This is a genomic window from Lysinibacillus sphaericus (genome assembly GCF_015844675.1).
Lineage (GTDB): Bacteria > Bacillota > Bacilli > Bacillales_A > Planococcaceae > Lysinibacillus > Lysinibacillus sphaericus_E.
On the sequence record NZ_LDGC01000002.1, the window covers coordinates 1 to 368,607 of the forward strand.

The following is a 368,607-nucleotide window of genomic DNA, read 5'->3' on the forward strand; positions in this document are numbered from 1 at the left end:
ACGAATACTAATCGATCGAGGACTTAACCAAAATGTTTGAAACATTCAATGCACCGTTTATCCAGTTTTGAAAGAATAATTAATTCTTTCATATGTCTAGTGATGATGGCAAAGAGGTCACACCCGTTCCCATACCGAACACGGAAGTTAAGCTCTTTAGCGCCGATGGTAGTTGGGGGCTTCCCCCTGTGAGAGTAGGACGTCGCTAGGCACCTTAAAAAAGTCGAGGATTTATGCCTCGGCTTTTTTTATTTGCAATTTTTTAGAAGGCTGTTTAATAGATTGTTGCTCTCAGAAACAGGATCAATTGTTGTACAAGCTCGTATGTTTAATGAAATTGTACGTAAGTTACCAACAAATGAAGTTGAAATTCAAGTAACAGCTGGTTTCCAAACTCATATCCGTTCAGGTAAATCTGCCTTTTGTTTTGCTATTTAGTAAAAGTAACTAAAAATCTTTTTTCCATTCATCATCTAAGATGACACCTTTTTCATCGATATAACTCATAGCAATTGAGCCGTGTTGTAATTTATCTTCACTTTTTAGAAAAGCTATGAATTCATTTAGGATTCTTTCATCATCTTCACTCTTTTTACGCGTAACAGTAATACGAATAATCGGTGCAACATCAAACTCTTTATAACTTTTAGGGTTAAGAGGGTCGATACCTAATTCTTGCCCGATGTTATCATTGGTAAAGGAAACGAAGAAATCAGTTGTTTCCCCTAAATTCTTTGTAACAAAAGGACGCATTTCACTTTTTAAGTCATTTGCCCATTTATCCGCAATATAAGTGTCCACCATTTGCTTTGTTTCATCATCATAATAAACTAAAAACGCTGTATTCGTTTTCTTATCCATGGCCTTAGCAGCATATTCAAATTCAAAGTTCCCCATATTATCATACAGAGTGTCATATATCTCGAAGTTATCATTAAAATGATCTTCTAAATATTGTTCAGCTTGAATTCTTGCTTTTTCTTCTTTCTCTTTATCAGGTTTCATTTCTAATATAAAGGTAACTACTAGTATTCCAATTCCTAATAATATGACACCTAAAATGCTAAGTGTGATTTTAAGATATTTATTCAAAACATCCACTCCCTTCATTTAGGATCTGTGAATCTCATCTTGAAGGAAAATTCCTGTTAGTTTAGCATCCGACTTGACGAATCCTATTTTTTTAATTGTTTAGTATTTATAAAAAATGCTGTCCCCAATATAAATATGCCTAAACAAACGAACATAGCAATATCTGAATATTCATCATCAAATATTGTTGTGCTAACCAAAACAACAAACATCATTAGTGCAAGGGATGCATATAAGCCTTTAATGTATTTCATAATTTATGCCTCCTCATAAAAGCCATAATAGCAGTCCTGCTCTTTTGCTATTCAAACTGTTGGCGATATTTTACTTCAATATTAACACTATTTTCCTTTGTTTGAAATCAAAATACAAGTGTGCCCGAGCTTTAATGTTGCAGAGTAATCATTCTTATTAAAGAAAAATGGAGATGGAAAAGAAAAGATTGAATATATAAACAGAAATTTCAGAAAATATATTGAATTGCGAAAAAAACTATGCTAGGCTATGTAACATGCAGAATGAAGTTGAAACTTCAAAAATATAATAAAAAAGGATGTACTTCTTTGATAGATAATCAAACAATTCAACAAGTCATTCAACATAAATACAAGGAGCTTTCAAAGAGTCAGCAGAAGGTAGCTGTCTTTATTCTCAAAAATATGCAGACTGCAGGTATTCATTCAGCTGCATATGTGGGGGAGCGGGCAGGGGTAAGTGAAACGACAGTTATCCGCTTTTGCTACGCTATAGGATTATCAGGTTATGCTGAGTTGCAACGTGAGATAACGATGCATTTATTCAATGAAGGAAATACTAGTAGCTTGCAAAATTATTTACAATCAAAGCAGGCACTTTTTGAAACGCCGCAGTTTTATGAAAAAATGATGGAAAAGGATGCATCTAGCATTTTAAACGTTGCAAAGAACATTAACGAAGAAGATTTTAATCGTGCTTCCATCTTGCTGCATACGAAGAAAAAAATTTATATTGTTGGGAATGGTTCGTCTCATTTAGCGGCACAATGGTTGTATTTTACGTTAAATATGCTACGTCCTAACGTCGTGATTTTAGATTTTGATACTAGCGAAATTATAAGAGCTTTACAAGAAATTGATGAGGATAGTGTGGTCATTATTTTATCGTTCCATCGCTATTTTAAAGAGCCAATTCAATTTGCAGCTGAAATTCAAGAAAAAAATTGTGAGATCATTGGCATTACAGATTCTAAAATTGCACCTATTACACAATATGCGACGATTACTTTTATAAATGAACAACAAGAAATGTCTACGATTGATGCAATGCCAGCACTGATTTCATTTTTAAATACATTAAGTGCGGGTATGACTGCACAGGATCACGACTATTATGAAAATCAACGCGTAAAATATGATGATTTCCAAAATAGCTTTTTAGCAAATCGATGGAGTTGAATGATATGAATCAAGTATTACAGAACTTGCAGCCGAGATTGGCGGAGATTTTTACACATTTACATGAGCATCCGGAAATTAGCTGGCAGGAAAAGCAGACAACGCAATACATCGCCAATTTATTGAAGGAGGCACAGATGGAGCCTCAGTTATTCGAAGATATGACCGGACTGTATGTAGATATTGGGAAAGGAACACCGAGGGTCGGATTTCGTACGGATATCGATGCACTTTGGCAGGAAGTAGATGGTGAATTTAAGGCGAATCATTCTTGTGGTCATGATGGTCATATGACGATGGCTATTGGGACAGCATTAGCGTTGAAGGATATGGAGCATTTGCTTCCCGGTGCAGTACGTATTCTTTTTCAACCTGCTGAAGAAAAAGCACAGGGTGCTCGAGCAATCGTTGATAAGGGGCTTATTGATCCTCTAGAATACTTATTTGGTGTCCATGTTCGTCCGTTGAAAGAATTACGGGACGGAACGTACGCCCCGGCCTTGTACCACGGTGCGGCAAAGCTTTTCACGGGGACTATTATTGGAGAAGAGGCTCATGGTGCACGCCCTGAACTTGGCATTAATGCCATTGAGGTAGGGTCCGCAATTATTGAAGGTTTACAAAAAATCTGGACAGACCCTAATGTCTCTTCGTCAGTCAAAATGACGCAATTTAATGCAGGAGGAACCTCTACAAATATTATTCCTGGGAAAGCAACATTTAGCATTGATGCACGGGCACAAACAAATGAAGTAATGGAGGCTCTCACGGATGGTGTTGAACGTGTAAAAGCATCGGTTGAAGCGATGTATGGCGCCAAAATTTCTTTAACTGTAGATGCACATATCGTTGCAGCATTAGTGAATGATGAGGCCTTACAGCATATGAATTCCGCTATTGTTGACGTAGTTGGGGAAAGCGCATGTGCTCCACCAGTCGTTACCCCTGGAGGAGAGGATTTTCATTTTTATACGTATGAGCGTCCGAACCTTAAAGCAACAATGCTTGGCTTAGGTTGTGGTGTAACACCAGGCTTGCATCATCCGAAAATGACCTTTAATCGAGAGCGGCTTATTACAGGAGTGAACATTATTACGAGAGCGATTTTACGAGCTTTATAGAACGAGCCGTTCATATAGGATAAAGATATATAGAAAGAAGTGATAGGATGATTGACATAAGGGAAATAAAGACAATCGAACAGCTGGAACAAGTTCAGCAATTGGAATATAACATTTGGGGGATGCCTTCTATTCCCATTCATCAAACGTTAACCGCTGTGAAAAACGGTGGAATCGTTGTAGGTGCCTATGATGGTGACCGATTAGTTGGCTTTAGCTATGGCTTTTCAGGGTTTCGAGAGGGCAAAAGTTATTTATGTTCCCATATGTTGGGGATAGACGAAAATTACCGCTCTCAAGGAATAGGTGAAAAATTAAAATATGCCCAGCAAGCCATTGCTATAGAGCGGGGCTATGATTTAATGGTATGGACCTTTGATCCGCTGGAAACACGTAATGGTTATCTTAATCTCTCCAAATTAAATGGTATTTGTTATACGTATATAGAAAATTGCTATGGAGAAATGCTGGATGGTTTAAATAAGGGGTTACCTTCCGATCGTTTTGAGGTGAGCTGGTATATAGCCTCTGATTACGTCAATAAAAGCGTTTCAATAGATGCAAAGAATGCCATACCAGTGGCTAGCTGTGTACAAAATGAACAAGGATTCTTACGCTTGAAAATAACTGAAAATTTAAAATATAACAGCGATTTATATACGCTGCCTGTACCAAAGGATTTTCAAGCATTGAAGTTGCAAGACCCGATTTTAGCATTGGACTGGCGCTTCAAAACGAGACGCTTATTACAACAATTATTTGCACAGGGTTATGCAGCTGTTCAATTGCAACAGCAAGAAAATTACAACGAGTATGTTCTTGTTAAATTAGAAACTTTAGGACTGGAAGGGGCAAAGCAATATGAAAATAACGGAATTTACCATTAGACATTTAAAGATGAAATTAAAAGAGCCATTTACAACAAGCTTTGGCACATTTGATGATAAGGATTTTTTAGTTTTAGAGGCTAAAGATGAATCAGGAACAATCGGTTGGGGAGAATCTGTTGCCTTCCATTCTCCTTGGTACAATGAGGAAACATTACAAACGAACTGGCACATGCTAGAAGATTTTTTAATTCCTCTTATTTTAAATAAAGAGCTTCAGCATCCAGATGAGGTCAATGAGCTATTTAAACCGATTCGTAAAAATAATATGGCGAAATCAACGATAGAAGGTGCTATTTGGGATATTTACGCTCAACAGACGAATCAATCTCTCGCGGCTGCACTTGGTGGCAAAAAGGACAATATTGAAGTAGGAATCAGTATCGGTATTCAAAAATCAATCGAGGACTTAGTAGCGTTAGTAGATGGCTTTGTTAAAGAAGGCTATAAACGAATGAAAATCAAAATCAAACCGGGTTGGGATGTAGAAGTAATGAGAACATTACATGAAGCGTTCCCTGATGTGGCGTTTATGGCGGATGCGAACTCAGCTTATCGTCTCGCAGATGCTGAAACGCTCAAACAGCTAGATGCATTTAATTTAACGATGATTGAGCAGCCATTGGCGTCAGATGACATTATTGACCACGCAGCATTACAAAAATTAATCGATACGCCTATCTGCTTGGATGAAAGTATCCATTCATTAGAGGATGCACGTAAAGCTGTTGAGTTGGGCAGTACTAAAATTATTAACATTAAAATTGGACGTGTCGGTGGCTTAACTGAAGCTAAGAAAATACATGATTATTGTGAGGCGAATGACATTCCGGTTTGGTGTGGCGGCATGCTGGAGTCGGGTATTGGTCGTGCACATAATGTGGCGTTAACTACATTATCGAATTTTATTTTACCTGGAGATACTGCAGGCTCAAGCCGTTATTGGGAAAAAGATATCATAGAACCTGAAGTTGTAGTGAAGGACGGTTATATTGAAGTTCCCCAAAAAGCAGGGATCGGTTATGAAGTGAATAGGGAGACGATCAATTTATTCACAGTTGCGCAGAAAACATATAAATAAAGTGACGTGAGTAATACAAAAAGGATTAGGAAGCTTATGAAAATAATTGATTAGATAAGCAGGTGTTCTATGAAAAAAAGTTGGCAGATAGGTGGCGCATTTGTAGGTTTAATCGTTGGTGCTGGCTTCGCATCAGGACAAGAAATTATGCAATACTTTACGAGTTTTGGTCTTTACGGTATAGCAGGAGGAATAGTCGCAACAATCGCTTTTGCGTTTTTAGGGATGAGTCTAGCGCAATTAGGGGCAGATTCACAAACGACATCTCATAAAGAAGTAATCTATCAAATCGGTGGGCGCTATGTTGGCGTACTATTAGATATAGTCATAACGTTCTTCTTATTTGGTGTAGCGGTTGTTATGTTTGCGGGATCAGGGTCAACGTTTGAGCAAATGTTTGGTATGAACCCGATGATCGGCAGCATTTTCATGGTAATCATTACGATTTTAACGCTGCTATTAAATGTGAAAAATATTATTAATATAATAGCTTTAGTGACGCCGTATTTAATGGGGATCGTTTTTATCATATTAATTTACTCTATTTTCACAATGGACTTAACAATTGCAGAACAGAATGTGCTAGCGAAAGAGCAATCATCTGCGGCTTCCAATTGGCTAGTAGGGGCACTCCTCTATGTATCGTATAACATAGCTGCTGGTACAGCGATGCTAATTGTTATGGGGGGAACGGTTAAAGAGCGCAAGGTTGCTGGTTTAGGCGGTTTTCTTGGTGGTATTATGCTTGGTATTTTAATCATACTTATTAATATTGCTTTATTCGTTAAAATGGATGTAGTTGGTGGGACCGCAATGCCAACATTAGAGCTAGCCAAACAAATTCATCCTGTAGTGGGGATCTTAATGTCTATTGCTTTATTAGGCATGATGTACAATACGGCAGTAGGAATGCTTTACGCATTTACAGTACGTTTTATAGCGCCTGACCATAAATATTTTAAAATAGGAATTGTGGTAATTGGTTTAATAGGCTTCGTTGCGAGTTTAGTAGGATTCACGACTCTAGTTGGAAAGGTTTATTCAACAATGGGCTATTTAGGCTTTGCATTAATTATTGCAATCATCATCTCGTGGTTACGTAGAATACCAAAAGCTTCATAACTATGTTTTGTAGATTCTCTAGTGTTATTGTACAGCACTAGGGAATTTTTTTGAGATTTTAGTAATAAAAACTAGATGGAAAGCATACAGTAAATTGTATGTTTTGTTTATGTATGATGATTTGTGAAATTCTGCTTTATGTAAAATAAATTCTCGTAATTTTAAATAAAATCTATCTTGGTGCTAGACACTAATTTTTGAGAATGCTATATTAATGATGTCATAGTTTTTTAATAATTAGGAAAATTAAGGGGTTGTCATCAGTATTATAGGGTGGCATTGCATAATATTAAAACGTATGTCATTGAGACTGAACGCCCTTAGGAAAGCGCTCAGTCGGAACGGAAATCAACCATATATTATGGCGATGACCTAAAATCTTTTCTAAATTATAAAGAGTGATTGAGTAAAGAGTTATAAGAAGGATGATAGATGCCTATGGTAAAAAAAACATTAAAACAACGCATTGTTGACGCTTCTGTAGTGCTATTCCAGCAAGATGGCTATCACAATGTCACTGTTGATCGCATTGTTGAATACATTGGTGCATCAAAGGGTGGATTTTATCATAATTTTAAATCGAAAGATGAACTGTTGTATGAAATTCACGATGTATTTATTTCTTATGTGATTAAACAGTCACAGGAGGCATATGACAAATACGATACACCGATTACACGTTTATGTGCAATGCTGCAAACACTGACACAAGTGTTTGATATGTATCAAGCACATATTACGGTTTTTTACGAGGAAAGCCGTTCATTGCCAGAGGAATATAGTGAAATTATTCATAAAAAACGAGATCAATATCGGGATATTTTACAAAAAGTCATAGAGGAAGGCCAGCAAACAAAGGATTTTCGTACAGAACTACCTTGTACTATTGTAACGATGGCTATTGTTGGGATGATTAACTGGACATACAAATGGTTTAAACAATCAGGTCCACTAACAATGGAGGAAATTACAGAAGTATTTACGGATATGGTATTGCGTGCGATTGTCACTGAACAAGCAATGGATGAAGCAGTTCAATTTATGGTCAAGGGGAAGCCATGAGTAGAGACTGGTTTTATCTTCATTCAGTAGAAGACTCTCACCTCAAAAGGTGGGAAGAAGAATGAAGATGTAGATCCTTTTTTCAGTGGATATCGAGACACCTACTGAATGAAGATAAGCCTCCGGCGGATGTCACAAATTTTGAAAGGAATGAATTGTGTTGGCACAATTCAAAATCTGGACGCAATTACGCCAAGGCGAAATTGATTAATATTTAATACAAACCGACTAGTCGGTATTTATTTATTTGTTGCAGCTGTCATCTGAACGAAATCTGCTATGGCAAATTAAATATTAGGGGGACTGGGGATGAACTTTGAACTAACGAAAGAGCAAGAGATGATTCGAGATATGGTGCGTGACTTTGCTGAAAAAGAAATTAAACCGTATGCTCGTGAGGTTGACGAGACATCGACGATGAGAATAGAGAGCTTTAAAAAGATGGCAGAGCTAGGTTTATTAGGGATCCCGTTTCCTGAAGAGTACGGCGGTTCAGGCGGAGATACTGTTTCCTATGCACTTGCTGTTGAAGAAATCGGCCGTGCGTGTGGCGGCACAGGATTAAGCTATGCTGCCGCAGTTAGCTTAGGTGCTTCGCCTATTTACAATTTCGGCACAGAGGAGCAAAAGCAAGAATGGCTTGTTCCGTTAGCGAAGGGAGAAACATTAGGTTCGTTTGGTTTAACTGAGCCGAATGCAGGTTCAGATGCGGGTGGGACACTTACAACTGCAGTAATTGATGGTGATGATTACATCATTAACGGTGAAAAATGCTGGATCACAAACGCTGGCTTTGCACGCCAAATTATTGTGACAGCAGTGACAGGTAAACGTGAAGATGGTAAAAAAATTATCTCATCTATCATTGTACCGACTAACACTCCTGGCGTAACGATCAACTGCAATTACGACAAAATGGGCGTACGTGGCTCCAATACGTGTGAGATTATTTTGCAAAATGTTCGTGTACCAAGGGCTAATCTTTTAGGGGATGAAAAACGTGGATTTAGCCAATTTTTAAATACGTTAGACGGTGGGCGTATTTCCATTGCTGCATTATCAGTAGGAATTGCACAGGCAGCTTATGAAAAAGCATTAAAATACGCTAAAGAACGTGAACAATTTGGTGCACCTATATCAAAACTTCAGGCAATACAATTTAAATTAGCCGATATGGCAATGGAGATAGAGCTTGCACGTACGTTAGTACATAAGGCGGCATGGCTTAAAGATCAAAAGAAACCATTCGGGAAGGAAGCGGCAATGGCAAAATTATTTGCCTCTGAAATGGGCTTCCGCACTTGTAATCAAGCAATTCAAATTCACGGTGGTTCAGGGTATATGAAAGAATACGACGTAGAGCGTCATTTACGTGACATTAAGTTAATGGAAATCGGTGAGGGAACGTCTGAAATTCAACGTCTCGTTATTTCTCGTCTAATTGGTTGCTAATCATCTTAACTAGGGGGATTTTCATGGCAGAACTTGTGTATCAAACTATTGGTCAATTGCTAGATGAACAATCTAAACAATATCCACAACGCGAAGCATTAGTGTATGCAGATAGGGATTTACGTATGACCTATGAGGAGCTCAATCGGCAAAGTCGTTTAGTCGCTAGAGGGTTGATGGCTCTTGGAATAGAGAAGGGTGAGCATATTGCAGTATGGACGACTAATGTTCCAGAATGGGTGCAGCTGCAATTTGGTACAGGTAAAATGGGAGCCCCAATCGTCACTGTAAACACTAATTATCGTTCAAGCGAGTTGGAATATTTATTGAAGCAATCCGATGCAAAAACAATTATTTTAATTGAAAATTATCGAGACCATTCTTTTATAAATACACTGCAAGAGTTATGTCCAGAGCTTGAACATTGTGAACCAGGTAATTTGCAATCAAAGCGACTACCTTTATTGAAAAATGTTATTTTAATTGGCGAGACGAAATACCCTGGAGTGCTAAACTGGTCGGATGTGTTATCTGCTGCAGAGCAAATAACAGAGGAGCAATTAGATCAAAGACAGCAAACACTTCATTATGATGATGTTATTAATATTCAATATACTTCAGGAACAACAGGTTTTCCGAAAGGTGTTATGTTAACGCATTATAACTTAGTTAATAATGCGGTTAATATTGCAGAATGTATGCGTTTAACTTACGAAGATCGCTTGTGCATCCCTGTCCCATTCTTCCATTGCTTTGGCTGTGTAATTGGAACATTAGCGATTACTACAAGTGGTGGGACGATGGTACCAGTACAAGAATTTTCGCCTACTGAGGTGTTACAAACGGTTGAAAAAGAAAAGTGTACCGCGTTACATGGCGTACCAACGATGTTCATTAGTGAGCTTAATTTACCGAATTTTGCGTCTTTTGATCTATCGACGTTGCGTACTGGAGTAATGGCTGGCTCTAACTGTCCAATCGAGGTTATGAAAGCTGTTATCGACAAAATGGGCATGAAGGATATTACGATTTGTTACGGGCAAACAGAAGCCTCACCTGTTATAACACAAACGAGAGCTGATGACCCGCTACTGTTAAAGGTTGAAACAGTTGGCCGCGCATTGCCAAATCTAGAAGTTAAAATTGTCATTCCTGGTACGAACGAAGAAGCTGCGCCGAATGAGCAAGGGGAACTATGTACGCGAGGCTACCATGTCATGAAAGGTTACTATAATAACCAAGAAGAAACGCTTCTTGCAATAGATGAGGATGACTGGCTGCATACTGGGGATTTGGCAACGATGGATGAGGCGGGCTATGTACGTGTAACAGGGCGTTTAAAAGATATGATTATTCGTGGCGGTGAAAATATATCTCCTCGAGAAATTGAAGAATTCCTTTATACACACCCAAAAATTGCGGATGTACAGGTTGCGGGCGTTCCTGATCCTGTTTATGGAGAGGAAGCGGCAGCGTGGATTATTTTGCGAGAAGGAGAGCAGGCAACAGAGGAAGAGATTCGAGATTATTGTCGGGATAAAATCTCTAGACATAAAATACCACGACATATTTTCTTTATCGAGGACTATCCGATGACTGCATCTGGAAAAGTACAAAAGTTTAAATTACGAGAAAATTTTATTCCTACAGTGAAGTAAGAAGGGGGTCAGTCTTATGTTCAAGAAGGTGTTAATTGCCAATCGTGGAGAGATAGCTAGACGTGTTATAAGAACATGCAAACGACTAAATGTTCAAACAGTTGCAGTGTATTCTGAGGCAGACGCTGAAAGCTTACATGTGAAAGATGCTGATGAGGCGTTCTGCCTTGGAAAGCCACCTGTTGCTCAAAGCTATTTAAATATGGATCGTATTCTTGAAGTAGCAAAAGAAAGCGGTGCGGATGCAATTCATCCTGGCTATGGCTTATTATCAGAAAACGCTGAGTTTGCTAAACGTTGTACAGAAGCGGGCCTCGTTTTTATTGGGCCAAGCGCGGATGTTATTGCTTCGATGGGTAGTAAATTAGAAGCTCGGAAAACAATGAAAGCTGCAGGTGTACCAATTGTTGAAGGTGTAGAGACACCGGTGAAAGATGTCGCAGAAGCAATTGAAATTGCTTCCTATCTAGGTTATCCGATTATGTTAAAAGCCTCTGCTGGCGGTGGGGGGATCGGTATGCAGCTCGTTGAAAATGCCGAGGAACTAGCAAAAGCTTTTGAGGGGAATCAAAAGCGTGCACAGTCATTCTTTGGTGATGGCACGATGTATATGGAACGTTTTATTGCGAATCCTCATCACGTCGAGGTACAAATTATGGCTGACCATGAGGGCAATGTCGTTCCACTATTTGAACGTGAGTGCTCGATCCAACGTAGAAATCAAAAAGTAGTGGAGGAAGCACCATCTCCATTCATTTCTGAGGAAACAAGAAAAAAAATGCTAGATGCATCAGTTAAGGCAGTTCAGCATATTGGCTATGTCAATGCTGGAACGATTGAGTATTTAGTAGACGCGGAGCAAAACTTTTATTTTTTAGAGATGAATACGCGCCTACAAGTGGAACATCCAGTGACGGAGGAAATTACAAAGCTGGATCTTGTAGAGGAGCAATTAAAAATTGCGGCAAAACAACCGCTAGCATTTACTCGCGATAGTATCCAAAGAAAAGGCCATGCGATTGAAGTACGTATTTACGCCGAAAATCCGTCAACCTTTTTCCCTTCTCCAGGCACCATTACGGCATTCGAATTGCCTGCAGGTGAAGGCATTCGCCATGAATGCGGCGTAGAGGCCGGCACTGCGGTAACACCTTTTTACGACCCAATGATTAGCAAATTAGTCGTGTGGGGAGAAACACGAGCAATTGCGTGTGAGAGACTTATTGAGGCACTTAAAGCGTATAAAGTAGAAGGAATTCAAACAAATATTCCGATGCTGTTGAAAACAGTGACACATGAACAATTTTTAAAGGGCTATACAACAACTAAATTTGTGGATGAATATTATTTACCTCAATTAGCAGAGACGAAGTAAGAACATTTATCTTCATTCAGCAGATTCCTGCTAAATGAAGATAATGGCCTCCGGCGGATGTCACGGAATGAATTGTGTGTGCACAATTCAAAATCCGGACGCTATTACGCCAAGGCGAAATTGATAAAAGCATTCGCACTTAAACAATGAGTGCGGATGCGTTATTCATACATTTGGAGGGATTTACAATGGCAACAGTTAAAGCGAGCATGGCAGGAACAGTATGGAAAATCGTTGTAACAGAGGGCGAAAAAGTAACTGCAGGACAAGATGTGGCAATTTTAGAATCGATGAAAATGGAGATTCCTATTGCAGCAGAAGAAGATGGCGTAGTTACAAAAATCATTGCGAATGAAGGGGATTTCATTAACGTAGATGACGATATTTTAGAAATCGAATAAGGAGGCTTCTGTATGCAGTTCCCAAAGCATGTAACGTTAAAGGAAGTTGGTCCTCGTGACGGCTTGCAAAATGAGAAAACGCATATTGCAACTGCCGATAAAGTACAGCTAGTAAATTTACTTAGTCAAACTGGATTGAATTATATCGAGGTAACGTCTTTTGTGCATCCGAAGTGGATTCCACAGCTGGCTGATGCAGTGGAGGTTCTTCAAGCTATTAAACGCCGAAAAGATATCACGTATGCAGCACTAGTACCGAACATGCGTGGCTTAGAACGTGCATTGGAGGCTGAAGTAGACGAAGTGAGCGTTTTTATGTCGGCAAGTGAAAGCCATAACCAAAGTAATATTAATAAATCAATCGATGAAACATTTCCGATATTACAGGAAGTTGTGGACGGGGCAAAGGCAGCACATAAAAACGTACGGGGCTATATCTCAACGGTGATTGGGTGCCCGTATGAAGGTTACATACAACCAGATAAAGTTTTGCGAGTAACAGAAAAATTACTGGAAATGGGCGTCGATGAAATTTCTCTTGGTGACACGATTGGTGTTGGCGTACCGACACAGGTGGAAAGTCTTTTAGAAGAATTATTAAAAAGATACCCTGTAGAAAATTTTGCGATGCATTTTCATGATACACGTGGCACAGCGCTAGCAAATATCGTTAAATCTTTAGAAATAGGCATTACGAAGTTTGATAGTGCGCTTGGTGGACTTGGAGGCTGTCCATATGCCAAAGGAGCATCAGGTAATGTGGCTACGGAAGATTTATTGTATTTATTAGATGGAATGGGTATTAAAACGGGTGTAGAACTGAATAAAGTGCTAGAGGCTGCACTGTTTATTGAACAGAAACTAGGGAAGGCTGTTGCCTCTAAACAAATGGCGATTGCCCGTAATGAAAGGAGTGCGAGTCAAATATGACGCAACTCGTTCGTTTTGAGGTATTAGATAATTGTATTGGACTTATTACCCTTTCAAGACCGGAAGCGGCAAATGCGATGTCTGTACAATTGCTCCGAGAACTTAGCACGACACTCGACACCATAAATGGTGATCCGGCAGTACGAGTCGTCTTACTAACAGGAGCGGGGGAAAAAGCCTTTTGCGCAGGAGCAGATTTAAAAGAGCGTAAAGGGATGCCAGACCGACAAGTAAAGCAGATAGTGCAATTAATCGGAGCAACAGTGGCAAAAGTAGAAGCACTCGCTCAACCAGTTATTGCCGTATTAAATGGCGTTGCTTTTGGTGGCGGACTCGAGCTAGCGTTAGCCTGTGATTTACGCCTGGCAGCTGCCCATGCCAAGATAGGCCTTACGGAAACATCTCTCGGCATCATCCCGGGGGCAGGAGGTACACAACGACTTCCAAGACTAATTGGCATTGGAAAAGCGAAGGAATTAATTTATACAGCACGTCGATTAAATGCAGAGGAAGCAAGAAGCTACGGCATTGTAGAGTATGTTCATGAGGGACATGAAGTACTTGAAAAGGCACAGCAGCTTGCACTTGAAATGGCAAAAAATGCTCCACTTTCTTTAGTACAGGCGAAAATCGCCATCAATCAAGGTATTGAAGTCGATTTAGCTACTGGTTTAAAAATCGAATCACTTGCATATAATGCTCTGATTCCTACAGAAGATCGATTAGAGGGCTTGCTCGCTTTCCAGGAAAAGCGAACACCGCAATACGTAGGGAAATAAATGGAGGTATTTAAGCAAAAGGCAAAGGCATGGCTAAATCAAAAGTTGAAGATAATCTATGCCACGACTAAAAGTTGATTGGAGTGGAGGGTGGGCGACTCCTCAGACGCCTCCAGGAAAGTGTCCAGCAGGAGCGGAAATCAACCCCACGCTGGTGATGAACCATACAAATGATTTCAATAAATTTTGGTCCATCATCGGAAATTAAGGAAGAGATTTTGTTAAAGCGTCTGTCATGTGAATAGTTGATTGGAGTGGAGACTGGGCGACTCCTCGGGGATCAGCGTTACAGATGAGACCCTACAGCGAAGCGAAGCGGCTCATCGAACGCCCCCAGGAAAGCGCCCAGTCGGAGCGGAAATCAACCTCACACTTTGCTGATAATCAGAAATCTAGATAAATTTATTAATTATGGAACGTAAGAGAGAAGAAATACGAAGTGTTAAAGCAATTATGCTAAAGCGTAACCGTTTGGGCAAAAGGAGGAATTAACTATGAGCAATGTACCGACAGAAAATACGACGAAAACAATGAAGGAACAAATTTTAGCAGGAGGCCTGCCAAAATATCACGATAAAAATGCACAACAAGGAAAGCTATTTGTACGTGAACGACTCGAATTATTGTTAGATGATGGGCTTCAATCAGAAGATGGCTTGTACGCGAACTGCTTAGCAGGGGATCTACCAGCAGATGGCGTTATCACAGGAATCGGTAAAATCCATGGTCGGACTGTTTGTGTTTTAGCAAACGATTCGACGATTAAAGCTGGCTCTTGGGGTAAACGTACAGTAGAAAAAATGATTCGCATTCAAGAAACAGCTGAAAAGCTAAATTGCCCATTACTGTATCTAGTCGATTCAGCAGGTGCACGTATTACTGACCAATTAGAAATGTTTCCTGGTCGTAGAGGAGCAGGACGCATCTTCTATAATCAGGTAAAGCTTTCAGGTAAAATTCCTCAAATATGCTTACTGTTTGGCCCTTCTGCGGCAGGTGGTGCCTATATCCCTGCATTCTGCGATATTGTCGTTATGGTAGAGGGCAATGCATCGATGTATTTAGGATCTCCTCGTATGGCGGAAATGGTTATAGGCGAGAAGGTAGATTTGGAAACAATGGGTGGGGCGAAAATGCACTGTTCTGTTTCTGGTTGCGGAGATGTGCTTGCTAAATCAGAACAGGAAGCTATTTCCTATGCTCGTAAATACTTGAGCTATTTCCCGAATAACTATGCAGAGCGTAGTAAGGTAGAGGCTCCAAAACCACCAGCTTCATTTGAAAAATCGATTGATGAGCTAATACCGAAAAATCAAAACGTTCCTTTTGATATGTATAAGCTAATTGAACGTATTATTGATGAAGATTCGTTCTGTGAAGTGAAAAAATTATTCGCTCCAGAATTAATTACAGGGCTAGGGCGCATTAATGGGCAACCTGTTGGAATTATCGCCAACCAACCGCGCGTAAAGGGAGGCGTTTTGTTCCACGATTCAGCTGATAAAGCTGCAAAATTCATTTCACTTTGTGATGCGTTTAATATTCCACTTCTTTTCCTTGCCGATGTACCAGGCTTTATGATTGGTACGCAGGTTGAAAAAGCTGGGATTATACGCCATGGTGCGAAAATGATTTTTGCAATGAGCGAGGCAACCGTTCCTAAATTAACGGTCATTGTTCGGAAGGCATACGGTGCAGGGCTGTATGCAATGGCAGGTCCAGCTTTTGAGCCAGACTGCTGTATTGCATTATCCAACGCACAAATTGCTGTAATGGGGCCTGAAGCTGCAGTTAACGCAGTCTATGCTAATAAAATTGCTGAACTTCCAAAAGAGGAACAGGCAAGCTTTATTGCAGAGAAACGCAAAGAATATCAAGAGGAAATCGATGTCTATCGTCTAGCTTCAGAGCTGATCATTGACGATGTTATTGAGCCAAATGATTTAAGAAAAGCACTTGAATCACGCTTAGAGCTTTATATGTCAAAGTACTTATTATTCTCAGAACGTAAGCATGGAGTAAATCCAGTATAAAGGCTTGGAATAACGCTGTCTCAGTTTATTGAGGCAGCTTTTTTATTTTGGGTTGGGTCTGCATGTTGTTTTGTCATTTCATTTCTAATCAAACCCAAACAGACGTGAAGGTTACACAATTTGCGTTGTTATAACTCTTTATCCATCTTATTATTACCACTTGCTTAGGAAAGCAGGGAATATTAAAATTATGTGAGGATATAGGGAAGTAGGTGGTATAGGCATGACAAAAAATAGTATACATAGTGGAGCCAAGCTACCGTTACCTTATCGTACATTAATAGATACATATTATTTACCAATAAAGATAACAGGGTGGATCTTTTTTTGTATCTATTCTGTAATAGCTTTTTATAAACTAGTCATTGATCGTCTAGTGAATGTAGTCGTTATGTTATTCAATGGCGAATATTCTCTTGGCGAATTAGGGCTGTTTGATTATAGTAACTGGCGAGTAACGACAAATTTTATTCCCTTTGATACAATTCTTCGCTATATAAATTACGCGCAGTATTTTAATGTTGATATCATTATTATTAATTTACTCGGCAATTTATTAATATTTACCCCAATGGGCTTTTTATTACCACTATTATCAAAAAAGTGCCGCAAAGCGTGGATCGTTATTTGTATAGGCTTTATCTCTAGCCTAGCGGTAGAAACTATCCAGTTTATTTTTACGGTTGGCTCAGCAGATATTGATGATTTAATTTTAAATACACTAGGAGCATGGCTTGGCTACCTAGCCTATAAAAGTATACTTATTAAACCTAAAAAAATAGATAGAAACAGTCCTTGCTAAAGGGCTGTTTTTTTGTGGTGAAATAACACTATTTATAAAATGATAACAAATTTATGATTCATCACCAAAAGTTGTGGATGACTTTTGTATAAGTCTACTATGTAAATAAGTTGATTGGAGTGGAGGCTGGGCGACTCCTTGGGGATCAGCAATAGAGGAACGAAGGCTAAGAGCATCACATCCTGTGATAACGCCTTCGTGACCAACATCGTGCTGCTGCCGCTACGTTGCACTCACGCTTTCGCGCAAAAGACATCTGTTGGCCCGAGACCCTGGAGCGAGCATTGCGAGTGAAGCGGCTCATCGGACGCCCCCAGGAAGCTTTGCTCTGTGCGAAAGCGGTAGTGTTAACGTAGCGGCAGCAACAAATGTTTTATCTGTGCGAAAGCGAAGCGGCAGCAACAACAAATGTTTTATCTGCGCGAAAGCGAAGCGTCAGCGGCAAAGCGTCCAGTCGGAACGGAAATCAACCACTCGTTTTGGTGATGATCCAAATTTATTGAAATACTAAATGAGCATAATATTGTGGGCTGGAAGAGGTCTTTGTACCTGTTTTATCGAAAGTGAATTATTTCTTTAGGAGCTTAGTATTAATTAACTCTTGAATTTAATAAAGAAAATTCCGATAATTAATGTAAGAAACTGTTTAGAGTGTAAGGGTATAGCAAATAAAAGATAGAATCATATCTTTTATTGAACTCGCATATTAAATAAGAAAGCCGAGGTGAATCATATGAAACTATCAAGTTTAATAGAACAAGAAAGACTGTCATCACACTATAATCGTAAAAAGATTTTACAGCGAAAACAAGCAGGGGATGCCTATCGGAAAAATGCACTGTATTTTCCGCCAAAGAAAAATCCATTATTGCTTGAGCTAGAAAATTTACTTTTAGGGCATACAGATCAAGAACTCTATGAGCAACAAAAAGAGGAAGCGAAAGAGATCACACCTCAACAGCAAGCAATCATTCAAGATTTGCAACAAACGAAAAATGTGTTCGCACATGAGCAAACGCAAATGCATTATTCCCAGTTAGAGCGTGTAGATGGGGAAGCGTCTATAGTAGAGGATGTAAATGCCGAGGACACGTTACAAATTTTAGAGCAAGTGAGGAATTCGGCGTTAGCACCCCCGCAGCCATCACCACAGGATTTACGTGTAGCGGCAAGTGCAAATGCTCAAATGCAGTACATGTAAGCGCAATTAAATGGTCAAGAGATAGATGACAGTGAGCCTGCTTTTGTACGTGAAAGTATTGACGTCAAAGTACCAGAACGTTTTTCAAAGGAATTGAAATTGGATCCATTTGTAGATACAATTTTCGGTAAGAGTTATGCGGAGGCATACAAGGCGCGAACATTTAAATACGCTTCTGAAAAATATGCCACTCATATTCAAATGGCGAAAGATGGCTATCAACCAGGAAATGACCCTATGTTCTCCATGATAGCCTAATGCTGCAGATAGGAGATTTTTAACATGGCGAAGGCAAAGCATGCGAAAACAAATGCGATAAGATTATTGGAGCAACAAAAAATACAGTTCGAAGTAATTGAATATGAGACTGGTGACGGCCAAGTTGACGGAATATCGGTTGCAGAAAAAATTGGTCACCCAGTTTCTCGTGTTTTCAAAACATTAGTAGCAAAGGCAAGTGCACAAAAGCTTTTTGTATTTGTTATCCCTGTAGCAGATGAGCTTGATTTAAAAGCTGCTGCGAAGGTTATCGGAGAGAAAAAAATCGATATGCTCCCGGTCAAGGATTTACTTGGTTATACAGGCTATGTACGAGGCGGATGCTCACCAGTCGGCATGAAGAAGCTTTATCCGACTGTGATCGATGCGTCGGCTCAAGAGCAAGGAAGTATTATTGTAAGTGCCGGAAAAATTGGCATGCAAATCCACGTACAGCTAGATGATTTAGTCGCTGTGACAAAAGCAAAGATTGCATCAATAACCACTACCCAAAAATGATATGCTGGGTAGTTTTTTTATTGTCAATTTGCGGAAGTATCACTTAGATGAGCGATAAACGGCTCGGCTAGTCGGGCACTATCCATTAATTCGAAAACATTACTTTTTATTTTGTTTTTTTGTACATGCAGGGATAAATATAATCGTTACTAATAGTCCTAAATATAAAGGATACTTTAAAAATTCATTTGTTGAATAGCTCAATAAATAAGGGATACCTATTAACATCATTGCTATACCAATTGCAAACAAAACAGTCCAAATTTTTTTTTCATACATCGCCCTCCAAACTTAAAGTTCTTGGATATCCCATTTTTATCCTATTCGTAAAAAATTAAAAGTAGCTTTTCATTTTTTAAAAGGTTCCTTCATATAATGCAAGGCATAAGAAAGGGGGATCGAAATTGAACGGAAATGTGACCTATTACTATGGACACGCACTGACTGGGCAAGGAGTTAAACATTTATATAAAGAAATGATGGATGAGGCAGAACTAGTTTATATTTTGCAGGGTGCACCGACGTTTAAAGGATCTGAGCTTCTTAAAGAGCTTGGGTATTTTTATGTGAAGCAGGGCTTTGGGGTGGAGTGGTTTAAGCATGCTTTGCTGGAGGATGTTGTAGAGGCAGTATACGTTCAAGGCTGTAATCGATTATTTGTATGGTCATCGGAGTGGGGGATTGAACCGACTTTTCTTGGCACAAAGCATCGGGTGATGTCATTTTATGATTGCTTAGAAGAAATCCAGCTTGAAAAGGTTGGCGAACAGCTTGCTAATACGATGACGGAAAGAGAGTCATGGCGTGAGAAGTGTATTTCGGCGCTTACTAAAGCTATAAAGATTCATGATGATTGGGAAGTAGTGACACAGAGCTGTATGAACTGGGAGGCTTTAAATGACCAGGTTGAAAATTTAAAGGCAGATGTTTTCCAATCGATGGTCTTAAATAAAACAGGTATGCGCACGCATCGCTTACTCGGCACATTAACACCGAGGGGGGCCGAAAATACAGTAGATAGTATAACGAAAAATGTATCTCGGAGATTGATGATCAAAGGGAAGCCGGGTACAGGTAAATCTTCGTTAATGAAAGGTCTGGCAGACGAAGCGAATGCGAGAGGGCTCGATGCGCAAATTATTTGGTGTGGCTTGGATGCAAACTCTGTTGATATGGTTCTTATCCCAGAATTAAATTTCTGCATCTTTGATAGTACGGATCCTCATATCTTTGATCCTGAGGACGGCAGACTAGGGGATGAAATTTTCGATATAGGGAAACATTGCGCAATTTCACAGGAAGCAGAAGCAAAAATTGAAGATATTCGAGCAAAGTATAAAGAAGCAATTCAGGATGCAATGGGTTATTCGAAGCGTTATGCGGAAGCGGAGTATACAGTCCGTCGCTTAATAGATAATTGTCTATCGTCATCTCTTTGGCGAGAAAAAACTGCCCCACTATTCGAAAGAGTAACAAAGTAATTTTTCTACTAACAGGCTTGTGCTAAACTAGGAGCTAGAAACAGTTTTCCTAGGAAAGGATGATACGCTTGTCAAAAGTATTGAATGCATTTTTAGATGAAAACCTACAAGACTTACATGAACAAGGCTTATACAATGAAATTGATCCAGTAGAGGGAGCAAACGGACCCGTTATTCAGGTACGTGGCAAACATCTAATTAATCTATCCTCAAACAACTATCTTGGCTTAGCAACGAATGAAGAATTAAAGCGTATTGCCAAAGAAACAATTGAGACTTACGGTGTGGGGGCTGGAGCAGTCCGTACGATTAACGGTACACTTGATTTACATGTAAAATTAGAGGAAAAGCTTGCTGAATTTAAAGGAACAGAGGCAGCGATCTCTTACCAATCTGGTTTTAACTGTAATATGGCAGCTATTTCAGCTGTTATGGATAAAAATGATGCGATTCTTTCAGACCAATTAAACCATGCATCGATTATCGATGGCTGTCGTTTATCACGTGCGAAAATTATTGCCTATAATCACTCCGATATGGATGATTTACGTGCAAAGGCAAAGGCAGCAACAGAATCAGGCTTATACAATAAAGTCATGGTTATTACGGATGGCGTATTCTCAATGGACGGTGATATTGCAAAATTACCAGAAATCGTTGAGATTGCGAAAGAGTTTGATTTAATAACATATGTAGATGATGCGCACGGATCAGGGGTAACAGGTAAAGGAAAGGGTACTGTGAAGCATTTCGGTTTAGAAAAAGAAATCGACTTCCAAATTGGTACACTTTCTAAAGCAATTGGTGTTGTTGGCGGATATGTAGCAGGTAAGAAAAATTTAATTGACTGGCTAAAAGTGCGTTCTCGTCCATTTTTATTCTCAACAGCATTACCACCAGGTGATGTTGCTGCGATTACAGCGGCAGTGCAAATGCTGATTGACTCAACAGAGCTGCACGATAAGCTTTGGGAAAATGGCGATTATTTAAAAGTGGGTCTTGCTAAATTAGGCTTTAATATCGGCGAATCTGAAACGCCAATTACACCATGTATTATTGGTGATGAAAAGCTTACACAGGAATTTTCACGTCGCCTATTTGAAGAAGGCGTCTACGCTAAATCAATCGTATTCCCAACGGTTCCAAAAGGCACAGGACGTGTTCGGAACATGCCTACAGCGGCACATACAAAAGAAATGCTGGACGGCGCTCTAGCAATCTATGAAAAAGTCGGCCGTGAACTAGGCGTTATTCAATAAAAAATTGGGCTGCCTCAATAGTGAGGTAGCCCTTTTTAATTAGCATTAAAGTAAATTTTAAATTGTTCCGATAAAACACAATTTGATTCAGATAAATCTCTCATCCCCACTAAAAAGCCCTTAAAAACATAAGTTTAAGCATTACTTTTAAACCCTTTAAATAAAAAAAATATTTTTTTAATAATTACTGTAACTTTTATTAAACTTAATCGTACTAATTAATAGAATCTAAAACTAAGAGCAAAAATGATTAGTAAGATTCACTTTCGCGAAAAGACCAGGGCTCACTTTATTGCTGAGATCCTGGTCTTTTTGTTTTTGTTTCTAAGAAATATAGTACTCAAACAACTCAAACAACATCGATATCATTTTTAACTTCTTTTAGCAATGTGATATCACGTAGTCCCTTTATTGATGTTGCCCCCGCTAATGCGATAGAAACTTTTAATTCGTCATATAGATTCGTCATTACTTTTTCGACTCCTTGTTGTCCTTCTAATGCAAGTCCGTAGATGAAGGGACGACCAATGGCAACAGCATCTGCTCCTAACGCAAGTGCCTTAAGAGCATCCATACCGCGATACACACCGCTATCTAAAATAACAGGAATTCGTCCGTTTACAGCTTTCACAATGTTGGGAAGAGCATCAAGTGAGCCAATTACGCCATCCAATTGGCGACCACCATGGTTTGATACGATAATACCGTCAATGCCGTTTTCTATAGCTAATTTTGCATCTTCAGGATGTAAGATTCCCTTCAATAAAATGGGGAGATTTGAACGGCGTTTTAATTCACGTACATTGTCCCAATTTAATGTTGGATGGAACACATTTTGCAACACGCCCTGTACATAGGACTCAAATGAATCATCTGGTAAGGAAGCAGTAAAAACAGGGTCATTCATATAGTTTCCTCGTGCATATCCAAGCTTTAATGGTGAAAATTGATTGCGAACATCTTCTTCACGCCAGCCAAGCATGACTGTATCTACAGTTAAAACAATAGCCTCAAAACCAGCAGCCTCAGCTCGAGCGGCCATACTATAAGCAATTTCCTCATTTGTTGACCAATATAATTGAAACCATTTAGTAGCGGAGGGAGCTGTATGTGCCACATCCTCAAGTGCATAGCTTGAAACAGTACTTTGAATATAAGGGATTTTTAATTGATCAGCTGCACGTGCAACGGCAAGCTCTCCTTCGTCATGCGCCATTTTATTCATGCCAACAGGAGCAAATAAGAACGGCGTTGGATGTACTTTTCCGAACAGCTCAATCGATGTATCAATACTTGAAACATCATGTAAAAAGCGCGGAATAATAGAGTATTTTTCAAAGGCTGCTCGGTTATTTCGTAATGTTTGCTCACCCCCAGCACCTGAACGGATGTAGCCAAACGGACCAGCTTCCATTTTTTCTGCAACTGCCTTTTCTAAATCGGTAAAGCAAATAGGGAAGGGGGCTTGTGCTATAGTTTTTAACAGTAGATCGCTATGTGTTGTCTTTGTCATCGTAATCCTCCTACTAATCTTTCTTTAGTTTCGCAGCAAAGCGGTTACCTATTGATTGAATAATCTGAACAAGGATGATTAAGATAAACACTGTCGCATACATTACATCGACCTCATAGCGTAAATGACCGTAACGGTATGCGAGATCACCTAAACCACCAGCACCAACCATTCCTGCCATTGCTGTTGCTCCTATCAGTCCGATTGTGGCAATTGTTAAGCCTAAAATAATGGATGGGCGAGCCTCACGTAGTAAGACATTCCAAATGATGTAACGACGTTTAATACCCATTGCTGTATAAGCTTCCACAACACCTGGATCAACTTCCAAAAGTGCTGTTTCCATAAGTCGCGCAATATAAGGCGCTGTATAAACGACAAGCGGCACAATAACACCTTTTACACCAATAGTTGTGCCAACGATTATCTTCGTGAACGGTAAAATGAAAAATAGTAAAATAATGAACGGAACAGAGCGAATAATATTAATAAATAAATTAAAAAATTGATAGAGAAATTTATTTTCAAACGATTGCCCTGGGCGAGTTAAAACGATTAAAAGCCCTAAAGGGATACCGATTAAAATAGAAAAGAATAATGAAATCCCGACCATTTGGAACGTTTCGATAATAGATTTTCCAATAACATCTGACCAGTCTGCAAAGAAACTTTGAATGCTATTCATTTAATTCGCCTCCTAATTCCTCAACGCATACCCCGTTTTCTATAAAATACGTAAGTGCCTTTTCAACGATATGCGCCTCACCGTGTAGATGCACGACAATATTACCGACGATACCGTTTTTTAATTCAATGATATTGGCTGTTAAAATATTTGGTTGTACATCATACACTTTGCTCACTTCTGCAAGTAATGGTTTCCCGGTACTTTCACCAAGGAATGTTAAACGAATCACACTTCCTGAAACATTTAATTGCTTGATAAGGGAAGGCGATAAATTACGTTGAGAAATGGTATTTAAAAACTTACGTGTCGTTAAATGTTGAGGTTTCGAAAATAGTTCTATAGCAGAGCCGTATTCCACAACCGTCCCTGATTCAAGAACGGATACATCGTCGCAAATTTTTTGAATAACGTTCATTTCATGTGTAATGAGTAAAATAGTAATGCCCAGCTCACGATTAATTTTCAAGAGAAGCTCAAGAATAGCATCCGTTGTTTCAGGATCAAGTGCACTTGTTGCTTCATCACTAAGTAAAATCTCAGGCTCTTGGGCAAGGGCACGTGCAATAGCAACACGTTGCTTTTGCCCACCGGAAAGCTGACTAGGGTAGCTATCTAATTTCTCTGTTAGGCCAACAATTTCTGCATATTTTGCAACGCGGTTTTTCACTTCAGAATCATTATAGCCTAGAAGCTTTAATGGTATCGCGATATTGTTGTAAACAGTCGCTGTTTTTAAGAGATTAAAATGCTGGAAGATCATCCCGATTTTTTGACGTGTTTTGCGAAGGTCGTTTAAAGAAAGAGAAGTAATATCTATATTGTCGATCAATACTTTTCCTGTTGTTGGTCGCTCTAATAAATTAACACAGCGAATAAGAGTACTTTTTCCTGCACCGCTATAGCCAATAACTCCATGGATTTCACCTTTTTTAACATGCAAGTTAATACCATCTACTGCTTTGACGATACCTTTTTTAGTTTTAAATTCTTTTGTTATATTTTCTAATTGAATCATACGGTGATATCTCCTTTCTAAGCCCTTCTATAAAGCGAGAATCTGCTAGTTTTCGCAGATTCTCGATTGTATGAAAGGTCCTTGATCATCACTTACCAGCCTGGAATAACAGAACCTTTGAATTCTTCTTCAATAAATTTGCGTACTTCATCAGATTGATAAGCTTCAACGAATTTTTTGATTGTTGGGTCGTCTTCGTTTTCAGCCCGGACTGCAATGTAATTCACATAAGGAGAGTCAGTAGATTCTAAAAGGATTGAATCTTTTTTAGGATTAATACCAGCATCAAGAGCGAAGTTCGTATTAATAGCTGCTACATCTACTTCACTAAGCTGCTTAGGGATTTGTGCAGCCTCTAATTCAATGAATTTAAAATTCTTTTTATTTTCTTCGACATCGCGAATCGATGCTGTTAAGTCTGCACCGTCTTTTAATTTAATATAGCCTGCATCTTGAAGGACAAAGAGAGCACGAGCCCCGTTCGTTGGATCATTCGGTAATCCGAAAGTTGCACCATCAGGAACGTCATCGAATGATTTATATTTCTCAGAGTATATGCCTAGAGGATTTAAAATTGTTTTTCCGACTGGCACTAAATCTGTATTGTGATCTTTGTTAAATGTCTCGAGAAATGGCTTGTGTTGATAACTGTTTACGTCAAGATCACCCTCGGCTAACGATGTATTTGGTAAAACATAATCAGAGAAAGTTTTTAGTTCAACTTCTAAGCCATTTTCTTTGGCAACTTTTGCAACAACCTCTGCAATTTGTTCGTGTGGACCAGAAGTTACACCTACTACAATCTTATCTTCGTTAATAGCCTTACCTTGACTACCTTTATCTTCTTTAGTACCGCAGCCTACTAATGCTGCTACTAATGTGAGACTCGCTAAACCTAATAAAAATTTGTTTTTCTTTTTCATGAAACATACCTCCAAAGTTGTTTTATCGGTTTGTAAAAATAAAAAAAACCTTCTTATAAACTAAGAGAGGCTCATGAAAAAACGTCCTCTCTTATCTTTCAAACGATGATCGTTTGCAGGATTTAGCACCTTCCTTAAAAAAGGAGGTTGCCGAGCTTCATAGGGCCAGTCCCTCAGCTACTCGTGATAAGAGATTTATAATATTTTTTTGTAAATCCGATAGAACTAATATAAATTATAGGATATAGTAAGTCAATTGAATTTTTAAAATTTTTCATTTTATAATAATATTTAGTCGCAAAAGAATCCGCTAAAAGAAGGGGTGGAGCAACTAAAAAAATAGTGAAATAAAAAACTGTTCCCATAGCAAGATTAAGCCAATGGAACAGTTTTTCGGGTAGAGGGATTGAAATGTTCATGAGCTAAATAAGTTTAATTTTTCAATTCTGGTAATCGCTTCACGTAAGCGGTCTTCGCTAACAAGTAAACCAACCCGTACATAGCCTTCACCATATTGACCGAATCCATTTCCTGCAGCTACTGCGATATCAGCCTTGTCGAGCAATAAATCGGCAAATTGTTCACTCGTAAAACCTAATGGAACAGGGAGCCATGCAAAGAAAGAGCCTCTCGGTGCCGTTACTTGCCAACCAATTCGCTGAGCTTCTTCGATTAGGACATTTCGTCGACGCTCATAAGTCGCTCTTAGCTTGTCAGCGCAACTCTGAGAAGCGGTAAGTGCAACTGCCGCCGCTTGTTGCACTGCAGGGAATTGACTACAAAATAGATGATCTTGAATAAGGTTAATGGCTGCAATAATATTAGCGTTACCAACTGCAAAACCAATGCGCCAGCCTGCCATGTTATATGTTTTGGATAATGTATACATTTCGATGCCAACATCTTTTGCACCGTCAGCTTGCAAGAAGCTAATAGGTTTATTGCCGTCAAATCCAATCGCCCCGTAGGCAAAATCATGTGAGACGATCATGTTGTGCTCTTTAGCAAAGCATACTGTTTCCTCGAAAAATTCAAGTGTTGCAGTACCACCAGTTGGGTTATTCGGGTAATTCAAGTAAAGCAGCTTCGCCTTTTCTTTTACTTCATCGGACAAAGCATTATAATCAGGCAGGAAATGATTTTCTGCAAAAAGTGGCATGACTTCAAAATTTACATTCCCTAATACGGCACCTGATAAGTAATCTGGATAGCCAGGATCGGGTAACAGCATTGTATCACCGGGGTTTAAAACTGCTAACGGTAGCTCAACAAGACCAATTTTTGTACCACCGAGAATAGCTACCTCTGTTTCAGGATTAATGTCAACATTGTATTCACGTTTGTAGAAGTCTGCTGCTGCTTGGCGTAATTCTGCTATGCCACGAAATGGAGAGTATTTATGATTTTGAGGATTTTCTGCTGCCTCCTGTAATGCTTTAATAATGTGAGGAGGAGTGGGTTGATCTGGATTACCTTGACCAAGATTAATAACATCACGCCCTTCAGCTAGAGCAGTGTTTACCTTTTGCACAAGTGCTGCAAAAAATTGAGTTGGGAGTTGCTGTAGTTTTTTTGAGAATTCCATGCACGTCCACCTTTTTCAGAATATAATAATTATTAAAGATATGATGCACATCATATTACTTTTTTTAGTAATTGTCTAGAGCCCAATAGTATATGAGGTGAGGAAAATTGAACAAAGTTTCATATTTTATCGTCAACGCTTTTACTACAGAGCTTTACAAGGGAAATCCCGCGGCAGTATGTTTACTTAATTCAACAATACCTGAGTCGACTATGCAAAAAATTGCTCAGGAGATTCCTGTACCAACAACAGCTTTTGTCCAAAAGAAGGAGAATGATTTTTTTCTTAGATGGTTTACGCCAGCAAAGGAAATTCCGATTTGTGGACATGGAACAATCGCTAGCGCTTTTTTACTCTGGAAACAAGGGATTGTACCCGTCAACTCTTCGATTACATTCCAAACTTTAAGCGGTCCTTTGCAAGCGATTTGGGTGAATGAACTAGTTGAAATAACAATTCAAAAGTACCGGATAGAAGAGATTGAATGTCCTGTGGAGCTTGAAGATTGGCTTGGGTTGAAACCCATATATGTCGGGAAAACAAAATTGGATTATATAGTGGAGCTAAGTCACGAAGAGTATATTGAAGATTTCAAAGCTGATTTTCATGCGATGAATCAGTTCCCTGTACGTGGTGTTTGTATTACAAGTCGTTCTAAGGATGAGGGGATTGATATTGTCTCAAGATTCTTTTCTCCAGCACAAGGCATTGATGAAGACCATGTAAATGGTTCCACTCATGGTGTGTTAGGACCTTACTGGTGTGCAAAATTATCAAAAGAAAGCATTGTGAGCAAACAGCTTTCAAAACGTGGTGGTTTATTGTACGTTACACCTAAAATAAAAGATGTTGCTATTGCGGGTTCTGCAGTTCAAGTATTAAGTGGTGAAATAGTAATCTAAATATTGAGCTAAAACCATGGAAGTAAGGTTGTTTTAATGTAGTATAAAATATAGAAATGTACTGTCTAGAGGAGGAATAGCAATGAAAATCGGTTGTATTCAATTAAACGTAGGCTTTGGCAAAGTAGAAGAAAATTTTGCTCGCGCAGAGGACAAAATTCGTGAAGCGTCAAAACAAGGTGCAGAAATTATTGTACTACCGGAGATGTGGAATACAGGCTATGCACTTGAAAAATTACCGGAGCTTGCAGATGTGGGTGGAGAGCGTTCGAAAGCATTTTTATCAAACTTAGCGAAAGAGCTTGGCGTACATATTGTTGGAGGCTCTGTTTCAACGAAGAAGGGCGATAAATTTTACAACACGATGTATACGTTTGATAACAATGGTGAGTTAGTAGGTGAATATAACAAGGCACATCTTTTCCGTTTGATGGACGAGCATTTATATTTAGAAGCAGGGGATGAAATGGATCGCTTTGCTCTTGGTGATATCGAGGCTGCAGGGGTGATTTGCTATGATATTCGCTTCCCAGAATGGCTACGTGCTCACGCTTTAGAGGGCGCAAAAGTATTGTTCGTACCGGCACAATGGCCGACGCCACGTATCGATCATTGGAACACGTTGCTGCAAGCACGTGCCATTGAAAATCAATGCTTCGTGATCGCTGTTAATCGTATATCAAGAAAAGTAGAAAACTTTAATGGTCAATCAATGATTATTCAACCGTGGGGCGAAGTGCTTTGGGTTGGTGCAGAGGACGAGGAAGTAGCTGTCATTGACGTAGACTTTTCGATTGTCGATGAAGTACGAGGCAGAATTCCAGTTTATGACGATCGCAGACCAGCATTATATAGTGGAGTAGTTACCGAAAATTAAAATCTGATAGCACGCTCATAGTGACTTTGAGCGTGCTATTCATGCAACACCGCTTATCAATGCTGTTAGTTTTTATCCTCAATTAAAGAATTAGCGAGCAACATAAATTCAAGCGTAATCCGATTATGCCCCTTCATGAAATTTTTCCCTAAAAGACTTTCAAGCTTTTTTAAACGATGGTAGAGCGTTTGGCGTACGATGAACAGTTGGTTGGCAGTTTGTTGTTTGGAGCCGTTCGTTTGCAAGTATACTTGCAGCGTTTCTAATAGCTTACTATTATATTTTTTGTCGTATTCTATAACGGGCTGTAAATAATCATGAATCACTTCCTGCAAATTTACTTGCATCTGTAGTTTATAGATGAGGTGATACAAATGTAAATCATCATAAAAATAAGATGTAGTTTGTACTTTACTGCAAATATACAATGTCTCGAGTGCGGTTTGATAACTCTTCGGTATTTCCTCTACGTCTGCAACGACTTTGCCAATGGCTACTTGATAACCTTGAACTAGTTGTTTTTTATAAAAATCGGTTTTCTGCAAGGAAGAAACTAATGTATTTAATAATTCGCGACTCGATTTACTATCTTTCTTATGAAGTAAAATAAAAATGACATAGCTTTTTCTTTCATATAGAAAGGGTATAAATCCATTTTGCTCAAAAAGGTTTCGATAGTAGAGCTTACTGTAGACAACATCCTCTTGTACTTTAGAGACTGCATTAGGCATTGCTAACATAAAAACAGCTCCGCTAGAAAGCTTATAGTTAGAATGATAGGTAACGATAAATTTATAAATTTCCTCTTTCGATAGTTTTTGATCGATCCAATCCCCTAAAATAGAGGCATCTTCAATGTCCCTTTTCTCTTCAATATAAAACTCTCTCATTAACAGCTGCGCCAAGGCAGTAGCTGTACGATCTAAAATAAGTAATTCGAACTCTGAGAAAAGACCATCCTCTCTATAGAGCGTTAAATCTGCATAATGCTGGTCAAAAATAAAGATAGGCTCATTTTTAAATACGGGTGCTGATTTCTTCAGCGTAACTAGTTGCTGGCGCTTAGTATGCGGCATATTTGGAAAAAAGATAGCCTCTCGACCTTTAATAGAAAAGATAATTTGTGTCTTCAATTCATGATACATATTTTGTAAAATTTCTTCAGCGTTTTGCCCTAATAGAGCATTTTTATTTAATGTTTGAGAATAGGATTCTAAAGTAGAAATCATTAAATATTGTTGATTCATAATTTGACTATGTAAATCTTGTGTAATACGGACGAAAGGAACCGTGTCATGAAAAACGATGATAGGGAAGCTGTGCCGGTTAGCAAGAGCTACAATCACTTCCGGGATGGTCTGTATGGAAGTCCCGTATTCAATGCATAATGCTGCACAATTTTTCTCGATTAAGGATTCTACGAAAAAGATAAAGTTTTCGATGCTGTGCTGAAGGCTAATCCCTGTTGTTAAAACTAATTCATCACCAGCTAGAAAATTATCTACTTGTATAATTTCAATGACATGAGCCCACTTTACAATTCGTAATAAACCGTCCTCACCAGCTACGACCTCCGCACTTTGGAAGTATGTGTTTTCTAATACATCCTTCACTTGAAGCTTAAATTGACTCATGTTACCCTCCATCCTTTTAACGTAGAAATTTTTATAGTTTTCTCATTGGTGTATTACTTTTGCTGAAATTAACTTAAAAATTATATTTTTAGAATGTTTAGTCTATTTTACATTATGTTTAAAACAAATGCATAGAATTTTACAGTTTGTCTATACCTTCGTTTCTATGTAACATGTAAAATTTTTGTAAGCGGTAATCCAATCTAATAAAAGAGGTGAGCTGAATATGGAGCAACAAACGCATTTACAGAGAGGGTTAAAGAAAAGGCATATGACGATGATCGCGATTGCGGGGGTTATCGGAGCGGGTCTATTTATGGGAAGTGGCTCAGTAATTAACCTTGCCGGCCCTGGCGCAATTTTATCTTATATATTTGCGGGCATTATCGTTATTCTTGTCATGCGAATGCTTGGAGAAATGGCAGCTGTCAATCCAACAAGTGGGTCTTTTGCGCATTATGCACATGAAGCCATTGGTCCGTGGGCTGGTTTTATGATTGGTTGGCTATATTGGTTTTTCTGGGTTGTTGCCATTGCTTTAGAGGCAACTGCAGCAGCTGCAATCATTCAATATTGGTATGATGGGATTCCTTTATGGTTACTAAGTCTTTTATTAACTGTCGCACTTACTTTAACAAATGTCATTTCCGTAAAAGCTTTTGGTGAATTTGAATATTGGTTCTCTCTTATTAAGGTTGCGAGTATTATAGCTTTTCTTGGACTTGGGGCATTTATTATCTTTGGTATCGCACCTAATTTTAATGCAGTAGGTACTGCTAATTTGATTGGTGAGGGTGGCTTTTTACCGAATGGGTTTGGAGCTGTCTTGATGGGGGTAGTTATTGTTATTTTCTCCTTTATGGGAACAGAAATTGTGGCCATTGCGGCAGGGGAATCGGACGAACCGTTTGCAGCAGTGACAAAAGCTACGAATTCAATTACTTGGCGTATTTTGATTTTCTACGTGGGGTCGATAACGGTAGTTGTCACATTATTACCTTGGCATTCCTCGGATATTTTAACAAGTCCCTATGTAGCAGTGTTGGATTACATCGGTATCCCCGCAGCTGCACAAATCATGAATTTTGTTGTTTTAACAGCGGTTTTATCGTGCTTAAACTCTGCGCTTTACGCTACATCTCGAATGGTATTTTCTTTAGCGGAGAAGGGGGAGGCCCCGAAGGCATTTTTGAAATTAAATAAAAAGGGTGCCCCTGTTAATGCCATTTTAACAGCGACATTCTTCTCTTATATTGCTGTTATTATGAACTATGTTTCACCAGATAAAGTGTTTATGTTTTTACTTAGTTCATGTAGTGCAATTACATTGATTCTTTACTTAATCATTGCATTTTCACAATTAAACATGCGCCGGAAAATAGAGAAAGAGAGCCCCGAGTTATTAAAAGTGAAAATGTGGTTATTTCCATATTTAACGTATTTCACAATTTTGGTTATAACAGCATTACTGATCGCTATGTTCTTTATTGAATCGATGCGTTCGCAAATTTTATTTACATGCATTGTAGTGGCAGTAGTGATGATTTTCTACTTAGTTACACAAAAGAAAAAGTCGCCTAAGCCGGTAGATGAAGCTAGCTCTATTTTCCAAAAGGAAGAGTTGGATTTTGAATAACTATAAACGAGGAGTGGGGAAATTATGACAGTTCAGCAAAAAATGAAAACATTATCACATTTTATTAATGGTGTTGAAACAGCAGGTACTAGTGGTCGTTACGCAGACGTGTATAATCCAACAACAGGAGAGATCATTGCGCAAGTTCCGTTAGCAACTAAAGATGAGGTGAAGCAGGCTATCCAGCTAGCGAAGGCAGCATTTCCTGCATGGAAAAAGACATCGGTTGGCAAACGGGTAGAGGTTTTACATCGTTTCCGTCAGTTATTAGTAGAAAAACAGGATGAGCTCATTGAAGTCATTTGTGAGGAAAGTGGGAAAACGAGAGAAGATGCAAAGGGCGAAATTGTTCGTGGTATTGAATCCGTAGATATGGCAATAAGTGCCCCGCAAATGCTAAAGGGAGAATACTCGGTGAATGTAGGCGGCAATATTAATGCCTTCTCTGCAAAAGCCCCACTTGGAGTTGTTGCTACAATTGCTCCATTTAATTTCCCTGTTATGGTGCCACTGGCAATTACAAGTATGGCGGTTGCAGTAGGAAATGCAGTGATTTTAAAGCCATCTGAACGTGTGCCAATCTCGGCATTATATTTAAGTAAGTTATGGAAAGAGGCAGGACTGCCAGATGGAATTTGGACAGTCGTGAATGGTGATAAAGAAGCGGTTAATGAACTGCTTGAAAGTAAAGAGATACAAGCAATTTCATTTGTTGGATCCACACCTGTTGCAGAATATATTTATCAAACAGGGACGAAGCACAATAAACGTGTCGCTGCATTTGGTGGCGGGAAGAACTTTATGATTGTCATGCCGGATGCAAACCTAGAGCAAACAGCTAATGCCTTTTTAGGTGCAGCATTTGGAGCGGCGTCTCAGCGTTGTATGGCCATTTCAGGAGCAATCGTCGTTGGGAAAGATACGGAGCAGCGCTTTACAGAAATATTAAAGGACAAAATCTTGAAATTAAAGGTTGGTCCATATACAGATGGCGAGGTAGATTTTGGCCCAGTTATTACGCAACAATCAAAAGATACCATTCTTCGATATATCGATGGTGCTGTTGAAGAAGGGGCTAATCTTGTAACGGACGGCCGAAATCCGAAAATATGCGAAACGTCTAAAGGCTTTTTCCTTGGACCGACATTGTTAAATAACGTAACTCCACAAATGACTATTTTTAAAGAGGAAGTTTTTGGCCCTGCGCGTATTGTTGTAGGCGTCGAATCCTTACAAGAAGCTATTGATTTAATTAATGACCACGAACTTGGGAATGGTGTCACGATGTTTACGAGCAGCGGTTCGGCGGCGCGTAAATTCCAGGAAGAAATTGAAGTAGGAATGGTAGGTGTTAATGTTCCGATTCCGATTCCAGTTGGCTATCACAATTTTGGAGGATGGAAGCGCTCTAAGTTTGGTGAAGGGCATATGTTTGGACCAGACCAAGCACGATTCTTTACGAAAGCGAAAACGATTTCTGAACGCTGGCCTGATGAAACAGAGGATACGACAAGTTCATTTGCGTTTCCAAGCAATAACGATGGGACTAAGTGAAAATAACATAAAGGGGTGTATAGATATGGTTCAAGTAAATCTTAAAAGTGATATTTTAAAGAAAGATGAACAATATGTATGGCATTCAATGAAACCTTATAATCCACAAGCAACCTATGTTGTGGAAAAATCAAATGGTGCGAGGATCGTTGATACAGATGGCGTTGAATACATCGATGCAATGGCAGGTTTATGGTGTGTAAATGTAGGCTATGGACGCAAGGAATTAGCAGATGTTGCCCATGAGCAAATGATGAAAAACGCCTATGCTCCTTTATCGCAGGGGCATTTACCGGCAGTTGAACTGGCAGAGAAAATCAATGAAATGCTTGGTGGAGATTATGTTATTTTCTTCTCTAATAGTGGGTCAGAGGCTAATGAAACTGCATTTAAAATTGCACGTCAGTATCATCAACAAAAAGGAGAAAGCTCTCGCTATAAAATCGTTTCTCGCTACCGTGCCTATCACGGGAATTCTTTCGGAGCATTGGCTGCGACAGGGCAAGCGGAACGCAAATATAAATATGAACCATTATCTCCTGGGTTTATTCATGTAGCACCACCAGATCAATATCGAGAACACGAAAGTGATACACTTGCTCCAAAGGATTTAGCAAGCGTAAAGGCTGTCGATAAGACGATGACATGGGAGCTAAGTGAAACAATAGCCGCGATGATTTTAGAGCCGATTATTACAGGTGGGGGCGTCATTATGCCTCCAGAGAACTACTTAAAGGGCATTGAGGAAATATGTAAAAAACATGGAGCATTAATGATTGTAGATGAAGTAATTTGTGGCTTCGGTCGAACAGGTAAGCCATTTGGATTCATGAACTACGACGTTAAGCCAGATATTATTACGATGGCCAAAGGGATTACAAGTGCTTATTTACCATTATCAGCTACAGCGGTAAAACGAGAAATTTATGAGGCATTCACTGGCTCAGATGCATACGGCTATTTCCGCCACGTCAATACATTTGGTGGATCACCAGTCGCATGTGCAGTCGCATTAAAAAATATTGAGATTCTTCAGCAAGAAGCATTATTTGAAAGATCTACTGAGGTTGGAGCTACTACCCTTCAAACACTTCAGCAAGCATTAGGTAATCATCCGAACGTTGGGGATGTTCGAGGCAAAGGCTTATTAATGGGCATCGAGTTGGTGTCAGATAAAACGTCGAAGGAACCTTTACCAGTAGATAAAGTAAATGCTATTATTGCTGCATGTAAGGAGCAGGGAGTTATTATAGGTAAAAATGGTGCAACTGTTGCAGGCTTTAATAACGTAATAACATTATCTCCACCACTTAATATTGTACAAGAAGATCTCGATACGATCATAAAAGTCGTGATTGATAGTATTCATAAAGTGCAGGCATAATATAAAATTTAAAAGTAAAGCTGTCTCTAAAGTCGTAAAAACTTTTGAGACAGCTTTTTGAATGTCTTATAGCATAAGAAAAGCAAGGCGCAGTAGGAGTATGAACAAAGCTCCCCCCGTTAGGAATAACAATAATAAGATTCTCTTTTTTAAAGTATCGTTCATACACACCGTCACCTTACTCTTTTGTTGTTTTAAACATGTAGCCGCTATATGAATTATAGATAATCATCACAATACCCATTAACATGAAATTGGAGATGAGCGAACTGCCGCCATAGCTTAAAAACGGCAATGTCATACCTGTTACAGGTAAAAGTCCAATGGTCATACCGATATTTTGTGTAATTTGGAAAGCTAATAAACTGGCAATACCCGCTCCCATCAGCGTCATAAATGGGTCCTTTGCTTCTACAGTAATAAGAACAATACGGTAAATAACAAAGAATAAAAGAACAATAACAAATGCCCCTCCGACGAACCCAAGCTCTTCAGCGATGTTTGCAAAAATGAAATCTGTATGCTTTTCCACGACATAGACATCATTGTTCATGTAACCTTTTCCGGTAAACTGTCCTGAACCAATTGCCGAAAATCCCTGTCTTGTTTGAAAAGATGAGTCCGGATATTCATTAGGCTGCAACCATCCATAAATGCGAGAAATTTGATGCCCTGATAATTTATTTAAAATTTTATCTGTAAAAAAATTATTGAATTTTACATAAAGAATAACCATAACGCTGAGAATTGATACTGGGATAGCTGTGAAAATGATTAGCAATTTTCTTTGTATACCTGAAAAGAAAAGCATCGGTACAATCATCGACATATAAAGCATGACCATGCCCGTATCAGGTTGCTTGTAAACAGCAAGCGTAGGTGGAAGAGTGATAACAGCGATGATTAAGAGTAGCCACATATCCGTTAAAAAGGTAGGGCGCACATATTTCTCTCGATGTGCAACAATAACCTTACTGACGACGATTAAAAATGCTAACTTTAAAAACTCTGATGGCTGAATGGATCCTAACACAGGAATATGGTACCAACGTTTCGCTTCGTTGATAGTGCGGGCTATACTTTCGGGGGCAATGAATAAACCAAAGGTTAACAAGACCATCGCCCAATAAAATGGCCAGCCTATTTTTTTTAGCTGCTCAATATCAAGCGTTGCTACTCCATACATAATGAAAAATCCGATTAGGTAATAAAAAAGCTGCTTTATAATGAACGAGCTTGTATACTGCTCAAACACCGTGCTACTGGAATGGACAAAGAGACAACTAATAATACCGAGCAATGACAAACTAATGACTAAATTTTTATCTAACTTATTGAACTGTAACATTCAAACACCCCCTTTTTTGATCAACTTCGCCTTGTTGTAATTGTTGCTGTCGCTACGTTATCACTGCGCTTTCGTACAGAAAATAATTGTTGCTGTCGCTACGTTGCACTGCGCTTTCGCACAGAAAACATTGTTGCTGTCGCTACGTTATCACTGCGCTTTCGCACAGAAAACATTGTTGCTGTCGCTACGTTATCACTGCGCTTTCGCACAGAAAACATTATTGCTGTCGCTCCGTTATCACTGCGCTTTCGCACAGAAAACATTGTTGCTGTCGCTACGTTGCACTGCGCTTTCGCACAGAAAACATTGTGGTGTAACGTATCTGCATTCAACTCACTACCTTTCGAAAGAAGAGTTTTCTACTGAATGAAGATAAACCAACTATTAATAGGCGACGATTGGTAGGAATGGAAGGTTGCAGGGGAGTGAGGCCCTTCACCGTAATGTGGAGGTAATTTTCGAATCGAATGGGCGTGTTCCTAAAGGTATTTGATGAGGACTAAATTCACGTTAACTCGAGGAAGATTTGCGCCTATTATAGTAGGAGTAATGGGATAAATTTCACAACTATTCGCGAAATCTTTACAAAAACAAAACACTAGCTTTATATCTTCATACTATTATTATTGGTAAGAGTTGGAGAAGGAGAATAGATGATGCGTTTTTTTCGATACATAATGTTGAAGGACAAGCTACTTGTACTGATGATTGTTTGTGTACTATCGAATGTATTGCTAGGTATTTTTAGTGTTGATTATTTACGGAAAATGTCTTGGCATGCAAGTGAAAGCTATACAGAGGGACTTGTGCCGATTGGATGGTTAAATGAACTAGAGGAGTCACAACGACAATTAGATTTTATAGTGGGTTCAGCTGGGGCTTATCGAGAAATGTCTAGCATTTTAAAAAATGCTGAGCAGCCTTTAAATCATTTAGAAAGTGTAGAAATCGATAAAAAGATGAACCATCAGATGAAGAAATTGAAGACCTCGCTAGCACAGCAAGTAGACTTGATTGATCGCTATAAGCAATTGGGTCACAATGAACAACAATCATTTTATGCGCAGTCGTATTTGCCTGTAAGCCAGCAAAGTCATTCATTATTAGAAGAAATTCAAAACTATTTGGTTCAGAGGGCTACGGAACAGCAACAGACATATCAGAAAGATGTGCAATTTGGTTATTGGCTATTAGGCGGAGTATGTTTATTTGTTGTTTTGCTAGTCATCTGTATAGGATTTATAGCAACAAAAGCTGTGAATATACCAACGCGTCAATTGAAGTCATTATTAAAGCGTGCAGAGCAGGGTGACTTCACCGCGAATGCTAGTTATGTGGCACAGGATGAGCTTGGTGAAGTCGTATTGTCTTACAATCAAATGACCACAGAGGTGAAAAGACTACTTCACACAGTATCAAATAGTGCGCATGAGGTTGAAGAAATGACTGGGAAACTGCAGCAATCCTCCGAGCAATCGTCTAACACGACACATAAAATCGCAAAGGATGTGCAGTCCATTTCAAATTCAACAGCTGCTTCTACTGAAAAATTAGCTTCCAATACAGCATCGCTAGAGGAAGTGCTAAATGGTGTACAAGTGATTTTAGAAAAAGTACAGGTTGTTGAAAACTTTGCTCATAAAACTGCACGGGATGCAGAAAGTGGTACGGAAATTGTACAAGCAAATTTAACACAAATACAAGCTATTAAACGTGCTGTTGAAAAATCGAATACTGCTATTTTTAATCTTGTAGAAAGAGCAGCTACAATCGATCAAATGGTTGAGGTGATTGAAAAAATTACAGCGCAAACAAACCTCTTAGCCTTAAATGCATCTATTGAGGCTGCTAGAGCAGGAGAGCACGGTAAAGGATTTGCGGTTGTGGCCAATGAAGTACGAAAGCTTGCGGAGCAGACAGTCCACTCAACAAAAACGATTACGTCCATCGTACAAAATATTCATTTAGATTCTAGCTATGCTGTGCAAATGATGGATGGAGTGTTAGTTGCAACTGAAAAGGGCGTACAGGTTACCGGGGATACAGCAACAAGCTTTGATCAAATTTTAGAAAAAATACATACAATGAAGCCGTATATAGTGGAAGTATCTGCAACCGTTCAAGAAATTGCTAACCATACGAAAAAAGTGAGTGATGATGCGGCAATGTTAACAGCATTTTCGAATACAAATGCAGCATCAACTAAACATGTAGCTACTTTAACAGCTGATCAGTTAACCGCGCAGCAGCAATTCCATGATTATATTAAAGAGCTGCATAAGGTATCGAAAGTTTTACAAATAGCCGTGAAGCGTTTCTCGATTTAATAAGAACAAAAGGACCTTCTTTGGATACGAGGGAGGTTCTTTTTTTGGCAAGTAAGGGCAAGGATTATTTCAATGTACAATGCTATTATAAGAAATGAACAAATGTACTTTGTGAGTGTACATATGTATTTTGTTTGTTTGTCTAGCACAATATTTTGTAGGGCTCATATACTGATAGAAAAGGGTTTTTACTGTCTATCTTTCAAAATTCTAAATATTATGGTTGTATTTTTAATATGAACAAATTATAATGATAATCATCAGAAATGTTGTTAAATCAGTGTTTGTTTATATACAGGTGTACTCTAGAAAAGTACAATTGTTCACAGGTGGAGGTTTGGAGAAATGGAAAAGATAATGGTTACAGGTGCACTAGGTCAAATAGGTTCTGAGCTTGTAGAAAAACTTCGTAGTATTTATGGAGAGGACAATATATTAGCGACAGATATCCGGAAGCTTGAGCATTCTAAAGGTCCGTTCGAAGTATTGGACGTGACAGATGGACAAAGAATGCATGATTTAGCGAAGGATTTTGGTGCAGATACAATGATGCATTTAGCGGCGTTATTATCAGCAACAGCGGAAAAAAATCCGTTGCTCGCGTGGAATTTAAATATGGGTGGTTTAATGAATGCGTTAGAAGTTTCGCGTGAGTTAAACTTGCAATTTTTCACGCCGAGCTCAATAGGCGCGTTCGGTCCGTCGACACCGAAGGATAATACGCCACAGGATACATTACAGCGTCCAACAACAATGTATGGGGTAAATAAAGTTGCTGGTGAGCTATTATGTGATTATTATTTCGATCGTTTTGGTGTAGATACCCGTGGTGTCCGCTTCCCAGGGTTAATTTCATACGTAACTCCTCCAGGAGGTGGAACGACAGACTATGCAGTAGAAATCTTCTATGAGGCGATCGAGCAAGGAAAGTATACGTCTTATATTCAAGAAGGTACGTACATGGACATGATGTACATGCCAGATGCATTGCAAGCTATTGTAGATTTGATGGAAGCCGATAGTAGCAAACTAATCCATCGCAATGCCTTTAATATCACTGCAATGAGCTTCGAGCCATCTGAAATTGCGGCGGAAATTAAAAAGCATTTGCCACATTTCCGTATGGATTATCATGTAGATCCAGTACGCCAAGCGATAGCGGATAGCTGGCCAAATTCTATAAATGTAGAAGCAGCACAAAAAGAATGGGGCTTTAAAGCACAGTATGACTTAGCAAAAATGACAGTTGATATGCTAGAAAAATTAAAAATAAAACTACAAACAAAAGCTTGTTCATAAAATAAATAATCCTAAAAATCGGACGAAGAATTTAATTTCTTCGTCTTTTTTATTTTGACGGGTAAATTATTAAAGTTTGGGATGACATTTAGTAAACGTATCTATACGTTTTCGCGCAAAAAACATCTGTTGGCCCGAGACCCTGCAGCGCAGCGAATGTTTTCTGTGCGAAAGCGTAGTGCTAACGTAGCGACAGCAAATGTTTTATCTGTGCGAAAGCGAACCGTCAGCCAAAGCGCCAAGCCGGAACGGAAATCAACCCACGTTATGCTGATGAGTTATTTTAGAAAAACTTAACAATAAAAAGAAAATTATTGGAATATATAGCGTAATTTATAATTTTCCAATATAATCATATTCAGAATATTAATAGTATTCAATTAAATAAACTATTAATTTTTCACAAAGGTAAAAAAGGGAGTTCACAAGAAGAGGGGATGGATGGTTTTTATGATGCAGACGCCGTTAGTATTAACAAACTTTATTAAACGAGCAGAAAGCTATTTTGCTAGAAAGACTATTGTTTCACGTACGAGTCCACAGAAGATTCACCGTTTAACATATGGAGAATGGGCGAAAAGAACGCGTCGCTTAGCGGATGCGCTCACAAAGCTGGGGATGATAAGAGGAATGAAGGTTGGCTCCTTTGCTTGGAATCAGCATCGCCATTTAGAGGCATATTTTGCGGTGCCATGTTCCGGCGCTATTTTGCACATGGTGAATATTCGTTTATCAGAAGAGCATTTAATTTATATTATTAATCATGCAGAAGATGAAATTTTAATGATTGATGTGGACTTGCTACCAATCATCGAAAACATTGCGCCTGAGCTTAAGACAGTGAAACATTATATTATTATGACGGACGAAGATACTTTGCCAGAAACGACATTACCGAATGCCTTATCCTATGAGGATTTATTAGCAGCAGCAGATGAAAACTATCAATTCCCAGAGGATATAGGAGAAGAGGAGCCTGCTGGAATGTGCTATACAAGTGCTACAACAGGAAATCCAAAGGGGGTTGTATATTCACATCGAGGTCTAGTGCTACATAGTATGATGCTGAGTATGTCTGATTCAATGGGCATTTCTGAGCGTGATGTCGTGATGCCGATTGTACCGATGTTTCATGCAAATGCATGGGGCCTACCATTTGCTAGTGTCAATGTAGGCGCTACACAAGTATTGCCTGGTCCACAATTCACATCAGCAATCATATTGGATTTAGTAGAGCAGGAGAAGGTTACATTAACAGCTGGGGTACCGACAATTTGGATTGGTGCGTTACAGGAACAAGAGAAGCATGAGCGAGATATTAGTTCGTTACGTGCTATTTGTTGTGGCGGGTCAGCTTCACCAACTCGACTTATTCGTACATTTGAAGAGCAGTATGGCATTCCGTATATTGTCGTGTATGGAATGACTGAAACTACTCCAATTGTAGCGTTATCAAATTATATGTCTTGGATGGATGAATGGCCTATTGAAAAGCGTATTGAATCGCGAGCAATGCAAGGAATGACGATGGCTGGTATTGAATCGAGTATTATCAATGACAATGGGGAAGTACCGTGGAATGGAGAGACGATGGGTGAGTTACGTTTACGAGGTCCGTGGATTTCACACGAGTATTATCGGGATGAGCGTACGAATGATGCCTATCGAGACGGTTGGTTATATACAGGGGACATTGCGGTACGAACAGAGGATGGCTTTATCAAAATAACAGATCGTACGAAGGATTTAATTAAGTCGGGTGGGGAGTGGATATCCTCGGTTGATTTAGAAAATGCATTGATGACTCATGACGCTGTGCTGGAAGCAGCAGTTATCGCAATTCCGCATGTCAAATGGCAAGAACGCCCGTTAGCTTGTGTAGTATTGAAGGAAGGGATGTCAGCAAGTGAAGGGGAGCTTCTTGCATTTTTAGAAAGCCAGTTTGCAAAATGGTGGGTACCAGACGATGTGGTATTTTTAGACGAAATTCCAAAAACATCAGTTGGAAAGTTTCTGAAAGCTAAGCTTCGAGATAATGTAGCAGAAATTTATCCGAAATTGGGTACACTCGTATAGTTAAAAGAGCGATTTCCATTTGCGGAAATCGCTCTTTTACTTATCTATTTAGCATTTGAAATACTTGTTCAACGTCTTTGTCTCCACGACCAGAGATATTGATAATAATGCTCTCTTCCGGAGATAATGTTGGCGCAAGCTTAAGTGCATGAGCCACGGCGTGGGAGCTTTCAAGTGCAGGAATAATGCCTTCAATCTTTGATAGCACTTGGAATGCTTCGAGCACCTCTTCATTCGTTACCGTTACATATTCTCCACGACCAATTGTTTTTAAATAGCTATGCTCTGGACCAGCTCCAGGATAATCTAGTCCAGCGGCAATCGAATAGGTTGGTAATGGATTGCCTTCTGCATCTTGCAGTACTAAACATTTGAAGCCGTGTAATTCACCAGGTGTTCCTTCATTTAATGTGGCAGCCTTATCTGGCTCAATACCAATAAGGCGAACGTTTTCATCTGCAATATACTCAGCAAACGCACCGATCGCATTACTACCACCGCCGACACAAGCAAGTACTGCTGCTGGTAGCTTGCCTTCTTTTTCTAAAATTTGTTCGCGACTTTCACGGCTAATAACGGATTGGAAATGCTTCACCATTGAAGGGAATGGGTGAGGCCCAACAGCAGACCCTAGTAAATAGAAAGTCGTCTCATAGTTTTCTACTAAATCAGCAAATGCTTCATCCACTGCATCCTTTAGTCGCCCTTGACCTTTATCAACAGCTACTACCTTTGCACCAAGAAGCTCCATACGGAAGACGTTTAATGCTTGGCGCTTAGTATCCTCTAAGCCCATATAAATTGTGCAATCCATCCCGAACATTGCACAAGCAGTTGCTGTTGCCACACCATGCTGACCTGCACCTGTTTCGGCGATAACACGATTAGCACCCATGCGCTTGGCCAATAAAATCTGTCCAAGAACATTATTAATTTTATGTGAACCAGTATGGTTAAGATCTTCACGTTTTAAATAAATTTTTGCGCCACTTAATTGTTTTGTTAAATTTTCAGCAAAATAAAGTGGAGATTTGCGCCCAACATATTCACGGAAATAATAATCTAGCTCTTCATTAAAGTCTTCATCGTCTTTATATTTTTGAAAGTTTTCATCTAAAATACTTAAAACATTTTGAAGCTCATCGGGAACAAAGCTACCGCCAAATTCACCAAAATATCCTTTTTTCTCTGCTACTGTACTCATCTTCTCTCGACTCCTCTATCTAATTTTTCCATAAAAAAAGCCACTACAATCCTTCTATAAAAAGGACGAGTAACCGTGGTGCCACCTTCATTCGCAATAATTGCGCGCTTTCGTACTCCGATAACGGGGAGTAAATTCGTCCTCACATTTGATGAGGCTGCTCCAAAGCCCATTCACAAGTAGGTACTACTGATTTGCACCAACCATCAGCTCTCTTTAAGTACTAGCACTTGCTACTATTCTTTTTCCTAGCATTTATTGAAATGAATTGTAGAATATTTTCAGAATATTGTCAAGGTGTCTTCCAAGAAATAAAAAAAGACGAATCCAAAAGATCCGTCAATTAAAATAAATAAATTAAATTAAATTTTTGAAATTTAAGCGTTTGTTCAATACATACATAATCGGTGCACCAACCGCTAAGACAACAAATTCACCTGCAGCAACAGTTAACCATGTCCAGAAGAATGGTAATTCTAATGCTAAGTTTAATTCAAAAGCAATGATGAACATCGTGCAAGTAAATAACAATGTATTGATGATTAAACGTGCCCAAATATTTTTGACAAATTTACAAATAAGAATGAACAACCCAATGGTAATCATCGAATGGCCTACACCGAAAACTAAATCGTAGATGCCAAGTGGTGAAAAGAGGTTAGAGATGAATACACCAATAATGATTCCAACGGCAAAGCGTGGATTAAATGCAACTAAATGGTTAAATGTTTCCGATATTCGAAACTGCACCTCTGTAAAGCCAAATGGCGCGACTAATAATGTAATAGCGATGTAGAGTGCTGCAATAATGCCACTCGTTGCTAAAAATTTTATTTTCATATTTATTTCTCCTTAGTTTTTTTACGTGGGATGGTTACGAACCACGTGAAGCAAATGCAATCATATCAATGTTCATGCTTATTTGTAAATAGCTACGTGTGAAAAATTATAGTACTAACGATAATAATTTGATCTTGTTCAAAGTTTTTTAATGACAATGCCTATGAAAAGGGGCTTGTGCACTTACTAGAAAATTATGCAGAAATAGCAGATGAAAAGTAAATTCGAAAGTTAGAAAGCGTGGAATCTGTCCGGTCACTTGTTAAAACAGTACTTTTAACAAGTGACCATTTCAGTAATTTAAAACACTGGGGCAATGGTGAATGGAGGCTCTATTGATTGAAAATGGACGCACAAAATAGTGGGGAATGAATATATCCAATGACTACGAACTGCACTTTTAGAAATTACTCCTCTAACGTATTTTTTATTTCTTCTATTTCAACAATTAAATCGTTAACTTGTTTCTTGAATTCATCTGTATATTCTAATTCTTCTTCCATTTCTTTTGTATACTCTAAGGCATTTAGGGTGAAATCCAAAGCAAATACAAATAGACTGTCACATAGATTAGAAATGATTGTATCAATATTTCCTGTAGTTGCATTTTGATGTTCTTGTGAATAAGAAGGTTGATTTAAATCGATTTTATCATTATTCATGGTATCCTCCTTTTTAGGAACGGCACTACTCTCATATGCATCATATGCATTAAATGTAAAAAGGGGGACTAAAATAAACGTTTTCTGTAGATCACCAGGGGGAAGTAATACGAGAGGGGGATTCTAAAGCAATCGCGGGTTGTTTTTATTTAGCATTTCAAGACGTTACTCAAAGAAGTTGGCTAGTAGTAAACTTGAAAAAGTAAGAGCGAATTAAACCTGTTTTGAAGTCCTGACATTTTCATTGTCAGGTTTTTCAGTTTTTACATATATTACTTAAAAATTATCTGTCAGAAAAATAACTTCGCTAAATTGTAAAAAAAATTTTTGTTATGTTAGAAAAAGAAATCAAATTGGAGAAACGGCGTAGTTTAGCGGTTTAAAGCGACAAATTGATTGGAAAGAAAAAATATTTTGCTGGGATTAATAGTCAGAAGATTCATAATGTTGTTGACGAACCTTGCTAATAGCGATAATATAGCGATACGTTCACACTTCGCTTGGATAAAGTGTGATAAATATCAGAGATCAAAATCGGGGGGATTATTTGTGAAAAGCAATTTAAAAAAGCTTTCGTTCCTGTTATTTGGATTAGTTTTAATGCTTGCTGCTTGTGGTAGCGGTGGTTCTAGTTCGTCGGATTCGAAAGGGAACGAAACGAATAATGCAAGTGAGAGCGGCACGACAGATGATAAAACATATAAGATCGGGATTACTCAAATTGTGGAGCATCCATCTTTAAATGCTGCAACTGAAGGTTTCAAAAAAGCGATTGAAGAATCTGGCTTAAAAGTAGATTATGATCCACAAATAGCACAAGGGGATAACAGTCTTAACACGACGATTGCAAACAATCTAGTAAGTGCAAACGTAGATTTAATCTTTGCGAATTCTACGCCGTCTGCACAAGCGGCAGCAACAGCAACTAGCGATATTCCAATTATCTTTACTTCTGTAACAGATGCTGTTGGTGCGCAGCTCATTGATTCTATAGAGAAGCCAGGGAAAAATGTAACAGGAACAATCGATTTACATCCTGATACTATTTCGAAAACAGTGGCGTTCTTAAAGGATTTGGGTGCGAAAAAAGTAGGGATGGTTTACAACGCTGGTGAACAAAATTCAGTAGCGCAAGTAAAAGAAGTGAAAAAAGTGATGGATGAGCAAGGCTTAACAGTGGCTGAGGCATCTGCGGCTACGTCTGCAGAAGTAAAACAAGCTGCTGAATCGTTAATCGGAAAAGCTGATGCATTTTATATTATTACTGATAATACAGTAGTTTCGGCACTTGAGTCTGTCATTGATGTAGCGAATGCTAATAAATTACCATTAGTTGTAGGAGAGCTTGACTCTGTGGCACGTGGCGGCTTAGGTGCATATGGTTTTGAATATTTTGACATCGGATATGAAGCAGGGCAAATGGCTGTGAAGATCCTAAAAGGTGAAGCAACTCCTGCTGATATTCCAGCTCAATATCCACAAAAGCTAAAACTATTAATCAATAAAAAAGTAGCAGATGATTTAGGAATCAACATTAAAGATTCTTGGGGTGCGGAGCTTTTAGAAAAGTAATGACCTGACATGATCATCTTATAGAGCGAAGCGGGGGAGAACTAAAACTGCCCCCGCTTTATCTACTTTTTAGAATGAAAATTGCTTTTATTTATTAGGAAGAATCACCGCTCTGTCTGTGGATAGAATAAATTTAAGGATGATGTATTGACCTAATTAAGGTGGGGTAATCCTTTCTAGTTTCATCTTATTAGAATACTAAAGATTATGGTTCATTTTGAACGTTGAATGTCATGTGGATAAGTTGATTGGAGTAGTGGCTGGGCGACTCCTTGGGGATTAGCGATAGAGGAACGAAGGCTAAGAGCATCACATCCTGTGATAACGCCTTCGTGACCAACATCGTGCTGCCGCCGCTACGTTGCACTCACGCTTTCGCGCAAAAGACATCTGTTGGCGACCGAGCAACGCGAGTGAAACGGCTCATCGGACGCCCCCAGGAAATCAACCCACGTTATGTGGATGAGCTAATTTATATATTAAGAAATTATTAGGAGATGATTCAACTATGTTTATAGCAATATTTGGCGCAACGGAGCAAGGAATCATCTATGCGATTATGGCACTTGGTGTGTATTTAACATTCCGCGTGTTAGATTTTCCGGATTTAACGGTTGATGGAAGCTTTGTAACAGGGGCGGCTACAGCGGCGACGATGATTCTGCTTGGCTACCACCCGATCTTAGCGACTTTAGTGGCAATTGTTGCTGGATTTATTGCTGGATGTATGACAGGAATTCTTCACACAAAGGGGAAAATTAATCCTCTATTATCGGGGATTTTAATGATGATTGCTTTGTATTCTATTAACCTACGTATTATGGGGTCCACTGCAGAAAATACGATAGGTCGCCCGAACATTCCACTATTAAATTCAGAGACTTTATTTTCAAAGTTTCAATTATTTTGGAGTAATTTAGGAATCGATACGGCATTAAATAACTTACTAAAGGGATTCGGCCTTCAGCAACTACCTTCAACATGGAGCACGATTATTGTAGTAGTAATCATCACAATTTTAATTAAGTTCATTGCAGACTGGTTCTTGAAAACAGAAATCGGCCTGGCTATTCGAGCAACTGGTGATAATAAACGTATGATTCGTAGTTTTTCGGCTAATACAGATACTCTTATAATTCTTGGGCTAGGACTTTCTAATGCACTTGTCGCATTTTCGGGAGCTTTAATCGCGCAATATTCGAAGTTCTCGGATGTAAGTATGGGAATCGGGATGATTGTTATTGGTCTGGCATCTGTTATTATCGGCGAAGCAATCTTTGGTACAAAAACGATTATGCGCACAACTTTCGCTGTCATTGCCGGAGCTATTATTTACCGTATTATTTTAGCGCTAGCATTACGAGTAGACTTCCTTGATTCAGGGGATATGAAATTAATAACAGCTATTATTGTTATTATCGCATTGATTTTACCGCAATTTATCAATAAGAGTAAGGAGCGTAAACGTAGGGTGAAGCGTGCAGCGGAGAAAACACGAGTAAAGACGGTTGAGCAGGGAGGGAAGGGCCTTGCTTAAATTACACGGTATTAATAAGGTTTTCAATGAAGGTACGCCTGATGAAAAAATTGCACTTGCAGAAATAAATTTGCACTTAAAGCCAGGGGATTTCGTCACAATTATCGGCAGTAATGGTGCTGGTAAATCGACTATGATGAATATGATCTCTGGGGCACTAACACCAGACTTCGGCACGGTTTCTATTGATGGAAATGAGGTTACGTCTTTAGCGGAATATAAGCGCTCCCACTACATCGGTCGCGTATTCCAGGATCCAATGGCTGGTACAGCGCCAACGATGACGATTGAGGAAAATTTAGCATTAGCTTACTCACGTAATAAGAGTAGAGGCGTGCGCTTCGGTGTTGATAAAAAGCGTCGAGAATTTTTCAAGGAATCGTTGGAGATGTTGGGCTTAAATTTGGAAAATCGTCTATCTGCAAAAGTTGGCTTACTGTCAGGAGGTGAGCGTCAGGCGCTGTCTCTTTTAATGGCGACCTTCACGAAGCCTTCAATTTTATTGCTAGATGAGCATACTGCGGCACTTGACCCATCTCGTGCCGAGTTAATCACACGTATTACGAAATATTTAGTTGAAAAAGATAACTTAACGACATTAATGGTCACGCACAATATGCAACAAGCTTTAGACTTAGGAAATCGACTGATTATGATGGATAAAGGTCAAATCATTTTAGAGGTTGGCGAGGATCGCAAGCATGAATTAACCATCCCAGATTTAATGGCAGAGTTCGAACGTATCCGCGGTGAGAAAATGAACTCAGACCGTGCGTTACTAGGATAATAAATGATAAAACGCTCATACATAGGTGTGGGCGTTTTTTCGTTGGATGTCGATATTTTTTAAAAGTTGGGTGATAAATTAAAAAAGTAGGTCGATAAATCGATAAAGTTGGTCGATAAACAATCAAAAGTTTTCGATAAATAAGCAAACTCTTTCGATAAAGTGCATTATAATCGAGTTAAAGGAGGTGAACATATGTTACTGAAAAAGCGGGGAGTTTCATCGAAGCAACGCGTGTTAGAAATGGTTGAGAGGCGGTTACCGAAATCTCACGCTAAGTATGATTATTTTCAAGAAATGCTAGGGAAAACGAAGGCTGGCATCGCTGGTGAGCAAAGGGTAGATCGAGAATGGCAGGAAATCTTTTTGGAGCATGCTTATTATTTATTGCATGATATAGAGCTTAAGGATGAGAGTGCTGGCGGATCGACACATCAAATGGATACGTTATTTATGTCCCAACATTTTGTGCTAATCGTTGAAATCAAAAATATCGTTGGTCGTGTAGAATATATGGAAGATAACCATCAATTTATTCGAATTACTTCTGATGGCAGAGTAGATGGCTTTAGAAATCCCTTTGATCAAGTGAAGCGACATGCTAGGTTTTTGCGTCGACTATTTCAAATGAGCGGGCATCATATACCTATTGAATATATAGTCGTTTCTGCAAATCCGAATATGATTATGACGCCCATTTTCTTGTCCCAGCCAATTATTCATGTAAGTGGTTTGGCAGAAAGGATAGATCAACTGTTCAAGCAGCATCAACAAGTCTGTCTAGGTGAAAAAGATTTGAGAGAATTATCAGCGCATATTTTAACGAGGCACAAACCAATTCAATGGACCCTAGATATTAAAGTGGATGAATTGAAGAAAGGTGCACTATGCTCGCACTGTCATTTTGACCATATCCTACGTTACACCCATGGGAAATGGCGTTGTAGCAATTGCCAAACGACTGATAATCAATCGATGTTAGTCGCATTACATGATTTTCGATTAATGATGAGCAACGATATTACAAATGCTCAGTTTCGTAATTTTTTTGATATTGACTCAGAGAAGGCGGTTTATTATTTATTGAAAAAGTTAAAATTTGAAGCGATAGGTGAAAATAAAAATAGAAAATATATAATTCCTGCCAAATTGTTAGATTAAATGTAAGCGACGTAAACTATCGGTGCGGTCAGATAGTGTCGCTTGTAAGGTAGATGTCGATAAACAAGTGAAAAGTTTCGATAAACCTCAAAAAAGTCTCGATAAACCTTAAAAAAGTCTCGATAAATAATCAAAAGTTATCGATAAATCTCAAAAGCTCCCCGATAAACTTCTCATCCACACAAAAAAGCCACACTCACTTAGCAAGTGTGACTCTTTATTTTAGACTAGTAAGCCGAATAGTTGAATGTCGTTGTTTACTTCTTTGTATTTGAAGCCGAATTCATTCATGCGTACTAGTAATCCTTCGTAATCTTCGCGATTGCCGAGTTCGATGCCGACTAAGGCAGGACCGCTTTCTTTGTTATTTTTCTTTGTATATTCGAAAGTTGTAATGTCGTCATTGGGTCCTACAACGCTTGTTAAGAACTGGCGAAGGGCGCCGGCACGTTGTGGGAAGCTTACGATGAAGTAGTATAGTAAGCCTTCGTGAATTAAAGATTTTTCTTTAATCTCCTGCATACGACCGATATCATTATTACCACCACTAATGATGATAACGACTGATTTTCCTTTAATTTCCTCTTCATAAGAATCGAGGGCTGCTACTGATAATGCTCCAGCAGGCTCTGCGATAATGGCGTGTTTATTGTAAAGATCTAAGATTGTTGTACATACTTTTCCTTCTGGTACTAGTACGATGTCGTCTAAGTAGCGACGACAAACATCGTATGTGTGATGACCGACGCATTTTACCGCGGCACCATCTACGAATTTGTCAATCCAATCAAGTGCCACTGCACCGCCTTCTGCAAATGCAGCCTTCATACTGCCTGCTCCAGCAGGTTCTACACCGATAATTTTGCTATGAGGAGAAAGGTTTTTCACATAGGCAGAAACACCGGACATTAAGCCACCGCCACCAATACTACCAAATACGTAGTCAATTGGCTCCTCCATATCATTCATAATTTCAACAGCGACCGTTCCTTGACCAGCAATGACATCAAAATCATCAAATGGGTGGATAAAGATTTTATCGTGTTCTTCACAGTAAGCAAATGCACTTTCTGCAGAATCATCAAAAGTATCACCTGCTAAAATAATTTCTACATAATTACGACCAAACATACGAACTTGGTCGATTTTTTGTTTAGGTGTTGTTTGAGGCATAAAAATACTTGCTTGAATGTTCAATTGTGCACAGGCGTAGGCAACACCTTGAGCATGATTGCCCGCACTTGCGCAAACAACGCCAGTTTTACGAGCTTCTTCTTCAATTTTTTTAATCTTATAATAGGCGCCACGAAGTTTAAACGAGCGTACATGCTGTAAATCTTCGCGTTTAAAATAAATATTAGCTCCGTATTTCTCGGATAAATAGTCATTTTTTTGTAGCGGCGTGTGCACCACTACGTCTTTTAAGAAATGATGTGCAATCAAGATATTTTCTACTTGCACGGTTCTAGTGTCAGCAGCTTCCATAATATTCATCCTCCGTATACGTATAAAACATTTATCTATGATAGCACACTTCATAAGCTTTTTGTCATTAATTTTTAGTAAATTCTAAATTTTCGGTGTCTATTTAATGCAAAATAGATTTATTCGAGAATTTTTTGAAGAAATAAAGGATGCACACTTTTCCTCATAACGGAAATGGTCCAGCATATACTAGAGTACCTTAGGACAAGTAGGAGGGTATGTAATTGGAAATCATTCAAGGAATTCTATCTACATACATTCAATTTTTCGATTGGGAAATGTGGAAAGAAATTTTGACTGACCCTGTATCTTGGGGGTTAATATCAACACTTATTATAATAGAAGGTTTGCTTTCGGCTGATAACGCACTTGTATTAGCAGTGTTAGTGAAGCATTTGCCAACTAAGCAACGCAAACGAGCATTAATGTACGGAATGTTGGGAGCCTATTTTTTCCGATTTTTATTTATTGGGATAGGCGTTTATTTGGTAGAATTCTGGTTTATTAAATTGCTAGGAGCCCTGTATTTAGGTTGGTTATGTGTCGCTCATTTCTTACAGATTGGGGAAGCTGATAGTGCTAAGGAAATGAAAAAAACAGGGTTGATGGTTCGCATTTTTGGAACGTTTTGGGCAACCGTTATTTCTGTAGAACTGATGGATATTGCCTTTTCAATTGATGCGATTTTTGCGGCCTTTGCGATATCCAATCAAATTTGGATATTACTCATCGGGGGAGTACTAGGTATTTTAATGATGCGAACGATTGCAGGCTTATTTTTAGTCATTATTGAAAAAATACCAGAATTAGAGGCAACAGCATTTATTATAATTGGCATTATTGCACTGAAAATGCTAGCTAGCGTCATCGGAATTCACGTTCCGCATTATATGTTTTTCGTTGTGCTAATTATTATATTTGCTATAACCTTCATGATTCATTTCTTAAAAAAAACGAGGACCGCTTAACATAAAAGCGGATCTGTTCTCCATTTAGAAAGAGGACGGATCCGCTTTATTGTCAACTAAAGCTTTTATTTTACATAATGATCAGGATTCACAATATAGAACTTTTCAATATTAAGCCAGCTTTCGCTCATTGGCTCACCGTCATCAATACGTTTTTCTGTTTCTTGCATCATCCAAGCAGTTTGGGATGCGTGTGCTTTTAAGGCATCAATTTTATCCGCCTTCATTTCACTTATATTGACGACAACATGTGGCTCCCCATTCTTGTCAATCGTATCATTTGCAAAGGCACAGCCCAATATTTGTGGACGGGCGGCTTTCGGCATACGACGAACAGCTTCTACTACGGCACGAGCAGTTGCCTCATGGTCAGGATGCACTGCAAAACCAGGTAAGAATGTAAAGATAAGAGAAGGCATTAACTCTTCTATTAAACCTTCAACAAGCTTTACCATTTTTTCATCGTCTTCAAATTCAATCGTCTTATCACGGAAACCAAGCATACGTAAATCTTGTATGCCCATAGCATCTGCTGCTGCAATAAGCTCCTTGCGTCGAATTTCTGGTAAGGATTCACGTGTTGCAAAAGGTGGATTTCCTAAATTACGCCCCATTTCGCCTAGAGTTAAACAGGCATATGTAACAGGTGTATTCATTTTCTTTGTATAGTAGGCAATTGTTCCAGCAATTGAAAAAGCCTCATCATCTGGGTGAGGGTAAACAATTAAAATATGACGTTGTGGTTGTAAATTCAAACAGTCGTCCCCCTTAATAAGCAAACGGCGTTTCGCTAATTTCAAGTGCAATCGCCAATTTACCTGAGTAATCTAGTCCAGCCATTAATAAACGGCCCAAATCATCTAGTTCAAAATGTGTGATGCCTTGTGCATAAACCCAGCCATGTGCCATTTTCAAGCCAACACGATGGGGTGAATCATCTACCACTTTAGCAAGTTCATAGTTGATTTTAGCATTACGAATAAAAGCACCTGCATTAAAAAATTTTTCATCAAAGTGTGCTGCATAAGAACCGTTCGTCGTCTCAAGATGGATATAAACGTCTTTGTTGGCGAAAGAATTCAATAATTCCTGTAACGTCTTTACTTGTACCTCTTGCATCTTAACACTCCTCTCGATTATTTCTCCTTTAAGTATAGTAAAAATAATTCACAAAGGGAAATTGAATGCCTCTATAGCATAACATCATCAAGAAACTTTCCCTCAAAGGCGTCTAGAAGGCTTGGTCATTTTCAGAGAATATTCAAAAATGAGGCTCAGCCTAAGACGCCATGTCCTATGCAACGACTGAGTGACCTGCCGCTACGCTTGCGCTAAAAGACATTTATCGCCCCAAAGCATCCGACACAATTATTCCGATGTATAATTGATGGCATCTTTTAATATATGAAGATTTATCAAGCAATATTCTTGAAAAAATTATTGAAATATATCAATATAATAAAGGTGAAAGCAATTTTGTACAAAATGTGTCGTTTTGTATTGTATGTGGTTTCACAAGCGAAAAGATACTGCGACCACGCTCTCTTCCTTAATTGACGGATAAGCAGTGCATAATGTTGAAGGGAATTTTAAACTAGGTAATAACGAATTCTATCTTGGTACAATAGATGACGTTCCTTTAACATTGTATGCATGGCTATGGCAAGGGAAGAAGACGAAAAGTTCATTATCATAGTATAGTAAAAAGCCGCGATTCTCTTTTATGACGGAGAATCGCGGCTTTTTATAATGTTTGGTTTTTGGGAGTATGTATTTGTTAATATCGGTTGAGTTTTCGTTCAATGGAATCTAGACGATTGTTGAGATGTTGTAGATGCTTATGCATGTTTCTAAACTGTAAATTTTGATTTTGTGCGTTGGAGGTTCTTGCTTGTTCCTGTTGCTCTTCCTCCTGCAATGCTAAAATGGTGGAGAGGGTTGCTAATGAATATCCTATTGTTAAAATCATTGAAGAAATCACTTCTACTTTGGTAGAGGTTATATCTCCAGCTAGAATGCCTGTGCCTTCACCTAGGAGACCTGCTTCTTGACCACCCAGATTAGTTGGATCAACATTTATGTTTTGTTGTTTACGTCTTTTCATTTTTCTCCCTCCCATATACAGCTAATATATGGCATAAAAAGAAGTAGCGTATCTTGTCCTGAGCTTTTTACGTTTGAGTAATAAATCCCTGAGTTCTAAACATTAATTTCTTAATTTTCCGTCAATTCATTTGATTTTTATGGAAAAGTAGAGCAATATAGTAAAAATAAACAATTGCTTTTAGGGGGGGATAGATGTGAATAAAGACTTTAAATATTGTAAAGAATCAAGAGTCATGCGTACAAGTCGGGTTTTTCCGAATGATATTAACAATCACAATACACTGTTTGGTGGTCGATTAATGAGTGATATCGATCAAGTAGCTTCAATTTCTGCTGCGAAGCATAGTCGTAGAGATTGTGTAACAGCCTCAACGGATTCAGTAGATTTCTTGCATCCAATACGCCAATCTGATTCTGTATATTTCGAATCATATGTATCGTGGACAGGAACATCTTCAATGGAGGTTTTCGTAAAGGTTATTTCTGAGAATTTGAAAACGGGTGAACGAAAGGTAGCGGCGACAGCGTTGTTAACCTTTGTTGCATTAGATGAAAATAATAAACCAACACCAGTTCCATCGGTCATTCCGGAAACAGTAGAGGAGACAAAGCTACATGAAACCGCATCTATACGAGCAAAAGCGCGTGCAGAGCGTAAAAAGGAAAGTAAGGCTTTGGCCAAATTCATTACTATGAACAATCCATGGGATTAACGGCTTGAAATAATGGAGAACTACTATATGTAAAAGAGGCATCTGATATTCAGATGCCTCTTTCGTCATTAAATTTCAGTCACCGTCACTTGTGGTGCGCCAAAACGAGATTTAGCACCGTGCATAACAGGTCCTACATAGTCATTTAATGCCCAACCGTGAGCGATTGCAGCTGAAACAAATTCTTTTGCTTCAATTACAGCCTCTTTTACTGAAAGGCCATTTGCTAGGTTTGCTGTTACTGAAGCAGCAAATGTACAGCCAGCCCCGTGGTTATAAGTAGAAGCAACTTTTTCAGATTCTAATAAGTAGAATTTTTCACCGTCGAAAAATAAGTCAGTTGCTTTTTCAGTAGCTAACGCTTTTCCACCTTTAATGACAACAGCTTTAGCACCAAGCTCGTGGATTTTACGAGCAGTTGTTTTCATTGCCTCGATTGTTTTTGGTGTTCCAGTCCCAGCTAATTGTCCAGCCTCAAACAGGTTAGGTGTTGTAACTGCAGCTAATGGTAAAAGATGTTGAATCATTGCATCTGTGTTGCCAGGGTTCAATACTTCATCTTCTCCCTTACATACCATTACAGGGTCAATAACAACATTTGTCGTACCAGATTTCGCAATAGCATCACCTGCAATGCGAATAATCTCTTCCGTTGACAGCATCCCAGTTTTTATTGCGTCAATACCTGTTGACAGAGCCGTATCGATTTGTTTTTGCAAAAGCTCTGTCGGTAATGGCGTTACGTTATGATTCCAACCGTTTGGATCCATTGTTACGACAACCGTTAATGCCACCATGCCATATGTGCCGTGCTCTTGAAATGTTTTAAGGTCGGCTTGCATACCTGCGCCACCTGATGTATCTGAACCAGCAATCGTTAAAGTTTTTTTAAGAACCATGTGGAAGATCTCCTTTATAGATCGAATTTTTAAAATTATCATCTAGTATAGTCTTATTCTGGTTGTATAAAAATAGTCAGAATTATATATTTTTATAAGGTCAGTTTAACTTCTATCAGTAGAAGTCTCCCACCTTTATATAGGAAGGGAGATCATATAGGGTGTTAGCCTAACATCATCGCATGCATCCATAACTGACCTGCATGAAGCAATACGGCCCTTATGAAGGTCTAAACTAAAAGCTTATTTTGGACTTAATGATACCAAGGTATAATTGAATAGAAGCTTGAATTCGACATTGTTTTTTTGTACCGTTGTAAGAAGAGAAAGGGGCTTATATTAAGATGAAACAAGTATTCCCGAATGATTGGCAAGCAATACTTGCAGAAGAAATAGAAAAAAAATACTATACAAAGCTATGTCAATTTGTAGAACATGAGTATTCAACACAAGCAATTTATCCACCGATGAATGATATAATGAATGCATTTTATACAACAGCTTATCAAGATGTGAAGGTCGTAATTTTAGGTCAGGATCCTTATCATGGACCAAACCAAGCACATGGCTTAAGCTTTTCGGTCATGCCAGGAATCCCACATCCACCAAGCTTACGAAATATGCTAAAAGAGTTACAGGATGATCTTGGTTGTCCAATCCCTGCAGACGGAACATTAACAAAATGGGCACAGCAAGGTGTAATGTTATTAAATACTGTATTAACTGTTCGAGCAGGCCAGGCGAATTCCCATAAAGAACAAGGCTGGGAGCAATTCACGGATGCGGTCATCGATAAATTAGCATCTAGAGATAAACCCGTTATTTTTGTACTTTGGGGTAGACCAGCACAACGAAAAAAACAATTAATTCGTCAATACTCAACGCAACATATTATTTTAGAAGCGCCTCATCCAAGTCCACTAAGTGCTTACCGAGGGTTTTTTGGCAGTAAACCATACTCGAAAATCAATGCACAGTTAGAGGAGTGGGGAGAGCAACCGATTGATTGGTGCCTAGCTTAGTGATCTTTATCTTCATTCAGTAATTACTTTTGTAGCGATAGCTATAAATGTTTTCTGTACGAAAGCGAAGTAGCTCGTCAAAGTGAAATTGAAGCACTTACCGTTTCGTGTTACAGTTAATAATAGAAGAAAGTGGGGGACAACGATGAAGGTGAATTGTTTCAAATGTCAATATTTTAAAGTAACATGGGACCCGCAAACTCCACGGGCTTGTGTAGCGTATGGCTTTAAAACAAAGCAAATACCATCCGTTGTCGTTAAACAATCCTCTGGCACGGACTGTTTGAAATTTGTGCCAAAAGCAGAAAGTGGGGGAATGCAATGATTCCTTATCAAGCCGTTATTCAACAACTTGAAAAACAATTATCCGGTGTCAAAAATACTGGAGACGAACAACAAATTCGTGAAGCCTTAACAGCAATCCGAGCATTATGCGATGTGGTATTAGACACATCTGACGGCATTTCTAAAGCGCAGTCAAAACAATTGCCACAAATGCTAGTGTCAGAGCCGATGCCACCAAGTTTATATACAGCAAAAATTGAAGAAGAAGACGGAGCGAATGGTGATTCAATTTTTGACTTTTAATCATGATTAAAGGTAGGGAAATGGTATGAAAAAATTTATCGTGACAGGTGCACTTCATGGCTTTTTAGCAGTGGCACTAGGTGCATTCGGTGCGCATGCTTTAAAAGAAGTTCTAGATGATTATAGTCGTGGGATTTGGGAAACAGCTGTGCAGTACCAGATGTTTCAAGCTACGGCTATCCTTATCATTGGACTATTGATGAGCTCTAAAATACTAGGTGAGGTCAAGCAGTTAAATTTAGCGGGAATCTTATTCAACCTAGGGATTGTCTTCTTTTCGGGAAGCTTATATGTACTGGCAATCAGCGGCGTTAAAGTTCTAGGCGCCATCACACCAATTGGTGGTGTTCTCTTTTTAACTGGCTGGGTTCTAATTATAGTAGCTGCACTTAAACATGCTCGTTAAAAATCAGACTACAAACTTACTCCTTCATACTAAGTGTGAGGGAGTTTTTGTTTTTTACGGATAACTACTAGTAATAATCAAGAGAATTTTCCTTCCGGATCAACAATATAATTACTATAGAATAGTAGTTTTAATTCCTATTGTTTTTGTAAGGATTTATAGTACACTATAATTATCAAATAAGTTCGACAAATAAGAAATGAGGTTTTGTGATATGGAGAAGCTTTTTACTTTACTAGATAATAACTATGATGAAATGGTAGCGATTCGTCGTCATCTACATGCATATCCGGAATTATCCTTTGAGGAAGTGGAAACACCAGCTTATGTAGCGGCTTTTCATCGAGCGTTAGGACATGAGGTTCGTGAGCATGTAGGTGGACGGGGTGTTGTTGCAACTTTACGTGGAGGGAAGCCAGGGAAAACAGTAGCATTACGTGCTGATTTTGATGCATTAGCCATTCAGGAGGAAAATGATGTTCCTTATAAGTCAAAAGTAGATGATAAAATGCATGCATGTGGACATGATGGTCATACTGCGACATTACTAGTGCTTGCTAAAGTGCTTCATACAATGAAAGATGACATTGCGGGCAATGTAGTTTTCATTCATCAGCATGCAGAAGAAATGGCGCCAGGTGGAGCAAAACCTATGATTGAAGATGGCTGCCTAGAAGGAGTAGACGTTATTTTTGGAACACATTTATGGGCACCAACGCCATTGGGCGATATATTGGTGAGAGATGGGGCAATTATGGCTGCCGCGGATAAAGTGGAAATTACGATTCAAGGTAAAGGTGGCCACGGTGCGGAGCCTCATCATTCTATTGATGCAGTTACTCTTGCGTCACAGTTTGTAGTCAATGCACAGCAGATTATATCTCGACGTATCGATCCATTAAAATCAGCCGTCTTAACAATTGGTCATTTTGAGGCCATTAATCCTTTTAATGTGATTGCAGAGCGAGTAGTGTTAGCTGGAACAGTCCGAACTTTTGAGGAGCCGGTACGCAAACAAATGGAGCAAGAGCTTGAGGCCGTTTTAAATGCCACTTGTTTAGCCTTTGGTGCAAGCTATAATTATCGTTATACGAGGGGCTATCTACCTGTTTACAACCATGTGAAAGAAACAGAATTTGTTGCACAACTTGCGGTAGATATACCAGGAGTAGAAAATGTTATAACGTGCCCACCATTTATGATTGGTGAGGATTTTGGATATTATTTAGAGAATGTACCAGGTACATTTTTCTTCACAGGTGCTAAAAAGCCCGAATGGGAAGTGGCATATCCTCATCATCATGCACGCTTTGACTTTGATGAGCGTGCGATGTTGATTGCTGCAAAAACTTTAGGAAAAGCAACATTGCAATTTTTACAAGAAAATCAATAGTTAGCTCCATTAAATAAAAATTGGCATGCTAGGAAGTATCCTACCATGCCGATTTTTTTATTTAATGGTAAATGCCCACGTAGATTCCTCATTCGATACGAAAAACATTTGCGGGCAATCAAAAACATGAGACCTAATTGGGAGTCACAACGAAACTGTATTGCAACGAAGTATGAGCAAGAAGTAGCGAAGGAGCACCCTTTGCTACTTCTTGCTATTGAGGAGTGGAATTTAGAAAATACGAACTTATGAATAGCTCATTTCAATTATGGAGTTTGGTCAAAGTATGCCATTTCCTCATCATATTCAGCAAAATCAAAGTAAATCATTGGGAATAGGAAACGATGATTCGATTTGAGTTCACGTAAAATAACATGATCTCGACCAGCAGCTTCTACAACGCCTCGCACTACTTTCGTGTTTTTCCCTGGCTCAATCGCATGCTCGAAGGAAAAATGGAAAGTACCAGGTTTTCCACGATTCAAACGAAAAATATTTTCAATATACGATTGCTCCCGTCCAGGTGGGCGTGCTCCAGGAAGTACCTGTGGAGGCACTTGAGGCATTTGTTGTTGTTGCGTTGTCGGTGTCCAATAATAAGGCATCATAAGTTATCAACCTTCTTTCTTTTAGATTTGAGGACAATCTTCTTCGGTTGGCGAGAAGAAGCAATGCGCTTTGAATCTTCCCGTGTTCCACTGACCATACCATTGTGCTGGACAATCTCCCTCAGGTCTGAAAAACCATAGTGAACGAGTTGCTGGATGGAATCTTTCGCCTTGAATAACTCTCCTTGCTAATCGAAGGTCTTGATCACGTGCTCGCTGATAAAAGTAGCCTTTTAGTGTTGCTTCAAAGCCCCCTGGACGCTGATATACCATTTGTTCAATTGTACGAACATCCGTAAAATCTAAACAATCTGCTCGTACACGATTGACGCCAACATTGCCGACCATCAGCATACCTAAGTTCCCTTCACCCTCTGCCTCGGCACGCATAAGCCTTGCTAGCATTGCTGTTTGTGCATCATTCGTTTTGATAACAGCGATATTCACTCCTCCTCGCTGACAGTATATGCATGATGGTATCGTAGACATGTTCAATTTCGATGAAAGAAATTCACAATTAAAAATGGCAAAGCATATATTAATAATGGCGAGTCGTATGTAGAGGCGAAAAAAATTTTTTGATTCATGACTATAACGGGGAGTTGAATCGCACAGGCCGTGTATGTTTATCCTTCATTTCTTTACTACGTTAGTTCCAGAAATCTGTGAAGCTAACTCCCAAGGAATCTCCCGGCTATAAAATTGTATGCTTTTCAACTTTGGTGTTACGCTTATAAAAATGGATAAAAAGAGATTAGAAAATTTATCGGGGGACGTGAGATGAGCATTGCATGTGTATTGAATACATGTGAGGTGACAGGGGATGGAGATTGGTGTGTGGGTAGGTATTTTGTTGAGTGCTGTGCTGGCATTTTTAGTGGGGAGTTTTTACGGACAGCCACTCCATTGGTATCTCTTTATACTAATAATCGTAGTCGGATTTTTCATCAATACGATTATATTAATTTTGAAGGTTAAAGATGAAAGGTCTTGAAGTACAGCACAGGCATATGAAAATAAGAAAGTGTCATCCATTACGATGACACTTTCTTATTTTTTTAATTGAGTAGATGGAATCTGATGTTTTGCAAGTATATTAAAAATAAACGGTGACATACTAAAGTTGGAAATATTTTTTGCTTTCATGAAGGAGTGTTATAATGCATACTTTTGGTACGTTTGTAGCAATTATCATAAGTGCATTCATCGCCGTTGGGATAGCAGAGTACTATCAGCAACCGTATAATTGGTATTTAGTTTTCCTAATGATTCTAGCTGGTTTTTTTATTCATACAATTATTTTAATATTGGAATCAGAGAACAGCGAAGAAAGCGAATATTAAAAAATGCGAGTCCGATTGGTGGACTCGCATTTTTATATTTAATTAAACAGTTAAGAATTTCACAAGTTTTTCTTGATCAAGAAGGTTACCAACGAAGAATGCGCCAAACTCACCGTAGCGAGCTGAAACTTCATCAAAACGCATTTCATATACTAATTTTTTGAATTGTAGTACGTCATCTGCGAATAGAGTTACGCCCCATTCGTGATCGTCGAAGCCAACAGAACCAGTAATGATTTGTTTTACTTTACCAGCATAGCCACGACCAATCATACCGTGAGAACGCATTAGCGATTTGCGTTCATCCATTGAAAGCATGTACCAGTTGTCATTGCCTTGACGACGCTTATCCATTGGATAGAAGCATACATGCTTAGCGCGTGGAAGTTCAGGATATAGACGAGCACGCACATGTGGATTTTGATAAGGATCTTCGTCTGAATCACCTGCTAAATAGTTAGAAAGCTCTACAACAGATACATATGAATATGTAGGAATTGTAAAATCAGCAATCGCTAATTTATTGAATTCAGCTTCAAGCTCTTGTAGTTCTTCCATTGTTTCACGTAAAGTCATAATCATAAAGTCAGCTTTTTGACCAACGATTGCGTAAAATGCATGGGCACCTGTTTTAGCGATATCAGCTTCGTTTAATTTTTCTAAATAGGCAATGAATTCTTCTACTGCTGCTTGGCGTTCTTCAGCAGAAACTAGTTTCCATGAAGCCCAATCAATTGAGCGGAAATCATGTAAAGCGTACCAACCATCTAAAGTAATAGCTGCTTCATTCATTATTAAAAACACTCCTTTATAAGTGAATATCATTCGAAATTTAGTTTATCATAGTTTGTACAAAATCCCTAAGTTCATGATTGCATTTCACGAATTTGACACCTTCCATAGATAATGTATTCTAAAGAGAAGAGATGTAAATAGAGGAGCTCCAATCATGAAAAGTATTTTACAACAGCCGATTTGGCGTTTTTACGATCAATCCATTAGCGCGAAGCAAAGATCGCCACTTGAATCCTTTGCAACAGACGATACTTTATGTCAGCTAGTTGGGCAATTAGCCTCTCCGCCAACTATTCGTACATGGGTACATGATGCATCTGTTGTGCTTGGTATTCAGGATCACCGTTTACCATATGTGCAGCAGGGCATGGACTTGCTTAAAGCACAAGGCTATCAACCTATTGTACGCAATTCAGGCGGATTAGCAGTTGTGCTGGATGAAGGTGTACTGAATATTTCAATTGTATTATCTGAACAAACAGAAGCGCTAAGTATTAATGATGGCTATGATGTAATGGTAGCTTTAGTAAAAAGCTTGTTCCCTGAAGTAGCAGATCAAATTGAAGCCTATGAAATTGTAGGTTCCTATTGTCCAGGTTCCTATGATTTAAGTATTAAAGGAAAGAAGTTTGCGGGGATTTCTCAGAGACGTTTACGTCAAGGTGTAGCAGTGCAAATTTATTTATGTGTTGAAGGAAGCGGTTCAGATCGAGCTGCACTCATTCGTGACTTTTATGAGGAAAGTTTAAAAGGAGAGGAAACGAAATTTACGTATCCTAATATTGTCCCTGATGTGATGGCGTCATTATCTGAACTAATGGACGTATCATTAACAGTTGAAGCTGTTGTTATTCGTTTACAGCAACTTCTTAACAATATGGCAGAAGAAATTCGAGTTGAATCTTTTCATGATGAAGAAATAACGCTATATGCGTTTTATTTACACCGTATTTTAGAACGAAATACGAAAATGCTTGAACCGAAGCAATGAAGCGAAAGCCTCGAGCGGATGTCAATGAGAGATCGTTGCAAAGAAAAAAAGCGATGCTGCTAATTAAGCGCATCGCCATTTTCTTGTGTATAAGGGCTACTTACAACAAGATTTCCGTTTTTCTCCATTTTGAAAACAGGTGCAATTCGTTCTTCCTCTTCATCTAGTGTAACTAGTCGTCTAGCACGGTTCATAATTTGTACAAATTGCTCGTAATCTTTTCGAATAGCTCTATTTTCTTCCTCTAGCTGTGTAATGGTTTTCTCTAGTTTTTTATTTTTCTCAGATGTTACGTGTACTAGTTGTCTCCATTTTGTAGACTCATTACCTATTTCACCAGAGTGTTGTAAACGTAATAAATAGGCTATGACAATATCAAGATTTAATGCAGATAGAGGAATTGATTTACCCTCTGCTGCGCTACTATTAACTGTAAACATACTAGAAGCACGGCGTCTTGCTGGAGCTCCTAACACTCGCATTCTTTCTTTTCTTTCTTTTTTTGCTTCTGCTAATTGTTCCTCGTATTCTTTACGAACAACAGCATTCCAACGAAAACCACATGCAGCAGCAGTACGATTTAAAGCATCACCAGCTTCTTCAAAGGCATTTAATTGTGTACTACCTTCTGTCACATGGCGAATAACCGCCTCTGCTAACAATTCATCGTTTTCTTCTAACCAAGCATCTTGTCTTACTTTACTCATATTAAAATCCTCCCACCTTTATTTGGAACTTTTTATTTACAACTAGCATGACCAATCTTTTAACCTTTTATTCATCCATGTGTAAGGAATTATTATGCTTGAATACAAGGGGAAAAATGCGATACAATACCCGATGTAGGTTTGTACGTATGCTACATACTTAACTATGTGAAAGTCATACGTTCAATAGAGACGAATTTTTGATTTTTTGATTAAAAAAATACTATATAGAAAGGGTTGTTGACAAAATGGCAAACGAATTTAAAGTTTGCGATGAATGTCAGGCCGTTAACTTAAAAACGTTAATTCCAAAATTAAAGGAAATCGATCCTGATGCAACCATCGAAATTGGCTGTCATTCTTATTGTGGCCCAGGACGTAAAAAAACATTTACCTTTGTAAATAGCCGTCCTGTTGCTGCATTAACGGAAGAAGAACTAATGGAAAAGGTTTTAGCAAAGTTAAAAAAATAAGTAAAACAAAACGCTATCTTCACTAGTCTAGTTGGAGGTAGTTTTTGTTTGGATTTTTATTGTTGATGGATAGAATCGATGAAGCGACGGAAGGAAGAGTTAGGGCGACGGATAGAATCGCCAGAGCGACGGAAGGGAGAGCCGAAGCGACGGATAAAACCGCCGAAACGATGGAAGGTTCACGTTACGTCACCTCATCACTTGAAAATTAGGTCGATAGAAACCTAAAATAAGACGAGAATACAGTGAGTTAGGTTGATAGTCTCTATAATTAAAAGGCAATATGTATGCTAGTCCTGTATTTATCGCATATAATAGAACAAATAGGAAACGGGGGTGCTGTACAATTGACACATTATGCAAAAGCTAAATTACAAGAGGAAAAAGTATTCAAGGATCCAGTGCATCGTTATGTGCATGTACGGGATCAAGTGATTTGGGATCTAGTTGGTACGAAAGAATTTCAGCGACTACGTCGAATTCGCCAGCTCGGTACAACATTTTTAGTATTCCATGGAGCAGAGCATAGTCGCTTTAGTCACTCACTTGGCGTTTACGAAATTGTACGCCGCATAGTAGATGATATATTTGCAGGTCGTCCGGAATGGGATGAGGATGAACGCCTGCTTGTGCTTTGTGCAGCCCTTTTACACGATTTAGGGCATGGGCCATTTTCACATGCCTTTGAAAATGTTTTTGAGCTTGATCATGAATATTATACAAGACAAATTTTGCTCGGTGATACAGAAGTGAATGCCGTATTAAAAAAAGTATCGTCTGACTTCCCGGAGAAAGTATCTCAGGTCATTGAAAAAACATATCCGAATAAGCAGGTCGTTAGTTTAATATCAAGTCAAATTGACGCTGATCGTATGGATTACCTACAGCGTGATGCTTATTTCACAGGCGTAAGCTACGGTCATTTTGATATGGAGCGTATCTTAAGAGTAATGCGTCCACGGAAAAATCAGGTCGTTATCAAGGCAACGGGCATGCATGCGGTAGAGGATTATATAATGAGCCGCTATCAAATGTACTTACAAATTTACTTCCACCCAGTATCTCGCAGTGCAGAGGTTGTATTAAATAATATTTTAAAACGAGCTAAGCAACTAAGCTTAGCTGGCTATAAATTTAAGCACGAGCCTACACACTTTATCGCATTTTTCCGCAACTCCATTACGTTAGATGACTATCTTGCATTAGATGAGAGTATTCTTTTTACATATTTTCAACTTTGGATGCAAGAAGAAGATGCTATATTAAGTGACTTAAGCCGCCGCTTTGTTAACAGAAAGCTATTTCAATACATCGATTTAGATCCAGGTGTAGAGCTAGATAAATATCAAAAACTACAAGAGCTCTTCAAGCAAGCTGATTTAAATCCAGAATATTATCTTGTCCATGATACAACAGCAGATTTACCGTATGACTTTTATCGACCAGGAGAAGAAGAAGTCCGTGTTCCTATTTTCTTAGAAATGAAAAATGGAGAGCTACGAGAGCTATCACGTGAATCTATTATTGTTGATTCTATTTCTGGTCGCATGAAACGAGATCATAAAGTATACTTCCCGCTAGATTTCCTAGAGGACAATAGTACCCATCCTGCTGTGAAGAAACAAATATTAGCCTTGCTGCAAGGTAAGGGGAAAAATTAATAAAAAAATTTTTTTGTATAAAAATGTGTATATTAAATAAAGTGGAATATATAGTATTCCAACATACTAATAGTGAAAAACAGCGAAAGTACTCTGATTGAGTTATTTTCGCTGTTTTTTTGTCATTGTATAAAGATGAAAAAAGTGGAAACTATATAGAAATTTTTAGAATTTTATAAATAGAAAGTCTGAGATTGTTTAGAATTTGTTTAGTATAATCGTTTAGAATGAGTCGAAAACCCTAAAATGGGTGTTACCTATTATTAAGGGTGTCACGAAAGTACCATGGATATATTCTAATTGTACATCGCAGATACATAAGTCATCGTAAGTGCCTATTCGTGAGTACTTATTCGAGTGTATTCATATAGACGACCATTGAATAGAAGGAAAGAGGGACCAACCTATTGTTTGCGGCATGCTTTTCGACATGAAGAAAGGATGCAATGTCGTCAGCAAATACCAACAGGTAACTCTCTGAACTTAGAAAAAGGAGAGAAACATGCAAAAATTTAAAAAACTAAACATAGCAGTAATCTTAATGCTACTAGTATTCCAAACAGTCCTTTCACCGATTTCGGTGTTTGCGATTGATGGAGCACAATCTTTAGCACAGTCAGTTGAATCTGGAGATGTGGGTAGTAATGATAACACGAGCGTAGGTGAATCGCCTGAAACTTCAACTGAACCAGAAAAGGGTACTGGTACCACGGGAGTAGTTGAACTACCAGAAACCTCAACTGAACCTGAAAAAGGTGATGGTTCTATTACTGGTTCTGAGGGCGTAGTTGAACTACCAGAAACCTCAACTGGACCTGAAAAAGGTGATGGTCCTATTACTGGTTCTACGGATGTAGGTGCACAACCTGAAACACAAACTGAACCTGGAAAAGGTGATGTTAGTGGTGAAGGAGAAAATCCAAAAGAAGATAAGGATGATGAAACTACACCACCATCGTATGAGCCAATTATGTCTGTTGATGTAATTAAAAATGTTGAGTTTACTGTGGATGGAAAAAAGGTAAATTCAAATGAAAGTATTAATGTTACTAACGGACAATCTGCAGAGTTTAAATTTCATTTAGAACTAGCAGCAGGACATAATTATGGTCCGGGTACAACATTAACGTATACTTTACCAGCTATTTTTAAAAATATCACATTCCCGAAAGGAACAGCTTACGGTGAGGTAGGTACAATTTCAAAAAATGGAAATGATATTGTCATTACATTTAACGACGAATTAAGAGATGATTTAGGAGCTGGTGTAGCCCTTGAACCGGGTGCATACTTTAGCGTACAAGCAAACTTTGCAAGCGATAATACGAAATGGGAAGAAACAATTAGTTTACCAGGCACTGAAAACATCAAGTTGAACTTCCAACCTAAAACGAGCAATAAACCTGTTACCAAATCAGGTGTAGCAGATAATGGTGGGGAAAATAGTAAGTTTATTGACTGGAAAGTTGAAGTTAATACAGATTTAGGCGTTAATAAAGAATCTGGCACTACAGATTTTATTGATACATTAGAAGGCGCGCATACTTTTAAACAAGATTCTGTAAAAATTACAAAGTTAAATATATCACCTAATGGCACAAAAACAGACTCTAATGACCCTGTCATTGTGACTCCAATCTTCGATAACAACAAAATGACAATTGCGTTGCCGAATGAAAAATATACTGCTTACCGCATTACGTATCAAACAGAAGTTGGTGACCCAGGTAACGTTAAAAATGCTATCTTTAAAAATGAGGCAACTTATAATGGGAAATCCACTACTGCACCAATAAACGTGAACTTTGGTGATCCATTAGCAAAAACGCATACAGGTCCTACTGCTAGTGACTTAGCAACATATTGGACGATTAATTACAACTTCAATAACCGCAATATTTCACAGGAAAACGCCGTACTAACGGACATCTGGACTGATACTCAAGAATTAGTTGGAGAGGTACAAGTATTTGAGGCAGATGGTAATACTCCTGCCACTATTTCTTACAAAGCGGAGAAAGATGGAAACGGCTTTAAATTAATATTTAATGCTCCTGTAACAAAACCATATGTTATCAAATATGTAACAAAGCCAAAAGATAACGTGTATCCAACAGATAGTTTTGCGGTAAAAAATGAAGTAACACGCCCGGATATGTCAGAATCGGTAGAAGATACTTCTTCTTATTATAAAGAATATTTATTACTAAACAAATCTGCAAATGGCATTGACTATCAAAATAAAACGATGTCATGGAAGATTGTGGCGAACCAAGCAGGCTATGATTTAGCTGCTGGTACGAAGTTTGTTGATACTTTTACAGATGAAAATCTAAAGTTATTAGAAAATACTTTAGAAGTAAAAGTAGGTAATAAATTAGTTAATAAAGCAGATTACACGTTAAGCATTAATGAGGATAAAAAAACCGGATTTACAATTACTTTAAACAAAGCGATAAATGAGCCTATCGAAATTACGTATGATACAGAATACGATATTCGACATGCTGGAACAAATGCAATTGAATATCATAATAAAGTAACAATGACAAATAATAATTTACCGAATTCTCCATCTGATTCAGCAGAACAAGAGATTCGAAATGAACAAAAAACAAATGGTAAAAAAGAAGGTCATTATAATTACGAAACAAAAACTTTCTATTGGGATGTTGAATTTAACTTTAACTACAATTCTTTAAAAAATGCTGTATTTGAGGATAAATTACCAGATACACAAATAGTTCGAAATATTGTAGTTCAAAAAGGTGAACTAAATGCAAGTGGTGTTTTCACAGGAACAGAAACAATAGAGATTCAAAATACTTCAGATAAAAAGAACGAAATTAAGCTTGAACTAGGGAATATTGATAGTCCTTATAAAGTGACATATGAATCAGTAGATAAAGATGGCATATTCCCACATGGGAACCCAGTACGTATTACGAATACAGCTACATTAACAAGCGATGAAGGTGAGAATGCATCGTGGTCAAAAACAGTTGATGTAAAGCATACAGATAAAATTTTAAACAAAATGGGTCATCAAGCTGATCGTGGCTCTGCAGTAGCTAAGTGGAATTTTGAGTTTAACTACGCACAATCCATATTAGACAATGTAGTCATTACCGACACAGTAGGTAAAGATGCTGAAGGTAACCCAGAACAATTGATTTTAGAAGATACATTTAAAGTATATAAAGTTGCATTATCTGGAACAACTCCAAGTAATCCAGCTGAACAGAAGACACTTGTAGATCCAAGTGCGTATACATTAAATGTAGATATGAAAAATGGTACATTCACTCTTAATTTAGGGAATGTGACTGCAGCATACTATATAGAATACGAAACAGTATTTACAGGTGAATCAGGCTCTGATGCTGAAAATGAAGTAGAAGTAAGCTATCAAGGTGGCAGTCAAACAAGTGGAAAAGATAGCTGGTCAATTGCTGATTTTAATTATGGTAACCAAGCATCAACAGTTAAAGTGCCATTTGTCATTTTAAAAACGAATGCTGCTACAGGCGAAGTAATGAAAGATGTTGAGTTTACTTTATACAGCCAATACACAGGAAATAAACCATTAATTAGTGCTAAAACAGATGAAAACGGTGTATTAGACTTCGGATTAAAATTAGCTGAGGGTAAATATACGTTAAAAGAAACAAAAGTTGATGGCTTTGAAAATCCGGATGTAATCTTTACATTAAATCGAGATAAAAAAGCAACATCAGGTCCTTTTGAAGGTAAACAAATTGTTGAAATCGCCAACATACCAGAAAGCCCATTGAAATGTTCACTGTTTGAATTAACGGTATACGATATTGACGGTAAATTAGTGGATGGAACAGTAACATTAGTAAGTAAAGCGACGGGATTATCAGAAAATCATACTGTTGAAAACGGTAAAGTTACTTTTACTCCAGAACAAGTTAAATCAGGTCAGTATGATGTTATTTATAATGGCGAGACGTTAAAAACAATTACTGTAGAGTACAGTGAAAACTGTAACGCGAGTATTCAACCCGCACCTAAGTGCGAAAACTTCACAATCGTGGTTAAAGATACAGACGGAAGCATCCGTACAAATATTAAAGAGTTAACATTAAAATCAGGTACTACAGCAGTAAAGGCATCAACTGACGCTTCAGGTAAGTTTATTTTTGAATCAAACAAAATTAATGCTGATAATGGCGTGAAGCCAGGTGAGTATATGGTGTACGAAGGTAACCAATTCTTGGGGACAGTAACTTTAACGTATACAAAAGACTGTGGGCATGAATTTATTGTTGAACAGGCACCAAAATGCGAAGAGTTTAAATTAACTGTAAAAGATGTTGATGGTAATAATATTACGGACGGTACTTCAAAAATCGTTGTTAAAGATGCTGACGGTAATGTAATTATTAATACAACAACTACGACAGGTGTTATTGAATTAACTGATTTAGAACCAGGTGTTTACACAGTTGAAGTAAATGGTGAAGAAATTGGTACTTTCGAAACAAATATCGAATGTGAAAAAACAGTTCAACCAGCACCAAAATGTGAGCTATTCACATTAACGGTGCTGGTTGAAAATGGCAATCCACGCCCTAATGTTAGCAATATCACAATCAAAGATAAAGCAACAGGAGCAATTATTGCTACTAACCAAACGACAAATGAATTAGGTCAAATTACGATTCAATCTAAAGACATTCCTTCAGGTGAATATAGTGTATATCAAGGTCAACTATTCATTGGTTATATAACAGTTAAATATTCAGTTAAATGTAATGCAGAAGTATCTGAAGCACCTGCTTGTCCTTCATTTACATTAACAGTGCTAACTATACTTGGAACGCCTAATGCGAATGCAAAGATAACAATAAAAGATACTGAAGGTAATATCGTTAAAGGTGCAGACGACAATGAAGTTCTTACAACTAGTATTGCAGGAACGATTGTATTACCAGAAAAAGCTATTAAACAAGGTACGTATAATGTATATGAGGGAAGTAGTTTAATTGGCTCATTTACTGTAAAAGATACATGCGCTGCAACAGTGCAACCTAAATCAACAGGTGGTGACGGAGGCGGCGGAGGCTGGACGCCTGACCCAGATCCAGGGAAACCAGTTGATCCAAAACCGGATCCGGAAAAACCGGTTGATCCAGAAAAACCGACTCCAGAACCAGAAAAACCAGTTGATCCAGAAAAACCGACTCCAGAACCAGAAAAGCCGGTTGATCCAGAAAAACCAACAAAACCAACACCAGAGACAGAGAAGCCAGTTGATCCAACAAATCCAGATGGTTCAGGTAACGAAATAGATCCAAAAGATCCAACAAACCCAGCAAAACCTGAAAAACCAACTGTAGAAGAAATCATTGATCAAGGAAAAGAATTAAAGCCATACAATCCTTCTACAGCGGATAAAGATACATTAGATGAATATAAGGATTTCCTCGATAAATACAACGAGTTATCTAAAGAGGAACAGGCAGAAGTAGATAAATATCTGGATATTGATAAAATCAAAGCAGATGCAAAAGAAATGGAAGCGCAGTTAAACGCGCAAGGCAAACTGCCACAAACAAATGGAGCAAACCAAACAGCTCTTACACTAATTGGTGTAGCGCTTGTTCTAGGTGCATTATTCTTATTGCGTCGTCGCAATACAGAAGTGAAATAATTTTCGATAAGAAAACCCCAAGATCGTAAAAATCTTGGGGTTTTTCTTATGCTAGAAGTGCTAGAAGGTATCTGATAGTTTTGCAGGTGCTTTGTCGAATGGATATTGCTCGACAAATTCTGCTTGAACGGCAAGTCGTTTCGTACCCTCATCAGCACATGTAACGAGGGTTAGAAGAGTTTTATCAGGAATATCATCAATAACATAAACATCTGTTGCAGAGATGATTTCCTTATTTGTGATCTTGTACTCATAAATATTCGTTAAATCCGTTAAATAAAGTGTATCTCCTATGCTAGCTTTATATAAGGGGCCAAATAAAATATCTTTTTCCTCAAAATAATGACCTGCTAATGCGTAGTTTCCTTGTCCAAGTTTTTGAGTAGGCTTCATCGTGCCTGCTCCAACGGCAAGAGCGGCGTTACCAACTCCTTTGACGATAGGTAGTTTCATATCCACACTAGGGACTGCGATACTACCGATGACAGGCATTTTACTGGCGGTTGTCTGCGCTTTTAAAACTTCTGCAATGGAAAGGGATTGCACGGCTTCAAATTCAAAATCGGCATCTGCATTTTTGTTTTTGGCCATCTCCTTAGCGCTGTAATCAGTTGTATTTAATTGTTTACTCAAATGGGCGATAATTGCATGTTGAATGGGGTTAATGAAAATAAGTAAGAAGCCAACGATAAGCATACAAATGAGTAGTGGCAGTTTAAATTTATTCATGTCATAAAACACTTCCTAGTATTGAAATTACGAGTTACGGGTCCTGTTTTGTATCTAGAACCGAAAAATGTCTGTAACAAGCTTCTAAACGTTACAAAGCACTAGAAGGCTACCATACGTTAAAAATGGGTAGAGCTTTATGTGCTCTACCCGTTCTGATCTTTATTTATCGCTGAAGCGTACGCCTGCAACACCGTAATGGTTTTTAGACATTTCTTCGATGAAGACTGTTACATTTTCTGGTGGCGCATTCACTGTACGAGAAACGGCTTCTGTTACTTCTTTTACGAGTGCACGTTTTTGTTCTTCTGTACGACCTTCAAGCATTTTCACTGTTACGTATGGCATAATATTGCCTCCTTTATTGAATAATGTTGTATAGTTAGTTTATAAGAAAGTATTATATAAACTTCTTACTTATATGTAGGCATTTGCGCAATGCTAGTAGCGTTCATTACGATGCTAATGCGCATAACGATGCTTTACTTTTATAATAGCAGAATGGAGGTAGTTAAAGTATGGCAAATGAAGAAAAACCAAAACAAAAAATGGGCTTTACTATTATTAAAAATGATCCAACAGACGGACATAAGGGATTTGGTATCGGTTCGCTTTCGCTTGAAAACGTATCGCCAGTCATTATCGATATAGAAGAGGGGACGGCATCAGTTGAAATCGGTGCTATGCATGCTCGCAGTGACGTGGAACGAGGTATTAAATTTACGACAGACCGCGCAGATTCAGAAGGTGGGAAAGCGTATTGGCTAGTATGGGTGACAATTGACCATAAAGCGGATGGACCTTACTATGCGGGTGTAACTGCGTGTGAAATGGTAGTTAATCGAGAAAAGCGTCGTGGCTATAAAGTTTTAGCTGATCATGTGAATAAAATGGATAAATCTATGAAGCGTCACATTATTGTAGAACATATGGATGCGCCGTCTAAAAAGGTGTTAGCTTCTTTCCTAGCCGAGCTCAATCCGGATTTATGGGCACGTAGTGAGGAGCAATTGCGTCAAGGTTTATTTGTTTAATAGACCTACAATGATTGAACAATCTGTGACATTTCATAATCGCTTTCATATAAGGTTGAAAGTGGGTTTGAAACCAAGTAAACTTGATAAAGAACTTACATTTTAGTAAGCTAGGACACTTGGTTCTGCGAATGTGATGAGCGCTATGCGGCATTTGAACAACCCAAACCCAAGCCAAATGCCCCATGATTCTCATCTACTTCGCGAACCATAAATAAGAAAAGCTTTCTGTTCCCACGGACACAGCTCCGGGGAAGAGAAAGCTTTTCTTTTTCGTATATGTCTGTTACTTTGTCGAGAGCCTTCGCTAATAAAACGCTTATTGCTAATAAAGGTTCCGCATGATTCGTTAATTTTTAAAAATGTTGAATGGGAGCATATTCCAGAATTCTCCCCACGTATCAGTATCGAGAATATCAAAGTTTGAAGAGCATTTTTCAGTTGGTACATCTTTAGCATCCATATAGATGAGACGTTGTTGAGGGCAGGCATTTGTCGCTAATTTACCTGATTCAATATCGATGACCGCACCTTTAACGCCTTTCGGTTTTTTGAAATCCTCGTTCTTTGTTCCTTTATTGACAGTCTCCATAAAGTCGATCCAAATTTGCTTAGTAGCAGCAGTATCTTCTTTTTCCGTTAGATTTTTTCCTTGATCATAGCCGTTCCATACGCCAGCGGTTAAGCTAGGTGTAAATCCAATCAGCCACTGATCACTATTAGTAGAGCCAGATTTTGCTGCATACGTATGCGTCATACGAGAGCGAATGCTAATCCCTGTAGCGGGAGAATAATCACTAAAGACTGGATCGAAAATACCTGTCATCATCTCTGTTAAAATATACGTATTTTCTTTTGAGAGAACTGTTTCAGCTTCTTTATTAACTTCTTTATTTTCGTAGATAGTATCGCCGTTAGCATTTTTAATAGAAACAATAGTAGTAGGCGTAGTTTTTTTACCTTGCGATGCTAAAATATTATAAGCATTCGTCATTTCATATAATGTTGTTTCAGTCGTTCCAAGCGCCATGGATAAATTGTCCTTCTTACCAATAGTCACGTTGAAGCGATCAGCCATTTCGTGAAATGGTTTAAAGCCAATCTCCTCTAAAGTTTTAACAGCGTAAATATTATCAGAAATAGCGATAGCTTGTGCCATCGACATATCATGGTTTGCAAATTGACCGTTAACATTTTTAGGTGAATATGTGGCCCGTCCATGGTCATAAGTGAAAGTTGTCTCACCTACATCTAAAAATGTTAATGGTGTATAACCATTCTCTAAAGCTGCCGCATATAAAATAGGTTTAATGGTCGAGCCTGGCTGACGTTTTGCCTGTGTAACTCTGTTAAAAGAACTTGCAGCATAGTCACGACCTCCAACTAATGCTGTAACGGAGCCTGTATTGGATTTCATACTAACAAAAGCAGTTTGAAGATCATCAGCAGGCATATGTTTAGCTACAGCTTCTTCAGCTGCCTTTTGATGTTCTAGATTAATCGTTGTTTGGATAGTCCAGCCACCCTCACTAATGTCGAGATTTTTTGATTTTAAAATTTCACTAGCCTCTTGCCATGCTACGTCAAGGAAAAATGGTGCTACAGATTTTGTGGCTACCCAGCTATCATTCTTTAAGACAAGCTTTTCACTTTCTGCACGCGTTCTTTCATCTTGCGTAATAGCACCTTGATCGGTCATCAATTTTAAAATAACGTGTTGGCGATTAGTTGCCTTCTCTAAATTAGCAATAGGTGAGTAAATACTTGGTCCTTTTGGAACCCCGGTTAACATTGCTGCTTCCGCAAGTGTTAAATCTTTTGCAGATTTTCCATAATAAAATCGGCTTGCAGCTTCTACGCCGTACATACCGTGGCCGTAGTAAACAGTATTTAAGTAACCTTCTAGTATTTCATCTTTATCATAAAAAACTTCTAATCTATAAGCATACAGTGCTTCATTTAATTTTCGCGTCCACGATTTCTCATGTGAAAGATATAGATTCCGAGCATATTGTTGTGTAATTGTACTTGCTCCTTGAACTTTACTTCCAGCCTTAATATCAACTAATATTGCACCAGCGATACGAGAAAAATCCAAACCGCCATGCTTATAAAAATCTTTATCCTCAACAGCTACCACTGCTTGCTTTAAATAGGGAGACATCTCATCAAGACTAACCCAGTAACGTCGTTCATTCGCAAAGTGATCCCCAATTTGGTTCTCATTTTCATCTAAGAAAATAGAGGCTTTCGGTACGGTTAAAGGCGGGGCACCAGCCACTTGAACATAGACGCGTAAAGCTATAAATGCTACTACAATTGCGGATGTAAAGGCAACAAAATAAGTAAGTGCTTTACGTGTACGCTTTGAACGTTTTTGCTTACGTTGATAGCTTTTTCTCTTCATCCGACTTCACCTCGTTTTCTCACACTTGCGTATAGTATGTGTTTGAACATTCATATTTAATCGAAATTATTGGTAAAAACTATTGCACTTTATTCAAAAACATCTATACTTTTTTTGTACTGTTTGAAATGCTAGCATTCGACAAAAGAATAGCACATTGTAGATTTTAATCGAATTCTGCTAGACGTTCCAATAATGTATACGAGGATACAGGGATAGAGGTTTCATTACATTCCTGTAAGCCCTTAATAGAGGTTCCTTATCAAAAGTTATAAAACAGATTTCATGTGGAAAAATGATTGGAGGGAGATTAGACACCCCCAATCGAAACGGAAATCAATTCAGTAATGAACTGATGAAAATGAATGTAATAGGATTAATTTCTAAAGGTGGAGGTCTATTAATGAGATTTGATGAGGCTTATTCAGGAAATGTTTTTATAAAAAGTCATCCTACATATGAGGATGCTCAGGCGGTCATTTATGGTATGCCAATGGACTGGACAGTTAGTTACCGTCCGGGCTCACGTTTTGGCCCACAACGTATTCGTGAAGTATCGATTGGTCTAGAAGAATACAGCCCGTATTTAGACCGTGAGTTAGAAGAAGTGAAATATTTTGATGCGGGTGATATTCCGTTACCATTTGGCAACGCACAGCGCTCGTTAGATGAAATTGAAAAATATATCGAGACGCTTTTAGCGGATGGTAAAATCCCTGTTGGTATGGGTGGCGAACATTTAGTATCGTGGCCTGTTATGAAAGCTGTATCAGCAAAGTATGATGATCTAGCAATTATTCACTTCGATGCACATACAGACTTACGTGTAGAATATGAAGGGGAGCCACTTTCACACTCAACACCTATTCGCAAAATTGCTGAACATATCGGACCGAAAAATGTATATTCATTTGGTATTCGTTCAGGTATGAAAGAAGAATTCGAATGGGCGAAAGAAAATGGCATGCACATTTCAAAATTCGAAGTGCTAGAGCCATTAAAAGAGGTATTACCGTCTTTAGCAGGTCGCAATGTTTACGTTACGATTGATATAGATGTACTTGATCCAGCACATGCACCAGGTACAGGAACAGTAGATTGCGGAGGCATTACATCAAAAGAATTACTAGCGTCAATCCATGCAATTGCAGCAAGTAACGTCAATGTAGTGGGCTTTGACCTAGTTGAAGTAGCACCAATCTACGATACATCAGAAATGACAGCGAATACAGCTTCGAAGTTATTGAGAGAAATGATTTTGGGCTGGGTAAAATAAGTATAAATTGGAATGGGGTTAGCTTTAAGCTAGCTCCATTTTTCTTAGAGAACGTAGCCCATGTATGAATCATTTCAGAAGTATTTCCTAATGGTTCGGAAATAGCTTTTACAGGGATATCATTTGTTGCAAGTGTATGCCGTAACCCATTTTTTCTTAGTGCAAAGTTGTCACCAACTCTTGATAAGGGCAATTTGGGACTCGGCAAAATTGCAGACTGTTAATGGCCACTGAATTATGGCGAGAGAATACTGACATTAAGCGTTAGGACGGTTCTATAAGGAGACAAAAAAGGGGTAATCCCTAAATCATTGTTTAATGACTTTTGGGATAACCCCGAAATATATTTATTAATGCTTTGGTTTATAAACTTTACCGTTTATCGTTACTTTAGAAGCTGAGATTAGTATTTCTTTATTTGCTTCATAATATGGATTTAAAATTTTATCGATAGCATCCCATTTTTCATTTGATTTTTCATAGTCACTTTTTTTAGCAAGAGCTGTTGCTTCTTCATAAAGCTTTTTTAACTCTTTTTGATCATTTGGCTTGATTTCAAAATCAAAGTTAGAAAAGTAATCTTCAAAGCTAATTGGCTTAAAATAAGGATTAATCATTTCATCGAATTCACTCCATAGCTTGTCAGATAATTGTTCATTTGTATCTTTATCAGCTTTTTTAGCATCATTGTATAAAGTTTTTAGTTTTGGCATGGCTTCAACCGGGATATCCAATTCCAAATCTGAGATGTATTCTTCAAATGTTAACGGTGGATTTAGAGCATCTAAGTAAGGCTGAAGAACCTTTTGGAATTCATCAAATTTTTCTTGTGCATCCTCTTCTTTATTGGATTTTTCTAGTTTTATCCACTGTTGATAAATATCTTTCAGTTGTTTTTGATCTTTTTCTTTAATAACTATATTTTTTTCACTAAATCCATACTCTTCAATGAACTCTTCAAAAGATATAGGTACCCAGCTAGTTAAAATATACGGCTTTGTGATTTTATCCATTTCAAGATTAACTTTTTCTACTTCATCATATTTCTCTTCTTTTTCTAACTTCTTCGTTTGATTAAATAACTTTTCTAATTTTGCTAGGTCTTCTTTTGTTATTTCTTTAGGTAAGCTTTTTTTATATGCGTCAAACGTATAGAAGTCTGAATAATCTTGTACTAAGCTACCTTCTACAGAGATTTCCTGACCGTCTACTAAGTTCATTTTTTCTAATTGCTTATCTGAAAATTTCTGAATGCTGATATAGTAGTTTTTGCCGTCGTTCCCTTTAATTGAAATGCTATCCCCGTAAACACTTTTAATAGTTCCTTTAATTTGTTGTTCAGCTTTAACAGTTATTTCGTTTGTTGTTGCTGTTGTTGCCTCAGCTTGATGTGGCGTGAAGACAGCCATCCCTATTGTTAATGCTGATACAATCATCCAAGATTTTTTAGTTGTTTTTTTCATAATTATTTCTCCTTTTGTTTAAATGGTTTAATTACTAATTATTGGACGTCTTTCCAACTACAAAAAGTTAGTTATAGTTGAAAAATTTTTTAAATAGTTGGAAGGTATAGATCGATAAATAAATCGAAGGCGAAAAAAGAGGCTATACATTTAATGAATGATGAGTTAGAACTTGAGGAAATAAATCTCTTTAAGTGGTGTGCTAGAAGAAGGTGCTTGAAATGAACTTGTATAAAAGAGCAGAATGGTAAAATAAATAGGGTATTTGAAATGAAGCGGGTGAGTGGGGTTAACTTAAACTGTATGGATCCCATAGAGCATATTGTTAAGAAAAGAAAGACGCCATCCAACATACATCGGATAGCGTCTTCAAATAGTTCTATTAAGGATTCGTTGACCAAAGTCCAGCATGTTTTAAGACAACACGTGGGTGAAGTTTTAGTTGTGCAACCATTAAATCTGCTAAATCTTCTGCTTGCATCACTTTTTCTGGATTGCCGTCTGTTAAGTTTAGTTCAACAGCCATATCTGTAGCAACTGTACTTGGCGTTAATGTTGTAACGCGAATATTTTTCTTACGCACTTCAAGCATTAATGACTCACTTAGTCCGATAACTGCAGCTTTTGAAGCCGAGTATGCGCTTGTAATTGGTGCACCTTTTTGACCAGCTGTTGAGGAAATATTAATGATATCGCCTGTATTGCGCTCGATCATCTCTGGTAATACTGCGCGTGTTGTGTAATACACACCTTTTACGTTAACATCGATAATATTTGTCCATTCTTCAGGCGTTAAGTCCATGAAGCCACCGAATTTTGAAATACCAGCATTGTTTACTAAAATATCGATCGCGCCAAGCTCACCGCGAATAGATTCAACGGCTGTAGTAATAGAGTCTAAATCAGCTACGTTTGCCGCAGCGATGGCTACCTTCACATCATATTGTTTAAGTTCCTCTGCTACTTGTTGTAAATTTTCAAGCGTACGTCCAACAAGACCTACGTGAATACCTTCTTGCGCAAATGCTACTGCTGTTGCGCGTCCAATTCCACGTCCAGCTCCTGTAATTAACGCCACTTTACCTGCGATTGCTTGCATATTTTTCTCTCCTTTAGATAAGATCGTTTTATTTAGACGAAAAAATAGATTAAGATTTGTCTTTAAGACTAACCTCATTTTACTACGGTTTTCAACATTGTGAAGAGTGCACTTTTTTGTGCGGAGGTTACTAAAAGTTACTTATAGGAAAAGGGAGTTAGCTTTATGTCAGATAAATTAAGAGAAGAGATAAAAGAGAGAATAATAAATAACGATTACCATTGTGAAAAAGAACTTACCTTATCGATCATAAGTGGTAAATGGAAGGTTGTTATTCTGTGGCATTTAGGCGTCGAAGGACCACATCGCTTCAGTGAGCTTCAAAGACTTTTTCCGAAAATATCTCATAAGATATTATCAAACCAATTACGTGAATTGATGGAAGATGGGATTGTTCATCGAGAAGTGTTTCCAGAAGTTCCTCCGAAAGTCGAGTATTCAATGACTGAACTAGGGATGACGTTATTACCAATCGTTGAAATGATGTATGAATGGGGGAAAAATAGAATCAATCAAATTAAACAAGAAAGCAATAACGAGGTCATTTCGGATTAGTTAAATTGAAGTTGCTGTTTGTAACTTTAATGCAATTTATTAATATGGGGCTAAAAGTGGGGAGGCGGAATGAGATCACTTTTAGCCCCACTTGCTTTTAAAATTTGGCTGACACGATCACTGTTGTTCATCACAATTGCATTTACAAAGTGGATTTTATCATTTCTTCGGAAACTTTTTGATTAGTTTCACATACATTGTTGACATAGCTAGGAAAAAAATTTGCATTATAGGTAACGGATGTTACCTGTTGGATGGAGACAAATTTTTTTGATCAAAAGAGCGATTTACAAGGAGATTTTATTGGATTGTGCATTTGAAATGGTTAGGAAGAATAACGTTGATAGTGTGAATACAAGGGATTTAGCAAAAGAGTTAGATTGCTCGACAAAGCTTAAGTTTGGAAATTGAAAGTATTTAAAAAGACGTTTTTGAAGGCGTTAAACAAAAATTATTGAATGGAGAAAATAAATGAAAATGAAAAATTCACCTATTCTTTTATCAATATTATTTACTGTGCTTGCACTTGTTTTTCCTGCTATAGCTGGGGCAATTATAACAATCAAAAATATAAATAGCGTAGGCTCAATATTTTTGATTCAATTTATCTCCACTGCAGCTGGTGTTCTAGTTATTCTTTGGATCATGAAAAAAAGTAAATTCTCTTTCCGAGATTTCGGATTCAGAAAGTTTAAAGTAGAGGCGTGGTTGGCTGTTATCGTTGTTTTTGAGCTGGTTCCATTCTTAAATGGTATTACAGATAATGATGGTTTTTCTGCGCAGTATGTATTTATTTTACTTCTATTTGTTATTGCAGTTGGTTTTTGTGAAGAGCTTATTTTCCGAGGTCTAATTTTCAAATATTTATCAGCAAAAGGGCTTAAAGTGGCTATTATAGGTTCCTCAATTTTGTTTGGTATTGGACATCTTGCAAATTTAGCTTTCGGTCAGGATTTTTTTATGACATTACTACAAATTATTTTTGCATTCCTCTTTGGGCTAGTTTGTGCAGAAATTGTAGCAAAAACGAAAAATATTATTTTCCCGATTGTCTGGCACGCTATGCACGATTTTATAGCTTTCTTGACTGATAAAAGTGAGCCGAATGTCCTTGCGGTTTCTATTTATGTCTTTCAGTGTATAGTGTTAATAGGGCTCGCGATTTATTTCTGGAGAGCTTTATTTACTAACAAAGATAAGGCGGGAGCGATAATTATAAACAATGGGTAGCCTTAGAGTTACGTTTAATGGAATCCGCTAAGTGAAATGGTACTAAGCTATATAAAACAATTTATTTAACTTCTTTCAGCTGGTGTCCAAACACCTGCTGAAAGAAGTTAAAGCCTCTGGACGATATGCCGAGGCATAATTGATTAATGTGGGGCTAAAAGTGAGGAAGCGTAATGAGCTCACTTTTAGCCCCGCTTGCTTATACGAGTTGGTTAACATAATCACTGTTGTTCAACACAATATATTTGGAAAGATAACTATTTCGTTATTTTGGAATTTTTGGAACGCCTTATTGACATGAACAGGAAAATATTGTTACATTATAGGTAACGGATGTTACCTATTGAGGGAGGCGAATTTTTTGGCACCAAAAGAACGATTTACAGAGGAAATTTTATTGGATTGTGCCTTTGAAATGGCAAGAAAAAGTGGCATTGATAGTATTAATGCAAGGGATCTCGCCAAAGAGTTAGGGTGTTCGACAAAGCCTATTTTTCGATTGTTCTCAAGCATGGATGATTTAAAGTATGCAATATATGAAAGAGCCGGCAATCTTTATAACGAAAGAATGTTTCAAGGCTTGCAAGAAAGTTCTTTTTTAGGGATGGGTTTGGCTTATATTAACTTTGCTCGCGAAGAAAAAAAGCTATTTGAGCTATTATTTCTATCCAATAAATATAAAATCTCCAGTTTTTCGGATTTAATAAATGACGTAGAAAATCAAGGAATCATAGCGCTGATTTCTAAACTTACAGGATTAACTCAAACCTCTGCTAAATCTTTATTTATAGATATATGGTTAACTACGCATGGTATTGCGACAATGTGTGCGACAAATACTTGCGATTTAGTTAGCTCGGAAATTGAGGGTATTTTAATAGATGTTTTTGAAGGCGTTAAACTAAAATTATTGAATGGAGAGAATAAATGAAAAATTCACCTATTCTTTTATCGATACTATTTACTTTACTTGCACTTGTTTTTCCTTTCATAGCTGGTGTAATTATAGCTGTCAAAAATATAAGTAGCTTAAGCTCTGTAACTTTGATTCAATTTATTGCCTTTGCAGTTGGTGTACTAGTTACTCTTTGGATCATGAAAAAAAGTAAATTCTCTTTCCAAGATTTCGGATTTAGAAGGTTTAAAGTAGAGGTGTGGATGGCTGTTATCGTTATTTCTGAGTTGACTGCATTCTTTAGTGGTATTACAGATCGAGATGGTTTTTTTGCGCAATATGTATTTATTTTGCTTCTATTTGTTATTGCTGTTGGTCTTTATGAAGAGTTTATTTTCCGTGGCCTAATTTTTAAATACTTATCAGCAAAAGGGCTTAAAACGGCTATTATAGGCTCTTCAATTTTGTTTGGAATTGGACATCTTGTACATTTAGCTGACGGTCAGGATTTTTTATTGACATTAATGCAAGTAGCTTTTGCATGCCTCTTTGGGTTAGTTTGTGCAGAAATTGTTGCAAAGACAAAAAGTATTATGTTCCCAATTATCTGGCACGCTACGCATGATTTTATTGCGTTCATGACCGATAAAAGTGATCCGGATGTTCTTGCTACTTCTCTTTATATCCTTCATTGTCTAGTGTTAATTGGTCTCGCAATTTATTTCTGGAGAGCTTTATTTCCTAAAAAGGATGTTATGAAATTGAAAAGTACTGAGAGTTACGTTTAAATACGATAAGCAAAAAAGCATCTACTCGTTAAATTTGAGCGGATGCTTTTTTTGTCTATTTTTCTAAAGTTTCTAATCCTACATTACCTCCTGAAATGAGGAAACATACTTTTTCATTTTTACGAATAGGTAAAGCTCCTTGCAGGGCAGCGCCAATTCCGATAGAAGAGGAGGGTTCTGCGATAATTTTACCCTCGGAGAGTAAGGTTTTCACACCACATTGGATCAAAGCCTCATCTACACTTACAACCTCATCGACAAGCTCTTGGACAATTGGAAAATTCCGTTCACCGGGCTGTAAAGTTAGTAGGGCATCTGCCAAAGATTTGTGTTCGGCTAAAAGCAATCTTTCACCAGCTTCTAAGCTTTTTGTATAACGCGAAACAACGGCAGGCTCCACACCAATTATTTTGATATGAGGGGCTATGGATTTGACAGCAGTTGCAATGCCACTTAATAATCCACCACCACCAATAGGAACAACTATAGTATCGACATCTGGGAGCTGTGCTACTATTTCCAAGCCTATTGTTCCTTGGCCTGCCATAATATCGTAATCATCATAAGGGTGTATGTTGCAATAGCCATAATCACGACTAAGTTTTTCAGTTAGAATATGTCTTTCTGAAAGCTTACACTGTACAACCTCCGCACCTAAGGCATGTATGCCATCAACCTTAACGGTAGGAGCTGAATCCGGTAGAACAATTGTTGCCTTACTATTTAATAGATTGGCAGCATAGGCCACACCTTTGCCATGATTACCTGAGGATGAGGCTACTACACCTTTTTGTAATTGTTCTAACGACATGGAGAGCATTTTATTGAGAGCCCCTCGAAGCTTAAAAGAGTTTGTTTTTTGCATATTCTCGGCTTTTATGTAGACGTGACATCCTAAAAGATGATCGAGCCCGTTTAATCGAATAATAGGCGTTTCGAATATATAAGGAGAAATTCTTTGTTTAGCAGCATGAATTTGTTCGATTGTTAACATAAAGCAACCCCCATCCCAATGAAATGATTAAAAATTCAGACTTTATAACATAACTGTAGATTTACTGGGTATTTGTGTCAATACTTAAATGGTAAGTAATTCTGAACAAACATCGGATAGAATACTTACTTCTATCTTGAAAAAATATGAGTATTCATCCTATAATAAAAAGGTTATAGTAAAAACATTAAAAGGGAGCGTCCATAATGGCGAACGAAGCAAGATCGCAGGTGAACATTAAGCTCATTTCTAAGATTCGACCGATTGAAGGGGAATCTGAAGGTTATGAAATGTTGCTGACAGGGCAGCTACTTGAAAAAGCAGGAAGTATATATTTGAAATATGAAGAGGTGCAGGAGGATAAAACCATCCGCACAACTATGAAGCTAGGCAATGAACAGGCATTAATTATGCGTAATGGAGCAGTAAAAATGCGATTACCACTTAACATAATTGAACAACAAATGGGTCATTATGAAAGTGAATTAGGTTCAATGCCACTCGTCGTAGACACGAAGGAAATGACGTTTACAAAGCAGGCAGTAAGTGGAGATTTCCATGTACAGTACGATTTACTAATGGGTGGGCAATCCGTTGGCAATTATACATTAGACATTACATTTACGGAGGTACAATGATGAACGCAGTAGAACAAGTACAACAAGCCATTAAAGTAGCAATTGCGCAGGCTGTTGAAAAAGCTGGTTTAGTCGAAGCTGGCACAGAGTTAAATATTCACCTAGAAACACCGAAGGATAAGGCGAATGGGGACTATGCAACAAACATTGCAATGCAATTAACGAAGTTAGCAAAAAAACCACCTCGTGCGATTGCAGAAGCAATTTTAGAAAACCTAGACACAGCAGGAACAGATATCGAAAAAATCGATATTGCTGGCCCTGGCTTTATGAATATTACTGTACGTAAAGATTTCCTAACAGGTGTAGTAAAAGCAGTGCTTGAACAAGGTGCTGATTATGGCCGTTCAAATGCTGGCGCAGGAGAAAAAATTCAAGTTGAATTCGTATCTGCAAATCCAACAGGAGATCTTCATTTAGGTCATGCACGTGGAGCTTCTGTAGGGGATTCATTATGTAATGTGTTAGATATGGCAGGTTACGCAGTATCTCGTGAGTACTACATTAACGATGCAGGTAACCAAATTAATAACTTAGCGTATTCACTTGAAGCGCGTTATAAGCAAGCTTTAGGATTGGATGCTGAGATGCCAGAGGATGGCTACCACGGTCAAGATATTATTGAAATCGCTGGTAAACTAGTAGGAGAGCATGGCGATGCAATTTTATCAAAATCTGAAGAAGAACGTTTTGCATTCTTCCGTCAACATGGTTTAGCGTTAGAATTAGCCAAGTTAAAAACAGACCTTGCAAACTTCCGTGTAAACTTTGATGAGTGGTATTCAGAAACTTCACTATACGAGAACGGCAAAATCGAAGTAGCTTTAGATAAACTGAAAGCGAATGGCCATGTATTTGAAGAAGACGGTGCTACTTGGTTCCGTTCGACAACATTTGGCGACGATAAAGACCGCGTGTTAATTAAAAATGATGGCTCTTTCACATATCTGACTCCAGATATCGCATATCATGAAGATAAAATTGTACGCGGCTTCGATAAATTAATTAATATTTGGGGCGCTGATCACCACGGCTATATCCCACGTATGAAAGCTGCTATTCAGGCGCTTGGTTACGACCGTGATACACTTGAAGTAGAAATCATCCAAATGGTTCAACTTTATAAAAACGGTGAGAAATTCAAAATGTCTAAACGTACAGGGAACGCTGTTACAATGCGTGAGCTTGTAGAAGAAGTTGGCTTAGATGCAGTTCGTTACTTCTTCGTGAAAACTGCAGGCGATTCTCACATGGACTTTGACCTTGACCTTGCCGTATCTCAATCAAACGAAAACCCAGTGTATTACGCACAATATGCGCATGCACGTATTTCTTCAATTTTACGCTCAGCAAATGAGCAAGGCTTTGCTGCAACAACAGATCATTTAAGCCTGCTAACTGCTGAAAAAGAAATCGATTTACTGAAAAAAGTGGGCGACTTCCCGAAAATGGTTGCAGATGCTGCGAAGCACCGTACACCACACCGAATCGCCAACTATATTCAAGAAACAGCAGCTGCATTCCACAGCTTCTATAACGCTGAAAAAGTGTTAGATGCTTCAAATAAAGAGCTAACAGAAGCTCGCTTAGCCCTAATTACTGCTGTGCGTACAACAATCGCCAACGCACTACGCTTAATCGGCGTTTCAGCACCAGAAAAAATGTAATAATCGTCTTTCCAGCCCCCGGCACGATCATGTGCCGGGGTTTTTTGTTTTAGGTAGCAAGAGCGGTTGAGGCGACGGAAAGAATGGCGGGGCGACAGTAAGAGTGGCCGGGGTGAGGGAAAGATTCCGGGGAGGTGGAAAGAATAGCCGAAGTGACGGAAAGAATCGCCGAAGCGACGGAAGGAGTAACCGTGGCGACGGAAAGAATAGGCGAAGTGACGGAAAGAACCTGCAGGGCGACGGAAAGAATCCGAAGCGACGGAAAGAATCGCCGAAGCGACGGAAGGAGTAACCGGGGTGACGGAAAGAATAGGCGAAGTGACGGAAAGAACCTGTAGGGCGACGGAAAGAATAGGCGAAGTGACGGAAAGAACCTGCAGGGCGACGGAAAGAATCCGAAGCGACGGAAAGAATCCGAAGCGACGGAAAGAATCCGAAGCGACGGAAAGAATCGCCGAAGAGACGGAAAGAATCGCCGTGGCGACGGAAAGAATCCAAAGCGACGGAAAGAACAGCCGAGGCGACGGAAAGAACCGGCAGAGTGACGGATAGAATCCCAAAAAATGTGGATAGAACCATCAAAAACGTGGATGGAACCCCCAATATCGTGGATAGAACCATCAAAATGCCAGATAATATCTCCGAAATAATCAGATTCATCTCTCTAAAACTATAATTTTCTGTAAAATTCATATATCTTGTTGAAGTTTACGTTAGCGTCAATGATATACTGATGAAAAATGGAAAGGGGAGATGGTGTTGAAGACGATTCAAGAAGTGGCTAAGCAGTTTAAGGTTTCAACACGGACAATTCGCTATTATGAGGAGCTGGGGCTGCTTCATCCTAATCGATCATCTACTAATCAACGAACCTTTTCAAAAAAAGAATTAGCGAAGCTTAAGCTTATTTTCCGAGGGAAGCGGTACGGTTTTTCACTTGAGGAGATTAAGGAGATGGTGTTGCTGTTTGATTATGATCGCACAGGTATTCAGCAGTTGGAGCGTACGGTCGAATATGGGGATCAAAAAATTGAAGAGATTGATGGCAAAATTGCAGAGCTTGTACAGATGAAAAAAGAGATACAGCAATTACAAGGCATATTTACAGAAAAATTAGCGACTTTAAAGGGAGAGATGCTTGATGAATAGTTCGAATTTGTTAGCACGTAATGCGCGAAAGTACCCTATGAGTGAAGCGGTTGTTTGTCAGGGCAGACGAGTAACTTATCGTGATTTAGATGAGCAAGTGACACGTTTTAGTCATGCTTTAGTAGAGCAGGGTGTGCGGCAAGGCGATAAAGTAATCATTTTTATGCCTAATGTTGTAGAGTTTGTTGTTAGCTATTTTGCTATTCAGCGCATCGGGGCTATTGTCGTTCCAGTAAATGCGAAATTTACGTTGCAGGAGGTCGAGTATGTAGCGCAGCATGCTGATGCTAAAGCTATTCTAGTACATGAAGCAATTTTTGCAGCGGTCGAAAATATCACGGTAATTCCTTTGAAAATCAAAACAGGCCAAGAGAAGGCTGGTTGGTTAAACTATGAAACACTTATTCAACAAGCGAGCATTCAAACAATTGATTGCCAGTTGAATGAAGATGATGTTTCAACGATTTTATATACGTCGGGTACAACGGGAAAACCAAAAGGTGTGTTGTTTAGCTATCGCAATATTTTATCTGTAGCGCAAATGATTGCAGTGGAAATGGAAGTAAAGCCAGAAAGCCGGATTCTTCTTATGATGCCGTTAACGCATTCAGCTCCATTACATTTATTTTTAATGGCAGGGGTACTTGTAGGATCAACAAACGTGTTAACACCAACGTTTACACCTGATTTATTTATTGATTCAATTGAGCAGGAGCGGACAACGCATTTCTTTGGAGCACCTGTTGCATATTTGTTAACTGCCCAACTGCCAAGATTGCAAACAGCTGATTTATCATCTATGAAATGGTGGGCATATGGTGGCGCACCGTTATCACAAAGTGAAGTCCGTCATTTACAAAAAGCTTTCAGAACAGAAAATTTAACTTGTGTCTATGGCTTAACAGAGGCTGGGCCAAACGGTTCAATATTGCTTGGTGAAGAGCATGCAACGAAGGCGGGGAGCGTTGGGCGACGTGCACCTCTTGGAGCAGAGCTGCGTATTATCAACGACAATGGAGAAGATGTCAGTGTTGGTGAAGTAGGAGAAATTGTGTTATTCGGTGAGAGCAATATGCTGGGCTATTACAAGGATGATATCGCAACAAAGGCTGCATTTATAGATGGCTGGTTAAAAACAGGGGACTTAGCTCGCTTAGATGAGGACGGCTATATTTGGATTGTCGATCGTAAAAAGGATGTCATTTTTTCAGGCGGTGTGAATATTTATCCGAAAGAAATTGAAGATCGTATGTTGAGCTATGAGGGAATATTTGAAGTTGCTGTAATAGGTGTACCGCATCCGGAATGGGGAGAAACGGTGAAGGCTGTTTATGCTGCTAAAACAGAAATTGACGAGAACGAACTTAAAGCTTATTTGGAGGAGCATCTTGCTAAATATAAAATTCCACGCATGTTTGAACGTGTGGAAGCGCTACCACGGAATGCGTCGGGCAAAATACTAAAACAAACTTTGAAGGGACAAGAGGTGAGATAGCATGAAGGTTTTACAGCAGGAAGAAATGAAAACAACAAACTTTTTTACAGAGAATGATACACTTCAAAACGTTTTAGAAATGATGCTAGATAAAGAGTTTGCGGAATATGCAACACGTGAGCTAACAGATTTCGGTGAGCTTTGTGCCGGAGATATTGATGTGAGAGCCAAACATACGGATAGAGAGGGTGAACCTCGATTACAAAGGTATAATGCCTATGGTGAAGAAGTGTCAGAGGTTTGGGTCAATGACGGCTATAAAAAAACAATTGAGGAGACGTACAATACAGGCATTGTTGGTTACGTGCATAAGGATATTCCGCAATTAGGTAGAAAGGGCAACTATGTGTATAGCTTTGCTCAAGGCTATATACTATCACATGCTGAGCCAGGCTTTTACTGTCCAGTTACGTTAACGATGGCAACTGCTTATCTGCTTGATCATTATGCGAGTGATGAAGTGAAGCAGCGCTTTTTACCACATGTTTGTGCAACGGGAGATACAGAGCTTTATGAGGGGGCTACATTTTTAACGGAGCGTCAAGGTGGCTCTGATGTCGGAGCGAATGTTTTAGAGGCAAAGCAGGACGGCAAGCAGTATCGTTTATATGGCGAGAAATATTTTGCGTCTAACGCAGGAATGTGTGGAGTAGCCATGGTATTGGCACGCATAGAAGGGGCTCAGGCAGGTTCAAAAGGTTTAACATTATTTGCAGTTCCATGGCGCAATGAGGATGGTACAGTTAATAATCTGCGCATTCGACGCTTAAAGGATAAACTTGGCGTTAGAGCCGTACCTTCCGGTGAGGTAGAATTTGATGGAGCATTAGCTTATGTTGTCGGTGACCTAAATAAAGGAATCTACTATATGTTGGAGGCGCTAAATTTATCAAGAATTTGCAATGCGGTTGCTTCTATCGGCATTATGCGCCGCGGCTATTTAGAGGCGAAGCACTATGTGACGAATCGCCATGCATTTGGTAAACCTTTAACGCAATACCCTATGATTCAGGATACACTAGGGAAATTCGCTGCCAAGCTTCATGTAGAAGTTGCAACGGTTTTTGATCTTATTCAGCTGTACGATAAAGTAACTAGTGGGCAGGGGAATAAAGAGGACATTATTTTGAACCGCTTGTATATTGCGATCATGAAAAAAGAAACGGCAGAGCAAGCTGTTCATTATGCGAGTGAAGCAATTGAATTACATGGCGGAAACGGCTATATTGAAGATTTTGTTACACCACGGTTATTAAGAGATGCACAGGTCCTTACTGTGTGGGAGGGGACTGCGAATATTTTAGCATTAGAGCTCATTCGCTTAGTTGATAAGTTTCATGTGCATGAAATGTTTGTTCGTGTCATGGAAGAACGTCTTGAAAAACTAGCTGACAATTCATTAGTGGAAATTGTAGTAGGGCAATTAGCAAAACTAAATTCAACTTTGCAAACATTTAGCCATTTAGATGATGCAACAAAAACGTTTGAGGCAAAAAAGGTCGCGGAGCAAATGGCACATTTATATGAAAGTGTTGTAGCAGTTGAATGGGCACAAAGATTCGGCGGCAAATATGAGAAGCTAGCAGATATTTATTTAGAGAGCACATGGGCATTACGAGAAATGGGTGCACCAATGAAAACGGTACAGTATTTTTCAGACATAGTTTAACTTTTTTCAGCGGGTGTCCAAACAAAATAGAGGAACCCAGTCTAAAAATGCCACGTCCTGTCGCAGCAATTTATCTGTGCGATCAGGCATAATTGATTTGATGAAGAGTCGTCTCGAATGGAGGCGACTTCTTTGATTTTCATGTATAATACAATCAACTGAATATTATAAAGGTTCTTTACTTAAGTAAAGTGAAAAGGGAAATCGGTGTAATTCCGATGCGGTCCCGCCACTGTAAGTGTGAGTTTTTTCAATCTGCGCCACTGAAAATTTCGGGAAGGCTTGAAAAAGTGTATGAAGCATGAGCCAGGAGACCTGCCTTTATAGAAAACACGTTGTAGCCTACGAGGATAGGATGGTGGATTTTGTATATGTATATTGTGCAAATTTGACCCCCTCATTTTTTTATGATGAGGGGTATTTGTTTTGTAAGCTGAATATCGATAAATTTGAAAAAGTGGGCGATAAATCCACAATGTTAGGTGATAAACTCAAAAAGTTGGTCGATAACCCATAACGTTGAGAGATAAACCTAATGTTGCGCGACAATTCCACACCTTAAACGATAAAAACCTAAAATGTATCGATCAATCAGAAAAACAAGTCGTTAAATACTTTATGCACAGATAGACTAAGGGGGATTCACATGAAGAAATTTTGGAAAATAGGATTATCAGCATTTTTAGCTGTTGGCTTGCTTGCAGCATGCAACACAAAAGAGGAGACAAATGACAAGCCGTCATCTGTTGAGCAGCAAGAGACATCTAAAGTAGATCAAGCAACATTTCCAATGACGATAACGGATGCTATTGGCAAAGATATTACGCTAGAAGCACCTCCTGAAAAAATAGTTTCTCTTATTCCAAGTAACACTGAAATTTTATTTGATCTTGGCTTAAATGATGAAATAGTGGGTGTATCAGATAATGACGATTATCCAGCAGAGGCTACTAAAAAAGATAAGGTTGGCGGTACAGATTATAATATTGAACAAATTATTGCGTTAACGCCAGATATCGTTTTTGCACATGCATCGGGTATGAGTTATTCAAAAGGAGCAATTGAGCAGCTTGAGGCTGTAGGTGTGAAAGTATTTGTTGTAGCGGATGCCAAAAACTTTAATGAAACTTACACAACGATTGAACAGCTTGGTCGTGCAACGGGAAAGCTAGAAGAGGCTAAAAAAATAGTCGCAAAAATGAAGGCAAAAGTTGAAGAAGTTGAAACAAAACTTGAGGGTGTTGAGCCAAAGAAAGTTTTTGTAGAATCGTCTGATGAGCCACAGATTTATACAGCTGGTAAAGGTACATTTATGAATGAAATGCTAGAAATGATTCATGCCGAAAATGTGGCAGCAGATGTAAATGGCTGGTATCCGATTGATGCTGAGCAAATTATCGCGAAAAATCCAGATGTCATTGTTGTGGCATATAATTATGTACCGAATATTTTAACGAAAATTCCACAACGTCCAGGCTTTGAGACAATTACTGCCGTAAAAAATAAAGCTATTGTACAAGTGGATGAAAGTACGACAAGTCGTCAAGGTCCGCGATTAGCAGATGGTCTTGAGGAGATAGCAAAGGCTGTTTATCCAGAGGCGTTTAAATGAGTAAAACAATTGTAGCCTATGTAACAGCAATTACGCTTTTAATCATTAGCATCTGGTGTGGTGTAGCGATAGGCTCAGTTCATATTCCGTTAGAAGTATTGTGGAATAAGGCGGCCGATGAAACGGCTGCCAATATTTTATGGAAGATTCGTTTACCACGAGTGATGCTAGCAGGTCTTGTTGGGGCATCACTTGCTATTGCAGGGGCGGCTTTTCAAGGCCTATTAAAAAATCCTTTAGCTGATCCTTATACGTTAGGTGTTTCCTCTGGTGCATCAGTGGGCGCAGTGATGACGATTTTCTTCAGTGTCTCACTACCAGTGATTGGTAATTTCACATTGCCAACCTTTAGTATGATAGGTGCCATATTAACAATGTTTGCTGTTATGGGCTTTGCTAGAATAGTAGACCGTTCACTAAAAATGGAAACTCTTATTTTAACAGGGGTTATATTTAGTTCATTTTTAGGTTCCTTGATTTCATTAATGATTGCATTATCTGGTGAGGAGCTAAGACAAGTGATCGGATGGTTGCTCGGTTCAGTATCGATGCGTGGTTGGCCTTACGTTCAGATGATCATTCCGTTTGTCATTATTGGCTCCATTATGCTTTGGACACAAAGACGTGAGTTAAATGTTCTGTTATATGGTGAAGAACGTGCGAAGCATTTAGGTGTCAATGTTAAGCGTAGTAAATATATTATTTTAGTAGGTGGATCCATGTTGACAGGAGCGGCGGTAGCTGTTTCTGGAACGATTGGCTTTGTTGGTTTAGTTGTTCCTCATATGACGAGAATGGTTTGGGGTTCAGATCATCGTCATTTATTGCCATTATCATTTTTAAATGGGGCAACTTTGCTAATTATTTGTGATTTAATAGCAAGAACAATTATTATGCCAAGAGAGCTGCCGATTGGTGTCATTACTGCATTTATTGGGGCGCCCGTTTTTTCCTATATTTTTTATAAACAACGTAGAGGCAAGGGGGTACGGGCATGATTGTTGTTGAACATCTTTCCGGTGGTTATGAAGACGTACCGATCGTCCACGATATAAGTTTTTCCGTTGAAAAAGGTAAAATACTAGGAATTTTAGGGCCGAATGGTAGTGGGAAATCCACACTGTTAAAAGTAATAAGTGGCATACTACCAGCAACTGCAGGCACTGTATTAGTAGATGGTAAAAACAGTAGCTCTTACACTGCTCGTGCATTAGCAAAGAAGATGGCAGTACTGCCACAATTACATGCTAATGCCTTCTCAAACAGTGTAAGGGAGGCTGTATCGCTTGGACGTTATCCACATCAAACAGGCTTCTTTTCAAGTTGGTCTGATCGTGATGAACAAGCAGTGCAACATGCAATGCTGCAAACAGGTGTAAAACGCTATGAACAGACACCGATGGAATTTTTGTCGGGCGGTGAACAGCAAAGGGTTTTTGTCGCCCAAGCTCTTGCACAAACAGCGGAAATATTGCTGCTAGATGAGCCGACCAACCACCTAGATATTGCGCATCAACGTCAAATTTTAGATATGGTACGAAAGGAAGCAATAGAATGTGGTTTGACCGTTATTATGGTACTGCATGATATGAATTTAGCTTCTCTTTACTGTGATGAATTATTACTAATGGAGGAGGGACGGATGCGGGCATTTGGGGCGCCACATGAAGTATTAGTCGCTTCGCAGATCGAAGATGTTTATCATGCTCGAGTGGCAACTTATGCACATCCAGAAATTCCAAAGCCTCAAATTACAATGATGCCAGCCTCTGTTGAACATCAGCAACGTGCTGTCATTAAAAAAGAAAATTTCACTGTTACAGATCATTACATTCAGCTTCAATCAGAGTTTCCTTTAAAAACGGTATCCTCAGCTGTCCATAATCCGGGTATCGGTTGGTATGATTGTCTGTTAAACCGCTCTGTACCAATGGATTATGTGATTAATGATGTAAAGAGAGAGGTCGCAGAATTTTTACAAAAGGAGCACTTTTCATCTACAAGTACAGTTGTCATGTTAACAGCTGTCCCAACAAATCTTGTAGCTATTAATGAATTTCAGGCAGCCTTTGGTAGCGTTCTTGTAGCTGTAACGGCTGGAGTTGGTAATGCTGTTGATGTATCTCGTGCGCATGAAAGACAAGATGAACCATATATTGGTACTATAAATACGTGGGTCATCGTGAATGGCTGTTTATCAGAAGAAGCGTTTTTCCAAGCAATGATGACAGCTAATGAGGCGAAAACAAAGGCATTGCAATCAGAAAATATTCGTGATGAGCTTAGTGGTACGATAGCGACAGGTACTGCTACAGATAGTTTATTGATTGCAGCGACACAAAAAGGGGAAGAAATGCTGTACGGCGGTCCTATTACTAATGTAGGTAAGATCATCGGTAAAGGTGTTTTTGAAACGACTGTACAGGCAATAAAAAATTATCTTCATTCAGCAGATACACCTGCTGAATGAAGATAATGCCGCCGGCGGATGTCACGGATTTTCAAGGGAATGAATTGTGCGGACACAATTCAAAATCCGGACGCGCTGTTTATCTGTGCGAAAGCGTAGTGCTAACGTAGCGACAGCAACATGGTTTTATCTGTGCGAAAGCGTAGTGCTAACGTAGCGACAGCAACAACAATTACGCCAAGGCGAAATTAATAAAAAACAATTCTAGGAGATGAGAGAAATGAAGCTTTACACGAAAACAGGCGATACAGGAAAAACAAGTCTTATCGGTGGACGCGTTGACAAAGATAGCTTACGAGTAGAGACATATGGGGCCATCGATGAATTAAATTCTTTTATTGGCAAGGCTATTAGTGAACTTGATCGTGAGCTATTCAAGGATATTCTAATTGATTTAGAAACGATCCAGCATGAGCTTTTTGATGCAGGCGGTGACCTTGCTAATGTTATGAAGGAGCGTCATTATAAGCTTACAGAGCAGCCGATTGAAGTGTTGGAAACGCGTATTGATGCATTGTCAGATGAAGCACCAGAGTTACAACGTTTTATTCTACCAGGCGGTGCACCAGCTGCTGCAACTTTACACATTGCTCGCACAGTAGCACGTCGAGCAGAGCGTCAAATGGTAACGCTTATGAAGGAAATCGAAGATGTACCGACAATTGTACAAAAATATTTAAACCGTCTATCTGACTATTTATTTGCGGTTGCACGTGTTGTGAATTTCCGATTAAATGTTGCAGATATTGAATATATTCGAAGCGGGAATGTCTTTAAAAAATAGTCTGTAATTTTTCGTCAATTAGTAAATGTTCATTTTTAGCTAAAGAAATGTAGCAGCAACAAATGTTTTTTATAGAGAATTAATTTATGGACAGATGGCGCATTGTTGTTTCAAAAATTACGGATGATATTTGATATAGGTTGATTGGAGTGGAGGTTGGGCGACTCCTAGGGGATCAGCGTCACAGATGCGACCCTGGCGCGAGCAGCGCGAGTGAAGCGGCTCATCGGACGCCCCCAGGAAAGCGCCCAACCGGAACGGAAATCAATCCCACATTATTGTGAGAATCAGTATAATAAAGAATGAAAAAAATGGTCACTTTGAAAAATTCAGGGTGGCTTTTTTTCTTGTAAAATGTAAGAATATAAAATTATCAGAAATATTTCTGTTTTATGTTGACTGAATGCTCACTCATTTATTAGAATAGGAATATAATGATTGAACTAGAAAATTTACTACAAAGAGAGAAACTTACGACAAACTAAAGGGGGGACCAACCATGAGTCCATTAGTAATTGCAAACATTGTTCTAACAGTCGTGGTTGTGCTTTATGCAGTAGGGTTATTTTTCTATCTGTTAAAAACACGCTATAAGTTTGTGCAATTGGGGAAAAAGGTTGAGTTTGATGAAAGTGTTCAAGAACGAATTCGTTATCTTATGGTTAATGTACTTGGCCAAAATAAGCTTTTAAAAGATCCGAAGAGTGGTTTAATTCACGTTATGTTCTTCTATGGTTTTTTGATGGTGCAGCTAGGTGCCATTGATTTAATTTGGAAGGGGTTAGCACCTGGATCACATTTGCCGCTTGGCATTTTCTATAGTGTGTTTACATTTTTCCAAGAGCTTGTAGTATTAATGATTTTAGTGGCGGTTGTGTGGGCATTTTACCGTCGTTATGTAGAAAAGCTAGTACGTCTAAAACGAGGCTGGAAAAATGGGCTTGTTTTAATATTCATTGGCGGGTTAATGGTATCCACTTTGCTTGCAAATGGTATGGGACTAATTTGGCATGATGAAGGATTAACTTATACAGAGCCAGTTGCTTCTGGCATTGCTGCTATTTTTAGCTTCTTACCAGCATCAGCAGCGGTAGTTGTTTTCTATGTAATGTGGTGGGCGCATTTATTAATTCTATTAACATTCTTAGTGTATGTACCACAATCGAAGCACTTCCACTTAATTGTGAGTCCAATCAATGTGTACATGAACCGTTTAGATCGTACAGGTACTTTAACACCAATCGATTTCGAAGCATTAGAAAATGCTGAAGATGAAGAGGATATTCCGGCAATTGGTGTTGGACGTATTCAGGACTTCACACAGAAACAAATGCTAGATTTATATTCTTGTGTAGAGTGCGGACGCTGTACAAATATGTGTCCAGCGTCAGGGACAGGGAAAATGCTATCACCGATGGATTTAATCGTGAAGCTACGTGATCATTTAACATTTACAGGTGCTGTTGAGACAAAGCAAAAGCCTTGGGTACCTTATCAATTCTTTGCTAAAACAAAGGGGAATCAGTTAGCGATGGCAGCTGGTGCTGAGGGGGCAGTTATTGAAGATATCTATAGCCCTTCTTTAATCGGCGAAGTCATTACAGAAGAAGAGATTTGGGCATGTACAACTTGCCGTAACTGTGAAGATCAATGTCCTGTTATGAATGAGCATGTCGATAAAATTATTGATTTACGTCGTTACTTAACAATGACTGAAGGAAAAGTAAACCCTGATGCACAACGCGCGATGACAAATATCGAACGTCAAGGCAATCCTTGGGGCTTAAACCGTAAAGAAAAAGAAAATTGGCGTGACCTAGATCCAACAATTCATATTCCAACAGTGAAAGAGCTGAAAAAATCAGGCGAAGAAATGGAATATTTATTCTGGGTAGGTTCAATGGGGGCGTTTGATAACCGCTCACAAAAAATTGCCTTAGCATTCTGTCGTCTATTAAACGAGGCGGGCGTGAAGTTTGCGATTTTAGGAAATAAAGAGAAAAACTCTGGGGACACTCCTCGTCGTTTAGGAAATGAGTTTTTATTCCAAGAGCTGGCGACAGCGAATATTGATGAATTTGAGAAAAATGACGTGAAGAAAATCGTTACGATTGACCCTCATGCTTACAATATCTTTAAAAATGAATACCAAGACTTTGGCTGGAAGGGTGAGGTCTACCACCATACTGAACTATTGAATCAATTGATTGATGAAAATCGTCTAGCGTTAAATTACGAAGTTCATGAAACGATTGTGTTCCACGATTCTTGTTATTTAGGTCGTTATAACGATGTTTATGATGCACCACGTGAAATTTTACGAGGTATTCCAGGTATTAAGCTTGTGGAAATGGAGCGTAATCGTGAGGAAGCAATGTGCTGTGGCGCAGGCGGCGGCTTAATGTGGATGGAAGAGCATGTCGGCAACCGAATTAACGTAGCAAGAACTGAGCAAGCTTTAGCAACGAATGCTTCAGTTATTTCTTCTGGATGTCCTTACTGCTTAACGATGCTTGAAGATGGTACAAAAGCAAAAGAGGTTGAGGATACAATCGGTACATTCGATGTTGCAGAACTATTGGAGCGTTCAGTATTTGGTGAAAAAGTGAAAGCTGTCGAAGAGTCTGTTGAAGAAGCAGCGGATGTAATGGTTGAAGAAGTAGTAGCTTCTGTGGACAGTGTCGAACGAAACGAGAAAGCAGAGGCTAGCGCAGAAAAATGATGGTTATTGCAGAAATATTTTAGTTATCTGAAAAATATAAATTGCACAATAAATAATTGTTTTGTAGAATAAGATTAAATGGGAATGGGAGTTATCCTTAAAACTCCCATTTTTCATCGATAGAGGTCGAGCGAGCGTTCAGTCAACGTTGGTGCTCTTATACTTCTTCTAGAACGTAAAACAAAAGGGGTGTTTTACTTGAATAGAGCAGTAATTTTAGCAGGAGCAAGAACTGCATTTGGTAAGTTTGGAGGTTCACTAGCAGCATTAAGCGCCAGTGATTTAGGCGCGATCGCCATAAAAGGGGCACTTGAGAAAGCGAATATTTCGCCTGATGAAGTGAATGAAGTAATTTTAGGCTCCGTTTTACAAGGGGGACAGGGCCAAATTCCTTCAAGGCAGGCTGCGATCAAAGCAAGCTTACCAATAGCAGTGAAAACAGAAACGATTAACAAAGTTTGTGCGTCAGGGATGCGTGCTGTAACACTAGCGAATCAGCTAATTCGATTAGGGGACGAAGAAGTAATAATTGCTGGTGGTATGGAATCTATGTCCAATGCACCGTATTATTTACAAAATGGTCGAACAGGCTTACGCATGGGCGATTCAACAATGGTAGATGGCATGCTATATGATGGCTTAACATGTGCTTTCGATAAGACAAGGCCGCATATGGGAAGCTACGGCAATGTAACGGCTAAAGAATATTCTTTAAGCCGTGAGGAACAGGATGCTTGGTCTGTTCGCAGTCATGAACGTGCACTTGCAGCAATTGAGAAAGGTTACTTTGCTGAAGAAATCGTACCTGTGGAAATTCCACAACGTAAGGGAGAGCCGCTTCATGTCGATACGGACGAGGCACCAAGAGCTGGTACATCAATAGAAGTACTTGCAAAACTCAAGCCAGCCTTTGACAAGGATGGAACGATTACAGCAGGTAATGCACCTGGCGTTAACGATGGTGCATGTGCCTTAGTAGTAATGAGTGAGGAACGTGCAGCGCGTGAAGGAAGAGAGCCGCTTGCGGTTATTATCGGCCATGAAGAGCTTGCGATTGAACCAGAGAACTTCCCGCAAACACCAGGGCTTGTCATTAACAAATTACTTAAAAAGACGGGGAAATCATTAGCTGACATTGATTTGATTGAAATCAATGAGGCATTTGCAGCAGTAGCTCTTGTCAGCAAGCAGCTGGCAGATTTAGATGCTGAAAAGGTCAATGTTAACGGTGGTGCAGTTGCGTTAGGTCATCCAATCGGAGCATCTGGAGCACGCATTATTTTAACACTTGCTCATGAATTAAAACGTCGTGGCGGTGGTATCGGAATTGCTGCTATCTGCTCAGGTGGAGGGCAAGGCGATGCGATTATGATTGAAGTACCGAAAACAGGGGGACACGAATGATGGGAATTCAAAAAGTAATGGTTATTGGTGCAGGGCAAATGGGCTCTGGCATTGCACAAGTTTGTGCACAAGCTGGCTATGATGTAAAACTGAACGACATGAAACAAGAATTTTTCGAACGCGGTTTAGGAGTTATTACGAAAAACCTGACACGTGATGTCGAAAAGGGGCGTAAAACTGAGGATGAGAAGACAGCCATTTTAGGTCGTATTAATATGTCACTAGATTTACAGGATGCTAGTGATGTAGATATTATCATCGAGGCAGCCGTGGAAAATATGGAAGTGAAGCAATCCATATTTAAACAAATTGATCAGATTGCACCGGCACATGCCATTTTAGCTACGAATACATCATCTTTACCAATTACGGAAATTGCAGCTGTCACAAATCGTCCAGAGCAAGTGATTGGTATGCACTTTATGAATCCTGTACCTGTTATGAAGCTTGTAGAAATTATTCGAGGGTTAGCTACTAGTGATGAAGTCTACAAAGCAGTTGAAGACATGACAGTAAAACTATCGAAAACACCAGTGGAAGTAAATGACTTCCCAGGTTTTATTTCGAATCGTATTTTATTACCAATGATTAATGAAGCGATCTACGCATTGTATGAAGGTGTAGCATCGAAAGAAGCTATTGACGATGTGATGAAGCTCGGTATGAATCATCCGATGGGTCCGTTAACATTGGCAGACTTTATTGGCCTTGATACATGTCTATCCATCATGGAGATTTTACATGAGGGCTTAGGTGATAGTAAATATAGACCTTGTCCATTGCTTCGTAAATATGTGGCAGCAGGATGGCTAGGTAAAAAATCTGGAAGAGGCTTTTACGTTTATGAATAATCCTATGGGGATGGGACGATTCAAATGAAATAAAATGCTACGGGACAACGTACAGGGGTGACATTATAGATGCATTTACAATTTACAGATGAACAAATAATGATGCGAGATATGGTTCGTAATTTTGCTCAGGATAAAATTGAACCGTGGGTAGAACGTATGGAAGCAGGAGAGTTTCCACGTAAACTCCTTGCGCAAATGGGAGAATTAGGTTTAATGGGGATTACAACGCCTGAGGAATTAGGCGGCTCAGCGATGGATTTCACATCGTACATAATTGCAATCAATGAACTATCAAAGGTTAGCGCAGTAATGGGTGTTATTTTATCCGTGCATACTTCGGTTGGAACAAACCCTATCATTTATTTCGGTAACGATGAACAGAAGAAACGCTATGTTCCAAAGCTTGCCGCGGGTGAATATTTAGGGGCATTTTGTTTAACAGAGCCTAGCGCTGGTTCTGACGCTGGCTCTTTACAATCCAAAGCGGTGCGAGATGGAGATGAATATGTCATCAACGGCTCCAAGGTGTTTATTACAAACGGTGGAGAAGCGGATGTTTATATTGTTTTTGCCTCAACGAATCCTGCTGAAAAAACACGTGGTATTTCAGCATTTATTGTTGAGAAAGGAACACCAGGCTTAATCATAGGTAAAGATGAACATAAAATGGGCCTACACGGCTCACGTACAGTTCAACTAACATTCGACAACTGTCGCATTCCAGCCGCAAACCTTCTTGGGGAGGAAGGGGAAGGCTTTAAAATTGCAATGGCTAATTTAGACGTTGGACGTATTGGAATCGCAGCTCAATCTCTAGGCATTGCCGAAGCGGCGCTAGAGGCAGCTACTGCGTATGCAAAAGAACGTGTCCAATTTGGAAAGCCTATTGCAGCGCAACAAGGAGTAGGCTTCAAGCTTGCTGATATGGCAACTGCCGTAGAGTCAGCAAAATTACTAGTCTTTCGAGCAGCAGATTTACGCACAAAAGGGTTGCCATGCGGAGCCGAGGCCTCGATGGCGAAGCTTTTTGCCTCCCGTACAGCCGTGCAAACAGCGATAGACGCTATACAAATTTTTGGTGGCTATGGCTATACAAAAGACTATCCTGTAGAACGCTATTTCCGAGATGCAAAGGTGACAGAAATATACGAAGGTACAAGCGAAATTCAAAAGCTAGTCATTAGTAAACATTTACTTAAATAAAGTCTGATGTTATGTTGCAAAGCTTGATTTTTCAAGGATGATATCGCTTGCTAAAAGAAAACCTCTATAGAAGTCAGCGATATCAGGCGTATTGATTAGGAAAATATAGGTTTATTATTGGTTGGCTGATAAAAGGGTTTTTTTGTTGATATTTTGCTAATGTACGTCCATTTTTACTGATTGTAGCGTAGGGATACTCGACTCCCGCGGGAAAGCGAGACAGACGAGACCCTGAGGCCAACACGATGTTGGTCACGAAGGCGTTGTCACAGGACGTGACGCACTTAGCCTTCGTTCCGTTAGCGGAGGAAGCGGCTCGACGCTCGCCCGCAGCGGAAATCATAGCCTTTTAAATAATTAGAGGGATAAAAATGGTTAATCAACACACTTGCAACAATATAGTACTAATTAGTCTAACGAAAAAGGGGAAATGGACAATGAACTTTCAATTAACAGAAGAGCATGAGCAATTACGTGAAATGATTCGTGATTTCGCTATTAATGAAGTAGCACCAACGGCAGCTGAACGTGACGAGAACGAAGAGTTTGACCGTGCAATTTTCGATAAAATGGCGGAGTTAGGCTTAACAGGTATTCCGTGGCCTGAAGAATACGGCGGTGCAGGCTTTGATTATCTTGCATATGTCATTGCTGTAGAAGAATTATCACGTGTATGTGCTTCAACAGGGGTAACTTTATCAGCACATACTTCACTTGCGGGTTGGCCGATTTTTAAATTCGGTAATGAAGAACAAAAACAAAAATACCTTCGTCCAATGGCAGAAGGTAAACATATCGGTGCATATGGCTTAACAGAGCCTGGATCAGGTTCGGATGCTGGTGGCATGAAAACATATGCAAAACGTGATGGCGATGATTATATTTTAAACGGCTCGAAAATCTTCATTACGAACGGTGGAGTAGCAGATACATATGTTGTATTTGCAGTAACAGATCCAGAAGCTAAACATGGCACATCTGCTTTTATCGTTGAAGCAGGCTTTGAAGGCTTCTCGGTAGGGAAAAAGGAGAAAAAATTAGGAATTCGTTCATCTCCTACAACTGAAATTATTTTTGATAACTGTCGCGTTCCGAAAGAAAACCTGCTTGGAGCTGAGGGAGAAGGCTTCAAAATTGCGATGACAACACTTGATGGAGGACGTAATGGTATTGCTGCACAAGCTCTAGGGATTGCTCAAGGTGCATTGGATGCAGCTGTTGAATACGGTAAAGAGCGTGTGCAATTTGGTAAGCCGATTACTGCCAACCAAGGTGTATCCTTTAAGCTTGCAGATATGGCTACTCAAATTGAAGCATCTCGACTGCTTACATACCAAGCAGCTTGGTTAGAATCAAATGGTCTACCTTATGGTAAGGCGTCTGCAATGGCAAAATTAATGGCGGGGGATACGGCGATGAGTGTAACGACTGAGGCGGTTCAAGTCTTTGGTGGATATGGCTATACGAAGGATTATCCAGTTGAGCGCTTCATGCGTGATGCAAAAATCACACAAATTTACGAAGGTACACAAGAGATTCAACGACTTGTTATCTCTCGTATGTTGACAAAGTAACGTATGACAGAAAAAGATAAAAGACCCCAAGTACAGTCAACAGTAAAAGATGAAAATCTCATCGCCATTCGTCGAGAACAGATGATTGAGGGAGCCATTAAATTATTTAAAGAAAAAGGGTTTCACCGTGCCACAACGAGAGAAATCGCAAAAGCTGCAGGCTTTAGTATCGGAACATTATATGAATATATTCGTACGAAGGAAGATGTCCTTTACCTTGTATGTGATAGTATTTATCACCATGCGATGGGGCGACTTTCAAGTTTTGAGATTAAGGCAGGAACGATTGAAGAGCTAAAGGAAATGATTCGAGAGTATTTCTTGCAAATTGATAGTTTGGTTGATGAGCTGACAATCATGTACCAGGAAACTAAATCGCTGTCAAAAGAAGCACAACGCTATGTATTTAGTAAAGAGTTTGAAATGGTTGCTACTTTTGAGCGATTACTAAAACGCTGTGTGCAGTCAGGTGAAATAACAATGACAGATAAACAAATTCACTTAGCAGCAAATAATTTAGTCGTTTCTGGACAAAGCTGGGCATTCCGTAAATGGGCGCTCCATCGTCAGCACTCGATTGACGAATTTATTGAAATGCAAATAACATTGTTCATTTCAGGCATAAAGGGGTTCTAATAAGTTCTGTAAAGGGGTTGTCGGTAATTGCATAGAGCGACATTGCAATTACCGATTTTTTATGAGGCTCATCACCAAAGTTGGGGATGATATTTGTTAAAAATGTATGTCATGTAAATTAGTTGATTGAGGTGGAGACTGGACGCCCCCAGGAAGCTCTGCGCGAAAGCGAAGCGTCAGCGGCAAATGTTTTAACTGCGCGAAAACGTAGCGACAGCAACAAAGCGCCCAGTCGGAACGGAAATCAACCACGCTTTATGATGATGAGTCGATAAAGAACAATAAGGGGAGAAAGTGGGGATTTCATATGACAAAGGTAGAAGTATATCGTCCAAAAAATCACGTGCGTTTTGTTACAGCATCAAGTCTATTTGATGGACATGATGCTTCGGTTAACATTATACGACGTATTTTACAATCAAGCGGTGTAGAGGTAATCCATTTAGGACATAACCGCTCCGTGGAAGAAGTCGTAAATGCTGCGATTCAAGAGGATGCGCAAGGTATTGCGGTATCATCTTATCAAGGCGGACATATGGAATACTTTAAATATATGTATGATTTGCTGCGTGAAAAAGGGGCGCCACATATTAAAATTTATGGTGGTGGCGGTGGGGTTATTTTACCGCGTGAAATTAAAGAGCTACATGCTTACGGGATTGCTGGGATTTTCTCACCAGAGGATGGGCGTGTTTTAGGTTTACAAGGAATGATTAATGAGAAAATTAAAGGAACTGATTTCCCGACTGCTATAGGTAGCTATCAAGAAAAGCTGGATGCTCTATCAACAGAAACACCTGAAATTTTAGCAAATTTATTAACTGCGGCAGAGTCGAATGATGATGAAGAAACGACAATGATGCTAGCGGAAGCTCGCAAACGCTCAAAAGGGACGCCTGTATTAGGTATTACGGGAACAGGTGGTGCAGGTAAATCTTCCTTAACAGATGAATTAATTCGTCGTTTCTTGAAAGAGTTTCCGGATAAGCGCGTAGCTATTCTGTCAGTCGATCCGACAAAGCAAAAGACAGGCGGGGCTTTACTTGGTGACCGAATTCGTATGAATGCGATTTTCAATAATCGCGTATATATGCGTAGTTTAGCAACTCGTGGATCTCGTACAGAGCTTACTGCTTCCATTGGAGACGTGCTAGATGTAACGCGTGTAGCGGGCTATGATTTAATTATTGTTGAAACAAGTGGTATTGGTCAGGGTGACGCGGAAATTACGAAATACACTGATCTATCTATGTATGTAATGACAAGTGAATTTGGTGCGCCTACACAGCTTGAGAAAATTGACATGATTGATTTTGCGGATGTGATTGCCATCAATAAATTTGAACGCAAAGGCTCTGAGGATGCACTACGTCAAGTGCAGAAGCAATATCAGCGTTCACGAGAGCTTTGGGATGAATCACTTGATAATATGCCTGTGTACGGTACGATTGCCAGTCAATTTAATGATAAAGGAACGAATGCTTTATTTGCTGCATTAGTAAATATCATTAATACGAAGACAGGTAGTCATTGGGAGACGGGCTATGAGCAATTTGCGAAAACGCAAAAGCAAGATGTGATTATTCCAAACGACCGTCGCTATTATTTACGAGAACTCACGGACACTGTGCGTGGCTATCATAAAAAATCAGAGCAACAGGTGGAATTTGCTCGCCGTCTATTCCAATTAGAGGGATCTATTGAAACGATTAAGGAAAAGGCGCCAAATGATGCACTAATCGCATCTCTTACTTCTTTAGCGGAAGGTGTTAGAGATGAATTAATGGCTGAATCTAAACGTATTTTAGATAATTGGCATGCTTTAAAAGAAGCGTATGCTGGAGATGAATTAGTAACGAAAGTTCGAGATAAGGAAATTCGAACAATTTTAAAAACAACGAGTTTATCTGGTACGAAAATTCCTAAAGTAGCCTTACCGAAATTCGTAGACTATGGTGAAATTTTACGCTGGGTTTATAAAGAAAATGTACCTGGTGAATTCCCATATACAGCGGGAGTATTCCAATTTAAACGTGAAGGGGAAGATCCGAAGCGACAATTTGCTGGTGAAGGAACGCCTGAGCGTACAAATAAACGATTCCATTATTTATCGAAAGATGATGATGCAAAACGTTTATCAACTGCATTCGATTCTGTAACGTTATATGGTGAAGACCCAGATTACCGTCCTGATATTTATGGGAAGGTTGGAGAGTCGGGCGTTTCCATTTGTACGTTAGAAGATATGAAAAAACTGTATGCAGGCTTTGATTTATGTGCACCATCAACTTCTGTATCGATGACAATTAACGGTCCAGCACCGGTTATTTTGGCAATGTTCATGAATACGGCTATTGATCAGCAAGTGAAACTACGTGAGAAAGAACTGGATCGACCTTTAACAGTTGAAGAATTTACGGAGACACGCGAGAAAACATTACAGGTTGTACGCGGAACCGTGCAAGCAGATATTTTAAAGGAAGATCAAGGGCAAAATACATGTATATTCTCAACAGAGTTTGCGTTACGTATGATGGGAGATATTCAGCAATACTTTATCGATCATAAAGTTCGAAATTATTACTCCGTATCAATTTCTGGTTACCATATTGCCGAAGCTGGTGCGAACCCAATTTCACAGTTGGCCTTTACATTAGCAAATGGCTTTACGTATGTAGAATATTATTTAAGTCGAGGAATGAATATTGACGACTTTGCGCCAAATCTATCATTCTTCTTCTCTAATGGACTTGATCCAGAGTACACAGTTATTGGACGCGTAGCTCGCCGTATTTGGGCAATTGTTATGCGTGATAAGTACGGTGCCAATGAAAGAGCGCAAAAATTAAAATATCATATTCAAACATCTGGACGTAGTTTGCATGCACAGGAAATTGACTTTAATGATATCCGCACAACGTTACAAGCGTTAATGGCATTACAGGATAACTGTAATTCATTGCATACGAATGCATATGATGAGGCTATTACAACCCCTACGGAAGAATCTGTACGTCGTGCGATGGCCATTCAAATGATTATTACGAAGGAACATGGCTTAGCGAAAAACGAAAATCCATTACAAGGAGCATTTATCGTAGAAGAGTTAACAGATCTTGTAGAAGAAGCGGTACTAGAAGAGTTTGATCGTATCAATGATCGTGGTGGCGTACTAGGTGCAATGGAAACACAATATCAACGTGGTAAGATTCAAGAGGAATCTATGCACTACGAGATGCTTAAGCATTCAGGTGAGTTACCAATCATTGGTGTAAACACATACTTAAATCCGAATCCGCCTTCTGAAGATGAAATTAACAATATGGAAATTGCGCGTGCATCGACGGAAGAAAAAGAGACGCAAATTCGTAATTTACAAGCCTTCTGGAAGCAACATGAAGGCGAGAACGCAGCGGCACTTGATCGATTACAACAAGTAGCTGTAAACAACGGTAATATTTTCGCGGAGCTTATGGAAACCGTAAAAGTCGCTAGCTTAGGGCAAATCACGAATGCTTTATACGAGGTAGGCGGACAATATCGCCGTAATATGTAATGATCGTTAACCTTTATTCTATTTTCTACAAAATGTGTGTATAGTTTTAAGTGCCTAGTCTTAGGATTAGGCACTTCTTTTTATTTCCGTTATAATAGAAATGTAAAAAAAAGGGGAGACGCAATAGATGATGAAATCGGCTATTAACTACATCATTATTTTAGCTTTGGTGGTAGGAGTTATTTTCCTGTATGATAAGCAAATTGGCGCTGTTCCTTTACTATTATTATCTGTCTATTTGTTTTACTTGGGGATAAAAAAGATGCGTGATATAAAAAACAGTAATTGAAGCTAGCAATGAGGATAATACTTTGTATATAATGGGTATTATGCTTATGATGGGAAGTTACTTTTGTGCGGCCTTTTTTTGCTGCGCTCCGAAAATAAAGCTATATAAATTTTAAAACGTCCAATGTGATGAGAGAAAGGAAGTGCACGAATGAATTTTCGTGAAATGACAAAAGAACAATTAGCGGAAGAATCGTTAATTAACTTAGCTTATGCAATTTTAAATGAAAAACGTGCCTCAGTGTCTTATAATGACTTATTAACAATTATGCAAGAGCTTGTTGGCTATAGTGATGAGGAAATAAAAGCTCGCCTACTACAATTTTACACAGATTTAAATGTAGATGGCCGCTTCTTATTTAATCAAGAAACAGGCTGGGGCTTACGTGAATGGTATAAAGTTGAACAGATTGAAGAAGAAACAGCTCCATCTGTTAAAACACATAAGAAAAAATCTAAAGCAGCCCTTGATGATGAAGAAGATTTAGAAGAAGATTTAGAAGAAGATATTGACTTTGATGAAGATTATGAAGAATTCGTTGAAGAAGATCTAGATGAAGAAGAAGAAGAAGAAGCTGATGATAAAGAAGATATCGATTTTGATGAAGAAGATTTAGAAGAGATTGATGAAGAAATCGATGAGGACTTTATCGATGAAGATGAAGATGAATTTGAAGAAGAGGAAGAAGTCTAAGATAATTACTCTTTGAAATTTTCTTTCTTTTATCCTTGTAGTAAAAAATCTTGACTTCTATCACGGTTACGTTTAATCTTTTACTTGGGCTCCTTATTAAAGGAGAAAGACCGTGTATGTAATACGCTTCCCCTGCAAACCTATGCAGGAGGAGCGTTTTTTTATTTTTTTAACTGTATTCAATCAAGTTCTCCCATGTTTATAACTACGGAATGAATAGTAAGGCACTAAATTATTCATGATGTATAGTAAGCGGTGATTGAATATATGTTAAAACTTTTTAAAAGGAAAGTAGAAAAGAGATAGAAACAAGTGACGGCTTCGAATCGCCTACAATGTTGTAGGCATTCTCGGCTTTTCTTATTTTAGGGATGAGAAATATTTATTTTCTTAACCTGTCGAAACATTTGCTTCAATGCTTAGCACCAGCATGTGGCGTGAATGCACTTTTCTTACTAGCAATTTCTAGAACAACATAAGGAGGAATTTTTTCATGACAAAGTATATTTTTGTAACAGGTGGGGTTGTGTCTTCACTTGGAAAAGGGATTGTAGCGGCATCTCTAGGTCGTTTATTAAAAAATCGCGGATTAGAAGTGACGATTCAAAAATTTGACCCATATATCAATATTGACCCAGGTACAATGAGTCCTTATCAACATGGTGAGGTTTTCGTAACAGATGATGGCGCAGAAGCTGACTTAGACTTAGGTCACTACGAACGTTTCATTGATATTAACCTAGGAAAACATTCTACAGTAACATCAGGTCGTGTTTATCAGTCTGTATTACAAAAAGAACGTCGTGGCGATTACAACGGTGGAACAGTACAAGTAATTCCTCACATTACAAATGAAATCAAAGATCGTATTCAACGAGCTGGTCGCGAAACTAACGCAGACGTAGTTATTACAGAAGTAGGCGGAACAGTTGGGGATATTGAATCACTACCATTCCTTGAAGCAATTCGCCAAATGAAAACGAACTTAGGCCATAACAACGTAATGTACGTTCATTGTACGCTTATTCCTTACATTAAAGCTGCAGGTGAGCTTAAAACAAAACCAACTCAGCATTCTGTAAAAGAATTACGTTCTTTAGGTATTCAACCAAATATTATCGTTGTACGCACAGAGCAAGAAGTGCCACAAGATATGAAAGAAAAACTAGCTTTATTCTGTGATGTTCAGCCACACGAAATTATTGAATCTCGTGATGCAGAGCATTTATATGAAGTACCTTTAAACCTTCATGCACAAGATATTGATGATATCGTACTTGACCATTTTGGCATTGAAGCACCAGAAGCGGATATGGAAGAATGGCGCGAGCTTGTAGCAAAAGTGAAGAGCTTACCAAATAAACGAAAAGTAGCATTAGTAGGTAAATATGTAGAACTACAAGATGCTTACATTTCTGTTGTAGAGGCATTAAAACATGCAGGCTATGCATTTAATTCTGATATTGAGATTGACTGGATTAACGCAGAGCATGTAGAGGCTGACAATGTTGCAACGCTATTAAAAGGTGCTGACGCTATTTTAGTTCCAGGTGGTTTCGGCGATCGCGGAGTTGAAGGTAAAATTTTAGCGACACAATATGCTCGCGAAAATAATGTACCATTCTTAGGTATTTGCCTAGGTATGCAACTAGCAACAGTAGAATTTGCTCGTAACGTGCTTGGTTTACAAGGAGCGCATTCTACAGAGCTAGATTCACAAACACAATACCCAATTATTGACTTCTTACCAGATCAAAACGACAGTGTAGATATCGGTGGTACATTGCGTTTAGGTTTATATCCATGTAAGTTAAAAGAAGGTTCAAAGGCAAGCCAAGCATATGGTCAAGAGCTTGTTTATGAGCGTCACCGTCATCGTTATGAATTTAACAATGAATATCGTGAAGCGATGGAAGCAGAAGGTCTTGTCTTCTCAGGTACAAGTCCTGACGGTAAATTAGTGGAAATTATCGAGTTACCAGAAAATAATTTCTTCGTAGCATGCCAATTCCACCCAGAATTAGTATCACGTCCAAACCGTCCACAGCCATTGTTCCGTGATTTTATCGGAGCAACATTTAAATAATACAAAAAAAGAGTTGTCTCACGTGCTGAGACAACTCTTTTTTGATAGAAAGAACTTGTTTCTCGATAAAAGTCCAAAATGTTTCGATAAAATGGGATTTTGTTTCGATAAAAGCTCAAATAGTTTCGATAAAGAGCGATTTTGTTTCGATAAATCTTCAAAGTTCATCATCAAGATCAAGCATTTCATCATACGCAATTTTTACAGCTTCATAAACAAAAAGGGCAGCAATAGCATGTGGCACAACTATGCGATTTCCTAAATCATTTGGTAATAAACCACCTCGCATGCGTGTTGAAATATACGTATACGCTAAATCTGCTAGTGGATTTTCGGCATTAGCTACTTCGCTAGAAACGGCTGCAAATGGAATAAACTGATTATTTAATTGCTGTGCTAATGCTAATGCATCCTCATCGTGTGCGCTACGTGTAAAAATGCATACACGATCCGCTTCTGTGATTACGGTATCTTTTGTCCAAGGGACTAACTTCGTAAAACGTTCCACAGCTTGAAATGCATTTAATTCGACAACTTGCATTTCGCCAAAGCATGCGAAATATACATTACCTTCACTAATACCCGCTTGCGCAAGCAATCGCGCTGTTTCTTCAATTGATTCCTCTTCATATTGTGTTATTCTTTGTAATAATCCACTTAGTTGTGTTGTTAATATTTTTGACATGGTCCCACCTCAATCAATATTATAGGTTTGAAAAGAGCATAAAGCAAAAGTAGATAATTTATAATAATAGAAGGTATTAATAGGTTAAAGGAGAATATTACATAATAGAGAGAATTTTACGTAAAAATAATAACTAAAAAAGGGCGGAATGAAATGTGAAACGAGTACTAATTGTCGATGATCAACCAGGAATTCGTTTACTTTTAAATGAAGTGTTGAAAAAAGAAGGTTACAGTACATATTTAGCTGCAAATGGTATGGAAGCACTGAAGTATGCTGAGGAGGAGGAAATAGATTGTGTCCTGCTAGACATGAAAATCCCAGGAATGGATGGCATAGAAATTTTAAGGCACTTAAAAGAGCGATGGCCACAACTTCCGGTTTTCATGATGACAGCATATGGTGAATTGGACGTTGTACAGGAGGCATTAGATTTAGGAGCTATTCGATATTTTACTAAGCCTTTTGATATTTTTGAAGTGCGTGACGAGGTTAATAAAATAGTAAACGTTTAGATGAACAGGCAGTGGTCAACACCGCCTGTTTTTCTTGGTTATTATAGAGGTTTTCTACCATTTTACTATCATTTCGCTTCCGCAATAAATGACTCTCATCATAACGTAGGGTTGATTTCCGTTCCGACTGGGCGCTTTCCATTTCTGCAGTGCAATCGTAGCGACAAAAATCTCTAATGAGTTGCAGTTTTGAGATTTATCGAAAACTTTTGATTATTAATCGACCAATTTTATCGATTTATCACCCAACTTTTTTAATTTATCGATCAATTTTCTAAAAATACCGACATCTACCTTCATGCAACACTATCTAATCGCACTGGAGCTTTGGACCTTCGTCGCGTTGCACTGCACTACGGTTGGCACTGCCGCTCCGTTGCACTCCGCTTTCGTGCAGAAAAAAACAGCCCCCGCTTTTCAGGGGCTGTTATTTTTGCTATGATTAAATAGCATATTTATGTAGAAATAATAGTCCTAAGAGGAGGATTTTTAGTATGGCATTAGTATCTATGAAAGAGATGTTAATTAAAGCAAAAGCAGAAGGTTATGCGGTTGGTCAGTTCAACATCAACAACCTTGAGTGGACTCAAGCAATTTTACAAGCAGCTGAAGAGGAAAAATCTCCAGTTATTCTAGGCGTTTCTGAAGGTGCAGGAAAATATATGGGCGGATTTATTTCCGTTGTACACATGGTAAAAGGTTTAATGGAATCTTATGGAACTACGGTACCTGTAGCTATTCACCTTGACCATGGTTCAAGCTTTGAAAAATGTAAAGAAGCTATTGATGCAGGCTTTACTTCTGTAATGATTGATGCTTCTCATCATCCATTTGAGGAAAACGTTGCGACTACTTCAAAAGTAGTTGAGTACGCTCATTCGAAAGGTGTTTCTGTTGAAGCTGAGCTTGGCACAGTAGGTGGGGACGAGGATGGCGTAATCGGTGGTATTATGTACGCTGATCCAGAAGAATGCCGTAAAATGGTTGAGATGACAGATATAGACTGTTTAGCGCCAGCACTTGGCTCTGTACATGGTCCTTATAAAGGAGAACCAAACTTAGGCTTTAAAGAAATGGAAGAAATCTCAAACTTAGCAGACCTTCCATTAGTATTACATGGTGGTACAGGTATCCCAACAAAAGATATTCAACGCTCAATTTCATTAGGTACAGCAAAAATTAACGTCAATACTGAAAATCAAATTGCTGCTACAAAAGTAATTCGTGAAGTTCTTGATAACGATAAAGTTGTTTATGATCCTCGTAAATTCCTTGCACCAGCACGTGAAGCGATTAAATCGACAGTTATTGGGAAAATCCGTGAATTTGGTAGTGCACAAAAAGCATAATTTTAGTATCTAATACGCAAAAAAAACAGAGATGAATACACATAATAAGAGAAGTGTTGATGTTGTTATCGACCTTCTCTTGTTTTTGAAATAAAAAATTTTTGGCGAAAATTTAAATAATAGGCTTATCACCATAAGTGGGTATAGTAAATTGTTTGCCGTTCCAACTGAATGGTCCTAAGAAAGCACCCAGTCAGAACGGAAATCAACTTCAAGTAGGATGATGAGTCAAAACAGTGATTAGGAGGAAAAATAATGAAATTTTTTATAGATACAGCAAACTTTGAAGAGATTAAAGAAGCACACGCATGGGGTATTTTATCAGGTGTTACAACAAACCCATCGTTAGTTGCAAAAGAAGAGAATGTTTCTTTCCATGATCGACTTCGTGAAATCTCAGAGCTTGTAGATGGCTCAGTGAGTGGGGAAGTAATTGCTCTAGATGCAGCAGGTATGATTAAAGAAGGCTTAGAATTGGCTGAAATTGCTCCGAATATTACAGTTAAACTGCCAATGACTCCAGCTGGCTTAGAGGCATGTCGCTTCTTTGCAGACAAAGGTATTAAAACGAACGTAACATTAATCTTTAGTGCCAACCAAGCATTAATGGCTGCTCGTGCAGGTGCTACATATGTATCACCATTTATCGGTCGTTTAGATGATATGGGTCAAAACGGTGTAGAACTAATTGAAACGATTGCAGATATTTTCACAATCCATAATATCGATACGCAAATTATTGCTGCATCAGTTCGTCATCCGCAACATGTAACAGCTGCAGCACTTGCAGGTGCACATATTTCGACTACTCCTTTTAAAGTGTTAAAGCAACTTTTCAATCATCCACTAACGGAAAAAGGAATTGAAGGATTTTTAGCGGATTGGAATAAGAGAAAAGGCGAATAATAAGATTATATAGTGAGCCAATTGCAGAAAAAATTACTTTCCAATCATGAGGGAGAACGCGAAATGGATGTTTATAAAATTACAGGCGAAAATCGCCTACAGGGTACAATAAAAGTAAGTGGTGCAAAAAATAGTGCAGTCGCCTTAATTCCAGCATCAATTTTGGCGAACTCTCCAGTGACAATTGGAGGGTTACCAGAAATTTCTGATGCGTGGACGTTAAAGGCATTATTAGAGGAAATCGGTGGGGAAGTGTCATTTGAGGATGGCATAATGACAATTGATCCAACGGAAATGATTGCTTTACCATTACCGAACGGCAACGTGAAAAAACTTCGTGCTTCCTATTACTTAATGGGAGCCATGCTTGGTCGCTTTAAAAAAGCTGTGATTGGTTTACCGGGAGGCTGCTTCTTAGGGCCGCGTCCTATTGACCAACATATAAAAGGCTTTGAGGCATTGGGTGCGAAAGTTACGAATGAGCATGGAGCGATTTATTTACGTGCTGATGAATTAATTGGTGCCAAAATATTTTTAGACGTTGCCAGTGTGGGAGCAACGATTAATATTATGTTAGCTGCTGTTCTTGCAAAAGGACGTACGGTTATTGAAAATGCAGCAAAAGAACCAGAGATTATTGATGTAGCAACTCTTCTTACTAACATGGGAGCTAATATTAAAGGTGCGGGTACTAGTGTTATCCGTATTGAAGGCGTAGAGGAGCTTCATGGTACGGAGCATACGATTATTCCAGATCGTATTGAAGCTGCTACGTTTATGATAATGGCTGCCGCTTTAGGTGAAGGCATTACTATTGATAATGTTATTCCATTGCATTTAGAGGCGATTATTGCAAAGCTTCGTGAAATGGGTGTGAAAATCGAAATTGATGAAGAAAGTATTTTTGTGCCCAAAACGGACCTATCCACATTGCAGGCCATTGATGTGAAAACATTAGTGTATCCAGGGTTCCCGACTGATATTCAGCAACCACTTTCTGTATTAATGTCTCAAGCATTTGGTTCCTCAAAGATAACAGATACGATTTATACAGCTCGATTTAAGCATATTGATGAACTTCGTCGTATGAATGCCATTGCACGCGTTGAAGGAAATACAGCTATTATTACAGGCCCTAATAAACTACAAGGTTCAACTGTAACAGCTACAGACCTTCGTGCTGGTGCCGCATTAGTATTAGCAGGACTTTTAGCTGAAGGTGAAACAGAAATTCACGATATCTATCATATTGAACGTGGATATAGCTCACTTATTGAGAAATTACGTGATTTAGGCGCTGATATTCGACGTGAAACAATAATGGCACGCGTAGCAGAGACAAAGGAATAATGAGAGCTAAAAGTTTTGAACTAACTATGTTACAATAGAGGTAATTTGAATGTTTCGGCGAAGAAACATGCCGATAACGGGAGGCAAATAAGACAATGGAACGTAGTTTATCGATGGAAGTAGTACGAGTAACAGAGGCAGCAGCAATCGCATCCGGGAAATGGATGGGACGCGGTTTAAAAATTGAGGCAGATGATGCAGCAACGACAGCGATGCGCGTAATGTTCGATACAATTCCAATGCATGCTACAGTAGTGATTGGTGAAGGCGAGATGGATGAAGCACCAATGCTTTATATTGGTGAAGAGCTTGGCTTACGCAATGGTGGTCCTAAAGTAGATATTGCAGTTGACCCATTAGAAGGTACAAATATTGTAGCGAAGGGTACAAATGGTGCAATGACAGTTCTTGCTATTGCAGATAAAGGGAATCTGTTAAACGCGCCTGATATGTACATGGAGAAAATTGCAGTAGGACCAGAAGCGGCTGGTAAGGTAGATATTAACGCTTCTGTTACGTATAATTTATTACAAGTAGCGAAAGCTAAAAATAAAGATATTTCGGACGTAGTAGCTACACTTTTAGATCGACCACGTCACCAAGCAATTGTTGATGAAATCCGAGAAGCTGGAGCACGTATTAAATTTATTCAAGACGGTGACGTTGGAGCAGCTATCAATACTGCTTTTGATGAAACTGGCATTGATATTATGTTTGGTACAGGTGGTGCACCAGAGGGTGTTATTTCAGCTGTTGCTTTAAAGTGTCTAGGTGGAGACTTCCAAGCGAAGCTAGTTCCAGAAGATGCTGAACAGTTAGAACGCTGCGAAAAAATGGGTGTAGACGTAGAAAAAGTTCTTTATTTAGATGACCTAGTTAAAGGTGACGATGCTATTTTTGCAGCGACTGCTGTAACAGATTGTGAGCTATTAAAAGGTGTTCAGTATAAAGGAGCCTACGCATTAACACATTCAGTAGTTATGCGAGCTAAATCTGGAACTGTACGATTTGTAGAAGGTCGTCACGCTCTTGATAAAAAACCTAGCTATAAATAAAATTTTCTTCTAAAATATACCTAGTGCATCTTTTTTGCACTAGGTACCTTCTTCTAAATTTTCAACCATCCCATAGTTTTATAAGGCTAAGTTATGCTTCAATGTTTTGCCTAGTTAATTGAAGTATCTATCGCCCTGCTTAATTTCTAACGAACAACTGAAAAAGCTGACAGATACGAAAAGATTATCTTTATCTTCATGTAGCAAAATGCTATTGTATTGAAAGTAAAGTGTAACAATTACGCCAAGGTGATATAGGCCTATCGCAAAAAACTTCTATGATAACCCCAAAAATGAAAATTATATTTTGAAAAAGACTGGAGTTGTGCACATGTCTGCATTGACAATCGCTCAATTAGAAAACATGACGTTAAAGGAGCTTTATGCCCTAGCACGCCAATATAAAATTTCATATTATAGCAAGCTAACGAAAAAAGAATTAATATTTGCTATTTTGAAAACTCGTTCTGAGCAAGAAGGCTATTTCTTTATGGAAGGCGTACTAGAAATTGTTTCGCAAGAAGGCTTTGGCTTCCTTCGACCAATTAACTACTCTCCAAGTAAAGAGGATATTTATATTTCTGCTTCTCAGATTCGTCGTTTTGACCTACGAAATGGGGACAAGGTATCTGGTAAAGTACGTCCTCCTAAAGAAAATGAGCGCTATTATGGACTACTACAAGTAGACGCTGTTAACGGTGAAGACCCAGAAGTAGCTAAAGAACGTGTGCATTTCCCTGCACTAACGCCTTTATATCCTGATCGACAAATTAAGCTTGAAACTACACAGCGCAATTTATCGACGCGTATTATGGATTTAGTGGCACCTGTAGGCTTTGGGCAGCGTGGATTAATCGTTGCACCACCAAAAGCGGGGAAAACATCATTATTAAAAGAAATCGCGAATGCGATTACAACTAATTATCCAGATGCAGAGTTAATTGTATTACTAATTGACGAACGCCCTGAGGAAGTAACTGATATTGAACGTTCAGTGAATGCTGATGTAGTGAGCTCAACTTTCGATGAGGTTCCAGAAAATCATGTGAAAGTTGCAGAAATTGTGTTAGAACGTGCACGCCGCTTAGTTGAGCATAAGCGTGATGTAATTATTTTAATGGATTCTATTACACGTTTAGCACGAGCGTATAACTTAGTTATTCCTCCGAGCGGTCGTACGCTTTCAGGTGGTATTGACCCTGCTGCGTTCCATCGACCAAAACGATTCTTCGGTTCTGCACGTAATATTGAAGAAGGCGGTAGTTTAACAATTTTAGCGACTGCTTTAGTGGATACAGGATCTCGTATGGATGAGGTCATTTATGAAGAATTTAAAGGAACAGGTAACCTAGAGCTTCATCTTGATCGCCAATTAGCAGAGCGTCGTATTTTCCCTGCGCTAGATATCCGCCGCTCAGGTACACGTAAGGAAGAGCTTTTGCTTGAGCCTGAGCAACTTGAAAAGCTATGGGCAATTCGTAAAACATTCTCGGACGCACCTGATTTCGCGGAGCGCTTCATGAAAAAATTACGTACAACAAAATCGAATGAAGAATTCTTTGAAAAGCTAAATGAAGATATGAAAAAAGCTACTAAAGGCAAAGGCCTACTATAATCATGAATCACCATTGACTAGTAATAGTCGATGGTGATTTTTTTACCATTACGCGCTTTTCTAGTCTAAAAACTGAAGTTATTTCTATAAATCTGCAAAGTATTCATCTAAGGTTGAATAAATAATAGTAACCAAATCTATTATTTTACAATTTTTAGTTGTATAATTTTGTTATAATATATGGGTAATGGGTATTGTTAGTGGAATTTTGCACAAATTGCGGGGAGCAAAATAGTGAGGAAGTATTGTTTTGTGCATACTGTAGTAAAGTTGCAATCGAGCTATAAAGAAGGTTCCACTAGTTATGAACATAAAAAAGAAAGAAGTCTTTTCGTCTTACAAACGAAAAAGACAAAATGTTAATGAGGTGTACATATGAAAAACTGTTTAGCATGTGGTCATGCACAGGATGACGGAAGATTTTGTGGGAAATGTGGAGCTCCGATTGAAAATGCTGCACAAGAACGAGCAGCAACAACGCATAGCATGAGTGATGAACAATCAAACTCACAATATACGCAGACTGCTCAGAGAACTACGCAAAGTAATGAGCAAATTGAATTAATTAAAAAGCAATCTAAATTATACGTTAATTATTTTGTAGAACAATTAAAAATGCCATCTGCAAATTTTAATGTAGAAGCTACTTGGAAAAATAGTATTATTAGTATGATTATCTATGTTGTATTAACAGCATTATCAGTATTCACATTAATAAACCAAATCTTTTCCGGAGGGTTTGGTTTCTTTGAAAGTATTGGTCCATCCTTCATTCAAGTATTTTTTTACATGTCATTATTCATTTCTTTACTAATAGCAATAAGTATCTTTGCTATATTTTTAACGGCAAAATTATTTTCGGAAAGTCTAAGTTTTACAAATGTTATTAGTAAAATAGGAAACTATTATACTCTACCTATAGCTATTATGATTTTAAGTATTTTATTAGGATTGTTGAAATCATTCTCGTATTCAACAACGATGATATACATTGGATTTGCGTTAGCTATTGGTATTATCCCTATGTTTGTCATGATTAAGTTGTTAAGTAATAAATCTAAAAACATTGATAGTTTTTACGGTTTCGTTTTCTATTTAGTAGTAACAGTTATTTTATCTTCGATTGTTCTCTCATTTATGATAGACTCTGCAATCGGAGAAGTGTTTAAATTTTTTAAATAGGTGATCGTTAATCCATTCAAAACTATTGTCAAATGTATATTTTATATGGTAATATTGCAAGGTATGCAACGTGTACATATGTAGCCGACATATTCGGGCTATGTAAGGTACAGTTCGATAATACTCTGTTCCAGATGGTTCAGGGCGAGAGGAGAAAACGAATATGAAACAAGGAATTCATCCAGATTACAAAGAAGCAACAGTAACTTGCTCTTGTGGTAATACTTTCAAGACTGGTTCAGTAAAAGAAAACATCGTTGTCGAGTTCTGCAACGACTGTCACCCATTCTATACTGGCCGTCAAAAATTCGCGTCTGCTGATGGTCGCGTGGATCGTTTCAACAAAAAATACGGTCTTAAAAACTAATGTTAGTTTAATACCTGCCAAGCATGTGCTTGGCAGGTATTTTTTTCAGTATAATCACATATGCCTCAGCATAATTGCGTCTGGAAGCGGCATTGTGCATGCACAAAGAACGCCTTTAAATCCGCATTCATCTCGCCGTCAATAGAGGTGGGAAACAACTACTGAAAGAAGTTAAAGAAATACGTTGATGCGAGTCTTTTCAGTATCCAGCTCGACATGAAGAAAGGGAGAAGACAAAATGGCACAGCTATATTTTAAACATGGTGCAATGAACAGTGGTAAATCCATAGAAATTTTAAAAGTTGCGCATAACTATGAAGAACAACAAAAACCTGTAATGATGTTTACACCAGGCATAGATACGCGAGATGAAGTAGGCTTTATCTCAAGTCGAGTAGGCTTACGTCAACAAGCCATTCCTGTTAATGATGATACAAATATTTTTGAGCTAGTAAAAAACAATGCTGTAAAACCATACTGTGTACTTGTTGATGAAGTACAATTTCTTAAAAAAGAACATGTTTTGCAGTTAGCATATATCGTAGATGAGTTAGATATTCCAGTTATGGGCTTCGGTCTAAAAAACGATTTCCAAAATGAGCTCTTTGAAGGCAGTCAGTACATGCTTACATATGCAGATAAAATTGAGGAAATGAAAACGATTTGCTGGTTCTGTCATAAAAAGGCGACAATGAATTTACGTGTTGATGAAAGTCGAAAGCCTGTTTATACAGGGGATCAAATTCAAATTGGTGGGAATGATTCCTACTATCCGGTGTGTCGTAAATGTCACGCACATCCGCCGCTATAAGGCAAAATGCTCCAGTTGATAGAACGAGGAAAAAGTAGCATACATGCGAAGATTTCCTTATACTAAGTAGTGGAAACAGGCGTGTTGATTAAGAAAAAAAGGTTTATTATGCTCGCAGGATAGCGAGTAGCCCGTAGCGGAAATCAGAGCCTTCTAATTAATTAGGGTGGATAAAAATGCTTAATCGACACACTTGTAGTGGAAATAAAGAGTGTTCATACTTTAAGAGGAAATTTATAAAAAACTAAATAGAGGTGAAATCCATGTTCGATCGATTACAAGCAGTAGAGGATCGTTACGAAAGGTTAACAGAGCTTTTAAGTGATCCCGATATTGTAAATGATAATAAAAAATTACGTGAATATTCTAAAGAACAATCAGATATCCAGGAAACTGTAGATGCATATCGTGAATATAAAAGTGTAAAAGAGCAATTAGCGGATACACGTGAGATGCTAGATAACGAAAAAGATCCTGATATGCATGAAATGGTGAAAGAAGAATTCAATCTTCTAAAAGAACAGCAAGAAGAGTTAGAAGAACGTTTACGTATTCTATTAATTCCAAAAGATCCTAATGATAATAAAAACGTTATTATGGAGATTCGCGGGGCAGCTGGTGGAGACGAAGCGAATATTTTCGCGGGTGATTTATTCCGTATGTACTCTCGTTATGCAGAGACACAAGGCTGGAAAATTGACATAATGGAAGCGACGCCAAACCCAATGGGCGGCTATAAAGAAGTTATTTTTATGATTAACGGTCAAGGCGCATATTCAAAATTCAAATTTGAAAATGGCGCACACCGTGTACAACGTGTACCTGCAACAGAATCTCAAGGGCGTATTCATACATCGACAGCGACAGTAGCTTGCTTACCTGAAGTTGAAGAAGTAGATGTGGATATTCATGAGAAAGATATCCGAGTGGATACATTCGCATCTTCTGGTGCTGGTGGTCAATCGGTAAATACAACGATGTCAGCTGTGCGTATGACCCACCTACCGACAGGTGTTGTTGTTTCGATGCAGGACGAACGATCACAAATTAAAAACCGTGAAAAGGCAATGAAAATTCTACGTGCTCGTGTTGCTGATATGTATTTGCAAGAAGCACAAAAGGAAATCGATGCTACACGTAAATCAGCTGTAGGTTCAGGCGATCGCTCTGAGCGTATTCGCACATACAATTATCCACAAAACCGTGTAACAGACCATCGTATTGGTTTAACGATTCAAAAACTAGACCAAATCGTCGAAGGTAGACTAGACGAAATCATTGATACGCTCATTTTAGAAGAGCAAGCATCGAAGTTAGAGCGATTAAATGATGACCTATAATAATGTAATGGAGGCCCTTCAATGGGCTTCTTCTTTTTTAGTGGATAATGGTCGTGAGGAAACAGCGGCACGTATTGTCATGCAGCATATACTTGGCACTAGCTATTCAGAAGTAATGTTACACCTTCAAGACGCATTAACAGCTGAACAGCAAGAGAAATTTAAAGAACTTATCGAAGAGCATGCGAGTGGACGACCTGTACAGTATTGCATCGGTAGTGAAGAATTTTATGGCCGTTCATTTATTGTCGATGAGTCAGTACTTATTCCTAGACCGGAGACCGAAGAATTAGTACTTGGAACGATTAATCGTATGAACAAAATTTTTAAAAATCAAAACTTGAAGCTTGCAGATATCGGTACCGGTAGTGGTGCAATCGCTCTTTCTATGAAGCTAGAATGTCCAGAGCTAACAGTCGTAGCCACTGATTTATCTGAGGCTGCTTTATTTACAGCACAAAAAAATGCACAAAGATTATCGGCGGATATTGATTTTCGACTAGGGGATTTAACGAAACCTCTGTCAGGTGAGAAGTTTGATATCGTTTTATCGAATCCACCGTATATTGCTTTTGATGAAGCAAAAGAGATGTCAAATACTGTGCTAGAGCATGAACCACATAGTGCTCTTTTTGCAGAAGAAGACGGACTCATTTTATATAGAAAATTGGCTGAACAGCTTCCACCTCTTATGAATAAACCAGCCCTCATTGGTCTTGAAATTGGATATACACAAGGGGAGCAGGTCGCTCAATTCTTTAAAAATAGTTTTCCGCAGGCTACAGTTTCTATAGAAAAAGATATAAACGGTAAGCCCCGAATGATTTTTTGTGAAATTCATGTATAAAGTATCTACTTCTTGCCCACAATGTGGAGCAAGGAGGGATTTTTATGTTAAACGAATACAAGATTATTAGATTACCAAAACAAAATATCTTTTTAGCTTTTGCAAGATTAGTAGTAATTGCGATTTCTTTACAATTATGTATTTTATATATTCCAACATTAGTAGGGTTTGCGAAAGAAGCTAGCAATCAAGAGCAAGAAAATGATTTTCGTATACGCGTGATTGCTAATAGCAATACGACACAGGATCAGCTTGAAAAGGAACAGCTTGTCCAAAATTTAAAGCCGTATTTTAAGCAAGTAGTTGCTAGTGCTGGAGCTAAAACTGTGGATAACGAGCAAATACTTTCATTAAAAAAAGAAATTGAAGCAGAAATTAAAAATAATTATCCACAGCTGCATACACAAGTTGTAATTGGGGATAACTTATTTCCACCGAAGAGACATAACGCAGTACTTTATCCACAAAATTTATATCAATCGATTGTCGTGAAAATCGGTGATGCACGTGGTGATAACTGGTGGTGTAGCATATTCCCATCGATTTGTGAGCCCGATAAAGATGAACAGAAAGAAGAAATAAAAGAAGAAATAAAAGAAGAAAAGGAACCAGTTACATTTTTTATATGGGAATGGATTAAAGGTTTTTTTGAATGAATTGTTCGCGAATTCAGATAACTTATGCACAATTTTTAATAAGTTATAAACATTATGTGGATAATTCAGTAAAAACGAATAATTGAAGGAAGGTTTTAATTATGGAAACCGTTTGCAAAATTGTGGATAGAAATGCGAAAAGTCAGACAAATTATGCACAGGCTGTGGATATCTTAAATGCAGGTGAGGTTGTGGCATTTCCAACAGAAACGGTTTATGGGCTTGGAGCTGTTGCAACAATTGATACAGCAGTCAAAAAGATATTTGAAGCAAAAGGTCGTCCTTCAGACAATCCGCTAATTGTCCACATTGGCACGAAAGAGGAAGTTGAACTCTATATCGAGCATATTTCAGAAGTAGCAAAAAAATGCATGGATTTATTTTGGCCAGGTCCACTGACACTTGTCATGCCTGTAAAGCCAAATGTGCTGGCAAACAGTGTGACAGCTGGTCTTACGACTGTCGGCATCCGCATGCCAGATCATCCAGTTGCACTCGACTTACTGCATCAATTAAAAAAGCCACTTGCTGCGCCGAGTGCTAATCGTAGTGGGAAGCCGAGTCCTACAGAAGCTATACATGTTCAGGATGATTTGGAAGGGTACATACCTTATATTTTAGATGGAGGTACTACTGGGATCGGGCTCGAATCCACGGTGTTAGACGTTACACACGAACCTCCAGTAATTTTGCGTCCAGGTGGAATTACAAAAGAAATGTTAGAGGCTAAAATCGGTCCAGTACTTCAACCTTCAAAAACAGAGCAGAAATTAGAGACTACTCCGAAAGCCCCTGGTATGAAATATACACACTATGCACCTAACGCCCCTGTGCTATTAATTGATTGTGAATTGGAGAAAGTTCATAAGGCTGTACTTCAATTACAAACACAAGGACATAAAGTAGCGTTACTTGCACCAGCTAGTTTTGTTGACAGCAAGGCTGATTATTATTTCTCAGTAGGAGAAGCTGGTAGTAAAGAAGAGATGGGTGCGGCATTGTATCATGCCCTAAGAGCTTGCGATAAAACAGCAGCTACAATAATCCTAGCGACTACTACATCGACTGAAGGAGTAGGGGCTGCAATTATGAATCGACTTGAGAAAGCAGCTGGCGGGAAATGGTATACTCCGTAAATAAACTACCTGTAAAATAGTATGTTAGAGGTAACTCTGGCATACTATTTTTTTGTATTAATCAGTGGGGTTACTACTTAGATTTTTGTACTTGAGCTATGTTTGTAGAAAGTATAGAGAGTTTTTACTATAGTGGTAGCCGATTGTTTTTTTTGTTAGAGTGACTTTTAGCACCATGTTGTAAGGAAATTGTATTATGATAATACTGTATTTTCGAGCATAAAATGATAAAATATTAGAGAGCGAAGGAGTGCCTTCTTGCAGGGAATTCTTGCGGGTATAATAACGTCTGTAGATGTGATTGGCTTATATGTATTACTGCCAAATGTTAAGTATCGATTTTTTTTATCAGTATGGACAGCTGCTTTGCATATGCTTTTCCCACTATTAGGCTTCGAATTAGGAAGCTATTTAATGCGTTTCCTCTTAGAATGGGGACAATGGATATCAAGTATTTTATTATTTTGTATGGGCTTACACTTGCTATTATTTTCGCGGAAAGATGAAAAAGTTACAATTTCACCAATACTTTTAGCCGTGACCGCAAGCCTAGATACCTTTTCAGTAAGTGTTTCATTTGGTATGCTAAACTTAGAGAAAATGGTATTTATTATAAGTGCGGGTGTCAGCGCACTTATTTGCTCTTATGGGTCATTAGTCATTGCGCGTAAAAGTCAGACGTTACTTGGCAATAAATTTCAAATCATAACAGGAATTTTTTTCATTATTATGGGTTTCCTAGCTATCCGGCAATAGAAAAATCAGTGGAGGGTGATAAGTATGAAAATACTATTTGTTTGCACCGGGAATACTTGTCGCAGTCCTATGGCAGAGGTTATTTTAAAACATAAACAATTGGACAATGTAGAAGTTCGTTCGGCGGGGATTTATGCGATGCCAAATGCAGAAATGTCTGCACATGCACAACAAGTATTATATGAAGAAAATATGATGCATCAGCATTTAGCAACACAATTATCAATAACTGAAATGGAGTGGGCTGATCTAATTTTAACGATGACAACAGCTCATAAAGATACAATTATTGCTAATTTTCCGAATGCCGAACAAAAAGTTTTTACTTTAAAAGAATATACAAGCGAAGTTAGTGGCGGAAATGTTGTAGATCCTTACGGTGGTAGTATAGGAATTTATAAAGAAACATTTGCAGAATTAACAAAATTAGTAGAACGATTAGCAAAAAAAATTGAAGAGAATTGAGGGTCGCTATGAAAAAGCAGTTTGGTTTACGATTTAAACTGGTATTATTTGTTAGTTTCCTTGCACTAATCACTTACAGTATTAGTTTTATATTTATCGAATATTTACAACCTACCTTTTTCCCAGAAATCAATCGTAAACTGTTTGAAATTTTTACTTATGTGTCAGGGATAGTATGGTCAGGCATTTTGGCTGCAGTTTTCAGTGTAATCTTAATTAAACCTTTACAGCAGCTCGAAAATTCAGCTTCCCGAGTAGCGGAAGGAAAAATTGGACAGGATGTAGAAATGCCGAAAACAAGTGATGAAATTCGTTCTGTCGCAGAGGCATTCCAACAAATGGTGTTAAACTTAAGAGGAATGGTGGAAAGTATAGATAGTAACTTCCAGCAAACCAATCAATCAATTATCCAACTATCTGATGAAGCAGCTATTGCAACAAAAAAAGCAGAGAATATTGCTTCTACAGTAAAGCACATTTCTTCAGGTGCAGAGACATCTGCAACGGCAGTCCAAGATACAGCCGAAGCAATTGAAGATGTACGAGCCCTTGCTACGGAAGTCAATAGTAGAGCAGAAGCATCGGCAACACAATCCAAAGAGATTCTACATAATTTAACGACAACAACAAATGCGATTGAAACGTTAGTAAATAGTATTCAACAAATTGCAGCTGGCAATAATGAGGCGTTAGAAAGCATTCATCTTCTAGAGGAAAACGCCGGACAGGTAGAACGCATCATTAGCCTAGTTGGCGATATTGCAGCACAAACAAATTTACTAGCTTTAAATGCTTCTATTGAGGCAGCGCGTGCTGGAGAACATGGAAAAGGTTTTGCGGTTGTAGCAGAAGAAGTTCGTAGCTTAGCGGATGAAAGTGCGAAAGCAGTACAAGGCATTACAACCCTTATTCAATCAATGCAACAAAACGTTGAGGTTGTAGTCAAACAAATGAATCAGCAAGTGGCATTTGCGACAAAAGAAGCTGCCCGCGTATCAGAAACGACAACAGCCGTAGAAGGGATGTCTTCAAGCGTACACGAAATGGCAACAGCCATTGTGGGAATTTCTTCCTTGATCGAACAACAAATGCACAATATCGAAACAACTGCCCGTCAATCCCGAGAAGTGGCAGCCATCGCAGAAGAAACGTCAGCTGGCGCACAAGAAGTACGCAGCGCAGCAGAAGAACAAGCATACGCCATTGAGCAAGTAGAAAAACTAGCAGAAGGCCTAAAGAAACAATCAGAAGAACTCCACAAAATGATTCAACAATTCGATAGACAAGCCTAAATGCGAAAATAATAGACTGTAGATAAACTCAGATGAAGTTTGAGTTTACTACAGTTTTTTTGTTGGGGTGAGGGGTTTGTGTATGGTGGCTTTGGAGTGAGTGGGGAGTGATGGAATGGTGTTGACGGATAGAAAAGCGGAAGCGACGGATAAAGATAGGAGAGCGACGGAAAGAAAAGCGAGAGCGAAGGATAGTCGGCTGAGCGACGGAAAGAAAAGCGGAAGCGAAGGATAGTTGGCTGAGCGACTGATAGAAAAGCGGAAGCGACGGATAAAGATAGGAGAGCGACGGAAAGAAAAGCGGAAGCGAAGGATAGTCGGCTGAGCGACGGATAGAAAAGCGGAAGCGCCGGATAAAGATAGGAGAGCGACGGAAAGAAAAGCGAGAGCGAAGGATAGTCGGCTGAGCGACGGATAGAAAAGCGGAAGCGCCGGATAAAGATAGGAGAGCGGCGGAAAGAAGAGCGAGAGCGAAGGATAGTTGGCTGAGCGACGGATAGAAAAGCGGAAGCGACAGATAAAGATAGGAGAGCGACGGAAAGAAAAGCGAGAGCGAAGGATAGTTGGCCAAGCGACGGAGGGAAGAGCTGCACTGTCGGATAGAACCGCCAAAATGCTGGATAGAAAGCCAAAAGTGACGGATAAAACCGTCAAAACGCCAGATCGAGCTTCAACCTAAAAAGAATTCACACCACGTCACGCCCCGCCGCACCCCACACCCCCGCCCACATCTACCCACAGAACCGTACCACATCATCAAATCCTGGTAATACATAGAAAAAATACTGATATAGTATGTCCACTGTAATTGAAAAAGGAAACAAACTTTAGAAGATAGAATATTACAACAAAATGCCGTTATCCGAATTTATCAACATGATATTCACAGTATCCACAGGAAAACAGTCTTGAAAGTGAATGATTTTATGTTGATTTACAAGAAATGTTCGTCTTTTAGGAGAAATCAGCATAAAAATGCAAGAAAAATCATGTTATTCTTGGGAGAGAAGTGGTACACTAGTGTTGACTATAATTTCGAAAAGAGGGAACCCAGTGAGAATAGCAATTTCTTCTGATCACGGAGGCAATAACTTACGTCGTGAGATTATGCAGCTGTTAGATGAGCTAAATATCAGCTACGAAGATTTTGGTCCACAATCTGCGGATTCAGTAGACTATCCTGATTATGCAAAACCAGTTACTGAAGGTGTTGCTAGCGGGGAATTTGATAAAGGTATTTTAATTTGTGGTACAGGCATTGGTATGTCTATTGCTGCAAATAAAATTAAGGGGATTCGTTGTGCTTTAGTACATGATTTATTTAGTGCAAAAGCAACGCGTTGCCACAACGATTCAAATGTTTTAGCAATGGGTGAGCGTGTTATTGGGCCAGGCCTTGCACGTGAAATCGCTAAAGTATGGCTTGAGACAGATTTTGAAGGTGGTCGTCATACGCGACGCGTTGAAAAAATCGCTGAACTTGAGCAATAAAAAGCAATTAAGTTTGCTTACATTTGTCCTATGCTAGAAAGTTCTTCAAAGAGCTTTTTAGTTGTGGGACATAAATAATTTAGAATTAAGGGGCTGAGCATAGTGGTTGTACAACAAATACGAACACATTTGACTCAGTTACTCAGTGAATTTGAAGAGCAAGTAACCCTACGACCGAATACTATTTTTGTCGTAGGTTGCTCGACATCTGAAGTGATTGGTCAGAAAATTGGCACAGCAGGCGCGCTTGAAATTGGAGAGGCGATTTTTGAGCCGTTGCAGGCATTTGCCGAGAAACATCAACTACATCTAGCGTTCCAAGGGTGTGAGCATATTAATCGTGCTATTACTATGGAAGCAACAACGGCAGAACGTTTTGGTTATGAACCGGTAACAGTTGTACCAGTTCGTACTGCAGGTGGCTCGATGTCCGCTTATGCGTTTACGCAATTTGCAAATCCAGTTGTAGTGGAAGCTGTGCAAGCAAATGCAGGTATTGATATTGGTCAAACTCTTATTGGTATGCATTTAAAGGCAGTAGCTGTTCCGGTTCGTACTTCTGTGCGAATGGTAGGGGAAGCGGTTGTAACAATTGCAACAACACGTCCAAAGCTAATTGGCGGAGAGCGTGCAGTGTATAAATAAAATTACCTTTGAAAACAGTGGTATACAAATAACGATTATACTTAGGAGGCTTTTTCAAACATGGCATACGAAAAATTAGCAGTACAAGACAAAGCAGTATTAGACGGAATTCTTGCGGAAAAAAAACGTCAACAAGCAAATATTGAGTTAATCGCATCAGAAAACTTTGTATCAGAAGCAGTAATGGAAGCACAAGGTTCTGTTCTAACAAATAAATATGCTGAAGGTTATCCAGGTAAACGCTACTATGGCGGTTGTGAACACGTAGATGTTGTGGAAGATATCGCACGTGATCGTGTGAAAGAAATTTTTGGTGCAGAATATGCAAACGTACAACCACACTCTGGTGCACAAGCAAACATGGCTGTATACCACACAATTTTAGAACCAGGAGATACAGTACTTGGGATGAACCTATCTCATGGCGGCCACTTAACACACGGATCTCCTGTAAACTTCTCAGGTATTCTATATAATTTCGTTGAATATGGCGTAACAAAAGATACTCAAGTAATCGATTATGAAGATGTACGCCAAAAAGCGCTAGAACACAAGCCAAAACTTATTGTAGCGGGTGCATCTGCATACCCACGTGAAATCGATTTCTCTAAATTCCGTGAAATTGCTGATGAAGTGGGAGCATATTTCATGGTGGATATGGCACATATCGCTGGTCTTGTAGCTACTGGTGAGCACCAATCACCAGTGCCATACGCTGATTTTGTGACATCTACAACACATAAAACATTACGTGGCCCACGTGGTGGATTAATCCTTGCTTCGAAAGAATGGGAGCAAAAGCTTAACAAATCTGTATTCCCAGGTATCCAAGGTGGACCATTAATGCACGTAATCGCTGCAAAAGCAGTTGCATTCGGTGAAGCATTACAACCAGAATTCAAAGAGTATGCAAAACAACTTAAAGCGAATGCTAAAGCTTTAGCAGAAGTATTAATGGCAGAAGGCGTTGAAATTGTATCTGGCGGTACGGACAACCACTTATTACTTCTTAATGTGAAATCGCTTGGCTTAACAGGTAAAGTAGCAGAGCACGCACTTGATGAAGTAGGGATTACAACAAATAAAAATACAATTCCTTACGATACAGAATCTCCATTCGTAACTTCTGGTATCCGTATTGGTACACCGGCAGTAACATCTCGTGGCTTCAATGAGGAAGACATGAAAGAAGTTGGGGCAATTATTGCTACAGTTCTTAAAAATCCAGAGGATGAAGCAGTTAAAACTGAAGCGAAAGCTCGGGTAAAAGCTTTAACGGACAAACATCCATTATACGTATAATTTAATAGAAGATAAGGCTGTGGTTAAAGTGGTACTTTGCACTTTAATCACAGCTTTTTTTATTGGCTCTGCTGCCAGCCGCTCTCACGGACGCCCGCGCCCGCGGAATGGAACTCAATCACATGTTTCGATGATCAGTTATTTTTCGCAAATGGAAATAAAATACTTTTATTTTTGAATTTATTTACATAAACTTAGTATAAAAGGATATAGTATAGAAGAGTGAGACAGATAATGTCCTTGTGAAAAAAGGATTTTTTATAAAAGTGACAATTTATTGAATTTTTATGTACAATGTAAGAGGGAGGAGGGGCTGTATGGTTACTAAAACGATGTCCATAGAAAATGAAATACTATTAAATACAATTCGTAGGTTAGGAGATCATTCTAAAGAAAGCTACGTTATTTTTGATGCGACAAATAATCATTGCGTATTGGAATGTAATGATTCTTTTTGTACGCTGACAAATACTACACGTTCGGAAATAATAAATAGCGATTATTTTGCATGGTTGTCAAACGAAGAACAGACAACTGTTGAAAAGATTAAACAAAAAATACATAGTGGAGTTTTGGTACAAGCAAAATTGCACCATAGTTGCTTCGATAAACCTCTTTTTTGGGCAGAGGTACAAGCACTCCCATTTCAAAATAATAAAGATGAAACATTATTTGTTTTAGTACTAGTGAAGGATGTTACGTACTATCACAATGTGGAGTTTTTAATGCGCCTTGAGAATGCTATGTACGAAGCGATTGAGAAGGACAATTCCTTTGATAAAAAGATGAGCATTGTTTGCAGTGGTTTAGATGAATTTTTTATGCCGAATATATCAAGTATGGTACTTGTCAAAACGGAGGCAAATCAGTTACAGATTTTTAGAGGGAACGACAAAACAAAAAGTTTACCCGATTGTTGTGAAAACAATGAATTTTTTAAGAGTGTTATGCAAGGGGAGAAGTCCATTCTAGTGAAAAATTTGGATGATATTGATATTCCAATAGAATATAAAAGATTTGCCAAATCATCTAAAAAGTCATTTGGGTGGTTTATGCCAATATACAATCAACAACAGCAAGCAATTGGATTGTTTGCAATATTGTTAGAACAACATGGTAGTGACCGGAAGTTCCTTGAATATATGTTTCGAAAAATTGGTGCTCTTGTTGCGTTGGCATATTCGTATGCAAAAACACAAAAAAAGATATGGGATTTAGCCTATGTCGATATTACAACGGGGCTACCTAATCGACACGGTTTTTTAAATAAGGTAGAAAAAGAGTGTAGTCAAAATGGGAACATCAAAATCTTAAAGCCAAGCGAATTCCATCATATTGTTGAGTTATATGGACGTGAAGCGGGAGATGAGCTGTTAAGACAAATTGCCAAACGTTTAAATGAAGAGAAGTATGAGCGTAACGAATACATTGCTAGATTTACAAGCTCTAGTTTAATCATGTCCAATGCAACAGCTGATGAAGATTTCTTCTATTATGAAAGGCGCATTAAAGAGATTATTCGTCAGCCTTTTATTATAGGTGGTAAGAACATTTATATTACGCTAAAAACGGGTATTGCCTTATATAACGATGAGATCAAAATGGCTGATGCGATTCGCTTTGCGGATAATGCTGTATCCTTTGCTGCCAATAAACCGGGTACTCATACGGAAATATTTACACAAGAAAGAAACGATGTACTTGAGCGGCAGATGACCGTGTTAAACCATTTGGCACAGGCATTAAAAAATAAAGAAATCTCGGTGAATTTGCAGCCAAAGGTAGATTTGCGGACAGGAGAAATTCATAGTATTGAAGCGCTTGCTCGCTGGATTTCTCCAAAACTAGGATTCGTGTCACCGGCAATCTTTATTCCAGTGGCAGAAAGTGCAGGAAAGGTACGCGAAATAGATGTTCAAATATTAGACTTGGTTCTTTCGTGGTTAGCAGAGCGTAAGAGTTTAGGGAAAAAATTAGTGAAGGTGGCAGTCAATATTTCGCCTGATCATTTTTACTATGCTAATTTTGTACAGGATACATTGGGGCTCGTTCGGAAATATGATATTGATCCGAAATACATCATTTTAGAGGTGACAGAAAATATTGGCCTAGTTGATTTTCAGACTGCTTTTTCTATTATCCAGGAATTAAAGGGCTACGGCTTTAAAACTTCGGTGGACGACTTTGGTACAGGCTTTTCATCTTTAAGTTATTTACAAAGACTGCCATTTACTGAATTAAAAATAGATCGTACCTTTATTAATGCTATTGATGATGGTGCGACACTCGCTATTGTCCGATCCATTATTCAATTAGCATTAAACCTAGGAATGACTTCGGTCGCAGAAGGTATTGAAAACAAAGAGCAAGTTGAGATTTTACGTGCACTCGGCTGTACAGTAGGACAAGGATATTACTATTACAAACCAATGACAATAGAACAAGTAGATGCAATACTTGATGAATAATTGCTAGTATATGTAGAAAACATTCTTGAAAAGGAGTTGTCCCAAATTTATTTTTGAGACGACTCCTTTTTTCTGTTATACTAGTTGAGATAAAAATGAATCCGAACGGTTAGGAGAGAATCCCTTTGAGCAAAGTATACGTATTTGATCATCCACTAATCCAACACAAGTTAACTTATATTCGTGATAAGAATACAGGAACTAAAGAATTTCGTGAGCTAGTAGACGAAGTGGCAACATTAATGGCATTCGAAATTACACGTGATATGCCAGTAGAAGAAATTGAAATTGAGACACCAGTTACTGTTGCTAAGACAAAAGTACTTTCTGGTAAGAAACTTGCGATTGTCCCAATTTTACGTGCAGGTATTGGCATGGTAGATGGTGTATTAAATCTAATCCCAGCTGCTAAAGTTGGTCATATCGGTCTTTATCGTGATCCAGAAACGTTAAAACCAGTAGAATACTATGCAAAACTTCCAGCAGATGTAGAAGAACGTGATTTCATCATTGTAGACCCAATGCTTGCAACTGGTGGATCAGCAGTGGAAGCGATCAACTCACTGAAAAAACGTGGTGCGAAAAGCATTAAATTCATGTGCTTAATCGCTGCGCCAGAGGGTGTAAAAGAAATTCAAGAACATCATCCAGATGTAGATATTTATATTGCTGCACTTGATGAAAAATTAAATGACCATGGCTACATTGTCCCTGGTCTAGGTGATGCAGGCGACCGTCTATTCGGTACAAAATAATACTGAACACTTTTTTGTTAATTTCGTTTAGTATGTAATTTTTAGGAAACTTATAACTATAGAGAGCGTCCTTCATTATTGAAGGACGTTTCATAGTATGTTAGGCGAATTACTTCTATTAAAGTTCGACACTTGCCTCATATGACGCAGATCAATGGAAGTAAAGCACTTTTCATACAAATATAACAAAGGACGGTGCGAATCGTTTTGACGAAAAAATGGAAAGTAATGACGATTTTCGGTACGAGACCAGAGGCTATTAAAATGGCCCCACTAGTATTGGAATTACAAAAACATCCTGAGCAAATAGAATCGATTGTGACGGTAACAGCCCAACATCGCCAAATGCTCGATCAAGTTTTAGAAACATTTAAAATTACACCTGATTACGATTTGAATATTATGAAGGATCGTCAAACATTAATTGACGTGACGACGAATGCTTTACAAGGCTTAGACAAAGTCATGAAAGAAGCAAAACCGGATATTGTTTTAGTACATGGTGATACAGCAACGACTTTCATTGCAAGTCTAGCTGCATTTTATAACCAAATTGCTATCGGTCATGTGGAAGCGGGTCTTAGAACTTGGAATAAGTATTCACCATACCCAGAAGAAATGAATCGCCAGTTAACAGGTGTTATGGCTGACCTTCATTTCGCACCGACAGAAGTATCAAAGAAAAATCTTTTAGATGAAAATAAAAATCCTGATACTATCTTTGTCACTGGTAACACAGCGATCGACGCATTAGCTACAACAGTAAGTGAACATTACACACATCCTGTCTTAGACAAAATAGGCACAGACCGTATGATTTTATTAACAGCGCATCGTCGTGAAAATCTAGGTGAACCTATGCGTCATATGTTCAGAGCAATTACTAGAATTTTAGAAGAGCATGAGGATGTACAAGTTGTTTACCCAGTTCATATGAATCCAGCTGTACGAGAAATAGCGAATGAAATTTTAGGAGATCATAAGCGTGTTCATTTAATTGAACCTCTTGAAGTGTTTGATTTCCATAACTTTGCGGCTAATTCTTATATGATTTTAACGGATTCTGGTGGTGTCCAAGAGGAAGCACCTTCATTAGGTAAACCAGTTTTAGTACTAAGAGATACAACAGAGCGCCCAGAAGGTATTGCAGCAGGGACTCTAAAGCTAGCAGGAACGGAAGAAGAAACTATCTATTCTCTAGCTAAACAATTAATAGAAGATACAAATGCTTATGAAGCAATGTCAAAAGCGTCAAATCCTTATGGTGATGGACATGCTTCTGAGTATATTGTGAAGGCTCTTTTAGGATTTTTACAAAAAAGCAAGTAATATCCCTTTTCAGAAATGAAAAATGAGTCTATTGTACTAATCTTGGTAGGCGGGCTAATTTGCGAGCATATATGTGTCGCAAATTAGCTTTTTTTTGCATAAACGTTAACTATGATTTTGAAACTATGAATTTTCATACACAAATTTGTCAACAATTTGACAAGAGTATAGTGGCTGTGAAGTTTTTCTACTTTACTAATTGACTTCAAATATCTCCTATTGTATGCTTACAAAGGGTAAGAATGATAAGGGTTTCTATTCGTAAATAGAGGTTGAAACACTTGTTACATCAAGTTTCTACTAAATTGACAGTTCAAACCAAAAGCTGTCGATTTGCAACGTTTTGTGCGTTTCGGGGTGTAAGATTTTTTGGGATTTACACCTGTGATTTCAAAATGACGCTCTCCCGTTACTATTCCGCTGTGAGTAGTGTTTTTCACTGCTCTTTTCTGATTTCACATAGTGGTCAGCAAATGTTTCTTTACTCGAAAAAATGATTCAGGAGATTATAAACCAATGCTAGATTTGCATCACATTTTTGCTGTGCAGAAGAGAGCGTTATTTTTTTTGCTCGCACTCTGTGCATTAGGCTGGGGATTTACGCCCTATCAGACGGTTTTTGCGGGCATCGCAATCGGTGCATTCTTTGGTACGTATAATTTTTGGATTCTTGTTCGCCGTATGGAGAAGTTTGATCGATCCATTAGTGAAGGGAAGAAAATAGGCTCACTTGGTACAATGCTTCGCTTTGGGTCGGGTGTGGCGGCAGTCGCTCTAGCCATTTCGTTGCCAAACTATTTTCACTTAATTAGCACGGTCATAGGGCTAATGATTCCGTACGTTTTTCTCTTTGTCGAGAGAATTGTGTCACATGTAAGGAACCGCTAATGTGCTTTAAATTAGAAAGAGAGGTGAAAAATAACAATGAATCATGAAGCTCCATTGCAAGTGGTTGATTTTGGTCTTTTTAAACTAACATTCAACCTTTCAACTGTAATGATGTTACTAGTTGCAGCTGTAATCGTTTTCTTAATCGCATTTATCTCAACTAGAAGCCTTAAGTTAAAACCTACAGGTATGCAAAACTTTATGGAATGGATTATGGATTTCGTAAAGAACATCATCAAAAGCAACATGGACTGGAAAACTGGTGGCCGATTCCATATTTTAGGTATCACGTTAATTATGTTTATCGCTGTATCTAACTTATTAGGTCTTCCGTTCTCTATCGCCTATAACGGCGAACTTTGGTGGAAATCTCCTACAGCTGACCCAACTGTTACAATGACGCTTGCAGCAATGATTTTAGCCTTAACGCATTTCTATGGTATTAAAATGAAGGGGACAGGCCATTATGTTGGTACATTCTTCAAACCAATGTCATTTATGTTCCCGCTAAAAATTGTTGAAGAGTTTGCGAACACTTTAACATTAGGTCTTCGTCTTTACGGTAACATTTATGCGGGTGAGATTCTACTTGGCTTAATCGCAAGTTTAGCTGTTACGGGTCCAATGGGATTCGTCGGAGCAATTGTTCCAATGATGGCATGGCAAGGTTTCTCTATTTTCATCGGCTTTATCCAAGCCTTTATCTTCACAATGTTAACAATGGTTTACATTGCTCATAAAGTGAGCGATGACCATTAATATAAAGCATAAATTTTATGCTTAAACCAAAAAAAACAAACAATTCCAAGGAGGAAATTTTCAAATGACAGGTTCATTAGGTTTATTAGCAGCAGCAATCGCAATCGGTTTAGGTGCACTTGGTGCAGGTATCGGTAACGGTCTTATCGTTTCAAAAACAGTAGAAGGTATCGCTCGCCAACCAGAAGCTCGTGGCGTTCTTCAAACTACAATGTTCATCGGGGTTGCATTAGTTGAAGCCCTACCAATCATCGCAGTAGTAATCGCATTCATCGTAATGAACAAATAATTCAGTTGTATACTGAATTCTAGTGGCGAAGCAGAAATCTCTAGATGAAACTTCGCCCTTCATTTTGGAACTGATAAAAGCTATGTGTAAATATAGCTTTTTAAAATAGGTAGTTTTTCAAGTAATTAATTAATTTATTATGTTGAAGTCAAAGCTCTTGAAGGGAGTGAAACAATCGTGTTTTTAGATAATCTTGTACTAGGCAGCGCTAGTGCCGGTTTCAACGGTGGTGACATCGCAGCAACATTAATCATTTTCTTAGCATTAATGTTTTTACTTAAAAAGTTCGCTTGGGGTCCACTTATGGGCATCATGCAACAACGTGAAGAATTAGTAGCTAGTGAAATCGAAGCAGCTGAAAAAGCTCGCAAAGATTCTCACCAATATTTAGAAGAACAAAAGAGCCTTCTTAAAGAAGCTCGTACGGAAGCACAATCGATTGTTGAGGGCGCTAAGAAGCAAGGCGAAATGCAAAAAGAAGAAATTCTTACTGCAGCTCGCAATGAAGCAAACCGCTTAAAAGAATCGGCTTTACGTGAAATTGAGTCTGAAAAAGAAAAAGCTATTGCAGCTGTACGTGATGAAGTCGTTTCATTATCTGTACTTGCAGCATCTAAAGTCCTTAGCAAAGAGATTTCTGAGGCAGACAACCGTGCTCTAATTGAAGAGACGATTGCGAAGGCAGGGGAAGCTCGATGAGTAATTCAACTGTAGCAAAACGTTACGCACAAGCGCTTTTTGAATTAGCGCAACAAAAAAACATTCTTGCTGAAGTTGGAGCAGACTTAAACGAGCTAACAAAAGTAGTCAAAGAATCTCCTGATTTTTTAACACTTTTAAATGCTCCTAAGTTCTCTATCGAACGTAAGAAACAAATGGTAGCTGAAATCTTTGCAAGTGCAACGCCAGAGGTTTTACACACAGTTCAACTACTTGTTGAGAAAAAACGTGTAAACGATGTGAAGCTTATTGCGAACGCATATGCTGAGCTTGCTGCACAGGCACAAGGTTCTGCAGATGCAACAGTATTCTCTACTCGTGCACTTTCTGCTGAAGAAAGCGCTAATATTTCTACAACATTTGCGAAACTTGTAGGGAAACAAACATTAAACATTACAAACGAAATTGATCCATCACTTCTTGGTGGTATTCGTGTTCAAATCGGTAATCATATTTATGATAGCTCAGTAGCGAACAAGCTAGAGCGCCTAAAACGTGAATTAATCGGTTAATAATTTAGAAATGTGAGAGGTGACATACATGGGCATCAAGGCTGAAGAAATCAGCAGTCTGATTAAACAACAGATTGAGAATTATGAATCTGAACTTAAAGTAAGCGAAGTTGGTACAGTTATCCGTATTGGTGACGGTATCGCACTTGCTCATGGCCTCGACAACGCCATGGCTGGAGAGCTTTTAGAGTTCTCTAACGGTGTTATGGGTATGGCTCAAAACCTAGAAGAAGGTAACGTTGGTATCGTAATCTTAGGTCCATACACAGACATCAAAGAAGGCGATGAAGTTCGTCGTACAGGTCGTATCATGGAAGTACCAGTTGGTGAAGAACTAATTGGCCGTGTTGTAAACCCACTTGGTCAACCAGTGGATGGACAAGGTCCAATCAACACAACAAAATCTCGTCCAATCGAAAGCCCAGCTTTCGGTGTAATGGCTCGTAAATCAGTACACGAACCACTACAAACTGGTATCAAAGCGATTGACGCTTTAGTACCAATCGGTCGTGGTCAACGTGAGCTAATCATCGGTGACCGTCAAGTAGGTAAAACATCTGTAGCAATCGATACAATCTTAAACCAAGATGGCGAAAATATGATTTGTATCTACGTTGCTATCGGTCAAAAAGAATCAACTGTACGTGGTGTAGTTGAAACGTTACGTAAGCACGGCGCATTAGATTATACAATCGTTGTAACTGCTGCTGCTTCTCAACCAGCTCCATTACTTTACTTAGCACCATTTGCTGGTGTTTCTATGGCAGAAGAATTCATGTTACAAGGTAAGCACGTATTAATCGTGTATGATGATCTTTCTAAACAAGCATCAGCTTACCGTGAACTTTCACTTCTTCTACGCCGTCCTCCAGGTCGTGAAGCATACCCTGGTGATGTTTTCTACTTACACAGCCGCTTACTTGAACGTGCTGCGAAGTTAAATGAAACATATCAAAATGGTTCTATTACAGCTCTTCCATTTGTTGAGACACAAGCTGGGGATATCTCTGCATACATCCCAACTAACGTAATCTCAATTACTGATGGACAAATTTTCTTACAATCTGACTTATTCAACTCAGGTGTACGTCCAGCGATTAACGCCGGTCTTTCTGTATCACGTGTAGGTGGATCTGCTCAAATTAAAGCGATGAAAAAAGTTGCGGGTACACTACGTCTTGACTTAGCTGCATTCCGTGAACTTGAATCATTTGCTCAATTCGGTTCAGATTTAGATAAAATCACACTTGCTAAACTTGAGCGTGGTAAACGTACGGTTGAAGTTCTTAAACAAGACCTAAACAAACCACTTAAAGTTGAAAAACAAGTTGCTATCCTTTATGCATTAACTAAAGGTCACTTAGATGATATTCCAGTACAAGATATCGTTCGCTTTGAAGGTGAATTCTTAAGCTGGTTAGATACAAACCACACAAACGTTTTAGATCACGTTCGTACTACAAAAGAACTTGCTCCTGATGCGGATTACGTAGCAGCTTTAACTGAGTTCAAAAAGACTTTCGCTAAATCAGAATAAGTTCGAGATAGTCACTTGATTAAAAAACAAAAGGTGGTGAAATACCAGTGGTAAACTTACGCGAAATAAAAGGTCGTATTAATTCTACAAAGAGTACGAAACAAATTACGAAAGCGATGCAGATGGTTTCTTCTTCAAAGTTACGTCGTGCAGAGCAAAACGCTAAAGCGTACGTTCCTTACATGGAAAAAATCCAGGATGTAGTAGGCGCAATTGCTTCAGGGACAAAAGACAGTGGACATCCAATGTTAACTGCTCGTCCTGTTAAGAAAACAGCTTACTTAGTCATTGGTTCTGACCGTGGTCTTGCAGGTGCTTACAACTCAAGTATCCTACGTCAAGTACAACGTACAATTGACGAGCGTCATAAATCAAAAGACGAATACGTTATTTTAGCGGTAGGTCGTGTTGTTCGTGATTACTTTGTGAAACGTGATCATAATGTCATCAGCGATGTTGTCGGTCTTCCGGACCAACCAACATTTGCTGATATTAAAGAAATCGCTCGTAAAGCTGTTGGTATGTTCACTGATGGTACGTATGATGAACTTTATATGTACTACAATCACTTTGTCAGCGCAATTGCTAACGAAGTGACAGAGAAAAAACTTCTTCCATTAACGGATCTTGCACCTGCTAGCAGTAATGCTTCTTACGAATTTGAACCATCTGGTGAAGCAATTCTAGAAGTATTACTTCCACAATACGCGGAAAGCTTAGTTTACGGCGCATTATTAGATGGAAAAGCAAGTGAACATGCTTCTCGTATGACTGCTATGAAAAATGCAACTGATAATGCATCTGATCTTATTTCAGACCTTTCATTGCAATATAACCGTGCACGTCAAGCAGCTATTACACAAGAAATTACAGAAATCGTTGGTGGAGCTGCAGCCTTAGAATAGGCCCAGCTTCCCAATGTCGTATAAGAATACGATAGGAGGGTACACAGTAATGAATAAAGGACATGTTATTCAAGTAATGGGTCCAGTTGTTGACGTAAAATTTAACAACGGCCAATTACCAGCAATCTATAACTCATTAACAGTTAAGATTGAACGTCCTAATGAAGAACCAACAATTCTTGCATTAGAAGTTGCTCTTCATTTAGGTGATGATTCTGTTCGTACAATTGCAATGTCATCTACTGATGGCTTACAACGTGGAGCAGAAGTAACAGACTCAGGAAAAGCTATCTCAGTACCAGTTGGTGAAGTTACTCTAGGACGTGTATTCAACGTACTAGGAGAAGTAATCGACTTAGGTGAAGAGATTCCAGCTGACGTTCGTCGTGATTCAATTCACCGCGAAGCACCAGCTTTCGATGAACTTTCAACTACAGTTGAAATTCTTGAAACAGGTATCAAAGTAGTAGACTTATTAGCACCATATATCAAAGGTGGTAAAATCGGTCTATTCGGTGGTGCCGGTGTAGGTAAAACAGTATTAATCCAAGAATTAATCAACAACATCGCACAAGAGCACTCAGGTATCTCTGTATTCGCTGGTGTAGGTGAGCGTACTCGTGAAGGGAACGACTTATTCTTCGAGATGAGCGATTCAGGCGTTATCAAGCAAACAGCGATGGTATTCGGTCAAATGAACGAGCCACCAGGCGCACGTATGCGTGTAGCTTTAACTGGTCTTACAATGGCAGAATACTTCCGTGATGAGCAAGGTGCTGACGTACTTTTATTCATCGACAATATCTTCCGTTTCACACAAGCAGGTTCTGAGGTTTCTGCCCTATTAGGTCGTATGCCTTCTGCGGTAGGTTACCAACCAACACTTGCAACTGAAATGGGTAAATTACAAGAGCGTATCACATCTACTAACAAAGGTTCTGTAACTTCTATCCAAGCGATTTATGTACCAGCCGATGACTATACTGACCCGGCTCCAGCTACAACTTTCGCCCATTTAGATGCAACTACTAACCTTGAGCGTAAATTATCAGAAATGGGTATCTACCCTGCGGTTGACCCATTAGCTTCGACTTCTCGTGCTTTATCACCTGAAATCGTGGGCGCTGAGCACTACGCTATTGCTACTGGTGTACAACGTACAATCCAACGTTACCGTGAATTACAAGATATCATTGCTATCTTAGGTATGGATGAATTATCTGATGAAGATAAACAAACAGTAGAACGTGCTCGTCGTATTCAATTCTTCTTATCTCAAAACTTCCACGTTGCGGAACAATTTACTGGTCAAAAAGGTTCTTATGTACCTGTTAAAGAAACTGTTCGCTCATTCAAGGAAATCCTTGATGGCAAATGGGATCACCTACCAGAAGATGCTTTCCGTCTAGTTGGTTCTATTGATGAAGTAGTTGAAAAAGCGAAAAGCATGGGCGTAGAGGTTTAATACTAGGGACGAGGAGGAAAAAATATGAAGACAGTTCAAGTCAATATTGTCACTCCCGACGGCCCAGTATACGATTCTGAAGTATCAATGGTAATCGCAAAGACAACATCAGGAGAAATCGGTGTTCTTGCAGGCCATATTCCTATGGTCGCTCCACTTGCAATTGGTGCAGTGAAGCTTAAAAAAGAAGACGGTTCAACTGAACTTGTAGCTTTAAGCGGTGGTTTCATTGAAGTTCGCCCTGAAAAAATCTCAATTTTAGCACCTTCTGCTGAAATTGCTGAAAGCATCGATGTTAAACGTGCTAAAGAAGCCGTTAAACGTGCTGAAGGACGTCTTCAAGATAAACAAGATAACATTGATTTCAAACGTGCTGACCTAGCATTAAAACGTGCGTTGAATCGTATCAACGTTCATGAGGGTAATATCTAATTCAAATTTTAACGGGCAGATTCAACATCTGTCCGTTTTTTAACATTATTCCTCAGTGGGTAGAGGAAGGAATATGGAGGAGCAATATGGAATTATATAGGGCAGTAGGGCAGGAAGCTTTAATAGGTATTTTATCGCACATATTTTTTATTGGTATTACCTTTTATGCGCTACAAGCGTTTATGTTAGAAAAGCTATTTAAGAAGAATAAAGTGTTTCAAGTCCAATTAATTTATATTTTATTAAGTGTGGCAATAGGATCTGCCGTTTCAAATTTCTTTCTCCAATTTTCAAATTGGTCTGGGAAGCTTCCGTATTTATTTTAAGAGCCCCTTAATACTTTCTATATGTTAGATGTTGAATCTACATATTTCACAGGGCTTTATAACATAATTTATGTGGTCCTTTGAAATATGTAATAAAAGAAATTTGTGAGATTTCAGTTTTTGTTCACAAATCTTTGGGTATATATTAAAAATTTACGCTTATCTTCCATGTTATTGGTCATTCACAAAAAAAAAAATCATGCGTACAATAAATAAATAGCAAAATATTAAAAAATGACGTAAAATAGTGATTTGGACGCTTGAACGAGCGTAAGAAAAGTTGTACTATAGAGTTGTTTGTTTACTGATTATGACATTATACTTCTTTTTAAAATAAAATTTTGATAGGTTAATAGATTGAATTCGGAGGGACATAGGGTGGAAAAAATAATAGTGACTGGCGGCCAACAGCTACAGGGGAAAGTACGCGTAGAGGGCGCAAAAAATGCGGTGTTACCAATCCTAGCAGCAGCTTTACTTGCTTCTAAAGGAGAAAATGTAATTAAGGAAGTCCCTAACTTAGCAGACGTCTTTACTATAAATGAAGTACTAAAAAGTCTAAATGCGGCTGTTACATATATACCTGAGGATAATACAGTATATATCGACACAACAAAAGAACTTTCTAGTGAAGCTCAATTTGAATATGTAAGTAAAATGCGTGCATCGATTTTAGTGATGGGTTCTTTACTTGCTCGAAATGGCTATGCTCGTGTTGCATTACCTGGGGGCTGTGCTATCGGTTCCCGTCCAATTGAGTTACATTTAAAGGGCTTTGAGGCTATGGGGGCAAAAATCTCGTTTGGTCATGGTTTTGTAGAGGCAAAGGCAGATGGACGTTTAAAAGGCGCAAATGTGTATTTGGACTTCCCTAGCGTTGGGGCAACAGAAAATATCATGACAGCTGCAGCGTTAGCGCAAGGAACGACTGTAATTGAAAATGCAGCAAAAGAGCCTGAAATTGTAGATCTTGCAAACTTTATTAATAATATGGGTGGTCGTGTTATCGGAGCAGGTACGAATACAATTCGTATCGAAGGAGTCGATACATTATATGGAACAGAGCATCATATTATTCCTGACCGTATTGAAGCTGGCACATTTATGGTTGCAGCAGCAATTACAAAAGGTGATGTAACGATTGAAAATGCAGTTCCAGAGCATATGACAGCATTAATTGCAAAGATGCGTGAAATGGGTGTAGAGATCACTGAGCTAGAGGAAGGAATCCGCGTACGCGCTCCTAAACCATTAAAAGCTGTTGATATTAAAACTATGCCACATCCAGGCTTCCCGACAGATATGCAATCTCAAATGATGGCCTTAATGTTAACTGCTGAAGGTACGAGTATTATTACGGAAACGGTTTTTGAAAATCGTTTTATGCATGTTGAGGAGTTCCGTCGCATGAATGCTAGTGCTAAAATAGAAGGACGTTCTGTGTTTATCGAAGGGCCAATAGATCTTCAGGGTGCTGAAGTAATGGCGACTGATTTACGAGCTGCGGCTGCACTAATTTTAGCAGGTCTTGTATCTGAAGGTGTGACTAGAGTTACAAAACTTCATCACTTAGATCGTGGTTATGTTGATTTCCACGGCAAATTGGCTTTACTTGGCGCACAGATTGAACGTGTACCAGTAGAGGATGTTATCGTTGAAGAAAAAACAACTGTAAAATTACCAACAAACTAAATAGATTTCCAAACCCTTTGCTTAAGCGCAAAGGGTTTTTTCTTTATAGTTTAATCCACGCTGGCGATAGTGAAGCAGCAATAGGAAGATTTTTTAGTAATCATTAAATGGAAAGAGGACTAAAACTGTCTCATCAATGACAATGTATCTGCGGAAAGAAGTGTATTTCCACGATTTAAGAGGATGTAGGTTCCTATCTAGCACTTTTTAAACGGATGCCATGCAATTAGTTGATCTTCGTTCCGACTGGGCGACTCCTTGGGGATTAGCAATAGAGGAACGAAGGCTAAAAGCATCACGTACTGTGATCACGCCTTCGTGACCAACATCAGGTTGGCCCGAGACCCTGCAGCGAAGCGGCACATCGAACGCGCCCAGCCGGAACGGAAATCAACTTCACGTTATGGTGATTAGAGATTTTTAAGAGAGCCCTCAATCGTATATTTTGAAAAGTTTCAGCATATTATTCCTTATGAAAAAATGGATAATGAGTATAGGCATAATTTGTTTGACTGGAGCATTATATATGCTTCCTGTGGCATTTGGTGAGAGACGTACGGTTGAGGATGCGCCTGCAACAACAGAACAAGCTTGTGAAATCTTCATAGAAGTGGAGGGACAACCGGAGAAAATCCCTTTAGAAACGTATGTGACTGGTGTGGTAGCTGCAGAAATGCCTGTTTCATTTAAAAAAGAAGCTTTAAAGGCACAGGCTATTGCTGCAAGAACTTACGCGTTGAAATCGACAAATTACGGTAAAATAGCTATCGCTCCTACTGTTGCTAGACAAGTTTTTTACAATAAGGAACAAAGAAAAGAGAATTGGACTAGCAATTTCCCGGGGAATGAAAAGAAAATTGTCGAGGCTATTAACGAAACGAAAGGACAAGTTCTTCTATATAATAATGAATTAATTACGGCAATGTTTCATTCTACTAGTAATGGGAAAACAGAAAGTGCTTACGGTTTTAGTGGCAATGATGTACCGTATTTACAAAGCGTCGCGAGTAATACGGATCAATCATCACCAAAGTTTGCAGCGATAAAAGAATGGACATTGGCTGAGTGGAATGCGTTGTGGCCTGTTAAATGGCAGGCAAATGATTTCAACCGTGTACAGTTCTTTTTAAATGATTCAGGACGTGTTGAGCGCATGCAGTTAGGGAAGAATATATGGTCAGGGCGAGAGGTTCGAACACTTTTGGGAATAGCATCAACAGACTTTAAAATCTCATATAATTCCACTGCTGGAAAAGTACTGGTGAGCACGAAAGGATACGGGCATGGAGTAGGGATGAGTCAATATGGAGCAGATGCTATGGCAAGTGATGGGAAAACTGCTGCCGAAATTTTACACTACTATTATCAAGATATTGAGATAAAAAAGATAGATGCATGTTTAAAATAACTTCTAGTTGTTCACACTGCAACTAGAGGTGATGAAAATGAGAGAGGATAAAAATAGTAAAACTTCTCAAAATCAAGATGAAAAAGTTCAATTACAGAAGAAACCATGGTTTTGGCCAGCTGTTTACGCTGGTGGAGCTCTAATGCTAGCAGGTTTACTACTTGGTTACAATAGTCTTGTATCAAAAGTAGAAGAGGCTCCATTACCAGAAGTAGCAGAAGTAGATTCAGGTCCTGTAGTTGAAACCAATGCACGAACAGAAAATATGAAGTACCCGTTCAAGGAAGCAAATCTTAATAAAATTCAAGTTTCACAAGAGTTTTATGATGTAGAGGCAAATGCTGAGTCACGTGAAAAAGCACTAATGGTATTTAATCAAACATTTACGACATCTTCCGGTATTTCTCTTTCTATGAATGGTGAAGAATTCGAAGTACTTGCTGCTTTAAGCGGTAAAGTAAAACAAGTAAAGCTTGACGCATTTACAGGCAATAAAATTGTGATCGAGCACGCAAATGGTAAGGAAACACATTATAGCTCTGTAAAAGACATTGCTGTCAAAGAAGGCGATGAGGTAACACAAGGTCAAGCACTAGGAAAAGCGACTGACAATGAGTGGAACCAAGCAGCTGGCATTCACTTGCATTTTGAAGTACTTGAAAACGGAAAATATATTAATCCGAAAAAATTACTAGGCTTTTAACCTATTTCAGCGGTTGCTGAAATAGAGGAACTTATGCCCAACAACGTGCCTATTATCAATTATGCCGAAGTATAATTGATAATAGGCCATTTTGTTTTCTCCTAAACAATGAAAATAAACATTTTCTATGTGAGAAACGAATACTAAAAAGTGCATAAAAAATCAGTATTTTATCGTGAAAATGTAAAATGTGTTCTGAACAGCTTTGTCCTCACATAATGTGAAGAAATGCGCAGACGTGCATCTGATGCCAACGCCATTTGTGAATTTGTGTGGAAAGGACGAAGAACGTGCACGAGCACATTCGGAAGCGCTGTATACGCCTCGGTGAATTATTGATTGAGACGCGTGAGACTGTGCGTGTCCTCGCGAAAATGACAGGTTATTCAAAAAGTACGGTGCATAAAGATTTAACAGAGCGACTGCCAACAATTCATGAAGGATTAGCTGAGCAAGTAAAGGAAATACTCGCCTACCATAAGGCCGTACGTCATATTCGCGGAGGAGAGGCAACGAAAAACAAGTGGAAAGAAAGAGCGAGTCATGAGTGATTCGTTCTTTTTTAAAATTCAAAGGACAAGCAAGATACATATTTCCTCATAAAAGACTACTCACAATAATGTGGGGTTGATTTCCGTTCCGGATGGGCGCTTTGTTGTTGTTGCTACGCTTTCGCACAGAGCAAAGCTTCCTGGGGGCATCCGATGAGCTGCTTTGTTGCTGCCGCTACGTTAGCACTACGCTTTCGCACAGAAACCATCCGCTTCGCTGCAGGGTCTCGGGCCAACAGATGTCTTTTGCGCGAAAGCGTGAGTGTAACGTAGCGGCAGCATAGGGTTTTGGTTTTGTTTGTGCGAAAGCAACAGTACGATGTTGGTCACGAAGGCGTTATCACAGGTTGCGATGCTTTTAGCCTTCGTTCCTACACCCCTAATCCCCGAGGAGTCGCCCATCCTCCACTTCAATCAACCTATTCACATAATGTGTGTTAAAAAATGCTATTTCAAACTATTTGATGATGGAGCATGAAAAAATTGTTTAAGCAATTTCTTCTTTTCATGAAGTGTTCATATAATTGAAAGGAATGGAGTTCTATTCACTAAAATTAGGTGAAATTACCAATAGGTTGTGATAGAATATTCTAGATAAACAGATAAAAATGAACGTTTTTTGTAGTTGGAAATGGCGGGAAGGAGAAATTATATAATGTTTTCGAAAGATATTGGCATTGACTTAGGAACTGCGAACGTATTAATACACGTTAAAGGTAAAGGAATCGTCTTAAATGAACCATCTGTTGTGGCGATTGATAAAAAAACAAATAAAGTATTAGCTGTGGGGGAAGAGGCTCGCCAAATGGTAGGACGTACGCCTGGTAACATTACTGCAATTCGCCCACTACGAGATGGGGTCATTGCGGATTTTGACGTTACAGAAGCCATGCTAAGACATTTCATCAATAAGTTAAATGTAAAAGGATTTTTAGCTAAGCCACGTATTTTAATTTGCTGTCCAACGAACATTACTAGTGTTGAGCAAAAGGCTATCCGTGAAGCCGCAGAAAAATCAGGTGGAAAAAAAGTATACTTAGAAGAAGAACCAAAAGTGGCTGCTATTGGTGCAGGCATGGATATATTCCAACCTAGCGGCAATATGGTAGTTGATATTGGCGGCGGAACAACAGACGTTGCAGTCTTATCAATGGGTGATATTGTAACGAGTGAGTCCATTAAGGTAGCCGGAGACATTTTTGATAATGATATTTTGCAATATATTAAAAAAGAATACAAATTACTAATTGGTGAACGTACTGCAGAAGCCATTAAAATTACAATCGGTACAGTCTTTAAAGGTAGCCGAAACGATTCAATGGATATTCGTGGTCGAGACATGGTAACAGGTTTACCACGTACAATAACAATTCATTCTGAAGAGATTGAACGTGCCTTACATGAATCGGTAGCTATGATTGTTCAATCTGCAAAAAATGTTTTAGAAAAAACGCCACCAGAGTTATCAGCTGATATTATTGATCGTGGGGTCATTATTACTGGCGGTGGTGCTTTACTACACGGTATGGACCAACTATTAATCGAAGAATTAAAGGTACCTGTGTTCATTGCTGAACAACCTATGGATTGTGTAGCAATTGGGACAGGAATTATGCTTGAAAATATTGATCGAGTTCCCGCATCCTTATAAAAAGATAATGAGGTGAGTCCTTTGTTTAAAGGGTTTTATACAGTTGCAACTGGTATGATTGCACAACAAAGACGAACAGAATTACTAACTAATAATTTATCAAATGCGAATACACCAGGATTTAAAGCAGACCAATCAACAATTCGGTCATTTCCTGACATGCTCATGTCAAGTGTAGGAAAGACGAATGCACCTGCTAATCAACAAGCAGGTTCTCAATATATGAGCCAAGTTGGCGCATTAAATACAGGGATTTATATGCAAGAAACATTGCCAAATTACATACAAGGCCAAATTTATAGCACTGATTTCACGACAGATATGGCTTTGATTGATGGAAACTTACCGCAAAATGAAGATGGAACTTCCGGATCTATTTTCTTCCGTTTAGCACATCCAGAAGGCGGAGAAGCATATACACGCAACGGGAATTTCACATTAGATGGTCAAGGCTATTTAGTAAATCCACAAGGACTGTATGTGTTATCAGATAGAGGCCAACGCATTCAGCTACCGAATGATGATTTCCGCCTAGATGAGAACGGAGCAATTTACGTTAATGATCAGCAAGTAGCTCGTGTTGGCGTATCATATGCAACGAATCCGAACATGCTACGTAAACAGGATAATGGTTTAATTCGAACAGAAAACGGTGAGAACCTACCGACAGCTTACGGTGCCAATGGCGTATCCTTTACACTGCGTCAAAATTATCTAGAGGGCTCAAACGTTGATTCTAGTCGCACAATGACCGATTTAATGACAGCATATCGCGCTTTCGAGGCTAACCAAAAAGTGCTACAAGCTTATGATCGCAGCATGGAAAAAGCTGCTAATGAAATCGGGAAAGTTTAATAGGCGAACAGGAGGCGTTTGAACATGCTACGTACAATGATGACTGCAACAAACACAATGGGGCAATTACAAAATAGACTAGATACAATTAGTAATAACATTGCCAATAGCGATACACAGGGCTATAAATCAAAAGAAGCTACATTTAATGAATTGCTTTATCAGCAGTTTAACAATGACAAGCAAGATCGTGCTGATCGACAATCACCTGTTGGTATCCGTTACGGTTCAGGTGCAATGCTTGGGCAAATCCAATCTAATCAAAAACAAGGTTCTTTACAAACAACAAGTCGAGATCTTGATTTAGCTTTTACAAAACCAAAACAATATTTCAATATTTTAATGCCAGATGGTGAAAATGGCACAAAAACAGTGTATACTCGTCAAGGTGACTTTTATTTATCACCATTAAATAATGGAACAGTAATGGTTGTAACTGCAGATGGATATCCATTGGCAAACGAAAACGGACAAGCTATTACATTACCGGATAATGTAAAAAGTTTCGCGATTCGTGATGGGGGCGTATTAGAGGCATCATATCCAAATGGAGATTTTATTCGTACAAATGTAGGGGTGACAGAGTTCCAAAAGCCACAGCTTATGGAGGACATTTCTGGATCCTATGTTGGATTGCCGAATAACCTAGCTCAGTTAGGATATACGCAAGCTGAAGTTGTCACTAATTTACAAGGTGCAAATCGTCAGCAAATTGGTATGCAGAACGGTGTGCTAGAAATGTCGAATGTAAATCTTTCAAAGGAAATGACGGATTTAATTCAAACACAGCGTTCTTATCAATTCAATGCAAGAGCTGTCACTTTAGCAGATCAAATGCTTGGGCTCATTAATGGTATTCGATAGTAAATCCATAATTACTGTTTAGTAAGGAATGAAGAGGAGTACAATTTATGACAAACGATTCAAGTCGAGGTTCTATGCAAACAAAAGAAACCGATACGCCACCAGAAGAGAAGGAACACGGCTCAAATGGAGAGCAACGAGAGGTTCGATGGGTGCAAATACGGCTGATTCCGATTTGGCTACGCGTTGTACTTATTATCATCTTAGTTGTTGTTGCCGCAATTTTAGGTACAATAATTGGCTATAGTGTAATTGGACAAGGTAAAGCCATGGACGTTTTCAAACCAGAAACATGGCAACATATATTTGATATTATGAATGGTAAAGAATAATAATATTCTTTACCATACTTTGTTTTACATAATTATTTATGTAATGGTTTATAACATTTATTGAATGAAGATTATAGTCTCCGGTGGATGTCACAGAATTTTTTGTAGGCACCATTCAAAATCCGGACACTTTGTTTATCTGTAGCGAAAGCAAAGCGACAGCGGCAATTACGCCAAGGCGAAATTAATATTAAGCATTCAAGGGGGAAAAGAAATGTTAACAGCAGAACAAATTCAAGCAATTTTACCACATCGTTATCCTTTTTTATTCGTTGATCGTATCGTTGAATTAGAAGAAGGTAAGCGTGCAGTCGGTTTAAAAAATGTCTCTATGAACGAGGACTTTTTTAATGGGCATTTCCCTGGCTATCCAGTAATGCCTGGGGTTTTAATTGTAGAGGCACTAGCACAAGTTGGTGGCGTAGCATTATTAAACGCAGAGGAATTCAAAGGTCGTCTAGCTTTCTTGACGGGTATTGATAACTGTCGTTTCAAGCGACAAGTAGTACCGGGAGATCAACTTCGATTAGAAGTAGAGTTCGTGAAACTACGTGGAGTTATGGGTAAAGGTCACGGTGTGGCGACAGTTGATGGGGAACTAGTATGTGAAGTGGATATTCTATTCGCTATTGGACCTGCACAACCAAAACAGGTGTAATTTGCAATTATAGGATAAAAGATTTAAAATAATTATATCGAAAATTGTCTTTTAATAGTTTACTATAGTGAGTACAGTTATAGAAATCACGGTATTTTATAAAAATGCAATGGCGCTATATGTGATTGTGAATAATACATGTAGTTTTGTTTTTAAAACGTAGGAGGATTATATAGATGTATAAGGAATTGTCTTCAGGTGTTAAAATTAGCATTACGCGTTCTATTTCAACATCTTTCGAATCATACTTAGCAAGTATTGATTGGAAAGAGGAGCGTTTTTCTATGGAAGACTTCATTGCTAGCTGGCAAACTTATTTTCAAGAAAATGCCGCATGGATCGAAAAAATCCCAGCAGATGTTTTGATGAATACTGAATTCCATGAAGAGATGGCGCAGAAAATCGACGAAGTAATTGCAAAAATTTTAAATGAAGAACCAACAGCTAAACAAATTGAAACAATTGAGGCCTTGCAAAAAGAGCTAGGTACAAATTATAGCTACAACTGTAAAGCAGAAGCAGCATACATTGAACAATTGTTAAAAGAAAAACAAAAATAGTTTGTAAAAAAATCGGATAGTTCCCTCCTTTCCCGGGCAATCTATGTAGGATCACAAATACACACATTGTATTTGATGACATAGCATCGGAGGAAGGAGGTTTTTTCATATGTGGAGAATGTCATTTTTGGCAATTATTCTTGCTGCATTATTCCTTGGAGGTTGTAACTGGGGAAATAGAGCTGTAGAAACAAGACCAGCGGAGAACGTTAAAGAAGACGTTCGTCGTGGTGTTGACAGAGTAGAAGACACTGTAAATCCGAATCGACGAAATGACGTTTACGACCGTAACGTTAATGACGTTAACCGTAACACTACTCTTCCAGAAGCTACAACACCAGGTACAACGACAGTACCAGGAACTACAACACCAGGAACTACAACACCTGGAACTGTAACACCAGGAACAACAACGACACCAGGAACACATACTACTGGTGAAGTTAAAGAAAAGATCGTTGAAGAGAAAGTTACGCGATAATTTGAAAAGGAGTGTTTCCAATCAAATGGAACACTCTTTTTTTTATTGAGGGGTGTGTGGAAGGGTAGTGAATACCCGCGGAAGAGGGGTGAATACTCGCGGAAGGGAAGCGGATACCCGCGGAAGGAGTGAATACCCGCGGAAGAGGAGTGAATACTCGCGGAAGAGAAGCGAATACCCGCGGAAGGGAAGCGAATACTCGCGGAAGGGAAGCAAATACCCGCGGAAGGAAAATACCCGCGGAAGGAAGTGAATACTCGCGGAAGAGGAGTGAATACCCGCGGAAGAGAAGAGAATACCCGCGGAAGGAAAGCGAATACCCGCGGAAGGAGGAATATCCGCGGAAGGAGTGAATACCCGCGGAAGAGGGGTGAATACTCGCGGAAGGAGGAATACCCGCGGAAGAGAAGCGAATATCCAAGGAAGGGACGCGAATACTGCGGAAGGAAAATACCCGCGGAAGAGAAGCAAATACCCGCGAAAGGAGTAAATACCAGCAAAAGGTAAGAAACCACCCACGAAGCCAATCTCCACCCCCTCAAGAAGAACTGAAAAACGGCTTCATATAGTCCACTAAATTCTCAGGTAATTGGTAAACGCGATTTTTATAAGAACCTGTATAGGCAAATTGAAATTTTCTAAGTAAACGATTGGCAGCATCACGGGAATGAATATTGAAAAATTCACGTAACTGTTTGTTGGTAATGGTCGGTCTAACTAAGTATCGATAATCTTGTAAGGCTTCAGCAAAAATTTCTTCGCTTGCATAGTGGCAGTATGAACATTTCCAAATCCCACGAGCAAAATGCATTTGGGATTTGTATTGGCATTTTGGGCAAAGCACGCCTTGGCGGAATCGTGAAGAATCAAGAGATGCCGGAATTTTCGATGGCTGATGTCGACTGAGAAGTTGTTGAGCAATTTGCGTTAGTTGTTCTTCGCTTAAAATAGTTTGTGTATATTTTTGAAACAGGGAATGAAGGTGTTTTTGAAGTCCTGAAACATGGAAAATAGGGATTGTGTTTGGATGACTTGCAATAATAGCGGAGGGGTTAGAAATAACAACTGCGCCCTCAATAGGGAGAGAATAGTTTTGGCAAATAACTTTAAGAAAATGCATATGTCGTTGGGTCTGAGTAAGAGCATTTGGAAATCCTTCAACAGTACCATCTGGCTTTGTTCGAATACATTGATGAGTAGTATCGTCAAAATCAAGACGTCCGTTAATATTTTTTATTTCAATCACTAGCAAAAAATTACGGCAAATAAAAAGTGTATCAAGTTGATGCGAATGCTGTGCAGAATTCATCAAAATTAAATTATGTAATACTAAAAAAGTATGGGGACATATTAATTCAAGCCATTCACGGTCAACTCTTCTTTCACCAGCAAAACCGGCATCAAATCGTCGAAATTGCTCATTATAATAATCAAAATCAGGGTCCTCATCGAACAACCGCCGCTTTAAAGCCTCAAGCCACAGTAATTTTACGGGCTTTTTCCTAATTGCAATAGTCAAGTATAGTTACCTCCTCTAATTTTTACATCGTATTGTACCTTAAAATTTATACCTGTCCAATAAAAAATAACGATGCAAATGTTTGCATCGTTAAATGAAGTTCAATCATTTTTTAGTTTTGGTCGTTCTTTCATATCGTGTGAGAAGCGGTCCAATAACTTATCTAAAGTAACACCCTCAGCTAGCAACTCGGCAAGCAATTGTTCGGCATATTTCGAGCGTTTTATCTTGAGCTTCCCTTTTAATAGGACAGAGACGTGTTCGCCAATTTCTTGAACTGTATGTACGGCAACCTGGAAAGGAGCAGGCTCATTATCTGGAAATGAAATAACTGCACGTACATTAAAGACAGTAGCATTCGCTAAAAGTTCATCAAAAGTTGAACGATATTGCCGGTCCATAAACAGTTCAAGAATCCAAGATTGATGGCTATTTTCCTGGTTAATAATAATACCATCGACTAAAGGGAAAGGTTGCATGCCCTCTTTTGTGACAAGGTCAAAGGAAAGCATTTTAAACGTTTTCATTATGTAATATCCTCCTAAGTCGGTCATCCTTTTTAGTATAACATATTCAATTAGCCCTGTTTATGGAAGGGATCCATGCAGTTTTTTGCGCATTCAATAAAACTGCGAAATTGCATATTTCAACAATTAGCATTTGCAACTACAGGGAAAAGCATTCAGCTTGAAAAATCATTTGAAACTTGAAAAGTAAAACCCTTAATTTACCCAATTTATGATTGAAAACTGAAGGAAATGATAAAAATCGACTTTTGCCAATGCTGAATTAATTTTTGTATGATGAGAGCAATCAACAGCGAAGGAGGTGAATCAATGAACCAAGTCGGACTGGTCGGAAGGTTAACTAAGGATCCAGTGTTACGACACTTATCTGAAAATCGCGTGCAAACCCATTTTTCACTAGCCATTAATCGCAATTACAAAAACAGTCGTGGGGAAGTGGATGCTGACTTTATTCTTTGTTCAGTTTGGGGAAGGCTGGCAGAGCATATCGTCAAATATTGCGGAAAAGGCTCATTAATTGGGGCAAATGGTCGTATTCAATCGAGATCATTTTTAAATGAAAACAGCACAAAGGTTTATATAACAGAAGTAGTCGTAGAAGATGTCCGATTTTATCAGCTTAAGCCAAGGGATCGTGATGGGGCTATTGTGTTGCCAAAGCCACCTGATGAGCAGGACGGCTTAACCGATTTTGTACTACCTGATGTAGAAGTACAATTACCAGTAGTATCGCAGTCCTGAATGGTACATACGGGGCAAGTACAAGCTGTCTGATCCGCCATTTTCCTTCTATACTTGCACCGTAATCAATCAATCTAGAGAGGAATGATGTATACCTTTCATAACGTAGTTCATTGCTGAAGACCGCTCAGCAATGAGCCTTAAACACAACTAAATATTAATATGAAGTAAGTAGGGAAGAAGTAACAAGCAATGTCCGCTGAAAAAAAGAGCGCCAAGAACGTTTTGCTCTTGGCGCACATATATAAATCTTTAGAAATCGAGCGTCATTAAATCACGAAGTTCATCATCTTCTAACTCGGTTAACCACTTGCTTGATTGAATTAGTTCTTCTGATAATGCAGATTTCTGAGCTAGCATTTTATCGATTTTCTCTTCGATCGTACCAATAGTCACAAACTTATGCACTTGCACGAATTGTGTTTGACCAATTCGATATGCACGGTCTGTTGCTTGATTTTCAACAGCTGGATTCCACCAGCGATCTGCGTGTAAAACATGATTTGCAGCTGTTAAATTTAGGCCTGTTCCACCTGCTTTTAAGGAAAGGATAAATATTGGGAAATCTCCTGCCTGAAAAGCCTCAACTAAGCGGTCACGCTGCTGCTTAGGCATGGCACCTGTTAAGAACGGTGCATCAATATTATATAGTTCGCTAAAACAATGCTGTAGTAATTGTCCCATTCCAATATATTGAGTGAAAATGAGGCATTGCTCGCCGTTGTCCACAATTTCTGTAGCCATTTGCACGATACGTTCTAATTTCGTAGAACGAGTCAGCATTGATTCTGCATCCTCGAAAGGTTCTTTTAAATACAAGGCAGGATGATTACATAATTGCTTTAGCTTACTGAGCATCTTTAAGACGCGTCCCTTTTTTTGAAAGCCTGTTAATTGCTCGAGCTGATCGAGCGTCTCTAATATATATCCTTCATATAAAGAGGCTTGCTCAGTTGTTAATGGGCAATAATCATGAGATTCTTGTTTATCCGGTAAGTTAAGCTGTAAGTGTGGGTCACGTTTAGTACGACGAAGTAAAAACGGTTGAATTTTTGTACGTAACTTCTGTTTATGTGACTCAGACTCATCTCGTTCTACTGGTAAAATAAATTCTTCGTTAAAGCGACCGAAGCTACCTAAATAGCCTTTATGGATAAAATCAAAAATTGCCCATAGCTCAGATAAACGGTTTTCCACCGGTGTACCTGTTAATGCAATATGATGCTTACCATTTAACTTACGAATAGCTCTTGATTGGAGCGTTTGCATATTTTTAATATTTTGAGCTTCATCCAGTACAACCGTTGCCCATTCTACTTCCTGTAAAAACTCAGCATCCTGAGATACAGTGCCGTAGGTAGATAAAATTACATGTGGTTTTTCTCTTTCTACTAGCTGTTTAAAAGCATCCTCCTTTGCTCGATTCGCCTGATAATGCGTATGCACAATCAACGAAGGAGCAAAACGGGCAAGTTCCTTTTGCCAGTTGCCTAACACTGAAGTAGGACAAATAATGATGGCTGGCTTTGTATCCTCATTCGTTTCATAAAGATACAGCAAATATGAAATAAGCTGAACCGTTTTACCAAGACCCATATCATCCGCTAGACATGCACCGAAGCCTTGTTCGCGCATGAAGACAAGCCATTCGAAGCCTTCATGCTGATAAGGGCGTAATTCAGCATGTAAAGGTGTAGGAACGGGTACTGTAGGAAGTCCTTTTTTCTCTTGAAGCTGCTCCATATAGGATTTAAGCGATTGTTGCAATTCAAATGCAAATATCGGGTCATCCCGCATTTCATCATCGGCATCCTCTTCTTCAAGAGGTAAGGATAAATCCTCTGGCAGCTCACGAAATAGCAATTCGCGAACAGTCCAGCTTTCATCTTCTGCTTGCTGCATCAATGTACGCATCTCTTGCATCCAGTTTGCATCGACTCTAAACCATTCAGTACCTATACGAATGAATTCGCGTTTCTCTTCCACAAGCTTTTTAAATTGCTCAGGTGAAATGGACTGTCCGTTCATAGAAAACTGCCATTTGAATGTTAAAATATCATCTAGTCCAGCAACCTTCTTTGTCGATACATTGCCAGTACTTACACGAACACGCATTTTTGATTGTTTTAAATCTTTAAGCCAAGCTGGTAATACAACATCAAAGCCGAGTGCCTGTAATCTTGCTAAATCTTCACGTAAAAATGTTCGAACTTGTAGATCCTCAAGCATAATACGGATGAAAATATCGTTCCTTACAACTTCATTAGAAAGGAGATCTACAATTTGACCTTGTTGTTGTTCAATAGCTTCAGCATACATTTCCCATTTTGCTGGTAGAGCATCAGCGATTGGTAGCGACTGCTTTCGCATAGCAGGCGTCCAGTAGTTTTTAGCTGTAGCCGTGCTCAGTACTGTTTCTAAAAGCCAAACATCTGAATCTTCCTCAGGCTCACTTAAGCGTAGGGAGACTTTAACTGCACCTGCTTGTCGTTCCTGGTCTAATGGCCAGCCACCACGCAAGAAAAATGGCACTAGCTTTGGTAAATCTGACAGTATAAGACCTGCTTGTGCCAGTTTTTGCTGCACGGCTGTTTCTAATAAAGCTGTTTCAACACCGTCCAGAGGGAATGTTAGCGAGGAGAAATCATCTGCAATAACTGCATGTGACCAGAGCGATGGTTCCTGCCAATACGTTTGTAAAGCAGACGCTTTTTCTAGCAACACCTGACTTTCTGTGTTTACACCTTGCCATTCAATAAAAGGATGTAGATAACGCTGCGAAAAAATATCAAGGAGCTCAGAAGTTGAAACCTCAATAGTAAGCTCTGAACGATTGGTTAATATCCCATAGACATTCGCTTCATAGTTGAAAAATAATGAAGAAATGAGTGAGTCTGTGTCCATTGCTGCACCATCAGCAGTAAATCCCTGTAACGTAAAATATCCTTCCTGTGCAGCATGAATACGAAGCTGTAATTTTTTCGAAAACGGGGAAGGAGCATTTATAGTCATCATACTAAGTTTCCTTTCTCAATTTCTTCTTGTAATGCACGGAGTCGTTTATACTCTGCACGAATAGTTTGCATATATGTTTCAAAATAAGCTGTTTTACCAGCACGCTTTGATGCACTGCGCATACTTTTCCAAATTCGTACAGCCTGCTTATAGTTCATACGCGATTTTTGTTTAATTTCAGCCATGGCATATAGGTGATATAAGGGTAATACTGTTTCAGGAGCAACTTGAAGTACATCCTTTAATCCACACATTTCTAAATAGGAAAGGGAGGAGAGGTTTAGCTGATGAAGGGCTGCCCAATCACGATAGCGTCCTTTTTTAATAAGAAAGAACGAAAAAGGCTGAAGCCCGTAAACACCAAATGCACTATATAATACAGCTTCCTCTTCCTCTGTAAGCTGTATGTCCTCGTATAAAAGCTGGAATTGACGTACGTATTGAGCACGCTTTACAACTGGCACAGTTTGCTGTAAAAAGACTTCGGTAAATGGTAGCATCGCACGTAAAATAATGGTCTGTGCAAGTGATTCACCAGCACGTTTTGCAAAGATAGCCAGTTCAAAAAGGTCCTGCATTTGTTGTACATCAATATGAGCAATTCTTTCTTGTAATAAACTTTCTTTTTGTAGCAGTACATAAAATAGCAGTTGTAAGGACTGCAAAGAAATCTCAGATGAAGGATTTTCAAGGTTATTTATAAGTTCTAATTCCTGTTCGCGTCGTGGCTTTTCATAAAAAAGCACTGCCCAAAGCAGCATATAAATTTGTAGTCGCTCCGCAAACAATCCTTGTCGTTCCAATAAAAACTTCCTAACTAATTCCTGAATCGCATCATAGAATGGGTCAGTGGCAAAAAGTCGTGATCGCCCGGTTAGCTCGGTTAAAATACTTTCGAATGATTGGACACTTTGATCAATAAAATATTTCATATAAGGAGAATCCAACGAATGTCCTTTTGTCTCATTTAAATGACGCCATATTGTATTAAAGATCGATAGCTCCATAAAAAGCTTATAAAGTGGCTGCCACTCGCGCTCAAAGGGCATATGCCGTTGAAGTCGCTCCAGTGCATCGGTCCGTATAGCAGAAAGGCCATAGCCTTCTAAAATACGTCCAGGTGGTAATAAACGTTTCATAACTTCATTGACCATCAATTTCCAGCTTTCTGGGCTTCGTTCTTCTGCTAATGATTTTAATTGCACTGATTTTTGCGCACGCCAAGCGCTTGACCAGTTTTGCACAGAATCAAAATACTGATAGAGGGCAAGCAATGCGCCAACTTGATGTCTGCACCATTTTAGCTGAGGACAGTTACAGCTCAGCTCCTCTTTGGCAAAATCAATTTCTACAGAAGCAGGTCTGACATCCTGTACGCTTGCATATAATATAGAACTCGCTCCATTAAAACGTTCAAAGACAACTGATTTGTTCCGCACTGAAAAAACAGCACGACGCACTAGCTCTTCGTCTTCAGTAGAGGAAGGATGTAACGCCTGTTCAGCTTCCTGTAATTTGGCAAGGATAAATTCTTGGTGTTCCTTAGCTAATTGGGCAATAGACAATGCCATAACCTCACTCCTTTCAAAATGTATAGCTAGTGGGCATGTAAGTATAAAGAAAAAAAGACTGTCCTTCCATTATACGATTAAAATGCTTCCATGATAAGCCGAATGATTTGAAAGAAAAAAATCAAGGAGAAGATAGTTAACAAGATAATTTATTTATGTTAAAATCTGAATAATCAGATAAATAGGGAGGGATGAAGGATGATGCAAGTTCAATATATGAAGCCATTTTACACGAAGATTACTGGAGATAAACTTCGTCTAGTATTTGCTTATCAATATTTCTCTATATTAAAAGAGAATGAGATTTTCCATTTCATTCCCATTGAAGGTAAAGAGATGATTATCAACTTGAATACACAGCAAATTGAAAATATATCTGAGGTGTTTGTTTTCCAGAAAGGGAATCGTTTTATCCGACTGCCATTATATCAATTACTATTAATTACAAATGTTCATGATCATCTAGCACCGATTCTTGAAAGCGCTACGCCAAAGCCTCAGTTACCACTTGTATCTTCAGTGACTGTTGGCGAAGTAGATCAGCTCATTACAGAATTGGAGCAGAAAAACATTGATTATTTAATCGACCAGGCATTACTAGATCATAATAAAGATCTCTTTTTTGAACTACTACAACAAAAGAACCATCAACTCGGAGGTTTCGAAAATTGAATACACGGTATTTTATGTAAGCACCCTTTCTATTTAAGAGAAGTGGGTGCTTTTATCACCTCTGAAGGTGATGAGGTGAATGAGGATGTGGTTCCTGTCGCTGCGCTTTCGCACAAAAACCACTGTTTCCTTAAAGCACACATGGATGTTAAATGGCATGAATGGTGCGGGCACAATTACGCCCAGGGCAAAATCGATATGGGTCTAAAGTCGAAATCATAAAAGTGGATGAGAAGCTATTACTATATAGGGCTTACTAAATTAGAAACGATTACCAAAATGAGTTAAAGAGAATGACATAAAGACCGATATACTTAACAACAGGGGGTGGTGAAATGATGATTGGGAAGTGGTCGGCAACGGGGATGTCTATATTAAATAATATGAATAGACATTACGGGGCAATGAGTAAGGCAATGCTTCGAATTTCTACTGGATACCGTATTAATAGTGCTGCTGATGATCCAGCGGGACTTGCGATTTCTGAAAAAATGCGTGCGCAAATTCGTGGTTTGAACATGGGTGCGAAGAATATCCAGGATGGTATTTCACTTGTTCAAACAGCAGAGGGAGCATTGAATGAAACACATGATATGATTCAGCGCATGCGGGAGCTTGCAGTCGAGGCGGCTAATGATACATTAACGGATAGTGATCGGGAGAAACTCGATTTGGAATATCAGGAATTAAAAAAAGAAATTCAGCGCATTTCGAAGGATACGGAGTTTAATACTAAGACATTGCAAAATGGGGATTATGCTACGAATGGTATTAAAATTCAGGCAGGTGCTAACTCGGGTCAAAGCATCGAGCTGTTTATTAACGACATGGGTGCTGGAGCACTGGGCTTGGATGATACGTCATCTATTGCAACTCGTGAGGATGCCGATAAAGCTATTTCCTCAATGGACGAGGCTTTAAAGCGTGTATCAAGCGAGCGCTCAAGATTAGGTGCCTATCAAAATCGTCTAGAGCATGCTTATAATGCGAACGTAAACACGGCAGAAAATTTACAAGATGCGGAGTCTCGAATTCGTGATGCAGATATTGCCAAAGAAATGATGAATATGGTCAAGGCACAAATTCTAATGCAGGCAAGTCAATATGTACTAGCGATGCATATGCAGCAGGCTCAATCCATTTTAAAATTGTTAGAGTTCCAAAAAAAATGATGAATTTCAATGTTTATTGAAATTCATCATTTTTATTTACTTTCCTTTTGTAAAAGCCTCTAATGCTAATTTCGCTGTCGTCTCTGCGGCAGCTTGGAACGCTTGGACTTTTTGATGCATGTTTTCTTGGATGGTCGGTAATTGTTCAATTACTTTTACAGTTTGTTCGAACAATAACGTCCCGTCCCAATTATCTACTTCAACATGTCCAACAATGGGTTGATCCATTATGTCAGCAAATGCATCGATTTTCGGATCGTAAGAAAGCGCAATAAATGGGGTTGCGTAGATGGATGAGAAAATTAGTGAATGCAATCTCATCCCAATTAACAATTTAGATTGACCAATGACTGCAATTTTTTCTTCGATCGATAAATCAGCAGGGGCAATGATGCTCTTTTCTTGCATAAGTGCTGCTACTTCTTGTGAAGACTTTGCATCGTGCTCACCGTGCATTGGCAAGAAGACAATCTGTTCACCATGACGTACTAATTGATCGAGGCTGTTTGCTATTTTTTGTTTGTAATCTACTGTTGATGGCCAGTCCCGAACACTTATAGCAATATAAGTGTTCGCTGATAGTGACGCATCTGCTAACCAATCAGTATGGAAGGTGCTACCGTTAAGGCCAATTACCGGATCGGGCACTATTAAAGACTCGTTTTTGACACCAATCTCTGTTAAAAGAGATTGTGAGGCTTTATCTCGTACTGTTATTTTTACCTTATTAAAGGCTTTGCGGACAATAAATTTACTTACAGGATGATTGATTGGACCCATACCTTGAGCGTAAACAAATACAGGCTTTTTTAACCATTTTGCTATTTGAATAACGCCCGCATAGTAAGGAATCGTCTTCATTCCTGTTTGATCTTGCATGAGGCTACCGCCACCACTGATGAGTCCATCTGCTGTTTTTAGCACTTGTTTGATTTCGTTCATTTTCCAACGATTCACGGCCTTTACACCATATGTTTTTTCAGTGGCCGCTGGATTATTCGATAATACCGTAATGTCTATATCAGGTTGACATTTTCTTAAAGCTTGGATAATGGAAAGTAGGATCGCATCATCGCCAACATTATCGAATCCGTAGTAGCCAGATAATACAACATGCATTATGACCACCTCGCGACTGCTTTAGAAATAAAACGGTAACCGATCTTGAAGATAAAGATAAATACTAGTCCTACGACAAAACCAAGTATAACGCTATAAAGTGTACGTAATGCCGACACTTCAACAGGAATGTGTAAATGTGTAAAAGTATTAACGATAGACAAGAATCCGATAACGCCTGGTACTAGAAGGATACTGCCCCATTTTCGATTAATGCCCATCACATAAAGTGATAAAACAAAGAATGGGAAACCAATTAAAAATTCTTTCGTTCTTGGTCGAACATATAGGATATTCTCAAGCCATTGTCTAAATGCCAATTCAGCATTACTAACGGAACCAGAGTTACCAGTTCGACTAATATAGAATAAACCAATAACTGCAACGACCATTACCAGTAAAACATGCCAATATTTTAAATCTTTATTTAATAAAGTAACGGTATTCGAAAGTGTTTTCTTTAAATCTTGATCAACTAGACGGTTAAGTTCTAGTAGCACAAATACTAATACACCTGCGAGTGGAACAACATAAACAAGCTTAACGCCTTTAAATGCTTCGAAGCCTGTCATAAATGCATTGCCATTTAATAATCCAATGACAATAACGATACCGATGATGCTAATACCTACTGCTTTTAAATATTGTAGGAAGATCGAAGCAATATTTTTAGAGCCCTTAGCTGCTTTAATGACTGCATACGTTGGAGCCATAACTGCAATAATTAATGCGAATGCTTGTAAGAAAAGTGTACTTTTCAGAAGGAAGTACGCGATGGCTAAAGCACTCATAAATAAAACTGATGCTATACGAAGTGGCATCCATTTCACTAGTTCTGAGATAAGGAAAGTAAATACAATACCTGCTAATAAGACAAGTGCTGTTACCCATGTTGGGACTGCAACAACATCAAATAGCTTTGGTGTGCCAGACTTGAAATGATTTGGCATTTGTTCTTGAACACCTGTTAAATATTTAATTGTTTCCTCTAAATTTTTCTCAGCATTACCTTTTGTTTTAATATGATAGAAGATAGATCGAATATTTCGTTCTTTCACTGCGCGTGTTGTACGATCAATGCTTGCATTAAGCTTTAACTTTGTCTCTCTGTTGACATTGATGCTGTGCAAGCGAATCATATTATAATCTGTCTTTTTGGCAATTTTGTCTTCACCCTTAAGGGGATTGCTTTCAATTGTGTAGAAATAATAGCCTGCATTACTTAGCTGTTCAATGTATGCATCACTTGATTTTTGACCAAATCCGATGGCCTCATCTCCTGAACCAAGTAAACGGCCTGCTGATGAATCTTTTAATTCAAGTAATTGCTTAACGGTCTTATCGTTGGCTGTTTTATTGTCTGCATTTTCTACTTTAAAAATAAGTGACAGATCATGCTTGTTGATCATCTCAACGGCCAGCTTATCGTAACCAATTGGTGTTTTTAAACCATAACGATGATTTGAGCTCGGAAGATAATAGAAAGACTCATCTCCTATTTGTACTTCTTCTGGCTTAATGCTGTCTTTAATAAGCTGTTGATAGTTTGCGTTTTCTGGAACGCTAATATAGTATCCACTCTTATTGACATCTATAGCATCTTTATAAGGTGTGAAACGTAGTTGTGAAGCTAAATCATTTTCATCGTAAATGGAAATCAAACCTTGATGTTCCATTTCCTTTAATGTTAAAGGCTCAAGGCTAACTGTTGTAAGCCCTGCATTTTTTAAAGAGGAAAGGATTTTATCCATTGTTAAATCGCTTTCCTTGTTTACTACTTGAATTTCATCATAAGGAATCACTATTTCATAGGCATCATTTGCTTGCTCAGCATTCCACCTCATCATGATTCCAGGTGAAGACACGACGAGCAATAGGATGACAATTCCCCAAAGCCATTTCTGTTTCGACATAGATTTTCTACCTCTCTTATTTATGACAACCTTTTTCCCGATAACCGGAATTTTCTTTAAATCTTCTTCATGAATGGCATTCATTAGCCATAATAATAGGAAATAAATAACACATCCAATTGCAATTGCAACAGCTAGATAACTCATTGCCCACAGTCTTGACCAGTTTTCAATATCCAACCAAAGTGTAGGTAAACCAACTGCAGCTCCCATTAGAATAGAAGATAGGATGATTTTGATCGTATCTTTTCCCAATACAGTGAAGCGAATTGCACGATAAATAAAAATAGAATTTACAATAAATAAAACAAAGTAAACAAATAATGTTGCATAGGCAGCCCCATCTAATCCAAATGCTTGGATAAAGAAGATGTTTGAAAATACCTTTAGTACAACGCCACTAATAATGATGATGGCTCCTGTTTTGGCAGCATTCATCCCTTGTAAAATACCTGTACCAAGTAGTGTCAGAGATGTAAATACAGAGCTAAGGTTAATAATCGCTAACATTAAGCTTCCCTTTAAGTCTGTGAAAAGAGCAAGGTTTAAAGGTAAGGTTAATGCTAACAACCCTAAAGCAGCTGGCCAGGAAATAAGATGGGTAATACGGTGTGTTCGCTCAATAATCCCTCGTGTCTCATCTAATTTACGTTCGGCTAGCTTTGTCGTAATTAGTGGAACAAGCGGTAATATGATAGAGGACGCAAAAACAGTTGTAATTTGAACAAGCGTTAAGCCTCGACCATAAATCCCGTAAAGGAAACTAATTTCACTTGAGTCAGCACCAGCACTTCTTAAGCCGTACGTTACTGTAAAGGAGTCAACAAAGTTAAAGAGTGCCATTGTGACAGAACCGATGGCAATCGGAATCGATATTTTTAAAATTGTCTTACCCCAAAGTGAGAAATCGTTAAATTTATATTTCTCCTTGCTCGTTACTTTTACAGATGAACGGAAATATTTAAAGCGTAAATAGAAGAGTGATGCAGCAGCCCCAATGACAGAGCCTGCCATAATACCCCCAGCGACAATGTCATTGGAATAATCCATTGCAACTAGGAAATAGGCAACAATTAAAATTAGAGCAACACGCACTAACTGTTCAATTACCTGAGAAATCGCAGTCGGACGCATATCCCCATAGCCTTGGAAAAATCCTCGATAGACGGCCATATAAGGAGCAACGAGCAATGTAAGAGCAACAACAATTAACGCAATTTTCGTTGACGGGCCCCCTAAAGCATTTGCGATTTCAGTTGAAAAGCCATAAATGATAGCAAAACTTAAGACGCCAAAGCATAGTGCTAGGATGCTTGCTGTAACATAAATTTTCTTCACTTGATCTGTTTCTTTTTTTGCATTGGCTTCCGCAATAAGCTTGGAAATGGCAATAGGGATTCCAGCTACCGATAAATAGAGTGCTACCATATAAACTGGATACACTAAGCTGAATATACCAAGTACCTCATCGCCCGCTATATTTTGTAGCGGAATTCTGAAAATACTACCGATGACTTTAGAAAGTAGCATAGCAACTGTTAGGACAAGAGTACTTTTGACAAATGTGGAATGACTCATTTTGGTGCACCCTGACCTTTAAATTTCATTGCGAAAACCTTTAAAGCAAATCGAGGAAGGACAAGCATTCTTCCAAAACGGCTTGGCTGACGAAGCAGTCGGTAGAGCCATTCGAGATTTAATTTTTGCCAAATCATAGGAGCACGTTTGACTGTTCCTGCAATAACATCGAAGGAACCACCAACACCCATAAATACACCTTTGCTAAATTGACCTAAATTTTCAGTGATCCATTTTTCTTGTCTTGGCACACCTAATGCAACAAATACAAGATCAGGCTGTAATTCAGCAATTTCAGTTGCAATATCATTTTTGTTCCAATCAAAAAATCCATCATGATAGCCTACTACGTCAACATTTGGATATGTTTGATTAATATTTTTTACAGTCTTTTGGAGCGTTTCATTTTGCGCGCCTAACAAATAAATCTTAAAGCGCTTTGTATTGCCGACTTCTAAAAGACGTACCATCGTGTCGTAACCAGTAACACGCTCTGGAAGCGGGTCACCAAGTATTTGTGCAGCTTTCACAACGCCAATACCATCTGCACAAATGTAAGTTGCTTGCTTCAGATAATTCATGACGGTAGGATTTTCATTTGCCTGCATCACGACTTCGGGATTTGCTGTAATAACGAATGTCTTTTCTTCATGTTCAATACGATTAACGAGTAAATCAACAAACTCTTGCTGTTTACTATGTAAAAAGGGTACGCCCATAATCGTTACATGCTTCATATAGTGTTCAAACCTTTCTTTTACCTTTTTCACTGCAATCTATCATACCACAAAAGCAATATTGACAGGAAATTTTCGGTGGAATGAAATGGGGCGAATTCTGAAGAAGAAGGGGGAAGAAAGCGCACTAAAATAGCTTCAGTGCGTTTTCCTTATATTAGGTTTAACGATATAATGGAGGGTTGATTTCCGTTCCGGCTGGGTGCTTTGTTGTTGCTGTCGCTACGCTTTCGCACAGATAAAACATTTGCTGCCGCTACGTTAGCACTTCGCTTTCGCACAGAGCAAAGCTTCCTGGGGGCGTTCGATGAGCCGCTTCGCTTCGCTGCAGGGTCTCGGGCCAACACGATGTTGGTCACGAAGGCGTTATCAAAGGATGTGATGTTTTTAGCCTTCGTTCCTTTATTGCTAATCCCCGAGGAGTCACCCAGCCTCCACTCCAATCAATTTTTTTGCACAATCTAATAAATTACCAATATGCAGTTTCAATTTTACAGTGATGAATCTAATAAAGTACCTTTCAAAAGGCGGTAAAAGACATAAGATAAAATGGTAAAATAATCCTCTGATTTTGAGTTTCTTCTATTATATATAGCATATAAATATTATAGAGAAATAAGCGTATGATCATGGGGGAATTTAAATTCTTCCTAGATGTAAATAATTAGGTGTACATAAAGAAAGAGTGCGAATCATTTTGATTCGCACTCTCCTGTTTTGTAAACCTATTTAGAATCAAGTGACTTATTATTTACAATATAATCACCAAAAACCCATCCAGTTTTGCCATTATAAATCACCTTATACCAGTTACCGTTTTTTACAAAATCACCATTAGCATCTACAACACCTATGATAAAGCTCTTTGGTTTTATAGTACCTAAAATGGTAGACGTGGTAGATGGTTCGCTTCTTACATTGAGCGTGATGTTCATATCGACAATCTGCAATCCATTTTTCAAACTTACATAATCTTTAAATAGCCATCCTTCTTGTCCATTCACTTTGACTTTGTACCAACCGCCATTTTCACCGAGTACAGTGAATGATGTATCTTTTGGTAATTTCGTGATGATGGAAGAAGCATCTGCTGTACTTGGATAAGTTCTCATATTTAGGTCGTCAACCGTAGCTTGTCCAGTGGCACCGGCTAAAGCTGTATCTACCGCATACTGCTTGGCAGGAGTAGGTAACGAAGTAGGGGAAGACTGGTTTTGATAAACAGGAACGTCAAATACTAAGTTAGTCGTAGTATTGGCACCTGTTAATTCATACATGTCATAAATCTTCTGTGCTTGGAGCACTGCCCACATAACATGTGTGGCATACTGATGGACCGTTGGGTTTTCAGGATTCCAACGCATTTTATACAATGTGTCCTGCCCTTTACTAATATATTGATCTTTCACAAATTGTGCCCCGCCAATAATCGCATCCTTAATCGTGAACCATCCATCTGTATAAGCTCGTTCAGCCCCAAATTTATTGGCGTTTGCATCAATAGCGCCAATGCCATATACATTGTATGTTTTCTTAATAGCAGTTAGGCTATTTCGATTTTCAGTTGTGACCATTACTGCTTTACCTTCTTTATCAAGACCAACTTCAATACCTTTTGCTAGTGCTGAAGCACCATTGCCTGTTTCATGCAATGCATGTGATAACAAGTAGATGGCATTGACATTATGATCAATACCGGCCTGAATAAAGGCGTCGGCTGAATCGACTAAACTTCCTTTATTAGAAAGAACTTTTTCGTTAATCGTTTTTGCATTTAGATTCGTAACAGCCGTCGATAATTTTAAGAATTGATAAAAGGACGGACTATCTTGAATAAAACTTTTAGGGTGTACATAGTATGACACTAGTGCCTCGCTAGCTGTGAAAACGCCAGCACCATCTACTTTTGGATTATTTTTTGCCTGTTTACTCACCACAGCCTTGTAGTCCTGTGAGTAGTTGGTAGTAGTATATTGCTTGCCACCAACTTCAGGTGCCTTTAAATGTATCAATCGGTAGAGTACAGTAGCTGACTCAGCACGTGTTGCTTGGGCAAGTGGCGCAAATGAATTGTTCGGTTTACCGACAATCAGCCCTAATGACACTACTTCTTGTACATCGGCATAGGCCCATTTAGCGATACTAGCATTGTCATTAAACTTAAGCGGGGAGGAAGTTGTCTTGATGTTTTTGTAATCGAGAGCTCTTTTTAGCATGGCAGCCATTTGCTGACGATCAATTTTATCATTTGGATTAAACGTTCCATTTGCATTACCTTTGACTAATTCATAGTGACTCGCTTGCTTAATGACACCATAATACCAATCTCCTTCACGTACGTCTGAGAAGTTTGGTTTCGTAGATACTTCTGGTAAGTCAAGTGCTCTTACAAGAAATGCGGCGAATTCAGCACGAGTGACAGAATCATTCGGGCGATAATTTCCTGAATCATCACCTTTCATTAAATCGTGTGTAATAAGATAGTTCATTTCATAGTAGGCCCAGTGCTTAGAAATATCTTCTGCTGATGCATTTGTAGGTGCAAAGTAGAACATCGCAATAAGCATGGCCCCGAAAATCGAGAGTTTACCTTTCATTCTTTAAGCCCCTTTCAATAGTTGATAAAATCCTATCAATCTATTAAAAGTGTAGCATAAAAATAGGTAATCTATTGTTACAACATGGGAACAGGTCCATTTTTGCAGTAATAAAATTGAAGGAAAAGACATTCCTCCTTTGGAAATCACATTATATATTACTGTTTCTTTACAATTATGACTAATTATTTACGGAAGTCTTTAATATTTGACAATTTCGTATCTATTCCAGAAAATGCTTGGATAATGTTGAGAGTCAGGTATAATAGGAAATGGTTCTATATGTTACCAACCTGAATAAGGTAAAAATATTGGGTTATAGTGGATACCATAATATAACCGGTAAAAAAATCTTCTATATCTAAATTTATGTCATAATGCTTGAATTTAGAGAAAGATAGTGTTATATTATTGTGGAAAGTGAATAAATTTACTAGAATGGCATTCTAATACTGTTTTTCTGGTGAATTTTACTAAAAAAATTTGCTTGTAGGTTTTATTATTATTCAAGGAAGCTATAATACATACATTTAGGTAAAGCAGTACTATAGTCTTCGTTAGGATAATACCAATTTAAAGGAAATGTTAGGGAGGAATACAATAATGGCAAAGCAAAACAAAGGCCGTAAGTTTTTCGCGGCATCAGCAACAGCAGCACTTGTTGCAGCAGCAATCGTTCCTGCAGCATCAGCAGCAGAATCAACTACAACAATCAAGGACTTCGATAAAGTTTCAGATTGGGCAAAAGAAGATGTTAAAGCTTTAGTTGAAGCAGGAATTATCTCAGGGGATGAAAAAGGAAACTTCAACCCAACTAAATCAATTACTCGTGCAGAAACAGCTAAAATCTTCAAAGAAGCTTTCGAATTAGAAGCTGAAGGCGATGTAGATTTCAAAGACGTTAAAAAAGACATCTGGTACTATGATGCAGTCGCAGCTGTTGTAGAAAACGGAATTTTTGAAGGTCTAAGTGCAACTGAATTCGGACCAGCTAAAAACTTAACTCGTTCAGAAGCAGCTAAAATTCTTGTAGAAGCTTTCGAATTAGAAGGTGAAGCAGATCTTAAAGATTTCGCTGACGCTTCAACTGTTAAAGAATGGGCTAAATCTTCCCTAGAAGTTGCTGTTGCAAACGGCATTATCAAAGGTGTTGAAGTTAATGGTAAAACAAACCTAAACCCAAATGCTTCAATCACTCGTCAAGAATTTGCAGCAGTATTCAATCGTGCTCTTGAAAATGAAGTAGACAACGCTGTAAAAGTTGATAAAGTTGAAGTAGTTGACGCTAAAACTTTAAACGTAACTTTAACTGATGGTACTAAAGAAACTATCACTTTAGAAAAAGCTTTAGAGCCTAACAAAGAAACTGAAGTTACTTTCAAAATCAAAGATGTAGAATACAAAGCAAAAGTTACTTACGTAGTAACAACAGCTACAGCTGTTAAATCTGTATCTGCAACTAACCTTAAACAAGTAGTAGTAGAATTTGATGGTAAAGTTGATCCTGCTACAGCTGGCGAAAAAGGTAACTATACTCTTACAGGTAATGGCTCTCCTGAAGTTGATTCAGTAATCGTTGCAGAAGATGGTCGTACTGTAACTTTAAACATTAAAGACCAACTTGAGAACCAAGTTGAATACAAATTAGCTGTAAACAACATTAAAGCTGGCGATAAAGTTATCAATGCTAAAGATGTAAAATTCAAGCCTCTTGACAACACAGTGCCAACAGTAGCTAAAGTTGAAGCTTTAGGTAACAAAACTATTCGCGTACACTTCAGCGAACCAGTAAAATCTGCTACAACTTCACAATTCAAAATTGATGGTAAAGTAGTTGTAGGTAATATCTCAACGAACTTAAACACTGTAATCATTAAATTATCTTCTGCTTTACCAGATGGAGAACACACTCTAACTGCTGAAGGTACTCAAGATTACAACAACTTCAAAACAGTTCAAGCTGATACTAAATTCAACGTTGTTGAAGATAAAACTGCTCCAACTGTAACTTCAGTTGTAAGTGCTTCATTTGAGAAAGTAGTTCTTAAATTCTCTGAGCCTGTAGAGCAAGTATTTGCTTCTAACATCTACTGGATGCAAGGTGGAGCTAAAAAACAAGCTGCATCTGTAAAACCACTTACTGATGATACTTATGAATTCACATTTACTGGTGACAATAAACTTGTTTACACAACAGATTTATATGTTACTAATGTAAAAGACTACTCTGGTAACGTTATTGATAAAGATACAAAAGTTCAAGTAACTCCTGTAGTCGATCTAACTCGTCCAGAAGTAATTAGTGCAGGTATTAATAAAGATAACAACAAGCAAGTTGTTATTAAATTTACAAAATCACTAGATCAAGATACAGCTAAGAAAGCTGCTAACTATGTGATTAAAGATAAAGATGGTAAAGTACAACCAATTTCAACAACTGTTGATGTATCAAAAGATAAAGAAGTAACACTTACTTTATTAGGTAATATCAAAGATAACGCTGATTACACATTAACTATAACTGGTGTAGCTGATAACACTACAATGAAAAATGTAATGCTTCCATACACTACAACTTTATCAGTTAAAGATGTAACACCACCGAAATTAGAAGGTGTTACTCTTCTAAACAAAAACCAAATTTATGTTTCATTTAATGAAGTAATGGCTACAAGTGGAGACGGTTCAATCGTTGAGTCTGATAAATATGAGATAACTGATCTAGACGGTAAAAAATTAAAAATTACTGGATACGATGTAACTCAAGATGCAAAAGGTGTTATTCTTACATTAAATGAAAATATCGCATTGGATTATAATGTAAAAGTATCTCTAGTTAAAGATTTAGCTGGAAATCACTTAGAAGGATACACTCAAAGTAAAAAGGTAGCACCACAAGACGTTACTAAGATTGAAACTGTTAAAGCAACTGCTAAAGATAAAGTTGAAGTAGAATTCAATAACGCAATTCAATCATTAAATCAAGGTGATTTCAAAATTGCAGGTTATGATATTGCTCATCATGAAATCTCTTCTAATGGTAAAACAGTAACTTTCACATTAAAAACAAATTTACCTGAAAATGTAAAAAATTCAGATAATGTAAAACTAACTTTAAAAGTTGAAAATCCATCAACTGTTGATGTATTAGGTAAAAAAATCGATACTCAAACAAAAGATATCGATGACAAAATCAAAGCGACTGTAAAAGAAATCACAAAAGTTGAAGGATCAGACACTCAAATTAAAATTACTTTCAACGAAGCAGTACAAATTACAAATCAATTGGCAAAAGATGATTTCGTAGTACTTAATAATTTAGATGATGAAAAACAAGTTGCTGTAGAAAACGTAACTCAAGATTCAGATAATAAATCTGTTATCTTAACTTTAGCAAAACCAGTAGTTTCTGCTACAGTTTATTCTGCAAAAGAAGTTCGTTTCGTTAAAGACTTTGCAACACCAGATGCAAATGCGATTGCTGAAATCGAAAAAACTACTGTAGAATTAGGTAAAGTGGATAAAGCTCCAGTTGATGCTGTAGTTAAAAAAATTACTGATGCAGCTACACAAGCACAAATTGAAGAAGCTAGAGCAGCGTATACTGCTTTAACAGCTGATCAAAAAAAATTAGTTACTAACGAAACAGATCTTCAAACTAAAGAGCAAAAATTAGTAAATGATGTTACTTTAACAGTTGGAACAGCTTATACTGCAGCTAATGCAGGAACAAAAGTTGCTGTAGATACTAAAACAGGATTTACTTTTGCTATTAAATCATCAAGTGATGAATTAATTATTAAAAACGATGGTGAAATTGTTACTGATGGTACAGCAACTTTAACTTATACAGTTACTCATACTGCTTCAGGCAAAACAGCTGAAAAAACAGTAGCTGTTACAGTTAACCCTTAATAAAATTAAACGAATAGTTACTCTATAAGCTGATATATTCAGTGACATGAGTAGAATTGAAAACCCCGACTTGCATAAAGCAATGAGGGGTTTTCTTTCTAACTAAAACTACCAAATAAAGATTAATTTATGCAAATAGTCAACTGCAAGTACCTGATCTCTCTGCAACTAATGCTGTGCTGGCAACGGGTTAGCAACAGTGTGGATGACTAGCCGTAGGGATTTATATGTATACATACGAGAAGGTAAAACTAGCATGAGCGATTGAACCCGTCAGTAATAGTTTTAAAAGAAACTTTTATCCCCAAAATTTGATTCTTTCCAAAGTTAACTTCAGAGGCAATCATATAATTTGATTGCCTCTTTTTTGTGGTTTGTTAATACTTTTCTTCTCTTTAATATAAATTCAATAGATACTCAATTTGAACTCTAAGTAATTTAGTTCTATGAAAATTATAGATGAATTTAAGAAAAGTACTGATATATGTATTTCATTAAAAATTATAAGTGTAGATAGCTAGCCTTTTGGACTTGTGTGATAACATACGAGAAGAATAAAACTAGCAAGAGCGAAGGAATCCAGTCAGTAGTAATTCAATAAGAAATTTATTTCTTTCTAAAGCTAAATCCTGAGGCAATCAAATATATAATAGCCTCTTTTTTTATAACTGTAAATTCCGCCTTATTTAATTAGTTCTATTTAAATGATTGTTGTTTTATCAAATTAAAAAACGCATTTGAATTAAAAAAATCCTAAAATTTAATAACTTATTTTAAAAAGATAGAATACAAAAATAGCCCCTATCAGTCCATATAAGAACTAATAGAGGTGCTAACTAAGAAATAAAGCCGATACTACAACCTGAATACCGATTAAGCTAAATCATCATCGGTTTCTTGAAAATCTTGAAGTTCAAAAATAAAAAGCGTAAGGAACTGCCTCACCTTCAGCAAGGAACAAGGCAAAGATTAGCGATATCATGAGTACAGTAAATTTTATAAGGAACGATTCCATAGCCCCAAAATATCGTGTTTTGCAACCAACGTTGTTAGAGTATTTTACTTGTATTATTGAAACTCAGAAAAAATCAAATCATAAGCCAATTACATTCATTTTAAGAATTTATGGTTTAAGTTTATTTTCGTGGTTATTATTTCAAATGATTTTTATTAATCATTTCCTGTACTGTAGTTTTAATATTGCGATCATATTTTATATCTTTAAAAGTACCAGTATATGTCTTTTTATGAGATCCGGTTTTTATATCGAATAGTGCGATAGTATATTCACCTGAAGCCTTACCATTAGCAACAGTTCCATCCAAAGTCATATAGGCATCGTGCTCAGTAGCAAATCCTGTACCACCGTTTGATACTCGAACGGTATGCTCAGAAAAGAAGTCTCGAGTATTATCTAGGTATGAATTAAAGACTAAATCACTTACAAGTTCCTTTGAGGAATTGGGTTGATAGACTTCTTGATAATAACGGTCTTCCCGAAATAACTTCTAAATTTAGAGTTTGTAGATTCACAAAATAGTATCTTTCAGCAGCATCATATGTTGTAATAGAAACTGTTTTTGTTTGATTATTCCAATCAACCTTTGCACCAAGTGCTTCACTAATAAAACGAAGAGGTACTAGGGTTCTACCATTAATAATCTGAGGAGGAACGTCTAAAGCAATCTTTTGCCCGTTAACAGTGGCAGTCTTGCTACCAATTACTAAACCAATTTTTTTTGTACCTCGGACAGCTGTATTAGATTTTGTTTTTGCATCCCATTGTACTGTTGATTCTAGTTCTTCAAAAATCGTTCGCATTGGTACTAAAGTTCGTCCATTAATAGATACTGCACCTTGGTCAAATCGTACAACCTCACCATCAATTTCTACTTTTATAGCAGGTGCGGCCTCTGCAGAAGGGGCAAATGAGAAACTAATTAAACATAAAATAAGTGCTAGAGTAAAAAAACGAACTCTATTATTCCAGTTATGCTATTTCATATTATGAATAATATGTCGGCTTTTTTATTTTAAAACGAAGCTGTTTCAAAATTCGGTGAAACGCTGCTTTTTGACAGTCTCGTTTCTTTTATTTGCGTTTTAAGCTATTGAGACTATTTAAAATAAAAAGATTAGTAGTTTTATAGTGGTAAATATCGGCGCAAGGATAATTAATAAGAAAAAAGCTAAACCTGTATCATCCATCTCCGAGGTGTTACGTTTGCAAAAAGTATAAATGTCTCCTATTAAAGTAACCATTGTCGGCTTTCTCTTCATAGGCTACTATTTCTTTCTTGTAATTTCGCATGTGGAAATATTCTTTTTAAGAACCGGAAAAATAATGAACTTTGATCTAGGCATGATAATCCTTTTAATACTTTCTTTCCTTGGCCTCCAATAATTTCGCGAGTAATATCCCCAGTAAACTAAATCCATGCATACAATTAATAAAAGAAAATCGTATTATTCTCATTAATATGTAATCTCTCTATAACCCTCTTATTTAGTTATTAAGATTTTATTAAGGAGCCCATTAATTTACTATAAGGTTATCTTAATATACTTATACTATATCGAATGAAAACTTTTCTATCATTCATTCGTAGTGGCGATAGGTTCTTTCATGGCGCACTTATAACTATCTTTACTTAAGCTATCAATTCTAACAAAATGATAAACACAGAAGGATGATGATAATCATGATATTTAGTGAACGATTAAAACAGGAACGAGAGAAAAGAGGATGGTCACAAACGGATCTTGCTGAAAAAATTCATGTAAGTCATCAGTTAGTTTCAAAATGGGAAACTGGCGAGAACTATCCTAGTATCGAAACACTTATTAATTTAAGTGATCTATTTGGTATCACGATAGATGAATTGTTGAGGAGTGATGAAGAGTTAGAAGAGAAAGTTATTAGAGATAGAAAGAAGGAGGAATATACAAAATCTAAGGTGTTTTTTTATGGTGTTGCTTTATTAGGAATTTTATTATTAATGGCGAGAATAATTATTGAGAGAATTATTGGTTTAGACATAGAGGTTTTAACGGGCATACCAAAAGTCATCTCTAATCACTTACCAGGGGCATTAATAGTAGTTGGGGCAATTGTTGGGGCGATAGGTTCGTCAGTAAAAAAATAGATGTGATTCACATTAAAACACTCAAGGAGGTAAAACAGTTGAAGAACTGGGTTAAAAAATCAATTGCTATAGTAGCAACTGCTGCACTAATGGTTCCTACTACTTCTGCCTTTGCTGAAGCACCACAAAAAACAGCGAAGAACCAAGAATTAGTGAAACTAGCTAGCAATAAGGAACAAACATCGAAAAATCAAAAGGACTGGATTAGTAAGGATACCATTATAGTCAAACATTCAGGTCTTGATAAGAATGTACATAAAAACATTGGCTCAAAAGTGATCCGATCGATTCCTTCATTAGGATACGATGTTATCAAACTAAACAAAGGAACAACTTTAGAAAAAGCGGTTCCTTATTATGCCAAGCAAAAAGGAGTTAAAAGTGTATCCCCAAGCTACGTGTATCATTCCTTTGGCACAGGAGAAGATCCAAAGAAAAAGGATATGTATCATTTGAATCTACTTCAAATTGATAAAGCACTAGAATTAGCGGGCAACAATGAAGTAAAAGTAGCCGTTATCGATTCCGGTGTGGATTTTAAACATCCGGATCTAAAATCTCAAGTGCTTCCACCGTATAATGCTGCAGCACCTGCCAATACATCTTATCCTGCTGGCCATGGAACACATGTAGCAGGAATTATTAGTGCGGCAAAAGATAATGGTATTGGAGGACATGGGATTAATCCAAATGCTAAAATTCTTCCAATTGATGTATTCAATGGAGGAAAAGGGGCCGATGATTTCGTCATTGCACAAGGAATCCTTTACGCTATTGAGCAAGGTGCTGATGTTATTAACATGAGCCTTGGCGGCTATGGAGAAAATTCACTACTGAAAGATGCCGTTCAGAAAGCGATTGATAAAGGAATTACTATTGTTGCAGCTGCTGGAAATGAATCGACAGATGATTACTCCTTTCCTGCTTCTTACGAAGGAGTAATTAGCGTAGGTTCTACGAATGATAGAAATGAATTATCAGGCTATTCAAACTACGGGCCATCAGTTGACGTAGTAGCTCCAGGGGAAGGTGTATACAGTACATTTTATGATGAGAAAAAAGAATCATCCTTTAAAGTAGATAGTGGGACATCTATGGCATCTCCTATAGTTGCAGGTATAGCGTCTCTACTAAAATCAAAATATCCAAATTTAAAGCCTCATGAAATAGAAGCAATTCTTGAAATGACCGCAAAGGATTTAGGTAAGAAGGGTTATGATCTTACATTTGGACATGGACTTGTCGATCCTGTAAAAGCATTACAATTCGATTTAAAAAATTTACCTAAACAGTATTCTGAAACAAAAGGAGAGCGTATGAAAAACGCAAAAGTCCTTAAAAAGAATACATTGAATACGGAAAAAGGTGAATTTAAGCAACCAGATGAAAAGAAATGGTACAAGGTTGATCTAGAAGCAAATGAATATGCTCAACTGACATTAAAAGGTGCAAATAAATACGATTATGCATTTGATTTGTACTTCTACCCTGAAGGTCACAACGGAGAAGTAGAACCTATCAACGTCAATGATGTCCGCGTAGGAAAGCAAGAAGGATATCTATATAAAGCAGATCAAAAGGGAACCCTTCTTATTGGAGTTAAAGATTATAATGGTAGCTATAGCACAAAGGGCGATTCTAACTACGTCTTCACAGCTCAAACGATTAAAAAATTGCCAATTGATTCATTAGATATGGAACACAAGGAGAAGATTCAAAAATTCCCATTCAGTACAGCGGGAAAAAACTATACCTTACTTTCTGAGGATCATCAAGGAGACCAAGATTATTTTACATTTACAGTAAATAAACCAACGACACTGAAATTTGATTTATCTGATATTCCAGGTGTTACAATAGCATCTTTGGAACTTTATCTAAAAGAGGACTTAGGCAAAGCCAAACCAATCCAAGCATCCTACGGAACTGATAAAGGCAACGGAGTAAGCCTTGTTGTTGATGCTATTCCTAATAAAGAGTATGTAATAAGCGTAACTAATAGAAATCCTTTCGATACTCAACTTAAGATGTTCCTTAGCGGCGGCACTGAAGAAATTATATATGAATCCATCATTCCTTACACATTAAAAGGTGAAATCGTTACCATTCCTAAAGATGAAGATGGGCTTCCATTAAATAAAGAACAAAAGGCTCAATTACCTATAATAACTGATTTAATGAATAAGTACTCGCCTCAAGATGGCTCTGGAATTCCAGAAGACATGGATGTAATTGACGTTGATTTAATTATGGAAAAAGCGATTCGTTTTGATATTGGTAAAAATCCAAAAGCATACTTCCAAACAGAAGATGATGAAGATTACTTCTTATTTACAGCGAAAGAAGATGCCTTATACGGTTTCCAATTTAAAATAGGTATGAACCAATCACCAGCTAGTACTATATATGAATATAATGAGGAAACAAATGAATTAAGCCCAGTTACTTCATTAACTAATGGTTTGGGGCGCATCGATCAACTTCTTACATTAACAAATAATGAAAATGATACAAAGCCAGTTGCATTGAAAAAGGGCAAAACCTATGTTGTAAAAGTAATAAATCTTGGTGAGCGTTCTTCTGAACCATATACGCTTAAAACAAGTAAAATAGCAGCTATTCCAGAAGCCTATAATAGAGATAATAAGACGCTAGAAGCACCTCAAATGACTCAACCGGGTATCACTTATAAAAATCATCTCATTTATCAAGAGGATACTGATTACTATTATTATAAACACCAGGGGAAAGATGAAGTCATGAGTCTTCATGTTTCTTCCGTACCATTCACAAATGAACAGCTAGATCAATTACCTAAAGAACTTCAAAAGGACTTGGAACTTTCAGGCCTCCTTGTAGGCGCCCTTATTGAAGATACAAATGGCGATATGGAAATTTACGGAAAAGAATGGGAAACAGCAATTCAATTTGGACAAGGAAACAACTTAGATACCTCTTTTAAAGCTAAAAAAGATCACGGTTATTTTATTGCTGTTCGGAAAGCGTTTGAACAAGTATCGATTCAACCATATACTTTAACTTTGTTTGATCATAAAAGAGTAGATGAAGATGCAGATTCTAAGTTAGTTAACGGTATACCGACAAAGCCGACTGTACTTACGAAAAAAGACGATAAATGGGTAGCTACCCAATATCTAAATGCAGGTGTTCCATTTGGTGATAAGGACTATTTTGAATTTACCAATGACCGCAAACGTGATGTGTTCTTCTCTCTCCAAACAGAAAAAGCACTAGATGGCGTCATTCGTATTATTGACGCAAAAGGAAAAACAGTAGAGACTTTAGATCTTCACGGAGATGGTGATGCTGAAGTAGGTACAGTCCAATTGGATGAAGGAACATACTATATTGAAGTAAGTGATTTTTATGGTAGAGCTAGTACACAACCATATACACTTGAAATAATATAAGATTCAAGATAGTGTAGTAAAGGCACTATTTTAGTTCTCGGTAAAATAAAGATAGTCCCCTAGATGATGAAAAATCTAGGGGATTTTCTTTTATATTCTAAATCGGAAATTTTTTGTGCAAGAATAATAAAAATTATAAATTGTTAAATTGAATCGGAGATGTTAAGTATCAATAAAGTTAGGTTCTTGATAATTCCCTCTTTAGAAGTCAATAGTATTATTTTAATGAAAATAAACCACCTATAATTTAAAACGTACGGCTCATTAAATCTATCTTTATCCCATACCTACTTGATAACTCTGTGAAGGGAGAAGGTGGCATATTTTCAAACTCTTGATCCAGTTCTTCCACACAAGTATCAGCTAGCTTTTGTTTCAAATCCTCAAGATCTAAACAGTCTTTAATCATCCCTTGTACTTTCGAAACCTCAACTGGTTTACTATATAATTGTTTAACTTTTTTAGACAATTGAATAAACGTTTTATCCAAAGCAATTTTATATTTTTCTGATTTTATTGACAATTCTTTCGCAACATCCCGTTAACCTATGGCTTCTATCCATTCATTCTTCGTATGTATGTTCTGTATTCATACCGTAAATAAGGCTAAATTATACGGTGCTATCTAGCTCTCCTTCCTCATTGACTAACTTAGTTACTCTTTTAATTATATGCATTGTTTGCGGTGCCCTGTAACTCCAATCTCTATTATACAATGAAAAAGGCACCTTAACCAATTTTGGCTAAGATGCTGTATAAACCTTGATATAACAATATTTAGAGTAAAGCTATCGTATGCCGTAGTAGTAAGTCTTAAGGCACCATCCCTCAAAATTAATGATCAATGTATGTTTATTAAGGTAATATGAGTAAAAGTGACAATTCTTAGGGTTTATATCTAACTAAAAACTTATTGAACTTGCTCTTTTTGCTTTATATGGTCAGGGTATGACCAATGTGTCCACATATGTAAATTCTGTTCAAATGGACCTCGTTTATTTTTTTTCAAGTAGAAAAAACTAATTATACATTGTAAACTATATATAATGAGACCGAACAATATCCCATTAAAGACACCTAGTTTACCAAACAACCCTAAGCCATAGCCATAAAAGACAGTCGTACAGATAATTGATTGCACTAAATAATTTGTTAGCGATAGTTTACCAACACATTCAAAGACCTTTGAAATAATAGAGTCATGCCAAACTTTATATAGTAAGGCAGCTAAACATACATAACCTAATGATAATAAAGTTTTTCCGACCGTCGAAAACATAAGAGAAAGATTATTCTCTATTAGCCCTAGAGACTTGCAAAATAGTCCAATTGGTACGAGCAGAACCCCTAGAAGATACCACTTTTTCTCGTTGTCCATATTTTCAAATGCACGTATTTTGGCAAGACCCATCCCTACTAAAAATAATGGTAAAAGGGAAACTATCATAAATATCATCATTTCACCAACTTCATCAACTTCATCAACTTCTATTCCTGGATATTCAGCATTGGCACGGAAATTACGTATTTCTGCAAACGTACCATTCGCAAACGTTTGACTTTCTTTTTCAATATAAGTATTAATTTCTTGCTGTTCCTTCACTGAAACCTCATTTGATTCAGATAAGAGTACAGTAGGAAAAATAAAAAGAAATAGTATCCCTGCCCAAATAAATGTAGTTTTTGCTTTACGATTGATGAAAAAAATTAGTGCAGGAATTGTTAAACCATAAATTGTTAAAATATCACCCTCCCAAATTACAGAATGTAGCCAACCTAATGCAATAAGCCCAATACTCCGACGAAGAATTATCCATCTGCTTTTTCTTCCTTTTCGGCGTACAGATTCTACTAGTTTCATAAGTGAAAAGCCGAAAAGTAATGTAAAGATCGGCATAAATGAGCCTTCAACAAAAACTTTCAAGAAATACAGGGCACCTTGATCGAGCTGTGATAAACCCTTAATTTCTTCCTTTCCTATAAATCCAAATTGAAAAATAAGTAGATTCGCGAGTAATATCCCAAGTAAACAAAACCCGCGCATACAATCAATAAAAGAAACTCGTTTTATTCCCATTAATGTATAACCTCACTATTTAATAATATAGTGTAAGTATATTGGAATAATCTTATAGTAAAATAATGGGCTCCTTAATGAAATCTTAAGAATAAGGGAATTTAAGGTTTTAAAAAAAGGTATATGAAAATTGATATGGAATCTTTGACAAAAACATAAGCAAGACCTTAAGAGCAACTATTTGTAAGTAATCATATAGCTTGCTTACATTCATCTTATTAAAATGCATTCATTACTATATTAGACTTGGTCATTTCCATCTTTACCTTATTTTCATTAATAGAGATAGTCCAATATTGAACAGACTATAAAGGGGAGCCTTCTTTTTGGTAAGCTACCTCGAAAAGAGTCCACATATTTGAGGAGGCCTACTCAAACTAAGCTTATGTAATTGGCAGCAGAAAATTCAACTTCGGATAAATTGTCGCTACAGAAATCGTCGAGTGAGATTTTGGGCGGGAAAGACTGTAGTGTATTATTTTTGAAAAAAAGAAGAGGAGAAAAATTATTATGAATATTGGAGGCGGAAAGAAAAAGGGGTGTTACAAAAATCGTTTTTAATGACTTTTGTTAACAACCCCGAATTTTTTACCGGCTAATTTTGTGGAAGGGAGACTTGGTCATTAATCGTTAGTTTAGAAGCTGAGATAAGGATTTCTTCATTTGCTGTAAGATATGGGGTTAATAAATTATAAAATGCTTTCCATTTCTCTTTCTCTTCATCTGTTTCAACTAGCGCTAATGCTTCTTCATAAAGCTGTTTTAACTGCTGCTTATCTGCTTTACTAACTTCAAGTTCTAAGTCAGCCATGAATTCTTCAAATGGTTGGGGCTTTATAAACTGATTAAGGAGTCGCCAGAATTCTTTGTTTAGCTTTTCATACGACTCATCATTTTTATCTTTTAGTGTTTTTTGTAAATCCTCATGAATAGTTTTTAGTTTGAATAAAATCCCAGAGGGGATATTTAATAATTCCACAACTTCGGTATAGTTATCCATAAATTCTTCAAATGTTTCCGGTGCATTTAGCCCATCTAAATAGGGTTTAAAGAATTTATAAAATTCTTCATATTTTTCGTTAGCCTTTTCTTCATCGCCACTTTTTTTAAGTTTTACCCATTCATTGTAAATAGCTTTAAGATGAGCGTTATCGTTCTTTTTTATTACTACATTTTGCTCATTAAATCTGAAATCAGCTATATACTCTTCAAATAATTGAGGTTGCCAATTAGCTAATGCATATGGCTTTGTAATTCTTCTCATTTCTTCATAAATTTTTTTCAATTCCTCATATTTCTTTTCATTTTCTTTATTTGAAGCTTCTTTTTCATTATTAATTTTTTTTTGCAGCTTCTTCATTTCATTAAACAAGTTTTCTAATTTTGTTAACTCTTCTTTTGTTAACCCTTTAGCTATTTCTTTTTTATACACTTCAAACGTGAAGAAGTCTGAATAACCATCTACAACACTACCTTTAATAGAAATTTCCTGTTCTTCTACTAATTTCATTTTTTGAATTTGTTCAGTGGAAAATTTATTGAAACTGATGAAATATTTTTTACCATCTTTTCCTTTAAGATTTATGCCATCGAGGGAGATATATTTAATTGTTCCTTTAATTTGTTCTTCGTTTTGAATTGATGAATCAATTGTTTTTTCTACAGATGTAGCTCCTACTTGAAGTGGCGTAAGAACAGTTATTCCTATTGGTGGCGCTGGAAAAAATGTCTTTTTCATATTTATTCTCCTTTCCATTAATAAAACAATTTTAAAAATAAATGTGTATGATACTTACTATCTAAAAAGTTTTGTTGTATATTCATGTACGGACAAACACTAGCTATTAAGATGCCAAAACCACGTATTGTTTCAATGAAGCTAACACGTTTTTTTATTGCGTTTTATCTCCTTAATTGGTTATCTTAAACATAGTGTAGTTGGTAAAGATTATCATGATATAATGACTACCTTATATTAATCTTAAAAGAAGGTGATAGTATGCAATATGCGTCAATTTTAGTGTTAGAGGACGAACGTGCAATTGCGGATATGATTGAAATTATACTAAGAAAAGAGGGGTTTTTAGACATTACACTTTGCTGCACTGTTCAAGAAGCAAAAATGAAAATTAAAACAAAGGTTTTTGATTTCTATCTATTAGATATTATGCTTCCAGATGGTAGTGGTCTGGATATGGCGAATACGATTCGTGAGCAAAGTGAAGCACCAATATTCTTTTTAACAGCAAAAAGTAGTGATGCAGATAAGCTTCGCGGTTTTATGAATGGTGCAGATGATTATATTACGAAGCCATTTAATCCACTTGAGCTCGTTGCGAGGGTGAAGGTACAGCTTACAAGATATATGAAGAAAAAGGTTGTGCCAGAAAGCCATTTATTTACATGTGAAGGATTTACATTTGATATTGATGCAGCAGAGATAACCGTAAAAGGTACAAAGGAAATTATTAGTGGGCGATTATTTCACTTACTAAAGTATTTATGTGAAAACGTAGGACAAGTATTATCTAAGGAGCAAATTTATGAGCGTGTATGGGGTGATTGTTTGTTTGATGATAATACAGTGATGGTACATATTCGAAAACTACGAGAAAAAATTGAAAAAAATCCAAGTAAACCAGCGTACATAATAACTGTGAGGGGTATTGGTTATAAACTTGTTGGAGATATTCTTTTATGAAGCCAGCTAGAAGGTTAACGCTTCGTTTTGTGTCTTATTTCATCATATTTTATTTACTAATCATTTTAGGCTTTATTATTAGTTTGGTGTTTTTCTTTACAACTATCATTGGTCATGTCAGTGAAAATATTCATACAATGACTTCTTATGAAATAAATGAAGACGCCGTTGTAAAAAAAGGAAAATCCGTTAAAATTGCTGATTATTTAGTAGAGCTGGCTGAAGAGAACGCAGGGCAATTATATTTGTTCAATCAATCGATGGATATTGTTGATTTCACAGGAGATTCATGTGAACTATGTGAAATGACAGATAACGAAATAATGGCTCTTCAACGCCCGGGAATGCATAGATGGGAGATTCCTAAATATTATTTGTTATTTCTCCCGATATCACCTGTCCAACAAATTTTTGAGGAAGTACTACAAAATTGGAAGTCTACAGGAGATATCTCAAATGTGTTGCTCCAGCGTTTACAAGACTATAAGGCGTCTGTTGAAATTTATAATGAGCAATGGGACCGGGTAGAGGTCATTGGTGAGCGTTATAAAAAGCTACATAAACCTCAACTGCTTGAAGAAAAATACGAAATTTTCGATCAAACGGAACTTACACAAAGTGTTGCTTTAGAGGATGGCACGACACTAGTTGTACGTATGCCAAATCCGTCACACACGCCATTTGAAGATCATTTTGATAAAGCGGTAGTTTTATTTGCTTTCAGCTTCTTTGGTGGAAGTATTATAGTGTTAATAGTGGTATTCTTTTTATCAATTAGCATTTCTCGTCAATTTGTTCGTCCGCTTGTGTATGTACTATCTCGAATCGAGCGTCTTGCACAGTTTGATTACAGTGAAGTAAGAGATAAGAAAGTACATCACCGAAAGACAGGAAAATTAAAAAGGAAATTTAAGTTATTTAAGCCAGTTGATGAATCTCTCAACCACTTATCGGAACGTCTTGACTCTAATGAACGGCAAATTAAGCATGCAGAGCAATTACGTGAGGAATGGATAACGGGCTTATCGCATGATTTAAAGACACCGTTAAGCTCTATTTATGGGTATTCTACAATGCTTGCTTCTGAGGACTATGAGTGGACGAAGGAAGAGATGCGCGTCTTTGCAACTACAATGCAGGAGAAGGCGACCTACATGGATGCTCTTATACAAGATTTAACATATACGTACCAATTAAAAAATAAAGCAATCCAGCTTGAAAAAGTGTTATTACCACTCAACATATGGTTACCTCAATATGCAGATGAGCAGGTGTCTGTAATGGTTTATGGGGATGTCATGCTAGAAGCAGACGAGCTTTTATTAAAGCGAATTTTAGACAATTTAATTACTAATGCTAAAAAATATACACCTGAAGGTACAAAGGTAAGTGTAGAAGCGCAAAATATCGGCAATGAAATTATGCTGACCATCGCTGATAAAGGTCCCGGAATCCCTCAAGAGGAGCTTGATAACCTCTTTGAGCGATATTATCGAGGTACTAATACTACAGACGATACAACGGGTACAGGTCTAGGGTTGGCTATTACTAAACAGCTAATCGATTTGCACGATGGATTCATTAATGTCCAATCAGGAGCAGAAGGTACAGTTTTTGTGTTGAAATTTAAACAGTGAACTACTTGCCACTTAGACAAAGCTTGAAGTGGGAGTCCTTTGGGCAGTATAGGTGAAGAATCATTCACTGGAGTCTGGAAGAAGAATCATTTGTGGAAAGTAATCCACATGCAATAGATTTAATTATTTCTTAAAGGATACAAAAAGCGTATAGGCTTATGCCCTTACGCTTTTTGTATGAATAATTATTTACTTTCTTTTGTTGATGTATCTGCATCTTTAGTCGTTGTATTTGTTTCAGTTGGTGTTTCAGCAGCAGCAAAAAACTCATCTAACGCTGTTTTTAGATCTTCATCTTTAATCTTGATATCAGCATCTTTCATCATTTTCGCTACTTTTGTTAATAGCGTTGAAGGTTCCGCTTTTGCTAGCTTTAATTGCTTTTCAAGCTCGGCTTTTTTATCTTCGTATGATTCTTTAATCTCACGCTTGTCCGTCACTTCGATAATATGATAGCCAAAGCTAGATTTAATTGGATCGCTGATAACATTTTTTTTCAATGCGAAAGCACCTTCTAAAAACTGTTGATCCATATTAGTTGCTTTGTTAAACCAACCTAAATCCCCACCAGTTGTTTGTGCTGCTTGTTCAATAGAATACTCTTTTGCAACTTCTGCAAAATCTTTTCCAGATACAAGTGCTGCTTTCACCTTTTTTGCAGTCTCTTCATTTTCTACTACTATATGACGTGCTTGGATTTCATTTTTAATATTTTCGTATTTAGCTTTAATATCATCTTCTGTTACTTCCACATCTTCAACTAACGCCTTTTCTTTTAATAAGTTAAGTTCTAGGAGTTTTTTGTACGAAGATTCTGTATATCCTTGTTGTGCAAGGGTGTTTTCGAAGTTATCGCCTAATTGCTTTTTGTCAGCCTCTAATTGAGCGTTTACTTCATCTTCTGTCACTTCATATTTCGCTGATAGTACTTTTTTAATCATTAGAAATTGAAATGCTTGATTTCCCGAAGATGCTTTCATTTCTTCATATAAATCATTTTGAGTGATATCTCCAACTTTAGAAGTAGCGATTACTTTGTCATTAGTTGCTGAATCATTACTACAAGCGCCTAATGCAAGAACTGATGCTGCAAGTGTGAATGTTAATACTGTTTTTTTCATGGAATTCTCTCCTAACTTCTTAACCTAACTAATTATACTTCCGGACAACCATTAGATCATTTATTAATTTCCAGTAATGAAAAGCGCGATTTGTATATACAGTGTGAGCAATAAGAATAGTTTTTTGATTAAAGGTATATAAAACTAGAACAACAAATTAAATAGATTAATCTCTAATAAGTGCTATCATTAAATGGTGTTACGGAATTACCAATCATTATACGATTTTTCATCCAAAATGGTATCTTATAATAGATATTTTAAGGTTATTATAAGATTACGGGCTTAGGCATACATCCATCTATATACATTTTTAGTTTACATATCATTACTGTCTTTTTGATTCAATAACCAGTTTTTTGTGTATACAAGATTTTATACATTGTTGGTTTAACAGCTTTTTTGAGGCTGCCTTACTAGTTGCAACGTGTATATAATCTTGCAAAAGAAACTTGATTTCACAGCGGAACCGAGATGAAACAGAAAACAGTGAACATTCAATTATTTTTACAAACCCTTCCCGTAAAACTGTAATAATGTTATCTTACCAATAGTAAATTCGGTAGGTAAATTCCAATTATGTATTCGATTTCATATAATAGATTTTTAACGGAAGAGGAGAAGAAAATTAATGATTTATACTAGTTTATTCAAAAAAACATTCACAACATTTTGCTGCTCTGCATTATTAATTAGTGGGGTACCTTGTCTGCCACTTCTATTCAAGCAAGTAAACTAACAAATGAAGAAGAAATATATTTAAATGAATTAGGATTTAATAAGGAAAGTGAGGTATAAAATCAAAAGAAAAGAATAAAAAGTAAAAAAGGCTCTAGTGCTCAGCCTTCAACTAGGAACTGAGCGCTGGAGCTTAAATAATACTAAGAGTACTGCATTTGCAACACACTTATAAAACCCGTTCCATCATCTGTTGGATAAGAAAGGACTTTAGTTTACCTAAACTGGAAGCATTGCTACGCTCAAACGATTCCGAGCATTGGGTTTTAATGTGATGCCCCTTAAATAATTTAAATCCTCAGCTCAGATCGAAAAGGATAGAATACGTAGAATAGAAAACAAAAATTAAAGCCCCTATCAGTCTGTATAAGAACTAATAGAGGCACTAATTTAGAAATAAAGCCGATACTACAACCTGAATACCAAATAAGATTCATCATTGGTTTCTGGGAAATCTCCTGAAGTTCAAAAATAAAAAGAGCGTAAGGAACTGCTTCATGTTCAACGTGGAACTAAGTGACTTCATTGGTATCATTTTACATGATTTTTATTGATCATTTCCTGTACTGTAGTTTTAATATTGCGATCATATTTTATATCTTTAAAAGTACCAGTGTATGTCTTTTTATGAGTTCCAGTTTTTATATCGAATAGTTCGATAGTATATTCACCAGAAGCTTTACCATTAACAATAGTTCCATCTAAATCCATATAAGCATCGTGCGCAGTAGCAAGTCCTGTACCACCGTTTGATACTCGAACGATATGCTGAGAATAGAAGTCTCGAGTATTATCTAGGTATGAATTAAAGACAAAATCACTTACTAGTTCCTTTGAGGAATTGGGTTGATCGACTTCTTGATAAAAACGGTCTTCTGAAATAACTTCTAAATTTAGAGTTTGTAGATTCACAAAATAGTATCTTTCAGCAGCATCATATGTTGTAATAGAAACTGTTTTCGTTTGATTATTCCAATCAACCTTTGCACCAAGTGCTTCACTAATAAAACGAAGAGGGACAAGAGTTCTACCATTAATAATCTGAGGAGCAACGTCTAAAGCAATCTTTTGTCCATTAATAGTGGCAGTTTTGCTACCAATTACTAAACCAATTTTTTTTGTACCTCGGACAGCTGTAATCGACTTTGTTTTTGCATTCCATTGTACTGTTGATTCTAATTCCTCGAAAATTGTTCGCATTGGTACTAAAGTTCGTCCATTAACAGATACTGCGCCTTGGTCAAATTGTATAATATCACCATCAATTTCTACTTTAATAGCAGTTGCAGCCTCAGCAGAAGGGGCAAATGAGAAACTAATTAAACATAAAATAAGTGCTAGAGTAAGTCTAGATGTAATTTTTTTGATCACTTTAAATCTCCTTTAATCCTAATTAAATTGGGTAAATAATAGATTGATTGTCAGCTAATAACGCTGATTTAAACCGACCGAGCCTATCCCTTCAATCTTTGTAGGGTGTGAGCTTGTTTGAAAGGGGTGGTTTAATGAAGGGTTTTGATAGTCAGTTTTGAGGTGACTTGAAGCCTAATTCTACTGTTGGTTGTTAGTCGCTCTTATTTGTCTTTGACAAGTGAGTGGGTTCTTTGCGGTTCCTTAACGCCTTGCAATTATTTCTTCTAATTCTTCATTTATGTATCTAACCTTCCTCTAACGTTTATTGTATTTATTATATAAGTGTTCCAGAAGTATGAGTATTTTCCTCTGTTATCATTATTTACCTATACAGTGCTGTAAGAAGTACGTTTACCAGAGCAATATGCCAAATGGTTTACTGAACATGAAGTGGATGTTAATGACCCCAAGTATTATTATGATTTAACAGTAGGTGTCCATAATCGAAAAGACGAAAATGGTATTCATACAAATAATTGTGCATTAGGTAATAATCGGAATGCTGTATGGAAAAAATTTATCCAAGATCACCCTACTGCTACACCTGAACGAAATGAATCAGCAAATGATAGGAATGATATTTATTAAAACGTATGCTATGTAAATAAGTTGATTGGAGTGGAGACCGGGCGACTCCTCGGGGATCAGCGTCACAAATGAGACCCTGCAGCGAAGCGAAGCGGCTCATAGGACGCCCCCAGGAAGCTCTGCTCTGCGCGAAAGCGAAGCGTCAGCGGCAAAGCGCCCAGTCGGAACGGAAATCAACCACACATTGCGGCTTAGGCTAACAGTACCTATTTCTACTTTTTTCGATATTAATGCCACATATTGGGCTTTTTTCGTGTTAATATGGTAAATAGTAGTTAGTAAATTTATGTAGAAAAAAAGGAGATAGGGATGTTTAACAAATTAAAGGCTTTATGTATGGTGGCAGCTCTTGTTTTTGCTTTCGTATTGTCTGGACAAACTTCTGCGTCAGCTGCTACTGACAAAGGAATTCAGATACGAAATAATGTTACGATTAATATCGATGGAGAAACGATTCAAATCAATGATCCTATTTTAGATAAAGGGGATCACCTTCTTTTACCTATGAGAGCTTTGTATGAGGCGATTGGTGCAAGTGTTGAATGGAACAAGGAAACACTTACTGCATCAGCTAATCGAAATGGCAAAGTTATTGATTTAACAATTGATGCTATGACAGCCTTAGTAGATGGACAAGAGGTTGCAATGGATGTTGCGCCAATCATGTATAAGGATAGAATATATATGCCATTACGCTTTGTTACTGAAAACTTAGATGGAAATGTCGGCTGGGATCCTTCTACACAAACTGTTGATATTCTATTAGATGGTTCTTCAGAGAAACCTCAAGAAGATCCATATATCTTACATGTAAATAATAAGCGTATTGTAATGGATGATCCAATTGTTACGAAAGGATCTAGAACCTATATTCCAGCGGATTATTTATCCGATTATTTAGATGATTCAGCAGGTAATTGGCTACCAGATAAATCATTTGAATTACAAATTTCTGGTATGAGTCTTGTCTTCAAGGAAGGTAGTAATAACGTTTTAATCAACAATGAATCTGTAACAATAGAAGAGCAGCCATTTATTCAAAAAGGTAAAATGTACGTTCCTATTACTTTTGTTGTCAATACATTGGGAGGAAACCTACGTTATATTAGCGAAAAAAGAGAAATGTATATTTATGTTTATCGCTATATGTATACAAGTGAGTTTCTAGAAAAATCTTTTGGTACTACATCATATCCTCAACCTGTTCCTTCTGCTCGTTTCGAAGGAGATCGTGATTTGATGGTCAGTGATAATCCAGAAAATTTAACCCACGCTTTATTACCTAAATCAAATTCTACGCTTGCACAATATCAAGTTAAATCCACTTCAGCTACAAACAAGCATCGAGTGTTTGGCTGGCATTTAAATAAGCTTGGAGCGGCAGTAAAGATTGGTATTACGATTGAAAATACTTCAAGCTCTGAAAGTATTAAGGTCAGCAGTTCTAAAGGGATTACTCAAATGACTGGGAATGACTGGTTTGGTCATGATATTGGTTTAACGCTTGCTGATGCGACGTTAAACGGAAAGCTTAAAAAATCTGATAGTACAGGTATTGTTATCGCACCAGGAGAAACAAAGGTGATTGAAACATACGAGTTGTTCAGTGATTATGTCATTGGATTTTTACAGGACATAGATATTCAAGCTGTTAATGGTGGAAGTACGGATTATATGATTCGAACAGTATTAACGAAGAGTAGTAGTGATTTAACAAAGATCAAAACGGACGCGGTGGCAATTGATGAATACGCGATGCATCCACGAGGTGCTTGGCCAAGTGCTACTATTCAAGCAGATCTTCCAGCATATACAGTAGATTCGCCAGAAGTAGGTTATAACGTTTCAAATGGACGAACAGATCATTTGCAAACGGCAGAAAATTCACTGTCACAAATCAATGGTGCAGTGGGGAATCCTGGTCACTTCGGTATGAACTATAAGGTAATGATTCCACTTGTAAATGATTCAGGAAAGACAAAAACGATCAAGGTTAAGTTAACTGGTCGAGGTGGCTTATACAGTGGTGCAGTGAAGTTCAATGGCAAAGTGTACTTAGTGCCTTCGTTGCGATCTAGCTCAGAATATGTTGAATTTGAATACAAGATGAAGGGTTCATCAGATAAGCTTGAGTTAGAACTTATTCATGCAGGCGGAGCAAATCTTCCAGTAGCCATTTATGTAGAAACAAAATAATAAAGTCCCTGGCACGAATATTTTTCACAACATGACTTCGTGCCATACTTTTTAATTCGAAATGAAGAATTTAAGAAAACTAGTAACAACTGCTGTCATATAAAAAGTCTTTTCTAACATCTCCGAAACAAGCGAATATATATTGGGAACCAATCTTGACGTAATGATTTCACCAATAAAGCTTTTCTCCAAATAATTTAAACTCCGTAATGTTCGTATTCCATTTTTCTTTTGGTGCATTTGCTTTAATTGGGCGATCTAAATGATTCGGTGCGATTTTATCAACTGTTCCTTTACAAGATGATTGATTGTTAATATTATGTTTCTTTCCCTATATATAGTTATACCTGTAAGAAAAGAATTAATAGACATTTAAGAGATTGAAAGAAGAAGTTCATAGGTGTTGGAAAATCCTAAGATTTCCATGCATCTTTTGCATGAATAGGGTTTAGGTTCCAGTGCCCAATTCGACTTTTTTCGATTTAAGTACCACTTTTTGGACTTTTTTCATGTTAAGATACCCTATAGATTAATTATGGAAAAAGGTGTTTAAGATGTTTAGTAAATTTAAGGCTTCATGTATGATTACCGCAGTTGCTTTGGTTACGATATTACCTGGACAAGCCTCTGCATCAGCAGCTAGGGACAAGATTCACATAAAGAATAATGTTTCTATTCAGATCAATGGTGAGACGCTCAAAGTGAATGATCCGGTTTTAAATAAATCCGATTATATATTTTTACCTATGAGAGCTTTGTATGAGGCGGTTGGTGCCAGTGTGGACTGGAAGAAAGAAACACTTACTGCGTCAGCTATTCGAGATGGCAAGTCGGTTAATTTAACAGTAAATTCAAAGACTGCCTTAGTGGATGGACAAAAGGTGCCAATGGTTGTTGCACCATTTATGTATAAGGATCGCACGTACATGCCATTGCGTTTCGTTAGTGAAAATTTTGGTGGTAACGTGAACTGGAATCCTACTACACAAACTGTTGATATTTCCTTATCAGATGAGACTCAAGGAGACCCATATATTTTACATATTAATAACGAACGCATTGTGATGGATGATCCAATTATCGTAAAGCAATCGAGATCCTATATTCCGGCTAATTATATATATGATAACTTAGAAGATTCTTCTGGCACGTTGTTACCAGATAAATCGTTTGAATTGCAAATTGCGGGAATGAGCTTTCTTTTCAAGGAAAATAGTAACCAAGTTCTAGTAAATGATGAAGTTGTGACAATAGAAGAAAAACCATTTATGCAAAATGGAAAAATGTATGTTCCCGTTAGTTTTATTGTCAACACATTAGGTGGGAATTTACGTTATATAGAAAATAAAAGAGAGTTATACCTTTATGTCTATCAATATATGTATACAAGCTCCTTCCTTGAAAAATCTTATGGTGCTACAGCAAAGCCTATAAATGTGCCTTCTGCTCGTTTAGAAGGAGATCGTGATTTATTGATAAGTGATAATCCAGAAACGTTAACGAGCAAGCTGATTCCTAACTCTAATGCTACACTTTCCCAATATCAAGTGAAAGCAACAGCAGCTACAAATAAACATCGAGTATTTGGCTGGCATTACAATACGTTAGGGACAGATGTACAAATCGGTATTACAGTTCAAAATACTTCTAGTACTGAAAGCATCGAAGTAATTGACTCCAAAGGGACTAGCCAACAATCCGGGAATAGCTGGGTTGGCCATGATATTGGGTTAACTATTGCTGATGCAACGTTTAACAATAAGTTTAAAAAATCTAGCAGTAAAGGGATTGTCATCGCACCAGGAGAAACAAAGGTAATCGAATCATATGGTTTGCACCGCGATTATATCATTGGATTTTTACATGAGCTAGATATTCAAGCTGTCAATGGTGGGACTCCAGAGTATACGATTCGCACAGTATTAACAAAGAATAATAGCAATTTAACAAGCATTTTATCAGACCCTGTTCCGATTGATGTATCTGCGATGCACCCACGTGGTGCCTGGACGAGCTCTACTATTCAAGCAGCTCTTCCTACTTATACAGTAGATTCACCAGAAGTAGGCTATAGCATTTCCAATGGCAGTACAGACAATTTCCTAACAGCGGAAAATTCGCTTTCAAAAATCAATGGAGCAATAGGGAATCCTGGTCATTTCGGAATGAACTATAAGGTATCGATTCCACTAGTTAATCAAACTGGAACGACAAAAACGATCAAGCTTAAATTAGCTGGTCGAGGTGGCATATACAGTGGTGCAGTAAAGGTCAATGGCAAAGTGCATCTAGTGCCTTCATTGAGAGTAGGTACAGAATATGTTGAATTACCGGATTACCAGATGACGGGTTCATCAGAAACGATTGAGTTAGAATTCATGCATGCCGGCGGAGTAAATCTTCCAGTAGCTATTTATGTAGAAACAAAATAAATGAAGTCCCTGGCACGAATGAGTTTCACAATATGACTTCGTGCTATACTTTTTGATTCGGAGTTGAGAAAATTGGCAAAAAAATTAGTAACAATTGTTGTAGCATTTTTCGTTTTAATGCTAGCTGTAAATCCAAATTATGCAAATGCAGCCTCTTTTGATAATAAAATAAAAGAAGAGAAGAAAGAAATATCGCCACAAGTAACACACATACAGCAAACCTATAGTTCTAATTCGATTCGTGAGTTTGTTAATGTTTTAGATGTAAATTTAAATAATACTTATACAAAACTTGAAGTCGGTGTACCGAAACCGATTAACTCACTTCAAACAACGACCAATATGGCAAAGCAAAACACATATGATGGACATCGTGTTGTTGGGGCTGTCAATGCTTCATACTTCTTAGGAAATGGTATGCCAGCCAACTTGTTAGCTGAAAAAAATGAAATTATTAACTATGGTATTTTAGGAGATACATATGAAAGTCCAACACAAAAGCCTGTTGCTTTTGGTGTATCCAAATCAGGGAAGGCGATCGCAGACTATTATTCTACGAATCTATCCTTTGAAGTAAATGGTAAAAGTTATCCGATTGATCTTATCAATACAGAAAGAACGACTGATAAAACAGTATTATACACACCTGATAAAAAAACAACAGGGTCAAATAATTGGGGGATAGAAATTGTTGTCTCAAATGCTAGTCAAGATATGAAAGTGTTACATTTCGGAGATCGCCTCTCAGGGACGGTTTCAAAAGTAACGACGTATGGTGCAGAAGGGAATTCAACGGTGCCATCGGATGGCTTTGTTATTTCGGTGCAAAATAAAGAGCTGGCAACTGAACTAAGCAAAATTGCTGCAGGGACAAACATTGACGTGAATCTATCTATAGATGAAAAATGGATGGATGCTCAATTTATTTTAGCTGCAGGACCTATGTTAGTGAAAAACGGTAAGGTAGACATTTCTATGCCAACGAATTCTGGGTTTGCTTCAGCTCGCAGTCCTCGTACTGCAGTAGCTGTAGATGCAACGGGTACAAAAGTGTTTGTTGTTACAGTAGATGGTAGATTAAGTGGTCATAGTAATGGCGTTAATTTAACAGAGTTAGCTTCGCATTTAATCTCAATGGGTGCTACTTCGGCCATCAATCTTGATGGAGGCGGCTCGACAGCGATGGTTGCTCGAAATCCAGGCGGCTATTTTGCGAACCTTGTGAACGTCCCTTCAGATGGTGGTGAGCGTCGTGTATCAGCCATTTTACAGGTTGTCAATACAGCGCCACCAGGGAAAGCAAAGTCCATTACGTTAAACAATGTGAGCCAAGTCATGAAAGGTTCATCGGTTGACATGAAAGTGGCTAGTGCTTACGATCAATACTTAAATCCGATGACCATCAACCCGTCTAAGATGAACTGGACGGTTGAAGGAAATATCGGTAAGATGGACGGCGCAACCTTCACAGCTACGCAAAAAGGGGAAGGTAAAATTATCGGTGAGTATGACGGTGTGCGAACATCCACAACTGTGAAAGTTGTAGATTTATCACAAGAAAAACCTATTGTACTAGATAGCTTTGATAATGCCTCATCATGGAAAGTGGAAGTGGCAAAAGCAAATGCTTCCATAACAAATGCTAAAGACTATGCTAGACAGGGCACGGCTAGCTTAAAGTTAAATTATGATTTTACAACAGCAGGATCCGATACGAAAGCAGCCTATATGGTAGCTAAATCACCGATCCCTATTAACGGAAAACCAAATAACATAGGTGTTTGGGTATTTGGGGATGCTGGAAAGCAGTGGCTTCGTGGAGTGCTTGTAGATGGTTCAGGAGCAAAACAGACAATTGATTTCACTAGCCAAGGCGGTATGGACTGGAATGGTTGGAAGTATGTCACTGCAAACATCCCAAATGATGTGACACTACCATTGAAATTCGAACGATTATACGTTGCACAGCCTACAGCTTCTCTTCAAAAGAAAGGCCAACTGTATTTCGATCAATTACAAGCTGTGTATCAAGACAACCATGAGGAATTAGTCTATACAGATGTAACGAAAGGTCATTGGGCTTTTTCAGATATCCAAAGTTTGAATACTAAATCACTTATTAAAGGTTACTCGAATGGAACATTTAAACCAGAAGCGTCCATTACGCGTGCAGAGGCAGCTACCATTATTGCAAGGGCTCTCAATTTAACAACAACGAAGGACCCAAGCTTTAAAGATGTTAGCAAGGACCATTATGCATACAGTGCCATTGCTGCAGTAGAGCAAGCTGGGATTATTAAAGGGCAAGAAGCAGGGAAATTCAATCCGAACGGACAGCTTTCACGTGCTGAAATGTCGGCGATTTTAACAAGAGCTTATAAATTAACAGGCTCAAGTAAAGTGAACTTTACAGATGTGAAATCGACGCATTGGGCGTATAGCGATATCCAAGCCCTTGTATCAAATAACTTAACAGGCGGCTTCCCAGATAATACATTCAGACCAAACGCACAAATTACGCGTGCACAATTCTCAAGCTTCTTGAATAGATGCTTAACATTAAATAAATAAAAGCACAAATGATAAACCCCTGTAGAATTGAAAACTACAGGGGTTTGTTATTTTCGGCAAGGCGAGGGGGTGATTTCCGTTCCGGCTGGGCGCTTTGTTGCTGCCGCTTCGTTAGCACTACGCTTTCGCACAGAGCAAAGCTTCCTGGGGGCGTCCGATGAGCCGCTTCACTCGCGTTGCTCGCTCCAGGGTCTCATCTGTGACGCTGATCCCCGAGGAGTCGCCCAGCCTCCACTCCAATCAACCGCTTCACATGATGTGCGTTTTTAACAAAATAACATCCAACTTTTGAGTTTTATCGGAACACTTTCAAGAATTATCGCCCAATTTTTGAGTTTTATCGATTAACTTTCACGTTTTATCACCCAACTTTTCATATTTATCGACATCCACCTTCATTCATACACAAAACTGTGTGTGAATCCTTTTACTTTACTATGTTGCCTAGTCTCCATTCCATCAACTGATTCACATAGCATGTATCCTCTGACATATCACTTTAATTTAGGTGATAAAACACAACTTTAGCAAAAGAGTGTCGTCTTGGGCCTGCAATGACAATGTACAATTACGTTACTGTTTCTGTTCAATTATGGTGCGTTGTCATAGTGTCCGATATTGAAGTACATAAAATTTATAAAAGTTCTATGCTATTGTTGATTGGAGTGGAAGGCTACTCGACTCCCGCGGGAAAGCGGGACAGACGAGACCCTGCACGAAGCGCAGCGAAGGAAGCGGCTCGACGCTCGCCCGCAGGAAAGCGAGTAGCCTGGAACGGAAATCACCTTTAAGTGCAATATTATTCATAAAGATTTCTTCAATCGTTTTGTTAATTAAGGAGAGTACATAAATATTTATTCTATTTTCACATCACCAATAAAAAAATCCGCATTAATTTCTGTGAGGGGAGCAAACTGTTGCTGCTCTTTTTTTGCTCACAGAAATTGAAGCGGATTTTTTCATAGTATGTTATTTAGAAAACAATATATTTAACATAGTCTTTCCAATCTAATTTCTTGAAATGTTTCCATTGAATTTTCTCGACAGGCATTGTACGGAAAGCATAGGCTGTAAGATTACGTTGTTTATCGGATAGCATAGGTGTTCCTTCATCTAAACTGTCAGTAAAAATAGCTGACTTTGCAGTTTTAAAGTTAACATGAATATCCTTCATGTCAATTTTTCCATCCGGTCCAACAATGTATATTTTTTTACCTTTCTTTTTAGTAGCATGCACCCACGATTTATCTATTTTATAAGAATCAGATGCTTCGTTGACAATAATAGAGGCTTTGCCAGTAGTCGAAAATGGAATGTCCTCCATTGCTTCATCTTGTTGCAACACTACTTCATAATTCGTTGGTTGAGGTAAATCTGTTGTTTTTGCAAGTTCATTCCCCCAAATAGAAGAACCATCTGTAGCAATTGTTTGTTTTTCTAGTACAGTACCAGATAAGGCATCTTTCATATGTTTTACTTTAAAATCAACAGTTTGACCTTCCGATACTTTTTGCCACTCATCTTCGGATAAATAGGCAAGCATCGTTTTTTCAGTAGAATAGATTTCAAATGTGACAGTCCCAGATTCTTCTTTAACGGCTGCAATAACACCGTCCACTGGGCTAACGACACCTTCGCGAGCCTGTATTTGTTCAATTTGTGCATCCATTAGCGCAATTTGACGATCTGTTTCGGCAATATGTCGATTCAAAAGGGCTATTGCTGTCGATGGTGAACTTTGCTGTCCTAGCTCCAATTGTAGTGTGACAGATAATGTGCCGTTTATTTGGTCCGTATTGACGGAGCTTTTCGGATCAGCATCATCATAATCATTCTCGATTTGAGAAAGCGCATCTTCTAAATCACTTCGTTCAGTTTCATAGGCTGCACGTTCTGCCTCGAGCTTTGTTAACTCATTATCAACTTCTTCTGTTTTAAAAGTAGCCAGTACATCATTAGGAGATACTTTTTGACCACGCTTTACATTCACTGCGGATAAGCTTGTTGAGTCGGCGGTAAGTGTATATGTTTCAGCTGGTGCAACAATCGTTTCCTTTTTGACACGTTCTGTATTTGTACCTTTATAAGCTTTTTGAAATTCATCGATGAAGTAGGATCGTGTAATTTTGCTATCGTCTTTAAAGACAAAATAAGCATTTACGCCGACTAATAGCATTGTCAACACGATGGTCAAGCTTGTCCAAGGCTTTGATTTGATAAATGCCATTATCCTAACCCCCTAACAATCCATTCTTTAATTGGTAATACACTAATCAGACCAACAAATAAGGCCATAAATAATTGTATGCCGATAATTTTTACGACTAATATTTTTCTACTTGCCTCTTCCTCCCATTTAGAAAGGAATGTGTACTGTACAACAATTGTTAGCATAGTCGCCACTGTCAATTGATTAAGTGTGAATAAGACATAATCCGCACTCATCACCTGCAATGCAAGAGGCGCTAATGAAAAGAATGAAAAGAGTGTTGTATAGCCAGTTAAATAGAATACAGCAAACAAGATCGTTTTTTCGATTAATAAAAATGTGACAACATATAATTGGACTTTTTTAATCCATGTATAGGGAATGTCCGTTAATAGATGTAAAAGGTAGGTAACACCGTAATAATGGAAGCAAAAATAGACAATAGCCCACAAAATGGCACCAAGCATCGAAAGGTAACGAGCCACGTAGTATTCATTATGTAAATCCATTGCGAACAATGTCGTTAAAGTTTCAGTACCCATCCCCCAATATTCACGAGCAGCGAATAACAGCATAAATAAGATGAAAACCGTCAACGAACGTCTTTTGTATCCAATAATCTCACCTTCTTCTACAATTTTAGTAAAGTAGGTTGGATTTTTTAAGCTATGCCAAAATTTATAACGGTAAAACATATACAGTTTCCTCTCTTCCAAAATAGTAAATATCAAAGTTGTAGTATACACCTTGTTAAACGATATTGACATATAAAAATAGCTGTTTTTTCGTCAAAAAAACACGATAAAAAACTACATGTCGAATGATGGAAAACATCATATAAAACTATTGTATAGTATAATAGAAAAAACTTCCTGTATTTCTATCAAGTTATTATAAAAAATTACTTTTGATACGCTTAATAGTGTAAATAATGGCTTGAAATCACATGAATTACACCGATAGAAAAGTAATGAATTGAAAAATGAAAGGGTGGTTCGATTGAATCGAAAATTGACGGCAGGAGTTATAACGAGCCTATTACTGGCACCTACGGCTATAGCGAATGCACAGGAAAATAATGATGTACAGTCTCGCGTATTAACTCAAACAGAGCAGGTTGCCAATGTTAACGGAGTAGCTGCCGCAACGACAAAAGATCAAATAATAGCACAATTTGCGAAGCTTTCCGAGAATTCGACAGCGGATGAAATGGTTATTGCGAAGGGTGATGTAGCAAATCTAAGTACGACAGATTTTACTAGCGATGAGATTGCTTTTATTCAAGCGAAGTATAAATATGTTGTCGAGCAACGTCGACTAATAGGCGAACTAAAGGAAATTGGAAAGAACATTAATGCAATAACATATACAAGTAAGTCATTTATAAATGATGTGACAACTGAAGATAACAATTTTAAAACGTTTTTAGAATCTGGTGATTCTTCTTATTTAAGTGTCCAAGATGCTTTTGGCAAAGCAGTGGGAATCGCACTTGTTAAAGCTAGCGATATTGCCTCTACAATTCGCGGTACATCTTTACAATATGACTATGATGAGGCTGCACGCAATGCTTACTTTAAAACAAAGGGAGCAGATATTGCGAAGCTGTTTAGTTTAAAAGAAGATGCAGTTGCTGCATCTAAAGCCACTAACGAACTAGAGGGTTTAGTAGCTATATTAAATAAAAATCCAAATGACTATTCAAATATTACAGCAGCATTGGAAAAAGTTACGACAGCTTATAATGCACTAACAGCGAATCAAAAGAAAGTGGTCGTAGCCCATAATCCAAATAACGATTCGGTAACGCCTTATAAAAAGTATACGGATGCCTTATCAAATCTGTCTTCGGTTAATAAAGCAGTGCTAAACGTGGAAAAATTAATCGACGGCTTAGACCCTAAATCTTCTACTTTCGAAAGCAAAACACTTGCTGCCCAAGTTGCCTTTGACAAACTTGGAGTGAGTGAAAAGGCATTAGTGAAAAATAGCGATAAATTAAAGTTATTTTTCCAATATGCTGATTTATCGAAACAAGTAAATGCACTAAACTCATCTATGAAGGATTTCAAAGCACAACTAGAGACATTACAAACTAAAGTAGCTGCATTAAATGCTGGGAATAGTAGCGATGATGCAGCAGCGTTAAATGAAATTAAAAACAAGCTTGAGACTAAATTGTCGCAACTTGCAAATGAAGAAACAGCAGTAGCAGCCGTTATTAGTCAAATTGATAATTTAAGTATGTCTAATAATTTAGTAGTTGATATGCTAAAAGCACGCTCTGCTTATAATGCACTTCCATCTGCATCTAAAAGCCGTGTGACAAACATTAAAATCCTAACAGATTTAGAGAAATCACATAAAGCTGTTGTAAAAGTTATTGATCAATTTGAAAAGTTAGATCCAACATCAAAAAGTTATATTTCAAAGGCGAAATCTGCTTATACAGCTTACGCAAAGTTGGACGAGACAAAACGAGGGTATGTCAGAAATCATAATAATTTAAATGATAAGATCGCTGTAATAGAAGTGATTGTGCAAATAAATGCCTTAAATCCATCTCAAAAGACATATAAAGACAATGTGGCGAAAGCAAATGAAGCGTTTGATAAATTAAAAGACCTTCAAAAGCAGGTAGTCAATAGTGGTGAATTAACAAAAGCACAAGGCTATATCGATACAGCCAAGGCATTTGATGATCGTGTCTTAGCATTAGCGAATGAAAATCCAGATACTTTCGTGGCGAAGGTAGCTGCATTATCTGCAGAGTACAAAACAATGGATAAAAATGCGAAGAAACTAGTGGAGCAGGCAAAAACTTTAACTACTTACGAAAAAAATAATAAGGCTGTTATAAAGGTTATTCAAATGATCGATGCCTTAAATCCAACAAGTAAGGATTACACAAAAAAAGTACTTGCTGCGCGTAAGGCTTATAATGCACTAGATACAGTATCGCAAAAACGTGTGACGAACTATGCGAATCTTACTGCAGTTGAAGATGTGGCTTCATTGATTGGCCTCATTGCAACATTAAAGCCATCAAGCAAGACATTTTACCAAGATATGAAAACAGCACGAGAGTTGTATGATGCACTACCTCCAGAGAAGCAACAAGTAATCATTAATTATGATGCACTTGTAGCAGCAGAAAATGAGCAAGGGGTAGCCCATAAAGTTGTGGAGCTTATTGATTTAACGAAACAACAGGATGGCGACTATTTAACGAAGCTCCTGGATGCACGTGTAGCGTATGATCAGCTAACTTCGAATCAAAAGAAATTAGTCACAAATATTAAAGATTTAACAGCACGTGAAAAAGAGGTAAAACCTATATTAAATGTAATGCTGCAAATTAATAATTTGGATCCGGAAGCCAATAATTTTGTCAGCAAGGTTAATTCTGCGCGTAAGGCGTATGATAATTTAAATAAAGATCAGAAAAAATATATTAATAATATCGATATTCTACAAAACTATGAGCCTATATCTCAGGTGATTGAATTAATTAATAAACTGAAATCTTCAAGTAGTACATATCTTGAGGATACGGTTCGGGCACGTGCACTTTATGACGCGCTAGCGGCAGATAAGAAGCAATATGTAACAAACTATTACTTATTACAAGCAGCAGAAACAAGCATTTTAGGTGCTGGTAATGTTATGCAGATGATTAATGATTTACCGTCTGTAGATCCGAAACAATATGTGAAACGTATTCAAGAAATTCGTGCAGCTTATAACGCATTACCAAAGGATCAACAAAGAGCCGTACAAAATTACAAAGTGTTACAAGATCAGGAGAAGCTTTTAAAGCCTGTTATTAGTGTTGTCGAGGATATCGATCGACTACTTACGGCCAAAGACATGAATAGTCAATATCAAAAAATCTTAAAAGCCTATGATAAGCTAAATGCCGATCAAAGACGTTACGTCTATAATGATGATCTATTATTATCATTAGATAACGTCATTAAAGTATATAAGAACATTGCAAATTTAAATCCAAAGGACAAGTTTTACTTTGGTATGGTCGAAGCAGTACGAAAAGAGTACGATAGCTTAAATACGACAGATAAGCAAAGGATTACGAATTATTCGATCTTGTTAGAAGCGGAGAAAAGTATGGCCGATGTAAAGAAAGTCGTTGAATTAATAGCTAGCCTTTCACCAACTTCTTCTACGTATTTAGAAGATGTAGCGAATGCAGTTGCAGCATATAAAGCGTTAGACTCGAAATTAAGAGCGCAAGTCATCAATGAGGACGTATTAAAGAAAGCTGAAAAGGATGTAGAGGCTGTTCAAAAAGTAGTTCAAGCGATCTCTGTTATTGATCCAGACAACACGTCATTTGAGAAAAAGGTGTTAGCTGCTCAAAAACTATATAACTCACTTTCACTGGAACAGCAGGATTTAGTATATAACTACCGCATTCTAGAAGAATATTTAAAAATGATCGAATAGAAATAACAAGAAGGAGTTTTCCCAATGCATATTTTGGGGAGACTCCTTCTATACTATAGAAAACAAATTTATAAAACTATGGAATTTCCAAAAAAAGTGAAACCTTATCAATCGAGTAATCGTATGTAATAGGGAGTTTTATTTCCGTGTTTGAGGGGTATAATTATAAAATAATTTAAATATAGGAGGTAGCCATGTTTAAAAGGGTTATAAGTATATTGGTACTTTCAATTGTTTTGCAAGCTACAACTATTGGACATTTATCTGGGATTAGTAAGGCGGACGCAGCATCCAACATAGCTGGTGATGTGTCTAGTTCATACTGGGCAAGTTCGTCCATTCAACATATGCTATCGAAGCAATATATGACTACATATACTGACAATACATTTAAGCCGGAGCAAGCTATTACAAGGGCAGAGGCTGTATCTGCAATTGCTCGGTCTATTCAAACAAACACAGATACTTCGATTTCACTAAACTTTAAAGATGTTCCTGCTACACATCCCTATTACAAGGAAATTCAGAAACTTGTAGGCTTAGGGGTTTTACAAAATAGTGATGCCTTTCATCCAAATGAGTCTTTAAAGCGTTCGGAAGTTGCAAAAATGCTAGCACTAGCCTATCAGTTTAAAGTGGATGGTAAAAATAAAAGTAAATTTGATGACGTTCCTCCAACACATTGGGCAAAAAACTATATCGAATCACTAACAGACATAGGAATTATTGGCGGAATAGATGCTAAGCATTTTGCACCCAACAAATTAGTGACACGGGCTCAAACAGCAGTTTTTGTTGAACGTAGCATAAATTTTCAGCAAAAAGTAAAGAAGCTTGAAGTGGCTTATGATTATTTAGCAAAGGATTATATACCAACATTAAATCTTTCGACAGCTTGGTCAAATGAGGTCATTCGGTTAATCAATGTGGAACGGGAAAAGAACCAAATAGCACCTGTTGTCTATGATTCAGAATTGACACAAATCGCAATTATAAAAGCCCAGGACATGGTTAAACGCAATTATTTTGAACATATTTCACCTTATTATGGTGCTCCTTGGGATTTAGCGACATTATTTGATTATTCCTACACGAGCTTTGGAGAGAATATTGCAAGATATTTCATATCACCCGAAACCGTTGTAAAAGGATGGATGACTTCTCCTGACCATCGAGATAATATTATGAAGGAGCATTATACGAATACAGGTGTTGCTGTTTCACAGGATAGCAAAGGGAATTATTATTGGGTTCAACTGTTTTCGAGTCAATAATTGGTTATGTAACAAAGAGTTGCTAATGTTACATTTACGTTACAAATGTCAGGTATAACCAATAAAATTTTTCCATTTTCACGCTGATAAAGCCAAGAAACGTTGGTATATCAGCGTTTTTATTAATTCTAAAATCGTTACACAATTGAAAAATTAAAATACCCCCTTTTATGATAGTCTATTTATAGGCAAAAAAGTTAAGAGGGGGTATAACAAAAGTATGAATAAAAAATGGTTATTACCGATTTTTGCATCTTTCATGTTATTTTCTACATCTCATATAGATTCAGCTGAAGCAGCGACTAAAACTGAAGTCACTGATACAGCTTCTAAATATTTAGGCATTCCATATAAATACGGTGGCACAACTACAAGCGGTTTTGATTGCTCTGGCTTTACTTCTCAAGTATTTGCAGATTTAGGCGTCACATTAAACCGTACGTCAGGCGCGCAATATCAACAAGGGACAGCAGTTGCTAAAAGTGATCTTCAAGTTGGAGATTTACTATTTTTCAATACAAGTGGCAAAGGTGTCTCACATGTATCTATATACATAGGTGACGGTAAAATGATCCACTCTCAAACTAACCAAGGTGTTAGTTATTCGAACGTAAATGATCCATATTATTGGGGTTCTCGCTACATTGGCGCTAAACGAGTTGCTACATTTGACGAAGAACAACAAGCTGAAGTAAAGAAAGTAGCAATTGATTTTACAGTATATGCTTCACGTGCGGAAGCTGCTTCACAAATTGCGAAAGCTTTAAACTTAGATACATCTGACAAAAATAGTGGTTTTGTCGATATAAAACCAACATATGAGCATGCAGGTGCTATTGCAGCTGTTGCAAAATTAGGTATTTTTGAAGGTGATGCAAGTGGTAAATTCAATCCATCTTCACCAATTACTCGTGCACAAATTGCGAAAGTATTAGTTATAGCGTTCGGACTTGAGAATGCTGGTCAAGAAGTAACATTTAGTGATGTACCACAAGATAGCTGGGCTAATCAATATGTTTCTATTCTTGCATCTAACGGTGTTACAAATGGAGATGGCAATGGCAGCTTTGGTATGGATGAATTACTAAAAATTAAAGAACTAAAAACGTTTATTGAAAGATTACAATCTAGATAATATTTTCATTGATGCATTGATTGCAAGAAAAGATCTTTTAAATAGCTTATAATTAGAGGAGAGTTTGCAATTGCAGACTCTTCTATTTTTATGATAATTCCACTGAAAAGGAAGTGATTGGAAAAAACAAACATGAAAAGTGCTGTCGGATGATGATTTATTTAGTTAATTTTGTTAAAATGAATACGTTAAGAGAACAGGAAGGGAGGAAATAAGACATTGAATCTTAAAAAAAGTAGTCTTATTTTGTTGTGCGTCTTATTCATTTCAGCTTCTATGTTTACTATACATAGTGATAGTGTAATGGCAGATACAACTACAAATGTAACATTTGCAGATATCTCCAAAAATCACGAAGCTTATGAAGAAATCAATTATTTAGTGAGCTTGGGTGTTATCCAAGGATATTTTGTAAATGGGAAAAGAGTTTTTGGTCCAAAGGATTCTGTAACACGTGAACAAGTGGCAAAAATGGTTGTCGTTGCCTCTGGTAATAAACCATTAGTCGTAAACAAATCAAGTTTTTCGGATGTAACAGTAGGTACTGAAATGTCAGGTTATATCGAAAGAGCTGTGCAATTAGGGTTCTTTTCAACGAATACACAAGGCAAGTTCTTACCAAAAAAAGCTATCACTCGTGATGAAATGAGCTATGTATTAACAAAGGCATTTAACTTAGACACAAGTGAATATGAAAACTTAGATTCACCATTTGCTGACGTAAGTATTACACACCCTTACGTTAAGTATGTAAATACAATTTACTATAATGGTATTACAAATGGTAGTGGTAAAAATTATTTACCAAATAGTACTGTTACACGTGCGCATTTTTCATTATTTGTAGCACGTGCAAAAAGTGAGAAATATCGTTTAGAGTTACCAGTTAAAGGGTCATCTGTACCTGATACAAAAGAGGTTATTGGGCTAGTCAAAGTAACGACAGATGGTCTAAATATTCGCAAAACAGCGGATAGTTCATCAAATACAAACATTGTTGGTACAGTCAATAAAGGCGGCAAACTATCAGTTTATGAAGTGCAAGGCAAATGGCTGAAAGTAACATATAAAGGTGCATATGCTTATCTTTATAAAGATTATGCACAATTTTTAGATGCAGATGGCAATGAATTAGGGGCTGTCCAAAAAGAAGTGACATCTAATGGGGCTATTAACTTATATGTCAAACCAACTTCTTCAGCAAAAGTCATTCAAACTATTAAAGCGAATGTAAAATTACCAGTTTACAAAACTGTTGGCGGCTATCATTTAACGCAAGTAAATGGTTTACCAGGTTACATTGTAGCGAACAGCACAACAGAAACGGGTAAAGACGAACAAACTGATCCAACTCCACCTACAACACCACCTACAGCTTCAGGTGATGTATTAGGACGAGCAACTGTTGGAAACCTAAATGTCCGTAGTGAAGCAAATGCAACTTCTACAGTGCTATTTAAGCTTAACCAGGGCGACTCTGTTAAAGTTAACGGAATTAATGGTTACTGGGCAAGCATCGAATACAATGGTAAATCAGGTTATGTCCATAAATCGTATATAAAATTATTAAATCAAAATGGCAAACCGTTGCAAAATCGTATTATTATCATAGATCCAGGTCATGGTGGTAAGGATCCAGGGACAGTACTAGGTTCTTTCTCTGAAAAGAACATTACATTAAAAGTGAGCACACTAGTTAAGCAAAAGCTTGAGAATGCTGGTGCAAAAGTGTACATGACTCGTACAGCTGATACGTATCCAACTTTACAAGATCGAGTAAACTTTACGAGTGCAAACTTTGGTGAGATTTTCGTGAGTGTGCATGTAAACTCTGCTTCAAGCACATCAGCGTCAGGTACTGAAACATATTATTCTAAATCACCAGGCGATATGTATCAGGAGGATATTGATTTAGGCACTTTTGTAAATAATCAAATTGTAAACAATTTAAATATGAAGAATCGTGGCGTTAAGCAATATCCATACTATGTCATTAATAATATGAGCATTCCATCCATTTTAGTGGAACTTGGCTTCTTAACGAATGATGGAGATCGCCAAAAAATGACAACTGATGAATACGTAACTAAATTTGCAGATTCTATCTATAATGGAATTGAGCAATACTACAAAAAGCAATAATTGATCAACATAGAAACTGTCTCAAGGTGATTAACTCACTTTTGAGACAGTTTTTTTGTTAAGGAAAGGAACGGTGCTTTGAAGATAGTCTTTATCCTGACATTGTTGATATATGATAGATATATAATTATTTTTATGTTTGCATGTAGGTTTTTATGTATAGATAAATATATTTTGTTTGGGGCTAAGAAGAGGGATGCTTTCAAAGGCTCGAGTAGGTTAGGGACGTGTTCGGCTAGTCTGAGAGCTGATTTGATAGGAAATTATTTTCTTCGGGATGTAGAAGGGCAAAAGTCGCGAAACTATGTATTGGAAATTTGGATCGCAGAACAAGAGAAGCCATGAGTTTTTGAGGAAGTTTTTCCAACGTAAACAAGTCGTTCTTCAGCATCACCAAGCATGCAGTGGGAGGTGTTTTTAGCTAATACTCCATTTCGTGGATAATTTCCCTATCAACATCCCTTAATTTTCCCGCTTCTACAATCCCAAAATCTTCACCATACTCATCAGTAATAATTTTGAAGGAATAGTAACATAATAATTTATTTCATTCCAAGTTCCTTCTAAACTTTGAGCTTCCATCTCCAATACTTTATGCAGTGGAATACAACATCTAAACCTATAAAACAACCATATTCAGAATTAATATCCTTTAAACGTTAACACAAAAAAAGGGGATAACTTTTTTGTGTTAAACATATCTTTTTATTCAACTTTACGGCAAGACCAAAGAGATTAAATAAATTTGTTGTCTGTTTATTGAGTGTTTTCATTACCTTTGTACTCCAAAATATCACCTGGCTGACAATCCAAAGTCTTACATATCGCTTCTAATGTTGAAAAACGAACCGCTTTTGCTTTCCCATTTTTCAGAATAGAAAGATTCGCCATAGTAATTCCAACCCTTTCTGAAAGCTCCGTTACGCTCATTTTTCGTTTTGCTAACATCACATCAATATTAATAATAATTGACATATCATCCACCTCAGACCGTCAAATCATTTTCTGATTTTATAGTAATCGCTTCTTGTAGAAGCCGTTGAAGGATAGCAGCAAAAACGGCGATAATCAACGAAGCAAAAATGATGATGAATCCCAATATTCCAATAGGAGGGTCAACTTTCCTTGCTATCAGATGGAAGATTGGCATACCTAATACATATAAGCTACTGATTATGATCGCACAGCACTTTATGTTCTTTAACGCCTTTACAGATAATTCCGTGAACACTGTCTTCTCGTCAATGTACCGTAAAAGATTAAAAGCCTGATAGAGGGCAAAGTAAAAAGACAAAGCCGATCCATACATCACCATGAAAATGAGATATTTCATCGGGGAAATATTTGGATACAATTTTGATGCGAAATTCGCTATATGGGGTACTAAAAATATACATAAAGCAAGAACTGCAATTCCGGCCAGAAAAATAATTACCTTTAAGAAAGTTGTTGAACCTCGTTTAACATTCATATTAAGCACCTCACTTATTTAATAACATTATAAATTTAACACACAATTTATCGTTTTGCGATAAAATTGTATTGTTTTTATTTATATTATTATTGTTATTTATATGTCCTTTTAATTTTGACATCCATTAAAATAGTCACAATAAAAAAACTCGACCCATAACTAATGGATCGAGATATTAATTTGTTTTTATTTATTCGACTTTCATTTATTTAGTTGAATTTCAGTATCCGACTTTGTTTTCATTCGACATCAACTAAACTGCTCCGTTCGTATTATAAGGTCAGCCAGGGTAGAACGTAACTACTCGTGGGGCTTGACCCCGTCAATTAAACCGTTCGCACCCTACTTGCAGACTCTGTCCTCATAAACAATGTTAGCCTAAAATCGCCGTATTCATACGGTAACGGCTAACTAACCAAAATGATGTCCTATGGCATTACCGAAAGGAGAGACATCGTGATGGCCCTCATACAGGCCTAAGCACAATGCCGATTCAGGATGAAATTATATCGAGACATAATTGATAGAATCATTCGAATTCGATTTGCCATCGGTTTTGTTAAGGTATTAATTATCGAAAAAGGCTGCCCCGAAAATATTCGGAGACAGCCTCTAATAGTTACTTCACGGTATTAATAAATTTAACATACTCTTTATTGATGTAGGCTGGTTGTGTTTGGGGTTTATCAGAAAGTACCTCATACCAACCATTAACATTTGTATCCGTTACAATAACGGGCATACCGCTTTTATTAAATGTATAAAGTGGACTTTGACTTGTTGATGCATCTGGACGAACATTTAGACCCGCTGTTGTCGTACGGGCAATTTTGTATGGATTTTTTGCATCTTTAAAGCCTAAAGCTTTTTCGGTACGGTAGTAGTGTCCAGCAATTTTAGCACCCCAAAATGGATCAGATGCATACTTCACGTTAAAACCGACTTCCTTAGAGCCAACTACTGCACCATTCGTGTAAGGACCACCTGGTGTAATGTAATTTGGCTGCAGGAACTTTTCAACAAGTTCATTAATATTGGCTGCAACACTATCAAACTTTTTATTTAGTGGATTCGTGTCATATACATATAATCCAAATAAGTTGTTAAGATTTTGAGCATGGTCACTCATACCATATGCACTCTCATGCTGGGCAAGCGATAAAATAAGCATAGCATTAATGTGAGCATTTGCTTCGACTTCTTTTAATACTTTCCCTAAACCGATTAACTTACTTTTCTGTGTCGCATTCTTATAAAGACTAGCCCCTGAACTTTCAACTTCAGCTAACTTTTGCATAATGTAATTATCTATTTCTGCTGCTGAATATTGTGTTTGTGCACGTGCAGGTAAAAATTGGTAGTAATTATAAGCTTCACCTTTTGAAGAGCCACTAGCATTGTAGAAATTAATGCCATTCCAGCTAAAGTACTTTTCACCCTGTTTCATGAAGTCGGGAGCTTTTCCATACACATAGCTAGAAGAATATTTATTTGATTTATAATCATATAAAGTATGTTTAATTTCACCATTCTCGTTTGAATAGTAAGAACGACCTTTACTTAAAGCAGATGGGATTAAAGTGACATCGGCATGTTTTAAATACCCAACATGACCTGCTAAACTAACTTTTACTTGTGTCGCATCACTGCCTAAATACTGCATTTCTGTATTAGCAGCAACAGAGATTTGATCTTTAATTGTTTCAGATTTAAGGGCTACATAATTATTGGTTACAACATAACCAGATGACATTTTCATAATTTTATCATTTAGCGTAATGACAAGTGTATTTTTTGACATAGCTTTTTCAGCAGCATCAAAGCTAGAAAAGGCTTCGTTTCCTACAAGATTGCCATTTGAAATTTCTTTTACGATGAACTTAGTAGAGTTACCATTACCAGTTTCACCATTGTTGTTCCCTGAATTACCGTTGTTATTGTTGTTATTGTTGTTATTACCGTTATTGCTGTTATTGCCACCATTATTTTTAACATCGTCCGCTAGAAGTATCAAGCGAAGTACAAATGTAGAGGCCTCGCCAATTGTGGCGTTATCTTTTGGTAAAAACATTCCATTGGAGCTACCTTTAATAAGCCCTAAATCTGCTCCGATGGCGATGTCTTGACGGAAGTCTTTAAAAATAGCTGCATTATCCATAAAAGTAGTGGATGGCGTACCTTTTGGGATTTTTAAATAATCAACAGCTCTAATTAGCATAACTGCCATATGCTCTCTTGAAATACGGGCATTTGGTTTAAACGAACCATCTGTATAACCTGTGATAATCCCAGCAGTAGCAGCAAGCTTAATATCAGTTGCAAACAAATATGTATCTGGGACATCTGTGAAAGTAATATTATCTTTTTTCTCAAGGTTTAAAGCCTTTGCTATATAAGTAGCAAATTCACCGCGCGTGACAGTGTCGTTTGGACGATAGCTTCCATTTGCATCTTGCAGTAATGCATCTTTAGAAATTAAATAGCGTAAACCACTTTCATGCATATGTCCTGAGAGCTCATCAGCATATGCCATGTTTGGTTGCCAAATAAGGAAGCTAACAAGTGCCATTAACACCACCGTTAACATTGATAGTTTTTTCATAGTTTTAATCCTCCTAAGCTTCTATTATTTTACCAAAGTTGGAGAATTAAGATAAGGGTCAAATGTTAGAAATAACATAAAATATGACAACTAAAATTTACCAACGTTATACTTTTGAGCTATGTTAACTTCTTTCAGCAATCGTTTTTGTACCGATGCCGAAACTACAGGTACAAATTTTTAAAGCTACTTTCCTGCAGATGTCCAAATATCAGCTGAAAGAAGTTAAGCCTCCGGCGGATGTCACGGAATCAGAAAGGGGTTCTTTGTGCAGGCACAAAGCAGATTCCGGACGCAATTATAACGAGGCATAATTGATTGAAATAGTTGGATAGACAATAAGGTGAAGGACATTTACGTTTAGAGGATTGGTAAAGTATTTAATGAGTGAGACGTTAGTATGTATATCTTCAGCTAGTGATTTTAGTTAAAATAATGCAAGAATAGAAAAAAACCTCCCACCGACAAATGAAACTACTTAAATGGTGGGAGGAATTTTTTATTTTTTCATTATTATACGCTGATAAAAACCTTGCTGTGCTTTGTTAGCATTTTGTGTTTTTGGATGGATAAGAATCATATATTCTCGCCCAGCAGATAAAGGTTTTGACGGGGTTACGATTAATGAACGACCCTCTACTTTAGCTGTCATAGGCACTTCATTACCACCTAAAGCAATTAGCTGAACCTTATCCTCAGACATTTGTGAAGAAAGTGCAGAAGGAACTTTCACTGTTAATTTTTTAAGATCCGAAACATTTTTTAAGCTTGCCAGCTCTTTATATTTTGTATATTGAGCTTTGATTGCGTCAAAATGTGACTGAAAAATAGGGGCAGTCTTTGTTTGAACGTTCGGTTTTACACCGACCTCATTAATAGTTTTCCCTAAAGGACCTGTAAAATTACCGATCGTAAGCTTTAAATAGCTACCATCCTGCAGTTCAAAAAAGCCCTGCATACAGCCTTTTCCGTACGTAGTTTCTCCGTATAAAATAGCAGCTTGCTGATCTTGTAATGTTGCTGCTAACATTTCAGAGGCGCTAGCACTATAGCGGTTTACAAGAATACGTGTATCAGAAGGTAATTTTTCGTCTTGATATACTGCACGCACTTTATAATTGGCATGTGCTTCTTCCAGTAAAAAGGCGATTTTTGCTTTTGGGAAAAACCCTGTAATCTCCTGAGCCGTTGTTACATAGCCTCCGCCATTGTTTTGTAAATCCAAGATAAAAGAAGTTGCACCACTCTGTTTTAACTGAACTATTGCTTTCTTTACAAGCTCTGCACCGTCTTCAGAGAAGGATGACATAGCAATGTATCCAACATTCCCAAATAGTAATGCAGATTCCACATTCGGTAATGTGAATTTTTTTCGTGTAATCGTTGTAGTAGAAGTGCTACCATCTGCATGTTGGAGTGTCATGCCTAATTTAGTATTTTCATCACCAATTAATAGAGATGAGACTTCTTGCGTGGAGCTTCCTACAACGGATTGTCCGTTAATGGCAGTAATAATGTCTCCGGCAACGACACCTGCATCTGATGCACCGCTACCCTCAAACACTTGTAAAATATGAATGCCATCTTCATGTTCTTCGATAATCACACCAACCCCAATTGTTGATAGATCGATGCTATTGATAAATTCCTCGAATTCCTTTTTCGTAAAATATGTAGAATAAGGATCTAGCATTTCAATGATTTCAGGAATTGTTTTAGCTTTTTGCAAATTTCCATCGATAGTTCCCACATAATTTTCCGTAATAATTTCCTTGATTTCCTTTACAAGCTGTTGTTCATTGCTTGCAGCAGAAGCGTTTGTTAACGGAAAGATGAAAAAGCTTAAAACGAATACAAATGACCACAATACTCTTTTCATAGGACACCTCTTTTCTAATATATAGTATACATGATTTTCCATATAACTGTAATAGGGCTTATCACCAAAGTGGTAGGTGACATTTTTCCTTCTTCGCGCAACGGACGGGATTTCCTATAAAAAAAGAATCTGCTAGCTTTTTGCGAAAAAGTAAAGGACATTCGCAAAAAAGGAAAGCAGATTCTAGTTATCTTATAGATGAAGATATTTTATTTTTTTGTTAGCTTATGAATAACAAAGCCGATAAGTGCACCGACTATTGCCGGTACAAGCCATGCCAGACTTTGTTCATATAATGGTAAAGTTTTTAAAATGTTCACATACGGTGTAATCGTAATCTTCATTTCCTTAAAACCATCATTCAGACTAACAAGGAATGTAGGAATTAATGCTAAAATGTAAACGATTTTTCCACCTTTAAAGAAGTTATCGAAAAGTGACAGAACCATTAACACCATCGCTAGCGGATAGATGATTAATAAGACAGGTAGTGATGCACTAATAATTGTTTCGAGACCAACGTTTGTAATTGCTGCACTGAATATTGTGAAAATTACTAAAAACGTTTTATACGAAACACTAGGGAATAGTTTGTTGAAAAATTGAGCATTGGCAGTCAATAAACCTACAGCAGTGGATATACACGCTAGTAAAATTGTAGCAGATAATATAATAGTCCCAAGTGTGCCAAAAAGAGCTTCAGCTGACTTCGCTATAATAGTACCACCATTATCAAAAGTGCCTATTGCATTAATACTAGTGTTACCAATTTGTCCAAGTGCGATATAGACAAATGATAAGCCAATAGCGGCAACAATTCCAGCGAAAATTGTCGTTTTGACTTGCTTCTTAGTATCTGACATACCCATGTCGCGTAATGCTTGCAAAATAACGATTCCGAATACTAATGCACTAAGTACATCCATTGTTAAATAGCCTTGAACAAAGCCTTCAGTCAATGGTGACGAAGTGTATTTTCCTATAGCTGCCCCTGGTTCACCCATTGGGGAAATAAAGCTTTTAATAGCTAGTAATAGAATAACACCTAATAGAACAGGCGTTAAAATTTTCCCAACGCGATCAACGAGCTTTGAAGGGTTAATTGCTAAGACTAGTATTAAGGCGAAAAATATAATAGAAGTAATCAAAAGTGGTGCCCAATGATCTGCTGCTCCCTCTGGAAGAAATGGGACAATCCCAATTTCATAGGAAACAGAACCCGTACGCGGCACTGCAAAAAATGGACCAATCGCTAAATAAACAATTGATGTAAAAATAATACCAAAGGTAGCACCAACACGGTTTGCTAGTATTTGTAGATCGCCACCCGCCTTCGCAATCGCAACGATGGCTAATAGTGGTAACCCAACACCTGTTATTAAGAAACCAATCATTGCTAACGAAATATGTTCACCAGCTTGTTGACCTAATAATGGGGGGAAGATAATATTTCCGGCGCCTAAAAACAAGGCAAATAATAGTAAACCTACTGCTAGGTTCTCTTTGATGAAAAGCAAAATGTTTTTCATAAAAATTAAAACTCCTTTAAAATTGAAAAGATTAAACTTTCTAAAAATTTTAAATACAGAAGTGTATATTATCATACGAATACTATTCTTGCAATCGATAATCTCTTATTATTTGTCAGAATATGTCGGATTCATTAAGATTCATAAATTGTTTGAAAAATAGTCAGTTTTTCCGATTTCTGATTACTAAAATATCTAGTATGATAGACACACAAGGAAATATTTTAGCACGAATGGAGGCAAATTGGTATGAAAAAAACAAAAAAATTAAGAATCCTTGCTTTAACAACTATTGCTACTTCTTTTTTAGCATTACAGACCGCAGAAGCAGCTACATATACCGTACAAAAAGGAGATACGTTATCTAAAATCGCTACAAACCATAAAGTAACAGTACAAGACATAAAAACATGGAACAATTTAAAGAATGATATGATTTATGTCGCACAAAAGCTTGAAATTTCAAAACAAACGACTAACGAAACGGTAAAACCTTCAAATCCATCAACAACAACACCATCAAAACCTACAACTACTTCCCATACAGTAGTGAAAGGCGATTCCTTATCCAAAATCGCAAAGCAATATAATATTTCAGTAAAGGAAATTAAAGACTGGAATGGGCTAGCGACAGACACAATCTTCATTGGACAAGTGTTAAAATTATCTGCGGGAGCTTCAGTACCCGGGAATGAAACAGTACATAATAACGGATCTTCAGGTGCAGGAACATCAAAAGACCCTACTGCAAATGGACAAGCTATCAATAAGAAAACAGTAGAAGTAGCGAATTCATTAGTAGGAACACCATATCTCTACGGTGGCAACACACCTGATGGTCTAGATTGCAGTGGCCTTATTTACTATGCCTTTAATCAAGGTGGTTTAAAAATTGGCAGACACAGTAGCGAAGGCTATTTCGGTAATTCAACACAAGTTAATAATCCGGTATCAGGCGATTTAGTTTTCTTCGAAAATACGTATAAACAGGGTATCTCTCATATGGGTATTTATATAGGCAACAATAAATTTATCCATGCAGGGGCAGACGGTGTTGAAGTTTCGGACGTTACATACTCTTACTGGTCTACAAGATTAGTAGCTTATAAACGTTTCGACGCTATAAAATAAAAAAGTAAAAGCGATTTTTTGCATATACAGCAGAAATCGCTTTTTTTTTTTGCGCGCGGAAGGGAGGTGATACCCGCGGAAGGAAGGTGAATACGCGCGGAAGAGGGGTGAATACGCGCGCGAGGAAGAGATACCCGCGGAAGGGATGCGAATACCCGCGGAAGGAAGGCGAATACGCGCGGAAGAGGGGTGAATACGCGCGGAAGAGGGGTGAATACCTGCGGAAGGAAGGTGAATACGCGCGCGAGGAAGAGATACCCGCGGAAGGGATGCGAATACGCGCGGAAGAGGGGTGAATACCCGCGGAAGGAAGAGATACCCGGGGAAGGGAAATGAATCCCCGCTCGAGGAAGAGATACCCGAGGAAGAGGGGTGAATACGCGCGGAAGAGAGGTGAATACCCGCGGAAGGAAGGCGAATACCCGTGAAACGAGCAAACACCCACACGAAGCAGAGACACCCGCAAAGGCAGATCAAAAAAATCCCTTCTTTTTATAAAAAAAGAAGGGATGTCGATAGTTTATTGTGTAACGCGTGCTGTCCAACGAGATAGGTCGGCTTCTTTTGCGTCAACAAGTTCTGCAGGGAAGACGAATGTCCAAGGTTTCGTTGAGTTTGGTTGTACAGTTAATACTGGGTCCATGTTGAATGAACCGTTAGCAATTTGTTTACCTGTAGCATCTATAATTTCTAGTGGTAATTGTTCTAGGTTAATAGCTTTATTGTGTCCGTTTCGGATGAAAATCGATACATTTAGGTTGCCGTTGTCAGCTAGTTTTGCTTGTAATCCAGTGAAGTTAACTTCAGTTTCACCTAGTTTTGGTAAAGTCTCGACGATTTTAGCTAGCTCTTCTTTTTGAGCTGCTGGTAGTTGTTTTTCCCATGATGGGTCAAGTTCTAATTGGTGACCGCGAAGGGACACAAGGTTGAAGGCGATTTTCCAGCCATCTTCAGGGATTTCGTCTACTTTAATTGCAGATTTATCGAATTCAAATACCCATGGACGAGCGCTTTCTGCTGGAATTGTACCAAGTGCTTTGAAATCGAATTTTTTAGAGGCCACTAGCTCGTCATTTTTATCCATGATGAAAAGCTCAATTTCTCCTAGCTCGATTGCTTGTGGTAAAGATGAGCGGAAAAATGCGCGAACATGCCATTTACGTTTGTTTTCTTCAATACTAATAGAAGAAAGAGATAATTGATTTGGTTTTAATGGTTCTAGTTCGTTTGCTAGGAAGTTGAAAATGTATTTTTGTTCCTGTGGTACATCCCAATCTGGATGGAATGAAAGCTTTGTTACAACATCGCGATTATCGCCTGTATTCGTAGAAGCTTTTCCTAGTAAGTCTTTTGAGTCAATTGTGTTTTCTTGAACGATTTTGTCTGATTTTTTAAAGAATGAGAATAAGCCCATTATTGTACCTCCTGTTGTGCGTCAATTGTTTTCATGTAGCCGGTAATTTCTATAATAATAGAACGACGTAATTCTTGGAAATTCTTACCGAATAACTCAAGTCCCTCGCGTTGGTAAATTCGCATTGGATCTTCTTGCTGGTAATGACGTAAGCCAATACCTTCTTTTAAATGCGCCATTACTTCCAAGTGTTTCACCCAACCACTATCGATGAAACTAAGCATGATTTGTGGCAGAACTTCTAGTACTTGTTCATTTTCAGCGAATTTCTCTATATGATTGAGCAGTTCTTGTTCAGAAGGTTTAATGTCTTCTAAAATTTGTTTTACTCTGCCCACTTCTCGGTCAATTGTGACAGGTGTAATGAAAAGTGAGTTGAGTGAACTCTCCATTTGATCATAATTCCATTCAACAGAATTTATTTCTTCTGGCGCAGCGTCGAGAACAGCAAATTCAACCGTTTCACGAAGCATTTTTTTAAGCTCGCCCATTAAGTCATTCTCAGCTAAGATTTTGTTACGTAGACCATAAATAACTGTACGTTGGTCATTGATAACATCATCTAATTTTAGGTTGTATTCACGCATACCGTATTGGGAACCTTCAACAATTCGTTGTGTACGGTTTATGAGTTCTTGAGCATCTTTATTTTGAATAATGCCTTGTTCGTTGACAACCATTTTTGCAGAGAATTTTTCAACTTCTTCTTTTGCGTAGCGACGGAACATATCATCTTCAATAGAGAGAATGAAGCGACTTTCACCTACGTCGCCTTGACGACCTGAACGACCACGTAACTGATTATCTACACGGCGGCTTTCATGCTTTTCGGTACCGATAACATATAGGCCTCCAAGAGCATGAACTTCTTCGCCTAACACGATATCTGTACCACGGCCAGCCATATTGGTAGCTACTGTAACACGCCCTTTTTGTCCTGCTTGAGAAATTAGTTCAACTTCTTGCTCAACTGTTTTAGCGTTTAGCAATTGGAATTTTAAGCCTTCTTTTTTCAAGCTATCGGCAACTGTTTCAGATTGCAGTATGGACGTTGTTCCTATTAAGACAGGTTGTCCCTTTTCGTGACGACGTTTAGCTTCAGCGGCTACATACTTATATTTATCTTCTTGCTTGCTGAAAATAATATCAGGCTGATCGACACGTTGACGTGGACGATTGGTTGGAATTTGAATAACTTCCATGCCGTACACTTCTCGAATTTCTTTTTCCTGTGTTTTCGCAGTACCTGTCATCCCTGAAAGCTTCGGATACATACGGAAATAGTTCTGAATTGTAATTTGTGCCTGTGCTTTATTTTCATCGGTAATCGTTACATTTTCTTTTGCTTCAATCGCTTGATGTAAGCCATTAGATAGTGAACGACCTTCTAAAATACGACCTGTGAACATATCAACAAGCTCGATTTTGTCATCCTTGACGATGTAATCAACATCACGTTCAAACATGACATGAGCACGAACAGCTTGGATAACATAATGGAAAAGTGATTGGTGCTCTAAGTCATACAGATTATCAATATTGAATGCAGCCTCAACTTTTTCAATACCTTTATCTGTTAGGGAAGTAGCTTTTGTTTCATCATCAAAATCATAATCTTCATCTACTTTGAAACGTTTTGCTAACATAGAAGCGATGCGATGTAATTCATCGTTAGATGGCATTTTACCAGCGATAATCAGTGGTGTTTTTGCCTCATCGATTAGTACACTATCTACTTCATCAATAATAGCGAAGTGATAAGGACGCTGTACTTTATCAGCTAAGCTGTATGCCATATTATCACGCAAGTAATCGAAACCAAATTCAGTCCCAACACCATATGTAATATCTGCATTATAGGCTTCCTTTTTCTCGTCTGCTTCCATCATTGGTAGATTTAAACCAACTGTTAAGCCAAGGAAACGGTGAATTTGTCCAACTAGTTCAAAGTCACGTTTCGCTAAGTAATCATTGACGGTAATAACATGAACACCTTTGCCTTCTAATGCACGTACATAAGAGGGAAGGGAAGCAACTAGCGTTTTACCTTCACCTGTAGGCATTTCAGCGATATTGCCTTCAGTTAAAACAAGACCGCCAATAAGCTGTACATCAAAATGACGCATTCCTAATACACGTTTTGAGGCTTCGCGGACGACTGCAAATGCATCTGGGATGATGGATGCAATAGGCTCATCTTGTTGTAAGCGATCTTTGAAAATAAAAGTCATTTCTCTTAATTCCGCATCTGACTTATTAACATATTTTTCTTCTAGATTATTAATTTGTTCTACTACTTTATAATAGCGTTTTAATTGACGAGCACTCGTTTGCTCTTTGTTACTTTTGAAAATTGAGAACATGAAATATACGCTCCTTTAATGTTGTCTAACTACTAGACACTACATTATTCTATCAAATTTTACGTATGGTGACTACATTTGGCATACAGCATTCTTCCAATCTGAAAAAGATGGAAAATATTTGTGAAATGGTGGAAAATAAATAGAAAAAGTATATTTCGGCGCCGGTTCGTGCTATAATCAATTTGGATTTAATGTAGATTATTTTTTTGAGGAGGAGAGACATGCTCTACGTGTCTATAATAGCAGCATTTGTTGCTTCAATATTGTTAACTCCACTAGTTAAACGATTAGCGTTCAAAATAGGTGCTGTCGATGCACCAAACTACCGAAAAGTACATGCACGAATTATGCCAAGACTCGGAGGATTGGCGATCTTCCTTTCTTTTTTAATAGCTGTAGCTATATTTCAGCCGATTTTGATAATCAATGAAAATGGTAGTAACTTTTTACTTGCAATTATTATTGGTGCTTGCATTATCGTAGCAACCGGTGTCGTAGATGATATGCGTGAAATTTCCGCAAAGGCTAAATTAGTTGGCCAGCTTATTGCGGCACTTATCGTTATCTTTGTAGGTGGCATTCAAATTGATATGATTACCCTGCCATTTGTAGGTGAATTAAACTTTGGATTCCTAAGTATTCCTTTAACAATAATTTGGATTGTTGGTATTACCAATGCCATTAATTTAATTGATGGCTTAGACGGTCTAGCGGCAGGCGTTTCAACGATTGCCCTTATTACTTTAGCTGTCATGGCAATTATTATGAACAATATGTTCGTATTAGCAATCGCAGCCATTTTAGCAGCGGCAACAATCGGATTTTTATTTTACAATTTCCACCCAGCGAAAATTTTCATGGGAGATACGGGAGCATTATTCCTTGGCTTCATGATATCAGTGCTCGCATTGCTTGGATTTAAAAATGTTACAGTCGTTACTTTAATTATCCCAGTTATCATCCTAGGTGTGCCGATTTCTGATACATTCTTTGCGATTGTTCGTCGAGTACGCATGAAGAAAAAATGGTCTGATCCTGATAAATCACATTTACATCACCGTTTACTAGATATGGGCTTTACACATCGACAAACAGTGCTCATTATTTACGGGATTGCAATAATGTTTGGTTTAGCCGCAGTTATTTTCTCTATGGCAAAAGTATGGGGTGCGATTTTACTCGTAGCAGTTATTTTAACAGCAATTGAAATATTGGTTGAAGTCATTGGACTCGCGGGTAAAAACTATAAACCATTATTGAATTTTGTACGGATATTTAATAAATAATAAAATAAAAGCAATCATACATTTTGTGTGATTGCTTTTTTGTCGACTCTTTTGGCACGATTTTTGGTGAATACCCGCGGAAGGAATGTGAATACTCGCGGGAGGAAGGTGAATACCCGCGAAAGGAAGGTAAATACTCGCGGAAGGAATGTGAATATCCGTGTAAGAGAAGCGGATCCCGGGGCGAGGAAGAGATACCCGAGGAAGGAATGTGAATACCCACCGCGGAAGGGAAGCGAATACCCCGAGGAAGGAATGTGAATACCTGCGAAAGGGAGGTAAATACCCGAGGAAGGAATGTGAATACCCGCGAAAGGGAGGTGAATACTCGCGTAAGGAATGTGAATACCCGCGCGAGAAAGGTGAATACCCGCGGAAGAGAAGTGAACACCCACAAAATAGTGGATAATTAATTAGCCTAACTCCTGCAACCTTTTTTGATTCCAGAAAGAACATAGTTACAGCGCTGTACGAAGGAGCCATTAAGAAGTGCAGCCACCAGAGCGTTTTGAGAAGCTGCACATGTATCTAAGAAGCGAAGTGACGGAAAGGGGACGGAGAGAATGTCGACTGAATATATGGTGGAAGCAATACTCAAAATGATTCCATAAAAAAACCTTTCCACAATTTGAAGTGGAAAGGCTATAAGTTTTTTAAACTAATTAATTTACTGAAGTTTCTTCACTTGAATCACTGTCAGAGTCGTTATTTGTGAGGCTTGTTGAATTTTCATCTAAGCCAAGGTGGTTTTGCAAAGTTTCTTTTACTTCATTAACCGACGATTGATCTAATTGATAATAATATACACCAGTAGACATATCATCAGTGCCTTCTAAATTTAAAGTGTCAATGCGTGGTACACCTTTTGTTAAATAAGATAAGAAGGATTTCATTTCATCAAATGTCATATCCGTCTTCATGTTATTACCAAGTGCCTTAATAACATCATCGTATTTTGAGATAGAACCAACAGAAGAAACTTTATTGATGATAGCTGATAGAATTTCTTGTTGGCGTTTACCACGCTCAATATCGCTATCTTGTTTACGTGTTCTTGCGAGTGCAAGTGCTTCACTACCGTTTAAATGCTGCATACCTGGCTTCAGGTTGATTGTAAATTTGTCGAATTCGTCTAACTCGTGTAAAGCATAAGGTACTTCAGCTTCGATGCCACCTAATGCATCAACTACGTCAATAAAAGCGTTGAAGTTCATACGTACATAATAGTCAATTGGAATATCTAATAATCCTTCAACTGTCTTGATTGTTGTCAGTGTACCACCCATAGCATGTGCATGGGTAATTTTATCTTTATATCCTACTTTAGGAATATAAACGTATGAATCACGAGGAATGCTTAGCATTTTAATCGTATGCGTTTTATTGTTTAATGTTGCTAAAACTAGTGCATCGGAACGTGAATGATCAGAACCTTGCCCACGATTATCACTATCGTCCACACCGACAAATAAGATAGATACATTATCATGTATCGGCTCTACTTTACTTTCGCGAAGTGCTGAAACGTCGCGGCCTTCTAATTTTTCATGTGCTGAGTCAGCAGCGTGTTCCACTTGTTTAGTAAGGTAAACACCATAAGCAGTAACACAAATTGCTAAACTAGCAACGAGAAGTAAAGATACTTTTATAATTAAGGAAGCTTTAGAAGACCTCTTTTTGTACTTTTTATTTTTCATTTATATTCTCCTCTAAGTTATGGGGATTATAATACGATTAAACTAAAATTTATGCAAATTTAAGTAATAAATAGGCAGTTGATAAAATAGCTTAACGTTAAAATTATACTATGCATAAATAGTTTCGGCAATTAAAACTATTTATCTACAATAAATTCAATAAATTGAGCATTCTCAAACGTAATGTTTGCCTGTCCGTTTGTCATTTCTGTTACCCAGTTTCGGAACTGTTCTTCCTCCTCTTTTAACACGGATACAATAATGTCGACGCCTTCTAAATAGCGAATTTCCTCTAAAGAATACGAAGAACCGCGAATTTCATTTTCCACTTTGCCAAGCCATGTGTAATCAACGGTAATTTTCATAAAATGATGGAGCTTGCGTTCGACAACCTGGGCAGCGAGTAAACCTTCTGTTGTCGCTTTTCCGTAAGCACGAATGAGACCGCCACCGCCAAGCTTAATGCCACCAAAGTAGCGTGTGACGACAACGACCGTATCTTTTAATCCTTGTTTTTTTAGGACTTCTAACATAGGGACGCCAGCTGTGCCACTAGGTTCCCCATCATCATTTGCTTTTTGAATATGATCATGCTCACCAATCATATAGGCAGAACAATTGTGTGTCGCATTATGATGCATTTTTTTTATGCGTTCAATAAAAGAAATTGCATCCTCTTCCGTTTCTGCGCGTTCTATATAAGTAAGAAAGCGAGATTTAGAAATAACAATTTCGCTTTCTCCGTATCCTTTTACTGTTAAATAGTTTTCTCTCATCCGTACCAATCTCCTTTTAGGTAGAGTTCTATTTGACTTCTATTCTATAATTTTCATAAAGAAAAAGCATTAAATTTTAACAGCGGGATGATATAATGGGTGTAGACTATGTAATTGGTCTATTGAAATGGTAAGTAATCATAAGACATTAGACTGGGGAGTATACTATGTTTTCAAATGATACCTTCGATTTAAAGTCGCTTGATGACATATTTAATCGAATGTTAGAAACAATCATGAGCTCAAAGGACGATATCTTTATTATAAGTGAACAAAGCCGTAGAAGCTTCGAAGATATGCAAAGAGAGCTAGAAATTGTTCGAAAACAAGTTTCAATTGTTATTGATGAAGGCGATGCTTTAGAAAAAAGCACACAGCTCGCCAAGCAAAGACTTGTGTTAGTGAGTAAAGCTTTTGATAATTATACCGAAGAACAAGTTAGAGAAGCGTATGAAACTGCACAGGATTTTCAAGTGAAGCTCTCCGTTATAAGAACACAAGAAAAGCAACTACGTGATAAACGAGATGATTTGGAGAGAAGGTTAAGAGAATTACTCGATACGATTGAACGTGCAGATCATATTGTCAATCAAGTAAATGTCGTTTTGAATTACTTAACTTCAGATTTAAAAAATGTTGGTTTAGCACTTGAACAAGCAAAAATGAAACAAGATTTTGGTATACGTATCATTGCGGCGCAAGAAGAGGAGCGTAAACGTCTATCTAGGGAAATCCATGATGGCCCTGCTCAGATGCTCGCAAATGTGTTAATGCGCACTGATTTAATAGACAGAACGTATCGTGAAAAGGGCATTGAATATGCATTGGCAGAAATTGTTGATTTAAAGAAAACGGTGCGTAATGCATTATCAGAGGTACGACGTATCATCTATGATTTAAGACCAATGGCACTTGATGATTTGGGAATTGTTCCGACATTAAAAAAGTACTTATCAACAGTGACTGAATATAATCCGGATGTTGAGGTTCATTTCCAATCAAGAAGCACCGAAAAGCGTATACCATCAAACTATGAAGTATCTATTTTCCGCTTAGTACAGGAATGTGTAACGAATTCCATGAAACACGGAAAATGTAAGGATATTTGGGTCAAGCTTGAATGGTTGAAAGATGCCGTAAATATCGTTGTAAAGGACGATGGCATAGGTTTCGATTCCCAGAAAGTTAAAGACCATTCCTTTGGGATTTTAGGTATGAAAGAACGTATTGAAATTTTGGATGGGACAATCTCAATTACAAGTGAGATAAATCGAGGTACGACGGTTTTATTTAAAATTCCGTTAGAAGTAGAGTAAAACGATTGTTTGAGGAAATTTAGGGGGTAAAGACAAATGACGAAGATTATTATTGTAGACGATCACCAGCTATTCCGCGAAGGAGTAAAGCGTATTTTAGATTTTGAAGATACGTTTGATGTGGTAGCAGAAGGTGATGATGGAACGGATGTAGTAACTTTATATGCTGAAAATCAACCTGATGTTGTACTAATGGATATTAATATGCCAGGGAAAAATGGCGTAGAGGCAACAGCAGATTTAATTAATGAGTACCCAGATGCAAAGGTTATTATGCTTTCTATCCATGATGATGAAACATATGTAACACACGCATTAAAATCTGGATCACTAGGCTATATGCTGAAAGAAATGGATGCTGATGAAATTGTTGAAGCTATTAAAGTAGTTGCTAATGGTGGATCTTATTTACATCCAAAAGTAACTAAAAATTTAGTAGCGGAATTCCGTCGCCTTTCTGAGCATGAAAATAAAGGTAACTTCCATCAAACAGAAATTCGTCGCCCATTCCATTTGTTAACAAAGCGTGAATGTGAAGTATTACAATTATTAACAGATGGACAATCAAACCGTACGATTGGTGAGACGCTATTCATTTCTGAAAAAACAGTTAAAAACCACGTTTCAAGCATTTTACAAAAAATGAATGTAAACGACCGTACACAAGCTGTTGTTACAGCCATCAAAAATGGCTGGGTTGAAGTACGCTAATAGATATATATAGTATTTAACTTCTTTCAGGAGAAATGAAAGAAGTTAGAGCCTCTGGCGGATGTCACGGAATCGGAAAGGAGTTCTTTGCGCTAGCACAAAACCGATTCCGGACGCAATTATGCTGAGGCAAAATTGATAGCTGTTTTTAAAGGCTACTATATTATTTAGTAGTTTTTAAAGCAGTTTTTTTTATGGGAACGAATTGTCGAAAAATGTAACAATTTATACATAGAGATCGATTAAATCGTGCAACATTTTATAAGCGTGGGCGTCATAAGGAAGATATAGCACCTAAATGTTGAAAATACACAACAAAATTCCTACAACGGGATTTATATGCTACAATATGCGCGGGAGGTTTTTTGATGTTAAAGAAAAGTTTTCTAGCAGTTTTTACCTTAATGATTTTAACTGCCTGTGGTGATAAGTATGAAGAAAAGAGTCCAGAAGCACTACAAAAGATTATTGATGAAGGTACAGTTGGTTTTGAAACGGCAGATGGTGTTATAAAAAAAGCTGAAAATGTTCCAGCCGATGAAGAAAAAGCAATCTTTGCGGCTTTTAATGAGTATGTAAAAGCCTTAGATTCCGAAGAAATCGAGCGTTATATGCGAACAATCTCAAAGAATCCAAAAGGCTTTAATCTTGAAGAAGAAAAAGAATTTGTAGCCGAAAATTTTGAACAGTACGACGTTAAAAGAGATGTTAAAGATTCAGTAATCACAAAATATAGTGACAATGAAGTTGAGGTCACTGCAGATATAACAGCTCATTTAACAGAGTTAAAAACAAATGGTCAACATGTAAATAGTCGTCGACAAATTACGGTATTTGTAAAAGAAGACGGTGAATGGAAAGTATCAAGTGTTTTTGCTTATAGTGGTAATTATTTTCCAAGTAATAAAGGCAATTAATAAAAATAGAAGGAGAGCTTCATCTCCTTTTCCATACATATAAGGTGAATGTGGAGTTAGTATTTTTATTTAAATTCACATTCATTTCTTTTTATCTTTAATCGACTAATGGGGGTCCAAACATCTACTGAAATAAAGGGCTCATTCGAAGAACGACACGTCCTGTGGCAATTTTATCTTTGCGAAAGCGACCAACAAATGTCTTCCGTAGCGACAGCAACAATTGCGCTAAGGCGCAATTGATTGTAAACTATTTAGAATAGGAGAGTGGACATGGATGAGGACAGCAATCGTAACAGATAGTACTGCATATATTTCGGCTGAGGAACGAGCACGCTTAAACATTCATATGATTCCGTTAAGTGTAAATATCTCAGGTCAACTTTTTGAAGAAGAAGTAGATATCACGGCATCTGAATTTTATGATAAAGTACGTGGGGCAAAAGAATTCCCAAAAACAACCCAGCCTCCAATTGGAGAGTTTGTCGCTCTCTTTGAAGAGCTGGCAAAAGAGTATGATGAGGTAATATCTATTCATTTATCAAGTGGTATCAGTGGTACATATCAAGGGGCCATACAAGCTGGCGAGATGGTGGAAGGCATTGATGTGTCCGCTTTTGATAGCGAAATATCCTGTGCGGTGCAGGGTTTTTACGTTCTACGAGCAGCTGAATTGGCGGCTCAGGGCTTGTCTGCAAAAGAGATTCACGCTTCATTGGAGGAAATGAAGCAATCAGTTCGTGCTTACTTCATTGTAGATGACTTAGCGCACTTACAACGTGGGGGACGTCTGTCTGCAGCAGCGGCATTAATCGGCGGCTTATTACAAGTAAAACCGATTTTGCATTTTGCGGACAAGGTCATTGTACCTTTTGAAAAAATTCGTACACGTAAAAAAGCATTAAAGCGTGCAGAAGAGCTACTAGCTGAAGATGCTAAAAAGTATGAAGCAATGGACGCTGTTGTAATCCACGGCAATTGCCTTGCTGAAGCAGAAGAATGGCTAGCACAACTAGCAGCAACCTACCCGAACGTTAACTTTAAAATGAGTTATTTCGGTCCCGTCATTGGCACACACTTAGGTGAAGGCTCAATGGGTCTAGGTTGGACAAAAAAATATTAGTAAGTGAGACAGTCTCTACGTAAATTGTGTAGAGGCTGTTTTTTTATTTAGGAATTTCTTATCGCCGATAAATAATCACATGAAAGGAGCAGAGCAATGACATACAAAGGTTGGTTGTTGCCACTTACATTACGAGATTTTCATGAAGGACGTATTTGGTTAAAGGAGCATGCCCCATTTTCTAAGGAAGATATCGAGAAATCAATCAAGTTTAAATACTTCCATATAATAGAAGGAATCCAAAAAGAGCCACATCTAAGATGCAATCGTTGCCATAATGAAGATCTTCAGCAATTTACAACGTTTGATTGTTCAAAGTGCCAGCAGCGATGTGTATATTGTAGACATTGTCTGAATATGGGCAGAGTGAGTAGTTGTACGCAATTGATAATTTGGACAGGCCCTCGCGCAATGAGAGCAAGAAAGCATTCACTCAAATGGACGGGGCAATTGACAGTGCTTCAACAGCAGGCGGCAAATGAAATGTTAGAAAGTGTGAAGGCAAGGCGTTTCCATCTTTTGCATGCAGTATGTGGGGCTGGAAAAACAGAGCTACTTTTCCCGACTGTTCATTATGCGTTAGAGCAAGGCATGCGAGTATGTATCGCTACGCCTCGTACAGATGTAGTGTTAGAGTTATATCCACGCTTTCAAAAAGTTTTCCCGCAAACGATAATCCATGCATTATATGGTAAATCACCAAAGCAGGAGGGCTATGCCCAGCTCGTGTTGGCGACAACACATCAGCTTTATCGGTTTGACCGAGCGTTTGACGTCATGATTGTTGATGAAGCTGATGCCTTTCCGTATACATTTGATGAAACGTTGCAAAGCGCAGTGCAACAGGCAAAAACAGAAAAGGCGCCACTATTGTTGGTCACGGCAACCCCTTCGCCTAAACTACTTACTCAATATCAAAATGAAAGCTATTCATTTATCTCGAAGCGCTATCATGATCGTCCATTACCAGTCCCTCGATTTCATTCCCTATGGAGCTATGAAAAAAGCTTGAAACGAGGGAAAATCCCAAGAAAGCTAAAACAATGGACAGAGGAGCGCCTTGCACGCAAAGAGCCATTTCTAGTATTTTTCCCAAAAGTAGAGTTAATGAAAATAGCAACACCTCTTTTTCGGTTATTAGATGACAGCATCATGGCCGTACATGCGGAAGATCCGGAGCGTAAAGAGAAAGTGCTGAAGCTACGTGATAAAGAAGTTCCAGGGTTACTGACTACGACCATTTTAGAAAGAGGGATTACGATCAAAAATGTGCAGGTTGCAGTCATTGGGGCAGAATCGACCATTTTTACTTCAAGTGCACTCATACAAATCGCAGGACGAGTTGGTCGAAATGCAGATTTTGCAGAAGGAGATGTCGTATTTTTTCATCATGGTATTACGGCTGAAATGGATGATGCTCGGACAAAAATTCTTTATTATAATAAGAAAGGATTTTCATCATGAATAAAATAGAAACACTGTGCTTATTATGCTCACAGCCTTTGCGCTCAGCAATCTCATGGAAACTACTTTTAACAAAACAATTTCAGCCAACTATCTGTGATAGATGCTCTGCTCAATTTGAAAATTCCTCAACAGCAGCAGCACTTTACCAATATAACGATGCGATGAAAGACTTTTTACACCAATATAAATTTCTTCAGGATGTTGCACTTGCTAAAGTATTTCGGCAGGAGTTACATGCACGATTGAAGCATGAAAAAGCAACCATTATACCGATCCCTATGCACCCCGTTAAGCAAAGGGAACGTACCTTTTCACATATGGAGGAATTATTGAAGGCTGCGAATATTCCTTTTATACAACTTTTAGAAAAGACGACGACAGAAACGCAAAGCTCCAAAAATAGAGAGCAGCGAAACCAAACCGCATCCCTTTTCCGTCTGATGGATGGAGCCCATGTAGAGCATAAAGAATACTTTCTTTTTGACGATATAAAAACGACGGGGACGACATTAAGGCATGCTACTGAGGTTTTATTAAATGCAGGCGCCAAAAATGTCAAAAGCTTCACACTAATTAATGGATGAAAATGCTAATGCGTTGTGTATAATAGATTACGAGTATATAAGATTCGTATTGTTATTATGCAAGAGGAGGAAGAATAGATGGCAGAGGTTCGCAATTGTCCGAAATGTAATGAGTTTTTTAATTATATAGGGGTCAGAGAAGTATGTCATAAATGCGCTCAATCAGAAGAAGAATTATATCAAATCGTTTATCGCTTTTTACGTAAACGTGAAAACCGTGCGGCGACAGTAGAGCGTATTGTTGAAGCAACAGGAGCTGAAGAGGAGCTATTGTATAAATGGGTACGCAAGGGACGTTTACAACCTGCGATGTTCCCAAATCTTGGCTATCCATGTGATAACTGCGGTCACCTAACGACAACAGGCAAGCTTTGTACAAAATGTCAGGATGAATTGAAGGCGGATTTACGTACATTTGAAGCAGCGAAGGAGTTCCGTGACAGTGTGGCAGATCGTGATCGTGTAACTTATCACGCAGATCGAAAACGTTAACTTCTTTCAGTGAGTGTCCAAACACCCTCTGAAATAAAGGAACTCAGGCTAAGAACTTCACATCCTGTGAAAACGCCTGGAATCGGCTTTGTGCGTAATCCAGGTCAGTTAGCAGTTATCGCCTGGAAGCGATGATTTTAGCCTAACATCTTATATCGCAATTATACCGAGGCATAATTGATAGGTCTAAAGTGTGTTAATTTTAAACAAAATTAGCACACTTTTTTCTATTTGAAAACTTAACATTATGTGAGACAATCCGAAATAATAGTAAGATAAGCTTTTAGACAGGGGGGATTACATGAAAATCACATCATATGGTATTAATGCAGTGAACGCCTATAACAATCAGGTGCGCAATGTAAAATCAAGCACTAACAAGGCATCCTTCACAGATAAAATTGAAATTTCAAAGACTGCACAGGAGATGCAAGGGATTTCAACATATAACACAGAGCGTGCAGACCGCGTAAAACAATTAAAAGAAGATATCGCTTCTGGAGAATACAAAGTGGACGCTCGTAAAGTGGCAGAAGATATGCTGAAATATTATCGTTTCTAAGGAATATCAGAAAGGGTGCTTCGCAATATGTCTGTAGAAACGATCTGTTCTACATTAACAAAACTAGAAAAAATGCATAAAAGCTTACTTGAACTAGCCATTAAAAAAACTGAAATCATTACGGCTGGCGATATCGAAGCACTGGACCAAATGCTCAAGGATGAGCAGGCACATGTAGCAGCCATCGATAAGCTCGAGCAACAGCGTCAGAAACAGGTAACGGATTACCTTGGGGCAAAAGGATTTGCTTCAACTGACAAAGCAACTGTCGCTGATGTCATCGAGGTTGCTGAACAGCAGACTGAAAAAGACATGCTCTCAGCTGTTCGCAATCGATTATTGCAAATTATCAACGACTTAAAAAAACAAAACGATTTAAATCAAAAACTCGTGTTCCAATCACTACAATTTGTCAATCTGACAATGGGTTCCTTACGACCTCAGAACGAGCAAATGAACTACTCTGGTAATGAGATACGCGGAACAAATAAGGTTGCTAAAAAATCATTTTTTGATTCTCAAGCATAGTTTCTTGCGCCCATGCAAGAAACATTTGCTTGGAATTATAAATGTTCATAAAAAGGAGGAAAAAGAATGCGCTCAACATTTATGGGCTTAGAAGCAAGTAAACGCGGTTTATTTACACAACAAACAGCTCTATATACAACAGGACATAATATTTCCAATGCAAATACATTAGGTTACTCTCGCCAACGAGTAAATATGCAAGCGACGCAAGGTTTCCCACAAGCAGGTTTAAATCAACCTAACTATCCAGGGCATCTAGGAACTGGGGTTGAAGCGGGTTCGATTCAACGTATGCGTGATGAATTCGTTGATCGTCAATTCCGTCAAGAAACAAACAAGCTAGGCTATTGGGAATCACGTTCAAATGCGATTTCTCAAATGGAAGATATAATGGACGAACCGTCTCTATATGGTTTAAACGCAGCATTAGAACAGTTCTGGAAAGGGCTTCAAGATGTCAGTACAAACCCAGAAAATATGGCCTCTCGTAAAGTAGCCATGCAACGTGCGGATCACCTAGCTGAATCATTTAGATATATGGACAAGCAGCTAAAAACTATTCAAGGTAACATAGGAAATGAAATTAACGTAGCGACAAATCGTATCAACTCACTCCTAAAACAAATTGCTGCCATCAATAAACAAGTGCAGGAAGTAGAACCGAATGGACATGTACCGAACGACTTATACGATGCACGTGATGTTTTAATCGATGAATTAAATAATTACATACCTGTATCCATTAAACGTGTCCCATCAGGCGGAAATGCTAGTGCTGTGGCTGAAGGAAGCCTTACAGTTGTAATCAAACCATTTGGTACAGATAAAGAGATTGAGCTAGTGAATGGTAGAGACTTTGCTACTATCGAAGTAAATGGCACTGTCGGTTCAAAGCAAATTGATGGCAACGACTTGTCTAGTGTGTTCTCATCTATTCAAGTAAATGGACTTGGTGGCACAACAGAATCAATTTCATATGACCAGTTGGAACCAGGTAAAGGGAAACTGTTATCCCTTATTGATTCGTACGGATATGCTGAGAAGGATATTAATGGTAACGTCATTGGTACAAAAGGCTATTATATTGAAACATTAGCAGACCTTAATAAATTGGCAGCTAATTTTGCTGAAGCCTTCAATAAAATGCATCAGCAAGGCTATGATTTATCAGGTGTTCAAAATAAAGATGATTTCTTTACTGGGGAAAACGGAGTAATAACTGCAGGCAATATTAAGGTAAATGATGTTTTTATGGATGATCCTTCTAAATTAGCTGCATCTGATGCAGCTAATGAAGAGGGGAATGGTAAATTTGCACTTGAACTTGCTAATCTTCAATCAAAAACCCAAACTGGTTTAGATGGTGCGACATTTAACTCTTTCTATCAAGGAATGATTGGGAAACTAGGAACTGATGGTGAAGAAGCTTATCGCTTAAACATGACTTCTGAAAAATTATTAGTAACACTTTCTGGTAATCGTGCATCAGCAAGTTCAGTATCCCTTGATGAGGAAATGACAAATATGATTACGTTCCAACAAGCATATAATGCCAACGCACGTATGATTACAGTTGTCGATGAAACATTAGACAAAATCATAAACGGCATGGGCCGTGTAGGACTATAGAAAATACTCTAGATTGATAGAAAGGGGCTTTTAAAAAATGCGCGTAACACAATCCATGTTATCGAATAACATGCTTTTAAACTTAAATAACAGCTACAGTAAAATGTCTAAGCTACAAAATCAAATCACTTCAGGTTCTAAAATTACTCGCCCTTCTGACGATCCTGTAATAGCGGTAAAAGGAATGGGCTATCGCCGTGACTTAGGTCAAGTTGAACAATATACACGTAATATGAATGAGGTTAATAACTGGATCGACACAACAGACGAATCGCTCAACCAAGTTGGTGAGCAGATGAAGCGTGTGCGTGAGCTAGTGATTCAAGCGGCCAATGATACGAATACACCAGATGAACGTGCGAAAATTAAATCTGAAATTGATCAAATTCGTCAGCAAATTCAAGATGTAGGAAACACAAAGATTGCCGATCGTTATATTTTCAGCGGAACACGTACTACTCAGCCATTGTTTGAAAATGGTGCAATTGATCCAACAAAAGTAAACTCAGAAGATGTAGTTATTGAAGTTTATGATGGCATTCAGATGAAAGTGAATACACCTGGTGCTGAACTATTTAAAAATGTTGATGACATGATGGGGAAAATTTCAGACCTTTTAGATCCTAATCGTGCTGGTGGACCAGCGACTGGTGAAGAAATCGGTAATGCGCTTGGAGGAGTAGCGGAACAAAGCAAAGGCGATGATATTACAGCTATGCATAATAAAATTCTCGAGGCTCAGGCTGATATCGGGGCACGTCAAAATCGTGTGGAGTTAATGGAGAATCGCCTTGCTATCCGTGAAGTAAGTGTAACAAAGCAGTTTTCTGATAATGAAGATGTTGATTATGCGAAGGCTATTACTGAGATGGTTACTAGTGAATCGATTCATCAAGCTGCACTTTCTGTTGGTGCGAAAATTATTCAACAAACATTAGTAGATTTTATTAGATAAAATAGTTTTGCCTATTTAAATTTCGACAATAGATCTTAACGAATAAGATTAAAAGAAGCGTTTGGACAATTTGTTCAGGCGCTTTTTTTGAAAGGAGAGGCATATATGAGACTTCCACAAATCCAAATTCATACAACAGATGCAAAAATAGACCTTAATATTTCTAAACCACAACAAAATATTAAACAACCTAAAGCAACTCAGCATATTGAACAGCCGGCCGCTATTTTAGAAGTTCATACGACTAAAGGCGTTTTAAAAATAGACTCCTCTCAGGCTAGACGGGATTTAGGGATGATAGGTCCGTTGGAATCAAATTCCAACTATGCAGAAAAAGGAAAGCAAGAGGCTCTTAAAGGGATGGCACGTAGAGCGAGTGAGGGACGTCAAATGATGGACAACGCTGGTAAAGGTCAAGGCCGTGCAACTATCCAAAATATCGCGAAACAAAATCATGGACCACACCGGACGCCATTTAATATTAAATTTGTCCCATCTATAGGTTCTGTGAAAATTGACTACACACAAGGCACAACAGATGTCAATATTCAGCGTAGAGAGCCAATAATTGACGCAAAAATGAACAAACCAATACACGAATACACACCAGGAAAAGTAACTGGTACAATGGTACAAAGACCAGATGTTGACATCAATGTCGTCATTTAAAGGAGCGTATAAAAGAATGAAAATTGCTACTAAATTTTTAGGTGAAGTCGAAATTGAGGAACAGGACATCATAACGTTTGAACACGGATTACTCGGATTAGAGAGTGAAAAAAAATTCGTATTATTACCTATAGATGCAGATCTTCCTTTAGCGATACTGCAATCTATTGATAATACGGAAATTGGTTTTGTAGTTGCCTATCCATTCGCCTTCAAAAAAGATTACAGTTTTGATATAAGCGAAGATGATCGTAACCAGCTACAAATTGAGAAGGAAGAAAGCGTACTTACATACGCTATAGTAACAATGAAAGAAACATTCAAAGAATCAACGATTAATTTGCTGGCGCCTATAATCGTTAACATGGATAAAAAATGTGGCAAACAAATTGTCCTGCAAGATAATAAATCCTATCCATTACGCTACCCAATGCAAACATTGGAAGGAAGTGCAAAATAATGCTAGTGCTTTCACGTAAAAAAGATGAATCTATTATGATAGGTGACCAAATAGAAATAAAAATATTAGCAGTGGATGGAGAACAAATAAAAATTGGCATTGTTGCACCAAAAACAGTAAAAGTACATCGCTCCGAAGTATTTGAGGCCATCCAAGCACAGAATAAGGAAGCTTTATCAGTATCATCAAGCTTCTTAGAACAGCTTAAACAAAAATAAAGAATATATACTTTAGCGGTAATTTAAGACTAGTAAACTATTACATAAAAAAATTAAAAAAATTTAAAAAAACTATTAAACATTTCCAACTAAATACGATATATAGAATGTAAGGGGCAGGAAGTACATACATACTACCTAATCCGAAATTCCACACGGATGTGGAATAACAAAACAAACATTCAAGGAGGAATTCCAAAATGAGAATTCAACACAACATTTCAGCTTTAAACACACACCGTAACCTTACTTTCAACAACACTCAAGCTTCTAAAAACCTTGAGAAATTATCTTCAGGTTACAAAATCAACCGTGCTGGCGATGACGCTGCTGGTTTAGCAATCTCTGAAAAAATGCGTGGACAAATCCGTGGTCTTGATATGGCTACTAAAAACGCTCAAGACTCAATCTCTTTAATCCAAACTGCTGAGGGTGCTCTTAACGAAACTCACTCAATTCTACAACGTATGCGTGAATTATCAGTTCAATCTGCAAATGATACTAACACTGCAGATGATCGTTCAAAATTACAAGCAGAAGTAGATCAATTAGCAAAAGAAATTAACCGTATCTCTAATACTACAGAATTCAATACAAAGAGTCTGTTAAACGGTGACTTAGAGACTGATGGAGCAAAATTCCACATCGGTGCTAACTCAGGTCAAAACATGACACTTAATATTGGGAAAAATGATGCTGCAACTTTACTAGTTGGTGATAAGGATGATGAAACATCTAAAGGTATTAAAATTGATACTCAAGTAGATGCAGATAAAGCAATTAAAGTAATTGATAATGCAATTAACACTGTATCTGCAACTCGTTCAAACTTAGGTGCTGTACAAAACCGTTTAGAGCACACAATCAATAACTTAGGTGCATCTTCAGAAAACTTAACAGCTGCTGAGTCTCGTATCCGTGATACAGATATGGCTAAAGAGATGATGGGCTTCACTAAAAACAACATCTTAATGCAAGCTGCTCAATCTATGTTAGCTCAAGCTAACCAACAACCTCAAGGCGTTCTTCAATTATTACAATAATAAAAAAATAAATAAGGTTCTCTCTAATTTAGAGAGAACCTTATTTATTTTTTTAAAACTCTGCCGATATAACGTATAGTACATAAAAGGAGAGACGTTTATGATGGAGCAAGTGCAAGGAGTAATCGATAGCTATAATTTATATATAGAAAATATAACAACGGGTGTACAATATATCGCAACTCAATTACGTTTAGATGGTACAGAGGAAATGTTTGTCGCGATTAAGGATTTTTCAGAAGGAGTAATTTGGTTATCACAAGTAACTGAATTATTAAAACCATACGACATTGACACACAATTAGATATAACAAAGATTGAAGAGTTTTTAATTGAGATTAATAAAGGACTAGAAATAAAAGACTATATAATCGTTGCAGATATGTTCGAATATGAAATCGCACCTTTTTTTGAGGAGCTACCAATTATTAAACTACAACAGTAATGTACAGCCAGCTATGCTATATAGCTGGCTTTTAGATAGAGACTGGCAAAAGCAACCAATTTTAATATAAAAAGTTAAATAGATTGAGGAGTACAACATGAATATACTGAAAGATAAAGTTGTTTTAATAACAGGTGGTACTGGTTCATTTGGAGAAAAATTTACAATTAAAGCATTAGAGCTTGGTGTAAAGAAGATAATTATTTTTAGTCGTGATGAACTAAAACAGTATGAGATGAAGCAGAAATTTAAAGATAATCGCCTACGTTTCTTTATTGGAGATGTACGTGATGTTCAGCGTTTAGAGCGTGCATTTGATGGTGTAGACATTGTCGTCCATGCAGCGGCGATGAAACATGTAGACGCTTGTGAATACAATCCGTTTGAAGCGATAAAGACTAATATTCACGGTGCACAAAATATTGTAGAAGCTGCTATTAATCAAGGTGTAGAAAAAGTGATTGCACTTAGTACAGATAAGGCTTGTAGCCCTGTTAATTTATATGGTGCAACAAAGCTTGCTTCAGATAAATTGTTTGTAGCTGCAAATTCGTATGTAGGTGATAAAAAGACGCGTTTTTCCGTTGTGCGTTATGGCAATGTGGTTGGCAGTCGGGGGAGTGTGGTGCCATTCTTTAAAAGAATTCGGAGCACAGGCATTGTACCTATTACTGACGAGCGTATGACACGCTTTTGGATAACATTGGATCAAGGTGTACAGTTTGTAGTAGATAGCTTAGAGCGGATGCACGGAGGAGAAATTTTTGTACCAAAAATTCCAAGTATGAATATTATGGACCTCGCTAAAGCTATTGCACCTGATTGCAAGTATGAGATTGTAGGTATTCGCCCAGGTGAAAAGTTGCATGAGGGAATGATTACGGAGGATGATGCACGTCATACACGTGAGTTTGACGAGTATTATGTCATACAGCCTGAGTTTTCTTGGTGGTCAAATAAATATCGAAATGAAGGTACCACATTACCGGAGGGCTTTGTTTATACAAGCAATCAAAATCAAGATTGGTTAACTATTGAACAGTTAAGACAGTTGGTAGAGGATTTGTAATCAACAAAAGCATAGATTTAATTAAATATATTTTATACAACTAAATATATAGACAGTCGCTATTGTAATTTATATGCAGTAGTAAAAGGTTAAAACGCTATTTCTGACTGCAGAAAAAATTCGTGTTAATGGAGATAATAGGTGGAATTTTTCGTAATAAGAAAGGTGAATATATATGGTATCTCAAGTGACAATAGTAGAAGGAAAAAAGGGTCATCCTACTATCCAAGTTGAAATAGATGGAAATATTCAATTAATTCATAGTAAGTATGATCCAATTCGTGAAGCAAATCTACTTTTAGACCATTCACTAGAGCAAATTGAGGAGACTGAGCATATTTTCTTTTACGGGATAGGTTTAGGTTATCATGTAATACAATTTGCAGAACGATTTCCGGAAAAGCTTATTTCGATATACGAGCCAAATGCTCAAGTGAACGCACTTAGAAATAAATATGCTGTAGAAACAAAATTTAGTACTCTACCCATAAGAGCTGAAATTGTTGAAACGGATAAAGAAATAGGTAGACAAGCATTGCAAACGTTTGCAAATGAATTAACCCATAAAGTAACACTAATAATTCATCCTGTCTATGAGCGATTATTTCCTAAAGAAACGCAACAATTTGTCAAAGATTTTAAAGAATTTGTAGTTGAAAGAAAGTTAAATATAGACACTGGTATAGTTTTTGGTTTCCGATGGACGAGCAATGCAATTATGAATCTAATAGATACATTACAAACACCAAACTTTATTTTAGATTATAATGAAGAATTTCGAGATAAACCTGTGGTATTAGTAGCAGCAGGGCCATCATTAAGTGAAGAAATTGAGAATTTAAAAAAAATCAAGGAAAAGGGTCTTGCCTATATATTTGCAGTAGGTTCTGCTAATAAAGAGCTGATTGTAAAAAATATTAAGCCAGATGCCGTGTTTTCTTATGATCCGCAACAACATAATTTCCGTGTATTTGAGCAGATTTTGGAAGGGGAATATGAAGATATTCCACTTGTCTATGGTACAAGTGTTGGGAACGAGACGGTTAGCTATTGGCCTGGCCCCAAAATGCATTTCGTAACTAGTCAAGATAAGCTCACTCAAAGTTTTACTACACGTAAATTACCTGTAGTGAATGATGCCTATTCAGTGGCCATTGTAACTATGCAAATTTTATTTGAAATGAACGTAAGTGAAATCGTTCTTGTTGGTCAGAATTTCGCATTTAAAAATGACTTATTTTATGCTGATAGTATCGTCCGCTTTGATACAAAAAAGGGCAGAAAGACAGATGCAACAATTCAAGACAGAGATATAGAAAATGCTTTTTACGTTGAAGCTGCTGATGGTGGGCAAGTACAGACAAACGATAACTTTAACCGAATGCGTTTATCAATGGAAAATTATCTTGAACAGGTAAATTACATTCCAGTGATTAACACTACTAAGGGTGGAGCTAAAATAGAGGGAACAGAGTTTAAAACACTTGATGTAGTGATAGCAGGTTGGACGGAACGAGTTGTACAGCCAAATTGGTATGAAAAAAAAGTTAATCAACAAGAAGATATTAAGCAAACTGAACAGCTAAGGCATCTTGCAAGAGAATTAAACAATTTCCCAAAGCAACTACAAGATGCTCTTGATTATTTCATGACGCTAGAACAAAGAAATTATAAAACGGAGCGTCAAGTTCAACTTGAGTTGGATAAAATTGACAAGGTGATGAAACAACTACTAGAAGCAGAGTTATTCACAAAATTAATTTGCAATCGCCTAACAGATGATTTTAAGAAAGTTCAAGTTGAAACTAATGTTATTCAATTAATGAATAACTCTAAAGAAAAGGTACTTCGTATACAAAAGCTGTTTACTATATTTTTGGACAAAATACGTCATGTAATGAACGAGTTAGGTCCGTTATTAGAAACGTATATTATTAATCCGTTAAATAATGATTTTGATGTTTATGTTGCGGCAAGTGGGTTTGTTCAATATGAAGGAACATGGGAGAAGTACTTCTATCCACAAGATATCATTCCAGAAAATCTGTCAGATGAAGGACGTAAAGCATGGCAACAACTTTTTAAACAGATTGGTCGTGTTGTTCCACCTACAACATCTATACGAACAAGTGAAAAAGGAGCTAAAGCGACATTTGAACTGACAAATGGGACATTTCAATTATACGGTCGTAACTTAAGTAGCCATGCAATTAATCTTCGCATTACCGTTGGTGAACGAACGAAACAAGTTGTGTTGAAAAAAGAAAACGTTATTAATGAAAACTATCAAAGCCCAGTTTGTTTCTTTACTTATAAACAATTAATTGGGGAAGAACGTATACCTGTTACCATCGAAGTGATGGATAATGGAAGCTTCCAATTCGATAGTGTCCATATCTCAAAAGGTGCCCGAGTCTGGCACGTAAATGAAGTTGCTGACATTGAAGAGTTAGAAGTAGGAAAGAAAATTCGTTGTCATTATAAAACTAACTATAATAGAGTAGGTAATTATAAGAATTTTGTAGAAAGTTCGGGGAGAGAATTTATTCCACTAGAATCTAAGGTGAACTCAGACGGGGACTTCTATTATATTGCTGTAGCGAATCAATCTAAAAAACTTACACTGATAGCGGACAGGAATATTCAAGTGTATATTTCTTATGAAAAATTGATTGAATGTGAGAATGATTTATTAACAGGGCATGATACTTTTGAAGCTGAAGAGTTTAGTGATTGGGATAAATATATTATAAATGATTTTCATTGGAATAATTTAAATGTAAACTCATGGACAAAAAGTGTACCTGTATTACAAGGCGTCAAAACAAACAATAATTATAGAATTGCTCGTGGAAGGTATTCAAACTCGTATAGTACTTATGCTGATATTAATAAAAAATTTCTGAAATGTGGATTTCGACCTAAAATTTGTATTGTGAAGGAGTAGTTATATGAAAAAAGTTATGATTTATGGAAAAGGGGCTGAATCAAGCTCACTTTTTGAAAAATTAAGTTCGGAAATAGATTTTAAGGGTTTTATTATTAGTGATTCGCAATCCTCTGATGAAAAGCGCAATACATTTAAAGTTGATCAGATAGATTCAAAATGTATAGATTATGTAATTATATCTAGTATTACTTACGAGCAAGAGATGCGACAAAGCTTATTAAATATTAACTTTCGTGAAGATCAGATTTTGACCCCTTTAAAATTTCATGGTAAGTACAATAAGGTAGTGTACAAAGAACAAATTACTACTAAAGCGAAATACGCAAATGTTTTTAATGATGCATATGTCGAAAATATATTTTCTGAAGGTGTTCCGGTTTCTGTACATTCCCATATCCAGGAAGATCGAAAAGTTTGTTTATCGAAATACAATGACTATAATCTAAAAGGAATAGACTATGTGAGAGTATCGACATTTGAATTATTAAGCAGAGAAATACAAGATAAAAAAATCCCTGGTGCCGTTGCCGAGTTGGGTGTATATCGTGGTAATATTTCTGTTCTTTTAAAAGATTTGTTTGAAAATCGGAAAATTTATCTATTTGATACATTTGAGGGTTTTCATGAGAATGACGTTTCTATTGAAAATGATAAACAGTTTGCGACTACTCGTGTAGGGCAATTTAATACAACAAGCTTAGAGTTAGTTAAGAGAAAAATGAAAAATCATTTAGATCTAGAAATTTGTAAAGGATATTTTCCAAAATCGGCAATAGATATTAAAGATACATTTGCTTTTGTAAGTATTGATGTGGATTTATATCAGCCAACTTATGAAGGATTGAAGTTCTTTTATGAAAGATTGAATAAGGGCGGATATATAGTTATTCATGATTATAATTTTAAAAGATATGCCGGGGTAAAAGCAGCTGTCAGGGAGTTTTGTGAAGAGTCCGCAATTCCATATATACCAATGAGCGATTATTTTGGGAGTGTTGTTATAGGTAAGTGAAAAATCTAGGCAATTTGTGTTCAAACAATTAATTAACTACTTTAGGAGTGGTTGGATTTTGAAGAAAGATAATGTTTATTTATTTGGAGCATCACAAAAAGGATTAGAAGCTTATAATCAATTACATCAGGAATATAATATCGATGGATTTATTGATAATGATTCTAAAAAGGTGAATCAATATTTACTGGGTATTCCGATATATAGTTTAGAAGAGTTGGTTAAAAAACAAGAATATAATGATATTCATATAATTATCTCTAGTATGTATGATGTGGACATTGTACATCAACTTCTTAACAATAATATTATGAATTTTAGTGTATATCATAACAATCAAATAAAAAATCTGAATTTCGAGAGTTACCTTGAAAATGAAGGAGAGTTAGACGTAGTATTATTTTACTTCAATTATTCTGGTTCAAATACAGTGTCTTTATATAAAAAAGTGCCTGAAAAAATGAAGAAAAAATATAACATCAAGCTTTTAGATATGAATAATAAAGATGAAAGTTATTATTACTCTTTAAAAAACTCTAAGGTTAGAGTATGGACACATAACTACCTAAGTTATAAAGAAAGTTATGGTGTGGATATTCAAACGTGGCATGGATTTCCTTTGAAAAGTTTATATAGTTTAAATAAATCCACTACAACTAAAGAACAAACGTTTCAACAATGGCAAAAGTCTTTATTTGTTCCTTCTTATTCAACATTATATGAACATTTGATGAGTATAGCATATAAAATAAAACATGAATCTTTTGCGAAAACTGGGATGCCACGGAATGATTTTTTATTTAATGATGTTTCTTCTACTAAAATGTTACTTAATAGGGTTTTGAATAAAAATTTAAAGAATAATAAGGTCTTTTTGTATATGCCTACATATAGAAAAAAGAAAAATAGTAAAGTTTTAAATGGTGTAGAAAATGGGTATGACATACTTGAAAATGGCGATTTGTTGGAGTTAGAGGAATTTTTAAAAAAAGAAGACGCGTACTTACTCGTAAAATATCATCCGTTACAAGTAGAAGCTAAAAATAGATTAGAGAATTTTGACCACATATTAAATATAACAGATGAAGTATTAGAGAATCTTGAGATAGAATTGTATGAATTTTTAAGTGAGATTGATGTTTTAATAACTGATTATTCTTCTATTTATTTTGACTATCTATTAATTAATCGACCTATTATTTTTGCACCTATAGATTTAGAAGAATATAGGGAAAATAGAGGGTTATTTTTAGAGCCTTACAGTACATGGGCACCTGGATCAAAAGTTTATTCCATAAATCAGCTAATAGAAGAGTTGAATAAACTGCAACATAAAGAAGATGAATTTAAAGAACGTAGGGAAATTATTAAAGAAATAGTTCATGAGAATTATCAAGGTAATGCTTCAAAAGATATTTGGGATAAAATAGAAGAGGTATTAGAGGTGAAGGATAATTAAAGTAGTTTTAACCTATGGAACTTTCGATTTATTGCACTGGGGACACATAAAGCTATTGAAAAGAGCTAAAGAACTGGGAAATCATTTAATAGTTGCCTTGTCAACAGATGAATTTAATGCGTTAAAGGGGAAATGCTCCTTTTATAATTACGAAGAGAGAAAGTTTATGTTACAAGCAGTTAAATACGTAGACGAAATTATTCCTGAAGAATCATGGGAACAGAAAGAGAAAGATATTTTTAATAAAAATGTGGATATTTTTGTAATGGGTGACGATTGGAAGGGAAAGTTCGATCACTTAAACAAAGTATGTAAGGTAATTTATTTATCACGCACAGAAGGTATATCAACAACCCAAATAAAAAGAAATTTACTATTAGAAAGAAATCAAAGGAAGTTCGAAAATGATTGAAGCTATTTATAATAAGCTAAAATTAGAACTATCAGTTCAAGAAAATAAAGTCACGTTCATCCATTTGCATAGTAATGGTGTTACTGGTAATAATCATGCAATATATGAAGGGTTGAAAGCTTATCCACAATATAAAATTGAGCATATTACTTTAAATGAAGTGAAGCAAGAAATGTATTCTATTAAAGAGAAGAGTCAAACTGATTATAAAATAGCATATTTGCTGGCTACTTCTAAGTATATTATTTTGAATGATTATTATTCCATGTTTTCTAAAATCCAATTACGGCCAGAAACCGAGCTTATTCAAGTTTGGCATGGTGGAGGAGCTTTTAAAAAATTTGGTAAACACTCTTTAAGGAATCAGGCAAATGAAACTGCTTTAATGAATGCATTAAAGGGTCATGCTCAATATTCTAAAGTCATTGTTAGCTGTCCAGAAGTTGTACCTATTTATGCTGATGCTTTAAATTTAGCTCAAGAAAAAGTCCTGCCACTTGGATTACCTAGAGCTGATGTTCTTTACAAAGGAACATATCAGAATAAAGTTAAGAGCGATTTTTATAAACGATTCCCTAACCTAGAAGGTAAAGAAATTATTTTATATGCCCCGACTTATCGTGATCATAATAGAAAACGAGAAAATTTAGGGCTAAATCTTACTAGATTTGGTGACTCTTTGAAAAGTAATCAAGTTTTATTGTTAAAAGCACATCCTTTTGAGAGAGGGAAAATCTTTATTCCTTCGAAATATGAAACATCTATTTTAAATATGAGTGAATTAGAAATCAATGATTTACTAATCTTGTCTAATTGTTTAATAACAGATTACTCATCTGTTATTTTTGAATATGCTATTCTTAATAAACCTATGATTTTTTATACTCCTGATTTAGAATTATATGAAAAACAAATTAGAGGTTTTTATTACCCTTATGAAGAGCTAGTTCCCGGACCTATCGTGTTAAATGAGATAGACCTTCTTAATACAATTCATAATGGAAAGTACGATTTAAGCAAAATAGAAGACTTTGCAAAGCGTTTCAATGGTTATCATGATGGACAAGCCACTAGTAGAGTACTGCAAGAGGTTTTTAATATTACTTAAATCACAAAAGGAAGGTAGAAAGTAATGAATTATGGAATTATATTAGCAAGTGGAATTGGTAGTCGGATGGGAATTGTTGATAAACCTAAGCAGTTTATTGATGTGTATGGAAAACCTATTATTATACATACTTTAGAGGCTTTTGCGAACCACCCAGAGATAGATCGTATTATTATTGTGACGCTAGATGAATGGATTGATGACGTCCGTATATTAATTCGCCGATATGAAATCGATAAGGTGATGGATCTCGTTGTAGGAGGGGATACTCGGCAAGCCTCTGTATATGCAGCCCTTTGCTATTTACAAGGCCAATGCAATGATGATGATATCGTAGTTGTTCATGACGCTGTACGTCCTTTAGTCAGTCAAAGAATTATTAGTTCAAATATTGAGGGAGCAAAGTTGCACGGGGCGGTCGATACAGTTATTCCAAGTGCTGATACAGTTGTCGAAAGTAAAAATACTGAAACGATTTCACAAATTCCAAAGCGAGATTATTTTTATTTAGGACAAACACCTCAGAGCTTTACATATTCTTTGCTAAAAGAATCACACGATTATGCATTAGAGCATCCATATATTGAAACGACAGATGATTGTAAACTTGTTCTCCAGCTAAATCACCCTGTTTATCTTGTAAAGGGTGAAAAACTGAACTTTAAAGTGACGACTTTTGAGGATTTACTATTATTCAAAGCAATTTTAAAACTCGGTAGTATTGAGGTGATATAGTAATGTTAAGTAAGAGCTTTAAAATTATCGAGCCTAAACGTTTTGAAATTTACATTGAAGATATTGTTCCAAAAAAAGGTGAAGCATTAATAAAAATCGATTATGCTTCTATTTGTAAAGCAGATATTCGCTATTATGAAGGAAATCGGGATGAGCGACTTTTAGCTCTTAAATACCCAATGAGCCTTATTCATGAGGCTACTGGAATTGTTTTACGTGATCCAACAGGTCACTATGAAAATGGAACACGTGTTGTATTAGTACCTAATCGTGTTGAGGCTAATGAACCATGTGATTTTTGTGTATGTGATAACCCACAGCTAGGTGAAAATTACTGCCCACAGGCTATTTTCGCATCTAGTAACTCCGATGGCTTTTCCAAAGAGTCACTAGCTTATCCAGTTGATTATTTAGTAAAGATTCCAACGACTTTATCTAGTCGTCATGCGGTTTTTTCTGAGATGATCTCGGTAGTAAGCGCAATTATCCGAAGTACTAAAATGCCTGAGCAAGGCACAGTTGCAGTGTGGGGAGATGGAATTTTAGGATATCTAGTTTGCGCTACATTACGCATACTATACCCACAGTATCGTCTTATTGTTTTTGGAAAGCATGAAGAAAAATTAAAGCAATTTCCTGTAGACGCATACTATCTTACTACAGATTTTGCAAAAGAAAATATTGTATTTGCTTATGAATGTGTCGGTGGAAAAGGATCTGAATCAGCTATCCAGCAAATACTGTCCCAAATACAAGTAGGAGGGACCATTATTTTGTCAGGTGTAACTGAAGATCCCATAGCAATACCGACACGAAAGATATTAGAAAAAGGATTAACAATGAAGGGTGTAACAAGAAGCCGTCGACAGGATTTTCTGAAAGCAATTGAATTACTACAAAATGACGACTTTTTAGCACTAATTGAAGTGTTAATTATTAGCGAATCAAAAATTACTTCTATTGTTGATTTTTATAAAGCATTTGAGCAGGAAATTAATAATCAGGTATTAGGAAAGCATTTAATGCAATTTTACATTTAAGGAGCGAGAACGTTGACCTTTAAACGAGCTGATAGAACGATGCATATTGCAGAGTATATTCATACAACGTATTTCGTTCAACCTATTTTACCTCTATTATCGAAAACTTTTATTACACCTAATATGATTACAATTGGAAATATTATTTATTCATTTCTAATCTATTATTGGGCATATTATAATGAATTCATCTATGTCGCTTTAGGAGTTCAAGTGTATTTATTTTTAGATATATTGGATGGGAATTTAGCACGTTATGCGAAATTGCAAAGTTCGTTTGGAGCATGGTTAGATAATACATACGATAGGATATTTTATACACTTTTATTGTTTTTTATAGGTTTGAATTCCGTCCCTATCATTCTTTTGGTATTAGTACTAATATTAATTAACTTATATGCATGGCTAGCTACTTACTATATCGTACCGAGATTAAGAAAATTAAAACAGGTTCAAAGACGTTCTTTAAAGAAGTGGTTTATCGATAGGGGATTAATTATTGGTATGGATGTAGGTACTGTTATGATTATAATAACGATTTGTCTTTTATTTCAGCAGCCTCTGCTACTTTATATTATATTGTTCGTAGGATTTGTCATAGATATTTTAGCAAGGTTAACGGAGTTATGGTCAAATATGAAGAGAGAGGGATTGCGGTGAAGAAAAAGAATGTCTTTGTTTCGAGTGTTTCTTCAAAAATCCCCCTTCTTTCTTGTTTGAAAGAGTCAATTCCCAATTATGGCTTGATAGGTGGAGATTCTTCAGGGCAAGTTGTTAGTCGCTTTTTTTTAGATTGTTTTTGGGAAATGCCGAGTATGGATCAATTGACATATGAAGTGTTCTTTGAATATTGTCAGGCTAAAGGAATTAAATATATAATCCCGACGCGTGAAGGAGAGCTTCTTTTTTTTGCGAAGTGGCGAGAAAGATTACTAGCAGAAGGGATTCATGTTATGGTGTCATCTGAAGAAGCGATAAGATGCGCTTCAGATAAACTAGTATTTGCAACTTACCTAGAGAAAAGAAAGTATCCTGTTATTCCAACATCCACTTCAGTGGATTCTTTTTCTGAAAATATATTTGTTGTGAAGGAACGATATGGATCAGGCTCCTCTGGTTTGTATTTAAATGTGTCTAGACAAGAAGTTGATAAGGTTGCTCAATATTTACAGTATCCTATTATTCAACCATTTATCCAAGGACGTGAGTATAGTATTGATGTATATGTTACCGCTGATTGTAAAGCGAAAGGTGCGGTTGTACGTGAGCGAGTTGTAGTCGTTAATGGTGAGTCTCAAGTGACATCAACGTTACGAAATGAGCAGCTGGAACAATTAGCAATGGAAGTTGCAGAAACATTACATCTGTATGGGCATATTATGTTCCAAGTTATTGTTGATGAAATGAATCAACCTCATATTGTAGAGTGTAATCCTCGTTTTGGTGGAGCTTCTACGTTAAGTGTACGTGCAGGGTTAGATAGTTTTCGTTGGTTTATTGCTGAAAGTGACGGTGGAAATCTTGATAAATTACCATTTCAACGAGTTGAGAAATCATTAACTCAAGTACGTTTTGCAAAGGATTTGATAATATGAAGTACGTAATTATCTTTGATATGGATGATACGTTATATGAAGAGTTTACATATGTGCAAAGTGGTTTTAGGGCAGTAGCTCAATATTTAAAAGAAACCATTTATATTAATGAGAGCGAAGCATATAGCTTTATGGTTGAACGACTTCTTCAAGATGGAAGAGGTCGTATTTTTAATGAGCTTTTGTTTAAGTATGGATTTGAATCTAGTGAACTCGTTCGACAATGTATAAATGTCTATCGTTATCATGATCCTACTATATCACTACCAATAGAAGTCGTAGTGTTGCTAAAAAAGCTATACCATTATCCTTTGTACATTGTTACAGATGGTTATCCAGCAACGCAAGAAAGAAAAATTAAAGCACTTCAACTATCTTCATATGTAAAAGAAGCTATAACTAGTTACCGAGAAGGTAGTGAATATGGTAAACCCTCTCCTTACTGGTTTAAAAAAATTGCTGAGTGGGAAGGTGTTAAACCACAACAAATTGTTTATATCGGCGATAATGCCAATAAGGACTTTGTTGGCATTAAACCACTTGGTTTTAAAACGGTTCGAGTAAAAACTGGAGAATATCGAAATGTTGTTCCTTCAAGAGCACATGAAGCCGACTATATTATTTCAAATTTGACGGAGCTAGTAGGAACATTATGCAGAATGTGGCCAGAATTTCAATTGAAGGAGGAACTATAATGAAGGTTGTTACAATTATCCAAGCTCGGGTTGGTTCAACACGCTTACCTGGGAAAGTATTAAAGCCACTAGATGACTCAAATGTACTTAGTTATGTTGTAGAACGTTGTCGACGAATTGAAGGTGTTGGTGCGGTTGTTGTTGCTACTTCAGATTTACAACAGGACGATGCAATTGCAAAGTGGTGTGAAGATAAGAGCGTGGCATATTATCGTGGCAGTGAACAAGATGTGCTTGACCGCTATGTTCAAGCTGCTAAGCCTTACCAGCCTGATTATGTAATGCGTGTGACCTCAGATTGCCCATTTGTTGATTACGAGATGGCGAGTGATGTTGTCTCACTAATGGAAAAAGAGCAAAAAGATATAGTGTTAATGGATGGTGAGCTTCCTCGTGGATTAGCGGTTGAATTGATTTCTTATGAAGCATTGCTACATATTCATGAAGTTGGTAAAGAACCTCGACATCGTGAACATGTTACTTATTTTGCATATGAATATGCTGAAAAGTTCAATTCAGTTACATATAAGGTACCGTCAAATCGTTTAGCACCTGAACTACGTATTACATTAGATACTCCAGAGGACTATCAATTGATTTCAGCGGTAGCTAATCATTTTAATGATGCACTAGTGTCTAGTTCAAAGGTTATTAAATATTTAAGAGAAACGCCTGAGGTTGCTACATTAAATGCACATATTGAACAAAAGCCGGTGATTTAATGAAAAAAATAATTATTCGTACAGATGCATCAGTTGAAATTGGTAGTGGTCATGTTATGCGATGTTTAACAATTGCTCGCAATTTAAAAGGAAAAGGCTTTAACGTTCAATTTTGGATGGAACCACTTGCTGGCGATTTAATCAAATATGTTGCACAACAAGGCTATGATATGATTTCGGAGGCTGAACATGCGGATCTTTATATCGTTGATCATTATGAATTGAGTATCGAATGGGAGAAATATATTCGACAGTACACAAGAAAACTAATGGTCATTGATGATTTAGCAAGAAGCCATGATTGTGACCTGTTACTAGATCAAAATGTTGTACCGAATTTTGAGTGTCGTTATGATGGACTTGTCCCGAATAATTGTGTGAAATTACTTGGACCAAAGTATTTAATTATGCGTGAGGAGTTTATTGAGGCTCGTCAGCAAATTCGACAGCATAATGAAAGTATCCAACGCCTTCTTGTGTTTATGGGCGGAACCGATCCGACTAATGAAACGATGAAAATTTTAACTGCACTTAAGGATTTTACATTTGCTCATATAGATGTCGTTGTCGGTAATGGCAATATACAAAAAGAAAAAATTAGGGAATTTTGTCAAGAACGTAGTTACCAGTATCATTGTCAAATTTCTTATATGGCAAAACTGATGCAGCAAGCGGATTTTTGCATAGGTGCTGGTGGTGGGACAATGTGGGAACGTTGTTTTGTCGGGCTCCCATCTTCAAGTACAATTGTTGCTGATAATCAGTACATTTCAACTATCTATGCTGCACAACTTGGAGCAGTAATTAATTTAGGATGGCATGAAGATGTGACTGTAGAAATGTATAGACGTCTGTTAAAAGAATTAGGAAACATAGATACGAAGAAACTAGAAAGCATTGGTCTACAATTAACAACAGTAGCACCGCAGCCAAATGCTTGGTTATCACAAATAATGGAGTTGTTAGCATGATTAAAATTGGAAATAGTGAAATTGGTAATCATACCAAACCCTTTATTATTGCAGAAATGTCTGGCAATCATAATCAATCGTTAGAACGAGCATTGCATTTAGTGGATTTAGCAGCAGAAGCAGGTGTAGACGCGTTAAAGCTCCAAACATATACACCAGATACGATTACATTAGATGTACATACAGGAGAATTTTTTATTCAAGATGAACAAAATCTTTGGAAGGGAAATTCTCTTTATAATTTGTATAAAGAGGCCTATACTCCTTGGGAATGGCATGAGGCAATCTTCAATCGTGCAAAAGAGCATGGCATATTAGCGTTCAGTTCTCCCTTTGACGAAACAGCAGTTGATTTTTTAGAAACATTGAACGTACCTGCGTATAAGATTGCCTCCTTTGAAAATGTGGATATACCATTGATTCAAAAAGTTGCTCGCACGGGTAAACCAATAATTATTTCGACAGGTATGGCGACTGCAGCAGAGCTTGACGAAGCTGTTCGAGCTGCGAGAGAAGAAGGAAATCATCAAATTATACTATTAAAGTGTACAAGTACATACCCTTCTACACCGGAAAATACTAATTTAGCTACAATACCCCATATGCGTGACCTCTTTGGAACTGAGATCGGTTTATCAGATCATACAATGGGAGTCGGTGTCTCTGTTGCTGCAGTAGCTCTTGGTGCAACTGTTATAGAGAAGCACTTCACTACTTCAAGAGCTGATGGTGGTGTAGATTCTGCATTTTCGATGGAACCACATGAGCTTAAAATGCTAGTTGAGGAAACGGAGCGTGCGTGGCAAAGCGTGGGACAAATTCAATATGGTTCTACTGAGGCTGAGAAAGGTTCAGAGAAATTCCGACGCTCTTTATATATTGGAAATAATTTAAAAGCAGGTGATCAATTAACCAAGGAAAATTTACGAAATGTTCGACCTGGCTTAGGTTTACCGTCAAAATACTATGATTTAGTACTTGGAAAGTGCATTAAGCAAGATGTGAAAAAAGGAACACCTTTAAGTTGGGAGTTACTATTATGAAAAAGCGTAGTCAATTCCTTTCCTACGGTTGCCAATCTATAGATGAAGACGATATACAAGTAGTTGTAGAAACATTACGATCTCCCTTTTTAACACAAGGACCTAAAATAAAACAATTTGAGCAGGCGATTGCTGATTATGTCGGTGCTCAATATGCTGTAGCCTTTTGCAATGGAACTGCTGCCCTTCATGCAGCCTGTTATGCTGCTGGCATAGGTGAAGGAGATGAGGTCATTACTTCACCTATTACATTTGCAGCTAGTGCTAATTGTGTACGTTATATGGGAGGAACTGTTGTTTTTGCGGATATAGATGCAAATACATACAATATTGACCCAACAGAGGTAAGAAAAAAGATAACACCTAAAACAAAGGCAATCATCCCCGTTGATTTTACAGGTCAACCTGCAGATATGGATACGATCATGGAGATAGCACATGAACATAACTTAGTTGTTATCGAAGATGGAGCTCATTCGCTTGGTGCTGAATATAAGGGGAAAAAAGTTGGTACACAAGCAGATATGACAATGTTCAGCTTTCATCCAGTCAAACCAATTACCACGGCTGAAGGCGGTATCATCGTAACGAATAATGAAGAGTATTATCGTAGATTGCAATTGTTCCGAAGCCATGGTATAGAACGAACTGAGTATTCAGCAGATCAAGGTGATTGGTATTATGAAATGACGGACCTTGGTTATAATTATCGAATGACGGATTTACAAGCTGCCCTTGGCTTATCTCAAGTGAAAAAAATCGATAAGTTTATCCAAAAACGTCGTGAAATTGCTTTATTTTATACAGAGGCATTTCAAGATATAGATGAAATTGTCACTCCACATCCATTACAGGAAACAAATTCTGGCTGTCATTTGTATATGATACAACTTGAAGGGGTTGCTCGTAAGCAGATTTTCGATCAAATGAGATCTTTAAATATAGGGGTACATGTACATTATGTCCCTGTTTATTGGCATCCATATTACCAACAGTTAGGCTATGAACGAGGATTATGCCCAATTGCTGAAAAATGGTATGAAAAGGCTTTAACACTTCCGATTCATCCTACTATGACAACAGAAGATTTAGCAATTATTGTGTCAAATATTAAAGAATTATTAAAATAATAGTAATTTTTTTATATTTAATAGTAGAGAGGAATATGTAAATTTAATAATTGATTTGAAAGTTGGCATATCGATTATTTTAGGTTTACTTCAATTGATTACTTATCAAGTTGGCCTATTTAATATTATAGATGATGGATCATGGATTTGTGTTCGACTTTCTTGGACAGAACTAAAATGTAAAGTTTATATAGGCGTGAAAAAAAGACAATAAAGCAGACGCAGATAGCTAATATTGAAGAATTTATACGTAAAATAATTAAATAATATTTTTATAAAATTTTTACCTCTTGAATTAATTTCCAGCGAAAATTCAGGAGGCTTTTTTTATTTTCAACAAGGCTCTAGCTGATTGTTTGTCAAAAAACGTGAAACAATAGAAAATCCTTCCGATAATAATGTTAAGAAATGAAAAGTTTAGGAGGTTGAATTATATGCGTATTGCATCGCAAGGGCAGTCAGTTGACATGACTACTGAACCAATCAATATAAAAGCAATGAATGTGCAGGAAGATATGACGCCTAATGTTTCAATGGAAACAATCTCTAAACCATTAGAAGAAAAAACAACTTCTATCGGGGAAGAACAAGAAGTTTCAAAAGATAAACTGCAACAGGTAGTTGATGTTGTAAATGAATTTTTGGAAATAAACAACAGTTCTTCGAAATTTATTTATCACGAGGGTTTGGAACGTTATTATGTAACGATTGTAAATCGTGATACCGAAGAAGTAGTAAAGGAAATTCCACCCAAGAAATTATTAGATGCTTTCTATGAAATGCAAAAAATGGTGGGAATGATAGTAGACGAAAAAATTTAAGTGAAATTAGGAGGATGTAAAGATGGTTTCAAGAATTGGCGGATTAGCCTCAGGGATGGATATAGATAGTATCGTAGCAAAACTTATGTCAGCAGAACGTGCACCTTTGTACAAATTACAGCAGCAGAAAACAAAATATGAATGGCAACGAGATGCTTACCGAAGTGTAAACACAAAAATAGATACTTTTAGTAAATATATGTTCGATAATTTTATAATGTCTAGTAACTTTGTAAAAAAATCTACTACAATATCTGGTGCTAATGCAGATAAAGTATCCATTACTGCTGGTTCAGGTGCTTCGAGTTCTTTAAATATTCAAGGAGTTCAATCACTTGCTACTGCGGCAACATCAGGTGCCAAAACAGCAGAACAGACAACTTATAGAAATGCGGTAGGAACAGATAAACTAGCAAGTATTGATAGCAATCTTTCTGTGCCGACTACAGTTAATTTTACAATTGATGGTGTAAATCAAAACATAAATATTGATTCCACAACTACTGTCTCAGGATTAGTACAACAATTAAAAGATGCTGGTTTCGAGAAGGCAAGTTATGATGAAAAAACAGGGAAATTTTCACTAGGTTCTTTTGAAGGTAAAAAAGTAGAGGTAGCAGATGCAAATAGCGCCGCATTTTTGAGAGACCAGTTAGGTTTTTCAACATCTTATACTTCATCTGAAATTAAAATAAAAGATCCAAATGATGGAACTAAAGAAATATTAGCTAAATCGTCTACAACTTTAGGCGAGTTGGGGATTAGTGGATCTAGTTTAACTTTCTCTGTTGGTGGTGAATCACCTAAAACTGTAAGTATTGATCCTAACAAGACTATAGGAGATTTAGTAAAGGATTTAAACGCAGAGGGTTTAGATGCTTCATTTGATGCAAAAACAGGTAAATTAAATATTAAAGCAAAAGATGGTAAAACATTACAATTTGATAATGGAAGCCAAACAGATTTAGGTAAACTTGGTGTAGCACAAACTGTAGGTGCTTCCTCAAAAGCTTTTTCTCAAGTAGAGATTGCTACACATGGTGGAACTTCAGAGTCACCTACATCAAGTACCACACTACAACATTTAGGTCTATTAAATGATGGTAAATTTAAAATAAGTGCTGTTCAAGCTGATGGTAAAATGAAAGATACTATTATTGAATTTAAAGCAACAGATACAGTTGATTCTCTTATTAAACGAATTAATTCATCTGGGGCAGGAGTAACTGCATTATTCTCTAATGGACAAATGTCTATTTCAGCTAATAATACTGGAACAAATAATGAGAATGTAGATGCTGATATTCAATTGAAAAGTGTGAAAACGGTGAATGAAGATCAATCTGAAAGCATTGATAATTCCGGCTTTGAGCTATTCAATAAACTTGGATTTGTTAGTAGTCCCCCATCAGGAGAAGCAACGGTTAACTTATCTGGAAAAGGAACAAATGCTAAATATAAAATTAATGATTTGGAAATGGAAAGTCAATCTAACACAATAAATATCCAAGGTTATTCTGTTAAGCTGAATGGTACATTTAATACTGATTACAACCCTGCTACACAAGGCGTTTCAGTGTCAGCTTCCAATGACATTGATTCGATGATGACAAAAATTAAGGAGTTTGTAACTACTTACAATGGTTTAGTAAACGAACTAAATGGCTCTTTAAAAGAAACTAAATATCGTGACTATGCTCCGTTAACAAGTGAGCAAAGAGAAAAAATGTCTGAAAGTGAAATTAAGTTATGGGAAGAGAAAGCAAGAAGTGGTTTATTAAGGAACGATCAAATTTTAAGAGATGGTTTATCTAAAATGCGGATGAACTTTACGGGAGCAATAGGTGGTTTAAGCGATAGTACAATTGACTCGTTATCAGAAATTGGGATAACAACGTCCTCTAAAGTTAGTGATGGTGGTACATTAGAAATTAATGAGACTAAATTACGTGCGGCATTAGAAAAAAACCCAGATCAAGTAGCGCAAATATTTACGCAGACGGGAAAGGCAAAAGATACTATCATTGATCCTGTTACTGGACAATCAAAAATTGTTGATTCACGTGGAATTGCACAACGTTTAAGAGATTCAATTGACGACTTCAAATTGAAAATTGAGAATAAAGCTGGCCGTTCAACAATGACTGATCACCAATATAATATTGGTAAAAGTATGATTGATTTAGATACACGTATTGAAAGAATGCAAAAACGCTTGGTAAGTGTAGAGCAACGTTATTGGAAACAATTCACAGCTATGGAGACAGCAATCAATAAAGCAAACCAGCAATCTGGTATGTTCATGCAAGGTTCTGGAGGAGGCTTCTAAATTAGAAGCAGGTAGGAGATTGATATGCAACTAATAGAACAACTATTGCAGGTGTCAGCTAACTTATTCAAACTTTTGGGTGACATTCCAAAAGGTGAAGATCGCGACGAATATATTGATAATATCAACAGTATGTTGGACAAGCGCGGAAAGATTATTGAAAATTTGGTTCGAGAAGGCTTTCAATTCGACGAACAGAATCGTATTCATCGAACGTTACTGGATTTAGATAATGGGATAAAAGAACGATTGGCTGCAGTCATGAATGCCGTAAAACAGGATATGGCAAACTTACAAAAAACGAAAAAAAGTGAAGAGCAATACTTCAATCCTTACTCGGATGTTCGAGTGATGGATGGCATGTATTATGACAAAAAGAATTAATATTTTGTCTTCATTGAGCATGTCGGACGGCTGCAAGCTGGATGGCCCCGGCGGATGTCATAGATTTTAAAAGGAGTGAATTGTAATCACACAGTTCACAATCCAGACGTAATTCCGCCGAGGTGTAATTGCTGAATTAGCTTTTCTTCACAAAATGGTTTAAACTAGTAAATAAGTAACCTTTCAAAGGAGTTGTCCTTTATTGGCAGCAAATCTAACAGCACAAAATGCGTACAAACAAAATAGTGTTACCACTGCTTCTCCTGGTGAGCTGACGTTAATGCTTTATAATGGATGCTTGAAGTTTTTGCATAAGGCTAAACTAGCGATCCAAGAAAAGAATATCCAAGAAAAAAACACAAATCTTCAAAAAGCACAGGCGATTATTAGTGAGCTGATGGCGACGTTGAATATGGATATCGAGATGTCAAAAAATATGCTTGCTCTTTATGAATATATGAATCGTCGTCTAGTCGAGGCAAACATTAAAAATGAAATTGCTATTATTGAAGAAGTTGAGGAATTAGTGACGGAATTCCGTGATACTTGGAAGGAAGTTATTCGCATTAATCGACAACAGCAATTCGGTCAGGGAAACGCTGGACAAATTTAGACAACATAGAGGCCATCAATTATGATGGTCTCTTTTCTTCGAGAAAAGCTAGACTTGGCATTTTTATCATTACGAAAGGGAACCGTTTACATACTCATAAAATAGGTCTTTACTCAGTAAAATATGTTACTTATTCCCTCTGTATATAAAACATGCATCGTGTCATAATCAAGGAAAATAGATGTTTAGAATAGTATTGAGGTGGGAAGATGATATTTAAGCGCCAAGAAGGCTTTCGATTTAAATTTGAGGAGCCTGTTAAAATGACTTTTGCAGTATACGAGGATGGTAGAGTCAATCAAGCGCAAACGGCAATGGCAGACTTGCTTGATATAAGTCCACGAGGGTTAAAAATGTTTACTGAGGTGGATTTAGGTGTTAATCCTCGTCCTTTGGATTTACGCTTTATTCTGGATACAAGAGAGGTACGAGCTTATGGAGAAGTCATTTGGAGCCGTCCTTTTGGTACTGGTAAGCAGTATGGTGTGAATTTCAGTGATCAAGAATCGGTTGAAGATTTGATTGTCGAAGAGTTGAAGTTACGCCGAAGAAAAGAAGCAGATGAGGCAAAACTAAATAATATTCATTTATAAAATGAAAATTCATCAAGAGGTGGATTTTGTTCATCCCTTACCTAACTTCTTTGCTTTCGCAGATGCTATACATTATTGTAGGAAAAATTTTTTTTAAAAAAAGAATTATTTTAGAGGAATTTCGCACACTTGTGTAGAAATAGTAAGTATAGCAGTTATAAAGGAGGAGTTTACATGTTAAACTTTAACATTCGTGGTGAAAATATTGAGGTAACTCCAGCTATTCGAGAGTATGTTGAGAACAAAGTCGAGAAAGTTGAACGTTATTTTAACGAAGATGTTAACGCCAACGCTAACGTAAATTTAAAGGTTTATAATGACAAGCAAACGAAAGTGGAAGTTACAATTCCAATGAAGAACTTAACTCTTCGTGCAGAAGAGCGTCATACAGATATGTATGCTGCGATTGATTTGATCGTTGATAAATTAGAACGTCAAATACGTAAGCATAAAACGAAAGTAAACCGTAAATTCCGTGAACGTGAAGGTACAGGCCTTTATTTTGCTACTTCTCAAGCAGCCGCTGATGCAGTGACAGAGGAAGATGAATACTCAATTGTTCGTACAAAGCAATTTGATTTAAAACCGATGGATCAAGAAGAGGCTGTTTTACAAATGAATATGCTAGGGCATGATTTCTATATCTTTACAGATGCGGAATCAAACGGCACAAATATTGTCTACAAACGCAAAGACGGTAAATATGGCTTAATTGAAACAACTTAAACTTTAACTTATTTCAGCAGGAGTCCAAATATCCGCTGAAATAAGTTAAAGCCTCCGGCGGATGTCACGGAATCGGAAAGGAGTTCTTTGTGCAAGCACAAAGCCGATTCAGGACGCAATTATGCCGAGGCATAATTGATCATATACAAAGGCTCTCGCGAAAAGCGGGAGCCTTTTTTATGAGCTTGCTTTTTATGCTAGGGACTCTGTTTGCATGAATCTGTTATACAATGGTAAAATGAAAGTTGAGACTATATAGGAAGTGAAAAAATTCATGGTAAACCTATTAAATAAATTATTTGATTTCAATAAACGTGAACTAAAAAAATTAGAAAAAATCGCTGACCAGGTTGAGGGATTCGCTTCTCAAATGGAACAGCTTTCAGATGATCAGTTACAAGCGAAAACAGAAGAGTTTAAAAAACGTTTTGCGGACGGAGAGCCTTTAGAGTCGATTCGTGCGGAAGCTTTTGCGGTATGTCGTGAAGCATCAAAGCGTGTGTTAGAGATGTACCCATTCCGTGTACAAATTATGGGTGCTGCGGCATTAGATGAAGGTAATATTGCGGAAATGAAAACTGGTGAAGGTAAAACGTTAACAGCTACGATGGCTGTTTACTTGAATGCCATTACTGGTAAAGGCGTACATGTTGTAACAGTCAATGAATATTTAGCGGGTCGTGATGCTGAGGAAATGGGACATCTGTATAATTTCTTAGGCTTAACGGTTGGTTTAAATTTGAACAGCCTGTCTAAAGAAGAAAAACGTGCTGCTTATGAAGCTGATATTACGTATAGTACGAACAATGAGCTAGGCTTTGACTATTTACGTGATAATATGGTGCTTTATAAAGAAGAACGTGTACAACGTCCGCTACATTTTGCGGTAATCGATGAGGTTGACTCGATTTTAATTGATGAAGCGCGTACGCCATTAATTATTTCGGGTCAGGCTGGGAAATCGGCGCAGCTTTATAAACAGTCTAATGCGTTTGTTCGTATGTTAAGTGCGGAAACGGATTACACATACGAAGAGTCGACAAAGGGTGTTACGTTGACAGATGCTGGTGTTGAAAAAGCTGAGAAAGCATTTGGCATTGATAACCTATTTGATTTAACACATGTACGTTTAAACCATGCGATTAACCAATCGTTAAAGGCACATGTAAGTATGCATAATGATATTGATTATGTTGTACAAGAAGGCGAAATCATTATTGTTGACGGCTTTACTGGTCGTTTAATGAAAGGTCGTCGCTACTCAGATGGGCTGCACCAAGCAATCGAGGCCAAAGAGGGCGTAGAGATTCAAAATGAATCGATGACGATGGCGACAATTACATTCCAAAACTATTTCCGTATGTATCAAAAGCTTTCAGGTATGACAGGTACAGCGAAAACAGAGGAAGAGGAATTCCGTAATATTTATAATATGAGTGTTGTGGCGATTCCAACGAATAAGCCGATTGCTCGTGATGACCGTCCTGATTTAATTTTTGCTTCGATGGAAGGGAAATATAAAGCGGTGGCGGCAGATATTGCAGAGCGCCATAAAGCTGGACAACCAGTTCTTGTCGGTACTGTTGCTATTGAAACATCTGAAATTATTTCTGATTTATTGAATAAACATAAAATCCCACATAACGTTTTAAACGCGAAGAACCATGAGCGTGAAGCAGAAATTATTGCGAATGCTGGTATGAAGGGTGCCGTAACAATCGCTACGAACATGGCTGGTCGTGGTACAGATATTAAGCCTGGAGAAGGTGTAATGGAGATTGGCGGTCTAGCGGTAATTGGTACGGAGCGTCATGAATCTCGTCGTATCGATAATCAGCTGCGTGGTCGTTCTGGTCGTCAAGGGAATCCAGGGGTTACTCAATTCTACCTGTCATTAGAAGATGAATTAATGCGTCGTTTCGGCTCTGATAATATGAAATCTATGATGATGAAATTAGGGATGGATGATTCACAGCCACTTCAATCTAAAGTTGTTTCAAGAGCGGTAGAATCAGCTCAAAAACGTGTTGAAGGTAATAACTTCGATTCTCGTAAACGTTTATTACAATATGATGATGTGCTACGTCAGCAACGTGAGATTATTTATCAAGAGCGTTACGACGTATTAGAAACAGAAAATATGCGCGTGCTTGTTGAGTCAATGATTCAAGAAACAATCGATGACATTGTCGCAGTGTATACGCAAGGTGAGCAGAAGGATTGGAACTTAAAAGCGATTGATGACTTTGTCGCTGCAAACCTATTAGATGAAGGCGTTCTGAAGGTGGAAGATTTCCAAGGTAAATCTGCAGAAGAGATTAACCAGCTAATATCGAACACTGTCCAAGCACGTTATGATGAAAAAGAAGAGCAGCTTACATCAGAGCGTATGCGTGAATTTGAAAAAGTTATCTTATTACGTTCAATTGATACGAAGTGGATTGATCATATTGATGCTATGGATCAGCTACGTCAAGGTATCCACCTTCGTGCATATGGTCAAAATGACCCGCTTCGTGAGTATCAACAAGAAGGCTTTGCTATGTTTGAAGATATGGTTGCTTCCATTCGCGAGGATGTAGCAAAATATGCGATGAAAGCAGAAATCCACAATAATTTAGAGCGTGAGGAAGTTGCAAAAGGTCAAGCTGTTAATCCGAAAGAGGATGGCGGTTCAGCTCCGAAAAAGCAACCTGTCCGTAAGTCTGAAAATATCGGACGTAATGATTTGTGTCCATGTGGAAGCGGTAAGAAATTTAAAAACTGCCATGGTGCAGGTCAATAACAATATAATGACGGAAAAGACCATTTTAACTTATTGTTAAAATGGTCTTTTTTCTATGTCTAGGATATTTTCACGATTTAGCGCGATGAAAAATCGGAAAATTCAGAATAAGGTACATAATACTACAACAATAGGTAAATAGTTCAATAAAAAGGGTAATGTTTATAACTTTTTTCTGATTTATTATGAATATACGTGTATAGTCTGAAAGATTTGGAAAATAACAGAGGAGGTGATCGATATGTGGAGATAAAAAAATCCTCGAGAGCAGCAGTCCGCGGAAGACCTTCTCGAGGAAATGCATTTGGGGTATACCAATATATTTCTAAAAAAATAAAGGAGGGTTAACGATGCAGTATGATGACATTATGAGTAGCGAAACGATGTTGTATAAGCCGGAGTATGATGCCTTTGGAAACTTGTGCACGCGCGTAATTGAAAGGGATAACGAATATATTTCAAAATTAGCGCCGACAAAATTAATGGATTATAATCTACGATATTTTGGTTCAAGTTTAAGAGGGGCTCTCGATGGATCGAGAATGATACTAGGAAAGCTGAATAAAAATCCAATAGTTGTTCATGAACGAAGTAATATTGTATGGTTTCCAAGTAAGTCTTATATACGACCTGAATGTCAATGGTTTGCTGTCCATCATATCTTGGACTATCAAGCTATGGATAAAAAGAATACAAAAGTCATTTTTATGAACGGCTATGAAATTACTGTGGATCTAAGTTTCAGATCATTTGAATACAGAATTCAAAGAGCGTATTTACTAAAATATAAACTGGAAAAACGAACGAAGTTACTAGTTCAATATGATCAAGGTAGAGGATTTCCGCGAATGACGAACAACGTTATCTTTGATGATGATAAAGATAGAAACAAAACTGTGCCGTAAAAAAGTATGTTTTCCTTCGTAAAAACGTTATAATAAAGAGATACGGGGTTTCAAAGAAGTGTGGGAGAAATATTTTAAAATCATTTCTTAATGCTTTTAAAGTCATAAAATCTTTACCATATTGCCCCATTAAAAACGTTCGGAGGATTTAACAATGATTGAATTAGCAGATGTACGTAACGCGTTAGACACTTCAGCCAAAAAATTGGCGGACTTTAGGGGGTCTCTTTGACTTAGAAAACAAAGAGGCACGCATGCAGGAATTAGATGAAATGATGCTTGAGCCAGGCTTCTGGGATGACCAGCAAGGTGCACAGGTAATCATTAATGAGAGCAATGGCTTAAAGGCAATTGTTAATGAATATAAAGATTTAGTGGAAACACACGAGAACCTAGATATGACGCTAGAGCTATTGCAAGAAGAGCCTGACGAAGAATTGCAGGAGGAGCTAGGCAATGAATTAGTAGAATTCCAGCAAAAAATGGGCGATTTTGAGCTGCAATTGCTATTAAGTGGCCCTTATGATCAAAACAATGCGATTTTAGAGTTACACCCTGGTGCAGGTGGTACGGAATCTCAGGATTGGGGCTCAATGCTACTTCGTATGTACACACGCTGGACTGAAAAACGTGGCTTTAAAGTGGAAACAGTTGATTATCTTCCTGGTGATGAAGCAGGTATTAAATCTGTAACATTGTCCATTAAGGGTCATAATGCTTACGGCTATTTGCAAGCAGAAAAAGGTGTTCATCGTTTAGTACGTATTTCACCGTTTGACTCTTCGGGTCGTCGTCATACATCATTCGTTTCTTGTGATGTTATGCCTGAATTCGATGATAATATTGAAATTGATATTCGCACAGAGGATTTAAAAATTGATACGTATCGTGCAACAGGAGCAGGTGGTCAGCATATTAATACGACAGATTCAGCTGTTCGTATTACGCACACACCTACTGGTACTGTCGTACAATGTCAGGCAGAACGTTCACAAATTAAAAACCGTGAAAAAGCTATGACGATGTTAAAAGGGAAGCTCTATCAATTAGAGATTGAAAAGCAACAGGCACAGCTAGATGAAATCCGTGGTGAACAGAAGGAAATCGGCTGGGGTTCACAAATTCGTTCATACGTATTCCATCCTTACTCAATGGTGAAGGATCATCGTACAAATGAAGAAACAGGTAATGTAGGTGCGGTGATGGATGGCGATTTAGATCCATTCATTAATGCATACTTACGTTCGAAAATCGGGTAATGAAGTCCCCCTCAAAGGCACAGTAAAAGTGTGCTTTTGAGGGGTTTTTATTTTCATTACAATTACACCAAAGCGAAATTCAACGCTTTAAAAAGGTGGATGATTCGGGGTGTCCTGACTAATCTGCTTGCGCTCATTCATGTAATGCTTATATAACATCGATGCATTGACAAATTGCTTGCTAATCGAAGCATATTGAATGGGTAATTCAATTTGTTTATCGTTTTTCAGTGTGACGATACAGCCCGTTTTACTTTGTACAATATTCGAAATGGCGTGAAGTCCAATCCAGATGTTGTGGACAGAGTTTGGCGAATAGATTGGTAGAAAAATACACGGATAACCATAATCATAAGCAACAACGATTGGAAGTTTATGTTGATTGCCGAAGAAGCGTTTAGCGGAATGCTTCGCTGCTTCATAGGTTGTTCCTAGTGAAATACAAGATTTTCGTAATATATGCATTGGCCTCCGTGTAACAATAAGTTCATTATGCTTATCAATTACCCGAGTGAAAATTTTAGAGTCGTACTGAACTGGTTGAAGTAAATAGGTGTTAAAAGAAAGTAAATATCCATTGACGTAGTTTGCTGACATTTATGTAAGCCTCCTTTTCTATTTCTTCTTGAAGTGTAAAACACAATAATAAATTCAGAAAATATAGATAAACGAAGGAGGTTCGTGCTATTTCAAGCAATTGCTTAGAAAAATTGCTTAAAATAGCACGAGAATAATAGTAAATCGAAGTGATTTTCAGTTCTTAAGCATTGCATTTTAATTTCAATTTTCTTATAATTTAGAAAAGGATCGAGGTGAGATCGTTGGATAAATATTATTCGTATACAGATTTTCTAAAAGCCGTTGGTCAGACAAAGAAAGTTGATGAGGCAGAGAAATTATTAAACGAGATTTATTTAGATTTATTTTTAAATCATATCCAGCGTATGCATCGTGAAGAGCAGCTCATGGTTCTGATAGATAGAGCACTCGATGACAAAGATGAAAAGGCATTTCATCTATACGCAAACGAACTAATAGCTTTACACCAAGATACAACTGAATAATATGACGAGCCCGCTCTCTAATATTGGAGGGTGGGATTTTTTTGTGGTTTTATTTGCAAGATTGATGAGTGGATACCTTGAATTGGTAGCATGTAGAAGAATCGACAGAAGAAAAGAAAGCATTCTGGAGTCTCTTTTGACAGGATTCTATACACCGTTATAGAAGTAAAGCATCCTAAGTTGTGTCGCTTTTTTAAAATTCCCTTAAAAAGTTTTTTTATAGTGTCACAAATCCCCATTAATTTCAGTTATATAGGTTAGAAAGGAGGGGAGAGATTTGACTGTACTGAATAACTCCAAGGAAAAAGCCGATTTAGATATAAAATCTATCGTGGAACAAGTTCAAACAGGTGATATTCATGCCTATACAGAAATAATTCGTTGTTTTCAAAAGCCAATCTATATTTACTGCTACTATCTTTTAGGAAACAAAGAAGAAGCTGAGGATGCTTCACAAGATATTTTTATAAAGGGATTAGAGAATATTAGTAATTTTTCTTATACTGTTTCTTTCTCAGCATGGCTTTATAAAATTGCGCATCATCACTGTATTGATTTAATAAAAAAGAAAAATAAAGGCTATAAATTTTGGACAGGTTTTAAGAAAGATCATGCGCACAATCACACGTATGAACAAGAATTTCAATACGACGATGTCATTCATGAGTTATTAGAACAGTTAAATATGGACGAAAGAAGGATTTTGTTACTCCGATCGATAGAGGAATATAGCTTCGACGAAATTGCTTCTATTATGGAACTTAAACCAACTACTGTTCGAAAAAAATATGAACGATTACGTAAAAAATTGTTGAAAAAGAATAAGTTGGGAGGGGAAATTTATGAACACTCGTTCAAAACAGGAGGATAAAGAGTTAGATCAGTTAGAAAGATTAATCCGGGAAACCCCAATGGAAGTTGATTTAGTTAATCGTACAATGAGCAAATTTGAAAGCACTCGTTATACAAAGCGGCCAGAAAGTTCTAGAACCTCTAAGAAAATGCGTCAAAGAGTGGTGATGATTACAGCCTCCACAGCAATGATTTTAAGTCTTATATTTTTTACTAGCTTAGTTTCACCAACTTTGGCTGCAACAATCAAACATGTTCCCGTGCTTTCATCTATTTTCAAACTTGCTGGTGATTTTGGTCTGCAAACTGCTGATGAAAAGGGGCTCTCAACTAAACTACATACAAGTGTTACTCACGATGATTTTACATTAAATGTATCGGAAGTAGTGTATGATGGTACACGCGTTTCAATAGCTATTGAACGCCCTCATATGGAGGGTGAATTTTCAAAAGATACTTTAGGAGATCACATCAGTAATATTGAATTTTTTATAAATGGTAATCCCCGTAATTCTTTTGCTCCGGATCCGGAAAATTCAATGAATGGATTTTATATAAAACCAGGTAAAGATAATGATTCTGCCATTATTGAATTTGCGGATGAGAGAAATCAAGGGGGGCGTCCGTTTCCTAAACAGTTTGATTTAACATTGATTATTACAATAACTGGTATACAGGACCCTTTAAAAATCGATATTCCTGTGAAAAATAAAGTTGAAGACAATGTAACTTTACAACCTAATGTAAGTCGACAATATGATAATATTCATTTTACTATTGAAAAGATCCAGCTTACTCCTATTACAACGAATTTAACGACAAGAACCATTTTAACAGACAATTCACCTATCGCAGAGCTAATAATGGGAATAGATGTTTTTGATGAACAAGGTCATAAACTAAAACTAAATGGTGGTCTTGGTCCGTATGAGTCAAATGGTAGCGATATGATTAGTGATCATCGATATACACCTTTTGAATCCATTCCAAAGACAATAACCCTTAAGCCATATATACATCTCTTTAAAGAATATCCAAAAGGTGAATATCAATTGGATGAAAATGGTGAGCCAATGATTCAATACATTCCTGAGCTGGAGGTTACACTACCGATTAACTCACAAAAATAAAAAAGTAGAGAAAGTGAGGTTTGTCTCACTTTCTCTACTTTTTAGTATTTCAAAATATTAACTTTAAAAGTATAAATACCAAGTGGGTCCCTGTTGGATTTAAAAGCTTTCAATTGAGCAGTCTCTTCACCTTGCGACTAATATACTGTTAATTAAATGGAAATACTCTTGTTAATATCATTTAAGATTATAAAAATCCATTTATTACAATAGAAGTAACGTCAAAAAGTATTTTTTGACGAGTAAAGCCTAGAAATATTCACTTTTTGTTGAACTATTTTGAAGAAAAAGAAAAATATGTTAAACTTAGCATTGTGTGAATAGCAAATGCAGAATAAAGGTGCTCTTTTTAGAGCTTAATAGGGAATGCGGTACAAGCCGAAGCTGTTTCCGCAACTGTAAGTGTAGATGACTACAGAAATTACCACTGTCAAACGAGGAAAAATGCCTCTAGTAGATGGGAAGGTTCTGAATAAGATACACGAGCCAGGAGACCTACCATTATTCCATCATATTAACTCTCTTCGGAAGCTAGGAGAAATTACGGCAAATAGATGGATAGGTAAATTATATTTTCGTGCCTTTTTCTGTTTTCCTTAGTTGCTCTCCTCTTTATTGGAGAAGCATCTTTTTTATTCTCGAGTTATTTGTAAATATATTCACTTATAACAAGATTAGGAGGAGAGAAATGGATTTTTATAAGAAATGGTTGAATATAGCGATTATCTTCATCTTATCATTTTCGCTATTATCACCCGCTGCTCTAGCAGACACACAGCAAGTTGAAACGAGTGATTTAGCAACTAGCGATTTAGAATCTAGTTCTACTATTAATAATCAAGTTAATGATGAAGAAGCAAAGTTTACTCTTGGACAAGGCTATATACAAGAACCTGTTCGAGTTTCTTTTTACGAAGGGGAAAATGTAGATAGCAACTTTTATTTATCATCTGTTCTTGATCCCAACCCTGGAGCTGAAGAAACAAATAAAGATAATAAAGATGGTTCTGTAGCTGAGATTACTATTGAAAATGGTAGTAATAAAGCAATGATTACATCAGAAACTATTCAAAAATCTCTTGAAAAGAACATTAAAAATTTCGTTATTCAAAGTGAAAAGAATTTCAAAATAGAAGTACCTACTTCTATATTTAAAGGCATTAATCTTGCTGAAAAAGACCAAGTAATTGTATCAGTAACGAAAGATGATAAAAATAAACAATTCACTGTGACATTCGAAATTGAGGATACTAACGGTAAATCAAAGTCAATTTCTATAGATAAAGAATATTTAAAAGTGACATTACCAGCAGCTAACAAATTAAAAGCAAATACTGTCGTGTTACAGCTTGATGTTGGTGAATACAAACCTGTTCCACATAAAATTGTGAAGGGTGAAATTGTCCTATTCACAAAAACAAGTGGTACCTTCGTTTTAAAAGAAAGTACAGTAACATATAAGGACATTGAAGATTCAGTATACAAAGAAGAAATAGAATTTTTGGCGAGTCGACACGTTATTCAAGGAACTACATCAGAGGCATTCGAAGCGGATATATCAATTACTCGTGCGCAATTTGCAGCATTTGTTAGTCGCGCACTTGGTTTACAAGCAATAGGTGAAAATCCATTTGACGATACAAAAGGCAAATGGTATGCGACAGAAATTCAAGCTCTGTACGAGGCGGGTATTACAAAAGGTTCAACTGCTTCAACATTTAACCCAGAGAAACCAATTACACGTCAGCAAGCGGCAGCAATGATGGCACGCATTTTAGAATATGTAAATGCGGATGTGAAAGCTGATGAAGAGATTAACTTTAAGGACGCTAACAATATTAGCTCTGAATACCTCCCTTATATTAAGCTATTAAATAGTCTTGATATTATGACAGGTATGCAAGATGGTTCCTTTGAACCTACTATTTCAATTACTCGTGGACAAACTGCGAAAATTTTAAAACGTACGTTAACTATCGCAGGCATCATGTAATTTCTTTACTAACCCAAATGCTCAACGCATTTGGGTTAGTTCCTTTTTAGAGAATGGATTTGTTCAAATGAGAAAAAAATTATCGATGTTTATTATAGTACTTACTTTGTTATTTTCTGCTGTGACGCCGATTTCTGCACATCAATTATCAACTGTAGATACTTATAGTACGACTGGTCAATTTATGGTGAATAAAGCACCGAACCCTTCTTTTGGGAATTGATGGTTTATTATTGCGCATGCACGTGGTAAATATAATGTTCCAAAAGGCTGATTGTACATGTTTCACAACATTTTCATAATATTTGTCGTAGTGGAATAAATGGGGTTTTACAATAAGCTTTTCGTTTGAAGAGAGAGCCTAGGAAGTGAAAACAGATGCTCATTGTTAGAAATAATTTTAGCAACAGGCAGCTTGTAAAAGTGAGTTCGGTAATGTACCGAACTCACTTTTTTAACTTCTTTCAGCAAAATGTTTTATGTAGAGAAAGCAGAGCGTCAGCTACAAATGTTTTGTGTAGCGTAAGGGTTGATCAGTTTAGCTGGTAACCCGAGCAGTTTTTCAATCAAGCTGATCAGTTTAACTGGTAACCCGAGCAGTTTTTCAATCAAGCTGATCAGTTTAGCTGGTAACCCGATCACTTTTTCAATCAAGTTGATCAGTTTAGCTGGTAACCCGATCACTTTTTCAATCAAGTTGATCAGTTTAGCTGGTAACCCGATCACTTTTTCAATCAAGTTGATCAGTTTAGCTGGTAACCCGATCACTTTTTCAATCAAGTTGATCAGTTTAGCTGGTAACCCGATCACTTTTTCAATCAAGCTGATCAGTTTTCCCAGCAACCCGATCAATTCTTCAATCTACCTGATCAACTCCCCTAGGCTCCACTTACACAACCCTTTAATAAATCTAAACCCGATGAGCAATTCATCACCAAACAGTGAAATTCCTGCCAAAGTCTTGGATTTACATCGTTCCATCTCGATTAGTTAACATTTGGAAAGGGTAATCTATTGATAGATAGGTTGCAATTAACTTCTTTATCTTCGGCTGCCGCTTCGCTTTTGCGCAAAAAACATTTGCTGACCTTAGCACAAAGCGGCTTCCGGACGCAATTATGCCGAGGCATAATTGGTTTATTTCAGTACATACGTTCTATTCGATGCATCTCAAATAGAGCAGATGAAAAAAAATTACAAACATTCGTTCGTTAAATGTTCGAAATTTTAATAACGCTATGCTAAAATATATGTACAAATTGGAAGGAAAGGACGGGGACATGTGTGCAAACATTTGATTTACAAGCGCCATATACGCCAAGTGGAGATCAGCCACAGGCAATTGCGGAATTAGTGGAGGGTGTACGTGCAGGTAAACGTCATCAAACGTTGCTTGGGGCAACAGGAACGGGAAAAACGTTTACGATCTCTAATGTCATTAAAGAAGTAAAAAAACCGACACTTATTATGGCACACAATAAAACACTAGCGGGTCAATTATATAGTGAGTTTAAAGAGTTCTTCCCTGACAATGCAGTAGAATACTTTGTCAGCTACTATGATTACTTCCAACCAGAGGCCTATGTACCGCAGACGGATACTTATATCGAGAAAGATTCAAGCATTAATGATGAAATTGATAAGTTGCGTCACTCTGCGACATCTGCATTATTCGAGCGCGATGATGTCATTATTATTGCATCCGTGTCCTGTATTTATGGTCTAGGTTCTCCAGAAGAATATCGTGAACTGGTCGTATCAGTGCGTACGGGAATGGAAATTGAACGTAATCAGTTGCTTCGAAAGTTGGTCGATGTACAGTATGAGCGTAATGATGTGAGTTTTACACGTGGGACGTTTCGGGTACGTGGTGATGTAGTGGAAATTTTCCCTGCATCTCGTGATGAACATTGTATCCGCGTGGAATTTTTCGGGGATGAGATTGATCGAATTCGCGAAGTGGATGCGTTAACTGGTGAAATACTAGCAGAGCGTGATCATGTTGCTATTTTCCCAGCGTCCCACTTCGTTACACGAGAAGAAAAAATGCTAAAAGCTATTGATAATATTGAAAAAGAGTTGGAGGAGCGTTTAGCTCATTTACGTTCGGAGGATAGGTTATTAGAGGCGCAGCGTTTAGAACAACGCACTCGTTATGATTTAGAAATGATGCGTGAAATGGGCTTTTGCTCGGGTATTGAAAACTACTCGCGTCATTTAACATTGCGTGAAGCGGGGGCAACGCCATATACGTTACTTGATTATTTCCCTGAAGATTTTTTACTTGTTGTCGATGAAAGTCACGTTACTTTGCCACAAGTTCGAGGGATGTACAACGGTGACCAAGCACGTAAAGGTGTGCTAGTTGAGCATGGCTTCCGTTTGCCATCAGCGCTAGATAACCGCCCTTTACGTTTTGAAGAATATGAGAAACATATACATCAAGCTATTTATGTATCGGCAACGCCTGGCCCGTATGAGCTTGAGCATACGCCGGAAATGGTGCAGCAAATTATTCGTCCAACTGGGCTGCTGGATCCACAAATTGACGTACGTCCTATTGAAGGGCAAATTGATGATTTAATCGATGAGATTCAAGGTCGTATTGCTCGTAATGAACGAGTGCTCGTTACAACGTTGACGAAAAAAATGTCAGAGGATTTATCAGCTTATTTGAAAGAGATGGGCTTAAAGGTAGAGTACTTGCATTCAGAGATTAAGACGCTTGAGCGAATTGAAATTATTCGCGAGCTGCGAAAAGGTACTTATGATGTTCTAATCGGCATTAACTTATTACGAGAAGGGCTAGATATTCCTGAAGTTTCTCTTGTGGCGATTTTAGATGCTGATAAGGAAGGTTTTTTACGTTCAGAGCGTTCATTAATTCAAACGATTGGACGTGCAGCACGTAATGCTAATGGTCATGTCATTATGTATGCAGATAATATGACGGATTCGATGAAAAAGGCGATTGAGGAAACGAAGCGTCGTCGAGCATTGCAAATGGCGTATAACGAGGAGCATGGCATTACACCGAAAACGATTGTGAAGAAAATTCCTGATGTTATTCGTGCGACACAGGTGGCAGAGGAAGAAGAGACTTACGTAGCGAAAGCTACAAAAGGTAAGAAGCTGACGAAGGCGGAAAAAGAGCAGTTACTTGCTACGCTAGAAGTAGAAATGAAGGAAGCGGCAAAAGCACTCGATTTCGAACGTGCTGCTGAGCTGCGCGATACAATATTTGAATTGAAATTAGAAGGGTGAACGGCTTGTGAAAAATACTGAAATAGTCGTGCAGGGCGCACGAGCACATAATTTAAAAAATATTAATGTCACAATTCCACGCGATCAATTAGTCGTGCTAACAGGTTTATCGGGCTCAGGGAAATCATCATTAGCGTTCGATACGATTTATGCTGAGGGACAACGCCGTTATGTAGAATCCCTTTCAGCCTATGCCCGTCAATTCCTTGGTCAAATGGATAAACCAGACGTCGATGCAATAGAGGGATTATCTCCTGCTATTTCAATCGATCAAAAAACGACGAGCCGTAACCCACGTTCGACAGTTGGGACAGTAACGGAAATCTATGATTATTTACGTTTGCTCTATGCACGTATCGGTAAGCCTATTTGTCCAAATCACGGTATAGAAATTACCTCTCAAACGATAGAGCAAATGGTCGATCGTTTATTAACTTATCCAGAAAGAACGAAAATGCAGTTGCTTGCTCCAATGGTAGCTGGGCGTAAGGGAACACACGTAAAACTACTGGAAGATTTAAAAAAGCAAGGCTTTGTTCGAGTTCGTATCGACGGTGAGCTACGTGATTTAGATGATTCAATTGAACTTGATAAAAATAAAAAACATTCAATAGAAGTAGTTATCGATCGTGTTGTGATGAAGGAAGGCATCGCTGCACGTCTTAGTGATTCCTTAGAGACAGCATTACGTTTGGCAGATGGGCGAGTACTTGTCGATGTGATGGAACATGAGGAATTATTATTTAGTGAGCATCATGCTTGTCCATTATGTGGATTTTCAATCGGTGAGCTAGAGCCTCGTATGTTTTCATTTAACAGTCCATTCGGAGCTTGTCCAAGCTGTGATGGTTTAGGCTCGACACAAGAGGTTGATCTTGATTTAGTAGTACCTGATTGGGATCGAAGTTTATTAGAGCATGCTTTAGCACCGTGGGAACCGACAAGCTCTCAATATTATCCACAGTTATTAAAGGCTGTGTGCGATCATTATGAGATCCCGATGGACGTACCGGTAAAGGATCTACCGAAAGAAAAGATGGATAAAATTTTATATGGTTCTGGTAAAGATAAAATCCATTTCCATTATGAAAATGAATTTGGCAATGTGCGAGATCAAATGATTGAATTCGAAGGGGTTGTCCGTAATGTGGAGCGCCGTTTTAAGGAGACAACGTCTGATTACGTGCGTGAACAAATGGAAAAATATATGGCGCAGCAAGCATGTCCATCTTGTAAAGGATATCGCTTAAAGCCTGAAACATTAGCTGTAAAACTAGCAGATAAGCATGTTGGTGAAGTTACACAGTATTCCATTCAGGAAGCTGATACATTTTTCAAAGAACTGGATTTATCAGAAAAGGATATGAAAATTGCTCGACTTGTTTTACGAGAAATTGAAGAGCGACTTGGCTTCCTTGTCAATGTAGGGCTAGATTATTTAACATTAAGTCGAGCGGCAGGAACACTTTCAGGGGGAGAAGCGCAACGAATTCGCCTTGCAACACAAATCGGCTCGCGCTTAACAGGTGTGCTCTATATTTTAGATGAGCCATCAATCGGCTTGCATCAACGTGATAATGATCGTCTTATTAGTACGCTTCAAAATATGCGTGATATTGGCAATACGCTTATTGTTGTCGAGCACGATGAAGATACAATGCTGGCGGCGGATTATTTGATTGATGTTGGCCCTGGTGCAGGTGTGCATGGCGGTCAAATTGTAGCGGCAGGAACTCCGCAAGAAGTTATGGAAAATGAAGAGTCTTTGACGGGGCAATATTTAAGTGGTAAGAAGTTTATTCCACTGCCAATTGAGCGCCGTAAACCGAATGGACGCAAATTATCGATTAAAGGTGCCAAGGAAAATAATCTTCAAAATGTGAAAGTGGATGTGCCACTAGGCTTATTCGTTGCTGTAACTGGAGTTTCAGGTTCAGGTAAATCAACGCTTATTAATGAAATTTTATATAAGTCCTTAGCTCAAAAGCTAAATCGTTCAAAGGTGAAGCCTGGTGAACATAAAGAGGTGATGGGGATTGATGAGCTCGAAAAGGTTATTGATATTGACCAATCTCCAATCGGTCGTACACCTCGCTCAAACCCCGCTACGTATACAGGCGTTTTCGATGATATTCGAGATGTTTTCGCAGCAACAAACGAAGCAAAAGTACGTGGCTATAAAAAAGGTCGCTTTAGCTTCAACGTTAAGGGAGGTCGCTGTGAAGCTTGTCGTGGTGACGGTATTATAAAAATTGAAATGCATTTCCTTCCAGATGTTTACGTGCCATGTGAAGTTTGTCATGGAAAGCGTTACAACCGTGAAACACTTGAAGTGAAATATAAAGATAAGAGCATTGCGGATATTTTAGATATGACGATTGAAAACGCAGTCGTATTCTTCGAAAATATTCCGAAAATCCAACGTAAGCTACAAACAATCGTGGATGTAGGATTAGGCTATATGAAATTAGGACAACCTGCTACAACGTTATCAGGTGGTGAGGCACAGCGTGTGAAATTAGCTTCTGAATTACACCGTCGTTCAACAGGTAAATCATTCTATATTTTAGATGAGCCGACAACGGGCTTACATGCGCATGATATTGCACGTTTACTCGTTGTTTTACAGCGCCTTGTAGAAAATGGTGATTCAGTGCTAGTCATCGAACATAATTTAGATGTCATCAAAACAGCAGACTACATTATCGATCTAGGGCCAGAAGGTGGCGACAAAGGTGGTACGATTGTGGCGACAGGTACACCTGAAGAAGTCGTTGAAGTCAGTGGATCGTACACAGGTAAATATTTAAAGCCAATATTAACAAGAGATCGTCTGCGTATGGAAGATGCTTTAGCCAAGGCTTCTCAATAAAGTACCCACTAAAAAAAGTTCGCAATTTGCGAACTTTTTTTACGTTAGGGGCATACTGAGAAGGTAGATGTCGATAAAAATTAAAAGTTGGGTGACATTCTATTAAAACGTATGTCATATGAATAAGTTGATTAGAGTGAAGGCTGGATGCGCCCAGCCAGAACAGTAATCAACTACACGTTATGGTAATGTGTCTAAAATAAGGTATATTCCCAATTTTTCGTTTTTTGGTGAAACTTTTCACAATGCGTTTCGTATAAATACTATAATGAACTGAGGGAGGCTAATTTTAATTATGCAAAATGAACGTCAACGAATTTTAGAACTTGTGGAAAAAGGAACAATTTCAGCGCAAGAGGCGATTACATTATTAGAAGCATTAGAGCAACCTAGCAAGTCCACTCAACATGTTATGAATGATGTGTCAAATGAGGGCCAGCATTCCCAAACAGAAAAAGAGTCAGTATTTAATGGTGAAAGTCCTAAGAGAGAACAATCGCAAAAAGATGAAGATTTCCCTAAATATTTCCAAGAAGAAATGAAGGACTTCCGTAAAGATTTATCACAAATTGGTTCACTTTTTATGGATATGATGAATACGGCAGTAAAAAAGGTCAAAGAATTCGATGTATCTTCTCCATTTGGTGATAAATTTGAGTTTACACATACGGAAGAAGTTGCAGCTGAACATGTAGATAAAATAATTGCTGAATTACCGAATGGCAATTTTTCATTAGAAACCGCTGAAGGAGATAGCTTCCAAGTCGTTTGCAAAGTAAAGGCACCTCTTGTTAATGATAGTGAAGAGGAAACACGTGCTAATTTCCTAGAGCAATTCGTTGTCAAGGAAGATGGAGATTCATTACGAATTTTAAGTCAACTTAAGCTAGTGCAAGTAAATGTGAAAGTCCTTGTTCCAAAGGATAAATTAGAAAAATTATCAGTACGTTTAATGAACGGAAGTGTTACTTTACAAGATACGGATTTCGAGCATTTAAAAATAAAGACTTTAAACGGTGCGATTAAAGGCTCTAAATTTAACTTTGGAAAGGCAGAAGTGGATTCTTCTAATGGTTCCATTGAACTAACAAATGTTCGTGGTAAAGATTTAGAGGCTGAAACATTGAATGGCCGTGTTTATTTAGATGGCGCATTGGATGAAGTTGAAGCAAAATCGGTTAATGGACATGTTGTGGTCACGACTTGCTCTACTAATTCATCGAAAATCAAAGCACAAACAGTCGCAGGAGCTGTTGAATTGTATGTGCCACGTACAATCTCGTTAAGCGGTAAAATTGTTACGAATTTTGGTAAAGTAGATGTAGGTATTCAAGATGCTTCAAAAATTGAATCACAGGATCAATTTTTATCAAAAGTCGTACGTTTCGATAAAGAAGTAGAGAATGCTAATCGACTATTTATCGAAGGTGAGTCTAAAACAGGTGCAGTTTTAGTACGCTATACAACGACTGACGAGCAAACTGTTTAACTAACAAAAGCATTCAGGCTATGTATACTAACATAGTTTGAATGCTTTTTTTTGCTTAAAAACTTTAGAAAAGCAGAAATCGACTTTCCTCTAATGGGCTCGATTTCTGTTTTTTTTGTTTGTCGAGGTTTTAACACATTTATGGCAATCAGATAACGAAATAACAAGAACTACCACGGAATGAAATGAAACTGTAATAATAAAGGTAGAAATAGAGTGTTATAATAGGTAACGAAATACCTCTTACATGGTAAGAGATTTAGGTGGTTTAAATATGATAGAAATGAAAAATGTGACAAAGAAGTACCCAAATGGTGTTGTTGCGACAAATGGGATTTCCATTAACATAAAGCAAGGTGAATTTGTCTACGTTGTAGGTCCAAGTGGAGCGGGGAAATCTACATTCATTAAATTAATGTATCGCGAGGAAAAAGCTACTTCGGGAGAAATCACTGTTAATGGTATAGATTTAGCTTCCTTGAAAAATAAAAAAGTACCTTTTTTACGCCGTCAAATCGGAGTGGTTTTCCAAGATTTTAAACTTTTACCTCGTTTGAATGTTTATGAAAACGTAGCGTTTGCTCTAGAGGTAATCGAGGAGGAACCAGTGGAAATTCGCCGTCGAGTGATGGAGGTTTTAGAGCTTGTAGGACTGAAGCAAAAGGCAAGAATGTTCCCTAATGAACTGTCAGGTGGCGAACAACAGCGTGTTTCGATTGCACGATCGATTGTGAATGTGCCGAAGGTCGTTATTGCGGATGAACCTACTGGGAATCTTGACCCTGAAACATCTTGGGAGATTATGAATTTATTTGAAGAAATTAATGCGAGAGGTACAACTATAGTAATGGCAACACATAACCGTGAAATCGTAAATACGATTCGTCGTCGAGTAATTGCAATAGAAGGCGGAATGATTGTCCGTGATGAGCACGGAGGTGACTACGGTTATGAAATTTAATACAGTAAAACGTCACTTCAGAGAAAGTATAAAGTCTCTTGGCCGTAATAGCTGGATGACTATTGCTTCCGTAAGTGCAGTTACAGTTACATTAATATTAGTAGGTGTCTTTGCGCTTATTATGATGAATTTAAATAAAGTAGCATCTGATTTAGAAAACGATGTTGAAATTAAAGTGTTAATTGATGAAACAGCAGGTAAAGCTGATGAAAAAGCGCTCATGGAAAAAATTAAGAAATTGCCAGATATCGCTGAGATGACTTATTCGACAAGAGAAAATGAATTATCTAAATTAGTAAAAGATTTTGGGGACGATTTTAAACTATTTGAGCAAAGTAACCCATTACGTAATGTTATTTATGTGAAGGCTTCAGATCCTCAGCAAACAGCTAAAGTTGCTAAAACAATTGGTAAATTTAATTATACATATGACGTTATGTATGGTGAAGGCAAAGTAGAAAAGCTGTTTAACTTCTTAAATATTAGCCGTAACGTTGGGATTGTGCTTATTTTAGGATTATTATTTACAGCAATTTTCTTAATTTCTAATACGATTCGAATTACTATTATTGCGCGTCGAGATGAAATAGAGATTATGAAACTTGTAGGAGCAACGAATTCATTCGTGCGTATCCCATTTTTATTAGAAGGAATGTGGCTCGGAATTTTAGGTTCTATTATTCCGATTGCGGTCATCGCAACTCTTTACCACAATGTATATAAAATTATTGCGCCTCGATTAAAAGGCGAGCTTGTTCAAGTACTTGATTTCTCACCGCTTGTGTACCAAGTAAGCGGTCTACTATTACTGATCGGTGTGCTAATCGGTATTTGGGGAAGTTTCATGTCAGTACGTAAGTTTTTAAAAATTTAGTTTTGTGAAGCAGGACAAGCATCAACCAAAATTAATAGTCGAAAAGGAGTTCAACCGGTGAAAAGTATGGCGAAAAACTTAATGAAATTACTTGCTGCAGCATCTGCACTATGTCTTTTTATCCAAACTCCATCAGCTTATGCAAATAGTTTATCGGATTTAAAAGATGAAAAAAGACAAATTGAATCAAAGAAAGATGGCTTAAATTCATCCATCAAAAATAAATCAAATGCTATTAATGTAAATGAAGACAAGCAGCAAAAAATATTAGATCAAATTCAAACATTAAATGCTGAAATTGATAAAACGAATAGTAATATTAAAAATGTATTAGAAGAAATTCAATCTACAAATAAAGAAATAAAGTCTTTAAAAGATGATATTGCTGAGCTGCTACGCAAAATTGAAGAACGTGATTTATTGTTAGAGGATCGTGCTCGTGCGATTCAGGCGGGTGGTTCCGTTAGCTATATAGATGTACTACTTAGTTCTAATAGCTTCGTAGATTTTATCGATCGATTCTCTGCTGTTAATGCTTTACTAGAAGCGGATCGTCAAATTATCCAAGATCAAAAAGAGGATAAGCAAAAGCTAGAGGAACAAAAGCAAGTTTTAGAAAGCAAACGCCAAAAACTTGAAGATAAAAAAGCTGAGCTTGATCGTTTAAAAGCATCATTAAACGGACAAAAAACTGAGAAAAACAAATTAATTGATCAATTAGAAAAAGAACAAGCAAAGCTGAAGACTGAAAAAGTATTGCTTGAAAAAGAGTATTCTGAGGCTCTTGAGATTAGTGCGGATTTACAACAAAAAATCATTAATGAGCAAAATCGATTAGCAGAAATTGCTCGTCAACAAGAAGAGAAACGTAAAGCAGCAGCTGCTGCAGCCGCAGCCGCTGCAAAAGCATCTAATTCAAGTAATTCAAGCAGTTCAAGCAGTTCAAGTAATAATAATGGTGGAGGGTCTTCAACAGTCGAAGCGCCACCATCGAATGGTACATGGATTAAGCCAACAAATGGTCGTTTAACATCACCTTATGGCTGGCGTAATATTGGCGCAGGCCCAGAATTCCACTATGGAGTCGATCTTGCAAATAGCACAGGTACTCCAATTTGGGCAGCTGCTGACGGTGTTGTTTCTTACGCTGCACCACTTAGCTCGTATGGTAATGTTGTTATCATTACGCATTCTATCAATGGCGAAATCCATACGACAGTATATGCACACTTAAATTCTTTCAATGTTAGTGTTGGTTCAGAAGTATCCCAAGGTCAGCAAATAGGAACAATGGGTATGACTGGACGTGTAACAGGACCTCACTTACACTTTGAAGTGCACATCGGCGCTTGGCGAGGACAAGCAGTCGGAAGTGTGAATCCATTAAAATATATTCCAGTATAAACATATTGAAAGCTATACATTAGAGTTCTTCTAATGTATAGCTTTTTTGTTTGCTATTCACATTTGTTAAGACCTAGTGTTATGTGGAAGCCTTTTTCCTAGTGTGGTACCATTTTATGTAATATATTTATAGTGTAAATACCTCGGTGGGTATTTCAATAAAATTGCTCAGCAAAAGGCTATTTTTTGCATGTTTCAGGGAGATTTTTTGAACACACTGTGAAATAACAGTTCATATAAAGAATATATGCTATGCTGAAGCTATCTTTTTTGTGGGGGATTTATTAGGTGAATAATACAGAATGGTTCTCTATCCGGACATTAACATTACCAGCAACTGCGGTCGCTCTACTTGTGGCATTTTTCCTAGTGTGGCTCGTTATACGGGTACAATATCAGAAGAAATGGGCGGGGGTATATGGAGACGCAGTTTTTACCTTTATTCTCGTTTGGAAATTTAGCGTAATCGTCACTGATTTTAAAGTTGTTATTGCTCAACCGTTTGCGCTCCTTTATTTCAATGGTGGAACAATCGGTGTCTTTTTAGGAGTTATGGCAGTATCACTACAGCTTTGGTGGAATCGAAAAAAAATCCACTTTGACGAAACTGGAATTGCTGCTTGTAGCTGGGCAATTATTTTAACGCAAACGAGCTATCAATGCCTTGTAGTGTTACTAAATGATAATCCAACCAATAGCGAAGTGAGTACTTTACTTGTGCTAAGCATACTAACAGTCCTCATATTATGGAAAATAACCGCCATCGATCGTGCATTATTTTTATATACGCTTGGTCTTATCATTGTGGCCTTCTTTCAGCCGCTTGGTTTATGGCAACCGGCTGTAGGAGTGAGCGTCATATTATTTATAGTAGGTATAGGGGTTCAGCGTCTTGCTAGCGTAACTAAATCATTTGGAGGTAAGGAATGAAAAAAAATATTGGCCTACTTATCGTCGTGTTATTAGTAGTCGCGATGATTGGTACATATGTTAAACAGCAGATTGATAAAGATCGTGAAATTGAAACAGCTTCTCTAGGGAAAGAAATGGACGAACGAAAGATCGGTTTAAAGAATGGAGATACACCACCTGATTTTACTTTAACAAGTTTGGATGGCGAAGACGTAACATTGAGTGAGCTTCGTGGAAAAAAAGTCGTGTTAAACTTTTGGGCAACCTGGTGTCCACCATGTAAGGCAGAAATGCCACATATGCAAAATTATTACGAACAAAATGCTAAAAAAGATAATGTAGAAATAATAGCTGTCAATTTAACACAGGCTGAACGAGACGTTACAGAGGACGAAAAAATAGATTCTGTCATGACATTTAGAGAAAGTTTCGATTTAACATTTCCTATTTTACTCGATCCGAAAAACTCAGCCGGCTTAGACTACCAAGTAATAACGATTCCCACAACCTATTTTATTGATTCAAATGGATATATTCAACGTGCTATTAGAGGGCCGATGAATGCGGAAATGTTAAAAAGCTATGTAGATGCAATGGACTAAGCAAAAAATAAATTTCAAAGAATCTGCTCGTTTGCCAGAAAAAACGAAGCAGATTCTTTTTATGGGAGTATTTCCTTGTTTAATAAATACATGTGCTTCGTGAGTGGATACCCGCGGAAGGAAAGGGAATACCCGCGGAAGGAAGGTGAATACCCGCGAAAGAGGAGAGAATACCCGCGGAAGGAAGGTGAATACCCGCGAAAGAGGAGAGAATACCCGCGGAAGGAAGGTGAATACCCGCGAATGGAGCAGATACCCGCGGAAGGAAGGTAAATACCCGCGAAAGACCGCGGAAGGGAAGTAAATACCCGCGAACAGCAAAACAACACCCGCGCTAGAAAATGAAAATCCCCACGATCCGTAATAGAACACGCCCACTAGGAAATGTAAAACTCCACGATCCGAAATAGAATACCCACGCTACGAAATAGAAAGCCTGCGATACACAATAGAATACTAGCGAAACAAAAATCATAGGATTCAACAAAGTATTTTGAAGCTTAATCTTGTATGTTTGAAAAATAAAATTCATACAGTAGAAGAGACGGAGGAGGGAAGGTTTGCGCAAAATAATGGCGGGTGTTGGCGTACTTGCTAGTAGTCTATTGTTAGGGAGTGGCATTTATTTTGACTGGTTTAATTTAGGGGATAAGAAGGAACCGGTCGTTGCAGAGGTTGATTCGATTAATGAAGCGATGAATTTAATTGAAAAAAAATCTGTATACAGTACGAAAAAAGATGCGTTGGTGGAAGGGGCACTTCGTGGTATGGCAGATGCTATTAAGGACCCTTATAGCACCTATTATTCGAAGGAAGAGGCAGAACAGCACCGACAAATGTTAGCTGAGGAAAGAGTGGGCATTGGAATTGAGCTAGCTGAAAATAACGGGAAATTTATTGTTGTGTCCCCAGTCCGTTCGTCCCCAGCAGAAAAAGCAGGGATGCGCTCTCTCGATGAAATTGTACAAGTTGATGGCACTCGAGTGGAAGGTAAAAAGATGAGTGAATTAATGCATTTAATTCAAGGGGAGAAAGGGACGAAAGTTACGATTGTCGTCTATCGTCCGAGTGAAGATAAACATATTAAAATGACGATGGAACGTGCAGCAATTTCCAATAAAACAGTGGAGAGCGAAGTAGTAAACGTAGAAAATACGCCGATAGGTTATGTGGAAATTTCGATTTTTGGTGAGAAAACGGCCAATGAATGGGTTGCTGAAACGAGTAAATTGCTACGAAAAGATATTAAGGGATTAGTGATTGATGTGCGGGATAATCCAGGTGGTTATTTACATAGCGTCGCAGCGCTACTAAGTACAGTGTTGGAGAATGGCAAAGTGTTTGCCTATATGCAAAATGCTGAAGGTGCTATGGAACCATTAAAAACGGAATCAAAAAGCTTTGACGAGAATTATTTACAGTCAATGTATAAAATACCGATTGTTGTTTTACAAAATGCGGGCAGTGCATCTGCTAGTGAAGTTCTTAGTGGCGCTTTAAAAGGATGGGGACGTGCTTCCCTTGTTGGTGTTAAGAGTTTTGGAAAGGGAACAGTACAGGAGTCTTGGTCGTTGAAAAATGGTGGAGAGCTTAAATTGTCGACAAATAAATGGCTGACACCAAAGCGTGAATGGATCCATAAGCAAGGTATTGAGGCTAATTTAGTGATTGAACAAAATGAATTATTCGCTTTCCAAATGCACCCACTATCAGGGAAGTTTAAAGAGGGCGACATGAGTGAGGAAATTGCTTATACGCAAAATGCTTTAAAAATGCTAGGGTATAAAATTGCTCGTTTAGACGGTTACTTGGATGAATCAACGGAGGAGGCTGTTAAGCTTTATCGAGACGATAAAAAGTTGAAAAAAGCGGAAGGGGATTTTAATATGGACACTACCTTCTTTAACAGCTTAAACGAAACGTTGAAAAAATATAAAGAGGATCGTCAAAATGATTTGCAGTTCCAAATGGCGACAAGCTTCTTATTGCATAATATTGAAGAATAAAAAATAGTAGATAGTTTGATTTGAGGATATAGACTGATAGTTGGTCTTATATCCTCATTTTTTATTATTATAAACGGGGACATCCACCAAAATGACGAAAATAATAAGAATAGAAGGCTTTCTACTAGATTGTACTACGCAAGAGTGTAGTCGTTTGATACAATAAATTCATAGTATTCTAGATAGAAACGGCGGGTGTTCGTATGGTTAGTGATATATTATTAGAAATTGTAACAGCGATTGGCCGCTTTTTAATCAACCCATTAATGTATATCGCAATTTTGTTTGCGATTTTATTAGGTTATAGGCGTGTAAAGCAGGAGCGTAAATTTTTTAATAGACGTATTATTTGGGGTTGGACAGAGCTAATGGGGCAATGGAAATATGGTTGGTTATCTGCCCTCCTTATTTCGCTTGTGAGTGTTGGTTTAGGTTTAACGGTGCCAAAAGCTTTTATTATGATTTTAATCGCTATTTCTGCCTTGGCACTATTATTGTACTTCGTTAATGCCCTTTCACCTATTTATACGATGGGGATTGCGACGTTAGCGATATGGTTGATGTATTACTTCAATTGGACATTTTCTTGGTGGAACATCTCTTTAGAAGGTGTAAATTTAGTAGAGGGCTCCATTGTAACGATTACGATTTTAGCAGGCCTATGTGTGATTGCGGAAGGTATGTTAATTCGTCGAACAGCAATGATGGTCACGACGCCGCAAGTTGAAAAGACGAAGCGAGGTATGCAGGCAATTGTCTATCGTTCAAGAAATGTATGGGTACTACCAATCTTCTTTGTCATACCTGGTGATGTTATTCCAGTAGATTTCCCATATTGGCCACAATTCACATTAGGAGAGAGTACCTTTGCACTTGTACTATTCCCATTCGTTATTGGCTTTTCAAAGCTTACTAGAAAAGAATTGCCGGCTTTGCAATTGCCTAAAATTGGCCGATCGGTGCTAATGCTAGGACAGTTAATTTTAATAGGTGGACTTGCAGCTGCCTTGGAGCCATTTATCGGCTTTATAACGCTAGCAATTGGTGTAGTGATTCGTATCATTATTTCAATCTACTACGCGCAGCAAGATAAAACGGATATTTACGCGGTTGCCCCAAGTTCAAAGGGGGCTATTATTGCGGCTGTCTTACCTGATTCACCAGCTGAAAAAATGGGCTTACAGGCAGGGGAATGTATTCGTAAAGTAAACGGTGAGGCCATTTTTACTGAAAATGATTTATACGAGGCTTTGCAATTAAATGCTGCACATTGTCGTCTAGAAGTAGTAGATCGTAACAATGAAATACGCTTAACACAGCATGTTATATATAGCAATGATCATTATCGTATTGGATTATTACTAGCTGAGCCGAGGGATATATGATGGATGTTTTCGGGAAAATGATGTTAGCGTTATTTTTACCAGCATTACTCGTATTATTGTTTACTCGAATTACGTATAATAGGTATGTTGCGTTAATATTGGCCATTGCACTTATGGCGGCATCTGTCTATGCAGGTTATACTTCACCGTCTATTATATTCGTCATCGATGCATTTTCGTTAACAGTAGGCTTTTGGCTAGCAAGTAAAATGAAGAAAAACAAAGGTACGCTTTAACTACTTTCAGCGGTTGTCCATACACCTGTACTTACGCTGTAGGTACAAAAGAACACCTGCTGAAATTTACTATAAAAGGTCAGTCCAAAGTGATAGCTTTCTCACTTTTAAGACTGACCTTTTTACATGAAAAATCTTACGGCTGCCATAATGATAACCCCTGATACAACTGTAATGGATAAACTTTTGGTAACAAGTGCAATCATAAGCGTTGGCACAAATGTAATAAATACAGGCCAATTAAGTGTAACAATTTTTCCATTTTCGGTATCCAATAAGTTTTCGATGACAAGGGCACTCAAAATACAGACTGGGATAAAGCTTAGCCATTTTAATACAACCTCTGGTAGCTTCACACTTCGGACGAACATAAAAGGAATAATACGTGGTAGCCAGGTTACAAGTGCACAGCCAATGATGAGCCATACCATAGTAGCAGTTGTCGTCATTTATCTGTCACCACCCCTATAGTTGCTACAATCATTGTTGAAAGAAGAACAGCCACATGCGAAGGCACAATATAAGAAAGACCATACATAATAATAAACATATAGCCGATTAACATAAGATAATGCATGATTTTACTTTTGCCTACACTGCTAAGCTGCAAAACAAGGAGTGCCACGAACATGGCGATCAATGCGAAATCTAAGCCCCATTTTTCTGGGTTTGCTACCCATTGTCCCAAGTAGGCGCCAGTTACACAAGAAAAAATCCAAAATGAGTAGGCCGTTATATTCAGCCCATCCATCCATTTACCATATAGCTTACCGGTCTGCATTTGCTTCGTAACAGCTACACCAAATGTTTCGTCCGTTAATAATGTGCCGAAACCAACGTTTCTTAGCATGGAATAGCGTGTGAAATGGGGTGCTAATGTTAAACTCATTAGTAAATGGCGCAAGTTTACAACGAAAATGGTTACAATAATAGCAGAGGCAGGGCTATTTGTTAAAAGAAGTGCACAAAAGATAAATTGTGCAGAGCCTGCATAAATGAGTATAGATAATAGTGCAATTTCGAGTACAGATAACCCAGAAGCGGAACCTACAACACCGAAAGCGAGTCCTATGCTAATATAACCGAGTAAAGTGGGGATGCAATCTTTCACGCCTTGTAAAAAGCTATCATCTGGCGTGTTAACAGTTTCATTCTGGAAATCAGTTGTACTTGTCATAAAATAGATCATCCTTTCTTAAAAGTTTCCATGTATACTAATAGCGGAATAGTTTGATAGTTCTTGATGTTTATTAGAGTATACATATGTCTGATAAAATAAACAATAGAAATTGGTGAATTAAAATGGAACAAATGAGTCGGAATTTAGCCTTTCAATTAAAAAAAATTCGACAACAGCGTCATTTAAGTTTAGACGATGTTGCCAAGACTACAGGTGTAAGTAAAGCGCAACTTGCACAAATTGAAAAGGGAGAGGCAAATCCTACAGTATCAACGATTTGGAAAATTGCTGCGGGATTGCGCATTTCTTTTTCTTCGTTACTACAAGCGCCGACAGCACACTTCTTGAAATATAGTAGTAAGGATGCGCCACATGTAGATGAAGATGATGGTCGATATCGTGTGTATTCCATTATTCCTTATAATCCAGAGCGTGGATGGGAGCTTTATAAGATTGAAATGGAGCCCGGAGCCATTAGCAGGAGTGAGGCTCATACAGAAGGGGTAGAGGAAACTGTAACTGTTATCCAAGGACAAGCCGTTATTTCTGCTGGAGAGATGCATGAATTGTTGGAAGAAGGGGATACACTAGTATTCTCAGGACATCAGCCCCATGAGTATAAAAATACTTCGGAAAAGCTAACGATTTTACATTTAATTTTGCAATATAAATAGAGGTGTCGATTTTGAGTGAATGGTTTACTGTAGAAAATATTGAGCAGATTGCGGCACAATACCGAACGCTCGGTCCGATCATTGGTTTATTATTACCTTTTATAGAAGCGTTTTTACCGTTTTTACCTTTAGTCGTGTTCGTTGTTGCTAATGCCAGTGCATTCGGTTTATGGCTTGGTTTTTTATTATCCTGGCTAGGATCTGTAGCGGGGTCATATGCATTATTTTTGCTTGTCCGAAAGTTTGGCAAGCATCCGAAGTTTCGTTTTATCACAGGTAGTAAAAAAGTACAGCAGCTAATAAAATGGGTAGATATGAATGGCATTAGTCCCTTGTTTGTCTTACTTTGTTTTCCTTTTACACCATCAGTCATTGTAAACATAGTAGCGGGGCTATCTCATATTCATAAAAAGTTTTATTTTGTCGTGTTATTGGCTGGGAAGTTCGTTATGATTTTAGCAATGAGCGTGCTCGGTTATGATTTAAAAGCGCTCCTAACAAGCCCTGTAAGACTAATTATCGCGGCAGTTGCGATTGTTCTCCTTTGGTGGATCGGCAAGTTTATAGAGAAGCGATTAAACGCACGTGTAGAGAAAGATTTAAAACAAGCGCGAAAATTGACGAAAAATCATTAACGTTGAAAGTTGAATATGCACATCTTGCCCCTTTTATCATGTAAAATGAGAGAAGGGGTTTTTATCTTTTGCAGCAAATGTTTTCTGTGCGAAAGCGAAGCGACAGCAAAAAATGTTTTCTGTGCGAAAGCTAATGCTTCGATTAAGCCAAGGCGAAATTGATTTTTCAAAATAGTAGGCAATGCGCGAAAAACATTGAGTAGCGCTTAGATAAAATATTTTAAAATGCATAGGTAGAGTGGCAAAGTGATATAGAGTAGCAAAGTGATCGGATCAAAGCGAAAAGTGATCAGGTAGAGTGGCGAAGTGATCGGGTCAAAGCGAAAAGTGATCAGGTAGAGTGGCAAAGTGATCGGGACAAAGTAAAAAGTGATCAGGTAGAGTGGCAAAGTGATCGGGTCAAAGCAAAAAAGTGATCAGGTAGAGTGGCAAAGTGATCGGGTCAAAGCAAAAAGTGATCAGCTAGAGTGGCAAAGTGATCGGGTCAAAGCAAAAAGTGATCAGGTAGAAAGTGATCGGGTCAAAGCAAAAAGTGATCAGGTAGAGTAGCAAAGTGATCGGGTCAAAGCAAAAAGTGATCAGGTAGAGTGGCAAAGTGATCGGGTCAAAGCAAAAAGTGATCAGGTAGAGTAGCAAAGTGATCGGGTCAAAGCAAAAAGTGATCAGGTAGAGTAGCAAAGTGATCGGGTCAAAGCAAAAAGTGATCAGGTAGAGTGGCAAAGTGAGGGTCAAAACGAAAAGTGATCAGGTAGAGTGGCAAAGTGATCGGGTCAAAGTAAAAAGTGATCAGGTAGAGTAGCGAAGTGATCGGGTTAGTGCGAAAACTGATCAGGTAGAACAGCAAAACACTTGGGTCAATGCGAAAACCACTCAAGTTGAATAGAAGAGCCCAGATGTTCCACAACAACTACTACTTATTATAAATAGATCATTAACAGGAGGGGGAAAGTATATGACATTGCGTATCGTTTCAGGACGTTCAGGAACAGGTAAATCAACATTTATTCATCAAGAGATTGTTGAACAACTAAAATCGGATCCGTTAGGTCATCCGATTTTTGTAATTGTCCCCGACCAAATGTCGTACTCGACGGAGTATGAGCTAACGAATAAGCATGGCTTGCAAGGCTTAATTCGTGCGCAAGTTATGACATTTAAACGATTGGCGTGGCTAGTGTTACAGGAAACGGGTGGTATCGCTCGAAAAGAAGTAAATGGCTATGGTTATCGAATGCTGATTCGTAAACTTTTAGAGGAACAAAAAAGTGAGTTTTCGTTATTTCGACAAGCGGCTGGGAAACGAGGCTTTACGGAAGAAATTGAAACGCTATTACGAGAGTTTAGTCGTTATAGTGTAAATAGTTCGGTGTTAGCTGAAGTATCAGCATCTTTGAAGGCCATAGATGCGCCTAATACATTGCAAGCGAAGGCGAATGATTTGCAAGTCGTTTTACAAGCTTTGGAGGAACGATTGGGCACGACGTATGTCGATAGTGAGGGGTATTATCCGATTTTGACGGAGCATCTGAAATACTCTGAGACGATGAAGCAGGCGTCTATTTATATAGATGGTTTTACAGCATTTACAGTAAGGGAACTAGAGCTTGTAAAAGAGTTATTAAAGGTGACGAAGCAGGTAACGGTAGTTCTTCCTTTTGACCATATTGAAGAAGTGTATGATGAGCAATCTTTATTTCATGAAGCCGCTTCTACGAACCAACGTTTACACGATATTGCCTATGAAGAAGGCGTTGAGGTAGAAGCCCCATTGCACTTCTATCATACGCATCGTTTTCAATCTGATGATTTACAGCATATGGAAAAACGGTTTGCTGATTTAGTGCCTCAAACGAAAGATACTTCAGGTGATGTAATGGTACTTGAAGCATCTAATCGACGTGCGGAGATCCATGCCATTGCCCGGGAAATAACAAAGCTGACAAGGGAGACGGGATATCGTTATCAAGATATCGTACTTCTTTATAGACAAGCGGAAGTTTATGATCCGCTTATTACAACTATTTTTCAGCAATATGAAATTCCTATTTTTACAAATTCAAAAAAGACGATGCTGCATCATCCTTTAATTGAGCTTAGTCGTTCGGCTTTAGAGGTTATTACTTCTGATTGGAAATATGAACCAGTTTTTCGGAGTGTGAAAACAGATCTATTTTTCCCGTTACATGCGGAGTTAAATGTTTGGCGAGAGCGGGCGGATCGTTTAGAAAACTACTGTTTAGCACAGGGTATTTTTGGTGAGCGCTGGTTTGAGGAAGCTCGCTGGTTTTTCAAAAAGTATCGTGGACTTGAATTCCATTCACGCGTACAGACGGACGAAGAACGTGCTATGCAAGCAGAAATTGAGGCCGTTCGCGATGAAGTTCGTCAGCCGCTCCAATTATTACAGGACAAGCTGAAAGTAGCGACAACAGGTAGAGATGTTGCGACAGCTTTATTTGAGCTGATTGAGAATTTGAATGTTTATGAAAAGCTTCAAGCAATGAAAGATCGTGAACTTGATCGAGGTGATGCATTAGCTGCAAGTGAGCATGATCAAGCTTGGAAAGAATGGATTGCAGTGCTCGATCAGTTTGTTTATATGTTTGGTGAGCAGGAGATGACCGTGGAGGAAGCTGCTAAAATTTTAGATGAGGGCTTTGACACTTTAGAATTTTCGCGTATCCCGCCTACATTAGATGAGGTCATGGTAGCAACCGTTGACTTAGCTCGTTTATCGAATATAAAAGTCGCTTTTGTCTTAGGGATGAATGATGGGGTCTATCCAACTCGTATGGAGTACGAGGGGTTGCTGTCAGATACTGAGCGTGAGTGGTTTAGTCAAATTGGTTATGAGCTTGCGCCAACGTCTAAAAATCGTTTACTACAGGAAAATTTCTTGTTATATCGTGCTTTAACGACACCATCCGATAAATTATATATGTCTTATTCAACGGCAGATGAAGAGGGTAAGGCTCTATTGTCTTCACTCTATATTAAGAAAATTATCGGCAATGATAAAACGGCTGGTCTTTTGAGTGGTGTCAAGATCGAACGAGTGGTCATTGATCCAATTGAATTACTGGATGAAAATGCTTTACCGTATATACGTCATCCTCGGACAGCTTTAGCACATTTAATGGTGCAAAAACGCCAAGCTGAACATAGCCGCGAGCTTGCGCCAGAGTGGGTAGCATTACAAAAATTTTATAAACAGGACCCTTATTGGGCACTTGTTTATGATCGAGTTTTACATCCTATCACTCATAAAAATGAGGCAGAGCCATTAGAAAACTACATTACGCAAGAATTATATGGTCAAAAGCTAACTTCTAGTGTGTCTCGTGTTGAGAAATACTTCCGTTGCCCATTTTCGCATTTTACAACGTATGGGCTTCGACTAGAAGAGCGGGCAGAGTACAGACTAGAAACATTCGCAATGGGCGATTTATTCCATGAGGCATTGAAATGGATTACTGAGGAGACACACCGTCTGCAACTATCATGGATACGTTTAACAAAGCAGCAAATTAAACAATTAGCACGACAAGCCGTTGAGCAAATTGTGCCGGTGTTTTCACATCAAATTTTACTGTCAAGCGCGCGTTATCGCTACATTCAACGTAAGCTTATTCGGATTGTCGAGCGAACAATGACAGCACTTACGCAGCATGCAAATGTATCTCATTTTAAGCCAATCGCCATTGAGGCATCATTTGGACCGGGCCAAAATGAACAGCTTCCACCGCTTGAAATTGATTTAACAGGTGGTAAGAAAATGTTAATGCGAGGTCGTATAGATAGGGTGGATAGTGCGTCTATTGATGACCGCTCTTATTTACGGATCGTCGATTATAAATCATCAGCTCGTGATTTAGATTTGAATGAGGTTTACTACGGATTGTCACTACAGGTACTAACGTATTTAGATGTAGCGATGGAAAATTCCTCTTACTGGCTATCAGGTGAAGCGGAACCAGCTGGGGTTCTTTATGTACATGTCCACAATCCGATGCTAAAGCTTGATAAGGATTTAAGCGACAGCGAAATTGAGGAAGACCGTTTAAAACAGTACAAAATGAAAGGTCTTTTGTCAGAAAAAGCGGAGGCCATTTTATCGATGGACGAGCAATTAGAGGAATCGAGTGGGCATTCAAAAATTATTCCTGTCTATATGAAAAAAGATGGGACACCATCGGAATCTCAGTCACGGATTGTACCTGTTAATGATATGAAAAATCTACAGCATTTTGTACGGCGCAAGCATCAAGAGGCTGGTAATGGAATTTTAGCAGGGGATACTTCCATTAGTCCGTATAAACTGAAATCCAAAACAGCCTGTGACTACTGTCAATTTACAGCTGTTTGTCAATTTGACCCATCTGATGGCAAGCAAAGCTACCGTCAGTTACAGCAAGCAAAACCGAATGATATCGTTGAGATAATTCGGAAGGAGATGAAGTAAGTTGGTACAAAAAATACCTGAAAAGCCAGCGGAAGTGACATGGACTGACGACCAGTGGAAGGCAATCTATGCAAGCGGCCAGGATACACTTGTATCGGCTGCGGCAGGCTCTGGTAAAACGGCAGTTCTCATTAATCGAATGATTGAAAAGGTAGTAGCGACAGAGGATCCCATCAATGTCGACGAGTTACTTGTCGTAACATTTACAAATGCATCCGCTGCTGAGATGCGTCACCGTATGGCGGAGGCACTTGAAAAGGCTATTGCAGAAAATCCAACTTCTAACCATTTGCGACGCCAGCTAAGCCTTGTGAATAAAGCGCAAATTTCAACGCTGCATTCTTTCTGCTTAGCTATTGTGAAGCAGTACGCCTATATGCTAGATATTGATCCAGGCTTTCGTATAGCAAATGAGGCAGAGGTTGCTTTGTTAAGGGACGATATATTAGCCGAAGTATTAGAAGATGCTTACGATTCTGAGGATGAAGCACAGGTTCAAGCAATCTATCGTCTTGTTGATAGCTTTACATCGGATCGTGATGATCAGGCAATAGAAACATTAATAAGCAAGCTTTATGATACATCCCGTGTTCATGCAGAGCCTCAAAAATGGCTTCGTAGTCTACCAGAGACATACGACTTAGCAGCGGACGTAACAATTGATGATCTAGAACTATCAAAATATGTGAAATTAACAGTCAAGCATAGTCTTGAAGAGGCATTTGTGTTAATTTCTGAAATGCGTGCCATTACGCTACAGCCTGCTGGACCTGGACCATATGCTGAAACTGCAGAAATGGATTTTGCTATGATTCAGGAAGGCATTCGCATTAGTCGTGAAGGAACGTGGCAAGAACTCTTTGATTATTTTGCTACGGTAAAATGGTCAACTTTAAAGCGTGTATCAAAGGATGCTTTAGTAGATGTGGAGCTACAGGAACTTGCTAAGAAAAAGCGTGAGGCAGCTAAAAAAATCGTAAACAAGCTTAAAGAGACTTTTTTCGTTCGGACTCCTGCACGCTTGCTGGAAGAGATTCGATTAATGGGGCCGACGATCGGAACATTAGTCGAATTGACGAATGTTTTTAGTGAACAGTTCCGCATCGCAAAATTAGAACGAGGAATTATTGATTTCTCAGATTTAGAGCATTTCGCCTTGCAAATTCTAACTGTAGAAGTCGAAGGTGAATTACAGCCTTCACCTGTTGCTCTAGATTTAAAGCAACATTTTAAAGAAGTGCTTGTGGACGAATATCAAGATACAAATATGTTACAAGAAACTATATTACAGCTTGTGAAAACAGGTAGTGAGCAAGATGGAAATCTATTTATGGTTGGGGACGTCAAACAAAGCATTTACCGTTTCCGATTAGCAGAACCGAAGCTTTTTATGCGAAAGTATAGCGAGTTTCTAGAGACCCCAGATTTGACGGGGATGCGTATAGATTTAAACGCTAACTTCCGTAGTCGACAAGAAGTGCTGAACGCTACAAACTATGTATTTGCACAAATTATGGGTGAGCGAGTTGGAGAAATTCTTTATGATGAAAATGCTTCACTAAAGCCAGCAGCCCCCTATGATGACAAAGAAGTTCCGGTAGAGCTAGTCATTATGCATCCTCCCGGGGAAGAGGAGTTGGACGAAGAAGCAGAAGATACTGTAAGCGACGCTTCTGAATTAGAGGAATTAAAAAAATCTCAGTATGAGGCACGTTTTATTATTGAGCGTATTCGTCAGATGATGGAGGAAGGGACAACCGTATTCGATACAAAAACGAAGACAGAACGTCCGTTAAAATATAGTGATATTGTAATTTTAATGCGTTCAATGACATGGTCAACGGATTTAGTAGAGGAATTTAAGCTTGCAGGAATCCCGCTCTATGCGGAGTCCTCGAAAGGATATTTTGATGCGCTTGAAGTGATGATTATGCTGAATGTACTAAAGGTTGTTGATAATCCATATCAGGATATTCCTTTAGCTTCAGTGCTACGCGCTCCATTTGTTGGTTTAACAGAAAATGAGCTAGCAAAAATTCGACTAGCTGATACGAAAGCGCCATTTTATGATGCATTAAGGCAATTCATTCGAAGTGAGGGGCATGGTGTGCAATCTGACACTTTTGTGAAGCTTCAACGATTTATGCTAGCATTTGAAAACTGGCGAGATTTAGCGCGACGTGGTTCACTGTCAGATTTAATTTGGAAAATCTATTTAGATACGCATTATTATGAGATGGTTGGAGCGATGCCGAATGGGAAGCAGCGTCAGGCCAATTTACGCATTTTACACGACCGTGCTTTAATGTATGAGAAAACAGCCTTTCGAGGACTATTTCGCTTTTTACGTTTTATTGATCGTATGCGTACACGTGGCGATGATTTAGGAACGGCGAAATCGATTGGAGAAAAGGATGACGTCGTTCGCCTTGTGACTATTCACTCTTCCAAAGGATTAGAGTACCCAGTTGTCTTTGTGGGAGGGATGGGGAGACCTTTTAATAAAATGGATTTCCATAACCCTTATTTATTCGATCAAGATTTTGGTCTTGCAGTGAAGGCAATTGATCCAGAAAATCGTATTACGTATACATCTCTACCGTTTTTAGCTTTGAAGGAGAAAAAAGAGCTGGAAATGCGTGCTGAGGAAATGCGTGTATTATACGTAGCGATGACACGTGCAAAGGAGCGACTTATTTTAGTAGGCTCGGTAAAAAATTGGGATAAAACCCGCGACAATTGGCTGGATGCACAAAGCTTACCGCTAGATGCCCCTCTACAGGAGTATTTACGCGCTAGAGCAAATAGTTACTTTGATTGGCTTGGGCCTGCAGTAGCAAGACATGCAGATTTCTCAGCCATTGCTACTTCCCCCTATAAGGCAGCAGAGGATGTATCGCATTGGTGGGTACGAGCTATTGAAACAAGTCATTATGCGTATGATATACAACCGTTAGAGGGCGAGGTACAGCAATTGCTAGAAACGCCAGAGGATGAAGCTTTGCAGTCGGAAATAACGATGCGCTTTCGAGCACAGTATGCGTTTCAGAAATCAACACAAAAACGTTCAAAAACATCTGTCAGTGAAATTAAGCGTTTAGAAAATCTTCAGCGACAGGAAGAGCCTGAATATTATTTTTCAGCACCTTCTAAACAAAAAACGACGACCGTTGCACCCCGTCCAACCTTTTTACAGGACAAGCAGCTGACAGGTGCAGAAATAGGGACAGCGGTTCATACAGTTATGCAACATGTCCCTCAAAACGGCTTTACGGACGTACAGGAGGTTCAGGAGTTTGTCGCTAATTTAGTGAATAGACAGCTTCTGACCGAGGTTGAGGGGAAAGTGGTTCCGTCGAAAAAAATATATAATTTCTTTACAACAGACATTGGACAACGCTTTAAAAAAGCAAAAACACTTCGCAGAGAATTGCCATTTACGATTAGTAGAGTAGATGAAGATGGCGACGCTCAAATTGTACAAGGAATTATCGATTGCTTATTTGAGGATGAAAACGGTGAATGGATCTTGCTTGATTATAAGACAGATCGTATCCAATCACATTTTGCTGAGGAACCAGCATTAACGAAAGAACTTTTAGAACGATATGGTGTCCAGCTTAGAGTGTATAGTGAGGCGATTGAATCAATTCTTCAAATTAAAGTGAGTGATAAGGTTCTCTATTTATTTGATATTGAACGGGTTTTACATGCATAAGTGAAAGCGGTGAAAACAGGGCTATCTGAGGCAGTTTCATATAAGGGAATGCGTTTTAGAGAGTCCTGTTTTCACCATATACATAGAGGAGGCTTTTTTTGTGGAGTTAAAACCGACAATGTTGCAGGAGCGCATCGCAACATTAGATATTTTACGTGGTATTAGCTTACTAGGCATTTTACTCGTGAATATGTTTGCCTTTTATTTACCAATGCCCTATATTGATTTGGCATCATGGTTTACAACACCGTCAGATATAGTGTGGCAGCAAAATTTAGATATTTATGTACAAAGTAGCTTTTATCCACTGTTCGCCATGTTATTTGGCTACGGACTCGCTATGCAATGGCAGAAAGCACAAAGTCGTGAACAAAATTTTTATGCGATAGGACTTCGAAGACTTTCTGTATTATTTGTATTTGGTTTGCTACATGCTGTGCTCATTTGGTGGGGCGACATTTTGATGATGTATGCATTTTGCGGCGTTTTTTTAGTCCTATTACTACGTCTACAGCCAATTTGGTTATTGTCAATTGGCATTATGATAAGCGGCGTCATGCAAGCTTTTATGTTATTTGTTGTAGGATATATTAATTTTAATACAAAGATTGATGAGTATTTAGATATTACTTCAGTAGAGCAGGCGATAACTGCTTATGGAACAGGGAGTTGGGTTGATGCATTTATGCAACGTCTAACTGATTTATCTGTTCAGGCAGGAGTCGGCATGTGGTTTGTGGCATTATTTACAATTCTACCATTTATGTTAATTGGTGCCGCGGCCTCTAAATGGCGTTTAGTAGAACGAGCGAGAGAACTTAAATGGCTATGGCTGGCATTAGCAGTAGCTGGGTTAGCAATTGGTATTTTTATTAAAAGCTCACCGATCATGTTTACGCGTACGTATTTATTAGACTACTTAAAAGTATACATAGGTGGTCCAATTTTAGCAGTAGGCTATACGGGGCTCATTGTTTCACTTTGTTTACTCCCAGTTGTACCAAAATTGCTTAGTCCTTTTGCGAAAATAGGGCGCATGTCGTTTACGATGTACATACTTCAATCGGTCATTGGAACATGTCTATTTTATCAATTTGGATTTGGCTTGTATGGAAAAGTAAACGTCGCAACAGGCGTGCTAATTGCGGTCAGCATTATTATTGTACAAATGATTGTGGCAGAAATTTGGCTAGCAAAATGGCAACAAGGTCCGTTAGAGGCTTTATGGCGCAAGTTAACGTATAAGGCGAAAACTAAAGCAGGATAATTGATGAGGGCTTGACTCTCGTGCAAAAAAACGCACAATCTGCGGTCAAAATTAGCGTGCATTTTCAATGTGAGGGCAACATAAAGTTAATGAATACGTCTTGTATAATAAGAATAATTAATTGCGATTTACTCATTATAAAATGTTTGGGATAGCATTTGTTAAAACGTATGTTAGTTGATTGTAGTGGAGGATGGGCGACTCCTTGGGGATCAGCGATATAGAGGAACGAAGGCTAAGAGCATCACGTCCTGTGATAACGCCTTCGTGACCAACATCCTGTTGCCCCAAGCGGCTCATCGGACGCCCCCCAGGAAGCTTTGCTCTGTGCGAAAGCGTAGTGCTAACGAAGCGGCAGCAACAAAGCGCCCAACCGGAACGGAAATCAACCACGTTATGGTGATGAGCCCACAACTTAATAGGAATAAAAATAGTTATCGCAAAAGTAAGGCAATTTCTATAATTTTGTTGTATTATGTAAAAAAAAGAAGGAGCTCTGAAAATCATGAAAATTTTATCATTTAAATTAGGTGGACATGTAAGCTTTGGACCAAAAGTAAAAAAAGAAGAAGCAGTATGGGATGTACTCGCTATTCAAAATGAACTTCAAGTTCTCCCTTCTTTTTCAAGTTCAATTGTAGATGGCATTGCTCTAGGCTTTGATTTTGTTGAACAGATTCGTAAATTAGTAGAGGCCGCTGAAAAATCAGACCGTGCTAATAGTTTCAAACGCGAATTTACAGTGATTGAGTGGTTATCACCGATTCCACGCACACCAAAAAACATTATGTGTATTGGGAAAAACTATGATGAACATGCTAAAGAAATGGGTGCAGAAGCAGCTCCAACAGACTTAATGGTATTTACAAAATCTCCGACTGCTATTGCTGCTGATGGCCAAACAATTTCTATACATGCCGATCTTTCATCTAAAATGGATTATGAAGGCGAATTAGCGGTTGTCATTGGTAAACGCGGTAAAAATATTCCGAAAAATTTAGCATACGATTATGTATTTGGCTATACGATTGCCAATGATCTAACAGCTCGTGATTTACAAGAAAAACATAAGCAATTCTTCTTAGGAAAAAGCTTGGATGGAACTTGTCCACTTGGACCTTACCTTGTAACAAAAGACGAAATTCCGAATCCACAAGATTTAACAGTCGTTACAAAAGTGAACGACGAAGTACGTCAAAACGGCTCAACAAAAGATATGATGTTCACTGTAGAAACATTAGTATCGATTTTATCTCAGCATGTAACATTAGAGCCAGGCGATGTTATTTTAACAGGTACTCCAGCGGGTGTTGGCAAAGGCATGAATCCGCCACAATTCTTAAAAACTGGTGATACTGTAAAAGTGTCTATCCAAGGCATCGGTACTTTAGTGAATCATTTTGAATAATTTTTCAAATCCGCGTGAGTTTACCTCCGCGGATTTTTAAGTATATTCTATGGACACTATTGTAATGTTTGAAACCCTTTCCATCACATGGTAGGATAGAGTTTGATAGAAAAAAGAATATGAGGTGGGACAATAATGAGTTTCTTAACTAGCCAAACACATTTGCATATTACTACTTGGGTAGTTGCAATCGTAATCTTTTTAATTGCGGCATTAATGGGCAAGCAGTCAAAAGGCTTACATATGGCATTACGTTTATTCTACATTTTAATTATCATTACTGGTGGGGCACTATTCTTCAAATACCAAGCTGGAGACCCGATGCTATATGGTCTGAAATTTGTATTCGGTATTTTAGTCATTGGTATGATGGAAATGGTATTAGTACGTCAGAAGAAAAATAAACCAACTGGTCTGTTTTGGATTTTATTTGCGGTATTCTTCTTTATCACAATGTTCTTAGGATTTAAGCTACCATTAAACTTTAATTTCTTAGCATAATTTTGTAAAAGTCGTGAAGTTCTCGCTTCACGGCTTTTTATTTTTTGAAGAAGATGAAATCGCTCAGAGAACTGATCAGAAAACTGATCGGGTATGCCGAAGAAGTGCTCGGGTAAGTCAGAAAACTGATCGGGTATGCCGAAGTTCAGAAAATTGCTCAGGTCCCACGATCAAGTCGATAAATTGTATTTGAAGGAGAAGTTGACACCTTTTTGCCGTAATTCATTTTGTCATTTTCGGAAAATATTTTGAAATGATAGCGAGGGGACTATTTTATTTGGTAAAATGACGGAGGATTGGTTTGAAAGAGAGGGAATAAAAGTGAAATTCAAAAAGTGGATAAGTGCGACAGCTGCATCGCTTTTACTAGCAACTTCATTAGTGAGTGCTACACCAGTTGCACATGCTGATGAAGCGTCGACAAGAACGATTGCAGAAGAAAGCATCTATGATTTACTCGTTGACCGTTTCTTTAATGGTTCGGGCACTAACGATTTTGATACAAATACGCAAGACGCTACTAAATTTGCAGGAGGCGATTTTGCAGGTTTACAGGATAAACTAAAATTTATCGGAGAGATGGGCTTTACAATCGCTTCTATTGGCCCAATTTTTGCCACTGAGAAATATGATGGATCGATGCCCACGAGCTACTCTTCAATTGAGCGTCATTTTGGGACAGCTGAGGAGTTTCAAAGTGTCATTGAGGCCTATAAAGCTAAAAACGTATCGATCATGGTTGATTTTCCATTAAACAATGTAAGTCCGAATCATGAGTGGGCAAAAGATCCAGCGAAAAAGGACTGGATTGCTTCAACAAATAATGGACAAGTACAGTGGGACTTAACAAACAAAGACGTACAAGACGCACTTGTTAAATCAGCAACAGACTTTGTCTCTACATACGATGTTGGTGGTGTGCGTTTAACAAATATTGCTGGTGCTGATACAGAATTTATCAATGCTGTGATCAAAGCATTAAAGGATGCGAAAGAATCACTCTATGTCATTTCAAATGAAGAAAGTGATGCAAACTTTGATGCAAGCTTTTCTAAAGCTTCAGCTGATATTTACCGTAATATCTTTAAAAATGTTGATATGGATTCTACTAAGTTGATGGAGCCTTTTACAGGTAAGAAACCAACTCAGATTATGATTGATTCGTTAGATACGCATCGATTTACATTTGATTCTGCAACAGAAAATATGTTCCCACCAACGCGTTTGAAAATGGCGATGGGTGCTTTATTTATGATGCCAGGAATTCCAGTTGTACAATATGGTTCAGAAATTGCAATGAACGGTGAAAAAAAGCCAGATACGCACCAAATATATAACTTTAAAACTGATACAGAATTAATCGATTATATTAAAAATGTCCAATCTTTACGTAATAAATCTGAGACATTACGCAATGGTGATTTTGAAGTTCTCACAAATGAAAATGGCCTACTTGTATTTACACGTACGTCCGATAAAGAGAAATGGGTCATCATGGTTAATAATACTAGTGAAACACAACGCGTTGATTTAACACCTGCACAGCTTGGTGAAGGTAAAATGCTAAACGGTATTATACATGAAGAAAAAGTTCGTATTAATGAAAAAGACGTTTATCCAGTTATTTTAAATCGCGAAATGGTAGAGATTTATCAAGTTCGAAATGATGAAGGATTAAATGTACCTTATATGGTAGCACTAGGATTAGTATGGTTAATATTCATAGGATTTGTAGTTGTTATTATTAGACGAGGTAAAGTACGACGTAAGGAGCAAGATGTTCTAGACTAATCCTAGTAGGATAAAATGATAAATCCCCTCTACACTTTTCAGTGCGGAGGGGATTTTTGTTAAGCTTGATAGCTTTTATTTGTAAAGAAGATGGCAATTGTACCTGGTCCTACGTGGGAGCCGATAGCTGAACCAATCATTGTTACTTGAATAGCTTTTGGTGAAAATCTTTCCTGGATAGAAGCCTTTACTTCGTTGGCAAATTCCACATCATCACTATGGCTAATACCAACAACTTTTTCAGAGAAATTTTCACCACGCGCCTGCATTAAATCTAACATGCGAGCGATGGCTTTTTTACGTCCTCGCGATTTTTCAATCGGTACAAGTTTACCATCCTCTACATTTAAGATGGGTTTAATGCTTAGGAGCCCCCCAAGAAATGCGCTTGCCTTAGATACACGACCACCTTTAGCAAGGTAATCTAAATCTTCTACCGTAAATAAGTGCTCCATCTGTGGGGTAAGAGCTGTAATTTTTGCTTCGATTTCTTCCAGTGAAGCACCTGAATTTCGAAGGCGAACGGCTTCTTCAACTACTAGGCCGAAACCTAATGAAGCACATTTAGAATCGATAATAGCTAATTTAAGAGATGGATATTGCTCTTGTACTTGATTGCGAATCATGATAGCGGTATTATAGGTGCCTGATAATTCCGATGAAAAGGCAATATAGATTCCTTCTTCTTCATTTTTTGCTAGATTTTCGAAATGATTGAGAAATAGCTCTGGTGATACTTGGGATGTTTTTGGGCGAGCACCTTGACGAATAGCGTCGTAAATTTCTTTGGAATCAATCGAAATGACATCATCATATTCATTATTGTTCAATTGCACTCGTAGTGGAAGAAGTTCAATATTGTTTTCTTCGTAGTAAGACTTTGGTAGATCACAGCCACTATCAGTAAAAATTTTCATCATTTGTCCCCCTAATTTAATATACTTTTAACTCTATATGAGAAGTTTACAAATACCTATACTACATAACAGGTGAACACGTGTCGAGTTTTCAATTTCCACTCTATATTTCTCGAAACTACTTCCTAATAAAATTTTATATAGATATATTATCATATCGAGTTTCAGTATAATTGCAACTCAGTGTATTGTTAACTCGAAAGTTAAAGTGAAAAATGGGCTCATCACCATAACGTGTGGTTGATTTCCGTCCGACTGGGCGGACTTCGCGCAACTTTCATAGACGCTTACATGTTAATGAATGACATCCACAACTTATGGTGATGATCCAAAAAATAGGGTGTTTTTATTTAACTAGGATAGTTTCAAACGTTCGATAAGCATTTTAGCGATGCCATCGTCATTATTGGTTGTCGTAATTTCGTTGGCAATGTTTTTTAAAGCAGGGATGCCATTGCCCATTGCTACACCGATACCGGCATATTCAATCATTTCTAAATCATTGTCCTCGTCACCGAATGCAATAATACGCTCGCGTGGGATACCTAAATCCTGTGCTACATGAGCGATTCCTACTGCTTTATTTAAGCCACGGCGAACAATTTCAATAATGTGAAGTGGGGCACCCCAACGACGATGTTCAATGACTTCTGCATGAACAGCCTGTAAATGGTCACGAATAATCATTGTATTCACTTCATTCGCTTGAATCAGTAAACTAGTAGGGTTATCAAGTAAATGGGTATAGAGATTCCCATGAGTAATTTTAGGATTTCCCATATTAAATATATTTAAAATCCGTGAGTTCTCTGTATGAACATAAATATCGTCCTTAACCTCCGCTATAATATTTTCGTATTCATAGCTATTGATGGAATTGACGACATCATGTACTACGCTTAAATCAATAGGAGTATGCATAGTCTGCCATGCAGCATTTTTAGGATGGTGAACGTAAGCACCATTAAAATTTACGATGGGCGTTGTAAGGCCAAGCTCGTGATAGTAAAGATCACTCGCACGATAAGGACGACCGGTAGCAATCATAACTTGATGGCCTTGCTCCTTTGCCTGCAATAATGTTTTTTTAGTTTTTGCTGAAATTTGTTGTTGGTCCGTTAATAACGTACCATCTAAGTCCAAAACGATTAAATGCGGTTTCATAGCTTTTTGCCCCTTTCTTATAATTTGAATAGTATCGTTTTGTAAACCATTCGTCAAAATTTTGTCACAGTGAAAAAAGTTTGCTAACATAAAGATGAGACAAATGTTGGGAGTGACAAAGATGATTGTTGAGAAAGAATTGTGGGGAAATATTCCTTTATTACATATACATACGGAAAATATGAATGAAGAAACCCCGGTAGTAATTTTTTTACATGGTTTCACGAGTGCAAAAGAACATAACTTACATTATGCATATCAATTAGTAGGCAGAGGGGTGCGTGTCCTATTGCCAGATGCGAAATTGCATGGCGACCGTAGTGAAGGCATGACTGAGATGCAATTGAGCTTACATTTTTGGGATATTGTTTTAAATTCTATTCATGAAGTGGAACAATTATATAATGAATTAAAGAATAAAAAATTATTACTGAATGATAAAATTGGCATTGCTGGTACATCAATGGGTGGTATTGTCACATCAGGCTGTTTAAAGCGCTATGATTGGATCAAGACAGCAGCAGTTTGTATGGGTGCACCAAGTTTCACTAAATTAGCGGAGTATCAATTACAGCAATTCGCAAAAAAAGGTGTGAATTTGCCAATGTCCGAAGAAGAAGTACAACAAACGAATGAGCTTCTAGCTAAATATGATGTGAGCCTAACACCAGACAAATTTGCGGAACGACCTGTCCTATTTTGGCATGGGGAGTTAGATAAAACTGTACCTTTCAAGGAAACATATGATTTTTATTTAACTTTACGTAAATATTATGAAACGAAACCAGAAAACTTGAAATTTTTAGCTAATAAGAAAGCTGGTCATGCTGTCTCACGTGATGGTATGTTAGCAGCAACTGAATGGCTTGCACAGCATTTGGCATAATAAGATGCATCTGCTATGATTAAGTTAACACTGTGACGGAAGGAGAAATACAGATGGATCAAGATATGAAAGACAGCATGTTCGGTGCATTAGAAAATGTAATTGACCCTGAGCTTGGTATTGATATCGTCAACTTAGGTTTAGTATATGATGTAGAGTTAGATGAAGAGGGGGCAGCAACCGTTACAATGACGTTAACGTCTATGGGCTGCCCAATGGGACCTGTTATCGTTGATCAAGTAAATACAGCATTAGGCGAGCTTCCAGAGGTAAAAAGTACAAATGTAAATATTGTATGGAATCCACCATGGTCAAAAGATAGAATGTCACGCTATGCAAAAATGGCATTAGGTGTACGCTAAGTCCACTTAAAGCACAATAAAAAATCCCCGCTTATAACTCTAAGTGGGGATTTTTGCTGTTTTGAAATACAAAACTGTTAAAGAAATTTTTGTGACTGTTGCATGCTTTAAATAGGGAGATTTCCTTTCCAAGCTACTCACCATAATCAAACAGAATAAACTTTTAATAAGACGTTATTGTACATCTGGTGTTGCTGACTCTTTAATCTCTTACATAAAATATTTGTTGATGTTGCTAAGTTGGCACTATATTTTCGCACAGACAAAACATTGTTGCTAAAGTTTTTTTGTTTTATAACAATGAATTTTAGTAATAAGCAAGAAGATTCACGCTATGCGATTTGGTTGATTGGAGTGGAGGCTGGGCGACTCCTTGAGGATCAGCGTCACAGATGAGACCCTGGAGCGAAGCGGCTCATCGGACGCCCCCAGGAAAGCGCCCAGCCGGAACGGAAATCAACCCCTCGCTTTGCAGAAGAGCCATACTGTATTTTTTTACATAATAGAGCACGAAATCCCCGCTTATAACACATAAGCGGGGATTTCATATGTAAGTGTACTAATCAATACGACATATTTGTAACGGACAATTTTCACAGGCGATTTCATCCTTTAAAAATTGTAGATCGTGAATGGTTATATAACCTTTTTCAAAAGATATAATATTGTGCTTCTTTAAGTCATTCAGCATGCGATTAATCATCTCTCGACTCGTCGCACATAAATTAGCGATCTCTGTATGCGTTAATGGAAAGTCAATATAAATAGTGTCATTTTCTAAAGGCTTCCCATAAGTATTCGAAAGGCGGATAAGCGTTGAAAATAAAGCGCCCTTTTTCCCATTTAAAATCAAATCACGCAAACGGCTTTGATGCTTTAAATTTTCTGTTTGCAACCACTTCATATACTCCACCATTAAAGTAGGCTGTTCCACTAGTAAAAGTTCTAATGTTTCTAGGCTAAGAACATATAAACTGGAGGGCTCTAGTACTTTAGCGGTCATCGAATTATATGTAAAGTTGCAAAATAATGAGCTTTCTCCAATGATGCTATCAGGACCACAAATACGAATGGTTAATTCCTTCCCATTCTCCGTTTCCTGACTAATCGAGACAGCTCCTGTTTTTATATAATAAATTTCTTTCGCACGTTCGCCCTCTAAAAAGATTTTACTATCCTTATTCACTTTAATAAAAACACCGTGCTTTTGAAAAAGATCGTGAAATTTCTCTTGTATATTATCCATAATAGTCATATCTTCAACACATCTCTTTCTTTTTTGTAAAAATTGTTTAATTATTACAAAATTATGTGAGCAATTTACTAAATCTAAGAAATATACTTTCATTATAACGTAATTTTCCAGTAATAAGTGAAGAAATTTTAGGGCTAATTCTTTGCTCTGGTTTGTCGAGTGTTGTAAAATAAAGTTAGTCAAAAAAGGTCAAAGATTTTCTGTGAAATAGAATGGCAAACGGGATTCCGCTTAACATTATTAAAAAGGAGTGCTAAATATGCAATTTCAACAAACAAATGACAAAAAACCATTAGAACAATTTGGACGTAATTTAATAGAAGAAGTTAAAAACGGTAAAATGGATCCAGTTATCGGTCGTGACGAAGAAATTCGTAATGTCATTCGTATTTTAACACGCAAAACGAAAAATAATCCTGTCTTAATAGGGGAGCCTGGGGTTGGTAAAACAGCTATTGTAGAAGGGTTAGCTCAACGTATAGTAAAAGGCGATGTTCCTGAGGGTTTAAAGGATTGCGTACTGTATGAGCTGGATATGAGTGCTTTAATAGCAGGTGCAAGTTATCGTGGCCAATTTGAAGAGCGCTTAAAAGGTGTATTAAAAGAAGTAAAAGAATCAGAGGGACGCATCATTTTATTTATCGATGAAATTCATACAATTGTTGGTGCGGGTAAAACGGATGGTGCAATGGACGCTGGGAATATGCTAAAACCAATGCTTGCACGAGGTGAGCTACATTGTATCGGGGCTACAACATTAGATGAATACCGTATGTATATTGAAAAAGATCCTGCTTTAGAGCGTCGTTTCCAGCAGGTTCTTGTACGAGAGCCATCTATTGAAGATACAGTTTCCATTTTACGTGGCTTGAAAGAGCGCTTTGAGTTACATCATGCGGTACGTATTCATGACCGTGCAATCGTAGCGGCAGCGGGACTTTCCAATCGCTATATTACAGAGCGTTTCCTACCAGATAAAGCGATCGATTTAATCGATGAAGCATGTGCGATGATTCGAACAGAAATTGATTCTATGCCACAGGAATTGGATGCGGTAACGCGCCGTATTATGCAGCTCGAAATTGAGGAGCAAGCATTGCGTAATGAAAAAGACGAGGCGAGTAAAAAACGTTTAGAGCACCTCAGTGAGGAATTAGCAAAGCTCAAAGAATCCTCTGAGGGCATGCGTAAACAATGGGAAACCGAAAAAGAAGCGTTACACGGCATTCAGAAAAAACGTGAAAAACTTGATAAATACCGCCGTGACTTAGATGAAGCAGAAAGTAAATATGATTTAAATAAAGCAGCTGAACTACGTCATGGAAAAATTCCTACACTTGAAAAGGACATTCAAGAGATGGAAAAACAATTAGAAAATGGTACGGAATCACGTATTTTACGTGAAGAGGTAACAGCTGATGAAATTGCATCAATCGTTTCACGCTGGACAGGAATACCAGTGACGAAATTAGTAGAAGGTGAGCGTGAAAAATTATTGCGCTTAAAAGATACATTGCATGAGCGTGTAATTGGACAAGATAATGCAGTACAGCTTGTTACAGAAGCGGTATGGCGTGCTCGAGCAGGTATCAAAGATCCGAATCGACCAATTGGTAGCTTTTTATTTCTAGGACCAACAGGTGTTGGTAAAACAGAGCTGGCGAAGGCACTAGCGGCACAATTGTTTGATTCTGAGGATCATTTTATTCGCATTGATATGAGTGAATATATGGAGAAACATAGCGTATCACGTCTTGTAGGGGCACCTCCAGGCTATGTTGGCTATGAGGAAGGTGGGCAATTAACAGAAGCTGTTCGCCGAAATCCGTATTCAGTTGTATTATTAGATGAAATTGAAAAGGCCCATCCTGATGTCGCAAATATATTACTACAAATTTTAGATGATGGTCGCATTACTGATAGCCAGGGGCGTATGGTTAACTTTACGAACACAGTGGTCATTTTAACTTCTAACATTGGCTCAAGCTATTTGATGGAAGCAAAAGAAGACGATGCTGCTGTTGAGGATTTAGTGATGGCTGCACTGCGTCAACATTTTAAACCAGAGCTATTAAATCGTATGGATGATATTATTATGTTCCATGCACTATCAGATGAGCATTTTACAGCCATTGCATGGAAATATATCGAACAGCTTGTCAAACGGGTTGCAGAGCAAGACATTACTTTACAAGTAGAACAAAATGTAATTGATTGGGTTGTAGAACAAGGAGCAGATGCTCAATTCGGAGCAAGACCATTAAAACGCTTCGTGCAACGTTATATTGAAACTGCTGTTGCAAAAGAATTGCTTCGTGGTGAAGTATTACCAGGAGAAACATTGCACATTAAAATGCATGATGGTCAATGTGTCGTTGAAAAATAACAAAAAAACCTGTTCCGCATTGAGCGAAACAGGTTTTTTCTAGTTGAATTAATGATTGTCTGCAGCTTCTGGAGTTGACTCGTTTGGAATAATTGCACCGATAATGAAAACAAGAATTGTAAATACAACTGATGTGACAATAGCAGTTTCGATATCAAACTGTGCACCAAGTACAGAGCTTACTACGTAGTTTAACATTGAAACTAGTAGGAATGACCATATGAATGTAACGATGTATCGCATTAATTTCACCTCAACCGAACTTTTTTATATCATAAAATTTTACTACATATTCATTATCATATCATAACATAAATCGAAAAAAAAAGAACCTTTTCTGTGAAACATGGCGAATTTGTCACAACAACAACAGTATTTTTTATTTTAAATGCAAATTTCAATAGCATCTGAAATTCAAATCCGTCACAAATGCTTGTGTGTCGTAGCGTGTAGAAGTGCTTCAAGCCCCACCAAATTCTATACATCGCTATCAAATACCCGATTCACGCAGTGATAATTGATAGGAAAAAAAGCATTAATTTTAATTCATCTTGCACCTGATCTTATTTATGAGTTATAATTATGACCAGTTACTAATAATTGATAGTAAGAAAGCAGAGGGGTTGCTAAATGAACGCTGGTATTTTAGGAATTGCCAAATACGTTCCGGAGAAGGTCGTTACGAATTTTGATTTAGAAAAAATAATGGATACTTCGGATGAATGGATTCGAACTCGTACAGGGATTGAGCAACGTCATTTTGCTGCTGATGATCAGGAAACTTCAGATTTAGCAGTAGCTGCAGCAAAAGAGGCTATTGAAAAAGCGGGAATTTCACCAGAGGAAATAAGTTTAATCCTTGTAGCGACAGTAACACAAGATCAAAATTTTCCAAGTGTCGCATGTATGGTTCAGGAGCAAATTGGAGCAGTTAATGCAGCAGCGATGGACCAAGCGGCAGCTTGTGCAGGGTTTATATATAGTTTAGTGACGGCAAAGCAATTTGTAGAATCAAATGCTTATAAATATGTCTTAGTAGTAGGTGTTGAAAAGCTGTCGAAAGTACTTGATTGGGAAGATCGTAATACCGCTGTATTATTCGGTGACGGTGCAAGTGCAGCAATTATTGGTCCAGTATCAGAAGGTAGAGGTATTTTATCATTTGAACTTGGTGCTGACGGTACAGGTGGAAAGAATTTGTATTTAACACAGCAGGATACAATCGCTATGAATGGTCGTGAAGTATTTAAATTTGCCGTTCGTCAAATGGGTGAATCTGCAATGAACGTTTTAGAAAAAGCAGGTTTAACAAAAGAAGACGTAGATTTTTTAGTGCCGCATCAAGCGAATATTCGAATTATGGAGTCAGCGCGTGAGCGTTTAGAGCTACCACCGGAAAAAATGTCAAAAACGATTCATAAATATGGGAATACGTCTGCTGCATCTATTGGTATTTCCTTGGTAGATGAGCTTGAAGCAGGTAAGATAAAAGATGATGATATAGTAGTACTTGTTGGATTTGGCGGTGGCCTAACATGGGGTGCCGTTACAATGAGATGGGGAAAATAAAAACGAAAAATGCTTGAGGGGAGTAATACAATGAGTAAACGACGAGTAGTAATTACAGGAATTGGCGCAGTTACACCACTAGGAAATAGCATCGAAGAAACATGGACTAACATTAAAGCTGGAAAATCTGGCGTTGGCGAATTAACGCGTTTAAATAAAGATCTTTTCGCAGCAAAAATTGCTGCTGAAGTGAAGGATTTTAATATCGAAAAGTATATCGAACGTAAAGAAGCTCGTAAAATGGATCGCTTTACACAGTATGCTTTAGCAGCATCTATCATGGCGATGGAAGATGCACAATTAACAATCGATGAAGAGCTAGCACCACGTGCAGGTGTCTGGATTGGCTCTGGCATCGGCGGTATGGAAACATATGAACAACAATTTTTAACTTTCCAAGAGCGTGGAGCAAGAAGAGTAAGCCCATTCTTTATTCCAATGATGATTCCAGATATGGCTTCAGGCCAAGTGTCGATTCACTTTGGTGCAAAGGGCATTAACTCTTGTTCAGTAACTGCTTGTGCTTCAGGTACAAACTCTATTGGGGATGCTTTTAAAGTAATTGAGCGTGGCGATGCAGATGTTATGATTTCTGGTGGTGCTGAGTCGCCAATCGTTACGATGGCAGTAGCAGGCTTCTGCGCTAATACTGCATTATCTTTAAACACTGATCCAGAAAAAGCTTGCCGTCCATTCGATAAAAATCGAGATGGTTTCATTATCGGTGAAGGTGCGGGTATTGTTATTTTGGAAGAGTATGAGCACGCAAAAGCACGCGGTGCAAAAATTTACGCAGAAGTTCTTGGCTATGGTGCAACAGGGGATGCACATCATATTACAGCTCCAGCTCCAGAAGGAGAAGGTGCTTCTCGTGCAATGATGCAAGCTTTAAATGATGGCGGCGTAGAAGCTTCTCAAGTAGACTATATTAATGCACATGGAACAAGTACACCATATAACGATTTATTTGAAACACAAGCAGTAAAAACTGTTTTTGGTGAACATGCCTATAAGCTTGCAATGAGTTCTACAAAATCAATGACAGGTCACTTATTAGGTGCAGCTGGTGGTGTTGAAGCTATTTTCACAGCGCTTGCACTTAAAGAAGGCATTTTACCACCGACAATTAATTTAACAGACGCAGATCCAGAATGTGATTTAGATTATGTGCCAAATGAAGCTCGAAAAGTAGATATTCAATATGCAATGAGTAACTCACTTGGGTTTGGTGGACACAACGCTAGTCTACTATTCAAAAAAATCGAGGAATAATAAAGTAATACTTTAATCAGAGGGGGTTGCTTCATGGTAGTGACCCTTAAAGTTAGAGTTTTTATTAGTGCAGCTAATTGGTTGGCTTAAGTTCGGTATTTTACTGGACTCAAGCCAGCCAGTTTTTGTTTCATACATTCATTGTTATAGTAGTCGATATACCGTTCGATTTTTACCCATGCATTATGTTGTAATGCCATCCTTGATCCGAATGAATCGTTGCACGATATGTAGCTTTCTGAATGATTGGCAGAACTTGATGTAGCAGTTCTAATACGAAATCCAATGTTGGACGTTTGGATATATTAAACTCAATAATTTCCTTATTATAATGATTTCTCCTTTTTACAAGATATTTTTTTGATCTCGTAAGAGGAGAAAAACCCCTTTTCATTTGTTTAAATGTCTCATTCATCCTTCCAACTACGTAAAAGTTCTTCGAAAAAGAGTTTCGGCGCAGAGGAATAGTCATCTTGTAGATAGCTTTTTGCCACAGCCATAATATTTAGCTTCGGAACAATAAATATATATTGCCCGTATAAGCCATTTGCATAGTAATATTCAATTTTCTTGTTACTATTAGCAATTTCACAAGTCCATAGCTGATAACCATAACCAAATGTTCTGTCCTCTTCTGGTTCAAATTGTTTATATGGTTTTCTTGCCTCGTGGATCCAGTTAGATGAAACGACTTGTTTTGATTTAAATTGCCCTTCGTTTAATAATAAAAATCCAAACTTCACCATATCCTCTAAATTTAATGAAAGACTAAAGCCACCCTCGTAAACACCTTGCGGGTCCTTTACCCAGATGTATTTTTTTATCCCTAATGGATGGAATAAAAATTCTTCTGCAAATGAGGCGGTAGAACGTCCAGAAATTTTTTGGATGATCGCGCTTAGTAAATGAGAGTTTCCGCTATTATATTCTAAGGTTGAACCTGGTTTATGTATAACTGGTTGTTCTAGTATGAATTTAACCCAGTTTTTTGAACTTTGGTATCTACCTACTTGTAACCCCGAAGTCATCGTTAGCAAATGAAATAATGTGATTTCCTCCTTCATTGGTTCATTGAACTCTACTATTTCTGGAAAGTATTTATAAATAGGTTCATGAATGTTTTTTATTAGCCCTTTATCGACCATAATTCCAATTAATATAGAAATAATACTCTTTGTAATCGAATAAACCTTTGTCGAATTTTCTACGACTTTTTTATTCTTTAAATATTCAAAGATCTGTGTATTTCCTTTATAAATGACAAAACCTTCAATTTTAATCTTCTTCACTTTCTTCTCTAACTCATTAAAAGATATTTCACTCATACATATAATCCCTCCACCACTAAATTGCGTCATTAGTTTATGTACATCAGTTTATAATTTAACCTAAATTTTAACATAAATTCATTAACTTTATCGAAGGTGTTATTCAATTAAATGGTCTGGTTGTTGAATAAAGGAAAATCTTGCGTATCAACACAGGATTTATAATAAATTTTAAACAATCGAATTTTGTTTCAATGTACACTTTATATTTAATTATTCATATAAGTTCCTTTTGAATTACCTCAACATTTGATTGATGATAATAAAAAAAGATAGATAGAGCGAATTATTTAAGCTCTTCTATCTTTTTAATTTTTATGCATATAATGTGTGACTTTAAATAAGAATTCACTAGTTATAATAGTTGCAGCTTATATCTTGACTTTTAATAAAAATTTATGTGGCTGACGTCTTTTTTTATAGTTTTATGAATAGATGATAATAAAGAAAAAATAGAAAGGATGCCCTAACTTGTTCCGACTCTTTTTATTTTTAATGAGCTACGGCTTATTGATTCTCTCTGTTGGGAATCTCATATTGTATTTGAATTATCGGACACTCGGATATACTTGGATAGTTGTTTTTAAATTTATGGCACAGACAACAGCATTTTATGTGGCAATTGGATCAGCCCTTGTGTTATGTGCTGTTGTGCTTGATCTTGGTTATGATAAAACGATAAACAAGGATAAGATGTAACGCTTAAATTGCTCTCTTTATGGCCAAGCTCTTTCGATAAATTTCAACAAAGCTATAGCATTTCTTCATTTTACGTTAAAGCTATTTTTTTAGCGACGTGTACGACCAAGGCCCATTGCTTCTTCCATGCGTTTTAATGTAGCACTAGCAATAGCATTTGCTTTTTCAGCACCTTCATCTAAAATGATATCTAATTCTGATGATTCTACTAAGTGATAGAATTTCTCTTGAATTGGTGTCAGGTGATCAATAACTGTTGCTGCAACACCTTGCTTGAAACCACCATAGCCAATGCCCTCGTATTTTTTTACAAGATCGTCAATAGATACGCCCGAAATGGCAGATTCGATTGTTAGTAAATTAGAAACACCGGGTTTATTTTCCACATCAAATGCCACAATACCATCAGAGTCAGTAACAGCAGATTTAATTTTTTTCTCAATATCTTTCGCTGAATCTAACAGCTTGATTGTCGCTTTTGTATTTGGATCTGATTTACTCATTTTCTTTGTAGGTTCTTGTAGTGATTTGATACGAGCTCCTGCTTTAGGTAATTGAATTTCAGGAATCGTTAAGACGTCACCATAACGTTTGTTAAAACGCTCTGCTAGATCACGAGTAAGCTCAATATGCTGCTTCTGATCATCACCGACAGGAACAATGTTAGTGTTATACAAAAGGATGTCTGCTGCCATCAATGGTGGATATGTTAAAAGAGCGGCAGATACGCTTTCCTTCCCGTGCGATTTATCTTTAAATTGTGTCATACGTTCAAGCTCACCAATCGATGCAACACATTGTAACATCCAGCCTGCTTGTGCGTGAGCTGGTACTTCTGATTGAATAAATAATGTCGATTTTTTAGGGTCGATGCCTGTAGCAATATACGTTGCTGCTAGGTTGCGAATATTTTGACGTAATTCTTTTGGATCTTGTGCCACTGTTATAGCATGTTGATCGACGATACAATAAACCGCATCACCTTCATCTTGTAATGCAGGGAATTGCTTAAATGCTCCTAAATAGTTCCCTAAAGTAACAATACCCGTTGGCTGTACGCCTGAAAAAATAGTTGTCATTGTTATTTCCTCCTTGAATTTAAGTCCCTTAGACGTTTTTACATAAGTGCCGAAATAAAAAAACATCATGCGTCCTCATTAGTTTCTAATGAAGGGACGAATGATGTTTGAATCCGCGGTACCACCCAGCTTGCCTAAAACGGCCACTCTTCTTCGTAACGTGAAGGGACGAGCTTTGCTAATAGACTTAAGTAAGAAATTAAGACGTTCACAAAGCTAACTCGGAAGTCCATTCCAAATGCTTACACGATCTGTTTGCAGCAACCACAGACTCTCTAAACGTGTAAAAGGCAAATGTACTACTCTTCGTCAGCGTTTTTTAGCTCAATACCTGTCTTCCATCTGCATAGATGGCGAGGTGAATTCACCAAAGACATAATTGATTTATTGCAAAAAATTATATTACAAAGGCTCGGTGAAAAGCAAGTGTGTAAAGTCAGACTTTTGGCGGTGTTTTTTCTCGGAAAAAAGTTATATGCTACTTTTGCTGCTTTTTTATTTGGAAAGGAAACTAATATTAGTAAATATACGTCTATATTTGTACACACAGGATTGACAGTATTCTCGTTTAAAATTTTTAAATGAGAACAAAAACAATTAAGCGGTGTATGTTTAAAATGCTCTACGAATGGGAATATTAGTAGTAGTTCATTCCGCATCTCAAGAAGTAACTACTTTGAAGTTTATGTGAAAAAACAGAAAATTTTATGTCAAATGGTTATTCTTTTTTTATTGGAACTATATTCAAACATCACAGAGTACTGTATAATAGTACGTATATTTACATTAAATTAATTCTAATTTAACACACTAGTTTATAGATAATGATTAAAAGGAAAGGATGTGTCAGTATGATAGTAACTTTATTTACATCACCAAGTTGTACGTCTTGCCGAAAAGCTAAAGCATGGTTAGAGGAGCATGAAATCCCATATACAGAGCGTAATATATTTTCTGAACCATTAAGCATTAGTGAAATTAAAGAAATCTTGCGTATGACAGAAGATGGTACGGATGAAATTATTTCAACTCGATCAAAAATTTTCCAGAAATTAAATGTTGATGTGGAAAGCTTGCCATTACAACGTTTATATGAATTAATTCAAGAGTATCCAGGTTTATTACGTCGTCCCATTATTTTAGATGAAAAACGTTTACAGGTCGGCTACAACGAGGATGAAATTCGCCGTTTCCTACCTCGTAAGGTTCGTGCTTATCAACTGCAAGAAGCACAGCGTATGGTGAACTAATATTGCCGTATTCTGCATAGAATAAGTATTAGATGTTACATATGCAATTAAGCATATTGTGACATCTATTTTTTGTGTTTTTCTTATGTAAATCCTTCTATATAGAGTATAATAAATAGTAGGGAAAAGTCATATATTTCGGTAAAGTATGTTAAACTTGATTTTAGCTTAATAGTTTACTACAATTTCAATAATTCAAATAACTTCTGTGAAACGGTGTATATCCTTTTCATTTTATGACAGAACAGCATACAATATAATTAGAGACAACTGTGGACATTAATTTTTTGATTTCGGTTGCTCGATGGGTTTACTGTAGTGTGGTCAAAGGTTGAAAAACAAAAATGAAGTATGAGGTTAAAAACAATGAATAATAGCATACTAATGAAACAAACTGTTTTTCGACAAATGACAGTGAAGGGAGATGAGGTCTAGTGGACATCGAACGTGTAAACGAAAATACACTCAAGCTCTTTATTACGTACAATGATATAGAGGATCGCGGCTATAGTCGTGAAGAAATTTGGTACAATCGAGCAAAGGGTGAACAACTTTTTTGGGATATGATTGATGAAGTAAATACTGAGGATTATTTTGATGTAGAAGGTCCAATTTGGATTCATATCAATGCTTCTGAAGTAGGCTTAGAGATCATTGTCACACGTGCACATATTTTAAAAGACGGTGAAACCTTAGATGGTTCTTCGCATTTTGATGAACACAAAGAAATGTTTGCTCCATTCGAGGATGTTGGAGAGGATCTTCTCAGTCAACTAACTCAATTTGGTGACATTGATGAGTCAGAATTATTTATGGATACAGACATTTATGTTTATAAATTTAAAGATATTGATGAGTTAATCCCTGTAGCGAAACGCATAACAGATGAATTAGTGGATTCCTCATTATTTAAATATGAAGATTGGTACTATCTAGTAGTTGATTTTGTAAACGCAGAAGAAGAGCTAAATCATCACGATAGAAATGCGGTTATTAAAGAATTTTTACTACCATCGAATTTTACAATCCATCGTTTAGAGGAATATGGCGAAAAAATTATGGAATTTGATTGCTTTGAAACAGTACGAAAATATTTTATTTAAAGTAATGAGTACTTGATTCAGTGGCTTAGACTGTAAACAAACTTGGTGATTATCAAGTTTGTTTACAGTCTTTTTATTTAACTTCTTTTAGTAAGTGTTTTTGGTAACGTAAGTAATTGAAAAAAGATAGCAATTTTTAATTTTCAAGAAAAAGCCGTTCTTTATTTGTCGCTATAAAAAGGCTCCTATACAATTATGCAAAAAGGAGATGATTTTATGCTTATGGCCTATAATGAGCAGCAACAGATTTTTCTCCCATACCAATATTCAAGGGAAGCTTTACAACGATATAGACGGCAGATGAAATTTTATTGTCCTCAATGCCAGCAGCCTGTCCAATTAAAGATAGGTAAATATAATATCCCTCATTTCGCTCATATTGCTACTAATAGCTGTGTACAGTTATTTGCAGAGGGTGAATCAAAACTTCATTTACAAGGAAAAGTCCAATTATTTGAATGGTTGAAAAACCTTGGGCATACAGTAAAGCTGGAGCCTTTTTTACGGAAGCTTTCACAGCGGCCAGATATGCTTTTCATCAAGGAGCATAAGCAAATTGCCATTGAATTTCAATGTAGTACAATTTCTCATGAAAAGTGGCTATTACGTACATCTGGATATGAGAAAAATTGTATACAGCCGTTATGGCTTTTTCAAACACCTCAAAGACAAACTACAAAAGGTATTCAAAAAATTTCTATTTCTCCGATTATGCAAAAAGTGATAAATACTACAGCTCTAGGCTTGTCTTATTTAGTGACATATGATGCAAACACATCGAGATTTATTTATTGGGCGAATCTTCTTTATGTTCATGGGCATACTTTTATAGGGAAAGTACAGGAATTAACTATTCATAAGCAACACTTTCCTTTTTATGAGCCTAAGACAATTACGAAAGAGGAATTTCATCTTTATTGGCAGTTTTATAAAAAGTATTGTAGGCAATTCGTATATCAACGATTATTCCATAGTAAAAATGGGGTGCAAGATGCATTTTTACGAAGTAGTTATGAGTTAGGCTTTGCTTTAACGGGAATGCCTGATTACGTAGGTGTTCCGGTAAAAGATGGAGAGGCAATACCGATGTTTTCTATAGAGTGGCAGACGATTTTGCATCATTTTTGTCGAAGTTTACAATTAGTACCTCATGAACTAGACGACAGAACTATACGATCGTTTTTAAGCCGACAACATATAGAGGTTACAGCCCAGGCTGTACAAGCTATTAAAAATTATGGAATGGTGCTGGCGCAAAGGGATGAAAAAGATGATCATTTTCCGGATATTTGTGAGCAAGTGTACGCACATTTATTTGCAATTGACGCAATATACTGAGAAAATATGAGAGTATAGGAAAAACGCACATATAAAGGGGGCTGGCACATGGCTAGTAATCAAGTTTTAGTAAGAAATGATGTTCCAAAAGAGTTAACTTGGCGCTTGGAGGATATATTCGCAACGGATGCCCTATGGGAAGAAGAGTATAAAGAAGTTGCAGAACTTGCGAAAAAAGCACCTAGTTATGCAGGTACTGTGAAAAATGGAGCAGATGCATTAGCGGCAGTTCTAACTTATCACGATGAAATTTATGAACGTGCAATGAAGCTTTACACGTATGCTCATATGCGTAATGACCAAGATACGACAAATAGCTTCTATCAAGATATGAATAGTCGTATTCAAACATTAGCGACTAGTATTTCAGCTGCCCTATCATTTTTAACACCTGAGATTTTATCATTGAGTGAAGAAACGATAGAAAGTTACTTAGCAGAAAACAAAGACTTACAACTGTATAAGCAATCTTTAAAAGAAATCACGATGGCACGTCCGCATGTATTACCAGCAGAGCAGGAAGCTTTACTTGCACAAATGTCTGAGGTTACAGGTACTGCTTCAAATGCATTTAGTATGTTAAATAACGCTGATATTGTCTTCCCTAAAGTGAAAAATGAAGAAGGGGAAGAAGTACAGCTAACACACGGTAACTATATTAAGTTTTTAGAAAGCAAAGATCGCACTGTTCGTGAAAATGCTTTTAAAGCAATGTACGAAACTTACGGTAACTTTAAAAATACGTTTTCTGCTACATTAACGGGCAATGTGAAAAAGCATAATGTTAGTGCACGTATTCGTAATTATGATTCTGCACGTCACGCAGCAATGTCTAATAACTTCATTCCGGAAAGTGTTTATGATCAATTAGTAGAAACAATCCATAAGCATTTACCAGCTATGCAGCGCTATATTTCGTTACGTAAAAAGCTTTTAGGTGTAGACGAATTGCATATGTGGGATTTATTTGCTCCACTCGTTAAGGAAGTGGATATGAAAATCACTTACGACGAAGCGAAGGATATTTTAGTAAAAGCATTAGCGCCACTAGGTGAGGAATATCAAGGCATTGTTCAAGGTGGTCTAGATAATCGTTGGGTAGATGTCTTAGAAAACAAAGGGAAACGCAGTGGTGCGTACTCTTCAGGTGCCTATGGAACAAATCCATATATATTAATGAACTGGCAAGACAATGTTAATAATCTGTTTACACTAGCTCATGAATTTGGTCATAGTGTACACAGTTATTATTCACGTAAAAATCAGCCGTTTGTTTATGGCGATTATTCTATTTTTGTAGCGGAAGTAGCTTCAACTTGTAATGAAGAGCTGTTAAATGATTATTTACTGAAAACAATTGAAGATCCTCAACAGAAAATTTATTTATTAAATCATTGGCTAGATGGCTTCAGAAGTACTGTTTTCAGACAAACAATGTTTGCTGAATTTGAACACCTAATCCACCAAATGGATAAGAACGGTGAATCTTTAACAGCAGAGCGTCTAACAGAGGTTTACTATAATTTAAATAAACAATACTTCGGTGAGGATATTGTTGTAGATGAGGAAATCGGCTTAGAATGGGCTCGTATTCCACACTTCTACTATAATTACTATGTGTATCAATATGCGACAGGTAAATCAGCTGCGACAGCATTAAGTAAACAGATTTTAGAAGAGGGTACACCAGCAGTAGAACGTTATATTAATAACTTCTTAAAAGCAGGTTGCTCTAATTTCCCAATTGAGGTATTAAAGGCAGCAGGCGTTGATATGAACGTTGCACAACCGATTGACGATGCATGTAAAGTATTTGAAGAACGTTTAAATGAGTTAGAAAAATTATTGTTGAATAATTAATTCGGAAGGCTGTAGGAAATTCCCTACAGCCTTTTTTCTATGATTAATTAAATAATAAAAATTGTAAGAATAATGTTTTTTTTTGATTTCCAAATGTTTAAAAGGGAGTATCTTGAAAAAATACTGTTTGTAATCGCTTTCTATTTGACAAATTTGTGAATCTATCATTGGACTTGTTGCTATATTTACTATTCCATGATAAATTGAATCATGTGAAATAAATCACAAAAACAAACATACACCCCTTTGTTTGAACGTGAACATTTCTCCCATCCCCTTTGTGAAAAAGAGGCGTCATTATCTGTCGAGGATAGTGGCGCTTCTTTTATTTTTTTTAAGAAGTATTCCGATATAACTTAAAAACGTTCCGATAAATAAAAAAAGAGAACAGGGGCACAACATGAAATGTACGTTGTATCCCTGTTCTTTAGAATAATAGTATAATTGCATTATTTAAGACGCCACAGTGTAGCGTGATCTGTCTGAATTCGTTCAATCTTTTGCTGTAGCATACGCTTCTTTAATTCACGTTCAGCATTTTGCTCTGTTGATGAGTAGATGAAAGCTACTTCATTTGTTGAAAGGGTATGGAATTTTGCAAATAACTCTTCCATTGTTGGTAATGGTTGACGCAGAAGCTGTTCATCCATCATTTCTTGTAAAATATGTTCATAAACTTCATAGGAATAGTTGCCACTAACTTTAAGACCTTCATCTTCAATACATTCATTGAAAAACACAATGCTAGGGACTTCATCAACTTCCATCTCACGTTTAATATATAAATCGCATTGGAAGGCACGTGCTGCTTCTTTTGAACCGAAGTCTGCGGTAAATTCATTCATGTCTAATTGAACATCTTCCGCAATTTTTAATAACGTAGCATAAGAATTGACATCTTGTTGGTTTAGTAATACATATTCTTGTAGTTTCGACAAATAACGTGCGCCTGCACGTTTTCCCTGTAACTCGGCTGCTTTAATAGCGATCGATGGCAAAACAGGGTGATTAATGTCGAGTTCAATACCGGATACACAACCTTTTACACGCTTACTTAAGCAATTCAAAGAGGCAAGCTCTGTGCTTAGTACAAAGCGCCATGTAAAGTAATGATTGTACTCTAGCTGTAACTTACGAAGAACGGCTTGCAATTTAAAAGCTTCTGGACAAAGTGGATCTACGAAAATATACAATTCAATAGGCTTATTAGCAGTAGCAATCTCAGGAGTTGGCTCTTGTAGCATTTGAATATTATTCACGTAACAATTCCCCCTCATCGTCATTTGGTGTATTAATCATGTGATGAGCTGTTAATACTAAACGTTGATAATAAACTTCACGGAACTTACCTTCCATTCCTACTTCATCCATCGCTTCGGACATACATTCAAGCCAAGCTTGAGCACGATCAGGTGTAATCGGAAAATTCATATGACGTGCACGCATCATTGGATGACCATGCTCCTCAGTAAAAAGATTTGGTCCACCTAAATACTGTGTTTGAAATTGAATTTGCTTGCGTGCTGTTTCCGTTAAATCTTTTGGAAAGATTGGAATAAGATCAGGATGCTGTGCAACTCTTCTATAGAACGCATGGATTAGCTCTGAAAGCTTTTCAGCCCCCAGCTCCTCATAAGGAACAGTGTATTTTCGACTCATAAGTTTAATGCCCCTTTAATTCTTTATATCGTAAAGTATATTTTTATACTTAGTCATTTTCTTAAATGTGAATTTCTTGTGACTACCTTCATTCTATCAACGTCTTTTCGTTAACACAAATAAAGCGCTCTTTCAAAATGTTTTCGCTAAAAAAGCACAAATTTCACCACGCGGGTGAAATTTGCCGAGAAAGACTGTATTAACAATGATTATGCCTCGGCATAATTGCGTCCGGAATCGACTTTGTGCTTGCATAAAGTCGATTCCGTGACATCCGCCGGAGGCTTTAACTTCTGTCAGCGAATTTGCTGAGAGAAGTTAAACTGTGTAGTAATTCATCACTTTTTTGACATAATTCTGCGTTTCTTTAAAAGGAGGAACGCCACCATACTTTGTAACGCGTGAAGCTCCTGCGTTATAAGCAGCTAATGCTAATGTAGGATCATTATCAAATCTATCAAGCATTTGGCGTAAATATTTGGCTCCCGCCATAATATTTTGCTCTGGATCAAAGGCGTTTGTAACGCCTAAATATTGTGCTGTCTTTGGCATTAATTGCATTAATCCTTGTGCTCCAGCATGACTAACCACATTTGCATTAAAATTAGACTCTTGCTTAATCACGGCAGCGATGAGTTTCTCTGGTACATTATATGTAGCTGCTGCCTTTTGAATAATCGAAGCGTACTGATTCGCACCTGCTAATGAATTGGCATAAGCTGTTGAACCAATTACGTTATCTGAAACGTAGGAGTCTAGCTTTGTACTAGTTGTACTAGATTGTGTGTTTGCTAAAGATGCTTGTACAGATGAAGGTATAAAGACGCTATTAGAACCATTATAAAGTAATGATTGAAACGCACTCTTTTGCATGTTTTCAGATAAACCAGTTAAACTATTAAACTGATTCATCATAGACGAAGCGCTTGATACTCCTCCGAGCAAACTAGATAATTTTGCATTGCTAGTAGTAGTTGAGTCGCCAAGTATTTCGCTAATCATGTCTGAAAACATAGAATTGCTGTCTGTAAGAGTATTTGACGATGAATTTTCTGAAGCTCCTAGTGTTTGTAATGCTTGAATGTCAAGTAAAGTTCTGAGTGATTGGATATCCAAGGAGTTGCCACCCTTTCTTGTTATCTAGCTAACTTATTTCAGCAACATCCGCTAATAGAGTGACCAACATCACATTGGCCAAATATCTCCTGCGGATGTCACGGAATCGGAAAGGAAATCTTTGTACAAGCACAAAGCCGATTCCGGACGCGAAGCAATTATGCTGGGGCATAATTGATCTATTAGGATTGTTCTTTATTCATTTGTAATGCTTTCATAAAACGCGCAATTTTTTTATCTGTTGCCCGTTTTTCAATACCATATTGCTGTAGAAATTCGTCGAAGATTGCATTTCCTTTTTTTTCATCTTTTGATTCATATTCTACCTCATAATCATCGCACTGCAAATAGAAAGAATGATCGAATACTAGAAGGCCATCCTTATAAGGTATTTCGACACGATCAGTTGTTAGTGAACCAAATACCTCCAATTTTTCTAAAGGAATGTTAAAGAGAGCTAGTCTTTTGGCTACTTCTTGGGCATAGAAGCCTTCGCTAACAAGCATTTTCTCAGCTTGCTCAGCAGTCAATTCGTCAGTCGTCTCTAAGTGTGCATGCTCTGCATTTTTTTCTTTTAAAGTACATTCAAAGTATTTGTCGATTTGTCTAATACGAAGCCCGCTTTGGCGTTTCCGAATAGCTTGCGAAGGTGTGTCGAAATAATGATTTGTTTGACGATGAATAGCATTTTCGGAAATGTTGAATTCTAGCAGTAAATATTCGTATTGCTCTTTTGTTAAAAGATTTTTAAACTCTATTTCAATTTGTTGTGCCATTATGTTCACCTGTATATTTTAATTTTTTATTTGTGTTATTAGGGGAAAGGTTATACATAGCATGGGGTTGATCTCCGTTCCGGCTGGGCGCTTTCCTGGGGGCGTCCGATGAGCCGCTTCACTCGCGTTGCTCGTTGCAGGGTCTCATCTGTGACGCTGATCCCCAAGGAGTCGCCCAGCCTCCACTCCAATCAACTTATATGCATACAAACGTTTTAGCAAAATATCATCCCAAAATTCTGATGATGAAAAAAATTTAGTATGGCATGGCTCATCAACATAGCATGGGGTTGATCTCCGTTCCTTTATTGCTGATCCCCAAGGAATCGTCCAGCCGTAACGAAGATCAACTTATATGCATAAACATACGTTTTAGCAAAATGTCATCCCTAATTCCGATGATGATAAAAATTTAGTATGGCATGGTTCATCGGCATAACATGAGGGTGATTTTCTGTTTCACTTGGACCAACAAATGTTTTCTGTACGAAAGCGTAGCGGCAGCAACAGCATCGATGTTGGTCACGAAGTTGTTATCACAGGATGCAATGTGTTAGCCTTCGTTCCTCTATTACTGATTCCATAGGAGTCGTCCAGTCGGAACGGAAATCAACCACACGCTATAATAAAAAGTTTCGTTCGTTATTTCATTGATTTAGTATTTACACACTGCAACTATTTACCCTCTATGCTAAAATAAGAGGAAGAGTACGACGAAAAGGGGAACCGCGTGTGCGTAAAATTTATACAATAGAAACATTGAATTTTGAAAATGAAGAACTTCATTTTAGTTTAAACGACAATGAAGTAAATTTACAGTTAAAACCTGCTGCACAATTAATTGCAGATTCTGATGACTTTGCGTTTATTTATTTACTTGATGCAGGAGAGGATTATCATTACTTGCGTTTTCCGCCGAGTAGTTGGGATCAGCTTGTACATATTTTACAAAAAGGGAAAAACCCAATGCTACAACTAGGTGAAGAAGTACTTGAGCTTACAAATTTCTACGATGAATTGGAAATGCTCGTGTATAATATTGAAGGAAATTACAATTATGGGGCGGAATTTGTCCAAACGGTGGAACAACACTTCGAGAAAATTCTAGCTGAATAAAAAGACAAAACGAACAGACGGTGTTGGTTTTGTTCGATACCGAATGTCGGGAGGTTTTTGCAATGGGACAATGGGAAATATTTTTAAGTCCTTATAAACAAGCAGTAGACGAGTTAAAAGTAAAATTAAAGGGTATGCGTTCACAGTTTGGTATTGTTAATGCAAATTCACCAATTGAATTTGTGACAGGACGTGTAAAGCCTTTAGCAAGTATATATGATAAAACACTAGAAAAAGGACTTTCCTTTGAACCTTCTAAACAGCTAGGTGACGAGCTAGGGGATATCGCAGGTTTACGTATTATGTGTCAATTTGTAGATGATATATCGACAGTTACAGAGCTAATACGGCAACGTAAAGATATGCGTGTAGTGGAAGAGCGTGACTATATTACACATAATAAGCCAAGTGGCTACCGCTCATATCATATGATAGTTGAGTATCCTGTAGAGACGATACAGGGGAAAAAAGTGGTATTAGCTGAAATACAAATAAGAACACTAGCTATGAATTTCTGGGCATCTATTGAGCATTCTTTAAATTATAAATATAAAGGTATGTTCCCTGAGGAAATTAAAAATCGCCTTCAAAGTGCAGCAGAGGCCGCTTTCCGATTGGATGAGGAAATGTCGTCCATTCGTAGCGAGATACAAGAAGCGCAGGCTTATTTCAGCGAATATAAAGAAGCATCGAATCCTAATTTACTATCGGAGAAGGAGCGTGACTCAAAATGAAATTTTCCATTCAATCACGTAGAGATGCACAGTCGAACGAATTAATGGAGCTAGCCAGAACGTATTTGCAGGATTTTGGGTTAACTTATGATGAAGAGGCTCCTGAAATCGTAATCTCTATTGGTGGAGATGGCACTTTACTACATGCCTTTCATCGATATGCTCATTTGCTAGATCAGGTTGCCTTCGTAGGTATTCATACGGGACATTTAGGATTTTATGCCGATTGGAAGCCATCTGAATTAGAAAAGCTTGTTTTATCTATTGCGAAAAAGGACTTTAACGTTGTGGAATATCCTCTACTAGAGGTAAAGGTAGAGCATCATAATGCGGAATCCAATACGTATTTAGCGTTAAATGAAGCAACTGTGAAATCACCTGATGTCACGCTTGTAATGGATGTAGAATTAAATGGCAATCAGTTTGAACGTTTCCGTGGAGACGGTCTTTGTGTATCAACGCCTTCTGGTAGTACAGCTTATAATAAAGCCCTCGGTGGAGCAATTATTCATCCGACTTTAGCGGCACTCCAAATTACTGAGATAGCATCTATCAATAATCGTGTATTCCGTACAGTTGGTTCACCACTCATATTACCAGCACACCATCATTGTGTTTTACGTCCAGTCAATGAACAAAACTTTAATATGACAGTTGACCATTTACAAGTCACGCAAGGTGATGTGAAGTCGATTGCATTTAATGTAGCAACTGAAAGAGTGCGTTTTGCACGTTTTCGCCCATTCCCATTCTGGGAACGAGTGCATGAATCATTCGTGGCCAATGAGTAAAATGGATACAAGATTTACACTGCATTTTATAGCGGAAAAGGAAGGCCAACTACTAAGGGAGGCCTTAGCTGAATGGCGCATCTCCAAGCGAGCTTTAACGGCTATTAAATTTGATGGAGGCTTACTGAGAGTAAATAATGTCGAACGCAATGTTCGACATCCTCTTCATGTTGGCGATCGAGTTGAAGTTACATTCCCTCCTGAAGAAAAAAGTGAGGGGCTTGCTGTTGAACATGGTGAACTTGCTATTATTTACGAAGATGAAGCAATTTTAGTGCTTAATAAGCCAGCACATCAAAGTACGATTCCTTCGCGTGAGCATCCAACACATAGCATAGCGAATCTAGTGTGTGGTCATTTTCAGCAGCAAGGTTTAGCATCAACGGCTCATATCGTCACGAGACTTGACCGTGATACTTCTGGCTTGCTATGCATTGCCAAACATGCTCATATTCATCATTTAACGGGACTTGCACAACGTAGCGGAGAGATTTCTCGACAATATGAAGCCATTGTACATGGACATGTGGCACAAGATGTACAATCAATTATTGCTCCTATTGGACGCAAGGAGACGAGCATTATTGAACGAGAGGTGCGTGAGGATGGTCAATTTGCGCATACAGATGTGACAATATTAAGGCACTTTTATTTACAGGATAAACCGATGACACATATACAACTAAAGTTGCACACAGGGCGAACACATCAAATTCGTGTGCATATGGCCTATGTGGGACATCCACTTGTTGGAGATGAACTTTATGGTGGAAGTCGTGATCATATAAATAGACAAGCATTACATTGTGTGTCCTTAAAGATGCTTCATCCTTTGACAGGTGAGAGGTTACAATTTACAAGTAACGTAAATGAAGATATGCAGCAATTATTGAATGACTCCTTAGTTTGAAGTTTATTTCTTCAAATCTCTTTAGTTCACGAAGTGTGAAACCTATTACTGAATCATGTTATATATTTAAGGAGATGTTCGCACAAACGGGCATCTCTTTATTATTTTATAAGTTTTCTAAAAAACATCGTAACAGAAAATCAATTACGCCTTGGTGTAATTGCGTCCGGATTTTGAATTGTGCTCGCACAATTCATTCCATTTAAAATCCGTGACATCCGCCGGAAGCTTTGGGCCAACGTGATGTTGGTCACTCAGTTATTGCCACAGGACGTGGCGTTCTTAAACTGAGTTCCTCTATTCAGTAGGTGTTTGGAAACGCATTGAAAAGGAAATACATCCACATTCATCTCATTACCTTCAGAGGTGGGAATCTTCTGCTGAATGAAGATAAAGCGATTGTAGGGTATAGTAGAGTAGAGGATTTTTTAGGTATATTACCATAACGTGTGGTTGATTTCCGTTCCGACTGGGCGCTTTGTAGCTGCCGATTCGCTTTCGCTACAGAAAACATTAGTTGTTGCTGGCGCTTCGCTTTCGCACAGTTAAAACATTTGCTGACGCTACGTTACCACTACGCCTTCGCACAGAGCAAAAGCTTCCTGGGGACGTCCAATGAGCCGCTTTGTTGTTGCTGTCGCTTTGTTTTCGCACAGATAAACATTTGCTGTCGCTACAGAAAACATTCGCTTCGCTGCAGGGTCTCGGGCCAACAGATGTCTTTTGCGCGAAAGCGTGAGTGCAACGTAGCGGCAGCATAGGGTTTTGGTATTGTTTGTGCGAAAGCGCAGCGACAGCAAAAGGGTTTTAACTGCGCGAAAGCGAAGCGGCAGCGGCAGCAGCACGATGTTGGTCACGAAGGCGTTATCAAAGGACGTGATGCTTTTAGCTTTCGTTCCTCTATATTGCTGATCCCCAAGGAGTCGCCCAGTCGGAACGGAATCAACTATTTATGGCATACGGTTAATAAATATTATCTCCAAATTTTGGCGAAGAGTTTAGTTTTTATTCAGTAAAGGTGAAAAATGGAAACATCTATATTTTTTCAATTAGATTGCGGGGATGTTGTAGGATGCTATGTAGTAAAAAAAGGGTTTGCAGAAAAGGCATCATACACTCTATTATATAAAAGGTAGATTTACGAAATTGCCCGTATTAATGATTTAACTTATTTTAGCAAATGTTTTCTGTACAGAAAGCAAAGCGACAGGTACAAATAAATTTACTTTTCGGCGGTTGGTCAAACACTCGCTGAAATATAGGAACTCAGTCTAAGAACGCCACGTCCTGTGGCAAAGACTGAGTGACCAACATCACGTTGGCCTAAAGCCTCCGGCGGTTGTCACGGAATCGGGAAGGAGTTCTTAGGAGATGTTAGCCTAAAACCATCGCATCCATGCGATAACGGCTAACTGACCTGCATTGTGCAGGCCTAAGCACAAAGCCGATTCCGGACGCAATTATGCCGAGGCATAATTGATTGCTCGGAAGGAGGGGACAAGCATGATAGAGGAAAGAAATGAAAAGGATGATGTGCAATTCGACGAGGCACGTTTGCGAGAAATGCTCGAAGCACATGATATAAACGCATTCCGCGATGAGTTTTTAGAGCTTCATCCATATGATCAGGCAACGTTTTATGAGAAGGTGGAGCCTGATATACGAAAGACCATCTATTCGTTCTTGTCTCCAACGGAAATGGCTGATATTTTTGAGGCAATCGAAATAGATGATGATGAATACACAGCGTATCTGGCTGAGATGGATCCGTCATATGGTGCAGAAATGCTTTCTCATATGTATGCAGATGATGCAGCAGACGTTTTAAATGAATTGGATACGGAACAACGTGAAAGCTATTTAGGCATGATGGATGAGGAAACAGCTGAAGAGATTAATGAGCTTTTAAGATATGACGAAGGCACAGCTGGTTCTATCATGACGACTGAATATGTAGCGATACCAGAAAATTCCACTGTTCGTTCAGCGATGGCGATTTTACGGAAAGAAGCACCGGATGCTGAAACCATCTATTATATTTTTGTCGTAGATGAAGCACATCGATTAACAGGTGTTATTTCGCTTCGTGATTTAATTATTGCGGATGAAGATACTCGTATACGCTCGATTATGAATGAACGTGTTGTGATGGTGCAAGCGGGGGATGACCAAGAAGAGGTTGCCCAAATTATGAAGGACTATAACTTCTTAGCGACACCAGTTATTGACGATAAGGGTGAATTACTAGGGATTATTACGGTCGACGATATTATCGACGTTATTGATGAGGAAGCATCGGAGGATTATTCTAAATTAGCGGGTATTTCCGATATGGATAAATTTGATACAACCTCGTTCCAAGCGGCTAAAAAACGTTTACCATGGCTTGTCATATTATTATTTTTAGGGATGTTGACAGCGAATTTGATGGGACAGTTTGAGGCAACGTTAGAACAGGTAGCGTTACTCGCGGTGTTTATCCCTCTTATTTCAGGAACTTCTGGAAATAGTGGAACACAGGCATTAGCGGTAGCTATTCGAGGAATTGCGACAGGAGATGTTGAAGAACATAGCAAACTAAAATTACTCCTACGTGAAGCAGGCACGGGCTTAATGTCTGGAGTTGTTTGTGGACTGATTGTGATCGGCATCGTCTATATTTGGAAACAAGAGCTTATTCTTGGAATGTTAGTAGGAGCAGCGCTTTGTGGTTCAATTTTAGTAGCAACGCTTGCAGGTTCTTTTATTCCATTGCTTATGCATCGCATGAAAATTGACCCAGCTGTTGCATCAGGTCCATTTATTACAACATTAAATGATATTACAAGTATTTTAATTTACTTAGGTTTGGCGACAACATTCATAAGCAAAATAGGCTGAGAACCAATTTTCTTCCTTTCGCATATTGTATGAAAAAAAGGGAAGTGAGTAATGTGGGTCAAGAGCCACGCTTATTTATAAAGTCACCATCCTATTTTCTAAATATTTCTAAGGTGCTACATGAACTTGATTTGGATGAGAGTACGTCAGTGTATCTAAAGGACGGCTATTTCAATGAACAGACGATTGAAGAAAAAGAAGAAGTGGTTGATGAATTACAAATAGATCCGTATTTACTAAAGCAACTTCAATTTTTAGAAAAGCCGTTTCGGCAAAAAGCTTATCAACCGTTAGTCTTATGTTTAAAGGATGGTCGAAATTTACGAGGTAGTGCATCTAATGTAGAGACGGATTCATTGATGCTTACTTCTTTTGAATTAAAGACACAAGAGATTATTTATTTTGAGGACATAGAACAAGTTTTATGGCGGGGTAAACAATTACCTACTTTATGAAAAAAGTGTACAGCAGAAGATGCTGTACACTTTTTTTATGTGTAGTGTGTCAAAGGAGAAAAAGATTATTCACAAATCCCTAAGTCAACATCAGCAATACATTGTACAGCACAGAAGCACGATAAATCTACAGTAATACAGCTCTCAGTGGAATTCCAATCATCTACTTTACATATTTTTTTCATGTTGACACAGCAGCCATCTCGACTTAATAGATCGACTGTACTTTCACTGGAGTCAAATGAACATAAAGGTTCTAAAACACGCAAGGTAGCGCAGCACTCATCAAACATATCTTCTACACGGAAAAATACGGATGTACATATACATGGATCTGCTGTTGGAGAACTGAAAAATGCTTTAAAAGGAGTACCATCTTTTGTAATTAACATAAATACACGTGTATCTGCATGAGAGCGTGCTGGACTTACGATGCCTCCCAGTGGTTCTAGGAAACAGTTAGCTGTACATGGTTGACATTCTTCTCTCACCGCTTGATTCTGAATGTCTAAAATAGCGCGTACTACGTCACAAACGCAGCCTGCTGAATGGATTGGTCCAATAGGATTTGTTGGCTTGCCACAACCCATATTGTCACCTCCTTTCCTTGTTACTACTTCTACAATATGTACTTAAGAAAAATGGACTCGGGCCTTTGTATATATAGTTAAATGAATAGTTTTTTTATGGTTGGAGAAACTTTAGAGAAAAGGAGGGTAAAACTTGAAGCTATTAGGAATGATGTTACCTCTATTAGTCAGTTTATCGCTTTTAAGTGGTTGCGGTGAAAAAGAAAAATTTATTGTCTACGGTTCACCGGAAAATGAAAAAGAAGTTGAAGCCATATTAAAAGAGCAGAAATATGTAGACAAAACAACTGTTATTCAATACGACAATAGTATGCTTGTAGCAGTGCAAATTAAACCATGGGATAAATGGAAAAAGGCTAAATTAGAGAAAAAGCTGCAAAAGAAATTTGATGAAAAATATCCAAATAAAAAGGTATTTGTCTCAACCGATTATAAAATATTTTATGAAGCCAATAAAATAAAAAAGAATCAAGTTGAAGATAATAAACTGAAAGATAAAATTAACGAATTGAAAAAGCTAGCAAAGGAGCAAGCATAGTGGAAAAAGAACAATACCATCAATTAGAACAGAATGTTACGCCGAAACCGCCTTATTTTAAAAATGTTGCAAAGGCATTTTTTGTAGGTGGACTTATTTGTACAATCGGACAGGCCGTTTCACTTTTTTATATCATTTTCTTTAATTTTACTGAAGAGACAGCCGGAAATCCAACAGTTGCAACAATGGTGTTCTTTGCCATGATTTTAACAGGTTTTGGTTTATATAAGAAGATTGGTCAATTTGCTGGAGCTGGATCAGCTGTGCCTGTTACGGGGTTTGGTAATGCTGTTATTTCTGCTGCCATCGAGCATAGATCTGAAGGATTAGTACTTGGTGTTGGCGGGAATTTATTTAAATTAGCTGGGTCCGTTGTATTGTTTGGTGTTGTCTCCGCTTTTTTTGTTGGACTTATTAAATACATTCTCGTAACGCTAGGAGTGGTTTCATGGTAATTATCTTTCAATCGAAGCCATCCTTAATAGCAGCAGGTGTAGTTGCAGGTCCACTAGAGAAACGAAGTATATTTAGTCAACATTTTGATGCGACTTATGATGATGAACGTTGGCAAATGAAAACAAATGAGCAAGGTCATCGGAAAATGGTGGAAGAGGCCTGTCAATTTGCTATGAAAAAAGCGGACGTAAAAAATAAGGACATTGATTACTTTATGGGCGGCGATTTAGTAAATCAAATGACACCGACCAATTTTGCGGCTAGAGACTTAGACATTCCTTTTATTGGACTCTTCTCAGCATGTGCCACTTCTATATCTTCAGTAATCGTTGCGAGCCTTTTAACAGAAGTAGGTGCCTCAAATTTATCCCTAGCTGGTGCGTCCAGTCAACACAATGCGGTTGAGCGACAGTTCCGCTATCCAATCGATTATGGCTCACAAAAGCCTCAAACTGCTCAATGGACGGTAACGGCTGCTGGATATGCTCTAATTGGTAAACATCAAGAGGAATACCCTTCTATTGAAGCAGCAACTGTTGGAAAATCGGTTGATTACGGAATGGATGATCCCTTTCACATGGGTGCAGCGATGGCACCAGCAGCTTTTCAGACGATTCAATCACATTTAGAGCAGCGTAATCAAAAAATTTACCACTATGATTTAATTTTAACAGGTGATTTAGGACAACTTGGCTTAAAACTTTTAAAAGGTATGTTCGTTGAAAGTGGCATCAAGAGTGAGGAGTTAAAACCTTTACGTGATGCAGGTGCCGAGTTTTATGGGCAGGATGAAGCATTTCAATCCGGAGCGAGTGGTGCAGGTTGTTCAGCTGCTGTTTTTTTTAGTTATGTAATTCAACAGATGCGAGCAGGTACTTATAAACGAGTTCTTCTTGTAGCGACAGGAGCATTACTGTCTCCGCTTACTTTTCAACAGGGCGAGACGATTCCATGTACGGCACATGCGATTGAAATTACAATGAAATGAGGTAAAAGCTATGGCTATGACATTTGTATTTGCATTTATTGTAGGAGGCATTATTTGTGCCATCGGTCAATTACTAATGGATGTAGGAAAATTAACACCAGGACATACATTAAGTACTCTAGTCGTAATTGGTGCAATTCTAGACGGAATAGGCTTGTATGAGCCTCTCATTGCTTTTGCAGGTGCTGGTGCAACAGTTCCTATTACGTCCTTTGGAAATTCTTTAACGCATGGTGCACTTGCTGAGGCAGAAAGGCATGGGCTTGTAGGCGTGTTAACTGGGATGTTTGAAGTAACAAGCTCAGGCATCAGTGCTGCCATTGTCTTTGGCTTTATCGGAGCATTACTTTTTAAACCAAAAGGAAATGTTGACTAGACGAATACCCCACCCATTTTTACAACCCAAACATATTATAGGTTGTAGAAGGGAGGGGTATTTTTATGGGATATCAAGGCTGGGGCTCGTATGGAGGGCACTCTGATGGTTGCTACGGAGGAGATTACGGCGGATATTATGGCTGCGGATATTATGGCTATGGACATGGTCAGAGTTCAACGTTTGTTCTAATCGTTGTTCTATTCATTCTTCTAATCATTGTTGGTGCTACTATCATCTAACTTCTTTCAGCATTTGTCTTTTGTACCGAAAGCGTAGCGACAGGTACAGAAGTCTTCTACCTTTAAAGGTGTGAGATGAATGCGGATTTAAGCTATTTTTCAGTGAGTGTCCAAATATCTGCTGAAAGAAGTTAAGCCTCCGGCGGATGTCATGGAATCAGAAAGGAGTTCTTAGGGGATGTTAGCCTAAAATCATCGCATCCATGCGATAACGGCTAACTGACCTGCATCGGTAAAAACGCCACGTCCCGTGGCATTACCGAAATGACCGACATCGTGTCGGTCCTCGTGCAGGCCTGGGCACAAAGCCGATTCCAGACGCAATCATGCCGAGGCATAATTGATATGTACAGTTGATAAGAGGCTTTAGCTTTTCTTCAGAGTGCTTTATTATCTGAATAAAGTTTAAAGCCTTCACTATTTTTCGAATGTTTCGTGCATAAAATATGAATGGAAATAAATTAATTTTAACTGATAGGAGGGGGAACATGAATCGCGGATTTTTTAATTCAATTGAACAAAAAACTGGGGTATCTATGGAAGAGATCTTCGCATTAGCAAATGCAATCCAACATGCTGATTTTACAAGTGAAAAACAAGTAAGAAAAATCGTACGACGCGTAAGTAAGGTGTCCAATAGACAAATTACGCAAGAGCTTGAAGATAAGTTAGTTCAATCTATTATTCAAGATGGTGCTTCACTAGACCTCGATAAAATTACTAAAATGATGAAATAATTTGATATATTTAAAAGGTTGGTTAAATGGACTTTCATTTATACATCAACCTTTAAAGTTTTGTAGAAAAATAAAAAAAGGTGTTACGATATGCCGTAGCATTTTCGTAACACCGATTTGAGCTGAAAGAAATTAAATCGTTTTTTCCATAGCACGATGTGGGATACCAGCATCCATAAATTCGGGAGATGTTACCGCATAGCCAAGCTTTTCATAAAAAGGAATAGCATAACTTTGTGCGTGGAGTTTTAGCTTTTTCTTATTTATTGAAATAGCGTACTTTTCCATTTCCTTCATAATTAAAGCACCTAGTTTTTTGCCTCGCTGATCTTGTAAAATACAGACTCGTTCAATTTTTGCAGCATCGTCCACAATATTACGTAAACGTGCAGCACCTACAGGATCATTGTCTTCGTACATAATAAAATGAGTTGCAGATGCATCCGCGGCATCACACTCTAAATGCAACGGCACACCTTGCTCTTCAACAAAAACCTGTTTGCGAACTGCGAACGCATCCTCGTGCTCTTTTGCTGTTTCCACTATCTTAACGTTGTACAAGGATTACTCAGCTCCTGACAATCGGAATGTTTCATATGTTGTCCACGAGCCATCTTCCAATTGGTATAAAAGATGAATACGATCAATTGTATCTTTTTCATCAACGCCTGTCATACGTAGTTGGCCAAAGATGTCATCATGCTCGGAATCTGTCATTTTTTGAGCAATCGTGATATGTGGTACAAATACATGTTTTGACTCACCAAAAGATACTTTTTCTTCAATTGCTTGGTGGAATGCTGTTAATTGTTCAGTTGGTTCAATGCGGAAATAAATCGCATTTGTTGTAGGGAAAAATGAACTTATACGTAATGCATGAATGTTTAAAGGTGCATAGTCGGCAACAAGTTCATCTAATTGCTTTATAACAGTCTGAATCTCATCTTCTGTTGCATCAAAGCTGTCCTTTAATGTAATATGCGGAGTAATTTTCGCATAATGAGGATCGTATCGTTTACGATACGTATTCGCTAAATCTTGCAATTTTTTTGATGGAAATGCCACAATACCGTATTTCATAGGCCATTACCTCCCGAAAGTAAACAATTTTTTATTTAAGTATAACAGAAATTTCCGATTTCGTAATTTGATTCGTCTATATTAATTGAAATTTTCAATTAATGCGCGACGTAGATCAGGTTTCCAATATTTCCATGTATGATTGCCATTAAATTCTTCATAGAATAAAGAAAATCCTTTGTCTAACATGAGATTATGAAGCTGACGATTTGGTGTTAAAAAATCTTTAATGGTTTTATCCATTGTGACAACTTTATTTTCTTCTTTTCCAACAATATGGTAAATGGAGATTGCGCCTGGATCTTTAAAATTCTCTACAGCTTGCAACACATCTTCATCAACATATGGTGATTGTAAAATAACCTTGCCAAAAATACTTGGATATTTTAATGCGGCCATTAAGGAAGCGGTAGCAGCCATCGAGTCACCAATGACTCCACGACCCATTCCCATTTGATAGGTTGCATATTCAGCGTCTAAATAGGGCACAAGCTCGTGTGCTAAAAAACGAAGATATGCTTCATGTTGCTCTCCACTTGGAATATATTTAAGACGTCGATCCTTTATGTCTTTATAAGGAACGAATGCAATGATTAAATTTTCGATTTCATAGTCATCGATAAGTTCATCAGCAAGTTTTGTAATACCTCCAAGCTGGAAATAATCTTTGCCGTCTGATGCAATTAAAATATTATATTTATATAGTGGAGAATAATTTGCAGGAACATAAATATAGAGCAATAATTCCTCCTGTAAAGCTTCACTATAGAACTTTAAATCTTGTACAGTCCCCTTATCCAATGATGACACTCCTTCTCATGTTTGTATCGAAATTGTACCATATAGCTAAAGTAAAGGTATAATAGGTTGAGCTAGCACTATTCTAGCAATCAAATCGAAGTGAGGGATAGTTATGCATGATAAAAGTACTCGCATACACTCTGATGAAGTAGCGAAGGCAGCTCAAGCTGCACTTATTCGTCGTGGTGTATCGCTAGAGGATATTGCTAAAATCGTTTATGAAATGCAAAAATCCTATAATGAAGGTTTAACATTAGACCACTGTGTTCATTCTGTTGAGCGTGTATTACGTAAGCGTGAAGTTCAACATGCTTTATTAGTAGGAATTGAATTAGATGAACTTGCAGAGAAAAAGTTATTGTCGGCACCGTTACAGCAAATTATTGAATCCGATGAGGGTTTATTTGGTGTGGATGAAACAATCGCACTTGGATCTGTCTTTACATACGGTAGCATAGCGGTAACAACCTTTGGTCACTTAGATAAGCAAAAAATCGGTATTATTAAGAAGTTAGATACAGAACCTGGTCATCATGTAAATACGTTTTTAGATGACCTAGTTGGCAGTATCGCAGCTTCTGCCGCATCCCGTATTGCACATCGTATGCGTGACTTGGAAGAAGAGGGCGGTACATTTGCTGATATTGATCCCGAAGAGCTAGGACCAAAACCAAAATCACATCATGAGATTTAACTTCTTTGAGCACCCCTGAAATCGAGGAACTCAGGCTGAGAACTTCACATTCTGTGAAAATGCCTGAGTGACCAGCATCTTCTAAAATAGACAACAGAGCCTTCTATAAGTATGTGAGGGCTCTTTTTTAGTGTTGAAAAACATATTGGTCAAGGGATTATAATGGGGGGATATCTGCTCAATGCTCTTCTTTCCAATGGGCGAGTTGTTGCTGTCGCTCCGTTGTCACTTTTAATTAAAGTGACATACCTGAAAACACAAACTGTGTAAAAGCGGTTGATTGGAGTGGAGGCTGGGCGACTCCTCGGGGATCAGCGATATAGAGGAACGAAGGCTAAAAGCATCACGTCCTGTGATAACGCCTTCGTGACCAACATCGTGTTGGCCCGAGACCCTGGAGCGAGCAGCGCGAGTGAAGCGGCTCATCGGACGCCCCCAGGAAAGCGCCCAGCCAGAACGGAAATCAACCTCACGCTTTGCCGTAGAACCATAATATATATTTATTTGGACACCTTAATTTCATAGACATAATAGTTATTCAACACTATGAAAGAGCCTCCTCAATAATATGAGGAGGCTCTGCTTATTTAGTATTCTTTATGAAATATACTTATTAATCGTTAAAGGCTTTTAAATATTCTTTTACTTTTTTACTGTCTGCTTCAAGCTTTAACCCAGTATTAATGAGTGGTGAAACAGTGGATACAGCAGATTTTTTATTGCCTTGATAGTAGCTAATAAATTCATCTTGATTAATAGAGTACAGAATTGCTTTACGTAGGTCTACTGATTCTGAAACAGGGCGACCAGATGTATTCATTTGTAGATAGGATACGGCATTACTATCAGCAGTATTTAAAGTTAGTTTCGTATCAGATTTTACAATGTCTAGCTTTGTTTCTGGTACTGACTGAAGAACATGAATCTCACCATTACGTAATGCTGATAATGCACTGTCGTTATCAGCGATAAAACGAACATTAATTTTTGCGATCTTCGGTTCATATTCACTACCTACACGGTAGGCAGGATTTTTCACAAACTGTGCTTCATAATCATTTTTCTTTATAAGAATGTAAGGACCGCTAGCGTAAAGATGGTTGTTGTATGTTGCTGTGCCTTCCGTCACTGTAGCTTGATCACCATAAGCAATATCCTTGTCTGGATTATAGGCTGCTACATCATATGTGTTAATGCTTGTTACTTGTTTTTCAGAAACGATACCACCAGATTGGTGTGCTAAATAATTTAACACTTGTGGGAATGGTGTTGGTGTTGTAATTTTAACAACTTGGTATGCTCCAGTCGCATTATTCACAGTCCCTTTGTCTTTTGCTAATTGCGTTACAGAAGCAGGGAGGTTTTGGGATAATGCTTCTAATACAGACTGATCAGAGCCTGCAACTTTTTTCTTTTGTAATTCAGCTAAGTCAGAAACGATTTCGACTGTTTCGATATTTTCATGAAGACTATATGTGCGATGGTCTGGAACTGATTTTGAATCTTTTGCACGGTTTAATGAGAATACAACGTCTTCTGCTGAAACCAATTCACCTGTATCAACAGCAGCACCATCTTTTACAGCAGCGAAGTTAAGATCATCACGTAAAATAAAATAATATTCTTGGTTCCCTTCAGCAATAGCATGGTTATAAGATAATGAACCATCAGAAACGACTTCATCTGTATCTGTTAAGTTTACAAGTCGTACATACATATTCGTATTTAATGTATTAATAGAACCGTCATTTCCTTTAATAGGATCAAGAGATGTTAACGACTCTATTGTTTGATGTAAAATCAACGGTTCAGTTGCATTTTTGGATGAATCATTGAATTCGATATTTTCCCATACTTGCGCACGGGATTTTGGTAGATGTACAGTTTTTGGGTTTACTAATTCAGAGTATATGCCTTGATATTTATTTGAAATATATAAAGGCGCAATATAAGCTTGATCGAATACTAAAAGCTGTTCTAATTCTTTATATTTTGCAGCGGCTTCATCACCTGTCAACGTACTCGCTTCCTCGATGAGCGCATCTAAACTTGAATCAGATACAATACTATAGTCACCGCCTGTTTTAAACAAACCACGAACAGCATAATCAGGGTTCCCTGTTACTGTTGTCCAGCTAGATAGAGCTAAATCATAATTTCCAGCATCTTTTTGTGCTGAAAATGAACCATAATCAGGTTGAATATTTAGTTTAACTTCAAAGCCATTTTTAACTAGTTGATCTCGAACAATATTCATATCTTCCTCAGAAGCGGCCATCCCTAATACTTCAACTGTCTTTTTACCTTTTTCTTTTGAATCTTTACTACCTTCCACTTCAGTTTTTGTCTGTACACAGCCTGCTAATGCTAAGACGGCAATGAATAAGAATACAAGTAATCTTTTCATGTAAGAACCTCCATTATTAATTTGATTTTGGATCTAAAGCGTCTCGTAATCCATCTCCTAAAAAGTTAAAGGAGAGAACGAGAAGCATAATACAAAGACCTGGGAAAATAGCGACATAGGAATGTGTTTCCAGGTACGTACTACCGACTTTTAGAATATTGCCCCATTCAGGAATGTGTGGCTCAATGCCAAGCCCTAAAAAACTTAAACTACTTGTTGAAATTACAGCACCACCAATAGTTAATGTTGCTTTGACAATCATCGGTGCTAACGAGTTAGGGACAATATGTTTAAAAATGATTGCAGCATCAGAAGCTCCTAAAGCTCTGGCTGATTCTACGAATTCGAAATTAGAGAGCTGCATTACATTAGCGCGCATAGTACGAGCATAAGTTGGAATGGCTCCAACACTTAGTGCGATGATTAAATTCATAGTATTGGCACCAAACGCTGCGATAATAGCAATAGCAAGTAGAATTCCAGGAATGGCATATAAAATATCAAGACTTCGCATAATTATGTTGTCAGTCGCTTTCCCGTAATAACCGGAAAATGCTCCAAGGGCTCCGCCGACTAAAGCAGGTATGATTGTTGAGAAAAATCTGACTATAAGCGATATTTGTGCACCGAAAACAATGCGAGAAAATAAGTCACGCCCGTAATTATCGGTGCCTAGCGGATATTCTAACGAAGGTGTTTGTAATAATGCCCCATAGTTATTTTCAATAGCAAAGTCATAGTCAAATGTCCAAGAGCTTGTTACGGACAAAGAAAACATTAGCACTATGAAAAATAATCCGAAGACGGCCATCGTATTGCGTAAAATCTTTTCCCAAATTCTTTGCCATTTTTCAATTGTAGAGGGATTCGCCTTTCGAGCTTTTTGAATAAGGCTATACCCTAGCAATGTTGCAAATAGATTGCCAGTCAATGAGGCAATAAGCAGCAAAATGCCAGGTAGCAGCATCCATTTTGGCGCAGCCTCGGAAGTCACAAATTTTGTACATAGCATCAACATCACGATATAAAAGATTGCAAGGAGTAAGAAAAGACCCATTGCAAGTAAATAAGTATCTGTGACGTACGGTTTAAATAAGTTCAGTGCTGAAATACCGATAATAAAAAGCTGAGTGATCAATGCATAAGCAGCAAAAGTATATTCAGCTGTCTTACTTTTTGAAATAAGTAAAAAAGCAAAAGATGTTGAAAAAATATTACCTGAAACGATTGTCAATAACAGTGGATAACCAAGTAATCGAGTGCTTTTTCGTATGTCACTATAGCTTGCTAAATCCTGTTTAATGCGTAAAGTCAGGAAACCAACATAAGCTGTGGTAACTGCATAAATGACAAAAAAGATTAAGACGATTGGTCGCCAACTTTGAGTAGAAAAATTATAGCTATAAGCTAGAAACAATAAAGAAAACAGTAAGGAAAAGACAAGTGTAAAATGTGAATTGACATATTCCTGTGTTATCTTCAAAAGTAGTTTGACATGTAAGCTGTTTTTCACGGGTGATCCCCCTTTAAGACTTCTTCATTTTCGAGCGAATGCGTGGATCGAAAAAGGCATACATAATATCGATGAATAAATTTACGATCGAAATTGTAATAGCAATATAGACGACCCCACCGAGGATAGCTGGAATGTCCGGAATAAACTGCTTATCAACAATATAGCTACCGATACCACTAATATTGAAAACTTTTTCTGTAACAGATGCCCCTCCTAACATCCCACCAAAAAGAAGTCCAATCACTGTAATAATAGGAATCATGGCATTGCGAATAGCATGCTTTGAAATCACTTTAAATTCATTCAAGCCTTTAGCTCTCGCTGTAATAATGTAATCCTCATGTATCACCTCAAGCATACTGGATCTGGTCATACGGGCAATGGAAGCCGTAATGGATGTTCCTAAGACGATAATTGGCATTATTAAAGAAAGCCAGTTTTGAGGATTATATGTAGCTGGGAACCATTGCAGCTTTAAGGCAAACGTTAAAATAAATAGTAAGCCTTGCCAAAAGCTGGGGATGGATAATCCAATCAAGGCGATGAACATAAATGTATAATCCAAATATGAATTTGGACGAACAGCGGAAATAATGCCGACCGGAATAGCAATAGCGATAGCCATTAATAGTGATAGGATGGCTATTTCAAGTGTGACAGGAAACTTGTTTACAATGCTGTGTGTAATAGTTTCTTTCCCTGCAAAGGAAGTACCTAAATCAAATGTGAAGAGACCAGATAATGCATGCCATAATTGAGATAAATATGGCTGATCCAAACCATGAATATGATTAAAGTTAGCAATTTGCTCAGGCGTTGCCGCAACACCAAGTAAATTTCTCGCTGGATCGAATGGTGACAAATACAAAATTGTAAACACTAGTGTCGCGACACCTACAATAACAATGAAACTTTGTAGTATTCGTTCAATGATAAATTGTAGAAATGGATTCGCACACAATAGAAGGACTACATAAAATAAAACAGCCGGTAAAAAAGTAAGAGCAATGAAATTTTTATTTTTAAGTTGCTGATTAAAAAATTGTAAATAAGATGGATCTTCTAAACCATCCTTCAATAAATCTTGCTCTACTAACTGCTGTATTTTTGAATCTGCTAATTTCGAAGCAGTTTCCTGTAATTGTTTTTCTGACATAAATTCATGAAAGAACTTCGCTTTGGCTAATTCTTGCTCAGCAAATTTAAATTGCCATTGTGCGAACAAACCCTTTTCTTTGTAGTACTGACTTCGTAGCTCAAAAGCTTGTTGGTATTGATGTGAATGTTTTCTTTTCCGATAAGATAAGTATGTAAATGGGTGTACTAAAATACTTAAAAGAAAGAGTAGCACATTGTAAGACTTATGGTGCATGAGCTTTTGATAAACTGAAAAAAAGAATACATGTTCCTTAGTTGTAGAATGATCTTTTAAAATAACCATGCATTTCCTCCAGACGTAAATAAAATAATAGATTCCAACGTGTGGACAAAACAACATCAACACACGCGTAGTAGCGACTCATTTTTGTAAGCCATATTGAACAGATTGCAGGGTGAAAGAAGTTGAAGCCTCCGGCGGATGTCACGGAAATCGGAAAGGAGTTCGCAAAGGATGTTAGCCTAAAATCATCGCATCCATGCGATAACGGCTAACTAACCTGCATCGGTAAAAACACCACGTCCTGTGGCATTACCGAAATGACCGACATCGTGTCGGCCTTCGTGCAGGTCTAAGCACAAAGCCGATTCCGGACGCAATTATGCCGAGGCATAATTGATTATTATTTATATTGTATAATTCCTATCAGTATTGTAAAGTATGGATTATACAAATAATTAAGTCAATCACAAAATTTACAAAAGGATGGATTGAATGAGTGAAAAGCTTCTAGAAATAAGCGATCTTCGTGTATCTTTTATGACGGGAGAAACAGAATTTGAAGCCGTTAAAGGCGTTAACTTTCATTTAAATAAAGGTGAAACACTCGGAATTGTAGGAGAGTCAGGTAGTGGGAAAAGTGTAACGGCTCGTTCAATTATGCGACTATTACCATCACCACCTTCATATTTAAAGTCAGGAAATATTTTGTTTAAAGGACAAGAGATTACTTCATTGAGCGAGAAACAAATGGAGACGATCCGCGGACAAGATATTAGTATGATTTTTCAAGATCCAATGACATCTACAAATCCAACTATTCGTATTGGAGAGCAAGTAGCTGAAAGTTTAATAAAGCATCAGTCAATGACCAAAGCTGAGGCCTATAAGCAAACAATAGAGTTATTAAAACTTGTAGGTATTCGAAATGCAGAAGAACGGTATAAACAATATCCGCATGAGTTTTCAGGAGGAATGCGCCAACGTGTTATGATTGCCATGGCACTTGCCTGTCAACCATCTTTACTAATTGCAGATGAACCGACTACAGCCCTTGATGTAACTATTCAAGCGCAAATCCTAAAATTAATGCGAGACATGCAAAAAAAGATGGGCACCTCAATCATATTAATTACTCATGATTTAGGTGTTGTTGCTGGCATGTGCGATCGAATTATTGTTATGAAGGAAGGGGAGATTGTTGAGCAAGGTACAACAGAGGAAATCTTTGAAAATGCTCAACATCCTTATACTAAAAAACTATTGAATGCTTTACCAAAGCTTCATGAGAAAAAGCAGCCTAAGCAAATTACGAATGTACAGCTTGAAATAGATAGAAATAAACCATTAATCGAAGTGACACATCTTTCAAAGGAGTTCGCATTAGGGCGTGGTCAAATGGTAAAGGCTGTCAACGATTTATCGTTTCATATATACCCAGGAGAAACATTAGGTTTAGTAGGTGAATCGGGCTCAGGACAATCTACAACAGGTCGAACGATTTTACAGCTTCATCAGCCTACGAATGGAGAAGTTTTATATCAAGGTGTACCAATTACAAGACTAACGAAAAAGCAGCTTAAAGCAATGCGGCGTCATATGCAAATTATTTTCCAAGATCCATATTCCTCGTTGAATCCTCGAAAAAAAATAGTAGATATTATTGGGGAAGCTTTAGATATTCATAAACTCGTTAAAACGAATGAAGAGCGTCATCAGCGTGTGGCGGAATTACTTGAACTTGTAGGCTTAAACAAAGAACATGCAATGCGTTATCCGCATGAATTTTCAGGTGGACAACGCCAACGTATTGGCATCGCAAGGGCTTTAGCAGTGGAGCCAAATTTTATCGTTTGTGATGAACCACTTTCAGCTCTTGATGTTTCTATTCAAAAGCAGATTGTAGACTTGTTAAAGGATTTACAGCAGCGCCTAGGATTGACATACTTATTTATTGCTCATGATTTGTCTATGGTTAAACATATTAGCGATCGTGTAGCTGTCATGTATGGAGGGAAGATTGTAGAACTTGCAGAAAGTGAGGAGCTGTACACCAATCCACAGCATCCATATACACAAGCTCTATTACACTCAATACCAATTCCAGATCCTGCGATAGAAAAGAAAAAATATATGGATACCGAACATATAGACAAACAAACACATTATGAGATAGAAAATAGTCAACTTGTTGAAGTTTCTCCAAATCATTGGGTTGCTGTTGCAACTACATAACTTGAATGTAGTAGCCTGATATTTTACAATAGAAACATCGTGAAACTTTTAAGGATTCTTTTAGAAGCCTCCTTAAAATGTAATAAAGATGAAGTTGTGAGGGAACTACTACATGAAAATGCAAGATATAAAAACGTTAATTACGAGTGGTACAATCATTCTTGCTGTTGCATTGTATATGATTTTTGGCAGATCACCAGCCCAAGAAAAGGATACAACATCGACTAACCAAGATAGTACTATTTCTATTGAACAGGTTGAAGAAAAAACAGGGAATAAACGCTTTGATGTAGACTTTATTAAAGCATATGATGGTGATACGATTCAGACGACAATAAATGGCAAGAAACAAAAAATCCGCCTATTGATGGTAGATACACCAGAAATGAATTATAAAAAAGGTGAAGCACAGCCTTATGCTGAAGAGGCAAGGGACTACACAATTAAATTGCTACAAAACGCCAAAAAGATTGAAGCGGTTTACGATGTTGGACCAGAAACAGATCATTATGATCGTTTATTAGCCTATGTCTTTATTGATGATGTAATGCTACAGGAATCCTTACTAAAAGAAGGACTTGCAGCAGTGCGCTTTATCCATAAACCAAACAATACGTTTGAAGATGAATTAAGAGAAATTCAGCAAGATGCGGAAAAAGAAAAATTAAATATTTGGTCAAGTGAAAATTACTTCCAAAAAGATGGCTTCCATCCAGAAGTATTAAAATAATGGTTAACAAACAAGGGACTGTCCCAAAAGGTAATGAAAGATGCCTTTTGAGGACAGTCCTTTCTTTATTCAAAAAATATAGATATATAAACCAAAGAAGGTTATTGAGTTTGTTAAAAGCTTTTATAGCAATTTTTTTAATAAACTTATTACCTTGTTGAAATATAAATATATTAACAACTAAACATTTACATTAAACCCCAAACATAAACAGTGATAATATATATTGGATGACTCTGGGATATATCAAACTCTAGACCCTGTACGAGCGGATAGAGTGATCCCGATATCATGATGAATGGCTCATATACTGGCCTAAAGCCTCCTGCCGATTCCTAATCACCAAAGTATACGAGAACAGCCAAAAAATAGCACAAAAGTTTTAAAGTGGTAGTAATGTAAGTAGTTTTATGTATCAGGATTAAATTAAATATATTGAAAGAAGATGAATCAGTGTTAGACAATATTAAATTCTATTTATATGGTGTACTATTTTCATTTCAACTTCTCACGCAATGGCGATATAAAACAAAAAAAAGTCGATTCCATATTGTACTGGAAATCGACTTTTTTAGATGAAATCTGCAAAGGAAATAGGTTTTGACGTTTGACCTAATTCTATAGATAGAATCTTTACGTTCCAATTATCATCAGTGCAGAAGGTATTGTTGTTTTTAACGCTATTCTTCATATGTAAAATCGTTAGACGAGTTTATAAAACTTGCCATTTGTACTATTTTACATCTTTTGTCCACTCTGAAACTTTATCTTCATTGTCTTTGATCCATTTTTTTGCTGCCTCTTTAGGATCATCGCCTTTCATAATATCAAACATCACACGTTCAATATCTTCTGGAGTCCAGTGGAAGTTTTTTAGAACACTATACGCTCCCGGATCATCTTCTTTCAATCCGTTACGTGCAAATGTACCAATATATTCTTCAGTTCCGTATATACCTTTAGGATCGTCCAAATATTTTAAATCAAATGCGTTAAACTTCCAATGTGGAGACCAACCAGTCACGATGATTTCTTCATTATTCGCAATCGCTTGAGTAAGTGCTGCTGTCATTGCGCCTGCAGAAGAGGTAACTACATTCCAGCCTTCTAGGTTTTTATATTCTTTATAAGCATTTTCCGTAGTTGCTGTCATATTTGCTCCTGGATCAATGCCAGTGATCGTTTTACCAGCCTCATCTGTTAAATCTTCGATAGAATTTACGTCCATATAACTTGGGACAACTAAGCCAATTTTTGCACCTGCTAGGTTTTCGCCCAAGTCGTCTATTTTATCCTTGTACTTCTCAACTTGTGGGGCATGTGTTTGTGGTAGCCAAGCTGACACCATGCCATCGACCTCTCCTTTAGCAAGAGCCTCCCACATAATTCCGTTATCCAGTGGTGTTAGTGTTACATTATATCCTAAATCTTCTAGAACTTGACCTACTACGTTTGTAGAGGCAATTTCAGTATCCCATTCAACATAGGCTAAGTTCACTTCATTTTTGTCTTTATTTTTCGTGTTTTCACCTTCTGAGCTACAAGCAGTTAATACTAACATGGCTGCTAAAGCTAATCCTATTTTCATTAATTTACTGAATCTCATAAGATCTCCCTTTCTTTATTATAGGATGATATGTATCTAAAAATTAACAAGTAACAACTTAAAGTTATCAAAAGGTTGTTACTTTTGTCAAATCGACCTTAAGAGGCAGGGTATCAATTATGCCTCGGCATAATAGCGTCCTTAATGGGCTTTGTGCTTAGGTGCATGAGGGCCGACCGACACGATGTTGGTCATTTCGATAATGGCATAGGACTGGGCTGATTTTGAATGAATTTAAATTTGCAACAAAAAAGATTATCAAAATATGTTCGAAAACTAACAAATATTGAATTTAACAATTTTATCGATAATGCTATAGTTTCGATGCCGAGTAAATATAGGTATATGCTTTAGAAGATCTTAGTAGTAAATATAAACTTAATACGCGCGCAATTTACGGTGTTCATGTGTCGAGCGCTTACTTTATAAGTATTATCTGAAGGGGGATGTATCGTAATTTGGTATATCTCTCTTTCTATTTTAATACGAACGGGTAAAAGCCTTTTACATATTCATGAGCTATCTGTTTAGCTCACTTCGAAAGCGCTTAGGACGTTTTATTTCAGGAAAAGACGTTGAGAAACACCCTCTTATGATGGAATTCAGTAGATGAGCTTGTCTGTAGATGAAAAATAGAATTTAACACCCAAAAATAATGAATTTTAGAATTATCAAAATATGTTCAAAAACGAACAAAAACTGATTTTGCTTGTTTTAAAATGCCTGCTATAGTGTAAATATCCTTGAAAACAAGAGGCTTTTTTCACGATTGTATAAAATGAGTGAATTTGATGAAAATAAGCCGTATTTGTAGTTTAAGAGAGTATATAAAGGAAGAGAAATATTCAGTAACACCTTTCTGATTGGCAGCTTTAATGATCTAGAGTAGTTATAAAGTATTATCATGTTTAGTGTCGTAAAAAACGGGAATAGAATGTATTGATAAGAAATAAATATGCTTATCTAATTTCAAATAAATGGTTAATTTATATGACACAGCTAGTGTTTACTGGTGGAAGACATTGAGGTGTTTTTATGTATAATTTTTTGGATCGATTACCTTTGCAAAAGGTGAATATTTTACATCATATTTACAATGAACAGAGGCTGTTTTCAAGTTTAGAATTATCTCAAATGATGGAACTGTCTGAAAGAACAATTTTGAAAATAGTAGATGAGATAGCAATTGATTTAGAATTTATTACTGAATCTGCTGTTATCCAAAAAGAAGAGCATAAGTATTTTCAACTAAATTATAAAGATAATTTTTCTATGAAGACTGTTGAAAGATATTATTTAAAAAACTCATTAACCTATAAAGCTTTTAATGAGATTTTTTACAATAAATTTTATGATGTCAATACGTTTGTTTTGGAAAATTTTACAAGTGTTGCATCCATGTATCGAAGAATTAAAAAAGTTAAGCCATTGTTAGATCAGTTTCAATTGAAGTATACATCTTATGAAAAAGTCAGCCTTGAAGGGACAGAAAAGCAATTTCGTTATTTTTACTTTTTGTTCTACTGGAATTCGTGTTGGGGTGAAGAGTGGCCATTTACGCTAGTTTCAAGAGAAGAAATACTAGATTTAATGAAGGAAGTAGACATAGCCTATTCCGAACAAGTTTTATATTGGCTGGCTATCTGCCTATCACGTGCAAAATTAGGGTGCCTAATCGAATATCATCCAATGTATGCAAGCTTTACGAAACATCATCATAACTATAAGCGATTATCTGGAAAATTAAAGTATATTTTTGGAAAATTCACTGATTTATCAAGTGAAGAAATTGAATTAGAAACAATGTTTTTATTTTCAATCATTAGCTGTATGCGTCCTTATCATAAAACGGATAATACGGTAAGTTTATTGATGAATTTTGCACAACATCATAATCAGGAATTGTTTGTACAAGCAACATTATATTGGATAGAAGTGTTCATCGAGCATTTCTCAGTTACTTTAGATGTAGAAGAATATGGGGCAATCTTTATCAATTTACTGCATCTTCATTATTTTACTTTAACCTTTGCTGGTCCAGCTACTTTATTTAAAGAAGATCTTTATCAAAAGAGATTAGAGATGCATGAAACGGCTCAAATAGAAATTATGAATCAGTTTTATGATCGTCTAATGGAAAATAAGGCCTTCGACATCATATTTGAACGCAGAGAAATATTAATTGGGCGATATCACAAATTATTAAAGCAAACAATTGATATTGCCAATAGAGATACTATTAAAATAAAAATATTTTCAATGATAAATGATGTTCCTTATCTATTTAGTCAAATAAAACGTCTTTTTATCCATGTTGAGTTGTGTTCTAAAGATGAAGAGGCAGAGTTAATAATAACGGATCGCTTATACTTAACTATCAAAAAAGACATAGAAGATATATTTGTATGGAATTCAGTCCCTTCAAAAAGTGATTATGATAGGTTATCAAAAAGACTACAGGAAATCTATTTTACTAAGTATCAACAGCAAAATAAATTATTATTAAAAGCTTTGCTAAGCGAAGTTTAAAGAGGATGAATGGAGGTTGATTCATATTTTTGAAAAGAAAAGAAGAAAGAGATTCATATAAAAATGGGTAACGTTGTAAATAAATGAGGTAAAGCATTTGAAGAAGGTGCATTGTCGGCTAACCGACTTGCTAGTTGCTAATGAATTTAAACAATGGATAAGGGGTCTTCTGAATGTGTAAAAATATACCGAAGGAATTATTATACTATTTAAAATTAGGTGATGCTGTTGTAATCGTTGATGAAAATCAATTAATTATCGATGTGAATCAACAATACGAAACAATGACCGGTTATAAAAGAGAATTTCTTATTGGATTGCCAGTAGAAAGTTTAAAATCGAGCGTAACGCCATTTGTTATGTATAAATCGTTAAGAAGTACATTAAAAAAAGGGCAATCATGGTCTGGGACAATGGTTCATGTCAACAAATCATTAGAGCTAAGATACTCATTTATAACGATTACGCCAATTGAAATAGAGGGAATTATTTATTATATAGGAGTCATGCGCTTAGCAGAACAACTAGTGATAGATGAAGTGAATCAGAAGAAAATAGAGCAAAAGGAGCTATTTCAGTTGTTAGCTCTATCAAGTGAAATGCGCGATGCAAATATAGCAGAACATCTTTTGAATGTGCAAAATTTAGCAGAACAACTTTTGCTAAGCCTCTTTGAAGAAAAAATTTATCATTTATCGTTAGAGTATGTTTGTAAAATTATAGAATACAGTGTTTTACACGACATTGGAAAATCGGGAATACCAGAATCAATCCTGTATAAAACTGGTCCACTAACAGTTTATGAGAAAAAAATAATGGAGATGCATCCACTTATGGGGGTAGATGTATTAAATAAACTATCAAATGAAATGAACAATAAAGTTTTTGATGACAAAAAAATAGCTGAAAATATTATCAAATATCATCATGAGAATTGGGATGGGACAGGTTATCCAATGGGGTTAAAAGGAGAAGAAATTCCTCTTGAAGCGAGAGTAATATCTATAGTCGATGTTTACGACGCTATGGTTAGTGATAGAGCTTATAAAAAAGCTTGGACAAAGGAAGAAGCTCTTTCTTATTTAAAAGAACAGAAGGGTATTAAGTTTGACCCTAAACTAGTAGAATTGTTTATCGAAAAAGTTATTCAAAAAGATAGTATTTTTCTGTAATCCAACTCTGAGATATAGGGGGAATATAACATTGTATTTCCATAATTAATCATTTTTGTTAAAAGCAATTAGGTTAACAAAAATTTTAGATGCTATTTATATAAGTTGATTTTCGTTACAACTAGGAGACTCATTGGGAATTAGCAATAGAGGAAAGAAGGTACTATCACCTCCTGTGATAACGTCCTCTAACTAATATCGTGTTGCTGTCGCTACGCTTTCGCACAGTCCAAAACCTTTTGCTGCCGCTACGCTTTCGCACAGAAAACATGTGTTGGAACGATGCCACAGGAAATCGCACAGTCGGAACGGAAATCAACCTTAGGTTATGGCGATCAACCAATTTTATTATCAATTAAATTAAATGTATTTAAGGTGGAGAGATAAATGAAGTTTTATAAAAACGTATCTTTGGTCGGGAAGTTCGGAATTTTAAATACCATTATGTTGATTGCACTGGTCATTATAGGGTTTACTGGCATAATGGGTGTTGAAAAAATGAATGATAATGCGACATCTTTATATGATGAAAATTTAACTTCTATCTATTTATTAAGTAACATTTCAACGAATCAGCAAAAAATAACGAATCTAAAATTCAAAATTTTCTTTCATTCGCAAGATATAGATGAAAAAATTCAATATTATGAAGAAATAGCATCTATTGAAGAAGAAATTGGTCAATCCTTTAAAGATTTAAAAAAAGTAAACATAGGTAGTGAAGAAAAAAAATTACTGAAGTATTTGGAAGAAGTAAATCAAAGTTATGAAGAAATATTAGAATCCAGTTTTCAACAAGTTACCTCTGATGCGACAGAAGTGGATGCCAATGTATTATTAGAACCGCTATTTGAAAAAGAAAAGCAAAGAGATGATTTGATGGAGCAATTAGAAACAACAACTATCAAAAGTGTCGAATTGAGTAATGAAAAAAATAATAGTACATATAAGAGAACATTGTATCAAAACGGTATTATTATGCTTATCGCTCTACTGTTTAGTACAAGTATTCTAATCTACTTAAGTAGGTATGTTAAAAAAGCAATCTCCAATATTCAGGATGTTGTATCTGGGGTTGAAGATGGTGATTTAACGCGACATGCTGAGGTATTATATCCGGATGATCTTGGGAGAATTACGCAAGGTTTGAACCATTCTGTTACACATATTCAGGAACTTGTCTCTAATGTGAGTAGTACCTCTACACAAATGGGAAGTTTAAGTGAAAATTTAAGTGCAACTATTGAGGAAATTACTGCTTCAATGAATGAAATTGATACAAATTCAAAGGAAGTCGCAATGGGAAGTACTACATTAAGTGCAACAACTGAGCAAATAAACGCGACTGCAATTGAAGTGCTTGATAGTACGGAAAAATTAAATGAGAAAACCAAATATAGTCTTAATTTCTCACAAGAAGTAAAAGAGAGGGCCATTGATATTAAAGAAACAGCTATTCAAGCATTTAGTACAGCTCGTAATCTATATGATGACAAACAAAAGCTAGTTTTAGAAGCGATTCAAGCCGGACAAATCGTATCTGAAGTAAAAGTAATGTCTGACACAATAGCAGATATTGCAGATCAAACGAATTTGTTAGCATTAAATGCAGCGATCGAGGCTGCCAGAGCAGGAGAGCAAGGTAAAGGTTTTGCTGTTGTTGCTGACGAAGTACGAAAATTAGCAGAACAATCATCTGAAACCGTTCATAGAATACAAATTGTTACAAGTGAAGTAGAAAAAGCATTTAAGAATGTATCTACTAATGCTCAAGATTTATTACACTTTATAGACAATAAAGAAACACCTGATTATGAACTTTTCCAAAACAGTGGAATTCAATATGAAGAAGATGCTATGTACTTTAATAAATTAATATCTGAAGTGACAACATTTGTTGGAACAATGAAGTCCTCTATGCTAGAAATACAAAAAGCGATTGAAAATGTATCTACTGTCGCGATGGAGTCATCAGATCATTCAAATGGGATAGCAAATAGTATTTCAGAAACATTACAAGCTATACAACATGTAGCAGAATCATCTGTTCAAACTGCAAGTATCGCTGAAAAAATTTCTCAACAATTAAATAATTTCAAGCTATAGAATAGTAAATAGTACCCGCGTGGCAAGACGTTGAATAAGTTAATTTAAGTCTCCCTCGGGTAATCCCATTCCCTCCGTAAGCAATTCCATTCAACGTATGAATGAACAAAAAAATTTTCCTTTCATATCATATGTGGGAATGGATTTTACGTTATTGAGGAGGAAAGGAATGCATTGGATAGCCATCATTCTTATTGGGATAGCTGCCAACTTAGATAATTTAGGAATTGGTCTCGCTTATGGTATTAAGCGAGTGAAAATACCCGTATTATCCAATGTGGTTATTGCCCTTATTTCAATGATCGTCACATACGTTGCAGTTACAGCTGGGAGCGTAGTTATTGATTATGTCTCTCCAGATTTCGCAAATTTAATAGGAAGTCTTTTGCTTTGTGTTATTGGGATATGGACTTTATTATCTAGTCGCTTGTCTAAACAAGGAATATTAGAAAACCCTGAAGTCTTTGATGAGGATAAAAATTATATTATTTCATTTCGAGAAGCAATGACGCTCGGCTTTGTCTTATCAGCTAACTGTTTAGCCGGCGGAATAGCACTTGGAGCCAATGGCATATCTGCAATATGGACAGTAATCTCTATCGGTTTCTTTTCGTTTATAACAGTAGGTGCGGGTGTTCACTTTGGCGGTTTACTGACAAAGACATTCATAGGAAAACACTCAACCGCTATTTCGGGGTGTTTACTAATTCTTATAGGGATCATTGAAATAATTTCTTGAATATACTAGATTTCTAGTTAGATAAGGAGCTTCCCATTTCATGGGGAGGCTTCTGAGCTGGAGAAATCGCTCAGGTAATACAAAGAACCGCTAAGGTAGAAATAAATCCTAAAAAACAAATCCCTTAAAGCACATATCTTTGAAGAAAAAACTTGATACCTTGAATAATTTTAAAAAATTTTAAATAATAACTTGACGTAAGTAAATTATTAATGTACAGTAAGTTACATAAAGTAAATGATTACTTTTCGTAACTAATATGTACGAAAGAAGTAACTACAAATGTTTATCCGTTAAATTTTGGGGAACATAATTAATGTAGTTGCTTCATATTTTAACATATATCTCGAAATCGAGATAATAATAATTTTATTGGAGGAATTTAAAATGGCAAAATGGAATATTGATTTAGGACACTCAGCAATTAACTTTCAAGTAAAGCACATGATGGTATCAAAAGTGAAAGGTGTATTCGACACTTATTCAGCAAATATCGAAGCGGCAGATCTTGCAGATTTAACAACAGCAAACATTAGCTTTACAATTGATGCAGCAAGCATTAACACACGTAGTGAAGATCGTGATAATCACTTAAAAGCAGCAGATTTCTTCGATGCTGAAAAATATCCAACAATCACATTCAAATCAACAAACATTACGAAAAAATCGGATGATGAATATGCGCTAACAGGTGATTTAACAATTAAAGACGTAACGAAATCAGTAACATTTAATACTGAATTTAATGGTAAAGGTACAAATCCTTGGGGCCAAGAAGTTTATGGCTTTGAATCTGTAACAACAATCAATCGTGAAGAATTCGGCTTAACTTGGAATGCTGCATTAGAAACTGGCGGTGTTCTAGTAGGTAAAGACATTAAAATTGCAGTTGAACTGGAAGTAAGCCCAGCTTAACTTTGTAAAAAATGTGTTCGATACATATCGGGCACATTTTTTTGGTGCATCACCAAAAGTTGTAGATGACTTTTGGTAAAACGTCTATTATGTAAATAAGCTGATCTTCGTTCCGGCTGGGCGACTCCTTGGGGATAATCCATTTTTTTGTATGAGAATTGTTTCTAAAAAATAGCATGATAAATATGTTGTTTGCATAAATTTAGTAATTACTGCATATAAAACATCATATAGTTTTTGGGGGCGATGGGATGAATGTATTAGTGACAGGTGGATATGGTTTTATTGGTAGTGCAGTCGCAAGGCGTTTTTTTAAAGAAGGTGCAAATGTTTATATTATTGATAATTTAAGTACAGGCCATTTACGTAATGTCGACTTTGCGCATAAATCTTATCTTTTAAATGTGGAAGATGAAGTTTGTGAGCATCTCTTTAGAGAAACATCATTTGATGTGGTCATCCATTGTGCAGCGCAAACGAGTGTCCAAAAATCGATCCAAGAACCGGTGAAGGATGTTTTATCGAATATCGTAGGGCTTAGTCAGATGCTCTTCTTATCGTCAAAATATAAGGTAAAGCATTTCATTTTCGCCTCGTCGGCAGCTGTTTATGGAGATAGTCACTATCCTCCAATAGAAGAAACAGATGTTAGTGAACCGATTTCGATGTATGGATTAAACAAAAGTATTGGTGAGTCTTACTGCGAAAAATGGCAAAAAGATTACCGTTTACCAACATTAATTTATAGATTTGCTAATGTATTCGGTCCAGGACAACGTATGCAGGGCGAAGCAGCGGTTATTCCTTGTATGCTAAAAAGCAGTATAGAAGGAAAGCCCTTTACAATTTATGGAGATGGAGAGCAAACAAGAGATTTCATATATGTAGAGGACATTGCGGATGCTATTTATGCCGGTGTACAGGCTAGATTACAAGGCATTTATAATGTATCAACGAATGAGGCATGGTCGATTCATCAAGTCATTTTATTATTGCAGCATTTAAATCATCCTTTAGAAATTCAATATGCTCCTGCAAGAGAGGGAGATATTGAGCATTCGTTTTTAAATAATGAAAAGTTAGCGAAAGCAATAGGGTGGAGGCCAAAAATTTCATTTGCGGAAGGTATAGAGCGTACATTGCAGGCGTTACAAGATGAAAAGATAGTAGAAATATAAAAAGTAAAGACGATTTACTCTTTCATAAAGGGAAAATCGTCTTTTTGTATTTTTAATTACTGATGAAAACTTATCCCTCATCCTAAAGTGTGCATTTTATTATTGGAATTACGCAGGGGCATTACCAAAATGTGTGGTTGATTTCCGTTCCAGCTGGGCGCTTTGTAGCTGTCGCTTTGCTTTCGCACAGAGTATAGGTTTTACTAAAAGTCATCCCCAACTTTTGGTGATGAACCATTACACGGAGTAATAGTTGTTTTTTTTAGGCTATAGTATAATTATTTTTTAAAAGGAATGTTGTGGAATTGAACGGAGGCTTGCAAATATGCTAGTAGATTTTAGAGTGAAAAATTGCCTGAGTTATAAAGATGAAACACTATTTTCAATGGTGGCAGGAAGCCGTATTCGTAAATTAAAGGACACACATACGATGAAATTTGACTCGTTACACCTTGTAAAAAGTGCCTTTATTTTCGGACCAAATGGAAGTGGAAAATCGAACTTATTCACGGCTATAAAAATTTTACGTTCTTTATTGTTTAACTTTGAAAATCTGAATAATGTTAAACAACTACGTTTGCCCTACCAGCCGTTTAAGTTAGGAGGTCAGCAAGGGAAACCAACAGAATTTATGATTTCATTATTCCTAGATGGGGTACTGTACGATTATGAGGTGCAATATAATGCTTCACAAGTACTTTATGAAGGGCTAACTAAAACGACAAAATCTTTGAAAGAGCAGCTCTTTAATAGACAATGGGATGGAACAGAATACTTGTATGAAACTGCGGAAAGCACAGCGCAAGAGCTGACAAAATATACGCGTAATAATACAGCGTTCTTATCAGTATTAAATGTCTTTAATGACCCAGATGCAACGAAAATATTTGATTGGTTTTTACATAAAATATTGTTTTTAGATGAAGCAAATCGGTTATCAAGTCATCCGCTTATTCGTAAACTTGAAGAAGAGCCCTTTAAAAAAGAAGTGATGAAGTTGCTAAAGATTGCAGACTTTTCTATTCAAGATGTGACGGCAAGACGCGTTGAGCGTAGAGAGAAAAATACGATTGGCTATGATTTTGACACGCCAGAGGTTATTCAAGAAGTGGACATCGATTTGCACTATTTATCGTTCGATGAAGAAGGTGCGCCGATCGGGACAGAGACGATCAATTGGACGATGGATTCAAAGGGGACAGTCCGTATGCTGCATTTAGCATGTGTCATGGTAGATGCATACAATAAGGGGAAGACTATTTTTATAGATGAATTTGATACAGCATTTCATGTGTCCATCTGCGAATTTTTAATGGCCATTATGAACAGCAAGCGTAACGTTACGAATCAATTTGTTGTCACAAGTCATGAAATTGATTTATTAGACCAGCCACTTCGTTCCGATCAAATATGGTTTGTAAATAAAAGCTTTAAAAATGAATCCGAGTTATACTCTTTATTTGATTTTGCAGATTTGCAAAAGAAACGTGGAGATATTTCCTATGCCAAGCGTTACTTAAAAGGAGAATTTGGGGCTACACCGGTTATTAATGAATATTTATCAGATCAATATTTAACTTCTTTCAATGGGTATCCAAACACCCCGCTAAAATAGAGGAACTCAGCCGAAGAACACCAAGTCCGGTGGCAATTTATTTGTGCGACAGCCGAGGCATAATTGATAGGAAGTGGGAGGTGTCTGAGCAGTGAGAATACGTCAACAAGGGAATCGAACACTGCGTAAAACCATTTTAATTTATTGTGAAGGAGAAACCGAACGCATTTATTTTGAGCAACTGCGTATTTTAAAGCGCTCCAAACTGGTCAGTGTCAAAATAAAAAACGTTAAACGTTCGGCTATTAAGCTTGCCCAGCATGCCTATCGTGATTCAAGCTATCAATATTCTGATGAGGTTTGGATTGTTTTTGATAAGGATGATTTAACCGAAAAGCAATTAGAGGAAGTGAATGACTTTTGTGAGGATAATAATATTCATATTGCCTATTCAAATGAAGCGTTCGAATTATGGCTACTATTGCATTTTGAAGAGGTTGATATGTCTGAAAAGTATCCTCGTGCAGTATTAAATGACAAGATGGAGCAGCATCTTGGGATAACACGTTATATTCGTCATAAAGCGGATGAATCTGTCATTGCACCTATCGCACTTCGACATGAGGTTGCTATTAAAAATTGTACAGATATGATGGCACTTCGCAAGACAGAAAGCCGTGATAATCCTTATTGCAACATACATGAAATGATACAATACATATTTTAACTTCTTTCAGCGGGTGTTCAAAAACCTGCTGTTTTTACATCTCATCACAAAAGGTGGGAATAACAATTATTAAAAGTATGACATATATTAAGTTGATCTTCGTTACGACTAGGCGACTCCTTTCAATGCGACAATGACAACTAAGATTTATTTATCCTCCACTCAAAAATGTGATAAATAAATTTGTTGTATTGGGGAATAAATAACACCAGAAGCCATGACAATTAAACAGTACATATGAAACGCTCTTAACCTATAAATGATTGAAAAGGGATTTTGTATTTGTATGATTTAGCCTATCGTACTTGCCTTTTCTTTCTAAACACATTACAATGAAGTTAAGTTAATATAAGGTTTGAGCGATTGAGAGACCATTAAAAACATATGTACACTGTGTACATGTGCTTTTAATGGTCTCTTTTTTTTCGTTCTTAAATTAAGGAGGAATTTTATTATGAGTACGGCTTCAGCAATACAACGTCAACAAACGATTGAAGAATTACAAAGTAAAGAATACGATTTATTGGTGATTGGTGGCGGTATTACAGGTTGTGGTATCGCACTTGATGCAATTGCTCGTGGACTATCTGTAGCGTTAGTTGAGATGCAAGACTTCGCCGCTGGGACTTCTAGTCGTTCAACAAAATTAGTGCACGGTGGACTTCGTTATTTAAAACAATTTGAAATAAAAGAGGTTGCAGAATTAGGGAAAGAGCGTGCAATCGTTTATGAAAATGGACCACATGTAACAACGCCAGTTTGGATGTTGCTTCCATTCCATAAAGGAGGCACATTTGGTAAATTCTCGACGAATGTTGGCTTACGTGTTTATGATTTTTTAGCAGGGGTTAAACGTTCTGAGCGTCGATATATGTTAAACCCTGCAAAAACAATGGAAAAAGAACCTTTAGTCAAAGCTGAGGAATTACGTGGCGGTGGTGTTTATGTAGAATATCGTACTGATGATGCACGTCTGACAGTCGAGGTTGCCAAAGCTGCCATCGAAAAAGGTGCTACACTCATTAACTATACAAAGGCAGAAAACTTTTTATATAATGACGAAAAGAAAATTAATGGTATCGTAGTACAAGATTTGATTGCCCAGAACGCATTTAATATTCGTGCAAAAAAAGTTGTAAATGCTGCTGGTCCATGGGTAGATGAAGTTCGTACTATCGAAGGAAAACAAAATGGTAAGCATTTAATTTTATCTAAAGGTGTGCATATCGTTTTTGATGAATCTAAATTCCCACTACGTCAAGCTGTCTATTTTGATACACCTGATGGTCGTATGGTGTTTGCAATTCCTCGAAATGGGAAGACATATGTTGGAACGACAGATACATTTTACGAAGGCGATGCGCGTGACATGAATATTCATCAAGAAGATCGCGATTATATTATGAAGGCTATTCATTACATGTTCCCAAAAGTTAAAGTCACAGATGAAGATATCGAATCAAGCTGGGCAGGTGTTCGCCCATTAATTCATGAAGAAGGTAAAAATCCATCTGAAATTTCACGTAAGGATGAAGTATGGGAATCTCCTTCGGGTCTTGTGACAATCGCTGGCGGTAAATTAACAGGTTATCGAAAAATGGCTGAAACAGTTTTAAATAAGATTGCACAAGATTTAGAGCAACGCTTTAGTATTTCATCAAAACCTTGTCATACAAAGAATATTCGTATATCTGGTGGAGATGTTGGGGGCTCCGAAAACTTAGATGCCTTCGTATCAAAACGAACAAAAATGGGTGTCGAAATCGGATTGTCGGAAGAGGAAGCAAAACATTTAGCGCATCATTACGGTTCAAATGTGGACATTGTTTTTGAATATGCTAAAGAACAGCATCCTGTTTTACCTCAAGGGCTATATGCTCAATTACAGTATGGTATGCATCATGAAATGGTTGTTCATCCAAACGACTTTATGATTCGTCGTACAGCCTATATGTTCTTTAATATCGCCCTTGTTATACAATATAAAGATGCGGTATTAGATGAAATGGCAAAACAATTAAATTGGTCTCCTGAACAACGTGCACAATTTGAAAAAGATTTAAATTTAGAAATAACAAGAGCTACAACTGCATTATAATAAAAAGGAAGGTCGTCTTAATGGCGACCTGACTTTTTAACTTCTTTAAGCCTTTGGCGGATGTCATAGAATCGTCTTTGTGCTAGCAAAAAGACGATTCCAAAAAGCAATTATGTCGAGGCATTATTGATTGATATAAAGGGGAAATCAAATGAATTTCAATAATCAACAAATTATTCCCGCTGCACGAACAGTAAAGCAATTTGATGAAATATTAAATAGTCGATTCGAATACATTGTTCTATTAGAAGTGCATATTAGTTTGCTCATGTCAATAAAACGAGAGGCGGATCGGAACGGTAAAAAATTAATTATTCATGCAGATTTAATTCATGGCTTAAAAACGGACAACTTTGCAGCTGATTTTTTATGCAATGATATCCGTCCGGCAGGAATAATTTCCACGCGTTCTAATATGTTAATAAAGGCAAAAGCTCGTGGGATAATTGCTATTCAGCGTGTCTTTTTAATTGATACGATCGCGCTTGAAAAAAGCTTTTCAATGATTGAATCAGCAAAGCCAGATTATATTGAATTATTACCAGGTATTATTCCTTCTATGATTTCAGAAGTGCACCAGCGTACAAAAATCCCTGTTATTACAGGTGGGCTAGTCCGCACGGCTGAGAGTATAGAAGAAGCGTTATCAGCTGGAGCAGTAGCGATTACGACATCAAATAAGAACTTGTGGGAAAATTTCCAAAAATATTGTTGACTATGTATGTTATTTTCTCTACAATGTACATAAGTTAAAAAGCGCGTGGTTAGGAAAAGGAACCCACATTTATTCATCTGCATTGCAACGTGCAGCTTGTTTAGGTGTGGGTTTATTTTTTTGCTAGGTGTACTATTTACAAAGGGGGCTTTTTGTATGTCAACATTTACAGCTGAACTTGTCGGCACGATGATTCTTATTTTGTTCGGTGGTGGCGTTGTTGCAGGTGTATCACTGCACAAATCGAAAGGTTTTGGCGGTGGATGGGTAGTGATTACATTCGCTTGGGGTCTAGGTGTAGCTATGGCTGCATATGCTGTTGGTGGTATTAGTGGGGCTCATTTAAATCCTGCTTTAACAATCGCGCTTGCTACAATCGGTAATTTCCCATGGGAAGACGTGCCTATGTACATTGCCGCACAATTGATTGGTGCATTTTTAGGTGGGGTACTCGTTTATTTTATGTATTTACCACATTGGAAGGGTACAAAAGATCCGGAAGCGAAACTAGCTGTATTTTCTACAATGCCAGCTATTAAACATCCATTATCAAACTTAATTTCAGAAATGATTGGTACATTTATACTTGTTTTAGGCATTCTAACATTAGGAACAAATACAATTACGGATGGCTTAAATCCATTTCTAGTTGGTATGTTAATTGTAGTCATCGGGATGGCATTAGGAGGTCCTACTGGTTATGCGATTAACCCTGCACGTGACTTAGGTCCACGTACTGCGCACTTTTTCTTACCAATCCCAGGTAAACGTGACTCAGGGTGGTCATACGCATGGATTCCAGTTGTAGGTCCAATTATCGGTGGTACATTCGGTGCCCTATTTTTCCAGCAAATTTTTGAGGGGGAAAATAGCATCGCCTTTTGGGTATTAGCTATTATCGTGGTTATTATTTTTATCAGTGCTCAAATGACAGTGAATAATATTAAAAGTGAAGAATAAGTAAATATCAATTATGCCTCGGCATAATTGCGTCTGGAATCGGCTTTGTGCTTAGGCCTGTACGAAGGCCGACACGATGTCGGTCATTTCGGTAATGCCACAGGACGTGGTGTTTTTACCGATGCAGGTTAGTTAGCCGTTATCGCATGGATGGGATGATTTTAGGCTAACATCCTTTGCGAATTCCTTTCCGATTCCGTGACATCCGCCGGAGGCTTTGGGTCAACGTGATGTTGGTCACTCAGTCGTTGCCATAGGGACTGGCGTTCTTAGACTAAGTTCCCCTATTTCAGCAGGTGTTTGGACACCGTTGAAAGTAGCTTAAATCCGCATTTATCTCACCACCTATAAAGGAAAGAGAATTCGGCTGAAAGAAATTAAAAATTTGGAGGTATGTCCGATGTCAGAAAAAAAATATATTTTAGCTTTAGACCAAGGTACAACAAGCTCACGCGCTATTTTGTTTGATGAAAAAGGGAGCATTCTCCACGTTGCACAACAAGAATTTCCGCAATATTTCCCACAATCCGGATGGGTTGAACATCATGCAGAAGAAATTTGGTCTTCTATTCTTTCTTGTATCGCTACAGTGCTTTCTGCAAAAAATATTGAATCAAACCAAATTGCTGGGATCGGTATTACGAACCAACGTGAAACAACTGTTGTTTGGGATAAACATTCTGGGAAACCAATTTATAATGCGATAGTCTGGCAATCGCGCCAAACAAACGCTATTTGTGAGGAACTGAAAGAAAACGGTTACAATGACTTATTCCGTGATAAAACAGGTTTATTAATCGATGCCTACTTCTCGGGTACAAAAGTAAAATGGATTTTAGACAATGTTGAAGGTGCTCGAGAAAAAGCTGAAGCAGGCGATTTATTATTCGGCACAATTGATACTTGGTTAATCTGGAAATTAACAGGTGGGAAAGTCCATGTTACAGATTATTCAAATGCTTCCCGTACATTAATGTACAACATTTATGATTTAAAGTGGGATGAAGAACTTTTAGACATTTTAGGCATTCCTGCTTCTATGCTTCCTGAGGTTCGTCCTTCTTCAGAAGTGTACGGCTATACGGAGGAAGCTTTGTTCTTCGGCTCTGCTGTTCCAATTGCAGGGGCTGCAGGTGATCAACAAGCTGCACTATTCGGTCAGGCTTGTTTCGAAGAAGGTATGGTGAAAAACACTTACGGTACGGGCTGCTTTATGTTGATGAATACTGGTGAAAAAGCAGTGAAATCAGAAAATGGCTTATTAACTACGCTGGCATGGGGCTTAGATGGCAAAGTAACGTACGCTTTAGAAGGAAGCATTTTCGTAGCTGGTTCTGCGATTCAATGGCTACGTGATGGCTTACGAATGTTCCGTTCTGCTTCAGAATCTGAGCAATATGCTGCGCGTGTAGAGTCAACTGAAGGTGTTTATGTAGTTCCTGCATTCGTTGGCCTAGGAACACCTTATTGGGATTCAGATGTACGAGGGGCAGTCTTCGGTTTAACTCGTGGTACTTCTAAAGAACATTTTGTACGTGCAACATTAGAAGCGTTGGCGTATCAAACAAAAGACGTACTTGGTGCGATGGAAGCTGATGCCAATATTCCGTTGGCGAAATTACGTGTAGATGGTGGGGCTGTTGCAAATAATTTCTTAATGCAATTCCAATCAGATTTATTAAATGTACCTGTTGATCGTCCAGTAGTTAATGAAACAACAGCTTTAGGTGCTGCGTACTTAGCAGGTTTAGCAGTTGGCTTCTGGAACTCGACAGATGAAATTAGTGAGTATTGGAATTTAGATCGTCAATTCACACCTAATATGGATGACTCACATCGTGAAGAAATCTATGCAGGGTGGAAAAAAGCTGTGGCTGCTGCTCAAGCGTTTAAATAAAGATAACTGAATAGAGACGAAAAAACCTTGATAGGCTGATTTGAAGCGGTTCCGGTTGTTAGATAAAAATCTAACTGGGATCCTTCTTAGCCGATCAAGGTTTTATTATAGGTAAACGAACTTTCCATATACAAACGTATCCCTAAATAGGATTATATTTTAACTTAATTGGATCTAGTACATAGAAAATCTTGTTAATGGTTTCGGATGAAGAATTCCAGTCAAAACAAAAAACGCCTGTTATTTTTTCATTTTCAGTGACTACAATACCATATTGATTATTTATTATAGCTGCAGTAGCGCTTTTTCCAAAGAAAAACTTTTTTGCTATTCCTGAAATAAGTGCTAATATCCGCTCTTTACCTTCAATGATGTTTATTGCCGTTCTTACTTTACCTCCTCCATCAGCTGCAAATAGAATATCATTAGATAACAAATGGGTTATTCCATGAATATCCCCGTTGGAGGAGGGAGGGGGGCCCAATAACTTCAGCAAAATAGGGAAGCCAATTAGAGCTTTTTGCAGGTTCGTCATCTACAATGTTTACAGAACCTGACTGCCAATTTAAAGCTAACACAGCTGCTTTTGTTGCGTCTTTTACGTGGATAAAGGATGAGTTACTAAACAAATAGTATCTTTTTTACGGAAAAAAAGATTGAGTTGAACATCTACTTTTGAAATAATTGGTACTAATAAATATTAATGGAATAAGATTCATTAGAAAAAGAATTTTTAAAATATAGGAGGGTCACCCATGGATAAAAATGAATTAATCTCACTATTCCACAAAGAACTTCGACAAGAGGCTCAAGTAAAAGGTTACATAAGAGAGGAAACGGAGCATGTCGTGCGTCACATTTCACAGTTTGGTGACAAAGGGTTCATTGTCTCATCTAATGTAAACGAAGGCGATGTAAGAGAAATTATTAAGAACGAGTTAAACTATTTTAGTAACCTTGAGCAGGATTTTGAGTGGAAGGTGTATAACTACGACAAGCCTGATAGTTTGAAAGATATTCTTGAACAAGAAGGATTCACAATAGATGATCCTGAAGCACTAATGGTCATGAAGTTAGATGAACAGCACCCCTTGCTTAATAATGACCGAAAAATCAATTTAAAGGAAATAACGGATGAACAAGGAATTCAAGACATTGTTGTTCTAGAAGATGCCATCTGGAATGTACCGCATGCTGAGCTGGGAGAAAGGCTTTGGAGAGATAAACAGAATAATCCTGAATCCCTATACCTTTATGGAATTTATGAAGATGGTCAGCTTGTAAGTGCAGCTTGGATGTACTTGGAGAAAAACTCCTCCTTCGCCAGCTTATGGGGAGGTTCAACATTACCGTTGTTCCGAGGAAAAGGTTATTATACAGCTCTTTTAGCTACTCGTGCAAAAAAGGCATATAAAAATGGGCATCCTTTCCTTACTGTTGACGCCAGTTCAATGAGTAGACCTATCCTAGAAAAGTGTGGTTTTCTATGTCTTGCATACTCTTATGGCTGCCAGTCACCTTTTACCAAGTAGTAGAGCCTCTTAGTTAAAAAACTAGCTAATAGAAGCTCATGTGTTATTCCGTTAAAGGTTGCTTTAGTTTAAGAAGAAATATGCTTACGATCTTCCACAATCGGGCGCGATTGCAGAAGAAGCGTCTTTTTTTCTTATTGTGCTAACGTTGCAGGTTTGTTTAATAAGAAATTAGTTGGATAATTATAGTAATTCATGGATTAAGGAGGGATAGATACGGTGAATATATTTCTATTTTTTGGGGTAATTGTATTAGTATTAGTATTAGTATTAGTATTAGTATTAGTATTAGTATTAGTATTAGCTAGCTTATTAAGCCCAAAAAATAAAATGAACTCCACTAAAAAGAAATTATACCTTTTAAGTCTCATATCAACTGTTATTTTTGCTTTCATACCTACGGGTGGCTATCAAGTCGATAGTAACGGGTATCTTTACTTCGGTTTTCCTGCTGAGAGTTTTGTATATCGTGGTGGATTGGTTTTTACATTTAGTTCTTTGGGATTATTGTTTAATTTTTTTCTGTTTTATTGGTTTTTTAAGCTATTACTATATCTATGGAGAGTGTTAAAGGTACGAGTAAAGATGTAAATTCAGACTTATATTTGTAAATCATCTTATTTAGCTAACGGAGCAGGATAGTTGTGCGAAATGTTTCTAGTTTAAATTGAGAATGGTCACATTACTCAGGTAAAGGCTAGACAGTTCCTTTCGGAACTGAAGGGTTATATCGAAGAATCAAATGATGAGGTAACGCTCGGAAGGGTTCTCTCTTAGTCGAATAGCACTGGATTTAGTAAGAATGATTGTGTTATAAGCTCGGTGAAAAGGCGTGAGAAATTACCGTACCAGGTCCGCTGACGAAAGCCTACTCGAGGGAGTGGTGTAATTCATGATGCTTGAGTTGAATGAATATGGTGAGAATGCAAATAAACCGAAAAGAAATGGTTAAGCTGACGAACTTCTGAATGTACGGGTCTAGAACTGCGATACATAGAAATGTGTATATCACCAAATTGTGAGGTTAGATGTGGGTGAGTAAGACTAACTAATATGAAAATCCATGATACGTTACAGGCGTATGTATCTAACAGGCTTAGAGGAAGCACCTAAGTTCATTCTATAATAGATATAATTCAACGTTTTAAGCTGATAACGTGGAGGGCTTACTCCCCTAAGAAACGTTGACAAGGAAAGCAATAATGATACTAGTTACTGTATAACTTGCCTTTATATCAGTGAAAGTGGTGGCACAGTACCAATGAAGTGTCTAATCCACATGGAGGGATAGCCACTAGACTAATAAAGATTTATTCAACCAAGTAAGGCAGTTCTTTATCGATTAATAAGGTTCTTGTGAGACTAATAGAGGTTTAACTCCAAAAGGAGTCACCGACTTATTGAAACGGAAGAAACTGAGACACAATGAGTATTATAGTATGCAAGATTGTTTTGATACACTCTACGCTCAAAGTGTTTGTGGTCATCATTTCTATAACTTAACAGAATTAATGAGTTCTAAGGATAATATACGTCTTGCCTACCGAAACATCAAAAGAAATACAGGTAGCAAAACTGCGGGAATCGATAAATTAACAATTAATGATATTCTGCATTTACCAGTTGTAGATGTAATAGCTAAAGTTCAAGGTATGTTCAAATGGTATGAACCACAACCAGTTAGACGGGTTTTCATTCCAAAAGGAGTAGATAAAACTAGACCTTTAGGGATACCGACGATATGGGATAGAATTTTTCAACAATGTGTACTGCAAATTTTAGAGCCAATCTGTGAAGCTAAATTCCATAAACATAGTTATGGTTTTAGACCAAATCGCAACACTCATCATGCCAAAGCTAGACTTGAATTTCTCATTAACCAATCTGGACTACATTATTGTGTTGACGTAGATATTAAAGGTTTCTTCGATAATGTAAATCATAGCAAACTTTTAAAACAAATGTGGTCAATAGGCATTAGGGATAAATCCCTTCTTTCTATTATATCTAGGTTATTAAAAGCAGAGATTGTAGGAGAAGGTATTCCTACAAAAGGAACACCGCAAGGTGGTATTCTTTCACCTTTATTATCTAACATTGTGTTAAATGAATTGGATTGGTGGGTTAGTGACCAATGGGAAACATTTGAAAGCAATTATACGTATTCGACTAATGGTAGTAAGTATCAGCAATTAAAGAAATCGAGTTTGAAAGAGTGTTTTATTGTCCGTTATGCGGATGATTTTAAGGTGATGTGCCGAACAAGGTCACAGGCAATTAAAATAAATTATGCATTAAAAGAATTCTTGAAAAAGAGATTACACTTGGAGACGAGTGAAGAAAAATCAAAGGTCGTGAACTTAAAGAAAAACTCTTCAGAGTTTCTAGGATTTACAATAAAAGCCATAAGAAAAGGTAAGACCAGATTTGGTTTCGTAGCAAAGTCTGATATGTCAAAAAAGGCTAAAGCAAATGCCTTTCAAAAGATTAAAGAAGCGATAAAAGTAATCAAGAGAAAACCCTGCATTCAGACCGTTTGGAATTTTAATACCGTTGTAATGGGTATCCAAAACTATTACTCAGCTGCAACTCAAATTACAATTAACTTGAATGAGTTAAATCTATATCTACGCAAGACGTTATACAATCAACTAAAGAATATTCGAACAGAGGCAAGTTTTCATGAGATGTCAAAGACATTACAGAAGCGATACAAAGGATATAAGTCCAAACTATTTAAAATACAAAATATGGTCTTTGTCCCCATCCATGCGCAACGATGGAGAAAAACACTTGGTTTCTCCCAAGTGATATGTAACTATACTGCCGAAGGCAGAGCAAAAATTCACAATAGCCTAAAGGCTATCAATAAAAATACGCTTTCTTACGTCATGAGAAACTACATTCCAAACAGATCTATTGAATATAACGACAACAGAATAAGTAAGTTTATTGCCCAGTATGGCAAATGTGCAATTTTAGGTGAAGAATTAGGTATTATCGACTGGCATTGTCATCATATTAATCCTTTTCACATTTCAAAAGATGATAGCTACTCAAATTTAATAGTTTTGAATAAGGCTATACATCAACTTATACATTTGAAAGACAAAGTAAAAATTGAAAAGTTCCTAAAAGCTGTAAAGCTTACAAATAAGCAATTAGAAAAAGTAAATAACTTACGACTGAAATGTAACAATGAAATAATCTAACTTTGGAAAATCTTCACTCGGCTGCTTAAAACATAGAAAGAATAAATTGGATTAGTTGGAACGCCGTATGCGGTGAAAGTCGCACGTACGGTGTGAACAGGGGGAAAAGCCAGCGATAACTTCAAAGGCTTACCTATCTGTAT

314 protein-coding genes, 1 rRNA gene, 4 pseudogenes, 4 riboswitches and 2 other annotated features are annotated in these 368,607 nt (G+C 37.6%); of the genes and pseudogenes, 238 read left to right on the forward strand and 81 right to left on the reverse strand.

Features of this window, described 5'->3' with window-relative positions:
* Window positions 1-95 precede the first annotated feature (95 nt).
* A 5S ribosomal RNA gene (gene rrf, locus ABE34_RS00005) occupies window positions 96-211 on the forward strand.
* A gap of 77 nt (window positions 212-288) precedes the next feature.
* Window positions 289-423, forward strand: a pseudogene (locus ABE34_RS00010) (DNA polymerase III subunit beta); the annotation flags it as partial.
* A 24-nt stretch (window positions 424-447) separates the two neighbouring features.
* On the opposite strand, the gene ABE34_RS00015 reads toward ABE34_RS00010, so the two are convergent.
* The gene (locus ABE34_RS00015; protein ID WP_346655497.1) at window positions 448-1,101 is read right to left on the reverse strand and encodes a hypothetical protein; all 654 of its coding nucleotides are present in this window, start codon (window positions 1,099-1,101) and stop codon (window positions 448-450) included.
* Window positions 1,102-1,175: 74 nt separating this feature from the next.
* Entirely contained in the window at window positions 1,176-1,346 is a 171-nt protein-coding gene (locus ABE34_RS00020; RefSeq protein WP_197139527.1) for a hypothetical protein, read from the reverse strand.
* 309 nt (window positions 1,347-1,655) lie between these two features.
* Between ABE34_RS00020 and ABE34_RS00025 the strand changes: the two genes are divergently transcribed.
* The 19 genes from ABE34_RS00025 to ABE34_RS00110 all read left to right on the forward strand — a co-directional run bounded on the left by ABE34_RS00025 (window position 1,656) and on the right by ABE34_RS00110 (window position 21,946).
* On the forward strand, window positions 1,656-2,525 hold the full coding sequence (locus ABE34_RS00025; protein ID WP_241747120.1) for a MurR/RpiR family transcriptional regulator: 870 nt from the start codon (window positions 1,656-1,658) through the stop codon (window positions 2,523-2,525).
* Between the two features lie 5 nt (window positions 2,526-2,530).
* Window positions 2,531-3,646 carry a M20 peptidase aminoacylase family protein gene (locus tag ABE34_RS00030; RefSeq protein ID WP_197139528.1) on the forward strand — a complete coding sequence of 372 codons (1,116 nt, stop codon included), beginning with the start codon at window positions 2,531-2,533 and terminating at the stop codon, window positions 3,644-3,646.
* A 47-nt stretch (window positions 3,647-3,693) separates the two neighbouring features.
* Window positions 3,694-4,533, forward strand: a complete 840-nt coding sequence (locus tag ABE34_RS00035; RefSeq protein WP_197139529.1) for a GNAT family N-acetyltransferase — start codon at window positions 3,694-3,696, stop codon at window positions 4,531-4,533.
* Complete coding sequence (menC, locus tag ABE34_RS00040; RefSeq protein WP_197139530.1) at window positions 4,508-5,614, forward strand: o-succinylbenzoate synthase; 1,107 nt, start codon at window positions 4,508-4,510, stop codon at window positions 5,612-5,614. Before ABE34_RS00035 ends, menC begins: the two co-directional genes overlap by 26 nt.
* Window positions 5,615-5,683: 69 nt before the next feature.
* Window positions 5,684-6,736, forward strand: coding sequence for a YkvI family membrane protein (locus ABE34_RS00045; RefSeq protein WP_197139532.1), 1,053 nt, complete (start codon window positions 5,684-5,686; stop codon window positions 6,734-6,736).
* 438 nt (window positions 6,737-7,174) lie between these two features.
* Window positions 7,175-7,798 carry a TetR/AcrR family transcriptional regulator gene (locus ABE34_RS00050; protein WP_197139932.1) on the forward strand — a complete coding sequence of 208 codons (624 nt, stop codon included), beginning with the start codon at window positions 7,175-7,177 and terminating at the stop codon, window positions 7,796-7,798.
* Window positions 7,799-8,107: 309 nt separating this feature from the next.
* The gene (locus tag ABE34_RS00055; RefSeq protein ID WP_079559297.1) at window positions 8,108-9,250 is read left to right on the forward strand and encodes an acyl-CoA dehydrogenase; all 1,143 of its coding nucleotides are present in this window, start codon (window positions 8,108-8,110) and stop codon (window positions 9,248-9,250) included.
* Window positions 9,251-9,273: 23 nt separating this feature from the next.
* Window positions 9,274-10,908: an AMP-binding protein gene (locus ABE34_RS00060; protein ID WP_197139534.1), complete on the forward strand. Its 1,635-nt coding sequence runs from the start codon at window positions 9,274-9,276 to the stop codon at window positions 10,906-10,908.
* A gap of 16 nt (window positions 10,909-10,924) precedes the next feature.
* Window positions 10,925-12,283: an acetyl-CoA carboxylase biotin carboxylase subunit gene (locus tag ABE34_RS00065; protein WP_197139536.1), complete on the forward strand. Its 1,359-nt coding sequence runs from the start codon at window positions 10,925-10,927 to the stop codon at window positions 12,281-12,283.
* 188 nt (window positions 12,284-12,471) lie between these two features.
* On the forward strand, window positions 12,472-12,684 hold the full coding sequence (locus ABE34_RS00070) for an acetyl-CoA carboxylase biotin carboxyl carrier protein subunit (RefSeq protein ID WP_004225532.1): 213 nt from the start codon (window positions 12,472-12,474) through the stop codon (window positions 12,682-12,684).
* A gap of 12 nt (window positions 12,685-12,696) precedes the next feature.
* Window positions 12,697-13,614, forward strand: coding sequence for a hydroxymethylglutaryl-CoA lyase (locus tag ABE34_RS00075; protein WP_197139538.1), 918 nt, complete (start codon window positions 12,697-12,699; stop codon window positions 13,612-13,614).
* Complete coding sequence (locus ABE34_RS00080; protein WP_197139539.1) at window positions 13,611-14,393, forward strand: enoyl-CoA hydratase; 783 nt, start codon at window positions 13,611-13,613, stop codon at window positions 14,391-14,393. Before ABE34_RS00075 ends, ABE34_RS00080 begins: the two co-directional genes overlap by 4 nt.
* A gap of 494 nt (window positions 14,394-14,887) precedes the next feature.
* Window positions 14,888-16,426 carry an acyl-CoA carboxylase subunit beta gene (locus tag ABE34_RS00085; protein WP_197139540.1) on the forward strand — a complete coding sequence of 513 codons (1,539 nt, stop codon included), beginning with the start codon at window positions 14,888-14,890 and terminating at the stop codon, window positions 16,424-16,426.
* A 223-nt stretch (window positions 16,427-16,649) separates the two neighbouring features.
* Entirely contained in the window at window positions 16,650-17,228 is a 579-nt protein-coding gene (locus tag ABE34_RS00090; protein WP_197139541.1) for a VanZ family protein, read from the forward strand.
* Between the two features lie 733 nt (window positions 17,229-17,961).
* On the forward strand, window positions 17,962-18,429 hold the full coding sequence (locus ABE34_RS24855) for a hypothetical protein (protein WP_241747121.1): 468 nt from the start codon (window positions 17,962-17,964) through the stop codon (window positions 18,427-18,429).
* A 99-nt stretch (window positions 18,430-18,528) separates the two neighbouring features.
* Complete coding sequence (locus ABE34_RS24860; protein WP_241747122.1) at window positions 18,529-18,687, forward strand: hypothetical protein; 159 nt, start codon at window positions 18,529-18,531, stop codon at window positions 18,685-18,687.
* Window positions 18,688-18,711: 24 nt separating this feature from the next.
* On the forward strand, window positions 18,712-19,206 hold the full coding sequence (ybaK, locus tag ABE34_RS00100; protein WP_197139542.1) for a Cys-tRNA(Pro) deacylase: 495 nt from the start codon (window positions 18,712-18,714) through the stop codon (window positions 19,204-19,206).
* Window positions 19,207-19,610: 404 nt separating this feature from the next.
* A complete protein-coding gene (locus ABE34_RS00105; RefSeq protein WP_197139543.1) occupies window positions 19,611-20,687 on the forward strand; it encodes a nucleotide kinase in 1,077 nt (358 codons plus the stop codon).
* A 59-nt stretch (window positions 20,688-20,746) separates the two neighbouring features.
* Window positions 20,747-21,946, forward strand: coding sequence for a glycine C-acetyltransferase (locus ABE34_RS00110; protein WP_197139544.1), 1,200 nt, complete (start codon window positions 20,747-20,749; stop codon window positions 21,944-21,946).
* A gap of 349 nt (window positions 21,947-22,295) precedes the next feature.
* Here the strand turns inward: ABE34_RS00110 and ABE34_RS00115 are convergent, their stop codons facing one another.
* The 5 genes from ABE34_RS00115 to ABE34_RS00135 all read right to left on the reverse strand — a co-directional run bounded on the left by ABE34_RS00115 (window position 22,296) and on the right by ABE34_RS00135 (window position 27,670).
* On the reverse strand, window positions 22,296-23,459 hold the full coding sequence (locus ABE34_RS00115; RefSeq protein WP_197139545.1) for an alpha-hydroxy acid oxidase: 1,164 nt from the start codon (window positions 23,457-23,459) through the stop codon (window positions 22,296-22,298).
* A 13-nt stretch (window positions 23,460-23,472) separates the two neighbouring features.
* Window positions 23,473-24,144: a methionine ABC transporter permease gene (locus tag ABE34_RS00120; RefSeq protein WP_197139547.1), complete on the reverse strand. Its 672-nt coding sequence runs from the start codon at window positions 24,142-24,144 to the stop codon at window positions 23,473-23,475.
* The gene (locus tag ABE34_RS00125) at window positions 24,137-25,162 is read right to left on the reverse strand and encodes a methionine ABC transporter ATP-binding protein (RefSeq protein ID WP_197139549.1); all 1,026 of its coding nucleotides are present in this window, start codon (window positions 25,160-25,162) and stop codon (window positions 24,137-24,139) included. The genes ABE34_RS00120 and ABE34_RS00125 overlap by 8 nt, the downstream gene beginning before the upstream one ends.
* Before the next feature lie 92 nt (window positions 25,163-25,254).
* Window positions 25,255-26,085, reverse strand: a complete 831-nt coding sequence (locus ABE34_RS00130) for a MetQ/NlpA family ABC transporter substrate-binding protein (protein ID WP_197139551.1) — start codon at window positions 26,083-26,085, stop codon at window positions 25,255-25,257.
* A gap of 88 nt (window positions 26,086-26,173) precedes the next feature.
* Window positions 26,174-26,278: riboswitch (SAM riboswitch) on the reverse strand.
* A 222-nt stretch (window positions 26,279-26,500) separates the two neighbouring features.
* Complete coding sequence (locus ABE34_RS00135) at window positions 26,501-27,670, reverse strand: pyridoxal phosphate-dependent aminotransferase (RefSeq protein WP_197139553.1); 1,170 nt, start codon at window positions 27,668-27,670, stop codon at window positions 26,501-26,503.
* Window positions 27,671-27,777: 107 nt separating this feature from the next.
* Here ABE34_RS00135 and ABE34_RS00140 point away from each other — a divergent pair, with 107 nt between their 5' ends.
* Both ABE34_RS00140 and ABE34_RS00145 read left to right on the forward strand, forming a co-directional pair.
* Window positions 27,778-28,572, forward strand: a complete 795-nt coding sequence (locus tag ABE34_RS00140) for a PhzF family phenazine biosynthesis protein (RefSeq protein WP_197139556.1) — start codon at window positions 27,778-27,780, stop codon at window positions 28,570-28,572.
* 82 nt (window positions 28,573-28,654) lie between these two features.
* Window positions 28,655-29,449: a carbon-nitrogen family hydrolase gene (locus ABE34_RS00145; protein WP_197139558.1), complete on the forward strand. Its 795-nt coding sequence runs from the start codon at window positions 28,655-28,657 to the stop codon at window positions 29,447-29,449.
* A gap of 65 nt (window positions 29,450-29,514) precedes the next feature.
* Here the strand turns inward: ABE34_RS00145 and ABE34_RS00150 are convergent, their stop codons facing one another.
* The gene (locus ABE34_RS00150; RefSeq protein WP_197139560.1) at window positions 29,515-31,083 is read right to left on the reverse strand and encodes a PucR family transcriptional regulator; all 1,569 of its coding nucleotides are present in this window, start codon (window positions 31,081-31,083) and stop codon (window positions 29,515-29,517) included.
* A gap of 226 nt (window positions 31,084-31,309) precedes the next feature.
* Between ABE34_RS00150 and ABE34_RS00155 the strand changes: the two genes are divergently transcribed.
* The 3 genes from ABE34_RS00155 to ABE34_RS00165 are packed head-to-tail and all read left to right on the forward strand — an operon-like array spanning window position 31,310 to window position 35,657.
* Window positions 31,310-32,719: an amino acid permease gene (locus tag ABE34_RS00155; protein ID WP_197139562.1), complete on the forward strand. Its 1,410-nt coding sequence runs from the start codon at window positions 31,310-31,312 to the stop codon at window positions 32,717-32,719.
* A 24-nt stretch (window positions 32,720-32,743) separates the two neighbouring features.
* Window positions 32,744-34,273 carry a CoA-acylating methylmalonate-semialdehyde dehydrogenase gene (locus tag ABE34_RS00160; RefSeq protein WP_197139563.1) on the forward strand — a complete coding sequence of 510 codons (1,530 nt, stop codon included), beginning with the start codon at window positions 32,744-32,746 and terminating at the stop codon, window positions 34,271-34,273.
* A 25-nt stretch (window positions 34,274-34,298) separates the two neighbouring features.
* Window positions 34,299-35,657, forward strand: coding sequence for an aspartate aminotransferase family protein (locus tag ABE34_RS00165; protein ID WP_197139564.1), 1,359 nt, complete (start codon window positions 34,299-34,301; stop codon window positions 35,655-35,657).
* A gap of 178 nt (window positions 35,658-35,835) precedes the next feature.
* Here the strand turns inward: ABE34_RS00165 and ABE34_RS00170 are convergent, their stop codons facing one another.
* Window positions 35,836-37,005 carry an FtsW/RodA/SpoVE family cell cycle protein gene (locus ABE34_RS00170; RefSeq protein WP_197139565.1) on the reverse strand — a complete coding sequence of 390 codons (1,170 nt, stop codon included), beginning with the start codon at window positions 37,003-37,005 and terminating at the stop codon, window positions 35,836-35,838.
* 98 nt (window positions 37,006-37,103) lie between these two features.
* Window positions 37,104-37,340, reverse strand: coding sequence for a hypothetical protein (locus ABE34_RS00175; RefSeq protein ID WP_197139566.1), 237 nt, complete (start codon window positions 37,338-37,340; stop codon window positions 37,104-37,106).
* Between the two features lie 321 nt (window positions 37,341-37,661).
* Between ABE34_RS00175 and ABE34_RS00180 the strand changes: the two genes are divergently transcribed.
* The 3 genes from ABE34_RS00180 to ABE34_RS00190 all read left to right on the forward strand — a co-directional run bounded on the left by ABE34_RS00180 (window position 37,662) and on the right by ABE34_RS00190 (window position 42,710).
* The gene (locus tag ABE34_RS00180) at window positions 37,662-39,335 is read left to right on the forward strand and encodes a methyl-accepting chemotaxis protein (RefSeq protein WP_241747123.1); all 1,674 of its coding nucleotides are present in this window, start codon (window positions 37,662-37,664) and stop codon (window positions 39,333-39,335) included.
* Between the two features lie 345 nt (window positions 39,336-39,680).
* Window positions 39,681-40,634, forward strand: coding sequence for an L-threonine 3-dehydrogenase (locus ABE34_RS00185; protein WP_197139567.1), 954 nt, complete (start codon window positions 39,681-39,683; stop codon window positions 40,632-40,634).
* 450 nt (window positions 40,635-41,084) lie between these two features.
* A complete protein-coding gene (locus ABE34_RS00190; RefSeq protein WP_197139934.1) occupies window positions 41,085-42,710 on the forward strand; it encodes a long-chain fatty acid--CoA ligase in 1,626 nt (541 codons plus the stop codon).
* 40 nt (window positions 42,711-42,750) lie between these two features.
* On the opposite strand, the gene trpB is transcribed toward ABE34_RS00190, so the two are convergent.
* The 3 genes from trpB to ABE34_RS00205 all read right to left on the reverse strand — a co-directional run bounded on the left by trpB (window position 42,751) and on the right by ABE34_RS00205 (window position 45,416).
* Entirely contained in the window at window positions 42,751-43,914 is a 1,164-nt protein-coding gene (gene trpB / locus ABE34_RS00195) for a tryptophan synthase subunit beta (RefSeq protein ID WP_197139568.1), read from the reverse strand.
* Window positions 43,915-43,972: 58 nt separating this feature from the next.
* Window positions 43,973-44,173 (reverse strand) — a binding site (T-box leader).
* Window positions 44,174-44,271: 98 nt separating this feature from the next.
* Window positions 44,272-44,754: a QueT transporter family protein gene (locus tag ABE34_RS00200; RefSeq protein ID WP_197139570.1), complete on the reverse strand. Its 483-nt coding sequence runs from the start codon at window positions 44,752-44,754 to the stop codon at window positions 44,272-44,274.
* 6 nt (window positions 44,755-44,760) lie between these two features.
* Window positions 44,761-44,805, reverse strand: a riboswitch (PreQ1 riboswitch).
* Between the two features lie 356 nt (window positions 44,806-45,161).
* Window positions 45,162-45,416 (reverse strand): hypothetical protein, encoded by a 255-nt coding sequence (locus ABE34_RS00205; RefSeq protein WP_197139571.1) that lies wholly within the window; start codon window positions 45,414-45,416, stop codon window positions 45,162-45,164.
* A gap of 549 nt (window positions 45,417-45,965) precedes the next feature.
* Between ABE34_RS00205 and ABE34_RS00210 the strand changes: the two genes are divergently transcribed.
* The 4 genes from ABE34_RS00210 to ABE34_RS00225 all read left to right on the forward strand — a co-directional run bounded on the left by ABE34_RS00210 (window position 45,966) and on the right by ABE34_RS00225 (window position 50,473).
* Window positions 45,966-46,988 carry an ABC transporter substrate binding protein gene (locus tag ABE34_RS00210; protein WP_197139572.1) on the forward strand — a complete coding sequence of 341 codons (1,023 nt, stop codon included), beginning with the start codon at window positions 45,966-45,968 and terminating at the stop codon, window positions 46,986-46,988.
* Between the two features lie 508 nt (window positions 46,989-47,496).
* Window positions 47,497-48,525: an ABC transporter permease gene (locus ABE34_RS00215; RefSeq protein WP_197139573.1), complete on the forward strand. Its 1,029-nt coding sequence runs from the start codon at window positions 47,497-47,499 to the stop codon at window positions 48,523-48,525.
* Window positions 48,518-49,312 (forward strand): ABC transporter ATP-binding protein, encoded by a 795-nt coding sequence (locus ABE34_RS00220; RefSeq protein ID WP_197139574.1) that lies wholly within the window; start codon window positions 48,518-48,520, stop codon window positions 49,310-49,312. The genes ABE34_RS00215 and ABE34_RS00220 overlap by 8 nt, the downstream gene beginning before the upstream one ends.
* A 195-nt stretch (window positions 49,313-49,507) precedes the next feature.
* Window positions 49,508-50,473: a nuclease-related domain-containing protein gene (locus tag ABE34_RS00225; protein ID WP_197139575.1), complete on the forward strand. Its 966-nt coding sequence runs from the start codon at window positions 49,508-49,510 to the stop codon at window positions 50,471-50,473.
* 222 nt (window positions 50,474-50,695) lie between these two features.
* On the opposite strand, the gene ilvA is transcribed toward ABE34_RS00225, so the two are convergent.
* Complete coding sequence (ilvA, locus tag ABE34_RS00230; protein ID WP_197139576.1) at window positions 50,696-51,958, reverse strand: threonine ammonia-lyase IlvA; 1,263 nt, start codon at window positions 51,956-51,958, stop codon at window positions 50,696-50,698.
* A 224-nt stretch (window positions 51,959-52,182) separates the two neighbouring features.
* On the opposite strand from ilvA, the gene ABE34_RS00235 reads away from it, so the two are divergent.
* Window positions 52,183-52,926 carry a TerC family protein gene (locus tag ABE34_RS00235; RefSeq protein ID WP_197139578.1) on the forward strand — a complete coding sequence of 248 codons (744 nt, stop codon included), beginning with the start codon at window positions 52,183-52,185 and terminating at the stop codon, window positions 52,924-52,926.
* A 65-nt stretch (window positions 52,927-52,991) separates the two neighbouring features.
* Here ABE34_RS00235 and bshB2 read toward each other — a convergent pair whose 3' ends face one another.
* The 3 genes from bshB2 to ABE34_RS00250 form a co-directional block, all read right to left on the reverse strand.
* Window positions 52,992-53,681 carry a bacillithiol biosynthesis deacetylase BshB2 gene (bshB2, locus tag ABE34_RS00240; protein WP_197139580.1) on the reverse strand — a complete coding sequence of 230 codons (690 nt, stop codon included), beginning with the start codon at window positions 53,679-53,681 and terminating at the stop codon, window positions 52,992-52,994.
* A gap of 13 nt (window positions 53,682-53,694) precedes the next feature.
* Window positions 53,695-54,045: a YojF family protein gene (locus ABE34_RS00245; protein WP_079559334.1), complete on the reverse strand. Its 351-nt coding sequence runs from the start codon at window positions 54,043-54,045 to the stop codon at window positions 53,695-53,697.
* A gap of 658 nt (window positions 54,046-54,703) precedes the next feature.
* A complete protein-coding gene (locus ABE34_RS00250; RefSeq protein WP_241747124.1) occupies window positions 54,704-55,030 on the reverse strand; it encodes a hypothetical protein in 327 nt (108 codons plus the stop codon).
* 196 nt (window positions 55,031-55,226) lie between these two features.
* Between ABE34_RS00250 and ABE34_RS00255 the strand changes: the two genes are divergently transcribed.
* Complete coding sequence (locus ABE34_RS00255; protein ID WP_197139581.1) at window positions 55,227-55,745, forward strand: hotdog domain-containing protein; 519 nt, start codon at window positions 55,227-55,229, stop codon at window positions 55,743-55,745.
* 68 nt (window positions 55,746-55,813) lie between these two features.
* On the opposite strand, the gene thiD is transcribed toward ABE34_RS00255, so the two are convergent.
* Window positions 55,814-56,644 (reverse strand): bifunctional hydroxymethylpyrimidine kinase/phosphomethylpyrimidine kinase, encoded by an 831-nt coding sequence (gene thiD, locus ABE34_RS00260; RefSeq protein ID WP_197139582.1) that lies wholly within the window; start codon window positions 56,642-56,644, stop codon window positions 55,814-55,816.
* A 344-nt stretch (window positions 56,645-56,988) separates the two neighbouring features.
* On the opposite strand from thiD, the gene ABE34_RS00265 reads away from it, so the two are divergent.
* From ABE34_RS00265 to ABE34_RS24805, 6 genes are all read left to right on the forward strand, one after another.
* On the forward strand, window positions 56,989-57,666 hold the full coding sequence (locus ABE34_RS00265) for a uracil-DNA glycosylase (protein ID WP_197139583.1): 678 nt from the start codon (window positions 56,989-56,991) through the stop codon (window positions 57,664-57,666).
* A gap of 145 nt (window positions 57,667-57,811) precedes the next feature.
* On the forward strand, window positions 57,812-57,991 hold the full coding sequence (locus ABE34_RS00270; RefSeq protein ID WP_197139584.1) for a uracil-DNA glycosylase: 180 nt from the start codon (window positions 57,812-57,814) through the stop codon (window positions 57,989-57,991).
* Window positions 57,988-58,254 carry a YwdI family protein gene (locus ABE34_RS00275; RefSeq protein ID WP_197139585.1) on the forward strand — a complete coding sequence of 89 codons (267 nt, stop codon included), beginning with the start codon at window positions 57,988-57,990 and terminating at the stop codon, window positions 58,252-58,254. The genes ABE34_RS00270 and ABE34_RS00275 overlap by 4 nt, the downstream gene beginning before the upstream one ends.
* A gap of 25 nt (window positions 58,255-58,279) precedes the next feature.
* Window positions 58,280-58,660, forward strand: a complete 381-nt coding sequence (locus tag ABE34_RS00280) for a DUF423 domain-containing protein (protein WP_197139586.1) — start codon at window positions 58,280-58,282, stop codon at window positions 58,658-58,660.
* Window positions 58,661-58,874: 214 nt separating this feature from the next.
* The gene (locus ABE34_RS00285) at window positions 58,875-60,053 is read left to right on the forward strand and encodes a M20 family metallopeptidase (RefSeq protein WP_197139587.1); all 1,179 of its coding nucleotides are present in this window, start codon (window positions 58,875-58,877) and stop codon (window positions 60,051-60,053) included.
* Window positions 60,054-60,098: 45 nt separating this feature from the next.
* A complete protein-coding gene (locus ABE34_RS24805) occupies window positions 60,099-60,305 on the forward strand; it encodes a hypothetical protein (RefSeq protein ID WP_197229842.1) in 207 nt (68 codons plus the stop codon).
* Between the two features lie 14 nt (window positions 60,306-60,319).
* Here ABE34_RS24805 and gerQ read toward each other — a convergent pair whose 3' ends face one another.
* Both gerQ and ABE34_RS00295 read right to left on the reverse strand, forming a co-directional pair.
* On the reverse strand, window positions 60,320-60,661 hold the full coding sequence (gene gerQ, locus ABE34_RS00290) for a spore coat protein GerQ (RefSeq protein ID WP_197139589.1): 342 nt from the start codon (window positions 60,659-60,661) through the stop codon (window positions 60,320-60,322).
* Window positions 60,662-60,682: 21 nt separating this feature from the next.
* Window positions 60,683-61,108, reverse strand: a complete 426-nt coding sequence (locus ABE34_RS00295; protein WP_430982148.1) for a cell wall hydrolase — start codon at window positions 61,106-61,108, stop codon at window positions 60,683-60,685.
* Between the two features lie 713 nt (window positions 61,109-61,821).
* Here ABE34_RS00295 and ABE34_RS00300 point away from each other — a divergent pair.
* Entirely contained in the window at window positions 61,822-62,004 is a 183-nt protein-coding gene (locus ABE34_RS00300; protein ID WP_079559343.1) for a hypothetical protein, read from the forward strand.
* A 42-nt stretch (window positions 62,005-62,046) separates the two neighbouring features.
* Here the strand turns inward: ABE34_RS00300 and hemQ are convergent, their stop codons facing one another.
* Entirely contained in the window at window positions 62,047-62,796 is a 750-nt protein-coding gene (gene hemQ / locus ABE34_RS00305; RefSeq protein WP_197139591.1) for a hydrogen peroxide-dependent heme synthase, read from the reverse strand.
* 157 nt (window positions 62,797-62,953) lie between these two features.
* Between hemQ and ABE34_RS00310 the strand changes: the two genes are divergently transcribed.
* Window positions 62,954-63,790 carry a lipoate--protein ligase family protein gene (locus ABE34_RS00310; protein WP_197139593.1) on the forward strand — a complete coding sequence of 279 codons (837 nt, stop codon included), beginning with the start codon at window positions 62,954-62,956 and terminating at the stop codon, window positions 63,788-63,790.
* A 59-nt stretch (window positions 63,791-63,849) separates the two neighbouring features.
* On the opposite strand, the gene ABE34_RS00315 is transcribed toward ABE34_RS00310, so the two are convergent.
* Window positions 63,850-64,497, reverse strand: coding sequence for an RsfA family transcriptional regulator (locus ABE34_RS00315; RefSeq protein WP_197139595.1), 648 nt, complete (start codon window positions 64,495-64,497; stop codon window positions 63,850-63,852).
* 248 nt (window positions 64,498-64,745) lie between these two features.
* Between ABE34_RS00315 and ABE34_RS00320 the strand changes: the two genes are divergently transcribed.
* The 4 genes from ABE34_RS00320 (at window position 64,746) to ABE34_RS00335 (ending at window position 72,311) form a co-directional block, all read left to right on the forward strand.
* Complete coding sequence (locus tag ABE34_RS00320) at window positions 64,746-64,970, forward strand: DUF1450 domain-containing protein (RefSeq protein ID WP_049667962.1); 225 nt, start codon at window positions 64,746-64,748, stop codon at window positions 64,968-64,970.
* Window positions 64,971-65,014: 44 nt separating this feature from the next.
* Window positions 65,015-65,182, forward strand: a complete 168-nt coding sequence (locus ABE34_RS00325; RefSeq protein ID WP_197139597.1) for a hypothetical protein — start codon at window positions 65,015-65,017, stop codon at window positions 65,180-65,182.
* Between the two features lie 75 nt (window positions 65,183-65,257).
* Window positions 65,258-66,631 (forward strand): HD domain-containing protein, encoded by a 1,374-nt coding sequence (locus ABE34_RS00330; RefSeq protein WP_430982149.1) that lies wholly within the window; start codon window positions 65,258-65,260, stop codon window positions 66,629-66,631.
* A gap of 502 nt (window positions 66,632-67,133) precedes the next feature.
* Window positions 67,134-72,311, forward strand: a complete 5,178-nt coding sequence (locus ABE34_RS00335) for a collagen binding domain-containing protein (RefSeq protein WP_197139601.1) — start codon at window positions 67,134-67,136, stop codon at window positions 72,309-72,311.
* A gap of 60 nt (window positions 72,312-72,371) precedes the next feature.
* Here the strand turns inward: ABE34_RS00335 and ABE34_RS00340 are convergent, their stop codons facing one another.
* Window positions 72,372-73,040 (reverse strand): class A sortase, encoded by a 669-nt coding sequence (locus ABE34_RS00340; RefSeq protein ID WP_197139603.1) that lies wholly within the window; start codon window positions 73,038-73,040, stop codon window positions 72,372-72,374.
* Window positions 73,041-73,202: 162 nt separating this feature from the next.
* Window positions 73,203-73,388 (reverse strand): 2-hydroxymuconate tautomerase, encoded by a 186-nt coding sequence (locus tag ABE34_RS00345; protein WP_053484500.1) that lies wholly within the window; start codon window positions 73,386-73,388, stop codon window positions 73,203-73,205.
* A 170-nt stretch (window positions 73,389-73,558) separates the two neighbouring features.
* Between ABE34_RS00345 and ABE34_RS00350 the strand changes: the two genes are divergently transcribed.
* Entirely contained in the window at window positions 73,559-74,074 is a 516-nt protein-coding gene (locus tag ABE34_RS00350; RefSeq protein WP_197139605.1) for a YwhD family protein, read from the forward strand.
* 349 nt (window positions 74,075-74,423) lie between these two features.
* On the opposite strand, the gene ABE34_RS00355 is transcribed toward ABE34_RS00350, so the two are convergent.
* On the reverse strand, window positions 74,424-76,481 hold the full coding sequence (locus ABE34_RS00355) for a transglycosylase domain-containing protein (protein WP_197139607.1): 2,058 nt from the start codon (window positions 76,479-76,481) through the stop codon (window positions 74,424-74,426).
* 403 nt (window positions 76,482-76,884) lie between these two features.
* Here ABE34_RS00355 and speB point away from each other — a divergent pair, with 403 nt between their 5' ends.
* Complete coding sequence (speB, locus tag ABE34_RS00360; protein WP_197139608.1) at window positions 76,885-77,757, forward strand: agmatinase; 873 nt, start codon at window positions 76,885-76,887, stop codon at window positions 77,755-77,757.
* Window positions 77,758-78,107: 350 nt separating this feature from the next.
* Here the strand turns inward: speB and ABE34_RS00365 are convergent, their stop codons facing one another.
* Together ABE34_RS00365 and ABE34_RS00370 are read right to left on the reverse strand one after the other, a co-directional pair.
* On the reverse strand, window positions 78,108-79,220 hold the full coding sequence (locus ABE34_RS00365) for a hypothetical protein (RefSeq protein ID WP_197139610.1): 1,113 nt from the start codon (window positions 79,218-79,220) through the stop codon (window positions 78,108-78,110).
* Between the two features lie 382 nt (window positions 79,221-79,602).
* The gene (locus ABE34_RS00370) at window positions 79,603-80,319 is read right to left on the reverse strand and encodes a 3-ketoacyl-ACP reductase (protein ID WP_079559354.1); all 717 of its coding nucleotides are present in this window, start codon (window positions 80,317-80,319) and stop codon (window positions 79,603-79,605) included.
* A 165-nt stretch (window positions 80,320-80,484) separates the two neighbouring features.
* Between ABE34_RS00370 and ABE34_RS00375 the strand changes: the two genes are divergently transcribed.
* From ABE34_RS00375 to ABE34_RS00390, 4 genes are all read left to right on the forward strand, one after another.
* The gene (locus tag ABE34_RS00375; RefSeq protein ID WP_197139612.1) at window positions 80,485-80,874 is read left to right on the forward strand and encodes a winged helix-turn-helix transcriptional regulator; all 390 of its coding nucleotides are present in this window, start codon (window positions 80,485-80,487) and stop codon (window positions 80,872-80,874) included.
* Window positions 80,875-81,345: 471 nt separating this feature from the next.
* The gene (locus ABE34_RS00380; protein WP_197139614.1) at window positions 81,346-82,104 is read left to right on the forward strand and encodes a CPBP family intramembrane glutamic endopeptidase; all 759 of its coding nucleotides are present in this window, start codon (window positions 81,346-81,348) and stop codon (window positions 82,102-82,104) included.
* A 361-nt stretch (window positions 82,105-82,465) separates the two neighbouring features.
* A complete protein-coding gene (locus ABE34_RS00385) occupies window positions 82,466-83,035 on the forward strand; it encodes a TetR/AcrR family transcriptional regulator (protein ID WP_197139616.1) in 570 nt (189 codons plus the stop codon).
* Complete coding sequence (locus ABE34_RS00390; RefSeq protein WP_197139618.1) at window positions 83,032-83,787, forward strand: CPBP family intramembrane glutamic endopeptidase; 756 nt, start codon at window positions 83,032-83,034, stop codon at window positions 83,785-83,787. Before ABE34_RS00385 ends, ABE34_RS00390 begins: the two co-directional genes overlap by 4 nt.
* Window positions 83,788-83,842: 55 nt before the next feature.
* Here the strand turns inward: ABE34_RS00390 and ABE34_RS00395 are convergent, their stop codons facing one another.
* Entirely contained in the window at window positions 83,843-84,781 is a 939-nt protein-coding gene (locus tag ABE34_RS00395; RefSeq protein WP_197139620.1) for a threonine ammonia-lyase, read from the reverse strand.
* A gap of 206 nt (window positions 84,782-84,987) precedes the next feature.
* On the opposite strand from ABE34_RS00395, the gene ABE34_RS00400 reads away from it, so the two are divergent.
* The 19 genes from ABE34_RS00400 (at window position 84,988) to ABE34_RS00490 (ending at window position 111,282) form a co-directional block, all read left to right on the forward strand.
* A complete protein-coding gene (locus ABE34_RS00400; RefSeq protein WP_197139622.1) occupies window positions 84,988-85,419 on the forward strand; it encodes a DUF1934 domain-containing protein in 432 nt (143 codons plus the stop codon).
* Window positions 85,419-87,086: an arginine--tRNA ligase gene (argS, locus tag ABE34_RS00405; RefSeq protein ID WP_197139937.1), complete on the forward strand. Its 1,668-nt coding sequence runs from the start codon at window positions 85,419-85,421 to the stop codon at window positions 87,084-87,086. The genes ABE34_RS00400 and argS overlap by 1 nt, the downstream gene beginning before the upstream one ends.
* 759 nt (window positions 87,087-87,845) lie before the next feature.
* The gene (locus tag ABE34_RS00410; RefSeq protein WP_241747125.1) at window positions 87,846-88,235 is read left to right on the forward strand and encodes a MerR family transcriptional regulator; all 390 of its coding nucleotides are present in this window, start codon (window positions 87,846-87,848) and stop codon (window positions 88,233-88,235) included.
* Window positions 88,228-89,730 carry a class I adenylate-forming enzyme family protein gene (locus ABE34_RS00415; RefSeq protein ID WP_197139626.1) on the forward strand — a complete coding sequence of 501 codons (1,503 nt, stop codon included), beginning with the start codon at window positions 88,228-88,230 and terminating at the stop codon, window positions 89,728-89,730. The genes ABE34_RS00410 and ABE34_RS00415 overlap by 8 nt, the downstream gene beginning before the upstream one ends.
* A 1-nt stretch (window position 89,731) precedes the next feature.
* On the forward strand, window positions 89,732-91,399 hold the full coding sequence (locus tag ABE34_RS00420; RefSeq protein ID WP_197139628.1) for an acyl-CoA dehydrogenase family protein: 1,668 nt from the start codon (window positions 89,732-89,734) through the stop codon (window positions 91,397-91,399).
* 154 nt (window positions 91,400-91,553) lie between these two features.
* A riboswitch (cobalamin riboswitch) is annotated at window positions 91,554-91,736 on the forward strand.
* 309 nt (window positions 91,737-92,045) lie between these two features.
* Entirely contained in the window at window positions 92,046-93,011 is a 966-nt protein-coding gene (locus ABE34_RS00425) for an ABC transporter substrate-binding protein (RefSeq protein WP_197139630.1), read from the forward strand.
* Window positions 93,008-94,009, forward strand: a complete 1,002-nt coding sequence (locus ABE34_RS00430; RefSeq protein WP_197139632.1) for a FecCD family ABC transporter permease — start codon at window positions 93,008-93,010, stop codon at window positions 94,007-94,009. Before ABE34_RS00425 ends, ABE34_RS00430 begins: the two co-directional genes overlap by 4 nt.
* Window positions 94,006-95,481, forward strand: a complete 1,476-nt coding sequence (locus ABE34_RS00435; RefSeq protein ID WP_197139634.1) for an adenosylcobinamide amidohydrolase — start codon at window positions 94,006-94,008, stop codon at window positions 95,479-95,481. Before ABE34_RS00430 ends, ABE34_RS00435 begins: the two co-directional genes overlap by 4 nt.
* A 220-nt stretch (window positions 95,482-95,701) precedes the next feature.
* A complete protein-coding gene (locus ABE34_RS00440) occupies window positions 95,702-96,265 on the forward strand; it encodes a cob(I)yrinic acid a,c-diamide adenosyltransferase (protein WP_197139636.1) in 564 nt (187 codons plus the stop codon).
* 499 nt (window positions 96,266-96,764) lie between these two features.
* Complete coding sequence (locus ABE34_RS00445) at window positions 96,765-98,987, forward strand: (Fe-S)-binding protein (RefSeq protein ID WP_197139638.1); 2,223 nt, start codon at window positions 96,765-96,767, stop codon at window positions 98,985-98,987.
* Between the two features lie 198 nt (window positions 98,988-99,185).
* A complete protein-coding gene (locus ABE34_RS00450; RefSeq protein WP_197139640.1) occupies window positions 99,186-100,391 on the forward strand; it encodes an acetyl-CoA C-acetyltransferase in 1,206 nt (401 codons plus the stop codon).
* Window positions 100,391-101,242: a 3-hydroxybutyryl-CoA dehydrogenase gene (locus ABE34_RS00455; protein WP_197139939.1), complete on the forward strand. Its 852-nt coding sequence runs from the start codon at window positions 100,391-100,393 to the stop codon at window positions 101,240-101,242. The genes ABE34_RS00450 and ABE34_RS00455 overlap by 1 nt, the downstream gene beginning before the upstream one ends.
* Window positions 101,243-101,311: 69 nt before the next feature.
* The gene (locus ABE34_RS00460) at window positions 101,312-102,448 is read left to right on the forward strand and encodes an acyl-CoA dehydrogenase (RefSeq protein ID WP_197139642.1); all 1,137 of its coding nucleotides are present in this window, start codon (window positions 101,312-101,314) and stop codon (window positions 102,446-102,448) included.
* A gap of 437 nt (window positions 102,449-102,885) precedes the next feature.
* Window positions 102,886-104,022, forward strand: a complete 1,137-nt coding sequence (locus ABE34_RS00465; RefSeq protein ID WP_197139644.1) for an acyl-CoA dehydrogenase — start codon at window positions 102,886-102,888, stop codon at window positions 104,020-104,022.
* A gap of 3 nt (window positions 104,023-104,025) precedes the next feature.
* A complete protein-coding gene (locus tag ABE34_RS00470) occupies window positions 104,026-104,658 on the forward strand; it encodes a TetR/AcrR family transcriptional regulator (protein WP_197139646.1) in 633 nt (210 codons plus the stop codon).
* 307 nt (window positions 104,659-104,965) lie between these two features.
* Complete coding sequence (gene icmF / locus ABE34_RS00475; protein WP_197139648.1) at window positions 104,966-108,214, forward strand: fused isobutyryl-CoA mutase/GTPase IcmF; 3,249 nt, start codon at window positions 104,966-104,968, stop codon at window positions 108,212-108,214.
* A gap of 127 nt (window positions 108,215-108,341) precedes the next feature.
* A complete protein-coding gene (locus tag ABE34_RS00480) occupies window positions 108,342-108,503 on the forward strand; it encodes a hypothetical protein (protein WP_170938864.1) in 162 nt (53 codons plus the stop codon).
* Between the two features lie 150 nt (window positions 108,504-108,653).
* A complete protein-coding gene (gene rpoE / locus ABE34_RS00485; protein WP_197139650.1) occupies window positions 108,654-109,196 on the forward strand; it encodes a DNA-directed RNA polymerase subunit delta in 543 nt (180 codons plus the stop codon).
* A gap of 493 nt (window positions 109,197-109,689) precedes the next feature.
* Entirely contained in the window at window positions 109,690-111,282 is a 1,593-nt protein-coding gene (locus ABE34_RS00490) for a CTP synthase (protein ID WP_079559380.1), read from the forward strand.
* Window positions 111,283-111,439: 157 nt separating this feature from the next.
* Here the strand turns inward: ABE34_RS00490 and ABE34_RS00495 are convergent, their stop codons facing one another.
* Window positions 111,440-111,967, reverse strand: a complete 528-nt coding sequence (locus ABE34_RS00495; protein WP_197139652.1) for a DUF2529 family protein — start codon at window positions 111,965-111,967, stop codon at window positions 111,440-111,442.
* Window positions 111,968-112,122: 155 nt separating this feature from the next.
* Between ABE34_RS00495 and ABE34_RS00500 the strand changes: the two genes are divergently transcribed.
* The 44 genes from ABE34_RS00500 to ABE34_RS24865 all read left to right on the forward strand — a co-directional run bounded on the left by ABE34_RS00500 (window position 112,123) and on the right by ABE34_RS24865 (window position 153,187).
* Window positions 112,123-112,482, forward strand: a complete 360-nt coding sequence (locus tag ABE34_RS00500; protein ID WP_197139655.1) for a response regulator — start codon at window positions 112,123-112,125, stop codon at window positions 112,480-112,482.
* A 494-nt stretch (window positions 112,483-112,976) separates the two neighbouring features.
* A complete protein-coding gene (locus tag ABE34_RS00505) occupies window positions 112,977-113,831 on the forward strand; it encodes a class II fructose-bisphosphate aldolase (protein WP_197139657.1) in 855 nt (284 codons plus the stop codon).
* Between the two features lie 255 nt (window positions 113,832-114,086).
* Window positions 114,087-114,737, forward strand: a complete 651-nt coding sequence (gene fsa, locus ABE34_RS00510) for a fructose-6-phosphate aldolase (protein ID WP_197139659.1) — start codon at window positions 114,087-114,089, stop codon at window positions 114,735-114,737.
* Between the two features lie 63 nt (window positions 114,738-114,800).
* Complete coding sequence (locus tag ABE34_RS00515) at window positions 114,801-116,087, forward strand: UDP-N-acetylglucosamine 1-carboxyvinyltransferase (protein WP_197139661.1); 1,287 nt, start codon at window positions 114,801-114,803, stop codon at window positions 116,085-116,087.
* 95 nt (window positions 116,088-116,182) lie between these two features.
* Window positions 116,183-117,142, forward strand: coding sequence for a class II fructose-bisphosphatase (gene glpX / locus ABE34_RS00520; protein ID WP_079559386.1), 960 nt, complete (start codon window positions 116,183-116,185; stop codon window positions 117,140-117,142).
* A gap of 331 nt (window positions 117,143-117,473) precedes the next feature.
* Window positions 117,474-118,757: a transcription termination factor Rho gene (gene rho / locus ABE34_RS00525; RefSeq protein WP_053484460.1), complete on the forward strand. Its 1,284-nt coding sequence runs from the start codon at window positions 117,474-117,476 to the stop codon at window positions 118,755-118,757.
* Between the two features lie 200 nt (window positions 118,758-118,957).
* A complete protein-coding gene (locus ABE34_RS25740) occupies window positions 118,958-119,044 on the forward strand; it encodes a zinc-ribbon domain-containing protein (RefSeq protein WP_430982150.1) in 87 nt (28 codons plus the stop codon).
* Window positions 119,045-119,132: 88 nt separating this feature from the next.
* A complete protein-coding gene (locus ABE34_RS00535; RefSeq protein ID WP_197139665.1) occupies window positions 119,133-119,939 on the forward strand; it encodes a hypothetical protein in 807 nt (268 codons plus the stop codon).
* Window positions 119,940-120,102: 163 nt separating this feature from the next.
* Complete coding sequence (rpmE, locus tag ABE34_RS00540; protein ID WP_010857976.1) at window positions 120,103-120,306, forward strand: 50S ribosomal protein L31; 204 nt, start codon at window positions 120,103-120,105, stop codon at window positions 120,304-120,306.
* 238 nt (window positions 120,307-120,544) lie between these two features.
* Complete coding sequence (locus ABE34_RS00545; RefSeq protein ID WP_197139666.1) at window positions 120,545-121,117, forward strand: thymidine kinase; 573 nt, start codon at window positions 120,545-120,547, stop codon at window positions 121,115-121,117.
* A gap of 263 nt (window positions 121,118-121,380) precedes the next feature.
* Window positions 121,381-122,457: a peptide chain release factor 1 gene (gene prfA / locus ABE34_RS00550; protein ID WP_079559395.1), complete on the forward strand. Its 1,077-nt coding sequence runs from the start codon at window positions 121,381-121,383 to the stop codon at window positions 122,455-122,457.
* A complete protein-coding gene (gene prmC, locus ABE34_RS00555; RefSeq protein ID WP_197139667.1) occupies window positions 122,444-123,304 on the forward strand; it encodes a peptide chain release factor N(5)-glutamine methyltransferase in 861 nt (286 codons plus the stop codon). The genes prfA and prmC overlap by 14 nt, the downstream gene beginning before the upstream one ends.
* 44 nt (window positions 123,305-123,348) lie before the next feature.
* Window positions 123,349-123,960, forward strand: a complete 612-nt coding sequence (locus tag ABE34_RS00560) for a stage II sporulation protein R (RefSeq protein ID WP_197139668.1) — start codon at window positions 123,349-123,351, stop codon at window positions 123,958-123,960.
* A 101-nt stretch (window positions 123,961-124,061) separates the two neighbouring features.
* On the forward strand, window positions 124,062-125,096 hold the full coding sequence (locus ABE34_RS00565) for an L-threonylcarbamoyladenylate synthase (RefSeq protein ID WP_197139669.1): 1,035 nt from the start codon (window positions 124,062-124,064) through the stop codon (window positions 125,094-125,096).
* 258 nt (window positions 125,097-125,354) lie between these two features.
* Window positions 125,355-125,852, forward strand: coding sequence for a manganese efflux pump MntP (locus tag ABE34_RS00570; RefSeq protein WP_197139670.1), 498 nt, complete (start codon window positions 125,355-125,357; stop codon window positions 125,850-125,852).
* 24 nt (window positions 125,853-125,876) lie between these two features.
* On the forward strand, window positions 125,877-126,317 hold the full coding sequence (locus ABE34_RS00575; RefSeq protein ID WP_197139671.1) for a low molecular weight protein arginine phosphatase: 441 nt from the start codon (window positions 125,877-125,879) through the stop codon (window positions 126,315-126,317).
* 8 nt (window positions 126,318-126,325) lie between these two features.
* Window positions 126,326-127,609: a methyl-accepting chemotaxis protein gene (locus tag ABE34_RS00580; protein WP_197139672.1), complete on the forward strand. Its 1,284-nt coding sequence runs from the start codon at window positions 126,326-126,328 to the stop codon at window positions 127,607-127,609.
* 1,053 nt (window positions 127,610-128,662) lie between these two features.
* A complete protein-coding gene (rpiB, locus tag ABE34_RS00585) occupies window positions 128,663-129,100 on the forward strand; it encodes a ribose 5-phosphate isomerase B (protein ID WP_079559803.1) in 438 nt (145 codons plus the stop codon).
* A 102-nt stretch (window positions 129,101-129,202) separates the two neighbouring features.
* The gene (locus tag ABE34_RS00590) at window positions 129,203-129,745 is read left to right on the forward strand and encodes a TIGR01440 family protein (RefSeq protein ID WP_197139674.1); all 543 of its coding nucleotides are present in this window, start codon (window positions 129,203-129,205) and stop codon (window positions 129,743-129,745) included.
* Window positions 129,746-129,805: 60 nt separating this feature from the next.
* Window positions 129,806-131,047 (forward strand): serine hydroxymethyltransferase, encoded by a 1,242-nt coding sequence (gene glyA / locus ABE34_RS00595; RefSeq protein WP_197139676.1) that lies wholly within the window; start codon window positions 129,806-129,808, stop codon window positions 131,045-131,047.
* Window positions 131,048-131,364: 317 nt separating this feature from the next.
* Entirely contained in the window at window positions 131,365-133,515 is a 2,151-nt protein-coding gene (locus tag ABE34_RS00600) for a bifunctional diguanylate cyclase/phosphodiesterase (protein WP_197139678.1), read from the forward strand.
* Between the two features lie 125 nt (window positions 133,516-133,640).
* A complete protein-coding gene (gene upp, locus ABE34_RS00605) occupies window positions 133,641-134,270 on the forward strand; it encodes a uracil phosphoribosyltransferase (protein WP_197139680.1) in 630 nt (209 codons plus the stop codon).
* Between the two features lie 207 nt (window positions 134,271-134,477).
* Entirely contained in the window at window positions 134,478-135,599 is a 1,122-nt protein-coding gene (gene wecB / locus ABE34_RS00610; protein WP_276569468.1) for a non-hydrolyzing UDP-N-acetylglucosamine 2-epimerase, read from the forward strand.
* A 516-nt stretch (window positions 135,600-136,115) separates the two neighbouring features.
* On the forward strand, window positions 136,116-136,487 hold the full coding sequence (locus ABE34_RS00615) for an ATP synthase subunit I (protein ID WP_197139682.1): 372 nt from the start codon (window positions 136,116-136,118) through the stop codon (window positions 136,485-136,487).
* Window positions 136,488-136,523: 36 nt separating this feature from the next.
* A complete protein-coding gene (atpB, locus tag ABE34_RS00620; RefSeq protein ID WP_197139684.1) occupies window positions 136,524-137,246 on the forward strand; it encodes a F0F1 ATP synthase subunit A in 723 nt (240 codons plus the stop codon).
* A gap of 64 nt (window positions 137,247-137,310) precedes the next feature.
* Window positions 137,311-137,535, forward strand: a complete 225-nt coding sequence (gene atpE, locus ABE34_RS00625; protein ID WP_132360362.1) for a F0F1 ATP synthase subunit C — start codon at window positions 137,311-137,313, stop codon at window positions 137,533-137,535.
* Between the two features lie 177 nt (window positions 137,536-137,712).
* Window positions 137,713-138,234 carry a F0F1 ATP synthase subunit B gene (atpF, locus tag ABE34_RS00630; RefSeq protein WP_197139685.1) on the forward strand — a complete coding sequence of 174 codons (522 nt, stop codon included), beginning with the start codon at window positions 137,713-137,715 and terminating at the stop codon, window positions 138,232-138,234.
* Window positions 138,231-138,767, forward strand: a complete 537-nt coding sequence (locus tag ABE34_RS00635) for a F0F1 ATP synthase subunit delta (protein WP_197139686.1) — start codon at window positions 138,231-138,233, stop codon at window positions 138,765-138,767. Before atpF ends, ABE34_RS00635 begins: the two co-directional genes overlap by 4 nt.
* Before the next feature lie 28 nt (window positions 138,768-138,795).
* Window positions 138,796-140,304, forward strand: a complete 1,509-nt coding sequence (gene atpA, locus ABE34_RS00640; RefSeq protein WP_054611263.1) for a F0F1 ATP synthase subunit alpha — start codon at window positions 138,796-138,798, stop codon at window positions 140,302-140,304.
* A gap of 47 nt (window positions 140,305-140,351) precedes the next feature.
* Window positions 140,352-141,209 (forward strand): ATP synthase F1 subunit gamma, encoded by an 858-nt coding sequence (gene atpG, locus ABE34_RS00645; RefSeq protein WP_079559413.1) that lies wholly within the window; start codon window positions 140,352-140,354, stop codon window positions 141,207-141,209.
* Between the two features lie 49 nt (window positions 141,210-141,258).
* Window positions 141,259-142,674, forward strand: coding sequence for a F0F1 ATP synthase subunit beta (gene atpD, locus ABE34_RS00650; protein ID WP_197139687.1), 1,416 nt, complete (start codon window positions 141,259-141,261; stop codon window positions 142,672-142,674).
* Between the two features lie 24 nt (window positions 142,675-142,698).
* Window positions 142,699-143,106, forward strand: coding sequence for a F0F1 ATP synthase subunit epsilon (locus ABE34_RS00655; protein ID WP_079559415.1), 408 nt, complete (start codon window positions 142,699-142,701; stop codon window positions 143,104-143,106).
* Between the two features lie 86 nt (window positions 143,107-143,192).
* Entirely contained in the window at window positions 143,193-143,432 is a 240-nt protein-coding gene (locus tag ABE34_RS00660; RefSeq protein ID WP_197139688.1) for a DUF1146 family protein, read from the forward strand.
* Between the two features lie 378 nt (window positions 143,433-143,810).
* Window positions 143,811-145,124 carry a UDP-N-acetylglucosamine 1-carboxyvinyltransferase gene (gene murA, locus ABE34_RS00665; protein WP_197139689.1) on the forward strand — a complete coding sequence of 438 codons (1,314 nt, stop codon included), beginning with the start codon at window positions 143,811-143,813 and terminating at the stop codon, window positions 145,122-145,124.
* A gap of 472 nt (window positions 145,125-145,596) precedes the next feature.
* Window positions 145,597-146,532, forward strand: coding sequence for a stage II sporulation protein D (spoIID, locus tag ABE34_RS00670; RefSeq protein WP_197139690.1), 936 nt, complete (start codon window positions 145,597-145,599; stop codon window positions 146,530-146,532).
* Between the two features lie 37 nt (window positions 146,533-146,569).
* Window positions 146,570-147,235 carry a M23 family metallopeptidase gene (locus ABE34_RS00675; protein WP_079559419.1) on the forward strand — a complete coding sequence of 222 codons (666 nt, stop codon included), beginning with the start codon at window positions 146,570-146,572 and terminating at the stop codon, window positions 147,233-147,235.
* A gap of 290 nt (window positions 147,236-147,525) precedes the next feature.
* On the forward strand, window positions 147,526-147,786 hold the full coding sequence (locus tag ABE34_RS00680; protein ID WP_079559420.1) for a sporulation transcriptional regulator SpoIIID: 261 nt from the start codon (window positions 147,526-147,528) through the stop codon (window positions 147,784-147,786).
* Between the two features lie 655 nt (window positions 147,787-148,441).
* Window positions 148,442-149,437, forward strand: a complete 996-nt coding sequence (locus tag ABE34_RS00685; protein ID WP_079559421.1) for a rod shape-determining protein — start codon at window positions 148,442-148,444, stop codon at window positions 149,435-149,437.
* A gap of 21 nt (window positions 149,438-149,458) precedes the next feature.
* Entirely contained in the window at window positions 149,459-150,292 is an 834-nt protein-coding gene (locus tag ABE34_RS00690; RefSeq protein WP_197139691.1) for a flagellar hook-basal body protein, read from the forward strand.
* A 24-nt stretch (window positions 150,293-150,316) separates the two neighbouring features.
* The gene (locus ABE34_RS00695; protein ID WP_197139692.1) at window positions 150,317-151,156 is read left to right on the forward strand and encodes a flagellar hook-basal body protein; all 840 of its coding nucleotides are present in this window, start codon (window positions 150,317-150,319) and stop codon (window positions 151,154-151,156) included.
* Window positions 151,157-151,203: 47 nt separating this feature from the next.
* Window positions 151,204-151,488 carry a DNA-directed RNA polymerase subunit beta gene (locus ABE34_RS00700; RefSeq protein ID WP_197139693.1) on the forward strand — a complete coding sequence of 95 codons (285 nt, stop codon included), beginning with the start codon at window positions 151,204-151,206 and terminating at the stop codon, window positions 151,486-151,488.
* 214 nt (window positions 151,489-151,702) lie between these two features.
* Entirely contained in the window at window positions 151,703-152,146 is a 444-nt protein-coding gene (gene fabZ / locus ABE34_RS00705; protein ID WP_197139695.1) for a 3-hydroxyacyl-ACP dehydratase FabZ, read from the forward strand.
* 176 nt (window positions 152,147-152,322) lie between these two features.
* Window positions 152,323-152,706, forward strand: a complete 384-nt coding sequence (locus ABE34_RS00710) for a hypothetical protein (protein WP_079559426.1) — start codon at window positions 152,323-152,325, stop codon at window positions 152,704-152,706.
* A 109-nt stretch (window positions 152,707-152,815) separates the two neighbouring features.
* On the forward strand, window positions 152,816-153,187 hold the full coding sequence (locus ABE34_RS24865) for a hypothetical protein (RefSeq protein WP_241747127.1): 372 nt from the start codon (window positions 152,816-152,818) through the stop codon (window positions 153,185-153,187).
* A gap of 538 nt (window positions 153,188-153,725) precedes the next feature.
* Here the strand turns inward: ABE34_RS24865 and ABE34_RS00720 are convergent.
* Together ABE34_RS00720 and ABE34_RS00725 are read right to left on the reverse strand one after the other, a co-directional pair.
* Entirely contained in the window at window positions 153,726-154,706 is a 981-nt protein-coding gene (locus ABE34_RS00720; protein ID WP_197139697.1) for a nuclease-related domain-containing protein, read from the reverse strand.
* Window positions 154,707-154,807: 101 nt separating this feature from the next.
* Window positions 154,808-155,233, reverse strand: a complete 426-nt coding sequence (locus ABE34_RS00725) for a YwpF family protein (RefSeq protein WP_197139699.1) — start codon at window positions 155,231-155,233, stop codon at window positions 154,808-154,810.
* Window positions 155,234-155,542: 309 nt separating this feature from the next.
* Here ABE34_RS00725 and ABE34_RS00730 point away from each other — a divergent pair, with 309 nt between their 5' ends.
* On the forward strand, window positions 155,543-155,974 hold the full coding sequence (locus ABE34_RS00730) for a single-stranded DNA-binding protein (RefSeq protein WP_197139701.1): 432 nt from the start codon (window positions 155,543-155,545) through the stop codon (window positions 155,972-155,974).
* A 252-nt stretch (window positions 155,975-156,226) separates the two neighbouring features.
* Here the strand turns inward: ABE34_RS00730 and ABE34_RS00735 are convergent, their stop codons facing one another.
* Both ABE34_RS00735 and ABE34_RS00740 read right to left on the reverse strand, forming a co-directional pair.
* The gene (locus ABE34_RS00735) at window positions 156,227-158,989 is read right to left on the reverse strand and encodes a DEAD/DEAH box helicase (RefSeq protein ID WP_197139703.1); all 2,763 of its coding nucleotides are present in this window, start codon (window positions 158,987-158,989) and stop codon (window positions 156,227-156,229) included.
* Entirely contained in the window at window positions 158,986-160,560 is a 1,575-nt protein-coding gene (locus ABE34_RS00740; protein ID WP_197139705.1) for a hypothetical protein, read from the reverse strand. Before ABE34_RS00740 ends, ABE34_RS00735 begins: the two co-directional genes overlap by 4 nt.
* A 198-nt stretch (window positions 160,561-160,758) precedes the next feature.
* On the opposite strand from ABE34_RS00740, the gene ABE34_RS00745 reads away from it, so the two are divergent.
* Window positions 160,759-161,232 carry a transcriptional regulator gene (locus ABE34_RS00745; protein ID WP_197139708.1) on the forward strand — a complete coding sequence of 158 codons (474 nt, stop codon included), beginning with the start codon at window positions 160,759-160,761 and terminating at the stop codon, window positions 161,230-161,232.
* Window positions 161,233-161,570: 338 nt separating this feature from the next.
* A complete protein-coding gene (locus tag ABE34_RS00750) occupies window positions 161,571-162,404 on the forward strand; it encodes a flagellin (protein ID WP_197139943.1) in 834 nt (277 codons plus the stop codon).
* Window positions 162,405-162,440: 36 nt separating this feature from the next.
* Here the strand turns inward: ABE34_RS00750 and csaB are convergent, their stop codons facing one another.
* From csaB to ABE34_RS00775, 5 genes and pseudogenes are all read right to left on the reverse strand, one after another.
* The gene (gene csaB, locus ABE34_RS00755; RefSeq protein WP_197139710.1) at window positions 162,441-163,523 is read right to left on the reverse strand and encodes a polysaccharide pyruvyl transferase CsaB; all 1,083 of its coding nucleotides are present in this window, start codon (window positions 163,521-163,523) and stop codon (window positions 162,441-162,443) included.
* Entirely contained in the window at window positions 163,523-165,436 is a 1,914-nt protein-coding gene (locus tag ABE34_RS00760; protein ID WP_197139945.1) for a DUF5693 family protein, read from the reverse strand. Before ABE34_RS00760 ends, csaB begins: the two co-directional genes overlap by 1 nt.
* A 30-nt stretch (window positions 165,437-165,466) precedes the next feature.
* Window positions 165,467-167,014, reverse strand: a pseudogene (locus ABE34_RS00765) (putative polysaccharide biosynthesis protein); the annotation flags it as partial.
* Window positions 167,011-167,733, reverse strand: a complete 723-nt coding sequence (locus ABE34_RS00770; RefSeq protein WP_197139947.1) for a WecB/TagA/CpsF family glycosyltransferase — start codon at window positions 167,731-167,733, stop codon at window positions 167,011-167,013. The gene ABE34_RS00770 and the pseudogene ABE34_RS00765, both read right to left, overlap by 4 nt.
* 743 nt (window positions 167,734-168,476) lie before the next feature.
* On the reverse strand, window positions 168,477-170,348 hold the full coding sequence (locus tag ABE34_RS00775) for an S-layer homology domain-containing protein (RefSeq protein ID WP_197139712.1): 1,872 nt from the start codon (window positions 170,346-170,348) through the stop codon (window positions 168,477-168,479).
* A gap of 603 nt (window positions 170,349-170,951) precedes the next feature.
* On the opposite strand from ABE34_RS00775, the gene ABE34_RS00780 reads away from it, so the two are divergent.
* A complete protein-coding gene (locus ABE34_RS00780) occupies window positions 170,952-174,263 on the forward strand; it encodes an S-layer homology domain-containing protein (protein ID WP_197139713.1) in 3,312 nt (1,103 codons plus the stop codon).
* Window positions 174,264-175,414: 1,151 nt separating this feature from the next.
* Here ABE34_RS00780 and ABE34_RS00785 read toward each other — a convergent pair.
* On the reverse strand, window positions 175,415-175,594 hold the full coding sequence (locus ABE34_RS00785; protein WP_197139714.1) for a hypothetical protein: 180 nt from the start codon (window positions 175,592-175,594) through the stop codon (window positions 175,415-175,417).
* 106 nt (window positions 175,595-175,700) lie between these two features.
* Window positions 175,701-176,216: a copper amine oxidase N-terminal domain-containing protein gene (locus tag ABE34_RS00790; protein ID WP_346655498.1), complete on the reverse strand. Its 516-nt coding sequence runs from the start codon at window positions 176,214-176,216 to the stop codon at window positions 175,701-175,703.
* A gap of 749 nt (window positions 176,217-176,965) precedes the next feature.
* On the opposite strand from ABE34_RS00790, the gene ABE34_RS00795 reads away from it, so the two are divergent.
* Both ABE34_RS00795 and ABE34_RS00800 read left to right on the forward strand, forming a co-directional pair.
* Window positions 176,966-177,409 (forward strand): helix-turn-helix domain-containing protein, encoded by a 444-nt coding sequence (locus ABE34_RS00795; protein WP_197139949.1) that lies wholly within the window; start codon window positions 176,966-176,968, stop codon window positions 177,407-177,409.
* A gap of 38 nt (window positions 177,410-177,447) precedes the next feature.
* Entirely contained in the window at window positions 177,448-180,840 is a 3,393-nt protein-coding gene (locus ABE34_RS00800) for a S8 family peptidase (protein ID WP_197139716.1), read from the forward strand.
* 247 nt (window positions 180,841-181,087) lie between these two features.
* On the opposite strand, the pseudogene ABE34_RS00805 reads toward ABE34_RS00800, so the two are convergent.
* The 3 genes and pseudogenes from ABE34_RS00805 to ABE34_RS00815 form a co-directional block, all read right to left on the reverse strand.
* Window positions 181,088-181,523, reverse strand: a pseudogene (locus ABE34_RS00805) (hypothetical protein); the annotation flags it as partial.
* A gap of 227 nt (window positions 181,524-181,750) precedes the next feature.
* Window positions 181,751-182,917 (reverse strand): DUF418 domain-containing protein, encoded by a 1,167-nt coding sequence (locus tag ABE34_RS00810; protein ID WP_197139717.1) that lies wholly within the window; start codon window positions 182,915-182,917, stop codon window positions 181,751-181,753.
* Window positions 182,918-183,512: 595 nt separating this feature from the next.
* Window positions 183,513-184,655 carry a hypothetical protein gene (locus tag ABE34_RS00815; RefSeq protein ID WP_241747128.1) on the reverse strand — a complete coding sequence of 381 codons (1,143 nt, stop codon included), beginning with the start codon at window positions 184,653-184,655 and terminating at the stop codon, window positions 183,513-183,515.
* Window positions 184,656-184,916: 261 nt separating this feature from the next.
* Between ABE34_RS00815 and ABE34_RS00820 the strand changes: the two genes are divergently transcribed.
* Window positions 184,917-185,618, forward strand: a complete 702-nt coding sequence (locus ABE34_RS00820) for a response regulator transcription factor (protein ID WP_197139719.1) — start codon at window positions 184,917-184,919, stop codon at window positions 185,616-185,618.
* Window positions 185,615-187,255 (forward strand): sensor histidine kinase, encoded by a 1,641-nt coding sequence (locus ABE34_RS00825; protein ID WP_197139721.1) that lies wholly within the window; start codon window positions 185,615-185,617, stop codon window positions 187,253-187,255. The genes ABE34_RS00820 and ABE34_RS00825 overlap by 4 nt, the downstream gene beginning before the upstream one ends.
* 185 nt (window positions 187,256-187,440) lie before the next feature.
* Here the strand turns inward: ABE34_RS00825 and ABE34_RS00830 are convergent, their stop codons facing one another.
* Window positions 187,441-188,376, reverse strand: coding sequence for a peptidylprolyl isomerase (locus ABE34_RS00830; protein ID WP_197139723.1), 936 nt, complete (start codon window positions 188,374-188,376; stop codon window positions 187,441-187,443).
* Between the two features lie 1,269 nt (window positions 188,377-189,645).
* Window positions 189,646-190,485, reverse strand: a complete 840-nt coding sequence (locus ABE34_RS00835; RefSeq protein ID WP_197139725.1) for a stalk domain-containing protein — start codon at window positions 190,483-190,485, stop codon at window positions 189,646-189,648.
* Window positions 190,486-190,917: 432 nt separating this feature from the next.
* On the opposite strand from ABE34_RS00835, the gene ABE34_RS00840 reads away from it, so the two are divergent.
* Window positions 190,918-191,115: a hypothetical protein gene (locus tag ABE34_RS00840; protein WP_197139727.1), complete on the forward strand. Its 198-nt coding sequence runs from the start codon at window positions 190,918-190,920 to the stop codon at window positions 191,113-191,115.
* A 309-nt stretch (window positions 191,116-191,424) separates the two neighbouring features.
* Window positions 191,425-193,311, forward strand: coding sequence for a stalk domain-containing protein (locus tag ABE34_RS00845; RefSeq protein ID WP_197139729.1), 1,887 nt, complete (start codon window positions 191,425-191,427; stop codon window positions 193,309-193,311).
* 108 nt (window positions 193,312-193,419) lie between these two features.
* Here ABE34_RS00845 and ABE34_RS00850 read toward each other — a convergent pair.
* Window positions 193,420-193,612, reverse strand: a pseudogene (locus tag ABE34_RS00850) (IS3 family transposase); the annotation flags it as partial.
* A gap of 253 nt (window positions 193,613-193,865) precedes the next feature.
* Here ABE34_RS00850 and ABE34_RS00855 point away from each other — a divergent pair.
* Together ABE34_RS00855 and ABE34_RS00860 are read left to right on the forward strand one after the other, a co-directional pair.
* A complete protein-coding gene (locus tag ABE34_RS00855; RefSeq protein ID WP_197139731.1) occupies window positions 193,866-195,743 on the forward strand; it encodes a copper amine oxidase N-terminal domain-containing protein in 1,878 nt (625 codons plus the stop codon).
* 72 nt (window positions 195,744-195,815) lie between these two features.
* A complete protein-coding gene (locus ABE34_RS00860; RefSeq protein WP_197139733.1) occupies window positions 195,816-198,314 on the forward strand; it encodes an S-layer homology domain-containing protein in 2,499 nt (832 codons plus the stop codon).
* 973 nt (window positions 198,315-199,287) lie between these two features.
* Here the strand turns inward: ABE34_RS00860 and ABE34_RS00865 are convergent.
* Both ABE34_RS00865 and ABE34_RS00870 read right to left on the reverse strand, forming a co-directional pair.
* Complete coding sequence (locus ABE34_RS00865) at window positions 199,288-200,541, reverse strand: efflux RND transporter periplasmic adaptor subunit (RefSeq protein ID WP_197139735.1); 1,254 nt, start codon at window positions 200,539-200,541, stop codon at window positions 199,288-199,290.
* The gene (locus tag ABE34_RS00870; protein WP_197139737.1) at window positions 200,541-201,218 is read right to left on the reverse strand and encodes a hypothetical protein; all 678 of its coding nucleotides are present in this window, start codon (window positions 201,216-201,218) and stop codon (window positions 200,541-200,543) included. The genes ABE34_RS00865 and ABE34_RS00870 overlap by 1 nt, the downstream gene beginning before the upstream one ends.
* Before the next feature lie 304 nt (window positions 201,219-201,522).
* On the opposite strand from ABE34_RS00870, the gene ABE34_RS00875 reads away from it, so the two are divergent.
* The 4 genes from ABE34_RS00875 to ABE34_RS00890 all read left to right on the forward strand — a co-directional run bounded on the left by ABE34_RS00875 (window position 201,523) and on the right by ABE34_RS00890 (window position 209,541).
* Window positions 201,523-204,990: a hypothetical protein gene (locus tag ABE34_RS00875; RefSeq protein WP_197139740.1), complete on the forward strand. Its 3,468-nt coding sequence runs from the start codon at window positions 201,523-201,525 to the stop codon at window positions 204,988-204,990.
* A 194-nt stretch (window positions 204,991-205,184) separates the two neighbouring features.
* Entirely contained in the window at window positions 205,185-206,264 is a 1,080-nt protein-coding gene (locus ABE34_RS00880) for an S-layer homology domain-containing protein (protein WP_197139741.1), read from the forward strand.
* Between the two features lie 220 nt (window positions 206,265-206,484).
* Entirely contained in the window at window positions 206,485-207,399 is a 915-nt protein-coding gene (locus ABE34_RS00885) for a C40 family peptidase (protein ID WP_197139742.1), read from the forward strand.
* A gap of 219 nt (window positions 207,400-207,618) precedes the next feature.
* Entirely contained in the window at window positions 207,619-209,541 is a 1,923-nt protein-coding gene (locus tag ABE34_RS00890; RefSeq protein ID WP_197139743.1) for an N-acetylmuramoyl-L-alanine amidase, read from the forward strand.
* A gap of 756 nt (window positions 209,542-210,297) precedes the next feature.
* Here ABE34_RS00890 and ABE34_RS00895 read toward each other — a convergent pair.
* The 5 genes from ABE34_RS00895 to brnQ form a co-directional block, all read right to left on the reverse strand.
* Complete coding sequence (locus ABE34_RS00895) at window positions 210,298-210,516, reverse strand: helix-turn-helix domain-containing protein (RefSeq protein ID WP_197139744.1); 219 nt, start codon at window positions 210,514-210,516, stop codon at window positions 210,298-210,300.
* A 10-nt stretch (window positions 210,517-210,526) separates the two neighbouring features.
* Window positions 210,527-211,012 (reverse strand): DUF2975 domain-containing protein, encoded by a 486-nt coding sequence (locus tag ABE34_RS00900; RefSeq protein WP_197139745.1) that lies wholly within the window; start codon window positions 211,010-211,012, stop codon window positions 210,527-210,529.
* A 622-nt stretch (window positions 211,013-211,634) separates the two neighbouring features.
* Complete coding sequence (locus ABE34_RS00905) at window positions 211,635-213,617, reverse strand: S-layer homology domain-containing protein (protein WP_197139746.1); 1,983 nt, start codon at window positions 213,615-213,617, stop codon at window positions 211,635-211,637.
* A gap of 499 nt (window positions 213,618-214,116) precedes the next feature.
* Entirely contained in the window at window positions 214,117-215,496 is a 1,380-nt protein-coding gene (locus ABE34_RS00910) for a S41 family peptidase (protein WP_197139747.1), read from the reverse strand.
* A 209-nt stretch (window positions 215,497-215,705) separates the two neighbouring features.
* Complete coding sequence (gene brnQ / locus ABE34_RS00915) at window positions 215,706-217,025, reverse strand: branched-chain amino acid transport system II carrier protein (RefSeq protein ID WP_197139748.1); 1,320 nt, start codon at window positions 217,023-217,025, stop codon at window positions 215,706-215,708.
* A 249-nt stretch (window positions 217,026-217,274) separates the two neighbouring features.
* On the opposite strand from brnQ, the gene ABE34_RS00920 reads away from it, so the two are divergent.
* Entirely contained in the window at window positions 217,275-218,156 is an 882-nt protein-coding gene (locus ABE34_RS00920) for a LysM peptidoglycan-binding domain-containing protein (RefSeq protein WP_197139750.1), read from the forward strand.
* Window positions 218,157-218,676: 520 nt separating this feature from the next.
* On the opposite strand, the gene ABE34_RS00925 is transcribed toward ABE34_RS00920, so the two are convergent.
* Both ABE34_RS00925 and secA2 read right to left on the reverse strand, forming a co-directional pair.
* Window positions 218,677-219,570, reverse strand: a complete 894-nt coding sequence (locus ABE34_RS00925; protein WP_197139752.1) for an accessory Sec system S-layer assembly protein — start codon at window positions 219,568-219,570, stop codon at window positions 218,677-218,679.
* A complete protein-coding gene (gene secA2, locus ABE34_RS00930; RefSeq protein WP_197139753.1) occupies window positions 219,570-221,933 on the reverse strand; it encodes an accessory Sec system translocase SecA2 in 2,364 nt (787 codons plus the stop codon). The genes ABE34_RS00925 and secA2 overlap by 1 nt, the downstream gene beginning before the upstream one ends.
* A 224-nt stretch (window positions 221,934-222,157) precedes the next feature.
* Here secA2 and ABE34_RS00935 point away from each other — a divergent pair, with 224 nt between their 5' ends.
* Window positions 222,158-223,222, forward strand: a complete 1,065-nt coding sequence (locus ABE34_RS00935; RefSeq protein ID WP_197139754.1) for a glycosyltransferase family 4 protein — start codon at window positions 222,158-222,160, stop codon at window positions 223,220-223,222.
* Window positions 223,223-223,884: 662 nt separating this feature from the next.
* Here ABE34_RS00935 and ABE34_RS00940 read toward each other — a convergent pair.
* Window positions 223,885-224,919: an LCP family protein gene (locus ABE34_RS00940; RefSeq protein ID WP_197139755.1), complete on the reverse strand. Its 1,035-nt coding sequence runs from the start codon at window positions 224,917-224,919 to the stop codon at window positions 223,885-223,887.
* A gap of 137 nt (window positions 224,920-225,056) precedes the next feature.
* On the reverse strand, window positions 225,057-225,695 hold the full coding sequence (locus ABE34_RS00945; RefSeq protein WP_197139756.1) for a YigZ family protein: 639 nt from the start codon (window positions 225,693-225,695) through the stop codon (window positions 225,057-225,059).
* Window positions 225,696-225,862: 167 nt separating this feature from the next.
* Between ABE34_RS00945 and ABE34_RS00950 the strand changes: the two genes are divergently transcribed.
* From ABE34_RS00950 to prfB, 40 genes are all read left to right on the forward strand, one after another.
* On the forward strand, window positions 225,863-227,011 hold the full coding sequence (locus ABE34_RS00950) for a sensor histidine kinase (RefSeq protein ID WP_197139757.1): 1,149 nt from the start codon (window positions 225,863-225,865) through the stop codon (window positions 227,009-227,011).
* Between the two features lie 36 nt (window positions 227,012-227,047).
* Window positions 227,048-227,722, forward strand: a complete 675-nt coding sequence (locus ABE34_RS00955) for a response regulator (RefSeq protein WP_197139758.1) — start codon at window positions 227,048-227,050, stop codon at window positions 227,720-227,722.
* A gap of 368 nt (window positions 227,723-228,090) precedes the next feature.
* Window positions 228,091-228,639: a DUF3225 domain-containing protein gene (locus ABE34_RS00960; protein WP_197139760.1), complete on the forward strand. Its 549-nt coding sequence runs from the start codon at window positions 228,091-228,093 to the stop codon at window positions 228,637-228,639.
* A 277-nt stretch (window positions 228,640-228,916) separates the two neighbouring features.
* Window positions 228,917-229,762 (forward strand): DegV family protein, encoded by an 846-nt coding sequence (locus ABE34_RS00965; RefSeq protein WP_197139762.1) that lies wholly within the window; start codon window positions 228,917-228,919, stop codon window positions 229,760-229,762.
* 96 nt (window positions 229,763-229,858) lie between these two features.
* Window positions 229,859-231,226: a DEAD/DEAH box helicase gene (locus tag ABE34_RS00970; RefSeq protein WP_197139764.1), complete on the forward strand. Its 1,368-nt coding sequence runs from the start codon at window positions 229,859-229,861 to the stop codon at window positions 231,224-231,226.
* The gene (locus ABE34_RS00975) at window positions 231,223-231,813 is read left to right on the forward strand and encodes a ComF family protein (protein ID WP_197139766.1); all 591 of its coding nucleotides are present in this window, start codon (window positions 231,223-231,225) and stop codon (window positions 231,811-231,813) included. Before ABE34_RS00970 ends, ABE34_RS00975 begins: the two co-directional genes overlap by 4 nt.
* A 78-nt stretch (window positions 231,814-231,891) precedes the next feature.
* The gene (locus ABE34_RS00980; protein WP_197139767.1) at window positions 231,892-232,305 is read left to right on the forward strand and encodes a TIGR03826 family flagellar region protein; all 414 of its coding nucleotides are present in this window, start codon (window positions 231,892-231,894) and stop codon (window positions 232,303-232,305) included.
* A gap of 301 nt (window positions 232,306-232,606) precedes the next feature.
* On the forward strand, window positions 232,607-232,867 hold the full coding sequence (gene flgM / locus ABE34_RS00985) for a flagellar biosynthesis anti-sigma factor FlgM (RefSeq protein ID WP_079559477.1): 261 nt from the start codon (window positions 232,607-232,609) through the stop codon (window positions 232,865-232,867).
* A 27-nt stretch (window positions 232,868-232,894) separates the two neighbouring features.
* The gene (locus ABE34_RS00990; RefSeq protein ID WP_197139768.1) at window positions 232,895-233,395 is read left to right on the forward strand and encodes a flagellar protein FlgN; all 501 of its coding nucleotides are present in this window, start codon (window positions 232,895-232,897) and stop codon (window positions 233,393-233,395) included.
* A 66-nt stretch (window positions 233,396-233,461) separates the two neighbouring features.
* Window positions 233,462-235,024 carry a flagellar hook-associated protein FlgK gene (flgK, locus tag ABE34_RS00995; RefSeq protein ID WP_197139770.1) on the forward strand — a complete coding sequence of 521 codons (1,563 nt, stop codon included), beginning with the start codon at window positions 233,462-233,464 and terminating at the stop codon, window positions 235,022-235,024.
* Between the two features lie 37 nt (window positions 235,025-235,061).
* A complete protein-coding gene (gene flgL, locus ABE34_RS01000) occupies window positions 235,062-235,979 on the forward strand; it encodes a flagellar hook-associated protein FlgL (RefSeq protein WP_197139771.1) in 918 nt (305 codons plus the stop codon).
* Window positions 235,980-236,084: 105 nt separating this feature from the next.
* A complete protein-coding gene (locus ABE34_RS01005) occupies window positions 236,085-236,648 on the forward strand; it encodes a DUF6470 family protein (protein WP_197139772.1) in 564 nt (187 codons plus the stop codon).
* A 16-nt stretch (window positions 236,649-236,664) separates the two neighbouring features.
* Complete coding sequence (gene fliW / locus ABE34_RS01010; protein WP_197139773.1) at window positions 236,665-237,108, forward strand: flagellar assembly protein FliW; 444 nt, start codon at window positions 236,665-236,667, stop codon at window positions 237,106-237,108.
* Window positions 237,108-237,326 carry a carbon storage regulator CsrA gene (csrA, locus tag ABE34_RS01015; RefSeq protein ID WP_197139774.1) on the forward strand — a complete coding sequence of 73 codons (219 nt, stop codon included), beginning with the start codon at window positions 237,108-237,110 and terminating at the stop codon, window positions 237,324-237,326. Before fliW ends, csrA begins: the two co-directional genes overlap by 1 nt.
* A gap of 200 nt (window positions 237,327-237,526) precedes the next feature.
* Entirely contained in the window at window positions 237,527-238,369 is an 843-nt protein-coding gene (hag, locus tag ABE34_RS01020; RefSeq protein ID WP_197139778.1) for a flagellin Hag, read from the forward strand.
* A 100-nt stretch (window positions 238,370-238,469) separates the two neighbouring features.
* The gene (locus ABE34_RS01025; protein WP_197139779.1) at window positions 238,470-238,814 is read left to right on the forward strand and encodes a hypothetical protein; all 345 of its coding nucleotides are present in this window, start codon (window positions 238,470-238,472) and stop codon (window positions 238,812-238,814) included.
* Between the two features lie 97 nt (window positions 238,815-238,911).
* Complete coding sequence (gene pseB / locus ABE34_RS01030; protein WP_197139780.1) at window positions 238,912-239,883, forward strand: UDP-N-acetylglucosamine 4,6-dehydratase (inverting); 972 nt, start codon at window positions 238,912-238,914, stop codon at window positions 239,881-239,883.
* A gap of 175 nt (window positions 239,884-240,058) precedes the next feature.
* Entirely contained in the window at window positions 240,059-242,830 is a 2,772-nt protein-coding gene (locus tag ABE34_RS01035; protein WP_197139781.1) for a motility associated factor glycosyltransferase family protein, read from the forward strand.
* Window positions 242,831-242,834: 4 nt separating this feature from the next.
* Entirely contained in the window at window positions 242,835-243,845 is a 1,011-nt protein-coding gene (locus tag ABE34_RS01040; RefSeq protein WP_197139782.1) for a TylF/MycF/NovP-related O-methyltransferase, read from the forward strand.
* A gap of 58 nt (window positions 243,846-243,903) precedes the next feature.
* A complete protein-coding gene (locus tag ABE34_RS01045) occupies window positions 243,904-245,304 on the forward strand; it encodes a CDP-glycerol glycerophosphotransferase family protein (RefSeq protein ID WP_197139783.1) in 1,401 nt (466 codons plus the stop codon).
* The gene (tagD, locus tag ABE34_RS01050; protein WP_197139950.1) at window positions 245,300-245,716 is read left to right on the forward strand and encodes a glycerol-3-phosphate cytidylyltransferase; all 417 of its coding nucleotides are present in this window, start codon (window positions 245,300-245,302) and stop codon (window positions 245,714-245,716) included. The genes ABE34_RS01045 and tagD overlap by 5 nt, the downstream gene beginning before the upstream one ends.
* Window positions 245,709-246,824 carry a CDP-glycerol glycerophosphotransferase family protein gene (locus ABE34_RS01055; RefSeq protein WP_197139785.1) on the forward strand — a complete coding sequence of 372 codons (1,116 nt, stop codon included), beginning with the start codon at window positions 245,709-245,711 and terminating at the stop codon, window positions 246,822-246,824. The genes tagD and ABE34_RS01055 overlap by 8 nt, the downstream gene beginning before the upstream one ends.
* Window positions 246,825-246,848: 24 nt before the next feature.
* Window positions 246,849-247,559, forward strand: a complete 711-nt coding sequence (gene ispD, locus ABE34_RS01060; protein ID WP_197139787.1) for a 2-C-methyl-D-erythritol 4-phosphate cytidylyltransferase — start codon at window positions 246,849-246,851, stop codon at window positions 247,557-247,559.
* Between the two features lie 2 nt (window positions 247,560-247,561).
* On the forward strand, window positions 247,562-248,599 hold the full coding sequence (locus ABE34_RS01065) for an alcohol dehydrogenase catalytic domain-containing protein (RefSeq protein WP_197139789.1): 1,038 nt from the start codon (window positions 247,562-247,564) through the stop codon (window positions 248,597-248,599).
* A gap of 12 nt (window positions 248,600-248,611) precedes the next feature.
* On the forward strand, window positions 248,612-249,259 hold the full coding sequence (locus ABE34_RS01070) for a CDP-alcohol phosphatidyltransferase family protein (protein WP_197139791.1): 648 nt from the start codon (window positions 248,612-248,614) through the stop codon (window positions 249,257-249,259).
* The gene (locus ABE34_RS01075; protein WP_197229844.1) at window positions 249,256-250,194 is read left to right on the forward strand and encodes an ATP-grasp domain-containing protein; all 939 of its coding nucleotides are present in this window, start codon (window positions 249,256-249,258) and stop codon (window positions 250,192-250,194) included. Before ABE34_RS01070 ends, ABE34_RS01075 begins: the two co-directional genes overlap by 4 nt.
* Window positions 250,191-250,889 (forward strand): HAD family hydrolase, encoded by a 699-nt coding sequence (locus tag ABE34_RS01080; RefSeq protein WP_197139795.1) that lies wholly within the window; start codon window positions 250,191-250,193, stop codon window positions 250,887-250,889. Before ABE34_RS01075 ends, ABE34_RS01080 begins: the two co-directional genes overlap by 4 nt.
* Window positions 250,889-251,611: a cytidylyltransferase domain-containing protein gene (locus tag ABE34_RS01085; protein ID WP_197139797.1), complete on the forward strand. Its 723-nt coding sequence runs from the start codon at window positions 250,889-250,891 to the stop codon at window positions 251,609-251,611. Before ABE34_RS01080 ends, ABE34_RS01085 begins: the two co-directional genes overlap by 1 nt.
* Window positions 251,611-252,582 (forward strand): UDP-2,4-diacetamido-2,4,6-trideoxy-beta-L-altropyranose hydrolase, encoded by a 972-nt coding sequence (gene pseG, locus ABE34_RS01090; protein ID WP_197139799.1) that lies wholly within the window; start codon window positions 251,611-251,613, stop codon window positions 252,580-252,582. The genes ABE34_RS01085 and pseG overlap by 1 nt, the downstream gene beginning before the upstream one ends.
* Window positions 252,579-253,625, forward strand: coding sequence for a pseudaminic acid synthase (pseI, locus tag ABE34_RS01095; RefSeq protein ID WP_197139801.1), 1,047 nt, complete (start codon window positions 252,579-252,581; stop codon window positions 253,623-253,625). Before pseG ends, pseI begins: the two co-directional genes overlap by 4 nt.
* The gene (gene pseC / locus ABE34_RS01100) at window positions 253,622-254,755 is read left to right on the forward strand and encodes a UDP-4-amino-4,6-dideoxy-N-acetyl-beta-L-altrosamine transaminase (RefSeq protein WP_197139802.1); all 1,134 of its coding nucleotides are present in this window, start codon (window positions 253,622-253,624) and stop codon (window positions 254,753-254,755) included. Before pseI ends, pseC begins: the two co-directional genes overlap by 4 nt.
* A 434-nt stretch (window positions 254,756-255,189) precedes the next feature.
* Window positions 255,190-255,576 carry a flagellar protein FlaG gene (locus tag ABE34_RS01105; protein WP_197139803.1) on the forward strand — a complete coding sequence of 129 codons (387 nt, stop codon included), beginning with the start codon at window positions 255,190-255,192 and terminating at the stop codon, window positions 255,574-255,576.
* Between the two features lie 22 nt (window positions 255,577-255,598).
* Window positions 255,599-257,905, forward strand: coding sequence for a flagellar filament capping protein FliD (gene fliD / locus ABE34_RS01110; RefSeq protein ID WP_197139804.1), 2,307 nt, complete (start codon window positions 255,599-255,601; stop codon window positions 257,903-257,905).
* Between the two features lie 24 nt (window positions 257,906-257,929).
* Entirely contained in the window at window positions 257,930-258,289 is a 360-nt protein-coding gene (locus ABE34_RS01115) for a flagellar protein FliT (protein ID WP_197139805.1), read from the forward strand.
* Window positions 258,290-258,491: 202 nt separating this feature from the next.
* Window positions 258,492-258,902: a flagellar export chaperone FliS gene (fliS, locus tag ABE34_RS01120; RefSeq protein WP_197139806.1), complete on the forward strand. Its 411-nt coding sequence runs from the start codon at window positions 258,492-258,494 to the stop codon at window positions 258,900-258,902.
* Between the two features lie 209 nt (window positions 258,903-259,111).
* Window positions 259,112-259,495, forward strand: a complete 384-nt coding sequence (locus ABE34_RS01125) for a PilZ domain-containing protein (RefSeq protein ID WP_197139807.1) — start codon at window positions 259,112-259,114, stop codon at window positions 259,493-259,495.
* A gap of 174 nt (window positions 259,496-259,669) precedes the next feature.
* A complete protein-coding gene (hpf, locus tag ABE34_RS01130) occupies window positions 259,670-260,221 on the forward strand; it encodes a ribosome hibernation-promoting factor, HPF/YfiA family (protein ID WP_079559522.1) in 552 nt (183 codons plus the stop codon).
* Window positions 260,222-260,495: 274 nt separating this feature from the next.
* Window positions 260,496-263,006, forward strand: coding sequence for a preprotein translocase subunit SecA (secA, locus tag ABE34_RS01135; RefSeq protein ID WP_197139808.1), 2,511 nt, complete (start codon window positions 260,496-260,498; stop codon window positions 263,004-263,006).
* Between the two features lie 350 nt (window positions 263,007-263,356).
* Window positions 263,357-263,911 carry a competence protein ComK gene (locus ABE34_RS01140; RefSeq protein WP_197139810.1) on the forward strand — a complete coding sequence of 185 codons (555 nt, stop codon included), beginning with the start codon at window positions 263,357-263,359 and terminating at the stop codon, window positions 263,909-263,911.
* A gap of 154 nt (window positions 263,912-264,065) precedes the next feature.
* Window positions 264,066-265,170, forward strand: a protein-coding gene (gene prfB / locus ABE34_RS01145; protein ID WP_206700689.1) for a peptide chain release factor 2 whose coding sequence is annotated in 2 segments (ribosomal slippage) — window positions 264,066-264,140 and window positions 264,142-265,170 — 1,104 coding nt in all. Because the reading frame shifts where the segments join, the coding sequence is not laid out codon by codon here.
* 87 nt (window positions 265,171-265,257) lie between these two features.
* Here prfB and ABE34_RS01150 read toward each other — a convergent pair.
* Entirely contained in the window at window positions 265,258-265,767 is a 510-nt protein-coding gene (locus ABE34_RS01150) for a competence protein ComK (protein ID WP_197139812.1), read from the reverse strand.
* Between the two features lie 224 nt (window positions 265,768-265,991).
* On the opposite strand from ABE34_RS01150, the gene ABE34_RS01155 reads away from it, so the two are divergent.
* The 5 genes from ABE34_RS01155 (at window position 265,992) to ABE34_RS01175 (ending at window position 270,432) form a co-directional block, all read left to right on the forward strand.
* Window positions 265,992-266,234: an IDEAL domain-containing protein gene (locus ABE34_RS01155; protein WP_197139952.1), complete on the forward strand. Its 243-nt coding sequence runs from the start codon at window positions 265,992-265,994 to the stop codon at window positions 266,232-266,234.
* Between the two features lie 277 nt (window positions 266,235-266,511).
* On the forward strand, window positions 266,512-267,105 hold the full coding sequence (locus ABE34_RS01160; protein ID WP_197139814.1) for an RNA polymerase sigma factor: 594 nt from the start codon (window positions 266,512-266,514) through the stop codon (window positions 267,103-267,105).
* Entirely contained in the window at window positions 267,077-268,216 is a 1,140-nt protein-coding gene (locus ABE34_RS01165) for a DUF4179 domain-containing protein (protein WP_197139815.1), read from the forward strand. Before ABE34_RS01160 ends, ABE34_RS01165 begins: the two co-directional genes overlap by 29 nt.
* 321 nt (window positions 268,217-268,537) lie before the next feature.
* Window positions 268,538-268,733: riboswitch (cobalamin riboswitch) on the forward strand.
* Window positions 268,734-268,904: 171 nt separating this feature from the next.
* Window positions 268,905-270,209, forward strand: a complete 1,305-nt coding sequence (locus ABE34_RS01170; protein WP_197139816.1) for an S-layer homology domain-containing protein — start codon at window positions 268,905-268,907, stop codon at window positions 270,207-270,209.
* A gap of 67 nt (window positions 270,210-270,276) precedes the next feature.
* Entirely contained in the window at window positions 270,277-270,432 is a 156-nt protein-coding gene (locus ABE34_RS01175; RefSeq protein ID WP_197139817.1) for a hypothetical protein, read from the forward strand.
* Between the two features lie 275 nt (window positions 270,433-270,707).
* Here the strand turns inward: ABE34_RS01175 and ABE34_RS01180 are convergent, their stop codons facing one another.
* Complete coding sequence (locus tag ABE34_RS01180) at window positions 270,708-271,061, reverse strand: hypothetical protein (protein WP_197139818.1); 354 nt, start codon at window positions 271,059-271,061, stop codon at window positions 270,708-270,710.
* 432 nt (window positions 271,062-271,493) lie between these two features.
* On the opposite strand from ABE34_RS01180, the gene uvrB reads away from it, so the two are divergent.
* The 11 genes from uvrB (at window position 271,494) to ABE34_RS01235 (ending at window position 286,214) form a co-directional block, all read left to right on the forward strand.
* A complete protein-coding gene (uvrB, locus tag ABE34_RS01185; protein WP_197139819.1) occupies window positions 271,494-273,473 on the forward strand; it encodes an excinuclease ABC subunit UvrB in 1,980 nt (659 codons plus the stop codon).
* Between the two features lie 7 nt (window positions 273,474-273,480).
* A complete protein-coding gene (gene uvrA / locus ABE34_RS01190; protein ID WP_197139820.1) occupies window positions 273,481-276,345 on the forward strand; it encodes an excinuclease ABC subunit UvrA in 2,865 nt (954 codons plus the stop codon).
* Between the two features lie 295 nt (window positions 276,346-276,640).
* Window positions 276,641-277,834: a DUF4097 family beta strand repeat-containing protein gene (locus ABE34_RS01195; protein ID WP_197139822.1), complete on the forward strand. Its 1,194-nt coding sequence runs from the start codon at window positions 276,641-276,643 to the stop codon at window positions 277,832-277,834.
* Window positions 277,835-278,108: 274 nt separating this feature from the next.
* Window positions 278,109-278,795, forward strand: coding sequence for a cell division ATP-binding protein FtsE (gene ftsE, locus ABE34_RS01200; protein ID WP_197139824.1), 687 nt, complete (start codon window positions 278,109-278,111; stop codon window positions 278,793-278,795).
* Window positions 278,785-279,669 (forward strand): permease-like cell division protein FtsX, encoded by an 885-nt coding sequence (ftsX, locus tag ABE34_RS01205; RefSeq protein ID WP_197139826.1) that lies wholly within the window; start codon window positions 278,785-278,787, stop codon window positions 279,667-279,669. Before ftsE ends, ftsX begins: the two co-directional genes overlap by 11 nt.
* Window positions 279,670-279,726: 57 nt before the next feature.
* Window positions 279,727-281,073 (forward strand): peptidoglycan DD-metalloendopeptidase family protein, encoded by a 1,347-nt coding sequence (locus tag ABE34_RS01210; protein WP_197139828.1) that lies wholly within the window; start codon window positions 279,727-279,729, stop codon window positions 281,071-281,073.
* 288 nt (window positions 281,074-281,361) lie between these two features.
* Window positions 281,362-282,003: a hypothetical protein gene (locus ABE34_RS01215; RefSeq protein ID WP_197139830.1), complete on the forward strand. Its 642-nt coding sequence runs from the start codon at window positions 281,362-281,364 to the stop codon at window positions 282,001-282,003.
* Window positions 282,000-282,587: a peroxiredoxin family protein gene (locus ABE34_RS01220; RefSeq protein WP_197139832.1), complete on the forward strand. Its 588-nt coding sequence runs from the start codon at window positions 282,000-282,002 to the stop codon at window positions 282,585-282,587. The genes ABE34_RS01215 and ABE34_RS01220 overlap by 4 nt, the downstream gene beginning before the upstream one ends.
* A gap of 560 nt (window positions 282,588-283,147) precedes the next feature.
* Window positions 283,148-284,593, forward strand: coding sequence for a S41 family peptidase (locus ABE34_RS01225; protein ID WP_197139834.1), 1,446 nt, complete (start codon window positions 283,148-283,150; stop codon window positions 284,591-284,593).
* 203 nt (window positions 284,594-284,796) lie between these two features.
* Window positions 284,797-285,978: a PDZ domain-containing protein gene (locus ABE34_RS01230; RefSeq protein WP_197139836.1), complete on the forward strand. Its 1,182-nt coding sequence runs from the start codon at window positions 284,797-284,799 to the stop codon at window positions 285,976-285,978.
* Window positions 285,978-286,214 (forward strand): DUF2198 family protein, encoded by a 237-nt coding sequence (locus tag ABE34_RS01235; protein WP_197139953.1) that lies wholly within the window; start codon window positions 285,978-285,980, stop codon window positions 286,212-286,214. The genes ABE34_RS01230 and ABE34_RS01235 overlap by 1 nt, the downstream gene beginning before the upstream one ends.
* A gap of 122 nt (window positions 286,215-286,336) precedes the next feature.
* Here ABE34_RS01235 and ABE34_RS01240 read toward each other — a convergent pair whose 3' ends face one another.
* Together ABE34_RS01240 and ABE34_RS01245 are read right to left on the reverse strand one after the other, a co-directional pair.
* Window positions 286,337-286,663 carry an AzlD domain-containing protein gene (locus ABE34_RS01240; RefSeq protein WP_197139838.1) on the reverse strand — a complete coding sequence of 109 codons (327 nt, stop codon included), beginning with the start codon at window positions 286,661-286,663 and terminating at the stop codon, window positions 286,337-286,339.
* The gene (locus tag ABE34_RS01245) at window positions 286,660-287,391 is read right to left on the reverse strand and encodes an AzlC family ABC transporter permease (RefSeq protein WP_197139839.1); all 732 of its coding nucleotides are present in this window, start codon (window positions 287,389-287,391) and stop codon (window positions 286,660-286,662) included. Before ABE34_RS01245 ends, ABE34_RS01240 begins: the two co-directional genes overlap by 4 nt.
* Window positions 287,392-287,516: 125 nt before the next feature.
* Between ABE34_RS01245 and ABE34_RS01250 the strand changes: the two genes are divergently transcribed.
* The 9 genes from ABE34_RS01250 (at window position 287,517) to ABE34_RS01290 (ending at window position 301,850) form a co-directional block, all read left to right on the forward strand.
* A complete protein-coding gene (locus ABE34_RS01250) occupies window positions 287,517-288,068 on the forward strand; it encodes a helix-turn-helix domain-containing protein (protein ID WP_197139840.1) in 552 nt (183 codons plus the stop codon).
* A gap of 11 nt (window positions 288,069-288,079) precedes the next feature.
* On the forward strand, window positions 288,080-288,703 hold the full coding sequence (locus tag ABE34_RS01255) for a TVP38/TMEM64 family protein (RefSeq protein ID WP_197139841.1): 624 nt from the start codon (window positions 288,080-288,082) through the stop codon (window positions 288,701-288,703).
* Window positions 288,704-289,093: 390 nt separating this feature from the next.
* A complete protein-coding gene (locus ABE34_RS01260; protein WP_197139842.1) occupies window positions 289,094-289,252 on the forward strand; it encodes a hypothetical protein in 159 nt (52 codons plus the stop codon).
* Window positions 289,253-289,655: 403 nt separating this feature from the next.
* Complete coding sequence (addB, locus tag ABE34_RS01265; protein ID WP_197139843.1) at window positions 289,656-293,165, forward strand: helicase-exonuclease AddAB subunit AddB; 3,510 nt, start codon at window positions 289,656-289,658, stop codon at window positions 293,163-293,165.
* Window position 293,166: 1 nt separating this feature from the next.
* Complete coding sequence (gene addA / locus ABE34_RS01270; RefSeq protein WP_197139844.1) at window positions 293,167-296,883, forward strand: helicase-exonuclease AddAB subunit AddA; 3,717 nt, start codon at window positions 293,167-293,169, stop codon at window positions 296,881-296,883.
* 100 nt (window positions 296,884-296,983) lie between these two features.
* Entirely contained in the window at window positions 296,984-298,150 is a 1,167-nt protein-coding gene (locus tag ABE34_RS01275) for a DUF418 domain-containing protein (RefSeq protein ID WP_346655493.1), read from the forward strand.
* 505 nt (window positions 298,151-298,655) lie between these two features.
* Entirely contained in the window at window positions 298,656-299,558 is a 903-nt protein-coding gene (locus tag ABE34_RS01280; protein WP_197139845.1) for a fumarylacetoacetate hydrolase family protein, read from the forward strand.
* Between the two features lie 135 nt (window positions 299,559-299,693).
* The gene (locus tag ABE34_RS01285; RefSeq protein ID WP_197139846.1) at window positions 299,694-300,059 is read left to right on the forward strand and encodes a YisL family protein; all 366 of its coding nucleotides are present in this window, start codon (window positions 299,694-299,696) and stop codon (window positions 300,057-300,059) included.
* Window positions 300,060-300,380: 321 nt separating this feature from the next.
* A complete protein-coding gene (locus tag ABE34_RS01290) occupies window positions 300,381-301,850 on the forward strand; it encodes an alpha-amylase family glycosyl hydrolase (RefSeq protein WP_346655494.1) in 1,470 nt (489 codons plus the stop codon).
* 59 nt (window positions 301,851-301,909) lie between these two features.
* Here ABE34_RS01290 and ABE34_RS01295 read toward each other — a convergent pair whose 3' ends face one another.
* Complete coding sequence (locus ABE34_RS01295; protein WP_197139955.1) at window positions 301,910-302,767, reverse strand: DegV family protein; 858 nt, start codon at window positions 302,765-302,767, stop codon at window positions 301,910-301,912.
* Window positions 302,768-303,121: 354 nt separating this feature from the next.
* Window positions 303,122-303,931, reverse strand: a complete 810-nt coding sequence (locus ABE34_RS01300) for a Cof-type HAD-IIB family hydrolase (RefSeq protein WP_197139849.1) — start codon at window positions 303,929-303,931, stop codon at window positions 303,122-303,124.
* A gap of 121 nt (window positions 303,932-304,052) precedes the next feature.
* On the opposite strand from ABE34_RS01300, the gene ABE34_RS01305 reads away from it, so the two are divergent.
* Together ABE34_RS01305 and ABE34_RS01310 are read left to right on the forward strand one after the other, a co-directional pair.
* A complete protein-coding gene (locus ABE34_RS01305; RefSeq protein WP_197139851.1) occupies window positions 304,053-304,817 on the forward strand; it encodes a prolyl oligopeptidase family serine peptidase in 765 nt (254 codons plus the stop codon).
* 53 nt (window positions 304,818-304,870) lie between these two features.
* Complete coding sequence (locus ABE34_RS01310; protein ID WP_197139853.1) at window positions 304,871-305,179, forward strand: metal-sulfur cluster assembly factor; 309 nt, start codon at window positions 304,871-304,873, stop codon at window positions 305,177-305,179.
* A 559-nt stretch (window positions 305,180-305,738) separates the two neighbouring features.
* On the opposite strand, the gene ABE34_RS01315 is transcribed toward ABE34_RS01310, so the two are convergent.
* Window positions 305,739-306,425: a Crp/Fnr family transcriptional regulator gene (locus tag ABE34_RS01315; protein ID WP_197139855.1), complete on the reverse strand. Its 687-nt coding sequence runs from the start codon at window positions 306,423-306,425 to the stop codon at window positions 305,739-305,741.
* A 268-nt stretch (window positions 306,426-306,693) separates the two neighbouring features.
* Between ABE34_RS01315 and ABE34_RS01320 the strand changes: the two genes are divergently transcribed.
* The gene (locus tag ABE34_RS01320) at window positions 306,694-308,820 is read left to right on the forward strand and encodes an ATP-dependent Clp protease ATP-binding subunit (RefSeq protein ID WP_197139857.1); all 2,127 of its coding nucleotides are present in this window, start codon (window positions 306,694-306,696) and stop codon (window positions 308,818-308,820) included.
* Between the two features lie 48 nt (window positions 308,821-308,868).
* Here the strand turns inward: ABE34_RS01320 and ABE34_RS01325 are convergent, their stop codons facing one another.
* On the reverse strand, window positions 308,869-309,063 hold the full coding sequence (locus ABE34_RS01325) for a YjzD family protein (RefSeq protein WP_197139956.1): 195 nt from the start codon (window positions 309,061-309,063) through the stop codon (window positions 308,869-308,871).
* Between the two features lie 387 nt (window positions 309,064-309,450).
* Here ABE34_RS01325 and ABE34_RS01330 point away from each other — a divergent pair, with 387 nt between their 5' ends.
* Window positions 309,451-310,389 carry a beta-ketoacyl-ACP synthase III gene (locus ABE34_RS01330; protein WP_197139859.1) on the forward strand — a complete coding sequence of 313 codons (939 nt, stop codon included), beginning with the start codon at window positions 309,451-309,453 and terminating at the stop codon, window positions 310,387-310,389.
* Between the two features lie 30 nt (window positions 310,390-310,419).
* Window positions 310,420-311,661 carry a beta-ketoacyl-ACP synthase II gene (gene fabF / locus ABE34_RS01335; protein WP_197139861.1) on the forward strand — a complete coding sequence of 414 codons (1,242 nt, stop codon included), beginning with the start codon at window positions 310,420-310,422 and terminating at the stop codon, window positions 311,659-311,661.
* An 86-nt stretch (window positions 311,662-311,747) separates the two neighbouring features.
* Here fabF and ABE34_RS25745 read toward each other — a convergent pair whose 3' ends face one another.
* Together ABE34_RS25745 and ABE34_RS01345 are read right to left on the reverse strand one after the other, a co-directional pair.
* The gene (locus ABE34_RS25745; protein ID WP_197139863.1) at window positions 311,748-311,861 is read right to left on the reverse strand and encodes an IS3 family transposase; all 114 of its coding nucleotides are present in this window, start codon (window positions 311,859-311,861) and stop codon (window positions 311,748-311,750) included.
* Window positions 311,862-312,068: 207 nt separating this feature from the next.
* Window positions 312,069-312,986 carry a serine hydrolase domain-containing protein gene (locus ABE34_RS01345; protein ID WP_197139865.1) on the reverse strand — a complete coding sequence of 306 codons (918 nt, stop codon included), beginning with the start codon at window positions 312,984-312,986 and terminating at the stop codon, window positions 312,069-312,071.
* 474 nt (window positions 312,987-313,460) lie between these two features.
* Between ABE34_RS01345 and ABE34_RS01350 the strand changes: the two genes are divergently transcribed.
* Window positions 313,461-313,688 carry a hypothetical protein gene (locus tag ABE34_RS01350; RefSeq protein WP_197139867.1) on the forward strand — a complete coding sequence of 76 codons (228 nt, stop codon included), beginning with the start codon at window positions 313,461-313,463 and terminating at the stop codon, window positions 313,686-313,688.
* A gap of 89 nt (window positions 313,689-313,777) precedes the next feature.
* Here the strand turns inward: ABE34_RS01350 and trpS are convergent, their stop codons facing one another.
* Window positions 313,778-314,767: a tryptophan--tRNA ligase gene (gene trpS / locus ABE34_RS01355; protein ID WP_197139868.1), complete on the reverse strand. Its 990-nt coding sequence runs from the start codon at window positions 314,765-314,767 to the stop codon at window positions 313,778-313,780.
* A gap of 89 nt (window positions 314,768-314,856) precedes the next feature.
* Window positions 314,857-315,089, reverse strand: a binding site (T-box leader).
* 532 nt (window positions 315,090-315,621) lie between these two features.
* Here trpS and spxA point away from each other — a divergent pair.
* The 4 genes from spxA (at window position 315,622) to pepF (ending at window position 320,318) form a co-directional block, all read left to right on the forward strand.
* Window positions 315,622-316,017: a transcriptional regulator SpxA gene (gene spxA, locus ABE34_RS01360; RefSeq protein ID WP_024362527.1), complete on the forward strand. Its 396-nt coding sequence runs from the start codon at window positions 315,622-315,624 to the stop codon at window positions 316,015-316,017.
* A gap of 434 nt (window positions 316,018-316,451) precedes the next feature.
* Window positions 316,452-317,120 (forward strand): adaptor protein MecA, encoded by a 669-nt coding sequence (gene mecA, locus ABE34_RS01365; RefSeq protein ID WP_197139870.1) that lies wholly within the window; start codon window positions 316,452-316,454, stop codon window positions 317,118-317,120.
* Between the two features lie 216 nt (window positions 317,121-317,336).
* Window positions 317,337-318,458 (forward strand): competence protein CoiA, encoded by a 1,122-nt coding sequence (locus ABE34_RS01370; protein WP_197139958.1) that lies wholly within the window; start codon window positions 317,337-317,339, stop codon window positions 318,456-318,458.
* Window positions 318,459-318,506: 48 nt separating this feature from the next.
* Window positions 318,507-320,318, forward strand: coding sequence for an oligoendopeptidase F (gene pepF, locus ABE34_RS01375; RefSeq protein WP_197139871.1), 1,812 nt, complete (start codon window positions 318,507-318,509; stop codon window positions 320,316-320,318).
* A 449-nt stretch (window positions 320,319-320,767) separates the two neighbouring features.
* Here the strand turns inward: pepF and ABE34_RS01380 are convergent, their stop codons facing one another.
* From ABE34_RS01380 to ABE34_RS01395, 4 genes are all read right to left on the reverse strand, one after another.
* Window positions 320,768-321,577 carry a DsbA family protein gene (locus ABE34_RS01380; RefSeq protein ID WP_197139872.1) on the reverse strand — a complete coding sequence of 270 codons (810 nt, stop codon included), beginning with the start codon at window positions 321,575-321,577 and terminating at the stop codon, window positions 320,768-320,770.
* Complete coding sequence (locus ABE34_RS01385; protein WP_197139873.1) at window positions 321,570-321,977, reverse strand: globin; 408 nt, start codon at window positions 321,975-321,977, stop codon at window positions 321,570-321,572. Before ABE34_RS01385 ends, ABE34_RS01380 begins: the two co-directional genes overlap by 8 nt.
* A gap of 318 nt (window positions 321,978-322,295) precedes the next feature.
* A complete protein-coding gene (locus ABE34_RS01390) occupies window positions 322,296-323,093 on the reverse strand; it encodes a lytic transglycosylase domain-containing protein (protein ID WP_276569469.1) in 798 nt (265 codons plus the stop codon).
* 182 nt (window positions 323,094-323,275) lie between these two features.
* A complete protein-coding gene (locus tag ABE34_RS01395; protein ID WP_197139874.1) occupies window positions 323,276-323,869 on the reverse strand; it encodes a CYTH domain-containing protein in 594 nt (197 codons plus the stop codon).
* Between the two features lie 732 nt (window positions 323,870-324,601).
* On the opposite strand from ABE34_RS01395, the gene ABE34_RS01400 reads away from it, so the two are divergent.
* The 6 genes from ABE34_RS01400 (at window position 324,602) to ABE34_RS01430 (ending at window position 330,755) form a co-directional block, all read left to right on the forward strand.
* Window positions 324,602-324,985 (forward strand): hypothetical protein, encoded by a 384-nt coding sequence (locus tag ABE34_RS01400; protein ID WP_197139875.1) that lies wholly within the window; start codon window positions 324,602-324,604, stop codon window positions 324,983-324,985.
* Between the two features lie 62 nt (window positions 324,986-325,047).
* Entirely contained in the window at window positions 325,048-325,719 is a 672-nt protein-coding gene (locus ABE34_RS01405; RefSeq protein WP_049668156.1) for a GTP pyrophosphokinase, read from the forward strand.
* Window positions 325,716-326,510 (forward strand): NAD kinase, encoded by a 795-nt coding sequence (locus tag ABE34_RS01410; protein WP_079559569.1) that lies wholly within the window; start codon window positions 325,716-325,718, stop codon window positions 326,508-326,510. Before ABE34_RS01405 ends, ABE34_RS01410 begins: the two co-directional genes overlap by 4 nt.
* A 1-nt stretch (window position 326,511) precedes the next feature.
* Window positions 326,512-327,420 (forward strand): RluA family pseudouridine synthase, encoded by a 909-nt coding sequence (locus ABE34_RS01415; protein ID WP_242064728.1) that lies wholly within the window; start codon window positions 326,512-326,514, stop codon window positions 327,418-327,420.
* A gap of 1,503 nt (window positions 327,421-328,923) precedes the next feature.
* Window positions 328,924-330,300 carry a magnesium transporter gene (gene mgtE / locus ABE34_RS01425; RefSeq protein ID WP_197139880.1) on the forward strand — a complete coding sequence of 459 codons (1,377 nt, stop codon included), beginning with the start codon at window positions 328,924-328,926 and terminating at the stop codon, window positions 330,298-330,300.
* Between the two features lie 53 nt (window positions 330,301-330,353).
* Window positions 330,354-330,755, forward strand: a complete 402-nt coding sequence (locus ABE34_RS01430; RefSeq protein WP_346655496.1) for a hypothetical protein — start codon at window positions 330,354-330,356, stop codon at window positions 330,753-330,755.
* Window positions 330,756-330,820: 65 nt separating this feature from the next.
* Here the strand turns inward: ABE34_RS01430 and ABE34_RS01435 are convergent, their stop codons facing one another.
* Entirely contained in the window at window positions 330,821-331,345 is a 525-nt protein-coding gene (locus ABE34_RS01435) for a CotY/CotZ family spore coat protein (RefSeq protein ID WP_079559573.1), read from the reverse strand.
* A 133-nt stretch (window positions 331,346-331,478) separates the two neighbouring features.
* Between ABE34_RS01435 and ABE34_RS01440 the strand changes: the two genes are divergently transcribed.
* The 6 genes from ABE34_RS01440 (at window position 331,479) to ABE34_RS01465 (ending at window position 334,682) form a co-directional block, all read left to right on the forward strand.
* Complete coding sequence (locus tag ABE34_RS01440; RefSeq protein WP_241747131.1) at window positions 331,479-331,883, forward strand: YhcN/YlaJ family sporulation lipoprotein; 405 nt, start codon at window positions 331,479-331,481, stop codon at window positions 331,881-331,883.
* Window positions 331,883-332,338, forward strand: coding sequence for a stage V sporulation protein AC (spoVAC, locus tag ABE34_RS01445; protein ID WP_197139883.1), 456 nt, complete (start codon window positions 331,883-331,885; stop codon window positions 332,336-332,338). Before ABE34_RS01440 ends, spoVAC begins: the two co-directional genes overlap by 1 nt.
* Window positions 332,332-333,327: a stage V sporulation protein AD gene (locus ABE34_RS01450; RefSeq protein ID WP_197139885.1), complete on the forward strand. Its 996-nt coding sequence runs from the start codon at window positions 332,332-332,334 to the stop codon at window positions 333,325-333,327. Before spoVAC ends, ABE34_RS01450 begins: the two co-directional genes overlap by 7 nt.
* Window positions 333,328-333,343: 16 nt before the next feature.
* A complete protein-coding gene (gene spoVAE / locus ABE34_RS01455; protein ID WP_197139961.1) occupies window positions 333,344-333,703 on the forward strand; it encodes a stage V sporulation protein AE in 360 nt (119 codons plus the stop codon).
* Between the two features lie 65 nt (window positions 333,704-333,768).
* Window positions 333,769-333,945: a YjcZ family sporulation protein gene (locus ABE34_RS25335; RefSeq protein WP_079559577.1), complete on the forward strand. Its 177-nt coding sequence runs from the start codon at window positions 333,769-333,771 to the stop codon at window positions 333,943-333,945.
* Window positions 333,946-334,433: 488 nt separating this feature from the next.
* A complete protein-coding gene (locus tag ABE34_RS01465; protein WP_197139887.1) occupies window positions 334,434-334,682 on the forward strand; it encodes a stage VI sporulation protein F in 249 nt (82 codons plus the stop codon).
* Between the two features lie 132 nt (window positions 334,683-334,814).
* On the opposite strand, the gene ABE34_RS01470 is transcribed toward ABE34_RS01465, so the two are convergent.
* The 3 genes from ABE34_RS01470 to ABE34_RS01480 all read right to left on the reverse strand — a co-directional run bounded on the left by ABE34_RS01470 (window position 334,815) and on the right by ABE34_RS01480 (window position 336,563).
* Complete coding sequence (locus ABE34_RS01470) at window positions 334,815-335,243, reverse strand: GNAT family N-acetyltransferase (RefSeq protein WP_197139889.1); 429 nt, start codon at window positions 335,241-335,243, stop codon at window positions 334,815-334,817.
* 3 nt (window positions 335,244-335,246) lie between these two features.
* A complete protein-coding gene (locus ABE34_RS01475; RefSeq protein WP_197139891.1) occupies window positions 335,247-335,762 on the reverse strand; it encodes a YjcG family protein in 516 nt (171 codons plus the stop codon).
* Between the two features lie 81 nt (window positions 335,763-335,843).
* Window positions 335,844-336,563, reverse strand: a complete 720-nt coding sequence (locus tag ABE34_RS01480) for an alpha/beta hydrolase (RefSeq protein WP_197139892.1) — start codon at window positions 336,561-336,563, stop codon at window positions 335,844-335,846.
* Window positions 336,564-336,675: 112 nt separating this feature from the next.
* On the opposite strand from ABE34_RS01480, the gene ABE34_RS01485 reads away from it, so the two are divergent.
* A complete protein-coding gene (locus ABE34_RS01485; protein ID WP_197139893.1) occupies window positions 336,676-337,257 on the forward strand; it encodes a phosphatidylglycerophosphatase A family protein in 582 nt (193 codons plus the stop codon).
* 613 nt (window positions 337,258-337,870) lie between these two features.
* Here ABE34_RS01485 and ABE34_RS01490 read toward each other — a convergent pair.
* From ABE34_RS01490 to ABE34_RS01500, 3 genes are read right to left on the reverse strand one after another with little or no spacing between them, the layout of a single operon-like run.
* Window positions 337,871-339,664, reverse strand: a complete 1,794-nt coding sequence (locus tag ABE34_RS01490) for an ABC transporter substrate-binding protein (RefSeq protein WP_197139894.1) — start codon at window positions 339,662-339,664, stop codon at window positions 337,871-337,873.
* 16 nt (window positions 339,665-339,680) lie between these two features.
* On the reverse strand, window positions 339,681-341,177 hold the full coding sequence (locus ABE34_RS01495; protein WP_197139895.1) for an ABC transporter permease subunit: 1,497 nt from the start codon (window positions 341,175-341,177) through the stop codon (window positions 339,681-339,683).
* A gap of 13 nt (window positions 341,178-341,190) precedes the next feature.
* Entirely contained in the window at window positions 341,191-342,621 is a 1,431-nt protein-coding gene (locus tag ABE34_RS01500; RefSeq protein WP_197139896.1) for an ABC transporter permease, read from the reverse strand.
* 432 nt (window positions 342,622-343,053) lie between these two features.
* Here ABE34_RS01500 and ABE34_RS01505 point away from each other — a divergent pair, with 432 nt between their 5' ends.
* Together ABE34_RS01505 and ABE34_RS01510 are read left to right on the forward strand one after the other, a co-directional pair.
* The gene (locus tag ABE34_RS01505; RefSeq protein WP_197139897.1) at window positions 343,054-344,793 is read left to right on the forward strand and encodes an ABC transporter ATP-binding protein; all 1,740 of its coding nucleotides are present in this window, start codon (window positions 343,054-343,056) and stop codon (window positions 344,791-344,793) included.
* A 112-nt stretch (window positions 344,794-344,905) separates the two neighbouring features.
* A complete protein-coding gene (locus tag ABE34_RS01510; protein WP_197139899.1) occupies window positions 344,906-345,523 on the forward strand; it encodes a thermonuclease family protein in 618 nt (205 codons plus the stop codon).
* Window positions 345,524-346,256: 733 nt separating this feature from the next.
* Here ABE34_RS01510 and ABE34_RS01515 read toward each other — a convergent pair.
* Window positions 346,257-347,129: a glycine betaine ABC transporter substrate-binding protein gene (locus tag ABE34_RS01515; protein ID WP_197139901.1), complete on the reverse strand. Its 873-nt coding sequence runs from the start codon at window positions 347,127-347,129 to the stop codon at window positions 346,257-346,259.
* A 1,035-nt stretch (window positions 347,130-348,164) separates the two neighbouring features.
* Here ABE34_RS01515 and ABE34_RS01520 point away from each other — a divergent pair.
* The 12 genes from ABE34_RS01520 (at window position 348,165) to glpK (ending at window position 363,720) form a co-directional block, all read left to right on the forward strand.
* Window positions 348,165-349,658, forward strand: coding sequence for a helix-turn-helix domain-containing protein (locus ABE34_RS01520; RefSeq protein WP_197229846.1), 1,494 nt, complete (start codon window positions 348,165-348,167; stop codon window positions 349,656-349,658).
* A 173-nt stretch (window positions 349,659-349,831) separates the two neighbouring features.
* Window positions 349,832-350,830 (forward strand): HD domain-containing phosphohydrolase, encoded by a 999-nt coding sequence (locus ABE34_RS01525; RefSeq protein WP_197139905.1) that lies wholly within the window; start codon window positions 349,832-349,834, stop codon window positions 350,828-350,830.
* Between the two features lie 387 nt (window positions 350,831-351,217).
* Window positions 351,218-352,936 (forward strand): methyl-accepting chemotaxis protein, encoded by a 1,719-nt coding sequence (locus ABE34_RS01530; RefSeq protein WP_197139907.1) that lies wholly within the window; start codon window positions 351,218-351,220, stop codon window positions 352,934-352,936.
* Between the two features lie 169 nt (window positions 352,937-353,105).
* Window positions 353,106-353,675: a manganese efflux pump gene (locus tag ABE34_RS01535; protein WP_197139908.1), complete on the forward strand. Its 570-nt coding sequence runs from the start codon at window positions 353,106-353,108 to the stop codon at window positions 353,673-353,675.
* A 387-nt stretch (window positions 353,676-354,062) separates the two neighbouring features.
* Complete coding sequence (locus ABE34_RS01540) at window positions 354,063-354,590, forward strand: YceI family protein (RefSeq protein ID WP_197139910.1); 528 nt, start codon at window positions 354,063-354,065, stop codon at window positions 354,588-354,590.
* 251 nt (window positions 354,591-354,841) lie between these two features.
* Window positions 354,842-355,768, forward strand: a complete 927-nt coding sequence (locus ABE34_RS01545; protein WP_197139912.1) for an NAD-dependent epimerase/dehydratase family protein — start codon at window positions 354,842-354,844, stop codon at window positions 355,766-355,768.
* Window positions 355,769-356,093: 325 nt separating this feature from the next.
* Entirely contained in the window at window positions 356,094-357,383 is a 1,290-nt protein-coding gene (locus ABE34_RS01550; protein WP_197139914.1) for an AAA family ATPase, read from the forward strand.
* 91 nt (window positions 357,384-357,474) lie between these two features.
* On the forward strand, window positions 357,475-358,050 hold the full coding sequence (locus tag ABE34_RS01555; protein WP_197139916.1) for an RloB domain-containing protein: 576 nt from the start codon (window positions 357,475-357,477) through the stop codon (window positions 358,048-358,050).
* A 454-nt stretch (window positions 358,051-358,504) separates the two neighbouring features.
* A complete protein-coding gene (locus ABE34_RS01560) occupies window positions 358,505-360,148 on the forward strand; it encodes a glycerol-3-phosphate dehydrogenase/oxidase (RefSeq protein WP_197139918.1) in 1,644 nt (547 codons plus the stop codon).
* 151 nt (window positions 360,149-360,299) lie between these two features.
* Window positions 360,300-360,863, forward strand: coding sequence for a glycerol-3-phosphate responsive antiterminator (locus tag ABE34_RS01565; RefSeq protein WP_053594785.1), 564 nt, complete (start codon window positions 360,300-360,302; stop codon window positions 360,861-360,863).
* Window positions 360,864-361,019: 156 nt separating this feature from the next.
* Window positions 361,020-361,823, forward strand: coding sequence for an MIP/aquaporin family protein (locus ABE34_RS01570; RefSeq protein ID WP_197139920.1), 804 nt, complete (start codon window positions 361,020-361,022; stop codon window positions 361,821-361,823).
* Window positions 361,824-362,223: 400 nt separating this feature from the next.
* On the forward strand, window positions 362,224-363,720 hold the full coding sequence (gene glpK / locus ABE34_RS01575) for a glycerol kinase GlpK (RefSeq protein ID WP_197139922.1): 1,497 nt from the start codon (window positions 362,224-362,226) through the stop codon (window positions 363,718-363,720).
* 142 nt (window positions 363,721-363,862) lie between these two features.
* Here glpK and ABE34_RS01580 read toward each other — a convergent pair whose 3' ends face one another.
* Complete coding sequence (locus ABE34_RS01580) at window positions 363,863-364,156, reverse strand: hypothetical protein (RefSeq protein WP_197139924.1); 294 nt, start codon at window positions 364,154-364,156, stop codon at window positions 363,863-363,865.
* 319 nt (window positions 364,157-364,475) lie between these two features.
* On the opposite strand from ABE34_RS01580, the gene ABE34_RS01585 reads away from it, so the two are divergent.
* The gene (locus tag ABE34_RS01585) at window positions 364,476-365,252 is read left to right on the forward strand and encodes a GNAT family N-acetyltransferase (RefSeq protein WP_197139926.1); all 777 of its coding nucleotides are present in this window, start codon (window positions 364,476-364,478) and stop codon (window positions 365,250-365,252) included.
* Between the two features lie 1,439 nt (window positions 365,253-366,691).
* A complete protein-coding gene (ltrA, locus tag ABE34_RS01590) occupies window positions 366,692-368,464 on the forward strand; it encodes a group II intron reverse transcriptase/maturase (protein WP_197139928.1) in 1,773 nt (590 codons plus the stop codon).
* Window positions 368,465-368,607: the final 143 nt, after the last annotated feature.

Coding starts and splice junctions, on each gene's coding strand:
- ABE34_RS00020 (WP_197139527.1), bottom strand. CDS start 1,346: ATGAAATACATTAAAGGCTTATATGCATCCCTTGCACTAATGATGTTT.
- ABE34_RS00030 (WP_197139528.1), top strand. CDS start 2,531: ATGAATCAAGTATTACAGAACTTGCAGCCGAGATTGGCGGAGATTTTT.
- ABE34_RS00035 (WP_197139529.1), top strand. CDS start 3,694: ATGATTGACATAAGGGAAATAAAGACAATCGAACAGCTGGAACAAGTT.
- menC (WP_197139530.1), top strand. CDS start 4,508: ATGAAAATAACGGAATTTACCATTAGACATTTAAAGATGAAATTAAAA.
- ABE34_RS00045 (WP_197139532.1), top strand. CDS start 5,684: ATGAAAAAAAGTTGGCAGATAGGTGGCGCATTTGTAGGTTTAATCGTT.
- ABE34_RS00050 (WP_197139932.1), top strand. CDS start 7,175: ATGGTAAAAAAAACATTAAAACAACGCATTGTTGACGCTTCTGTAGTG.
- ABE34_RS00055 (WP_079559297.1), top strand. CDS start 8,108: ATGAACTTTGAACTAACGAAAGAGCAAGAGATGATTCGAGATATGGTG.
- ABE34_RS00060 (WP_197139534.1), top strand. CDS start 9,274: ATGGCAGAACTTGTGTATCAAACTATTGGTCAATTGCTAGATGAACAA.
- ABE34_RS00065 (WP_197139536.1), top strand. CDS start 10,925: ATGTTCAAGAAGGTGTTAATTGCCAATCGTGGAGAGATAGCTAGACGT.
- ABE34_RS00070 (WP_004225532.1), top strand. CDS start 12,472: ATGGCAACAGTTAAAGCGAGCATGGCAGGAACAGTATGGAAAATCGTT.
- ABE34_RS00075 (WP_197139538.1), top strand. CDS start 12,697: ATGCAGTTCCCAAAGCATGTAACGTTAAAGGAAGTTGGTCCTCGTGAC.
- ABE34_RS00080 (WP_197139539.1), top strand. CDS start 13,611: ATGACGCAACTCGTTCGTTTTGAGGTATTAGATAATTGTATTGGACTT.
- ABE34_RS00085 (WP_197139540.1), top strand. CDS start 14,888: ATGAGCAATGTACCGACAGAAAATACGACGAAAACAATGAAGGAACAA.
- ABE34_RS00090 (WP_197139541.1), top strand. CDS start 16,650: ATGACAAAAAATAGTATACATAGTGGAGCCAAGCTACCGTTACCTTAT.
- ABE34_RS24855 (WP_241747121.1), top strand. CDS start 17,962: ATGAAACTATCAAGTTTAATAGAACAAGAAAGACTGTCATCACACTAT.
- ybaK (WP_197139542.1), top strand. CDS start 18,712: ATGGCGAAGGCAAAGCATGCGAAAACAAATGCGATAAGATTATTGGAG.
- ABE34_RS00110 (WP_197139544.1), top strand. CDS start 20,747: ATGATACGCTTGTCAAAAGTATTGAATGCATTTTTAGATGAAAACCTA.
- ABE34_RS00115 (WP_197139545.1), bottom strand. CDS start 23,459: ATGACAAAGACAACACATAGCGATCTACTGTTAAAAACTATAGCACAA.
- ABE34_RS00120 (WP_197139547.1), bottom strand. CDS start 24,144: ATGAATAGCATTCAAAGTTTCTTTGCAGACTGGTCAGATGTTATTGGA.
- ABE34_RS00125 (WP_197139549.1), bottom strand. CDS start 25,162: ATGATTCAATTAGAAAATATAACAAAAGAATTTAAAACTAAAAAAGGT.
- ABE34_RS00130 (WP_197139551.1), bottom strand. CDS start 26,085: ATGAAAAAGAAAAACAAATTTTTATTAGGTTTAGCGAGTCTCACATTA.
- ABE34_RS00135 (WP_197139553.1), bottom strand. CDS start 27,670: ATGGAATTCTCAAAAAAACTACAGCAACTCCCAACTCAATTTTTTGCA.
- ABE34_RS00145 (WP_197139558.1), top strand. CDS start 28,655: ATGAAAATCGGTTGTATTCAATTAAACGTAGGCTTTGGCAAAGTAGAA.
- ABE34_RS00150 (WP_197139560.1), bottom strand. CDS start 31,083: ATGAGTCAATTTAAGCTTCAAGTGAAGGATGTATTAGAAAACACATAC.
- ABE34_RS00155 (WP_197139562.1), top strand. CDS start 31,310: ATGGAGCAACAAACGCATTTACAGAGAGGGTTAAAGAAAAGGCATATG.
- ABE34_RS00160 (WP_197139563.1), top strand. CDS start 32,744: ATGACAGTTCAGCAAAAAATGAAAACATTATCACATTTTATTAATGGT.
- ABE34_RS00165 (WP_197139564.1), top strand. CDS start 34,299: ATGGTTCAAGTAAATCTTAAAAGTGATATTTTAAAGAAAGATGAACAA.
- ABE34_RS00170 (WP_197139565.1), bottom strand. CDS start 37,005: ATGTTACAGTTCAATAAGTTAGATAAAAATTTAGTCATTAGTTTGTCA.
- ABE34_RS00180 (WP_241747123.1), top strand. CDS start 37,662: ATGATGCGTTTTTTTCGATACATAATGTTGAAGGACAAGCTACTTGTA.
- ABE34_RS00185 (WP_197139567.1), top strand. CDS start 39,681: ATGGAAAAGATAATGGTTACAGGTGCACTAGGTCAAATAGGTTCTGAG.
- ABE34_RS00190 (WP_197139934.1), top strand. CDS start 41,085: ATGATGCAGACGCCGTTAGTATTAACAAACTTTATTAAACGAGCAGAA.
- trpB (WP_197139568.1), bottom strand. CDS start 43,914: ATGAGTACAGTAGCAGAGAAAAAAGGATATTTTGGTGAATTTGGCGGT.
- ABE34_RS00200 (WP_197139570.1), bottom strand. CDS start 44,754: ATGAAAATAAAATTTTTAGCAACGAGTGGCATTATTGCAGCACTCTAC.
- ABE34_RS00205 (WP_197139571.1), bottom strand. CDS start 45,416: ATGAATAATGATAAAATCGATTTAAATCAACCTTCTTATTCACAAGAA.
- ABE34_RS00215 (WP_197139573.1), top strand. CDS start 47,497: ATGTTTATAGCAATATTTGGCGCAACGGAGCAAGGAATCATCTATGCG.
- ABE34_RS00225 (WP_197139575.1), top strand. CDS start 49,508: ATGTTACTGAAAAAGCGGGGAGTTTCATCGAAGCAACGCGTGTTAGAA.
- ilvA (WP_197139576.1), bottom strand. CDS start 51,958: ATGGAAGCTGCTGACACTAGAACCGTGCAAGTAGAAAATATCTTGATT.
- ABE34_RS00245 (WP_079559334.1), bottom strand. CDS start 54,045: ATGCAAGAGGTACAAGTAAAGACGTTACAGGAATTATTGAATTCTTTC.
- ABE34_RS00250 (WP_241747124.1), bottom strand. CDS start 55,030: ATGAAAAGACGTAAACAACAAAACATAAATGTTGATCCAACTAATCTG.
- thiD (WP_197139582.1), bottom strand. CDS start 56,644: ATGGTTCTTAAAAAAACTTTAACGATTGCTGGTTCAGATACATCAGGT.
- ABE34_RS00265 (WP_197139583.1), top strand. CDS start 56,989: ATGAAACAAGTATTCCCGAATGATTGGCAAGCAATACTTGCAGAAGAA.
- ABE34_RS00270 (WP_197139584.1), top strand. CDS start 57,812: ATGAAGGTGAATTGTTTCAAATGTCAATATTTTAAAGTAACATGGGAC.
- ABE34_RS00275 (WP_197139585.1), top strand. CDS start 57,988: ATGATTCCTTATCAAGCCGTTATTCAACAACTTGAAAAACAATTATCC.
- ABE34_RS00280 (WP_197139586.1), top strand. CDS start 58,280: ATGAAAAAATTTATCGTGACAGGTGCACTTCATGGCTTTTTAGCAGTG.
- ABE34_RS00285 (WP_197139587.1), top strand. CDS start 58,875: ATGGAGAAGCTTTTTACTTTACTAGATAATAACTATGATGAAATGGTA.
- ABE34_RS24805 (WP_197229842.1), top strand. CDS start 60,099: ATGCCGATTTTTTTATTTAATGGTAAATGCCCACGTAGATTCCTCATT.
- gerQ (WP_197139589.1), bottom strand. CDS start 60,661: ATGATGCCTTATTATTGGACACCGACAACGCAACAACAACAAATGCCT.
- ABE34_RS00300 (WP_079559343.1), top strand. CDS start 61,822: ATGCATACTTTTGGTACGTTTGTAGCAATTATCATAAGTGCATTCATC.
- hemQ (WP_197139591.1), bottom strand. CDS start 62,796: ATGAATGAAGCAGCTATTACTTTAGATGGTTGGTACGCTTTACATGAT.
- ABE34_RS00310 (WP_197139593.1), top strand. CDS start 62,954: ATGAAAAGTATTTTACAACAGCCGATTTGGCGTTTTTACGATCAATCC.
- ABE34_RS00315 (WP_197139595.1), bottom strand. CDS start 64,497: ATGAGTAAAGTAAGACAAGATGCTTGGTTAGAAGAAAACGATGAATTG.
- ABE34_RS00320 (WP_049667962.1), top strand. CDS start 64,746: ATGGCAAACGAATTTAAAGTTTGCGATGAATGTCAGGCCGTTAACTTA.
- ABE34_RS00330 (WP_430982149.1), top strand. CDS start 65,258: ATGCTAGTCCTGTATTTATCGCATATAATAGAACAAATAGGAAACGGG.
- ABE34_RS00335 (WP_197139601.1), top strand. CDS start 67,134: ATGCAAAAATTTAAAAAACTAAACATAGCAGTAATCTTAATGCTACTA.
- ABE34_RS00340 (WP_197139603.1), bottom strand. CDS start 73,040: ATGAATAAATTTAAACTGCCACTACTCATTTGTATGCTTATCGTTGGC.
- ABE34_RS00345 (WP_053484500.1), bottom strand. CDS start 73,388: ATGCCATACGTAACAGTGAAAATGCTTGAAGGTCGTACAGAAGAACAA.
- ABE34_RS00350 (WP_197139605.1), top strand. CDS start 73,559: ATGGCAAATGAAGAAAAACCAAAACAAAAAATGGGCTTTACTATTATT.
- ABE34_RS00355 (WP_197139607.1), bottom strand. CDS start 76,481: ATGAAGAGAAAAAGCTATCAACGTAAGCAAAAACGTTCAAAGCGTACA.
- speB (WP_197139608.1), top strand. CDS start 76,885: ATGAGATTTGATGAGGCTTATTCAGGAAATGTTTTTATAAAAAGTCAT.
- ABE34_RS00365 (WP_197139610.1), bottom strand. CDS start 79,220: ATGAAAAAAACAACTAAAAAATCTTGGATGATTGTATCAGCATTAACA.
- ABE34_RS00370 (WP_079559354.1), bottom strand. CDS start 80,319: ATGCAAGCAATCGCAGGTAAAGTGGCGTTAATTACAGGAGCTGGACGT.
- ABE34_RS00375 (WP_197139612.1), top strand. CDS start 80,485: ATGTCAGATAAATTAAGAGAAGAGATAAAAGAGAGAATAATAAATAAC.
- ABE34_RS00380 (WP_197139614.1), top strand. CDS start 81,346: ATGAAAATGAAAAATTCACCTATTCTTTTATCAATATTATTTACTGTG.
- ABE34_RS00390 (WP_197139618.1), top strand. CDS start 83,032: ATGAAAAATTCACCTATTCTTTTATCGATACTATTTACTTTACTTGCA.
- ABE34_RS00395 (WP_197139620.1), bottom strand. CDS start 84,781: ATGTTAACAATCGAACAAATTCATGCTGCTAAACAAAGAATTTCTCCT.
- ABE34_RS00400 (WP_197139622.1), top strand. CDS start 84,988: ATGGCGAACGAAGCAAGATCGCAGGTGAACATTAAGCTCATTTCTAAG.
- argS (WP_197139937.1), top strand. CDS start 85,419: ATGAACGCAGTAGAACAAGTACAACAAGCCATTAAAGTAGCAATTGCG.
- ABE34_RS00415 (WP_197139626.1), top strand. CDS start 88,228: ATGAATAGTTCGAATTTGTTAGCACGTAATGCGCGAAAGTACCCTATG.
- ABE34_RS00420 (WP_197139628.1), top strand. CDS start 89,732: ATGAAGGTTTTACAGCAGGAAGAAATGAAAACAACAAACTTTTTTACA.
- ABE34_RS00425 (WP_197139630.1), top strand. CDS start 92,046: ATGAAGAAATTTTGGAAAATAGGATTATCAGCATTTTTAGCTGTTGGC.
- ABE34_RS00430 (WP_197139632.1), top strand. CDS start 93,008: ATGAGTAAAACAATTGTAGCCTATGTAACAGCAATTACGCTTTTAATC.
- ABE34_RS00435 (WP_197139634.1), top strand. CDS start 94,006: ATGATTGTTGTTGAACATCTTTCCGGTGGTTATGAAGACGTACCGATC.
- ABE34_RS00440 (WP_197139636.1), top strand. CDS start 95,702: ATGAAGCTTTACACGAAAACAGGCGATACAGGAAAAACAAGTCTTATC.
- ABE34_RS00445 (WP_197139638.1), top strand. CDS start 96,765: ATGAGTCCATTAGTAATTGCAAACATTGTTCTAACAGTCGTGGTTGTG.
- ABE34_RS00455 (WP_197139939.1), top strand. CDS start 100,391: ATGGGAATTCAAAAAGTAATGGTTATTGGTGCAGGGCAAATGGGCTCT.
- ABE34_RS00460 (WP_197139642.1), top strand. CDS start 101,312: ATGCATTTACAATTTACAGATGAACAAATAATGATGCGAGATATGGTT.
- ABE34_RS00465 (WP_197139644.1), top strand. CDS start 102,886: ATGAACTTTCAATTAACAGAAGAGCATGAGCAATTACGTGAAATGATT.
- ABE34_RS00470 (WP_197139646.1), top strand. CDS start 104,026: ATGACAGAAAAAGATAAAAGACCCCAAGTACAGTCAACAGTAAAAGAT.
- icmF (WP_197139648.1), top strand. CDS start 104,966: ATGACAAAGGTAGAAGTATATCGTCCAAAAAATCACGTGCGTTTTGTT.
- ABE34_RS00480 (WP_170938864.1), top strand. CDS start 108,342: ATGATGAAATCGGCTATTAACTACATCATTATTTTAGCTTTGGTGGTA.
- rpoE (WP_197139650.1), top strand. CDS start 108,654: ATGAATTTTCGTGAAATGACAAAAGAACAATTAGCGGAAGAATCGTTA.
- ABE34_RS00490 (WP_079559380.1), top strand. CDS start 109,690: ATGACAAAGTATATTTTTGTAACAGGTGGGGTTGTGTCTTCACTTGGA.
- ABE34_RS00495 (WP_197139652.1), bottom strand. CDS start 111,967: ATGTCAAAAATATTAACAACACAACTAAGTGGATTATTACAAAGAATA.
- ABE34_RS00505 (WP_197139657.1), top strand. CDS start 112,977: ATGGCATTAGTATCTATGAAAGAGATGTTAATTAAAGCAAAAGCAGAA.
- fsa (WP_197139659.1), top strand. CDS start 114,087: ATGAAATTTTTTATAGATACAGCAAACTTTGAAGAGATTAAAGAAGCA.
- ABE34_RS00515 (WP_197139661.1), top strand. CDS start 114,801: ATGGATGTTTATAAAATTACAGGCGAAAATCGCCTACAGGGTACAATA.
- glpX (WP_079559386.1), top strand. CDS start 116,183: ATGGAACGTAGTTTATCGATGGAAGTAGTACGAGTAACAGAGGCAGCA.
- rho (WP_053484460.1), top strand. CDS start 117,474: ATGTCTGCATTGACAATCGCTCAATTAGAAAACATGACGTTAAAGGAG.
- ABE34_RS00535 (WP_197139665.1), top strand. CDS start 119,133: ATGAAAAACTGTTTAGCATGTGGTCATGCACAGGATGACGGAAGATTT.
- rpmE (WP_010857976.1), top strand. CDS start 120,103: ATGAAACAAGGAATTCATCCAGATTACAAAGAAGCAACAGTAACTTGC.
- ABE34_RS00545 (WP_197139666.1), top strand. CDS start 120,545: ATGGCACAGCTATATTTTAAACATGGTGCAATGAACAGTGGTAAATCC.
- prfA (WP_079559395.1), top strand. CDS start 121,381: ATGTTCGATCGATTACAAGCAGTAGAGGATCGTTACGAAAGGTTAACA.
- prmC (WP_197139667.1), top strand. CDS start 122,444: ATGATGACCTATAATAATGTAATGGAGGCCCTTCAATGGGCTTCTTCT.
- ABE34_RS00560 (WP_197139668.1), top strand. CDS start 123,349: ATGTTAAACGAATACAAGATTATTAGATTACCAAAACAAAATATCTTT.
- ABE34_RS00565 (WP_197139669.1), top strand. CDS start 124,062: ATGGAAACCGTTTGCAAAATTGTGGATAGAAATGCGAAAAGTCAGACA.
- ABE34_RS00575 (WP_197139671.1), top strand. CDS start 125,877: ATGAAAATACTATTTGTTTGCACCGGGAATACTTGTCGCAGTCCTATG.
- ABE34_RS00580 (WP_197139672.1), top strand. CDS start 126,326: ATGAAAAAGCAGTTTGGTTTACGATTTAAACTGGTATTATTTGTTAGT.
- glyA (WP_197139676.1), top strand. CDS start 129,806: ATGGCATACGAAAAATTAGCAGTACAAGACAAAGCAGTATTAGACGGA.
- ABE34_RS00600 (WP_197139678.1), top strand. CDS start 131,365: ATGGTTACTAAAACGATGTCCATAGAAAATGAAATACTATTAAATACA.
- ABE34_RS00615 (WP_197139682.1), top strand. CDS start 136,116: ATGCTAGATTTGCATCACATTTTTGCTGTGCAGAAGAGAGCGTTATTT.
- atpB (WP_197139684.1), top strand. CDS start 136,524: ATGAATCATGAAGCTCCATTGCAAGTGGTTGATTTTGGTCTTTTTAAA.
- atpE (WP_132360362.1), top strand. CDS start 137,311: ATGACAGGTTCATTAGGTTTATTAGCAGCAGCAATCGCAATCGGTTTA.
- ABE34_RS00635 (WP_197139686.1), top strand. CDS start 138,231: ATGAGTAATTCAACTGTAGCAAAACGTTACGCACAAGCGCTTTTTGAA.
- atpA (WP_054611263.1), top strand. CDS start 138,796: ATGGGCATCAAGGCTGAAGAAATCAGCAGTCTGATTAAACAACAGATT.
- atpD (WP_197139687.1), top strand. CDS start 141,259: ATGAATAAAGGACATGTTATTCAAGTAATGGGTCCAGTTGTTGACGTA.
- ABE34_RS00655 (WP_079559415.1), top strand. CDS start 142,699: ATGAAGACAGTTCAAGTCAATATTGTCACTCCCGACGGCCCAGTATAC.
- ABE34_RS00660 (WP_197139688.1), top strand. CDS start 143,193: ATGGAATTATATAGGGCAGTAGGGCAGGAAGCTTTAATAGGTATTTTA.
- spoIID (WP_197139690.1), top strand. CDS start 145,597: ATGAAAAAATGGATAATGAGTATAGGCATAATTTGTTTGACTGGAGCA.
- ABE34_RS00675 (WP_079559419.1), top strand. CDS start 146,570: ATGAGAGAGGATAAAAATAGTAAAACTTCTCAAAATCAAGATGAAAAA.
- ABE34_RS00685 (WP_079559421.1), top strand. CDS start 148,442: ATGTTTTCGAAAGATATTGGCATTGACTTAGGAACTGCGAACGTATTA.
- ABE34_RS00695 (WP_197139692.1), top strand. CDS start 150,317: ATGCTACGTACAATGATGACTGCAACAAACACAATGGGGCAATTACAA.
- ABE34_RS00700 (WP_197139693.1), top strand. CDS start 151,204: ATGACAAACGATTCAAGTCGAGGTTCTATGCAAACAAAAGAAACCGAT.
- fabZ (WP_197139695.1), top strand. CDS start 151,703: ATGTTAACAGCAGAACAAATTCAAGCAATTTTACCACATCGTTATCCT.
- ABE34_RS00710 (WP_079559426.1), top strand. CDS start 152,323: ATGTATAAGGAATTGTCTTCAGGTGTTAAAATTAGCATTACGCGTTCT.
- ABE34_RS24865 (WP_241747127.1), top strand. CDS start 152,816: ATGTGGAGAATGTCATTTTTGGCAATTATTCTTGCTGCATTATTCCTT.
- ABE34_RS00725 (WP_197139699.1), bottom strand. CDS start 155,233: ATGAAAACGTTTAAAATGCTTTCCTTTGACCTTGTCACAAAAGAGGGC.
- ABE34_RS00730 (WP_197139701.1), top strand. CDS start 155,543: ATGAACCAAGTCGGACTGGTCGGAAGGTTAACTAAGGATCCAGTGTTA.
- ABE34_RS00735 (WP_197139703.1), bottom strand. CDS start 158,989: ATGATGACTATAAATGCTCCTTCCCCGTTTTCGAAAAAATTACAGCTT.
- ABE34_RS00740 (WP_197139705.1), bottom strand. CDS start 160,560: ATGGCATTGTCTATTGCCCAATTAGCTAAGGAACACCAAGAATTTATC.
- ABE34_RS00745 (WP_197139708.1), top strand. CDS start 160,759: ATGATGCAAGTTCAATATATGAAGCCATTTTACACGAAGATTACTGGA.
- ABE34_RS00750 (WP_197139943.1), top strand. CDS start 161,571: ATGATTGGGAAGTGGTCGGCAACGGGGATGTCTATATTAAATAATATG.
- csaB (WP_197139710.1), bottom strand. CDS start 163,523: ATGCATGTTGTATTATCTGGCTACTACGGATTCGATAATGTTGGCGAT.
- ABE34_RS00760 (WP_197139945.1), bottom strand. CDS start 165,436: ATGTCGAAACAGAAATGGCTTTGGGGAATTGTCATCCTATTGCTCGTC.
- ABE34_RS00770 (WP_197139947.1), bottom strand. CDS start 167,733: ATGGGCGTACCCTTTTTACATAGTAAACAGCAAGAGTTTGTTGATTTA.
- ABE34_RS00775 (WP_197139712.1), bottom strand. CDS start 170,348: ATGAAAGGTAAACTCTCGATTTTCGGGGCCATGCTTATTGCGATGTTC.
- ABE34_RS00780 (WP_197139713.1), top strand. CDS start 170,952: ATGGCAAAGCAAAACAAAGGCCGTAAGTTTTTCGCGGCATCAGCAACA.
- ABE34_RS00785 (WP_197139714.1), bottom strand. CDS start 175,594: ATGACTTTGGATGGAACTGTTGCTAATGGTAAGGCTTCAGGTGAATAT.
- ABE34_RS00795 (WP_197139949.1), top strand. CDS start 176,966: ATGATATTTAGTGAACGATTAAAACAGGAACGAGAGAAAAGAGGATGG.
- ABE34_RS00810 (WP_197139717.1), bottom strand. CDS start 182,917: ATGGGAATAAAACGAGTTTCTTTTATTGATTGTATGCGCGGGTTTTGT.
- ABE34_RS00815 (WP_241747128.1), bottom strand. CDS start 184,655: ATGAAAAAGACATTTTTTCCAGCGCCACCAATAGGAATAACTGTTCTT.
- ABE34_RS00820 (WP_197139719.1), top strand. CDS start 184,917: ATGCAATATGCGTCAATTTTAGTGTTAGAGGACGAACGTGCAATTGCG.
- ABE34_RS00825 (WP_197139721.1), top strand. CDS start 185,615: ATGAAGCCAGCTAGAAGGTTAACGCTTCGTTTTGTGTCTTATTTCATC.
- ABE34_RS00830 (WP_197139723.1), bottom strand. CDS start 188,376: ATGAAAAAAACAGTATTAACATTCACACTTGCAGCATCAGTTCTTGCA.
- ABE34_RS00845 (WP_197139729.1), top strand. CDS start 191,425: ATGTTTAACAAATTAAAGGCTTTATGTATGGTGGCAGCTCTTGTTTTT.
- ABE34_RS00855 (WP_197139731.1), top strand. CDS start 193,866: ATGTTTAGTAAATTTAAGGCTTCATGTATGATTACCGCAGTTGCTTTG.
- ABE34_RS00865 (WP_197139735.1), bottom strand. CDS start 200,541: ATGGCATTTATCAAATCAAAGCCTTGGACAAGCTTGACCATCGTGTTG.
- ABE34_RS00870 (WP_197139737.1), bottom strand. CDS start 201,218: ATGTTTTACCGTTATAAATTTTGGCATAGCTTAAAAAATCCAACCTAC.
- ABE34_RS00880 (WP_197139741.1), top strand. CDS start 205,185: ATGTTTAAAAGGGTTATAAGTATATTGGTACTTTCAATTGTTTTGCAA.
- ABE34_RS00885 (WP_197139742.1), top strand. CDS start 206,485: ATGAATAAAAAATGGTTATTACCGATTTTTGCATCTTTCATGTTATTT.
- ABE34_RS00895 (WP_197139744.1), bottom strand. CDS start 210,516: ATGTCAATTATTATTAATATTGATGTGATGTTAGCAAAACGAAAAATG.
- ABE34_RS00900 (WP_197139745.1), bottom strand. CDS start 211,012: ATGAATGTTAAACGAGGTTCAACAACTTTCTTAAAGGTAATTATTTTT.
- ABE34_RS00905 (WP_197139746.1), bottom strand. CDS start 213,617: ATGAAAAAACTATCAATGTTAACGGTGGTGTTAATGGCACTTGTTAGC.
- ABE34_RS00910 (WP_197139747.1), bottom strand. CDS start 215,496: ATGAAAAGAGTATTGTGGTCATTTGTATTCGTTTTAAGCTTTTTCATC.
- brnQ (WP_197139748.1), bottom strand. CDS start 217,025: ATGAAAAACATTTTGCTTTTCATCAAAGAGAACCTAGCAGTAGGTTTA.
- ABE34_RS00920 (WP_197139750.1), top strand. CDS start 217,275: ATGAAAAAAACAAAAAAATTAAGAATCCTTGCTTTAACAACTATTGCT.
- ABE34_RS00925 (WP_197139752.1), bottom strand. CDS start 219,570: ATGGGCTTATTCTCATTCTTTAAAAAATCAGACAAAATCGTTCAAGAA.
- secA2 (WP_197139753.1), bottom strand. CDS start 221,933: ATGTTCTCAATTTTCAAAAGTAACAAAGAGCAAACGAGTGCTCGTCAA.
- ABE34_RS00935 (WP_197139754.1), top strand. CDS start 222,158: ATGCTCTACGTGTCTATAATAGCAGCATTTGTTGCTTCAATATTGTTA.
- ABE34_RS00940 (WP_197139755.1), bottom strand. CDS start 224,919: ATGAAAAATAAAAAGTACAAAAAGAGGTCTTCTAAAGCTTCCTTAATT.
- ABE34_RS00945 (WP_197139756.1), bottom strand. CDS start 225,695: ATGAGAGAAAACTATTTAACAGTAAAAGGATACGGAGAAAGCGAAATT.
- ABE34_RS00950 (WP_197139757.1), top strand. CDS start 225,863: ATGTTTTCAAATGATACCTTCGATTTAAAGTCGCTTGATGACATATTT.
- ABE34_RS00955 (WP_197139758.1), top strand. CDS start 227,048: ATGACGAAGATTATTATTGTAGACGATCACCAGCTATTCCGCGAAGGA.
- ABE34_RS00960 (WP_197139760.1), top strand. CDS start 228,091: ATGTTAAAGAAAAGTTTTCTAGCAGTTTTTACCTTAATGATTTTAACT.
- ABE34_RS00965 (WP_197139762.1), top strand. CDS start 228,917: ATGAGGACAGCAATCGTAACAGATAGTACTGCATATATTTCGGCTGAG.
- ABE34_RS00970 (WP_197139764.1), top strand. CDS start 229,859: ATGACATACAAAGGTTGGTTGTTGCCACTTACATTACGAGATTTTCAT.
- ABE34_RS00975 (WP_197139766.1), top strand. CDS start 231,223: ATGAATAAAATAGAAACACTGTGCTTATTATGCTCACAGCCTTTGCGC.
- ABE34_RS00980 (WP_197139767.1), top strand. CDS start 231,892: ATGGCAGAGGTTCGCAATTGTCCGAAATGTAATGAGTTTTTTAATTAT.
- flgM (WP_079559477.1), top strand. CDS start 232,607: ATGAAAATCACATCATATGGTATTAATGCAGTGAACGCCTATAACAAT.
- ABE34_RS00990 (WP_197139768.1), top strand. CDS start 232,895: ATGTCTGTAGAAACGATCTGTTCTACATTAACAAAACTAGAAAAAATG.
- flgK (WP_197139770.1), top strand. CDS start 233,462: ATGCGCTCAACATTTATGGGCTTAGAAGCAAGTAAACGCGGTTTATTT.
- flgL (WP_197139771.1), top strand. CDS start 235,062: ATGCGCGTAACACAATCCATGTTATCGAATAACATGCTTTTAAACTTA.
- ABE34_RS01005 (WP_197139772.1), top strand. CDS start 236,085: ATGAGACTTCCACAAATCCAAATTCATACAACAGATGCAAAAATAGAC.
- fliW (WP_197139773.1), top strand. CDS start 236,665: ATGAAAATTGCTACTAAATTTTTAGGTGAAGTCGAAATTGAGGAACAG.
- csrA (WP_197139774.1), top strand. CDS start 237,108: ATGCTAGTGCTTTCACGTAAAAAAGATGAATCTATTATGATAGGTGAC.
- hag (WP_197139778.1), top strand. CDS start 237,527: ATGAGAATTCAACACAACATTTCAGCTTTAAACACACACCGTAACCTT.
- ABE34_RS01025 (WP_197139779.1), top strand. CDS start 238,470: ATGATGGAGCAAGTGCAAGGAGTAATCGATAGCTATAATTTATATATA.
- pseB (WP_197139780.1), top strand. CDS start 238,912: ATGAATATACTGAAAGATAAAGTTGTTTTAATAACAGGTGGTACTGGT.
- ABE34_RS01035 (WP_197139781.1), top strand. CDS start 240,059: ATGGTATCTCAAGTGACAATAGTAGAAGGAAAAAAGGGTCATCCTACT.
- ABE34_RS01040 (WP_197139782.1), top strand. CDS start 242,835: ATGAAAAAAGTTATGATTTATGGAAAAGGGGCTGAATCAAGCTCACTT.
- ABE34_RS01055 (WP_197139785.1), top strand. CDS start 245,709: ATGATTGAAGCTATTTATAATAAGCTAAAATTAGAACTATCAGTTCAA.
- ispD (WP_197139787.1), top strand. CDS start 246,849: ATGAATTATGGAATTATATTAGCAAGTGGAATTGGTAGTCGGATGGGA.
- ABE34_RS01065 (WP_197139789.1), top strand. CDS start 247,562: ATGTTAAGTAAGAGCTTTAAAATTATCGAGCCTAAACGTTTTGAAATT.
- ABE34_RS01080 (WP_197139795.1), top strand. CDS start 250,191: ATGAAGTACGTAATTATCTTTGATATGGATGATACGTTATATGAAGAG.
- ABE34_RS01085 (WP_197139797.1), top strand. CDS start 250,889: ATGAAGGTTGTTACAATTATCCAAGCTCGGGTTGGTTCAACACGCTTA.
- pseG (WP_197139799.1), top strand. CDS start 251,611: ATGAAAAAAATAATTATTCGTACAGATGCATCAGTTGAAATTGGTAGT.
- pseI (WP_197139801.1), top strand. CDS start 252,579: ATGATTAAAATTGGAAATAGTGAAATTGGTAATCATACCAAACCCTTT.
- pseC (WP_197139802.1), top strand. CDS start 253,622: ATGAAAAAGCGTAGTCAATTCCTTTCCTACGGTTGCCAATCTATAGAT.
- ABE34_RS01105 (WP_197139803.1), top strand. CDS start 255,190: ATGCGTATTGCATCGCAAGGGCAGTCAGTTGACATGACTACTGAACCA.
- fliD (WP_197139804.1), top strand. CDS start 255,599: ATGGTTTCAAGAATTGGCGGATTAGCCTCAGGGATGGATATAGATAGT.
- ABE34_RS01115 (WP_197139805.1), top strand. CDS start 257,930: ATGCAACTAATAGAACAACTATTGCAGGTGTCAGCTAACTTATTCAAA.
- ABE34_RS01125 (WP_197139807.1), top strand. CDS start 259,112: ATGATATTTAAGCGCCAAGAAGGCTTTCGATTTAAATTTGAGGAGCCT.
- hpf (WP_079559522.1), top strand. CDS start 259,670: ATGTTAAACTTTAACATTCGTGGTGAAAATATTGAGGTAACTCCAGCT.
- secA (WP_197139808.1), top strand. CDS start 260,496: ATGGTAAACCTATTAAATAAATTATTTGATTTCAATAAACGTGAACTA.
- ABE34_RS01140 (WP_197139810.1), top strand. CDS start 263,357: ATGCAGTATGATGACATTATGAGTAGCGAAACGATGTTGTATAAGCCG.
- ABE34_RS01150 (WP_197139812.1), bottom strand. CDS start 265,767: ATGTCAGCAAACTACGTCAATGGATATTTACTTTCTTTTAACACCTAT.
- ABE34_RS01165 (WP_197139815.1), top strand. CDS start 267,077: ATGAACACTCGTTCAAAACAGGAGGATAAAGAGTTAGATCAGTTAGAA.
- ABE34_RS01170 (WP_197139816.1), top strand. CDS start 268,905: ATGGATTTTTATAAGAAATGGTTGAATATAGCGATTATCTTCATCTTA.
- ABE34_RS01175 (WP_197139817.1), top strand. CDS start 270,277: ATGAGAAAAAAATTATCGATGTTTATTATAGTACTTACTTTGTTATTT.
- ABE34_RS01195 (WP_197139822.1), top strand. CDS start 276,641: ATGCAAAATGAACGTCAACGAATTTTAGAACTTGTGGAAAAAGGAACA.
- ftsE (WP_197139824.1), top strand. CDS start 278,109: ATGATAGAAATGAAAAATGTGACAAAGAAGTACCCAAATGGTGTTGTT.
- ftsX (WP_197139826.1), top strand. CDS start 278,785: ATGAAATTTAATACAGTAAAACGTCACTTCAGAGAAAGTATAAAGTCT.
- ABE34_RS01220 (WP_197139832.1), top strand. CDS start 282,000: ATGAAAAAAAATATTGGCCTACTTATCGTCGTGTTATTAGTAGTCGCG.
- ABE34_RS01230 (WP_197139836.1), top strand. CDS start 284,797: ATGGTTAGTGATATATTATTAGAAATTGTAACAGCGATTGGCCGCTTT.
- ABE34_RS01235 (WP_197139953.1), top strand. CDS start 285,978: ATGGATGTTTTCGGGAAAATGATGTTAGCGTTATTTTTACCAGCATTA.
- ABE34_RS01240 (WP_197139838.1), bottom strand. CDS start 286,663: ATGACGACAACTGCTACTATGGTATGGCTCATCATTGGCTGTGCACTT.
- ABE34_RS01245 (WP_197139839.1), bottom strand. CDS start 287,391: ATGACAAGTACAACTGATTTCCAGAATGAAACTGTTAACACGCCAGAT.
- ABE34_RS01250 (WP_197139840.1), top strand. CDS start 287,517: ATGGAACAAATGAGTCGGAATTTAGCCTTTCAATTAAAAAAAATTCGA.
- addB (WP_197139843.1), top strand. CDS start 289,656: ATGACATTGCGTATCGTTTCAGGACGTTCAGGAACAGGTAAATCAACA.
- ABE34_RS01280 (WP_197139845.1), top strand. CDS start 298,656: ATGAAAATTTTATCATTTAAATTAGGTGGACATGTAAGCTTTGGACCA.
- ABE34_RS01285 (WP_197139846.1), top strand. CDS start 299,694: ATGAGTTTCTTAACTAGCCAAACACATTTGCATATTACTACTTGGGTA.
- ABE34_RS01295 (WP_197139955.1), bottom strand. CDS start 302,767: ATGAAAATTTTTACTGATAGTGGCTGTGATCTACCAAAGTCTTACTAC.
- ABE34_RS01300 (WP_197139849.1), bottom strand. CDS start 303,931: ATGAAACCGCATTTAATCGTTTTGGACTTAGATGGTACGTTATTAACG.
- ABE34_RS01305 (WP_197139851.1), top strand. CDS start 304,053: ATGATTGTTGAGAAAGAATTGTGGGGAAATATTCCTTTATTACATATA.
- ABE34_RS01310 (WP_197139853.1), top strand. CDS start 304,871: ATGGATCAAGATATGAAAGACAGCATGTTCGGTGCATTAGAAAATGTA.
- ABE34_RS01315 (WP_197139855.1), bottom strand. CDS start 306,425: ATGGATAATATACAAGAGAAATTTCACGATCTTTTTCAAAAGCACGGT.
- ABE34_RS01320 (WP_197139857.1), top strand. CDS start 306,694: ATGCAATTTCAACAAACAAATGACAAAAAACCATTAGAACAATTTGGA.
- ABE34_RS01325 (WP_197139956.1), bottom strand. CDS start 309,063: ATGCGATACATCGTTACATTCATATGGTCATTCCTACTAGTTTCAATG.
- ABE34_RS01330 (WP_197139859.1), top strand. CDS start 309,451: ATGAACGCTGGTATTTTAGGAATTGCCAAATACGTTCCGGAGAAGGTC.
- fabF (WP_197139861.1), top strand. CDS start 310,420: ATGAGTAAACGACGAGTAGTAATTACAGGAATTGGCGCAGTTACACCA.
- ABE34_RS25745 (WP_197139863.1), bottom strand. CDS start 311,861: ATGGCATTACAACATAATGCATGGGTAAAAATCGAACGGTATATCGAC.
- ABE34_RS01345 (WP_197139865.1), bottom strand. CDS start 312,986: ATGAGTGAAATATCTTTTAATGAGTTAGAGAAGAAAGTGAAGAAGATT.
- trpS (WP_197139868.1), bottom strand. CDS start 314,767: ATGACAACTATTTTTTCAGGCGTACAGCCAACGGGTATTGTTACTTTA.
- ABE34_RS01370 (WP_197139958.1), top strand. CDS start 317,337: ATGCTTATGGCCTATAATGAGCAGCAACAGATTTTTCTCCCATACCAA.
- pepF (WP_197139871.1), top strand. CDS start 318,507: ATGGCTAGTAATCAAGTTTTAGTAAGAAATGATGTTCCAAAAGAGTTA.
- ABE34_RS01385 (WP_197139873.1), bottom strand. CDS start 321,977: ATGAGTCGAAAATACACTGTTCCTTATGAGGAGCTGGGGGCTGAAAAG.
- ABE34_RS01395 (WP_197139874.1), bottom strand. CDS start 323,869: ATGGCACAACAAATTGAAATAGAGTTTAAAAATCTTTTAACAAAAGAG.
- ABE34_RS01405 (WP_049668156.1), top strand. CDS start 325,048: ATGGGACAATGGGAAATATTTTTAAGTCCTTATAAACAAGCAGTAGAC.
- ABE34_RS01410 (WP_079559569.1), top strand. CDS start 325,716: ATGAAATTTTCCATTCAATCACGTAGAGATGCACAGTCGAACGAATTA.
- ABE34_RS01415 (WP_242064728.1), top strand. CDS start 326,512: ATGGATACAAGATTTACACTGCATTTTATAGCGGAAAAGGAAGGCCAA.
- mgtE (WP_197139880.1), top strand. CDS start 328,924: ATGATAGAGGAAAGAAATGAAAAGGATGATGTGCAATTCGACGAGGCA.
- ABE34_RS01435 (WP_079559573.1), bottom strand. CDS start 331,345: ATGGGTTGTGGCAAGCCAACAAATCCTATTGGACCAATCCATTCAGCA.
- ABE34_RS01450 (WP_197139885.1), top strand. CDS start 332,332: ATGGTAATTATCTTTCAATCGAAGCCATCCTTAATAGCAGCAGGTGTA.
- spoVAE (WP_197139961.1), top strand. CDS start 333,344: ATGACATTTGTATTTGCATTTATTGTAGGAGGCATTATTTGTGCCATC.
- ABE34_RS25335 (WP_079559577.1), top strand. CDS start 333,769: ATGGGATATCAAGGCTGGGGCTCGTATGGAGGGCACTCTGATGGTTGC.
- ABE34_RS01465 (WP_197139887.1), top strand. CDS start 334,434: ATGAATCGCGGATTTTTTAATTCAATTGAACAAAAAACTGGGGTATCT.
- ABE34_RS01475 (WP_197139891.1), bottom strand. CDS start 335,762: ATGAAATACGGTATTGTGGCATTTCCATCAAAAAAATTGCAAGATTTA.
- ABE34_RS01485 (WP_197139893.1), top strand. CDS start 336,676: ATGCATGATAAAAGTACTCGCATACACTCTGATGAAGTAGCGAAGGCA.
- ABE34_RS01490 (WP_197139894.1), bottom strand. CDS start 339,664: ATGAAAAGATTACTTGTATTCTTATTCATTGCCGTCTTAGCATTAGCA.
- ABE34_RS01500 (WP_197139896.1), bottom strand. CDS start 342,621: ATGGTTATTTTAAAAGATCATTCTACAACTAAGGAACATGTATTCTTT.
- ABE34_RS01505 (WP_197139897.1), top strand. CDS start 343,054: ATGAGTGAAAAGCTTCTAGAAATAAGCGATCTTCGTGTATCTTTTATG.
- ABE34_RS01510 (WP_197139899.1), top strand. CDS start 344,906: ATGAAAATGCAAGATATAAAAACGTTAATTACGAGTGGTACAATCATT.
- ABE34_RS01515 (WP_197139901.1), bottom strand. CDS start 347,129: ATGAGATTCAGTAAATTAATGAAAATAGGATTAGCTTTAGCAGCCATG.
- ABE34_RS01520 (WP_197229846.1), top strand. CDS start 348,165: ATGTATAATTTTTTGGATCGATTACCTTTGCAAAAGGTGAATATTTTA.
- ABE34_RS01525 (WP_197139905.1), top strand. CDS start 349,832: ATGTGTAAAAATATACCGAAGGAATTATTATACTATTTAAAATTAGGT.
- ABE34_RS01530 (WP_197139907.1), top strand. CDS start 351,218: ATGAAGTTTTATAAAAACGTATCTTTGGTCGGGAAGTTCGGAATTTTA.
- ABE34_RS01535 (WP_197139908.1), top strand. CDS start 353,106: ATGCATTGGATAGCCATCATTCTTATTGGGATAGCTGCCAACTTAGAT.
- ABE34_RS01540 (WP_197139910.1), top strand. CDS start 354,063: ATGGCAAAATGGAATATTGATTTAGGACACTCAGCAATTAACTTTCAA.
- ABE34_RS01545 (WP_197139912.1), top strand. CDS start 354,842: ATGAATGTATTAGTGACAGGTGGATATGGTTTTATTGGTAGTGCAGTC.
- ABE34_RS01550 (WP_197139914.1), top strand. CDS start 356,094: ATGCTAGTAGATTTTAGAGTGAAAAATTGCCTGAGTTATAAAGATGAA.
- ABE34_RS01560 (WP_197139918.1), top strand. CDS start 358,505: ATGAGTACGGCTTCAGCAATACAACGTCAACAAACGATTGAAGAATTA.
- ABE34_RS01565 (WP_053594785.1), top strand. CDS start 360,300: ATGAATTTCAATAATCAACAAATTATTCCCGCTGCACGAACAGTAAAG.
- ABE34_RS01570 (WP_197139920.1), top strand. CDS start 361,020: ATGTCAACATTTACAGCTGAACTTGTCGGCACGATGATTCTTATTTTG.
- glpK (WP_197139922.1), top strand. CDS start 362,224: ATGTCAGAAAAAAAATATATTTTAGCTTTAGACCAAGGTACAACAAGC.
- ABE34_RS01585 (WP_197139926.1), top strand. CDS start 364,476: ATGGATAAAAATGAATTAATCTCACTATTCCACAAAGAACTTCGACAA.
- ltrA (WP_197139928.1), top strand. CDS start 366,692: ATGCAAGATTGTTTTGATACACTCTACGCTCAAAGTGTTTGTGGTCAT.